We start from the raw sequence: 379,395 nt of genomic DNA on the forward strand, positions 1-379,395 counted from the left end.
ATGGATGTATAAATACAATTATCAACGTCCAAACATGGCATTGGGCGGCATTACCCCGAAACAGCGACTGGCCATGGTTGCTTAATGAATCCTACTTCTGGGTTCGGTTAAATAAGGGGGGATTACCGCATGAGCTTAGAACTTGTGGTGATTATTCCACTTCTATACTTATCTTTATGGCAAGCAGGCTATTTTGCAATTGATTTTGAAAGTGCTAACGGAGATGGATTTGGCACTTTTCAAACCAACCTCTTAGGTATATTCGATTCTCAGGGATGGTCTTATATTCTTGCACCATTTAGAGTAAATCACCCCACTCTTGAAGATTTTAATTATTTAGGATTAGGAATTATTTTTTGCTTAGTCCTTTCTTTCGCAGGCTTCTATAAAAATAGAAAATCTTTTTTCCTTGGTGTAAAAAAACATATTTTTCTTTTTTGCTGCTTGTTTCTATTTTTACTTTTAAGTGTTTCAAATAATCTATTAATTGGAACTTCGACTTTTTCATTTCCTTTGCCAGAAAGCTTAATTGCTATCCTTAGCGTTATAAGGGCATCTGGTCGGCTCTTTTGGCCGATTTTTTACAGCATACTTTTTGTTACTTTTTTCTTTCTTTTTCGAACTTACAAATATAAAACTATCCGATTCATTCTTCTGGTAGCCATCATTTTACAAATTATTGATATGGCTCCAGGATGGCTACCAATAAGGGATCGAATTACTAAGGCCACGAATTTTGGAATGCCTACTACAACTTTAAAAAATCCTTTTTGGAGTGCTGCCGGCAATCATTATCATAAAATTATTTCCATTCCATTTGAAAAAAGCATGCTTCAGAATCAATGGCCTTTTCTTGCTGAATTAGCTTACCTTGGCCTTGGTAGTACTAACTCCGTTTATTTGGCACGTGTTGATGGCATTAAAATCGATGCTGCTAATATAAAGTTTGATGATAAGCTTAAGTCAGGGAAATTAGATTCTGACTCTCTCTACATCATAGATAAATGGGAGCAATTCCCAACAAACCTGATCTTTGATCCAAAGCAAGATCTCTTGGCAAGAATTGATGACATCTATGTACTTGCCCCAGGGTGGAAAAATTGTGTTAATTGCCCACCCATCGATTCTGCTCTTGAGTTAAATAGATTAATGCCAGTAACATTTGTAAATACGCCCATTTCTTTTGCTGGTTCGTCATCAGAGCGTAAATTATTCTTATCAAAGACAGGCGGATGGTTTTCACCGGAAACTTGGGGAGTTTGGTCCGTAGGCAGAGAAGCGAAGTTAACGCTTCCTCTACCTTCTGCAGATATTAAAACACTAACTTTAAATATGCGGGCTTTGGTTGGACCGAGTCATCCTGAGCAACGAATTGAAGTAGATATAAATGGTAAAGGTAGTTCTCTTTTCATCCTTAGTAAATTAGAGGGCAACTCCATTAGCATGCGTATTCCCCCAGAACTCTCTCATTTGCCGTACATTAGCGTGCGCCTACAATTTCTTAATCCCGTTAAACCAAAAAATTTAGGGTACGTCAATGACGATCGGCAAATTAGCATTGGCTTAACCTCTATTGAATTTAACTAAAAACTTAATATATCGAGGAGCGCTTCTTTATTCTCTACAGCGACAGAATAAATTTACTGGGTATTTGTTTTTTCTCTAACTCTATTTGACCACCTAAACCCTGAATTTCTAGGAGGCAAATTGTGCCAACCACTATGCCGCCCACTTGATTAACTAAGCTAGCTGCTGCCAAAATTGTGCCTCCTGTTGCTAAAACATCGTCGACAATTAATACGCGTGAACCAATTGGTAGCGAGCTAGCTTGAAGTTCTAATGAATCTGTACCGTATTCCAAGCCATAAAACGCTTTATGGGTTACTAGTGGAAGCTTTCCGGGTTTACGCACCAAGACTAAACTTTTATGCTCATGATGTGCAAGAGCAGCAGCAAAAATAAATCCGCGGGATTCAATTCCTAAAATATGGGTGTATTCCCAATCTTTTGCTAATTGGGCCATTTTCTCTATAGCATAGCGAAATGCCTGAGGATTCCCCAAGAGCGGCGATATATCTCGAAACAAAATGCCGGGTTTTGGAAAATCAGGAATTCCTGGGAGATAATCGAGTAAATTCATATTTTTTACCTTTTGAGAACTGTAAATGACGCATACCAATACCTTGATTATTACCGCATTAGAAAATGAGCTTGATCCTCTACTGATTCCAAAGCATTTTCATATTGCTCATACTGGTGCAGGAAAAATTAATGCAGCGCTCGGTACTCTAAAGGCTATTCAGACTTTCCAGCCTAAATTAATCATCAACTTTGGTACCGCCGGAAAGATTAATAAGCAGAATCCAGAACTAGCTGGTTTAGTCGAAATTGCCCACGTGGTTCAACGGGACATGATGGCTGAACCCCTGGCGCCTCGTGGCCACGTTCCCTTCTCTTCTCAACCCTTTATTTTCTCGTCACAACATGGTTTTGCTATTTGCGGTACTGGCGATAGTTTTGTGACCGCCCCAGATTCTTGGTTATTCGAGCAAAACATCGATTTAGTAGATATGGAGTTATTTGGCATTGCCTCGGCTGCATATGACCAAAACCTTCCGTGGCGCGCCTTTAAATATATTACAGATGATGCTAATGCTAATGCAGGCAAAGAATGGACTGACAAAATTAATCATGGTCAAGATACTTTTCTCAAGACTTTAAATGAGATTAATTAATGTTTCAAATTTAGCTACCTAGCAAAATTAGTCTAGTAATAGCGTAAGCTTTCAATACCAATCGCCAAGGGACGTGTATCTGAGCCAATGCCCAATACCTTTGGAGATATGGCATTCGGTAGCTTAAATTCAATTTTTAACGGCCCTGATTGGGTTAAGTCCCCCTTTAAGGGTATATCTATCAAGTTTCCTGATCGCTTATCGCAATTTTCTTTTTTAATGTAGCGACCATTTACCCAAATTTCTATTTCCTGAAACGGATGTAAAGTAGAAATAAAGGCCTGTGCATCTAATTTTATGCCTTGAGGATTTAAAGCGGGCAATGGAATCTGAATTACAGCAGTATTTCCCATGGACCAAGTGCCCCATTTTTCAGGGACTGACCAACCTGAGATTAAAAAGGATTTGGCATATTTACCAAACTGAGATAAATCAATTTTTTCGCCCAACTTAATTAAACGCTCAGATGACATCTTAGGGTCAATCTCGAGCTCTACTGGGACTGCTATGCATGTAGAGCATTTCTTCCACCCAGGGGCAAAAACATTAATTTCATTGATTCGGGCTATCAAATCGGTTTGGGGATTCATTCGCGTTAAAAATTTAGATATCTCTGAATCTTCCACAACATATAGCGTGTCGGTAGCAAATTGACCCGATTGAATCACATCTTGCATGCGCTGATTGGATTGAATAATTTTATTATTATCAACTCGCCCCATAAAGACTGAATTAGTACCTAAATGGTGTTTGGCAGCAAAACTTGCAAATTTCTCCCAAATAACCTGTTCATTCCAAACGGGAACCCGCACAATATTTTTATAATATTGACCGGCCGCGTCCCAAAAAGGATTGTCAAGTGACAAACCTAGATTAGCAGCTTGAGTATTTAATGCCATTTTCTTTTCTAGCCATGCTGGAGATGTATCTATAACTTGAATACTTAAGCCTATTGCTAGAATGGTGATGGTAATCTTTCTTGAGTAACTGCGAATGACAAAAAATATTCCTATAAAAAGAATGAAATAAAAAACGGGCCAAAACATTCGTCCTGATGCTCGTAGAATGCTAGCGAGCGAAAATAAAGTAGAATTTAATGGAATGGTAAATGTCCAACTCCCAATAGCAACTTGGTTTGATAATGCAAAAAGAGTGCAGCCTAACATTGCGCAGCAGACAAAAATGTATTTTTTAATCCAATCTGAAAAGTGTTTTCTAAAGCTTAAAATTGCAGGTATTGCCATCAATAGAATCCAAATTATGCCCAGCCCTAAATAACTAAATCCTTCATAGTTATTTAGGGCTCTAACTTTAGGTAATTGGTATAAATAAGACCAATTCTGCGAATCAAAACCACTCGGATCAAATAGAGCCAGCAAGTTCATGCGGTACATACCAAACCCGGTTTCGCCTGGGCTGATGCTTTGAAAATAGCCTGCTTGCCAGGCAAATAAAATAGTTACTCCAAAAACACATACAAACTCCTGAGCCGCCCCAAAAAGGCTCATCATCTTCTGCATGCATAATCGATCTAAGACGTCTCCGAGCCAAAGGACCAAAACCATTGCAAAGGTATACGGATGAATTAAGAGCGTGCAGGGTAATAAAATTGTCCACCACAATATTCGCCTTTCTTGATCTGGACGTAGGATCAAGTACCAAGCAGCTAACAATGGGAACATTGCCACCGTTGAATTATGAAAGCCAATTTGATACAACATCGGCGGCGAAAACAAAAATAAGCTTGTGCTTAAAATTAAGATCGAAACACTATTACTAACTAAGCTAAGCAATTTCCATGCCATCCACGCTTGAAGAATAAAGCAGCCCATGAGCCAGAAACCCCAAAACTGAAAAGGGTCACCAAGCCATGGGCTTAATAATTTAAAGAAGGGGGCTAGCAGCGGTAAAGAATTGGAATAAATGATCGAAGAGCTAATATCGAGTCCAAATTGTGGATTCATACCGATGGGAAAAGTCCATGGCCCATAGCGGTAAAAAGCCCATCCCAAATACTCCAAAGTCATATCAAAACCCGATAAAAGCCAAGCAATATTTCGTGGGTTTAGTACGGAGGGGCCTACCAGCAGTAAAAATGTCGCCAAACCTAAAATTAGAGGCAGGAAAAAGCTTTGGCGGGAATTTTTAGTCTTTAGCATGTTGGAATTTCTTTATTGTCACATTAATACGCTGAAAGATACTTGACCCATTCTCGACTGTATTATCTTGGATGCATATGACGTCAAAAATCTCCAAATTGCTCAAATCTGTTTTTTTACCCATTTTACTGGGCCTCATTTTGTTCGGCCTCATGGTAGGACTAAATGCACTAATCCCAAGTAATATTGGCTGGTTATTAAATAAACTCGATCCAGCGCAGCACTTTTTAGGCTGGGATTTTTTCAGAAATTCTCCTTGGACTCTTCCACTTGGACTAAATCCTAGCTTTGGTCTAAACATCAGCAGCGCTATCGTCTATTCCGATTCGATTCCTTTATTTGCAATACCTTTTAAAGTCTTTGCGTCTTTTCTGCCGAGCCCATTTCAATATTTTGGTTTATGGGTTTTGGTCTGCTTTGTTTTGCAGGCTTGGGTCTGTTGGAAATTAATTGATTTAACCCTAGGAAAAATAGCCCAAGAAAATCCCGCGCTTCATTTTTTTGCTACCGGCTTATTATTTTTATGCCCCTCTTTTCTTTGGCGAATTAATACCCCCGCAGGAATGCACGCCTCTTTACTGGCACACTTTTTTATTTTGGCTAGCTTGTATCTTTTACTTAGTAATGAAACTAAAAATCGCTATAGGTATTGGCTGTTATTACTTTGCGGATCATTGTTAACGCATTTTTATTTGTTTGTGATAGTTGGCCTCCTGTGGAGTGCAGACTATTTAGATCGATTTCAGAGCCAATTTGCACAACGTAAGTTGAAATGCTTTTTTGAAATTACTTGTGCACTCCTATTGGTTGTAGCGCTTAGCTGGCTGGTTGGGTATTTTTCCATTCGCGCCTCCTTGAATAGTGAGCGTGGCTATGGCTTTTTTGCCATGAATGTTTTAGGCTTAATCGACCCCAATGGCTGGTCTTATGTATTGCCTAACTTAAGCCCAAAAAATGACTGGGGTGAAGGCTTCTCATTTCTTGGCTTAGGAATTATTCTGCTGCTACTTTCCTGCATGCCCAAACTTTGGTCATTTCGCAATCAGCTACTCGCATTCCTCAGAAAGCATCACGTTTTAATTGCTTTAATGTGCCTTTTTATCCTGATAGCAATTACTCATCGTATCCACTTAGGTGGACAATTGATTATTTTGTCAATACCAGAGCGGGTCATTAACGTATTGAATAACCTGCGTTCAGCAGCACGTTTGATGTGGCCAGTGCATTATTTAATTGTTTTAGGTGCCCTTACATTAATTGGTAAGGCGTATCCAAAAAAATGGTCTACTATTTTTTTCGCCCTTTTCTTTTTCATCCAACTTGGCGATACGAGCAAGGCTTGGCTTGTAAACCGGGCACAAATTAATGAAAATTTTTCTCAAGAGTTAGCCTCGCCAAAATTAAAAAGCCAATTTTGGCAAGATGCAGCCCATTTTTATCAAAATATTATTGTTGTGCCGGCGATGAATTTACCGCCACATTGGGAGCAATTTGCAGCCTTAGCAGCTCGTTTTCATCTTGGTACCAATTCTATCCATGCTGCACGTATTGATCAGCATAAAGAAAGAGTAAGTAATCTAAATTTAGAACGTGTACTTAACTCTGGTAATTTTTCAAAAGATTCGCTTTACATTCTGCAAAATAATGTTGTCATCTCGGCGCTTGGCAATTTAGGTGGGAATAATCTGCTGGCCAAAGTAAATGGTTTTATTGTACTTGCGCCTAACTGGGTCTCTTGTCACTTTTGTCAAGCGCTACCCCCCGCTGATATATTAACCAAATCACAATTTCTAGAACTGAATGGCAGGCCCTTTACTTTCTCAGAAAAAAATTCTCGAGCTCCATATTATTTAAGAAGCGGCTGGGCTTTGCCAGAGGAATGGGGTGTTTGGTCCAATGGAAAAAAAGCGGTGTTAAATTTATTGATACCGTCTGCTACTAGCAAGTCCTTGACCTTGCATTACAAAGCATTTGTTAACCCTATTACGCATCCCCAGCTTGATTTTGATATATTTATTAATGAAAAATGGTTTCAAAAATATAGAATCTCTCAATTTGAAGATAACCTACTCAAACTTGATTTAAATAAAGCCATGCACTCAGAAAAATACTTATCGATTGAGTTTAGAGTTTCAAATCCAGTCAAACCCGCTGTGCTTGGTTACAACAATGCTGACCACCGTGACTTAGGCATCGGGTTAACGACTGCTGTATTTGAATAAACTACGGTATTAATCTGCTTTTACCTCAATTTTTGTCTTTTTTGCTATTTAAAAGGACTTAGATTAAATAATTACTGATTAAAATCAATAGCTTACCGATTTATAGCCATTTGATTTACTTAATAGCTATTCCGAAGTTAGTTAATTTTAACTATCAAGACCATACAAAAATACGATTTCACTACCTCAGAATATCTCCATAATAAACATCTGGTAATTCCAAAATACCTTGAGCAATTGAGGGTTTTGGACTTAACCCCAGAAATTAATTGATTATTTTTTAGGAGCAATACGATGGCTAAAACTGTAAAAGGCACTAAGACAGAACAGTCTTTAAAAGAAGCATTTGCTGGCGAATCGCAAGCAAACCGCCGTTATTTGTATTTCGCAAATATGTCTGACATTGCTGGAGCAAATGATGTTGCTGCAGTATTTCGTTCGACTGCAGAAGGTGAAACTGGTCATGCCCATGGTCACATGGAATACTTGATCGATGGTGGCGCTGGCGACCCAGGTACTGGTATGCCCGCTAAAACGGTTGAAGATGTTCTTAAAGCAGCTGTTGCTGGCGAAACCCATGAGTACACTGATATGTACCCAGGCATGGCTAAAACAGCTCGTGAAGAAGGCTTTGATGAAATTGCTGACTGGTTTGAAACTTTAGCTAAAGCTGAACGTAGCCATGCTAATAAGTTTACGAAGACCTTAGAAGCCCATTTAGCAAACGCCTAATTTGCTTTAGTTTTTTGTTGCACGCATTATGAGCCGCCTGAGGATTTACTTAGGCGGCTTTTTTATTTCTACTCTAAGGCTTGTAAAATTAATCAATTCACCTTGCTGGAATTTTTGCTGTCTAGACCGTGACCCCAACTAATTAAGCAGCTATTGCTAAATGAGCAATAAAGCCAGAGCGACTTTCGCCTGCAGATTTGGCTTTTGCGTCTAACCTTGCTAATACTCTTTTGGGCAAGGTTATATTGATCCGTTCAATTTCATCTGAAAGTAGCGCTGGGTCAATTTCTGCTATAGCCCAAATCCACCCCTTAAATTCTTTTTTCTTTTGCAGCTCAGTAATAGAGCTTGGGTTGGGAATTGCTTGGCCAGCATCAAGCGCACACTCGATCCAGAGCTCGATAGCCTCTTTAGTATTTTCAATTGCTTCATCAACCCCTGAGTCGGCAGCCGAAAAACAACCAGGCAGATCGGGCACTACTACACCCCATGCAGTTTTTTTATCCCCCGCCTCTATTGCAATTGGATATTTCATTTTTAGCACTCCTATCATTTCAAGCTTGCTTGCTTCAACAGCTTTTGCACTAATCCCATACCAAGATCTTTTTTTGGGTGTGGCACACTAATGTGCCCCCATTTACATGGGTGAATAAAAATATGATGAGATCCTTTAATTCCCCTTAAGACCCAGCCATTTTCAATTAACTGCTTAATTAATTCTTTGCTCTTCATTAGCAAATTATAAATACACACTATACACACTTTTATAAAAGGTGTATTGATATACTCCGCCAACCCCCAATAAAAAAGGCCCCACTTAAAAGTGAAGCCTTTTTACTACGCAAATGAACTAGCTAGAACGGCCGCAAGGGCCCGCTTAATTAAGCCTTCTTAGCGTGTGCGCTACACCAGCCTTTGGCTGTTACTTGCTTACCAGCAAATAAAGTACAGCCACCTGCAGCTGCACCAGCTTTACCTGTATACAAAGCACAGTTAGCGCAATTTTGGCCGGCGACAAACTTAGGGAACTTCGCTTTATCTACTTTGGCAGCATCTTCAACATAGCCGAGTGCAACTGCTTGAGGATCGGTTGGCGAAACCATGGCTTGCGCTTGAACACCATTGTTTAATGCCAAGCTAGCAGCACCTGCTGCGGACAAAATCATAAATTGACGACGATTGGTTTTCATGCGAGCTCCATTGGGTTAAGAATTTCAACCGTGATCATAAATCACAAGTTGCCTATCCTAAATGAAGCTTCCATCTTATTGATTTAATTCACTATTTTCTTGAGAACGGTTCTCAATTCAATTTCTATCGCTGACTTAACTTACGACTTACGTTGCACTAAGGCTAAGAATTCTCTACGTAGGTTGGAGTCTTTTAGAAATGAGCCGCGCATGACGCTATTAATCATTTTGGAATCGGGATCTTTCACTCCGCGCCACTGCATACAGAAATGATCGGCTTCCATCACTACTGCTAAGCCCGTGGGCTTAATTTTCTTTTCTAGAAGGTCGGCTAACTCTACTACCGCCTCTTCCTGAATTTGGGGTCGGCACATGACCCATTCAGTAATTCGTGAGTATTTTGAGAGGCCAATGAGGGCACTATCTTTATCGGGCAAAACGCCAATCCAAATTTTGCCCATGATGGGGCACAAATGATGCGAGCATGCACTACGAACGGTAATAGGGCCAATGATCATTAGCTCATTGAGATGGGTAATATTGGGAAACTTGGTGAGCTCGGGTTGGCTGACATAGCGGCCATTGAAAACTTCATTGACAAACATCTTTGCCACTCGAAAGCTCGTATTACGCGTATTGTGATCACTTTCAGTATCGATCACTAAACTCTCGAGTACGCCTTGCATCTTCTGCGCGACTTCCTCTACCAAGCCTTCGAGATCGCCTGGCTTAATAAATTCCGCAATATTGTCGTTCGCATGGAAACGCGCTTTTTGCGCTTGGATACGGCGCCGTATTACTGTTGATAAAGGTATGCCATCTTCACTAGTGGCTTTCTTTAGGGAAGGTACTTTCTTTACTACGAGAGTCTTTTTAATCGGCATCACTTCTTTCTGGTTTCTATTTTTATCTCTAAATTAATTCTGCTTTTTTTGCGCCCTCTTTTCTGGGACGATTTAAATCTGCAAAAATATTGCCAATATACTCATCAATCCTAAAGTCCACGCGACGGTTCTCAGGGTTGGCCAATCAGCCAAGTAACACAGCACATACAAACAACGGGCAATGACAAATGCTACAGCGAAAAGATCAATTCTGCCTTGAGGCTCATGGGTAAAGGACGCGATGATGACTGCAGCAAAAAATAGAGGCAAGGATTCAAAGGTATTGGCTTGAGCTGCATTAGCACGCGCCCGAAATCCGGTTTGTTTAGCCAGCCATTCGCGCGGGCGGCTATTGTCGTAACCATCGAAGCCTTTTTTGGCAATTCCAGCACAAACGATGGGCAGAATTCCCATAAATAAAATACATGCAAATGCAATGGTCATTGCTTCATCTCCTTTTTATTTTTTTAGGTTTATTTTTTCTTACCAATGCGAGTTTCACTGCCATTCATTAAGTTCTGAATATTGCTACGATGGCGCCAAATTAATAGGCCGCACAGGATTACCAGGGCTAGCGCTACGGGATGAAAACCAAATAGGAAAACATAGTAGAACGGTGCAAATAATGCGGCAGCAATAGCTGCTAATGAAGAATATCGGGTGAAGAAAGCCACGATTAGCCAAGTACTTAAGGTAGCCAAACCTAAGAAGAAATGAATGCCAAATAAGATACCGCAGGCTGTGGCTACGCCCTTACCACCCCTAAAGCCATGAAAGAGGGGAAATAAATGTCCCAAGAAAACCGCGATGATGACAGCACATAAAACCCACTCTTGCGAATCCGCAGGTGCTGCGCTCATGACCATCCGCGCAATTACAACGGCCAACCAACCCTTTAAGGCATCGCCGAGCAAAGTAAAAAAGGCCGCTTTTTTATTGCCCGTACGCAACACATTGGTTGCACCAGGATTTTTTGATCCATAGGTATAGGGATCGGGCAAAGCCATGCACTTACTCACCACCACCGCAAAGGAGATAGAGCCCAATAAATAAGCGCCCAGAATCAATAAAAAGGAAATTAACATACCGCTATCTTAAACAAGAGGCACGTTTTGAGCTTAAAAGTGAAAAACCGTACCGAAGTTTTTCTGCTTTTAAGCTCAAAACTGCTGGCGATGAAGTGAATGAGGCTAACCCCGAGGATGATGCTGTTGATGGATCGATTTGAGGCGCTCTCGAGCTACATGGGTGTAAATCTGCGTAGTTGAGATGTCAGCATGGCCCAGTAAAAGTTGTACGACCCGTAAATCGGCTCCATGGTTCAGTAAGTGAGTCGCAAACGCATGACGCAAAGTATGTGGTGATAAGGCAATGGGAATATTGGCAATCAGCGCATAACGCTTAATTAGGGCCCAAAAGGCTTGGCGGGTCAGGCCGCTTCCAGTATGGCGCCCGACAAAGACTTCATTACAGTTTTTACCTTCCAACAAAGGCACGCGCGCTTCGGCGAGATAACGTTTAAGCCATAAACCAGCCTCTGCACCAAATGGCACCAAGCGTTCTTTACCGCCCTTGCCATTCACAATGCGTACCACGCCCTCATTTAAGCCCAATGCAATCGTTTTGAGTGTGACGATTTCTGATACGCGTAAACCGCTGGCATACATCAGTTCAAGCATGGTGCGATCGCGTAAGCCCAAGGGGGTGTCAACATTCGGTGCGTTGAGCAAGGCCACAATCTGCGCTTCACTTAAAGTTTTTGGAAAGCGCTGGGCCTGCTTAGCTGCACGCAACTTCATGCATGGGTCGCTCTTCACCAGATTGAGGCGCAAAGCATGGCGATAAAAGCGCTTAAATACCGTAAGGCGGCGATTTGCAGTGGTCGCTTTATCAGCGCGCCGATGGGCAATATAGGCGGTGAGTTCTTGTTCGCTCGCTGCGTATAAATCGACCGATGAATGCGCTTGCAACCATTGTGCCAAGAGTAATAAATCCCGGCGATAGGCGGCTAAACTATTTGCTGCTAAACCATCTTCTAACCAACAAGCATCACAGAAGCGTTCTATTGCTTCCGCATTACTGGGAACCAACGCGCCCGAATTATTCACTGCAGTTCATCTGCGAAGTTAATCTGCAAAGTTCATCTTCGAAGTTAATCGCGAAAGTTATTAAAGCCTAAAGGTGATTCAGGTACATCTTTGCGCAGCATGGCCATCACCTCTTGCAAATCATCACGCTTGCCGCCCGTGACACGCACTGCATCACCCTGAATACTAGCCTGCACTTTAATCTTACTGTCTTTAATAATACGTACTACTTTCTTGGCTAACTCGGCGGCAATACCCTTTTGGATTTTCATGGTTTGCTTACGCTTATCACTGCCAATGGTTTCGAGTTTGTCATCTTTGAGGTAACGGACATCGACATTCCGTTTAGCCATTTTTCCGTACAAGACATCACGAACTTGACCCAACTTAAAGTCATCATCGGCGTACAGCACAATTTGTTCTTCCTTTTGCTCTACCCGTGAATCAGAGCCCTTAAAATCGAAGCGGTTGGTAATTTCTTTATTGGCTTGCTCGAGGGCATTTTTGAGTTCAACCATATCGGGTTCACAAACAACATCAAATGAGGGCATGACTAACTCCTTTATTTGGCAAAAATTTTAAATAATTCTGTTAACGAATAAGATTGTGGCATGAACTCGACTCAAACTACCGGCCTAAACTGGGGTGCCGGCTTACCCATACTGCGCAATACCCAATTGAGGGAGCGAAATTCCCTTGGTTTTGCTGCTACCGCTGAATTGAGTTGTGTTATTCGCTCTGCCGAGCAAATTCCCCTGCTGATGAGTACTGTTCTATCAACTGGCATGCCTTGGCGGGTTTTGGGAGGAGGCAGCAATGTGGTCTTACCTGCACATTTACCGGGCCTAACCCTCTTGATGGAGATTGGTGGCCAAGCGCTTATTTCCAACGATCAGACTACGACCCAAATTCGGGTTGGTGCGGGAGTGAATTGGCATGAATTTGTTACTTGGTCTGTAGAGCAAGGTTTACCAGGACTAGAAAACCTCGCATTAATTCCAGGCACAACGGGTGCTGCACCGATCCAAAATATTGGCGCTTACGGGGTTGAAGTTAGCGACTTAATTCAATCGATCACTGCCTTTGACTGCACTGCCCAACAAGTTGTTGAGCTTACGCCTGCGGCTTGTCAGTTTGCTTATCGCGATAGTATTTTTAAACGTCATCCACAGCGTTACATTATTTCTGCGGTAACGTTTTCATTACCTAAAACTTGGGTGCCACAATTGCAGTACGCTGATTTAACGAATTTCTTTTCTTCACAAAAAAATCTGCCAAGACCGACTGCAATTTTTGACGCCGTCTGCACTATTCGGCAAAAAAAATTACCTGACCCAAAAGTAATTGGTAATGTGGGCAGCTTCTTTAAAAACCCCACAGTTAGCCAAACTCAATTGACCCAATTATTTAATACTTTCCCTAAGATGATTGCTTATCCGCAGAGCAATGGCTCGCATAAACTCGCGGCGGGATGGTTGATTGAGCAGTGCGGTTTTAAGGGGGCACAGAGGGGCGCTGTTGGCGTCTTCGAGAAACAAGCCTTGGTACTAGTTAATCTCGGTAAAGGCACTGCTACAGAGCTCCTAATCCTAGCAAGCGAGATTCAATCAGCAGTGCAAGATCGCTTTGGCGTTTTGCTGGAGATTGAGCCTGTTCGAATGTAGTTGGGGGAATTCTATTTTCATGCCCTATTTTCCTAAAGGTAAATATAGGATCATAGAGTTATCGGCCGTCGCTCTAAATCCGTAATGCTTGTAGAACGATTTTGCGTGACTGTCTTTTGCATCCACAATTAGGGCATAAGCGCTTACGAGTTCTTTTGCCTCTAGGCAACGAGTAACTGCGCACCCCATTAAATATCGGCCAAACCCACATGCTCGGTAATTTAAGTCTGTAGCTAATCGTCCTAAGCGAAAACAGGGAACTGGGTACCTGGGTAATTTACGCTGAGCCTGAGCATCTAATTGTGTTACATCAATTTGGGCTGCACTAAGGCTATAAAAACCCAAAATTATTTTTGGTGAAGTTGTATCCACCAAAACTCTGACTGTAGCAATCCCTTTTTTACTTTGTTGCGTAGCAAAATGCTTAAGGTAGCTATCTAGTTCAGTAATTCCACATTTAAAAGCTTGACGATCATGGAGTTGAGAATTAAGTGCTTGATCCTCAAGCACGCGAAATCTTTTTAGCAGTATTTAAGGCTTTTTGTAATGCAGGGTTTGGCGTGAACTTACCATTAAGGGCCTTAGCAAATACTTCAAAATCTTTTGCCGTCATGGTGATGCGAGACTCCTGATCGAGCAAAATTTGCGCCTTCTCTTTTGCTGCTGTTCGTACGAATGCGGCCATGGTTGTGCCAAGCAAAGCAGCAGCGCGAGAAACCGAGGCTTTTTCTTCAATGTCCATTTTTAAATCAAAGCGCGCTGTACTGCCCATCTTTATCTCCTAAGTACGGTAAAGTGCCGTATACGTAATAATACCGTATTTTTAAGTTATCGAGGGGAATTTTAATAACCCCAATGCAATCTCGACATCTCTTTTATGCTCTACTTTTACCCTCTTTCTCTCCTTAAAAGGGTGACAACAATGAACTTAGAAATAGTGGAATTACTCAAAATAATTGCTTTAAAAAAGGACGTGGCTCAAGGCCTTAGAGATCTTGAAAATGGGCGCGTTAATAAATTCAATATTGAAGAAATTAAATCGCGAGGCCGAAAACAGCTTTCAGCGCTTAATCAGCAATAACTTAAATATTCTCAACTGAATTATTTTTGCTTCACGGCCCCCAAGACAATTTCTGCCTCGCCTTCAGCAAGTCGCACTTGAAGTGTTTCTTGGGGCTTTAATTCATCTGGATTACGCACCGCATGGGTTTGCTCACCCATCCCCCGCATGATGACCGCATAGCCCCGCTCAAGCGTGCGCTGGGGGTTAAGCGCTTCTAGCTGGGCGCCCAAATGGGTTTGGCCCTGTTGCCAACTTTCTACTCGCACTAACCACGATTGACTTAAGCGTTGCCGTAAAAACGTTAATTGCTCGCGCATCCGTTCAGGGTTAGGCAAGGCATGATTCAAACGTAAGGCCAATTGATCTAAGGTTTGTGCTTCGCGCTCAAGCCGCAAGGTCAGCCTTTGCAGTAAGGCTTGCTGAAAACTAGCTAACTCGTTGAGTAATTGATCGCGGCGAGGCGCGGCTAGCTCGGCGGCGCCAGTGGGTGTTGGCGCCCGAACATCTGCAACAAAATCTGCGATAGTGAAATCGGTTTCGTGACCAACCCCACTCACTACGGGAATGGTGGAGTCGGCAAGCGCATAGGCCAATTGCTCGTCATTAAAAGCCCAAAGATCTTCGATGCTACCGCCGCCCCGCACTAACAAAATAACATCAACTTCAGCTTCTACATTGGCCGCTTTTAAGGCGGCAATGATTCCAGCGGGGGCTTCGGGCCCCTGCACAAGAGTGGGATAAATCACAAGGGGAATATGCGGTGCACGCCGCGCTAAAGTACTGAGCACATCTTTTAGTGCCGCTGCTTGTGGTGAAGTGATGATGCCAATGGCGCGGGGATGAGTCGGAATTGCTTGTTTAGCTTCTTCGGCAAATAAACCTGCTTTCGCCAATTTTTCTTTTAATTTAAGAAAAGCTTCGTAAAGACCACCCAAGCCTGCTTTGCGCATCACTTGCACAGTCAGTTGCACATCACCTCGTGGAACATACAAACCTAAGCTGGCACCCACTTCAACCAAATCACCAGATTGGGGCATGAAGCCCACTTGACCATTGCGTCCCCGAAACATCACACAACGAATTTGACCCTCTTCATCCTTTAATGAGAAGTACCAATGCCCGCTGTCATATGCCTTGAAATTGGATATCTCCCCGCTAACCCATACTGTATCGAAATGCTCTTGTAAGGATTCAGCAATTGCGCGGTTAAGCTCGCCAACGGTGAGTACTGACCTTGATATTTCCGACATATTTATTATTCTATTCAATCAAAATGGGGCTTCTAGGGTGATTTTTTGTGCTTCTTTTGTAATACATATCCACAGGTGGAAAATTTCTTACTGCCAAGTATTGAAAGTAAACACTAACTTACCCAAAGCGTGGCATAAAACAGACATATTTTTTGTAACTCATTGATTTAATTCAATAAATATTGCTATTTTTACCTTACTGAAAATTGATAAATTAATCACTTTACCGAAAAATCAATCACTTAGCTTAGCCCCTTAAAAAAGTTTTGCACAGAGTTATCCACAGGCTTGACTCGTACTTTCCGTTTAGTTTGCTAAAGTACTGAAAGTCTATGTATACCATCTTACTTGCAGCCGGTTGGCCCATTTGGCCTCTTTTAGCAGTCTCTATTTTTGGCCTAGCCATTTTGATTGAGCGAAGCTGGTATTTACGTAAAAAACGGGTTTTGCCGCCACGGGTTTTGCAGGAAGCCTTCGAACTAGGTTTGCAGGTAAACCAGAGTGTCGCTGGCAAGCAATCAAATCCCCATCTCGCCGATTTGATTCGCGCAATTGCAAATTCTTCACCTGTAGGTTCGCTCTTGGCGTGCGCTCTGGCAGAAAAGATGGCGGGTCAGCCCGCTAACGATGCCCTAGAAGAGCTTCAGGCCACCGCTGAGGCAGTTTGGCTGAAGCTAGACCGTTACTTAGGTGCACTCGCAACCATCGCCACCGTAGCACCCTTGCTCGGCTTATTTGGCACAGTCGTGGGCATGATTGAAATCTTTGGCAGTCAAGGAAGTGCTGTTGGAAACCCATTACAACTAGCGCATGGTATTTCGGTAGCACTTTACAACACTGCCTTTGGTTTATTAATTGCCATTCCCGCTTTAGCTGCTTGGCGGCTCTTACGCTCAATGGCCGATCAACGCCAACGCGAGTGTGAAGAATTTACCCGCCAATTATTTAAAAAACTCTACCCCGCCGCTAATGATGAATAAAAATCAAGCTAGCGTTGGACGTTTTTCTTTAAGAAAAAATCACGGCCTGTTTCTTAGTCGGACTTCTGCTGGCGCCACTACACCCCCAGAAATTAATTTAATTCCATTTATTGATGTCTTACTGGTTATTTTAATTTTCTTAATGATCTCGACGACTTTTACACGCTTTCAAGAATTGGCCATCGCCTTACCAAACGCAAGTACTACTGATTCTGCAAATCAAAGTCAGCAAATTCATTTAGCAGTAAGTCGCGATGGACGCTATGCGCTAAATGGGCGCATCGTTAGTACTGAGCAGCTCAGCAACGCTTTAGCGCAGCTGGCCCTTGCTAAGCCTGCTGGTACTAACTCTAGCGATATTAAGTCAGCCCTGCAAGTAAGTATTGATGCTGATGCCCGCGCATCTCATCAGGCCGTGATGACAGCGCTAGAAGCTGCCCGTGATGCCAATTTAAGTAATATTGTTTTTACTAGCCAAACCAAATAAGTAGATGCTGCCTAAGATATGCTGACCATATGCTAACGGCGCCACAATTTTGGGATAAACGCAATTTATTCAGCCGCTTGCTGAGTTATGCGCTCTGGCCACTAGCGCTCATCTACGGTTGGTTCTTAAGTTTACGCAACCTAGCTCAAGATTTCAATTTTGCTAAAGCTGCGCCGGTGCCAATCATCATCGTTGGTAATCTTCGGGTTGGTGGCACAGGCAAAACCCCAATTGTGATTGCGCTTGCGCTACAACTGAAGGCGCTGGGCTGGCACCCAGGGATTATTAGTCGGGGATATTTAAGTGCCGACTGTAAGAAAAAGTCTACCCACCACCATGCCACAAAATTGCGGGAAGCGATCGAAGTAACTCCACGCTCTGATCCTGCAATAGTTGGCGATGAACCGGTTTTGATTGCGCAAAAAACCCATGGCACCATTCCCCTTTGGGTTCAGGCAAATCGGCGTAAAAGTATTGCCGCATTGCTCAATAAAAATCCTCAGGTCAATGTGATCATTAGTGATGATGGCCTGCAGAATTTTGGCCTCCCGCGTTGGCCTGCCCGTGAAGGCGGTCGAGATATTGAATTAGTGGTGCGTGATAGCCGTGGCGAAGGGAATGGTTTTTTATTACCCGCGGGCCCACTGCGCGAATCTGCTCTGCGTGAACGCGATGCCACGCTCATGACTAGCGTCGAAATTGATAGCGCTACTGACCCTAATTATTTTTTAGAACAGCGGGCGGTTTATCTCTCGCCTGAAATAGGCTTAGCTTATAGTTTGAATGATCATTCTTTGCAATATTCATTGGCAGAAATTGCGCAAATGTTTGCTCCCACAACGATCGTTGCTATCGCTGCCCTCGGTAACCCCAGTCGCTTTTTTACTTGCTTAAATGAACATGGTCTTGAACCACGGTGCATTGCCTTACCTGATCACAGTAGTTACTCGAGTGAGTTTTTCGCTGAAATAAAGGCCGAGTGTATTTTAATGACTGAAAAGGATGCCGTAAAATGTCGACATATTGTTGATGAACGCATTTGGGTGGTGCCGATGAAAGTTACCCTGTCAACTGATTTTATGAACTGGGTCACATCGATTATTTCTCGTCCTGATCCACGCCTGAAATAACATCACTATTAACTTAATATGAATGTGTAACTGGATAAGGAAAAGACATAATGGATAAACGCTTATTAGATGTTTTGGTTTGCCCCTTGTGCAAAGGTCCACTGCATTTCGATGCCAGTAAAAAAGAGTTGATTTGTAAGGTCGATAAATTAGCCTACCCAATTCGAGATGACATTCCCGTGATGCTAGTCGATGAAGCGCGCAGCCTGACGCCTGACGAAATCTTTTCTTAATTACTTTTTACTTCTTCGTTCTGCACCCAAGATGAGTTCCACTGCGCCATTAAATGAATTCATTGTGCTCATTCCAGCTCGACTTGATTCAACACGCTTGCCGCGTAAACCACTAGCTGATATTGCAGGTAAGCCCATGGTGGTAAGAGTAGCAGAGCAAGCCAGAAAATCGCTAGCCAAAAAAGTTATCGTTGCCACTGACTCTACAGAAATACAAGCAGCCTGCGCCTTACATCAAATTGAGTGTGTGATGACGCGAGCAGATCATTTAACTGGCACCGATCGCTTAGCCGAGGTGGCCCAATTGCTTGCACTGAAACCCAATGATGTGGTGGTGAATGTACAAGGCGATGAACCTTTAATTCCGCCTGCATTAATTAATCAAGTAGCGCTCACTCTCCTAACGCATTCACACGCTGCAATTGCGACTGCTGCAGTGGCAATTGCAGACGCTAATGAAATTGCCAGTCCTCATGTTGTTAAGGTGGTGCTGAATCAGGCTGGTGAGGCTCTGTATTTTTCACGCTCAGCCATCCCATTTTGCCGTGATGTCTCAGCAGAGAGCGCTAAACTAGCTTCCCCCAAGCCAACTTACCACCGCCACTTAGGCATCTACGCCTATCGGGCCAACTTTCTTTTGGCTTATGCGCAATTAAGCGCTGCCCCCCCTGAAATAGCTGAATCACTTGAGCAGCTACGGGCTTTATGGCATGGCTATCCAATACAAGTCTGTATTGCTAATGAAGCCCCGCCCGCTGGCGTTGATACACCCGAAGAACTCGAGCGGGTGAGGGCCATCTGGCAATAGGCGCAACACCACGACCGCTCACAACCCTAATTTAAGGGCAATATCGGGAAAATCCTTAGCTCAGCCCAGCGTTAAGCGGGAAAAAATACAGGACAATCACGTTTTATATCCATTTTTGTCGGTTTGAGGGGAATAACAATGCGTTTAATACTGTTGGGCGCGCCAGGCGCTGGCAAAGGCACTCAAGCCCAATTCATTTGCAAGCAATTTGCCATTCCACAAATTTCAACGGGTGATATGTTGCGCGCTGCTGTCAAGGCAGGCACGGAACTAGGTATAGCTGCTAAAAAAATTATGGACTCTGGTGGCCTTGTTTCGGATGACATCATTATTGGTCTAGTAAAAGATCGCTTAACTCAGCCCGATTGTTCACAGGGCTATTTATTCGATGGTTTTCCGCGCACCATTCCCCAAGCCCAAGCGATGAAAGACGCGGGCGTTCCCATCGACTATGTATTAGAAATTGATGTGCCTTTTGCAGCCATTATTGAACGAATGAGCGGTCGGCGTGTGCATCCTGCTTCGGGGCGCACTTATCACCTCACATTTAATCCACCCAAGATTGCTGGTAAAGACGATGTCACTGGCGAGCCGCTAATTCAGCGGGATGATGATCAAGAAGAAACCGTGCGCAAACGTCTGCAGGTGTATAACGACCAAACTCGGCCCCTCGTCGATTACTATTTCAACTGGTCAAATACCCCCGACCCTCAAGCTAAAGTAAAGGCGCCAGCCTACCGCAAAGTCAGCGGTACGGGAAGTGTTGACACTATTACAAAAGAAATTTTTAAAGCGCTTCAATAATTTTTTCGCGCCTTTATCGGTTTGAACATATTCACCCAATCTAAAATTTTATTGGGTAAGTATTACCCATTCTTTGTGTTTGCTGGCCTGGGATTTTTTGGCTACTTAATGCCATCCATCAATTGGTTTACCGCAACGCCTGGTGACTTAATCGATGGAAGATTTAATAGCGTCATCCTAGAGCATTTTTATCACTGGATTACCGGCCGTCAACAAGACCTATGGAGTCCAAGCTTCTTTTATCCCAATTTGGATGTGCTGGCTTTTAGTGATAATCATTTTGGGAATGCCTTTATTTATGCGCTGCTGCGTATTTTAGATTTATCACGAGAAGTCGCATTTAGTGCTTGGTATGTCAGCGGCTGCTTGCTGAATTTTCTAGTGACCTACATTGTGCTGAGAAAACTGCATTTCTCGGTATTTGCAGCGAGTGCTGGGGCTTTTGTTTTTGCTTATTTTCTACCAGCAATCATTCAGGCGGGTCATGCGCAATTAACCTATCGCTTTGCGATACCGCTAGCATTTTATGCATTGTGGAATTTCATTTACAAGCGCCAGATTAGTGCCTTAGGGCTATTATTTCTTTGGATCTGCGTGCAATTTTATTGTTCGATTTATTTGGGTGTATTTCTGGTTTATCTCCTTCTTGCCGCTTCTATTGCCGCGCTTATTCTTCAACACAAAAATTTATTCAAGGACTTAAAACGCTCATGGCTTGATTTAACCAAGCCCCGCAAAATTTTCCTTAGCGCCTTAGCGATTGCCAGCTCCATCAGCATTATTTTATTGCTTGAAAAATATCAGCAAGTAGCTTCGTTATATGGATTTACAGGTAATGTAGTGGAAGTAAAGCATATGCTGCCCAGATTAGAAAGTTATCTGATTGCTGATAACTCAAGCTTCAGCTCATTTGTTGGTAGTTGGTTTAATCAAATTCCCCTCTATCGACATGAGCATCAATTATTCATTGGTATTGGGGTTGCACTGATATTTTTTATCGGCTGTTGTATTCCTTGGTTTAATTACTTTGGCATCAATAGGCCTTATGCTAAGGATCAAAATGCAATTGGTAAGCTGGCATTTTTTTCATTATTAATTCTTTTTTTATCAACCCTGCAGTATGGCGTTGGTGGTGGGCAACTAACAAGCCCTTACGAGTACTTATTCTCTATTCCAGGAATCTTATCAATTAGAGCTGTCACTAGATTGATTCTGGTTCAAGGCTTACCCATCGCTATTCTGGTGGCTTTAGCTTGCGAAACTTTAATCAGTAGTCTTAATAAAAATAATTATTTTTGGCGTGCAGCTGGCATTGCTATTGTGGCAGCGCTACTGAGTCTAGAAGTTATCTTTTTTGATCATGTTAAAACACCAAATGCAATTTGGACTGAGCGCTTAAATAGACTATCCGTCCTTTTGCCTAAGCCCATTCCAGCAGGGAGTGTTTTATTTGTCGATAACAGCGGTAAGGAAACGTGGTATTTTGCCGAAGTTGATGCCATGGTTCTGGCACAAGATTTGGGCATACCAACCATTAATGGTTATTCGGGAAAATTTCCGCCTGGGCATGACCATCAATCCCCAAATTCATGTATTCCTTATATGGCCCGAGTGCAAGACTATGGTAAATTTCACCATCTAACTGAAGCGTCTACGAATGAATTAATGACTCATATTATTCAAATACCCCCTTCAACCTGCGTCAAGGTAAATTGATTTAATTCTTATTGTTCTCAATGCGCCTATCTGTCATTATTCCTTGCTACAACGAACTCAATACAATTGATACCATCATTGATGCCGTCAATGCTGCACCTTATCCTGATAAAGAAATTATCATCGTGGACGATTGCTCCACTGATGGCACACGCGATAAATTAAAAAATGAAATAGAAAATTCGGGTCGGGTTAGCAAAGTGCTTTATCACGCTGTGAATCAAGGTAAAGGCGCTGCTTTACGTAGTGGAATACAAGCGGCAACAGGTGATTTAGTCATCATTCAAGATGCAGATATGGAATATGACCCCAATGAATATCCAAGACTGGTTGAACCAATCTTAACAAATCGGGCCGACGTGGTATTTGGTTCTCGTTTTTTAGGTGGCGATGCGCACCGCGTACTGTATTTTTGGCATCGCGTTGGCAATGGTTTCCTAACCCTAATGTCAAATATGTTTACCAATTTGAATTTAACGGATATGGAAACCTGCTACAAAGTGTTTCGCCGCGAAATTATTCAAAGCATCAAGATCGAAGAAAATCGCTTTGGTTTTGAGCCTGAAATTACCGCTAAAGTAGCAAAGTTAAAATGCCGAATTTTTGAAGTCGGCATTTCTTACTACGGACGCACTTATGATGAGGGTAAGAAAATTGGTTGGCGCGATGGTGTACGCGCGATCTACTGCATCGTTAAATACAGCTAAGCACCGAAGCCCTCCCTTGCGGCTGCTTAACTACTCTTAGTAAAAGAACAATGCCATAAAAGCTAGGTATTTCCTTTGCTAAAGAAAAAGTTCCGAAGGCTTTTTCGAGTAAAGGAAATACTTGGCTTATTACTTGCCTTTTTCAAACAAAGGTAGTAAATACCAGCCCAAGCTTATATATAGCAACAGTAGTAAAGAGTCTATTTAAGCTCTTTTAAGGCGCTTTCAAACGACTCAATATCAGCAAAACTGCGATATACCGAAGCAAACCGAATATAGGCCACCTTATCAAGGCGTTTAAGTTCGCGCATCACCAACTCACCGACGCGCTCACTCGGAATTTCTTTTTCACCTAAGCTTAAGAGTTTTTCTTCAATACGACCCACTGCCTCATCGACTGCGTCGGCTGAAACAGGACGCTTACGTAAGGCTAAACGAATCGAGCTAATTAATTTGTCGTGACTATATTCAACTCGACTACCATTTTTCTTCACAATTGCGGGCAGGGCTAGCTCAGCACGCTCATAGGTTGTAAAACGTTTATCGCAAGAAGCGCAACGCCGACGGCGGCGAATCGAATCGCCCTCGTCGGACTCACGCGTATCCATTACCTGAGTATCGTCACCATGACAGAATGGACAGCGCACGCTGGATTTCTGTTTTTAGCTGTAAACCGGAAAGCGCTTAGTCAACTCGCTTACTTGAGCCTTCACTTTCGCAATGTTGGCTGGATCATTGGGGTTATCCAATAAATCAGCAATCATATAGCCTACTTGCTTGGCTTCAGCCTCTTTAAAACCGCGGGTTGTCATCGCTGGAGAACCTAAGCGAATACCACTCGTCACCATGGGTTTTTCAGGATCGTTTGGTATGCCATTTTTATTGACGGTAATGTGGGCTTCGCCCAAAATACGCTCAGCCTCTTTACCGGTCATTTTCTTGGCACGTAAATCAACCAACATCACGTGTGCTTCTGTGCCACCAGAAACAATGCGCAGACCGCGCTCGGTTAAGGCAGCAGCCAAGGCTTTGGCATTCGCAATCACTTGCTTTTGATACTGTTTGAAACTCGGCTCAAGCGCCTCTTTGAAAGCCGTTGCTTTGCCAGCAATGACGTGCATTAAGGGGCCGCCCTGTAAGCCTGGAAAGACCGCGGAGTTAATGGCCTTCTCATGCTCAGCCTTCATTAAAATAATGCCACCACGGGGGCCACGTAAGCTTTTATGGGTAGTTGAAGTAACCACATCTGCATGCGGCACAGGATTTGGATATTCACCGGCGGCGATTAAGCCCGCATAGTGCGCCATATCAACCATAAATATTGCGCCAATTTCTTTGGCTATTTTTGCAAAGCGGGCAAAATCAATTTTGAGTGAATAAGCAGAAGCACCAGCAATAATTAACTTCGGTTTATGCTCGCGCGCTAACCGCTCCATTTGCTCATAGTCGATAACTTCGTTTTTATCTAAACCATAAGCTATTGGGTTAAACCATTTACCACTTAAATTTAAAGCCATGCCATGGGTTAAGTGCCCACCTTCTGCCAAACTCATACCCATAAAGGTATCGCCAGGTTTTAAGAAAGCTAAAAATACCGCTTGATTCGCCGAAGCACCACAATGCGGTTGCACGTTAGCAGCCTCTGCACCAAATAAAGCTTTTACACGATCGATGGCTAATTGCTCGGCCACATCGACAAATTCACAACCGCCGTAATAACGTTTGCCGGGATAGCCCTCGGCATACTTGTTCGTTAACTGCGAACCTTGTGCCTGCATTACTGCTGGAGATGTGTAATTTTCCGAGGCGATTAATTCAATATGCTCTTCCTGACGGCGATTTTCATTTTCAATGCTAGCCCATAATTCGGGGTCGGTTTTGGCTAAAGTATTTTGACGGTCAAACATGTACAGCTCCTATCGTATTTTTGGGCTTATTTATTCTGCTGATTTATTCTACTGACTTCTCACCTAACTTATTATGCATAGCATTTAGTGGCATTTGGTTTTAGCGATAAAATCACCCTACATCATACAAAAAGCCTATGAATTCAGCTCAAGACCTCTCGATTCTCTCTCTCGTCCTTAATGCCAGCCTGCTGGTGCAGTGCGTTATGGCCTTATTAATGGTGATGTCAATTGCGTCTTGGGCCATCATTTTTAAGAAAAGTTCGATTTTGCGCGCTGTGCGCAAAGATACTGAACGCTTTGAACGGGATTTTTGGTCTGGCGGCGATCTCAATACCCTCCTTGAGTCTGCCCAGAGAACCACCCATAGCGCTGCTGTTCTTGAGCGTATTTTTGCGGCAGGAATGCAAGAGTTCTTGAAAGCCCGTGAAATTGATGCTGCACGTCGTGCCATGAAAGCCGCCTACCAACGTGAAATGGACCGTCTGGAGGCCAATTTACCCTTCTTAGCTTCAGTCGGCTCAGTTTCACCCTATATTGGCTTGTTTGGCACAGTTTGGGGCATCATGCATGCTTTCCGGGGCTTAGCTAATGTGCAACAAGCCACCTTGGCAGCTGTGGCCCCTGGAATTGCTGAAGCCTTAGTGGCAACTGCAATAGGTCTATTTGCAGCCATTCCTGCGGTCATTGCCTACAACAGCAATGCCACTGATATCGATCGCCTCTCAATTCATTTTGAAACTTTCATTGAAGAGTTCACTAATATTTTGCAGCGCCAAGCAGGTCGTTAAGATTAATTAGGCGATCAATCACGATGGCGCAATCAACCCGCTCTTCTTTTCGCTCTTCCCGTCGGCGGGTGATGTCGGAAATTAATGTCGTGCCTTACATCGACGTGATGCTGGTCTTGTTGGTTATTTTTATGGTGACTGCTTCAGCCGTCAATCCAGGCATTGTGAATTTACCAACGGTAGGGGGGGCTAAAACCCAACCCTTACCACCGATCTTTTTAAATATTGATGCCAAAGAAAATATTACCGTGCGCTCCGAGGGCTCACCCACTCAATCACTAACAGCGCTTGAGCTTGGCACTTTTGCTCGCACTCAAGCAGAAAAATCAGTTGACCAAGCTGTTGTACTTGCAGCAGATAAATCGGTTAAATATGAAGTGGTAATGGATGTCATGGCTAAGCTAAAAGAAAATGGTGTGAAGCGAGTTGGTCTAGCTGTAAAGAGCCAATAAACCTAAGCCAGATGAATGCAATCATGAATTCATGGACGCCTAATGAGTAGCACGCAAAATTGGACTGCGCCACGGTTTCCCTTTCATGGTTCGCCAGAATCACGGCCCAAGAAAATTCCCAAAGAAAAATCGGGGAGCGCAATTACCCTCTCATTAATTGTGCATTTAGCTTTATTGGCCTTACTAACCTTTGGCATTAGTTGGCGGAGTAGCACTCCTGCTGGCGTTGAAGTTGAATTATGGGATGCCACTTTACCCACCCCAGTAATTGACGAGCCTGCCCCTAAACTCGATCTAAAAATTGACAATGCAGATATTGCCCTCAAGAAAAATAAAGTGATTCCACCAAAGGTGGAACCCAAAGTGGTGAAACCTGCGCCACCCATGCCTCCAAAGGCTAAAGAGGCGCCTAAAGAGACACCTAAGGCCGCAAAGCCTGCACCGACTCCACCCCCACCCGCAGCTAAAGCGAATCCCGCTACTGACAAAGCCCGCGCTGATCAATTAGCGCGCTTGAAAGCGGCCGCTGGTGCCGAAGGCGGTAGCGGCGGTAAAGTCGGCAGTGGCGTTGGCGCTGGTGGTAATGCGCCTGCGGGCTATGCGGATAAGGTACGGCGCAAAGTGAAGCCCTTCATTGTGTTTAATCCAGAAGTGGTGGTGGGTAACCCTGCGGTGGTGATTGAGATTGAACTCGCTCCTGACGGTGCGATTTTAAATCGTAATATTGCCTCATCGAGCGGTGATACCAATTGGGACCGTGCGGTTTTACTTGCCCTCGATCGCGCCCAAAGCCTGCCAAAGGATGACAATGGTTTAATACCAATGCGCCAATTGAAATTAACCTTTAAACCCAAGGATTAAATTAATGTCTTACTTGCAACTTCATTTATATTCATGCCGCGTTTTAGTTTCATTCTTCTTAGCTACATGCACGCTAAGCTTGAGCTCAATTGCTTCTGCGCAAATGAATATTGAAATTACTGGGGTTGGTCAAGCGCTCTATCCCATTGCCGTGATGCGTTTTCAAAATGAGGCTAAGTTACCAACTAGCGTGACCGATATTATTCGGCAAGATTTAGCTCGAAGTGGTTATTTTAAAAATACCGAGAACGGCAATGCAACTGAAAGCGACGAAGGCACGCCCAATTACAAAACTTGGGCAGCACGTGGCGCTGATGCTTTAGTAGTTGGTTCGGTTGAACAAAAAAGTGCTACTAATTTTGAAATCCGTTATAAATTATTTGATATTCGTAAATCGCAAAGCCTCAATGGCTTGGTACTCACTGCTAGTACCGATAATTTACGGCAAGTAGCGCACAAAATTGCCGATGATATTATTTTTAAATTACTCGGTGAACGCGGCATTTTTTCTACCAACCTTTCTTATGTGATTAAAGATGGCAAACGCTATCGCTTGGTCATTTCCGATGCGGATGGACAAAATATTCGTAATGCGCTCAATAGTGCAGAGCCGATCATCTCGCCAGCGTGGTCGCCTGATGGTAAGCGGGTTGCGTATGTGTCCTTTGAAGATCGCAAACCGGTGATTTACATTCATGAGTTGGCTACCGGCAAGCGTATTTCTCTCTCGAACCAAAAGGGCAATAACAGTGCCCCCGCTTGGTCGCCTGATGGCAAAAAAGTTGCGCTCGCTTTATCGCGGGATGGCAATACCCAAATTTATCTCATCAATGCTGATGGCTCTGGCTTACGTCGCCTGACGCGGGGTAGCACGATTGATACGGAACCACAATTTTCACCCGATGGTCGCTTTATCTATTTCACCAGCGATCGTGGCGGTAATCCGCAGATTTATCGCATGAGTGCTGAGGGTGAAGGGTCTGAAGGAGCCAAGCGAATTAGTTTTAAGCAGGCTTTTGTGACTTCGCCACGCATTTCTCCTGATGGTAAAAACCTGGTGTTCATTGCCAATGGTGGTAGCGGCTTTAAAGTGCATCTCATGAATTTGGCGACTGGCGAAACGGTGGCGCTCACCGATACCGTCAACGATGAATCACCCTCCTTTGCTGCCAATGGCCGTTATGTGCTGTATTCCACGCGGGTAGGTGCTCGCCGAGTTCTGGCTGCAGTATCGATTGATGGTAACTCCAAGCAAATCTTAAGTATTCCCGGTGCCGATGTCCGCCAACCCTCTTGGGGACCCTTCATGGACTAAAAGCGAGGCTGAGGCGGGAGCAAGGCATAATATTGTTATCAAATTAATAAAGTTACGTACTATTACCTCTTCTCGATTTAATAAGGAATTCAACATGCAACTACTCTCCATTTTTAATCGCCGCGCAGTTGGCTTGGCTTTATTTGGTTTGGCAGCCCTACTTGCAGCCTGTTCTTCAGGTGTAAAGCTTGACGATGTCGATGGCGCAAAAGATACCAGCTCCTTTGGATCGCAACCTTGGAATGATCCTAAGAGCCCTCTCTTTGAGAAAAGCGTTTACTTTGACTTTGATGAGTACAACGTTTCCCCGAGCAAATATCAAAAAATGCTGATGGTACATGCAAATTACCTTAAACAAAATACTGCCCAAAAAATTATTATTCAGGGTAATACCGATGATCGTGGCACTACAGAGTACAACCTGGCTTTAGGCCAACGTCGCTCAGATGCGGTTCGCAAACAACTCGCTTTATTGGGTGTAGGCGATGGCCAAATGGAAGCCGTGAGCTTTGGCAAAGAAAAGCCGAAGGCCGATGGCAATAATGAAGCTGCTTGGGCAGAAAATCGCCGTGCTGATATTGTCTACATCACGAAGTGAGTTACACATCGCTAAAGCGCTCAGGAAAGTAGTTTTTCTGAGCGCGCTTGCGCTAACTGCAATCGGCACTACTAGTTTTATGCCGAGTGCTTGGGCTTTGTTTGAAGATGATGATGCGCGTAAGGCAATTCTCGATTTACGGAAAACACTTACCGCGACCCAAAGCGCGACGGCAGAACTACAAAATCAACTAGAAAAAGTGAAGGCCGATAATGCCCAATTGCGGGGCCGGCTAGAGACACTTGAAAAACAAACAGAAGAGTTGCTAACTAAACAAAAAACTTATTATCAAGATTTAGATTCGCGCTTAGGTCATTTTGAACCCCGCACAGTTGAAGTGGAAGGCATTACTGGCACTGTACAGCCTGGCGAAAAGAAACAGTACGAGGATGCCTTAAAAGCCTTTCAGGGTGGTCAACTCAAAAAAGCCGATGCTGAGTTTAATGCCTTTATTCGCAAATATCCCGCTAGCCCCTATTCACCTTTAACCCTGTTTTGGTTGGGTAATACTAAATATGCTTTGCAAGATTACCCTGGCGCAATTGCGCAATTACAAGCTTTTGTGAAACGTTTTCCAAAACAGTCGCGGGTTCCTGCTGCAATGCTAACCATTGCTAACTGCCAAGCAGAAAGTGGCAATAAGGCTGCAGCCCGCAAAACCTTGAATGAGATCATCGCTAACTATCCTGATAGTGACGCAGCGAATCAGGCGCAAAAATCGCTTGGCGCAGTAAAATAAGTTCGCTGTATTTTTTAAGTTGCTGTCATGAGATTTCCTGCATCCTATTTACCGCCTCGAAGCAAGCTTGCGCCAGCGGTCATCTTATTTTCTGGTGGCCTCGACTCCACCACCTTGCTAGCCTTAGCTAAAGAATTAGGTTATGCACCGTATGCTTTATCCGTTACGTATGGACAAAAACATTCCTCTGAAATTCATGCGGCTAAACGCATTGCAGTTGAAATGGGGGTGGAACGCCATGAGGTCATCGACATTAACCTCACGCGCTTTGGCGGCTCGGCGTTAACTGATCACAACTTAGCGGTTCCCACTACCCCAGGTCCTGCGAATGAAATTCCCATTACCTATGTGCCAGCCCGCAATACCATTTTGCTTTCCTTGGCGCTCGGTTGGGCAGAAGCCTTAGGCGGTCTGGATATTTTTTATGGGGCTAATTCAGTTGACTACTCGGGCTACCCCGATTGCCGTCCAGAGTATGTTCAATCGTTTGAACTCATGGCTAATTTAGCCACCAAGGCGGGGGTTGAGTCGCACACTGCAGCAACCCGTTTTCGAGTGCATGCGCCCATTATTCATTTAAGTAAAGCGGAGATCATTAGCCTTGGTTTATCGTTGGGTATTGATTACGCTAAAACCGTCTCGTGTTATCAAGCTAATAGTGATGGTGAAGCCTGCGGAGTTTGCGAGTCATGCCGTTTACGGAAAATCGGTTTCGCTCAAGCTGGGGTTGTTGACCCAACGCGCTATTCCATTTAAGTGCTTGGCGACTTCTGACTCAGAATACGCGCCACATAGCGCGCAATTAAATCGACTTCAAGATTGACTTGATCACCAACTTTTAGCGCTGCTAAAGTGGTATTTTGCAAAGTATGCGGAATAATATTGATCTCAAATATGCATACTGCTTGCTTAACTTCTATTAAGTCTGCGCTTGTTGCTTCACTGACGCTATTAACAGTGAGTGAAACACCGTTGACCACGATAGACCCTTTGTAAGCTAAAAATTGTGCCAGCTCGGCAGGCGCGGCAATACGTAATAACCAAGAGGTATCTTTGCTTCCTGCTTCAGCAAAGTGAATCACTCGCCCAAAGCCATCAACATGGCCGCTTACGAGGTGACCACCTAAGCGGTCGCTTAAGCGCAAGGCTTTTTCTAAATTAACCGAACCAACTGTTGCTAAGCCAACTGTTTTATTCAATGACTCACGCGAAATATCGACTATAAAACCTGCTTGGTTAACTTGCGTGACCGTCATGCAAGCACCTTGAATGGCAATACTATCGCCAACGATGACGTCATCTACATAATTTGGTGGGGTTGCAATGCCGAGTTGCAAACCATCGCCTTGCGGGGTAATGGTTTGAATTTGACCAATAGCAGAAATAATTCCTGTAAACATAAGTAAGATTAATTCATTTTCATCAGGCGTAGACGTAAATCAGGATAAAAAAGGGTTTGGTCGATGATGCGCCAATCGTTACCCATTAGGTCTTGAGATAAATGGGTAGGTGGATCGACTTGCGCCATGCCTAGGCCCTCACCTAAAAAGCGTGGGGCTAAATAGAGCAGAAGCTCATTCACACAATCCTCGCGCAGTAATGAGCCATTGAGCTTAAAGCCAGCCTCAACATGAATCTCATTCATGGCATATTTAGTCGCGAGTATAGAAAATAATTTAGTGAGATCAACTTTTCCACCTGTGTTGGGTATGGCAATTAACTCCACACCGCGCGCTGTAAGTTCAGCCGCTTTTTGCTGTTGTTCATGAGAGTTGGCTGCGGCATAAACGATCATGACGCCGCTCGCCTCGGTAGTGAAGATTTGTGCATTTAGCGGTATGGCCAAATGGGAATCGATAATTATTTTTATGGGTTGACGAGTCGTGTTCACGTCACGTACATTGAGGCGCGGGTCATCCTCGATTACTGTGCCTACACCAGTCAAGATAGCGCATGCTTGGGCGCGCCAATGGTGCCCATCTGCCCTAGCTAAGGGACCTGTGATCCACTGACTCTCCCCTGAAGGCAAAGCAGTTTTGCCATCTAGACTAGCGGCCATTTTCATGCGGACCCAAGGCAGGCCTTGGCACATACGCCTAATAAAACCCGGGTTTAATGCTCGTGCTTCTGCCTCAAGCAAGCCCATTTGTACAACGATGCCAGCCGCCCTTAATTGTTGAATTCCTTGACCTGAAACTAATGGATTAGGGTCGCTCATAGCAATACTGACTTTGGCAACCTTAGCAGCGATTAAAGCCTCGACACAGGGCGCTGTTCTACCCGTATGGCTGCAAGGCTCAAGCGTCACGTAGACAGTAGCCCCCTGTGGATTATGGCCTTGGGTACGTGCATCTTTTAAAGCCTCGATTTCTGCATGTGGCCCCCCAACCGCCTGGGTATGACCGACGCCAATACACTGACCTTCCTTAACAATGACGCAGCCCACCCTTGGGTTAGGGTTAGACAAATACAGCGCCTGCTGCGCCTGCTCTATAGCAAGGTGCATGAATTGGGTATCTTCTGCGGTAAATAACATGGTGCTATTTTCCCTCTTTTTGGTATCACCCCACTGAAGCCATCCTCGCCAGTGAATAAGGAGCTAATTAGTGACAGCCGCGAGCGTCTTGCTTGGGGTTACAAAGGCGCCAGCGTCCGCCGCTAGCCAAAATTAGGTGCTTTTCTAATGTCGGGGCTTTGCGGTGCGTCATGACTAAGCGGTTAGCCACAAAACCCCCTGATTGGGTTCGCGCCGCTCCCGCCGCATTAAAAACGATTTGCTTACGCCCCGTTTGTGGATCGGCAAATTGCTGCCCTGTCTTATTCGTGAGTGAATGAATCACTACCGGATCAAGGCTAGCTTGTTGTAACCACACTTGTGTTTTACAACCCTGGACTTTACATACGGACTCTACTTGCCATCCGCCATTCCAATCCGCTTCATTGCGTGGCCGAATGCGCACTGCACTTCCCGAATGAAGCGCTTGCTGTCGTGCAAAGTGAGCATGCTGAATAAATCGCATTGCGAGGGTATCGAGCTCGCGTTGATACAACTGTTCCTGTAGCCGCGGTACAGCCATTGTTGCGGCAATAGCCACAATGAACACCACTGCCATCATCTCGAGCAAACTAGCACCCTGCTGTTGAGTAAATAAACTCTGCATTGGTTTACGCCTAATGAGTTAATTAATAAAGATTTCGCGCCAATTGTGGCGCTCAATTTCTGCTGTAGCATGCTTTAACAACACCGTAGTTTGTAAGCTGACGTTTGACTTGGCGGCTGGCACACCCTCGAAAGGTAGGGTAGTTACTTCAACCCATGTGCTGATGATTTTGGGTTGCAAGGACTTTTTCTCAGTAATATGCTGCCGCACTAAAGCCTCGCAAACTCGTCCGGGGCTCACTTCAATTTCAATTGATTCGCCAGCATTAATTGCGGTAATGCCTACCTCTGCACTGAACAACCCTTGCTCACAGGCCTGCAGACTAGCTTCTGTCGCCATAAACTCGGCCTGTTGTAAGCTGGCAGTTTGCGTTATCTTTAGCTCCATTGCTAATAAGCGCTCAAGCGTGCCGATCGACCAACTTAAGACCAACACAAGACTTAAAATTGCTGCAATGATCAAGGTGCATTGCGGCGCGCAAAAGTACGTGCCAGCGTTTTTTTATTCAAGATAAGCTCAACCTGAATTTTCTGTGGGGCAATTTCATGAAAGCGAATTTGTTCTATCCCAGTCATTAAGGTAGTTTTTTGAGCGCGCCCTTGGCGATCGAATGACTCGCACATCAAAGAACCGGCAAATCGGGAATGACGACCGCTAGCAGAGGAGCTATTCTGAGTTTGACGATCTAATGAAAATCCTAAACGAACGAGGCCTTGTTGAGTGCGTTCGCCAGTTAAGGGATTGCCACTGCAATCGTAATCGACTTCAGCGCCCGCTTTTTTAGAAGCGTGGCGCTGCAAGCCATGATGGATGATCAATTCATCGGATGTATTGAACCCAACCGCTTTACGAATCGTGAGGGGGTTTAGGGTTGTAGCTGAAGATTTTTTAATGGGTTCTGCAAGCGGGTCGCGGTAACCGGCCATACGGATGGCTCGGCCCATTAAAGTAAACATGCGGTCTTGATCGGCTAGCTCGAGTGTGGCCCGTTCTAGCTGACTTTGTTTGATTAAAACCGTACTCGTTATTTTGAGCATGGGCGCTAAGACCATCATGCCAATGCCCAAGCCCACGATACATTCGAGTAAATTCATGGGTTTTTTCTCCCCCTGCTAGCCTGACTTGTTGGCTGACTGCTTGAGGACTTGATTGGGGTGGTTGGGTATTTAGCACTAGCCTTTATTTGCATTTCATATGCGCTAGCCTGTGCCCATTGCTTGGTTTTATTGTCCTGCAAATGAAGGTGCTGCCCCTGTAAACGCTGGTAAATATCAACCAACCCAAGACCACTGCTCACGACGATGGTCATGGCAATTAAGGCTTCCAAGAGAATAAATCCATGATTAGAGCGGGTTTTCATGTCCCCTATCGTGCTCGCTTAAGGCGGTCTGCACTATCCGTTGCAAGCCATTTCGCTGTAGGAAAAGCTGGAATTGGCAGGGTAAAGCGCCGCGAAAATGTCCCTCAGCTTAAAATGGCTGTCTATGTCTGATAAAGAACTGAAGTCGATAGCCCCAATTCAAGAAATCATTGCCGATCTGCGGGCAGGCAAGATGATTATTTTGGTGGACGAAGAAGATCGTGAAAACGAAGGCGATTTAGTTTTAGCTGCCGACCATGTTTGTGCAGAAGCCATTAACTTTATGGCCAAGCATGGGCGTGGCTTGATTTGTCTAACCCTAACGCGCGAGCGCTGTCAGCAACTCAATTTACCCTTGATGGTGCGTGACAATGGCACGGCACTTGGCACTAACTTCACGATCTCGATTGAGGCCGCCTCTGGTGTAACTACCGGTATTTCCGCAGCTGATCGGGCCCGTACGATTCAAGTAGCGGTAGCCCCGCATGCCAAACCGGATGACTTAGTCCAGCCTGGTCATATTTTTCCGCTCATGGCACAACCCGGCGGCGTCCTTATTCGTTCAGGACATACCGAAGCGGGTTGTGATTTAGCCTTATTGGCTGGCGGTTCGCCAAGCGCTGTGATTTGCGAAATTATGAAAGATGATGGCAGTATGGCGCGGCTGCCAGATTTAATGGTCTTTGCGAATGAGCATGGTCTAAAAATTGGCAGCATTGCTGACCTGATTCAGTATCGTAGTCAAAATGAAAGTATTGTGGTGCGCGAAGGAAGTCGTGAATTTAATACACCGTGGGGAAATTTTCATGGCGTGGTGTATCGCGATCGGCCGAGTTCAGCCATTCACCTGGCACTCGTCAAGGGCACTCCCACTGAAGATCAAGAAACCTTGGTGCGCGTTCATGAACCAGCCACCGTGCTTGACTTTCTGGATACAGTTGCTTCTACCCATTCATGGCCCCTAGCTAAAGCCTTAGAAAAATTAGCGGCTGCCCCAGTTGGTGTAGCAGTACTGTTAAATGTGGCGGGTGTTTCTGCGCCAAATGATGCGAGTTGGCTGGCGCGTTTTGTTCAATTGACGAATACCCAACCCAATAAAGTCCTGCAGCGTAAACCCGACTTTCGTAGCTATGGTATTGGCGCGCAAATTTTAAAAGACTTGCAAGTTGGCAAAATGCGCTTATTAGGCAATCCCGGCCCTACTCCAAGTTTGTCGGGCTACAAGCTTGAAATTACTGGGCATACGCCCTTTGTAGAATAAATTACAGGATCGGTAAAACTATGTCAAATCATGCTCCCGGTGTGCAGGTTTTAGAGGCCGATCTGAACGGCGAAGGGATGCGCATAGCCATCGTGCAAGCGCGCTTTAATCAAGAACATGGCGCAGCCCTCGCCGAATTTTGTATTCGTGAGCTATTGCAATTAGGGGTTGATCAACAAGATATTCATTTGGTCACTGTGCCTGGTGCCTTAGAAATTCCGTTTGCTTTACAACGTTTAGCTGAAACAGACACCTTTGATGGCCTTGTTGCTTTGGGCGCAGTTATTCGCGGCGAAACCTATCACTTTGAATTAGTCGCGAATGAATCAGCTGCAGGTATTAGTCGGGTTTGCTTAGAATCTGGTTTGCCAATTGCAAACGGCGTACTCACCTGTGATAACGATGATCAGGCCACCCAACGCTCGGCCAGCAAAGGGGCCGACTGTGCACGTGCAGTAGTCGAAATGGCCAATTTAGCCTTAGCCCTGACGCCCGATTTAGATATTGAAATGCATCACCTCGAAGAATCTAAATAATGGCTGTGCAGCAGAAAGTAATTAAGCGCTCACTTACGCCCAGACGACGGGCTCGTGAGTATGCCCTACAGGGTATTTACCAATCGCTGGTAATGCGGCGTGCTGGAAGTCTGCCCGATGTGCAAGTCATTGCCTTGCAATTAGCTGAAGATCCCGCGTTTACACGCTGTAACCTAGATTTATTTGAGGGGATTTTTCGTGGCGTTTTGCTGCGGGTAGATGCCTTAGAAAGCCTCATTACCCCCGCCCTCGATCGCCCGATTAATGAACTCTCACCAGTTGAGCATGCCGCACTTTTAATTGGTACTTATGAGTTAGCGGATGACCCAAGCGTACCGTATAAAGTTGCGATTAATGAGGCAGTTGAGCTCGCCAAGATTTTTGGTGGTACCGATGGACATAAGTATGTGAACGGTGTGCTCGACTTGTTAGCAAAATCATTGCGCAGTGCTGAAACTCAAGCCGTCTAAAAACCAATACTGGGTATGTTTGAATTAAATACTGGCGTAGCGTTTGCCGCGTGCGGCGTTGCGTAACTGCTCACGCTCACTCAGCACTCGTCCGGTATAACTCGATTCGCCACTTGCAGCATTGGGACTACCCAAGTAACTACGTAAACCCGCTTCGAGTGAACCAGCTTTAGCAATACATGCTTTTAAGATTAACGCGCCTACACGAATGTTGGCTTCTGGAAGAAAGGCGGCTGCTTTACCGCCAAAGGGCTCAAATTTTTCTTGATGAAGATTCGTTAACACCTGCATCAGGCCTTGTGCACCCGCTTTACTTTGAGCGTTTGGATCAAAACTAGATTCAATTGCCATCACTGCGAGCAATAAAGTGGGGTCTAAATTCACTTCTTTGGCTACTTGCAGGGCCTCGTTTATATAACTGAGGCTCTCGCTTGGAGTAATGCGGTACTTATCGACTAAATATTGTGAAACGACTTTGCGCTCTTGTTCCGACTTCAGCGAATGACGATCAACCGCTTCGATATCCACTAAATGACTGGGAATAGCTGCTGCTAGACCAGCTATTGATGGAGTCTCTGTGGCCGCAGGATAGCTTGCGGGCGATAAATGGGCCTCTGCCTGAGTATCGTCACGCTGACCAACTTGGTCTTTGTAGCTGGTAAACCAAGCTTGTGACCCGTCGAGACCTTGAGGGCTATACAACAGATCACGCGCTATACCAGGCACTAAAAGACGTGCAAAATCAAAGGGGCCCGCATTGGTACCTGGCCCAGCCAGCCATAAACTAATTGCCATGAAGACACCCAAGCCGAGTAAAGAGCTAGCTACCCGCTGCAGCGATGCTTTGGTACTCTGTAAAAGAGGACTCAAATAGTTGGCTGGGCTAATTTTTTTTACTACTCTCATAGGTCAGGGCTAGCTTGCATATTGCAATGCAGCAAATAATGGACATGATGCATCTTAGGAACTCTTATATATCATGTCAAGCATATAGAAATCAATATACATAACTTTTTGTAGGTATAGCTTGCCCTAAGGCTAATCAGACCCCCTCATTCCAAAATAAAAACTATATATATCAATGGTTTATAAAAGTTAGTGGCCACCTTTTTTGTTATATGAAAAAGACTGAATTTAGGCTTATTTTTGTCCTTTTTACTCGAAAAATCGGTCTGAAAACCCTATATTTAGTTCTTGAAACGGGTATCAACACCTACCTATAGTTTTTATACAAATTTACAAATTAATAATAATTACCAATCAATCATGACTTATTTGATTGGCTTGTTACTCACTATCATGTGCAAACTCCCCTAAAATGGGGCACACGTATTCTCGCAAACCCTAACTGGATCTCTGTCACTATGAATGCTTCACTTCAGCAAATTGATATTCGCTCACACTTAAAAGACCCTAGCTTATTCCGCGAAGATGCCTTTATTAACGGCAAGTGGATTAAGGCTAAAGCAGGTACTACTTTTTCTGTTAATAACCCAGCAACAGGCGACATCATTGCCAATGTAGCAAACCTCAATGGCGCAGACGCTGAGTTGGCGATTACTGCAGCCGAGCAAGCGCTTATCGGTTGGCGCTCGAAGACCGCCAAAGACCGAGCCATAGTAATGCGTAAATGGTTCGATCTGATTATTGCCAATACCGAAGATTTGGCTATTTTGATGACTCTTGAGCAAGGCAAGCCCCTCGTAGAATCGCGCGGCGAAGTCGCTTATGGCGCCTCATTTGTAGAGTGGTTTGCGGAAGAATCAAAGCGAGTAACGGGCGCGATCCTTGAGAGCACTTGGGGCGATAAACGCATGCTGGTATTAAAGCAAGCGATTGGTGTCTGTGTTGCTATCACCCCGTGGAATTTTCCGATTGCAATGATTACGCGCAAAATTGCGCCAGCGATTGCGGCAGGCTGCACCATGGTTATCAAACCAGCCGAGCAAACCCCTTTATGTGCTTTGGCTTTAGCAGAATTAGCGCAGCGCGCTGGTATGCCTGCGGGAGTGGTCAACATCATTCCTTCTGATGCAGATCAATCGATTGCTATTGGTAAAGTTGTTTGTGCCTCGCCCACCATTCGGCACCTTTCTTTTACTGGCTCTACTGAAGTAGGCCGAATCTTGATGGCGCAATGTGCGCCATCCGTGAAAAAGGTTGCCCTAGAATTAGGTGGGCATGCGCCTTTCATCGTGTTTGAAGATGCCGATATTGATGCTGCTGTTGCTGGCGCAATTGCTTCTAAATATCGCAACTCGGGGCAAACCTGTGTCTGTGCTAATCGGTTTTATGTACATCAAAAAGTGCAAGCTATCTTTGTAGAAAAATTTGCTAAAGCCACGCAAGCGATTAAAGTCGGCAATGGAATGACTGAAGGCGTGAGTCAGGGTCCGTTGATTGATGATGCTGCTTTTGCTAAAGTTGAAAAACATGTGGCCGATGCTATTAGTAAAGGTGCCACATTAGTTACAGGTGGTAAAGCCAATACCAGTGGTCTCAATTTTTATGAGCCCACCATTTTGTCGAACGTGACGAGCGATATGCTGATTACGTATGAAGAAACCTTTGGGCCAGTAGCGCCGATTATTCCTTTTGATAATGATGAAGCTGTAGTGAAGTTGGCCAATAACAGTCAGTATGGTTTAGCTTCCTATTTTTATAGTCGTGATATTGGTCGTGTCTGGAAAGTCGCGGAGGCTTTGGAATATGGCATGGTCGGTGTGAACACCGGCATTATGTCGAACGAAGTAGCACCATTTGGTGGCGTTAAACAATCGGGCTTAGGTCGTGAAGGCAGCATTTGGGGTATGGATGAATACCTTGAAATGAAATATGTTTGCGTGGGTCTCTAAGCGGCTCGTTTCTACCTTAGCTTTTGATAGACCAAATCCCAGACCCCGTGGCCTAGATTAAGGCCACGGTTTTCAAACTTGGTAACAGGACGATAAGTAGGTCTAGGTACATACGTTTTATTTGGCGATGTATTACTCAGCCTATGTTCAGCGTTACCTATTGTTAACATTTGTTCGGCATATTCTTGCCAATCGGTAGCCAAATGAAGATAGCCGCCGACTTTTAAACGCTCTGCCAGCAGCTTCATAAAAGGCGCTTGAATTAAACGGCGCTTGTGGTGGCGTTTTTTATGCCATGGGTCGGGGAAAAAAATATGCACTCCATCCAATGTATTTGGTGCAATCATTTGCTCTAAGACCTCGACTGCATCATGGCGCATGACGCGCACATTTGTGAGGCCCATTTCATCGATCCGTTTTAGTAATGCACCCACGCCCGGCGAATGAACATCAAGTGCTAAAAATTGGTCTTTGGGTCGAGCTGCGGCAATACTAGCGGTGGTTTCTCCCATGCCAAAACCAATTTCTACAATGCGTGGCGCATTTTTATCTGAGGAAATCGAACTTAACCCAAAAGCCTGAGCCCAATCGAGCTGCATGGGCTGAAAAGGGATTAACAGTGCAGATGACAGTGTCTCTAGAGCGCGCTGCTGCGCTGAAGTAGTTCGCCCAGTGCGTAAAACAAAAGATCGAATACGGCCGGTGTGACTGCGAGGCGTGTTCAAGCGAAGAGACTAAGTAGCCAGCAATTGCCTAAAGTAAGCAATGGTTTCTTTTAGGCCATCTTCTAATGCCACCTTCGGCTGCCAACCCAACTTGGCTTTCGCTAAGGCAATATCGGGTTGCCGTTGCTTGGGATCATCTGCGGGTAAGGGCTCAAAGACTAATTTCGACTTACTACCCGATAATTTCAAGATCGCCTCGGCCAAAGCCAACATGGTGAACTCACCTGGATTGCCAATATTGACTGGCCCGATAAAGTCTGCTGGCGCATCCATCATCGACATCATTGCGGCAATTAAATCATCGACATAACAAAAACTGCGGGTCTGTTGACCATCGCCATAAATAGTAATGTCTTTACCCTGTAAGGCCTGCACAATAAAATTACTAACAACGCGCCCATCGTTGGGGTGCATTCTGGGGCCATACGTGTTAAAGATGCGCACGACCTTAATTTCTAATGCATGTTGACGATAGTAATCAAAAAATAAAGTTTCAGCGCAACGCTTGCCTTCGTCATAGCAACTACGAATCCCAATCGGATTAACCTTACCCCAATAGGATTCAGGTTGAGGATGTACCTCTGGATCGCCATAGACCTCGCTAGTAGACGCTTGTAAAATACGCGCGCGCGTACGCTTGGCTAAGCCGAGCATATTGATTGCGCCATGCACACTGGTTTTAGTCGTCTGCACAGGATCGTGTTGATAGTGCACTGGCGAGGCTGGACAAGCTAAATTATAAATTTGGTTTACTTCTACATATAGCGGAAAGGTCACGTCGTGGCGCATGACTTCTAAGTGGGGGTTACCCAATAAATGCGCTAAGTTTTGTTTACTACCTGTAAAAAAATTATCCACGACTAGAACTTCTTCGCCACGTTCTAATAAACGTTCGGTCAGATGTGAGCCTAAAAAACCGGCACCGCCAGTGATGAGAATTTTTTTATTACCCAGCTGACTGCTTGCATTACTTGCCATGATTAGCCTAAATGAGTGGAACCTAAAGGTGATTTGCTAATAAAAAATGAGTTAAGGTATTTTAGCCCCTAGAGCTCAGCCCCATCTTGTGGCACATCCCAGCTCGCTGAGCGATAAGCCACGATGACCTCTATGAGAATCATAACCATTGCCGTCATAAAAGCCACAATGCCCAGCACGAATGTGCCCACGGCAAAGCCCGAACGCACAACTTGTGCAGCGCCCGCTTGCACAAAAAAGAGCTCTAAAATTGTGCAAGAAATAAAAAAACCACTTAACACATCAAAAAAAATGCCCGCGGTACATAAGCGACCGCGCATCTTAAATTCTTTAAGCTCACCCAAATAATGCGTGCGTAAATCTACCGAAATAGTAGAACCTCCGTAAAGTTCATTTTGGACAAAGCGCATTCGATCAACATTACGTGCTAAGCGAGCTGTAATGGCTGACAATAAAGTTGCAATTGCAGTTAGCAAGAAAACGGGCGCCAAAGCCAGTTGAATATTGGCGGTAACGTTGGTAATTGACAAGTCCATTGCGCTCTTTCTAATCTCTCTAATGGGTCCAGGCAATGAAGCCGGTATAGCTGGTAATTAAAATGAAGGCACCAAAAATAATCCGGTACCAAGCAAAGGGTATAAATGTATGGCTAGCAACATAGTGAATTAACCAACGCACACATATAAAGGCGGCAATAAAGGCAGCCACAAAGCCAAAAATTAACGCCAAGGTAAAGTCGGCGGGACTCACTAATAGTTGCGCAGTGGGTGCTTTAGAGAGCTTCAGTAATTCATAGATGGTCGCACCTCCAATTACTGGTATGGCCAAGAAAAAAGAAAACTCGGTGGCAACGGTACGTGGCAAACCCATCAGCATGCCGCCAATGATGGTCGCGCCCGAACGTGAGGTGCCCGGTATTAAAGCCGCACATTGCGCTAAGCCCACCTTTAAAGCGTCAAAAGGGGAGAGGTCATCGACCGAATGAATGGAGCGCCCCAACCGTGATTGGGAGCCCAGTTGAGGGCCTGCTTGAGCTTGACGTTTTTCAGCCCAAAATATGATCAGTGCGCCAGCAATAAAAGCCAGTGCAACGGGGATTGGTGCAAATAAATAATTTTTGATATATTTTCCAAAAAGAATTCCAAGGACTGCCGCAGGAATTGTGGCAATGACTAAATTGAGGATAAACCGTCTTGAGCTTGCACGACTACCTAAAGAAATGACCACTTGCCATAATTTCTGCCGATACTCCCAGCAAACTGCCAAAATGGCGCCAAATTGAATGATGATTTCAAAAGCCTTGCCATGGCCATCATTAAAATGGAGTAAATCGCCTACTAGAATAAGGTGCCCAGTGCTGGAAATGGGCAAAAATTCTGTGAGCCCTTCAACTACCCCCAAAATGACTGCTTTAATTAAGAAAATGAGATCCATAGCCCGCATATTAAAGCCTTATCCCGTAAATTCCTGTAGAAATGGCGATGCAAGGCCCATTTTGGCATTTGGCCTTAAACTTCAGGTCATATTGAGAAGCCTTGGATTGACATGAGTTGGTTTGCCTGCCCCTTGAATTTGCGTCTGAGATTACCGCTAAGGTGTATTTACTCTACGGTCATGGTAGGTCTAGTGAGCTCGTTTGTAATTACTGCAGCCCTTGCACAAACCGGAGTGCAGCCAGCTTCTCCAAATGTCACCATTCAAGGTCAACCCGAAGCCATTACAAAACCCCGCTCAGGAATTCCTAAGCCACTAACGGCGGCTGACTTAACGGGCTTGCAAATTCCTCCCGATATGGTGGTGAGGCAAAACTTGGGGGTGCCAACTCAACCCAGCGCGTCTAATTTATTAAGTTCCAACCCATTTAATATTGCCCCTGGACAAGCAATTGATTTAATGGGGCTCTACCAAGAGGCTGCTTTTAGCGATCCCGTTTTAAATAGCGCTCGCTTTTTATATGAGTCAAAACAAGAATTATTTTGGCAGGGGCTCTCCGTACTCATGCCGCAAATTGTTGCCTCTCCCGGATTAACCCGCTACTACCAACATGCTGCCAATAATTCAGCGCTGCAAACCTTCACAGGTAATAGTCGCGTTTACGGACAACGAAATTATGCGGTCACTTTGACCCAGCCTTTATTCAATGCTAGTGCTTTTGAAGTATTTAGACAGGGCGACTTAAATACCAAAGTTGCTGATATGGGTTTTTACCAAGCCCAACAAGATTTAGTGTTACGCGTGTCGCAAGCTTATTTTGATGTGCTCTATAGCCAAGATAATGTGGAGTTATTTAAATCGAAAATTGGCTTGATTAAACAGCAGCTCAATGCTGCCAAAGCACGCTTTGAGGCTGGCCTAGCAACAATTGTGGATGTCAATATTGCTCAAGCAGGCTATGACTTAGCAATCTCTCAAGAAATTACTGCGCAAGCCGATTTAGTAGTGAAGCGGGGTATCTTAGAGCAGCTAGTAGGGCGGCCCGTACCAGCGCTAAAGCCACTAGCTAAGGAAGCCAAAATTGACGGGGTGGTCAGGGATCCACGCGCCAAAGTGACAGAGGCATTACCAGCCCCATCCGAAAATATTAACCCGCAATTACCTCCCGGGCAAACTTTGAACGATTGGATTCATCAAGCTGAGAACGCCAATTTTGGGGTCTTGGGTGCCTTACTCAATGTGGATATTGCCTCAAGTAATTATCGCGCTGCTTTAGCAACCAATTACCCCACCCTCAATTTTGTTGGTTCTGCTGCATACAACAGTAATAATGGTGTGACCTTTAGTAATATTGCCGCGTCACAAAATATCTACAACAATACGGTAGCACTAAATTTAAATATTCCGATTTTCTCGGGTGGCTACAACTCTTCGCTGATTCGTCAAAATGCCGCGCTTGTAGATAAAGCCAAGTCGGACTATGACAATTTACGGCGTACGGCAGCACAAAATACGCGCCAAGCTTTTACTGGATTTTATGGCGGTCTAGCGAGTGTCAAGGCCTACGAGGCGGCTGAACGCTCAACTACTTCTGCGGCTGAATCAAGCCAACTGGGTTTTGAGGTTGGCACCTTAATTAGTATTGATGTGCTGTTGGCATTTGACGCCCTGATTAACACTCGGCTGTCTTTAAATCAGGCTCGTTACAACACCATCATGAATGCGCTGAAATTAAAATCGTATGCGGGTACCTTAACGGATTCGGACTTAACTAGCATCAATGGCTTGCTTAGATAAAGCGCTTTGGCTTGCTTTCAATAAACGTTCAGCAACCGCGAACACTGTTTTCACCGCTGGTGGGTTTTTCAGATCACCCAAATTGCAAATCGCTTCTGACCAGTAGCCCTCCGTTTTCCATTTCGGTGAATCACAATATATTTCGATCGTCGGTCTGCCTAAGACCGCCGCCAAATGCGTTAAGCCCGTGTCCACCCCAATGGTTAATTGGGCGCCAGCGACGACAGCAAAAGCTTCTTTGATCGAAAACGCGGTTGGTACTACAGCGCCATCAATTTCTTTGGCAATGAGTTCACTGGTTAATTTTTCTGCTGCACTGCCCCACGGCAAAATGATCTGCAAGCCTTGTTCGGCTAGCCCTTGACCTAAAGTAATCCAGTTTTTATTGGGCCAGCGTTTAGCCTCTCGAGCAGTCGCATGAAAAAATACCACGTAATTTTGGCTAATGCTATTTTGAGTGGCGGAGATTAAACCCTCGACCCATGCTTGGGGATAAAAATAGGGGGGTTGTTGCTGGCGATTCAGTAATGGCCAATCAAAAGCAGCACTCATAACCCAACGCGAACGATCAACTGCATGACATTGGCGAGGCACTTGCACGGCTTGCGTATAAAAACGCCGAGCAATTGGCTCATAACCCGAGTATTCGGTGGCATTAGCGAGGCCTGCTACGACAGTAGTCGAGGTTTTTTTAGTCATGGCACAAACTAAAGCCGACTTTAAAAGTCCTTGGGTTTCAATTACTACGTCATAGGTCTGCGCTTGTAAGTGTTTACGAAAAGCAAAAAATTCCTGCCAGGTTTTTAAGCTGAAGATATTGTTTTTCCAGCGCCTTAACGCAATGGGGATAATGCGATCAATACCTCGCAAGCCATTACGCGAGCGCAAGGGCTCTAGTAAATCAAGATAGGCCTCTTCAACTACCCAATCAATTTGTGCCTCTGGAAGGTGTTCTCGCAAATCCCAAACGAGGGGTAGGTTATGTAAGACATCTCCTAAAGAAGATAACTTCACGATCAAAATGCGGATGTGTGCTGAACTCATACCGCTAATTATCTTGCTTTTTTAAAAGACTAGAATTTTGGCGCTTGATTCCACGCAAAGCCAGTTAAGTCTTTGGCATTCATAGTCGGCTCTATTCCCTCTGGAATGGGCCATACAACCCCTACCGTGGGATCATTCCAAGCTAAACAACGCTCACCTTGGGGGTAATAATAATCAGTCGTCTTATACAGAAACTCAGCAGCATCCGAGAGCACAAAAAAACCATGGGCAAACCCTGCTGGAATCCACATTTGCCGATGATTTTGCGCGCTTAACTCTGCCCCGACCCATTTCCCAAAGTGGGCTGATGACTGGCGTAAATCAACTGCGACATCAAAGACTGCGCCGGCAGTAACGCGTACCAATTTACCTTGGGTTTTTTCTACTTGGTAATGCAAGCCGCGTAGCGTGTTCTTTTTCGAGAAAGATTGATTATCTTGGACAAACTCGGCCTGAATATCCGTTGCTGCAAGAAACTGGGCTGCATTGAACGACTCATAAAACCAGCCCCGCTCATCGCCAAAGACTTTGGGTTCCAAAACTAAGACATCAGGAATACGGGTTGGTGTTACCAATAAATTACTCATGCGCTACTCATCCTCAGTCTTTTTCTTGCAAGATGCGTTGCAGATATTGACCGTAGCCACTTTTCATCATTTGGCTAGCGATTTTTTCAACGCCTGCGGCTGTAATCCAACCTTGCCGATAGGCAATTTCTTCCGGGCAAGCCACCATTAAACCTTGGCGTTTTTGTAAGGTGGCAATAAAACCTGCAGCATCTAATAAGGAATCGTGTGTGCCTGTATCTAGCCACGCAAAACCCCGGCCCATGATTTCAACATTGAGTTGACCTGCCTGCAAATAATGTCGATTCACATCGGTAATTTCTAATTCACCACGCGCGCTCGGTTTAATTCCTGCGGCAATCTCACAGACTTGCGAGTCATAAAAATACAGGCCTGTAACCGCATAATTACTACGCGGCTTGAGTGGCTTTTCGGCAATTGAAATAGCTTTGAACTGCGTATCAAATTCAACTACTCCATACCGTTCTGGATCTTGCACATGATAGGCAAAGACTGTGGCTCCCGTAGTTTGCCGATCGGCACGGTGTAATTGATTGACTAATTCATGGCCATAAAAAATATTGTCACCCAAAACTAATGCGCTAGGGTCTTGGCCAATAAATGATTTCCCGAGAATAAATGCTTGGGCTAAGCCATCGGGCGAAGGTTGCACCTTATATTGAATTTGCAATCCCCATTGCGAGCCGTCGCCCAGTAACTCTTGAAAGCGAGGAGTATCGTGCGGAGTAGAAATCAATAAAACTTCCTGAATACCCGCAAGCATTAAGGTGCTTAAAGGGTAATACACCATGGGCTTGTCATAAATTGGCATCAGCTGTTTTGAAACAGCTTGGGTTACTGGGTATAAACGCGTACCCGAGCCCCCCGCTAAAATAATTCCCTTGCGCTTATTCATTTGACTTCATCATCTCTTGTTTACCCTGCTTTACTAACTGCTGAACATAATCAATCACGGCTGGCTGCCAATGAGGAAAGTCAGGAACGCCATTGGCACTCGCGGCTAATCGATCGGCAAAGACCCCTTTTAGCTTCGTATTAGCCATTTTAGAGTTGTTTGGTCGCGGGGCTGGAGTTGGGTAATCTTTGGTGGGAATGGGACGGATATTTGCTACTTGCAATTTTAAGGTGGCGCCAGCGTCTAGCGCAGTTTGCACCACCAAACAAGCCAATTGATACCAGGTCGTTTCACCATCAGGTACAGCATGATAAATACCTGATGCAAATGGCTGAGCGATAAAGTCTAAACTTATTTGCGCTAACCAAGCTGCGCTAGTTGGCACCCCAAATTGATCACTCACAATGGCTAGTTGCTCACGTTCTTTCGCCAAACGTAAAATGGTGCGAATAAAATTAGCGCCATCGCCATAGACCCAACTGGTTCTAAAAATCGCATAGTGGGGTTCTAATGCAATGATTGCTGCTTCTCCAGCAGCTTTACTTGCCCCATAAATGCTCAGTGGTGCTGGTAAATCAGTCTCTAGATAGGCGGCTTCTTTTTTACCGTCAAAAACATAATCGCTTGAGTAGTATAATAAAGTTGCATTCGTTTTAGCGGCGTACTCGGCCATGATTTGCACTGCAGTAGCGTTAATCGCAAACGCGCGTTCTTTGTCGGTTTCAGCCCGATCGACTGCGGTATAGGCCGCAGCGTTAATAATGAGCTTGGGCTGCTGTTTTTTTAAAAGCTGCCCAAGTGCTAAGGGGTTTTCTAAATCACAAGCGTTGGGCTCCTCATTGCTGCCAACGCCCCGCCCAATAAAAATAATATCTTGCTGTACATGATTACTTAGGGCATTTTGAAACGCGCGCCCTAACTGCCCATTCTTTCCAAAAACCAGAATCTTACTAAATGAATGACTAAGCGACATAATGCTGATTAATCCAATCGCGGTAAGAGCCGCTTTGCACTCCAGCCACCCATTCCGGATTAGCTAGATACCACTCTACGGTTTTCCGAATACCTGTAGCAAAAGTTTCCGCTGGCTTCCAACCAAGTTCTCGCTCTAGCTTGCTCGCATCAATTGCATAGCGCCGATCATGCCCTGGCCGATCGGTTACAAAACGAATTTGCTCAGCATAAGATCCGCCACTTGAGCGGGGTCTAAGCTCATCTAGAATCGAGCAAATCGTGTTGACGACCTCTAAATTCGTTTTTTCATTCCAGCCACCCACGTTATAGGTTTCCCCCAGAGTCCCTTTTTCAAGTACACGTCGAATTGCCGCGCAATGATCACCCACATAAAGCCAATCGCGCACTTGCATGCCGTCACCATAAATTGGTAGCGGCTGACCGTTTAAGGCATTCAAAATTACTAGCGGAATCAGCTTCTCGGGAAAATGATAAGGACCATAATTATTTGAACAATTGGTGGTGAGCACAGGTAAACCATAGGTATGAAACCAGGCACGTACCAAATGATCAGAGGCAGCCTTGGAAGCTGAGTAGGGGCTATTGGGTTCATAGGCCGTAGTTTCTTTAAACGCCGCAGCGCTTGCTCCTAATGAGCCATATACCTCATCAGTAGACACATGTAAAAAGCGAAATTGCTGCTGCGCTTCAGTCGGTAATGAATTCCAATACGTACGACTACATTCTAATAAATTAAAACTGCCCAAAATATTCGTTTGAATAAAATCAGCCGGCCCATGAATTGACCGATCGACATGGCTCTCGGCAGCAAAATTAATAATGGCACGAGGGCGATGCTCTTGGAGAAGATTAGCCACTAAAGTGCTATCGCCAATATCGCCTTGAATAAAAATATGACGGGGGTCTTTTTCGAGCGGGGCTAAGGTACTTAAATTACCTGCATAAGTCAGTTTGTCTAAATTAATAATACCTTCAGCCTTGGGGTTGGCAAGCCAATCCAAGACAAAATTACTGCCAATAAAACCTGCTCCACCAGTAACTACAATCATAATGACACGCCCAAATCTTATTTCAGTTTATTTAAGAAGATCAAGATACTTATTAAACCGTTTATGCCCAAATAGTAACCTGCCCAGCCATCGCATGACGCCGATAGTCCAAAATGTGTGTTTTTTAGCAAGGGGAGGTGGTGGCGGATCAAGGTGACTAGCGCTATTGATCAGGGCGCTATTAATATAAATTCGATAGCCTTGTTTGCGTAAATCAGCATGAAAAGCAATATGATCAGACTCCTCTTGCTCTGCCACATTAACGCCACTATATCGACCAGCCAGAAAAGCCGCGCGGCGATAAATGCCCAGCCCACCAAATGCAGAGTCAACTTCGATCATGCCTTGATTAGCGTTTAAGTGAACCTGCTTAGCCTGTACTGCTAAATTTTGGGCCGCTGACTCGCCTAGGATGGGCTCTAGTTTATGCATCTGCACCATACAATCGACTGGACTCCAATCTGGGTGGCGCAAGGTCCAGACATCATAATAAGTATGCAACTGATTGGCCGTAATTACATCCCACTCTTCGGCTACCTCCCAGCATTGCGCAATCGATTGCGCGGAAATATGCCGATTAATGCCATCTAAATCGGCCATCGCAATAAAATCTACACCGGCATAGCGGGGATTATTTTGCACCTCTGTCACGATGCGATTACGCGCATATGCCAAACGGGCCGTACGCATAGGTATCTGCTTGATTAATCTACCAAAGCTAATGTAATCAAAATTTGGTAAGCGTAATTTTAATGTCGCTAATTGTTGGATGGTGCCGTCATCCGAATCGCTTTCTACTACTAAGCCATGAATACACTTGAAGTCGCGCATGGCCTCATACAAAGCATCGAGCTCTTGGTTAATATGGGCGGCAATATTCCGCGCTGGGCCAGCAATTAATATTTCTGCTTGATCTATCGGCTTTCGCTTTGACATCGCCAAACTCAAGTTAATGCAAAATCATGTTGAATGGAAGCAATAATCTTTTGAGCAAATGCTGCTGAACTAAACCCTTGAAATTGGGGAGATGCTAAAAATTGCTGACCCGCTATTTGGTATGCCTGATAATCTTCTGCAGATAAATCCTTTAGAAAACTATAAAGTGCTCCGTAGGCTTGAAATTGACGAAAATCAATAAAGCAATTTTTTGGAATGACTTTTTCTACCTCAGGGTCACCCCAATAAATCGGTACACATCCCGCAAATAAACAGTCGAATATTTTTTCGGTAAGGTAGCCACGGATATCACGCGCATTTTCAAAGCAAATGCTAAAGCGAGCTTGACTTAAGGCGGTAAATTTACTGATTACCGGACCACCATAGCTTGGAAAAACGGCTTTGCCCATGAGAAAGGGCGGCACCTTAGCCAGACGATAGCGCATCTTTCCTAGCATACCAAAGCGCTTTTGGGGTACTTTCCACCCGTGTCCATACAAAACAAAATCGCTTGGTGCATTAGTCTCAAACCAGCGAATAGCTTTTACTCGCTCTGAATACAATTCCCGCTCATCCCTGCAATTAGCATGCCGATTACTGGCAATTAAAATACAAAACTGAGGGCGTGCACTAAAGCCTAAATTAACTACTTGATGTGGACTAAATTCAGCAGGCAGTGGATTTGGTATCGTCATTGCATGTAATTTTGCTTTAGCAAGCCCTAAGCCGATTAGCGACCGTGGATTAGCTTCGAGTAAATTTTTATCCCAAGTAAAAATACCATCAAACTGCTGCAAATACACAGCGTCTGCATTGGCTTGTACAGTTAATTCAGTCTCAAAACGGATTAAATAATTTTTACCTTGACCTTGCGTAATCAGGGGGATTGACTCGATATAGAGATTGAAGTCAGGCTCTTTACCCTGACTATGAATTACATCCAGCGTATGTAATTCAATGCCACAAGCTAATGCTTGCGCCTTTAATACACGGAAAGGCTCAAGGCAATCGTCCCGATTGCGCGGGCTTTGTGGGTTAAATAGATCGTCCTGACCTACCTCCCACCCGACAATACTTCCAATTAGCATGAAGAGTTGCTCTATTTAAATTAATCTAAAATTACCTTGCTAATAAAGCATAAAACTGTTGTATCACCTTACTTAGTGCTTTAATTATAGAGATATGACCATAACTATCCATCTTGTTGGCGGCCTTGGCAACCAAATGTTTCAATATGCCTTTGGCACAGCGCTAGCCCAACATTATCAAACCAATTTACTACTTGACGATTCTTGGTATGCACGCCTACCAGCTGCAGATACCGCAAGGCAGATGGATTTAATGTGCTTGAAAATTAGTAATACGCAATTCATCCCTCCGCAAAAGGAAGCTTTTAGCTTCATAAAATCAACCCGGCTTAAAAAATTATTACAATCTTTTTTACTGAATGGTCCAGTCGTTCATCGTGAAAAAAAGGGGTTTTTTTTCGACCCTGCCGTTTTTACGCTTAACTCAGCTAACACGCAAAAACACTTTTTTACGGGTTATTGGCAAGCCTTTAACTACATCGAGGCTATTCGCACACAGTTACAGGCTGAATTTCAGCCTCGTGCTGGGCTTAATCAGCACTACCAATACTATCGCTCATTAATGCAATCTAGCCCTGCGGCAATGGTCCATGTACGGCGTGGTGATTACATCCATTTACCTGCTGCAGCGCAATTTCACGGTGCCCTATCTTTGCATTACTACCTTGCAGGCATGCGCTTAATTCTGGAGCGTGAACCCAATACTCAGTTCTTCTTATTTTCTGATGACCTGCCATGGTGTAAAGAAAATTTCCCTCGTGATTTTAAAATTACATATATAGACCGAAGTGATGCGGCGGATGCAGACGCTCAAGAAATAGATCTAATGACTTATTGCCAGCACTTTATTATTGCGAATAGTTCTTTTAGCTGGTGGGGCGCATGGTTAAGAAAAAATATCGACGGCTTGGTGATCGCCCCAAATCGCTGGATTTCTGATACAAGCCTAGACCTAAGTGATTTATTACCAGCCAATTGGCAAAGACTACCCGCATAAATTACGTGCAGTTAACTACATGCAGCTGATTTATGTTTCTTGTCGACCAATCCAACTGGCTGAAATTGCCACTAGTAAACGCTCTAAGCGCGTTAACGGGGTGAGCAAGCCATTTTGACGAAATTGGAAGCGGGCATAAAGCTCATAGTTTGCCCCAATTGATATATTACGAATACGTTGATTTAAGATGCGCATAAAGCGAATACCAAAAACCAAGCGCTCTTTAACGGGCAAAGCCCGTGGTAGAAATGTAATGGGGATACCTAGTGACTCAAGGTAGTGTGATTGTGACTGCTTAAACACATTTTTTGCTGCATCCATGTGATTAATGCTGGTTTGAGTTGGGTGTAAACGGTAAATAATGAGTTTCTTATTTAGATTTGCAAAACGATATCCAGCTAAAGCAATTTCTGTCCATAAAGAATAATCTTCTGCATGTAAGGACGTTTTTTTGTAGGGCAAACGTTGAAAAATTTCCAATTTACCCATTACTGCTGGATTGCAAATAGGACTGCAAACAGTTAGTAGTGCTTGAATATCGGCATTACTATGGCGCTGTTTAGATGGCTTAATGGCGCCATTACCCTGATTCAGGGTCCAATGATCGGCGCCACATAAATCAGCAATGCCTTGTTCTAAAAAATTAACTTGTAGTTCAAGGCGATTCGGAAAGGCCCGATCGTCAGCGTCTAATAAAGCTAAATACTTCCCCCGTGCTAATTGAGCAATATGATTACGGGTGGCAATTAATCCGAGATTTTGATCAGAAAAAATTTTGACAATTCGCGTATCGTGATAGCGATTGATAATTTCGCGGGTTTGATCGGTAGAGCCATCATCGATAATAATCAGTTCAAAATTGGTGTAAGTTTGCGAAAGAATACTTTCAATTGCTTCGCCAATATAGCGTTCAGCATTAAACGCTGGCATTGAAACGCTTACCAATGGGCCTAAAACGCTTGGCTTATCCTCTGCGGCCTGTAGAAATGAATTGTTTAGTTCAATTGCATCCATACATATTCAGCTTAAAAATAGCTTTTAATGTAGCGCAAAAATCGTTTGACCGATTTCAGCAATCTTGAGGGTAATGATTTATTACCTACCCCATAATCGAGCTCGACTTCCCAATTGGATTGATAAATTACCCCTAAAAAATTCTGCTTTAATTTTGCTTCGGTTTCGCCTAAACGTTGCGCCGTATAGTATTGCCAGTCGTAGTGATAAATGCGAAATAAAGGTTCAATCATACGTATGGGAATGGCCTGAAAATTCAGTAAGGCCTCACCATAGAACAAAGTTTCAGGGTATTCGGGTGTAACGGCATCCCATAAAGTAATGCCTTTAGGCATCAAATACTGTTCATCGAGTGATTGCCATACTTTAGCCGACCAGATAAATGGCGCAGGAGCACAATAATATTGGGGGCCTTCCCGACCAAATAATTGCTGTACCCGTATCGCCTCTTCACGTAAATTCGATTCCACTTTGGTATAGCCACGGTTGGTAGCCAATTGAAATAATTCTTTGTTTTGATGCAAAACAGTATAGGGATAGCCATCGCTAGCTAAAAAATCGGTCTTGCCAAAATCACGAATAAAAATACTATCTGAATCAATACAAAGATAGTTATCGGCTAAACCTAAACGCCAGAACTCGGCTTTAATGATTGCTTGGCTTAAGCCTCCAGGCATATCTAGCTGCACATCTTTAGAAGCGCGCGGATTTGCCGCAATAATGGCTTCATCGGCGATCCAGGTAAAACTGAAGCTTTGCCCATCTTTGCCTAGCACTTCTAAAAGTAATTCACGATCGGCTGTAGGTGTAGAAATATAAAACGGTAACTGGTCGCGATTGTGTTTTTGTAAGGAAATTAATAAGCGCTTGACGCGCAGAAAATCGCGGCGGTATGATTTACAGTAGAGCACCATGCTTTGGGTCATTCTGCCTAGACCTTATTCATTTTTATAGCCTTGAGGATTTTGCGATTGCCAGCGCCAGCTATCAACGCACATTTGCTCAATACCACGAGAGGCTTTCCAGCCAAGCTGTTGTGCGGCTAAATGGGGGTCTGCATAGCAACTTGCAATATCGCCAGCACGCCTAGCTACTACTTGATAAGGTATTGCGCGCCCTACTGCTTGCTCGTAAGCACGTAATACATCCATCACGCTGTAACCCAAGCCAGTGCCTAAATTGACGGTAAGGGAAGGCTTGTCATCCAATAAATAATCGATTGCCCGCACATGTCCTTGAGCTAAGTCAACCACATGGATGTAATCGCGCACCCCCGTTCCATCGGGTGTAGGCCAATCGTTACCATACACATTGAGTACGGGTAATTTACCAATGGCTACTTGCGCCACAATGGGAGATAAATTATTCGGAATGCCCAGTGGATCTTCACCAATTAAACCAGACTCATGCGCACCAATGGGGTTGAAATAACGCAAGTAGGCAATATGCCAACTTGGGTCAGCAATTTCTAAATCACGCAGAATTTGCTCACTCATGAGTTTGGTTTGACCATAGGGGTTTGTCGGCCGTAATGCTGCCTGCTCATCAATGGGAACGACATCGGGATCGCCATAAACTGTTGCTGAAGAACTAAATACAAATCGCTTGCAATGGTGCTCTTGCATTACCTGTAAAACCGTTAATAAGCCGAGCAAATTATTTTGGTAATAGGCTAAGGGTTTGGCGACTGATTCGCCGACCGCTTTTAGTGCCGCAAAATGAATGACCCCTTCAATGGGATATTGATTAAACAGCGCTGCCATAAAAATGGGGTCACAAACATCCCCTTCCATAAAATTAGGAACTTGTTTAGCGAGTCCTTCAAGCCGCCGCAGTACTTGAGGGCTCGAATTCACAAAATTATCGATCCCGATTACCTCGTGCCCTGCTAGCAGCAGTTCAAGCCATGTATGCGAGCCGATATAACCCGTTGCGCCTGTTAAAAGAATCATGTCTTACCAATACCTTCATTAAGCAATTTAGTAATTTACTTATTATCCCCGATTACCCTTTATCATTTGTTTTTATGAGGTCGTCCACTGCCAACAGCTCAAGCCCTATTTTGGACTTTATCCTGATCGCCATAAGCAGTATTTTATTGTTGATTTGGCCCATCAGTAATACGATTGCGCTACGTAATGGATTGCTCATTGCTGGCACTATATTGGCGCTAATCGTCTTTAAGCGTTTTTCTTGCACCAAAAACCTAATCCGTTTTTTACCCATCAGTCTGAGTATTGGCATGTTCATTTGGGTTTTATTGCATTTCTTGCTGTTCAGTCAAGACCCTATTTTGCAACTGCATGAGCTCGGTAGTACTTGGAAGCGAAGCTTGTTGGCCTTTCTCATCGGTGGAGCAACTGGCTTAGTGCTGCGCCAGCGCCCGCAGCAAACTAACTTCCTGTGGCTTGGCATCTATGCCAGTTTCTTATTCTTACTGGTTGACTACTTAGTCGCCTTTACACAAACGGGACAAGTATTTATGCCCCGTTATTATTTTGTCAGCCCCTTTGGTAACAAGATTAATACCGTAATCATGGGCATCTTATTTATTAGTGCAGTTTGCGGCGCGGCTGCTTTTCAGTATCAACAAATCAGTTTAAATAAAATGAAGCTCAACTGGGGCTTATCTGCCTTTTGGCTTTCGGGTGTTCTGCTTATTTTATTTTCTTACACCACCATTATTGATACGCGCAATGGAATTGGTATCGCTACTATTTTATTAACTGCCTGGATTATGATTATTTTGCTCGCTAAATTGCGCAGCATAAAAAATAGATTGGGCACTAATTTCAATGTAAGTTATTGGAAATCAATACTCCTTATAGCGCTGCCTTTGCTTGTTTTACTATTTTTTATTCAAGGTCATCTACAAATTAATCGGGGTTGGAATCATTTTTTTGAAGATTTACACATTGCCACGCAAATTGATCGTTACCCCCAATGGCAGAATACGCAGCAGCTCGGTTATCCTCAAACTGCTAGCGGTGAAATGGTGTATCCCAATAATTACGAACGCGCTGCCTGGGCGACCGCAGGGATTGATTCGATTACTAAAAATCCTTTGGGCTTTGGCTTGCTTGAGCACTCATTAGAGAGAGTCATTAAACAATCTTATCCTAATGCCACTATTAAATCAGCTCACAGCGCTTGGATTGATTATGGGCTAGCTTTTGGTATTCCTGGTTTGCTATTAACTCTGGGTGCTTTACTTAGCATCATCGGCATCGCCTTGAGGCAGCTAAGTGCAAGCACTTCACCCAATGCGCTGATGGCGATTTGGGTCGCATCTGGTTTATTGCTTACTTTTACGGTAGCTGAGGTCAGCAGTAAACATTCAATTGAAATATTATTTTTCTGTATTGCCCTCTTGAGTGCAATGATTTTGCCAGCAACCGATTCTACTTAGTTGAGCTCGCCAACGGCATGCAAAATCGTTTGTACAGCTTGATCAACTCCCAGCGGTTTTGCGCTAATGAGGGGCATTTGCTGCTGCTGCCAAGCGGCGTAAATTTGCTCAAGCGTGGCGATAATCGCACTTGGATTACTTTGCTCGGCAATATAAGCTTGATGCTCAGCCAAGAGCTGATTAAAGGTGGGGTTGCGGTGGGTTAAAGCCAAAATTGGTCGCTGCGCCCAAAAATATTCATAGGCTTTTGAAGGAATATATTCAGCACACCACTCGCTATTACCATGGAGCAAAAGCAATACATCAGCTTCTCGCATCAGTTGATTAACCTGTTCGCGACCAGATTGTTGACTAGCAGAATCAAACTCTAAGCGCCCGTGTGTGATCACAATACCGCTTAGCTGATGATCTTGGATGGCGCGAGCTGAAAGCGCGTCTAAGTCAGAACCATAAATATCGATACGTAAGTGCTCTCTTGCCTCTGGATGCCGAGAAAAAAACGCTGGCAATGCATTGAGCAGCCCCTGCAATGAGCGTGTATGGGATAAAGAACCAAAATGAGCCAAATGCAAATGAGGGCTAGCCACCCAAGCTACCGCCGAATCTTCAGTCCTTGGCGGGTTTGCTCCTGGCAAGACAACTAAGCCCTTTAACTTACCACGCGAGTCAGGAACTAATAAGTTGGGGTTACGCTTTTGCGCATAACTTAAAGCGCCTGGCGTAAACCACCAAACCCGATCTGCATGTAAACAAATTTGTTTTTCCAGCTGATAACGAAAATGGGCTTCACGCTCACTGGGTGCATTGAGTCCATCATCCTGCTCATTACTGCGCATGACTAAGGGGTCATGAATTTCTGCCAGCCACTTTAGCTGCGAGTTTTTGCCTGCATAGCGCTTAATCCACATTGCTGCTAAATGAGCTGACCAAGCTCCGCCAGTGGAATACACCAGATCAATTTTGCCGGCGCGCGCTAACTGAATACCATGCCAGGCTGCCGGCAATGCCCATGACCATTGGCTTGAATAGCCAGCGATTAGGCGCTCGAGAGCAATAAAAGGCGCCAGCAATGCCGATAATGAAACCGTCAAGACTTTATAAATAAAGCCTCGTCCACACCGCATAGCAAGCCAATGGCGAAAATCAAAGCGTAAACCTGCAGGCCCCCAAGGGAAAAATTGCCGATGCGTAAAGCGTTGATCAGCAGAACCGGTAACCGCACTAAAGACCGTTAACTCTAGACCAGCAGCCAATAAATAAGGCACCTTATCAGTAATCGTTTGACTTGCGGCACGTCCATCCATATTAAAACCATGCGCCAGAATTAACCAACGTTTGGGTAAGTGCTCTAGTTCGGTGACGTCCATGGTGGAGCTCATGGTCGAGTTCATTGGCGCCTTAACTTTAATATGCGTTCTTATTTACAAAGCCGCGAAAGATCGTTAAGAAAATAATCTTGAAGTCGAGCCAGAGCGACCAATTTTCAATGTAATATAAATCGTGCTCAATACGGGCATGCAAATCAGTATCCCCCCGCCAGCCATGGATTTGGGCCCAGCCCGTGATTCCTGCTTTTACTAAATGCTTCTTCATGTAGTCTGGAATTTCTTGTTTAAATTGCTCAACAAAAATCGGGCGTTCGGGGCGTGGGCCCACAATCGACATTTGGCCTTGTAAGACATTAAAAAACTGTGGCAATTCATCCAGGCTAGTGGCGCGCATCCATTTTGAAAAACCCGTAACGGATTTATTTGCTGAACCACCCCACTGCACCTGCTCTTCTTCTAGATTTGTAGGCATGCTGCGAAACTTCAGAATTTCAAAAACTTCGCCATTCCAGCCAATGCGTTCTTGGCGATAAAAAATTGGACCTGGTGAGCTGACCTTGACGCAGATAGCCAAAATTAAAATGAGGGGGCTGATCAAGATTAAAATCAGGGTTGCCAACACGTAATCTTCTACTGTTTTGATAAATAGATTTACCCCAGCCATCGGGGTGCCGTATAAATCAATCATCTGCATCCCCAACACCTCACTAACGCCATGATTAATTAAGCGAAATGAAAACCAATCGGGCACAAAGCGAATGGTCGCGGTACTTAATTTGAGATGCTCCATGACCATGCGCATTTGACTACCATCGCCCATCGGTAAGGCGAGCCAAATTTCATTCAGCGGTTGTAAAGCCAGCGCAGTTAACTGCTGCGGATTCAATTCTCTTAAATGGGTTTGAATACGATAGCCAGACCATCTCGAAGATTCAATGCGAGTGACTAATTCTTCGGCGGTTGAGCCAGATCCAATAATGGCAATGTGGCGCAGATTTACGCCTTTGGCACGATACTGACGCAACAAAATATAGCTCACTAAACGACTACTACATAGCACCAACAAACTACCGATAGCCCAAGACAATAACCACAAACGAGAATACATTTCCGTTGACTTGCTAAATACCAACCAGATCAAAATTAAAATCCAGGTTTTTAAAACGCCCGCGGCAACTTGACCGAATAAAGCCCATAAATTACCACCGCGCCATGAGCGATAGGCGCCATTAGTCAAAACTAAATAGGCCAGACTGGCCAGCACCATTAAAGCGGTGTAGCGCTGTAAATCTAAACCTGGGTCTTTAAAATATTGCAAAACAAAAAATGTCACTAAACCCACGACATTAATCATCACAAAATCGAAGAGACGAATTAAATAGGAATTAATTAAAAAAGAGGCTGCCATGGTGATATTTTGCAGTACTTGTGCTAAGCCTATGCAATTTGTAAGCCAAAATTGCTTTTTAATGCCCTAATGACCGCATCTGGGCTAATTTGATCCATGAGGTATGCCGGCTCTTTGGGATATTCAGAGCCCAAATGAAGATAAGCGCCCCCTTCGCTAAGGCCAGGGCCCAAGATGATAGGAATTGCCGTGCCACTCGCAAGTGGGCCCCAACGCGCTGGATTAGTAGGTCCATGTAGTGCAACTAAAGGCCTACCTAAAATTGCGGCTAAATGCATCGTCCCTGTATTGACTGCCACGACTGCTTCAGCCTGATTAATTATGCGTGCCGTTTCAAGCCAATTTACTGATCCTGCGACAGAAATAATTTGTGCGCTAACCTGGGGCGCAACTACATTACGAGATGCACTCGCTGAGAGGTTTGCGCTTGCGAGACTGGCGTTTAATTTTTGCACTAAGTCTGCGGCGCGTTTTGTATCGTCGGGACCGCCAGTAATCATAATTGCATAACCAGCACTCACTAGGCGCTGACCGAGCTCAAGCCATGAATTAATGGGCCATTCGCGCATGGCAAACTGCGTCCCACTCGCCCATGGATGCAACACAATATAAGGCTTGCTCATAGGATGTTGAGGAACTTGCTCAATACTCATCAGATCAAGTTCTGGCAGCGCGCCAGTTAAGATATTTAAAGACTTGAGCAAGGCCCGAAAGTTATCTATTTCATGCACTGTGCGGCTATGGGGAACTAATACATCATAGGCAAAGTGCCGATATTGGCCCGGGGTATTAAAACCAAGCGTTAATTTTGCGCCACTGAGAGCACAAAGGATCGCGCTAATTTTGGACCATTGCGAAGTATCAATTAAAACGTCTACTGGAAATTCGGCAATCGATTCACGCATGGTTTGTAAAGCATGCCACGGAGAGGTAATTGGAATAAGTACGATGCGCTCAAAATTGCTGATTAATTTAAAAACCTCCGCATTGGCTGGAGTTGAAAAAACAGTGACACTAATTTGCTCGCCAGTTTTGGCTTGAATTTGATTGCGAAATTGCTTGAGATCAGCCAATATCGCTGATGCCAATAAGGCATCGCCAACGGCAGCAAATACGCAAATGCCAATCCGCTTGATGGTGACTTCGTCGGTCAGTCTAGTCGATGGGTCAGCTGATAAGGGGGGATGCAATTGCGCGCCCAAGAGGCTCTTTTTAGGGCGAAAAAGGGCGATTAGATAAAGCAAGGGCACCCCCAACCACCGGTCTAGGCGACGCAATACAGCCTTTCCCCGCTCTGCTGGAATCTGCTGACCTTTCCTGCCGCCGTCGCCTGCTGTGCTCACACCCGCCATCCTTGCTCTTCTTGCGCCTTGAGGCCCCATTGTATTTGTTGCGAAGAGGCTCAGGCCTCCTTTTAAAACAATTTACAATAGTGTCTTTACCTCCCTTGCAACGGCATCATAGAAACTAAGCTGAAATTAAGCAGAAACGAACCCTTATTTTGAAGAAAAACCCATGGCAAAATCAAAAGTAGCCCTAATTACTGGAATTACAGGCCAAGATGGCGCTTATTTAGCTGAATTCTTACTGCGTAAGGGTTATGAAGTGCATGGCATTAAGCGCCGTGCCTCGCTCTTTAATACCGACCGCATCGATCACCTCTATCACGACCCCCACATTGAGGGATCTAAATTAACCCTGCACCATGGTGACCTCACCGATTCATCGTGCCTTATTCGCATTATTCAACAAACCCAGCCTGATGAGCTCTATAACTTAGCCGCGCAGTCGCATGTCGCTGTCTCTTTTGAAGAGCCAGAGTACACCGCTAATTCAGATGCTTTAGGCGCCCTGCGTTTATTAGAAGCAATTCGGATTTTGAAGTTAGAGAAAAAAACCCGCTTTTATCAAGCCTCAACCTCCGAGCTCTATGGCTTAGTACAAGAAATTCCCCAAAAAGAAACCACGCCTTTTTATCCCCGTAGTCCCTATGCCGTGGCTAAGCTCTACGCCTACTGGATTACCGTGAACTACCGTGAGGCTTATGGCATGTATGCCTGTAACGGCATTCTTTTTAATCATGAGAGCCCGATTCGCGGCGAAACGTTTGTCACCCGCAAAATTACCCGTGCCTTAGCGCGTATTAAATTAGGCGTACAAGAATGTTTATACCTTGGCAATCTTGATGCTAAACGCGACTGGGGTCATGCCCGCGATTATGTTGAAATGCAATGGCTAATGTTGCAACAAGAAGTTGCTGAAGATTATGTGATTGCAACCGGCGTGCAATTTAGTGTGCGTGAGTTCATTAACTTAGCTGCCGCAGAGTTAGGCCTGAAAATTACCTGGCAAGGCACGGGCGTCAATGAAAAAGGCTTTGATAGTAAGGGCAAATGTATTGTGGCCGTAGACCCCCGTTATTTCCGTCCCACTGAAGTCGAAACCCTTTTGGGTGATGCCACTAAAGCCAAAGAAAAGCTGGGCTGGGTACCGCGTACCTCGTTTGCCGATTTAGTCAAAGAGATGGTGCGTGAAGACCTTCGCGGCGCCGAACGCGACGAACTCGTGAAAAAACATGGCTATACCACCCTGGAGCGCAATGAATAAAGCAGCAAAGATTTATGTAGCAGGTAATCGAGGCATGGTGGGAAGCGCGATTGTGCGCTTTTTACGCTCTGAGGGTTTTGAGAATATCCTTACGCGCACACATGCAGAGCTCGATTTACTCAATCAAGCGGCAGTACATGATTTTCTGCAAGCCGAAAAACCAGATTACCTATTTATTGCAGCAGCTAAAGTAGGTGGCATTCAATCGAACAATACGTATCGCGCCGATTTCATTTATCAAAATCTAATGATTGAATGTAATTTAATTCATGGGGCGTATGCCGCTGGCATCAATCATCTCATGTCTTTAGGATCAAGTTGTATTTATCCGCGCGATTGTCCGCAACCGATTAAGGAAGAATATTTACTGTCGGGGCCGCTAGAGCAAACCAATGAACCTTATGCGATCGCTAAAATTGCTGGTATTAAGTTATGTGAAAATTACAATCGCCAATACGGTACCCATTATGTGAGTTTAATGCCGACCAATTTGTATGGACCTGGCGATACTTACGATTTAAATAATTCCCATGTCTTGCCCGCCTTAATTCGCAAAGCCCATGAAGCCAAATTGCGTAATGAAAAAGCCTTAGTCGTCTGGGGCTCGGGTCGACCCCGCCGTGAGTTTATGCATGTCGATGATTTGGCGAGAGCTTGCGTAATGTTAATGGAGCAGGGTTATCATGGCCCTTTCCTCAACATTGGTACTGGTACAGATTTAACGATTCGCGAATTAGCCGAAGAAGTTATTAAGGTTATTGGTTTTCAAGGTGATTTACAGCTTGATAGCAGTAAGCCCGATGGCACCCCACAAAAACTTCTCGATGTCAGTAAAGCCAACGCCTTAGGCTGGAAAGCGCAAATTGAACTGCGCCCGGGAATTGCGAATGCCTATAGCTGGTTTTTAGAGCATATTGCCCCTGGACTGAAGTGAGTAAAATTTAGTCATGAAGCTTGAATTTTCAACAGTAATTCTTTGTGGCGGCGCGGGCTCGCGTTTATGGCCAGTTTCTCGTGAAAACCGCCCCAAAGTATTTATGCCAGTGGCTAGTCAAAAATCACTCCTCAGTGAAACGGCGCAACGCATTGCCTCAGCCAATCCTTGGCTTTGTGTGCTCACCTCTGAAAGTCTCGGCTTTCAAGTATTAGCCGATCTAAAAGAAGCTGGGCAAGCAGCTGAACTCACTTTAATCGAGCCTCTCCGACGCAATACTGCGCCTGCCGTTCTGTTTGCTGCCCTCGCAGCCAAGGCAGCTGGTCGTGGTGCCATTCCCATGTTAATTTTGCCGGCTGACCATGTCATTCACGATAAGGTTGGTTTTGAAATGGCCGTTAGTAAGGCGGTTGATTTTGCTAATGCGGGTCATTTAGTTACTTTTGGTATTCCACCGACTCATGCGGAAACGGGGTATGGCTACCTTAAGCTAGGCTCGCCCGCCCGTACCTCTAGTAATGCAGAAGCTCGTGTTGTCGACCAATTTGTTGAAAAACCGGCAGCCTCATTGGCTGAACAATATGTTGCAGCTGGTAACTTTCACTGGAACTCGGGTATGTTTTGCTTTACGCCCGAGACTTTCTTAAGTGTGGCTGAACAAATTGCGCCAGCGCTTAGCAAGCAAGTACTAGCCTGCTGGCAAGCTACTACTAAAAATGATGCCGACAGCAGTGGTAACGCTATTACTGAAAAAACCCTCCTACTCGATGAAAAAACCATGGCGGCAATTGACGATATCTCTCTCGATTACGCCATTATGGAAAAAGCACCAAACGTTGTTTCAGTGAACGCGAGTTTTGATTGGGATGATGTTGGTTCTTGGGACGCCCTTGCCAAACATTTTCCCGAAGATGAGCAAGGCAATGCAAGCGAAGGCAAGGCGATTTTTATTGACTCTAACAATACCTTTGTATTTGGACGTGAACGCTTAATAGCTGCCGTAGGCCTAGATAATCTGATCATTGTGGATACCCCCGATGCCCTCTTAGTTACTGCGAAAGGCCATTCGCAATCCGTAAAAAAAGTCGTTGAAAAACTCAATCAAGCCAAAGATGAGCGTGGCACTTATCACAGTACGGTGCATCGTCCGTGGGGCACCTACACCATCATTGAAGAGGGGCCAGATTACAAAATTAAGCGGATTGTGGTTCACCCTGGGGCGCGCTTATCACTGCAAATGCACCATCATCGTAACGAACATTGGGTAGTGATCTCTGGAAATGCGGAAGTCGTGAATGGCGATAAAACCTTACTTCTCAAAACCAATCAATCGACTTATATTCCTAAAGAAACCCAACATCGCTTAAGCAATCTTGGCACTATTCCGCTGGTAATTATTGAGGCGCAAGTGGGTGACTACCTTGGTGAAGATGACATCGTGCGCTTTGAAGACCAATACGGTCGGGCTTAATTTACCGTCCTTTTTGTGCTGAAAGTTTTTCTTAAAAATAGCGCTCTAGTCATTGCAGTAATCTTAATTGCGCTAGTGAGTATTGATGGCTTAAGCTATGCGTTTATTTCAGCAAACGGCCTCAGTTTTTTTCCGCAATACAAAAAAAATCGGTTTCAAGAACAACTGAATGAAGTTGTTCATTATTTTCCCCGCGGGTATAACGTAGCCGACCCCGTGATGGGCTTTGATACTCAAAAAAATGCGACGCCCGTTGCGTTCAATATGGCAGACGGTAGCTTTGAAATTTTTTCAAACGAGCTTGGCTGCTTTGACCATCATAGCCTCGCAGAAATTAAAGCCGCCAAAGCATATGATTATTTTGCTGGTGATTCATTTACCTGGGGCTATGGCAATTATGCGCAAAACATTCCTGCGGTTTATGAAAAAAAATCAGGGCGTTTCTCGGTTAAGTGCGGCATTATTCATTCAGGCCAACAACATCAATTTGAGAAGTTTCAGCGAACTGTTAAATTGATTGGCTCTTACCCAAAGCGGGTTATTCTCGGTTTTTATGAAAATGATGTAGCTAATGATTTTGCCTACCCCCATACCACCGTCATTGAAGGATATGAAGTCGATACTTTACGCTTTGATCCGCATCGATTCCAATTAGTGCCGCGTGATATGGAAGCGGTTCGCAAAGTCATTTTAGCTGGGATCAATCCAAAATCGCAAAGCTGGATTGTGCGTACCGATGCCTGGTTAGAAAAATATTCTCTTTCTTGGAACCTAATCCAATTTGGTATTCAAAAAACTAAACCGCAGCCGCTGAGCACGATTTATGCCATTAGCGAGGGGGTTAGTTACTATAAGGATAAGGGCTACGAAACTGCCGATGTCACGAAAAAGAATCGTGCTGCAATTGAGCGTTGGATTGAAGATGCAAAAACACATCACTATGAACTTATTTTCGTTTTAATTCCACCGAAACTGCATCATGGCAATACGCAGTTTTACGGTGGCTTGCATGATTATTTAGAAGGTAAAGGCGTTCGCTTCATTGATCTCACTGAACCCTTTCATGAGTCGGGTTTGCGCTCAGAAAAACTGTATTGGATGAATGATGGGCACCTTCACAATGAAGGAAATATCTTTGTTGGCGAGTACTTAGCCAAAACAATTGGCGGGGCTAACGCTAAGACGAATAAAAAATTAAATTAATTTCCAGCCACCATTGACATCACGGCCATTCGGACGGCAATGCCAAACGTGACTTGCTGCAGAATGACTGACTGTGGGCCATCGGCTACCGCCGATTCAATTTCAACGCCCCGATTCATGGGGCCAGGATGCATTACGATAGCATCGGGTTTAGCTAAAGCAAGTCGCGCTTGCGTGAGACCAAACTGCTTAAAGAAGGCATTCCCCTCAGGAACCTGCCCCTCCTCCATGCGCTCTTTCTGAATGCGCAAGGTCATGACAACATCCACTCCTTTTAAGCCCGCTTCCATCTCATGAAAGACTTTGACACCCAGCATATCTAAATCACTGGGCAATAGACTCTCAGGTCCGATCACGCGAATTTCAGGACAACCTAAGGTAGTTAAGGCGTGGATATTCGATTTGGCTACACGACTATGCACAATATCGCCAATGATGGCGACCTTTAAATTCCGAAAATCGTGCTTAAAATGGCGCATGGTGTACATATCGAGCAAACCTTGTGTCGGATGCTGATGACTGCCATCGCCCGCATTAATCACATGCACAAAAGATGGCACATGTTGGGCAATTTCCATAGGTGCCCGCGATACATTGTGGCGCACGACTAAGATATCGGCCTGCATGGCAATTAAGTTATCGATGGTGTCGATGAGACTTTCACCCTTGGCTGTTGAAGAGGTTGAAATATCTAAATTGATGACATCGGCCGATAAGCGATTAGCCGCAATTTCAAAAGTCGTACGGGTGCGGGTCGAGTTTTCAAAAAAAAGATTGAAGACACTCTTGCCACGGAGTAATGGCACTTTTTTTACTTCGCGAGCTGGGTCGGTAACGCTCACAAATTGCTGAGCAGTATCGAGAATGTGCACAATTTGCTCTTTGGGCATTCCCTCCAAGCTTAGTAAATGCGTGAGCTCGCCTGCAGCGTTATTTTGATTAATGATGGGCTTCATATCATTGCTCATGACTTTGTTCCCGTGCTTACAACGGCGCTACGCTCTTCAATATGAAAATGAAAATGGCCAGCAGCGTCTTTTTCTAACGCTAAAATTTGCTGCTCAGGTAAGTCAATAAACTCGGCCGCAAAATCGGCAGCGATGGGTAATTCGCGTTTACCCCGATCTGCTAACACCATCAATTCCACTTGAGCTGGGCGCCCAAAATCAAATAGTTCATTTAAAGCGGCGCGCACGGTGCGTCCCGTTGAGAGCACATCATCAATCAAAATAATATGCGCGCCATTCACTTCAAAGGGTAAATGGGTTGGCATCGAGCTGGCGCTACGCATTGCGCTTAAGCCTTTTTCAGCATAATCATCGCGATGAAAGGCGACATTTATGACGCCATACTGGGGCAGCGCTAAGTCTTTTGCTAGACGCTCGGCCAGCCAGGCTCCGCCAACCGCTAGGCCAGCCAAATAAATCATATTGCCTTGGCTCGTGCTTGAAATCAGGCTTTTGCCTGCTAAGCGCGCTTGTAGTTCGCTTAATAATTTGCGGTACAACGCTTCAGCTTTCATGCTTTATTCTGCTTTACAGGGAATGGGTTTTCTTGAAAATATTGCTCAAGAATTAAACAGGCTGCATGCGAGTCTAATTGATCTTTGATCTGGGGCGCTAAATTTGGCTCATTTTCGAGCACTGCCGAGGTATAGCGCTCGTCGACCCAAGCGACTGGCAGAGCAAACCGCCCTTGCAATTGTTGGCCAAAGCGGCGTGCCTTTGCTGTCATGGCATGCTCAGCGCCATCGGGATGTACTGGTAAACCAACTGCTAAGCGTGCTGGTTGCCACTCGACTAACAGCTTTTGAATCGCCTCAAAGCCTTGGCCTGTTTGCGTCTGGGTAATTACTGGTAAAGCTTGACTGGTCTGCGTGAGGGAGTTTCCAATTGCAACACCAATGCGGCGAATTCCATAGTCAAAGGCCATGACCGTAATGGCCTCAGGCATGCCCTGCCTCTCCCGATAAATGGGATAAATCAAAGCCTAAGGATTTCATGGTGCGCTGATAACGCTCTCCGGAAGGGGTATCAAAAATAATATCAACCATACTCTCACGGGGTAGAGGCACGTTAATCCAACCATTCAGAGCGATTTCTTCTTCGAGCTGACCGGCGCTCCAGCCTGCGTAACCTAAGGTCAGCATAAACTTTTTGGGACCACGCCCTTGCGCGACCGCTTCAAGAACATCTTTTGACGTGGTCATCGTTAGTCCACCGGGAATCGAGATCGAGGAGGAGTAGGCTAAATCAGCATCGGGCTCGTGCAAGACAAAACCCCGCTCAACTTGAACTGGGCCACCAAAATAAACTGGCTGATCTAATAAAGGGGCAATTTCTAACTTGAGTTCAATTTTGTCAAATAGACTGGCTAAATCGACTTCAGTCGGTCGATTGATCACCAAGCCCATCGCCCCTCTTTCGGTATGCTCAAAGAGATAAATAACCGCACCAGCAAAATTGTCATCAACCATGCCAGGCATCGCAATTAAGAACTGATTAGCAAGATGTTCGGCTGAATAGGAGTCCGTAGACGCTGGGTCTGAAGCTGAGAAAGCTTGATTAGACGTACTCATTGACTTTCATTTTAGCAAATCCTAAATCTTTCCGGTAAGCCAATATCCCACTAAACCAACAGTTTCATGTAAAAAAGTGGCCCATTGTTGCGCCCCATGAGTGATGTCAAAACCCGTCCAATCGAGATAACTGCGAGTTTGATAGTCCACTGGAAAAGGTAAGACAGTAATGCCTTGCTGCTTAAAAATCTGGGTTGAGCGCAGCATATGGCTGGCAGAAGTCAATAAAATCCAGGGCTGGTCAGCTCCACCTGCTTCAATGAGTAGCGGCTTTAGCAGCACCGCATTTTCATAAGTATTGCGTGAACGCCCCTCAAAATAACCGCGATGAGCACCTAAACCTTGCTCTTGAATCAGTTGTTTAAAGGCCTCGGCTTCGGGCATGCCCTGCGGCGATAAGTCGCCTGAACTTCCCGTAAAGATATAAGGTAAATTGGGATACAGACGCATTAATTCAAATGCTTTGGTTGCTCGCTCGGCAGCCGAACCTAGGGAAACCTGCTGGCGATCGCTAGTGGTATCGCCGTCAATTGCCCCGCCTAAAATAATTAAGCCGCCGATCTTATCAGGCTGCAGGGCCTTTAAGTCAGTAGGCGAAATTGCATTTTCAAGCGCTCTTAAAGGCAATTCTGATAGGGGTAAATAGCCAATAATAAAAAATCCGATCAGCGTCATTTGCAGGAAGCGTTTGCAAAGTGCATATTTTCTTAAGAGCAAAAATAGCAAGGCAAATAAAACGCTAAGCAAAATCAAATTGAGCGGTTCAATGCAAAATTGGGTAATTTTGCTAGCAATAAAAAATAAGGTATCCATGAGCCTAATCTTAGTGGATATAGCTTGGCCAGTGCCGAATACACGCCATTAGCCAATTAGCTCTAAGATAGTGGCTATGAGCAATGGAACCTCCCGCAAAGGCCTCGTTTGGTTGCGCCGTGATTTACGTCTCTATGACCATGCAGCACTTAAGCATGCTTTAGCCGAGTGTCAAGCGGTCTATTTCTGCTTTATTTTTGACACCGATATTCTTGATCAGCTGCCGGGCCAACAGAGTAATCTCGGCCTTTCTAAATCTGCCCTGCTCAAGTTTGATCGACGCGTTGATTTTATTTGGCAAAGTCTTGCCGAAATCGACCTTGAATTGCGCAACCAAGGTAGTGGCTTAATTGTTCGACACGGTAAAGCTGTTGAGGAATTACCCCTGCTAGCTACAGCATTGGGAGTAAGCGCGGTGTACGCTAATAGTGACTACGAGCCATCTGCAATTGCACGTGATGTAAGCATGGCTAAAACGCTTGCTAAAAATGATATTGGCTTTTATGAATTTAAAGACCAAGTTATTTTTGAGAAAAAAGAAATTCTGACGAATTCCAATACGGTATTTTCAGTTTTTACTCCCTACAAAAATAACTGGCTGCGTAGTTTGCGTGAAATTGATTTAGCCCCGCATGACTGCCTGCCAAAAGCCGGTCAATTTGCCCGTCTTCCCAAGGCTTTCGATTTAGGACTGCCTTCATTAGCATCTTTGGGCTTTCTACCCACCGGTCTCGAGCAGTATTTGCCAGCAGGTAGTAAAGGTGGAGAATTATTTTTAAATGATTTTTTAAAGCGCATTGACCAATACCAAATTGGGCGTGATTTTCCAGCGCTAAAAGGAGTGAGCTATCTTTCAACCCATCTCCGTTTTGGGACGCTCTCCATCCGCGGTCTAGTACGTGAAGCCCATCGACGCATGTTGGCAGGGAGCTTAGGAGCAACTACCTGGCTTGGTGAACTGATTTGGCGTGATTTTTATTTTATGATTCTGGCTAATCACCCCCGCCTAGCCAATGGGGCTGCTTTTAAACCTGATTACGACAAAATAGTTTGGGAAAGTGGCCCACAAGCAAAGAAATTATTTACTGCTTGGTGCGAAGGCAAAACCGGCTACCCATTGGTAGATGCAGCAATGCACCAACTCAACCAAAGTGGTTATATGCATAATCGCTTACGCATGGTGGTAGCCAGCTTTCTCAGCAAAGATTTAGGGCTCGATTGGCGCTGGGGCGAAGCTTACTTTGCCGCCCATTTAACTGATTTTGAATTGGCTTCCAATAACGGGGGCTGGCAATGGGCGTCTTCATCGGGCTGTGACTCTCAACCCTATTTTAGAATTTTCAACCCGATTACTCAGTCAGAGCGTTTTGATGCACAAGGTAATTTTATTCGGCGCTACATACCTGCTTTAAGCAAACTCTCCAATAAATCGATTCATGCGCCATGGTTGGCTGGTCATATTGAACTTGAAGCCGCAGGAATTCTGCTTGGCCGCGATTACCCAGAACCGATCGTCGATCACGATGTCGCTAGAAAAAATACCTTAATCCGTTATAGCGTGGTGAAAAAAGTTGCCCCATAATATGTTTACTTGAAATCGTTAGAATACCCTTATGACCAAAATTTATGCGGTGGGTGATTTACAAGGCTGTTCTGCTCAGCTAGATGACCTAATGAGTATTCTGCCGGAAGGGGCTAAGCTCATTTGCTTAGGTGATTTGGTTAATCGCGGTCCCGATTCGCTGGGTACTTTACGGCGGCTGAAATCATGGCAAGAGGCAGGCAAGGTGGAGTGCATTTTAGGTAACCATGACCTGAATTTATTAGCCCGTGATGCCGGTTTGCGTGGGCCTAAGGCACTCGATACCCTCGATGACATTCTGAACGCCCCCGACCGCGCCGAGTTAATTGATTGGTTGCGCTATCGGCCAATGGCGCTGAGTAATGGCAAGGCCTTATTTGTGCACGCTGGTGTTTTACCCCAATGGGATTTACAGCAAACCCTAGAGTGTGCGAATGAAGTAGAAAAAGCCCTGCGCAAAAAAAATAATCGTGATTTTTTAGCGAATATGTATGGCAATACCCCGAATCAATGGAAATCCTCTCTCAAGGGTGTAGACCGCTTACGGGTCACGACGAATGCTCTGACCCGCCTTCGCTTTTGTACTCCACAAGGAGAAATGGAATTTGATAGTAGCGAAGGGGTTGCTACCCCACCCTTAGGTTGTGTGCCTTGGTTTAATGTACCCAGCCGCAAAACACGGAATGTGCAAATCTTTTTTGGTCACTGGTCTACGCTTGGTTTACTCGCTCGTAAAAATACTGTTTGTCTCGATACCGGCTGCGTCTGGGGGGGCAAACTAACTGCGGCTGAAATTAACAGTAGAGGCTCAAAGTTAGACTTGCTTACCGTCGATGGCTTTGATCACCCGGTAAAAATGTAATACAGGTATTTTTTTACTGCGTTTCATTTTAGCGTTTGCATTGCCTGCTCAGTAGCTACCAAGACTTTGTCGATGATGGCGTTGTCATGGGCAATCGATGTAAAGCCTGCCTCATAGGCCGAAGGCGCTAAATATACCCCCTCATTCAGCATCGCATGAAAAAATTGTTTAAATTGCTCGATGTTTGATTGAGTAACAGCAGCAAAGGAGGTGGGCACCTCTTGGGCAAAATAGATGCCGAACATACCCCCAATACTATCTACCGCAAGTGGCACACCGTGTTTTTGGGCAACGGCCTGCATGCCAGACATCAGCTTTGCAGTTTGGGTACCCAAGCAGTCAAAAAAACCTGTACGGGAAATAATTTCTAAAGTCTTTAAGCCCGCTGCTACTGCCACGGGATTACCCGATAAGGTACCAGCCTGATACACATTACCTAGGGGCGCCAGCTTTGCCATGATGTCTTTTTTACCGCCAAACGCAGCCATGGGCATGCCACCACCCATGACCTTTCCCAAACAGGTGAGATCGGGAGTTATTCCTTGTAAGGATTGTGCTCCACCCAGAGCTACACGAAAACCCGTCATCACTTCGTCGTAAATAAGTACGCTGCCATACTGCTGAGTCAAATTACGCACAGCTGCCAAAAATTCTGCTGAAGGACGAATTAAATTCATATTGCCGGCAATGGGCTCGAGAATAACTGCAGCAATTTGATTGCCGTTGCACCGAAAAGCTTCTTCAAGGGCAGCACAATCGTTGTAAGGCAAGACTATAGTGTGCTTCACCACATCTTGTGGCACACCGCTTGAGGATGGAGCATTTTGCGTTGAATCGGCAAAAGTTAATAAACCTGATCCCGCTTTAACTAAAAGACTATCGGCGTGGCCATGATAGCAACCCTCGAATTTCACAATTAGATCGCGACCCGTATAACCACGTGCTAAACGCAAAGCACTCATGGTGGCTTCTGTGCCACTAGATACCATCCGCACCTGCTCAACGCTGGGCATTAATTCACAAATACGCTCGGCTAACTCAACTTCACCGGCAGTTGGAGCCCCATAACTAAAACCAGTGGTGGCGGCCTTGTGTACCGCCTCGACCACTTCTGGATGCCCGTGCCCAACAATCATTGGCCCCCAAGACATGATGAGGTCGATATATTGTTTGCCGTCAGCGTCCCAAAAATATGGCCCCAAGGCTTTTTGAATAAACCGCGGCGTGCCGCCCACTTGCCGAAATGCCCTTACTGGTGAGTTAACTCCACCAGGGATGGTTTTTTGCGCGCGCTCAAAGAGGATTTCGTTTTGGTTCATTAAATGGCCATCATCTCAAAATCATCTTTACGGGCGCCACATTCTGGGCAAGTCCAATTCATGGGGATATCTTGCCAAAGTGTGCCAGCAGCAATGCCATCATCTGGCAAGCCAGTTGCCTCGTCATAAATCCATCCACAAATAAGACACATATATGTTTTCAATGCAAGTTACTCCAAGTACTTTTTAATTATGACAAGTCGGTTAAAAAAATCGAGGCGAAAGCACCATCAATTTACTTCGGATTCATTTTAAAACGAAATAAGCGGCACTCTAGGGGACCATTAAATAAAGGCGTGCGGCGGGACTCTTTAATCCGTAGTTGCCCAGGAAGAGCCATGTCGGTTGTTAATATAAAGACCTCCCAGCCACCAAAGTCATCTTTTAAATGCTGACCAAATTGCTGCAAGAACAGGGCAAATTGTGGGTCTAATTCAGCTTCGGCTTGTAAGGCTTTAAGCGATTCTCGGCTAGAGCGCTTAGCTCCTTGGCGGCCCGTTTCCGTATTCGCTTCATAGTAGGCGTGAACCTCATCACGATCATCTCGGTTCTCGCTATTCTCGCCTCTCCCCCCCTGAATTGCTAGACGTTCGCCATACGGTGGATTTAATAGCATGAGGGGCTCACCGCTCGACTCGCTAGCTATCGCTGGTGGCTTACTGACTAAAGCGTCAACCTGACGTACCAGAGGCATTCCTGGTAAGTGAGCACGCTGCCAATTGCCTTTACACATATTGACGAGCTGCTCATTAATATCGCTGCCGCTAATGCATAAACTTTGCGCTGTCGGAAAACGCTGTTGGCCCTCCGCCATCTGAGCTAGAGCGGCAAGACAAATATTTTCCCAATGCTGTAATTCGGTTTGCACCATAAATGGTTTTAAGCGCTGAAATCCAAAACCATCCGCGGCATTGACTAGTGGGCGATAGGCTAAGCGACTTGGTTTTGGGGTCGCCTTACCTTGACGCTCATATAAACCCGCCCGCATTGCGCCTGCTGGCACCTGCAAAGCAATTTGTGCAGCTTCAATTAAAAAAGTACCGCTGCCGCACATTGGATCAAATAAGGTTTGCCCTGCTTGCCAGCCTGTAAGGGTCAAAATACCTGCTGCTAAATTCTCTTTTAAAGGTGCGTCACCTTTCTCATCGCGCCAGCCTCTTTTAAATAAAGCTTCCCCGGAAGTATCGAGATAGACCGTTAATTGAGTTGCACTTAAATGCGCCTGAACGCGCACTTGCGGAAATGCAGTATCAATATTCGGGCGCTCACCACTCACTTCTCGCAGCCGATCGACAATCGCATCTTTAATTCGTAAGGTAGCGAAATTTAAACTTTTTAATGGTGAACGATGCGCCGTTACGTCAACCCGCAAAGTTTGTTGGGCACTAAACCAGTCTTCCCAAGCTAAACCGCGCGTTAAGCGATATAAATCATCCTCTTGGCGATAACTCGCTTCAGCCAGTTGTAACAACACTCGGCTAGCAATTCGCGCATGCAGGTTTAAGACCATCGCCCCTGCTAATGGGGCTGCTAAGCCAACTCCTCCCGTGGGGCTCGTGGGCGCTGGATCAATCAACCATTGCCCTAGGGCCTTAGCTGCTGGCATGCTAGCAATGGTATTTAATTCCTGCGTTAAGGCGCCCTCAAGGCCGCCTGGGCAAACTACGAAAAAGCGCATGGGTCTCGCATGAAAAAATATCTCTTTTATAAAGGTTTGATGACAACTAGCGCAACCACCACAAGTAATAAGATAACGGGCGCTTCATTAAACCAGCGATACCATCGATGCGAATGGGTATTGGTACCTAAGCGAAACTGTTTTAATAATTTTCCGCAGGCATGGTGATAACCCAAAATAATTAACACAAAGAAAATTTTAAGATGCATCCATGTCATGCCCATGCCAATGCCAAAATAGAGCCACAGCAATAAGCCCAAAAGAACCGCTGGCACCATCAAAATGGTCATAAACCGATAGAGACGCCCCGCCATTCCTAATAAACGCTCGTAGGTCTTAGGGTCAGCTTCGCTGGCTAAATTAACAAAGATACGCGGCAAATAAAATAAACCTGCAAACCATGAAGTAATTAAAACGATATGGAATGTTTTAGTCCAAAGATAAGCGTTCCCCATAAGATCTTAACTACGAATTTCGCCATGACCTAGCACCACATACTTGAGTGATGTGAGGCCATCAAGCCCAACTGGGCCGCGGGCATGGAGTTTGTCATTGGAAATACCAATTTCTGCGCCGAGCCCATATTCAAAGCCATCGGCAAAGCGGGTGCTGGTGTTCACCATCACACTAGCACTATCGACTTCGCGCAAGAATCGTTGTGCATGTGCCTCATTTTGCGTGAGAATGGCGTCAGTATGTTTGCTGCCATAGTGCTCAATATGCTCGATCGCTTCATCTAAATTAGCTACGGTTTTAATCGATAAAATTGGGGCTAAATATTCGGTGTGCCAATCTTCCTCTTGCGCATCGACTAGATTATTAAAATTGGCGCCCTCGAGCGTTTGACGAGTTGCTGCATCGACCCGTAGCTCAACCCCTTTGGCTTGATAAATGCCACATAAGGTCGGCAAGACTTTAGGTGCGATAGCAGCATTAACCAATAATGACTCCATCGCGTTACACGGCGCGTAGCGTTGGGTCTTCGCGTTATCGCAAACGCGCACGGCTAAATCGAGATCTGCATCAGCATCAATATAAATGTGGCAAATCCCGTCGAGATGCTTAATCATCGGCACTCGTGCCTCGGCCATTAAGCGGGCAATTAAACGCTTGCCGCCACGCGGCACAATCACATCGATATATTCATTCATGGTGATCATTTCACCGACTGCACTGCGATCAGTTGTGCTTACCACCTGCACTGCATCCTGCGGCAATTGGGCTGCACTTAAGCCCCTTTGGATTAAGCTGGCTAACAATGTATTCGATTCAATGGCTTCAGAACCGCCGCGTAAAATTACAGCATTACCGGTCTTTAAACATAATGCTGCCGCATCAATCGTGACATTCGGACGTGATTCATAAATAATGCCAATTACGCCTAAAGGTACGCGCATTTGTCCCACTTCAATTCCTGATGCCTGTTTTTTGTAGGGCGTAACACTGCCAATGGGATCATCTAGAGTAATGATTTTCTCGAGCCCCAAAGCCATCGTTTCAATCGATTTTTCACTCATGGTGAGGCGATCAATAAACGCAGCATCTTGGCCATTTTTTTGCGCTCTAGCAATGTCTAGTCGATTAGCAGTAAAAATCGCCGGAACTTCCTGACGAATGGCTTTGGCTATGTCGGCAAGGGCCTGATTTTTTTGCGCCGTACTGGCTCTGGCCATGATGCGGGCAGCAGCGCGGGCGCGCTGGCCAATGTCTTGCATCAGAGCTCGAATGGATTCTTGGGGTATTACGCTGGCTTGCACTGTGTCCTCTTATTGACGGCAATTGAACTTCAATACCCTAATTATTCACTATCCGACTGGGAGAGCGGAAATTACCGCCTTAGCGGAGTAAATGACCCACTAGACGTAAGCCGTCCCAGGGGTCGGCGGGTAATTCAGCGGCCGCAAGGCCTTTTGCTTGACGATCGAGGCCAGCGGCAACCTGAATAGCGCGCCTTAGCGCCTTAGCGCCAATGCGACGCAATGCTGCGGGGTAAAGCTTTTCACGGGTGCCCCAAATACGATAAGTTTTCAGTAATTGTTGAACCGACTCACCTTTGTCAGTAGCTACCTTTAACTTCGCTAACAAACGCAATTCTTCGGTCACGCTCCATAAAATCAATGGCAAAGGCTCGCCTTCGCCCTTTAGCCCATCTAGCATGCGATTCAAGCGGGCCAAATCACCTGCCAACATTGCTGCTGTTAATTCGAAAATATCATAACGCGCTACCTTCAAAATTGCGGCCCGAATCTCTGCCTCACTTAACTGACCTTCTGGATAAAGCAAACCCAACTTCTGAATTTCTTGATGCGCGGCGATTAAATTCCCTTCCACCTGATCCACCATAAACTCTAAAGCGCGTTGCCCAGCTGGACCAGCCTCGACCGCTTGACCTTGTTTTTTTAAGCGGGCTGCAATCCAATGCGGTAAATAGGAGCGCTCCAGCGAATCGACTTGCACAACCATACCTGCAGCATCGAGGGCGCTAAACCAAGAGGAGGTTTTAGTTTTTGCATCAATCCGCGGCAAAACAATACACACTACTGTTTCCGGTAGTTCTGGATTCGTTTGTTGCGCCACTATTTGGGCAGCAAATTGTTTTAAGGCTTCAGCGCCATCGCGTCCAGGTTTGCCGCTAGGAATGCGCAACTCCAACCAGCGTTTATCTCCAAACAAAGACATCGTCTGTCCAACGCTTAGTAATTGACTCCAATCGAAATACCGTTCGTGCATCAATATCTCACGCTCGGTATAGCCGATTTTTTTTACTGTCGCGCGTAATTGATCCATCGCCTCCATGAGTAAAAGAGGTTCATCTCCTGATAACACATACAAACCCTGCACCTGCGCTTTGCTTCCTCCCCCTGACTTTGCCGCTGTTGCCGCTGTTGCCGCTGCTAAGCCACTCATGTGCGCTTGCAAGGCATCAATTTTTATCATCGCCTACAGTTACTTTAGGGTTTAGTTGGTGAGGCGGGAGGAGCAGCCATATTGGGTGTCACAGATGAGGCTGGAGGTACAACCGGTGCAACTGCTGGAGCTTGCAACATCCGTGCTGAAGCCGCCACACGACGGAGCATTTGCAAGGCCAGATCACGACGCATCAACTGTAAAAACTGTTGTTGTTGGAAATCGGCCGATAACACTGTGGAGACCGTAAAGTCCATATCGCGAGTTACATAAATTTCAGCTTCGGGAACAATTTCTACGCCAGTGGTATCAAAGGCCCTAAATATCACTCGCGTTGTCAGCCGATAAGCGGTAATTTGCCCGGTGGCGTTATAAGTCAAGATATCGCGCGAATTCAGCTCACTTACAACTTCTAAAATTAAATCAGCTTCGCGAGCATTATTAACAATTCTGGCATTACTACCAGTGGTAATTGCAGTTTCTAAATCGGCTCGCAAACCAATCGATACTGGTCCACTGATGTATATCGCTTTGAAAGGTAAATTAACCGCCCCGCGCATCTGAAAACCGCACGCGCCTAAGCCCATTAAAGTGGTGCTGGTAACTGCACACAATCCAATGAGATAATTTAATGCTTGGCGGCGCGCCAACAGAGTCATGGTCTTTATCCTAATTTAAATGTTCATCGCTAAACAACGATATTAACTAATCGGCCCGGCACTACAATGACTTTTTTTGCCGACCCACCGTTTAGAGCACGCAATGCCGCATCACTGGCTAAAGCTGCAGTTTCAATTTCCGCTGTAGATGCCTTCATGCCTATATGAATTTCACCACGGTGCTTGCCATTAATTTGCAAGACTAAGGTGACCTCTGTTTGTATTAAGGCGGCTTCATCGACTTCAGGCCAAGCGGCATCTAAAATTTCACCTTGCACTTTGGCATACCCTAACTGTTGCCACAACACATGCGTGAGATGGGGCACGATAGGATAAAGAATTTTTAACAATAGGCCTAAGCATTCAGTTAATACTCTCGGACTGATCTGACTGCTATCGGTATTAATTTTGATTGGCTCAAGCAAATTCAGCATCTTCATGGCTGCTGACACGACCGTATTATATTGCCGCCGCTGATAATCAAAATTGGCTTGCTTCAAGATGGTATACATTTCGCGCCGCAACTGCGTCTCGGCTGCAGTATAAGTTTGCTCTACAAGATTAGTGTGGTCCGCCTGATTGACTGCGGCAATGGTGCTCGCCAGACTATTGGCGTAAAGCCATAAACGCCGCAAGTAACGTGCGGCCCCCTCAACGCCAGCCCCTGACCATTCGAGTTGTTGCTCGGGGGGCGCGGCAAACATTGTAAATAAACGCGCCGTATCTGCGCCATATTGATCAATTAAGGCCTGTGGATCAACACCGTTATTTTTACTCTTAGCCATTTTCTCAATACCACCAATGACGACCTGATGGTTTAGTTCTGTGGGCTTGATGTGTGCTGAATTTTTTAAGCGTGCGCCAGTCGGGCGTCCCTTTTCATCAAGTGTTAATTCAATATCCTCTGGATTACGCCAAATCTTTTTACCATTCGCATCTGCGGTGTAATAGGTTTCATTTAACACCATGCCTTGCGTCAATAAATTTTGAAACGGTTCGGCATATTCAACTAAGCCTAAATCGCGCATGACCATGGTCCAAAATCGCGCGTACAGCAAATGTAAGATTGCATGCTCAATGCCGCCAATGTATTGATCCATCGGCATCCAATATGCCGTACGCGCATCAACCATCGTGCTAGCCTGGGGGCTCGCGTAGCGCATGAAATACCAAGATGAATCGACAAAGGTATCCATGGTGTCAGTTTCACGGCGGGCTGGTTTGCCGCACCGAGGACAAGTCACTGCTAAAAATGCGGGGTGCTTATTTAACGGATTGCCACTGCCATCAGGTACGCAATCTTCTGGCAATACAACCGGTAAATCGGCTTCTGGCACAGGTACTGCACCACATCCTGGATGCTGCTCATCACCACAATGAATCATCGGAATGGGAGTGCCCCAATACCGCTGCCGCGAAATGCCCCAATCACGCAAACGATAGGTAGTCTTCATTTCACCTAGGCCTTTAGCTGCTAAATCGGCTGCTACAGCTTTGACCGCTTCTGCAAAAGACATGCCATCATATTTACCGCTATTTAAACAAACAATACCGTCCTTTTGTGCATACCAGTCTTGCCAATGGCTTAAATTAAATAAGGATGATGGTGTTTTTAAGGCGATGACTTGTTTGATGGGTATTTGGTACTTTAAGGCAAAGGCGAAATCGCGTTCATCGTGCGCTGGGACTCCCATGACTGCGCCATCGCCATAACTCATCAGGACATAATTACCAACCCACACTGGTACTTGCTCATGCGTCAGTGGATGGGTGACATACAGCCCGGTAAACATGCCCTCTTTTTCTTGGGTCGCTAAATCAGCTTCAATGACACTGCCTTTTTTGCATTTTTCAATAAAGGCGGCTAAAGCGGGATTATTTTTGGCCGCCACTGTTGCCAATGGATGTTCAGCAGCTACTGCACAAAAGGTTACGCCCATGATCGTATCGGCGCGGGTCGTATAGACATACAGTTTGCCGTCCATAATTGGCTTACGCGCTGCATCATTTGTATCTTCAGCAATGTCGTGCAAGAAAGCAAAGCGCACACCGTGGCTTTTACCAATCCAATTTTGTTGCATGATTTTGACGCGCTCTGGCCAGCCTAAATCATCTAATCCACTCAGCAGTTGATCGGCATAGGCAGTGATGTTGAGGTAATAGCCAGGTATTTCCCGTTTTTCAACCAATGCACCAGAACGCCAGCCGCGGCCATCAATCACTTGCTCATTCGCTAAGACGGTTTGATCGACTGGATCCCAATTTACAATTTGGGTCTTGCGGTAAGCAATGCCTTTTTCGAGCATCTTTAAAAACAGCCATTGGTTCCAGCGATAGTAATCTGGTTGGCAAGTTGCTAACTCACGTGACCAATCAATTGCTAAGCCCATCGCGACCATTTGCTTTTTCATATAAGCAATGTTTTCCATGGTCCACTTCGCTGGTGGCACGTTATTTTGCATCGCGGCGTTTTCGGCAGGCATGCCAAATGCATCCCAGCCCATTGGCATCAAGACGTTGTAGCCCTGCATACGCAATTGACGCGCCATTACATCATTAATGGTGTAGTTACGTACGTGGCCCATATGCAATTTGCCTGAGGGATAAGGCAACATGGAACAGGCATAAAACTTGGGCTTAGGCTGGCCTGTTCGATTTAAGGCGTGCTCTATAACCAAGTAGGCATTGCTCGCAGCCCAATCGGCCTGTGCTGCGGCCTCAATGGCACGGTAATCATAATCCGGGGTCATCGTGTGCGGGCTTATATTCCTAATACATCTTGCATATCAAATAAGCCCACAGCTTGGGTTTGCAAAAACTGCGTGGCGCGTAAGGCACCTTGTGCATACGATTGCCGACTAGTCGAGTGATGGCGAATTTCGATCTGCTCGCCTTCGCCAATAAAAAATACGCTGTGGTCGCCCACAATATCGCCGCCACGCATCGCCGAAAATCCAATACTGTCAGGCTTGCGCGCGCCAGTATGACCTGCGCGTGCATAAACAGCGATGTCAGAAAGCTTTTTGCCTAAGCCGCTAGCAATCACCTCACCCATTTTCAGTGCGGTTCCTGAAGGGGCATCAACCTTGTGACGATGATGGGCTTCGGTAATTTCTATATCGTATCCCTTGCTCAATAAGCGCGTAGCTTCAGCCAGAATTTTAAGAGTTGCATTAACCCCAAGACTCATATTAGGCGCCATCACAATGGCAATTTTTTTTGCCGCTGCAGTGAGGGTATTGAGTTGCTCAGCAGTAAAGCCCGTAGTGCCAATGACCATTTTTACTTTTGTCTGTAGGGCAAAAGTGAGGTGCTGCAAAGTACCTTCCGGCCTCGTAAAGTCGATTAAACAGTCGGCTTGCCTAAGGCCCTGCGCGATATCAGTAGTAATAATAACGCCCGTTTTTTTGCCTAAAAACGCCCCCGCATCTTCACCCACTTGAGGGGTAGTGGCCTGCTCTAAAGCACCCACCAACTGCAGCTGGGGGTTGCCAAGAATGGCTTCAATTAGCATGCGACCCATGCGACCGGTTGCACCGGCAACGGCAATTTTGATAGTGGACTGTGTCATAAGCTTATTTTGCTTGAATATTGCTTGGAGGAGCAGTTGGATCGGGCATATCACCAGAACGGATATTGGTGACGACGGGCGCATCGGGAAGTGATGTTATCGGCACAACCCCAGAAGACTGGGCTGCCTTAGTTGCTTCGGCTGCCTTGGCAGCATTTTCTATAGCGATGGTTTGACTTAGCTCTTTCTCAAGAGGGCCGGCCGACTGCGGTGTTCTAAAGGGGGTCAAGGTACCCTCATTACCGGTAATGGGTCCACCTTGAGGGAGGCCTTGCACCAGCAGCTCTGGCTCTGCTACCGGCGCTGGACCTTTATTTGTGCCGGTTAAGTATTGCCAAAAAGTGCGCTTGCGTTTGGCATAGTTGTCGATTTCGGCAACCAACTCAGTTTCGGTTGGCAAAGCGTTACCTTCAAATTTAATAACTTTATTATCGGCAAAAATAATCGTCACTAGACGTTCCTGGCTAATTTTTTGACCTTCACGTTTAAATTCAAAGACGTAATCCCAGCGATTAGCATGAAAATAATCGGCCAATAAAGACGTACCCATAATTTGTTGTACTTGTTCGCGAGTTAAACCCAGCTGCAGTTTGGCGTACTGCTCACTAGAAATAAAATTGCCCTGCACCACGTCGGGCACATAAGGCCTAAAAATGCGATTAACCCAGTCGCGCTGAACATTTTCTACGCTTGGAATACAGCCGCTGAGGACGAAAACACTAGCCAAAGAACCCACTATGAGGGGACTAAGGAAAATCCTTAAAGCGCGAAGAAAACAGAAAAAACACATTTGCGTGGCAAGCCGTATCATTAAGTGTTTGATTTTAGCGCTTGCTTGATATGAACCACTCGACCACCCCTTCTAACCTCCGTGAAATTGGCCTGAAAGCCACTGGGCCAAGGATGAAGATTTTGCACTTTTTCCACCAAAATCCAGCCTCCCACTTCAGTGCCGAAGAGGTATTTATGGCCCTGACCCAAGAAGACCAAGAAATTGGCTTAGCTACCGTCTACCGGGTCTTAACCCAATTTGAACAAGCTGGCCTCTTATTACGTAGCCATTTTGAATCGAGCAAAGGCGATAGCCGAGCCATTTATGAATTAAACGAGGGTAACCATCATGACCATTTAGTGTGTCTTGACTGTGGTCATGTCGAAGAATTTGTTGATGAAGCAATTGAGCGCCGCCAAAAAGATATTGCTAAAAATCTTGGCTTTAAATTGCAGGAGCACAGCTTAGCGATGTATGGGCATTGCCAAAAAAAGAACTGTCGCAATAAATTAAAATAGACGTCGCCCCGATGCTGCAAGCTTGAATTGCTCTGATGCTAGTGAGCAGCCATGAGCGCTTCCGCGGCATTTAGCATTTGGGTTGAGTAACCCCACTCATTGTCGTACCAAGCCAAGACCTTCACTAATTTACCGTCCGCCGATACGCGAGTTTGAGTAGAGTCATAAATACTGGGGCGCGGATCATGATTAAAGTCGATGGAGACTAAAGGCAGCGTATTAAAACCTAAAATGCCTTTTAATTCGTTTTCACTCGCAGCTTGCAAAATCGCATTGACTTCAGCTACCGTGGTTGCGCGCTTGGGCACAAAGGTGAGATCGACGACTGAAACATTAATGGTTGGGACCCGCATAGCAAACCCATCAAAGCGCCCTACCAATTCAGGTAAAACTAAGCCAATGGCTTTTGCGGCACCGGTTTTGGTAGGAATCATGCTGCTCACTGCAGAGCGAGCGCGGCGCATATCCTTGTGATACACATCGGTTAACACTTGATCGTTGGTAAATGCATGAATCGTCGTCATCAAGCCCGATTCAATACCAATTTTTTCAAGCAAAGGCTTTACTAATGGCGCCAAGCAATTGGTTGTGCAACTCGCATTTGAGACCACGATATCAGTTGGTTTTAAGACCGCTTGATTGACGCCATACACAATCGTCGCATCCACATCTTTTTCACCGGGCGCTGAGATTAAAACCTTCTTGGCGCCTTGCTGTATATGCACTAGCGCTTTCTCTTTGGAGGTAAATTTACCGGAGCACTCGAGAACTAAATCGACGCCTAATTCTCCCCAAGGGGTTTCGAGCGGATTGCGAGTCGAAAACATCTTGATACGATCGCCATTGACGATCATGTCATTGCCATCAATATCAACCTGCAGAGGAAAACGGCCGTGGGCCGAATCATATTGGGTTAAGTGGGCATTGACATCTAGACTGCCCATAGCATTAATTGCCACAATTTGGATGTCGCGTCTGGGTTGCTCTTCGTACAACGCGCGCAAGACCATTCTACCAATGCGCCCATAGCCATTAATTGCAATTCGAATTGTCATGCTAGTTCCTTATTCTCTTTACCTAATCGTGCTTGGCAATACATTGCTGCACTGTTTTACTAATTTGTTCTACTGTCAAGCCAAAATAAGCATACAGCTCGGGGGCTGGCGCCGATTCACCGAAGGTATCAACACCATGTACCGCAGCACAACCATACTTCCACCAAAAATCAGTTACTCCAGCTTCAATAGCAATGCGGGGTACTTGAGGTGGTAACACTTGCGACTTATACGTGGTACTTTGTTGATCAAAGAGCTTGGTGCATGGCATCGATACCACCCGAATTGAGCGGCCTTGCTGAGTAAGCGCAGCAGCAGTTTGTAAAGCTAGACCAACTTCTGAGCCTGTAGCCATAATGACTGCATCGAGTTTGCCCTTGCCATCTTGTAATACGTAAGCGCCACGTTGAATCTGGGCAATTTGCTGCGCACTACGAGGTACAAAGGGGCAATTTTGCCGGCTGAAAATTAATGCGCTCGGACCATTTTGGCGCTCGAGGGCTGTGCCCCAAGCAACTGCACTTTCGGTCGTGTCACATGGGCGCCAGACCATTAAATTCGGTATTAAACGTAAGCTGGCAACTTGCTCGATCGCTTGATGCGTTGGCCCATCTTCACCCAAGCCAATCGAGTCGTGTGTAAACACAAATAAGACCCGAATTTTCATGAGTGCTGCCATGCGAATAGCATTGCGACTGTAATCGGAAAAAGTTAAAAATGTCCCACCAAAAGGAATATAGCCGCCATGCAATGCCATCCCATTCATGATGGCGCTCATACCAAATTCGCGAACCCCATAATTAATATGGTTGCCCCACTGATTGGCGCGAACGGGTTTACAAGCATTCCAATTGGTTAAATTAGAACCCGTTAAATCGGCTGAACCCCCTATTAGCTCTGGAACAGCGGGGGCTAAGGCGGTGATGGCATTTTGACTTGCTTTGCGCGTCGCAATTGTTTCCGCCTTGCTTTGACAGAGGGCAAGATAATCACTTAAAGTTTTAGCGAAGTTATTGGCTAGCTTGCCTTGCATGCGGCGTTGCAATTCTGCTGCTAACTCGGGGTAGGCTTGGCGATACGCGGCAAATTGTTTTTCCCAACTGGCTTGTGCAGCTTTACCGCGCGCTTGAAAATTCCACGCAGCTAATAAATCTTGCGGGATCTCAAATGGGGCATGTGGCCATTCCAGCGCTACGCGCGTGGCGGCGATTTCCTCTGCACCCAATGGCGAACCATGCACTTTATCGCTACCAGCCATATTCGGTGAACCATAACCGATGGCGGTTTTACAGCAAATTAGTGTTGGCTTATCACTCTGTTTAGCCTGCTCTAAAGCGCGCGAGACGGCGGCGGCATGATGGCCATCGACATTACGCAGGACATTCCAACCGTAGGCTTCAAAACGTTGTGGCGTATCTTCACTAAACCAAGGACCTACTTTGCCATCGATGGAAATGCCATTGTCATCCCACAGCGCAATTAACTTACTCAGTTTTAAGGTACCAGCTAAGGCACAAGATTCATGGCTGATACCTTCCATTAAACAACCGTCACCTAAAAATGCATAGGTGTAATGATCAATGATGTCAAACCTCGGGCGATTAAATTCTTCGGCTAATAATTTTTCAGCTAAGGCCATACCTACCGCATTAGAAATTCCTTGGCCTAATGGCCCTGTCGTAGTCTCAACCCCTACGGTAATACCGAACTCGGGATGGCCTGGAGTTTTACTATGCAACTGCCGAAAGTTTTTTAATTCGCTAATGGGTAAGTCATAGCCAGAAAGATACAACAAGGAATACAGCAACATCGAGCCATGACCATTTGACAGTACAAAGCGGTCGCGATTGAGCCACTGTGGATCGCTCGGGTTGTGTTTTAAATGTTGATCCCAGAGTGCTACAGCAATATCGGCCATCCCCATAGGCATTCCAGGATGACCCGAGTTGGCTTGTTGGACTGCATCCATTGCTAAATGCCGAATGGCATTCGCCATGCGGATTTGTAATATTGCATTTGGGGGAGTTGGCATCGTAAGTATGGATTTCGCTATATATTAGGTAATGCCTCAATTTTATCTTCCCCCGCCTTGGACTCCCGAAAAACCGCTGAACTTATCCACTGAATTAGTGCACCACCTGCGGGTGCGGCGCATTCAAACCGGTGAAACTATCCCCATTTTTGATGGTGCAGGCATGGTGGCCAAAGCCACTATTCTTGAATTAGGAAATAAATCAGGCTTGGCTTCCCTGAGCGCTATTCGCTTAGATCGGCAGCGCGAAGCCCCTTATGCCATTACGCTGGCGCAAGCCTTAGCAGGGGGCGACAAAATGGATTGGATTGTGGAAAAAGCGGTTGAGACTGGTGTGCAATCGATCGTGCCCTTGCAATGTGAGCGCTCGCTATTAAAGTTGCTGCGGCCAAGCGATGCAGAACGGGCGGAAAAACGGCGTCTGCATTGGGCAGGCATTGTGCAAGCCGCTTGTGAGCAATGCGACCGTACCGTCTTGCCCACCCTAGAGCCCATTCAGAGTTTTGAGTCCTTCTTGACAACCAAGCCAGCGCCCGTTTTAAAACTATTACTCAGCCCCGATGCTAAAGTGCATTTGGCCGATGTTTTGGCTGCTACCCCACCGCAAAATTGTATTTTGATGATTGGACCTGAGGGTGGTCACTCGCCAGCTGAAGAAACACTAGCCATAGCTGCAGGCTACCAATTGCTGTCTTTAGGAGAGCGAATTTTGCGCACAGAAACTGCTGGAATTGTGGCGATTACAACCGTACATGCAATCTGGCGCTAATGACCTCAGCAGCTTAGGCGAAAGAATAAAATACGCGATAAGGCACGCGACGCTCCGACCAAAAATCAACTGCGTCACGGAAAACATCGAGTAAGGTTTCGCGCGCCTCTTTGTCGAACTTTTGTGTGCAAGGCAAGCCTTCGAGCACCACCACAAAGCCTGGCTGTGGACCCGCTTTATCGACCAAAGTAGTTAAAGCATCTAACAATGGGTCAAAATTCTTCGCCTGCTGTTTAGTAAACATATAGGCATTGGCAATCGACTCCAGCACTTCGCCTTTGGTCATCGCTTGCGCACAATTGGTATACACAAAGTGTTGCCCAAGCTCACTAGCAGCCTCCATGAGGTCGTTAGTCCGAAAAGCTCGGATCGATTGCACAATATTGGGACGCACACTACGTAGCATGGCAGGAGGTCCTGCGTCCCGAATGGCTAAAGCTGCACGCCAAGAAGCTGTCACTTTTTTCCCCAAAACTTGATTTGCTGCAAAGGTTTGTAAATGAGATAAACCGCCCTGCGCATAAATGCTGGCGGCCGAAGATTCAATTTCAGTTCGGTCGCTGTTATCCCATTGTTCCGCACGGCTATGGTCTTCTAAGCTTGCTGAAGAGTTATTTTCAGGAAGTGTATTCATAATGACTATAAGATTACCCCGAACCGGCGATCAAATCAAGCCTCAATATGGCAGTTTATAGCTAAGTATATGATTATATTAAATAAAATTATATGAGAGTGAAGGCTAACCTAATCCTAAAAGGGGTATTTTTGCGGCCCTAAATGAGGCCTCGGGCATTGCTGGCAGCCTCTACGACTGCTAAAGTCGTCACATTCACAATACGTCTGACCGTCGCTGCCGGGGTCAAAATATGCACTGGCTTGGCCACCCCTAGCAAGAGGGGCCCAATAGCAATGCCATTGCCGGCAGCGGTTTTCAACAGGTTATAAGAAATATTGGCGGCATCAATATTGGGTAGTACCAATAAATTGGCCTCACCCCGTAACGAAGAGGATGTCACTGCCGCAGCACGAATTTCGGGATCGAGCGCACAATCACCGTGCATTTCGCCATCGACTTCTAAAGTTGGTGCTAGCTGTTTTAAGAGGGCTAACACGGCACGCATTTTGAGCGCTGAAGGGGAATCGCTCGAGCCAAAGTTGGAGTGCGAGAGCAAAGCCACTTTAGGCACGATGCCTAACTTGCGTAACTCGCCCGCGGCCATCAAGGTAATTTCGGCTAATTGCTCGGCGCTTGGATCAGCATTGATGTGGGTATCGACTAAGAAAATTTGTCGCCCCGGTAAAACCAAGCCACTCATCGCGCCATAGACATTCGCACCAGGCTCATGTCCAATGACCGCATCGATATAACGCAGATGGGTATTGACATCACTAATCGTGCCACAAATCATGCCATCGGCAAACCCTTTAGAAATTAAGGTTGCGCCGATTAAGGTATTGCGTCGGCGCATTTCTAATTTAGCAAAAGATTCAGTCACGCCTTGGCGCTCAGTTAGTTTGAGATAGCTTTGCCAAAAATCGCGGTAACGTAGATCACTTTCAGGATTCACTATCTCAATATCGGTACCAAGCTGCATCCGTAAACCAAACTTTTCAATGCGGTGCTCGATGACACTGGGTCGACCAATTAAGATGGGGGTAACTAAGCCTTCATCCAACATAATTTGTACTGCGCGCAAAACCCGCTCGTCCTCACCCTCACTAAATACAATGCGTTTTTGATCGGCTGGAATTTGCTTAGCAATACTAAACAAGGGCTTCATCATGGTGCCCGAGTGATACACAAATTGCTGCAACTGATCACGATAGGCACTGAAATCTTTTATCGGCCGCAAGGCCACACCATCATCCATCGCTGCTTTAGCTACTGCTGGGGCAATGACGGTAATGAGGCGAGGATCAAAGGGCTTGGGAATTAAATACTCGGGACCAAAGGAAAGGTTTTCAGTGCTATAAACCGCAGCAACTATTTCGCTTTGCTCTGCTTGTGCCAGCTCGGCAACCGCATTCACCGCCGCAATTTCCATGCCACGGGTAATGGTAGTGGCTCCAACATCGAGTGCCCCGCGAAAAATAAAAGGGAAGCACAGCACGTTGTTCACTTGATTGGGATAATCGGTACGACCAGTGGCCATCACGGCATCAGGTCTTACTGCCTTCACTTCCTCTGGCAGAATTTCTGGTGTGGGATTCGCTAAGGCATAAACCAATGGGCGCGCAGCCATTTTTTTAACCATCTCTGGTTTTAGGACTCCGCCAGCCGATAGGCCCAAGAAAATATCGGCACCTTCCATCACTTCGCCCAAAGAACGTAATTGCGTTACTTGGGCAAAGGGATCTTTTTGTGGATCCATTAATTCTTTACGGCCTTCATACACCACACCGGCAATATCGGTAACCCAAATATGCTTGCGGGGTAAGCCTAAATCAACTAGTAAATCTAAGCAGGCTAAAGCAGCTGCGCCAGCGCCTGAAGTTACTAACTTCACTTGCTTGAGATCTTTGCCAACTACCTTCAGGCCATTCAGAATCGCTGCTGCCACCACAATTGCCGTGCCATGTTGATCATCATGAAAAACGGGAATTTTCATGCGGGCGCGTAATTTTCGCTCAACCACGAAGCAATCGGGGGCCTTGATATCTTCTAGGTTAATGCCGCCAAAGGTAGGCTCTAAAGCAGCAATGATCTCGACTAACTTATCGGGATCATTTTCATTCACCTCTATATCAAAGACATCAATTCCAGCGAATTTTTTGAACAGAACCGACTTGCCTTCCATGACCGGCTTACTGGCGAGTGGGCCAATGTTACCTAAGCCCAAAACCGCGGTGCCATTCGTAATTACGCCTACCAAATTGCCGCGCGCAGTGTACCGAAATGCATTCCTTGGATCACGGGCAATTTCTTCACATGCAGCAGCGACGCCGGGCGTATACGCTAAGGCTAAATCACGTTGATTGGTTAATTGCTTGGTAGGGGCAATGGCAATTTTGCCGGGGGTTGGAAACTCGTGATACTGCAAAGCCGCCTCACGAAGGGCTTTAATTTGCTGCTCTTTTGCGGTTTCTGCTGCGCTCATGCGAACTTTCGTCTCTAACGAGCCCAATTTCAAGGTATTTTGGGCTAAAAATTGGGCTAAAAACCTTCATTCTAGTCCTCCTACGCCTTCTAGTCATTTTGCCCGTCTAGCTATTGCGCCTTGTGAGCGCTTGCAACATAAAATAGCTAGATGAGTGCGCCAGCCAAACTTCCACCAGATTCATCGCTGAGTTCATCAATGCGTGAATTTGCCGTAATTGAGAAATACTTTAAGGCAGGTGCGCAAGCAATGGCGCCAAGAGCAAATCTTACCGAGGAAGATCGCGCGTCGATTGCACTTGGCATTGGTGATGACTGTGCCTTATTGGCAATACCTCGCAATCAAGTCTTAGCAATTAGCACGGATATGTTAGTAGAGGGGCGGCATTTTTTGCCAGGCGCGAACCCGCAGTGGCTTGGTCATAAAGCTTTGGCTGTTAATCTTTCTGACTTAGCAGCCATGGGTGCACAACCGATTGCCTTTACTTTAGCTCTGGCTTTACCTGCAGCAGACCCGGTTTGGTTAAATCAATTTACCGCGGGCTTATTTCAACTGGCTAAACAATTTAACTGCCACCTAATTGGCGGCGATACTACCGCTGGGCCACTAACTATTTCCATTACGATTATGGGTCAGGTTGGTGCTGGGCAAGCACTGCGCCGAGCGGGCTCAAAACTCGGTGATGATATTTGGGTCTCAGGCCACGTTGGTGATGCACGTTTAGCGCTAGGCGCGCTACGTAAGGAATGGTCTATCAGTCCCCACGCTTTAGCTGAGGTCTTACCACGCATGCATTTGCCTACTCCACGCATTGCCTTGGGCCTCGGCTTAAGGTCACTAGCCAGTGCCGCAATTGATATTTCCGATGGTCTCCTCGGTGATTTACGTCACCTCTTAAGAGCCTCACAGGTTGGCGCGGTGATTGATGTGTCAGCGCTACCAGTTTCAGCGTCGCTGGCGCAGCAATCGGAAACGATTCGCTGGCAATGCGCGGCTGCAGGTGGTGATGACTATGAATTATGTTTTACTGCCGCACCTGAGAAACGCGAACAAATAGAAGCCTTAAGTCAAACCTTATCTCTACCATTAACGCGGATTGGTTTTACAAGTGAGTCGGCTGATGCTGCAATTCATCTCTTGGATGGTCAAGGGCGACCCATCGATGCAATCATGGCCGCAAATTTACTGCGCTCATTTGATCACTTTGCTTAATTACGCATGCTGATCCAACCCCAAATCTCATTGCGCTGGATGCTGCAAACTGGCAACCGGACCTTTGCGCTGGGCTTTGGTAGCGGCCTCAGCCCTTTTGCACCTGGCACCATGGGTACTTTATGGGCATGGGCAATATTTTGGCTCGGTAACTATTTTTTTTCGGCTAATGATTGGGCCTGGATTATTGCGCTTGGTTTCGTTTTTGGTTGTTGGCTTTGTGGTTCGGTAAGCAAAGAAATTGGCCAGGCCGATTTCGGCGGTATTGTGTGGGATGAAATCATCGCCTTTTGGTTGATCTTATTTTTTATCATGCCGACCAACCTTTGGACCCAAGCCGCAGCGTTCATTTTGTTTCGCTTCTTTGATGCAGTTAAGCCCGGACCAATTCACTTAGTAGATCGCTATTTTAAAAAAGCTCCAGCAGCAGAAAACCCCAATTTTTGGCAAACCCTGTGGCAGGGTTTTGGCATCATGATTGATGATGTCTTGGCAGCTTTCTTTACACTCTTAATCATTGCTTTATTTCAAACGCTGGTATTTTGATGATCACAAACAATTTGACCGCAAACACCGTTGCGCAATTAGCGCAGTCATTAGGCTCACAACTAAGCCTACATAGTTGGAGTGTGGCACTAGCGGAATCATGCACAGGCGGCTTAGTGTGCGCCAGCCTTACTGAAATTGCGGGGTCAAGCGCCTGGTTTGAACGGGGTTACATTACCTATAGTAATCAAGCAAAAAGTGAGTGTCTGGGTGTTAGTGCTGAACTCATTGGTTCATTTGGTGCAGTCAGCGAAGAAGTAGCCAAAGCAATGGCCGAGGGTACCCTAAAAAATAGTGCCAGCAACCTAGCAATTGCGATTACAGGAATCGCTGGGCCAACAGGTGGCAGTCCCGGCAAGCCAGTTGGGACAGTTTGTTTTGGCTGGGCATTCACGCCGGTAGCAAACAATTTGCAGTCGCCGGCACTAGTAAAAGTAAACACTCAACATTTTGCTGGCGATCGAGCGGCCGTGCGAACGCAAGCTTGCGCCTTTGCCCTGCAAGGCGCATTGGCTTTAATTCATCCAACCTTTACGACGGAAATACCACAGCGGAATAATGGCTGAAATCATCATGATGCCAATAGCCATGGGATAACCCAACTCCCACTGGAGTTCAGGCATAAAGCGGTAGTTCATTCCCCAAATACTCGCTAATAATGTTGGCGGCATTAAAGCCACTGAAACCACTGAGAAGATCTTAATAATTTTGCTTTGGTTCAAATTAATAAAACCTACCGTTGCATCCATTAAGAAGTTAATTTTATCGAATAAGAAAGCGGTGTGATTTTCTAAGGAGTCAATATCACGCAAAATTTGCCGAGCTTCTTCTTGTTGCTCATCGGAAAGTAATTTGCTACGCATGAGAAAAGATAAGGCACGGCGCGTATCCATTACATTACGCCGAATTCGGCCATTAGTATCTTCTTCTTTAGCAATAGTTTCGAGTACATCAGCGGCATCCGCATCGCTTATGTCGTCGGATAAAACCTGTTTACCGGCGAGCTCTAAATTTTCATAGACTTCTTCCAAAGCGTCGGCAGAGTATTCGGCATCGGTGGAATATAAGTCTAATAAAACATCTTTCGCATTACTGACCGAGCCCGGACGTAAGCGGGCCCGCAGCCGCACTAAGCGGAAAACTGGCAAATCTTCATCGTGGATCGAAAACAGGACATTTTTTGTGAGTACAAAAGCAACCCGTACGTTACGCGAGGTTTCGTCTTCATCTAACAAGAAGTCGGTACGAATATGCATATGGCCATCATCTGCCTCAAAATACCGTGCAGAAGCCTCCAGGTCACCCAAATCATCGAGCTCTGGGAGAAGCACATCAAAGGCCTCTTTAATCCAGATGAGCTCTTCCTCTTCGGGATCAACCACATCAATCCAAATGGGATTAACGTGCTGGAGTAGTTCATTGCGATCTTCGACTTGCTCTTGAGAGAGTCGACCGTTTTGCAGGACGAACAAGTTGATCATGGTGAACTCCTAAGGAATGCGCTAGTTTATCCTATGAGCTATGACAAATTCTCTAAATGAATCATCTTCTTTATGAAATCAAATTCAGTCAGCTTTATTGAGCAAATTCAGGCGGCCTGGGCAGCGCAAGAAAGCCTGCTGTGCGTAGGCTTTGACCCTGATCCAAAGCGCTTACCCGCCTGCCTAGTGGGCCAAAAGGACGCCGTCTTCACTTTTTGCAAAGAAATAGCCGATACCACGGCCGATTTAGTCTGCGCCTTTAAGCCCCAATTTGCTTACTTTGCCGCTCAAGCGGCTGAGCCGCAACTGGAAAAGTTGATGCATTACCTCAAAAAAACCTATCCCCATATTCCTATTATTTTGGACTCTAAAAGAGGGGATATCGGCAGCACCGCCGAACAATATGCAATAGAGAGCTTTGAGCGCTATGAGGCTGATGCAGTAACGGTGAGCCCATACTTAGGACACGACTCGGTTGAGGCTTATTTGCGCTATACCGGCAAAGGGGTCATTATTTTGTGTCGGACATCTAACCCTGGCAGTGCCGACTTGCAAGCCTTACCCGTGATGAACAAAGCGGGGTCTGAACCCCTTTATTTGCAGGTGGCACGCTTAGCCAGCCAAGAGTGGAATACCTCTGGACAAGTTGGCTTAGTAGTTGGTGCCACTTTTCCAGAAGAAATTACCCAGGTACGTGCCATCATCGGTAATATGCCCCTATTAATTCCGGGTATTGGTGCTCAAGGCGGTGATATAGATGCCACCGTAAAAGCAGGGCAAATTGCCGGGCAGCCGGGCACAGGCATGATTATTAATTCATCACGGGCCATTTTGTATGCCAGCGCTGGCGCTAATTTTGCTAGCGCCGCCCGCACAGCCGCTCTCAGTACGCGCGCTGCAATTAGGGTCGCGGTAGCACAATGCGATCCATATTCTCCAAAATAAAAGCCTGCCTAGTTGGAAAATGAATGCTCGCCTTACGGCAATATTTAATTTTATCGAAGCATTTCGGCGCAGGTAAGGCCGATGCCAAGGCGGCGGCCTGATCACGGCTTAAAGCAGCTGGCGTGGTGACAAAATAATGCTGTGCAGCAGCGCCGACCCCAAAAATCCCCTCACCCCACTCGACTGCATTCATATAGATTTCAAACAGCCGCTGCTTCGATAAAATAAGCTCTAGCAGGCCTGTAATCACTAACTCTTGGGCTTTGCGGAAATAATTTTTCTCTGCAGATAAAAATAAATTTTTGGCTAACTGCTGAGTAATCGTCGAGCCGCCACGGACGGCTTGCGTCCCTTTTTGCTGATTGCGCTCCCAGGCTTTTTGCATGTCCTCAAGGCGCACGCCATGATGTTGAAAAAAAATATCATCTTCGCTCACCAAAATAGCGCGCTTTAAATTACTAGATATTTTCTGATACGGTGTCCAGCTAGATTCAATTGCGCAAGACCAATGCCAATTACATAAGCGCCAACGTTCGGCACGCTGAAAGGCAGTTGAGCTTGGTTGTAATACTGACCACAGTGCAATTTGAATCACAAAATAAATTTGCATGGCCACAATTCCAAAAACCACACACTTCAAAAAATAACTGAGGTGGGTTTTAAGCCAAAACATGACGCAATTCGGCCAAGACTTGCCGCGGATTAATTGTGCTACTGAAAGTTGCACCACGCCAAATTAAAAAAGCGGCAGCGGCTTGTTCTACTAGCATACCAAGCCCATCACTCACGCGTGATCCATGTTGCAGGGCCTGCTGCATGAAGGGCGTCGGCTTACCATAAACCAAGTCATAGGCAAAAGTACGAGGCTGAAAAAGCTGCGCAGCGGCTTGATCACTAAGAGGGGAAAGCACAGTTAAGCTGGCCGCAGTAGCGTTAATCACTAAATCAAATTGACCGAGTGTGCCTGAGCTCGCTTGCGTTACTAAATCTTCGCTTGATTCTGCCGTTAATGCGACGCCTACCGAATGCGCAAGCTCGGCAAATAGTGTTGCCAACTGCTTAGCTTTGCTAGGTGAGCGATTCGCAATCATTACAGCTGCTGGACTTTGCGCCAGTAAAGGACCAATGATCCCACGGGCTGCACCGCCTGCTCCTAATATCAAAATCTTCATGCCCTTTAATTCAATTCCTTGTGCATCTAAATCGCGCACTAAACCTAAACCATCGGTGTTATCACCATTAATTTGGCCTCCGGCTTGCCATAGGGTATTGACCGCACCGGCAAGTTGCGCATGCGCAGTAAGTTGTTTGGCAAAGGCGCAGGCCTCTAATTTAAAAGGTATGGTCACATTCAGGCCTTGACCACCCTGCTGAAAAAAAGCCTCAGCAGTGGCTTGAAACCCCTCTACTGGAGCCTGTATGCGCCCGTAATACATGGCCTGCGCTGCCTGCTCAGCAAAACGTTGGTGAATCCAAGGCGAGAGGCTATGGCCAATGGGATTGCCAACCACTGCGTAGCATGCTTTACCCAAAATAGTTGCAGGATCAACTTGATCGTAAAAAAGTTTGGTGTCCATAGTGCTAGTTTACCGATGCAATTCCAAACGGTTACTTCCTGGCGAACTAGCATCACGGGTAAATTCAAAAGTAGCCACCATATCTAAAACCTCTAATTGCCTGCGCATCTCCGCGGGGAAGGGTCCAAAAGGTGCGGCGGCGCGCACAATTGCTAGCGCCTGACGATCTAACTCAGCAATGCCAGAGGGGCGACTAATTTCAATACCAGTTAAATTGGGTCGAGCGACGAGTAAATTTCCAGCGCTATCGACACTGATTAATACAATGAGGCTACCGTAAATTGGTCGACCATTGGCACGAGGGAAAAAGGTGCTGCCATACGCTTCAATTTTTTTGCGCATCGCATCGTAATACTGCGCAAAGACCACTGCCTTTGCATTGCTCGCCGTCAAAATTGCGCGGCGCTGCGACTGACCTGCTTGATTCTGCAAACGCTGTGCCAATTCTGTCTCTAAAGCATTAAATTGGGGTTTTGCAGTTTGCTCTTCACCGCTAAGTCTGCCGCCAGACTGTTTGTGCTGAGCATCGAGTTGGGCCAACATTTTTTTTTGTTGTTTTTCTAAGACCTCCATCTGCGCTTCTATTCCCAAGCGAGCGCGGTGCATAGCGCTGGCATTCTGGGGGGGTGCAGCGCCACCCCCCTGTAAATCAGCTTGGGCTAATTGATTGGCCTGCTTTGACGCACTTTGACTATTCGCATTGACCAAAATTACACTTAAGGCCGTATTCAAGCGACGATTTTGCGTCTCCTGCCAACCCCAGCGAAAAGACAAAAAAATTGTGTGTAAAGCAATTGACGCTAGTAAAGCGCACCAGATAGGGTGTCTTAAACAGGCGCGCTTAAACCTGAAGCGAAAAGCGTTTTGTTGCTCAGCAAAATCATGGGTTTGCAGTTTCGTCATTAATCTTAGGTATTCCGTCAGTTGCTGTGCTTACCGTTGCTACATCGACCAAAGCCTCAATTTCTTTCACCCGCGTACTCGCAGTGAGCTGTAATAAATCGACTGCCGTAACCTCAATCATGGCACGGGTCAGACGCCCGTGGGAAGCCAGCTCAGGAATGGGTAAGTGCAGGGGAATGAATTCAGCCCTTGCCATCCCTTCTTTTAAATGCCGCACTGTAATTGCAGTTGGCAGATTATTTTGTAGCAACCAACGTAAGCACCAATATTTTTCAAGCCGATCTTGATATTCTCCGTAGACCTGATAACAAGCCTCAAAGTCGGCTGCGATACCCATTAAATCGGCATCGCGTGGCGGAAAGGGGGCCACCATTTTTGCCATTACTCCATGACGAATAATGGCGAGTAATTGCCATTGATTGACTAAATCGGTATAGCGTCGCAAGGGAGAAGTACACCAAGCGTAATACTCCAGACCCAAGCCCTCATGCGGCGCAGGGGTAGTTTGCATGCGAGTGCGCAAGGGTCCCCAACCTTTTTGCGTTCTAAATAATCCCGGCAGACCCTGTTCAGCAAGCAGACGCCCCCAAGTGCTATTACAGTAAATCATCCACTCAGCGACGACGGTATCTAATACCGAGCCCCGCTGGCGAGGAATAATTTCAATCTGCTCTGCTCCTACAGCGCCTGTAATCTCAAACAGAAAATCGCGCGCTAAGGCGCCTGGCTCTGCAGGCCCCAGTGGCTCGGCCCTGAGACCATTGACCACACGTTGAGCCTGTCGCTGGGCGTGGAATATTTTTGCGGTTCGCCATAAGACCCCTAATTCCATTTGAAAGGGGGCAGCTAAGGTCCTTTCTTTACCCGCATGTTCTTCAAGCATTTCAGCACTTACGAGTTTCTCAAGATCTTCCAAACGTAAGTTTGCTGCGATTGACACTAATTCAATGACAGAGCGCGGACTAGCAGCGGTTAATTCTCCTTCTGCATCGACTTCCACATATAAGGAAACAGCTGGTCGAGAAAAGCCAGCATCGAGCGAAAACTGCTGAATGAAGTCGGGAGGCAACATGGTAATTTTGTCGCCAGGAAAATAGACTGTCGACATGCGAGTTCGGGCAATTTGATCGAAAGCGTCATCTCGGTGAATTGCTAAAGCAGGGGCTGCAATATGAATGCCAATCCGAAACCCCCCGCCGGAAATGGCGCTCACTGAAAAGGCATCATCAATTTCAGTTGTACTGGCATCATCAATCGAAAAGGCCTGGACTGGGGCCTCTGGTAAATTCGCTAGCGCTTCTTGTAGGGCATGCGGAGCAATACTCAGGCCGCTAGCGTGAGTAACTCCGTGGGGGAAATGCTGTTGTAAAAAAAGCCCTTGGTGATAATGCAAAGGGGACTCAAGCGCACCACAGCGCATAAATAATTGTGCGGGAGTTTCGCCAACAGTGGCACAAGCTGCTAACACCGCCTTATATGCCAAGCTATTTTTGTCTGGCGTAAAAAGTAAGTTATTAATTTGGTTGCGTAAGCCCGACGGAAAAATTCCTGCGACTAATTCATCTGCCCAACAAGCTTGTTGCGCTAATTCTGTCTTTTTACGTTCAATTGCCGCTAAACCTGCTTGTAATTGCTCGAGTGGCGCACGCAGAAAACGACCCCGACCCTTACGCCGAAAATAAATCGGCGCGCCCTGCAAGGCAATGGCTAAAGCGATTTTTTGCGCCACAGTAACTGCATTGCCAAAATACTCAATTGCTAAATCAGTAAAGATAAATTCTTCAGCAGGGGCACAATCCCAGAGTAGCTGCAAATCGATTTCCTGTGCCACGACAGCGGCGGCGTCGATGGCAATTTGGGCACTAGGTTGTTCAAACCGTAACCAAACTTCTTTTGCCTTCAGTTTTAGTTGTTTGCCAGAAAGGCTGGCCACTAACCATGACTCGCTATCGCCTGAACCACTAGAAGATATAACTGTTGCAGCACGAATTTCGCCGCTTTCTTCATATACCAGTTGCATACTTAAAGTGAAATCCCGCCGCTCGCTTCGAGCGCAATACCATTAACGTAACTCGCCTCATCGCTGGCTAAAAATAAATAGATATTGGCCATTTCTGCTGGTGTACCTAAGCGCCCTAACCAGCATCGCCTTTCAATATCAGCCAAGATAGCGGTTGGCATGGCCTTGACCATTTCGGTAGCAATAAAACCCGGGCAAACCGCATTGACTCGAATGCCTTTAGGTCCTAATTCACGCGCCCACGTTTTAGTAAACCCAATCACCCCAAATTTCGAAGCGGAATAATTGGTTTGACCAAAATTACCATACAAACCAACTACACTAGAAGCATTCACGATAGCGCCTTTACCAGCCTCTAGCATATAAGGCGCAACTAATTGGGTGCAGTTAAATACCCCTTTTAAGTTCACATCGATGACTGCATCGAATTGGGCTTCGGTCATTTTGATCAGCCGCGCATCTTGGGTAATGCCAGCGTTATTAATTAAAATATCAATGCGCCCGTGGCGCTGCATAATCATCTCAATTGCTGCTTGAATAGAAGTGCGATCAGTCACATTAATGGCATAAGCTTCGGCGCCTGCCAAACTAGCGGCAGCCTTTTGCACTGCTTCTAGATTCACATCAGCCAACATCACTTTGGCTCCCTCTGCAGCAAAGCGTTGTGCGGTTGCCAAACCAATCCCTTTTGCTCCGCCAGTAATGATGGCTACTTTATCGTGCAAACGTTGCTGCATATGACCTATCCTTTTGGTTATTTCAATCGAGACTCAGAATAGCTCAACTCAACATAAATTAAGCAAGGCACTCTAAAATTTTCTGGTGTATCCCACCAAACCCGCCATTACTCATCACTAAAATATGGTCGCCTGATTTGGCTTCCGCTACAACTGCTGAAATTAGTTGCTCTAGGTCACTAAAAACCAGGGCTTTGGGTGCGAGTGATGGTAGGTTGAGTGGTGCCAATGCGCCTTCTAAATCCCAGCTGAGGGCCCCTTTACCTGCTGTGGCCTCATACGCAAAAACATGGTCTGCCAAATTTAGGCTCGCGGGTAGTTGGGCTTTCATTACCCCTAATTTCATGGTATTGGAACGGGGTTCTAGTACTGCCAAAATACGTGCCCCACCCACTCGGCGACGTAAGCCATCTAGTGTAGTTGCAATGGCAGTGGGGTGATGGGCAAAATCATCGTATACCGTGATGTGGTTTTTTATGCCGATGACTTCTAAACGGCGTTTAACATTTCGAAATGTTCCCAATGCCTTTGCCGCTTCACTTGGCTTAATGCCAATATGATGGGCGGCTGCGATTGCAGCTAGGGCATTCAGTTGATTATGTGTGCCCATTACACCTGAATCTTTTTCCCACACTAGCTCGGCAACTGGCTGCCCTTGATGAAGCACCGTAAAGGCATCAGCAGCTTGTGGCAACAATGACCAGCTAGCATTTTTGTCGCGACCAAACCCCTCTACTGCCGACCACGCGCCGCGTTGCAAAACCCGTTCTAATGCTGGCTCGCCGGCATTCACAACTATTAATCCATTGCCCGGTACTGTTCTCACTAAGTGGTGAAACTGGGTTTCAATCGCCGCTAAGTCGCTAAAAATATCAGCGTGATCAAATTCCAAATTATTGAGCAAGGCGGTACGCGGACGGTAATGCACAAATTTACTGCGCTTATCAAAAAACGCCGTATCGTATTCGTCGGCCTCAATAACAAAGTATTGGCCCGCCCCAAGGCGCGCCGACACAGAAAAATTCAGGGGCACGCCACCAATTAAATAACCTGGTTCAAGACCGTGGCATTCGAGTATCCAGGCGAGCATGGCCGTCGTGGTCGTTTTACCGTGAGTGCCTGCTACGGCCAAGACATGTTGCCCAGCTAGCACTTGTTCGCCCAACCATTGGGGCCCAGAGGTATAAGGTAACCCTAGGTTCATGATGGACTCCATCAACGGGTTACCACGGGAAACCACATTACCAATGACAAATAAATCGGGCCTTGCTTCAAGCTGCAATAATTGATCGGGGGAGTATCCTTCAATGAGTTTGATGCCTTGGGCCTCTAGCTGTGTACTCATTGGCGGGTAGACATTGGCGTCACATCCAGTGACCTGGTGTCCGCACTGTCGAGCAATTGCAGCAATGCCGCCCATGAAAGTACCGCAAATGCCCAAGATATGAATATGCATTACTGAATTTTAGCTAAGGAGTGTTGGTGTGAGTCAAAGAATGAACCGAAAACAATGGCTAAGTGTGGCCCTGATTGCCATTATTGCCCTTTTCGCCGGCATTGGAATTTCTCACTGGTTGGCTAAAAACCGCTTAAGCGGTGACCCGAGTGCGCAACAATTTTTCCAGCAGGAGTGGGTCAAGCCAGACGGACAAATATTAAACCCCGCGATTTGGCAAAGCCGTTTAGTACTCGTGAATTTTTGGGCCTCTTGGTGTCCACCCTGTGTAGCCGAAATGCCGGCCTTAGACCAACTGAGTAAGGATCTAGCGTCAAAGCCGGTGATTTTTATTGGCGTTGGCATTGACTCACCAAGTAATATCCGCGAATTTTTACTGAAAACCACTGTTTCCTACCCCATTGTGATTGGCGGCCTAGAGGGCAGTCAAATGGGCAAGACTTTAGGCAATAGCCAGGGAGCACTACCTTTTACTGTGATTATCGATGCAAAAGGACAGATCATCTACCGAAAATTAGGCAAGATAGATGCAGATGAGCTAAAAAATGTCATTTTAAAGGCTATTTAACAAAAGTTAGCTGAACTTAGCCATTTTTAATCTACTCTTTTACCCCCAGAGCTGAGGTATCCTGATTCCTTTTTACGGGTTTTTATTTGCGGCTTTACTATTTTTAAGCCCTCAAGCGGGTATACTTTGACGATGGTAAAAATAGCTTTCCCGCCTTTTTATCTTTAACTGTACTTAAAAGTTGTTATTTATGTCGAAAAAACCATTAATTCTCGTTATTCAGGGCCCTAATCTCAATTTGCTGGGTACCCGTGAGCCTGGTATTTATGGTTCGAAAACCTTAGCTGAGATTCATGCTGAACTGAATTTAATCGCTCAGAAGGCTGGCATTGAGCTGCAAACCTATCAAAGCAACCATGAAGGTGAGCTAATCGATTGCATTCAAAAAGCCAAACAAGATGGTGTCGACTTTATTTTGATTAATCCAGGCGGTTTCACCCATACCAGTGTTGCTTTGCGGGATGCCTTGGCTGGTGTGGCGATCCCCTTTATTGAAGTTCATTTGTCCAATATTCATCAACGTGAAGCCTTCCGCAAACATTCTTATTTATCGGATCTTGCAATCGGCGTTATCTGTGGTCTTGGCCCCCTTGGCTATGAATTAGCCCTCAAGGGAGCCCAGCAGCAGCTGCAGGCACCTGCGCAATAAGTTGGCTAAATCATTGCAAGCCCTTCATGTCGTTCAATCTCCCTACAGCTTCATTCAGTAAGCAGAAAGTAAATGGCTATGGACCTAAGAAAACTCAAGACCTTAATTGATTTGGTTGCCGACTCAGGCATTTCCGAGCTCGAAGTAAATGAAGGCGAAGACCGAGTGCGAATTGTGAATACCCGAGATGCGCAGGCATCTGGCGCGCACAATCTTAGCCATGCCCCAAGCAACTTAAATTTTCCTGCGCCCACAGTGAGTCCGAATACGCTAGCGAGCTCGACTGCAGAAACAAATCAGGGCAAAACGCCCGAAGAAGATCAGCCTGCGGCCGAAGGCGTCATTGCCCGCTCGCCCATGGTGGGCACTTTTTACCGCGCACCGAATCCAGAATCGCCTAATTTTGTCCAAGTCGGTGATATTGTTACCGTTGGCCAAACCCTCTGCATTATTGAGGCTATGAAGTTGTTAAATGAGATTGAAGCCGAGACTGCTGGTGTCATCAAGCAAATTTTGTGCGAAAACGGCCAAGGGGTTGAATACGACCAACCCCTCTTTGTGATTGTCTAATTTACTTTTCCGAAACGCATATGTTTGACAAAATCCTGATTGCTAATCGAGGCGAAATTGCGCTTCGCATTCAGCGCGCCTGTCGCGAGCTGGGCATTAAAACCGTAGTGGTTTACTCGGTTGCAGATAAAGAAGCCAAGTACGTTAAGTTGGCTGATGAAGCTGTATGTATTGGGCCAGCGCCATCCCCCTTAAGTTATCTAAATATGCCCGCTATTATTTCTGCGGCTGAAGTAACTGATGCTGAAGCCATTCATCCAGGCTATGGCTTTCTTTCTGAAAATGCCGACTTCGCCGAGCGGGTTGAAAAATCAGGTTTTGCGTTTATTGGCCCTCGGCCTGAAACGATTCGCCTAATGGGCGATAAAGTCTCGGCTAAGCGGGCCATGATTAAAGCAGGTGTTCCTTGTGTGCCAGGTTCAGAAGGGGCATTACCAGATAACCCAAAAGAAATTATTGCTGCGGCTAAGCGCGTTGGCTATCCCGTCATTATTAAAGCTGCTGGCGGAGGTGGTGGTCGAGGCATGCGCGTAGTACACACCGAGGCCGCCCTCATTAATGCCGTTAATATGACCCGCGAAGAAGCAGGACGGGCTTTTGGTAATCCCGAAGTCTATCTCGAAAAATTTCTCGAGAAGCCACGTCATATTGAAATTCAGGTTTTATCCGATACCCATGGTAATGCGGTCTGGTTAGGTGAGCGCGATTGTTCAATGCAGCGGCGCCACCAAAAAATCCTCGAAGAAGCCCCAGCTCCTGGAATTGATCGACGATTGATTGCAAAAATTGGTGAACGCTGTGCCGAGGCCTGCAAAAAAATGGCTTACCGTGGTGCGGGAACCTTTGAATTTTTATATGAAAACGGTGAATTCTTTTTTATTGAAATGAATACCCGTGTGCAAGTCGAACATCCTGTCACCGAAATGATTACGGGCATTGATATTGTGCAAGAACAAATCCGCATTGCCGCAGGCCTCAAATTAGCCTTTCGCCAAAAAGATATTGTCTTCCAAGGTCACGCCATTGAATGTCGTTTGAACGCCGAAGATCCCTTTAAATTTACGCCCAGCCCAGGGCGGATTTTATCGTGGCATATGCCAGGGGGCCCTGGTATTCGGGTTGATTCGCATGCCTATAGCGGTTATATGGTGCCCCCAAATTATGACTCCATGATTGGTAAGTTAATTTCTTACGGCAAAACCCGTGAGCAGGCTATTCGACGCATGCGCATTGCCTTATCAGAAATGGTCATTGATGGCATTCAAACGAATGTCCCCCTCCACCGCGAGCTTATGCTAGATCCTAATTTTGTTGAGGGCGGAACGAGTATTCATTATTTAGAACATCGCCTTGAGGAACAGGCGGCCAGCCGCGGCAAAAGCTAATCGTGTCTTATCGTGAACTCATTTTCATGGTGGCTGCTGAAGTTGCTGAACCCCTTGGGGATGCTTTACTTGAATTAGGCGCGCTCTCAGTTACGGTTGAAGATGCAAGCGCAGGAGGTTACGATGAAAGCCCACTTTATGGCGAGCCTGGGCTAGCTCCAGATCTTCAGGCATGGGAACGGTCTACGGTTACTGCGCTCTTCCCACCTTCGCTGGCAGACGCTAATGAAGAGCTAAGGGCCATTTTAAGTGCTTTAACTGCGGCAGATTTTAAGTTAGCGCCGCCGCTGGTAAAAATGGTAGCAGAGCAAGATTGGGTTCGCCTCACCCAAAGTCAATTTGAACCCATTCAAATTGGCCAGCGTATTTGGATCGTACCTTCTTGGCATGACACTCCGGTTGATACCAGCGCAATTTGTTTAGCCCTCGATCCTGGACTTGCTTTCGGCACGGGTAGCCACCCCACCACACGACTCTGTTTGCAATGGCTAGAAAGTCAATTTAATTTACATGGCCGTAGTCTCTTAGATTACGGTTGTGGCTCTGGCATTTTGGCCATTGCTGCAAAAAAATTGGGTTGCAATCCGGTGCTGGGAATTGATATTGATCCGCAAGCCATTATTGCTGCCACCAGTAATGCTGAAATAAACCAAGTAGCAATCGATTTTGTTTTGCCCGATGGTGAAATCACTCATGCGCTAGCACCAACGCAGTTTGATATTGTGATGGCGAATATTTTAGCTAACCCATTGCAGCTGTTAGCCCCCCTGCTAATCAGTCGTTTACGTCCAGGTGGACACCTTATTCTTTCTGGTATCTTGGCGCGTCAGGCTACTGAAATCGCGACGGCCTATAGCCAGTGGCTACCTCTCACAGTAGTGGGAGACAGTGAAGGTTGGGTTTGTTTGCATGGTATCTTGCCACTGAATTTGGCTGCTACGGGGCCTCGTCCAGCAACTCGTACACCTAAAAAATCTTGGCTTCTCTATGTTTTACTCAGTAGTTTGTTGGTGTTGCTTTTGCTCATCGGCGGCAGTCATTTATTTAGGGCGCCCTTGTTACGCTCACTTGCACCACAAGTGGATGAAAAAATAAATCCCTTGAATCTTGCCGCTTTTACTTCGGTATTAAAAGTAAATACGATTCTGTGCAAATATCTCAGTTGCAAGGAAGCGCCGATTAAGGCGTTTGAGGCGTGGAAGATAGATTCGGCTAGCTTGGGCATGGAAAATAAAAATAACGCCTCTAAAGACGCTGAGATCCCCTCTATTTTGTCTTTTGAATTACAAAATCGTTTGGCTTTGCCTGTTGCATGGCCAAATATTGAGCTAACTTTAATTGATATCTCCGAAAACACCCTAAGTCGAATTGAGTTTTTGCCGGCAACGTGGCTATCAGCTCAATTTCAAGCTGACCATCCTGATTTTCAGCACACCGGGGCAGCAGCTGGCCTAAAAGTGAGCTGTGCTATGCCACTAAAATTACCAGCTCAAGCCGCAGGCTATCGCTTGCGAATTGTGTATCCTTAATTTTTGCAGCTACTTTATTTAGAAAGTACAACATGGCTAGTTTGATTTGCGGCTCGGTGGCCTATGACACCATCATGAACTTTGAAGGTCGCTTTCAGGAACAAATTCTCCCAGAGCAAATTCATATTTTGAATGTCGCTTTTTTAGTGCCGAAGATGCGGCGCGAATTTGGGGGTTGTGCGGGCAATATTGCCTATAACTTAAAACTGTTAAATGGTGAACCGATCATCATGGCTGCCGTAGGTAGTGATGCTAAGCCTTACCTCGAACGCTTCAGTCGACTACAAATTGATACCACCCATATTCGCCAAATCCCAGAGTCGTTTACTGCCCAAGCGATGATCACCACCGATCTTGCCAACAACCAAATTACTGCCTTTCATCCTGGGGCAATGAATGCTTCGCATCTCAATTCGGTGGCGCAAGTCTTAGATGAATGTCGGCGCACAAAAAAATCTTTGCCCACTTTAGGCATTGTTGCTCCTGATGGACGTCAAGGTATGTGGGAGCATTGCCATCAATTAGCGGAGGCGCACATACCTTTTATTTTTGATCCTGGCCAAGGTTTGCCCATGTTTAATGGGAAAGAGTTACTAGAGCTCACAGCCCTAGCCAGTTATTTAGCGGTGAATGACTATGAAGCCGAGATGCTGGCGCAACGCACGGGGATGTCTTTAAAGCAACTAGCCGAACGGGTACAAGCATTAATTGTGACTAAAGGCGCTGCTGGTGCCACCATTTTTACTGCCAGCCAGCAATTAGAAATCCCAGTGGTCAAGGCCACAGAGCTAATCGATCCAACAGGTTGTGGTGATGCTTTTCGAGCCGGCTTGCTATATGGTCTAAATCAAGGCATGGATTGGGAAACGACTGGTAAATTGGCCAGCCTGATGGGTTCAATCAAAATTGCCCATCAAGGCCCACAAAACCATCAACCAAGGGCTCCTGAAATTGCCGACTTATTTGCTAAGGCCTTTGGCTATCGTTATTAATTCCAAGCGATTAACCCAATAAAAAGGGGTCCCGAAGGACCCCATCCAAGTAACTATACGTCCATGAGCGTCAGAAAACTTGAAACTTAAGGACGGCTACCGGTTGGGAAGGGCCATGCTGCTGCAGGATTCAACGCAGTTTGCGTTGAGGCTGGGGCTGCTTTAGCCGCGGGCTTTTTTACTGCTGAGCCCGCTTTCTTCTTGGCGGCAGGTTTTTTAGTTACTTTTTTTTTGCAGCTTTCTTCTTAGCTGCTTTTTTAGCAGGCTTTTTCTTTGCAGCTTTTTTGGCGGCAGGACGCTTTTTGGCGGCTGGACGCTTCTTAGCAGCTGGACGCTTCTTAGCAGCTGGACGCTTCTTAGCAGCTACTTTTTTCTTAGCAGCTGGGCGCTTCTTAGCAGCTACTTTTTTCTTTGCAGCAGGTTTTTTCTTGGCCATGGCCATAGTATTACTCCTTCAATGAAGTTTAAAACGAACTTCCGATTAAGAAGACCCGACCATTTAGCTTTGCTTTACCTTGCGGCATTGCAGAACAAACAAGCGAGCCATTCATCGGCATGCGGCCTAATACACAATGCTGCACGCTAATGAATCTGGGAAAAAAAGCCGTAATCCTTGCAGATAACGGCTTTTTAAATAGGTTGGAGAAAAGGGGAAGAGCCTTCCACGCACCCTGTTGAAAGGGTTTTCGGAATTCTTTTAGGCTCAAATATTGGCTACTAAAACTATTCAACCGACTAATCTCCTATTCATCTGCTGAGTACGCTCACTGCAATTCAATGCTTACTCCCAATTCAGCGCACCACCAGTTTGATACTCAATAACGCGGGTCTCAAAAAAGTTACGTTCTTTTTTCAGATCAATCATTTCTGACATCCATGGAAATGGATTCTCTTCATTTGGGAACATAGAGTCAAGTCCTATTTGCATACAACGACGATTACAGATGTATCGGAGGTAGCCTTTGAACATCGGCGCGTTCAATCCAAGCACTCCTCTTGGCATCGTATCTTCGGCATATCGGTACTCTAATTCAACTGCTTTTTCAAAGATCGTTTTGATCTCATCTTTGAACGCGGAAGTCCATAACTGTGGGTTCTCCAGCTTTATTTGATTAATTAAATCAATCCCAAAATTGCAATGCATTGACTCGTCGCGCAAGATGTATTGATACTGCTCAGCAGCCCCCGTCATTTTGTTTTGACGACCCATTGCAAGTATTTGCGTAAAACCAACATAAAAGAATAAACCTTCCATTACGCAGGCAAAAACGATCAAGGAACGGAGTAATATTTGGTCGTTTTCTAATGTCCCAGTCTTAAATGCAGGGTCAGTTAGGACGTGAATATAGGGAATTAAGAACTCATCTTTGTCACGAATAGAAGCAATTTCGTTGTAAGCATTAAAGATTTCACCCTGATCTAAGCCTAATGATTCCACAATATATTGGTAGGCATGCGTATGAATTGCCTCTTCAAATGCCTGGCGCAAGAGGTATTGACGGCATTCTGGCGCGGTAATCTGGCGATAAGTGCCCAACACAATATTGTTAGCCGCTAATGAGTCGGCGGTAGTAAAAAAGCCCAAATTACGCATAATAATTCTGCGTTCATCGTCGGTTAAGCCATTGGGATCTTTCCAAAGCGCTATATCGCGATTCATATTGATCTCTTGTGGCATCCAGTGGTTGGCGCAACCGGCTAAATATTTTTCCCAAGCCCATTTATATTTAAAGGGGACTAACTGATTGACATCGGTAGTGCCATTAATTACTCGTTTATCGGCAACATTAACCCGCCGCGCTACGGCATCGTCCTTTGCCGGAATATTGACGCTATGCGTCTGCGGCGCAACCTTGGCGACCTCATCAGCTTGGTGTTGCAAAGGCTCACTCCGTTTTACATCCACTGCTATTGGCTGAGGGGCCAAACCTGCTTTAGCTAGTGCTGGCGCTACATCCTCTTCCCAATTCAACATACGCTTCTCCTTAATACTTTCATACTTGTTGTAAGTTGCAACTTACTGACAAGCTTCACATTCATCAAATCCTGCATCACCAGGTCGCATCGTGCAAGCCGGACCATCGGTGGCAAGAGCATTATTCGCACTCGCTGCCGCATCAGTTCCAGCGACGCCACCGCCACTTGAAACAGAATTCAGTTGACCGCTAGCTACGGTAGATTTTTCAACGTGGGTGGCGGCCATGGTACGCAAGTAGTAGGTGGTTTTCAGGCCACGCAACCAAGCTAACTTATAAGTGTCATCGAGCTTCTTGCCCGAAGCGCCGCCCATATAGATATTGAGCGATTGCGCTTGATCAATCCATTTTTGACGACGCGACGCAGCTTCCACTAACCAGCTTGGCTCGACCTCAAAAGCGGTAGCATATAAATCGCGTAAATCTTGGGGTACGCGATCAATTTTCGATAAGGTGCCATCAAAATATTTCAAATCGGCAATCATGACCTCATCCCATAAGCCACGATCTTTTAGGTCGCGCACCAAGTACTCGTTCACCACCGTAAATTCGCCCGATAAATTCGACTTCACAAACAAATTTTGGAAGGTCGGCTCAATGCAAGCCGATACGCCAATAATGTTAGAAATCGTTGCCGTTGGCGCAATTGCTACGCAATTCGAGTTGCGCATCCCATGTTGCTTAATTTTGCTGCGCAGACCATCCCAGTTCAGCGTCGAGGACATGTTTACCTCAACATACCCACCACGCTCTTCAGCCAATAGGCGCACTGAGTCTTGCGGCAGAATGCCACGATCCCATAAAGAACCCGTATAGGTACTATAGGTGCCCCGTTCTTCAGCTAATTCACTCGATGCTTGGTAAGCGTAGTAACACACCGCCTCCATCGAGCTATCAGCAAATTGCACGGCCTGCTCGCTGGCATACGGAATTCGCTGCATGTGTAAGCAGTCTTGAAAACCCATGATGCCCAAACCGACTGGACGGTGCTTTAAATTGGAATTGCGCGCCTTAGCTACAGCATAGTAGTTAATGTCGATGACGTTATCCAACATGCGCATCGCCGTACGGATTGTTTTTTGTAGCTTAGCATGATCTAAAACCAGTTTGCCATTGGCATCGCTGATCATGTGGGCCGTTAAGTTGACTGAACCTAAGTTACAAACTGCAATTTCAGTCTCATTCGTATTCAGAGTTATCTCCGTACATAAATTCGACGAATGCACTACGCCAACATGCTGCTGGGGGCTACGAATATTACAGGGATCTTTAAATGTAATCCAGGGATGCCCGGTTTCAAACAACATACCCAACATCTTGCGCCAGAGTTGTTGCGCAGGAATTTTACGACTTGGCTTGAGCTCGCCACGTTCGGCTTTTTGCTCATACGCAACATAAGCTGTCTCAAAGGCTTTGCCAAACTTATCATGTAAATCAGGGGTATTCGAGGGTGAGAATAAAGTCCAATCGCCATTCTCCATCACCCGTTTCATAAATAAATCTGGAATCCAATTCGAGGTATTCATGTCGTGCGTACGGCGGCGATCATCGCCCGTATTTTTGCGTAACTCTAAAAACTCTTCGATATCTAAATGCCAAGTTTCTAAATATGCACACACAGCCCCCTTACGCTTACCACCCTGATTGACTGCGACAGCAGTATCGTTCACCACTTTCAAAAACGGTACAACGCCTTGTGACTTACCATTGGTGCCTTTAATGTGGCTTCCTAGGGCGCGTACATTAGTCCAGTCATTGCCTAAACCACCAGCAAATTTAGAGAGCAAGGCATTTTCTTTGAGCGCCTCGTAAATGCCATCTAAGTCATCATCTACCGTAGTGAGATAACAGCTTGATAGTTGGGGGCGGGTCGTTGCCGAATTAAATAAAGTCGGGGTACTCGACATAAAATCAAAGGTTGACAGAATTTCATAAAATTCAATTGCGCGCCGTTCGCGATCTAGTTCATTGAGAGCCAAGCCCATCGCAACACGCATAAAAAACGCTTGCGGCATTTCTATGCGGTGGTCTTCAATATGCAAGAAATAGCGGTCATACAGTGTTTGCAAACCCAAATAGTTAAATTGCAAATCGCGATCTGCATTTAGCGCTGCCGATAATCGGGTTAAGTCATACTCCAGCAAACGGGGATCCAGTAATTCGGCATCAATTCCTTGGCGAATATATTTAGGGAAATAATTTGGGTACTCCGCTTGCATATCCCCCTGTAATACTTCACGTCCCAAAATTTCTTTGCGGATCACGTGCATTAGTATGCGTGCCGTCACGGGGCTATAGGCAGGATCTTTTTCAATTAAGGTGCGCGCCGCCAAAATTGCAGAGTCATATACTTGCGTTAAAGGTACGCCATCGTATAAATTTTTAATCGTTTCGGTAATGATTGGGCTAGCGTCAAGATGATTACCCAAACCCTCGCACGCGGCCTCAATAATCGTGCGTAAAGCACCCATATCTAGCGGTCGCGAAACGCCCTCGTCCATAACTTGCAGAATTGGGGGTGCTGATTCTGCTTGACCTTTTGCCTCTGTCGTTAAAACCTGCTGCGAGGCGCGTTCTTGATTGCGCTTTTCACGGTAAAGCACGTAGGATCGCGCCACATTATGCTCACCACCCCGCATCAATGCTAGCTCGACCTGATCTTGAATATCTTCAATATGAAAAGTTCCGCCATTGGGGCGACTGCGCAACAAGGCACGCACAACAACGCTCGTTAATTGCTCAACTTGCTCGCGAACCCGTGCCGAGGCTGCGCCCTGCCCACCATTAACTGCCAAAAATGCTTTTGTCACAGCGATGGCAATTTTAGATGGCTCAAATGCGACCACAGAACCGTTGCGCCGAATAATTTTGTAATCGGATAATTGGGTCGTCTGACCCGCCCCAACCCCACCCGCCATAAAGCCTGCTGAGGGGGTTTGGCTGATTGGGGCCCCAGGATTCAGGCCTGTCGTTTGGGTGTTAGAAGCCAAACCAGCCGCTTGTGGGTTTGCGTAAGACATAGAACTCCTAGACTCTAATAGGGTAAAAAGGGTTAAATTCAATCAATACAGGGCTTCGGCAGCTATCTGCTGTGCATCGCTTAAAATACTAGATCTAGTGTTTTAAGCACTTATTGACACTAAGTATAGGGAATTATTTCATCTTTGATAAGCTTTTTCTCACAATTTTTTGTCAGGGTTTTCCTTAGGTCTATCGATTTTTATAGTGCTGATCCCCCATGTAGTTATGTAAGCTAGTGCTCACATATAAACAAACAATGGAGTTAATTAGGCTCGAAACTCTAGACCAAAGGGCAGCTGTTCTTGCAGCAAATGATTTTCGCGTTGTAGTCGCTGCCAATCAAAATGCCTGCCGGGGTCCACTTTTCGCTTTGGTGCTACGTCGCTATGGCCGGCAAAGCTTAAATGAGTGTAGGCGTTGCCAAGTACTTTAATCAGTTGTGCTAAAGCAACATATTGCGCATCTGTAAAGGCGGTTTCGCCGTCACCTTCTAACTCCACGCCAATAGCAAAATCGTTGCATTGCTTGCGCCCCAAAAAATCGGATTCTCCCGCATGCCATGCGCGTTGCTGTACCGAAACAAATTGGCTAATCAATCCATTGCGCTCGATCAAAAAATGACTTGAGACTTTTTGTGCGGCAATTTCGGCGAAATAGGGATGCGCAGTAGGGTCGAGCTTATTTTGAAAAAAATCACCAATGTAATTTTGTCCAAATTGCCCTGGCGGCAAGCTAATATGGTGAATTAAAACTAATTCAGGTTGTATTCCAGTAGGTCGGGCGTCGAAGTTCGGTGAAGGGCGCCAGCGTGCCAGTCCATACCATCCCGCTGGGTCCAGCTCATTGCAATGCGCACTACAACAATAGAAACGCTGCTCCCGCTCTAGACAATCTTGGGCAGGCAGATGCACCCCACAATAGGCACAGGGAACAATTGGTAGTGGCTCGGTAATACGGGGTGGGGCTGGAACAGGGGCAGCAGCGAGTTTAGGCCTCTTCAACCAGAAATAAAACAAGGCCGCCACGGCGCCGAGAAGAACCCATTTCAGCATGGGGTTAAAGCCGATGCAAAATAACTTCGAGCACAAAGCGGCTACCTACATATGCCAACAGGAGCGCCGCAAAGCCCCACAAGACCCAACGTAATGCCGAGCGACCCCTAAGGCCGACCCGCAAACGCGCCACAATTAACCCGCCGAATAGTAACCACGAGGCAAAAGCAAAAATCGTTTTATGATCGAATACCACTGGCTTACCAAATAAGGTTTCAGAAAAAAAGATGCCAGAGAAAATCGTCAAACTTAATAATGCAAAGCCAAAATAAATTAAATTAAACAGTAAATTTTCCATGGTTAATAATGGTGGCAAACCTTCTAACCAATGCGCTAAGCGACTATCAGGCGCATAAGCCAAGGTGCGCCGTATTGCACGATCTTGCACCTCCATTAACACTGCCATCATCGCCGCCAAGGTCAGTAGACCGACGGCAATCGTCGCCACTATAAAATGGGCTTTAAACCAGGGATCAGCTACCGCGCGGGGCGAGATCAAGGTTCCAGGAAATAAAATGGGCAAAAATGCACACAGCATCGCAAATATCAACACCATTAAGCGCAAGCTAGCGATTGGCAAATACCAACTTTGTAACCAATAAAATAAGAGCCCGACCCATGCCATTAATGAGAGGTCTTGGGCAAAACCAAAAATAAATCCTGCGGGCGTAAAGACAGAATCGTGCAAATAGATCCCCTGAATCATCAGACTTAATAAAATCAAGGTTTGGACAAGCAAGGTAAATGTCCATGTTTCAGGACGAGAGCGCGGCCGCCAGCTTAAAACCACCAATAAACCAAGATAAAGTAAGGATGGCAGCCATGCGCTACTTGGGTAATCTAAAATCGACATAACTAAAGTCTAATCGATAAATGCTCAACAACCTCACCGATCGCCTTTCTCGCGTTGTTAAAACGATGCGGGGCCAAGCTCGCCTGACAGAAAGTAATACCGCCGAGATGCTGCGGGAAATCCGCTTAGCCCTGCTAGAGGCAGATGTCGCGCTGCCGGTGGTAAAAACCTTGCTTGAACAAATTAAAGTGCAGGCCTTGGGTGAAGCCGTCATAGGTAGTCTAAGTCCTGGTCAGGCGCTAGTAGGTGTTGTACAACGTGAATTGACCCAAGCGATGCAGGGCAATTTAAATGACAGTGGCGAGCTGAATTTGGCTACCCAACCCCCTGCAGTGATTTTGCTGGCGGGCCTGCAGGGCGCAGGTAAAACTACTTCGGTCGGTAAGTTAGCGAAATGGCTGCATGAGAAAAAGAAAAAAAAGGTGCTGACTGTTTCTTGCGACATTTATCGTCCTGCTGCCATTCAACAACTGCAAACAGTTAGCGCTCAAGTTGGCGTTGAATTTTTCCCCAGCTCGGTTGATCAACGCCCTGAAGTCATTGCTTTAGCTGCCCTCGATTGGGCCAAACGGCATTACTTTGACGTCCTCATTGTTGACACTGCTGGGCGCTTAGGCATTGATGCTGAGTTGATGGCAGAAATTCGTAACTTACATACTCAACTTAAACCGATTGAAACCCTTTTTGTTGTCGATGCCATGCTGGGTCAAGATGCTGTAAACACTGCCAAAGCCTTTCATGAGGCCCTGCCACTCACAGGCGTCATTTTGACTAAGCTTGACGGTGATGCTCGCGGAGGTGCGGCGCTCTCGGTGCGAGGCGTGACTGGCGTACCGCTCAAATTTATTGGTGTTGCTGAAAAAATGGATGGTCTTGAGCCATTTGATGCGGCACGCATGGCAAATCGCATTCTAGGCATGGGCGATATTCTGGCCTTAGTTGAACAAGCCCAAGAGCATGTTGATATTGCTAAAGCAGAAAAGTTAGCTAGCAAAATTCAAAAGGGGGGATTTGATTTAAATGACTTTCGCGCGCAAATTAGCCAAATGCAACAGATGGGCGGTATGGCCAATATGATGGATAAACTCCCAAGTCATTTAACCCAAGCTACCAATAAAGCAAATCTAGGGCAAGCCGATGCGCAGATAAAACGCATGCAAGGCATGATCGATAGCATGACCGCCAAAGAACGCAATAAGCCCGAATTACTCAAAGCCAGTAGAAAAAGGCGTATTGCTACTGGCGCTGGGGTGCAAGTGCAAGAGGTCAACCGCCTCTTAGCCCAATTTGAACAAATGCAAACCATGATGAAGCAATTTAAAGGCGGCAAAATGGCCCGCATGATGGGATCAATGGCAGCCCGGGGAGCCGCTAAAGGCTTAGGTGGTTTGTTTAAGAAATAAGTCGCGTACAGCAATAATGTGTTCTTTAATCTTCGCTAGCGGAATCATTTGTGCTTCACTTTCCGTACGCCCCTGAAATTCAACTTTTGCCTCTTTAAGGCCACGCTCTCCAACGACGACTCGAAATGGCACGCCAATTAATTCCCAATCGGCAAACATCGCACCTGGTCGTTCACCGCGATCATCCAAAATGACATCAATCCCTGCAGCAAGTAAATCGGCATACAAAGTATCGGCTGCTACGCGCACCACTTCTGATCGATCGTAATTCATCGGGCAAATTACCACTTCAAACGGAGCCATCGAGAGTGGCCAAATAATCCCGCGCTCATCATGACCCTGTTCTATTGCCGCGGCCAATAAACGCGTGACACCGATACCGTAACATCCCATCACCATCGGTTGTGCCTGACCTTGAGCATCAAGATAAAGGCACTTCATTGCTTCAGAATAGCGTGTTCCTAACATAAATACGTGACCTACTTCAATGCCACGACAAATATCAACCATCCCTTTACCGTCGGGTGAGGGATCACCCACTACCGCATTACGTAAATCGAAGACGCTCGCGTGAGGTAGGTCGCGCCCCCAATTGACGCCTTTAAAATGGTACCCAGCATCATTTGCACCACAGACAAAATCAGTCATATTGGCAACAGTACGATCAACCACAATCGTGACTGGTAGTTTTAAACCAAGGGGACCAATATAGCCAGGTGGTGAGCCACAGGCAGCAAGTACTTCGGCCTCGGTAGCAAAACGGAATGCTTCTAAGCCCGACACCTTACTAGCCTTCACTTCATTGAGCTCATGATCGCCACGCAGCAGCAGCATAAATAAATTGGGCGGACCTTCTGCCTGATCTGCAGCTAGCAATAAAGATTTCACCGTTTGCGGTAGTGGCAAGCCTAAAAACTGCGCTACCTTATCGCACTGAGTTTGCTCTGGCGTCGCCACTTTCTCTAAGGCTACACTTGGCACTCCGCCCTGCGGAATTAACGCTAGCGACTCAGCTGCCTCTAAATTTGCGGCGTAAGCAGAATCGGGACAATAAACAATAGCGTCTTCCCCAGTATCAGCAATTACATGAAACTCTTGGCTACCCGAACCGCCAATTGCGCCATTATCGGCCGTTACTGCGCGAAACTGTAAACCCATGCGCTTGAAGATACGAGTGTAGGCGTCAAACATCAATTGATAAGACTGCTTTAATCCAGCGGTATCGCGATCAAACGAGTAAGCATCTTTCATGGTGAACTCGCGTCCCCGCATAATGCCAAAGCGCGGGCGGCGTTCATCGCGAAATTTCGTTTGAATTTGATAGAAGTTAATTGGAAGTTGTTTGTAACTTTTAATTTCTGCGCGCGCTAAATCGGTAATGACCTCTTCAGAAGTGGGTTGAATAACAAAATCGCGTTGATGGCGATCTTGAATGCGCAAGAGCTCTGGGCCCATTTTTTCCCAGCGCCCAGTTTCTTGCCATAATTCGGCAGGCTGCACCACAGGCATCAGTAATTCAATTGCGCCAGCCCGATTCATTTCCTCACGAATAATATTTTCGACTTTACGAATGATCCTTAATCCGCATGGCAAATAAGAATAAATACCAGCGCTTAGCTTGCGTATTAAGCCGGCCCGCACCATTAGTTGATGAGAAACCACTTCGGCGTCGGCGGGCGCCTCTTTCAGGGTAACGAGAAATGACTGAGATGCTTTCATGTGTGGATATAATCAAATCATTGATTTTAAAGGATTCGGGGCACCATCATGCTCGACCGTGAAGGGTATAGACCCAATGTCGGCATTGTCCTCCTTAACGGCCATAACGACGTTTTCTGGGGAAAACGCGTTGGGCAGCATTCGTGGCAGTTCCCGCAGGGCGGGATTCAATATGGCGAGAGTCCTGAGCAAGCCATGTTCCGCGAATTGCACGAAGAGGTTGGCTTGCTGCCAGAACACGTCCAAATTATTGGGCGCACAAGGGATTGGCTTCGCTACGAAGTGCCCGAGGCATTTTTGCGTCGCCAAAATGCCGCTCGACCGCATCGCACCGCCTACCGTGGTCAAAAACAAATCTGGTTTTTACTGCGCTTAACTGGCTTGGACAGCGATATTCATCTGCGAGCTTCAGACCACCCTGAATTTGATGCTTGGCGTTGGCACCCCTACTGGATTGAATTAGCTACGGTAATTGATTTCAAACGAGAAGTGTATCAACTCGCACTATCTGAGCTAGCGCGCTTTATTACGAGTGGGATGCGCATGCAAGATGCCAGTTGGGGTGCCCCCCTTGAAGCTCATTCACCCCCCAAGAAAGCAGCCGATCTTGACTCAACCAAATAAATTGCCCCTAGGGCCACCGCTAGAGCGGCAACCGACAGGCTTGAGCTGGCCGCTTACCTTGCTTGTTGTCTGCCTGCTAAGTGCCTGTGCCGGCACCACACCGGATGCCTACGAAGATCCCTTTGCTCCCAAGATCTTTAAAGAAGATACCGTTGTGCCCCTACCTACTAAGCCGCCCAATACGGCGAATCTAATCCCTTTTCATGTATCTCAACACTCAGTTTTTAAATTTGCTATTGATCCTGATTCAATTCGTATCGACCCTGATGGCGTAACCCGCTATGTGCTGGTCATTACGAGTCCAAGCGGTAGTCAACAAATTAATTTTGAAGGTATTCGCTGCGAAACTTTTCAGTTTGCTTTGTACGCCACTCTCAATACCAACTCAATTTGGCAAGCGAATCAACGTAAAACCTGGACCGATATTAAAAATAATGAGGCGAATCGATACCACGGCGCACTAGCGCAAGGCGCGTTTTGCAACAATAAATCACAAGTAAAAAATAAAGGTTTAATCCTCGATTCCTTACGGCCGAATAAATTTACTGGTAAGCCCAATGCTGACGCACATCGTTTTTAACCTGCGGCGGCCTTGATGAGGGTACCAATTGGCAAACCCGCGACGATCTGATTGAGTACTTGCGGTTCATGCCCAGAAGCAATCACAGTAGATGCACCCGTTTGTGCAGCCGTTTTGGCGGCTAAAATTTTGGTGAGCATGCCGCCCTTGCTAATGGCGCTACCAACTCCGCCAGCCATTTTCTCAAGCAAGGGATCTCCGGCGCTAGCCTCTGTTACTAACGTTGCCGCCTGATCTTGGCGAGGATCGGCTGTAAATAAGCCACCCTGATCAGTGAGAATAATTAATAGATCAGCATGAATGAGATTAACTACCAAGGCAGCAAGATGATCGTTATCGCCAAATTTAATTTCATCGGTTACTACCGTGTCATTTTCATTAATGACAGGTACTACTCCTAGGCCTAATAGAGTATCTAACGTTGCTTTCGCATTAGCTCGACGCTCGGGGTGATCAAGATCGGCATTAGTTAGTAAAACTTGTGCACTCTGCAAATTAAAATGGGCAAAACAACTTTCATACATTTGCACCAAACCCATTTGCCCAACAGCCGCAGCAGCTTGAAGCTGATGAATTGCAGTTGGGCGCTCATGCCAAGCTAGGCGTTGCATGCCCTCAGCAATTGCCCCAGAACTTACCATTAATAGTTGATGACCAGCCTGTAAAAGCACCGCAACTTGCTCAGCCCAGCGTTCAATTGCTGCTCGATCTAAACCATCACCATTATTAGTGACTAGGCTAGAGCCCACTTTTACTACGATGCGTTTCATTGGCTGCGTTGTCATGACAAGGTTCTCAACTCAATTTTAATCTACCTGAATGCTGCGCAGGCTTGACTTTAGGGCTTATCTAAATCGATACTGCCTTGATAACGGGGATCGACAGCCTGTTCTTCTAATTTATCACGCTCTCGCCGTTTTGAATCGAGATAATCTTGCAAGGCATAGCATAGGCGATCGCAACCCTCGCCTGTTAAAGCTGAAATTTCAAAAACTGGGCCTGACCACTTAAAGCGTTTAATAAAATCAGCGATGGTTTTTTTTCGCTCTGCCTCAGGAATCATGTCGACTTTATTTAAAACTAGCCACCGTGGCTTTTCATACAAGGCTTCGTCGTATTTACGCAATTCGTTCACAATAGCTTTAGCATCAGCAACGTTATCAACCGCTTCATCGAAAGGAGCAATATCGATTAAGTGCAATAAAACTCCAGTACGTTGTAGATGTCGCAAAAACCGGTGCCCTAACCCAGCACCTTCGGCAGCACCCTCAATTAATCCGGGAATATCGGCAATCACAAAACTACGCTCTTGCCCAACCCGCACTACCCCTAAATTGGGGTGTAAGGTTGTAAATGGATAGTCGGCTATTTTGGGTCGTGCATTGGATACGGCGGTTATCAGGGTTGATTTACCAGCATTAGGCATACCCAACAAACCGACATCAGCCAAGACCTTTAATTCCAGCTTTAATTTTTTACGATCACCTTCTTTGCCGTTGGTTTTTTGACGGGGAGCACGATTAGTACTACTTTTAAAATGTATATTTCCCCAACCGCCTACTCCGCCTTCTGCTAAACAAAGACGCTCACCATGGGTCGTTAAATCAGCAATGGGCTCACCAGATTCAAAATCACTAATGATGGTGCCAACGGGCATTCTAAGTTCAATATCTTCGCCCGCACGACCGTAGCAATCTGCGCCACGCCCAGGCTCACCATTTTTAGCTAAATGGGTTTTAGCATAACGGTAATCGATGAGGGTATTAATATTGCGATCAGCAATCGCATACACACTGCCCCCTCGCCCACCATCTCCACCATCGGGGCCACCAAACTCAATGAATTTTTCACGCCGCATTGAGGCGCTACCTGCGCCACCGCTGCCAGCGATTACTTCAATTCGGGCTTCATCAATAAATTTCATAAATAAAAAAGGCCTCGCTAGCCGCGAGGCCTGCTTCTGAGGTTGGTGAATTTAGTTCAATTCGATTTAAGCAAGCCATCGAATTGCCGTAAAACTGGTCTCAGCCAGGCGCCTAATAAAAATTTAGGCGGTAGGTGGTAAAACCGATACTTGCGCTTTATTCAACGCGCCCTTGACGCTAAATTGCACTTGTCCGTTAATCAATGCAAATAAGGTGTGATCTTTACCAATACCTACATTGACGCCAGGATGTACCTTGGTGCCTCGTTGGCGAATAATGATGCTACCCGCATTAATATGCTCGCCACCGAACACTTTTACGCCTAGGCGTTTCGATTCTGAATCGCGACCGTTTCGTGTGGAACCGCCGCCTTTTTTCTGTGCCATTGTTCTTTCTCCTGCTTTACAACTTAAGCCTTATTAGGCTTTGATTGTGTTAATCAGAATTTCAGTGAAATTCTGACGATGACCTTGGTGCTTTTGATAATGCTTGCGCCGACGCATCTTGAAGATTGTCACTTTGTCATGACGTCCTTGGGAGATGACCGTGGCCATCACAGCGGCACCATTAACCAGTGGATCACCCAATTTGAGTGAAGCACCTTCGCCTACGGCGAGAACTTGGTCAAGGGTAATTTCGCTGCCGATATCCGCTGGTATCTGTTCTATTTTCAATTTTTCACCTGCAGCAACTTTATACTGTTTGCCACCGGTTTTTATGACCGCGTACATGGTAGAGACCTCAATTTAAGACAACTTTTAATCACTTTTGCGGCTAATCCACCAAGGATTAGCTAAGCCCATTATTATATCCTGCATGATAAGCAGTGTCAAAAACATCGATCTAGCCCCCATATTGGCCCCCATAGCCCCTGATTTAAAGGCTTTGGATGAGGTGATTAAGCGTCGTCTTGCTTCCGAAGTGGCCTTAATTGATCAAATTTCCAGCTATATTATCCAAGCCGGCGGTAAGCGCATTCGGCCTACCTTGCTCTTACTTACCGCAAAAGCCTTAGCGCATGGTCAAGATACCCCCCATACCCTTGAGATCGCCGCCGTAGTGGAGTTTATTCATACCGCCACCCTATTGCACGATGATGTTGTCGATGAATCAACCCTGCGCCGCGGTCGCGAAACTGCCAATGCTGCTTTTGGTAATGCCGCTAGCGTGCTGGTGGGGGATTTTTTGTATTCACGCGCTTTCCAAATGATGGTGACACCAAATGATTTACGCATCATGCAAATCCTCTCGGACGCTACTAATACGATTGCCGAAGGCGAGGTGTTACAGCTACTGAATATGAATGACCCCGAGGTCAGCGAGTCAAGCTATTTGCAAGTCATTCGCTATAAAACCGCAAAACTATTTGAGGCTTCGGCAGAGTTGGGTGCTTTATTAGCCCGTTCTTCAGAAATTGATCGAGAGTTAGCCGCCGCTTTTGGTCGGCATATTGGCACTGCCTTTCAACTCATGGATGACATGCTTGATTACACTGCCAATGCAGCACAAATGGGCAAAAATGCTGGCGATGATTTACGTGAAGGCAAACCGACCTTGCCACTGATTTTTTTGTTAGAGAACGGTAGTCAAGACGAGCGTTTACTAGTGCGTGAAGCAATCACCCAAAACACTGATCTACCTGACGATGTTTTTAGTCAAATATTAAAAGCGGTGCAAGATTCAGGTGCACTGGAATATACCCACCAAGCGGCTGAGCGCGAAGCGAATTTAGCCTTGGCAACAATTCGTAATTTTCCTGACAATGAAGCAACTGCGGCCTTACGAGCCTTGTGTGCCTATTCACTAAATCGGCAAACCTAAGCTGCCGCGCTAAAATACCTTCAGCAACACGGAATGTAGCGCAGCCTGGTAGCGCACCTCGTTCGGGACGAGGGGGTCGGAGGTTCGAATCCTCTCATTCCGACCACTTAATTCTTATGAGAATAAATTGATAATATGGCTCAATGGCTTCGTTTTAATCATCACGGCAAGGCCTACTTTGGCCAATTAAATCAAGCCCAAATTTCGGTGTATGAAGGCAATCTTTTTGATCGCCCTCAGGCCACAGGCGAATCTTTTGCGCTTGCAGAAGTTGAGCTTGATATACCTTGTGTGCCCTCAAAAATGGTGGCTTTAGTTGATAATTTTTATGCTTTGGTTGAAAAATTAGCCCATGCTGTGCCAGCTGAGCCGCTCTATTTTCTCAAAGGCAATAACTCATTTCTTGCTGCCGGTAAAACTATTTGCCTACCAAAATCTTATAGCGGTAAAGTAGTTTATGAAGGTGAACTTGGAATTGTGATTGGTAAAAAATCACAAGACTTAACTGAAACTGAAGCCTTAGAAGCTATTTTTGGCTATACCTGCATCAATGATGTAACCGCAATTGAAATTTTACAAAAAGACCCTGGCTTTGCCCAGTGGACGCGCGCTAAAAGCTTCGATACCTTTGGGGTGTTTGGGCCTTACATCACGACTGATATAGATCCGCTGAGCTTGCGTATTCAAACCATTTTGAATGATCAAGAACGGCAAAACTATCCCGTGGCAGATATGATTTTCCCGCCAGCAAAACTCGTTAGCTTGCTATCCCAACAGATGACGCTTGAAGCCGGCGATGTCATTGCCTGCGGTACTTCAATCGGGGTAGGCAGTATGAAACCAGACAGCACAGTTAGCATTGTGATTGAGGGCCTTGGCACCCTCACCAACCAGTTTGCCTAGTTGTGACTGAAGCTGCCTTGCTATCGAAGCAGCGTCACTAGAATTCTGTCGGGTGCCTTTGTATTAATACCCAGTTGCAAAAGGTAAAGCTAAGCTTGCCTTGGCATGTTGCACATTGACATCTAAAAACTTGGTTAAAGCATAAACACTGCTCAAACAGGGTGTAGGTATTTGCACAATTTGACCTAGTTCAATTACCGATCCTAATAAGGCATCAATTTCCAGCGCTCGTCCTGCTTCTAAATCTTGCAACATAGAGGTTTTATGTTGACCCACTTTTTCGGCGCCGGCAATACGACGATCGATATCTACCCGAAATGTTACGCCCAATTTTTCCCCAATGAGCTGAGCTTCCATCATCATGTTTCGGGCTAGCTCGCGGGTGAGAGGGTACTGACAAATTCCTTCCAGATGACCATGGGTCAACGCACTAATGGGATTGAAAGTCATATTTCCCCAAAGCTTAAGCCAGATTTCGGCACGAATATCATCCAAAATAGGTGACTTGAAGCCCGCTTCAGCCATTAAGTTAGTAATCTGTTGAATTCGCTCTGACTTGCTGCCATCAAGCTCACCCATGGGAAAGCGGGTTCCCTCAACGTGACGGATGACCCCGGGGGCTTGAGTTACGGTTGCCGGATAAACGACGCAACCAATAATGTTGGCTGGATTGATGGCCCGCATAATGGCTGCGCCTGGATCAACTGTCTCAACCGAATGATTTTCATATGGCCCAGCAAGCTTCTGAAAATACCACCATGGAATGCCATTTTGCATGGGGATTAAAATTGTCTCGGGGCCAATGATGTTGACTAAATCGCCTACTAGCGGCTCTACTTGATGCGCCTTTACTGCCAAAATTACCAAGTCGGGCTTACCTGCTTCAGTCAACTTTTCTACCGCCCGTACTTCAGCGTGTAATGGCTCTGGCAGATCTTCCATAATGAGGGCCAAGCCACGCTCTTGAATTGCGCGCAAGGTTGCACCACGGGCGACCACCGTTACCTCATTACCGGCTCGGGCTAACATCACCGCTAAATACCCGCCAATTGCACCACCCCCGCCCACTATACAAATCTTCATTTCATTCTCTTCCGTCTTGACTGTAATCTGCCTTCACTCCAATCAACCCATAGCAGATAATTAATGTAACTTCACATGAGGCTCGGTGCGCCGCGTGATGAGTCGCGCTAGAGTATCTAAGGTTGTCTTTACCCAACCGTGCAATGCCAATTCATGTAATTTATACAACGATAAATACATCATTTTAGCAAATAATCCTTCGATCATGATGGATCCGCCTATTAACCCACCCATCATATTACCTACCGTACTAAATTTACCAAGCGATACCAAGGAGCCAAAATCTCGGTAATAGTAGGGCTTCAGTTCCTGGCCGACCAAACACCGTTGAATTTGTTGATATAAATGATTTGCCTGCTGGTGTGCGGCTTGTGCGCGCGGCGGCACAACACCTCCCTTGCCACCATGCGATTCTGGCCATGGACAAGCAGCGCAATCGCCCATAGCAAAAATACGAGGATCACGAGTGGTCTGGAGAGTTTGTAATACTTGTAACTGATTAAGGCGATTGGTTTCCAGCCCATTCATGTCTTTTAAAAACTCAGGTGCTTTCACTCCCGCGGCCCAAACCACTAATTCGGCCGGCAAAATTTGTCCATTTTCAAACTGTACGCCATCGGGTAAAACAGCGGCCACCTTCGAATTGACATACACATCAACGCCAAGGTTTTTTAACAAAACTTCGGTGGCTAGTGATAAGCGCACGGGTAAGGCGGGCAAAATTCGATCGGCAGCCTCAATCACATTAATCTGTAAATCTTTATTTGGATCGACTCGATCTAAGCCGTAAGCTACGACTTCGCGCGTGGTGCGATAGAGTTCTGCGGCCAATTCAACGCCAGTTGCACCAGCGCCAATAATGGCAACATGAAGTTGGCCCGCTTTCAACGGTGTCTTTTGCGCTTGCGCCCGAATACAGTCATTTAACATGCGCGTATGAAAACGCTCAGCATCCAATGGTGATTCTAGTCTGAGGGCATATTCAGCGACCCCTGGAGTGCCAAAGTCATTCGTTAGGCTACCAACTGCAAGTACCAAAATATCGTAGCGCAATTTACGCGCTCCCATCACTTCATGGCCGCCTTCATCTAAGTATGGATTGAGGAAAATGAGTTGTTGGGCGCGGTCAAGGCCAGTCATTTCCCCAATTCGATACTCAAAATGGTGCCAATGGGCTTGCGCCATATAGTCAACTTCATGCTGGCCTAAATCCATACTACCGGCAGCAATCTCATGCAGTTTTGGCTTCCAAATATGGGTACGGTTCTTATCTACCAGAATGATCCGCGCTTTGCCTTTGCGGCCTAGAGTATTACCAAGACGAGTAGCTAACTCAAGGCCGCCAGCACCACCGCCCACAATCACAATCTGCTTCACTAAATGCTCAACTAGCCGAAGGGGCCATTAAGTCGAACGGTATCCCAATTTAAAACAATGGCAATGCTTACCCAAATTAAATAAGGCAACATTAGTAAGCTCGACTTTGGTGAATAGTGGCGAGTGGTATAGATAATTGCCAATACCGATAGCCATAAAAGACTAGCCTCATAAAGAGCCCAATCAGGTCGCTCTAGGCGGAAATATAAAAAACTCCAAAGTAAATTACAGAGCCCATTTAGTACAAATAAAAGGCTTAGGTGGCGCACCGCTGTGGGGGCGGGATTTCGATCCCAAGCGATGACCCAGGCCGTGCCAGAACAGATAAATATAGCCGACCAAATAGGCCCAAATAACCAATCGGGCGGTTTCCAAAAGGGTTCTTTTAAGGCGTGATACCAAGCGTCTAAATTGGTTGCCCAGCCACCTAAAATAGCAACGGATAACCCCCAAATAAGGGCAACGATAACGGGTTTTCTAAACATAGTCATAACTTACTTTACACCCTTAGCAAATAAACTTTAGACCTTAATCAAACCAAAAAGGTGCGCCAGATCTTTAAAGAAGATGCGAATATGCGCTAAAGGATCGCGTTTTGCGAGCTTTTTATTCATATACGCGTCAAAAGTGAGTTTTTGCACATCCTTATCTTCGCAAATCTTTACAAAGCGCTCGCGCCGTTTATCGCTGATATACCAAAACCATTGCATAATCCCCAACACCAAAAAGACTTTGCCGTGTTCACGCATAAAACGCTTACGTGCCTTAGCTAGACTCTTCGGATTATTGGTCAATAAAAGTTCACTCACTGACTCAGCCGCCAAGCGCCCACCAACCATGGCGTAATAAATACCTTCGCCCGAAGCTGGTGCCACCACTCCTGCTGCATCACCAGCTAACACCACATCGCGATTGTTGTCCCATTTTTTTAGCGGCTTCATCGGTAGCGGTGCACCTTCATGACGCAGCATTTCAATATTTTCGAGGCCAGTAATTTTTTTTAAGTCAGCCACTGCACTACGTAATGAAAACCCTTTGTCTGCACTACCAGTGCCAATACTCATCGTCTTGCCATGAGGGAAAATCCAGCCGTAAAAATCGGGAGAGATCGTACCTTGATAAAAAACATCGCAGCGTGAACCATCAAAATCTGCCGGCGGCAGATCGGGGGTACGCACAATTTCATGATAAGCAAAAACATATTCAACGTCTTTGGCACTGGGGATAGCAGCCCGACCAACGCCAGATTTAGCGCCATCAGCGCCAATAATTGCTTTTGCCTTCACGGCCATTGAGGTATTGGGCTCATTTTTATTACTAGAGCGAACCATGTAGTGAACAATGCTGACCCCATCGGTATCACGTGACAATTTTTCAAAATTACCAACACGCCGTTCACAACCATCATTCGCTGCGCGTACCCGCAACCACTCATCAAATTGATCGCGATCAACCATTCCCACAAAGCCACCTTCAATTGGAATGTCGACTTTATTATTTTTGGGTGAGATCATGCGCGCTGACTTTGCTTTCGCAACCAAGAGCTCATCTGGAATTTCAAAATCTTGAATGAGTCGCGGCGGTATTGCACCCCCGCATGGCTTGATACGACCCGCTCGATCAAGCAATAACACCTTATGACCTAAGCGCGCCAAATCGCCTGCAGCAGTTGCACCTGCTGGACCGCCGCCAACGACGACGGCATCAAAAAGTTCATACGAATTCATACTTTTATCCTTCAGGCATTAATTTAAATTCGATACAGCAAAAGCGCTAACCATCATTCCAGCAACAAATAAAGGCACGCCAAAACCACTTAAAAATAAAGCGCGCTTAATGGGGTCACGCAAAAAATATAGCATCATCACGCCTTGTCCTAGCATTAAGCTCGCAATAACAAGAGCGCGCCAAGGCATATCCCATGCAAATAAAATGAGCACAATGATCGCTTGTGGAAATAACATCAAGCTACAAGCATTGATTGCTGCACCACGAACACCGAGTTGCACGGGTATAGACCGCACACCCATTTGACGATCTCCGTCGATAGCCTTGAAATCGTTCAAGGTCATAATGCCGTGGGCCCCAATACTATACAAAACCGCCAGCATAATCGATGCCTTTGACGGCATAGCATCACCCATCATCACTGCAGTGCCGGTGAACCAAGCAATACCCTCATAGGCAAGTCCACATGCCGCATTACCCCACCAACCATTTTGTTTTAGGCGCAAAGGCGGAGCGCTATAAGCCCAAGCCAAGCCCAAGCCAACGAGGGTTGCAATAAAGGCCCAGGGGCTAATGTAATAGCCTAATACCGCAGAAAGTAAAGTCCAGATGATGGCCACATAAAGCCCCCAATAGCCGGGCATTCTGCCCGAGGGAATGGGTCTTTGCGGCTCATTAATAGCATCCACATGTCGATCAAACCAATCGTTTACCGCCTGGCTTGCTGCACACACTAGGGGCCCAGCCAAAATAATGCCGGCTAACAATATTGGCCAGTGCCCGGAAAATGGGACACCTGCAGCAATTGCACCGCAAGCAAACGCCCACATCGGCGGAAACCAAGTAATGGGTTTTAAAAGCTCAAGGGCAGCACTGCCCGATGGCCAGATGCGGCTGAGGCTCATAGGTGCTAGGCGCGAAAGCTCCATCTCCATAATCCCTCAGAGCTAATGGGTAGTACCATCAAAATATGTTCAAGAATCGCCAAAGACAACAAGGTTCCTAAGATAGTGCAGGAGGTAATTTGATAGGGGCTGGCTCCAACCGCAAAAGCGGCCTGCCAAATTGGCACCGCCACTACCGTCGCAGCAATAACCGAAATCGGCAATAAAGGATTCATTAAGCTGCGCGAAAAATAGCTATGAATATATTTCAGATGGTTCGGTAAAAAATTTTCGTTGAGATTTAGTACCCCTAAAAATAAGTTCAACTTAGCACTCTGGCGCATGATCCATAAAATAATAAATGTCCAAAAAGCGGTTTGATTTACCCCACCCCAACTCGCTACCGTTACCACAATTGCCAACACAATCAGGGCTATTTCATGATGTTGTATGGTTTGAAAGGCGAAGCCTACTTTCTTCCACCCCCTAGCTTCGGGTGGGCAAGCAATACGCCGTGGGCCCGTTATAAAACCCAATAAAAAACCAATTTCCTGCCAAGCCCATACTAATAGTGCACATGTAAAACCGCAATAAGCGGCGGCTACAGTATCCATAGAGCTGCTGGTTTTAATGCCAACAATGGCAAATAGCATGACGCATCCACTCAACCAAAAAGTTCCCTGATACGTTGTCGGAGAGCGTTGGTTCAAAAATAAAATAATACCGGTGCCAAACCACCAAGCAAAGATAGTAAAAAGCAGTGGCCAGAGATACATACTCATGATTTTTTAAAATGACTTACCAAGTCGGCACCATCCGCACTGAACTAGGCAAGGCATTGTCGTTCACTGGCAAAAAATAGACGCGAATAAACTCAATACCAACTTGTGCGCCCAACCATGCAACATGTATTTTTTTAAACCAAGTTGACTGTTTTTTTACTGCTTCCATGCGGATAAACAGCGCTAACATTCGCTCCAAGCCCTGATAAAAACGTGGGTCATCGAGATTCAAGGTCACCGGAAATACTTGCTTAGTAATTTCATTGGTAATTTGCAGAACTTGGCGATCATAGTCGGCAGGTGAAATCTGTAATGCCTTATATAACTGGGGGCGTGAATGATCACGTACATACATCGTGGCATAGACTGCCAAAATAAAAAAGCGAATCCAATATTTATTGATGCCGGTTAGTAATTTTGGATTTGCACGCATGATTAAGGCAAATGATTCACCATGCCGAAACTCATCGTTACACCATTTTTCAAACCATAAAAATATCGGGTGAAAACGCAACTCGGGCTTACGCTCAATTTGCCTAAAAATCGTAATGTAACGCGCATAGCCAATTTTTTCTGAAAGATAAGTGGCATAGTAGATAAATTTTGGCTTGAAGTAAGTATATTTTTTTGTTTTTGCTAAAAACCCCAAATCAATCCCTATCCCAAAATCTTTGAGCCACTGATTAATAAATCCTGCATGGCGGCTTTCGTCGCGGGCCATATAGCCAAACAAGGTACGCATATCTTCATTTTTTACTTTGCGTTTAATTTCGGCATACAAAATACAACCTGAAAATTCAGATGTAATTGAGCTAATTAAAAAGTCAACGAATTCATCATAGAGCTCGGGATCTACTTTTGAATAATCTTTATCCATGTCGGCAGGACGCTGGAAGTGATCGTTGTTGGTATCAGCCTCATATTCAACCATCAGTGCATCCCACTCACGGCGTAAGCTATCGATCTTGACTCGATCAATTTCAGCAAAATCTGTAGTGTAAAAACGCGGGCTTAATACAGCGTCTTCGAGTGCGCGCTCGGTCGATGAGTTTAACTGGGCTGTTTTGCTCATTTGCGAGCCGAGCAAGGTTTCCACACTCTCCATTTTGACTTCCATTATTTCTGCTCCTTAACAGGCTTTGTCAACATCCGTAAAAAATTTTCAGCATTAGTTGGCCCGAATGAATCCAAATCAACCTTACGTTTCGTTACTGGATCAATCAAAGTTAGACGACCGTCGGTATGGCCAATTAATTCGAAAGGCCTTGAGCTATCAAAACCCTCACGCTTTCGCTCTTGCGCTAAGCCACGCAAGACGCCCCTTACAAAACCACTCTCACCAACCACGCTATCAATTTGCTGCCCACTGATGAACTCAATGACTGCAATCGATCCATCGGCACGATCTTCAAAGCGTAATTGGCGAACTTGTTGAGTGGGAGCATATGGTTCACCAATATCATGACCCTGCAAACTGACCATGGCGACCCAAGTAAAAGTGAGCAGCATGACTGAAATTACCGCAATTCCCATACCCCTGGGAATTAATTTAGGTTCCAAGGTCAATCTCATGCGACTTGTTCTTCTACTGCCAACTCAGCAAATGCATTACCGGTACTGACATTACTCATCGCCTGATTGGTATGAACAGTCTGCCATGCGCTAGTTAGTTGCTGAGCAACGACAGTGACATTGGGAATACTGCGGAGCATGGGTTCAGGGTGAGCAAAATACCAAGGACGAGCGTGCGGCCACAAATGAAAATAGGCGATTTTGTCGCTAGCCGCTAATTGCAAAGGAATATTACCAGTGCCATCAGCAAACTCATGGATATCGGCACGCACAATACGCTTGAAAGGTAAATTAAAACTGACTGTGAGAACAATGCCTACTCGCATTACAACGCGTTGATTGGTAAGGGTATAAACCGTTGTTTGCGCTGCTAAATAAGCTAAATACGCAACTAAACCTAAGCCTAGTAAAGATAAAGCAATCACTAATGCAATACTGCCCAGCTCGGCGGACCAAGCCACATCACCTAGTGCAACCGAAATAATTTTGGCCAAAATAATGAAACTAAAATAAGCACTTAAAGCGGGCAGGTGGAAAGCATGACGCGCCAATGAAAACCAATTGGGGCTACCCTGCCATAAAATTTGCTCGCCAGCTGGCAAGGCTTCTGGTAAGCCATAGCTTGACTCAAATTCATGCTCTGGCGAGCGGTGAAGCAATTTCATATTAAGGGCTCTCGCCGTTCGGGGGTGGCATACAAGGTTCCGCCGCCGTAATACGCCATAACCCGCTCTTCTTCGAGCATGGTAATTTGGTCCTGACTTTTAATTGTGGGCACTTCTGCAAACTGCTTTCCTAAAATAGACTCGACTGCAATTTTCTTACTCTGTACACGCGCAAAATTCATTGGTAGCATCACCTTGCGACTACCATTTTCAGCAGTTGTTTCTAATTCTAAATAACGAATCACCATCTCGGCACGATCAACCCAAATCTCTTTAATGACCCCACCGCGTGCGCCATCAGCACCAATTACTGGCAAGCCCCGGGGGTCGATATCCGGTTTCGCAACTGCAAAGCCCGGCAAAATACGCATGGGCACAATCACTGGCTGGCCCTCAAAAGTTACATCTGGATAGTCGGGGCGATTGGCATACGAGCCAGGACCTACGGCGGCTAACATGGGATTACCAATGGGCTCAAGTGGGGCGCCATTAAAACGGTGCGCGGGACGCGCATTGCTAATAACATCTAATGGTTCTGAGCGCGGATTAAGCACATCACCATGAAATTGAGTTTTAAATACTTTAGGCGGGGGCATGCCAATTAAACCCGGATTACGCCTGATCTTGCCAGCTTGGTCATATTCCAAGGGAAAGCCTTCACGCTTACTTTCAAGCGTAAGGTAATAAATTAAGCCGAAAAAGAATGCCCAAAACACATAAAGTATGAGTTGCGCTAAATCAACATATTGTGTAATTGCTCCGGTTCCCATAATCAATTTCCTTTTAATTAAACAAACTTACAAGCATCCACTACCCTGGTAATTCAGCTAAACCAAACTTTTTATCAACGGTACTTTCTGCCATCATCTTGGTCGGCCGGTATGCGACTAAGGGCCCGAGCACAATTAAAGTGGCAAATAGTAAATAAAACTCGAGGTGATACACAAAACTGTAGCCTGTTGCGTTAGAGTCAAGGGCAGAGCCCAATAGCCCTGATTGGGCTAAGCTTGAAATTAAATCGCGAATTAAGCCGCCTAAAGCAATCGCCAAGCCCGCAGCCGTAGCCTGTACTGCTCCCCAAGCTCCCAATACCAACCCATTCATATCATCGGTTTCAAATGACATTGCCGCAGTTAAGGTGCTGACGGAAAATAAGCCGCCGCCAAAACCAATGAGGAAGGCACCACAACGAAACAGCCAAGGCGACTGTAATGGCTCAGAAAAAATGACGCAAGTAAACGCCAGAATACCTAATAGGGCGCCAATTGCAGCTAAGCGATAAGCCTCAATACTACGATTCAAGCATTTAGCGGCCAAGGCAAAAGCGCAAATTGCGCCTAGCGCCGTTATAAAAGTCAGTACAGTGGTAGAACTAACAGATAAGTGGAGGACTTCAGCTCCGTAGGGCTCCAAAATAATATCTTGCATACTAAATGCGGCGGTTCCAATGCCTAGGGCCAATAAAAATCGCAGCACTTTTTTTTGCGCAGAAAATAATTTCCACGACTCACTGAAACTTTTGCGTGGCAAATGCGGGGCAGTTAAATGCGGCTGCCGTGCCTCTTGTTTCCATAAAGCAATTAAATTCAAAATTAAGGTGAGGCTAGCGGCGCCTTGAATCACCCTAATTAATAGCACTGGTGTGAAATCAATTAAAAGAAATCCCAAAACTAAACTACTAGCTGCCATACCCACTAAAAGCATTAAATACATTAAAGCAACTACTCTTGGGCGAAGGCTGGGGGTACTTAAATCACACGCTAAAGCGAGTCCAGCAGTTTGTGTAGTTTGCATGCCGGCTCCAACTAATAAAAAGGCCAAACCACATGCACCTTCACCAAACCACATGGGCCAATGCGTATCTCCTGAAAGTAAAATTAACGCAAAGGGCATGATCGCTAAGCCGCCAAATTGCAACCACGTACCAATCCAAATATAAGGCACCCGACGCCAACCTAAAACAGATTTATGGCGATCGCTGCGATGGCCAATTAAGGCTCTAAATGGCGCAAACAATAAAGGGAGTGCCACCATTAAAGCCACTAAACCTGCGCTGACATGCAACTCAATAATCATGATGCGATTGAGCGTGCCAATTAATAAAGCTGCTGCCAAACCCACTGAGAACTGAAATAGGGATAAACGCAAGAGGCGACTCAAGGGTAATTCAGCCGTGGCGACATCCGCAAATGGCATAAAGCGTGAGCTGAGACGAGGGAAGCGAGGTTGAAAACGCATGATCTGGTTTACTGTCGCCCTAAAGCCATGGCTTGTGATTTATAAAACCCGCGAGAGATTTTTTTACTGCCAATAATTTGCCATGCGCTTAAATCTTCACCCATCTCGATTAACTTGGCAAGTTTTTTTTCTGCTACCGGTTCAATGAAAGGGGCGCGATCGCCGCGAGGAAATAACCGTCCCACACTAATTAGGGCTGCTAGGAATAGGGTTTTTGGGGCAAAGGTAAATATAATTGCCTGGTGCGTGCGTGCTGCCAGTAAGCCTAAGGCCTTAGTAATGTCTGCACGGTTGTAATGAATCATCGAATCCATACACACCACATAATTAAATTCCCCTAAGGCGGGGTCTAACATATCACCCGCAAGAAACTCAATTGAGCCTGTGCCCAAATCGGTCGGCACGCGTTCTCGACCCAATTGCACCAGGGTAGGAGAAATATCAATCGCCATCACGCGCGCGCCCCGGCGTGCTAAATCGACTGCTAATAAACCAGTGCCACAGCCAGCATCAAGCACGCGCTTACCGGTTAAATCAAGAGGTAAGTAGGCCAATATTGTCTTACGCATCTCATCACGACCCGCCCGCACCGTTGCACGAATGCCGCTTACTGGGGCTGATGTAGTTAGTCTTGCCCACGCCTCAACCGCAGTACGATCAAAGTACTGTTCTAGTTGATTGCGTTTATCGACATAAGAGCGATGTTGCATGGCCCAGCCTTTATTAATCAAAGCCCAGTAAATCAAATATATCGCGGTCCTTCATTGGCTCAGCTGGCAATGGTGCGGTGCCAACCCAAAGCGCTGCAGCCAAACGCATATATTCTTTTTTTACTGCTTCTAGTTCTGGTGAATCTTCCATCTCAAATAAGGTCGATTTTTTTAAGCGACTACGACGGATGACATCTAAATCGGGGAAATGGGCCATCGTTTTCAAGCCCACCCGTTCATTAAACTTATCGATTTGATCAGTAGCATTACTGCGATTAGCGATCACACCACCTAAACGCACGTTGTAATTTTTCGCCTTAGCACCAATTGCTTGCACAATTCGATTCATGGCAAAGATGGAATCAAAATCATTGGCAGTTACAATTAAAGCGCGATCAGCATGTTGCAAGGGTGCAGCAAACCCGCCGCACACCACATCACCAAGCACATCAAAAATTACCACGTCGGTATCATCGAGTAAGTGATGTTCTTTTAGTAATTTAACCGTTTGACCAACGACATAGCCCCCGCAACCAGTACCAGCCGGTGGCCCACCTGCTTCAACACACATCACGCCGTTGTAACCTTCATAAACAAAATCTTCGACCCGTAACTCTTCCGAATGAAAGTCAACCCGCTCTAAAACGTCGATCACCGTAGGCATTAATTTTTTAGTGAGGGTAAAAGTCGAATCATGCTTTGGATCGCAACCAATTTGAATAACGCGCTTACCTAATTTGGAGAAGGCTACTGATAAATTCGAGGAAGTAGTGCTTTTACCAATGCCGCCTTTACCGTAAACCGCGAATACTTTTGCTTTGCCAATTTTGACGCTCGGGTCAAGTTCAACTTGCACACTTCCCTCGCCATCTGGTGGCCGTACTCGTCCAGTTTGGCTAATTGGTATATTCGTTACTTCCATGGTAAATCCCCTAGGTTATCCGCACATTAGCGGCTGTAATACGCTTTTGCATCGTAAAGTGTTTCAATCGAAATTGTTTGTACGCCCTGTTCCAAAGCAAAACGTTCGGTATTTCGTTTAGCTTTACCGCGCACAAAAAATGGAATCTTTTTCAACTCCGATTGCGCCTCGTCATCCCAAATTGAAATCAACTCTTGCGAATTTGTAGTCATACGAGTTTCTGTCTCAGGCTTCCGCTCTAGTGTCGAGCCATGACCCAAATGAGAAGGCATCGCCTCTTCATGGAATTCACTATCGCCTCTAAACATCCCAATAAGATGCTCTTCTAGGCCCATCATTAATGGATGCACCCAAGTATCAAACAACACATTCGCACCCTCAAAGCCCATTTGTGGCGAGTAGCGTGCTGGAAAATCTTGTACATGAACTGGGGCTGAAATAACCGCACAAGGAATCTTCAGGCGTTTAGCAATGTGTCGCTCCATTTGCGAGCCCAAAATTAATTCAGGCTGTAGTTCAGCAATAGCTCGCTCAACCGTCAAATAGTCATCTGTGATTAAGGCTTCAATGCCGTACAAAGTAGCAGCCTCACGAACCTCGCGGGCTAATTCACGGCTATAGGTACCCAAACCTACAACTTGAAAGCCCATTTCTTCATGCGCTACTTTAGCGGCAGCGATGGCATGGGTGGCATCGCCAAAGATGAAAACCCGTTTATTAGTTAAATAGGTTGAATCAACCGAGAGTGCATACCAACGCGCCCGTGAATTATTGACTAGCGCGTCTACATCGCACTCAATACCAGCTAAAGTGCAAACTTCTTCAATAAATTGGCGCGTGGCTTTAAAGCCAATCGGGATAGTTTTAGTGTTAGCTTGATTGAAGTTACGCGCTAGCCATTGCGCCGCCGAATTGGCAATTTCTGGATAGAGCACCACATTGAAATCGGCCTCATGCAAACGGGCAATATCGCTTGGTCTTGCGCCTAATGGTGCAACAACATTTACTTCAACGCCAATCTGGTTCAGTAAGCGGGTAATCTCGGTCACATCGTCTCGATGCCGAAAACCTAAAGCAGTTGGGCCTAAAATATTACAACGTGGCTTTTGATTGGCGAGTCGGGGGGTTCTTTTCACACCAGGTGCTAAAGCATGTTCAGCGCCTAATAAACGCACCATTTGATAAAACGTTTCTGCTGCGCCCCAATTTTCTTTCTTTTGATAGGCAGGAAGTTCTAAGGGCAAAACTGGTAAGGGTAAATTCAGTGCGGCAGCCAAACCACCAGGATCATCTTGAATTAATTCAGCGGTACATGAAGATCCCACCATAAGGAGTTCTGGCTTAAACCGTTCGTAGGCATTGCGCGCTGCCTCTTTAAATAATTCAGCTGTGTCGCTACCTAAATCACGGGCTTGAAAAGTGGTGTAAGTAACGGGTGGACGACGATGATTACGCTCGATCATGGTGAACAATAAATCAGCATAGGTATCACCTTGGGGCGCATGCAGTACATAGTGCACACCCTCCATGCCGGTTGCAATTCGCATCGCTCCCACATGCGGAGGTCCTTCGTAGGTCCATAAGGTTAGTTGCATATTAGGCGGCCAATTTCAAATGACGTAAGAGCGGACGCGCAAACAATTCAGCCAAGTCGGCAGCCTGATCAAAGCCTTGGATGGGTGTAAAAACCAATTCAATTGACCACTTGCTAGTAATGCCTTCCGCCTCTAGCGGGTTAGCTAAACCCAAACCACAAACGACTAAGTCTGGTTTAATCGCTCGACACCGATCCAGTTGGCGCTCAACATCTTGCCCCTCAGATAATTGCACGCCCTCGGGCAAGAGGGCCAATTCGCTGGCCATATGCTGACGATGTAAATAGGGCACGCCAACCTCGGTTAATACCATATCTAATTCCCGATGTAAAAAACGCGCTAATGGAATTTCTAATTGTGAATCAGGAAAGAAAAAAATGCTTTGGCCGGCTAATTGTGTTTTAAAACGGGCTAAGGCTGAGCTTGCCCGCTGCCTTTTAGGCGCGATTACTAGTTCAAATTGCTCTGCTGGAACCTGCCAAGCCAAGGCAGCAGCAGCAAACCATTTTTCAGTCCCTTCAACCCCAAGTGGAAATGGCGCCTCAAGCCGCTGTGCACCTTTCTCTTCTAGTACTCGCGCGGTATCTGCCAAAAAAGGTTGCGCCAATAAAAAACGGGTATGCGGACCAACGACTGGCACATTACTTGAATTACGGGGTGGGAAAAAACGCACCTGTTCAATTCCTAAATCTTTAAAGATGCGAATAAATTGATCTTCGACCACATCAGCTAGGCACCCCACGACCAATAACTCCGCTGGCGCTTGTGACTGAGCAGCAGTAGGTAGTGGAATATCTTTAGCTAAGGCTGCCAAACAAGCGTCCTCGCCTTGCGTAAAAGTTGTTTCAATACCGCTTCCTGAGTAATTCAGAATGCGCACTTGCGGCATAAAATTTCTACTAAGGCGCTGGGCAGCAGTGGCTAGATCTAATTTAATGACTTCAGATGGGCAAGAGCCCACTAAAAAAAGGAGTTTGATATCGGGACGCCGTTCTAATAGCTCTGCTACTACCCGATCGAGCTCTTCATTCGCATCTGCTAAGCCAGCTAAATCACGATCATCAATAATTGCCGTGGCAAAACGAGGTTCAGCAAAAATCATCACGCCAGCTGCCGACTGAATTAAGTGGGCACAAGTGCGTGAGCCTACTACTAAAAAGAATGCATCTTGGATTTTGCGGTGTAGCCAGATGATTCCAGTTAAACCACAAAAGACTTCGCGCTGCCCGCGCTCTTTAATAATTGGCAACACTTGCCGTTCGACAGGCGGGGAAATGACAGCACTCATGCTGGTAGCCCTTGGTTCATTTGGCGTTTTTCCTGTAAGCGTGCGGCCCGTAATTTCAGAATAAATTGCCCAGCATTAATAACATACGTGAAATAAGCCGCCAAAGCTAAATACATTAATTCCTGCTCTGTTAATAAGCCCATCATTAAGCACACAACATAAGCAGTATGAAGGGCAATGACCAACATGCTAAATACATCTTCCCAATAAAATGCTTTAGCAAAGAGATATTTACCAAAGACCACCTTCTCCCAAATACAGCCCGTTACCATGATGGTATAAAGACAAAAAGTTTTTATTAATACCGAAATATTAGCTGCATCTTCTCCAGAACCAGTCATTAAAAACCGCACCACCAGATACAGGCTAACCAGAAAAACGACGAATTGAACTGGCGCCAATAAGCCCTGCACTAAAGTCCATTTAGTGCGGTCCCGCCTCAGCCGTTGGGCAGGGGTATAGAGGGGTTCATAAGTTCTTGCCATGACGCTTAACCAGGGGCTTCCATTGCTCAATGTGTAAACAAAAGTTTACGCTTTTTCTGTTTTTTAGCCCACTAGGTATCTACCCCTAGTTGATGTAAATAAAATTTGACAGTTGGGCTCTTAATTGCGTAATCTATGGGTATAGCGCACAAGTCTTGGACGGACTCAAGCTTAAATAATTGTTGCGGTGCAATATTTTCACCTCAATGACTGGAGTTTATGTGGATGCACTCAATCGACCTTTACCAACATGTGAAATGTCCACGGCTTCCGATCTTGCGCCAAATGCACTGCAAAAAAACCGGCGTGCTAAACCCAGTTATCTCAAGATGGTGGTTGAAAAAAAGGTATTACCCCGTTTATTGGCCGATCATGCAAATATTAAAAAGTTAAAACTAGAAAATATTACCCAATTGCCGCGGCATGTTTCTGCTCATGAAATTAGTCAGTTTTCGATCTTATTACTAACTACTTCCTATAACGAGTGTCGTGATTACGCTTTACGCTTATGTCATTCGGGTTGCTCAATTAATGAAATTTACTATAGCTTAGCGGTTGATGCGGCAAGAAATTTAGAGTACCTCTGGGAGGTTGACGCCTGTACGTTTGGCTCAACAACTATAGCAATCGGTCATTTGCAAGCTATTTTGCGTGAGCTTAATCCGCTTTTTCATACGCAAGCAGACCTTCACTATCAAACTAAAGGTCATGCCTTTGCCTTTGCAATGCCTCATTCGCAACATACGCTAGGCGTATTTCTGTTAGCTGAAAACCTGATTCAACATGGCTGGAATGTTTTAGCAGCGCCTAAAATTAGTAAAGCAGAAATTCTAGATACTGTTAAAGGGGCTTTTTTCCATTTTGTTGCTATTTCCATCTCCACCTTTAAGCATTGGGATGAGCTAGAGAAAATGATCCCACTCATTCGTAGTCAATCTTTAAACCCTCAATTACACATTATGGTTGGCGGTGCACTTTTTAGAGCGCAGCCCCAATTACTTGATCAATCGAGTGCCGATAGCTGCACTAGTGATCTTGATGAAGCCATTAAAACGGCGGCAAGCCTAGTAAAATAGTGGGTTAAATCAGTCCACCAAGGCATGTCTTGTCGTCATCAACCCTAAATCCCCTCCTTCATATTGGCTCGCTCGCGCCACAGGAGGTAGCAACGGTCATTCAAGCTGGGTCAGATCTAGCGATTGTGATGGATGAGCAAGGCATCATTCTAGGTTTGGCCTTCGGCAATTCTGAGCTCTACAGTAAAAATCTTCAAGCTTGGGTAGGACAAAACTGGGAAGACACAGTTTCGATCGAAAGTCGTATTAAAGTTAAAACTCTACTTAAAGACGCAAAAGAAACGGGCACTTCACGACTGCGACAAATCAATATTGCTATTCCTGGGGCCACTGATTTGCCATTTCTCTGTGCCACTATTTATTTACCCAGTAGTCGGCGAATTGTGGCTTTGTACCGAGATTTGCGTGAGGTATCTTTATTACAGCAACGCTTAATTGATGCCCAACAAACTATCGAGCTCGACCATGCGCGTCTGCGGGAAATGGAAACGCGTAATCGTATTTTATTTGAAATTGCCTCTAGTGAAAATATTGTTATAGATAGTATTCATTTTAAAATTTTAGAAGCAAATGCTCGGTTTGTTGAAATTGTGGGGGAACCCATAAAAAAAATTATTGGAAAATCTTTTCTTGATTACTTGGCTAAAAAAGATCTTGATGCCGTACGTACGGCCTTAACCAAAGCTAGCTATGGTAGCGAAAAAATTGAATTCAATGCAACTTTTAATAGCAGTAATGTATTTTTAATTGCAGCGCCCTTTCGAAGCGCAAATCAATCCTTAATTTTGATCACCATGAAGACAGTACAAGATACTGAAATTGCTGGAATTAATAGTAGTCAAGCGCTCGCTTTATTTGCCTTGGAAAATTCAGCTGATGCTTTTGTGGTTACCAATTTACAGGGCATGATTATGAGTACTAATCATGCTTTTCGTAAAATGATTATGGTCGAAAAGCCAGAGCAGCTACTCCATGAATCGCTGGAGATTTGGCTCGAACGGGCCAGCATTGATTTAAAGGTGATGCTATCTAATTTACAAGCAGAACGAACTATTAAATTATTCGCAACTGCCATTCGTGATGCCTTTGGAACTTTTCATCCTGTTGAAATATCTGCGTCTGCTATGGCTAGCCCCAAAACCTGTATCGGCTTCTCAATACGCGAGGTTGGCTCCCGCATTCGGCCCCAATATCAAGTTGGTGAAGGTATCTCGCGGTCGAATGAAGAGTTAACCCAACTAGTTGGTCGCCTACCATTAAAAGAAATTCTGAATGAAACTACCGATTTAATTGAAGAGTTATGTATTAAGGCTGCGCTTGATTTATCACGAGGTAATCGCGTAGCTGCTTCTGAAATGCTTGGCTTATCGCGCCAAAGTCTTTATATCAAACTGAGAAAATTTGGTCTTAATGACGGCTCTAAAGAGAATGATTTGGAGCAATAAGTGTCCAATCTAATGGGTGCACCAGTGGCAATCATGGCTTTAGTCAAAATCGCTGAAGATGCAAAATTGAGCGGTATTGCCAAGCTAATGTTTGGCCGTTATCAACTTGGGTCTGTACCTGGCTTACAACTAATTAAATACTTAGGATCAGGGGTGAATGGGGGCTTCTCAGTAAAGCCAAGCGCCCTTCATCAAGGTATTTTTGCGGCTTTTAATAACCAACAAGAAGCCGAACAATTTTTACATGGGTCGGCATTATTGCATTGGTATCGTGATCATGCCGATGATTTTTTTACTACGCAATTGCAGACCTACTCTTGCAAGGGCAGTTGGGGGGGTAAGTCGCTGCCAATTTATGATGCCCAAATTCCAACAGGGGCTATTGCCTCACTCACCCGAGCTTCGATTAAACCTTGGTATGCACAACAATTTTGGAGCAAAGCGCCGCCTGCTGAAACCGAGCTAAAACACACTTCAGGTTGTCTTCTGGCGGCGGGAGTAGGTGAGGCGCCACTCTTAAGGCAGGCTACCTTTACGATTTGGGAATCTGAAGTTGCTATGAATGACTATGCCCGCTCAGGCAGTCATTTAAAAGCGATTCAAGCAGCCCATCTTCATCATTACTTTTCTGAATCGATGTTTGCCCGCTTTAAGCCGATCAACCCTCAAGGTAGCTGGGGCGGTCACGCGTTTGGATAAGTCAACAGTTATTGTTGTTGGTGGTGGAATCGGTGGCCTTGCTAGCGCCTTAGCACTAGCTTGTGCTGGGCTTGAAGTGACGGTGATTGAAAAGGAATCCTCCTTAGGTGGAAAAATTCGGCAGATTCAAGCCGGTGAGCAAGCGATCGATTCAGGCCCTACTGTTTTCACCATGCGCTGGGTATTTGACGAGCTTTTTCGTCAAGCCGGCACCAGCCTAGAAGATGAAATGCAGATTTCACCTTTAGCTGTTTTAGCTCGCCATGCATGGAGTAAAGATGAGATGCTTGATTTATTTGCCGACCGCATGCAATCAGCTGAAGCTATTGCACAATTTTCTTCGCGAGCCGAAGCAAACCGCTTTCTTGATTTTTGTAGTCAAGCTAGCCAACTGTATCAGGCCTTAAAAAAACCATACATGCTTTCTGGGCGGCCAAGCATGAGCAGTATGATGGCTAGCTTAGGGACTTCGGGTTCAAAGGTATTATTTGATATTGGCTTGTTTAGCAATCTCTGGAAAACTTTAGGTCGCTACTTTCATGATCCGCGTTTGCGTCAGCTCTTTGGGCGCTATGCCACATATTGTGGCTCCTCTCCTTTTGAGGCTCCTGCTACTTTAATGCTCATTGCCGAAGTAGAAATGCAAGGCGTCTGGAGCGTCGCCGGTGGTATGTCTACTTTAGTGAAGACCCTACAACGACTTGCAGAACAAAAAGGGGTGCGTTTCATAACAGGTCATCCATGTACTGAAATTTTATTGAATAATCGACGCGTCTGCGGTGTACGTCTTGATAATGATGACGTTCATTACGCCCATTCGATTATTTTTAATGGCGACGCCCGAGCGCTTCAAGTGGGCTTATTGGGTGCGGGACTGAAAAATGCTAGCACGATTGATCGCCAGGCGACACCATCACTCTCCGCCTTAACTTGGTCGATGGTAGCTAAACCCAAAGGATTTCCGCTTCTACGGCATACTGTCTTTTTTAATGCAAACTATCAAGCTGAATTCGATGACATTTTTCTTCGCCAGCAGTTGCCTCAACAGCCAACAGTTTATATTTGCGCGCAAGATCAAACCGATGTCCATCTTGATTATCCCCATGAACAAGGTATCTTTTGCTTAGTCAATGCGCCAGCACACCTAAGCCCGCGACCCGAACTCACTACCGAGGAGATTGAAGCATGCGAAAGTCAGGCATTCGCTTTATTAAAACAATGTGGTCTCGAGCTCAATCCCAATTTCAACACGGTAACGCGTACTTCGCCGCATACCTTCAGTCAGTTATTTCCGGCAACGGGTGGAGCACTCTATGGAACAGCCAGCCATGGTTGGATGGGCGTCTTCAAACGGCCTGCCGCGCAGAGCACTATTCCGGGCCTTTATCTAACGGGGGGGAGCGTCCATCCAGGGGCGGGAGTGCCCATGGCCGCCCTATCGGGACGCATGGCGGCCGCAACCCTGATGGGTCACCTCGGTTTGATCAAGCCCTCGGGAAAGGAGCTTATCTCTGGTGGTATCTCGATGCCCTGAGCGATGATCGCCAACATGGCATTGTCATTATTGCTTTTGTAGGCAGTGTTTTTTCACCCTACTATGCGAAAGCCCATAAAAAAACGGGGCAAGGCGATCCTGAAAATCACTGCACGCTAAATGTCGCAATTTATTCGCCAGGAAAAAAGCGTTGGACTATGACCGAAAGAAGTGCGCGCAGTGCATGCCGCAGCGCTAATGAGTTTGTCATTGGCCCAAGCTCATTACGCTGGGATAAAGATTGCCTCACCATTGAAATCAGAGAACGGGCAGTGCCCTTTGGTCAAGCTGTTCGTGGCACAGTTCGAATCTATCCAGAACAACTGTTTAATTTTTCAACTGCCCTTGATGATCAAGGTCGTCATCGCTGGGGGCCGCTTGCCCCAAGAGCACGCGTCCAGGTTGAACTGAGTAAGCCTGATTTACATTGGCAAGGCAATGGGTATTTAGATTCCAATGAAGGCGATGGCCCGCTAGCACCCGATTTTCATGAGTGGGATTGGTCGCGCGCCGAATTGAGTGGCAAACGTACTGCAGTCATATATGATGTGCGCCAAAAAAATGGGGTGGAAAAATTGCACGCTCTCCTCTTCCATCCAGATGGTCGCGTTGAACCCTTTGTGCCACCCCCACGGCAAACTCTACCCAAAACTGCTTGGCAAATTCAACGACAGATGCGCAATGCTGATCAGCCTTCATTGAAATTAATACAAACCCTAGAAGATACGCCGTTTTATGCTCGTTCGATTTTGTCTTCAGAGTTATTAGGCGAGCCAGTGATTTCATTTCATGAAACCCTCAATGTGCCTCGCTTCGCCTCACCAATTGTGCAATGGATGTTAGCTTGGCGAATGCCGCGAATACGCTAAAAATGCAGTCATTAGATAATTAGGCAGCCATTTTTTGTGCTGCTACTGCTACCTTCGCTTGCTCACGACGCCGCATTTCAACCCGCTCTAATAAATTCACCACCCAAACGATACGTTCGTGAATTGAACCACCATAATGAGGTTGATGCGGTGCTTTAATAACTGCTTGAATTAAATATTGACTTGCAGGATGTGCTGGAATGAAGCGTTTGCTCCAATTGCGCTTAGCAGTAACTAACATCGCGCGACTTAATAGATGCATTTTTTTCTGGCTCGATACAATCGCACGTAGGGCTATAGAATTCAACTGGTTTTGTTCTATTTGACGGCCAATTTCAGCATAAATTAAGCGCGCTGCTTGAATTGCTGGGCGGCAATCCCAGGGTAGGTTAGTTATACCAATTTCGGCTTGCTCGTATAAAGCATCTGCTTGCTTTAAGAGGCGCTCGACTACTCTGGCAATGGCAGGATTAAATTGGGGATTTTTAAGCCATTGATCGGGATCAATTCCTTCTTCTACCAACCAACTACGCGGCAAATATAAGCGGCCATTGCGCGCATCTTCGCCAACGTCACGCGCGATATTAGTTAGTTGCATTGCCAAACCAAGATCACAAGCACGGGCTATGATTGCTGGATCACGCTTGCCCATCAGCAGGCACATCATCGCCCCAACTGAACCAGCAACGCGTGCGCAATAATCTAATAAAGCATCCAGAGTGACGTACTGGCGATGTTGGCTATCCCATTCATAACCCTCAATGAGTGCTTGTAATAATTCTTGGGGAATATCGTAATAACGGACTACTTCAGCTAAGGCCCGATCAGCCGCTTGATAGTCTGGCTTACCTTGATAAATACGCTCTAAGCGCTTACATAAGCCCACAATAGCATCGGGTTTTGCATCAATCGCATCGGCAATATCATCCGTCAGACGACAAAAGGCATAGAGTGCGATGGCTGGGTCGCGTACCCGTTTGGGCAAAAGACGTGATGCAGCAAAAAATGATTTTGAGCCAACTCGCATCGTTTCAGTGCACTGGGCAACATCGTTACTAAATTGACTCATCCAGCATTCTCCTTTAAAGGCTGCAAACTTTAGGTGGTTGATGAATAGCCTTTGGTACAACCGACATCAAGGCTTTAGCAGAAGATAAAACCCCAGGAATGCCTGCGCCAGGATGCGTACCTGCGCCCACCATAAAAAGTCCCTGTACATCTTCGCTGCGATTGTGGGGTCTAAACCAAGCACTTTGTAGCAAGAGTGGCTCGAAACCAAAGGCCGCACCTTTTACTGACAGTAAGCGATCTTGAAAATCTTGCGGCGTCATACAAAAAGAGGTTTTAAGATGCGCTTGAAACCCTGGCATGACTGTGGCCTCTAAATAATCAGCAATTTTTTGACGATACGTTTCTGCATATGCCTGCCAATCGGTACCGCTATCTAAATTCGGAACCGGTGATAAAACATAAAAAGTATCACAACCCATCGGACCTAAAGAGGGATCCGTAGCAGTGGGTCGATGCAAATAAAGACTAAAGTCGTCAGCTAATATTTTGCGTTTAAAAATATCCGTTAATAATTCTTTATACCGCTTACCCAATAAAATCATATGATGTGGAATATCGTGATACTGTCGATCAATGCCAAAATACCAAACAAATAAACTCATTGAATACTTGCTTTTCATTACTTTCTGATCAGTCCATACCCGACGGTGTTCGGGATCAATTAATTTTTGATAAGTCCATGCCGCGTCGGCATTCGAAACGACGATATCAGCAGCTATAAAACTGCCATCAGCCGTAGTGATACCAGTTGCCTGGCCATTTTTTACGACAATTTTCTTCACTTCAGTATTGCATTCAATCTCGACGCCCTGATCGCGTAATAGCCTAACTAAGCCCTGAATAATTGCGCCAGTACCACCCATTGCTGAAAAAACTCCATGCCTTCTTTCAAGTGAATTAATTAAGGCATACACGGCTGTTACAGAAAATGGATTACCGCCAATTAATAGTGGGTGAAAACTCATTACTTGACGTAATTTCGGGTTTTTAAAATACCGCGCTACCAACGTATAAATACTTTCCCATGCTTTCATGCGCATCATAGATGGAATGGCGGCAAGTAAATCTTTCAGCGAATCAAAAGCGACTGAACTTAAATCTTCAAAACCCAACTTATAGCATTTCTCAGCCTCTTGAAGAAACTGATCAAATCCCACCAAATCTTCAGGCGCAAACTTGGCGACCTCTTGACGCATTTGCGCTAAGTTACCGGTGTAATCAAAGTAGGTACCATCGTCAAAACGAATCCGATAAAACGGGTCCATTAAACGTAAATCAACATCGTCACTCAATTTTTCGCCACATAGCTCCCAGAGCTCTTCCAATAAAAATGGCGCTGTAATAATCGTGGGGCCGGCATCAAAAGTAAAGCCATCTTTTTTAAAGACCGACGCTCTACCACCTGGCGCAGCCAGTTTCTCAATAACCCGTACCCGATAGCCATGATGAGCTAAGCGAATTGCCGCAGCTAAACCACCAAAACCGCTGCCAATGACTAAGGCAACGGGTCTAGTGTCATCATGAATAACCGTCTTTTTCAACATAAATACGAGTAGTCTTACGGTCTACCGTAAGACTATTTCACCGAAGTATTGCTTACACTGGCAGCCGCTGCTGCAGTAGTTATGCCACTGCCACGTAAGTAAGGGTAATCAGTCAACATCGAAACACCGTACAAAGGCTTGTACGCACCCTGATGACAAGTGCCACAATTTGCCTTGGCAACATCGCCAGTTGGACCCAAGCGATGGGCTGGAAATACCTTGGTTAGCGGGACCATAAAATTATTATTAATATCACGCGCCATACGAATTCCATACCAAGCAGTTGAGCGCTGTGGCGGGCTTTCTTCCCAGCTAGCAATAGCGCGCGTGTTATGGCAATAAGTGCAATTTACTCCCAATGACTTCGACATATGAATCATCAGACCAAAGGTCTTTTCTGTCTCTTTAATATTGCGCTTGTTATTGGTACGCAAAGCGGTATCACCCTCGACCCGAATCATGCTGTCCTTTAACAAAAATGGTGTAAATGGATCATAGGGCAAACTAGAAAGCCCAACTGATTGACTTGGCGTATTTTGGCCGTCTTTATTACCTAACCAACCATTACCCTGCTTTTGTTCGGGGGCAGTAAACCATACTTGCTGAGGAATATTATTCCCCCGGTGACAGGTATAGCATGTCACACCGGTTTGCTTAACGTGGCTTTGCCAATCACCGTTAATCCGTTGGTTCATTTGAATCATGCGACGTGCAACGACCTTGGTGTACTTACTATCATCAGCAAAATTTTCAACATTGTGGCAATAAGCACAGCCTTGTTGTGGTGATACCCAACTCGTCATCGAAACCATAAAGGTTGTAAATTGCGCGGTACTTAAATTCCCTAAGACTTTGACATTTTTATATGCAGTGGCTGCCTTGGGTCCATCTGCTGGCACTGGATAAGAAGCGGGTACCACATTGTTAGCGGCTTGCGCAGCCAAGGTACGAGGGTTATATATTTCATCCATTCCGGTGCCGCGATAGCCATGCTGCACACCTTCTATTGGAGGTCGCTCACAACCTACTAAGACCAGCATGCTACACAGCAATAGCAGCAGACTGAGTTTGGCATAAATAATCTTCATGGTTTCATCCCCTGCATTGGAATTTGTGGCACTGGTGGTGGTGGCGCGACAAATGTACTGGCAGGATCAACCGTAATGCCCCCAAAAACATTCGGGTAGGCTGGGGCCACATGGTGTTTTACTGCCCACAAGTACCAGTTATCGACAACCGTGCCGGTTAAAAGAATACCAATGCCGCCGACTAATGGCGTGAGCACTGCAAACCACCAAGCCCAACGATGAATTGATTCCATGGTGGCGTTAAAGCCCATCGTCCAGCGCCAAAATAAAGCCGCTCTTTCTGAGGCAGTACCACGATCAACGATCTGCTCTATTTCACGCTCGCCGCCAAAACGGGACACAGCCAAAATTGTTCCCGCGTGCATCGCAAATAACAGCACCGAGCCATAGAGGAAGGCAATTGAAAGCATGTGGAACGGGTTATAAAACAAATTACCATAACGTAAAGAAAAAGCGGCAGTCCAATCGAGGTGCGAGAAGACGCCAAATGGCACGCCCTCGCTCCAGCTTCCCATCAGTAATGGCCGTAAAAATCCTAAAACTAAAAAGAGCCAAATAGCCGCTAAAAATCCCCAAGCCACATGTGTTCCCATGCCTAATGCAACTGCACGCCGATAGGTGCGCAACCACCATAATAAAATTGCAAGGGTCAAAAAGAAACCGGCCATCATCCACCAACCACCTTCAGCTAAAGGCATAAATAATTTCAAGCCATATTTAGGATGGGGTGGATCCAAAGAAAGCCAAAATAATTGCTTAACAAACTGAATCGGACTCCAATTCACTGAGGCCAGCATATTCCAGCCCATGATTTGAATTGCAATAGTGCCAAAAAATAAGGAAGCTATTCCGAGCCAACCCAAATAAATCGGACCAATTTGGGCGTTACCAAGACGCCCTATTAAATGAAATAAGAAGGGTTTACCGATACGATTCCGTTGCTCATATCGATCTAAGGGTATGCCGTGATGAATGGGACCAACGACCTGCACTTGGGTAAAGAGATTTTGATATTCCATATTGTTTTTCCCTTAGGCCTATCGCCAAATTGGTAAATTCAACCACCAACCCCACCATTCTGGCCAACCACGAGTCCAAAATGGGCCGCTAATTACAATACAAACGGCACTCCAAAATACTGCCGCCAAGGCCAAGAACAAACCAAGGCGATGAATTCCAAGGGTCCCAACCGAGTAACCAATAAAATCCCTAAAAAAAGTATCTTCGTGTTCTGGTGTCTTAACTGGTTGTCCTTTTTGCGGATTAGTAGAAGACAAAACTAAACCACCATGCATACATAAAGCTAAGGTAGTCGTAAAAAATAATGTCACCGCAATCATGTGTGCAGGGTTGTAATGAAAATGTAGATATTGATAACCTGTGTTTGAAACCCAATCAAGATGGCTCAAAATGCCATATGGAAAACCATAACCCCAGGCGCCCATTAATACTGGGCGGATCACAACCAAAGTGAAATAAGCAAAAACTGCCATCAGATAAGCAAAGGGGACATGCAAGCCCATCCCTAATTTGCGACAGATTTCAATTTCGCGCAAAGCCCACGAACCAAATGCACCCAGCGCACAAATCGTAACCAGTTGCCACAGACCGCCTTCCATCAAGGGAGCGAAATGCAAACCGTATTTCAGGTCGGGCGGGGCAATATTAATTTGCCACAGATTCCAAGTGGGTCCTTGAGATGCTCCCCATAAAATCATTGCCGTTCCAAGAAAGGCAAAAAATACGGTGGTAATACCAAAAAAACCAACGTAAAAGGGGCCGACCCAAAAGTCAAAAAGGTCGCCACCAATTAAAGTGCCCCCACGAACTCGGTACTTTCTCTCAAAACTCAGCATTGCCATTTTTACTTCCCCCCTTCTAGGAATTCAGATAAGACAAGGCTTAAGCTTCTTGTCTTATCTGTCTTCGTTCGCATACAGCAATTACTTCCCAGCAGGTACAGCTGGTGGTGTTGCAGAACCTGCAGATTCAGCAGCCTTGAACTGAGCCTGGTTCATGCCATCCAACCAGTTATAGCGCACAGTACTAAGCAGGATTAAATGAATCATGGCGGCTAATCCAAACAGAAAAATTCCTTGAATTACCATAGCGCGCAATGGGTCATATAGTTTCCATATTCTCCACATACTTTTCTCCTAAGTTAAATACGACATAAAGCTATATACCGCTGTACTTGCATCCCGTGCCACAGAATGCTTCCCTTCTTCAATTGGTAGCCAAGAGCTCCATTGTTTAGGCAAAAATTTTGCTGATAGGCAAATTACAAAAAACACCATAAAGCCTGAGAAAAAAATTGCTTTAAATTGCAAAGAATTCTTTTCCAGAAAATCCTGATCGGTATTCTCTAAAGTGATATTTTTCATATGTATACCTCCCGCTAATTTCTGCTTAATGGAACCAAGGACGCCAAGCCCACACCAAAATGTGTGCAACCACTGCAACTGCTACAAACCCAACTAGGCCTTGGACATAAAACTGATTGAATTCCTTGGCTTCGTCGTCGGTGAGACCAGAGATTGAGTCTGTTCTGTTATCACTCATACGAGATCACTCCTTAAAATGGCCTTTCGACCGTTACCGCGCAAAGCCCGCGCGCCATGGGCAGATGGCTTACTGCTGCCAAATTTTGGAAAGCGGATGGGGTTCAGCTTCATACTGTTTCTCCCACTGAAATTTCTGGGCAAGAGATGCGCACCCGCTCTAAAGTAATCTGTTCTTCATTAGCTGTTTCAGCAGCCCGCTCAACTCGATCACGCAATAATTTCGCCGCTGAAATTTGCACTAATACCGGCTGGGCTTGGACATAATCGGCAACGGCTTTTTGAGCGTCTGCTGCCCATTGCAAATTAGCCAATAACTTTTGCCGTACCAAGGTGGCGTCAACCTTATCCATCTCAGTAGCTAAAGGAATAATATGAAATAGTGCATCAAATAAACCATTGCAAAATTCTTGAATTAGGTAGGTTGCGCCGGCATAACCCATAAAAGGCGTACCTGTATGGCGGCGAATTAATGCTCCCGGATATGAGGCGGGAATAAACGTGGCCTTTGAACCAATTTCACTTAAATACATGCGCTCGTTGTAACTACCATACATAATCAGCGGCGTTTTTTCTTTGGTCAATTTCCGCACTTCTTCATTATTCGTTTTTTCACCAGGTTTACGCGCCACGGCAAAATTACAGGGCATCCCCATTTCGTCTTCAAAGAAATGGCGAATGCCACGAGAATAGGTCTCGTTCGCTACTACCGCAAAACTAGCCGTGCCAAAAAAATCTTGTGTAACCGAGCGCCACAAATCCCAAATAGGTTTAATCGTTGTGTGCTTCTCCCGTTCAATAAAAGGCTCGGGATCCAACCCAAGATGCTCACCTAGAGTACGTAAAAATTGAGTCGTGCTATGCAAACCAATGGGGGCTTGTAAATACGGACGATCTAAGGCCTCACATAACATCCGTCCAAACTCGCGATACATACAAATATTCACATCAGCATCAACTAAGCGCGCGACATCGGCCAGATGACCACCTAAAGGAAAAACCAAATTAATTTCAGCGCCAATACCTTCTACTAAGCGGCGAATTTCAGCTAAATCGCTTGGCATGTTGAAAGTGCCGTAACAAGGGCCAATAATATTGACGCGGGGTTTTTCGCCAGATTTTTTAGGTGGGCGGGTGGGGACCGTCTTGATGCCGTACTCACTCCACAACCAAAACATCGCACGATTCGCGCATTGCCACTGATCCTCATCAATCGTCCGCGGCAAGAAGCGTTGAATATTAGTGCCTTCTGGCGTTACTCCACCACCAATCATTTCGGCAATCGAGCCAGTAACAACCACTGCAGGTAAATCGGGGTCTAAGGTTGCATGAGCCCGTTTCATTGCACCTTCTGTACCTTCTCGTCCCAATTGTTCTTCGGCTAAACCGGTTACTACAATAGGTAACTCATGGGGTGGCAAGGCATCGGTGTAATGCAATACTGAGGTGACTGGTAAATTTTCACACCCAACTGGTCCATCAATGACAACTTGCAAACCTTTAATGGACGTAAAAACATAGACAGCGCCCCAATATCCGCCAGCACGGTCGTGATCAATGACAAACATTACATCATCTCCTCAGCTTTGCGCTTCTTGATTTTTTTCTCGAGCTTACGGCGGGTTTCTGCTTTGAACTCGGGGCGATCTACCGGCACATCCTCCCAAACTCCGGCTGCATAGCCACTTCCCACATTGCCAAAAAAAGCTTTCATCTCATCAAAGCGAGTTTGATTCTTGAGGGCTGCGTTAATCACTTGTGCTAATGACCCCGCACCAGCGGGTCCCATTAAGGGCCGTGCAGAAATTAAATTGGTGAAATATAAAGCGGGAATAGAGGCTTGTTTAGCAGCCTGCACTACCGGAGTCGTGCCAATCGCTAAATCTGGTTGGTACTCAGCCATCGCCGCTAAATCTTGCTCAAGTGACGCGCGAAACACTACTTGCACCCCTTTTGCCTCGAGCCACTCGAGGTCAGCTTGACTCCATTCTGTTCGCGGACAGGCAGAACCAACGTAGCGCACCTCGGCTCCACTTTCTATGAGTAAGCGGGCAACTAATAATTCCGAGCCTTCATAACCACTGACGTTAATGCGTCCTTTAATTGGTGCTGCGCCGAGCACACCTTTAATAGCGGGTAAAAATTTATTTTGTGCAGCAGCAATTTTTTCAGCGCTGGTATTCGTTGCCGCACCAATTGCCGCCAACCAATTTGCAGTACCTTCATAGCCTACTGGGGCTGAACCCACAATGGGTCGACCCGCCGCTTGAAATTCACGAATACTAGCGGTGTAAAAGGGATGAATCGCCCCAACGACTGCACAATCAAGGGCTTGGTATAACTCACGCCATTCGCGAGTAGGCACGGTAGCGCCGACAGCCAAATCCATTGGATCTAGCAACATGCCGATTACGGCGGGATCAGCCGGAAACATTTCACCTAATAAAGTGACAGTGGGTTTGGTCTGTTTACCTGAGCGTGGTGCTGGTACCGGTCCAGCGAGAATTTCATTACGTGCATATTGCAACATCGCCCCAGCCAAAACATCTTTTGCTTCAGCATGGGTTGGCACACCAAAACCTGGGACGTCAATACCAATAATGCGTACGCCATTAATCTCTTTGGGTAGCAATTGCAATGGCACGCCACTAGCAGTGGGCACGCATAAATTAATAATCACAATGGCATCATATTTATCGGGGTCAGCTTCTTTGTAAACCGCCTCGCGAATATCTTCAAACAACTTACCCGTGACTAATGATTCTGAATTAAATGGCACATACCCCACGCTACGCCGCGCGCCGTAAAAATGCGATGTAAACGTTAAGCCATAAACACAGCATGCTGATCCTGATAGGATCGTTGCGGTTCGCCGCATTCTTAGACCCACTCTTAAAGAACCAAATGCGGGGCACATACTTTGGGGCTGGTCGTGTGGTCCCTTTGGGTAATCTTTTTCATACTGCTGCAAAATTGCTGTTTTACCTGCCGCGCGTGCAGCTACATTCATCTGCTCCTTGCCAGCATGACAGCCCACACCATCGCCTAAAGCTGGATCGACAAGCAGCTTTTCTGGCACGATTGGAATAGTTGCGGTAGTCATCTGCGGCTCAATATTTAAGCTTGGTCGTAAATTACTTCGAGGGTTTCTTTAATGACGGCATCTTTACCCATCATGTCTTTTACCGTTGCTGGCTCAAGCACAAAATCACGACCGGTAATGTCGGCCGAGAAAAGTCCGAGTAAATCATCTTGACTTAATGGCTTGGGCCTTACGGGCGGCGCTGTGGCAACATTGCTAGCCAACTCTTCAAAAAGAGGACCCCACTGGGTACCTGGGCGACCGATAATTTCATAGCTTGCACTTTTACGGCGAATATCATCATCGGCTGGAATAGCTGCCAACACCGGTATACCTGCTTTTTCGGCAAAGGCTTGGGCTTCACCCGTATGATCATCTTTATTAATCACCATACCCGCTACACCTACGTTCCCGCCGAGCTTGCGGAAATATTCCACCGCTGAACAGACATTATTAGCGACATATAACGATTGCAAATCATTGCTAGCCACGACGATAACTTTCTGACACATATCGCGTGCAATCGGCAAGCCAAAGCCACCACAAACCACATCGCCTAAAAAATCAAGGAGAACAAAATCAAAACCCCAGTCATGAAAGCCTAATTTTTCAAGCGTTTCAAAACCATGAATGATGCCGCGGCCACCGCAGCCCCGCCCTACCTCTGGCCCACCTAATTCCATCGCGTAGACTCCATCGCGCTTAAAACAAACATCGCCAATAGCTACCGCATCACCCGATAATTTCTTTTTTGATGATGTCTCAATAATGGTTGGGCAAGCTTTTCCGCCAAACAAGAGCGAGGTGGTATCACTCTTTGGATCACAACCAATGAGTAAAACTTTTTTACCCTGCTGGGCCATCATGTATGACAAATTGGCTAAGGTAAAACTTTTCCCAATGCCCCCTTTACCGTAAATAGCAATAATTTGGGTTTCTTTGGTAATGGGTCCAGTTGAAACCGCATCAGGCTCAATTGCGGCTTCTTTTTTCAAATTCATAAATTGAATGGTTGCCTCGCTTGGAATGCCGTCGATTTTTACTTTTGTCGGTGCGTTCATTGTCGTGTTCTCCAATCTAAAACCATTTTTAAACAATCTTTGTGATGAAATGCGGTCCGGTAAGCTTCAGCAGCATCTTGGGGGCTCGCGCGGTGCGTTATTAGATCGGCCAACGACAAGTTGCCAGACTCAACTAGCTGATGAATTGCTGTTAAGTCGCTTGGTTGCCACTGTGCGGCAATACGAATACGAGCCTCACGCATAAAGGCGGCAGGAAAGGCAAAGGTGATGGTGTCATAAAAACCGGCTAAAACAATTTCGCCGCCCGGCGCCAAGTGACTCACTAAGTTATCAAGTAGTTTGGCATCACCACTCACATCGACAATTGTTTTATATTTCGCTGCTGCACAGGTCTGTGGATCAACAACTTGGTAGCCTACTGCACCCTCACGTCGCTGCGCATCAATCTCCCAAACCACAGGTTGTTTACCCGCTAGTACAGCAAGTCGCGCTAGTAAACGGCCGAGCACGCCATGACCAACAATTAAATCGGGTTGCTCATTACCAAGACCTGCAGTCACATGATAGGCAGTAGCAGCCAAAGCATACAAAATTACTTCTTCACCAACATTTTCTGCAACTGCTACTGCGCGCTTGGCTGGCACAATTAAGCGCGATGCAGCGCCACCGAATAGCCCCCGCACCGCTACGAAACAGCTTGATCCAGGGATAAAAACCCGTTGGCCAAGTGCAAAGCGTTGTTGATCATCGGCCTGGATGACGCGTCCAACTGACTCGTAACCCGGTACAAGCGGATAACCCATGCCCGGAAAGCTTGGCATTTGCCCAGTCCATAATAATTTTTCTGTCCCGGTGCTGATCCCACTCCATTCGACCTCGACAATAATGTCATCGGTGGTGGCGGGTATGAGATCTAACTCACTTAAACAGATGTTCTCCGGCTTTTCGAGCACAATTGCTGTAGTTTTAAGGAGCGCGTTCATTGAGTTATTAAGTAAGCCCAGTTGACAATTAAATGTGTAAACATTTATTTACATATTAACCAACTTTCCTAATAAAACGCTAGCTTTGTTCTCTAGGTGTTTTCACTAGTTTTAAGGCTTTTGGGGTTTTGTGCAGTGCAATATTTGCGCATTTAGCGGAATTGCGCTGGGTAGTAAACGAATTGCCTCAAACCCAGCCTCTGCCAAGAGGTTTTTAATTTCCACTTGCGAACGCGGGCGCCCCCTGCCCATGGCTAATAAATAAAAGCCAAAATAGGCATCTCCCATCTTTAACTGGCCGGGCGTGCCCGCCATTGGCTCCGCCAAAAGTAGAGCCCCTCCGGGTATTAATGCATCGTATATGTTGGCAAGCAACTGTTTTACCCTGGTATCGTCATGATCAAAAATGACTCGTATTAAAGTGGCTATGTCAGCACCCTGGGGTAAAGGATCAAAAAAATTACCACCAATCGCTTGGGTGCGAGAACCGAATTGCCTTTGTTTAAATTGCGCATTCGCCAAAGCGGCTACTGCGGGAATATCGAATAGCGTAATTTGTAAATTGGGATATTGTTGTGCTAAATCAAGTGCAAATTTACCCTCTCCACCGCCAATATCGAGTAAGTTTTTGTGCTGCGCAAATGAATAGGCTTCAAGTACTTCAGCACTAACCAAAGGTTGTGTTTGCGACATTAAAGTTGAATAAGCTTGCACCTGGTCGGCCCGCAATTTTTCTGGAGCTAAATTTTGGTCTTGAGATACATATGGCCAATACCCTGCCATTGCTGCGCTTTGATTATCTCCGCGTAACAGGGCAAGCGGATCGGCTAAATCATGATACAAATCAATGTGGTGTTTGATCATATTCATTAACGCCTCATTACCCACTAACGGTGCACCAAGCATACCAAGTGCATATCGATCTGTGCCGCGCCGGGTTAATAAATTCAGTGCCACTGCGGCGTCGAGCAGGCGGCGTAAGCCTGCTTCAGGTAGCGGTATTTCTGCGCATAAATCCCTAAAAGATTTGGCGCCCTGACTTAAAACCTCAAATATATTTACCTGCACGCAGGCTAATAGCACCTGTGAATATACAAAGCCTGCCATTAAATCGAATAGTGCGGCAGCCTGTTTACGAACGATGCCACGGGTTAAGGGAAAACGAGCACTCCAACGTTGAAAACGCGGTGAGGCAATAGTTTGGTTACGCCAGTCAAAAAAATAATCGCGTAGCTGTTTCAAAATCAGCTTGCAATATATTGGCTGTGTATCGGCCTTTGTTCTTCTAAAAACCAATCATCAGGAATTAATCGGGCAGCCTCTTTGGCAACTAAGCTTCGTAATAATTTTTCCCCTTTACAGCTAGGGATCGATTTAATCGCCTTCATCACCAATTGATCAAAATGTTGAATCGCACCAATCACGCCTAGTTCTTTAGTTGAATTCGGGCGATCATGCGCAATATCTTGCCCAGCAGGCTTTCCTGTCAAGCTTTGGTCTGCCATGACATCGCGAATATCGTCAGCTACTTGATAAGCTTCTCCTAACCACTCGCCAAGAGGGCGCCATGTTTCAGCATCAGAACCAGCTGCCTGAGCACCAGCAGCAGTAGCCGCCTCAAACAAAGCTCCCGTTTTAGTTTTTTGATAACGGCTTAAAGAAACTTTACTTTCACACTCCCAGGCCTGTCCAGCTGCAATGCCATTTGGGCTGCCAACACTAGTGGCAACCGTGGTAATCAGTGGCGCTAACCGTAATGGCGAGCGACTGCCGGCCCGCGCAATAACTTCAAAAGCCAAAACAATTAAAGCATCGCCAGCTAATACTGCTAACCGCTCACCGTAAGCCGCATGCACTGAAGGTTGACCCCGCCGAGTTGCTGCATCATCAAAACACGGCAAATCATCATGCACCAAAGAAGCGCAATGAAGTAATTCAATTGCTGCCGCTGCCGCTAATGACAAAGCCGGATCATCGTTGCCACATGCTGCAGCGACTGCTAAACACAATTGGGGGCGAATCCGCGCGCCCCCCGGAAAAATAGCGTGATGGAGGGCCTGCACTAAAGTTGGTGGTGCAAATTTTGAATCGGTTAGTGCCAGCGCTTCATGGAGCTTTAGTTCAATGCCTTGAATCACTGTGATATTTTCTGACATATATACCGCATTACCGTTATGAAGCCCTTAGGATATATACATCTATACTTTAAGGTCAATCATTAATGAGTCAGTAAAAACCCTAGTGAATTCACTTAGCCGTATTCCAAATGATTGGCCAAACCGCACACGAAGTCGCTCTATTGCGGTTGGCACTCTGCTTTGGCACGTACAAATTGCAGGCGATGCTGGGCCCACGATTTTGTTATTACATGGCACTGGTGCCTCAGCACATTCTTGGTCAGAAATAATTAATAAACTTACCGAGCATGCTCGCGTCGTAGTACCCGATTTGCCTGGGCATGCTTTTACCTTGCATGCACCCATCAGCTCGCTTCGTTTAGATAATATGGCGCTTGAGCTCCAAAAATTAATGAAGGCCCTCGCTTTACCGGGCCCCGCTTTGGTAGTTGGCCACTCTGCTGGTGCTTTATTGGCTTTGCGTTATGCCGAAATCAATCCAGAAATTCAGTGCATTATTGGCTTAAATCCCTCTTTAGTGCCACCGCCAGCAAGTTATACCCAGCTTTTTGGGCCACTGTTAAGCCCACTTACGCGCTCATCACTCGCCTCATTTATCTTGGCAAAGTTAGCGGGCGCAAGCTCGATGATTGATCGATTATTGGATTCCACCAATACCATTCTTCCCGAAGCGCGTAGAGTCTTTTATCGTCGCTTATTTTCTCAAACCAATCATGTGCTTGGGGCAATGAATTTTATGGCTGCAGCGGATATTACTGCGGTGCTAAATCAAGCTAAAACATGCCGTGCTAAATTAATTTGGGTGTTAGGAAAAAATGATCTTTGGATTCCTGAGCAGCGTTTGCGGCAGATCATTTCCAGTTACTTTCCACAAGCCACTGTGATTGAGTGGAGTGGCGGTCATCTGATGCATGAATTAGAACCGCAAAAAACGGTTGAGCTTATTTTGCATGAATTATTATTGTTGTAAGGTACGCAAGACTGCTTGTGAAACCGCTTGCGCATTTGCCTGTGGTAGGGGCAAATAGATTGAACCAACTAGCTTGGCAAGCTGCTCACCTTCAACACGAGCTTGTGGCGAAGTATCGATCCACAGCGATTTAATTGCAATTTGTCCTAAATAACGCGCCGCTTGTTCAGCATCCACTTGGGCTTGCGCGCGCCCGGGTACCCCGTTACGACCAATATTGGCTCGGCCATCCGTAAGAAAAACAATTGCCGGAGATAAGCCTTGACGTTGGGCATTTTGCGCCAGTTCGGTAGCCATATAAATTGCTTCAGCTAATGGGGTACCGCCACCACCTGGCATTTCAGCCAAACTGCGTTTAGCGCGAACTAGCGAACGGGTTGGCGGCAAAATAATTTCTGCACCCAAGCCACGAAATGCAATGACAGCTACCTGATCACGCCGAACATAACATTCAGCCAATAAAAGTTCGACTGCGCCCTTGGCTTCAGCTAAGCGATGCATTGCTGCGGAACCCGATGCATCAACTGCAAAGACGGTGAGGGTTTGAGTGCGCTCTTGATAACGTCGCACCCGAAAATCGCTCTTAGTAATAAGAATTGTTTTATGGTTACGAGGTGCTGCCAACAAACTATTTTGTTTTTTTCGCATGGCCTGCCAAGGCGCGGCAGTACGTAAAGTGTCGATTAAAGAAAGTGCTGTGCCAGCCTGCGGATTGCCAGCAATGGAACCCAGCGGTCGACCACGCAGCCGGCCGATTTTTCTTGCCCCAGCTTTCCCGCCAAAACCCTTTTGATTTTGCAGCAAAGGGTCCTTTAATAAGACGCTTAATAAATCGGCTGGAATAGCAGCTTTAGCAGCTTCAAGCAGACTCTCCTTGGTTGGCTCTATTTCTTCCTGCTGATTTTCTGGTGGTGGCATCTCTGGCGTAGATGCGTTATCAAGCGTATTTTCCGGAGCGGCATTTTGTTCGGGAAGTGTGTCAGCTTCCGCTTCATCGAGGATGTCTTCTGCGGGCGCTGGTTCTTCACCCGGCATTTGGGTTGCCCGTGGTGCAATTACCAAGGCTATTGCTTCGCTGAGGTGGCTATCAGCCACCTGCTCAGCACCTTGCATAGTCGCCAAGTAGCAGGCTGTTTTTGCAGCATAGTGCAAAGCCCGAACTGAATGCACACCTAACTGCATAGCAGTTTCAGTGAGAGCAAACCATTGCTCATCGGTGAGCATGGTTTGGGCCGAATTCATGTTTTGAGTTTGAGAACAGAATTGCTCGTCCTGCAATTGCTTGCTGGCATCCAATTCAAAAAGGTTGGCTTCAGTTTCAGCTATATCACGCCAATGAATTTCGTCTAAATTCAGATGAAACGCCAGACGGTCCTGAAGTTTAATATTCGTCCGTTCCTCAGCTTCACTCCCTTCATCTAGGGCAACGATGCCGAATTGGCAGGGCAATACATAGCTTTGTCCATCTCGCTCTAGGCGCAACTGCCCCTGATCTAATGCCATACAGATTCGCGACACGACATGCACATCAACTCGTTCTGCCATTGGCAGCAACAGAATCTGGCCATCGCTATTGGCTAAGATACCGCTTCTGAAGGCGGGCTTACCCGTGTGTAGAGTTGCCTCTAAGTCGAGTCCACCCAATAAATTTTCATCGCTAATACCCAAAGGAATTCGCCGTAAAGGAGTCCTAAGTCCGGCATTGCGTGCCAAGGATTGTAAATAATTAAGCCATTGGTCTCTCACTGGTCCAGCGCGGGCGCGTAAAATAATACCGCCAAAGCCATGGGGATTACTCTGTAGAATTTGCGCTACTAATCGTGCGCGCAACCAAAGCGCCAGACTCATGCAGGAAATACTTCGGCCAAGGCGCGTTTAATCCGAATTGCTGAACTAGCATCATCTAATGGGTTGCGCCTTAAGCGATGTTGTAAAGCAGGCACCGCAATGGCTTTGAGATCGTCTAGGGTGACGGTATTTTTTCCATTTAAAGCCGCAACAGCGCGTGCGGCGCGCAGCAAGGTAAGCTCTCCGCGTAAACCATCCGTACCAAGATGACTACATAAAGTTGCAGCCTGCTCTAATAATTTATCGCTCACCTTCACCAGGGGTAATTTCTTACGCGCCAACTCAAGTGATTTACGAAGAACATCTTCCTGTTCTTGCCATTCTGCAAGAAAAGTAACTGCATTACGCTCAAATGCATCGCGGCGCTTAATAATTGTGACTCGGTCTTGCATATTGGTTGGTGTTTTTACCTCTACTGCCAAGCCAAAGCGATCAAGTAGTTGGGGCCTTAGCTCCCCCTCCTCTGGATTGCCACTGCCGACCAAGACAAATTTAGCTGGATGGCGAATACTTAAGCCTTCACGCTCAACGACATTTTCACCTGAGGCAGCTACGTCGATGAGTAAATCAACTAAATGATCGTCGAGCAAATTGACTTCATCAATATACAGAAAGCCACGATTAGCGCGCGCTAATAAGCCTGGATCAAATGCCTTTTCTCCTAGAGTCAAGGCTTTTTCAATATCTAAGGCACCTACTACCCGATCCTCTGTCGCTCCCAAGGGTAAATCAACCACAGGTACAAGACGTTTAATGGTTTTTAATTGGACTGGCTTACTTTTTTTTCCTGCAATAACTTGGCTCGCGTTAAACGCACTCAGCCTAGCCCGCAAGCCATCACAATAAAAACAGAGTCCTGCAGGTGCCTTGGGATCACAACCATAGGGGCAATCAGCAACGGCATTCATTGGCGGCAATAGAGCAGCCAATGCTCTTACGGCAGTTGATTTTCCAGTGCCGCGATCACCCATGACCAAAACACCACCAATCGTCGGCTCAAGAGCGGCGACCAAAATAGCGCGCTTCATATCCTCTTGCCCAACGATTGCAGAAAACGGATAGTACCGCGCCATACTACTTCTCCTAAAAATAAATATTATGCCGTGGGTTAGGGGTGGGGTACATTAAAATTCACCCATGAAGCAGAATCAGTTTAAATCAGTTATGTTGTGGCTTGTTGGGGTTTGTGCGTTTCTGCTATGCGTGATTCTAATTTGGGCATGGGCCCCCGATAAAAACCGCGCTGACTTAGAAAAAATCTATGCTACCGCACCCAGTGCTTTTATTGAGGTGCTGAATATGCGCGTGCATTACCGTGATGTTGGGCCGCCCGCCTCAATCAAAAGAAAACCACAAACCTTAATCTTTTTGCATGGCTTTGGCTCAAGTTTACAAACTTGGGATGCATGGGTCGCTGCCCTCGCGCAAGATTATCGGGTAGTAAGTCTCGATTTACCTGGCTTTGGCCTCACTGGTGCAAACCCCAGCGCAAACTACTCCGATGCATTTGTGCTGCAATTTTTAGGCGCTTTTGCAGATCAACTCGGAATTCAAAGTGCAGTCTGGATTGGAAACTCAATGGGTGGTCGCTATGCCTGGGAAATGGCCGTAGCGCAGCCTCAGCGTGTAGATAAATTGGTATTAATTTCGCCTGATGGTTTTGCCAGTAAGGGCTTTCAATATGGTCAGAAGCCGAGCATTTCGCCCTTGCTGCATGTCATGCGCTTTTTTTTACCGCAAGCTATTTTAGAAATGAATTTAAAACCTGCTTATGCTAATCCTGCCATCATGGATGAAGCGCTAGCTCAACGTTATTATGATTTAATGCTGGCGCCCGGTGTACGCGCAAGTCTGCTCGAAATCATGCGACAACATGTCTTACAAGACCCCCGCCCACTATTAGGGCAAATTCAAGCACCTACTTTATTACTCTGGGGTGAGCGCGATGGCTTTATTCCGATTCGCAATGCACAAGATTATTTACAGTTGATGCCCAAGGCCAAATTAGTACCTTTGCCCAACATTGGTCATATTCCCCAAGAAGAACAGCCTCAAGAAGGCCTTAAGGCACTCTGGCAGTTTTTAAAATCATAAAGTGCATTTATGCTTCTTTTTAAGCGGCTACTTTAATCCCACTGACGTGTACACCTTCCAGCCGATCTTCTAATTCATCATTAGCCTCTTGCATTGCTGACAACATGGCTGAATCGGGTTGCCAATAATTGCGCTGGGAAGCTTCAGTCAAGCGATTTGCTAAGCGTGCAGCTGCTGTCGGATTGAGTTTAGCCAAACGTTCGCGCATATCGGGGTCTAGCATAAATGTTTCCGTTAATTGCTTATAAACCCAAGGCTGTACTTGACCTGTAGTTGCCGACCAACCCATAGTATTGGTGATATGCACTTCAATTTGCCGGACACCCTCATAGCCATGTTGCAACATACCCTCATACCATTTTGGATTGAGCATCCGCGTGCGGGTTTCAAGAGTTACCTGCTCGGAGAGCGAGCGCACGGTTCCATCGCCTTTGGTTTGGTCACCAATATAAACTGGCACATCTGTACCGCCCTTAGCACGCTTAACCGCTCGCGTAATACCGCCTAAGGTGTCAAAATAATTATCAATCGTGGTCACTCCAAGCTCCATCGAATCGAGATTCTGATAAGTCATTTCAACATTAGCCAAAACGCTTTTTAGCAGCGCACTATTTTGAATTGGCTTACCTGCTCGACCAAAGGCAAATCCTTTGCGCCTCGTGTAAGTTTCAGCTAACTCATCTTCTTCTGCCCAGACACTGTTTTCCACCATATTGCTAACATTAGCGCCATAGGCACCATCGGCATTGCCGTAGACTCTTAAAGCCGCGGTTTCCAAATCACAACCATGTTCGGTTTGATAGGCCAAAGCGTGTTTGCGAATAAAATTTTGCTCTAGGGGCTCAGCAGCACTTGCTGCCATAAAGGCAGCCTCGGCTAATAATTTAATTTGCAATGGTAGTAAGTCGCGGAAAATACCCGAGAGTGTAATCACTACATCAATGCGCGGTCGACCTAATTCTGCCAGCGGAATTAACTGTGCACCCGCAAGCCGGCCATAACTATCAAAGCGTGGTAAGGCTCCCATTAGAGCTAGGGCTTGGCCAATTTGGCCGCCCTCCGATTTTAAATTATCACTACCCCATAAAACCATGGCAATCGATTCTGGTATTGCATTGCCATCAGCAATAAATTTTTGCACGATTTTTTCAGCTTGCTTAGCACCATCTTTAACTGCAAAAATACTGGGAATGCGAAAAGGATCGAAGCCATGTAGATTGCGCCCAGTGGGTAAGACTTCAGGATTACGCATCACATCACCGCCTGCTGCAGGCCGAATAAAATGACCATCGAGAGCATCGAGCATGCCAGTAACTTCGGTCTCTTGTGACATGAGCAGATTGGCGCGAATCATTTTTGCGAATAAATCTTCAAGCGTCTCTAGCGAACCAAGTTGAAGTAAGTCGGGGTACTGACCTACTACCTCACTAGGATTTTTTCCATCAAGTAATGCCTGCACCACTGCATCAGCGATGGGATGATCTAAAGCCACATCTGCCATGGCTTTTAATAAACCAAAACGTTCAGCCAAGGGCGGAACAGCGCCAACAATATGCAAGCCATGCGGTATCAAGGTGTATTCAAACTTTATTAAATCAGAATAGAGCTTACTGACCACCTGTTCTAGAGCCCGTTGATCTGCAAGGTTCCATAAGGGCTCAGCGGCACATAAATCAATTGCAGCAGCTTGTGCCTGAATTAAAATTGCTAGTTCATGGCTTTCGTGTTCTGCTTCGGGCTCCAGACTTCGCCAGCGTTCAATAGAGGCTTTTAAATCAGCTAAACCTGCGTAAAGCCCAGCTTGCATTACTGGCGGCGTTAAATAACTTACTAGGGTTGCGCCTGAACGGCGTTTTGCAATCGCGCCTTCGGATGGATTATTAGAAGCGTAAAGATAAATATTGGGTAGGTCGTTGATCAGGCGATCTGGCCAGCAAGCGCCGCTCATCCCCGTTTGTTTGCCTGGCATAAACTCAAGGGCACCATGCGTGCCGAAATGGACCACAGCATTTGCCGCAAAATCTTCTCTTAGGTAGCGATAGAAAGCCGAGAAGGCATGGGTAGGAGCAAAGCCGTGCTCAAACAATAGACGCATCGGATCGCCTTCATAGCCGAAGGCAGGCTGTACTGCCAACAAAATATTACCAAATTGCTTACCTAATACAAAAATAGAACTACCGTTACTTAATTGTTTACCAGGTGCTGGGCCCCACTGCGCTTCAATTTCTTTTAACCAGCGCTCGCGTTTAACGTGATCATCGGTGGCAATTAAAGTATGGACATTTGCATCGGCTCCATATTGCTGGGCATTGCCTTTTAGTAATTGCGTGCGTAATTCATCAGTAGTAGCAGGTACCTCTACGGTGAAGCCTCTGGCCTTCATTCCTAACAACAAATTATGCACTGACTCAAATACGCTTAAATAGGCAGCACTACCAATATTGCCTGCATTCGGTGGAAAATTAAACAAGACAATCGCTACTTTGCGTTGGGCGCGCTCTGAGCGACGCAAATCAACTAACTTTGCTACCCGAGCAGCTAACATGCCGACTCGCTCAATACAGGTAAACATATCTTGATGATGATGCTCCTCGGTAAAGGTGCACTCTTTATGGCAACCATGGCAAGTTTTGCCGGCCGCACCAGGTCTGCCACCGTATACCATTGGCACAGTTGCACCATCGAGCTCTGGAATAGCAACCATAATGGTGCTCTCAACTGGTAACAGACCTCGATCAGACCCACCCCATTGCTCTAAGTTTTGAAACTCCACTGGATGGGCGGCAATATAAGGCACATTTAATTTTGCTAAAACTTCTTCAGCTGCTTTGGCATCGTTGTATGCAGGACCACCAACCAATGAGAAGCCCGTCAACGAAATCAGTGCATCAATACTTGCTGCGCCATTTTGTGTAAAAAAAGCATCAATCGCTGCGCGCGAATCCAATCCGGATGAAAAAGCTGGAACCACTTGCAAACCTTGAGCTTCCAAAGCAGCAATGACGGGATCGTAATGGCCACTATTGCCTGAAACTAAATAGGAGCGCAAGAGCAAGATACCCACTTTGCCACGGGCCTTCGTTTGGGGCACGACTATGGGTAAGTCTTGTAAATTCTCACTTAGACGGCCCTTCATGCGGGGGTGATAAACCCCTAGATCGGGGTAAGCTACCGGATCAATGGCTTTTGCGCTCTCGCGTAAACTAGCCCGCGCTCCTGCCGCATAACGATTGATCAAATAGCTCATTAAATTAAATAGGTTTTCTTGTGAGCCGCCTAACCAATATTGCAAAGACAGAAAATAAGCCCGCAGATCCTGCGCCGTGCCCGGCACAAAACGCAATACTTGGGGAATTAACCGCAACATTTTCATTTGTTTTGCCCCAGCGCTCGAGCCCCCTTGGCTCTTGCCATCCTTGCTTTTACTGGTTGGGCGCAATTTTTTCATTAAGGCCATTAAAGGGCTGGCCGGTAAACTCATGTCAAGCTTACTTAAACGCGTTAGCTTTGTAACCTCTCCCGCCGACATTGCGCATAGCATTGCGTCGCAATGATCCCGTCGGGCGCGTAAGTTTTCGACGATGGGTAAATAATGATCTTCAAGAAACAGCATCGTGACAATCACAATATCGCCTTCTGCAATATCGTTTTTGCACTCATTTAATAATTGATCGCTAGTGGCATATTCACTAGCAGAGTGAATTTTTAAAGAGAATCCAGGAATTGTTTTTTGTAGATCTCGCTCAGCACGACGCGCAGCACTATTTAAGTGCGTGTCCATGGTAATTAAAACCATGTTCATTGACTTTTTTTGAGTGCGCACAGCTGCTAGCTCGGCCATTTAATCTCCCAACACCCATTTTTAATAAAAACAAATAAAGTGTCAATTAAATTTTACATAACCTAGGGTAAAAACTTAATTACAAACAAGGGTATACCCTTAAAAGTAAATCGGGATTTCCCAATTCTCTGCGTAGATTTAGATTACTGAGAGTGAATTAACACAATCGTTGCTAATTTTTTTAAGGAATGACGTTTTTAGTGAAGCTATCAAAAGCGGTTGATCTCTCGTGTGATGATGGTGCGGTTACAGGTGAAGCCAACTTGATAGCCCATAATTCACCTCGCCTCTCGGTTTGGCCTGAGCCGGTGCCAATCGATTCTGGCCCAAATGAACACTTGGGATGGCTAGTACGCACAATTGAAAAATCGATCATTCCACGACTGCTCTCGGCTCATCTGCATGCTGAGAGTGAAATTGAAGCCAAACAATTTTTATCCAACTCAACTGAAGATCCAGAAAAAATCGCCACTTTAGCTGGCTTAGTGCTAGCCGATGAAAGTTCAGTTGCAGGTAGTTATGTTAGCGAGTTACATGCCAGCGGCATTCCTTTAGATGAAATCTATTTGCGCTTATTGGCCCCAGTTGCGCGACGTTTAGGGGAAATGTGGGATAGCGACGAGTGCACCTTCCACCAAGTGACCGTCGGTTTATGGCGCCTGAAACAACTGATGTATGACCTTAGTCCACTATTTCAAGAGTTTGCCCGTTCCAATACCTTAGGTGCTCGCGCCATTCTAATTCCAATGCCAGGCTCGCAACACACCATGGGTTTATTTATGGTTTCTGAATTTTTCCGCCGTGCTGGCTGGAAAGTATGGGGCGAATGGGCGAACTCGGAAGCAGAGATTATGACGGTCATTCAAGCAGAATGGTTTGATTTAATCGGCATTTCAGTCAGCATCCAAGATCAGTTCGATGCCTTAGCGGTCTTTATTAAAGCCATTCGAACTTACTCAAAGAATCCTAAAATCGGCATTATGGTGGGTGGGCCTATTTTTGTTGCACACCCTGAACTCATTGCGCAGGTTGGTGCCGATATTACCGGAGTCGATGCTGAACAAGCTCTCGAACAGGCCGAGATTTTGCTGACAAAAATTCATGGTCGGCACCCCAGCTCACACTAGCGCGAAGACTACATAGAATTGGCTGTCTTACGATTATCTAGGCTGGCTTTGATTGCGGCCATGCCTTGGGCTATTGAATAGGGCGGATGGTAATGCAGTTGTTGCTGTGCAGCTTCCGTATTTAAGGTAAAGGCATAGCCCATCAACCGCACCATTTCACGCACTAAAGGGGGTTTACCTCTTAAAGGCAAATAAGCCCACCCTGTTTCTGCGAAATGGGCTAAAGCCCAAGCTAAGCTTTTTGGCAATGACCAACTTGGGGCTTGAAAACCCCCCGCCTGCAACCGCGCAGTCATAAATTCCTTAAAGGTGAGAACTTCCCTATCGCTAATATTAAAAGCTTGACCGCCTACCTCATGATCCATTGCTAATAACACAGCTGCGCACAAATTCCCCACATAACAGGTCGAAAATAAATACTGCCCATGACCAAACCAAGCAAATTGGCCTAACTTGACAGCAGGGCCAATGATGCGTTCCACTGCATCATGGGGTCCCCACACAAATGCTGGACGTAAAGCCACCGTTTGAAACGTAGCGCTTGCGGCTGCTAAGACCAGTTCTTCAGCGCGGGCTTTACTTGATGAATAAGGTAACTCAACACATTGAGTTAAAGGCGCAGTCTCATCCAGATCAAATAAGTCTTGCGGTGCGTGCATCGCTACTGATGCGGCACTAAGATAAATAAATTTTTTAACTGCCGCTACTTGGGCTGCCTTTAAAAGCGTGTGGGTTAGTTCAATATTCGCGCGTGCAAATTCGGCTGGCGTACTTCCTAACTTTAATAAGGCTGCCACATGAATGATGACATCACAATGACTAAATTGCGTTTCTAGGTCTTGTTGCTGATCTAGTTCGCACTGCCAAGCAACTCCTCCCAGCGCCTTAACCTGTTCACCTGCCTCTGCAGAGCGAACATGACAAATGAGTCGGCACTGACTAGCAACTAATTTTTTTAGTAGCGCTTGTCCAATAAAACCGCTAGCGCCAGTTAAGAAAATTGTTAGCAAAAAACGCTTTCAATATTGCCATAGCACTTCACTACGGCGCATAAACGGCAAGCTCCAAGGCGGGTTGTAGCGGGCAAATTGGACTTCTCCTATTGGCTTAAGACCTTTTTGTTCCATCCATAAGCGGAGTTCGGCTGTTTTTTCTGCTACTTTTTCAGCGCTATTGAACCCTGAAAATTGCATCACTGCTTTCTTCATCGCTGGAATTTCCCGTAACTGAATTTGGCGATCAAGTGGTACAGGTAAAGTTGCTAAAGTGTATTGGCTAGGCATTAAAAATGACACTTTCCACTGACCAGCTTTTTGCGCTTCTAAAACTGGCTGGTTCTTTTGGTTCGGCGAGGCAGTAGCTGGATCGAATGGTTGAATACTGACCGGCACGGTCATGGCAATTTTTTCACTACTGCCGGACAGTGCATTGTTGGCAGCACTTGCGCGTGCTTGATTGCCGCCAAAAATATAGGCAGCAATGAGGCGAAATCCGCTATTTGAAGCGCTATCGAGGTCACCATCAACTAAGACCTCCGCCACAATATGTGGCGCATAGGCACGTAATTCATAGGGTGCCTGCTGTTCAATTACCGTATATTGAGGTTCTTCAATGGCCATAGCTGCCTGTGTGAGAAGGTGTGAAAATAAGAAGAAAAGCGCGCAGGGTAAGCGCATTTGTAAGCGTCTTAAAAGGGAATGCATACCTAATAATAAGTGGATTCTTTGGTCAGCGGGAGCAGCGCAATAAAAGGGTCTGACATAATGCCCGCATGGCCATTAAAAACGACCCTGACTTAGCTGACTTAGCTGATTTAGCCTATCAAAAAGACACCCTGAATTTGGTCTCGCGTACTTTTGCCATTACGATTCCATTATTACCGCCTCCGCTTGAAAGAGCGGTTGGGTGCGCCTACCTGCTGTGCCGTATTGTCGATACTATCGAAGATGCGAGCTGCTTAGCAGCACCTGAAAAAGTGGTTTTATCAGAACTGTTTCTCGCAGCTTGCCTAAACCAAAAACCCATTAGTGAGTTTATGCAGTCTTGTAGTACGGCCCTAGAATTACACCCTAATTTAGCCGAGCGCGATTTAATCGCGCACACCGCTACAGTAGTCCGTATTTTGCATTGCTGCCCCGCTAATCAACAAACAGCTATTTTGCGCTGCATCAGCATCATGTCGCAGGGAATGACTCGTTTTCATGCTAAACAAAATCCATTAGGACTAAAAAATCTTCAGGAATTTGAAGAGTATTGCTATGTTGTAGCTGGCGTGGTGGGTGAAATGCTAACTAGTCTTTTTGCTGCCCATTCATCGCAATTTGCCCAAGCCATTGCTAAGCAAGAATCGCTTGCGATGGCATTTGGTCAAGCCTTACAAATGACCAATATTTTAAAAGACTCACTTGAGGATCAAGCTCGCGGAGTTTCATGGTTACCACAAAATGTGACTCAAGCTGAACTGTTAGCATTGGCAATACAAAAACTCGATGCCGCCCTAACTTATATTCTTTTCATCCCCAAGGCAGAATTTGGAATGCGGCGATTTTGTTTGCTGGCCCTTGGTTTAGCCGTATTAACACTGGATAAACTAGCAGCCAGCAAGAAAACTAAACACCAGCCGCAGAAAATTTCTCGCCGTACTGTCGCTCTGTTTTATCACTTTACCCTTATAGCGGCACGCTCGAATACCTTAATCAAACTATTTTTTTATTGTGCTGCCCGCCCGCTAAAAAGGGTAGCAATAAGGCCTTAATCGACAATAACCCCTTCATGATGCAATAACCATTGTTTTATTTGCCGATTAAATCCAGGGGTATCCTCTTGCATAAAACCCCCCAGATGGTTTGCTGCCACCACTCGATGGCAAGGTATCACTAAAGGGTAATGATTGGCGCCGCAAGCAGCGCCGACAGCCCGCGGGCCACTTTTTATTTTTTTGGCAATTGCACCATACGTCGTTGTTAGCCCCACTGGAATTTTAGCTACTGTAGCCCACACCTTTTGCTGGTGCAATGTTCCAGCGGGCTTAAGAGGAATATCAAAAACAAAATTAGCATTCTGAAAATAGTGGGCACACTGGCACGCCAATTCTTTGGCTAAGTCATTGTTCGGGCTTTGTAAGTCGGTCTGCGCGGTCAAATACGTAATTCTTGCCACCATCAAACTACCGTCAACAATTTCAGTTTGTATACCCAATCTTCCAAAGGGAGCAGGTATTACGCAAATTTGAGCGGTAGGGTCTAAAAAGACTGGCAGAGGGGGGTTTTTAGGCATTCAAGATAATTCCATAAGTACTGACAACTGAATACATGCAATCTGACGCTTTTTTGATTGATGTTTGCTATATTAAAACGCTTATTGTCCACTTTAGGAACAGATCATGGATTCTTTTTTTGACGGCTGGCCCCTCTGGAGCCAAGCGGTCTTAGTGATTTTTTTACTCGTGCTCTCAGGATTTTTTTCCATGTCAGAAACTAGTATGCTGGCCTCTAATCGTCATCGTTTAGGGTTGCTGGCAAGCCAAGGAAATCCGGGGGCTGCCATTGCCGATCGCTTGCTGCAACGCATCGACTCTTTACTCTCGGTGTTACTCATTTCTAATAATCTGATTAACACCATACTTCCTATTTTGGTAACCAGTTTAGCGCTCCATTTATTTGGTCATAGTGGTTTAGTGTTATCGATCTCGACCATCGTCATCGCCTTATTAATTATCGTTTTTAGTGAAATTACCCCGAAAGTAATCGGTGCAGCCTTTCCCGAAGCTATCGCTAGCAAAGTCAGTTGGATTATCCTGCCCCTTACTTATATTCTGAAACCTTTACTGTGGTTCATTAATAGTTTTGTCTCTGGTTTAATGCGCATATTTGGGCTATCGACTACTGGCAATAATGCGGCTATGTCGGTCGATGAATTGCGTAGCCTAGTTTTAGAATCAAATCATTTTGTCTCAAGTCAATATCGCAATATCTTACTAAATCTATTTAATTTAAAAAATATTTTGGTTGATGACGTCATGACACCCAAAGCCAAAATTGAAATTCTCGATTTATCTCGACCTATTGAGGAAGTTGTGCAGCAATTAGAAACCTGCTATCACAATAAATTACCTGTAATAGCGGGTGATACCGAACGCATTATTGGTATTTTATCGGTTAAAAAAGCCTTATCTCTTTTGGGCAATGATGAATTAAACCATGCTAATTTCCTAGAATTGTTACAAGAGCCTTACTTTATCCCTAGCGGTACACCGGTACTACAACAAATGCAATTTTTTCAAGATAACCAACAACGACTTAGTCTGGTAGTAAATGAATATGGTGACGTCATGGGTTTAGTCACTTTTGAGGATATTGTTGAAGAACTAATTGGCGAGTTCACTACCTCTTTTTCCAATTTAGCTCATGAACCGCGGTGGCAAGCGGATGGTACCTACTTAGCAAACGGTAGCGCAAACTTGCGTGACCTGAACCGCCTATTACAAATTTCCTTACCAATTAATGGACCCCGTACCTTAAATGGCTTAATTTTAGAAGACCTTGAACAAATTCCAGAACATGATGTCAGCCTTAAAATTGCTGGAGTGGTGATGGAAATTATGCAGTTTGACGATCAGGGTATTAAAACTGTGCGCTTGTATCGACCCACAGCTTTTCAAGCCGTTTAAGCTTGGCGCTCTTAACCGATGACTCTCTCATTATTCGTGCTTGGCAAGAAATTGCGGCTAAAGCGATTTCGGCTCGAGCGACCGATATTCACATTGAGCCTCAGGAACACATTACCTTAATTCGTATTCGAGTTGACGGCTATCTTCATGTTCTCTGCCGCCAAAATAAATCTCTCCACGAACGCCTTATTACCCGCATTAAAATTTTAGCGCGCCTCGATATAGCTGAACAACGCATTCCGCAAGACGGTCGAATTTGTATTGGTCTAACATTAAATCAAGCCAACATCCATTGTCGCGTTTCCTGCCTGCCAACCCTCTACGGCGAAAAAATTGTCATTCGTATATTGCCTAGTAATCTCGCTGATCTGGCACTTGATCAACTGGGTCTATTGCCGCAACAACTGGCTATTGCGCAACTAGCAATTGAAAAACCACACGGCTTGATTTTAGTTTGCGGTCCTACCGGCAGCGGTAAAACTCGTACCCTCTATACTTTTTTACAGCATCTGAATCACCTGCATAGTAATTTATGCTCGATCGAAGACCCCATTGAAATTCATCTGGCAGGCGTCAATCAGGTCGCCTATCAACCCAAGGCAGGTCTTGATTTTCCGACTATTATGCGAGCCTTGTTACGGCAGGATCCTGACGTCATGATGATTGGTGAAATTCGTGATCAAGCGACAGCTGAACTGACCATTCAAGCAGCACAAACTGGCCACTTGGTCTTAAGTACATTACATACTCAAGATGCCCTAGGCGCAATTGATCGACTACAGCATTTGGGCATTAACTCTGAAGCGCTCAGTAGTTGTTTGCATTGTCTTAGTGCCCAGCGTTTAGTGCGCCGTATTTGTAGCGCGTGTCACAATCGTGGAAATAGTTGTGACTTATGCTTGGGCAATGGCTTCTTTGGGCGCCTTGGCATTCATGAGGTCATTCCGTTTTCAGGAGAGCTCGCGCAAGCGTATTGTGATGGCGCTAGCACCCAGCAATTACGCCAACGGGCAAAGGGGTTGGGTTATCTCAACCTCCTAGCGGCCGGCTTATTACAAGTGAAGCATGGCTACATTAGTGAAGCTGAGTTGTATCGCCAGATTCAATAACTTGCTACCCACTTATGTCATTTACTTTATTACGTCGATGCTTTTTAATCCCCGATTGCTTGCGCAAGCCATTTAGCTTACGTGATCAATGCCATTTTGCAAGTCAACTTGCCACCCTCTTAAATGCAGGCCTACCCTTACTACATGCCTTAATTTTATTGCGCCAATCTGCCCCAGCGCATTGGCACCCCTTTCTTCTTCAGCTAGAAACCCAATTGCGGCAAGGGAATGCCTTTTCTGCCTGCCTACGCCAAGCACTGTACCCACTCGACCATAGTTTTATTGGCTTAGTTGAAGTTAGCGAACGCTCGGGACAATTAAGTCAGGCGCTTGACTCCATTGCGACGAAGCTTACGACCCAAATGGAATTACGCCAGCAAATTCAACAGGCTCTGGCTTACCCATGCATTACTGTGGCTTCAGCCCTTTTTTTATTTTTGGTCATGGCTTTTTGGGTTATTCCTATTTTTCGCGACGTTTTCGCCCAATTTCAAGCCGAGCTTCCTTGGGCAACACAGGCTTTGCTCTATAGTACTTCTGTCTTGCGGCGCTATTTTTTAACAATTTTGCTCCTCTTGAGCGCACTCATTTTTTTGTGGATAGTTGCTTGGCACCGTTTACCTCGCTTACAGAATTACTGCGATCGAATGTGGATGAGAATTCCCCTGCTCGGTGAGCTGCTGCGACTTTCAGCGCTCTCTTTTTGGTGCCGCACTTTAGGTCATTTATTAAGTGCTGAAATTCCTTTGCTGGATGCGCTCCGCATTACAGCACGCTCATCTAATCATTGGCTCACTCATGACCTTAGCGCCAATATATTTACTTTGCTGGCGCAAGGTTGGCCACTGGGCGAGGCAATCTTAAGAGCCGACTCCCACTATCGGTATTTTGATCGTCAGACCTGGCAAATAATTTGTATTGGCTCAGAAAGCGGTGCGCTACCAGCAATGCTGCTTAACCGCGCAAGCACTTTATCTCAGCAATTAAATCAACAACTAAAATTATTCAGTCGCAATCTAGAACCTGTTTTAATTGCTTTAGTTGGCTTGTTGATTGGAGGCTTAGTGCTGATCTTATATTTACCCATTTTTAATTTAGGACAAATCGTCTAACTATGCCACTCGATCAACCCCTGCAAGTGTTAGCTAGCAGTATCTTAACCTTGACCTTATTGGTGTTAGCGCTAATTGATTTTCGTACTTTTCGATTGCCTGATCTCATTACTTTGCCCCTGATGATGGCGGGCTTAGGATTTAATTACTTTTATCAGCCAGGTTTTACTTCGTTTGACAGTGCTTTAGTCGGCGTAGTCCTGGGTTTTGGCTTTCTTTGGGGCGTGAATTTACTTTATCGCTTACTAAAAAAACAAGATGGTATTGGTCTCGGTGATGCAAAATTGCTTGCCGCGCTAGGGGCGTGGCTAGGCTGGCAAGCCCTCCCTGATATTCTGCTATTGGCCGCCCTGATGGGCCTAGTTGGTGGCTGGATTTGGTTGCGTTGGCAACGACTAGCGACTTCGCAAGCATTTCCATTTGGCCCTTTTTTAGCCTTTGCTGGCATCATTGCACTGTTATGGCCCAATTTTCTTCTGCTTCCCAGTCGCCTCCTCTCGACCTGAGTTTTTTCAAAGGTAAGATTCCATTAGTCGGTCTAACTGGCGGAATTGGCGCGGGTAAATCTGCCATTGCTTTACATTTAGCTGAGCTAGGCGCAAGTATTATCGATAGCGATCAAATTGCCCACCTCATTACAGGCCCAAATGGCGCGGCCATCGAGGCAATCCGCCAAACCTTTGGCGCAAGCTATCTCTTGGATTCGGGCGCCTTAAATCGCAGCAAAATGCGTCAGCTGATATTTGCCGAGCCCCAAGCTAAATTGCAACTAGAGGCTATAACCCACCCCCTCATTCGCGAGGAAACCTTGCGGCAAGCCCAAAGACAAATGGATGATGGGGCTGATTATCTAGTTTTTGTTGTACCCCTTTTAATTGAATCAGGGCTGTGGCTAGCGCATTTAAATCATCTGGTAGTGGTTGACTGCTCCCCTGAAAATCAGATCATGCGCGTGATGCAACGTAGTCAGCTCAAGCGGGCTGAGGTGGAGCAAATCATGCAGTCCCAAGTAACTAGGGAAGCAAGACTTATTCATGCTGATACGATTATCAATAATGATGGTGATTTAGCCCTAGCCTTACAGCAAACGTCTGAGCTACATCAGCGACTCACGCGTAGGTAATGCCCTTTTTCAGGGTTTTTTGCCTATTGATGCCACTTCAGCATAGAATAAAGCCCTGTGATTGTCTATGAATATCCCTTTAATGAGCTGGTTCGAAGCATGCTTCGGCTGGAATACCTTTTCTTTCGTTTTAATCACTTTTTTAAGTCTGATGACCCTGAACTACATCACAACGGTATTGCCACTTTATTTGAGTTAGGCGATATTGGCGCACGCGGGGATATTAAATCACTCTTACTGAAAGAGTTTGAACGGCAAAAATATACTTTGCACGGCTTAAAGAATTCGAAGCGGGTTGATCAAGAAACCTTAAACCTCACGCTTCATGAAATTGAAAAAGCCGCCGAACAAATTAATCAATCTCTTGGTAAACCCAATGCCATCATTACCGACAGTGAATGGCTTAACTCAATTCGCAATCGCTTAAATATTCCTGGCGGAACGAGTCCGATTGATTTGCCCAGTTATCATGCTTGGAAAAATAGTTCTGCAAATCAACGACGGGAAACTTTACAAAAATATATTGCCCCTCTTTTACCTTGGCAAGCGGCTTGTCAATTATTTTTACGTTTATTGCGTGAGTCGGGCGAGGCATATGAAGTGGTAGCCTACCAAGGTGCGTTTCAGCAAGCTCCTGCAGGAAAAATTTTTCATCTGATGCGCATTGGCGTTGAGGATGACACGCTGTTTGCTGAAATTAGCGCTAATAAATATCTACTTTCAATTCGTTTTCTAAAAACTGAGCGTGAATCAAAGCCACAAACTTGTATCGACGATATCCCTTTTAAGCTAACTCTTTGTCAATTTTAGGGTTTAGTTTTATAGAGCTGCCTTTAAAAAGCTAAATTCCAGCATGGCTTTTGATTATTTTGCCAAATGTTGGCGCAAGTGCTCTAGCATTGGCCAAGCGGCAGGTAATAAAGGGCTCACCTGCGGCTTAGGATGACTCAATAATTCCCATGATAGGTTTTGGCCCTCGCAGCCCTTTGGGGTTCCGCGCCACTGGCGAATAATGCTAACGTGCAAACGGACATGCGCATGAGTATATGCATGGTCAAGCACCATCAGCTCTTCACCCGCTTCTATTTGAATGCCAAGCTCCTCTTGTAGCTCGCGCTGAAGCGCAATAAAAACCGTTTCTCCGGCTTCAATTTTCCCGCCTGGTACCTCCCAATATCCAGCATATGGTTTTCCTGGTGGGCGCTGACCTAATAAATATCGGCCTTCGGTATTAAGCAAAATGCCTGCCGCTACTTCAACTATCGGCCTTGCCATGGTCGTACTATCAGACACGATTACCCGCATAAAACTTCGCAAACTGCCAGGCTACTCGGCCTGAACGCGAGCCACGCTCTAAAGCCCAAACTAATGCTTCCGGTCTAGCACTCTCAATCTCAGCGGTACTAACCCCAAAATGCTGTAACCAATGCGCCACGATAGCTAAATACTCGTCTTGTTTAGGCGGATAAAAAGATAGCCACAAACCAAAGCGTTCAGATAAAGAAATTTTTTCCTCTACTACTTCACCCGGATGAATTTCGCCTTCATCTGAATATGCATAGCTTTGGTTATCCTTCATATACTCAGGCAATAAATGGCGTCGATTAGAAGTTGCATAGATTAAAATATTATCAACTTGTGCCGAGACCGATCCATCTAAGGCAGATTTCATTGCCTTGTACCCCGTCTCGCCTTCATCAAACGATAAGTCGTCGCAAAAAATCACAAATCGTTCTGGCCGTTCTGCTAATAAATCAGTAATGTCAGCCAAATCAGCTAAGTATTCTTTATCTACTTCGACTAAGCGTAAACCTTGCTCTGCAAATTCATGTAAACAAGCCTTAATTAAAGATGATTTACCTGTGCCACGTGCACCTGTTAGTAAAATATTATTGGCTGGTTTTTTTTCTATAAATTGGCGGGTATTGTCGCGGATGGCATCACGCTGCCGATCAATATGTTGCAGATCTGCAAACGTAATATCAGAAATGTGCTTCACTGGCTGTAAATAGCCAATGCTGCCAAAAATACTATCTCGTCTACGCCAGCGAAATGCCCGTGCTGTCTGCCAATCACTTGGCGTAATGGGTCGCGGTAAATATGTTTCTAAATGAGTCAATAGCCGATCAAGTTTGTCATTCATCAGTTTGCCTAGAAGTTAGTCTTAAGAGCGATAGTCGGCATTAATGGAAACATAATCATGCGATAGGTCGCAGGTCCAAATAGTTTGTGTCGCAGCTCCACGTCCTAAATCAATTTTTACATTAATTTCAGCCGCTTGCATTACCGCTTGCCCATCTGACTCTATATAGCTAGGGTTGCGTCCACCATTTTTGGCTACCCAAACGTTGCCCAGCCAAAGCTGTACCTGATTAACATCGAGGTCTGTAATGCCCGCATAACCAATTGCTGCCAGGATACGGCCTAAATTAGGATCACTAGCAAAAAAAGCTGTTTTCACTAAGGGGGAGTGGGCCACTGCCTTGGCAACCAAGCGGCATTCTTGAGCTGTTTTGCCGCCTTCAACCGTAATAGTGATGAATTTAGTGGCGCCTTCACCATCACGCACAATCATTTGTGCCAATTGCTTTGCTAAACCGATAAGGCCCTCGCGGATTGGTTTATACAGGGAGTCATTTTGACTTTGCACGGTAAGGGCAGATTGACCAGTAGCAACGACGATAAAAGCATCATTAGTCGAGGTATCGCCATCAATCGTAATCGCATTAAACGACAGGTCTGCAACTTCGCGGATTAATTCCTGTAATAAACCCGGCGCAAAGGCTACATCGGTAGCAATAAAGCCGAGCATGGTAGCCATATTAGGATGAATCATGCCTGCACCCTTACAAATACCAGTCATGCTGACTTTACCCTGCGGCGTCTCAAGTATGACTGATGCTCCCTTGGGCTGTGTGTCGGTTGTCATGATTGCTTCAGCTGCCGCAAACCAATGGTCTTCGTCTAAATTCGCGATTGCCCTAGGTAGCGCAGCAATTATTTTTTCGATGGGTAAGGGCTCTAATATCACTCCCGTTGAAAAAGGTAAAACTTGTTCAGGTTCTAGCTTTAAGTCATGCGCTAAAGCAGCACAAGTTTGGAGGGCATTTTGTAAACCAGTCTCGCCAGTCCCGGCATTTGCATTCCCGGTATTGACTATCAGAGCCTGAATTTTTTTACTCACAGTTTGTGTCTGTAGATGGCTGATACAAACCTGAACAGGTGCAGCGCAAAACCGATTTTGCGTAAAAACACCAGCTACTTCTGCACTAGATAGAAAAGTCATTAGCAAGATGTCTTTACGATTGGCTTTTTTGATACCTGCCTCAGCAGTACCAAGCTTAAAGCCCGCAATTGGTATTAATTCATTTGGAATAGGTAACGGTAAATTAACCGGCATAACTCAATTGATTAGCTCAGCGCGCCGTGACACAGCTTATATTTTTTGCCACTACCGCATGGACAAGGATCATTTCTACCGACCTTAGGGCCAGCTTTAATAGGCGCAACAACTGGTTTGGTTGATGGCACTGCTGAGTCAGTTGATTCTGGAGCCGTTCCCATTAAGTCGGGGCCAGCTTCAGCATGCTGATACTGCACATCGGTAAGATTCGTAATTCCCTCATTGATAGTCTCTGCAGCCTGCTCAAGTTCATCGGCGCTACGAATTTGTACGGTCATAATCGTTTTAATGACATCAGCCTTGATGACATCCAGCAATTCGGCATATAACTCAAATGCCTCACGACGATATTCTTGTTTAGGATCTTTTTGAGCATAGCCGCGTAAATGAATGCCTTGACGTAAATGATCAAGTGCGGCTAAATGCTCGCGCCAATGGCTATCCAAGCTAAACAAAGTCACTGAACGCTCAAAGCTAGCGAAAGACTCTCGGCCTGATAAATCCACTTTAGCGTCATAAGTGGCAATTGCCGCTTGTATCACATGCTCGACAACCGCTTCATCATCAACTGTGTCGGCACCGTCAACCCATTGAAGTAGCTCGACTTTTAGACCCCAATCGTTCGCCAGCACATTTTCTAAGCCCTGTAAATCCCATTGCTCTTCCATTGATTCAAGGGGTACATAAGTACGACAAAGACCTTGCAAAACATCTTCTCGTAAATTTGCAATGAGTTCGCCAATATCTTGAGATTCGAGAATTTGATTTCTCAGGCGATAGGTTTCTTTACGCTGATCATTTGCCACATCATCGTATTGCAAGAGTTGTTTACGAATATCAAAATTTCGCCCTTCTACTTTGCGTTGGGCAGATTCAATTGAACGCGTCACCATACCCGCCTCAATCGGCTCACCATCAGGCATCTTTAAGCGCTCCATGACTGAACGCAAACGATCACCAGCAAAAATACGTAACAGGGGATCGTCTAGAGAAAGATAGAAGCGGGAAGAGCCTGGATCACCTTGACGCCCGGAACGGCCTCTTAACTGATTATCAATTCGTCGACTTTCATGCCGCTCGGTACCAATAATATGCAAACCACCGTGCTGAATAACTTGATCATGGAGGCCTTGCCACTCATCGCGTAATTGCTGAATCTTCGCGTTATCTGTAGTCACTAATGCCGCTTGTTTTTCAACATTACCGCCCAAAACAATATCGGTACCACGTCCCGCCATATTGGTGGCAATCGTAATCATTTTTGGTCGTCCTGCTTGGGCAATAATTTCTGCTTCACGAGCATGCTGCTTTGCATTAAGTACTTGATGCGGCAGTTGAAGACGATCTAACATGGACGCAATTAATTCTGAATTTTCAATCGAGGTCGTGCCAACTAAGACGGGTTGTCCGCTTTGATAGCAAGCCTGAATATCTTTAACCACAGCATCGTAGCGCTCGCGTGAAGTTTTATAGATTTGATCTTGGCGATCGGTTCTTTGACTTAAACGGTTTGGCGGAATCACCACAGTTTCTAAATTATAAATTTCCTTAAATTCATAGGCTTCAGTATCGGCCGTACCGGTCATGCCGGCAAGCTTGCCATACATGCGGAAATAATTTTGAAAGGTAATGGTTGCTAAAGTTTGATTCTCATTTTGAATGGCTACACCCTCTTTAGCCTCAACTGCCTGATGTAGGCCGTCAGACCAACGCCGTCCTTGCATTAAGCGCCCAGTAAATTCATCGACGATGATGACTTCCTGATTTTGTACGACGTAGTGTTGGTCGCGGTTATAAAGTGAATGCGCTCGTAAGGCAGCATACACATGATGCATTAAGGTAATATTTTGTGGGGCGTATAGAGAATCACCCGCTTTCAGCGCGCCCAGTTGCACCAGTACATTTTCGGCCTTTTCATGGCCCATTTCGGTGAGATACACTTGTTGCGATTTTTCATCTACCCAATAATCGCCAGCCTTTTCAACTCCAGTGCCATCGGCTTTTTCTTCGCCGATTTGCCGCTCTAAATACGACGGCAAGGCATTAATAAGTAGGTATAAATCGGTATGATCTTCAGCCTGCCCAGAGATAATAAGCGGGGTACGGGCCTCATCAATTAAGATCGAATCGACTTCATCAACAATGGCATACGCTAAACCACGCTGCACTCGTTGACCCACATCTTGCACCATGTTGTCACGTAAATAATCAAAACCAAATTCGTTATTGGTACCGTAAGTAATATCGGCAGCATAGGCTTCTTGCTTAGTAGCGTGATCCATCTGTGATAAATTCACCCCCACCTGCAAACCTAAGAAGTTATAAAGGGTCGCCATCCACTCTGCGTCACGCTGGGCTAAATAATCATTTACCGTAACAACGTGAACCCCTTTTCCGGTTAGGGAATTTAAGTAAACGGGTAGAGTTGCAGTTAGGGTTTTGCCTTCGCCAGTACCCATTTCGGCAATTTTGCCTTGGTGCAAAGCAAAACCCCCCATAAGCTGAGCATCGAAATGCCGCATTTTCATGACTCGGCAACTTGCTTCACGCACGACAGCAAAAGCTTCTGCAGCGAGATCTTCCAGCGCCTCACCGGCGCTTAAGCGAGCTTTAAATTCAGCAGTTTTTGCCTGCAGGCTAGTATCATCCAAAGCCTGCATGGCAGGTTCAAATGCGTTGATCTTGGCAACAATCTTGCGATATTGCTTTAAAAGGCGGTCATTACGACTTCCGACCAGCGTTTTGATGAGACCGATTACCATGGAATATTGAGGAAAATTAAGCCCTTGAGTTTATCACCCACCACACCTTTTAACCATGAATACCATCAGCAATGAATTTTGACCCTAAAAATAGCACAAATAAGCTGGCAAAGGATTGCTTAGATTGGCTGCGCAGCCAAAATGGATTAAGTGGGGTTATGGCCCGCGCAGAGGAGTTGGCCAAACTAAAAAGCGTGCTGAAACTGGCGCTATCCTCTCTCAACCTAGCTCATTTTAGTGATCGCATTGAGCCCACTTGGCGCACTTCACCCCAAGAGGAACTGCTTTTAATTGTGCCCAATGCCGCGCTCGCTACCAGACTCGAACAAGTGCTTCCCAGCCTCTCTATTGAACTAGCTCGGCATCATTATCGCTGTCAAAATATTAGAGTACGCTTAGCACCTAGTCAAAGGAAGTCGCAGGGTGCAAGTTTACGCGTGAGGCCCAAACCCAAGCCAGCTGAAGGGCTGAATGCGGTGGCGCGCTTAGCCTGGTTAAATTTATTAAACCGCTTACCCCCCGACTCAAAGTTGCGCCACTCGATTGAGCGCCTACTTGCTGCACGACCTAAATAAAGAGGGGTTGAGATTCGTGTAAATAGGCTGCTGGAGCCTTGCTTTTCGAGATTGTAGTAATTTCGTAAGCACTTGGGTCGGCTAGTAATTGCCGTAATAAGGCATTATTTAAAGCGTGACCTGACTTCTCGGCAACATAAGCGCCAACGATGGGATGCCCTACCAAATATAAATCACCAATGGCATCTAAGATTTTATGGCGCACAAATTCATCTTCATAACGCAATTCTTCATTATTCAGAATGCGATGCTCATCCAAGACGATGGCATTATCTAAACTACCCCCACGCGCTAAACCAATTTCTCGCAAAGCCTCTACTTCATGGGCAAACCCAAAAGTGCGTGCGCGGCCAATTTCACTGCGGTAAGCTTGTTCAGCAAAATCAATCGAGAAATGTTGGCCTGTTTTATCTAAAGCGGGATGCTTAAAATCAATGGTGAAATCAAGCTTAAAACCCGCAAAGGGTTCGAGTCTTGCTAACTTATCGCCCTCGCGCACCTCAACTGGTTTTTTAATTACCATAAATTGTCTTGGTGCGGCTTGCTCAATAATGCCTGCCGACTCAATTAAAAATAAGAATGAAGCAGCACTGCCATCCATAATAGGCACTTCTTCGCAATCGAGCTCGATTATTAAATTATCCAAACCGAGCCCTGCGCAGGCAGAAAGCAGATGCTCAACGGTAGAAACACGCACACCGTTTTTTTGGATGACTGACGCTAGGCGCGTATCGCACACCGCTAATGCGTGTGCTGGAATTTGCAGGGGCTCTGGTAAATCAACCCGGACAAACTGAATGCCTGAGTTGATTGGCCCCGGCTTAATGGTAAGGGTTGACTTGCGCCCTGAATGCAAGCCAATGCCGACGGTTTTGACCGCTGCGGCAATGGTTTTTTGCTTCAACATGTAATTTGAATAAATGAAAAAGGGTTAGATTAAAGCTGTTGCAAAATCGATTTAGCATCGCTGAAATCAAATTTACCCGGCTCTTCAACCACTAGATGCTTGACCATACCATTGTCAACCACCATGGCATACCGTTGCGAACGTACGCCTAGACCGCGCTTAGTCAAATCGAATTCCAAACCCAGTTTTTGGGTCAATTCTGCGCTGCCATCACCTAGCATGCGCACTTTATTACCTACTTTTAGATCTCGGCCCCAAGCCCCCATTACAAATGGATCATTTACCGACACACACCAAATCTCATCAACGCCTTTAGCTTTTATAGCGTCAAATTGCTCAATATAACCAGGGACATGCTGGGCTGAACAGGTCGGTGTAAATGCGCCAGGCAAGCCAAAAATAACAATTTTTTTACCTGCCGTTAATTTGTCAACCTCAAAGGCATTAGGCCCAATAGCACAGCCTTCAGATGCCTCATTTAAAAATTCATAGAGGGTGGCATTCGGTAATTTCTGGCCAACTGCAATCATGGTTTCTCCAATAAGTTAATTAAATAGGATACCAACGCCAGCAAAGGATTCGTCGTCCGGAGGCGCTGCGCGTTGGTGCTTTTCAATTTCCTATTGTATTGACCATTTACTTAATCGGCTTGTTTACGTAAAAAAGCCGGAATTTCATAGTAATCCGTCCCTTTATCGAGCATTGTTTTCGCCTGTGGCGAGCTATCAGCCCCTAAGGTAGGTGCAGTTCCGCCAGCGCGGGCATTACGAAAAACACTGGGTCGATCGAGTTCACCATAATCAACGCCTCGACCAGTCGACCCCAGAGCCCCAGACGCATGAGGATTCCCAAGTGAATTGGCATTACTCAGGTCTGGACTAGCAAAACTTGTGCTTGATGCCTCCATACCAACCTTGCTCATGGCTGCAGAAGCACTCGTTGGGGCAAAACTATTCAGATCGGTGATCGCTGGCATGGCATCATGCGTACCCGTTGCTTGGCGCCAAATGACTTCAGGCTGATTATGAGCGCGTGCTTGCGGATGATTTAGGCCAGTTGCAACCACCGTTACCCGTAAGGCATCACCCAAGCTATCGTCATACACAGTACCAAAAATGACGGTGGCATCATCTGCTGCATAGCCGCGAATCGCAGCCATGACTTCGCGGGTTTCAGATAATTTTAAAGAATGGCTCGCTGTAATGTTCACGAGCACACCCCGTGCACCTGATAGATCGACACCTTCTAGTAATGGAGAGGCAACTGCCGCTTCTGCCGCTAAGCGCGCGCGATCCATGCCAGAGACGGTGGCAGTGCCCATCATGGCTTTACCTTGCTCACCCATTACAGTTTTGACATCTTCAAAGTCGACATTGATGAGACCTTGCACATTAATAATTTCCGCAATACCGGAAACGGCATTGTGCAAAACATCATCGGCACAGGCAAAGGCTTTATCAAATTCAGCGTCTTCGCCCATGACTTCAAATAATTTCTCATTCAAAACCACAATCAAAGAATCGACATATTGCTCTAATTCAAAAGCCCCATCTTCCGCCACCTTCAGGCGCTTTACGCCCTCAAAATCAAATGGTTTGCTGATGACACCAACGGTCAAAATGCCCATTTCTTTGGCTACCTGCGCAACAATCGGCGCTGCTCCCGTGCCTGTACCTCCCCCCATTCCAGCAGTGATGAAAACCATATGCGCACCTTGTAAAGCGTCGGCAATACGTGCTCGTGCCTCTTCGGCTGAAGCTGCGCCAATCTCTGGTTTCGCGCCGGCTCCTAAACCACTCGAGCCTAATTGCAAATTCAATTTTGCCTCTGACCGCTGCAATGCACCTGCATCGGTATTCATGCAAATGAATTCGACCCCGTCGACACCGCGACGAATCATATGCTGGATAGCATTGCCACCAGCGCCTCCGATACCAACCACTTTAATAATGGTCTTCCCGGCTACTTCTTGTTCTACCATTTCAAATTCCATAAATCCTCCTTAGTGTGACATTGACGACGACGAAAAAAACTAAAAATTTCCTGTAAACCATTCCTTGAGGCGCGAAACAACGCCTTCAAAGGTTCCTGAATCGGCTATCCGCCGACCTCGCAATAATTGGGCTTGTCCCTCAAGCAAAAGACCAATGCTGGTTGAAAAACGTGGGCTGCGTAAGACTTCATGTAAATGGCCGCGATATTCAGGCACACCAATACGTGCTGGGCGCAAAAAAACTTGCTCGGCTAACTCAACCATGCCGGGCATTAAGGCCGATCCGCCTGTCAAAACAATGCCTGACGCAACCAACTCTTCATAACCCGATTCACGCATCACATCGCGCACTAAGATAAATAACTCTTCAACCCGCGGCTCGATCACTGCAGCCAAAGCTTGTTTTGACATGGGCCTTGGCTCACGATCACCTACACCTGCAACCTCGATCATGATGTTGGGGTCTGCCATTTCTTGCCGCGCAATGCCATGTTGAATTTTTAAATCTTCCGCCTCTAAAGTGGGTGTCCGCAAGGCCATCGCAATATCATTCGTAATTTGATCGCCGGCGATGGGTATTACTGCGGTATGTCGAATCGAACCTTGACAATAAATCGCAATATCAGTAGTACCACCACCAATATCAATTAAAGCCACACCCAATTCTTTCTCGTCTTCGGTCAACACAGCTAAGCTTGATGCCAAGGGTTGTAAAATTAAATCATTCACCTCAAGCCCGCAACGGCGTACACACTTCACAATATTTTGTGCTGCGCTAACTGCGCCCGTCACTATATGCACTTGAACTTCTAGCCGCAAGCCACTCATACCAATGGGTTCGCGCACATCTTCTTGGCCATCGATGATGAATTCTTGTACTAAGATATGTAAAATTTGTTGATCGGTGGGAATATTAATTGCTTTAGCGGTCTCTAAAACTCGCTCTACATCACTTGGGCCAACCTCCTTATCGCGAATGGCGACCATGCCACTAGAATTAAAGCTCACAATATGATTACCCGCGATACCTGTAAAGACTTGAACAATGCGGCGATCAGCCATCACTTCTGCTTCTTCTAGGGCCTTTTGAATTGATAGCACCGTTGCCTCAATATTGACTACGACACCTTTTTTTAAGCCTTTTGAAGTGGTTTGCCCCACGCCAACAACATTAAAATTACCGTCGGGTGTTAGTTCAGCCACTAAAGCTACCACTTTCGAGGTTCCAATATCTAGGCCGACCAACAGATCGCGATTGTCCTTACTCATTTAGTGCTTATCCTTTTTGAATTATTTGCTGCCATATGCACTGCGAAACCGTTGCCATAACGCAAGTCAACGGCATCAATTTGGGTTGGCCACTTTGCTTGAACCTGAGGCCAATATTTTATTAACCGCGCAACCCGTTCAGTAGTTAAATGTTGACTCATATTCTCTTCGTCGCGACCAAACTCCACTCGTAGACCATTCGTCAGCTTCACACTCCAGGCATATCGCTCAGTCAGATTGAGTGTGCTTACCTTGACATCCCAAGACTTAAACCAGTCATTGGCTTTTTGATAGAGACGCACTACTTCTTTACCGCTACCTTCGGGCCCGCTAAAACTGATCAAAACTACTCCCTCGTCTACCTCGGCTACGTTGCCATTAAATACTTCGCCTGCCGCATTAATTAATTTTTGGCCTTCAGTACTATTCCAAGTACCAAGGGGTATTTGCTCTTCAATGCCAATAACCAAGCCATTAGGCCAAGAACGTCTCACGCTAGCCCGGCGTACCCAAGGCATTTCCTCAAAGGAGCGCTTTACATCCTCTAGCCGCACACTAAAAAAATTACCTTGCACTTTTTCTAAGATTTGATTTTTCACAATCGGTAAATTAATATGCTTTAACGCTTGACTACCGACGGGCTCAATTTGAATTTGTTGCAGAGTGAATATCGGGCGCTGACTTAACCACACCAATAAACCTATCACCATCAGCACGACAAAGCTACGGATAAGCCATTTAGTTAGGTACTGCATGCGCTGGGCATTGTTCCATAACGGCGCCATCACAAAGCTTGTAATACCAGTTAAACGAGATAAAAATTGACTCATGATTGACTTAAAATCCAGAGCACTAAATCGCTATATGAAACGCCAGCTGCTTTTGCTGCCATTGGCACAAGTGAATGCGAAGTCATGCCAGGCGAAGTATTCATCTCAAGTAAATACGGCTGTCTAGTGCTCTCATCAATCATGATGTCAGCCCGCCCCCAAGTTTTGCATCCTAATACGCGATACGCATCGAGGGCTAATCTTTGTACGGCTTGATTTAGTTTTTCATCGAGTTCTGTAGGGCATAAATATTGGGTTTCATTAGAGAAGTATTTGTGATGGAAATCATAATTAGCATTGGGTGGAATAATCTGAATTACTGGTAAGGCTTCGGCAGTTTCACCTTCACCTACAAGTGGGCAGGTAAGCTCAGGACCAATAATGCAAGATTCGGCCATGACTTTTTTATCTAAGCTAAGCGCTAGAGCATATGCATCTGGTAATTGCTCAAGCGCTTGCACTTTGGTCAAGCCTAAAGAAGATCCTTCATGCGCCGGTTTAACGATGAGTGGGAGCCCTAGGTTTTGCACGACCGCAGACCAATCGCTGCTTGCGCTAAGCAGTTCAAATTGTGGCGTAGCTAAACCACTACTCATCCAAATACGCTTTGTAGCAATTTTATCGATCGCTAACGCAGAAGCTAGCACGCCACTACCTGTATAAGGAATATTGAGTAGTTCAAGTAAGCCTTGAATGGTGCCATCTTCCCCAAAGCGGCCATGTAAAGCAATAAAGACGCGATCAAAATGGGCCGTAGCTATTTCAGTGAGCTTACGTAGGCCGGTGTCAAATGCATGTGCATCAACCCCTTTTGCGCGTAAGGCCTCTAAAACTCCATTGCCAGATAGCAAGGAAATTTCTCGCTCGCCTGAACGACCGCCTAATAAAACACCCACCTTACCTAATGACTGAGGGTTCAAAGTACTGAGATCGCGTGCTACCCGCTCACCCCATGTGCTCTTGGCTAAGATTGAATTAGCCATGGTGCGCCTCACTTAACAAGTGCGGTAAGCTGGCAATTGATCCTGCCCCCATCGTGATCAAGACATCATTGGCGCGCAGGACTGTTTTTAAAACTGTCGGTATTTCAGCAACCTGGGAAACAAATACTGCTGCGTTTTGGCTTAAGCCATTTTTATTATCTAAACGCTCTTTAGCAATCGTTGCCAGCAGCAAGCTTTTACCATCAGCACCCGCTATTCGCGCTTCGCCCGCGGGATAAATTTCCGTTAACACCAGCGCATCAAAACTACGCAAAACTGCCACAAAATCGCCAAAGCAATCGCGCGTGCGAGTATATCGGTGAGGCTGAAATGCCAGCACCAAACGGCGGCCCGGAAAAGCGCCTCGAGCGGCTTCTAGTGTGGCCGCCATTTCTACTGGGTGATGACCATAGTCATCAATTAATGTATAGCTACCCCCCGCATCTAAAGGAATTTCACCGTAACGCTGGAACCGCCGACCAACACCACTAAATTGCGCTAACGCGACTTGTATTGCCTGGTCGCTGACACCTAATTCGGTGGCAATGGCAATCGCCGCCAAGGCATTGCGCACATTATGCAAGCCGGGTAAATTCAGCGTAATTTGCAAGGGTCCTGGCTTTACGCCATGACGCCTAACTGTCCGCCGCTCAACCCTAAAATGCATTACCGTACCATCAGCTTTAATTTCACTCGCGCGAATATCGGCATCGGCTGCAATGCCGTAGCGTAAGACGGGCTGTGATACAAACGGAATAATGTCGCGCACATTAAGGTCATCGACGCATAAAATAGCCACACCATAAAATGGCATGCGCTGCGTAAATTGCACGAAGGCCTGTTTTAATCGCGCCATATCATGCTTATACGTGTCCATGTGATCAGCATCGATATTTGTAATCACTTCCATAGCTGGAAATAATTGCAAGAAAGAAGCATCTGACTCGTCTGCCTCAACCACAATAAAGTCGCCTTGCCCCAAACGTGCATTAGCGCCGGCTGAATTCAGCTTGCCCCCAATCACAAAAGTCGGATCAAGCCCGCCCTCTGCTAGTACAGAGGCTACTAAACTAGTGGTAGTAGTTTTGCCATGCGTGCCCGCAATTGCAATGCCTTGTTTTAAGCGCATTAATTCACCCAACATCACCGCTCGTTGAATGACGGGAATTTTTGCTGCACGCGCTGCTAACACTTCGGGATTATTGCCAGCCACCGCGGTTGAAATAACGACCGCTTCTGCCGTGCCGATATTTTCAGCTGCATGACCTAGATGAATTACCGCACCAAGTTCTGCAAGGCGCTTAGTGACTGCTCCTGCAGCCAAATCTGAGCCCGAAACTTGATAGCCTAAGTTCAATAGTACTTCAGCAATGCCGCTCATACCGGCTCCACCAATGCCAACAAAGTGTATTTGTTGCACAATATGTTTCAAGCTGGCACCCCCGCTACTGCCTTACAGATCGTAGCAAGCTGTTCAGTTGCATTGGGTTTAGCAAGCGCATAAGAACGTTCAGCCATTGCTTGTAATTCTGGGCGTGTCCAAGCTTGAATTTGGCGTGCTAAATCAGGTGCATTAAATTGGGTTTGAGGCCATAAAATTGCCGCAGCTGCGGTCGCTAAAAATTGTGCATTAGCTGTTTGATGGTCATCTATAGCAGCGGGGAAGGGTACTAAGCAAGCCGCCACTCCAACCGCGGCTAACTCTGAAACAGTCATTGCTCCAGCCCGACAAATTACTACATCGGCTTGGGCATATGCGTTTGCCATATTGGCAATAAAAGGCAATACTTCAGCCGCTACGCCATGCTCCTCATAACGTAAATTAAGTTCACTGTAATGCTTTTCGCCCGACTGATGAATCACTTTTGGACGCTGTGCAAAAGGTATTAAAGCCAAAGCTGCAGGCAACACTTTATTTAATGCTTGAGCACCTAAACTTCCGCCTACAACCAAAACATTCAGCGAGCCTTGCCGCTGGCCGTAACGTAGTTTAGGTTCAGCTATTTCGTTAAACTCGGCACGAATCGGATTTCCGACCCACTCCCCTTTTGCAAGCGTATGAGGAAAGCCGGTTAATACTTTATTTGCAACATGCCCTAAGAGGCGATTGGCACTTCCAGCTATGGCGTTAGATTCATGAATAATTAATGGTCTTTGCAATAAGAAACTCATTAAGCCGCCAGGAAAGCTGATGTAACCACCCATTCCTAATATCACGCTGGGCTTTAGACGCGCAATAATGCGCCAACTTTGCGCACAAGCACGTAATAAATTAAAGGGTAATAGTAATTTTGTTAACCACCCTTTGCCGCGTAAACCTCCAAATTGCACTGCCTCAAAACTAAAGCCGCGAGCAGTTACCAAGCCTTGTTCCATGCCTTTGGCATGACCTAACCAAGCTACTTGCCAGCCCCGACTGCGCAATAGCTCTGCCACTGCAAGACCTGGAAAAATATGGCCTCCCGTACCCCCTGCCATGACCAAGATGGAAGGTTTTGTCACAGCTTTCCCCCGCGCATTAAGATTCGATTTTCATAATCAATTTTGAGTAATAAGGCAAACGCCACCACATTCATCAAAATACCCGAGCCGCCATAACTAATTAAAGGCAATGTAAGTCCCTTGGTCGGTAATAGACCCAAATTCACACCCATATTGATAAAGGCCTGCCAGCCAATCCAAATGCCAACACCTTTAGCAGCTAAGCCGGCAAAACTCCGATCGAGTTGTAAGGCGGTGCGGCCAATTAAAAATGCGCGGCGCACGATCCAGTAGAACAAGAAAATGATGACCAGCACACCAACAAAACCCAATTCTTCGCCGATCACTGCCAAAATAAAATCCGTGTGCGCTTCTGGTAAGTAATTTAATTTTTCAACACTACCCCCCAAGCCAATTCCAAACCATTCACCGCGCCCAAATGCCATCAATGAATGGGTTAATTGGTATCCCTTATTTGCGGCATTTTCAACTTGCCATGGATCTAAAAAAGCCATGATTCTGCCGCGCCGAAATGGGGATAAAACAATAATGATGGCCGCGCTTAAAATACCAATCGTGATCAGTCCGCCAAATAATTTAGCGTTAATACCACCTAAAAATAAAATCCCAAAAGCGATTAGGGCGACCACTACAAAAGCGCCCATATCGGGTTCCCACATCAAAAGGGTGCCCACCATCGCGACCGCTAAACCCATGGGCACTAATCCCTTAACAAATGAATGTAAATATTCTTGGCGCCGGACGGTGTAACTAGCAGCAAAAATGAGTACGGCAAATTTCATTAACTCAGAGGGCTGAAAATTCATGAGACCTAGGGGGATCCAGCGTCTTGCGCCATTGACCCCTTTGCCAATACCTGGAATTAATACGGCGATTAAGAGCACTACAGTAAAAATAAAAATGCTTGGGGCCAACCGATCCCAAGTCTTCACGGGCACCCTAAAGACCCAAGCGCCTACTGCAAAGGCAATAGATAAAGAAATTAAGTGTCTAAATAAGAAAAAATTACTGCTGTAATTTGCGTATTTAGGGCTATCGGCTAATGTAATTGAAGCGGAATACACCATCACCAAGCCAATTAATGTTAATGACAAAACCGCCCAAACTAATAACTGGTCGTACTCCATCATGCGCGAGCGAGTTTGCTCAACCCCCGAGACAGCATCTTTTAGTCCGCTATGAAATTGATTAATGCCGCCGCGTGAAAAATTCCAAAACCGCATCAGAGTTAGGCGCTGGGCTAAGGATAATTTTTCTTTGACGCTCATACTGCAGCCCCAACGGGTTGATTGGTCGAATTAAATTGCATTTCTAGCTCAGTGACTGCAGACGCAAAAACCTCTGCTCGATGTCGATAGTCGCGAAATTGATCGAAGCTTGCACACGCTGGCGAGAGCAAGACAATATCGCCCAATTGGGCGCGTTGAGCAGCCAATTGGGTCGCTGCACTTAATGAATCGACCTGCACACAGTCGATGTCATTGCTCGCAAAGCTATCTTCAAGTACAGCACGGATGAGAGGCGCATCTTTACCGATCAGAATTAAACCCTTTACAAACCGTAAAATCGGTTCACGCAATGGACTAAAGTCTTGCCCTTTGCCGTCGCCACCAGCAATCAGCCAAATCTGTTTACTTGCTGTAGTTGCGCCAAGGCCATTGAGTGCAGCTACCGTTGCACCAACATTCGTGCCCTTACTATCATCAACATATTCAACACCCTCAATTACAGCCACACTTTGAACCCGATGCGGCTCACCCCGATATTCACGTAAGCCATGCAACAAGATATTCATCGGTAGCCCAGCACAGCGTGCTAAGGCGAGCGCAGCTAAGGCATTGAGCGCATTATGGCGACCGCGAATGCGGAGCGCATCCGCTGGAATTAAGCGCTTTAATCGTAACTCTGTCTGTTCAACGCCGCTGACTTTACGACGTCGTTTCGGCGTACTCTCTGGCTCTTCATCGATTTCAGCCCACACTAACCAATCGATCCCGCCTGCGCGCAAATCATGTTCAATACCAAACGCTCCAGGTTCAGTTGGGCAACCCACACCAAATGTAATCACACTCTGCCGAGTTTGTTCTTTTGGCAATCGAAGGTTTGATACCAAAGGATCATCGCGATTTAAAATACAAATACTATTGGTGCCAATGATTTTTGCCTTGGCCTGAACATAGGCCTGCATATCACCATGCCAATCCAAATGGTCTTGGGTAATATTGAGAATTGCTACTGCAGTGGCATTCAAACTCTCGGTATATTGCAACTGAAAGCTGGATAACTCAAGAACCCAAATTTCTGGCAAATCCAGTAGGGTATTGGCCTCATCAAGACAAGCACTTAACTTGCTTAAGGCTGCTGGACTAATGTTGCCAGCCATCGCTACTTTTTTTCCTGCGCGCTCACAAATTTGCTGAGTTAAAGCTGTGCTTGTAGTTTTTCCATTCGTACCCGTAATTGCTAGTACCGTAGGTTGATAACCAAACTCCAGCTGCAGCGCAGTTAAGGCACGCGCAAAAAATTCAATCTCACTCCATACTACTAGCGCATGACTATGCGCGTAACTCAAGATGGTTTTTAATGGCTCTTGTAAAGGTGATAAGCCTGGACTGATACCAATCACAGACACTCCAGCGCACATCACTGCTATTTGCTGTTCTAGCTCACCTGCTGTCCAATTACCCAAATATAACTGACCTAAGCCTTGTGTTTTTAATTCCTCAAGGGCAGCTTGTTGTTGATTTGATAGCAAAGCAGGAGCGCGTGTATCAGCTAAATCTACCGTGGCGCCATGCTGCAAACACCACTTGGCCATTGCTAAACCAGACTCACCCAGACCAAGTACTAAAAAGTGATTCGGCACAACTGAACCTTGTTCAGTCTTGATATTTAAAAAAGCTTGATTTAATCCTTGCATCATTTCCTGTTTTTCACCTTAACTTCAAACTCGATAATCCGACTAAAACTAATAAAATCGTAATAATCCAAAAGCGCACTACCACTTGGGTTTCACGCCAACCACTTAATTCAAAATGGTGATGTAGGGGAGCCATCTTAAAAATTCGTCGACCTTGGCCATATTTTTTCTTGGTGTACTTAAACCAGGCAACTTGCAACATGACTGAACACGTTTCCGCGACAAAAATTCCGCCCATGACAAATAAAACGATCTCTTGGCGCACAATGACGGCGATTGTGCCCAGCGCGCCACCCAAAGCTAACGCCCCGACATCGCCCATAAATACTTGGGCTGGGTGGGTGTTGTACCAAAGAAAAGCTAAGCCTGCACCCCCCATCGCGCCGCAAAAAATGAGTAATTCGCCAGCACCAGGAATGTATGGAAAGAGTAAATATTTAGCGTAAATAGCATTGCCCATGACATAGGCAAAAGCGCCTAATGCCGCCCCCACCAAAATGACTGGCATGATCACCAGTCCGTCTAAACCATCGGTTAAATTCACCGCATTACTACTACCCACAATGACGAGAAAACTTAAAATAATGAAGCCAAAAACGCCCAGTGGATAGCTCACCTCTTTCATAAAAGGTAAATATAAATTGGACTTGGCCGGTAGATCTAAAGTAAAGCCACTTTTAATCCAATCTAAAAATAGCTGAAGTACCTTTAGGTTATTCACCTCTGAAACTGAAAAAGCTAAATAGAGTGCCGCAAATAGGCCGATGCATGTTTGCCAAAAAAATTTCTCGCGCGATGACATGCCTTTAGGATCTTGCCTGGTTACCTTCCGATAATCATCAATCCAGCCAATCAGACCAAATCCAAAAGTGACGAGCAGCACAATCCAAATAAAGCGATTGCTTAAATCGGCCCACAACATACAGGAAATAAAAATGCCCAGTAAAATTAGTACTCCGCCCATCGTAGGCGTACCAGATTTTGCTAAATGGGATTGCGGTCCATCATTACGCACTGCTTGACCCATTTTTAAGGCGCTGAGTTTGCGAATTACCCAAGGTCCACACACTAAGCCAATTAATAGGGCAGTTAAGGTCGCGAGCACCGCCCTAAAAGTAATGTAATTAAAAACGCGGAAAGAGCCAAAATCGTCTTGTAACCATTGGGCCAACATTAGGAGCATGCTTTAGCCTCCTGTAACAAGGCTTGTACGACCCGTTCCATGCGCATAAATCGAGAACCCTTAACCAATATTTGTAAGTCAGCTCTTTCATCACGTAAAGCCAGTTGTTGATTTAAGGTATTGCAAAGATCTTCCATGTTTACAAAATGTTTGGCATGGGCTTCTAGTGCATTAAAACTACTAACGGCATAGGCACTTTGCTCGCCAATTGCAAATAAACGACTCACTCCACAAGCGGCAGCATAAGCGCCCACTTCGCGATGAAACTCAGGACCCTGTGTGCCCACTTCGCCCATATCGCCCAATACTAGCCAAGACTCTTTACCGCTCTGCTGCAGCATATCGATTGCTGCCCTTACCGAATCGGGATTTGCATTGTAGCTATCATCTATTAACAAGCGTGTAGGGCTCAGCCATTTACCTGCCATGCGACCGGCTACGGGCGTGAAATTTTCTAGTCCACGTTGAATCTGTTGTAAATCAACTCCGGCAGCTAAACCAACCGCAGTTGCGGCGAGCGCATTACATAGCTGATGGTGGCCTAAGGTAGCTAAGCGCACCTCAATTTCCCCTTGGGCAGTATGTATGGCCAATGCGCCATGCTCTAAAAGCCGCCCCATTACTGCAGCAGCAACTGGCGTATTTCCTTGTAACGCAAAATCAATGATGTTACAAGTATGAGCAGCGCGGCGCCACTGCGGGGTAAATTCCGAATCTGCGGGGAAAACTGCAGTACCGTTCGCAGGTAAAGCTGCGAGTACTGCTGCGTGCTCTTCAGCCACTGCGTTAACGCTGCCCATAAATTCTTGGTGCTCGCGCTGTGCATTATTAATAATGGCAATTGTGGCTTGCGCAAGCGTAGCTAATTGCGCGGTTTCGCCTGGATGATTCATGCCCAACTCGATTACGGCTAAAGTGTGTGCGGGACGTAAGCGTAACAGGGTTAATGGTAAGCCAATATCATTATTAAAATTACCCTGAGTTGCTAATGCTTTAGCGTCGCCTACTGCCACCTTGAAAATTGCTGCAATCATTTCTTTAACTGTGGTTTTGCCATTACTACCAGTCACAATTGCTAACGGTAAATCATATTGGCTTCGCCATGCTTGCGCTAGCTCACCTAAACTAGAGCGAGTATTGCTAACACAAACTGCCGGAAAATCAGCAGGACATTTTTCGCTTTCACTAATTAACGCTGCACTTGCGCCAGCCTGGTGTACTTCGTCTAAAAATTGATGTGCATTAAATCGCTCCCCACTCAAGGCCACAAATAATTCACCTTTTGAAATTTGACGGCTATCGCTGCCAATCGATCGAATTGCTAATTCCTGGGCCGCTGCCGGTGAAATATTTAATAAGCGGCTGCGCGGCAACATGGCATGAATTGCCGCTAAATTTGTCATTACTGCACTCAAGCTCTATCTCCTAGAGCTAGCTGAACATGAGTTTGATCGGAAAACTCAACCCGCTTACCACGAATTTCTTGGCTTGATTCATGGCCTTTACCCGCCACTAGAATGACATCATTCATTTGCGCATTACGCACAGCAGCTAGTATTGCGGCTGCACGATCAGTAATACTGAGTATGGATGATCCCAACATCGTGGTAGTAGAGGGCATCCCCGCCAAAATCATGGCAATAATTTTTTCTGGATCTTCTGAACGCGGATTATCACTCGTGACAACGATGTGATCGGCACCCGCAAAGGCTACCTGCCCCATTTGCGGCCGTTTACCTTCATCACGGTCTCCGCCACAGCCAAACACACACCACACTTCACCACCTCGCTGAACTGCTATGGGGCGTAATGCTTGCAAGACTTTATTTAGTGCATCAGGCGTATGGGCATAGTCGACAACGACTAAAGGCCCTTTTGCTTGACGTGATTTAGAGGGTGACATCAATTCCATGCGGCCTGGCACTGGCTGCACTCGGCTTAAGCGCGAAGTAGCTTCGGCAGCAGAAAAACCCAAAGCCCGTAATGTAGTCCAAACGGCGAGATAGTTACTAAGATTGAATTCACCGATGATGGCTGCTGAAATTTCTTCTGGTTGCTCAGCTTCGCTAACAAACTCGGTGGAATAAGCTGCTTGTTGTAGCTGAGTGTTCTGGGCATAGACACGTTTTAAGCGGCTATGCCATTTTTCAAAGCCAGCAAATGCCTTTGCGCTTAAGCCATAGCCCCACACTGCAAGATTATCTTTGCTGCTCTCTTTGGTGAGTAGTTGAATGGCTAGCTCACGACCAAAGACATCGTCTAAATTAATAATTGCCAACTGTAAACCCGCTTGCTGAAATAAAGTTGCTTTTGCTGCCGCATATTCAGCCATGCTGCCGTGATAGTCCAAATGATCATGACTTAAATTAGTAAAAATGGCTGCAGTCAATTCCACACCAGCAACTCGCTGCTGCTCAAGGGCATGTGATGAAACCTCCATAGCGACAAACTGCGCGCCCCGATCACGTAATCGCGCTAATTCGGTTTGCAAACGCGGTGCATCGGGGGTGGTGTAGCCAGTTTTATCTAAGGCCCCAGGAAAACCAACGCCCAAGGTACCGATTAGTGCTGCGCGTTCGCCGGCAAGATTTTTTGCTGAATCTAAGGCGTTTGCCAACCATTGAGTAACTGTGGTTTTGCCATTGGTGCCTGTGACCCCAATTACATTCATATGGCGACTTGGAAATCCATACCATTCAGAACAGAGGGGTCCAGCGCGACTGCTGAGCTGCGGTACCTCTATACAGTCTAAGCGTTCGCGAAAAGTAAATGGTTTAAGGCCTTTGTTTTGCTCACTTGCTTGCTGATCAAAGAGGACTGCACCTGCACCTAGCGCAATAGCTTGATCAATATATTGACGGTTATCGTTTAAGTCTTTCCCATGACCAACGGCATAAGCCAAAAAAATATCGCCTTGGCGTAATTGCCGTGTATCTAAGGTGATCTGTGCATCCGCTTTCACTAAACTGTGCAAAGTTTGGATGAGGTCTTTTGGCTTAATCAATTCAGTCACCCTCATCGCTTCAGTACCACTTTTTGTGCGTTGATGTTTGGCACTACCTGATCGACTGGATCAAAATCCTTTAAAGCCATTTGTTTTACTGTGGTGTCGGGTACAACGTGTAAGGTTCTTAGTGTCTCCCCAACGATGGCTGAAAACACTGGCGCAGCAACATCGCCACCATAATGACTACCACCAGTAGGCTCGTCAATCATCACGGCAACGACAATGCGGGGAGCGCTTAAAGGAGCAAGGCCGGCAAAATAAGCACGATATTGATTCGCCGAATAGCCCTTACCAGAAAACTTATGTGATGTACCTGTCTTACCACCGACCCGATATCCCTCAGCACGTGCTTTAGTTGCAGTACCTCCCGGCTCGGTAACTAATTCCAACATATCGCGCATTTCAATTGCAGTCTTAGCCGACATGACGCGGGGGCCTGATTTCGTTCCGGGGCTACGCTCAATTGTTAAGGGAATGAGCTCGCCGTCACGGGCAAAAACAGAATACGCGCGAGCAATTTGAAATAATGACGTGGATATTCCATAACCAAAAGCAATGCGCGCTTGATCCGTTGGTACCCATTTTTGATAAGGATGCAAAGTACCACTCACTGCACCTGGAAAGCCAATTTTCGGCGCCTGCCCAAAGCCCACTGCGGTATATAAGTCCCACATATCTTTAGGCGGCATCTGTAAAGCAATTTTAGCCGTGCCAATATTGCTCGATTTTTGGATAATTTGTGAAACCGTTAAGATACCGTAAGGATGTGTATCAGTAATGGGCTTGGGTCCAACTAAAAACTTCGCACCAATAGCCATTGAAGTGCTTGGCTGCACGATACCTTTTTCTAGAGCCGCCGAAATGGTAAATGGTTTCATGGTTGAGCCAGGCTCAAAGGTATCGGTAAGCACCCGATTTCTTAACTGCTCGCCACTTAAGTGGCTGCGATCATTGGGGTTGTAACTTGGCCAATTAGCTAAAGCTAAAATTTCACCGGTCTGAACATCAATTACTACTGCCCCACCAGCTTTTGCATGGTGTTGTTCGACCGCATTTTTTACTGCGTTGTAGGCTAAGTATTGAATTTTGCTATCAATCGACAACTGCAAATCTTTACCATTTTGAGGTAATTGCAAAATTGCCATTTCCTCAACCACGCGACCCAAGCGATCGACTACGACTTTACGTTTGCCCGCGTGCCCAGCCAATTCGTTCTGGTGAGATAACTCCATCCCTTCTTGTCCGCGATCTTCAACATTAGTAAAGCCAACGACATGAGCCATTGCCTCGCCTTCGGGATAATAGCGGCGGTAGACGTTGTTTATAGCAATGCCCGGTATTTCTAATTGCTTAATAGCTTGGGCAACTTGGGGCTCAACTTGCCGCTTTAAAAATAGTTGGGTACGCTCATCGCGTAATTTTTTACGCAGCTCAAGCTCGCTAATTTGCAATAGCTGGGCTAATTGACGAATTTTTTCTGGCGCAAGGTTATCTGGTACGACATCGTTATAAGCAATAATTGCTTTTGCTTCTAAACTCGTTGCAATCACCTGTCCGTTGCGGTCTAATATTTTTCCGCGACTAGCTGAAAGCTCAAGCTCCCGTTGCGTCCCTTTAATTGCTTTCGCTTCGTAAAAGGCGTTACCTGGACCCTGAATCCATAATGCCCTTAGTACCAACATCATAAAAGCAAAAAATAATAAAAACAGCATGAGACGTGAGCGCCACATCGGTAGCCGAAGTACCAAATTCGGCGAAGTAGAAAAACCGAGTGGCTTCACTGCGCATCCTTCAGATACAAAGTTCGATCTGGTGTAATCGGTAGCATACGCAACTGATTACGAGCGCTATCTTGAATGCGCGCTGATTTTGATAGCGTCCGTTGATCGTATTCCAAGCGCAGGGCTTCTTGATTTAAACGACGCTCTTCCATTTGTGCGCGTTCAATTGCGATAAATAACTTACGGGCTTTCTGCTGGGCCGCCACCAAAGACAAAGCACAGATTAAAAGTAAAGCGAGCAAGGTAAGGGTTGCGCGATTCATGCGTCAGTGCCCTGCTTTTCAGCCACACGCATCACTGCTGAACGTGCGCGGGGATTTTCGGTGATTTCGCTAGCGCTGGGGCGCACACGGGCAATAAGTTTGAGCACTGCCTGTGGCAGATCTTTCGCACGTACGGGTAACTTTCGCGGCATTTCTACCGTGGCATGCGCCCGCATAAATTGCTTAACGATGCGATCTTCTAAGGAATGAAAGCTGATAACGACTAAACGACCTCCGGGTTTTAAGACTGTTAATGCGGCCTGTAGTCCCAATTGCAAATCATCTAATTCACGATTAATAAAAATACGCAAAGCCTGAAAGGTACGGGTTGCAGGATCCTGTCCTGGCTCGCGTGAACGCACTACTTTGGCAATTAATTGCGCTAAGCCTACAGTTGTTTGAGGTAATTTTTCGGCGGTGCGCTCAGCAACAATTGCGCGGGCAATTGCTGGAGCATATCGTTCTTCGCCATAAATCTTTATCACTTCTGTTATTTCCTCACTACTTGCTTGTTCCAACCATTGCAGCGCAGTAATGCCCTGCGAAGTATCCATCCGCATATCGAGCGGGCCATCGCGACGAAATGAAAAACCGCGCTCCGCCTCTTCGACTTGTGGCGAGCTGATTCCTAAATCGAGTAATACCCCATCGACCGATGCTGGTTTCGCAAATTGCGCTATCGTGGCAAAGCTGCTGTGCACAATGGTGAAACGAGAGTCGGTTATTGTTTGGGCAGCGGCAAGCGCACTTAAATCTTTGTCGAAGGCCAATAGTTGCGCTTGCGGACTGAGGATGTTGAGTAAAGCTTGGGAATGACCACCGCGCCCAAATGTGCCGTCGATTAGCACTGCATTGCTGCTCAACTTGCCGCCTGTCAATGCTGTCACCGCCTCGGCCAGCAACACTGGGCGATGTGAATAGTTCATGTTGCCCGATCATTAAAAAGAAAATTGCTTAAGGGCCTCAGGCATGCCTTGGGCAATTGCGGCCTGCTCTTTACTGGAGTAAATCTGGGCATCCCATAACTCCAAATGACTACCCATGCCCAGCAAAATGACTTCGCGTTCAATACTTGCTGCAACTCGCAATTCAGGACTAATCAAAATTCTTCCTGAGCCATCAAGCTCTATTTCAGCGGCATTACCTAAAAAAATCCGGCGCCACCAATGCGCATCCATTGGTAATTGCGCGACTCGCGCACGAAAAGCTTCCCATTCAGGGCGCGGAAAAACCAATAAGCAACCATCGGGGTGTTTTGTTAAGGTGACGCGACCATCACCTTGCAATAAAAGTGCGTCACGATGCTTAGCCGGCACAGACATGCGACCTTTTGCATCTAAATTAAGAGCTGAAGCGCCTTGAAACACAAATTACCCCACTTTTTCACACTTCCTCCCACTTTAGAGGATAGGAATCTTAGGGTCAAGTCTTTTAAGGGGTTTTTTTAGTAAATTCTCTAGTGATTACAAACACTTAGCGAATTCTTTTAAGAAATTAACGACAATAAAATATTTAAAATAAACAAGGGCTTGGAAAATACACTTGAGATTATGTCTTAGCTATTTAAGCTAATAATACTTAAAAATCGCTTAATATACTGTTTTTAAATACAGTATTCATTTAAATTGGCTTTTAAATTCGGTAGGCAATGGTCGTCATTATTTTAGAAACTAAGCCCATGGCTTTTTTTATGGGCTCTGGTAATGTTTGAGCGCCTGCAGTCCAGGCTGCTTGACCATGCTCTATTTCATCAAGTCGCATTTGATCAACAATGGCACGTGAGCGCACATCATGACTTGGCAAAGTATTTAAATGATGGTCTAGGTGGTGCTCAACTTGTTTTTCAGTTTCTGCTACAAAACCAAGGCTCCATTGATCTCCGGCTAAGCCTGCAAGTAACCCAATGACAAACGCCCCGCTGTACCAAAACGGATTGAAGTAACTCGTGTGTGACCCCAATTCGATTAGACGTGTTTCACACCAGGCCATATGATCTAACTCTTCTTGACCTGCTTGGGCTAGCATCGCACCAATTTGCGGGTCACGAGCGAGTAATTTTTGCGCCTGGTAAAGCGCCTGAGCGCACACTTCGCCAACATGATTAATACGCATTAAACCCGCTGCATGGGCGCTTTCTGTTGGGCCTAACTGCGGTAAATCAACTGCGTTTAAGTGCGCCTGACTAGGGCTTGGGCGCTGCGCAACCGCACCGCCCGCAACCGAACGCAAAGCCACATCAAATTCACTAATGAAGCGATCAGCTAAGCTGAACATTTAAATCTCAACCTCGGCTTTATACGTTTCTTTTACCTTTAAGCCTAAGTCGGCTAATAAGGCACGGTCATATTCTGCTTCTGGGTTACTGGTAGTGAGTAGTTGCTCACCATAAAAAATAGAGTTTGCGCCCGCTTGAAAACACATTGCTTGTACGGCTCTGCCGAGCTCTTGACGTCCAGCCGATAAGCGCACGCGGGCACTGGGCATAGTGATACGAGCCACGGCAATCGTCCGCACAAATTCGAGGGGATCTAAGGGCTTTTGCGCTTCTAAAGGCGTACCAATTACGGGAACCAAATGGTTGATTGGTACAGATTCTGGGTATGGGTTTAAGTTCGCTAAGCGCGTCAAGAAAGCCACTCGTTGGGCGCGCGACTCACCCATGCCCACAATGCCGCCACAGCAGACTGACATGCCTGCAGCCCGAACATGGTCAATCGTATCTAAGCGATCTTGATAGACTCGAGTTTGAATTACCTCAGAATAAAAATCTTCGCTGGTATCGAGGTTATGGTTATAAAAATCGAGCCCAGCAGCGCTTAAGGTTTTCGCTTGCTCAGGCTCTAGCATGCCAAGCGTAGCGCAAGTCTCAAGGCCCATCGCCTTAACCCCCCGAATCATCGCAACGACTTTTTCAATATCGCGATCTTTCGGCTCTCGCCAAGCCGCACCCATACAAAAGCGGTTCGAGCCCGCTGCTTTGGCTGCTTGGGCGGCGGCTAAAACTGCCTCCAGTGTCATTAGTTTAGTGGCCTCAACCCCAGTGTGATAGCGGGCTGCTTGCGGGCAATAGCCACAATCTTCTGGGCAACCGCCGGTCTTAATTGAAACTAAAGTGGCTAACTCAATATCGCCATCGGGAAAATAAGCGCGGTGGGTTTCTTGCGCTCGCCACATTAACTGGTTCAAGGGCAAGCTAAAGAGCGCTGCCACTGCCGTCAAGCTCCAGGCCTCTGGCTTCGCAACGGTGTTGTTTGCCAATTCATTACCTGCAGCAGCTTTCCTCTGCAGTTGGACTAATGGCTTGGTGTTAGTTTGGGTTGGGTTCATCACGGTTTATTTTCTATTCTAATGCTTATCAAGAATATGAATCATGCCATAGAGCCTATGAAGGCAAGGCTTTCCAAGCAATCGCCAAAAAAAGAAAAACTAGTGTTCAAATATCCCTTATGACAAACATCTCTAGCAATGCGGCCTGGGTAAAACGAAGTCTTGCGGCAGTTTGGCACCCTTGCACGCAAATGAAGCAGCATGAATTATTTCCTCTGGTAGCCATTACTCATGGCAAAGGGCCCTGGCTTTTCACTGCAAATGACCACGCCATTTTAGATGCGATTAGCTCTTGGTGGACGAATCTTTTCGGCCATGCGAATCCCAAAATAAACCAAGCAATTCATGCGCAATTAGAAAAAATTGAGCATGTGATGTTGGCGGGGTTTACCCACCCACCCGTGGTGGAATTATCAGAAAAACTCAGCGCCTTAACCCAGGGAAATTTAGGTCATGCTTTTTATGCTTCGGATGGCGCCTCCGCGGTCGAAATTGCCCTCAAAATGAGCCACCATTTTTGGCGCAAGACTGGACAAGCCAAAAAAAACCAATTTGTTTGTTTAGCTAATGGCTATCATGGTGAAACCTTAGGGGCGTTGGCTGTAACTGATGTCGCTATTTTTAGACAAGCCTACGGCGACTTATTGCAAACCGTACATACCGTGATGTCGCCCGACTTACGCCAAGCGCTACCAGACGAAACCGCTGCTGAGTTTACCCAGCGTGCAGTTGCGGACGTGGCACAATTATTTGCTCGCGAACATGAGCATATTGCTGCCTTTATTGTCGAACCACTCGTGCAATGTGCGGGGCAAATGGCCATGCATTCGCCCAGTTATTTGCAGCAAATACGGCAGCTCTGCGATCGCTACTCAATTCATTTGATTGCCGACGAAATTGCCGTTGGATGTGGTCGTACTGGCCTTTTTTTTGCCTGTGAGCACGCCGGCATTTGGCCTGATTTTTTAACTCTCTCGAAAGGCATTAGTGGCGGCTACTTACCTCTTTCAATTTCACTAACAACTGATTCCATTTATTACGCTTTTTATCATGCTGATCTGCGTGAGGGTTTTTTACACTCCCACTCGTATACCGGTAATCCACTGGCTTGTGCTGCAGCCTTAGCTAGTTTGGCTATTTTTTCTAGTGAGCAGGTGTTGGAAAAAAACCTTGGACGGGCGCGAGAGTTAAATCAGGCTTTTGCTTGGGCCAAAACAGATGAGCGAATTGAACACTTTCGTCAACAAGGCATGATCTTGGCTTTTGATGTCAAAAATACAGCGCAGCATTCTGCTGCAATAACCCCCCACTTTGCCCCGCAACTGTTTCAACATGGCTTAGAAGCTGGTGTATTAGTGCGACCAATAGGTAATACCGTTTATGTAATGCCTCCTTATATACTCAGCGCCGAAGAAACCCAGTTGATGTCCAGTAGAATTCGTACCGCTGTTGATAAAACCCTTGCTACGGGTCGACCGCGCTAATATGCATGCCCTAATAAAAGCCCAAGCACGCCTCGCAGAGCTTGATCAAAACCTCCTCAAGCGCAGCTTGCGTACTACAAGCTCGCCATGCACCCCCCATCCCACAGTAGATGGGCGGCCGCTGAAGGCATTTTGCAGTAACGATTATTTAGGGCTCGCCAACCATCCTGACTTAATCGCTGCCTTAGCAGCGGGCGCCAAAAAATATGGCGCCGGTAGTGGCGCTTCTCATTTAATTAGTGGTCACAGCATGGCTCATGCAAATTTAGAGGGTGCCTTAGCAAGTCTGCAAGCGCCTTTTATTCCTCACGCCCGTGCCTTGTTTTTTTGCACTGGGTACCTAGCCAACCTGAGTGCTATTACTGCTTTAGCTAGCTTAGAAAATGACTCTACGAGTAGCGCAACGACAATTTATTCTGGCAAGCTTAATCACGCTTCGCTCATTGATGGGGTGCGTTTAGCGGCAGCCCAAAGCAAAGCCAATACCGTGATTTTTGATCATCATGATCTACTCGACCTAGAGCACAAGTTAGCACGCGATACTGCTGCACTCAAACTGATCGTGACCGACGGGGTCTTTAGCATGGATGGCGACTTAGCTCCACTCACTGAGTTACTTGCCTTAGCTGAACGTCATGACGCACTACTGATTGTCGATGATGCTCATGGCTTTGGTGTATTAGGCGAAAACGGCTGCGGTATTTTAGAAGCGCTGCAACTCCATTCAGAACGACTTATTTATATTGGCACCCTCGGTAAAGCCGCCGGCATTAGTGGCGCCTTCATTTGTGGCGAAGCGACCTTAGTTGAATTTATTTTGCAAAAAGCCCGACCCTATATTTATAGCACGGCTACACCACCAGCGATCGCGCATGCATTGCTATGTAGTCTGCAGCTGATTACGTCTGCTGAAGGTAAACAGCGCCGTCAACAACTAGGGCAAATAATTGCAACGTGGCAAGCAGAAATGGTATTTTCGAGCTGGCAAAAAATGACTTCAACGACCGCCATTCAGCCGATTATTTTGGGTGAAAATAAAACGGCCTTGGCAGTGGCACAGCGCTTAACTGAGGCTGGTTATTGGATTCCTGCAATAAGGCCGCCAACCGTGCCGTCTGGTAGTGCGCGGCTGCGCGTCACATTTTCAGCAAGTCACACCATTGCAGAAGTGCGCGAATTGATCGACACCCTCAAGCAAATTGAATTAACAATACTGGCAAGCAATACTCAATAATATGAATCGTCATTACTTTGTTACTGGAACCGATACAGAGATAGGTAAAACACTCGTTGCTGGTGCGTTGATTTTGCTCTTGCGAGAACATTTTGCACGCGTCGCGGGTTTTAAACCCGTAGTAGCTGGAATGCAACGTAATGCCAATCATCAATTGATCAATGAAGATCTAGAAACACTCATGCTCGCCTCGGGTCTCGGGCTTCCCGCCACGCAGCTATGTGCATATCAACTTGAGCAAGCGGTTGCCCCGCATTTGGCTGCGGCACAAATCGGTATTGAACTGAAGTGCAATGTGATGCTCGCCGCCTATCAACAGTTAAGCCGACAAGTTGACGCGGTAATCGTTGAGGGTGCCGGTGGTTTTTTAGTGCCATTGAATGCTGAAATGAATTTGGCCGATCTTGTTGAGCTACTAGAAATACCCGTCATCCTGGTGGTGGGCATGCGGCTTGGCTGTCTTAACCACGCTTTACTCACTGTAGCGGCAATTGAGCAGCGCGGTCTTAAGCTGGCAGGCTGGGTTGCTAATGGCTTACATCCACAGATGCCCCTACTCGCAGAAAACCTTAGAAGCTTACAAGAGCGAATTTCCGCTCCTCTGTTGGGTGTAATTGACTACTTACCCCCTGAACTGCAAAAAAGCGGGAATACCCCTTATTCCTTATCCGCCTTAGCGTTTGCTAAAAAATCCCTCAAACTACCCTAATTTTGTCAAAAATTGAGCCGAAAAGAGCATCATCCTGCACTTTCAGCTAAGATGAAACTATGCAACTACTTCCCGAAATACTTGCTTCCGCCGCTGAAATTCAGGTCATTCGCCGTAATATTCATGCCTACCCTGAACTCCGTTTTGAAGAAAAGCTCACTGCTGATTTAGTGGCTGAGGCTCTATCAAGCTGGGGAATTCCGCTTGTTCGCGGCATGGGCAAAACTGGCGTGGTGGGCCGCTTAGATGGTGAGCTTGGGCCTGGAAAAATGATTGGTCTACGTGCCGATATGGATGCCTTACCACTTCAAGAACACAACACGTTTGCCCATGCCTCTCGCCACGTGGGCAAGATGCATGCTTGTGGCCATGATGGTCATACCGCGATGCTTTTGGGAGCAGCTCAATATTTATCGAATCATCGCGACTTTAAAGGCAGCGTGATTTTTATTTTTCAACCCGCTGAAGAAGGTGGTGGTGGTGCTCGTGAAATGATTAAAGATGGTCTCTTTAAACAATTTCCTTGTGATGCCGTTTTTGGTTTGCATAACTGGCCTGGTATTCCGGTTGGTGATTTTGGTGTCACGGCGGGACCGATGATGGCATCGAGTAATGCCTTTCAAATTACCGTTAAAGGTCGGGGAGGGCACGCTGCTTTGCCACACAATAGTGCCGATCCAGTCATTGCGGGCGTGAACGTGGTGCAAGCCCTACAAAGTATTATTACGCGTAATAAACGACCAGTAGACGCTGCGGTTTTATCGATCACCCAATTTCATGCGGGCGAAACCAGCAATGTCATTCCTGATAGCGCTTTTATTGGTGGCACGGTTCGCACCTTCACCCTAGAAGTACTTGATCTAATTGAAACCCGGCTGCGTGAAATTACCCATGGTGTTGCGGGCGCCTTCGATTGCACTGCCGAAATTGAATTTATCCGTAGCTATCCACCACTTATTAATCATCAAGAAGAAGTGGATTTTGCCGTCAGTGTTATCACCGATTTAGTTGGGGCGGGGCATGTCGATGCACAAATTGATCCGACCATGGGTGCGGAAGATTTTGCTTTTATGGTCTTAGAAAAACCCGGCTGCTATGTGTTTCTTGGTAATGGCGACGGTGATCACCGTGCGCTTGGGCATGGCATGGGACCGTGCCACTTACATAACCCTTCTTATGATTTTAACGATGCCCTGATTCCTATTGGAGTCAGTTATTGGGTTAAGCTTGCGCAACGGTTTTTGGCTTAGCGCGGCAACAATAGCCAGGCTCGGCCTGCTTGTTTCATCCGTCCGGCGAGCTCTCCTGCTGCCTCACCACTACCCCAATAATAATCAGCCCGCACTGCCCCCACAATAGCTGTGCCTGTGTCTTGCGCCATCACTAAGCGTTGCAGTGTTTGTGTGCTCGAGGGCCGAGTGGTTGACAAAAACACTGGGGCACCTAGCGGTAAAGAATATCGATCAACGGCAATACTGCGCTCTGTTGTCAATGGCACACCTAAGGCGCCAATGGGGCCAAGATCGGCAGCAACATTGCTCGGCAAAACTTTAAAGAATACAAAGCGTGGGTTGGCATTTAACATTTCTTCTACCCGCTGAGGGTTGTTACGCGCCCATTGTTGAATACCTTGCATCGTCGCTTCGCTACGCGTGATGTAGCCTTGATTTAATAACCACTGGGCAAATGATTTGAAGGGCTGATCATTAGTGCCAGCAAAACCTAAACGCAATACTTGACCATCATTTAAACGAATCTTGCCCGAACCTTGGATCTGCATAAATGCTGCAGCTACGGGATCTTGAACCCATACTAACTCGCTTCCAGTTAAATTATTGGCACTCATTAATTCAGCTCGCGTTGGTGCTGGATTGGGTTTGACCTTCTGCCAAGCTTTTGGATAGGCATATAAAGGCACAGTAAATAAAGAGGTGCGTTGACGCGAGCCATTCATCACGGGCTCGTAATAACCTGTTACCAAACCAGAATAATTGTTATTACTTAAAGCAAAGGTTTCATACGCTTGAAAATACGTCTCAAAATAACGTCTAATTGCCACCCCGTCTTCGGCTGAAATACCGATCACCCGCGCGCAGACTTCAGCCCACTGCACCTCACTTTTCCGCTTACGTAAAGCCTCACAGCTTTTTAACCAAGCTGGCCATGCCTGGGTTAAATCATCCGTTTGCCACCCACTAATTTGCTGCCAATCAACCGGTTTAAAACCGGTGATCGCCGAGGTATATGGGGCATTTCTCAAGCTAGTACTTGTGCTGCTATTAGCGGGTGCCTGGCTAATTGCAGTTCGCGTGGGCGGCATTGCACAAGACGTTAGTAATAAGATGCTGGTACAAGCTAAGATACTCAGGAAACGGGAAACTACCATGCTAGCTAATTTATTTGATGCATACCCTTCTTTGCTATTTGTGCTCGAGGCATTGCTTGCCCTAGGCCTTTTGTTATTCATTGTTTTTTGGACCGGCTCGGGGCGCAAAGACTAGGCCCCAACTTAATGCAAAGTTCTGGGCATCACTAGCGCAAATTCAGGAATAGGCGCCTGAAAAAACTGGGCTTCCTCGGTAACGCAGAAATACTCGCCCCGCATGGTGCCTGCGGGGGTCGGCAAAGTAGCCCAACTGGTGTACTCAAACTGTTCACCAGCCCGTAACAGGGGTTGCTGGCCCACCACACCCAAGCCCCGTACTTCCTGAACATCGCTATCGCCGTCGGTAATAAACCAATGGCGGGCAATCAGTTGCACACTGGTTTGGCCACTATTACGAATCGTAATGGTATAGGCAAAGGCAAATTGCCGATTATCTGGGTCAGACTGTTCTGGCAAATACTGGGTTCGTACCGTAATACTGATTTCATGAGTCTTCATGCACGAATTCTGCTCTATCCTTGAGCCAACTGCAAGCTAGAATCTAGGGATGGCTAGTCAAAATACCCCTCTCATCATTGCCCCATCCATTTTATCGGCCGATTTTGCCTGCCTTGGCGCCGAGATTCAGGCGGTTTTAAAGGCTGGGGCTGACTGGATTCACTTTGATGTAATGGACAATCACTTTGTGCCCAATCTCACTATTGGCCCCTTAGTTTGTGAGGCTATTCGTTCCCATGTCCACAAAGATGGGCGGCCTGCCATGATTGATGTGCACCTCATGATTGAGCCGGTGGATCGCATTATTCCCGACTTTGCTAACGCGGGCGCTGATCTCATTAGCTTTCATCCAGAAGCCAGTAAAGATGTGGCAAAAACCTTGCAATTGATTCAGGCTAATGGCTGTCAAGCTGGCTTAGTACTAAATCCAGCAACTCCAATTGAAGGGCTCTTGCCACACCTAGGGCAAATTGACTTGGTGTTACTCATGTCGGTTAATCCGGGTTTTGGTGGTCAGGCATTTATTCCCAGTACGCTAGAAAAAATTAGTCGCGTGCGGCAGTTGCTGAACCGCCATTTCGCAGAAACTGCTAAAGATATTCGGCTTGAAGTAGATGGTGGTATCAAAGTCGATAACATTGGGGCAATTGCGGCAGCCGGTGCCAATACCTTTGTCGCTGGTTCAGCTATTTTTGGTAACGCAAACTACAGCGAGATTATTGCGGCAATGCGGCACGAATGTGCACAAGCGCTAGGTCAGACGTAATGCAAAAAGCAGAATTTTTAGCCTTGGCGCAAGCGGGGTTTAATCGTATTCCAGTGATTCACGAGGTGTTAGCCGATTTAGAGACGCCCGTATCCCTGTATCTCAAACTAACACAAGCTGGTGGCCAAAAAAATTCCTATCTCTTAGAGTCCGTCATTGGTGGCGAACGGTTTGGGCGCTTTTCTTTTATCGGTATGCCCGCTAAAACCTTACTTAAAACAGGTGGGACTCCGCAAAACCCGGTGACACAAATTATCACCAATGACGTCGTGGTTGAAACTAATTACGATAACCCCTTAGATTTTATCGATACCTATTTCAAGCGCTTTAAGGTTGCCTTGAAGCCCGGTTTACCGCGATTTTGTGGAGGCTTAGCGGGTTATTTTTCTTACGATACGGTTCGCTACATTGAGCCCCGCTTAGCGCAACACCACTTACCAGATGAATTGGGCTTACCGGATATTCAATTATTACTTACTGAAGAATTAGCCGTTATCGATAATGTACTCGGGCGAATCTATCTCATTGTTTATGCTGATCCCGCCGAAACTGATGCTCTGGATCGAGCGCAAAATCGCTTACATGAACTACGCGCGCTTCTCGATAAACCCATTACGCTGCAGCCCTCAGCACCAAGCCAGAAAACTGAATTACTACGCAAATTCAAACAAGCTGATTTTGAGGCGGCAATTAGTAAAACGAAAGAGTACATATTAGCGGGTGACTGCATGCAAGTGGTAATTGGCCAACGTATTAGTAAGCCGTTTACTAATTCGCCGCTTGAGTTGTACCGTGCACTGCGTTCATTGAATCCTTCTCCTTATATGTATTTTTATGATTTCGGCGACTTTCAAGTAGTCGGCTCATCTCCCGAAATTCTGGTTCGCCAAGAACCTCGAGACACCCAAAAAATAGTGACCATTCGTCCTTTAGCTGGAACCCGACCACGCGGGGCGACGCCCGCAGAAGATGAGCGATTGGCGCGTGAGCTTTTAGCTGATCCCAAAGAAATTGCTGAACATGTCATGCTCATCGATTTAGCGCGTAATGATGTTGGACGCATTGCGCAAACCGGCACCGTTAAAGTTACTGAATCCATGGTGATTGAAAAATATTCTCATGTACAGCATATTGTTAGCTCAGTCGAAGGCGCATTAAAAGAAGGGATGAGCAATATGGATGTTCTCCGCGCCACTTTTCCTGCTGGCACTTTGTCGGGCGCCCCTAAAATTCGGGCAATGGAAATTATTGATGAAATGGAAATAGTAAAGCGTGGTGTATATGGTGGCGCGGTTGGTTATCTGTCGTTTACAGGGGATATGGATGTGGCGATTGCCATTCGTACCGGCATTATTCGTAATGGCGTTTTGCATTCTCAGGCGGGAGCTGGAGTCGTGGCCGATTCAGATCCAAACTCTGAATGGCGCGAAACCGAAGCCAAAGCGCGAGCTGTATTAATGGCTGCTGATTTAGTGCAAGGGGGTCTCAATGCTCTTGATGATTGATAATTACGATTCATTTACCTATAACCTAGTGCAATACTTTGCTGAATTGGGTGAAGAGGTGAGGGTTGTGCGTAACGATGAAATTAGTGTGGCTGATATCGCGCAAACTGGCGCAAAGCAGATTTGTATTTCTCCTGGGCCTTGTAGTCCTACTGAAGCAGGTATTTCAGTCGCGACCATTCAAGCCTATGCAGGCAAAATTCCAATTCTAGGTGTCTGTCTTGGTCATCAAGCCATTGGTGAGGCATTTGGGGGCAAGGTGATTCGCGCACAAAAAGTGATGCATGGCAAAACCGACCTAATTCAACATACGGGTGTTGGCGTCTTTAGCGATTTACCGAATCCATTTACTGTGACGCGCTACCACTCGCTAGCGATTGAACGCAGTAGCCTACCTGCTTGCTTAGAAATTACCGCCACTTCAGCCGATGGCGAAATTATGGGAGTAAGGCATCGTGAATATTTAATTGAGGGCGTGCAATTTCATCCGGAATCCATTTTGTCGGAGCAAGGCCATGCCTTATTAAAAAACTTTTTGCGGCTTAGCGCTTAACTTATTATTAGCCCTGATGAATTCTTCAATCACCCCACCACAGGCCATCCAGCGCTGCCTTGACCAGCGCGAGCTGAGTCATGACGAAATGCTGGCAATGATGCGCTTAATTATGGGTGGCGCGCTTTCACCAGTGCTTACCGCAGGCTTCTTAATTGCCTTACGCGCCAAACAAGAGACGGTGGGAGAAATTACTGCAGCTGCCCAAGTCATGCGCGAATTTGTTACGCCAGTGACGGTTGCCCATGCAGATCATTTAGTGGATGTAGTGGGCACCGGCGGCGATGGCGCACAAACTTTTAATATTTCTACAGCCGCTATGTTTGTAGCGGCTGCCGCTGGGGCAAAAATTGCTAAACATGGTAACCGTAGTGTCAGTAGTAAGTCAGGAAGCGCTGATGTTCTCGAAGCCCTTGGGGTTAATTTACAACTCTCGCCGACGCAAGTTGCACAATGTATTGAAAAAATAGGCGCTGGCTTTATGTTTGCCCCCAATCACCATCCGGCCATGAAAAATGTGGGTCCGGTGAGAAAAGAACTGGGTGTGCGCACGATTTTTAATATTTTAGGTCCGCTCACTAATCCTGCCAATGCAAAACATATGCTGATGGGCGTCTTTCGTCCCGAATTAGTTGGCATTCAAACTCGGGTCTTACAAAACCTTGGCATGAAACATGCATTAGTGGTTTATGGTCGCGACGGCTTAGATGAAATTTCATTACAAGGGCCAACCCTAATTGGCGAATTAAAAGATGGTCATGTACACGAGTACGAAATTAATCCGCTCGATTTTGGTATAAAACTAAGCCCTACAAACGCCTTTCAAGTTGCCAACGCAGCAGAATCGAAAGCGATCATTTTGGGTGTTTTAAACCCCGCTGCTAGCGCTGCTTTTGATGCTGCGCGCGAAATTGTTTGTCTTAATGCGGGCGCTACACTTTATGCGGCAGACTGTGTCCCCGATATCGCCAGCGGTTTTATCTTGGCGAAAGAAATGATTGCTACTGGGGCAGCACAAAGTAAGCTGGCTGCTTTTGTGGCTGCCACTCAAAACACGAATTAAGTATTAGTTCAATTTATTATGAGCGATATTCTCACTACGATTGTGGCCACCAAACGCCAAGAAGTCCTTGCTGCGCAAGCGCTTGTTGCGTTTGCCCAATTGCGCTCTCAAGTCGAACGCCAGCAAAGTAATTCCGACTTTCAACCCCGCGGATTTGCTCAAGCAATTGAACGCTCAATTTTGACTGAAGGTTCTGCTGTCATTGCTGAAATAAAAAAAGCTAGCCCAAGTAAAGGCGTACTGCGCGAAAATTTTGACCCCAGTGCTATTGCCAAATCGTATGCAGAACATGGCGCCGCTTGTTTATCAGTATTAACTGATGTGAATTATTTTCAGGGTTGTTCTGCTTATCTTGAGGCGGCACGAGCTGCCTGTAAGCTGCCAGTCTTACGTAAAGATTTCACCATTGACGTTTATCAAGTCTATGAAGCAAGAGCAATGGGTGCGGATGCTATTTTACTAATTGTGGCTGCGCTTGATCTCAAGCAAATGCAAGATTTAGAAGCTTGCGCCCTCGCTTTGGGCCTCGATGTCTTAGTTGAAGTACATAACAGAGAAGAGCTCGATTTAGCTTTACAACTAAAAACGCCCTTGCTAGGAATTAATAATCGCAACTTAAAAACATTTAATGTGTCGTTGCAAACTACACTCGATTTACTACCTCAAATTCCTAGCGACAAGCGCATTGTGACCGAGTCGGGAATTTTACAGCGCTGTGATGTAGAGCTGATGAGAGCCAATCGAGTGAACGCGTTTCTGGTTGGCGAGGCTTTTATGCGAGCGCCCGAGCCTGGGCTTGCGCTAAGCCAAATCTTTGCTTAAACGTTAAACAAAAAATTCAATACATCACCATCTTTGACGACATACTCCTTACCTTCTGCGCGCATTTTACCGGCCTCTTTTGCACCAGCTTCGCCTTTGTATTGAATAAAATCGGTAAATGAAATTGTTTGGGCACGAATAAAGCCGCGCTCAAAATCCGTATGAATGACACCTGCCGCTTGTGGGGCTGTGGCACCCACAGCAATTGTCCAAGCGCGCACCTCTTTCACGCCTGCAGTGAAGTAGGTTTGCAAACCCAGTAAAGAATAGGCGGCACGAATAACTCGATCTAAACCTGGCTCAGTCATCCCTAAATCAGTCAAAAATTCAGTTTTATCTGCTTCATCTAAATCGGCAATTTCAGCCTCGATTGCTGCGCAAACTGCCACTACTGGCGCGCCCTCTTTAGCGGCATGATTTTTAACGGCATCTAAATAAGGATTATTTTCAAAGCCATTTTCCTTCACGTTAGCAACATACATCGTTGGCTTAGCGGTAATCAAACATAAGGGTTTTAAAAGGACCTTTTCATCTTCGCTGAATGCCAAGCTACGCACTGGTTTAGCCAAATCGAGTTGCGCCTGCACTTTAGTCAAAACTGCCACTAAAGCAGCCGCCTCTTTATCATTGCCAGATTTTGCAGCTTTACTTGAGCGATTAAGGACTTTTTCTACCGTTGCCAAGTCGGACAAGGCTAATTCGGTATCGATCACCTCGATATCGGAAATCGGATCGATCTTGCCCGCCACGTGAACCACATTGGCATCGTCAAAACAACGCACGACATGGGTAATGGCATCGGTTTCGCGAATATTTGCTAGAAATTGATTGCCCAAGCCCTCGCCTTTTGAGGCCCCAGCAACGAGACCGGCAATATCCACAAATTCCACCACTGCCGGCAGAATGCGTTCTGGTACAACTATTGCTGCCAAGCCTTGTAAGCGGGTATCGGGCACCTCCACAATGCCCACATTGGGCTCGATAGTGCAAAAAGGATAATTCTCTGCCGCAATACCAGCTTTGGTAAGGGCATTAAATAAGGTTGATTTGCCGACATTAGGCAGGCCGACGATGCCACATTTTAAAGACATAGGGCTATTGTAAAGGGGCTTTTTCGCTATCATCAGTACATGAGCTCATTACCGCCCTCTTTTAAACCACGTCAATTTGATATTGCAGTGGTTGGTGCTGGGCTGATCGGTAAAGTAAGCGCCCTTGGATTGGCCCAGTTGGGGCTCTCTACTGTGCACATTGCACCCACTCTCTCTCAACTCAGCACCACCCCAGCAGCAGGCCAATGGAGTCAACGAATTTATGCCTTTTCTTCCAGCTCCCAAGCCCTCCTGAAAAAAATCCAAGTATGGGACGCGCTTGATTTAAGCCGTTTTCAAGTCGTGCGGGATATGCGTATCTTTGGTGATCGCAATGGCCCCCAAGATCAATTGCATTTTTCAGCCTTTGAAGCTGGTACAGCGCAACTCGCTTGGATCGGTGAGGCAAACTTAATTGAGCAAACCTTAGACCAGGCTAGCCGTTTTCAAAACAAACTTGAACGGCTCGATGCTACCGTCACCGAACTTGCATTTACAGAGACCGAAGCTAAATTGACCCTCGATAATCAAGTGGAAATTCGGGCCAAACTGGTAATTGGCGCAGACGGTGCCCGCTCGAACATCCGCGAATTTGCTGGCATTACTGTCGAGCAGAATAATTACCAACAAAGCGCTGTAGTGGCAAATTGGTTCTGCGAATTGCCTCATCTAGAAACCGCCTATCAATGGTTTCTAAGCGATGGCGACATTCTGGCCATGTTGCCGCTACCTGATCAGCAAGTGTCCATGGTATGGTCTACCTCGCCTGAAAATGCCAATACCTTGTTAAAGTTCAATGAGGGTGAATGGCAGGTGCGCTTTGCTGAATTAGCTCAGGGCGCGGTGCATGCCACCCTAGGAAACCTGCGTCTCAATTCTGCACCGGCAGCCTTCCCTTTAAGTAAAATTCGGGCCAAGCAACTCATTGGACCTGCGCATAATCCCCAAGTTATTTTAGTCGGCGATGCCGCCCATGTGATGCACCCCTTAGCAGGGCAGGGACTTAACCTAGGCTTACGCGATGTGGCAACCGTCTTACGGGTACTAGAAAAAAGGGAGTCTTTTCGCCAAATAAATGACCGCGTGTTGTTGCGTCGCTATGAACGCGAGCGTCAGGGCGATACTAGTGCCCTACTTTGGGTTACCGATCGCCTAAAAAAATTATTTGCTGCGCAAAGCACTTTCGAGCAGGGCTTACGGAATTGGGGCCTTGGTTTAGTTAATCAGAGCCATTTATTGAAACGCCGTTTAATTCATCAGGCATTAGGAGAAAATCATTTTGAATAGAATTATTACTTCACAATTTCTAGCTACTTTTTTTTATCCTCTATTGCTCTTGCTATCAATTTCCCAAGTAAACGCGCAAAGTACTCCCGTTAAGGCGCCTGCGCCAGTAGTTAGTGCAACCCCAAGTGTCGTTATCACTCCAGGTAACGTCGAACGCACAATTAAAACTGAATTACAAAAAAAATTGGGCACCTCTGCCAATGTGAAAGGGGTGATCCCGAGCCCAGTAAGCGGTATCTATGAAGTTCAGGTGGGTAATGAAATTGTCTATACCGATGCCAACGCAAAATACTTGATTCAGGGTAATTTGATTGACTTAGTCAGCGGTAAAAATTTAACTGAAATACGGCAGTCCGATTTAAACCGCATTCGCTGGGCCGATCTTTTACCGAGCAATGCCTTAAAGGATGTGCGGGGCAATGGCAGTAGGCAATTAGCGATTTTTGCCGACCCTAATTGTGGCTACTGTAAGCGTCTTGAGAAAGCCCTGCAACCCCTTGATAACATCACCATCTATACCTACCTAGTACCCATTCTCTCACCTGACTCGGCCCAAAAATCAAAACAAATTTGGTGCTCGACCGATCCCTTGAAAACTTGGCACGACTGGATGATTAACGGTATTGCACCAACGGGTAAAGCAGATTGTGCGACGCCAATTGAAAAAAACCAAGCATTGGCAAAAACCTATTCGGTTACCGGCACACCGACACTATTTTTTACCGACGGTAGTCGTATTCCTGGTGCAGCCCAAGTAAGTGATATAGAGAAAAAATTAGCCTCCTTAAAATAAGTCAACTCTGCGCAATCATGTCGACCTCAACTCTATCCCCGACTTTAAATGCCGATGAACCCTTTGTAATTCAATACACCATTTGGCCTGCTGATTTAGTCGGGCATCGCTTTCAAGTCAATTTATGTATTCTCAAACCCCATGCCGATGGGCAAATTTTGCAAATGCCCACCTGGATTCCAGGTAGCTATTTAATCCGCGATTTTAGTAAACAAATCGAAACGCTAACCGCTTTTGCTCGCATTGGATCTAAGCTTAAGCCACTGAAATTAACTCGACTTGATAATGATCGTTGGCAATTACCCCCAGTAGATGGAGCAGTAGAAGTGAATGCCACCATTTACGCCTTTGATCCCTCAGTACGTACTGCTTACTTAGATCAGGAGCGGGGATTTTTTAATGCAAGCAGTCTCTGCTTGGCAGTAAACGGTCAAACTGATTTACCTTGTTCGCTCATCCTAGTGCCTCCGCAACACAATCTCAAGCAAGCAAATGAGTGGCAGGTACAAACCACTTTAACGAGCGCCAAAGTAGATACACAGGGATTTGGTTTTTATTTGGCTCGAAACTATGATGATTTATTAGATCATCCCGTTGCCTTAGGCCAATTTCAGCTAGTCCACTGGCGCTCAGGTGGTGTAAGGCACACTATGGCCATTCAGGGCTGCCGACTAGCAATTGATGCCAAGCGCCTTGGCAATGACCTACAAGCTATCTGCACTACTGCAATTCATTTCTTTGAGCCTAAAACCCAAAAGCCCCCGTTCACCAATTACACGTTTTTGGTGAACGCAGTACTTGCTGGCTACGGCGGGCTTGAACATCGCAATAGCTCAGCCTTGTTATGTCGACGTGAGCAAATTCCCCAAATTAATGCTGTGCTTGATGAATCTGCCTACCGCGAATTTTTGGGCTTATGTAGTCATGAGTATTTTCATGCTTGGCTGGTTAAGCGTATCCAAGCAAAAGTATTTCAACCGTATCGGCTCGATCAGCGCACGCATACGCGCTTGCTCTGGCTCTTCGAAGGCTTTACGAGTTATTACGATGACTTACTCTTATTTCGCAGTAAGCGCATGACGCTTAAAACCTATTTAGAGTGTGTGGCAAATAACTGGAATAGTGTGTTACGCGGCTCAGGACGGCACAAGCAAAGTCTAGCCGACAGCTCTTTTGACGCTTGGACAAAATTTTATCAAAGCGATGAAAATACCTCTAATGCCGTAGTCAGTTATTACGCTAAAGGCGCAATGCTCGCCTTGGGTCTTGATTTGCTTATCCGCCACTTTTCGCAGCAACGTAAATCATTAGATGATGCCATGCGCCTACTTTGGAAATGGCATGGCCGCACTCAAAAAGGCCTTCCTGAAGAAGGACTAGATGCAATTATGTTAGTGCTCTTGGGGCCAGAATTTGCTAAACCTTGGAAAGATTTTAAAGCGCGCTATATCAACGGTACCGAAGATATTCCTTTAGAAGAATGGTTTGACCCCCAAATTATTCGTGTCAAACTCAAAACCCTTGCTCATATTGAGCAACTTAAGCTCGATTTTGGCTTTCGTTTTATTGAGGCACAAGGCTGGCTCAAAATTACCCATGTATTTGATTCTGGCTTTGCCCAAATAGCAGGACTAGCTCCACACGATTTACTCATTAGCATTAATGAGCAGCGTGTCACTGTTGCGCGCTGGAATAGCGTACTGAATCAACTCAAACTTGGTGAACGCATTCGGATCCGCTACTTCCGTCAAGACCTGGAACACGAGACTCGGCTGCAATTAAAAATACTCGAGCCTATCGCTCAATACCAATTGCTGCCGAGCAATGAGAAATTTAACTGACGCGATACCTTTGTCGTGGCGTGAATTATTGCGGGATTATTTGCAGTCAGCGACTTGGCATGAGTTACAGTCTCGCCTGCAAGCCGAAATTAGGTTGTATCCCCAAGCCATTTGTCCGCCGCCTGAATTTTTTTTTAAAGCGCTTGAACTGACTGCGGTAGATCAAGTAAAAGTGGTCATTCTCGGTCAAGACCCTTATCACTCCCCTGGCTTAGCCCAAGGACTAGCCTTCTCAATTCCTGCAGAAATTGCCATTCGTTCCAAACAGTTTCCCAGCTCCTTACGTAATATTAGTAAAGCGCTGGCTCTTGAAGGGCTTGGTTTACTCAAACATGGTGACCTTAGTCATTGGGCTAAACAAGGTGTGCTGCTTCTCAATACGGCTTTAAGTGTGCGTCTGGGTAAACCAACTAGCCATACCCATTTGGGTTGGGACGGCCTGATTGATCACCTTATTCTCCAGCTAGCAAGGCAACGCCCCAACTTAGTCTGGCTTTTGTGGGGAGGGCATGCGCAAGCTAAATTACCGCTCATTGAGCGCTCTGAAACGGGCATACAGCCCTTGATTTTGCAAGCCTCTCACCCCTCAGGCTTGGGGGTTTATAAAACTAAAAAACCTTTTTTAGAAGCCGGTAATACCGGTAGTTGCCGGCACTTTATACAAAGTAACCAATGGCTGCAGAAATTAGGGAAAGCCGAAATTAGCTGGGCTAGCGGGTAAAACTGGTGTAAATTGCCGCCACCATCCAAGCGGCCAAAATGGCAATGAACCATTCGAGCATTTGACCTGGCTTTACAAGGGCTCCCATTAAGGCCAAAAATGAACCTCCCCAGGCCCCAATAAAACCTGCGCCGATCGCGCCAATAATGCCTTTTATGCGCCCTCCCCCCCTATTCGAGGGCGTTTTTCGTGCAGGATAAAAGTACCAGGCTGACCAGCCTACAGTACCCCCAAGCAACAGAAAAGCTAAAAACCCCATCACTATCCCCATTAACAACGCCATCATATCTATAATCACCAGCATGAAGCTGCTGACACTAGGCATCAATCATCACACAGCGCCAGTGGCAGTTCGGGAAAAGGTGGCTTTTGATCCTGAATCTCTCCAAGATGCGCTGCATGATTTACGCTCGCACCTTAGCAGCGTAAATAGCACTCACCTGCCCGAAGCAACCATTTTATCGACTTGTAACCGTACCGAGTTGTACTGCGCTGCGAATGATGCTAAGTCTGAAGTTTTATTGCACGCGGCTACATTCGATTGGCTGGCTAAAAGCCAAAAATTGGCGCCCAGTACTTTAGAACCCCACCTCTATTCATTGCCACAATCAGATGCTGTAAGGCATGCTTTTCGGGTAGCGTGCGGGCTGGATTCAATGGTGATTGGGGAAACCCAAATTTTGGGGCAAATGAAAGACGCTGTACGCACAGCTAATGAAGCTGGCACCCTAGGCACCTATCTTAATCAACTGTTTCAAAAAACCTTTGCAGTTGCCAAAGAAGTGCGCGGCTCAACCGAAATTGGTGCACATTCCATTTCAATGGCTGCAGCCTCAGTTCGTTTGGCCGAACGTATTTTTGAAAAACTAGCTGAGCAGAAAATTTTATTTATTGGCGCAGGGGAAATGATTTCACTTTGCGCCACCCATTTTGTGGCTCGTCAACCGGCTCTTGCTGCCGTTGCTAATCGCACTCTTGAGCGTGGTCAAGAGTTAGCCGATGCGATTTCTGCTCAGGGCATTCCAGCAGAAACCTTACGTCTCTCTGAGTTACCGAGTCGGCTGCATGAATTTGACATTATTGTTTCCAGCACCGCTAGCACCCTGCCGATTATTGGTTTGGGAATGGTCGAAAGTGCGCTCAAACTCCGTCGACGGAAGCCAATGGTGATGATTGATTTGGCAGTGCCACGTGATTTTGAACCAGAAATTACGCGCTTAAACGATATCTATTTATATACCGTTGATGACCTTGGTGCAATGATTCAAACGGGCGCCTCGCTCCGCTTGGCGGCGGTTGATCAAGCTGAAGCGATCATTACTGATCGAGTGGGTAATTTTATGCATTGGCTACAAGGCCGTGATGCCGTGCCTTTAATCCAAGATATTCAGCAGCGCGGCGAGCATCTCCGGCAAATTGAGCTAGAGCGAGCGATGAAGCGCTTAATGCGCGGCGATGATCCACTTGAGGTTTTAAATCTCATGGCACAAGGCTTAACCAATAAATTTCTACATGGTTCCTTACACGCCTTACAGCATGCTAATGGCGCAGAACGGGATGCCTTAATTAAACTCTTACCCAAGCTATTTATTGCGCAAACTGGTGTCCATGGCACCGATCATTCTTCAGACCCTATTAGCGCTTCCAAACCCGCCAAGCCAGAGCATTAAATGAAACCCAGCATGCGGGCCAAGCTGGTGCATCTTGATACCCGTTTGGCTGAGCTTAACTCTCTCTTAACTTCATCAGAGTCAACCAAGGATATGGACTCCTATCGCAGGTTGACACGAGAACATGCAGAAATTGCTACTGTGGTTGAGCAATTTGGCTTTTATCGCCAAGCCGAAGCAAATTTAGCGGCTGCTGAAGAGATGCGGAGCGACCCTGAAATGAAAAATTTTGCCGATGAAGAGCAAAAACAAGCTAGCAATCAAATGCTTGAGCTTGAAGCTAGCTTACAAACCTTGCTTTTGCCCAAAGATGAAAATGATGAACGCAATGTCTTTCTAGAAATTCGTGCTGGAACTGGCGGCGATGAAAGTGCGCTATTTGCCAATGATTTATTACGGATGTATACCCGTTTCGCTGAGCGACAAGGTTGGAAAGTGGAAATCGTGAGTGCTGCTGAATCTGCTTTAGGGGGTTACAAAGAAGTAGTCTTGCGCTTAATTGGTCAATCGGTCTATGCGCGCATGAAATTTGAATCGGGTGGACACCGGGTGCAACGCGTGCCACAAACAGAAACTCAAGGACGGATTCATACGTCCGCTTGTACGGTTGCGGTCATGCCTGAGGCCGATGAAATTGAGGCGGTAAAAATCAATCCGGCTGACTTACGCATCGATACCTTTCGTGCCTCTGGTGCGGGGGGACAGCATATTAATAAAACCGATTCAGCCGTGCGTATTACTCATCTTCCGACTGGCATTGTGGTGGAGTGCCAAGACGATCGAAGCCAGCACCGCAATAAAGATCAGGCCATGAAAGTACTGGTTGCACGCATTATGGATGCCCGCCACCGTGAACACCATCAACAGGAAGCGCAAACCCGTAAATCGCTAATTGGTTCAGGCGATCGTAGCGATCGAATTCGGACTTATAACTTTCCACAAGGACGCATTACCGACCACCGTATTAATCTCACCTTATACAAAATTGAAGCCATGATGGATGGTGATTTAGGTGATCTGATGAATGCGCTAGCGGCCGAACATCAGGCTGAACTTTTAGCTGCCCTTGGCGATACTTAAGTCGCCACAACCCCTTAATTCACCTCATGGCCACCATTCGTTCGGTATTGAGTAAGACTGATTTGCCGGCTGCCGAGGCCCGCACTTTATTGGCGCATTTATTCGCGCACTATTTTCAGCTGCCGAAGTCAGCCTTAATTAGCCGTGATGAGATGCCCCTTTCTGGCCCTTTCCTCACTGACTGGCAAGCCCTAGAAGCCAGACGCATGAACGGCGAGCCCATTGCCTATCTTATTGGCAAACGGCCTTTTCATCAAATTGAACTAGCGGTGAATTCGGCCGTATTAGTACCCCGCCCTGAAACAGAATTATTGGTTGATCTTGCCCTGCAGGAAATGGCTCGGCTAAAACAGCAAAACCCAGCTGCTGCTCGGCATATACTCGATCTCGGCACAGGTTCTGGCGCCATTGCCCTAGCCATTGCCGCAGCCTTTGACGAACCTCAGGAGGCTATAAGTCAGCCCCGCATTGTGGCAACAGATCTTTCCGCCGAGGCCCTTCGCGTAGCCAAATTCAATGCGGTACATTTAAATCTTGATCAACGCATCGAATTGATTGAGGGCGATTGGTATCACGCTTTACCGCAACCCCTATTTACTGGGACTTTTGACCTCATTCTGAGTAATCCGCCGTATATTCATGCAAAAGACCAGCATTTACAGCAGGGTGATTTACGTTTTGAGCCCTTAGCCGCCCTAAGCGATGGAATAGATGGACTAAGTTGTCTGCGCACAATTATTGCAGGCGCGCGCCTATTTTTGCGGCCGCAGGGCTTCATTGCAGTGGAGCATGGCCATGATCAACTGAGCTCAGTCCTGCAGATGATGAACCGGGCTGGGCTACAAGAGGTGAAATCGTATACCGATCTAGCTGGACATCCCCGGGTAGTTAGTGCTCGCAAGCTAAATTAGCTGAATAACCCTAATTTGCATTCGGTCTTAAAATCGAGGAAAGTCTTCAGTGGTAATTAATTAATCAAATACAGAATTTATGAAGGATTCAAAATGGACGCCCAAGCACAAATTAAAGAAATTATTACTAGCCACCCGGTAGTGTTATTCATGAAAGGCACTGCGCAGTTTCCTCAGTGTGGCTTTTCCGGCAATGCAGTCAATATTCTCCGCGCCTGTGGTGTCGAGCACTTACATACTGTGAATGTATTTGATGATGAGGGTATTCGCCAAGGCATTAAACAATATGCCAATTGGCCCACTATTCCCCAGCTCTACATTAACGGTGAATTTGTGGGCGGCTCAGATATTTTGACAGAAATGTACGAAAGTGGCGAACTACAAAAATTAATTAAGCCCTAAATCTAGCGCAGCTAGCGTAAGCTATCACCATGGCGCTGGATTTTTCTATCCTACTTTTATTTGGCCTGTTGGTCGGTTCGTGCGCTGCCCTATTGGTCTATGCACTCAATCTTAAATCCACCTTAAGAAACCAGCAGACCCTTACCCTTACCGAAAATGGTTTGATTGAAAGCCTACGCAATGAACGTGATCTGGCAATTCAAAATGCGATTCGACTAGAAGCAGAATTAGCTGCAGAGCGCCGTCAAGCACAGGCAAGGCTCGAGTCACTCAATGAAGCGAAAGAAGCCCTGACAGCGCAATTTAAAAATTTAGCTAATGACATTTTGGAAGATAAAAGCAAACGCTTTGTAGAACAAAATGCAACCAGCTTAGATGCCTTACTAAAGCCACTACAAACCAAGCTTACAGAATTCAAAGAGCAAGTCAGTAGCTCGTATCAGAACGAAGCGCGAGAACGTTTTGCACTTAAAACTGAAATTGAGCGGCTTTCTAATTTAAATTTACGCATGTCTGATGAAACCCGTTCGCTTACTCAAGCCCTGAAAGGCGACTCCAAGGCACAAGGAAACTGGGGAGAATTGGTTCTTGAATCGATTCTAGAATCTTCTGGTTTACGCAAAGGTGAAGAATATCTAGTGCAAGACAGTCATACGCAGGCTGATGGCTCCCGTTTACAGCCCGATGTTGTCATCCGCTTGCCTGAAGGGCGTCATATCGTGGTTGATAGCAAGGTTTCAATTACAGCCTATGCACGTTATGCCGAAGCGCTTACCCCAGAAATTGGCCAGCCCGAGTTAAATTTACACATTCAATCGATTCGACAACATATGCAGGGACTTTCTAGTAAAAACTATAGTGCTCTGCATGGCTTAGGTGCCATTGATTTTGTTTTAATGTTTATTCCTATTGAGCCCGCCTTTATTGCCGCCATGAAGGCTGCGCCCAACTTACAAGATGAGGCCTTGTCTAAAAATATTGTTTTAGTTTGCCCCAGCACTCTCATGGCGACTTTAAGAACGGTGGCTCATTTATGGCGACAAGATCAACAAAATCGGAATGCGCTTGAAATTTCTCGTCAGTGTGGCGCGCTCTACGATAAATTTGTTGGCTTTGTAGAAGATTTACAAAAATTAGGTCAGCGGCTTGAGCAAGCACAAAGCTCATACCACGATGCCTTTAGTAAACTTAAATCGGGTAAAGGCAATTTAATTCGTGCTGCTGAAAAGGTACGTGCCTTAGGCGTAAAGCCCAGTAAATTAATTGATACCATGTTAATTGAAGCAGCTGACTCGGCAGACCTTGCGAACGAATAAATAAAAAACCCTGTTACCGTAGTAACAGGGTTTGTTTAATTCTAAAACTAGACTATTATTTTGCTGCTTTACGTCCACGTGAAGCTGGTGTGCTTGCTTTTTTAACTTGGTTCAATTGACCTTTAACCGAATCCATTGCTTGGTCAGCATTCTTTTCAACTGTAGCCAGGGCTTCTTTGCTTGCAGCACGGAACTGCTCAAAACCTTGTAAAACGCTACCGAATGAAGTTTTGAAGGCAGAAATATAGACGTCTGATCCTGCAGGTGCATTGCTGGCCAAGGTATTCATCCAATCTTGCGCGCTCGCTTGAATTTCATCAATGCTGGCATCAACTACATTCACAAACTCTTTATTGCTATCACGCAATAACTGAGTTACTTTACGTTGATAATCGGAAGCTTGATCACTTACTTCTTGCAAGGCATCAACACTCATCATTTCAGTTACTTGTTTTGGGTCTTTGGCACTCAGCACAGCTTGGAAGCTATCTTGAGCATTGACTAAAACTTCTTTAGAGGCAGCATAGTTCAGGGCAGCTAATTTCTCAGCGTTTTCTAGAGCAGCTTCGCTTAAAGAAAAAGTAGACTCGAGGCCTTTGCTTTGAATTTGCGACAATTTAGCGGTAATTTGATCTTGGTTCATGTGGGTTTCCATTTATAAATTAAAAGCGATTAAAAAATACATCATTAATATTGCACTGCACCATAGTACTTTAATGGAGCAGCGAATAGAAATCAAGAATTATTTGCTGCTTTGCAACAAATAATTCTCATATAGGCAAAATGTTCAATAAAATCAATACTTTAGATATAAAAAATAATTCTATGAAATACCGTAAAGTTGCCGTAGCGGCCTGTTTTGGCACCTTTTTAGAGTGGTATGACTTTCTGTGCTTTGCTGCGCTAGCAATTCAATTTGGCCCCTTATTCTTCCCATTTAGTAGCGCAGATGGCACTTCGTCCAATAGTCTGCTAGCGAGCCTAGCGACGTTTGGCGTAGGCATGGTGTTTCGCCCTATTGGTGCAGCTTTTTTTGGATCTTTGGCTGATCGCATTGGTCGGCGCCCCGTATTTTTGATCACGATGACACTGATGGGTGGATCAACTTTAGCGGTGGGCTTCTTACCCACCTTTAATCAAATTGGCTATGCCGCTCCAGTGTTATTAATTATTCTGCGCTTGTTACAGGGCTTATCGGCTGGTGGAGAAATTGGCGGTAGCGCAGTGTATTTAGCCGAACATGCTAACTTCGAAAAGCGTGGCTTTCAAACGAGTTTTTTGCAGTTAATGGGCCCGCTAGGCATATTGGCCTCAACCTTGCAAATCGCCTATTTGCAATTTGTGCTTAGTCCCGAGGCATTTCAAGAATGGGGTTGGCGCGTGCCCTTTTGGGTTTCCTTATTACTGCTCATCATTGCCTTAAAGACCCGCGTCGCTTTAGAGGAAACACCGATTTTTACTGCGCTTCATACTGCACAGGCAATTAGCAAAACGCCTTTACGGGATAATTTTCGTGATCAAACTACCCGGCGGCATATGTTCATCTTATTTTTTTGTATTTCAGCGGGTGGCTCAGTACTGTTCTTTTGTGTGCAGGTGTACACCGCAATCTATTTAAAATCGGCCCTCAAAATAGATCCCCAATTAGTTAATTCATTCAGTATCTATGCCACTTGCGCTTTATTCCCCTTGACCATCACTGCTGGCGCACTTTCTGATCGCTTTGGTCGAAAACCAATTGTGATTGCCGGTCTTATTCTGGGTACACTTTTCATTCTGCCTGCTTTTGCTCTGTTGGGGCACTTGGCTAGCAATGCAGCACAAAATAGCGTTGCGCTGATCTGGGTTTTGGTGGCACTATCTCTGCCATTAGCATTGGTCATTGGTCCACAATCGGCCTTATTGGCTGAACTTTTTCCTGCACAACGTCGTAGTAGTGCTGCCACCCTGCCACACAATTTTGCTGCTGGCTGGATTGGTGGTCTATTACCATTAATTGTGACTTGGCTAAATCAAACTTGGGCTAGCCCCTTAGTTGGGCTTTGGTACCCTACGGTATTTTTAGCTAGCGCTGCGCTACTTGCTATTTTTTATTTACCCGAAACCCGCCGCATTAACTTGCATCATTAACTACGGCAGTGCGCACTTAAAAATGCTTCGAGTTCGCGTATCGGTAAAACATCATCGAATAAGATATCTCGATTTGCTTGTATTTGCGCAACGATGTTAGTGCGATAGACTGAGTCTTGCGCTAAACGGACAGCAAGCGCTATGTACTCTTCGGCTGAATGGGTAATTAATTCAGGTAAATTAATGCGCTGTAAAATTCCTGCTGCGAGCCGTCCACGCATAAATTCTCCAGCTAGAGTGACGATCGGTAAATCACACTCAATGGCTTGCATGGCGGTATTGAAACCTGAAAACCCAAGCGTATCTAAAAATACATCAGCCTGCTGCATGAGACTAAAAAAATCGGGGCGTTCTAACCAAGGCACAAAGACCACGAAATCGCTTAACTTTAGCTGTTCCTTGGCAAAGGCTTGGGTTAATCGTGCCTCAAAGCGTGCTGTTAAATTGGCTTTGCTGTTCGCCACAAAAAATACAAGCTGGCAGGGCCCTAAGCGACGGGCAATTTCCACCAAAACCCAGTCGAATTGCGCAGCATATTTAAAAATACTGCCGGGACAAAGCAAAATGGGTAATTTTGTATTGATGCCAAAGTGCGCTAAGTTCACTTCGGTTGGGTTGACGCTCAGTCGCTCATAGCAACAGCCTAAATTAGATAAGGCTAATAATTGTTCAGAATAGTTATTGGGCGAAGCTGCATTTTCAAAACACTGTGCTGAAATAAAATAATCCATGGTGGGCAAACCGGTGGTTTCTGGATGCCCCCACATCACCAGCTGCAACGGCGCCAATCGTAAGCTGGCCAGCTTTGTAGTCATTTGATCCATGCCAACGTCGGGATAAATTAAGACTTCTACTTGTTGGGCCAAGATCGTTTCAGCCCAATCAGCTACTGCCGTCTTACCCTCAATAAATGATGTGGCCAAAGAGCGTGCTAGTTGCGTTTCTTGATCGTGCACTTGGCCTAAATAAAAGAAAATTAATTCAAATTCGCTACGCTTTAAATGATGAGCGAGACCTCTTAAAAATGCATTCCAAACGGGATGATCACATAAGTAATGGGTCACAATACCCAAGCGAATACGTCCACGAACCGCAAACTCCCGGGCTTGGTATCCCTGGCTTTGCTCCCAATTAGCCATTAATCGACGACATAGCTGACCATAGGTGCTCATTAATTCACGGTTGTTTTCCGCCTGATAAGCCAAATAAAAAGGCTGAAAGCTACCCACCACATCAGGGCCGACCCCAACTCCAAGCGGGGCTGTAGCGTGACTTTCAGGTACGGCAAACCAAGCATCTAATGCATGCAAACTAGCTGTAAATTGTTCGCGTGCAATTTTGAGATTTGCTCCAAAACCCTCAATTTGGGGAATTTGCAGAAAAGTTCGCGCCCATTTTGCGCGCGCTAAGTTTGGATTAATGGCCAAGGCCTTATCGCAACTAAGAGCACCTTCCTGCTCTTGACCCATATCTCCCAATAAAATGCCGCGGTTATACCAAGGATCGGCAAGACCAGGATTTATTTGCAGCGCTTTTTCGTAACACTGCAAAGCCTCTAGCGGTTTTTCTAAGGCCTTATAAGTATTGCCTAAATTATTATAGGCAAGCGCATTATTTGGTTGCAGGTGCACTGCTTTTTCATAGCTTTGTAAAGCTGCATCATATTCAGCTAAGGCAAATAAAGCGAAGCCTTGGTTGAGATAAGCTTCAGAAAAATGAGCGTCAACCCGAATCGCTTGCGCAAAATAAATTAATGCGTTGCGATAATCTTGCTGCTGAATTAAAAGTAAGCCGAGATTGTTATAAGCCTCGACAAAGTGCGGATCTAAATCAATTGCTTTGTTATAACTTTTCAATGCAGCGGGATAATTTCCCAGTGCACTATAGGCATTTGCTAGATAGAGGTGGGCATGAGCTGATTTTGGGTTTAAAGCGATGCCCTTGCTAAACCAGTCAAGCGCCTCTTGGTTTTTGCCGGCCTGTGCGCATTGAATGCCAATGCCGGTAATGGTCTCAAAATCGCTAGCCATGTGCTGTAATTTTCAATCGAAAAAAGTGGTGCCCCATGTCCGACTCGAACAGACCACCTACTGATTACAAATCAGTTGCTCTACCAGATGAGCTAATGGGGCATGTAGCTATTTTAAACTACTTATTTGCCACTAAGGGCGAGCGCCAACGAAGCACCATACGCTTGAAATCTTCCTTCCAAAGGCCTAAACGCGACAGTTCATAATCTTCACCAGTTGAGCCAGCAAAACCAGCTAAAGCCGGCCAAATTGGCAATATAAATGCTTGTAGTTTTTTTTCTAAAACGATTTTTTTGAAGCATTGCTCAATCGTTTGCCGCAAAGGATCGTTGACCTGCAAATAGGCTTGCGCAAAAGTTTCGCGATAAAACGCTTTATCAACGATAAAAAAACGTGTATCAATATGATTTAAGGTGTAAGGCTTAAATTTCGTGACATTCGAAAAATCGGCATTGCAAATAAATCTACCATTCCAATACCGCAGGCAGGCAGAAAAGTTTTTTATCCATACTTTTGAAGTACATTTAATAAAAAAACTGGCCGCCTGCAAATGCTTTGAATGATCTAAAGCATAGTTAATGATTTCACCTTCACCATAACCTTTGCCAAGCTTGGCAACAAGCGCAGCATCATTTTGAAAATGGAGACATTCAATTTTCGCTTGGGGGAAATGGGTGCGCATGATGGTAGATAAGTCAAAATTAGAACCGTCGCAAATCACCATTTGAATTTCAGGTTCCAGTTCCAGCCATTTACCAATCGCAACCAAAGTAAGTCGCAGACGTTCGTCTGGATCACTAATAACGGGTTGCTGATCAGCAATGCTAATTGCCGAAGTTATTAATAATGGTGGTAGTTGCATATGCGTATGCATACTCAGTAGATATTACTTAACAATTTTTAAGGCTGGCCTACTAGCAGTCGCTGGCTTACTTTTTCTTAAGGACTCTGCAGCACTATCATCTGGCGGATTTGCCTCAAAAGGAAATGACATGCCTTGGCCATTTTCACGCGCATAAATTGCTAAGACATGTGAAATAGGCACGAAAACTTTTTTAGGAACCCCACTAAAGCGAGCTTGAAAACTAATTGAGTCATTTTCAAGCTGTAATTCATGACATGCTTCAGTTGAAAGATTTAAAACAATCTCATCATTTTTAACAAACTCCATTGGCACTTCAACCTGCTGATCTACAAAAACAGCAATAAATGGAGTAAAACCAAAATCGCTGCACCACTGATGTAGTGCGCGAATTAAATAGGGTTTTGTACTAGGGGTGTGATCGGCCATGTGTTCGACGGGTACAAAACCCCTAGTTTAGGTCTGAGTCTAATACTGCTTAGCGACGCATGACTTTTTCGGAAGGGGTTAAAGCCTCAATATAGGCTGGGCGACTGAAAATACGTTCGGCATATTTCAGCAAAGGCGCAGCGTTACGCGATAAATCAATGCCATAGTGTTCAAGGCGCCACAATAGCGGCGCAATAGCCACATCAAGCATAGAAAACTCATCGCCTAACATGTACTTGTTTTTGATAAAGATCGGGGCTAACTGGGTTAAGCGATCACGAATTGCCAAGCGGGCTTTATCGTGTCCCTTTTCGGCGGCCTTGCCTTTTTCATTTTCTAAACCAATGACATGAATAAAGAGTTCTTTTTCAAAATTAAAGAGGAATAAACGAGCCCGAGCCCGTGCAACTGGATCGGGTGGCATTAATTGGGGATGTGGGAAACGCTCGTCGATATATTCATTGATGATATTGGACTCATACAAAATCAAATCTCGCTCGACCAAAATTGGTACTTGAGCGTAGGGGTTCATCACTGAGATATCTTCGGGTTTGTTGAATAAATCAACATCGCGAATCTCAAAATCCATGCCTTTTTCGAATAACACTAGGCGGCAGCGTTGCGAGAATGGGCAGTTAGTGCCCGAGTACAACACCATCATATGCAAATATCCTTAAAAAAATAACTTAGTGAATGTTTTTCCAATAGGCCTTATTCAGGCGCCATGCAAATACAGCAAAGAGCGCCAGAAATAACACCACCAACACACCCAGACGTTTACGCTCTAGCTGCACAGGTTCGGCCATCCATGACATGAATGCGACTAAGTCTGCCACATTATCGTCGTATTCTGCAGACTTCATGGTTCCGGGGGTGATCTGCTCAAAACCAATGAACTTTTTTTCTATTCTACTTGGGTCATGCGGGTCTTTGACTTCAGCAAATTTTGCCCCGCGCTCGCCTTGCAATTGCCATAATGCATGCGGCATGCCAACATTAGGGTAGACCAAATTATTCCACCCCGTTGGGGTTGAGTCATCTTTATAAAAAGTGCGTAGGTAGGTATAAATCCAATCGGTGCCACGAGCACGCGCTTCTACCGATAAATCGGGAGGGGCTTTGCCAAACCATTCTTTAGCGTCTTTGGCTGACATGGATATCGTCATTAAATCGCCCACTTTGGCGCCATTTAAAATTAAATTATCTTTAATTTGCTTATCAGTTAGCCCAATATCACGTAAGCTGCTATAGCGAACCGATTCAGCCGAATGACACCCAGCGCAATAGTTAACGTAGAGTTTTGCGCCGTTTTGCAGCGAGGCATGATTGCTTACTCTTTGAGGCGCAGCATCTAAAGGAAAGCCGGCTTCATTAGCATTTACTTCGGCTAAGAATAAAAAGCCACAGGTCGCTATTACTGCGCTAGTTCGACAAATATGGTTAAAGATTGACAGAATCGCTTGCATGCTAGTTCCTAATTCTTCTTAGTAGTCCACATCAATGGGGCTGGAAAGTAACGCGGCTTGGAACAGGCTTGAACTGACCAAGCTGGCTCCAAAAAGGCATTGCCAAGAAAAAGCCCAAATAATAAATGGTGCAAATCTGGGAAATCTTTTCAAACACAGGCGATGGTGGCTGAATACCCAAGTAGCCCAAGATAATAAAACTCACTACAAATACACCGTAAATATATTTGTGAAAATTGGGGCGATACCGAATAGATTTCACTTTAGATTGATCAAGCCAAGGGAGAAAGAAAATTACTACTACTGAACCGCCCATAATGACCACGCCCCAAAACTTGGCATCTAGCAAGTAAAAACCAACAGCTAGTGCTGCCAAAATGAAGACGCAGAGGGCTTTCATTATCAAGGTCTTGGCACGAACCATGGACATTCCTAAGATCACCGCAAAAAAGATCCATAAGGGAATAAGGAAAGAAGTAGTAGTGCCACGCAACATCGAATAAAAGGGCGTGAAATACCAGACTGGCGCAATGTGGGCAGGCGTCTGAAATGGATTTGCGGGGATGAAATTATTTGCTTCAATAAAATATCCGCCCATCTCTGGCGCAAAAAAGATAATTAGCGCAAAAATAATTAAAAATATGCTCAGCGCCATTACATCATGTACGGTATAAAAGGGATGAAAAGGTACGCCATCAACGGGATGTCCATCAGCATCAAGAGTGTCTTTAATTTCTATCCCATCGGGATTATTCGAGCCAACCTCGTGCAAAGCCACAATATGTGCGGCAACCAAACCAACTAAAACAAGTGGAATAGCAATAACGTGAAAAGCAAAAAAGCGATTTAAAGTTGCATCGCCAACTACATAGTCGCCCCGTAACCAAAGTGATAAATCAGGGCCAATTAAAGGGATGGCTGAAAATAGATTCACAATGACTTGTGCGCCCCAATACGACATTTGCCCCCAAGGTAAGAGGTAGCCAAAAAAGGCTTCGCCCATTAAGCATAAAAAGATGGCCGTGCCAAAAATCCAAATGAGTTCGCGAGGTTTACGATAAGAGCCGTAAATCATGCCACGAAACATATGCAAATACACCACGATGAAAAACATCGAGGCGCCGGTAGAGTGCATATAACGAATTAGCCAGCCAAACGGTACCTCACGCATGATGTATTCAACCGACTCGAATGCTTTAGCGGCATCGGGTTTGTAATTCATGGTTAAGAAAATGCCGGTAATGATTTGATTAGCTAAAACGACGATTGAGAGAGCGCCAAAGACATACCAAAAATTCAGATTTTTAGGGGCATAGTAACCAGTAAGGTGAGCTTTAATAGTCGACGACAAAGGGAAACGTGAATCAACCCAAGCCAGCAATTTTTGCGTTATTGGCGCATTGTCTGGAACTTTTATTTCATGAAATGCCATGTATTTCTCCTGAGCTTTCTAATTAGGCTTTTGCATCATCGCCAATTAAAATCATTGTGTCGCTTAAGTACTTATGGGGTGGCACTTCGAGATTGTCGGGGGCAGGTTTATTTTTATAAACTCGACCAGCAAAGTCAAAAGTGGACCCATGGCAGGGGCAAAACCAACCACCAGGCCAATTATTGGGCAAAGAGGGTTGGGCTCCAGATTCAAATTTAGCTGATGGTGAGCAGCCTAAATGGGTACAAATACCGACCGCCACAAAATATTCTGGCTTGATCGAGCGATACTGATTGCGCGCATATGGGGGGGTTAGGGTGTCTTGATTGCGCAAGGAATTCGGGTCAGCCAGCTCGGGATCATTTTTGGGCAATTCGGCGACCTGTTCTGGGGTCCGCCTAACCACCCATACCGGCTTACCGCGCCATTCAACGGTTCTTACCTCATCGGGCTTCATGCCACTAATATCGACCTCAACAGGCGCTCCTGCGGCCTTGGCGCGCTCGGATGGCTGGAAACTGGTCACAAAAGGCACAAGCACAACTGCCCCTCCAATTCCCCCTACGACAGAGGTGGCAATTAGCCAATTCCGTCGACCTGTGTCGGTACTAGGCTGGTCACTCATTTACACAATTCCTTGAAAAATGCATTTTATGGGTAAAAATTGCTTAAACCACCTATTTTAAAGTAAAAAGAGGTTTATGCGTTTAACTTTGGGCCAATTGAAGAGGAATTAAAGATGGGTGTCTTAAAAGAGTTTCGCGAATTTGCTGTTAAAGGGAGTGTGATTGACTTGGCGGTGGGCGTCATTATTGGCGCTGCTTTTGCCAAAATTGTCGATTCATTGGTCAATGATCTAGTGATGCCCCTACTCTCTACCTTGCTTGGGGGCCGCATTGACTTTACTAACCTCTTTTTTATTTTGGGTCAAGCCCCCGAAGGTGTGCCCCGTACTTATGAAGCACTGAAGAAAGCGGGCGTGCCCCTGTTTGCTTATGGTAATTTCATTACCATTTCCATTAACTTCTTTTTGCTGGCCTTTGTAATTTTTCAAATGGTCAAAATGGTAAATCGCGTGCGCTTAAGTGATGCCGCTGAGCAAGCTCCGGCTAAGCCTGCCCCAGAGCCAGAGGATATTACCCTGTTACGCGAAATTCGCGATAGCTTGAAAAAATAAACGGCATACTGCCTTATTTTGGAGAGACATGATTAAACGCCTCTGGCTTTTATTTGCCCAAGTAATTACGGTCTTGCTTGCCGTTTGGTTTATTGTGGCTACCCTAAAGCCCAGTTGGCTAACCGGCGTGCAGATCAGTTCCTTGGTAGATAATGTGAACCTCAAAGAAGCTAGTTATGACGGACACTCCATTAGCCCCGGCTCGCACTATGAAGCGGCTAAACGTTCGATGCCAGCAGTAGTCAATATTTTTAGCAGCAAGGCTCTGGCTAAAAGCTTAAATGGGAAAAATAATGCCCATCGCAATGAACCATGGTATCAATTTTTCTTTGGCGAACAAGGGCCAGAAGATGAGCCAAGCACCAGCTTAGGCTCGGGTGTTTTGGTGAGCCCCGAAGGCGTCATCCTCACCAATCACCATGTGGTTGCGGGAGCCGATGATATTGATATTGCCTTATCTGACGGCAGAAAGACCAAAGCTAAAGTAATTGGTAGCGACCCCGATACCGATATTGCGGTACTGAAGATCGACTTAAAACAATTGCCACCACCCATTACCCTCGGAAAAATTGAGTCAGTCCATGTTGGCGATATTGTCTTAGCCATTGGTAATCCCTTTGGCGTTGGGCAAACAGTGACCTCAGGCATTGTTTCAGCCCTGGGTCGCGATCATCTGGGTATCAATACCTTTGAAAATTTTATCCAAACCGATGCGGCAATTAATCCTGGAAATTCGGGTGGGGCCTTGGTTGATACTCGCGGTCATTTAATCGGCATTAATACTGCCATCTACTCTCAAAGTGGTGGTTCAATGGGAATCGGTTTTGCCATTCCCGTGAACTTAGCAAAACAGGTCATGGAATCGATTCTCACTAACGGGAGTGTTACTCGTGGGTGGATTGGGGTCGAACCCCAAAACCTCTCAAAGGAATTAATTAAATCGTTTAATTTACCAAGCACTACTGTAGGCGTTTTATTATCGGGTGTTTTGGAAGGTGGTCCAGCAGATCGTGGTGGCGTAAAGCCCGGCGATATTTTAATTGCTGTCAATGAACGTTCTGTTGCCGATGTCACTGCATTACTAAACGCTATTGCCCAACTCGGCCCAGGTAACCAGGCCAACTTAAAAATATTACGCAAAGGAAAAGAACTGAATTTACAAGTGCCGATTGGTAAGCGTCCGCAGGCAGCAAAGAAACAATAAGTCTGCTAAGCGCCTATTTAGGAAGCCCTAATGAATCCTGGTGGGCTCTCAGACCGCGCTAGTGCGCCAAAATTTTTGACAAAAAGTCTTTGGCTCTTTGCGAACGCTCTTCAGGTCGGTTAAAGAAATCGTCGCGTGAACAATCTTCAACAATGCGCCCTTGATCCATAAAAATTACCCGATGGCTTACTTTGCGCGCGAAGCCCATTTCATGCGTTACACAACACATGGTCATACCGTCTTGAGCGAGCTTAACCATCACATCTAACACCTCACCCACCATCTCTGGATCTAAAGCTGAAGTAGGCTCATCGAACAACATCACGATGGGGTCCATCGTTAAGGCCCGCGCAATTGCCACTCGCTGTTGTTGCCCGCCCGATAGCTGGCCAGGAAATTTATCTTTTTGCTCCATTAAGCCGACCCGCTCAAGGTATTTTAGGCCATGGGCTTTAGCTTCGGCTGCAGATCGGCCCAAAACTTTCATTTGCGCCAACGTTAAGTTTTCAGTCACATTTAAATGTGGGAATAATTCAAAATTCTGAAATACCATGCCAACCTTTGCACGAAGTTGTGGAAGATTGGCCTTAGGATCATGTAAAGAAATCCCATTCACCGTTATTTCACCTGCCTGAAATGGCTCAAGTGCATTAATGGTTTTAATTAGAGTCGACTTTCCCGAGCCCGATGGACCACAGATCACCACTACCTCGCCTTTTTTAATCGAGGTAGTACAGTCTGTTAAGACCTGAAAAGTGCCGTACCACTTTGAAACGTTTTTAAAATCAATCATTAAAAGCTTCTCTATTTCTATTGGTTAATTTATTTAATAATAGCAACCTTACTTTGAACCCAACGCGCAAATTTAGACAGTGAAAAGCAAATCAAGAAATAGGTAACTGCGGCTAATAAGTACGCTTCAATAGGACGGCCAAAATTTTTGCCAACAATATCAAAACCTTTCAATAAATCATAAGCGCCAATGGCATATACCAAAGACGTGTCCTGAAAAAGCACAATGGTTTGAGTCATAAAAATCGGAATCATGTTTCGAAATGCTTGTGGCAAGACAATGAGGCTCATAGTTTGTGAATAATTCATTCCCAATGCCTCTGCAGCAAAGGTTTGTCCTGTACCAACCGATTTAATACCGGCCCGCACAATTTCGCAAAAGAACGCTGCCTCAAAAGCAATAAAGGTAATGGTGGCGGATAAATCAGCCCCAATAGGCGTGCCGATTAAAATTGGAATTAAGAGATAAAACCATAAGATCACCATCACTAGTGGAATAGAACGCATGGTGTTGACATATATTGTGGCGATATAAACCAGAACAGGTTTACCACTTAAGCGCATCAAAGCTAAGATTGTGCCAAAAAAAATACCCCCTATGGTAGCAACAACAGTGAGCTGTGCACTAAAGAGCAGCCCCTTCAAGATATAGCTTGAAAAGAGCTCCCAATTATAAATACTGAGGTCTAAATTAAGCATGGGACACGCTTATTTTTATTTGCATCTTTAATGACTCGTAAGCAAATTACTACGCGTACCCGGAATGGCGACGCGTTTTTCGATCAAGGTCATAATCCGATTGACACCAAAAGCTGAAAAGGCATAGAGCAAAGTCACAGCCAAATAAATTTCGACACCACGAGAAGTTTCTTCTTGCGCTTGCATTGCAAATAAAGTGAGTTCGGGTACTGATACCGCAAAGGCCACTGAGGTATTTTTGATTAAATTCATACACTCTGAGGTGAGTGGTGGAATGATGATCCGAAACGCAGTTGGCAAAATCACATACCGATAACTTTGGTAGGTACTTAACCCCAAAGCCAAGGCAGCCATACGCTGACCTGAAGATAAAGACTGAATACCCGCGCGCACTTGCTCTGCCATGCGTGCTGAGCTATAAAACCCTAAAGCAAAACAGACTAACCAATAGGCTGGTAAGCCCTTCATAACGGGGAAAATATTCGGCACGACGTGGTACCAAACAAAAACTTGCACCAAGACTGGGATGTTACGAAATACCTCCACCCAAGCAGTCGCAAAGCCCACCAACCATTTGCTTCCCTTCACATTTGCTGGAATTGTTCTGAGGGTACCCATGAGGGTGCCCAACACGAGCGCAATGACTAAACTGAGTGCTGCTACTAATAAGGTCCAGCCCCAGGCTTTAAGCAGCCAATCTAAATAGGTTGGGTCGGCGTCTTTGCCAAGTTGAAAAATAGAAGAGAGGCAGTTATCGGCCGCCTCTCCTGTAATGGTGTCTTTACAAAAGACACCCCAATCCATTGCCACTTTTAAACTACCAACTCTTCTAAGAGAAAATGCTTATTTCTTTTGATAGGCTTCAGCAGGTTTGTCATTAGGATTAGCCCAAGCCTGTTTGGTGCTTTCAGATAAAGCTAAACCGACCATGGCGTTTTTAGGTGGAATGGGCTGCAAGAACCATTTATTCCAAAGTCTGGTTAATGATCCGTCAGCCATCATCCTTTTGAGGCTGTCGTCTACGGCTTTCTTAAAAGCGGGGTCATCTTTACGCATCATGATTGCGATTGGCTCAACCGCAATGACTTCACCCACAATTTTAAAATCTTTGGGATTTTTTGCATTAGCAATATTCCCCGCAAGAATCGAGCCATCCATCACAAATGCATCGGCACGACCCGACTCGAGCAATAAGAAACTATCGGCATGGTCTTTACCAAAGACTTCATCAAAATTAACGCCTGTGGCTTTTTCGTGCTTGCGCAGCAACTGCACCGAAGTTGTACCCGTGGTGGTGGCAACTTTCTTGCCATTAAGTTGATTCAAAGACGTAATTCCTGAGTTGGCCTTCACCGCAATCCGAATTTCCTCAACATACGTCGTGACCGCAAAAGAGACATCTTTTTGACGGGCCGCATTGTTGGTAGTCGAGCCGCACTCAATATCAACGGTGCCATTTTGAACTAAAGGAATACGATTTTGTGAAGTCACTGGTAAATATTTAATTTCTAGAACATTAATACCTAATTGATTTTTAATTTCAGTTAATACCCGCTGACAGATTTCAACGTGATAACCAGCAAATCTGCCGTCACCAATCGTATAGGACAGCGCGCCCGAAGACTCTCTCACACCCATCGTGGCAGAGCTAGTCGATTTAATTTTGTCTAAAGTGCCTGCTGCCATTGCACCCGCAGCGGCGAACATACCGCTAATAGCAAAAGCGGAAATCATTGCAGCAGAAAGCGTGGTTTTGATAAAGCGTGAAGGTTTTTTCATGACTGGTCTTATCTAGTGAGGTTAATCGGATTAGAGTTTTAATTGGGTTTTAATGAACCCCTATTTTTAGCAGACTTTAAAGGTTTTATCTAGCCCCTAGCGGCCAATAAGTTCTATTTTGGGGAATACCCTCATCTGACATTACCTTTTTAGCCTGGTATTTAATTACGCCCTGCTGAGAATTAGCCTAACTACCTTGTTGAACTACTTCTAATGAGCTGCTGCAATTGACTTTGGACGGCTTCTACCACGGGCGTCCATTGCCCCGGTTGGCCTTGCCTAAATAGGCGCATGGAGCTATACCAAGGGCTATCGTTACGGTCTAAAAGCCAGCGCCAACAGGTATCAAAACGGTTCAAGAGCCAGACGGGTTTGGCTAAAGCTCCAGCCAAATGAGCGACGGCTGTATCTACCGTTATCACCAAATCGAGCTGATTAATGAGCGCTGCAGTGGCAGAAAAATCGTCTAAATCTGCGCTTAAATCGATTAAATCAGGGCCGCCCCAATTAGCGGCTTTTAAGGCGGCTAATTCTGACTCTCCCGGTTGACCTTTTTGCAAGCTATAAAAATCAATTGCCGTATTTTTTAATGGCGCAAGCAAAGCCAATGGAATATTACGTCTTTCATTCACGGCCCAGGCCTCTGGTTGATTGGGGCGTAAGCCCCCCGACCAAACCACGCCAACGCGTAATTTTGTTTTCGGCCCTAATTTTTTCTGCCATAAAATTTGTTTAGCAGGGTCGACACTTAAGTATTTTTCAGCGAAGGGAATGTTGTTTAATGTGGTTTTAAAAGCAAAGGGCAAGCTGATTAAAGGGCAATGAAAGTCAAAGGGGGGAAGGGGCTGTCCTTTCTCAATTATTTGTGAAACGCCTGCTAAAGTCTGAAATAAAGTCATCAGGGGTTTTTCAACTTCTAAAATAACTGTGGCGCCTAATTTAGCCACCAATTCAGCATAGCGACTAAATTGAATTGCATCACCAAGACCTTGTTCACTATGAAGCAAAATAATTTTGTCTTGCAGCGATTCTTGCCCAAGCCAGAGTGCGCCATTCAGTTTTCGCTCACCTGCTGCACGACTTAATTCAGGGGATTGCCAGCGTGACTCATACGCTGGCCACCCCTGCTCATAATCTCCTAATACCAAATAGGCTAAGGCTCGATTCCAATGGGCCTCGGCAAAATTGGGCATGATCGATAAAGCCTGGTTGTACCCAGCAATAGCCTCTGTTACATGCTGCAACTCTTTTAACGTATTTGCCCGATTATTGTGAGCCTGAACATATTGGGGGTCAATTGCAATTGCCGCATCATAACTTTGTATGGCTTGCTCTAATTTGCGCAAATCATAAAGTGTTACCCCGCGATTAAAGTGGGCAAGTGCAAATTGGGGGTCGCAAGCAATGGCTTGTTCATAGCAAGCTAAAGCTGCCAGTGCTTGCTTTAACTCAATTAACATACTACCCTTATTATTATGGGCGAGCGCATAATTTGGTGAGCTTGCTAATGCTGCATCGATTGCTTGTAGAGCAGCCTGTGCATTTCCTGCCTGAAAATAAATTAAACTTAAAAAATGGAGGGCCTCTGCTTGTTGAGGATAAGCCTGAAGAATTATTTCATAGCACTTGCGAGCCTCTGAGATAAGACCATCTTGCAGAAATCGCTCGGCCTGCTGTAGCTGGGTTAACAGCGCAAGATCTGCTTTGCTCTGCTGCAAACCGTTATGAGGTTGGTGATGCGCTGCTGACATATCTTCAATTCTAATCGCCCATGAAAAAACCCACTGTGTTGCCACAGTGGGTTTGTTTTAATGCCGAACTAATGTATTACTAGGGTTTAAAAACCTAACTAACAATAATTAGAACGTTACGCGTGTACCAAAAGCAAAGCCTGTGACTCTGGTTGAAACTTGAACAGAGCTGGCTGATTCATTATTTGAACCGTAGATTGCGTACAAGTTGGTACGCTTGCTGAGGTAATAGTTCAAACCAACTTGATAAGCGGTGAAGCCAGCGCTTGGGCTTCCACGACCATAGCTAGAGACTTTACCATTACCAACAACTGCCCAACCTTCGATGGTGGGTGTCATGAAGCTACGAACACCAATCTGTTGCGCAGTCCGCTTAGCGTAATAGCTGGTATCAATAACGCTACCAACCTTACGGTTACCGTATTGCACGTAGCCTTTCAAGATACCAAAGTCATAGGTAGCAGCACCGTAGTATTGATTGTCTTGAGTATTTGAACCACCCGATGCAGCAATCCAAGCTGCTGGAGCAGGTGTGGCAAGAGTAGATGCTGAAGCACCGGCGGTTGCGCCACCTTGACCTTCATTGTTTGATTTGTAGGCTTGATAAGCTAAACCAACATACAGTTTTTGCCATGTGTAGTCAGCAGATAAACCCCAACCAGAGTAGTTATTGGTAACTGGCAAACGGCTAGCTGAAGTATTGGCTGTTACGGTATCGTTTCTTAAGGTGTAGTTAGCAGCAACCTTGAAACCTTTTATGGTGGCAGTTTGAGCCGACAAGGTAGATTGCGTACGAACCGTTACACCAGCAGATTGACCACCAACACCAGCTGCGTCAGAGTAACCACGTGCTGTAGCATTTGTGGTGTTACCTGGGTTTGTGGTTGGGTAAACTGCGTTACCGGGCATGTTGTTGGTGTTACCAACGTCAGTTGCGGCGATTTGGTTAAACATGGGGGTGTATTGAGTACCGAAAGCAAACTGACCTACGCCTGCTTTACCAATACCACCAAAGCCCTGACGAGTCTGCCATGACGACATCGACGCGTTAGTAGGCTGCATATCAGTTTCTAAAGTAAAGAAGGCAATCATGCCGCCGCCTAAATCTTCAGTACCTTTAAAGCCTAAACGGCTGGTCTGTTCCATCGAGTTACCAAAACTGGCGCTATTAGCTTGGCCTGATGGGGCAACAGTACCGGCAGCGTTAGCAGCTGCGCCAGTAGCCTTTTGATTTAAGTAACCAACGTCAACAACACCGTACACGGTCACGCTTGACTGGGCCGAAGCAGCACCAGCAAAAGCGCCGAGAGCGGCAAGTGCAAATAGCGATTTTTTCATTCGTAAATCTCCATAAAGTAAGAATGCGCCCATAAAAATTCGGGACTGATGAAGTATCGACCTTTTGCTGCGGTCCACTTAGCTTGAGGGCAGATACCCCCGCTTTTTGCTTGTGAAAAGGGAGTTTTTTGGTTTTCTTTGTTGTATCTCGACAACATGGCCCTATTTTTGGGGTATTAAAGGTATTTAGATGCCAAAATTGTCAGATGGCAAGTCGCGAATTCCTGAAAATACTACGTTCTGCCCGTCAGGGTGATGTTTTTGCGCAACAAGAACTGGCTGCAGTTTATCTTCAGGGCTATTTTAACACCCCAATTCAGCCCAATAATGCCTTAGTTTGGCTTGAAAAGGCCTATTTAGCCACTCTAAGCAAAATCTCACTTCCTCACTTACAAGTTGATTCCCCTGGTAACCCCCCCAATAACCCGCTTAGAGCATTGTTTGCGCAATTAGTGCAAATTCCGCTAGCGACAACTTTTGGCTCGCCATCATTTCAGTTTGCTTGGGATCGATTTTGGGAGTTAGCGCATGAGGGTAATAGTGAGGCCCGCTGGCAGTTGGCTAATTTCTTATTAAATCCTCAGCAATTGAGCTTGCAGGAGCAATTGGCTGCATGGCTAAGTAAACGGTTTCCCGGTGACACTGAAGGCTTGGCAAAACTACAAACCCAATGCAAGCGCTATTTAGAAATCATTGCTGCCGAAGAAAGTTTTTTAGCGAACAAAGCAAAAGAGCTATTAATTCAATTACAGCCTAAAAATGAATTACTCACGTCACTTTGGAATAGCTGGCTGTCGACTCAAGATGAGTCGGCGCTGCAACAAGCGGCTGAGTTAGGACTAACCACTGCAAAACTAACCCTAGGTTTACGTTTAGCACAACCTAAAATCCAAGCAGAAAAAAGTAATGGTTCGAGTAAATCGAATGCGCCGCTGAAAAAAGCGGTACATTGGCTTGAGTTGGCTGGCAAAGATGGAGATCCCCAAGCTTGGTATGCACTTGGTGAAATTTATCGTCGCCCCCAATTTTCAGGTTATAGCGCCCAAGAAAGTGATCGCTGTTTTGATCGCGCTGCCGACTTAGGGCATGCAGCAGCGCAGTTTCGCAAAGCGGCCACTTTATGGCGCAAACGCGATAAGCTGCAGGAAAAAATCACTGGCTTACAAGCCTCTTATTGGGCCTGGCAAGCACATCAACAAGGTATTACAGCGGCCCATACCTTATTGATGAAAATTTTACTAAGCTGTCCCAACCCGGCACAAAATGCGTGGTTTGACTTGGCTCAATGTGCTGAACTCGCTTTGGCTCGACACAGCGATCATCAATTGACTGGAGGACGGATGCTGATGTGCCACCGAATTGTGATTGCCAATCAATTTGATTTTAGTAAAGCGGAGTTATTGTTGGCAGAAATTGACCAGCTGCAACTTGAACATTGTGTGGTGGTAGATGTGCGTTGGGAATTGCCTAAAATTTTGCCACGCCTCACCCAAATTGAAACCATCCAACAGCGTCGTTGTCTTTTTGCTGCAAGCAAAGCACTAGAACAATTAGCAGTAATTCGCGAACCGAACGATGATGAGTTTTTGGCTGCAGGTGAAGGAAATTTACGCCAGCGGCGTTATCGCTTCGAGCGCTTAAGTCAATGGTTACTGCAAAATTTTGCCCACCACCTTGCCGCCAAAAAATTGCCCATCCCAAGTCGTGGCCACTAAGCAAACATGTACATAATCTCGATTTTAAGCATTCGTTGCCGCGCCATCAGTTGCCTCTTTGTCGCTGACTTGAGCAGGTTTTTTTTCATAGAAACGGGCAATAAATAAGCCGAGCTCATACAATAAAGACATAGGAACTGCTAACAATAATTGCGACAAAATATCGGGGGGCGTTACGACTGCAGCAACGACAAAGGCACCGACAATCACATATGGACGAATTTCTCGAAGCTTAGCTAAGGGTACAACACCCATACGCACTAATACCACGACAACTACGGGCACCTCAAAGGTAATCCCAAATGCTAAGAAGGTGGTCATTGCAAAACTTAAATAGTTATCGATATCGGTCAGCATTTCGGCGCCTAGCGGAGCGTTGTAGTGCGCCATGAATTTAAAGACGGTGGGGAATACTAAAAAATAAGCGAACGACATACCAATAATGAATAAAGAATAACTACTAACGACCAAAGGCACGATTAAACGGCGTTCGTGGGTATATAGTCCAGGCGCAATAAAAGCCCATAGTTGATACATCACTACTGGCAAGGCAATGACAAACGCAACCAACATGGTAACTTTCATCGGCACAAAAAAGGAACCTGTAATGTCAGTCACGATCATTTTTCCACCGCTGGGTAAAGCTGCTAATAAAGGCTGGGCAAACAAATGAAAAATTTCCGGCGCCCAATACACCAAACTCATAAAAATGATGATGATGGCAAGCGCTGCTTTAATAATGCGGTCACGCAGCTCAACTAAATGCGAAATAAAAGTTTCTTGCAAGCCCTCACTGGCTGGAGAAGCATTATCTGAATTGATATTGACTTGCTGGGTATTGTCCTGCTGCGTATTATTCTGGGCGCTAGGGTCATGCATGATTTAGTCTCAACATTATTGCGCGGCGCTATGCCGAAACCGCTTCATACGTGCCGCTCCCGACTGCACCCGCAGCCGTACTCCAGAGGCATGTTTGTACCACAGTGGCCGCGCTGCTTGGCGAACTCGCCAACTGGCACGGCCTTGACGCAAGCTATCACGAAATACTTTGTTTTCATCAATCTGCAAACCAACTGGAAAAGTATTGTTACTGGTGGAGTAGTCGTAGCTATCAGCTTGATCACTTAAGTGCGCACCAGCTTCGGTAAAAGTAGAGCTTAAACTACTTTCCACATCTTTAATGGCTGCGGCACTTTCTTCACGCAACTTTTTAAATTCATCTAAGTCAATTTGTCGATTGACTTCACTGCGCACCTCAGCCATATAGCGTTGCGCTCGACCAAACAAATTCCCTGCCATGCGGGCTAGTTTGGGTAAACGCTCAGGTCCAATGACCACTAAAGCTACCACTGCTATTAAGGCAAGCTTTGAAACCCCTAAATCAATCATTTACAGGCGATCATGAAAACTATTTATTCAGATCTTTGGCTTGCACATCGACCGTTTTTTCTGCGGCATTGGCAGTCTGTTGGGGAATTTGTTCAGCTTTAGCTTCCTCGCTGGTTTTCATGCCATCTTTAAAGCCTTTCACCGCGCCACCTAAATCGGTACCAATATTGCGTAATTTTTTGGTACCAAAAACTAGCATCACAATAACCAACACAATTAACCAGTGCCAAATACTAAATGAACCCATTTCTTTCTCCTTAAATCAATCAGCTTACTTACTTTTTCCAGGGCCGCTCACCGCCCATCACATGCAAATGTAAGTGATAGACTTCTTGCCCGCCATCTGCGCCATTATTGACCATTAAACGAAAGCCGCCATCTTCACCCGGTCGACAACCTTGTTCTTGAGCAAGACGAGGGGCTAATGCCATCATTCTACCTAGCAAAGGGGCGTCAATGTGCGTTGCCGACGCTAGCATCGGTAAATGCTTTTTAGGAATCATTAGAAAATGAACTGGGGCTGCCGGCTTAATATCGTGAAAAGCGAAAATTTCATCATCCTCATAGATTTTCCGCGCCGGAATTACCCCGGCAATAATTTTGCAAAATAAACAATCAGGATCATGGCTTAAAACGCTCATACGGGTTTTCGACCGGCTTTTTCAGCTATGCCTGAAACCCCTTCACGACGCGTAAGCTCGGCTAACACGTCTTCTGGGCGGAGATTAAATTGCGCTAGGGCAACTAGGCAATGGAACCATAAATCGGCCATTTCCCCAACCAAAAGCGCTTGCTTTGCGGGGCTTAAATTGGCCTGTCGAGAATCTTTTGCCGCCATTACAGTTTCGGTGGCCTCTTCGCCAATTTTTTTCAGAATGGCATCGTCGCCCTTGCTGAATAGGGCGGCGATATACGATGTACTTGGGTCTGCGGTACCATTTTGTAAAGCGACACGACGCTGTTCTACAACATCAGCCAAATGGGCTAAGACAGCATCTAGATTTGCATCGGCCGACATTTTTTTATTTACCTGAGTCATTGGCTAATTTTATGCCGTCATTAAGCCAGCTTGCGCTAGCAGCATCCCAGACCTGGAAAAAACAACTGTGCGCCCCGGTATGGCACGCAATCCGGTCTTTTTGGATGACCTGCAACAAGAGGGTGTCACCATCACAATCAAGGCCAATAGCCTCAATGGTTTGGGTGTGCCCTGACTCTGCACCCTTGTGCCACAGCTGATTGCGTGAGCGCGACCAGTAGACCGCCTGCCCCAAACGCAGGCTAGCTAATAAAGCCTCACGATTCATCCAAGCCATCATTAAGACATCGCCTGAGCCAACTTCTTGAGCAATAACGGGTACCAGGCCTTGCTGATTCCATTGAATTTGCTCCAGCCAAGGGCCGCTTTGCAAAGTAGGTGTGGGTATAAATGAAGTCATAAATGGTATTTTGACTTATTTCCTTATTGCCTTACGGCAATGCCCTGACTGGCCATAAATTCTTTTGCTTGTTTAACGGTGAAATCACCGTAATGAAAAATACTTGCAGCGAGCACAGCATCAGCATGTCCCTTGGTAATGCCATCAACTAAGTGCTGTAAATTACCTACCCCGCCAGATGCAATTACAGGGATAGGTACTGCCTGACAAACTGCCGCCGTTAATGCCAAATCGAACCCGTCTTGGGTGCCATCCCGATTCATGCTGGTGAGCAAAATTTCACCAGCTCCGCGTTGACTTACTTCAGCAGCCCAAGCCAAGACGTCGATTCCGGTTGCATTACGGCCGCCATGGGTAAATACTTCCCAAAAACCAGGTGCTGTTTGTTTGGCATCAATTGCTACCACGATACATTGTGAACCGTAATAGGCAGCAGCTTCGGAAACCAAATCAGGATTATTTACCGCTGATGAATTCATGCTGACTTTATCAGCGCCTGCATTCAACAAGCGGCGCACGTCTTGCACAGTACGAACGCCACCACCAACGGTAAGGGGTATAAATACCTTAGCTGCTACGGCTTCAATAATAGGTAATAACAAATCACGACCATCTGAAGTGGCCGTGATATCCAAAAAAGTTAATTCATCGGCACCTTGATCGTTATAGCGCTGGGCAATTTCAAGTGGATCACCAGCATCACGCAAACCAATAAAATTCACACCCTTCACTACCCGCCCTGCTGTAACATCTAAGCAAGGAATGATGCGCTTAGTTAACATCAATAGCCATGATCATGGTTGGGCATGCCGCAATTTTTCTGACAACTGGTCGGCATATTGCTGCGCTACTGTTAAATCTAAATCGCCCGCATAAATTGAACGTCCTGCAATCACGCCCATCACGCCTTCGTTTTCAATCGCACACAAGGCATCGATATCGGCGTTACTAGATAATCCCCCACTAGCGATGACGGGAATTCGCACAGCTTGCGCCAATTTTAAAGTCGCTTCGAGATTAATCCCTTGCAACATGCCGTCGCGACCAATATCGGTATAAATAATGGCTTCAACTCCATAGTCTTCAAATTTCTTACCCAAATCTATTACCTCATGCCCAGTAAGCTTGCTCCACCCGTCGGTGGCAACTTTACCGTCGCGCGCATCGATACCAACCATAATATGACCACTAAATGCAGTGCACGCATCTTGTAAAAAACCGGGATTTTTTACTGCTGCTGTGCCAATAATGATGGTTTGAATGCCATCATCTAAGAGGCGCTCAATGGTTTCTAAATCGCGAATACCACCACCGAGTTGAACGGGTATTTCATCGCCTACTGCTTTTAAAATCGCTTTAATCGCTAATTCATTTTTAGGTTTGCCCGCAAAAGCGCCATTTAAGTCAACTAAATGTAAACGCCGTGCGCCTTTGGCAAGCCAGTGTTTTGCCATCGCAGCTGGGTCTTCAGAGAAAACCGTGGCACGCTCCATGTCGCCTTGTTCTAAACGTACACAGTGACCATCTTTGATATCAATTGCAGGTATTAGCAGCATAATAAAATCGATATAGGTAGTTAATCTAAGGTTGCCAAGCGACAAAATTACGATACAGCATTAAACCGTATTCTGCACTTTTTTCCGGATGAAATTGGGTCGCAAAAATATTATCACGCGCCACGGCAGAAGCAAACCATGTGCCGTATTCGGTTGAACCCACGGTGTCTTCTGGGTTGGTTGGCACAGCATAATAGCTATGCACAAAATAAAAATTACTAAGGTCGGGTATACCAGTCCAAAGAAAGTGAGGCTTATCTTGCCGCACTTGATTCCAGCCCATATGGGGGACTTTAAATTCTGCGCCATCGGCCTGCAAGCGACCAGCCAAAGCAAAACGCTCGACCTTGCCAGAAATTAATCCTAAGCACGGCGTCGCTGTTGCTGTAGAGGATTCAGCGCTACTGTCAAAGAGCATTTGTTCGCCCACACAAATGCCTAATAGGGGTTTAGTTTTTGCGGCAGCTAATACAGTCTCAAGCAAGCCAGAGGTATGTAAATGCTTCATGCAGTCGGGCATGGCTCCTTGTCCAGGCAGAACTACCCGTTGAGCTTGCTGAATTTCGGCAGCAGTGCGCGCGATTAAAATCTCGGTATTGGGTGCCACTTGCTTAAGCGCCTGATAAACCGAGCGCAAGTTTCCCATGCCGTAATCAACGATGGCAATATGGTGTGCCAAAGCGGCCTTCAGTTTTTGGTTTTAAAGGGTGCATCTTGCTATTCTCAACTGGTTTGAAAATAATTACAGACTTCCCTTGGTGGATGGAACAAGACTGGGAGCGCGCGGATCAATCGCTAAAGCCATGCGCAAAGCACGCCCAAAAGCCTTAAAAACTGTTTCGATTTGATGATGTGCATTCACGCCGCGTAAATTATCAATATGTAAAGTAACCCCCGCATGATTCACAAAACCACGGAAAAACTCAATACTTAAATCGACATCAAAATCGCCCACGCGCGCGCGGGTAAAGGGCACATTAAACTCGAGGCCCGGGCGTCCAGAAAAATCGATCACCACTCTTGATAGCGTCTCATCCAAAGGCACATAAGCATAGCCATAACGGGTAATGCCCGTTTTATCGCCGACCGCTTTGGCAATTGCCTGTCCCAAAGCAATGCCGACATCTTCGACCGTATGGTGATCGTCAATATGGGTATCTCCATTGGCGCTGACCTTTAAATCAATCATGCCATGGCGCGCAATTTGGTCGAGCATGTGATCAAGAAAGGGCACACCAGAGGCTAATTCAGCCTGTCCAGTACCATCCAGATTGAGCGCAATGTGGATTTTTGTTTCTGAGGTGTTGCGTGTAACGTCGGCTTGCCGCATGCTTCAGTGCGCCGAAAGGCGAAGTATTGATTGAAGACTCATAATATCATTCTCACTTGCCCAGCACTATCCCTTCACACTGCACCCCCTAACACCACCCTAAACCCATGAGTCGCTTTTGGAGCCCTGTCGTACACACCCTTACCCCCTATGTGCCTGGTGAGCAGCCTCAATTGAAGCGGCTGCTGAAGCTCAATACCAATGAAAGCCCATACGGACCTTCGCCCATGGTGCTCGCAGCCATTGCTGAGCAAAATACGCCTGATTTGCGGCTGTATCCCGATCCTCATGGTTGCGAACTAAAGCAAATCATTGCCGAGCAATTCGGCCTAGCGACTGAACAAATTTTTCTAGGAAATGGCTCTGATGAGGTCTTGGCGCATGTTTTTTTAGGTCTTTTGAAGCACGAGCAAGCTGTTTTATTTCCGGATATTACGTATAGTTTTTACCCGGTGTACTGCAAGCTATTTGGCATTCAGGCGCAAACTATTCCCTTAGGAAGTAATTTTGAAATTTGCCTAGAGGACTATGCCAAGCCGAATGGCGGGATTATTTTTCCTAACCCCAATGCGCCTACCGGGCGCGCTTTAGCAAGCAAAGCCATAGCTGGCCTAATTCAAACTAATCCCAATTCAGTCATCGTGATTGATGAGGCCTATGTCGATTACGGTACGGAATCTTGCGTGCCACTATTGCAAGGGGCCGGCTGCCCAGAAAATGTATTAGTGATTCAGACGCTCTCAAAATCCCGAGCCTTGGCAGGTTTACGGGTGGGTTTTGCCATGGGTCATCCCCGCCTCATTGAGGCCTTAGAACGGGTGAAAAATAGTTTTAATTCCTATCCCTTGGGACGTTTAGCGCAAGCTGGCGCACGCGCAGCTATTGCAGATCAACAGTACTTAGAAGCCATGTCCGCTAAAGTGATTGCTACCCGCCAGGAATTAATTGCCGCTCTTGATCGACTAGGTTTTAATACCATTCCCTCGACTGCCAATTTTGTTTTTACCCGCCATCCCAAACAGACTGGCCTTGAGTTATATCAAACTCTCAGGGCCAGAGGGATCGTCGTGCGGCACTTTAATTTACCGCGCATCGCAGATTTTTTACGCATTACGATTGGCACAGATGAGCAAAACGCTGAACTCATTCAAGTATTGCAAGAAATTGTTTAGTATTTATTCAGCGCTAAGCGCCAGGTTTTTTGAGACGCATTTCTGCGGCGCGAGCATGGGCTTGCAAACCTTCACCATGGGCGATGGCACTAGCGATTTGACCTAAGGTTTGCGCACCGGCTTCGCTTACTTCAATCATGCTTGACCGCTTAATGAAATCGTACACACCTAATGGCGAAGAAAAGCGTGCCGTACGGGCGGTTGGTAATACATGGTTTGGTCCGGCACAATAATCGCCCAACGATTCACTGGTGTAGTTACCCATAAAGATGGCGCCGGCGTGGCGAATCAACTCTGCCCATTGCCGCGCATTTTGTGCACAAATTTCTAAATGCTCAGGTGCTATGGTGTTGGCAATTTCACAAGCCTGCTGCATATCATCTACCTGGATGAACAATGCCCGCTTCGATAAAGAAGCGCGAATGACTTCTTGGCGTGGCATTTCCGGCAAGAGTTTTTGCATACTCGCATCGACTTGATTGATAAAATTGACATCAGGACAAACTAGGATTGATTGGGCCAGCTCATCATGTTCTGCTTGTGAAAATAAATCCATTGCCACCCAATCGGGATTACTAGTGCCATCACAAATAATTAAAATTTCTGATGGTCCTGCAATCATATCGATCCCAACCTGACCAAACACCCTGCGCTTAGCGGCAGCAACATAGGCATTGCCAGGTCCGACGATTTTATCGACCGCAGGAATCGTGGCTGTACCATAAGCTAAAGCAGCAATTGCTTGAGCACCACCTATAGTAAACACCCGATCAACTCCAGCTAAGCACGCTGCTGCTAAGACTAAATTATTGCGAACGCCAGCGGGAGTTGGCACCACCATAATGACTTCAGCTACCCCAGCCACTTTGGCTGGAATAGCATTCATTAATACGGATGAGGGATAGGCCGCTTTTCCCCCTGGCACATAAATACCTACTCGATCCAGCGGAGTCACTTTTTGTCCCAGCCGCGTACCATCGGCTTCGGTGTAATCCCAAGTTTGACAACCAGCATGCAAGCGTTGCTGATCATGGTAGCTACGAATACGCTTGGCTGCACTATTCAGAGCCTGAGACTGGTCTGCGGGCAATTGCAGGTAAGCCTTTTCAAGTTCGCTAGGCAGAATTTCTAAAGCGCGGGCGGTTTGCACCTGCAAGCGATCAAATTGACTGGTGTACTTAAGTAAAGCCTGATCGCCATGAGTTTGAATTGCTAGAATAATTTCCGCTACCTTAAGATCAATTGCGACATCTTCCGCAAGCGGAATAGATAGGCTAGCTAATAGGGTTTGCTGAAAATTAGCCGCACCGCTTTCAAGCCGCTGAATTTTCACACTTGCGCTCATGGCTGCAATTGGTCTAGAAGAGGCTGTATTTGGCTACGCTTACGTTTGTAAGCAGCCTGATTAACAATCAAGCGCGCGCTAATATCAGCAATGCGCTCAACCTCAACCAAGCCATTGGCTTTTAAAGTATTGCCCGTTGAAACCAAGTCGACGATCGCGTCAGCCAAACCAACTAAAGGCGCTAACTCCATCGAGCCATATAACTGGATGGTGTCAACATGAACGCCTTTGTTGGCAAAGTGATCGCGCGCGCAATTTACATATTTAGTGGCCACACGTAAACGCGAACCCTGCTGAACTGCTGCAGCGTAATCAAAGCCAGCGCGGACAGCAACGGACATACGACATTGCGCAATACCTAAATCAAGTGGCACATATAAACCTTCGCTGCCTTTTTCAAGCAAGCTATCTAAGCCAGCGACGCCAAAGTCAGCACCGCCAAATTGCACATAGGTCGGTACGTCGGCAGCCCGCACAATAATTAGGCGAACATCGGCATGCGAAGTCTCAAGAATGAGCTTACGTGATTTTTCAGGATCCTCTAAGGGCCGAATTCCAACCCGACTGAGGATTGCCATTGATTCTTCGAAGATACGCCCCTTCGAAAGGGCTAGAGTTAACTTCATCAGGCAATTATTTCATGCGCTGGATGTTCGCGCCTAATTGTGTCAATTTTTGCTCCATACGATCATATCCCCGATCGAGATGGTAAATACGCTCAACTTGGGTTTCGCCTTGCGCTGCCAAGCCAGCTATGACTAAACTGGCTGAGGCCCGCAGATCGGTAGCCATGACAATAGCGCCTGAGAGGCTTTCAACCCCTTGGGCCATGGCAGTATTGCCATCAATCGCAATCTCGGCGCCCAGGCGATTGAGTTCCTGCACATGCATAAAGCGGTTTTCAAAAATGGTTTCGGTCATGGTGGCGCTGCCACTGGCTAGGGCATTTAAGACCATAAACTGCGCCTGCATATCGGTCGGGAAAGCAGGGTATTCGGAGGTTGCAAAACTCACTGCCTGAGGGCGACCAGCCATACTTGCCTTAATCCAATCGGGGCCGATTGCCATTTTTAAGCCCGCCTCTCTCAGCTTCGCTAGCAAGGCCTCTAAATTATCAGGGCGGCAGTGATTCACCAAAATCTCCCCCCCTGTGGCGGCTACAGCACATAAAAATGTACCGGCTTCAATGCGGTCCGGAATAATGGTGTGTTGCGCGCCATGCAGTCGTTCGACTCCCTCGATCACTAAACGCTCGGTGCCCAAACCTGAAATCTGGGCTCCCATCTTCACGAGTAATTCAGCCAAATCACCAACCTCGGGTTCGCGTGCTGCATTTTCTAAAATGGTGGTGCCCTGAGCCAAACAAGCCGCCATTAATAAATTTTCAGTGCCAGTAACCGTAATCATGTCGGTCAAAATTGTGGCTCCCAAAAGGCGTTCGGCTTGCGCCTGAATATATCCGCCTTTAATTTTGATGCTCGCACCCATGGCCTTTAAACCTTTAATGTGCTGATCAACCGGTCGCGCGCCAATTGCGCAACCGCCGGGCAAAGATACCTTGGCACTATGCATTCTGGCTAACAAGGGCCCTAAAACCAAAATAGAGGCCCGCATGGTTTTGACCATCTCATAAGTTGCCTCGGGGCGCGGAATATGGGCTGCCTGTAAGATTATTCGACTGCGTTTAGTGGGCTCAGGGAAGCTAACTGTCACCCCCATTTGTTGCAAAATTTTGAGCATAGTACGCACATCTTGCAGGTCGGGTACATTCTCTAGCTCGATCGGTTCAGCGCTTAAGAGGCTGGCACATAAAATCGGTAAGGCAGCGTTTTTTGCGCCCGCAATTAAAACCTCCCCATGTAAAGGGGTGCCACCAATCATGCGCAACTTATCCATAGCGGCAGCGCTGATTAGGCCGGAGGATTTTCAAGGTATTCAGTCGGCGTAAATGCCTTAATAGAAAGTGCATGTACCTCGGCCTTCATGCGCTCACCCATCGCTGCATAAACCAGCTGATGACGCTGAACTAAGCGCTTACCTTCAAAATCAGGGCTCACAATCGTGGCATAAAAATGTTGGCCATCGCCCTCAACCATTAAATGAGTACAAGTAATACTCTGTTTAATGTATGACTCAATTTGTTCTGGTGTAGGCAACATGTTTATTCCAATTTGATTTTTAATAACGTAATTTGAAGCCCGTTTGTAATAAACGTACGGCAATTACTGAAACTGCGATAAAAAACCCGCCCACGATCATGAGGCTAGTCCATGGTGAAATATCAGACACGCCAAAAAAGCCATAGCGAAAACCATCAATCATATAAAAGAATGGATTGAAATGCGAAATCATTTGCCAAACTGGTGGCAAGCTATGAATCGAATAAAAAACCCCAGATAACATTGTCGCCGGCATGATTAAAAAATTCTGAAAGGCTGCTAACTGATCATATTTGTCGGCCCAAATGCCAGCAATTAATCCCATGCCACCTAATATCGCTGCGCTTAATAATGCAAAGACCACGATCCAGAGTGGATATTCAAAACTCGGTGGCACAAACCAGATGGTGATCAATAAAACTCCAGATGCTACTGCGATACCGCGCACGATTGCGGCCAGCACATATGCGGCATAAAACTCAAATGAGCTTAATGGCGCTAAGAGCACAAAAATTAAATTGCCCATTATTTTCGACTGAATGAGTGATGATGATGTATTAGCAAAAGCATTTTGTAATAAGCTCATCATCACTAAACCGGGCACTAAAAACGCAATGTAGCTAATGCGCTCATAGACCAGTACTTTGCCTTGTAAGACTTGTCCAAAAATCAACAAATACAGAATGGCCGTTAATACTGGAGCAGCCACAGTTTGAAAGCTGACTTTATAAAAGCGGAGTACCTCTTTATACAAGAGCGTAGGAAAGCCACTAGCGTATGTAATTGGCATCGACTTCATGCTAAATCACGCGCCATGATATTGACAAAAACATCTTCTAGGTCTACGTCTGCACTGCCACTTTTAGCTGTAACCCCATAGCGGTTCAGTAAGTTTGCGGTGGTATCTAAGGCCACAATTTGCCCCTGCTTGAGCATCGCAATGCGTTGACATAAGGCTTCAGCTTCTTCCAAATAATGGGTAGTTAAGACAATAGTGTGCCCATCTTGATTAAGGCGGCTAACAAATTGCCATAAGGACTGACGCAACTCGACATCAACCCCAGCAGTAGGTTCATCTAACACGATAACAGGGGGGCGATGTACCAAGGCTTGTGCTACTAATACGCGGCGTTTCATGCCGCCCGACAGCGTCCGCATATTACTATTCGCTTTGCTGGTAAGGTCAAGATTGGCCATGATTTCATCAATCCAATCCTCATTATTACGTAGTCCAAAATAGCCTGATTGAAAACGTAAGGCCTCACGCACTGTAAAAAAGGGGTCGAAGACTAGCTCTTGAGGTACTACCCCCAGGAGTCTGCGCGCTAAACGGAAATCAGTTTGGATATTAGTATTCATCACCTCAACCAAGCCCGTGTCAGCCCGACATAAACCTGCCAAAATTGAAATTAAGGTCGTTTTACCTGCGCCATTCGGGCCAAGTAGGCCAAAAAATTCGCCCTGCTCTATTTCAAGCGAGATATCATTTAAAGCACGTAATTCGCCATAGCTTTTAGAAACATGGTCAACCCGAATCGCTAGCGTCATGCGGGCAAGCCCAACAACTCTGCCACGCCATAAACGCGAGCTAAGACCGCTAACTTAGGTGGCGCATTGAGGATTAAAAAATAACCCTGATCTGCTAAGCGTTTTTTTCGCCAATTTAATAAAATTGCCAACAAGGACGAATCGAATTGATTCAGGTTGACACAATCAATTTCATTTACATGTGCCCAATTGGCTAAGCCATCAGCCTCAATCTGACTAGCATTTTTTAAGGTTACAGTGGCAGGCAAAAAATAGGGCATGAACGGAAATTGGCTAGTAAAAAATTAACTCGGCTTACCAGCGGCCAGTGCTTTATTGCGCTCTTGCAAAAACTTAATCAGTCCATCGATACCATTTTGGCTAATTTGATTTGTAAATTGATTACGGTATGCCTCAATGAGCCAAACACCCATAATATTCATGTCATAGACTTTCCAGCCATTCGCAGTTTTTTCTAAGCGGTAATCTAAGGGCACCGGATCGCCACGCCCCAGCACCACCGTTTTAACAGTAACCTCTTTATCGTCTGCAGCTGCCCGCAAAGGCTTGAACTGGATGGTTTGCTCGCGTAATTGACTAATCGCGCCAGAATACGTACGCATTAATAATGTTTTGAACTCCTGAATGAGTTGAGTTTGCTGTTCGGGAGTTGCTTTTTTCCAATTCGCGCCCATAGCCATTTCAGTTGTCCGACGCATATCAGCATTGGGCACAATTTTCTTTTCAACTAATTCAACAATGCGGGGAATATTACCTTTTTGAATTTCGGGGTCGGCCTTCACGGCTGCCATTACCTCGCTTACCACCGCTTTAATCATGCCGTCAGGCGTTGACATATCGGGCGGAGTAACTGGGGCGGGACTAGTTACACCCTGCGCCAAGGCTACCGCACTCAACAAACAAAGTCCCCAAGCTATTACTTTCAACATGTTTACACTTTCTAGCAATAATGGATCTCAACAATCGAGTGCTAATTTTAGCCTTACTAGCCTAAAATTACTCGTATGGATTTTCATAAGGCGGCATTAATGGCTCTTCATCTGTAGTACGTCCGTCATTAATTTGATATGCGCGCCGCTGAATATAAGAATCTCTTAAAAAGGTGTACTTATCGATTGCCGCACCATCTAGCAAATCTCCGGCTTCGTAATACGTATTACGTGCATTAATTACTCGCAACGCAGTAATTGAGTTGCGTAAACCAATATCTTTTACGTATGTAAATAAATAGTCGGATTCGAGATCGGCAACCGTGCCAAAAGTATCGCGTACCGAACTTGGACCAAAGAAGGGTAACACGACATAGGGCCCAGCAGGCACACCCCAAACCCCAAAGGTTTGACCCCAATCTTCTTTGTGTTTATCCAGGCCTGCGGGGGTAGCAACATCGAGCAAGCCCCCAAGACCAAAAATGGTATTGACCATTACGCGCATGAAATCATTAAATGCTAAAGCGGGCTTACCTTGTAATAAATTATTTAAGGCAGTATAAATATCGTTATAGTTTCCAAAAACATTATAAATACCAGTACGTACTATTTCAGGCAAAATAAAACGATACGCCGCCGTAATTGGTTTGAGTAAATATTCGTCGAGCACCTCATTAAAAGCAAAAACAGCTCGATTCATGGGTTCCCAAGGATCGGCCTCAGAGGGTTGAGTGCCAGCAGGAATGCTAGCGCAAGCGAATAACAGCGTCGACACGAGCGTCACTAAAGCACGCCGTAAAACTATTTTCACTTACTTGCGCCTGTAGTGCTGCCTTTATCTTGTCCGCTATCGGCAGCTTTGTTATATAAAAATTGACTAATCAAACTTTCAAGCACGATGGCTGATTGAGTCTGGGTAATCTTGCTACCTTGCGCCAACATCTGGTCAGCGCCACCGGCCTCAAGACCGATATATTGCTCGCCCAACAAACCCGAAGTCAAAATTTTGGCCGAGGAATCTTGCGGAAATTTATAATTTGTATCTAGGGTTAAAAGTACAGTAGCTTGATATGTACTGTCATCAAAAGAAATACTGCCCACCCGACCCACGACTACCCCGGCACTTTTTACTGGCGCACGTGGTTTTAGCCCGCCAATATTGTCAAAGCGCGCCGTTACAGTGTAAGTAGGTTGAAATGAAATCGCATTCATATTCCCCACTTTTAGCGCTAAAAATAAAGCAGCCAATAGGCCAATAGCGACAAATAACCCAACCCAAATATCAATTGCTCTTTTTCTCATAAGAATCTCAGTTTATTCCCTCAATATTTCAATTCGAAAACATCAATGCGGTTAGCAAAAAATCAAGCGCTAGGACGGTCAAGGAAGATAGCACCACTGTGCGAGTCGTGGCGCGCGAAACGCCCTCTGGAGTTGGCTTAGCCTCGTACCCTTGATACAAGGCAATAAAGGTGACAGCCACTCCAAAGACAAGGCTTTTAATAAAACCATTACCAATATCGCTAAATAAATCGACGCCACCTTGCATCTGTGCCCAAAATGCACCGGTATCTACCCCAATTAACGGTACTCCAACTAAATAGCCGCCAAAAATACCGACAGCAGTAAATATGGTCGCCAAAATCGGCATTGCAATCATTCCGGCCCATAAGCGCGGTGCCATCACGCGCCGCAAAGGATCAACCGCCATCATTTCCATCGCCGTTAATTGTTCGCCTGCTTTCATGAGACCAATTTCAGCCGTTAATGAAGTGCCTGCGCGCCCAGCAAAAAGCAGGGCCGTAATGACTGGGCCAAGCTCGCGCGTTAAAGATAAAGCCACCAATAGGCCCAGTGCTTGCTCTGAGCCATACCGGTTTAAGGTGTAATAACCTTGCAAGCCCAATACAAAACCCACAAATAAACCCGAGACTGCAATGATGACAAATGAATGGTTACCAAGAAAAAGAATTTGATCTAAAACTAAACTGGGTCTACGCAACAGCGAGCCAGAACGCAACAAAATGGCCAAAAACATGCGCGTAGCGTAACCAAGGTCGGTAACATTTCTACGTATAAAAAACCCCAGGTCAGCAAAAAAATCGAGGGTTTTGTGAAGCGCTAAATTCGCCATTACACCCTCATCTCAAAATCATCTTGCAAACTCAGTCCAGGATAATGAAATGGCACTGGGCCATCGGGTGAAGCGTCCAAAAATTGGCGTACAAAGGGATCAAGCGAATGACTTAACTCTGCTGGCGTGCCTTCAGCGCCAATTTTGCCATTGGCAATGAAATACACATAGTCTGCAATTGCAAAAGTTTCTTCGACATCATGAGTTACTAAGAGGCTAGTGGAACCAAGTGCATCATTTAAATTACGAATTAAGCGTGCCGTAATCCCCAATGAAATTGGGTCTAGTCCGGCAAATGGTTCGTCATACATAATTAGTGGTGGATCTAGTGCGATGGCACGCGCTAAGGCAACCCGCCTTGCCATGCCGCCCGAAATTTGCGCCGGCATTAAATCACGAGCTCCACGTAAGCCCACAGCATTTAATTTCATCAGCACCAAGGTCTGCAGTAAGGCTTCATTTAAGTCAGTGTGTTCACGCAAAGGAAAGGCCACATTTTCAAAAACACTGAGATCGGTAAAAAGTGCGCCGAATTGAAAAAGCATCCCCATCCGTCTGCGGGCGTGCATCAATTGCGCTGTGCTTAGCTTGCCGATATCTTGGCCTTCAAATATAACTTGGCCACGCTGCGCGGTATATTGACCACCAATTAAACGTAAGATGGTCGTCTTACCGCAACCTGAGCCGCCCATTACCGCAACGACTTGGCCACGCTTAAATTCCATATTTAAACCAGACAAAATTTGCCGCTCGCCTAGATTGTAGGAAAAATCAACGCCCCGAATGGCGACCACCACTTCTCCTGCAAAGCTTGAAGCTAAGGGTTGAGAGAGTGAGGGGGATAAACCTTTATGCATGCTGGCATTATCGAGGCAAAACGGAAGAGCCCATTAGAAACTCATCCACCGCACGCGCGCATTGGCGTCCTTCACGAATCGCCCAAACCACTAAAGATTGTCCGCGGCGCATATCGCCGGCAGCAAACACTTGTGGAATGTTCGTGTGATAGGCCTTTTGCCCATCTACAGTAGCTTTAGCGTTACCGCGTGCATCTTGCTCAACCCCAAATGCAGCCAGAATTTGCTGGGCGGGCGAAACAAAGCCCATTGCCAAAAGAACTAAATCGGCTTTGATTTCAAACTCTGAGTTGGGCATTTCGGCCATCTTGCCATCTTGCCACTCTAAGCGCACGCCAATTAATTTTTCTACTTTACCGTTTTTACCTTCAAAGCGTTTGGTTGCTACCGACCAATCACGCTCACAGCCTTCTTCATGTGAAGATGAGGTGCGTAATTTGGTCGGCCAATAGGGCCAAACTAAGGGGGTATTTTCGCGCTCAGGTGGTTGGGGCAAAAGTTCGAATTGGGTCACGTTTTTAGCCCCGTGTCGATTCGATGTGCCCACACAATCCGAACCCGTATCGCCGCCGCCAATCACCACAATATGCTTATCCGTAGCCCGAATTTCATTCGTACTATCACCAGCAACTTCTTTATTTTGCGGAATTAAAAATTCGAGCGCGTAATGAATGCCACTTAATTCTCTGCCTGGTACCGGCAAATCGCGCGGCTGCTCGGCGCCCCCCGAAATAATGACCGCATCAAATGTAGCAAGTAATTCTGCTGGATCTATAGTCTTGCTTGAGTAATTTTTAATTTTCTCGTGCAGAGCCTCTTTACCAACAAAAACGCTAGTTTTAAATACGACGCCCTCGGCTTGCATTTGTTCGACACGCCGATCAATGAGCCATTTTTCCATTTTAAAATCTGGAATGCCGTAACGTAATAAGCCGCCTACCCGATCATTTTTTTCATAGACGGTAACCTCATGGCCAACCCGAGCAAGTTGTTGCGCTGCCGCCATCCCTGCTGGGCCAGAACCAACAATTGCAATGCGCTTACCTGTTTTGTGTTTAGCTGGCTGTGGCTTAACCCAACCATTTTCCCAGCCTTTATCAATAATGGCGTGTTCAATAGACTTAATGCCAACCGGCGCGCGATTGATTGTTAGGGTGCACGCAGCCTCGCACGGCGCTGGACAAATACGTCCAGTAAACTCAGGAAAATTATTGGTTGAGTGCAAAACATCAAGCGCATTTTGCCAATCACCACGAAAAACTAAATCGTTAAAATCGGGGATGATATTGTTTACGGGGCAGCCGTTATTGCAAAAGGGAATGCCACAATCCATGCAGCGCGCGCCTTGCACTTGCGCCTCTGCGTCCTCTAAAGCCAGCACAAACTCTTTGTAATGATGAATGCGTTGCGTTGGTGCCTCGTAGGTCTCATTGACCCGCTCGAATTCCATAAAACCCGTAACCTTACCCATAACCCCTGTGTTCCTTTTCTTTACACTTACTTAAGCAGTAATTAATTTGTCTTGATTTTCTGACTTCAGCCAGAGCTCACCTAAAGCACGCTTATATTCGGTGGGCAACACTTTAATAAAGCGGTTACGCGCTTGCTCCCAGTCGGCCAAAATGGCTTTGGCACGCTCAGAACCCGTGTGGCGGAAATGCTGCTCAACCAAGCCTTTTAAAATCACCTCATCGCTTACGCGCTCGCCACCATCTTTCACATCGCTTGGCGCATGCCACTCTGACTGCGGCATTTGCGCAATTTGCTCTGCGCTGGTTAACACTTTCTCTAAGGTAACCATGCTGGTATTGCAACGCTTCTCAAATAAGCCATCTTCATCATAGACATAAGCTATACCGCCGCTCATGCCAGCAGCAAAGTTACGCCCCGTTTGACCCAGGACCACCACCGTCCCGCCAGTCATATACTCACAGCCGTGATCGCCTGTGCCTTCAACTACTGCTGTAGCCCCTGAATTACGCACTGCAAAACGTTCACCTGCTACGCCATTAAAAAATGCTTCGCCACTAATGGCGCCATATAAAACGGTATTGCCCACGATAATATTTTTTGCAGAATCGCCACGGAATTCATGGGGAGTACGTACAATAACGCAACCTCCCGACAAACCTTTGCCAACATAGTCATTGCCATCGCCAACTAAATCTAGCGTAATTCCGTGCGCCAAAAATGCGCCAAAACTTTGGCCCGCTGTGCCGTTCAACTGAATATGGATCGTATCCTTGGGCAAACCTTCATGCCCATGGTGTTGTGCTACTTCACCCGAAAGCATCGCACCCACAGTGCGATTGACGTTACGCACTGGCACGATAAAGGAAACCTTTTCACCACGCTCAAGAGCAGGCTCGCTTTTTTCAATCAAAATATGGTCAAGTGCGCTACCCAAATTATGATCTTGCTTTAATACTTGATATCGCGGTACATCAGCAGGGACCCGCGGAGCAGCAAATATTTTGCTGAAATCTAAACCACGGGTTTTCCAGTTCTCCACACCCTTACGCGTATCGAGCAAATCTACTCGCCCAATCAGATCATCAAATTTGCGAATACCAAGTTGGGCCATTAATTCACGTGCTTCTTCCGCAATATAAAAGAAGAAGTTCACCACATGCTCGGGCTTACCTGCAAACCGTTTACGCAATTCAGGGTCTTGGGTAGCGACGCCAACGGGACAGGTATTTAAATGACACTTGCGCATCATGATGCAGCCCTCAACAACTAAGGGCGCCGTTGCAAAACCAAATTCATCCGCGCCTAACAATGCGCCAATCACGACATCCCGACCCGTTTTCATTTGACCATCAGCCTGCACGCGTATTCGGCTGCGCAAACGATTCAATACTAAAGTTTGCTGGGTTTCAGCCAAACCCAATTCCCACGGTGAGCCGGCGTGCTTAATAGATGACAATGGCGAAGCCCCTGTGCCACCATCATGACCGGCAATGACCACATGATCGGCTTTCGCTTTAGCGACACCAGCAGCAACCGTACCAACACCCACTTCAGAAACTAATTTGACTGATACATCAGCGGCAGAATTCACATTTTTTAAATCATGTATTAGCTGGGCGAGATCTTCAATCGAATAAATATCATGGTGTGGTGGCGGTGAAATTAAGCCTACACCAGGCACGGAAAAGCGCAAGTTGCCAATGTAATCCGATACCTTACTACCTGGCAATTGGCCCCCCTCACCAGGCTTTGCGCCTTGAGCCATCTTAATTTGCATTTGATCTGCACTACGCAAATATTGGGCGGTTACACCAAAACGACCTGAAGCGACTTGTTTAATTTTAGAGCGCAATGAATCACCCTCTTGCAGTGGAATGTTGGCCTCCACCACATCACTGCCAAGAATACTGGCGAGGGTTTCGCCTTTTTTAATTGGAATACCCTTTAGTTCATTAATATAGCGATTGGGGTCTTCTCCACCTTCACCCGTATTTGATTTTCCACCAATCCGATTCATGGCAATTGCTAAGGTGGCATGAGCCTCGGTCGAAATCGAGCCCAATGACATTGCGCCCGTTGCAAAGCGTTTAACAATTTCTTTAGCAGGCTCTACCTCATCGAGTGAGATAGCCTTGGCTGGATCAATTTTAAATTCAAATAAGCCCCGCAAAGTCATTTGCCGCTTACTTTGATCATTAATGATGTTGGCGTACTCTTTATAGGTTTGATAGCCTTTTTCTGGCCCAATGCGGGTTGCGTGCTGCAGCTTGGCAATCGTATCAGGCGTCCACATGTGGTTTTCACCGCGAATCCGATAAGCATATTCTCCGCCAGCTTCGAGCATATTAGTTAAGACTGGGTCATCACCAAATGCAGCTTGGTGCATCTGTAAAGCCTCTTCGGCTACCTCAAATACCCCGATGCCACCGACATTAGATGAGGTGCCCTTGAAATATTGGTTGATTACCTCTTGATTTAAACCAATGGCCTCAAAAATTTGTGAGCCGGTGTACGACATATAGGTTGAGATGCCCATTTTGGACATCACTTTTTGTAATCCCTTGCCAACTGCCTTTACAAAATTCTTGATCGCCTTTTCGGCCGATAAGTCTCCAGGAAGACCCTGAGCCATTTGCGCTAAAGTTTCCATTGCAAGATAAGGGTGGATTGCTTCAGCGCCATAACCCGCTAATAAAGCAAAGTGATGGGTTTCGCGTGCACTGCCCGTTTCAACGACCAAGCCAACACTAGTGCGCAAACCTTTTTCAACTAAATGCTGATGAATGGCTGACGTTGCTAACAATGCAGGTATGGCCACATGATGTTGATCTACCTGACGATCGCTAACAATTAAGATGGTATAGCCTGAACGCACAGCATCAGCCGCCTCGGCACACAGTGACGCTAGCCGCGCTTCAATACCAGCTTTACCCCAGGCGGCTGGATAGCAAATATCCAATTCGTAAGAGCGAAACTTACCATTAGAGTAATGCTCAATGTGACGAATTTTAGTGATGTCAGCGAAATCAAGAATCGGTTGACTCACTTCTAAGCGCATAGGCGGATTAATATTATTGGTATCCAATAAATTGGGCTTAGGACCAATGAACGATACCAATGACATCACTAGATTTTCGCGAATAGGATCAATCGGCGGATTAGTTACCTGCGCAAATAATTGCTTAAAGTAGTTATAAAGTGATTTATTTTTATTTGATAACACCGCCAAGGGGCTATCGTTACCCATCGAGCCAATGGCTTCCTCGCCGGCGCTAGCCATTGGAGCCATTAAGTATTTCAAATCTTCTTGGGTGTAACCAAAGGCCTGTTGGCGGTCGAGTAATTTCGCGATAGGTCGAATGACGCGTTTTTCGTCAAGGCGATCGCTTGCACTTACGGTAACCTCATCTAACTTAATGCGTACTGCATCAAGCCAGCTTTTATAAGGCTTTGCTTTAGCAACCGCGTCTTTTAACTCAACGTCTTCAATAATGCGGCCCTGTTCCATATCAATCATGAACATTTTGCCGGGCTGTAAGCGCCACTTATGAACAATCTTGCTTTCAGGTATTGCTAATACTCCAGCCTCGGATGCCATGATGACAAGATCATCGTCGGTTACGTAATACCGTGCGGGGCGTAAACCGTTACGATCAAGGGTTGCGCCAATTTGACGTCCATCGGTAAATGCCATCGCTGCTGGACCATCCCAAGGCTCCATCATCGAGGCATGGTACTCATAAAAAGCCCGCCGATTGACGTCCATCAAATTGTGTTGTTCCCAAGCTTCAGGAATCATCATCATCATGGCTTGCGCCATAGGATAGCCAGCCATTACTAGTAATTCAAGGCAGTTATCAAAACAGGCTGTGTCCGATTGCCCCGGATAGATTAGTGGCCATAATTTTTGTAAGTCATCCCCTAATACGGGTGAACTAATTGCGCCAGTGCGCGCATTAATCCAATTGACATTCCCTTTTACGGTATTAATTTCGCCATTGTGCGCAATCATGCGGTAAGGATGAGCTAACTCCCAAGCAGGAAAGGTATTCGTTGAAAAGCGCTGATGCACTAATGCCAAGGCTGAAACGGTACGTTCATCAGTTAAGTCTTGATAGTAGGCTCCAACTTGGTTGGCTAAGAGCAAGCCTTTATAAACAATGGTACGAGCCGACATCGAAGTGACGAAATATTCTTTACCATGTTTTAAATGTAAATCTTGAATTGCATGGCTAGCTGTTTTGCGAATAACGTACAGCTTACGCTCAAGGGCATCAGTCGTCATAATGTCGCGCCCACGCCCAATAAAAATTTGCCGAATGACGGGCTCGGTTTTTCTCACCGTCGGTGACATGGGCAATTGAACGTCTACTGGTACATCACGCCAACCTAATACCGTTTGTCCTTCAAGACGTACTGTCCGCTCTAATTCCTGTTCACAGGCCAACCGGGATGCGTTCTCTTTAGGTAAAAAAATCATGCCGACGCCATACTCGCCTAAGGGCGGTAGAGTTACACCTTGTAAAGCCATTTCATCCCGATACAGTTGATCGGGTATTTGAATCAAAATGCCAGCGCCATCACCCATCAGCGGATCAGCGCCAACTGCGCCACGATGATCTAAGTTCTCGAGGATTTTTAATCCCTGCGTGATGATATCGTGGGATTTTTTGCCTTTGATATGCGCCACAAATCCTACGCCACAGGCATCATGTTCATTTTGTGGGTCATAAAGCCCTTGTTTAACAGGGCGTAATTCAGTTGTCATCATCATCAATCTCGCGGTGGAGCTTAAAAAATTAGCAGCATTACTAGTTGGGAGAAACTAATATAGGGGAATACCCCTTTAGATGCAATAGAAATAAAATGACTCTGTCCCAATTAACGAATAGACAGTACGTTCATTTTAGCTTATTGGGGACAGATTCGTTAAATTCTCTGCCTAGGGCGCCCACGTGGCCGAATTTGTACCACGTCTAAGGGACTCTTAAAAAGTTGCATAGCCGTTGCCTGAGAAATCCAAGGCTTTGATTTCAATAGGTATTCTGTTATTTCTAGGTCTTCACGGTGGGGGGAGCCCTCCTGTACAAAGTGCTGCCAGGCTAATTGCCGTTCAAATGGAGTATTTCCTAAGGCCCAAAAGCTGGAATGGTCGACTAACCATGGCTCTACCTTTTCTCCAGTATGGCTAAGGTAGCTAGTCCAACTAGAAGCGGCGGGGCTTGATTCATAACCAGCCCGAACAGGATTTAATTCTAAATACCGTTGGCAACGTAAAAAATGTTCAGCGTCAATGAGTGAAGAACGGTATCGCCCTTCCCAAATTGTTCCAGAGCGATTTTGCTGCTGATTGCAGTATTGAGCATACCTGCGACCTAAGGACTGCATGGTTTTTGCTAGGGAATGCGCATGCTGGGGGGTTAAAAGACAATGTAGATGATTCGGCATTAAAGCAAATGCATGCACCGTACACCCAAATTCTTTAGCCGCTTCGCGTAACCAATCTAAGTAAATGCGGCGATCTGCCGAATTAAAAAAAAGCGTTTGGCGATTATTACCTCGAGCCATGACATGCATAGCTTGACCTGGAATCACGATGCGTGCTTGACGGGCCATAATTCAGGTCGTCAACTAGTTGAGTTGGCGAATACCACCCTGCGGAGCAAATTCAGGAATAAACCAATCGCCATCAAATTGCGTTACGCCATCTGGGACAACGCGCGCCTCTTCTGGTGAGCCTCTTAGTGCCGTGGTCATATATGAAATCCAAATTGGTAAGGCAAGGCCGCCGCCGGTTTCCCGATCACCCAAACTCGCAGGCTTATCAAAACCAATCCATGCAATTGCCACGACTTTTGGGTTATACCCTGCAAACCAGGCATCATGTGAGTCGTTAGTCGTACCTGTTTTGCCAGCTATATCAGTTCGTCCTAATTTTGCTCGTGCACTTGCAGCAGTGCCAGTTTTAGTTACCTCTTGCAACATGCTATCAATCACAAATGCCGTTCTCGCATCTAGCACTCGCGTGCCACTTTCATGTACCCGCACGGGTTGAGCCTCAAATAACACCACCCCTTTGTTGTCGATCATTTTGTCAATTAAAAAAGGGTCCACTCGATAACCCCCGTTGGCAAAAACACTATACGCTGCTGCCATTTGTAATGGGGTAACTGAGCCTGCGCCCAAAGCTAAGGTTAAGTAAGGTGGGTGTTTTTCTGGCTCAAAACCAAAACGCTGAATATATTCCTGCGCATACGAGGGGCCAATAGTGCGTAATAGGCGCACCGAAACTACGTTTTTGGATTTTGCTAAGGCAGTACGCAAGCGCATCAGCCCCTCATACTTCCCATCATAATTTTTCGGCTCCCAAGCTTGACTGCCGGTTTCTAAAATACCAATCGAAATCGGCGCATCATTAACAACGGTGCTGGGTGAAAATCCTTTTTCAAGTGCTGCGGCATAAATAAAGGGCTTAAACGAGGAGCCTGGTTGGCGCATTGCCTGTGTCACATGATTAAATTGCGTACGATGAAAATCAAAACCGCCTACCAAGGATAAAATTGCGCCAGTTTCTGGATTCATCGATACGAATGCCGCTTCAACTTGTGGAAGTTGGGCCAACTTCCACATGCCATCTTCAGCTAACAAGCGCACTATCGCTCCAGGCCGTAAGCGCTTCTTGGGCTGTGCGCTATCAGTGAGTGTGGCTAAGGCTAGTTTCATGCCGTCGCCTTTGATTACAATGACATCTCCCGTCGCAATCATCACCTCAAGCTCTTTAGGCTTGACTGCCAATACCACGCCTGACTGAAGCTCATCGAGCGGTGGATGCTCAAGCAAAGCATCATCAATGGCCCGTTGGCGCTTTAAATTATCTACTGGCAATTCAATAAAGCCCTCGGGACCACGATAAGCGTGCCGTAAGTCATACTCAAAAATACCTCGGCGCACTGCGCGGTAAGCCGCATCTTGATCAGCTTTTAAAAGTGTCGTGTACACATCTAAGCCTTGGGAATAAATTGCCTCACCATATTGGGCAAATAAAATTTGTCTTACCATTTCCGCAGCGAAATCAGCGCGGGTTCTAAATTCATTACCCAAGCCCCGCACGCGTAATTCCTCCTTCATCGCTTTATCGTATTCTGCGGGAGTAATATAGGATAAATCGCGCATCCGTTGCAAAATATATTCTTGGCGCGCTTTCGCACGACGATAATTAGTAACTGGGTTATAGGCTGATGGCGCCTTTGGTAAGCCGGCCAACATCGCTGCTTCGGCAATGCTAATTTCATGAATATCTTTACCAAAATAAATTTGCGCCGCGCTTGCAAAACCATAAGCGCGCTGACCCAAAAAAATTTGATTCATATAAATTTCAAGAATTTTGTCTTTACTCAGCTCAGCTTCAATTTTCCAGGCCAATAAAACTTCATAAATTTTGCGGCTAAAGGTTTTTTCATTTCCCAAGAAAAAATTTCGGGCAACTTGCATGGTTATAGTTGACGCACCTTGTGCCAAGCGGCCACGCAAATTAGCTAGTCCGGCACGCAACACTCCGAAATAATCAACTCCGCCATGGGAATAAAAACGATCATCCTCTATTGATAAGACCGCATTTTTCATTTGTTGCGGCATTTGATTTAGTGGCACTAACTTACGTCGCTCTTCGCCAAACTCACCAATTAAGACTTTATCTGCGGTATAAATTCGCAAGGGCACTTTAGGGTTGTAATCCGTTAAAGCGGAAATACTCGGTAAATTTGGCTTGGCCACAATAAAAGCGTAAGCCAACAGCAAGCTCAGTAAAATTGCCAAGACCAGCCCCAGAATTAATAAGGCTTTCACGAGCGGGCTACGAATCGCGGTCCAAAAAGAATGACCTCCGGAGTTCAAGCGAGGGCGAACCGTGCCGCTGGGCTGATTGCGTGCATTTGGTTTCAGGGGCGGCCTGTCTTGAGGGGTTTGTGCCATAAGTTTGAATTATAAGAGCCATGCCTAAATCGGCTTATTCCTACGCGTCTTTAAGCCTATGTTGCTAGATTTAGGAAAGAGTTTAGAAAAGAATAGGGGGTGCCGATACGTAAAATTACTTCCCAATCTTTTGATGCCATTTTGAGCGTGCTGGGTGATGATCCAGTCATGCAGAATCCAGTGACTTCAAGCCCGGAACCTGAGCTATCTGCTCGCCAGCAAAATAAACTGGCTGCCGAGGCCGCTCCAGCCGAAGCCAAGCACAGCCTTGGCCTGCAGCCGCCAGCACAAATACGCCACACCTTCGCCAAACCAGTCCAATGGATACCAAGTTTAATTGGCCTTGTATCCTTTGGCGCATTAGCTTGGACAATTAGCGCACTCATTGCTCTAGAGCAGAACACGCATTCCCAATTTGGCTTACTGGAAGCGCAAATCAATCGACTCAAGCAAGCCCTAACAGAACAAGAAGACACTGCAAGCAATTATCATGCGGAACTCAGCGAGCAACTCGACCAGATTTATACCGCACAACTTAGTGCAGGTTCTCGCAGCATTAAATCTGCTCATAATCCTATACGCCAAGAAGCGCTGGAGCTCAACCGTAAATTAAAGGCGGAAGAGGCCACCTTAAGTCAGTGGCGATATTTAGGCATGAGCACCGCTGGTCAAGGTACGGTAGCTTTTTTTCACACTGGTGATAAAACCCTATCCTTAGCTCTTCATACTGCGGTACTAGGTACATGGGTCTTAAGCGAAATTAGGGCAGAGCATGCCAAACTTACTGCAGCCACTGGACAGGTTGTCACGCTTAAATTAAAGCGTCAGCCATGAGGCTCAAGACCCACTCCTTTCGTAGCTACGCACGGCTCTGTTTAGCGCTATGGTTTTTATGGCTGCCGCTGCTCACACCAACTTATGCAGACTCATCGTTAACTGGGACCTCAACTAGCCCACAGAAGATAGCGCAGGCGGCTCAAGCAAAAACCATTAGCCTACATTTTGCCAATATTGAAGTCAGTACCTTACTCAAAGAATTGGCACGACTTGGGCAAACGAATTTTTTAATTAGCGAATCGATTCAAGGCACGATTTCAGTTGATTTGCAGCAGATTCCATGGGGTAGTGCGGTGCAATCAATCTTAGCTAGCAAAGGGTTGAGCATGCTAAGGCATGGCGATATTTTCTGGATTGGCCCCTACGCTGAAATTAATGCCTTTCAAAAACACCGTCGTGAAGATGCAGCCTTACCATTTGGGGGTGACCACGCACAGAGCCCTAAACAAATTTTAATCGAAGCCAGAATCGTTGAAGCTGATGACCGCTTTGCTCGTGATCTGGGTGCTAAGCTCAGCTTTCTGGGTGAAGGAGCGAGTTCGCATTTGAATCCTAAAATGAGCTCGGGTTTTGATTTAGCGGCCAATGGCTTAAATGGATTTAGTCCCGTCAGTGCCGCTGCCACTCTTTTATCTAAAAATGCTAGCCAGCTTTTACAGGCTGAACTTTCTGCGCTTGAAGCTCAAGGCCAAGGCAAAGTTATTTCGAATCCCCGCATCATGACCTCAGATCAAGTCAAAGCAACAATTGAACAGGGCACTGAATTACCTTATCAAGTTTCAACCCAAAGCGGCAGTAAATTGCAATTCCGTAAAGCAAATCTGCGTCTTGAGGTCATTCCTAAAATTCATCCTGATGGCATGATTTCGATGTTAGTTGGCATTACTAAAGACACCATTGGCATGAAAACTGAACAGGGCTATGCCATTGATACGAAAACGCTAAGCTCAGAAGTAACTGTAGAAAATGGGGGTACTGTCATTATTGGTGGAATTTATCAAACCATTGAGCGAGAAGACATCGTTAAGGTGCCCTTGCTTGGTGATATCCCCATTTTGGGCCATTTATTTAGGCATAGCGCCAAACTACACGATAAAAAAGAGTTGCTGGTTTTCTTAACCCCCACCGTCCTGCCCAAACCCTTATAAAATCAGGATGTGAACTTCTTATTAAACAAATCTAACAATATTTTCTTAATTGGTCTCATGGGGGCTGGTAAGTCTACCGTAGGGAAATTATTGGCGCGCAAACTAGGACGCCGTTTTATTGATAGCGACCATGCGCTTGAAGAGCGCTGCGGCGTCAAAATTCCCCTTATCTTCGAAATGGAAGGTGAGTCTGGGTTTCGTAAACGTGAAGCCCAAATGATTGCCGAGTTAACTCAAGAAAATGACATTATTTTGGCTACGGGTGGTGGCTCAATTCTTGCACCTGAAAATCGGCAGGCCTTAAGCAAACGAGGGGTTGTCATTTATTTGCACGCTAACCCCAATGAGTTGTGGCATCGAACTAAAGGCAGTGAGGGCAGGCCCCTCCTACAAAATGGCGACCCACGGCAAATTTTGACAACGCTGTATGCAGAGCGTGATCCCCTTTATCGCGATATTGCCACGCATATTATTGAAACTGGCAAGCCCAGCGTCAATCAATTGGTTCATACTTTGTTGATGCAGCTAGAATTAAGCCCATGAATACACTCAAGGTCGAACTGGGTAAACGTAGTTATCCCATTTATATTGGAAGTGATTTAATCTCCCAAGGCAGTCTCTTTCATCCCCACCTTAAGGGTGAGGTAGTTTTCATTGTGACCAATACAACTGTTGCGTCATTGTATGCAGAGGCGCTCACCAAAACTCTTGAGCAACTAAAAAAACGGGTGCATCTGATCGTTTTACCCGATGGCGAGTCTTATAAAGATTGGACTCATTTACAAACGATTTTTGATGTCCTGCTGCAATCTGGGGCTGATCGCGATACTGCCATTATTGCGCTCGGTGGTGGGGTCATTGGCGACATGGCTGGCTTTGCTGCAGCAAGCTTTATGCGTGGCATTCGCTTTATTCAAGTTCCAACGACTTTATTAGCTCAAGTAGATTCCTCGGTGGGCGGAAAAACGGGCATTAATCATCCGCTGGGTAAAAATATGATTGGCGCTTTTCATCAACCCGTGGCTGTCATTGCCGATTTACGCACCTTACAATCATTACCTCCCCGTGAACTTTCGGCAGGGCTGGCGGAAGTCATTAAACATGGTGCTATGGCTGATATTCATTTTCTGGCTTGGATCGAAAAAAATACGGCTGCCTTGTTGGCCTGCGAGCCTGCTGCGCTAGCGCATGCTGTACTACGCTCTTGTGAAATTAAAGCGGCAGTAGTAGCTGCCGATGAACGTGAAAGCAACGTTCGTGCAACCTTAAATTTTGGTCATACGTTTGGGCACGCAATTGAAGCTGGCCTGGGATATGGCAAATGGTTACATGGGGAGGCGGTTGGTTGCGGAATGGTTATGGCTGCCGATCTCTCGATGCGCTTAGGCAAAATTCAAGCCCCCGAGGTGCAGCGCCTAAAGCAGCTCATTCATGCCATGGGACTACCGACTGAAGCACCAAAGTTCGGGCTTGAGCGCTACTTCGAATTAATGCAATTAGATAAAAAAACCGCGGGCGGTCAAATTCGCTATGTGGTTCTTAACCCGCTAGGTGCAGCTATCATTGAAGCCGCCCCCGCATCACTAGTTCAAGAAACTTTACTTGCTACTGGCGCTGCTTAAGGTTGATGCCGGCCTAAAGTTACCGCTTGGCCAGCCTGCGCACTAATAAATTGCGTTAAATCGCTTAATAGCTCTTTGCCTGTTTTATAGTCGATCCACAGTGGTGATGAAGTAGTACCAGCCCAGCGATAATGAAAACCGCCAGCCTTAGCTGCTACCCAAATTTCGTGCAAGGGGGGTTGGCTATTAACAACAATGACGCTACGATCACGAAAACGAATATTAATCACATTGCCACCCTGTCGCTCAACATCTAAATCAAGATCTAACTGATCATCGGCGGCCTCAAGCGTAATCTCGAGCGAGTGTAAGAGTTGACTGGCTAGCTGATGAAATTGTTTATCGTCAATGGGTTCAGCGGCTGGGGTATTTACTGGATGCTGCATGCTATATTCAATCATTCGTTTTAGAGACTTTCATGATAGCGATTCTTATTCGAGCCTTTAGATTTAGCATCATAATATCCCTCATAGGATGTGGGGTAAGAGGGCCCCTGTATTTGCCAAGCGTGCCAAATATACCGCCGATTCCTGCCCAAGTTGAACCAAAAGGTAAGTTGTACCCAGCTCCCGGCCCAAATACCGCTGTTGATAATAAGGAGGCCTCACCTGAGGAAAGCAAATGAGTCAAGCAAAACATCACAATTCCTTACCGGCCTTGCAAAGCTTGCTTGGGTTTTCTGTACGTGATGGCTGCTGGTTTATTGAAGCACTCCCCTTAGCCCAACTGGCGGCGCAATTTGGTACGCCACTCTATGTTTATAGCAAACGTGCTTTGGTGGCTGCATTTGCTGCCTATGAAGAAGCCTGCTTTAACGCACAAGGCAAAAGACGAGCGCGAATTTTCTTTGCAGTGAAAGCCAATAGTAATCTTGCAGTAATGAATTGCTTTAAAGAGCTTGGCGCAGGCTTTGATTTAGTTAGTGGCGGGGAACTCGAACGCGCACTTGCAATTGGCGCCGATCCAGCAAGCTTAGTTTTTGCAGGGGTTGGTAAATCTGCTGCTGAAATTCGGCTGGCCCTTACGGTTGGAGTGAAATGCTTCAATGTTGAATCTGTTGCCGAGCTTGAACAAATTAATCAGATCGCAGCAGAATTATCTTGTCGTGCGCCAATTTCTTTGCGAGTGAATCCCGATGTCGATGCACAAACGCATCCCTATATTTCTACTGGACTCAAAGATAACAAGTTTGGTATTGCTTATCATGAAACGCTAAAAACCTATCGTGAGGCTGCCTTACTTTCGCATCTTGATATCGTGGGCATTGATTGTCATATTGGCTCACAAATTACCTCTACCGCGCCTTATTTGGACGCGCTTGATAAAGTACTTGATTTAGTAACACAACTTAAAAAAGAGGGGATTAAGTTACGACACCTCGATTTAGGAGGTGGACTTGGGATTGATTATGGCGATGAAAGTTCGCCTGCTATCACCGAATTTACTAACGCGCTTTTAGATCGGATTGCTGAACGCGGCTTTGCCAACCTAGAAATTCTTCTTGAGCCTGGGCGCTCATTAGTGGGTAATGCAGGCGTCTTGCTCACGCGCGTCGAATATATCAAACTTGGAGCGAGTAAAAATTTTTGCATAGTAGATGCGGCGATGAATGATTTATTACGCCCTGCACTTTATAGCGCGTATCACGCCATTGTGGCAGTTCAAAATAATGAGGCTGAAACACAAATTTATGATGTAGTTGGACCAGTTTGTGAATCGGGAGACTGGCTTGGTAAAGATCGGGCTCTGGCAATTAAAGCAAATGATGTTTTGGCGATTTTATCGACCGGGGCTTATGGCTTTACGATGGCATCGAATTACAACACTCGCCCTCGAGCAGCTGAAGTGATGGTCGATGGCAACCAAGCTTATATCATCCGTGAACGCGAAACCGTTGCTGAGTTGCTCTCAAAAGAGCGTCTCTTACCGCAAAAAAAATAGTACTTCGCCAACCTTAATGCAGTCCAGCCATGTAATCGGTAACGGCCTTCATTTCAAGATCAGATAGTTTGACAGCGATCATATTCATTTGTACATTTTTACGGGTGCCATCGCGGAAATACCCCAGTTGTACAGCGTTGTATTCTGCCCATTGCCCACCCAAGCGGGGGTATTGCGCTGGAATACCAGCCCCATTTGGACTATGGCAAGCCGCACAAGCAGGAATGCCTTTGGCAGCGATGCCACCACGATAAATGAGTTGTCCGAGCTCGAGGGTCGCCTTATCTTGCGCCTCGCCTTGGGGAGGTGCCTGTTTTACTAAAAACGCAGCCAAATTCAACATATCTTGCTCGGTTAAGGTCGCCGCCATACCCATCATGATGGGATTAGCACGCGTGCCGTCCTTATAACTTTTTAATTGCTTAGCTAAATAAGTTCCATGTTGCGCGGCTAACTTAGGCCAAGTTGCCACGGCGCTCATCCCCTTGGGGCCATGACACGTAATGCAAGCCACTACGCCGCGGCTAGTATCACCGCTGTTATAGAGGGCCTCGCCCGCGGCGGCATCGCCCTTGGTAGGCTTAGCCGCTATAGCTACTGGCGCTGGGGCTACAGCGGTAGCCGTGGCTGAAGCAGGAACTGCAGCAGTTGGTGCTGGCTTGGCGGGCTCGTTAGCAATGGCCACAGAGCCGCTAGCAGATAATATGAAAATACTGCAAAGGCCTAAAAACAGCTTTTTTAAGCGACTTAATTTGGAGATTTGGGTGCTATGACGCATTATGTTTACCTTGGCAAAAATTCCTTAGAAGATTTGGCTGGCTATTGCTGGCCAAATCCCGCAGATCTTAATATTTTATGTGATTTTACAATAGCTTCCAGACATGTCTAAACTCTTTCAATCCCGCTTTTTTACCACCGTAAACGATTTGCATTGTCTGCCCCAGGGCCCCCTGCGGGAAGTAGCCTTTGCCGGGCGCTCAAATGCTGGCAAATCGAGCGCTATTAATGTTTTATGCAATCAAAAGCGCTTGGCTTTTGCGAGTAAAACGCCGGGGCGGACTCAACATATTAATTATTTTGGCGTGTTTGCAAAAGATGATTTATTAGCCTATCTCGTTGATTTGCCCGGCTATGGCTATGCCGCCGTCAATCATGAAACCCGCTACCACTGGAATAGTTTAGTCAGCGACTATTTGCAAGAACGCCCCGAACTAGTTGGCATGATTTTAATCATTGATTCACGCCGCGGGATGACTGACTTAGATGAACAAATGATTCAATGGTTTTTACCGACCGGTAAACCAATTCATTTACTTTTAAGTAAATGCGATAAGCTCAACCATACCGAGTGTCGCCATACCCTAGAGGCTGTAGAGAAAAGATTAGCTGAATTAGCTGGGCCGGCAGTCAATTTGGCTGGGCCCCAGCCGCAAATTACTGCGCAACTCTTTTCCAGTACAAAACGCATTGGGCTGGTAGAAGCAGATAAAATTATTATTAATTGGTTATTTGCTGTTCCGACTCTGCCTGATGTCTTCACCCAAACCGAGGAAAACTAAATGAACCCACTCCATTTTCCTGCTCATCGTCCGCGTCGTATGCGCCGCGACGATTGGTCTAGAAGATTAATGCAAGAAAACCGCTTAACGGTAGATGATTTAATTTATCCGGTTTTTTTATTAGAAGGCAGCAAGCAATCGCAAGCAATTGCTTCAATGCCTGGAATCAATCGACTCTCGCTCGACTTACTTTTTGAGGTTGCTGAAGAATGTCTTGAGCTTGGAATTCCTGTGATGGCACTTTTCCCTGTCATTGATCCTACCCTAAAAACACCTGATGGCAAAGAAGCACTAAACCCTAATGGTTTAATTCCGCGCGCAGTCGAAGCTTTGAAAACACGCTTTCCTAATTTAGGCATCATGACAGATGTCGCCCTTGATCCCTATACCAGTCATGGCCAAGATGGCATCTTAGATGAACAAAATCGCCTACTCAATGATGTCACTACTGCTGTTTTGGTACAGCAAGCAATAACACAAGCGCAAGCAGGGGTTGATATTGTTGCACCTTCAGACATGATGGATGGGCGTATTGGCGCAATTCGTCGAGAGCTTGAAAAGTTAAATTTGATTCATACCCGCATCATGGCCTATTCTGCTAAATATGCTTCGGCTTTTTATGGCCCATTTCGTGATGCCGTTGGTTCGGCAAAAAATTTAGGTAAAGCCGATAAAAAAACGTATCAAATGAATCCGGCTAATAGTGCCGAAGCCCTTTCAGAAACAGCGCTTGATATTAGCGAAGGCGCCGATATGGTGATGGTAAAACCGGGTATGCCCTATCTGGATATCGTTCGTCAAGTTAAAGAGGCATTTTCTTATCCAACTTATGTATATCAAGTTAGTGGTGAGTACGCCATGCTCAAAGCTGCTGCTCAAAATGGTTGGCTTGATCATGATGCAGTCATGATGGAAAGCTTAATTGCCTTTAAACGTGCCGGCGCAGACGGCGTCCTAACTTACTTTGCTTTAGAAGCCGCGCGCCAATTAAAAAATAACTAAATGTCTTAAAAATCGCTTATTTAAGCGAGTTTAAGTAGACTAAAAAACGGTTTGCCGCCATAAACCCAATGATCCGTTGGGTTGTTTGCTCGCGCCCCTCGGCATCAAAAAATAGTATTGCGGGTGGCCCAAATAGATTAAATTGCTTGAGCAACGCTTGATTTTCGGGTGTATTTTTGGTCACATCGGCCTGCACTAAGACAAACTTACTTAAGGCTTGAGCAACGGCTGGATCAGCAAAAGTAAGGAGTTCCATTTCTTTGCAACTAATACACCAATCGGCATAAAAATCGAGCAACACAGGGCGCCGCTCTATGTTCGCTTTTTCAAGCACCTGCTTTAATTCGGCTGAGGATTGAACAACAGTAAAGTGTAAATTTGCTGCGATGGTACGTTGCGAATTTTGCTTGGATGGGCTTGCTTGCTGAGTTTGAAAGAGTGCTTGCGACCCTGAAAAAAGGGCTGGCCAGACAATCCAAATTGCCAGAGCCACCAATAAAACACCCAGGATGCGCTGTAACCATAACATCCATGCGCCTGTGTTGGGGACCAAAACCCGCGCCTCGAGGGCAATCAAGAGTAGAGGCAAACCCATGCCGATAGCCATAATAAATAACAAGCTGCCGCCAAGTGCTACCGAGCCAGTTTGGGCAATAAATGCCAATACCCCAGCTAATGGTGCCGTAATGCATGGGCTAGCAATTAGGGTTGAAAGCCCACCCAGGATAAATGCACCAATAATGCTGCCGCCCTTTTGGCGCCCAGCAAACTGATCAATGGTCTGTTGCAGTGCATGCGGTAAACGTAAGTGATAAAACCCAAATAAACTGCCGGCCAAAGCTAATAAAACTAGGCCAAAAGCCAATAAGACCAAGGGATTTTGTAGCGCTGCTTGAGCGCCACTGCCAAGCGCAGCCATGAGCATTCCTGCGATTGAATAGAGGCTAGCCATACCCAAGATATAGGCAATGGCTAAGACGGCAGCCCGGCTTTTTTTAATTGACTTAGCAGGGTCTGAATTGAAGAGAATACTCGACAAAATAGGCAACATGGGTAAAACGCAGGGGGTAAATGCCAGCGCAATTCCTAAAATAAAAAATGCTAAAAATAGGTAAGGAATAGATGCTTGAGCTAAAAATTGATTGACTGCGTTGATATCTTCACGCTGCCCCCATAAGCTAACTAAACTCAATTTTTCTGAGGGTGGTGCGATCTCCGTTGTATCGGGCAATGGTTGGGCCTTAACACCAGGGGCTGCTAAGTTAAAGTTTAAGGTCATCGGTGGGTAGCAAATTCCACCATCTGCACAACCTTGCAATTGAATTTGCAAACGCAAACCCTTAACTCGATTACTGAATGCATCAGCTGCTTTACCTATACTACTGATGGCCTGATCTAAATTAATTTGAACTTGAAATGGGGTCTTGTAAATAATAAGATTTTTATTAAAAGTAGGATCAAATTTATTTTCTCCGGCGGGTAAGGGGGGCTGAAACTGATAGGTTGGCTGCCCATTTTCAAGCACATGAAATTGCAATGAATGCTGATAAATGTAATATCCTTTAACGGGTTTGAAATCAATTTCAACCTGCGTTCTATTTTCTAGCCAAGTGGCTTGCACTTGAAACGCTTTTTCTGGTGGTAAAAAATCAGGCGCTGCAAAAGCGCTGGAAATGAATAAACAAAAGGTGAGTACTAGCTTAAGTAGTGTGTTATGTATTTGCATCAATTTAATTCGGTCCTATATAAATGAAAAAGCCAGACCGAAGTCTGACTTTTCACTATACCCCATACTCACAATTAAGTTGAACTCTCTTCAGCTACAACCTCTTCAACAATAGGGCGATCAACCAATTCAACCAAGGCCATAGGCGCATTATCGCCCTGCCGAAAGCCAAACTTTAAGATGCGTAAATAACCGCCTGGGCGTGTAGCATAACGCGGCCCAAGCTCGGCAAATAATTTAGCAACAATGTCGCGATCTTGCGTGCGGTTGTAAGCTAAACGCCGATTCGCTAAGCTATCTTTCTTGCCTAAAGTAATTAAGGGCTCAACAACCATGCGCAATTCTTTTGCTTTTGGTAGAGTGGTTTTAATTACTTCATGCTCCAAAAGCGAATTCGACATATTACGCAGCATCGCTAAACGATGCGATGAGGTTCGATTAAGTTTGCGTAAACCGTTTCCGTGACGCATGATGCTTCCTTTCTAATTATTTCCAAGGTTAGCAGGTGGCCAACTCTCAAGTTTCATCCCAAGGCTTAAGCCACGAGCCGCTAACACGTCTTTAATTTCATTTAATGATTTACGACCTAAATTAGGCGTCTTTAACAACTCATTTTCAGTGCGCTGGATTAAATCGCCAATGTAATAGATGTTTTCTGCTTTTAAGCAGTTAGCGGAACGCACAGTCAGCTCGAGATCGTCGACTGGGCGCATTAACATCGGATCAACCATCGAAGAGCGGCTAGGTACCAAATCGCCTGAAATTTCGCTACTTTCTAGCGCTGCGAATACAACTAATTGATCGACCAAAATACTAGCTGCTTGACGAATCGTCTCTTCAGGTGTCATGACGCCATTAGTTTCAATGGTCATCACCAAGCGATCTAAGTCGGTACGCTGTTCAACACGAGCTGATTCAACTGCATAGCTAACACGAGTCACGGGGCTAAAAGAAGCATCTAAAACAATGCGGCCAATAAGCTTAGTTGTTTCATCATGATACTGACGCATATTGCCGGGCACATAACCACGCCCTTTTTCCACTTTAATTTGCATATCTAATTTACCACCGGCAGCTAAGTGGGCAATGACATGATCTGGATTAATAATTTCTACATCGTGGGGTAAATCGATATCTTTAGCGGTGACCACACCAGGCCCATCTTTACGTAAATTAATCGTCACTTCATCACGTGACTGCAATTTGAAGACTACACCTTTAAGATTGAGCAAGAGATTAACAACATCTTCCTGCACGCCATCGAGCGTTGAATACTCATGAACCACACCTGAAATAGCGACCTCAGTTGGCGCAAAGCCAACCATCGATGACAACAGCACACGGCGTAAAGCGTTTCCCAGTGTATGGCCATAGCCACGTTCAAATGGCTCCATCACCACTTTAGCTTGATTGGGGGTAAGTGCTTCTACTGAAATAATTTTTGGCTTGAGCAAGTTTGTTTGCATATGTTTTCCTTATGGGTGCCTAATTAGCGCGAATATAATTCGACGATCAAACTTTCATTAATATCACCGCTGATTTCTTCGCGGTCGGGCACTTGCTTAAATGTTCCTTCGAGCTTTGCCGCATCAACTGAAACCCAGCTAATGACGCCAGTTTGCTGAACCAAATTCAAAGATTCTTGAATGCGGTTTTGCTTCTTCGCTTTTTCACGAATTGAAATTACATCGCCAGGTTTAACCTGAATCGATGGAATATTTACTGCACTGCCATTTAACATGACTGCACAATGAGAAACTAATTGGCGTGCTTCGGCGCGTGTTGAGCCAAAGCCCATGCGATAAACCACATTATCAAGACGTGACTCTAGTAACTGCAGGAGGGTTTCACCCGTATTACCTTTTCGACGCTCGGCCTCGGCAAAGTAACGACGAAACTGGCGCTCTAAAACCCCATAAATTCGTTTTACTTTCTGCTTTTCACGTAACTGATTGCCATAATCAGAGGTGCGTGAGCCCGATGTCCGTCCATGCTGACCAGGCTTGCTATCAAGCTTGCACTTGTCTGACAATGAACGCCGAGCGCTCTTTAAAAAGAGGTCGGTTCCTTCCCGACGAGATAACTTGGCCTTAGGGCCTAAATAACGTGCCACGATGCTTTCCTTTCTTTGCCGCAGTCTTTCGACCAGCGGTTAGTTCGCTTTAAATTCAAACGAACAGTGGGCTTAAACAATTAAAAAATAAAACTTTTAAAAACCAAATAACAACAATAAAACTTAAATACGACGACGCTTAGGCGGGCGACAGCCATTATGCGGCACTGGGGTTACATCCTGAATCTCAGTAATTTTGATGCCCAATGAATTTAACGCGCGCACAGCAGATTCACGTCCTGGGCCTGGGCCCTTAATTTGTACTTCTAAATTTTTAATCCCACATTCAATCGCTGCTTTACCTGCTACTTCTGCAGCTACTTGAGCTGCAAACGGGGTTGACTTGCGTGAGCCCTTAAAACCCTGTCCGCCAGAAGTAGCCCAAGATAAGGCATTCCCTTGACGATCAGTAATCGTAATAATGGTGTTATTAAAAGATGCGTGCACGTGCGCGATGCCGTCGGCAACGTTCTTTTTTACTTTTTTGCGAGCACGCTGAGCGGTTGCTGCTGCGGTTTGTGGTTTTGCCATTTCAGTACGCTTTCTTGATTATTTCTTCAGTGCAATGCCAGACTTACGCGGGCCCTTGCGGGTACGTGCATTCGTCTTGGTACGTTGGCCGCGAACCGGCAAGCCCTTACGATGACGTACGCCACGATAACAGGCTAAGTCCATCAAACGTTTGATGCTCATTGTGACTTCACGGCGTAAATCGCCTTCAGTCGTCAATTTGCCAACCTCATCACGGAGCTTTTCTAAATCAGCGTCTGTGAGATCTTTAATTTTTTTATCAAAAGCAACACCAGTAGTTTGACAAATTTTTCTAGCTTGGGTTGTACCAATGCCATAGATTGCCGTCAAACCAATAACGGTATGTTGATGATTTGGGATATTGACCCCAGCGATACGTGCCATGAGATTTCCTCTTTATTAACCGAATCAGCCTTGGCGCTGCTTATGACGTGGATCTGACGAGCAAATCACACGCACAACGCGTTTACGCTTAATGACCTTGCAATTTCTGCAAATAACTTTTACGGATGCTAAAACTTTCATCATTCACCTCTTTAAATATGCTGACTACTTAATCACTACTTCGCACGGAAAATAATTCTTGCGCGCGTTAGGTCGTAAGGAGTCATCTCCACCGTTACCTTATCCCCTGGCAGAATGCGGATGTAATGCATACGCATCTTCCCTGAAATATGACCCAAAACAACATGCCCGTTTTCCAACTTCACCCGAAACATTGCATTGGGTAAATTTTCTATAATCTCACCCGCCATCTGAATAACATCATCTTTAGACATAATTACAGTGCGGAGCCCATCTTAAAATTGGCTTTTTTCATTAAAGAGCCATACTGCTGTTGCATCACAAATGATTGCACTTGCGCCATAAAATCCATGGCAACAACCACAATAATTAATAAAGAGGTACCACCAAAATAAAATGGCACGTTGTACTTCAGTACTAAAAATTCAGGCAATAGGCAAACTAAAACCATATAGATGGCGCCGCCTAAAGTAAGTCGTACTAATATTTTGTCGATATAGCGAGCGGTTTGTTCGCCTGGGCGAATTCCTGGTACAAATGCGCCGCTTTTCTTTAAGTTTTCAGCAGTATCTTTACTATTAAATACGAGTGCTGTATAGAAAAAACAAAAGAAAATAATTGCTGCAGCATAAAGAATCGTATAAACCGGCTGACCAGGGGCTAACGTTGCGGCCAAATCTTTCAGGCCGCGACTAAACATATTGCTATTTTCGCCTGAGGTAAACCAACCGGCGATGGTGGCTGGAAATAAAATAATTGATGAAGCAAAAATAGGGGGAATAACGCCCGCCATATTCAACTTCAGCGGCAGATGCGACGATTGGCCGCCGTAAACTTTATTGCCTACTTGGCGCTTGGCATAATTGACTAAGATACGCCGTTGACCCCGCTCGACAAAAACCACAAAATACGTTACGCCAATGACAATAGTCACAATTAAGATGGCTGACAGAACATTCATTGAACCTGTACGCACTAGCTCGAGCAAGCTACCTAAAGCGCTGGGAAGTCCTGAAACAATGCCACCGAAAATAATAATCGAAATACCATTCCCAAGACCACGCTCGGTAATTTGTTCACCAACCCACATCAAAAACATTGTGCCCGTAACCAAAGTAACTACAGTATTTAAGCGAAATATCATGCTTGGATCAATGACTAGGCCAGGCTGAGCCTCAAGCGCAACAGAAATTCCGAGGGCTTGAAAAGTTGCTAATAAAACTGTGGCGTAGCGCGTGTACTGGGTAATTTTTCTCTGCCCTGCTGGACCCTCTTTTTTCATGGCCTCAAGTGAGGGCAGCACAATGGTCATGAGCTGCATAATGATGGAAGCCGAGATATACGGCATGATGCCAAGCGCAAATACCGTAAAGCGCGATAACGCACCGCCTGAAAATAAATTAAACATCCCTAAAATGCCATCTTTTTGGCCGGCAAATAACTGGGCCAACTGATCAGGATCAATTCCAGGCACGGGAATATGTGCGCCAATGCGATATACCAGTAAAGCGAGCAAAAGGAACACTAAGCGACGACGTAAGTCACCGAACTTATTGCCCGATTGCGCAATGCTGGAGATAGTAGGTGTCGCGATTGCCATGGGATTAGTAAATTAAACTGCTTCCAAAACTTGGCCGCCAGCCGCTTCAATTGCTGCCTTAGCACCAGCTGTAGCTGTTAAGCCCTTTAAAATAACAGCGCGCTTCAGTTCACCAGTTTTAACGACTTTTACTGCCTGAATTTGTTCGCCCGCTAAACCATGTTGTCTTAACACCAACAAATCGACCTCGGCTACACCCATTTTTTCTAAATCATTCAGGGTAATTTGGCCAACGTGGCGACGTGTTAAAGAAACGAAACCGCGTTTTGGCAAACGACGATACATCGGCATTTGACCGCCTTCAAAGCCAACTTTATGAAAACCACCCGAGCGCGATTTTTGGCCTTTATGGCCACGACCCGCAGTTTTACCTAAGCCTGAGCCTATGCCACGGCCAACCCGACGACGATTTTTCTTGGCACCAGCTGCAGGTTTAATTGTATTAAGTTGCATTTTTTTACCTATTTACTTTCTGATCTTTTAGCTAATGACCTTGATCAAATAAGAAACCTTATTCATCATGCCGCGCACCGCTGGGGTATCTTGCAATTCTGAAACTGAATTAATACGGCGCAGCCCTAAGCCACGCACAGTTGCGCGATGGCTTTCACGAGTGCCCACCAAACTGCGCACCAGCTGCAATTTGACTTTTGGATTGGATTGATTTGTTGTCATAATTAATTCCTATTCTGGATCTGCTCAACCAAGAATTTCTTCCACTGATTTACCGCGCTTAGCGGCAATTTCAGCCGGAGTACTCATCTTGCTTAAACCGTCAATGGTTGCGCGTACCATGTTGTAAGGGTTGGTAGAGCCAATCGACTTAGCAACTACATTGGTCACGCCCATCACGTCAAAAATAGCGCGCATTGGACCACCAGCAATCACTCCCGTACCTTCTTTAGCGGGCGACATTAAGACTCGTGAGGCGCCATGTTGGCCAATAACCGAGTGCTGTAAGGTACCCTTACGAAGGGGTACCTTAATCATTTTGCGACGCGCTTCATCCATCGCCTTTTGAACAGCGACTGGGACTTCTTTTGATTTACCTTTGCCCATACCAATTCGGCCATCACCGTCACCAACTACAGTTAATGCGGCAAAACCCAGAATCCGCCCGCCTTTAACTACCTTAGTAACGCGATTAACTGCAATCATCTTTTCGCGAAGACCATCATCGCGTTCTTCAGATTGCATTTTGGTTTGCATTTTTGCCATGTTTTTTCCTAAACCCAATAATTAGAACTTGAGGCCGGCTTCGCGTGCTGCCTCAGCCAATGCCTTAATTCGTCCGTGATAACGGTGACCAGAGCGATCAAATGCCACATCGACAATGCCGGCCTTAACCGCACGCTCAGCAATTAATTTGCCAATTTGTTGCGCTGCTGCACTGTTGCCGCCATTTTTAAGCGCCTGGCGTAAATCTTTTTCCATTGTTGAGGCAGCCGCTAGCACCTTAGTGCCACAGGGGCTATACACTTGCGCAGAAATGTGCGCGTTACTGCGAATCACTGTAAGGCGATTAGCAATCTGCTCTGCAATTCGAATACGCGTTTGGCGTGCACGCCGTTGTCTTGATTCGTCTTTATTCATAGATGATCTCGCTTACTTCTTCTTAGTTTCTTTCAGATGAACTACTTCGTCGACATAGCGTACGCCTTTGCCTTTATAGGGCTCGGGTGAACGATACGCACGCACTTCAGCAGCAACCTGACCAACTTGTTGCTTGCTGGCGCCTTTAATGATAATTTCCGTTTGCGACGGAGTTTCTGCTTTTACGCCTTTTGGCAGGTTATAAATAATGTCGTGCGAGAAACCCAATTGCAATTTTAGGGCGTCGCCCTGAGCTTGCGCGCGATAGCCTACGCCAACCAAACTCAATTTACGCTCAAAGCCTTGTGTGACACCCAGCAACATATTGTTCACCAAAGCACGAGTCGTGCCTGACAATGCGCCTGCTTCTGGTGAGCTATCTTTTAACTCAACGATAATCATTCCGTCGGCCTGCTGCAAACCAATAGAGGGATGTAAATTGTGCGTCAAGGTTCCCAGTGGGCCTTTAACCGTCACCAAAGCGCCACTAATATTAATTTCTGCGCCCTTAGGCACTGGAATGGGGGATTTACCGACTCTAGACATGAAGATCTCCTTAGGCGATATAGCAAATAACTTCGCCGCCCACGCCGGTAGCGCGTGCTTTGCGATCGGTCATTACGCCTTGCGGGGTCGAAATAATTGCCACTCCCAAACCATTCATTACTTCAGGAATGTCATGGCGCCCTTTGTAGATGCGCAAACTCGGAGTTGATACTCGGTCAATACGCTCGATGACAGGACGGCCTGCATAATATTTAAGTTCAATTTTTAGCACTGGCTTAGCTGCTTCGCCTTGAATTTCAAAACCATCGATATAGCCTTCATCTTGCAAGACTCTAGCAATGGAAACTTTAATTTTTGATGACGGCATAGTAACGTTTGGTTTTTGCACCGCTTGCGCGTTGCGAATCCTTGTTAACATGTCGGCGATTGGATCGCTGATGCTCATAAGTTCTCCTGAATTCTTTCGCCGCTTACCAGCTGGCCTTGGTTAAACCGGGGATCTCGCCACGAAAAGCGATCTCACGAATTTTGCCGCGCGCCAAACCAAACTTTCGGAATGTGCCGCGTGGCCGACCGGTTAATGAACAACGATTTCGTTGACGAATCGGGCTTGCATTTCTGGGTAGGGCTTGCATCTTTAAGCGAGCTTCGTAGCGCTCTTCATCGCTTCTTGAAGTATCTGCGATGATGGCTTTAAGTTCGGCGCGCTTTACCGCATATTTTTCAGCACATTTAATGCGCTTTTTTTCGCGCTCAATCAGGGACATTTTTGCCACGTTAACCTCTTAATTGCGGAAAGGAAATTTAAACGCTGCCAAGAGTGCTTTCGCTTCCTCATCAGTTTTGGCAGTAGTAGTAATGCTTACATTGAGACCACGCAGGGAATCAATTTTGTCGTACTCAATTTCGGGGAAAATAATTTGTTCTTTCACACCGATGTTGTAATTACCGCGACCGTCAAAAGCCTTACCTGAGATACCGCGGAAGTCGCGAACTCGGGGTAATGCGACGGTGACGAAGCGATCTAAAAACTCATACATCTTTGCGCCACGCAAAGTTACCATGGCGCCAATGGGATAACCTTGACGAATTTTAAAACCGGCAATGGCTTTGCGTGCCTTGGTAACAACTGGTTTTTGACCGGCAACTTTAGTTAGGTCGCTAACGGCATTTTCAATAATTTTCTTATCGTTTACTGCTTCACCTAAACCCATGTTAAGCGTAATTTTGGTCACACGTGGCACTTGCATTACCGACTTATAGCCAAACTTCGCCATTAAGTCAGTAACCACTTTATTTTTGTAATGCTCTTGAAAACGGGTGCTCATAATATCTCCAAATTCCTTAAGCGCTTAAGCTTGTGCCAGTGGTTTTCAAATAGCGGACCTTTTTGCCATCAGCCAGCTTAATACCCACGCGTGATGCTTTGCCGTTGCTATCAAGCAATGCAACATTGGAGATGTGGATAGGCATGACTTTGTCAATCATTCCACCCGTAACGCCTGCGGCAGGATTTGGTTTGGTCGCCTTTTTGTAGATGTTGACACCTTCTACCACAAGCTTTTCTGCCAGCACGGTTGTCACTGTGCCGGTTTTACCTTTATCTCGACCCGTTAATACCACCACCGAATCACCTTTACGAATTTTTTTCATATCAGCCTCTTAAATCTCTGCTTTAAATAACTTCTGGAGCAAGCGAAACAATTTTCATAAACTTCTCGGTGCGTAATTCGCGCGTTACTGGTCCGAAAATACGGGTGCCGATTGGCTCTAATTTAGCGTTCAATAGCACCGCTGCATTTTCATCAAACTTAATGAGGGATCCGTCTGGGCGCCGCACGCCTTTGGCTGTACGTACGACCACAGCATTATAAATATCGCCTTTTTTAACGCGGCCACGTGGTGCAGCAGACTTCACGCTGACTTTAATGACATCGCCAATATTGGCATAGCGTCGTTTAGACCCACCCAATACTTTGATGCATAACACTTCACTGGCGCCTGTATTGTCGGCAACCTGCAATCTACTTTCGGTCTGAATCATTTTTAATCCCCAACTTATTGGCCAAAGGCAAACAGTCTTGGTTCCGTCTAAGGGCTCTGGCAGAACAGCCAAAACCCGGAATTAATGAAAATACACTCTCGTTTACTGCATTGTTTACTGCGAAAAGCCCATGATTCTATAACGAATTATGGGGTCTGGCAAGCAAATTCCCCTTAAAACCCTGGAATATTCCTTAAATACCTCTTGAAGCCTCAACCAACCGTGTAACTACCCATGATTTCGTACGTGAAATGGGGCGGGACTCGGCAATTTCAACGGTGTCGCCCATTTTGTACTGACCAGCTTCATCATGCGCGTGGTATTTCTTAGAATGGCCAACATATTTGCCATACAAGGCGTGCTTAACTTGACGCTCAACCAACACTGTCACGGTTTTTTGCATTTTGTCGCTTACCACTCGTCCAATTAAAGTGCGGCGTAAGGGTGTAGAAGTTTCTGTCATATGCCCACCTTATTTCTGTACAGTTTTTTGGGTAATAAAGGTTTTTACGCGTGCGATGTCGCGCTTGACCTTACCCAATTGACTGGTATTTTGAAGTTGTTGAGTGCCTTTTTGCATGCGCAGCTTGAAGCTGGCTTTGAGCAATTCTGAAAGTTCGCTATTTAAAGCACCCAGATCTTTTGTTTGTAAGTCTTTATTTGTCATATTCATCTACCTAATTAGCCCAGATGGCGAATTACGAAGGTGGTTTGGAGTGGCAATTTAGCTGCAGCCAGCTTAAAAGCTTCGCGCGCCAATGCCTCATCAACACCATCCATCTCGTATAAAACCTTACCTGGCTGAATTTCTGCCACGTAATACTCAGGATTACCTTTGCCGTTACCCATACGTACTTCAGCAGGTTTTTGTGAAATAGGCTTATCGGGGAAAATACGAATCCAAATTCGACCGCCACGCTTAATGTGGCGCGTCATGGCTCGTCTTGCTGATTCAATTTGGCGGGCAGTTAAACGCCCGCGACCCACAGCCTTTAAGCCAAAATCGCCAAATGATACAGAGCTACCACGAGTAGCAACGCCTGTATTACGGCCTTTTTGCTCTTTACGAAATTTGCGACGCTTAGGTTGTAACATACTTAATCTCCTGACTTCTTCGTATCAGCAGCAGGGGTTGCGTTTTCTGCAGCACCCACTTCAACTGCTTTACGTACCCGCTTCACAAGGGGCTTAGTTGTTACTTTTGGTTTGTCATCTGCTGCTACTGCCGCCTTATCGCCAGCTGGACCACGACGTGCAGTTTTGGCAGGAGCGCGACGGGATTTTTTATCATCAACACTAGGCTCAATGGCTGGCGCACTGGCTACGGGTGGCGCTTCAGCACCACGGCCCAAGGTATCGCCCTTATAAACCCAAACTTTTACGCCAATGATGCCGTAAGTAGTTTCTGCTTCCGAGGTCGCGTAATCAATGTCGGCCTTCAAGGTATGCAATGGCACGCGGCCCTCACGGTACCATTCGCGGCGCGCAATTTCTGCACCATTTAAACGACCTGAAGACATAATTTTGATGCCTTGAGCACCCAAACGCATTGCGCTTTGCATGGCACGCTTCATTGCCCTACGGAACATGATGCGTTTTTCAAGTTGTTGTGTGATCGAATCTGCAATTAACTGCGCATCCACTTCTGGCTTACGAATTTCTTCAATATTGACATGCACAGGAACGCCCATACGCTTTTGTAATTCGCGGCGAAGCACTTCAATATCTTCGCCCTTCTTGCCAATAACAACACCTGGGCGTGAACTATAAATTGTGATCCGCGCATTTTTTGCAGGGCGCTCAATAATGACTTTACTAACGGATGCATTCTTTAATTTCTTTTTGAGATAAAGACGAACATCAACGTCTTCTTTCAGCATCTTGGCAAAATCGGTATTGTTAGCATACCAACGTGAAGTCCAATTCTTGGTTACCGAGAGTCGGAATCCAGTGGGATTTATTTTTTGGCCCATAACTTTCCTTAATTACTCAGGGTCACACAAATGTGACAAGTTTGTTTTTCAATTTGATTACCACGGCCCTTAGCGCGCGCAGTAAAACGTTTTAATGACGTTGCTTTATCGACAATGATGGTGGCTACTTTGAGCTCATCAATATCGGCACCTTTATTGTGCTCAGCATTTGCGATCGCCGATTCAACTACTTTTTTAACAATAAAAGCTGCCTTCTTTGGGCTGAAATTTAAAATATGCATTGCGCGAGCAATTGGCAAACCACGAATTTGATCGGCGACCAAACGCGTTTTTTGTGCCGAAATACGGGCGCTTTTATGAGTTGCTTTCACTTCCATCATCATCCCCTTACTTCTTCACAACTTTCTTATCGGCCGAGTGACCTTTGAAAGTACGGGTCAAGGCAAACTCACCTAGCTTATGACCCACCATGTTTTCTGATACGTAGACTGGCACATGCTGACGTCCGTTATGCACAGCTAACGTCAAGCCAATGAAGTCTGGCAATATTGTGGAACGGCGCGACCAAGTTTTGATCGGCTTTTTATCTTTATTGGCCTGTGCAACTTCAACTTTTTTTACCAAGCTGGCATCACAAAATGGGCCTTTTTTCGCGGAACGTGTCATGTATTTTTCCTTAATCGCTTAGTCATTAACGCTTCTGACGACGCTGAACAATCATGGTCGTCGTGCGCTTATTGCGACGCGTACGATAACCTTTGGTTGGCGTTCCCCATGGCGATACAGGTACACGACCTTCGCCAGTTTTGCCTTCACCACCACCATGCGGGTGATCAACTGGGTTCATTGCAACGCCACGTACAGTGGGACGAATTCCCCGCCAACGATTTGCGCCTGCCTTACCAATTTGGCGCAAGCTGTGTTCTTCATTGCCCACTTCACCAATTGTGGCGCGGCACTCAATTAACACCCGACGAACTTCGCCTGAGCGTAAACGGACTTGAGCGTAAACGCCTTCGCGCGCTAACAATACTGCCGAAGCACCCGCAGAGCGAGCAATTTGTGCGCCCTTGCCTGGCAACATTTCAACGCAATGGATCGTGCTACCAATCGGAATATTACGAATCGGTAAATTGTTGCCCGCCTTAATTGCAGCCTCAGAGCCATTCATAATTTGTTGGCCAACAGTCATGCCTTTAGTGGCAATGATGTAACGCCTTTCGCCATCAGCGAATAACAATAAAGCAATGTTGGCGCTGCGATTGGGATCGTATTCCAAGCGCTCTACTTTTGCTGGCACGCCATCTTTATCATTCCGCTTGAAATCTACTACCCGATAATGGTGTTTATGACCGCCACCCTTATGACGAGTAGTGATGTGGCCATTATTATTACGGCCTGCTTTTTGAAACTGTGGTTCAACTAACGCTGCAAAAGGCTTGCCTTTATGCAGATCGGGATTGACCACCTTGACCATTGAACGACGACCTGGCGAAGTCGGTTTTGTTTTCATCAGTGGCATGGTTAACTTGCCTCCGCTTCAAAGTTAATTTCTTGACCAGGCTTCAAATTGACATAGGCTTTTTTGGTGTGGTCACGACGTCCTTCAAAACGGCCATAGCGCTTCGGCTTGCCTTTTTGATTGACAATTTGTACCGAGTCAACTTGCACCTTAAAGAGTAATTCAACCGCTTGCTTGACATCTAACTTATTGGCTTCGCGAGCAACTTGGAAAACCACTTGTTCATTTTTATCAGCCACCATGGTTGCTTTTTCCGAAATAACTGGACCTAGCAATACCTTCATTAGTTTGTGATCATTTTTGCGCACTAGATTCATTTCAGCAACTCCTCGATTTTTGCAATCGCTGCTTTGCTAACCAATACTTTTTGGAACTGCACCAATGCCAATGGGTCTGCATGCTGTGGCTCCATGACTGCAATTTTGTACAGATTACGTGAAGCCAAGTACAAATTTTCACTAACTTGGTCAACAATGATAAGCACTGAGTCAAGACCCATGGCTTTGACTTTATCGGCTAATTGCTTCGTTTTTGGGGCGTCTAATTTAAATTCATCGATGATATTTAGGCGACCTTCGCGAGCCAACTGCGACAGAATCGATTTCATGCCAGCGCGATACATTTTTTTATTTACTTTGTGGCTGTAATTTACTTCTGGTGAATTCGGGAATATCCGACCGCCTCCACGCCACAGTGGTGATGAAGTCATACCAGCACGGGCCCGACCTGTGCCTTTTTGGCGCCACGGTTTTTTCGTGCTGTGCTTTACTTGTTCACGGTCTTTTTGAGCGCTATTACCGCTGCGCGCATTGGCTTGATAAGCAACCACCACTTGATGAATAAGTGCCTCGTTATACTCGCGCTCAAAAATCTCTGGTGATGCTTGAATACCAGCTGCTAATGTGCCGTTATCTTGGAGAAGCTTAATTTCCATTTGGGGCTCTCCTTATTTTTTCTTCAGCGGTGTTTTAACCGCTGGAGTAACAATGACTTTGCCGCCAGGCGCTCCTGGAACTGCGCCCTTAACCATAATGAGGCTACGTTCTGCATCGATACGGGCTATGACTAAATTTTGTGCAGTACGAGTTTCATCACCAAGGTGACCGGTCATACGCTTGCCAGGAAAAACTCGACCTGGATCTTGAGCCATACCAATCGAACCGGGGACATTATGTGAACGCGAATTACCGTGACTAGCGCGCCCCGACTTAAAGTGGTGACGCTTAATCGTGCCAGCGTAACCTTTACCAATAGTCACGCCTTGTACGTCAACTTTTTGACCAGCAGTAAACGTATCGACGCCGACAACTTGACCGGGCGCGAATTCGCTAACTTTTGCTGAGTCTAGGGTGAATTCATTAAGACCGTTACCTGCCAAAACGCCTGCTTTAGCAAAGTGCCCAGCCATAGATTTAGTAACGCGACTTGCTCTACGGGTACCGTGAGCTAACTGAACAGCATCATAGCCATCAGTAGCCAGGGTTTTCACCTGTGCAACTCGGTTATCGCTAACGTCGATTACCGTGACGGGAATTGCTTCACCTTCATCCGTAAAAAGACGGGTCATGCCGACCTTACGGCCGATCAAGCCTAAGCTCATTTTCAAACTCCACGCCGACTTCGATTGGCCGGCAATAATTTAATAACTAATTTATAAGTAAAATATTACTTATAAATCAATGACTTAAAACAATATTTCAACAAAAATGCATGAAAACTAGGGGTTTTGATGCTGCTATAAACCCGGAAAAGCCTATGATTCTATCCCAGATTCAGGCGCTTAGCAAGAAACCTGGGCTATATAACCTTACTGCAGCTTAATTTCTACATCTACACCCGCTGGCAAATCAAGCTTCATTAACGCATCAACGGTTTTTTCAGTTGGGTCAACGATATCCATTAAACGTAAATGGGTACGGATTTCCATCTGATCGCGCGAGGTTTTATTCACGTGCGGTGAACGCAGCAAGTCAAACCGCTCAATGCGGGTTGGCAATGGCACAGGACCCTTAACAACTGCCCCCGTACGCTTTGCGGTATCAACAATCTCAGCTGCAGATTGATCAATTAAGCGGTAATCAAATGCTTTAAGACGAATACGAATTTTTTGGTTTTGCATAATTTTTCCAAAGAGCAATGCGGTGCTGCCGCGGTTATCTATCTAAAGAGCGCACCTGACTTTGCAGCACAAGGCCAGGTGAATTGCAAACCGAAAACTAAAAAACTAAATCAAACCCTAAGCCAAAATCTTTGCAACTACACCAGCACCAACTGTACGGCCACCTTCACGAATCGCAAAACGTAAGCCTTCTTCCATGGCGATGGGAGCAATCAGTTTTACGGTAATCGTGACGTTATCGCCTGGCATCACCATCTCTTTATCTTTTGGCAACTCAATCGATCCGGTTACGTCAGTAGTACGGAAGTAAAACTGGGGGCGATAGTTGTTAAAGAAGGGCGTATGACGACCACCTTCATCTTTTGACAGCACATAGACTTCAGCGGTGAAGTGGGTATGCGGTGTAATTGAACCGGGCTTCGCTAAGACTTGGCCGCGCTCGACTTCTTCACGCTTAGTGCCGCGCAATAAAATACCGACGTTATCGCCTGCTTGACCTTGATCGAGTAATTTGCGGAACATCTCAACCCCAGTACAGGTGGTTTTGATGGTGGGCTTAATACCGATGATTTCAATTTCTTCACCAACTTTAACAATGCCACGCTCGATACGGCCAGTAACGACTGTACCGCGACCGGAGATCGAGAAGACATCTTCTACTGGCATCAAGAACGCGCCGTCAACTGCACGCTCGGGGGTGGGAATATAAGTATCTAAGGCTTCGGCTAAGGCCATGATGGCGCCTTCACCGAGTTCGCCCTTGTCGCCTTCTAAGGCAAGCTTAGCCGAACCTTTAACGATGGGGGTGTCATCACCAGGGAAGTCGTATTTGGATAAGAGCTCACGCACTTCCATTTCGACTAACTCGAGTAGTTCAGCGTCATCGACCATATCGCACTTATTTAAAAAGACGATGATGTAAGGCACGCCAACTTGGCGGGCGAGCAAAATATGTTCGCGGGTTTGGGGCATTGGGCCATCGGCAGCAGAGACCACTAAGATGGCGCCGTCCATTTGTGCAGCACCAGTAATCATGTTCTTAATGTAGTCGGCGTGACCTGGGCAATCGACGTGCGCGTAGTGACGATTCTTGGTCTCATACTCAACGTGGGCAGTATTAATGGTAATACCGCGAGCCTTCTCTTCTGGCGCAGCGTCAATTTGATCGTACGCTTTTGCTTCACCACCAAACACTTTAGAGAGCACGGTGGTAATTGCCGCAGTCAGGGTTGTTTTGCCATGGTCAACGTGGCCAATCGTACCGACGTTAACGTGCGGTTTAGTCCGTTCAAATTTTTCTTTTGCCATTTTTTATCTGCCTTCTGTTTAACTAAGTTCAGTCTTCAAAAATTAAGGTTACGTAAAATTACTTTACCGATTTACTTTGATTTGGCTGCCATCACTGCTTCGGCAACATTCTTGGGTGCTTCTGAGTAATGCTTAAATTCCATGGTGTATGTAGCACGACCTTGCGTTAGCGAACGTAAGCTAGTTGAATAGCCAAACATTTCTGCTAAAGGCACTTCAGCGCGCACAATTTTGCCGCCACCAGGAATATCATCCATGCCCTGCAAAATACCGCGGCGTGAAGATAGATCGCCCATTACGTTGCCCATAAAATCTTCCGGGGTTTCAACTTCGACCGCCATCATTGGCTCTAGTAATACGGGTGATGCGCGGCGCATGCCTTCTTTAAAGGCAATGGAGCCTGCCATCTTAAATGCGTTTTCATTCGAGTCGACATCGTGATACGAACCATAGAAGAGGGTAGCCTTGATATCAACTACCGGATATCCAGCTAGCACACCAGCATTTAAGGTTTCAACAATACCCTTTTCAACTGCAGGAATATATTCGCGCGGTACTACACCGCCTTTAATTGCATCGACGAATTCAAAACCCTTACCTGGTGCTTGTGGCTCTAGCTTTAATACGACGTGGCCATATTGACCACGGCCGCCAGACTGCTTAACAAACTTGCCTTCGATTTCATCACAATTTTTTCGAATGGTTTCGCGATAAGCAACTTGCGGCTTGCCTACAGTTGCCTCAACGCCAAACTCGCGCTTCATGCGATCGACCAAAATTTCTAAGTGCAACTCACCCATACCAGAAATAATGGTTTGACCAGACTCTTCATCGGTTTTTACCCGAAACGATGGATCTTCCTGCGCTAAGCGATTTAAAGCTAAGCCCATTTTTTCTTGGTCAACTTTGGTTTTAGGCTCGACAGCTTGAGAAATAACCGGCTCTGGGAAAACCATCCGCTCGAGAATCACAATACTATCGGGATCGCATAGCGTTTCGCCAGTAGTTGCATCTTTTAGGCCTACTGCTGCAGCAATATCGCCAGCGAAAACTTCTTTAATTTCTTCGCGTTGATTTGCGTGCATTTGTAAGAGGCGACCCACACGCTCTTTTTTACCCTTGATCGGGTTGTAAATGGTGTCACCTGATTTCATTACGCCAGAATAGACACGGAAAAAGATGAGCTGACCGACGAAGGGGTCGGTCATGATCTTAAATGCTAAGGCGGAAAATTTTTCGCTATCCGCAGCTGCTCTGGTCGTTGGGGTACCGTCTTCTTTTTCACAATCGACTGGCGGTACATCTAATGGTGAGGGTAGAAAATCGATAACCGCGTCTAACATGGCCTGTACGCCTTTGTTTTTAAACGCAGTGCCGCAAAGCATTGGCACAATTTCACCGGCAATAGTACGCTGGCGTAGAGCGGCTTTAATTTCTTCTTCCGTTAAGGCTTCGCCGCTGAGGTATTTATCCATCAGCACTTCAGAGCTTTCGGCAGCAGCTTCGAGCATTTTTTCACGCCACTCTTCAGCAGAAGCTTGTAGTTCTGCAGGGATATCAGCATAGGTAAATTTAGTACCTTGCGATTCTTCATCCCAATAAATCGCCTTCATCTTCACTAAATCGACCACACCTTGAAACTTTTCTTCAGCGCCAATAGGTATTTGAATTAAGAGAGGATTGGCTTTAAGGCGGGCCTTCATTTGATCGTAGACCTTGAAGAAATTCGCACCGGTACGATCCATTTTATTCACAAACGCTAAACGGGGTACGCCATACTTATTGGCCTGACGCCACACTGTTTCAGACTGTGGCTGTACTCCGCCTACTGCACAATAAACCATACATGCGCCATCCAGCACGCGCATTGAACGCTCTACTTCAATCGTGAAATCGACGTGGCCAGGGGTATCAATAATGTTAATACGATGCTCTGGATAATTTCCCCCCATGCCTTTCCAGAAGGTGGTGGTAGCCGCAGACGTAATCGTAATTCCGCGCTCCTGCTCTTGTTCCATCCAGTCCATGGTGGCAGCGCCATCGTGAACTTCACCAATTTTGTGATTCACGCCGGTATAGAACAGCACGCGCTCAGTCGTGGTAGTTTTACCTGCATCGATGTGAGCTGAGATGCCGATATTGCGATATCGCTCAATAGGTGTTTTACGTGCCACTGTTGCCTCTTCTTGACTGAATTCTTAGAAACGGAAATGGGAGAAGGCCTTATTAGCCTCAGCCATACGGTGTACTTCTTCGCGCTTTTTCATTGCCCCGCCGCGACCTTCAGCAGCTTCGAGTAATTCATTAGCAAGGCGCTGTGCCATCGATTTTTCGCCACGCTTTTTAGCGGCCTCACGCAACCAGCGCATTGCCAAAGCAGAGCGGCGGGATGGACGAACTTCTACTGGAACCTGGTAGTTTGCGCCGCCAACACGGCGACTCTTAACTTCAACCATGGGCTTTACATTACCCATCGCGGTTGAAAAAATCTCTAGTGGCTCTTTATTGGCTTTTTTCTCAATGTGATCAAAAGCGCCATAAACGATACGCTCGGCTACCGATTTTTTGCCGTCCAACATTAGGACGTTCATGAATTTAGCTACTTCTACATTCCCGAATTTTGGATCAGGAAGAATTTCCCTTTTGGGGACTTCGCGACGACGCGGCATAACAACTCCTATCAGTTCAGTTAGGGGAGACTAATATCAGACTCCCGCTTCGGTTACTCAACTATTTTTAGCTTTAAATTCCTAGGACTAAAAACGAAGTAACCACTTACTTGACTTTTCAGTCAGATACTACAAATACCTACTACAACAGCAAAACTTAAGCAGACTTCTTAGCGCGTTTCGCGCCATATTTTGAGCGCGACTGTTTGCGATCTTTTACGCCCTGCAAGTCAAGCGAACCACGCACAATGTGATAACGCACGCCAGGCAAATCTTTTACACGGCCGCCGCGGATCAGCACAACCGAGTGCTCTTGCAAGTTATGGCCTTCGCCACCAATGTACGAAATAACTTCAAAACCATTGGTTAATCGTACTTTTGCTACTTTGCGTAAAGCAGAATTAGGCTTCTTTGGGGTAGTGGTGTAAACACGTGTACAAACACCCCTGCGCTGCGGACTATTCTGCAGGGCTGGACTTTTGCTCTTAACGGTAAGCCTACTTCTAGGCTTACGCAATAACTGGTTAATTGTCGGCATAAATGGCTCGGTTAGTACTTCTTAATGCTTTTTTATAAGAAAATCAGTAACTTAGGCAACTAATCTCAGATTGCCAAATAAAGCTGATTTCCTACTAATTCAGTAGAACTCAGCATTCTAGCTTGGCCAGCCTTTCCCGTCAACCTGCAACGAGAAAAACTGGCCAGAATGGCAACAAAATGGTGAACTGAGCTTAGCTTTGCTCTGCCTCTCCTTCGGGGGCTGCAACAAGCACTTCGCCCTCAACCGCGAGCTCGGGTGCATTTGCTAAGGCCTCTTCCTCGGCAGCGATCATCTGTGCGCGATCACGCTCAAATTGCTCACGAACCTTACGCGCACGGCGATAAGACAAGCCGGTGCCCGCTGGAATAAGGCGCCCAATAATGACGTTTTCCTTGAGACCACGCAAGGTGTCGACTTTGCCCATAATTGCGGCCTCGGTCAAAACACGTGTGGTTTCTTGGAAAGAAGCTGCCGAAATAAAGCTATCGGTTGATAAAGAGGCTTTAGTAATACCTAAGAGCACATTTTCAAACTGAGCAGGGTGCTTACCTTCAGCAATCACCCGATCATTGGCGTCATACAACTTCGAGCGCTCAACTTGCTCGCCCATAATAAAGCCGGTATCGCCTGGATCGGAGATCTGCACACGGCGCAACATCTGCCGCACGATGACTTCAATGTGTTTGTCGTTTATCTTCACGCCTTGCAAGCGATAAACGTCTTGAACCTCATCAACAATGTAAATGGCTAGCTCTTCTGCGCCTCTGAGTGTCAAGATATCGTGTGGGTCGGCCGGGCCTTCGACAATCATCTCGCCCTTATTTACTACTTGGCCGTCATGCACTAACACTTGTTTCTCTTTGGCAATTAAGAACTCGTTGGCCTCGCCATCCATATCGGTAATAACTAAACGCTGCTTACCTTTCGTTTCTTTACCGAACGATACTGTGCCCGTTACTTTTGCCAATACTGCGGCATCTTTTGGCGAACGCGCTTCAAATAATTCGGCAACGCGCGGCAAGCCCCCTGTAATATCGCGAGTCTTTTGTGACTCTATGGGAATACGTGCCAAGACTTCGCCAACTTCAACCTTCTGGCCATCTTTAACGGTAATTAAAGCGCCCACTTGCAGACCAATGGTGACCGGATGGTCGGTGCCCGTAATCATGACTTCAGCACCTTGATCGTCGATCAAATTAATCACCGGCCGAACCCCTTTGCTAGCTGCACTTCTCCGCTTGCCGTCAATAACGACTAGGGTTGAAAGACCCGTCACCTCATCGACCTGCTTGGCAACCGTCACTCCCTCTTCCACATTATCAAAGCGCGCAATACCAGCGTACTCTGAAATAATAGGACGAGTTAAGGGATCCCAAGTGGCCAAACTAGCGCCTGCTTTAACTGCAGCGCCTTCTTTTAAAACTAATGTTGCGCCATAAGGTACTTTATGCCGTTCGCGTTCGCGGCCATTATCATCAACGATGAGTGCTTCGCCTGAACGAGAAATCGCCAATTGCTCACCTTTGGCATTTTTAACCATGCGCATCGATGAGGAAAACTTCAAAGTACCGCTTGATTTTGCTTCAACATTACTTGCCACTAGTGCCCGTGATGCAGCACCGCCGATGTGGAATGTACGCATCGTTAACTGTGTGCCAGGCTCGCCAATTGACTGAGCAGCAATCACGCCCACTGCCTCACCAACGTTAACCAGACCACCACGTCCAAGATCACGGCCATAGCACTTCGCACATAAACCATAACGAGTTAAGCAAGATAAGACGGTGCGTACTTTCACTTCATCGATACCCAGTGCCACAATTTGATCGACATGATCTTCATCAAGCAAGGTATCGTGTGGAATGATGACTTCCTGCGTCTCGGGATTGAGAATATCTTCGATACAGACCCGACCCAAAATGCGGTCGCGTAAGGCCTCAATAATTTCTCCGCCCTCAACTAGCGCCTTCATGGTCACGCCACTGGTAGCACCACAATCATCTTCAATGACCACTAGATCTTGGGTCACGTCGCATAGACGGCGTGTTAAATAACCCGAGTTTGCGGTCTTCAACGCTGTATCGGCTAAGCCTTTACGTGCACCGTGGGTAGAAATGAAATACTGCAAAACATTCAAACCTTCACGGAAATTAGCCGTAATTGGCGTCTCGATGATTGAGCCATCAGGCTTTGCCATCAATCCACGCATACCAGCCAACTGACGTATTTGCGCAGCTGAACCACGCGCACCTGAATCGGCCATCATGTAAATGGAATTAAATGATTCTTGACGGGCTTTATTGCCGTTGCGATCTAAAACCTCAACGTGCGATAACTCATCCATCATGGCTTTACCAACCTGATCGCCAGCCGCGCCCCAAATATCAACCACGTTGTTATAACGCTCTTGATTGGTTACTAAGCCCGACATAAATTGCTTGTCGTACTCTTTCACCTTATTGGAAGCATCAGTAATGATGCGCTCTTTAGCATGCGGAATTAGCATGTCATCAATTGCAATTGAGATACCTGCTTTAGTGGCTAAACGGAAACCCGCTTGCAAGAGTCGATCAGCAAAAATCACCGTCTCGCGCAGGCCACACTTCCGAAATGAAGTATTAATAAGCCGCGAAATTTCTTTCTTCTTAAGTGGCTTGTTAATCTCTTCAAAGGACATGCCTTTAGGCAAAATTTCAGACAAAATGGCACGGCCTACTGAGGTTTGATAAATCGTTTTTTTCTCGGCAAAACGGGCGTCGCCCTCGGCCTTCTTATCAACAATATCAAACTCGGTAATTCGCACGGCAACACGGGAAGCTAACTCAACTACACCAGCTTCATAAGCCCGCACAACTTCAGTGATATTGGCAAAAACCATACCTTCACCTTTGCCGTTAATCTTGTCGCGAGTAGCGTAGTACAAGCCCAATACAACGTCTTGTGACGGCACAATGGATGGCTCGCCATTAGCAGGGAACAAGACATTGTTCGAGGCCAACATTAAAGTGCGTGCTTCCATTTGCGCTTCGAGCGACAAAGGCACGTGCACCGCCATTTGGTCGCCGTCAAAGTCGGCATTAAATGCTGCGCAAACTAAGGGATGCAACTGAATCGCTTTGCCTTCAATCAACATTGGCTCGAAAGCCTGAATACCAAGACGGTGCAATGTAGGCGCACGATTGAGCATGATTGGATGTTCACGAATGACTTCTTCGAGAATGTCCCATACGATTGGCGTTTGACTCTCAACTTCTTTCTTTGCAGCTTTAATGGTAGTTGCAATTCCTAAAGTCTCAAGCTTGTTGAAAATAAATGGCTTAAATAATTCTAAGGCCATTAATTTTGGCAAACCGCACTGATGCAATTTCAAGGTTGGGCCAACCACAATGACTGAACGGCCAGAATAGTCAACGCGCTTGCCTAACAAGTTTTGCCGGAAACGACCACTCTTACCTTTAATCATTTCAGCCAAAGACTTGAGAGGGCGCTTATTGGCGCCAGTCATGGCCTTACCGCGACGACCGTTATCAAGTAATGAATCAACGGCTTCTTGTAACATGCGTTTTTCATTACGCACAATGATTTCAGGTGCGCGTAACTCTAGTAAACGCTTTAAGCGATTATTACGATTAATAACACGGCGATAAAGATCATTCAAATCAGAGGTAGCAAACCGACCGCCATCCAAGGGCACCAAGGGGCGCAACTCGGGGGGTAACACTGGCAGCACTTCCATGATCATCCAGTCAGGCTTGATTCCTGAGCTCTGGAATGCCTCTAATACTTTCAAGCGTTTTGCATACTTCTTAATCTTGGCATCGCTACCGGTTGCCTTTAAATCGGCACGGATAGTTTCAACCTCACGATTGATATCAATTGAACGAAGCAAATCACGAATGCCTTCAGCTCCCATAATGGCTGTAAATGCGCCATCACCGAATTCTTCAAGCTTCGCGTTGTACTCTTCTTCAGACATAATTTGGCCGCGCTTCATCGCTCCCTCGGGAGTTAAGCCAGCATCAACCACCACATATGCTTCAAAGTACAGCACCCGCTCGATATCACGCAAAGTCATATCGAGCACCATGCCCAAGCGGGATGGCAATGATTTTAAGAACCAAATATGCGCAACGGGTGCTGCTAACTCAATATGACCCATGCGCTCACGGCGCACTTTCGCCAAAGTAACTTCAACGCCACATTTTTCGCAAATAACCCCACGAAATTTCAAGCGCTTGTATTTACCGCATAAACATTCATAGTCTTTAGTTGGACCAAAAATCTTGGCACAGAATAAGCCGTCGCGCTCTGGTTTAAAAGTGCGATAGTTAATCGTTTCTGGTTTGCGTACTTCACCAAATGACCACGAACGAATTTTTTCGGGAGAAGCGAGGCCAATTTTAATGACATCAAACTGCTCTTCGCCCTGTGTTTGCTTAAATAGATCGAGCAATGCTTTCATATCAGTTACGCTCCATGTCAATGTCAATACCCAACGAACGGATTTCTTTTACCAGCACATTGAATGATTCGGGCATGCCCGCATCAATCGTATGCTCGCCTTTGACGATGTTTTCATACACTTTGGTTCGGCCTGTAACGTCATCCGACTTCACGGTAAGCATTTCTTGTAATACATACGCTGCACCGTAAGCCTCTAAGGCCCACACTTCCATTTCACCAAAGCGCTGACCACCAAACTGGGCTTTACCACCCAATGGCTGCTGGGTTACCAGCGAGTACGGTCCAGTTGAGCGGGCGTGCATCTTGTCATCGACCAAATGGTGGAGTTTTAAGACATGCATTACGCCAACTGTGACAGGACGCTCAAATTGATCACCAGTACGACCGTCACGCAAAATCATTTGTTGCCGTGAGGGTGTCATTTGGAGTGCAGTAGCAACCTCTTCTGGATAAGCTAAATCGAGCATCTTGCCAATTTCTACTTCGGTAGCCCCGTCAAACACGGGCGTCGCGAATGGCAAACCTTGACGCAAATTTTCAGCCAGCATATTGACTTGTTCATCCGTAAAGCTGTCGATATCCTCAACGCGCCCAGTTTCGTTATACAACTGCTTCAAGAACTTGCGCATTTCGGCCTGCTTCACATGATCTTTAATCATGCTGTCAATTCGCTTACCAATACCTTGGGCAGCCCAACCTAAGTGGGTCTCTAAGATTTGACCCACATTCATCCGCGAGGGAACGCCTAAGGGATTCAGTACGATATCGACGGGACGGCCATCAGCCATAAAAGGCATATCTTCGGCAGGTGCAATTTTAGAAACCACACCTTTGTTGCCGTGACGTCCAGCCATTTTGTCGCCAGGCTGTAAGCGGCGCTTCACCGCTAAATAGACTTTCACCATTTTGGTTACGCCTGGCTGCAAGTCATCGCCTTGAGTCAGCTTGGTCTTCTTCACTTCAAACGCATCATCAAATTGCTTACGCTTGGCTTCAATGGAAGATTTAATCGCCTCTACTTGCATAGCGACATCATCATCCGCTGGGCGAATATCGAACCAATGGTATTTATCTAAGTCAGTCAAATACTCTTGGGTTATTTTGCTACCCTTGGCCAATTTTTTCGGACCGCCATTAGCGACCTTATTCATGAGCAATTTCTCTAGACGGCTAAATGCATCGCCCTCTACGATACGCAATTGATCATTTAAGTCGAGCCGATAACGCTGTAGCTCTTCTTGAATAATGGCTTGTGCGCGGGCATCACGATCAATACCTTCACGCGTAAAGACTTGTACGTCGATAACAGTACCAATCATGCCGGAGGGCACACGCAAAGACGTATCCTTCACATCAGATGCTTTTTCTCCAAAGATAGCCCGTAAGAGCTTTTCTTCAGGAGTCAGCGTGGTTTCGCCTTTCGGGGTTACCTTGCCTACCAAGACATCGCCTGCTTCAACTTCAGCGCCAATGTAAACAATACCGCTCTCGTCCAAGCGAGAAAGTTGTGACTCCGCTAAATTAGAAATATCACGGGTGATTTCTTCCGAGCCTAATTTAGTATCGCGGGCCACGACCGATAATTCCTCAATATGAATTGAGGTATAGCGATCTTCAGCAACAACCCGTTCAGAAATTAAGATCGAATCTTCGAAGTTATAGCCATTCCACGGCATAAATGCCACGGTCATGTTTTGCCCTAATGCCAACTCACCTAAATCGGTTGAAGCGCCATCAGCAACTACGTCGCCGCGCGCAACCTGATCGCCAACCTGCACGATGGGGCGCTGATTAATATTCGTATTTTGATTCGAGCGTGTGTATTTAGTGAGGTTATAAATATCTACACCAACCTCGCCAGCTGCGGTTTCATCATCATTAACCCGAATCACAATTCGATTGGCATCAACATAATCAACTAAACCGCCACGCATCGCCAACACGACAGTGCCCGAGTCAACTGCCACAATACGCTCTAAACCAGTTCCTACTAGTGGCTTATCAGGACGTAAACAAGGCACTGCTTGACGTTGCATGTTCGCACCCATCAGGGCGCGGTTAGCGTCATCGTGCTCAAGGAAGGGCACTAATGATGCAGCCGCAGAAACGATTTGACTTGGGGCGACGTCAATAAAGTCAACCCGATCTGGGCTAAGCATTAAGGTTTCACCAGCCTGACGTGCAGAAACTAATTCATCGGCTAATTTCCCGTTCTTATCGATCGTGGCATTAGCCTGAGCAATAACATACTTCGCTTCTTCGATAGCTGATAGATACATGACTTCATCAGTTACCTTGCCATTATTAACTTTACGATATGGGGTTTCTAAGAAACCGTGCTCGTTTAAGCGGGCAAATAAAGCGAGGGAGTTAATTAGTCCAATGTTTGGTCCCTCTGGCGTTTCAATTGGGCAAACTCGACCGTAGTGCGTTGGATGTACGTCACGCACCTCAAAGCCGGCACGTTCGCGCGTTAAACCGCCAGGTCCTAAAGCAGAAATACGCCGCTTATGCGTAATTTCTGACAGCGGGTTGGTTTGGTCCATAAATTGCGAGAGCTGTGATGAGCCAAAGAACTCACGAATTGCCGACGAAATTGGCTTGCTATTAATTAAATCATGCGGCATCAAGTTTTCAGTTTCAGCTTGGCCTAAACGCTCTTTAACTGCACGCTCTACTCGAGATAAACCAGCGCGGAATTGATTCTCTGCTAACTCACCTACACAACGTACACGACGATTACCGAGGTGGTCAATATCGTCCACTTCGCCTTTGCCATTCCGCAGGTCAACTAAACACTTAATGGTGTCGAGAATGTCTTCATTGGATAAAACCATTGCGCCTTCCATTTCTGGACGACCCAAGCGGCTATTTACCTTCATGCGACCGACGCGGGATAAATCGTAGGAGTCTTCGTTATAAAACAAGCGTTGGAACAAGGCCTCTACTGCATCTTCTGTAGGCGGCTCACCAGGACGCATCATGCGATAAATAGCAATACGAGCAGCAGTTTGATCGGCAGTTTCATCAGCACGCAAGGTTTGCGAAATATAAGCACCACAATCTAAATCATTGGTATAAATTGTTTCCAGTTGCTTAATGTTGGCATCACGCAATGTCGCTAATAATTCTTCGGTAATTTCATCGTTGGCATAAGCTAGGATTTCGCCCGACTCGGGATCAACAATATTTTTTGCCACTACCCGACCAACTAAATAATCATCAGGCACAACAATGCTCTTCGTTTTAGCGGCCTCAAGATCACGAATGTGTTTAGCATTAATGCGCTTGTCTTTCTGAATCACGACTTCGCCGTTTTTATCCAAAATATCAAAGTTGGCTAATTGGCCACGCAAACGCTGTGGCACAAATTCCATCGAGGCGCCATTAGGGCTTAAGGTGAAATGATCAAAATTAAAGAAATTGGCCAAAATCTGTTCGTTGCTTAAACCAATTGCCTTCAGCAAAATGGTTACGGGCATCTTGCGACGGCGGTCAACCCGGAAATACAAAATATCTTTAGGATCAAACTCGAAATCGAGCCATGAGCCACGGTAAGGAATAATGCGAGCAGAGAACAGCAATTTGCCGGAACTATGCGTTTTACCTTTGTCGTGCTCAAAGAACACGCCAGGCGAACGGTGTAACTGCGAAACAATCACACGCTCGGTACCGTTAATTACAAAAGAGCCATTTTGGGTCATGAGCGGAATCTCGCCCATATATACTTCGCTCTCTTTTACTTCCTTAACCTTAGTTGGCGCTTCGCGATCATAGATGATCAAACGCACCTTGGCGCGTAAGGCAGAGTGGTAGGTATAGCCCCGTTGTTGACATTCTTTAACGTCAAATGGGGGTTGCGATAATTGATATGAGACATACTCCATGCGTGCATATCCATTGTTTGACACAATGGGAAACGCTGAAGTAAAGGCTGCCTGTAAGCCCTCATTAATGCGAGACATGGCCGGTTTTTCGGCCTGCAAAAATTTTGCATAGGACTCAAGCTGGGTTGCAATCAGGTAAGGAACCTGGTGATTATTAACGCGTTTAGCAAAACTTTTGCGAATACGCTTACGTTCGGTGAAGCTATAGTTCATTTCATCTCCGAATTCAGCGACTGAGCAAAGATTTGGCGGTTGGCCTCTACCAACCACTGGCGGACAACACTAAACCGTATCGATTTAGTGCCCGACCAAACTTGTCTTCTGCAGTCGTATCAGAAGGCAAACCTGATTTCAATTCAACAAATGAAATCGGGTTTGACCTCTAAAAAGTCAAACCAAAATAGCCAAAGCCCTGCAATGCAGGACCATGGCTTTTTTTAAATTACTTAATTTCGGCTTTAGCGCCGGCTTCTTCAAGTTTCTTCTTGGCTTCTTCAGCAGATTTCTTGTCGACGCCTTCTTTAATTGGCTTGGGCGCACCATCGACTAAGTCTTTTGCTTCTTTAAGGCCAAGTGCAGTGATTTCACGTACTGCTTTAATCACAGCAACTTTGTTACCACCAACCTCAAGCAAGTTAACCGTAAATTCGGTTTGCTCTTCGGCAGCAGCTGCTCCACCGCCGCCGCCAGCTGGGCCAGCTACAGCCATTGCTGCTGCTGATACGCCAAACTTCTCTTCAAATGCCTTCACTAGATCGTTCAGATCCATTACCGACATTGTGCCTACTGCTTCAATAATTTCTTCTTTGGTAATTGCCATTTTTAGCTCCTAATACTTAAATAATTAATCCGGCGCTTATTCAGCAGCGGGGGGTTCAACATTGGGTTGGTCGGCTGCTTCGACAGCGGGCGCTGCTTCGGCGACAACTTCAGCAGGCGCTGCTTCTGCTACTGTTTCGCTTGCTGCAACTGGTGAAGCTGCAGGTGCAGGAGCACCAGCGGCTTTTTGCGCAGCAACTGCACCCAACACTCGGGCCATCGCTGAGACAGGGGCCAACATGACACCCAACAACTGCGAAAGCAATTCGTCACGACTTGGAATCGTTGCCAACGCTTTCACACCATTGACGTCTAACATCTTGCCGTTATACAGACCTGCTTTAATGACTAGATGCTCTTGAGTTTTAGCAAATTGCTGCAGGACCTTTGCAGATGCAATAGGGTCAACAGAAATGCCGTAAATCAAGGGTCCAACCATCGAATCGGCCAGAGGCTCAAATTGGGTTCCTTGTGCAGCACGACGCGCCAACGTATTTTTTAGAACACGCAAATAAACACCTTGGGCACGCGCGTTTGCACGCAGCGTCGTCAGCTCGCCAACGGGAATGCCCCGATATTCAGCCAACACCACCGTTTGAGCCGCCGCCAATTGTGCGCCGACATCAGCAACAATCGCTTTTTTGTCTTCTACATTCAAAGGCACGGTTTAACTCCTCCAAAACCAACTGCTACCAGTTGGGTGCTTCATACACCAGCGTCTGATTCGTCAATCGCACAAACTGCTACGAATGGGTTCCAGGCTCGCCATCTGCGTTGGTTATTGCAATTGCAATGATTAAGGGTTCAATGAGTACCACCATTTACCCCACCAACGGTCTTTGATGTTCGACACTTTTACAGTGCCGACCCAAAGTTCTTTTTTGTTACCAGCGCCTTACTGAGCCGCTTGTAACGAAGTTTGATCCACGCGTACACCAGCACCCATCGTGCTGCTAACCGCGACTTTCTTTAAATAAATACCTTTAGTTGAAGTAGGCTTCGCCTTGTTTAATGCCTCAAGCAGAGCAAGTAAATTACTCTTTAGCGCAGTTGGCTCAAACGAACGACGGCCAATACTTGCATGCACAATGCCGGCCTTATCTACACGAAATTGCACTTGACCTGCTTTAGCATTTTTAACTGCAGTAGCAACATCTGGCGTCACCGTACCAACTTTAGGATTCGGCATTAAACCGCGTGGGCCCAAAACTTGGCCCAAGGTGCCAACGATTTTCATCGTGTCTGGCGAGGCAATCAAAATATCGAAATCGATTTTTCCGCCTTTAATTTGTTCAGCTAAATCTTCCATGCCAACAATTTCTGCACCAGCAGCTTTAGCTTGTTCGGCTTTCTCGCCTTGGGCAAAAACTGCTACTCGCACATGCTTACCAGTACCTGCGGGCAATACTACTGCGCCACGCACCACTTGGTCGGATTTTTTAGCGTCAATGCCCAATTGCACAGCAACGTCAATCGACTCATCGAATTTAGCAGTGGCACATTCTTTAACTAAGTTGAGCGCGTCATCTAAGGAGTAAAACTTGTTACGGTCTACTTTGGCTTGAATGACTTTGGTGCGCTTGGATAATTTTGTCATGATTAGAGGCCCTCAACCGTAATGCCCATCGAGCGAGCGCTACCTGCGATCGTGCGCACGGCAGCGTCCATATCGGCAGCAGTAAGATCGGGCATTTTTGTTTTAGCAATTTCTTCAGCTTGTGCCCGGCTGATTTTTCCCACCTTATCGGTATGAGGACGCGGCGAACCTTTTTCAATTTTGGCCGCTTTCTTAATTAAAATTGAAGCAGGCGGGGTCTTCATCACAAACGTGAAGCTCTTGTCTGCAAAGGCAGTAATCACGACGGGAATAGGTAAGCCAGGCTCCATGCTCTGGGTTTGAGCATTAAACGCTTTACAAAATTCCATAATATTGAGGCCGCGCTGACCTAAAGCTGGTCCAACGGGGGGTGATGGGTTGGCTTTTCCTGCAGGAATCTGCAGTTTTATAAAGCCAATAATTTTCTTTGCCATGAATTACTCCTAAAAAGCGCGCCGCGTGTTCATTAATAGAATACAAAGCCGCCGTTGAGTAGACGCTTCACCAGATTTGGCAATGCTGGATCGGCTCCTCGGTTACTGCAAATACGAAAAAACTAAAACAAATTACATCTTTTCCACTTGGCCAAACTCGAGCTCAACTGGCGTACCGCGACCGAAGATTGTAACAGAAACACGTAAACGTGACTTCTCGTAGTTCACTTCCTCGACATTGCCATTGAAATCGGTAAACGGGCCTTCTTTAACCCGCACCATCTCGCCAACTTCAAATAAGGTCTTCGGCTTAGGTTTATCAACCCCAGCCTGCATTTGATCCATGATTTTGCTGACTTCGGCAGTTGAAATGGGGGAAGGGCGATTGCGCACTCCACCGACAAAACCCGTAACTTTGGGGGTATTTTTGACCAAATGCCAGCTTTCATCGGTCATTTCCATCTCAATGAGTACGTATCCAGGGAAAAAACGCCGCTCTGAAACCGACTTTTGCCCCGCTTTAATCTCTACAACCTCTTCAGATGGCACCAAAATACGGCCAAATTTATCGAGCATACCCGATTGGGCGATCCGCTCTTCCAGGCCCTTTTTCACGCTTTTTTCCATGCCGGAGTAGGCGTGAATCACGTACCAGCGCATATTGCCAGTGGCTTGGGGGTTGGTGGCTAATTCTGCATCAATCATTTTTTACTCACTTCCAGCCCAACAGGACTGAAAAAACTAACCATTCAATTAATTTGTCTGCAAACCATAAAAATAGCGACATGATTAGGACAAAGCCAAAAACAACCAGAGTCATTTGGGTTGCTTCTTTGCGGGTGGGCCAGACTACCTTTTTGACCTCATACCAAGACTCTCTTGCATAAACAATGAAACGTTTGCCCTCTGGGGAGATGGCAACAATACCTACTGCCAGTGCAATACCGCCAAACAAAATTGCTAAACGCAGCCAAATTGTTTGATCAATCAGGATGTAATACAAAACTAAAGCAACAATAACGATAGCTACTGCAAGGAAGGTAACCCAAGCAGATTTAGATTCGTTATGACTAAGCGACTGTTGTGACATGTAATTTCAATTCAAACGTGTGGCAGGGGCGGAGGGCATCGAACCCCCAACCTTTGGTTTTGGAGACCAACGCTCTGCCAATTGAGCTACGCCCCTATTTTTCAATTAATCAAACCCTAAGCCAAAATCTTTGCAACTACACCAGCACCAACTGTACGGCCACCTTCACGAATCGCAAAACGTAAGCCTTCTTCCATGGCGATGGGAGCAATCAGTTTTACGGTAATCGTGACGTTATCGCCTGGCATCACCATCTCTTTATCTTTTGGCAACTCAATCGATCCGGTTACGTCAGTAGTACGGAAGTAAAACTGGGGGCGATAGTTGTTAAAGAAGGGCGTATGACGACCACCTTCATCTTTTGACAGCACATAGACTTCAGCGGTGAAGTGGGTATGCGGTGTAATTGAACCGGGCTTCGCTAAGACTTGGCCGCGCTCGACTTCTTCACGCTTAGTGCCGCGCAATAAAATACCGACGTTATCGCCTGCTTGACCTTGATCGAGTAATTTGCGGAACATCTCAACCCCAGTACAGGTGGTTTTGATGGTGGGCTTAATACCGATGATTTCAATTTCTTCACCAACTTTAACAATGCCACGCTCGATACGGCCAGTAACGACTGTACCGCGACCGGAGATCGAGAAGACATCTTCTACTGGCATCAAGAACGCGCCGTCAACTGCACGCTCGGGGGTGGGAATATAAGTATCTAAGGCTTCGGCTAAGGCCATGATGGCGCCTTCACCGAGTTCGCCCTTGTCGCCTTCTAAGGCAAGCTTAGCCGAACCTTTAACGATGGGGGTGTCATCACCAGGGAAGTCGTATTTGGATAAGAGCTCACGCACTTCCATTTCGACTAACTCGAGTAGTTCAGCGTCATCGACCATATCGCACTTATTTAAAAAGACGATGATGTAAGGCACGCCAACTTGGCGGGCGAGCAAAATATGTTCGCGGGTTTGGGGCATTGGGCCATCGGCAGCAGAGACCACTAAGATGGCGCCGTCCATTTGTGCAGCACCAGTAATCATGTTCTTAATGTAGTCGGCGTGACCTGGGCAATCGACGTGCGCGTAGTGACGATTCTTGGTCTCATACTCAACGTGGGCAGTATTAATGGTAATACCGCGAGCCTTCTCTTCTGGCGCAGCGTCAATTTGATCGTACGCTTTTGCTTCGCCACCAAACACTTTAGAGAGCACGGTGGTAATTGCCGCAGTCAGGGTTGTTTTGCCATGGTCAACGTGGCCAATCGTACCGACGTTAACGTGCGGTTTAGTCCGTTCAAATTTTTCTTTTGCCATTTTTTATCTGCCTTCTGTTTAACTCTTTAATTAATTAAATCTATTCACTTGCACAAAAAACATGGTGCCCATGGGCAGGATCGAACTGCCGACCTCTCCCTTACCAAGGGAGTGCTCTACCACTGAGCCACATGGGCAAAATCTACTGCTGATATTCAGCTGGAGCGGGTGAAGGGAATCGAACCCTCGTCATAAGCTTGGAAGGCTTCAGCTCTACCATTGAGCTACACCCGCAGCGTTTTATCAACTCATTCGCCAACTATCTTCACTCAAATCTCTTAACCCGCTGCTTATTGCTAATTCCTACCGCCACTACTGAGAAGCACTACTGTATTCCTTACATCTGGTGGAGAGAGTTGGATTCGAACCAACGTAGGCGTAAGCCAACAGATTTACAGTCTGCCCCCTTTAGCCGCTCGGGCATCTCTCCGCGAACCGAACATTTTCACCCGAACCAGCCGGCATGTCAATCTGTAAGTCCTTTTCCCACAAGTAAAAACGCCCAGACCTAAGAGGGTCTGGGCGTTACATTGGTGCCCGGCAATTACCTACTTTCACACGGGTAATCCGCACTATCATCGGCGTTGAGTCGTTTCACTGTCCTGTTCGGGATGGGAAGGGGTGGTTCCAACTCGCTATGGTCACCGGGCGTAGAGGGTGGGGTTGTTTATTCAACAACCCCATTTGAGTAAGCAAATTTGGATAGCGATTCAATTTATATCAATCGCACAAACATCCAACACCAATGGTGCTGGTTATAGGATCAAGCCTAACGGGCAATTAGTATCGGTTAGCTTAACGCATTACTGCGCTTCCACACCCGACCTATCAACGTTGTGGTCTTCAACGACCCTTTATGGAGCTTAAAGCTCCGGGAGATCTCATCTTCAGGCAAGTTTCCCGCTTAGATGCTTTCAGCGGTTATCTCTTCCGTACATAGCTACCCTGCGATGCTTCTGGCGAAACAACAGGTACACCAGCGGTACGTCCACTCCGGTCCTCTCGTACTAGGAGCAGCCCCCGTCAAATCTCCAACGCCCATGGCAGATAGGGACCAAACTGTCTCACGACGTTTTAAACCCAGCTCACGTACCTCTTTAAATGGCGAACAGCCATACCCTTGGGACCGGCTACAGCCCCAGGATGAGATGAGCCGACATCGAGGTGCCAAACACCGCCGTCGATATGAACTCTTGGGCGGTATCAGCCTGTTATCCCCAGAGTACCTTTTATCCGTTGAGCGATGGCCCTTCCATACAGAACCACCGGATCACTATGACCTGCTTTCGCACCTGCTCGACTTGTCGGTCTCGCAGTTAAGCACGCTTTTGCCATTGCACTTTAGGCACGATGTCCGACCGTGCCAAGCGTACCTTCGTACTCCTCCGTTACACTTTGGGAGGAGACCGCCCCAGTCAAACTGCCTACCATGCACTGTTCCCGACCCAGATAATGGGCCAAGGTTAGAACCTCAAACAAACCAGGGTGGTATTTCAAGGTTGGCTCCATCAGGACTAGCATCCTAACTTCAAAGCCTCCCACCTATCCTACACAGACCGGTTCAAAGTCCAATGCAAAGCTACAGTAAAGGTTCATGGGGTCTTTCCGTCTAGCCACGGGTAGATTGCATCATCACAAACATTTCAACTTCGCTGAGTCTCAGGAGGAGACAGTGTGGCCATCGTTACGCCATTCGTGCAGGTCGGAACTTACCCGACAAGGAATTTCGCTACCTTAGGACCGTTATAGTTACGGCCGCCGTTTACTGGGACTTCAATCAAGAGCTTGCACCCCATCATTTAATCTTCCAGCACCGGGCAGGCGTCACACCCTATACGTCCACTTTCGTGTTTGCAGAGTGCTGTGTTTTTATTAAACAGTCGCAGCCACCTTTTTATTGCAACCCCTTTGCCCTTCCGTTGTTCACGGTCAAGCTACCAGGGCGCACCTTATCCCGAAGTTACGGTGCAAATTTGCCGAGTTCCTTCTCCTGAGTTCTCTCAAGCGCCTTAGAATACTCATCTCGCCCACCTGTGTCGGTTTGCGGTACGGTCTTGTTAGACTGAAGCTTAGAGGCTTTTCTTGGAACCACTTCCAATTGCTTCGCGAGCAAGCTCACTCGTCCCACACCCTTGAATTACGCTACCGGATTTACCTAATAGCCATCTCCAATGCAGGAACCGGGAATATCCAACACCCGGACAACTTTCCGCGATCCGTCCCCCCATCGCATCTAACAATGGTCAAGGAATATTAACCTTGTTCCCATCAGCTACGCATCTCTGCCTCGCCTTAGGGGCCGACTCACCCTGCGCCGATGAACGTTGCGCAGGAAACCTTGGGCTTACGGCGAGGGGGCTTTTCACCCCCTTTATCGCTACTCATGTCAGCATTCGCACTTCTGATACCTCCAGCATGGTTTACACCACACCTTCACAGGCTTACAGAACGCTCTCCTACCATCACATTGCTGTGATCCGCAGCTTCGGTTATATGCTTAGCCCCGTTACATCTTCCGCGCAGGACGACTCGATCAGTGAGCTATTACGCTTTCTTTAAAGGATGGCTGCTTCTAAGCCAACCTCCTGACTGTTTTAGCCTTCCCACTTCGTTTCCCACTTAGCATATATTAGGGACCTTAGCTGGCGGTCTGGGTTGTTTCCCTCTTGACACCGGACGTTAGCACCCGATGTCTGTCTCCCGTGCTTGCACTCATAGGTATTCGGAGTTTGCTATGACGCGGTAATCCGCAATGGACCCCACAATCATGACAGTGCTCTACCCCCTATGGTGATACACGAGGCACTACCTAAATAGTTTTCGGAGAGAACCAGCTATTTCCAGTTTTGTTTAGCCTTTCACCCCTATCCACAGCTCATCCCCTAACTTTTCAACGTTAGTGGGTTCGGTCCTCCAGTACGTGTTACCGCACCTTCAACCTGGCCATGGATAGATCAACTGGTTTCGGGTCTACACCCAGCAACTAACGCCCTATTCGGACTCGCTTTCGCTACGCCTTCCCTATTCGGTTAAGCTTGCTACTGAATGTAAGTCGCTGACCCATTATACAAAAGGTACGCAGTCACCCCTTACGAGGCTCCTACTGATTGTATGCATGCGGTTTCAGGATCTATTTCACTCCCCTCCCGGGGTTCTTTTCGCCTTTCCCTCACGGTACTTGTTCACTATCGGTCGATTACGAGTATTTAGCCTTGGAGGATGGTCCCCCCATATTCAGACAGGATTTCACGTGTCCCGCCCTACTTGTCTCTAGCCTAGTACCACCCAATAATTTTCACATACGGGACTATCACCCTATATTGTTGGACTTTCCATTCCATTTTGTTAATTACTGAGCTATCACTAGAAGGCTCTTCCCATTTCGCTCGCCACTACTCTGGGAATCTCGGTTGATGTCTTTTCCTCTCGCTACTTAGATGTTTCAGTTCACGAGGTTCGCTCCACACACCCTATGTATTCAGGTGTGGGTGCCGCAAAAGCGGCGGGTTTCCCCATTCAGAAATCCCCGGATCAAAGCTTATTTGCCAGCTCCCCGGGGCTTATCGCAGGCTATAACGTCTTTCGTCGCCTGTAATCGCCAAGGCATCCACCACATGCACTTATTCACTTGATCCTATAACGAGCACCATTGCTAGTAACCGTTACAGGTTTTTACTTCTACTTCTGACATGTTTGCGCCGTAATCCAAACAATTTAAAACTCTTGCTTGTATTACTTTTGATTGATGATTCAATCACTACCCATATTACTTGTCTGATGCACTCTCAAAGATACATCAGACACTTTGCTTACTCAAATTTTTAAAGAACAGCCAAAAGAAAATGGCAAAACTAAACGTTTTGAATCGCTTAGTTTTGCTATTTAGTTTGATGGTGGAGGATGACGGGATCGAACCGACGACCCCCTGCTTGCAAAGCAGGTGCTCTCCCAGCTGAGCTAATCCCCCATCGACCCACTAAGTCTGTATTGCTTTTGGTGGTGGGTCTGGTAGGACTTGAACCTACGACCCCCGCCTTATCAAGACGGTGCTCTAACCAGCTGAGCTACAGACCCGTGGCTTTTGTTGTCAATCGATAAGTGTGGGCACTAAAGTTCCAGCATCTTTCTCTAGAAAGGAGGTGATCCAGCCGCACCTTCCGATACGGCTACCTTGTTACGACTTTACCCCAGTCATGAACCCTGCCGTGGCAGTCGCCCTCCTTGCGGTTAGGCTAACGGCTTCTGGCAAAACCCACTCCCATGGTATGACGGGCGGTGTGTACAAGACCCGGGAACGTATTCACCGCGACATTCTGATCCGCGATTACTAGCGATTCCAGCTTCACGAAGTCGAGTTGCAGACTTCGATCCGGACTACGATGCATTTTCTGAGATTAGCTCCCCCTTGCGGGTTGGCAACCCTCTGTATGCACCATTGTATGACGTGTGAAGCCCTACCCATAAGGGCCATGAGGACTTGACGTCATCCCCACCTTCCTCCGGTTTGTCACCGGCAGTCTCTTTAGAGTGCTCTTTCGTAGCAACTAAAGACAAGGGTTGCGCTCGTTGCGGGACTTAACCCAACATCTCACGACACGAGCTGACGACAGCCATGCAGCACCTGTGTTCACTTTCCCTTACGGGCACCTAATGTATCTCTACTTCGTTAGTGACATGTCAAGGGTAGGTAAGGTTTTTCGCGTTGCATCGAATTAATCCACATCATCCACCGCTTGTGCGGGTCCCCGTCAATTCCTTTGAGTTTTAATCTTGCGACCGTACTCCCCAGGCGGCTGACTTCACGCGTTAGCTACGTTACTGAGAATGTAAATTCCCAACAACTAGTCAGCATCGTTTAGGGCGTGGACTACCAGGGTATCTAATCCTGTTTGCTCCCCACGCTTTCGTGCATGAGCGTCAGTGTTATCCCAGGGGGCTGCCTTCGCCATTGGTATTCCTCCACATATCTACGCATTTCACTGCTACACGTGGAATTCTACCCCCCTCTGACACACTCTAGCTATACAGTCACAGGCGCCATTCCCAGGTTAAGCCCGGGGATTTCACGCCTGTCTTGTATAACCGCCTGCGCACGCTTTACGCCCAGTAATTCCGATTAACGCTCGCACCCTACGTATTACCGCGGCTGCTGGCACGTAGTTAGCCGGTGCTTATTCTTCAGGTACCGTCATTCGCAGACTGTGTTAGAGCTGCTGTTTCTTCCCTGACAAAAGAGCTTTACAACCCGAAGGCCTTCTTCACTCACGCGGCATTGCTGGATCAGGGTTGCCCCCATTGTCCAAAATTCCCCACTGCTGCCTCCCGTAGGAGTCTGGGCCGTGTCTCAGTCCCAGTGTGGCTGATCGTCCTCTCAGACCAGCTACTGATCGTCGCCTTGGTGGGCTTTTACCCCACCAACAAGCTAATCAGGTATCGGCCGCTCTCATAGCGCGAGGCCTTACGGTCCCCCGCTTTCCCCCTCAGGGCGTATGCGGTATTAGCACAGCTTTCGCTGCGTTATCCCCCACTATGAGGCACGTTCCGATATATTACTCACCCGTTCGCCACTCGCCACCAGGTGCAAGCACCCGTGCTGCCGTTCGACTTGCATGTGTAAGGCATGCCGCCAGCGTTCAATCTGAGCCAGGATCAAACTCTTCAGTTTAATTCCTGTGATCCTTGCGGATCGTCGCACTCATTCAAGAAATTGACTTGGTTAAAAACCAAATCTTTTTACTGTCTTGAGTACTGTTTTATTTACATCTGTCCCGAAGGACTGGATGCCTTTACCCAGTACCCACAATTATCGATTGACTAATTTTTAAAGAGGGCTGAAATGGCTTTTTTAGAAATTTCAGCGAAGTCCGCTACTATGACACAAGAATTGCAAGATGTCAACACCCATCTAGGTATTTCTGCTGATATTTTCAGAAATTCTTTACAAAAAACGGCCAAATCTGAAGATTAGGGAAAACCCTAGTCAAAAGCGCAAAACGGGGTAAAATGATGCAATGCACAAAATATGCTTTAAGGGTGCCGCAAAACCTACCCGCAAACCATTTATTTGTGGGCTTAATAGCCTGCCAGTGAGAGAACTGCATGCCGGTCATCGCGCAGCTATCTTGGCGCATTTTTTGCTTTTAGAAGCGGAAGATCGCCGTTTACGCTTTGGCCTTCCGTCTACTGATGTCGTTATTCAAAGCTATGTTGCCGAACTTGACTTTAAGCGGGATGCAATTTTTGGAATTTTCGATACCAACTTAAAGCTGATCGCGATTGCTCACCTAGCCTATTTACCGGTTGGGAACAAACGCAGTAAAGCTGCCGAATTTGGGGTTTCCGTTCTAGCCGAAAATCGTTATCAAGGGTGTGGCGCTGCATTACTAGAACGAGCAATCGTCCATGCGCGCAATACTCAGGTCACCACTTTATTTGTGCATTGCTTAGCGCAAAATAAAATCATGGTGCATTTGGCACTAAAAGCAGGTATGCAAATTGACTATGCCTATGGTGAAGCGGAAGCCTGCTTAAAGCTACCACCCGCAAATTCCAGCACGATATTTGCTGAGGCCGTTAATGTCCAGCTTGCAGATTTTGATTTCGCCGTCAAATCCAATCTAAATCAATCAAATAAAGCTTTACGCTGGTTGCTGAAAAAAACCAAGGCCCAATAAGCAGGCCTAGTGCTGGCATCTTTATTGGGTTGCTAGCTTAGTTTTGTGGTGCCGGCTTAGTAGCCGCTGCAGCTGAATTTTTATTGGCCTGGTCAATGCGCTCTTTGTCAGCCTCAGAAATCAAATCAAAAAACGTATAAACCGCTTTCACACCATTTGTTGAGCTCGCAATTTTCTTTGCACTTGCAGCCTCGGCTGCGGTCAAAATACCGAGCATATAAACGTTTGTACCTTCAGTCACGATATCCATTGAATTGGATGGGAGATTATTAGTAAAAATCATTTCCGTTTTAATTTTTGAAGTGAGATAGGCATCATTGGCTCGTGCCGTATAAGAACTAATGGGCCCAATGGTAAGTTCGTTAAAGACAGTACGAACATTTTTTAATTGCTTCACATCTGCTTCTGCTTGGCTTTTCATTTCTGCTGTTTTTACTTCACCAGTTAAAAGAACCTGTTGATTAAATGACGTTACATTGATGTGCGCGTCTTTGCCAAACTTATTGCTGAGCTGCGCCCCAGCTTCTAACTGAATTCCAATGTCGGTTGCTTGAGCAGCTGCGGTGCGCCGGTCGGCTAGCACGCTTGCGCTGCCTGCAACTGCGCCGACCGCAATGACACCGCAGGCATTTAATAAGCCCAGCAATGACAACAGACATAACAGCGCACTCACTGAACGAAATAGCGTTTTCATCTGACCTGACCTCTAAAGTTAATCGAGCAAAACATGATCAATCCCATCGCATAAGGCATGCAACAGAATTAAATGTGTTTCTTGAATTCGTGCAGTGCGCGACGCGGGCGCACATAAAAGTAAATCGTTTACGCCTAGTAAGTTGCTTAACTGACCACCGCCATTGCCGCTGAAGGCAATGACTTGAATGCCCATGGACTGCGCCGCCACAATTGCTTTCAACACATTTTTAGAGTTGCCAGAAGTAGTGATGGCCAATAAAATATCACCGGTTTTGCCAAGGCCGCGCACTTGCTTGCTAAACACTTCGTCATAGCTGTAGTCATTACCCACTGCAGTCAAAATAGAGGTGTCGGTGGTGAGGGCGATTGCTGCTAACTCACGCCGCTCGCGCTCAAAACGACCGATCAGTTCGGCAGCAAAATGTTGTGCATCGGCGGCTGAACCCCCGTTACCACAGGCCATAATCTTGCCGCCGGCCTGAAGACAGTTAGCCATCGCCAAAATGGCTTGGGCTGCTAGCGCTGACAGAGTCTTCGCGGCCTCTTCTTGGCACGCAATACTATCTAAGAAATGCTGCGCGGTTCGCGTCTCTAAGCTCGGCAGGGTCTGGTTATTCATCCTAATATTATGCCCCTAGTTTTACCAAGGGACGATAAGCTGCCTTCAAAATGCGGCCTTAAGCCACTCTAGTTGATCGCCTTTTATAGCAATCACATCAAAGCGGCACGACGGATAGTCCTTAGCGCGATAGTGGGATTGCAAATAGTATTGAGCTGTTTTATAAATCTTATTTTGTTTGCTGGCGTTAATGCTAGCTAGGGCGCCGCCCCAATTGCTTGAGCTACGCGCCCTGACCTCTACAAACACTAAAGTAGCTTGATCACGCATAATCAAATCAATCTCGCCCATGCGGCAGCGATAATTTAAGGTGACGAAGTTGAGACCTGCGCGTTGAAGATACTCTTTTGCTGCTGCTTCAGCTTTTTTACCGATGTTGTGAATGTGAATGGAGTGTCACCATGGAATTGGGTATAGCGGATTTTCTACAACAACAAGATTTACCGGCTAGTGCATTGTATGTAGTGGCTACACCGATCGGTAATTTAGGTGATATAACCTTGCGCGCGTTACATGTATTAAATGCAGTTGATGGCATTGCTTGCGAAGATACGCGTCATAGCGCTGCCCTGTTGCGGGCATTTGGCATTCATAAGAAATGTGTAGCGCTACATGAGCACAATGAGGTTGCGGCTACTAAAAAAATGATCTCCCACTTAAAGCAGTCGCAACGTTGGGCTTATATTTCGGATGCTGGTACGCCAGGCATTTCAGATCCCGGCGCTAAGCTCGTCGGTGCCGTTCAGCAAGCGGGGTTTCGGGTGATCCCCATTCCGGGGCCCAGTGCGCTTACTGCGATTGCCTCAGTTGGCGGCGGGGCACTTGATCATTTACAAGGCCGCTTTCAATTTATTGGCTTCTTGCCCCATAAGGTAAAAGAGCGTGAGCGCGTTTTAAATGAAATTAATTTGTCTGCGCAAGCGAGTATTTTTCTTGAGTCGCCACATCAAATCCAATCTAGCTTATTGAATCTATCAGCGATTCTTAAACCTGAGCGCGAAATCATTATTGGTCGTGAGCTGACTAAAAAATTTGAAGCAATCGCTTTTTTAACTGCAGGCGCCTTAAAAGACTGGCTTGCCAACGCAATTAGTCTTAAGGGAGAATTTATTATTTTAGTCGCCGGGGAGAAGTCTAGTGAACCACAGTCAGCCGACGCAGTGGCAGTACATCGCTGGATTAATGTACTTGCTGAATATTTAGGTAGCAAAGAGATTGCTAAGGTGGTGTCTACGGCTACCGGCATGCCCCAAAAAGCGGCGTATCAATTAGCGCTGATGGCTAAAAAACATTAACTCTATTTGGCTGCGGCCTTCGCGGCTGGAGCTGTGATTGCAGCGACCGCGGGTGGCACTGGCGCTGTATTTTCCGCCACTGAGGGTGGTACTGCGGCCGCACTCAGGGTAACCTGCCCAACCGGTTTAATCCGTTGTGCGATTCCTTTTTCTGCCTCAATGCTGCCGCCAGATTCGCGTTGGCCGCTATTAACATAAACCATTAACAATAAAATAATGAGAAGCGGAACAAAAAAACTGAGGCTAACCACCACAATTAATTGTTTTGGGGTTTTAATTAAACTACCGTGACCATTGCTCATTATTTTGCTCTTTTGCTAGTTTTTTTCGTTGATTTGTTAATTATAGCCAGCCCGAACGATTCCGGCACTTACAATAGAGCCTTAGTTCTTAATGCGCCCGTAGCTCAGTGGATAGAGTATTGGCCTCCGAAGCCAAGGGTCGCGCGTTCGATTCGCGCCGGGCGCACCAGCATGGGTAACTTTGATCCAAATCAAGCGGAAAAAACCAAAAAGCTCTATCATTCAAGCGTCTAAACCTCTATTTACATTGTGTCCAACTCTTTAAACCCCTCCTATGTTGATTCTTCGCGCGTTGCGCCGCTAACGCCCGATCAACCATTGCCTCACCGTAAAATTATTCGCAGCTGGTTAGAGCCGATGGCGAAGGGCGAAACGAGTCGGGCAATTGCTTTACTTTTGTTTGACGCAACACTTTGGCTAGGCGCCATTTTTGCCACCGTCTATTTTGAACATATTTTGCTTAAAATACTTTTTGGCGTAATCGCAGGATTTATCACAGGACGTATCTTTATCCTTGGGCACGATGCTTGTCATCAAAGCTTTACCGCTAATCGCGAACTGAATAAAGTACTTGGACGCATTGCCTTTTTGCCTTCGTTAACCCCCTACAGCCTCTGGGACATTGGTCACAACGTTGTTCATCACGGGCAAACGAATTTAAAAGGTTTTGATTTTGTGTGGGCGCCACTTTCAAAAGCCGAGTTTGATGCTTTACCTGCATGGCGCCAAACCCTTGAGCGCATTTATCGCAGCGGCTGGGGCCCAGTACTGTATTACATGATTGAAATCTGGTGGAAAAGAGAATACTTTCCCAATGCCACTTATAAGCCAGCGAACCGTGCCATTTTTATGAAAGATAACTATTTGGTCTCGGCCTTTGCGGTTCTGTGGCTTGGCTCACTCATTGCTGGGGCTTGGCTTACCGACCAATCGATTTGGATTACCCTGCTCACCGGTTTTGCTTTGCCATTTTTATTTTGGAATGGCATGATTGGTTTTGTAGTTTACGTACACCACACCCACCCCTCAGTGTCTTGGTACGATAAAAAATCGGAATGGTTAAGGGCTCAGCCCTTTGTTTCTACCACCGTTCATCTGACTTTTAATTTTGTCTGGGGCGCATTAATGCACCATATCATGGAGCACACGGCTCACCATGTAGATATGTCGATTCCCCTATATCGTCTTAAAGAGGCTCAGGCGAAGCTAGAAACTGTTTTACCAGAGCGAATTTTTATCCAAAAATTCTCCTGGAAATGGTATTTTGATACTGCCAGAGCCTGTAAGCTGTATGACTTTGAAAATAAGGCCTGGCTAGATTTTGATGGCAATAAAACCGCTGATTCAGTGAAAATTATGCTGACGCCTGCCCCAGCTTGCTAAAACGGGTAAAATAGCATTTCTGTAGATTAGTACCCCTCGGAATGCTTATGACCACCTCAACCACCGCCCCAACCCAAGACACCTCACAAAGCCTTAAATTTTGCTCATCTTGTAGTCGCGAGAAGCGCTTAGAAGGTGGTACGTGGATTCCTACGAGCAATCGCAAACAGCGCTGGATTTGTGCCAGCTGCCTCTATAACCGTACTCATCGTACGGGCTCAGCTAAAACCTAACGTCGGCTTGGGTATAACTAAGGTCTACAGAGTAGGTAGGGCCTTTAGTTTAAATAAGCGCTGGATCGCGCTCAATCGACCAGCGTATTTTGTCCTTCTTGCTAATACGCCCTTGCGACTGACCTCGTAAGAAGGTATCAATTTGCTCTAAAACACCTTGCAATTGATTCCGATGATTGGCTTCAATAACTAATTGGGCGCGTTCTAAGCCTGCAATTCGCACCATACTCTTCGCTACGGGATCGTATATTTTTACCTGCTGTTCGGCGTCAAAGTGGCTGGCTGCCTCTTGTTTAAGCTGCGCTAAAAATACCAATACCTTGCTTAACACTTTTCCCTCGGCGTGAATCAAGGCCTGAAAAGTAAAAGGCGGCAACTGCGCTTCTTCACGTTCAGTTGCTAACTGCGCTAAAAAACCATCGACATCATGCTGAATTAAGTATTGAAAAACAGCGGCATTTGGATGGCGGGTTTCAATATAAATTTGACTTATTTTTTCTACACCATCGCTTCGACCAGCGCGCCCAGCAACCTGAACGAGTTGTGCAAATAAGCGTTCCGGAGCACGATAATCGTGCGAATATAAACGCGCATCAGCATCTAATACGCCAACTACACGGATATTTTGATAGTCATGACCCTTCGCAATCATTTGTGTGCCGATAATAATATCGATTTCACCAGCATGCACCGCCTGCATCATATCTTCAGCGCCACGCCCCCTGCGACTACTATCAGCATCAATCCGCAAGATGCGGGCGTTTGGCCAAGCTAGGCCGATTGCATCTTCAATTTTTTGTGTTCCTTGCCCAATGGGTCGTATATCGGCATCTCCGCATTCAGGACAACTCTTAGGTACAGACTTTACCAAGCCACAATGGTGACAACTCAAAATCGGCTTAGCAGTAATTGCACCTGGCTTATGCAAGACTAAATATGCACTGCATTGCGCGCACTGTGAAAGCCAGCCGCAAGATAAGCAAGTTAAAACAGGAGCATACCCACGGCGATTAATTAGCACTAAACTTTGCTCCTGCTGCTGTAAGTTAGCATCAATTGCATTGGCCAGAGGCCTTGAAAGATGAATTTTTTTAGCACCAGCAGATTGATTATTTTTGTCTTTTAAATCAATCAAGCGTATTTCTGGCATTGCACCGCCTTGTGCTCGCTGGTTTAGCTGGATTAAGTCATAGCGCCTATTGCGTGCAGCCAACCAAGTTTCTAAAGAGGGTGTAGCAGAAGAAAGAACAATAGGAATGTGTAAATTATGAGCGCGCCAAACTGCTAAATCACGTGCTGAATAACGCGTACCTTCTTGCTGTTTATACGATGTATCGTGCTCTTCATCAACGACGATTGCCCTTAAGTGCGGAATGGGAGTAAGGACAGCTAAACGGGTACCAAGAATGATTTGCGCCCGACCAATTTGTGCTTCATACCAGGCCATGCCGCGTTTTTTTTCTGCCAACGCACTATGTAAGACAGCTAGTGTGTGCCCTGGAAAATGCGCACGCACACTTCTCTCTAATTGCGGGGTTAAATTAATTTCGGGCACCAAAATCAGCACTTGAGCATTTTTTTCTGCCAATATATTAGCCAGCCAATTTAAAAAAACGGCCGTTTTGCCACTACCTGTTCTGCCCTGCAATAATGTGGCGCGCAAGCCGCTCTTCTGGCTGTCTTGTTTTTGATTATTTAATTTTGTTAACGCAGCGGCCTGCTCTGCATTTAGCGCTGCCGTCAGAATGGCGCCGGTAGCCTTAGCGCTTTTGCTGCTGGAGTGGGGGCCACCATCCTGACTAATGGCCGCCTGATCCATTAGCGCAAGTTGTAGTTTTGGCCAATTTTTGGGTTTTTTCCAATATTGCGGAATACTTGGAATGAGGGTTTCGCCAAGCCCTTGAATATAGTACGTGCTGGCAAATACCATGAGCTGCATTAATTGGGGGTCTAAGGCCGGAATCGGTGCAAGTTGCGTAACTGTCTTTAATTGGGCCGGCTCTAGGGCAGTGTCATGGCTTACTTGAACCACAACCCCAACTAAATTTCCGCGGCCAAATGGTACCTCAACCAATTGGCCAATAAGGGGATCTTGCCCTAATTTTTCACTATTCCAAATATAGTCAAAGCATTGGCGCAGGGGCTTATCAATCGCAACCTGAACAATGAGGGGCTTAGTCATTACAGCGCTTTAGCGGGTTAACTTTACTTGTGGATAAGTCTGTGGATATCGCTAAGTTTGCCATTATCTTTTCATTAGCGTTCATTTTTAAAGTCTTACGTGAGGGGTGCTTTACGACTATTTATTCAATTAAAACAATTACTTAGACTAAATTATGCAGGGGTAATCTGAAGCTTCGAGCGAATCTTACTGAATTTCTTATTCTCGTGTTTGGCTGTGCATAACTATGTGCATAACTTTTCGCAATGCACCAAATTGACAGGCCAAGCGGCTCTGGTTTAGCCTACTTTCTAAGGGCTTGGGAGTGGCTTATGACCGCCTCAACTAGCGCAGAAACGTGCTCTGGGGGGGTAAATTGTGAAATGCCATGGCCCAAATTAAAGATATGCCCATCTAAGGGATGTAGTTTGGGGCGCATAGGCGGCGCTGACGCCAATCCATCGAGTATTTCACACGCTAATTGCTGAATTTGGGCGGGCTCGGCAAATAGGGCAAGGGGATCAATATTGCCTTGAAGTGCTATGGGGGTATTAGCCGCTACCAGTGCTGCGCGCGCGTGCTGCAGAGAGATAGTCCAGTCTAGACCAATGACATCAGCACCAGCTTGTGCCATATCGTTTAACCAGAGGCCACCCCCTTTGGTGAAAATAATAATCGGCACTTTTCGCCCTTGGTGCTCTCGGGGCAGCTGCGCTATTACTTCGCGCATGCTTGCTAAAGATACACTTTGATACCACTTGTCGGGCAGCATGCCGCCCCATGTATCAAAAATCATTAATGCTTGAGCGCCGGCCTCTAATTGCAAGCTTAAATATTGGGCTACAGACTGGGCATTGATTTTGAGAATCTGTGCCAGTAAGTCTGGCCGACTAAACATCATGGTTTTAGCATGACGAAAGTCATCAGCGCTTGAGCCGTCAATCATGTAACAAGCCAGTGTCCACGGCGATCCTGAAAAACCAATCAGTGGCATACGCTGCTGACCATTTTGCATTAGCGCGCGGCGAATTTCTGCAACCGCATCAAAAACATACTTCAGCTGATTCATATCCGCCACTTGCAACTTAGCTACATCATCCGCTGTGCGCAAAGGCCTTTCAAAGCTGGGGCCTTCGCCAGCGGTAAATTGCAAACCAAGGCCCATGGCGTCAGGAATAGTTAAGATGTCGGAAAATAAAATTGCAGCATCTAAGGGGTAGCGATCAAGTGGCTGAAGGGTAACTTCAGTAGCTAAACTGGGGTTCTTGGCTAGCGCTAAAAAACTGCCCGCGCGGGCGCGCGTAGCGTTGTACTCTGGCAAATAACGACCAGCTTGGCGCATCAGCCACAACGGCGTTCGATCCGTTGGCTCGCCAAGGCAGGCCTTAAGGAATCGATCGTTCAGCAAGGCTAGCTTGACAAAGAATTATTTTTTGCGCCGAAAGCGCGCAAGTGCAGCTAATTGAGCGGCGGCCATAACAAATTCGGATTGTGCTAAAGCCAAATCAAATTCGCTACCCCGATTTTGCATAGCCTCTGCCGCGCGTTTTTTAGCCTCGAGGGCTTTTGCTTCATCCAGATCGTGACCGCGAATCGCCGTATCGGCCAAAACTGTAATGTGATCGGGCTGTACCTCTAAATAGCCGCCCGCAACAAACACAAATTCTTCCTCGCCATCTACCTTCTCAATGCGCACTGATCCGGGACGAATACGGGTAATGAGTGGCGTGTGACCAGGCAAAATTCCCAGCTCGCCGCTTTCACCAGGAAGCGCAACAAAGTTGGCTTCGCCACTAAAAATAGACTGCTCAGCACTCACAACATCAACCCGAATTGTTGCCATGTTTTGTCCTTAAAGCTTCTTGGCTTTTTCAATCGCTTCGTCGATAGATCCAACCATATAAAAAGCTTGTTCTGGCAGGTGATCTAATTCGCCACTCACAATCATTTTAAAGCCACGAATGGTTTCCTTTAAAGGCACATATTTTCCCGGCGAGCCAGTAAAAATTTCAGCGACGTGGAATGGTTGCGACAAGAAACGTTGAATTTTACGCGCGCGCGATACGGCTAACTTATCTTCTGGCGATAATTCATCCATCCCCAAAATAGCAATAATATCGCGCAACTCTTTATAGCGTTGCAAGGTCATCTGCACTTCGCGAGCCACCTCATAATGCTCTTGACCAACGACCTGCGGATCAAGCTGACGACTAGTTGAATCGAGTGGGTCAACTGCGGGATAAATACCTAAAGCTGCAATATCCCTTGAGAGCACCACGGTGGAATCTAAATGCAAAAAGGTTGTCGCCGGAGAGGGATCGGTTAAGTCATCTGCAGGGACATAAACCGCTTGAATTGATGTCACTGAGCCAGTTTTAGTTGAGGTAATACGCTCTTGCAATTTCCCCATCTCTTCAGCCAAAGTTGGTTGATAACCTACAGCAGAGGGCATCCGCCCCAATAAAGCGGAGACTTCTGTGCCAGCTAATGTGTAACGATAAATATTGTCGACGAAGAACAAAATATCGCGGCCTTCATCACGGAATGCTTCGGCCATGGTTAAACCCGTTAAGGCCACGCGCAAACGATTTCCTGGGGGCTCGTTCATTTGACCAAACACCATGGCCACTTTATCGATTACATTTGACTCTTTCATCTCATGATAAAAGTCATTACCTTCACGGGTACGCTCGCCAACACCGGCAAATACAGATAATCCCGAGTGTTGTTTAGCAATATTGTTAATGAGCTCCATCATGTTGACAGTTTTACCTACTCCTGCTCCACCAAACAAGCCAACCTTACCGCCTTTAGCGAATGGACAAACTAAATCGATTACCTTAATGCCCGTTTCAAGCAAGTCTACTGAAGGGGCGAGATCTTCAAACTTAGGGGCGGGCTGATGAATTGCGCGCCGCACATCGGTTGCAATTGGACCAGCATCATCAATTGGGCGACCCAACACATCCATAATGCGGCCCAACGTTGCGGGGCCAACCGGTACTGAGATTGGTTTGCCGGTCGACTTTACTTCCATGCCACGGCGCAAACCATCACTGGCGCCCATCGCGATCGTACGTACGACACCATCGCCAATTTGTTGTTGCACTTCAAAGGTGAGCCCCTTTTCAGCAAACGATGCTTCCCCGCTATCGACCAGAGTCAAGGCATCATAAATATTGGGCATTTGATCACGTGGAAATTGAATGTCTACTACAGGACCAATGCACTGCACGATATTGCCGTTGCTTACGTTACTCATCGTATTTCTCCGCTTTTAATTCCTAAAATTCTTTCTTGCTACTAAATAGGCTCGGCTTATACCGCCGCCGCGCCGCCAACAATTTCTGACAACTCTTTGGTAATCGCCGCTTGACGCGTTTTGTTGTATTCCAGTTGCAATTCACCAATCACATTTTTTGCATTATCCGAAGCCGACTTCATAGCGACCATGCGCGCCGATTGTTCCGAGGCTTTATTTTCAGCTACAGCTTGAAAAATTAAAGCCTCGACATAGCGTTTTAATAGACTATTGAGCACCAACTCGGCATCTGGCTCGTAAATATAATCCCATGCATGGGCTGACTGTTGCGGCTCTAAAGCACTTGGCTCGAGAGGTAAAAGTTTTTCTAACACGGGCTCTTGTTTCATGGTATTGATAAAGCGGGTATAGGCCAAATAGACCGCGTCAACTTCGCCTTTTTCAAAAGCTGTCAATTGTGCAGCGATAGAGCCAATCAAAATATCCATGTGGGGCGTATCACCCAACTGAATCACTTCGGATAGAATTTTTGCCTTAGACCGATTTAAAAATTGCAGACCCTTAGCGCCAATGGCGGTAAATTCAATTTCAATCTGGGCCTCTTGCATTTCGCGTGCCTGATTCATCACTAAGCGCAGTACATTGGTATTTAAGCCGCCACACAAGCCCTTATCAGTGCTGACCAAAATAGTGCCAATGGTTTTGACTTCACGCACCGTCATATAACTTGGGCGGTACTCGGGATTTGCTTTGGCTAAATTAGCAACAATTTCACGAATTTTTTCAGCATAGGGGCGAGCTGCACGCATCCGCTCTTGCGCACGCCGCATCTTCGAGGCGGCAACCATTTCCATGGCCTTGGTGATCTTGCGCGTATTTTGTACGCTTTTAATCTTGGAGCGGATTTCTTTTGTGCTTGCCATAGTCTATTTATGCGGCCGCGCGTTTGTAGTCTTCAACCGCTGCACGTAATGCAGCTTCATCATCCTTGCTTAAGTCTTTGGTATCTTCAATATTGGCTACTAACGCAGCATATTTGGATTTTAAAAACTCATGCAAACCTTTTTCAAAGGGCAGCACTTGCTTCACATCAATGTCATCGAAGAAGCCGTTGTTGACAGCGTAGAGTGATGCAGCCATTTGCCAAACTTGCATGGGCATGTATTGTGGCTGCTTTAGTAGTTCAGTCACTCGACGCCCACGCTCAAGCTGTTTACGCGTAGCATCATCGAGGTCGGAAGCAAATTGTGCAAACGCCGCTAACTCGCGATATTGCGCTAAGTCGGTACGAATACCGCCCGATAATTTTTTAATCACTTTAGTTTGTGCAGCACCGCCCACCCGTGATACAGAAATACCAGCATTAATAGCCGGGCGCACACCAGCATTGAATAAGTCGGTTTCTAAAAAGATTTGTCCATCGGTAATCGAGATCACATTTGTTGGCACAAATGCAGAGACGTCGCCCGCTTGGGTTTCAATAATGGGCAATGCTGTAAGCGATCCTGTTTTACCTTTTACGGCGCCTTTCGTAAACTTTTCAACATATTCCGCATTCACCCGAGCAGCGCGCTCAAGTAAGCGTGAGTGCAGATAAAACACGTCGCCAGGGTAGGCTTCACGCCCAGGCGGACGGCGCAATAACAGCGAAATTTGACGGTAAGCAACCGCTTGCTTGGTTAAATCATCATAAACAATTAAGGCATCTTCGCCGCGATCGCGGAAGTATTCGCCCATGGTGCAACCCGCGTAAGCCGATAAATATTGCATTGCCGCCGAATCGGACGCACTAGCTGCAACCACCACGGTGTACTCCATGGCGCCCAGCTCGGTGAGCTTGCGCACGACGTTGGCGATAGTGGAGGCTTTTTGTCCAATAGCCACGTAAACGCAATAAACGCCTTTGCCTTTTTGATTAATGATGGCATCAACTGCGACGGCAGTTTTACCGGTTTGACGATCGCCAATGATTAATTCGCGCTGACCGCGCCCAATGGGCACCATTGCATCGATTGCCTTTAGGCCAGTTTGTACGGGTTGACTAACGGATTGGCGAGCAATCACGCCTGGTGCAACTTTTTCAATGAAGTCGCTTAATTTTGCATTAACGGGGCCTTTGCCATCGATGGGCTGGCCTAATGCATCAACCACTCGACCTAATAATTCAGGCCCTACGGGAACTTCCAAAATTCGGCCCGTACACTTAACTGGATCGCCCTCTTTAATATGGGTGTATTCACCTAACACCACCGCACCAACCGAATCACGCTCTAGGTTTAAAGCAAGACCAATGGTGCCGCCAGGAAACTCTAACATCTCTCCTTGCATCACCCCAGACAGTCCATATACTCGGCAAATACCATCAGTTACCGAAATAACGGTACCTTGATTACGCATCTGCGTATCAATGCCTAATTCACTAATTCGGCTTTTGATCAGCTCGCTGATCTCGGAAGGGTTGAGTTGCATTGCTTACTCCTGGGTCTTAATTCGTATGTTCTTCATTAACTTATGCGCTTAGGCTAATTTGCATCTGAGCCAAGCGCGCTTTTACTGAGCCGTCTAACACTTCATCGCCAACTTGCACCCGAATGCCGCCAATTAAGCTGGGATCAAGAGCAATCGTTGGGCGCAATTCTTTGCCGCCGAAGCGCTTTTTTAGGCTGACCAATAAACTACTTAAGGCCTCGCCCTCAAGTGGAAATGCGCTAGTAATCATGACCTCTGCAGCGCCTTCGCTATGATTTTTTAATAAACTAAATTGCGCCGCTATTTCACTCAAAACACCTAAGCGCTGATTTTGATTAAGTAAGCGCAAAAAACTCAAAACCCGTTCACTTATTGGTGTTTTGGCCATGCCTACAATGAGCTGACTTAAGTCGGCGGCAGACACCTTGGGGTTATTGGCCAACAAGACCAATTCTGGTGCTGAAGCAATTTGCGCTAGCTCGTTTAGTTGAGCTGCCCACGGCGCTAAATCAGTTGGCTGAGCGCTAGCAAATAAGGCCTCAGCGTAAGGGCGGGCAATCGTTGCTAAATCAGCCATATCAAAGTTGCGCCTTCAATTGATCTAATAATGCTGCGTGGGATTTAGCATCGACTTCACGTTGCAATATTTGTTGAGCGCCTTGTACTGCTAGGGCGGCCACCTCAAGCCGTAAAATTTCCCGGGCGCGACTCACTTGTTGGTCTGCATCTTCTTTAGCCTGCGCCAAAATTCGGGCAGCTTCGGCTTGGGCATTGGAACGAATTTCTTCGGCGGCCATTTGTGCCCGCTTTTCAGCTTCGGCAACCCGTTGTGCACCTTCTTGGCGAGCACCAGCTAATTCTTGTTCAGCAATTTTGCTAGCAGATGCCAAATCGGCTTTGCCTCGCTCTGCAGCAGCCAAGCCTTCGGCTACTTTCGTGGCGCGATCATCTAATGCCTTCACCAACGGCGGCCACACAAAGCGTGCAACAACCCACCATAGTATGAAGAAAACGATCATTTGCGCGAATAAGGTCGCGTTCAGATTCACGATGTTCCTTTCGGTATTGTTAAAAGCGGAGAGATGACCAATTTAGTCATCTAAACCGCAACAATTACTTGATGACGGCAAGCAGTGGGTTTGCAAAGGCAAACAACATTGCCACACCAACGCCGATCAAAAACGCTGCGTCGATTAAACCAGCCAAAAGGAACATTTTGGTTTGCAGTTCGTTCATCAACTCAGGTTGACGGGCTGCACCTTCAATAAATTTTCCGCCCATAAGGCCAATGCCCAAACAGGCTCCTAAGGCGCCCAAACCAATGATAAGACCGATACCGACGGCTGTCAGTCCCTGGATGTTGGCTAAAAATGCTTGCATGTTAACTCCTAAGTATTAAAAGGGGTGAGGTTGAAAAAATTAATGGTGACTATGCGCTTGGCCAATGTAGACCAAAGTCAGCATCATGAAAATAAACGCTTGCAACAAAATAACAAGTATGTGAAATATCGCCCACGCTGATCCGGCTATGACGTTACCGACAAATCCAAACATCGTCATGTCCAGACTAAAGGTCCAAATGCTACCCAGAAGCGCAATGAGCAAGAAAATTAATTCGCCTGCATACATGTTGCCAAAAAGTCGCATACCTAAGGAGACGCCCTTAGCTACATACTCAATTAAATTTAATGCTAGATTAATTGGCGCCAAATACCATTTAGCCCCAAATGGCGCAGAAATTAATTCATGCATAAAACCGCCAACGCCCTTAATTTTGAAACTATAAAAAAGCACTAACAAGAGCACTGAAAAGGATAGTCCGAGAGTGGCGTTGAGATCGGTAGTCGGCACAATTTTGTGATGGGGCACATGCAGGCCAAAACTTCCAACGAACTGATTCACGCCGACAATCCAGTCAACCGGGATGAGGTCAAGGGTGTTTAGCAAAATGATCCAACAGAACACGAATAGGGCGAGCGGGGCAATGTAAGTGCGGTTCCCATGAATAATGCTTTTGGATTGGGTTTCGACCATTTCAACCAGCATTTCCACCAATGCTTGGAAGCGCCCTGGAACTCCGGGGCTTGCACGCCGCGCAGCGATTAACAACAAGACAACCGCTAAGACGCCCATTAACGAGGTCCAAAAAACGGTATCTAAATTAATAACGCTAAAGTCAATAATTGAAGCTTGTTTGCCGCCGATATTATTGAGGTTTTGCAAATGCTCAGCAATATATGAGGTGGGCGTAATGGCTTCAGTTGCACCGTGCGATGCGACTCCATTTGCCAGATTTGCTTCGCTAGACATCTATCAACAATTCCCTGTTTCAATCATTTTGCTACCTGCTTGAAGCGCCACATAAACCAATAGCACTTCAAGGTTAAAAAATAAGTCAGCAACAACGGCAACCATTTTAAATCTGGCTGCTTGACCGCAAACCCCACAAACAAGGCTAAAGTTAAAGTGATCTTAATTAACTCGCCAGAAATCACCGCCGCCAAAAACTGCCCTGCGCTAGGCTTGGTGGAATTACTCGCGATTTGCAGCCGCAACAAAAAGACACTCGCTGGTAAAAACCCAATTAAGCCACCCACCAAAGCCGACTGAGTATAAAGGTTTATACCCAACGGGCTCCCAAAAAAACTACAAATAACCGCGCTAAGCAGTGTTACTACCACCTGACCCAAAATTATTCGCCAAGACGACAAGGCAAAAAATTGCGCGGGCTGTGCAGCCCGTAAGGCGCTCATTTCTGCTTTGCTGTAGGTCCGAAAGGCCTCTTCGGGCTCTTCCCATTGACACTTCGGCGGAAATTGATTTTTTTGGGTAATCAATTTAGCCCGCATATTTTAGTGTTACCAACATGATTGGTCAATTGATTTTGAACTTTTTGCCGGGTATTTTTTCTACACATGCGCAATACCCAACTTTTTTAGTAAGGCATCTAACTCATCAAATTGGCTAAAACGAATACAGAGCTCGCCGCCCTTACTTTTTATTTTAAATTGTGCTGCTAAGCCGATTAGATCAGCTATCTCTTGGGCTAAACGGCGTAAATCAGGATCTTTATTGGCCGCAGCTGAGGCGGAATTTACCAACGATTTTTTACTCTGCCCAATTTGACCCATAGCAATAGTGGCTGCGCTTGCCATTTTTTCTGCCTCGCGAACTGACAAGCCTTGAGCCACAATGCGTTGCGCCAAAATAATTTGGCTTGCGCCGGGTAACGGCAAGAGGGCGCGTGCGTGACCCATATCGAGCTCACCAGCCATGAGCATGGCTTGCACCGGCTTGGCTAGTTGAGAGAGACGCAATAAGTTGCTAATGGCGCTACGCGATTTGCCAACTGCCTTGGCAGCAGCCTCATGGGTAAAACCAAACTCTGCAATGAGGCGCGCCAAGCCCTGAGACTCTTCAAGGGGGTTTAAATCTTCACGCTGCATGTTCTCGATTAATGCCATTGCCGCTGCAGAGCGATCGTTCGCCATGCTAATTAATACCGGCACAGCGGATAAGCCAGCCAATTGGGCCGCGCGAAAGCGTCGTTCGCCGGCAATAATTTCATATTTGCCTGGAGCCACCTCACGCACCAATAGCGGTTGCATAATGCCCTGCTCACGAATGCTCTCAGCCAACTCTTGCAAACCCTCTGACTTAATCTGTTGACGAGGTTGATACTTGCCGGCCTGCAAAGCGGTAAGTGGTAAGGAGGCAATGCTTGATCCTGCTACCTCAGACTGATTTGTTTCGCCCAACAGGGCATCAAGCCCTCGGCCTAAGCCTTTTTTCTTAGCCACGCTCATGGTTTCACCTCTGCTGAATTGCCCTGCATTATGTTCATTGTCTGCACCCGCTGAATCATTTCGGCACCAAACTCCAAATATGCCTGGGCACCACGGGAAGCCTTATCAAAGGTGACTCCGGGCATACCGTATGAGGGGGCTTCGGCCAAGCGCACATTGCGCGGAATAATAGAGCTAAAAACTTTATCGCCAAAATGGGCCAGTAACTGCTCAGACACTTGCTGCTGTAATGTCATCCGTGCATCGAACATCACTCGCAACAATCCTATGATGACGAGGTCTGGATTTAACTTGGCATGCACTTGTTTAATCGTATTCACTAGGTCGGATAAACCCTCTAGTGCAAAGTACTCACATTGCATTGGCACAATTACACCATTCGCTGCGCATAAGCCGTTTAAGGTAAGCAATGAAAGGGCTGGTGGGCAATCAATCAAAACGAAATCGTAGTCGTGCGCAACGCTATGCAAAGCATTTTTGAGACGCAGCTCACGCTCATCAAGATCGACCAATTCAATTTCTGCGCCAGCCAAATTACGGTTTGCTGGTAATACGTCGTAGCCAGCGCTAGGGCAACGCTGCACGGCCTCTTGCACTGCTGCATGACCAATTAATACTTGATAGACTGTTTTGCTTAAGTCGCTTTTTTCTATACCGGAACCCATAGTGGCGTTACCTTGCGGGTCTAGATCTACCAATAGTACGCGTTGCTGATGACCCACCAAGCCCGCTGCTAAATTAACAGCGGTGGTAGTTTTACCGACCCCGCCTTTTTGATTGGCAACACAAAAAATTTTAGCCATAGTAAAAAAATGCTCTATAAAAGATTAGTGCAGTTGGGTAAAGGTGAGTAAATGGCGTTCGACTGTGCAATTGGGTAAATGCACCGGCAAATCGGCAACTAAGCGCCACCGTTCTTGAGGGAGCGAGCTAATTTCAGCTTCAACGTGTTTTGCTTTCATGGCAAAAACCACGCCGGTTGGCTTTAAAAAGGGTTCGGCTAAGCGCAAAAAATCAGCTAAATTGGTAAAAGCCCGCGAAATAACTGCGTCAAACTCGCCTGCAAATTTCGCGCCCGCATCCTCAACCCGCATAGTTAGTATTTCCACATTATTTAAATGCAGCCGACCTTTAAGGTGCTGTAAAAAAGCGGTTTTTTTACGGACTTTTTCAATTAGGCTAAAACGCCAGTCTGGCCGTGCAATGGCCAAAGGAATTGCGGGTAGGCCCCCTCCAGACCCGAGGTCGGCAATTCTATAGGGCTGCGTACTGGTTTGTGATGTGCTCCCAGCTTGCGCCTCTAAAGCCACCAGCATTCCAGGTAAAATTGCAATAGAATCAAGGAGATGCAGACTTATAGAGGCGTTTTCTTCAGTAATAGCAGTTAAGTTATGAACCCGATTCCAGCGCTCAAGCTCTAGCAAAAATAGCTCGAGGTCAGCGACTGCCGCTGGCAATAAAGCCACGCTTAAATCTTGGAGCCCATCTGCTAGCTGGCTCATTGGGCGCCTAATCTCATAAGAGAACAGTGCCCTTACCAAGCCCCTTCTTCAGGTGCACGAGCAATAAAGAAATGGTGGCAGGGGTTACTCCTGAAATGCGGGCAGCATGGCCAAGCGTAGCGGGTTTATGAAAGTTTAGCTTCTGCTGAGCCTCAGCCGATAAACCATGAACTTCGAGGTAATCCAAGTTTATGGGTAAGCTTAAGCCCTCAAAATGGGCATGACGCGCAATTTCTGCGCTTTGTCGATCGATATAACCTTGATATTTGATGGCAATTTCTACTTGATCTTTAATTTGCTGGTCCAAAATGGGGTCGTCTGCCAAATCGCCTGGATGCCAAAAACCTTTTTCGGCTGCCATTAACTCGCTATAACCTATGCTAGGGCGCCGGAGTATTTCAGCCAAAGAGCACTCGTGTGCCAGTGCTTGCCCCAAAATAAGTGCCAATGCACCTGCTTTTTCGTGCCGGGGACCAACCCAAATGCTATTGAGGCGCAATGTTTCACGTGAAACAGCAGCTTCTTTTTCACAAAAGAACCCCCAACGGACATTGTCGACTAAGCCCAATTGGCGCCCGATAGCTGTCAGGCGCAAATCAGCATTATCTTCACGTAAGCTGAGACGGTATTCGGCCCGGCTTGTAAACATCCGGTAGGGCTCTTGCACTCCGCGGGTTATTAAGTCGTCCACCAAGACGCCAATATAGGACTCACTCCGCTTGGGTATCCACGGCTCTTTGCCCAAAATAGCTAAAGCAGCATTAATGCCTGCCAACAAACCCTGTGCAGCGGCCTCTTCATAGCCAGTTGTGCCGTTGATTTGGCCAGCAAAATAGAGCCCTGTGATGGCTTTTGTCTCTAGGGTGTGACGCAAGTGTTGTGGATCAAAAAAGTCGTACTCGATTGCATAGCCGGGGCGCAAGATCGTTGCCGCCTCCATGCCCCGAATACTTCTTACCAGATCCCACTGAATATCAAAGGGTAGGCTGGTAGAAATGCCATTAGGATAAAACTCATTGGTTGATAAGCCCTCAGGCTCTAAAAAGATTTGATGGGCATTTTTAGACTTGAAACGATGGATTTTGTCTTCAATTGACGGGCAGTATCGTGGTCCGACGCCCTCTATCACGCCGGTATACATGGGTGAACGATCAAGCCCACGGCGAATGATGTCGTGGGTTTGTTCATTCGTATGGGTAATCCAGCAGGATACTTGAGGAGGGTGCTGTTCTGGACGACCCAAAAATGAAAAGCTTGGAACGGGATCAAGATCACCAGGCTGCTCTTGCATGACTGAAAAATCAATGGTGCGGCCATCAATTCGCGGTGGGGTGCCAGTTTTAAGCCGCCCCTGAGGTAATTGCAGCTCTTTCAGGCGCAGAGACAGGGTATTGGCTGCGGGATCACCGGCACGACCGCCCGCGTGACTATCTAGCCCAACATGAATTTTACCGCCCAAAAAGGTGCCTGCTGTTAATACAATGCGAGGTGCACAAAAGGTTAAGCCAAGGGCCGTAACTACACCCTGAACCTGATTGTTCAGAACTACAAGATCATCTACTGCGGCTTGAAATAGGGTTAAGTTAGGCTGATTTTCTAGGCGTCGACGAATGGCCGCTCGATACAAGACCCTGTCGCCTTGGGCTCTAGTGGCGCGCACAGCTGGCCCCTTGCTTGAATTAAGAATGCGGAATTGAATCCCCGCCTCATCCGTTGCCGCTGCCATCGCGCCGCCCAATGCATCAATTTCTTTCACCAAATGGCCTTTGCCAATTCCGCCAATAGACGGATTACAGCTCATGGCACCCAAGGTTTCAATATTGTGGGTAATGAGTAAGGTGTCACAGCCCATCCTCGCAGCAGCAAGAGCAGCTTCAGTGCCAGCATGGCCGCCACCGACAACAATCACCTCAAAATTTTTGGAATAGCGCATGAATTAACCAAGATAGGGCGATGATCATAGCATTTTGTCTGTTTCACGTGAAACAAATTTGCCGATGGCGGTGTTATGCAGCTCTATTTGGCTCTGATTTAAACCTAGTTATTTCGAGTAAGCCTTTGATTTAATTCAAAAAAAAGCCGTCGTAAGCTGATTTTAAAATGAGCGCGCTCACAACAATTAAAAAGGTTTTGCGCACAAAGGTACTGCCGTGGCGAATGGCTAACTTACTGCCATACTGACTGCCGGCAATATTTGCCACCATCATCGCCAGCCCTAGCGGCCAATTAATGTAGCCCAAGCTAGCAAATAAGCCAATTGCCGCCAAATTCGTTGCCACATTGACTAGCTTAGTTGCAGCTGAAGCATGCAAAAAATCAAAGTTAAAAAAACGTACAAAGCCAAATAATAAAAAGCTGCCCGTGCCTGGTCCAAAAAAACCATCATAAAAGCCGATGATTAGGCCCAGGCAAGCCGCCTTGAGTTGCACCAAAAAATTCTTCTCCACTGGGTCGTGCGCACCACCCAATGCTGGTTGAAACCAGGTATAGAACAATAAAAATAAGAGTACGAATGGCAGCGCCTTTCGCAAGGGTTCGGCAGGAAATACCGTCACCGCCTGAGCACCAAGTAGTGCGCCAATAAAACCAAACACAATGGCGGGGCCCACAATCGCCCAAGGTAAATCAACGTGCCGCAAATAGCGCCGCGCTGCATTGAGCGTGCCACCAATGGCGGCTACTTTATTAGTTGACATCAGCGCAGCTGGGGGTAGTTCGGGATAGGCGGCAAATAATGCTGGCAATTGAATTAAGCCCCCGCCGCCAGCCACGGCATCAACCAGCCCCGCAAAAAAAGCGAGCGCCAATAACAGTGGCCATAAGTAAATTGAAAATTCGATGATGCGCTCTTTAAAAAATAAAAACTTATTTTGGTTTTACAAAATAGCCAACCAAGCCTTTGCGAAAGAGCATTACACACAAAATAAAAATCAGGCCGGTAACAATGGTGACCGACTCGCCCAGCGAATTAAACCACTGTACGCTAGTTAGCTTAGCTAAAAAATTACCAATCTCACCGACTCTCTGTTCAAGCACCACAATGACTAGTGAGCCCACTAAGGGGCCGATCAAGGTGCCAACGCCACCAACTAAGGTCATTAAAATAACTAGACCAGACATCGACCAATGCACATCACTAAGCGTTTCGAAGCCAAGCACCAAAGCCTGCGCACTGCCTGCTAAGCCCGCTAGGGCGGCAGATAAAAGGAAGACTAAAAACTTAAATTGATTCACGTCGTAGCCCAAAGAAATTGCACGCGGCTCATTTTCTTTAATCGCTTTTAAGACCTGTCCAAAAGGCGAAGCAACAATACGCGCAATTAGTAAAAATCCAAATACCACCAAACCTAAAATAAAATAATATAAGGTCAGATCATCGCTTAAATCAATCAAGCCAAATAAACTTCCCCTTGGAATGCCCTGAAAGCCATCTTCACCACCGGTAATGGGGGCTTGCAAACAAATGAAATAAAACATTTGCGCCAAGGCTAAAGTAATCATCGAAAAATAAATTCCCTGTCGACGAATTGCCAAACCACCCATTGCTGCGCCTAAACAAGCTGCGAAAGTAGTTCCTAAAATAATTCCGAGCTCCGGCGAAAGTCCGGCATTGCGCATGAAAAATCCCAAGGCATAGCCGCCGCCGCCAAAAAAAGTTGCATGGCCAAACGAGAGCAGGCCGGTGTAACCCAATAACAAATTAAATGCCGCAGCAAACAAAGCAAAACATAAAATCTTCATTAAAAAGATCGGATAAAAAAACCACGGCGCAAGTATGCCGATCGAAAGCAGAAGCAGATAAAAAATCGATTTAAACGATTTCATCGAGAACATGTTATTTTTCCCGTCCAAATAAACCAGCAGGTCGGAATAACAAAACAATCGCCATAATTGCAAACACCACGGTGTTTGAGGCCTCGGGATAAAAAACTTTAGTAAGCCCCTCGATTAAACCAAGCCCTAGGCCCGTCAAAATTGAACCCAAAATTGAACCCATGCCGCCAATAACAACAACCGCAAAGACCACAATAATTAAATTTGAGCCCATCAGCGGAGAAATTTGAATAATGGGCGCGGCAAGCACGCCCGAAAATGCTGCTAAGCCAACCCCGAAGGCGTAAGTTAAGGTCATCATTAGCGGAAAATTAATTCCAAACGCCTGAACTAATTTTGGATTCTCGGTTCCAGCCCGTAAGTAAGAGCCCAGTTTCGTTTTTTCGATGACATACCACGTTACAAAGCACACCGAGAGCGATGCAAACACAACCCATGCGCGGTAGTTTGGCAGCATCATAAAGCCTAAATCAGTCGCACCAGTAAGTAATTCAGGGGTTGAGTATGGCAGCCCTGAAGAACCGTAAATTGAGCGCAAGATGCCCTCAATAAAAAGCGTCAAACCAAAAGTCAATAAGAGCCCATACAAATGATCCAACTGATACAGGTGCCGCAATAAAAGCCGTTCAATCACCACGCCAATCGCGCCAACGACTAGCGGCGCCAACAATAACATCGCCCAATAGTTCAAGCCAAAATATTGGCCAGCCATCCACGTCACAATTGCGCCCAGCATAAACATCGCGCCGTGCGAAAAGTTAATGACATTTAAGAGGCCAAAAATAACCGCCAGGCCCAAACTTAAAATGGCATAGAAGCTCCCGTTAACCAACCCCAAGAGGAGTTGGCTTAACAGGGCTGAAGTGGATAGACCAAAAATTTCCAAGGATTACTTCAAGGCACACTGCGAATAAGACGCAATGGGAAACGCCTGCTCACCAGGAATGGTGGAAATCAACTTGTAATAATCCCAAGGAGACTTTGATTCAGCTGGCGTTTTAACTTCAAACAAATACATGGTATGCACCATGGTTCCGTCTTTGCGAATGTAGCCGCCCTTAGTAAACATGTCATTAATTTTCACCTTGCGCAACTGCTCCATCACTTTATCAGCGTTATCGGTACCTGCTGCCTTTACCGCATTAAGATAAGTCATGGTTGATGAGTAATTGCCGGCCTGAACCATCGAGGGCATGCGCTTCATTTTGCCAAAGAAGCGCCTACCAAACTTACGGGTCTCTTCGTTTTGATCCCAATACCATGCTTCAGTTGCATAAAGGCCTTGGGCACTTTTTAAGCCCATGCTATGGACATCAGAAATGAAGACCAATAGGCCGGCAATCTTCATGGTCTTGGTAATACCAAATTCATTAGCTGCTTTTACTGAGTTGATCGTGTCGCCACCCGCATTCGCCAAGCCTAAAACCTGTGCCTTGGAGTTTTGCGCCTGTAGGAGATAAGATGAAAAATCGCTAGCGCTTAAGGGGTGTCGTACATTACCCAGCACCTTACCGCCATCTGCTACAACTACTGCGGCTGCATCTTTTTCAAGTGCGTAACCAAAAGCATAGTCTGCGGTTAAGAAAAACCAGGTTTTTCCACCCTTGCCAATCATGCCCTTGCCTGTGCCATTAGCCATTGCAATGGTGTCATAGGTGTAATGCACAGTATAGGGGCTGCATTGTTCGTTAGTAAGTGCCGATGAACCTGCGCCATTATTAATATAAATACGCTTCTTTTCCGAAGCAACCTTAGCCGTAGCTAGCGCTGTACCTGAGTTTGTGCCGCCGAAAAGCACGGTTACGCCATCACGATCAACCCACTCACGCGCTTTTGACGCTGCAATATCAGCCTTATTTTGATGATCTGCAGAGATCACTTCGATCTTGCGGCCCAACACTGTGCCGCCAAAATCGGCAATGGCCATTTTGATCGCTTCGAGGCCACCATCGCCGTCAATATCGGCGTAGAGCCCGGACATATCGGTAATAAAACCAATTTTGACTGGCGCCGGATCGGCGGCCTGCGCAAAACCAGAGGCTGCCATCAGCACTGCCACGGCACTTGAAATTAATGTCTGTTTCATTTTTTTTCCTTTAGTAAATATTGACCCCATCAAACCCCCAAATACCCGTTCAGCAATTCAGCCTTAGCAGCCAATTCTGAACGTTGCACCACTTCGACTACATGTCCGCTTTCAATGACATAGTGTCGATCTGCCAACTTCGCAGCAAAACGAAAATTTTGCTCAACCAAGACAATCGTAAAACCACTATTACGAAGTTTGGTAACTACTTCGCCCAACTTCTGCACAATGACTGGGGCTAAGCCCTCGGTAATTTCATCCAGCAAAAGTAATTTAGCGCCCGTACGTAAGATGCGGGCAATTGCTAGCATTTGCTGCTCACCACCCGACAAGCGGGCGCCCGGGCTTGACCTTCGCTCATACAAATTTGGAAACATGTCGTAAATCGTATCCAAGGTCATACCGCCCTGCATGACCTCTGGGGGTAAGAGTAGATTTTCTTCGGCCGTTAAGCTTGAAAAAATACCGCGCTCTTCGGGACAATATCCAATACCAAGGTGCGCCACTTGAAAGGTTTGCATGCCAATGGTTTGTTTGCCATTTACCTCAATTGATCCAGTGCGCTTACCCGTTAATCCCAAAATAGCCTTAAGAATAGTGGAGCGGCCAGCGCCATTTCGACCAAGTAGAGTAACAACTTCGCCGTCAGCAACACGAAAATCGATGCCGTGCAAAATATGCGACTCGCCATACCACGCTTCAAGTTGCTTTACATTTAAGGCCGCCGCGCTCATACCTCTGCCTCAGGCTCGCTGCCGGTGTAGGCCTCAATCACGAGGGGATTTTTAGAAACCTCACTATAGGGCCCCTCGGCTAAGATCGAGCCCCTTTGCAAAACTGTAATTTGGTCAGCAATTGCCGAAACCACTTTCATGTTGTGCTCCACCATCAACACCGTGCGCCCCAGCGCAACTCGCTTAATCAACTCTGTAACGCGAGCCACATCCTCATGACCCATGCCTTGCGTAGGCTCATCTAGCAGCATCAGTTCTGGCTCCATCGCCAAGGTCGTCGCAATTTCAAGGGCGCGCTTTCTGCCATAGGGTAGATTGACTGTTTGCTCATCTGCCATTTCCGCCAAGCCCACTTCCTGCAACAACTCCATGGCCCTCGCATTCAAAATATTTAATGAGCTGGGTGATTTCCAAAAATGAAACTCGCTACCAAGCTGGCGCTGCAAAGCAATGCGCACATTTTCTAAAACGCTAAGATGGGGGAATACGGCCGATATTTGAAACGAACGAATTACGCCTCGACGAGCAATTTGCGCCGGCCGCTCTTTGGTGATGTCGGTGCCATTCAGGTAAATATGGCCCGTACTAGGCTCCAAAAATTTCGTTAATAAATTGAAGCAAGTGGTTTTGCCAGCACCATTGGGGCCAATTAGGGCATGAATACCGCCGCGCGCAACCTGAAGATTAACGTCGCTAACCGCCGCAAACCCTTTAAAGGCCTTCCCTAAATTTACTGTTTTTAAAATAATGTCGTTATGGTCCACAAAGCCTCAATTGCTTGCGCAGATAAGCATTTGAGGATAACCCAGGATCGCGCAGCATTGCATAGGGATAACCCCGAAGAGGCTGAGAATAGGCCCTAAGCTAGGAAATTTCAGTCTGATATTGCTTAATGGCCAGCTGCGCTGAGGCGCCCATCAGGTCGAGCGGCATCCGCTGTGCGCCTTGCATAATTAAAATTGCATACGGCTTTGCTAAGGCGCTAACCTCGGCAGAAAGGGCTTGCTCATCGCCTACCGGCGGCGTTCGCTGACGCCAAAAATTGATCGCCGCCTCCAACTCTTGAATTGTGACAAACACGGTTATTGCCTAGGTTTATTTGGCTGACACAGCAAGCATCGAGCCACGACACTTTTTTGCCCCACAACGGCAAGCGTAATCGCGCTTCATGGCCTTCGTTATGCGCCCCTCCACATCCAACGAATAGTCGTAAAACAATTCTTGACCAACCTTTAAATTACGCTTCGCCAAAATAAATACGCGCGCCTTGCCACCATAGAGCTCTTCCTCAGTTTCGCAGTTGGGTTTACAGGAGTGATTAATCCAGCGTGCTGCATTGCCCCCCTGGTTGGCATCGATTACCCTGCCATCGTCCAAAGAAAAATAAAATGTGTGATTAGGTTGTTTTGGATCATGGGGATGGATACGCTCCGCCTCTTTCCACGAGATGCGCTTGCCCTTGTACTCAATGATTGGCGTCCCTTTTTTAATTGGCTTAGCAACAAAAACACCTTTGCCATGAATGGCCGAAGACTTAACCACTATGCGTGAGCGGTCTACCTTAGGTAGTTGAAGATTCTTCTTTGCCATCTGTTAAACGTCAAGATTGCGAGCAATCAACGCATTCTTTTCGATAAACGCACGGCGTGGATCAACCTCATCGCCCATGAGGGTTGTAAATACTTGATCGGCCATGATGGCGTCTTCAATTTGTACCCTTAACAATCGTCGCGTTGCTGTGTCCATTGTTGTTTCCCACAGCTGTTGGGGGTTCATTTCACCCAAGCCCTTGTAACGCTGCCGGCTCACGGTGCGCTCGGCCTCTGCCAGTAACCAAGCAAAGGCGGCACGAAAGTTTTGCACAACCTGCTCTTTTTGATTTTTTTCAGGATCGCCTCGACGTACGCGAGAGCCTGGCAACACCTTACCGGCAAGCGCTTGGGCGGCACTGGTCAAACTTTGATAATCGTTGCCATGGACAAAATCGGAATTGATTGCTGACAGTTTTAAGTTCCCGTGAATGCGTCTGGACAATAACAACCTAAAGCGCTCAGTGCGATCTTCTTTTTGAACCGTAATTTCGGGCGGCAAAACCAAGGGGTTTAAGCCTTCCGATAGAGCGCTAAGCAAGCGCTTTGCGGAGTCATTGGCCTGTGCCTCGGTATCTAAATTCAGCGGGACACCAGCAGCAATGGCCCGCAACGCGTCTTCATCAATTGTGCGCGAAAGACGATCGACCACCGACTGAATCACTTGATAGTTCTTTGCTAGGTCGACCAAACCGTCACCAGAAATAAGCTCGCCATCGGGAGTTTCAATCGACGCAGACTCAAGCGCTATTTTTAAGAGAAGCTGATTTAATTCAACATCATCTTTAATGTATTGCTCGTTTTTCCCAAACTTCACTTTATATAAGGGGGGCTGGGCAATATAAATGTGGCCCCGCTCAATTAGCTCTGGCATTTGCCGGTAAAAGAAGGTAAGTAATAAGGTTCGAATGTGGCTGCCATCAACGTCTGCGTCGGTCATGATAATGATGCGGTGATAGCGCAACTTATCAGCCTTATATTCTTCCGCGCCAATGCCGGTGCCCAATACGGTGATTAAGGTAACAACCTCTTGGCTCGCTAACATCTTGTCAAAGCGCGCCTTTTCAACGTTCAATATTTTTCCCTTGAGTGGCAAAATGGCCTGAAAGCGACGATCGCGCCCCTGCTTGGCAGAGCCACCCGCTGAGTCGCCCTCGACAATAAATAATTCAGATTTTTCGGGGTCTTTTTCTTGGCAGTCGGCTAGCTTTCCGGGCAAACCAAGGCCATCGAGCACGCCCTTACGGCGCGTCATGTCGCGAGCCTTGCGTGCGGCCTCACGAGCCCGCGCCGCATCAACAATTTTTCCACACAATATTTTTGCGTCTTGTGGGCGCTCTTGTAGATAGGCACTTAAAGCCTCGGCCACAATTTCTTCTATCGGGCCGCGCACCTCGCTTGAAACCAACTTATCTTTAGTTTGACTAGAAAATTTGGGCTCGGGAACCTTTACCGACAAAATACATGTGAGGCCCTCACGCATATCATCGCCCGAAATTTCAACCTTGGCTTTTTTAGCAATTTCGTGCTCGTCGATATATTTGTTAATCACCCGCGTCATTGCGGCGCGAAGACCGGTTAGGTGGGTTCCTCCATCGCGCTGAGGGATGTTATTGGTAAAACAGAGGACCTGCTCACTGAAGCTATCATTCCACTGCATAGATACTTCTGCCGTAATTTGACCACCTAGATCGGATGGCCGCATACCTTCGGCATAAAAAATATTGGGGTGGAGCACGGTTTTGGTCTGGTTAATATATTCAACGAACCCACGCACCCCGCCAGAAAAAGCGAAGTCTTCTTCTTGGCCGCTGCGCTGATCAATTAGCCGAATGTGCACCCCGTTATTTAAAAAGGAAAGTTCGCGAATGCGCTTCACCAAAATTTCATAGTGATATTCAACCTTGCCGAAAATGGTTTCGTCGGCCAAAAAATGCACCTCGGTGCCCGACATTTCCGTTTCACCAGTGACGGTGATGGGCGAAATGGCCACGCCATTTTCCATTTGAATGTTTGGGTTTTGAATCACGCCGCGCGCAAACTCCATATAGTGCGACTTGCCGTCCCGTCGAATGGTGAGCTTTAACCATTTGGATAGCGCATTAACGCAACTCACCCCTACGCCATGTAGTCCACCTGAAACCTTGTAGCTATTTTGGTCAAACTTGCCACCAGCGTGGAGCTCGGTCATGACAATTTCTGCGGCGCTGCGCTTGGGATCATTCTTGTCGTCGTACTTAATTCCAGTGGGCACGCCGCGGCCATTATCAACAATGGATAAGGAGTTGTCGGTTTGAATCACTACGATAATTTCTGTGCAATACCCGGCCAAAGCCTCATCGATCGAGTTATCTAAAACCTCAAATACCAAATGATGCAGTCCCGTACCATCCGAGGTGTCGCCAATATACATGCCGGGACGCTTTCGTACCGCATCAAGGCCCTCGAGAATTTGAATTGATGACGCACCATACTGCTCAACTACTTTAATTTCTTCAGTCATTTTTTTCTAATTTAAATTCGCATTGGCATCACAACATACTTAAAGGACTCGGATCCTGGAAGGGTTATGACGGCGCTACTATTGGCATCACCAAGGCTTATTTGTAATGTTTCGTGCTTTAGGTTGGCCAGCACATCGAGCAAGTAACCAACATTAAAGCCAATTTCAATCGCATCGCCATTATATTGCGTTTCAATCTCTTCCTGTGCCTCTTCCTGCTCGGCGTTGGTAGATTGAATCGTAATGCGATCTGGGCTCAAAGAGAAGCGCACGCCTTTAAATTTTTCAGTGGTTAAGATGGCGGCGCGCTGCAGGGCTGCCTGCAACTCTTCGCGTTTCATGGATAAGGTGTTTTTTTGTCCTTTTGGAATGACCCGCTGAAAGTCGGGAAACTTGCCCTCAACTAATTTAGAAATTAATTCGATCTCACCAAAATTAAATTTCACCTGGTTGCTGGTCAAACTGATTTGCAGTGGCGCGTCTGATTCTTCAAGCAGGTGCTGACACTCAAGAATGGTTTTTCTGGGAATGATAATTTCTTGTCTTTCGCCGTTTCCGCTTGGCGGGCTTGCAAGCTCAATTTGACTAAACGCCAAACGATGGCCGTCAGTTGCCACCGCAATAACTTGCTTGCCCTCTACCACCAACAGCATGCCATTTAGATAGTAGCGAATATCTTGCTGTGCCATAGCAAAGTGCACTTGGCTAATTAGTTGACGAAAATCTTTTTGGGGCATATTCCAAGATGCTGTTGTTTCTCCCACGCCTTGCATTACTGGAAACTCAGAGGCCGACAGCGTTTGTAAAGTAAAGCGGCTGCGCCCACTTTGCACCACCATGCGTCCCTCTTTTAAGCTCAGCGCAACCGGCCCTTCGGGCAATGAACGCAAAATATCTAACAACTTTCTTGCAGCAACAGTCGTGATTACGTCTTCAGCACCAACTCCAAAATTTGCCGTGGTGGTAATTTGAATTTCAATGTCGGTCGAGACGAAGGCGACTTGCTCGCCCGATTTTTTAAATAACAGGTTTGCCAAAATAGGCAAAGTATGGCGGCGCTCAACAATGCCACTAACGACCTGTAAAGGCTTTAATAAATTATCACGAGATGTATTAACCAGTTGCATTGCTTTTAAGTCCTTGTATATATCTTTATAGTAGTAGTAATAAGGGCGGCCAAAACAGGGGATAACTCAAATAGGTATTTTAAAACAACAATTTACAATCACAAAAAGCTGTGGATAAGTTCTGTATAAGCCGCGGACAAAATCTGTATAACTTCCTAGTGGCAGTCGATTTTCTCCTCAACCAATAGTTCTTCACAACTTATTCACACATTATCCAAAGGCTTATCCACAAGCAAAATTAAGCAAACTAGCCCTTTAGGGTTTGTTCAATAACGTGAATCTCGTGGTTTAAGTGACTATCGTGCGCACGCTCCTCATTAATTTTTCTTACCGCATGTAAAACCGTCGTGTGGTCACGACCACCAAAAAGATCGCCAATTTCAGGGAGACTCTTTTGGGTTAATTCTTTCGCCATAAACATCGCAATTTGACGCGGCCGGGCAATATTTGCTGGACGCTTTTTCGAATACATGTCTGCCACCTTTATATTATAGAAGTCTGCCACCGCCTTTTGAATACTATCGACAGAAATTTGGCGATTTTGGATTGATAACAAATCTTTGAGGGCCGCCCGCGCAACATCGATTGTGACTTCGCGACCATGAAAGCGTACAAAGGCCAAAATTTTCCGCAGGGCGCCTTCAAGCTCGCGCACGTTGGAGCGCAGATGCTTGGCAACAAAAAAAGCCACATCTTCCGACATGGGAATGCCCTCTTGAGCCGCCTTTTTCATCAAAATAGCGACCCGCATCTCAAGCTCTGGTGGTTCAATTGCCACCGTCAGGCCCGAATCAAAGCGCGAAATTAAGCGCTCGTCGATGCCCACGATCTCTTTTGGATAGGTGTCACTCGTAATAATGACTTGCGAGCGATTGCTTAAAAGGGCCTCAAAGGCGTAGAAAAACTCCTCTTGGGTGCGCGATTTGCCGCTAAAAAACTGGATATCATCAATTAACAGCAGGTCTAATGAGTGATAGTAGCGCTTGAAACGATCAAAAGCCTTTTGTTGGTAAGCGCGAACCACGTCGGAAACGTATTGTTCGGCGTGAATATATCGAATTCGTGCACCAGGCTTTTCTTTTAAAAGGTGGTTGCCAATGGCATGAATCAAGTGGGTTTTACCCAACCCCACCCCACCATATAAAAACATCGGGTTATATGAGGTGCCCGGGTTGTGGGCCACTTGAATTGAAGCGGCTCGAGCTAATTGATTGGCCTTACCGGTGACAAAGGTATCAAAAGTTAGGGCTGGATTTAGCTTAGAGTGGTCTTCGATATCAAATACCTGCTCATCGCTAAAGCCAACTAACTCTTCGTCATCAAGGGCGGAGTTGGGGTCAAGACCAATTTGGGTGGCGCCCACCAAAGCGGGTGTCGCGGCACTATTCAGGACGCGATCGACTGCATCAGGATCAACTTCAAGGACAAAACTGAGGTTTATCGGGGTGGCAAAATAGGCCGTAGCTAACTCTTGAAAGCGTTCAGCAAAGGTTTTTTTAATCCAATCGAGCTTAAAGCGATTCGGGGCTGTAATAGTTAGCAATTGCTCACTCTCAACAAAGGAGCCCAGCTTAAGGGGTTGGACCCAGGTTTTAAACTGCTGCGGCGACAGCTCACGCGCTAGCAAACTTAAGGCCTCATCCCAAAATATAAGGGGGCTAGAGGCTTGCAGTGAGGGGGGAATTTGGGGATTAGACATATTATGAGATATTGATTGTAGCTAGCTCTGAAAGTTACCCACAAGCACTAAAAGCGTGGAAAACCTGTGGATAACTTGTTAACAAGTAAAAAAATCGTAATAAAATCAGCGCAATGCTCATAAAAATATCAAAATAACTCGCAAAAATTGTGAATTCTCGATCACGAAATTGAATCAATGGTTGACCTTTTGGGCCGTAGCAAGGAAAATGGTCGGCTTTCCCAGGATTGATCATGAAAAGAACTTACCAACCATCAGTAACCCGCCGCAAGCGCACGCACGGCTTTCGCATCCGCATGAAAACGCGCGGTGGACGCCTAGTGCTAAATGCCCGTCGCGCCAAGGGTCGCAAACGCCTCGCAGTTTAAGTTTGCGTTGAAAAGCGCCAGAATTGCAGAGCTTCTAAAAACGCCCCCCAAAAGCAATAAATCTTGGGGCGTGTATGTTGCCGAACCCCAAAACCAAAACCACCCCGACCTAGGCATTGCAGTAGCAAAAAAATGGGTAAGAAGGGCGGTTGATCGCAATACATTAAAGCGTATGCTCCGCAACATAGCGCGCACCACACAAGCACAAACCCTGCATCACGATAAAGTAATTAAGTTGCGCCATGCTGTGGGGAAAACCACACGTGGGCGCTTGCGCCAAGCCGAGTTCAGCAACTTACGCAACAAAATAGCGGAATTAATTTAATGCGCGTATTGAGCCTCTTGGGAATTTACTGCATCCGCGGTTATCAAATCGTCTTGGCACCTTATGTGGGCGGCCAATGTAAGTTTGAGCCAAGTTGTTCGCAGTACGCCTGCGATTGTTTGCGCAGCCACCATTTTCTTAAAGGCGTACGCTTAAGTGTATGGCGAATTTTGCGTTGCAACCCCTGGACTCATGGTGGCTACGATCCGGCAACAAAATCTAAACAAACCCTCAAGACCTAGGCGAATTATTTTTTATGGATATTAAAAGAACAATACTTTGGGCCATTTTTGCCATTTCTGGGCTAATGCTTTACAACAATTGGTTGGTACATGAAGGGCGTCCGAGTTTGCTCGGCGGGCCAACACCAACCGCGCTTAGCGGTGGCACAAAACCACTTGATGCCAACAAAGGTGATTTACCGCCGCAAGCGGGGGCCGCAGTAGCGCCGCCCAGCAATGCACCAGCAAGCCCAGCAAAAGACGTCAACCTCTCAAACCTTAGCGTGTTGGAGCAAAATAACGGCGAAAAATTTGTACTAGAAAACGATGTTTTGCGTTTAGAGCTTAGTGCCAACGGTGCAAATATTGTTAATGCAAAATTATTACAAGAATTTAATGCCGACAAAACCCCCGTCGAGCTATTGCAATTAAACGCAACCCATCAATATATTGCGCGCTCAGGACTGATCGCTGGCGCCAATCTTGAGCTACCCAATCACAACTCAGTATTTAAGCTGCAGTCCTCTGGCAAAGATGGTGCGGGCCGGCCATTTTTGGTGATGGGCGCAGAACGCAATGGGGTGAAGTTAGAGAAATTATTTTTGTTAACTCCTGGCTCTTATGTGGTTCAGGTTGGCCATAGCGTAACGCAGAGCAGTGCCAGCGCCGGACCCATTATTTTATATACCGAATTAGTGCGTGACGGTAGCGAAAAACAAGAGAGCCAGTTTTATAGTACTTTTACAGGGCCTGCGGTCTATACCCAAAAAGATAAGTTTCAAAAGCTGAGCTTTGCTGATATCGATAAAGGCAAACAAGAAATTCCCAAAGATGTACCGGCGGCTTCTCCGGCATGGATTGCCATGGTGCAGCATTATTTTGCGAGCGCTTGGATACCCGCTGACAAAACTGTACGCGATATCTATGTCGGAAAAATAGACAAGAACCTATTTCGGGTGGGCATGCAAATTCCGCTAGGGACAATCGCTGCTGGTACAACCGTTACCGAAAAGACCCGTTTATTTATTGGCCCGCAAGAAGAAAGCATGCTTGAGGGCATAGCACCTGGTCTCGAGCTATTAAAAGATTACGGCTATCTCACCATTTTGGCGAAGCCAATTTTTTGGCTGTTGGAAAAAATTCACGGTGTGGTTAGCAATTGGGGTTGGTCGATTGTTTTGTTAACCGTATTAATTAAGCTAGTGTTCTTCCCGCTCTCCGCGGCTAGCTATAAATCGATGGCAAGAATGAAAGAAGTGCAGCCCCGCTTAACAACCATGCGCGAACAATATAAAGGCGATCCACAGAAATTAAATGCCGCAATGATGGAAATGTATAAGAAGGAAAAAATTAACCCGCTTGGCGGTTGCTTGCCAGTCGTGGTTCAAATCCCGGTATTTATTGCTTTGTATTGGGTGCTGCTATCGTCGGTTGAAATGCGCAATGCACCATGGATTGGTTGGATTCACGATCTTTCAATGCCCGACCCATATTATATTTTGCCAGTCATTATGGCTATATCGATGTTTGTTCAAACCAAATTAAACCCCAAGCCACCCGACCCTATTCAGGCTAAAGTGATGATGTACATGCCACTCATTTTTTCGGTCATGTTCTTTTTCTTCCCCTCGGGCTTAGTGCTTTACTGGGTCGTTAATAACCTGTTATCGATTGCCCAGCAATGGCAAATTAACAAAATGTTTGGAAAAAAACAAGCGGCCTAGGCCCGCTAATAATGCTTGCTAGAAAAACCCCTATTATTGCGATTGCTACGGCGACTGGCGGCGCGGGGGTTGGTATTGTGCGCATTAGTGGCGCCCCCATCCCACCCGATTTAATGCAAACGCTGGTGGGCACCACACTGGTAGCGCGACAAGCCACTTTAGTGTCGATTAAAAATGCCGCTGGACAAACCCTAGACCAAGCCCTAGCACTATTCTTTCCAGCGCCTGCTTCGTTTACTGGTGAAGATGTTTTAGAGCTGCAGTGTCACGGCGGCCCACAATTATTGCAGTTGATTGTTAAGCGCTGCTTAGAGCTTGGAAAAAAATGCGGCCTAACCATTGCTGCGCCTGGTGAATTTACACAGCGCGCTTACCTCAACGGCAAAATTGATTTAGCTCAGGCCGAGGCAGTTGCTGATTTAATTGGCGCCCAGAGCGAAGCCGCGGTGCTGGCCGCCACACGTTCATTGCAGGGGGCTTTTTCACAAACAATCGATGCCCTAGTTGAGGAAATTATTGCCTTACGAATTTTGGTTGAGTCAACCCTTGACTTTCCAGAAGAAGAAATTGATTTTTTAGAAAATGCACAGGCACATCAGCGCCTCCAAAGCATTGGCTTGCGCTTGGCTGACTTACAGCAAGCTGCAACTCAGGGGACAATCTTGCGGGATGGTATTCAACTTGTATTGGTAGGCGCACCCAATGTCGGTAAAAGCGCACTACTCAATCGGCTTGCTGGGGATGAGCTGGCAATTGTTACGCCGGTTGCCGGAACCACCCGTGATCGCATCAAAGCCACAATTAATATGGGGGGCTTACCAGTACACGTAATTGATACGGCCGGCCTGCGCCTTACTCAAGACCTGGTTGAGCAGGCGGGCATTGAGCGCACATGGCAAGCAGTTCAACAGGCCGACGCAATTCTTTTTTTGCGCGATGGCAGTGAACAAAGTGTTGAGGCAGAACAAGCCGAGCAGGAATTACAAAAACGCGTTGCCACTACCGCTCCCGCGAGTTGTGCAATATTCCTGGTTATTAATAAAGCCGATTTACGCACAGATGAAAATAATCAAGCCAGCAATCTGGCGGGCGCTTTAAGTATTTCTGCTAAAACGGGTTATGGCATTGAGGCTCTTAGCCAGCACATTCTCAAGTCTGTGGGATGGTCTGGTACCAACGAGGGACTTCTCATTGCCAGACAACGTCATGTTGATTCTATTCGTTTGGCGGCAAGCCACTTACACAATGCCAAAGGCCATAGCGCGAATGGTAATCAAACCCTTGAGCTCTTAGCAGAAGAATTGCGCCTTGCACAAGAGCGACTCGAGGACATTTCTGGCAGAACCTTGCCAGATGATTTGTTGGGCAAAATATTTAGCCAATTTTGCATTGGTAAGTAGGGCTCAGTGCTGGGATTGGGCCCAAGGGAAAAAGGGCTTAAATAAGCCGTAAATGTTAAAATCGTTTTCTTTATAAAAAATGCAGTGAGGGTTTCCAATGAACCAACCAGCAATCCAAGGCGTGCTGAACTTAAACACCCCTGCCTATGTTAAAAATCAGCAATTAATTCAATGGGTTGCAGATCTTGCCGCCCTTACAAAGCCAGATCAAGTGCATTGGTGTGACGGCTCACAGACAGAATACGATCAGCTTTGTGAACTGCTGGTGCAAGCGGGATCTTTCAAGCGGCTTAATTCTGCTAAACGCAAAAATTCCTACTTGGCCTTATCCGACCCACAAGATGTAGCACGCGTAGAAGATCGTACGTTTATATGCGCAGAGAAAAAGGTCGACGCAGGCCCAACGAATAATTGGGTTGATCCAAAAGAAATGCGCGCCACCTTAAATCCTTTGTTTTCAGGCTGTATGCGTGGCCGCACCATGTATGTGGTCCCATTTTCAATGGGGCCAATTGGTTCGCCAATTGCCCATATCGGAGTTGAGCTTTCCGACAGCCCTTATGTAGCAATTAATATGCGCATCATGACCCGCATGGGAAAAGCAGTAATCGATCAGCTGGGCGCCACGGGCAATTTTGTGCCCTGTATACATACTGTTGGTAAGCCGCTGGCCCAAGGCGAAAAAGACGTTGCTTGGCCCAACAACTCAACCAAATATATTGTGCACTTTCCCGAAACCCGTGAAATCTGGTCTTATGGTTCGGGATATGGCGGCAATGCTTTGCTTGGTAAAAAATGCTTTGCTTTGCGCATCGCTTCAACCATGGGCCGTGATCAAGGCTGGTTAGCCGAGCACATGCTGATCTTGGGGGTTACCAATCCCGCTGGAAAAAAATATCATATCGCCGCAGCTTTTCCATCGGCTTGTGGCAAAACTAACTTTTCCATGATGATTCCGCCCGCAGGTTTTGAGGGCTGGAAGGTCACCACCATTGGCGATGATATTGCCTGGATTAAGCCGCGGAAAGATCCACTAACCGGGAAAACGCGCTTATATGCCATTAATCCAGAGTCAGGCTATTTCGGCGTTGCTCCAGGGACCAATCGAGTTACGAATCCCAATTGCATTGATTCTTTAAATCGCGATGTGATATTTACGAATGTCGCGCTGACTGACGATGGCGATGTTTGGTGGGAAGGGCTAACAGAGACCCCGCCAGCTCATTTAATCGATTGGCAGGGCAAAGATTGGACTCCCGCAGATGGAGTAGCAGGGCGCAAAGCAGCACACCCAAACTCGCGCTTTACGATGGCTGCCACCAATAATCCCGCGGTAGATCCCAGTTGGAATGATCCCGCAGGCGTGCCAATCGACGCATTTTTATTTGGTGGACGTCGCTCCAGCACTGTCCCGTTGGTCAGCGAAGCCCGTGATTGGGTAGAGGGCGTTTATATGGCTGCGACGATGGGCTCTGAAACCACCGCAGCAATTACAGGCGAAGTGGGTGTAGTGCGACGCGACCCATTTGCCATGATTGCTTTCGCCGGTTATAACATGAGCGATTATTTTCAGCATTGGCTTAATGTGGGCAAAAAACTAGCCAGCGAGGGCGCAGTGTTACCAAAAATTTATTGTGTCAATTGGTTTCGTAAGAATGCGCAAGGTAAGTTTGTCTGGCCGGGCTTTGGTGAAAATATGCGCGTGCTAGCTTGGATTTTGGAGCGCGTGGAGGGAACGGGCAAAGGCCAAGAAACCGTTTTTGGTATTTGTCCAGAGCATGCTGATTTACATTGGGCGGGCCTCGATTTTTCATGCGAGCAATTTAATACCGTTATCTCGGTTGATAAAGCAGCATGGAATGCCGAGTTGAAATTACATGCAGAGTTATTCGAGCAATTAAAAGAGCGCTTGCCCCAAGAGCTATTGGAAACCCGCAGCAAAATTGAAGCGCGCCTTAGTAGTTAAGTGTCGCCTTACCAAGACGACATTTTATTAGTTGGGGCTGGCATTGCTGGCGCAGCAATTGCGCAAGTATTTTTACAACAAGGCAAACGCGTGCGGGTATTAGATGGTGGACCCAAGCCCGCCTCTGGAGCCTCAGCTCATGCTTTTGCTTTAGCCCATCCAGGCCTAATACGCGCGCGACCGTTACTACAGCGCTTAACGTACATTGCTTTTGCTTTAGCCAAACAAACATGGCAGCCCTATTGGCGCGAAGAAGGTATTTTTCAGCCACTTAAACCCAACACCGGATTAAATGAAGCTTTGCTGAACGAACAATTGGCGAGTGTAGGCTTTAATGACGCCTCTGCGCAAATTCTGCGCGCTGGTGAAGCGCGGCAATTAACTGGTGTTGCCCGTGATGGTATTTGGTTTCCACAGGGCGCAACCATCAATTTAGAAAAAACCTGCGCCACCATTTTTAGTCAACCCGATGCGCTAATGTATCAAGCAAATACACAAGTTGCCAGCATTCGTCATGACGGTGTAAATTGGCACGCGCTTGATCGACAAGGCCAATCGCTAGCGAAAGCAACATCATTGGTATTGGCATGCGCCCATGGCGCAAAACAGTTAGTGGCAGATTGGCAAATTCAGCTTCCCCTAAAACCCGTTCGTGGTCAGCTGAATCAATTTCAAATTTCAGCAAATAGTGCTTGGGCAGCCTATTTGCCCAGTGCGGCCATTTCAGGCGAAGGTTATTGTTTGCCTGCGCAATATGATGAAGTAAGTAAAACGTATTCCTGGGTAGTTGGCTCGAGTTACGATGAAAATGAAACTAGCCTAGCAGCATGGCCAAGTAGCGATGCGCACAATCGTCAGCAAGCTGCAGCGCTACTTCATTATGAGCGGGGCAATTTAGCCGAACTGAAGCTTGCTGGCAGTTATGTCGGCATACGCTGCGCGGCTCACGATCGACTGCCGATTATTGGTGAGGTGCGCGCGTTGCCGGGCCTCTACATTGCCACTGCGCTGGGCTCGAGGGGCGTGTTGTGGTCGGCTTTAGCGGCCGCCATTATTTCAGCGCAAGTGCAGGCGCGCGTTGAGCAACAAGCCTTAGCTGGCGCTAGCGATCAAGCGCCCTCAGCCGCTTTAGCGCGACTGGCGCGCTTGGGCTTATCGGCCGATTTACTTGCTGCCGTCTCGCCCGCCCGCTTTTTGACTGGTGCCTTACCTGCCGCTTTAGCTTCAAATTCAAAACCAATTTTTCCACTAGGATCTAGTGCCAAATAAGCTTTAAAGCCGCGACCCGTACGATTTGATTTGAAGTTAGTGAGCAAGTCGGTTTTGCCCGTAGTTAATAATTTTTTCAACTGCTCTGTGGAAATTTCTTGTTGTAAAACTACCTTGCCAGTTTTAAAGTCACACGTTTTATTCGGGCCAGTATTGTGTTCGCAGATATAACGCATGCCGTCTTCATAAATGGCGCCCGAGCATTTTGGACACACGCCCAAAGCTTCGCGACCCGTAAAATCAATGGCCTCAGTTTCATCGTTAGCACTATTGCCAAAATCAAACTCTAGCTTAAAGCCCGCATTGGGATAATCTTTGTCATCCTCGGGAATTTCGCTTAATTTAATAATGGCCGCAAAAGGACGGCCCATTTTGCTACGAAACCCCTGCAATGGACCGATGGTTTTTTCTTGCAACAGACTTTCTACTTCGGGATATTCGAAAGCTCGCCCACCCGGAGTTTTGCTAATCGTAAAGCCACACTGTTCGCAAGCAAAGCGCCGGTAGTTTTCTTTAACTGCTTTGCCGCAATGAGGGCATGGAGTTTTTAGGGTGGCGTAATCGCCCGGAATGGTATCGCTATCATATTCTTTAGCGCGCTTCACAATGCGTTGCGTCATCTGCGCAATTTCTTGCATGAAAGTTTCGCGCTTCATTTTGCCCTGCTCAATCAGAGCCAGTTTATTTTCCCAGTTGCCAGTAAGGTCGGGGCGCGTAAGCTCCTCAACATCAAGACCACGCAGCAAGGTCATTAACTGAAAGGCTTTGGCGGTGGGAATTAATTCCCGTGCTTCGCGCACCATGTATTTTTCAAATAGTAAGCCTTCAATGATGGCTGCGCGCGTGGCCGGCGTTCCCAGGCCCTTTTCGGCCATTGCCTCGCGCATCTCATCATCATCAACCCATTTACCAGCGCTTTCCATGGCCGAGAGCAAAGTAGCTTCGGTATAGCGAGCAGGCGGTTTGGTTTTAAGCGGCACTACCACTACCGCCTCATTTTGTACTGTTTCATTTGCTTGAACAGGCACTAATTCATCGTCAGCCTGAATCGATTTACCGTAAACAGTAAGCCAGCCAGGACTCACTAAGACACGCCCCTCAGTTTTAAAGTGATGGCCTGATGATTCAGTAATACGCGTGGTAACGCGAAACTCAGCTGCAGGAAAAAATACCGCCAGGAAGCGGCGCACTACTAAGTCATACAACTTGTATTCAGGCTCGCTTAAATTTTTCGGTGCCTCAAGGGTGGGAATGATGGCAAAGTGATCAGATATCTTCGAGTTATCAAAAATACGTTTGTTGGGCTTAATCCAACCATAACCCGCTTTAGCTTTGGGATCGGTCGGGTCGCCGTGTAAGATTTGTTTTGCAAAGGGCTTATATTCCTGCGAATGCTCGGCCAAATTTTCGATGGTTTGTTTAACCGTATCGAGATAGTCTTCGGGCAATGCTCTAGCGTCGGTACGCGGGTAGGTTAATACTTTATGGCGCTCATACAATGCCTGCGCTAAGCCCAAAGTATTTTTTGCTGAAAAACCAAAGCGGGCGTTGGCCTCGCGTTGCAAGCTGGTTAAATCAAAAAGCTGCGGGGCAAGCTGAGTAGCGGGTTTAGCCTCTTCTTTTACCGTGCCTTTTTTACCGCGACAGGCGGCCACAATGCTTTGGGCGGCGGCTTCGCTCCAGAGGCGATTTTCACGCAGATCAGTCTCGGCTGGATCCTTCTTAAATTTCGGATCAAACCAGCGGCCCTCATAAATACCAGCAGCAGCGATAAACTCAGCCTTTACCTCCCAATAATCTTTAGAAATAAATTGCCGTATTTGTTCTTCTCGCTCAACCACCACCGACAGGGTTGGGGTTTGCACACGGCCTACCGTAGTCAGAAAAAAGCCACCACTTTTACTATTAAAAGCAGTCATGGCGCGCGTACCATTAATGCCTACTAGCCAGTCGGCCTCTGAGCGGCAGCGGGCGGCATCAGCTAAGGGTTGCATGTCAAGGTCGGGCCGTAAATTTTCAAACCCAGAGCGAATGGCATTGGGAGTCATTGATTGCAACCAGAGTCGCTTGATCGATTGTGAGGCTTTGGCGTGCTGTGCAATTAAGCGAAAAATGAGCTCGCCTTCACGTCCTGCATCGCAGGCATTAATTAAGCCAGTAATATCTTTACGTTTAATCAGTTTTTGTAACACCTTGAGGCGTGATTCAGTTTTAACAATTGGTCGCAAGGCAAAGTGGGGCGGAATCACCGGCAGGTTAGCGAAAGACCATTTGCCCCGTTTAACCTCATACTCTTCTGGTGCAGCAATTTCCAGCAAGTGACCAACTGCTGAAGAAATTACAAAATCGGCGTTTTCAAAATAATCGTCGTATTTTTGGAAACCACCTAAGGCCTTCGCAATATCATTCGCTACCGAGGGCTTCTCAGCAATGATCAAGGTTTTAGTTTCACCGTCTGCAGAAGCGGAGGGTTTAGTTTTGGTAGGTGCTTTTGCCACGCGGGAGCCTAAAGTTGAACTTAAAAAGAAATGAGAATTATTAAAAAGAAGGGTAATTTAACCTGATTTTGTTAGTCATCGGCAAATTCACCCTTTTTTATTATTAACCGATCTTTTAGGAAAAGTCCAAATTCATTGTTTTTGCAACAAACGCAGGCGCTCTCCAGGCAGTCGCTCAATTAAGCCCTTAGCCTCTAGCAATAAGGCCTGAACCAGGGCTTCTTGGGTAGAAATGCCACTTAAAAGACAGATTTCGTCGATGGAGCTGGGGTGATAATTAATCCACCGAAGCAGTGGAAAATCTGCAAAAACGGGTGATTTAGGGGATAAATCACCGGTGATTTCACTGTGCAGAGGTATTTGCCGGCTGGTTTGAAGCCCGTAAGCGGGCAATTCGCTCACAATATCGTCAATACTGGTCACTAACTTCGCCCCAGATTGAATGAGTCGATGGCAGCCCTTGGCAAGCGTTGAGTGGATTGAGCCTGGCAGAGCGAAGACTTCGCGACCTAGTTCGGCTGCAAGATGCGCGGTAATTAAAGATCCGGACTTCGTCGCAGCCTCAACTACCACAACCCCCAAACAGAGTGCTGCAATCAAGCGATTACGGCGCGGAAAATGAAAGGCTTTGGGGGCGGTTCCCGCAGGAAATTCGGATAAAAGTAGGCCTTGGCAGGCAATTTCTTGAGCAAGTTGCTCATGCTGTGGGGGGTAAACCACATCTAACCCAGTTGCACCAACGGCTAAAGTGAAGCCTTTGGCCCTCAAGGTGCCGCGGTGCGCGGCGCCGTCAACCCCTAGCGCTAGGCCAGAAACTACTCCAAAACCCCTTTCTACTAGGCCTTGTGCTAAAAAAGCGGCATCGAGCAAGCCTTGTCGAGAGGCAGCTCTTGCACCCACAATGGCAATTAGGGGCTGGCGATTAATTAGCGCTACATCGCCCGAGGCATAAATTGTCGCCGGCGGGTCGTGAAGGTCGAGAAGCTGGGGTGGATAGTTGGGTGCGCCACGGCTAATAGCCAAAATCGTAGAAGTTTGCATCAATTCATTGTCGGCGTAGGGAAATTTTTGTCTGTCAGGACAGCTTTATTACTCTGTTGGATAATTCTTACATGGCACTATTAGAAGTTCTCCAATATCCCGACAAGCGCTTGCATAAAATTGCCAAGCCAGTGGCACAGGTCGACTCTCGCATTCAAAATATTGTGCGCGATATGGCCGCAACAATGTATGCGGCACCGGGTGTTGGTTTAGCTGCAACCCAGGTTGATATTCATGAACGCATTATTGTGATTGATATTACTGAAGAGCAAAATCAACTTATTGCTTTAATTAATCCCGAGTTAGTTTGGGCGAGCACAGAAAAAAAATCTTGGCGGGAAGGTTGTTTGTCGGTACCAGAATACTTTGATGAAGTAGAGCGCGCAGAAAGCATTAAAGTTAAAGCATTAGACCCTAGCGGAAATGAATTTGAGCTTGAGGCCGATGGTTTATTAGCGGTTTGCCTACAACACGAAATGGATCACTTAATGGGCAAGGTTTTTATCGAGTACCTCTCACCTTTAAAGCGCGCGCGAATTGCTTTAAAAATGAAAAAGCGCGCGATCGATTTATTAACTCGTTAGTGCATCAGCACAGCGGCCTAAAAACAGGTGAGCCATTTATGAAGGTTATTTTTGCTGGCACACCTGAGTTTGCTGCGCAGTCATTACGGGCAATTTTGGCTGCTGGTCATCAAGTAGTGTTAGTGCTTACTCAGCCTGATAGGCCTGCTGGTAGGGGCATGTTAATGCAAGCAAGCCCCGTAAAGGTACTGGCTCTAGAACATGATATTCCGGTGCTGCAACCGCCCAGTTTAAAAATAAAGCCGGGTGAATTAGAAAACAATTCTTTAGTCCAAGCAGCGTTCGATGCTATCACTCAAACCGATTTCGATCTAATGGTAGTGGTTGCATATGGGTTGCTAATTCCCCCGGCCATTTTAGATTTAACCGAAGCCAATGGACGCTGGGGCTGCTTTAATGTGCACGCTTCTCTTTTGCCGCGTTGGCGCGGGGCAGCACCTATTCAGCGGGCAATCCAAGCGGGCGATAGGCAAACTGGTATCACGATTATGCGCATGGATGCAGGGCTTGATACCGGGGATCAGGTCGCGTTGCAAAAGACGCCCATCGCTGCTGATGAGACTAGCACCAGCTTGACCGATCGATTAGCCATTATGGGCGCACAATTAATAACCCAATGTTTAACAACGCTACAAATGGGCCAGTCACTCAGGCGCATGCCTCAAGCAAACGAAGGCGTTAGCTATGCGCAAAAAATTCTCAAAGGTGAGGCTGTTGTAAATTGGTCTAAAAGTGCTAACGAAATTAATCGGCAGATTCGTGCGTTTAATCCCTTTCCTGGGGCTAGTACTCGGTTAAATGGTGAGGTGCTCAAAATTTGGCATTCACAAATAGCTAGCTATACGATGCCAAAGGAAGTGACTGCAGGCACTGCATTAGTTGGAGCAATTTTTTGTGGCCCCAATGGTGAGGTGTTGGTGAGGTGCGGGGAAGGCATGATTGAATTGCTTGAAGTACAAAAGCCGGGAAGAAATAAAATCAGTGCACGCATTTGGTTTTTAGCTTTAGAACAACATCCCCAGCAGCAGTTTCATAACGAATCTTGTTAATGGGGCAGTTAAGGCAAACCCAACAAAGTATCGGCCTGGCAAAAGCCATTAGTTTGTCTGCTACCGCAATAGATGGGATCATGGCAGGCCAATCATTAACGCAAATTATTGAAGACTTACCCGCCCAAGAGCGACCCATTGTGCAAAGCCTCACATTCGAGACCTTGCGCCAGTGGCGGGGGGCGCATCAGCTAATTAAAGAATATGTACCTAAAGCGCCCAGCCAGCGACTAGACCATCTTTTGAGCATCGCCATTGTGCTATTAATGCAGCGCCAGATAAATATGAAGCGGGGGTATCCTGCTCATACCGTGGTCGACGAAGCAGTGAAGGCGTGTGACGCCTCAGTTCAGACCAAGCACGCGAAGGGATTAGTGAACGCAGTATTACGAAAAATTAGCATGGCAATCACCGAGCTGGACCAAGGACCCAATAAGGTTACCAAGATTGATGTAGGGGGCGGGTATCTACCGCCATGGTGGTTAGCCCAACTAAAGGCTAGCTACCCAAGTCAATGGAAACAACTCTGCTTTCATCAATCACAACACCCGCCGCTAAGTTTACGTATTAATTTAAGCAAAATTACCCGCGTCGCTTATCTCGAACTATTGGCGCAGGCTGGCCTAGCTTATGAAGAAATTCCGCCTATTGCAGGCCATACCTTAGAAGGCGCACTTTCTTTGCAAGTACCACGTCCAGTGACAGAAATCCCTGGCTTTACAACTGGCTTAGTATCGGTTCAGGATGCGGGTGCACAGCTGGCAGGGCTCTTGTTAAATCTTCAGCCGGGCGAGCGGGTTTTAGATGCTTGCGCAGCACCTGGAGGAAAAACAGCGCATTTACTTGAAACTGCCAACATTAAGTTACTTAGCCTAGAAATAGACCCACACCGGATTAGCAAAATTGCTAGCAATCTAGCCCGTTTGGGGCTAGCATCCGAAGCCCACCTTATTAAACAGGCAGATGCAGCTCTAAGCAATTGGTGGGATGGGCAATTATTTGATAAGGTCTTATTAGATGCCCCCTGTTCAGCCTCAGGAATTGTGCGGCGCCATCCGGACATTCCTTTTTTACGCCGAGAAAACGATATTGCGCAACTACAACTAAGCCAACGTGCCTTACTAAACTCCTTATGGCAAGTATTAAGGCCTGGCGGTTTAATGTTGTATGTCACTTGCTCGCTTTTTCCAGCCGAGGGGGAGGAGCAAGCTAGCTGGTTTGAAGCAAATTATGCCGATGCATTACGATTAGAGTCTATTGGCCAGCTTCTGCCGGCCAAAACGCACGATGGCTTTTACTATGCTCTATTTAAAAAGAATGGTTCATGACGCGGCGACTTAACAATTGGATCTTGTATTTAATTTTAGGCTTAGGTTTAGGGCTGAGCCCATTAATCTATGCCGAAGGAATTAAAGTTAAGGCAGCAGAAATTGAACGGGTTGACACCGACTGGCTGTTAAACGCCGTTTTTAATATTGAGCTATCGCCCGGGTTAGAGGATGCTTTACAAAAAGGTTTGGTTTTAACATTTCAAACTGAGTTTGAACTAACTCGGGGGCGTTGGTATTGGTTTGATGAAAGACCCTCACAGGTGACGCGACAAACGCGGGTTTCTTACCAGCCTCTCACCAAGCAATATCGAATCTCTACGGAGGGTTTTAGTTTCTCTGTAGCAACTATGCGTGAGGCCCTACAGGCAGCCGGTACGATCGGGGGTTGGCGCGTTATTGAGCGCGCCAATATTGATTTGGGTAAAACCTATATTGCGGCATTACGCATGACCCTAGATTTAAGTAAGCTACCCAAACCATTTCAAGTTAATGCGTTAAATAATCGCGACTGGAATGTTTCAAGCGATTGGTTGCGTTTTCCATTCTCACCCAGTTTCCAGAACGTCATCGCGCAATGATAAGTAGCCCTATTCCTGCCCGTTGGAGCGCTGCGCTAGCAAGGGAGGGCTGGAAACGACGCGCCCTACCTATAGCCGTAACCGCTTCTGGATTTTTGGCTTTAGTGTTATTAATATTGCTTTCAGTTGCTTCATCCAACACCGCATTTTTCGATAACAATTTTATTTGGCTCTATAGTGTCAACGTTGTTGTTGGACTTTGTTTGTTAACGATCATTTTGGTGCTGGGCGCAGTGATAGCGGTACGCTGGAAAGAGCGCCGTTTTGGCGCGCGCTTGGTGGCTAAATTAGCCATGATTTTTGCTTTAGTCGGAGTGGTGCCAGGTTTAATTTTGTATGGTGTTTCTTGGCAGTTTGTCTCGCGTAGTATTGAAACATGGTTTGATGTCAAAGTTGAAACAGCGCTTGGAGCTGCGCTTGAGTTAGGGCGCACTACCTTGGATGCCTCTTTACAAGAATTGCAAGATGATGGTAGCAATATCGCTGAACAATTGACGCGCTTGCCAAATAATGCCAGCGCTGCCGAATTAACACTTATATTATCGCGGCTACGCGCCCAAACTAATACTCAAGAATTAGCAATTTTTAATACTCGGCAGCAGCTAATTGCGATTGCTATTTCTGGTAGCAATATTCAGGAAGCCCCGCCTCCCTCAGCGAGTTTATTGGCACAGGCTAATAAATTAAAAGGAACTGGCACCATTGATGAGCGTATTGAGGGGGATGGTTCCCAAAGTTATTTTTTACGTGCAGTAGTCCCGATAAGTCAGGGCAGAGTGACCTCAGCAGCGGGCAACTTTGGGATCAGCCCACAAGGCCTTCGAGAGGCTAGGTATTTGCAATTAGTTAAGCAGGTTCCTCCTAGTGTCACTAAAAATACCCTGGCAATTCAAACTGCATACAGCGATTATCAGGAAAAGGCTTTAGGGCGCACTGGCTTACGCAAAATGTATATTGGTACCTTAACCTTAACCCTATTTTTTGCCCTGTTTGTCGCAGTAAGCCTTGCGTTATTGTTGGGCGGAGAATTGGCTAAACCCCTATTAATGCTTTTGCGGGGGACAGAGGCAGTTGCACAAGGCGATTTATCGCCCAAGCCTGAGTTAGATACAGGCGACGAGCTAGGCATGTTAACGCGTCAATTTAATATGATGACCAAACAAATTGCCGATGCACGCACAGCGCAAGAAGAATCCAAATCATTTTTACAGTCGATTTTAGATAGTCTTACTGCGGGGGTATGTATCTTTGATCAGCAATATCGTTTGGTTTCCAGTAACCCAGGCGCCGATCGTATTTTTGGGACCGAATTAGCGCCAATGCGGGGCCAACAAATCAACGCTTTTCCCTTGTTAGGAGAGTTTGATGCTGCCATTCGCGAAGGCTTTGCAACTTTGCATATGGCAATTTCAGGTGAAGCAAGCCAAGCCAACCATAAAAAACCTAGCGCCACCATATGGCAGAAGCAAATTCAGCTACATGCGATAAATGAATATGAAAATGAAGTTGGTGTAACGCTTTTTGTGCGCGGCACCGAGTTAAGTCATGAATTGCGCTTGATTGTTTTTGATGATATTACTGATGTCGTTACGGCCCAGCGCTCCATTGCTTGGGGCGAAGTAGCACGGAGACTAGCGCACGAAATAAAAAATCCTTTGACACCAATTCAATTGTCTGCCGAGCGTTTGCAACAGAAATTAACGGGCGCAGTAACCCCCGAGTTGGAAGAAATGATGAAGCGTAATACCGCAACTATTATTGGTCAAGTGCAAGCAATGAAGCAAATGGTCAATGAGTTTCGTGATTTTGCAAAAACCCCATTGCCACAATTACGACCTGTTTCGCTGAATGCCTTAATACAGGAAATTTTGGGCTTATACGAAGGCAGCCCAATGGAGGTTCAGCTTGACCCCAAATGCCCAGACATTTTGGGTGACCCCACTCAACTGCGGCAGGTTATTCATAACTTACTCCAAAATGCCCAAGATGCTACGCTTGAAGGTAAAGACCATACCGCTTTGGTGGAAGTAAGGACTAGTGTTGTACCTTATGGAATTGGGGCCCATCCCCAACAAAATGCAGTACGCCTCACAATAAGTGACTCAGGCTGCGGATTTCCAGCTAAGATATTGGCAAGGGCGTTTGAGCCCTATGTTACAACCAAGAGTAAGGGAACAGGTTTGGGCTTAGCGGTGGTAAAAAAAATCATTGATGATCATGGCGCCAAAATTGAGATTCAGAATCGTTTACAAGGCGAAATACTGATTGGAGCCAAAGTTGCCATTGTATTTATGAACCTTGCAAAAGAGCCCGCTTAATATGGCAAATATTTTAGTTGTTGACGATGAAATGGGTATAAGAGAATTACTCAATGAAATTTTGAGTGATGAAGGCCATACCGTTTATTCTGCAGAAAGTGCCATTCAGGCGCGTACGATTCGTGAGCAAATGCGGCCCGATTTGGTCTTGCTCGATATTTGGATGCCTGATACCGACGGCATTACATTGCTAAAAGAGTGGTCAAAGAGTGGCCAGCTCACCATGCCAGTGGTGATGATGTCGGGGCATGCCACGATCGATACCGCCGTAGAGGCAACCCGCATAGGGGCAATGAATTTTTTAGAAAAGCCGATTGCTTTGCAAAAATTACTGAAGACGGTAAATAAGGCATTAGAAAAATCGCTGAAAAGACCCGAACCAGAAGATGCTTTGGCCGCAAATGGCGCATATTCCCCGGGCCAACTTAAAACCGGTGTAGCGCTCGATGCCGCGGCCAGCGCCAAGAGCGGCCAGCCTGAATTAGAGTTAATTAGCGGCATTGCAAAAAGTTATTTTGATTTGCCTTTGCGTGAGGCTAGAGACCTATTTGAAAAGGCCTACTTTGAAAATCAAATGCAAATAATGGGCGGGAGTATGACGAAAATTTCTGAATTTACGGGTCTCGAACGGACACACCTTTACCGTAAACTCAAAGCACTGGGGATAGACACCTCAAGAAATAAGGGCGATTGATTTATAATTGCGAGTCTTGGCCTGGTAGCTCAGTCGGTAGAGCAGAGGACTGAAAATCCTTGTGTCGGTGGTTCGATTCCGCCCCGGGCCACCAAGTATCACATTGAAGCACCCTAGTCAAGCGGCTAGGGTGTTTTCATTTCAGCGTAAGCGTAAAAATAATTTACGCTCAGCCCACTTTATCAAATGCTAGTCCCCATCTCGTTATATGTTTGAGGAACGCAACAGAGCGCAAACCACACAACAGCCGAAGCCACACGAAAAAAATTTACAGCAATTAATTACAGCAACGCCAAATTTAATTTATCTGCGAGATGGCGAAGTTGTTTTATACAAGCGTTCTTCCACACCAATTTATCAGTGCCGCTTTAAATTAGCCGATAAGGGTTGGGTTAGGGTTAGCACACACAAAGCCAGCTTAGAGGGCGCTGTAGCCGTTGCCTGTGATTTATACGACGAAGCACGATACAGACAACGATTAGGCTTAGCACACACAACACAGAATTTCGCACACATCGCTGAAGCAACGCTAAAAGAATTGCGACAGCAAATTGATATGGGTAGTGGAAAGACAGCGTTTCATTCTTATGTCAGTTGTATAGAACGGTATTTCATTCCTTACTTTGCGGACAAGTATTTAGAAAAGCTCACACACAACGACATAACTGAATTTGAAATGTGGCGTAATCGGCAAATGGGCAAGTTGCCCAAAGCCAGCACACTGAATAATTTTTCAAGTGCGTGGAATAGGCTGATAGCTACGGCTGTTAATAAGGGTTGGATAAGCGATAGGACGCCTGTGCCCAAACTCAGTAGCGGCGGCTTAAAAAGCAAACCTCGTCCCGCATTTACGAGAGAAGAGATTGATTATCTCTGTGAATATATGGTCAAGTGGGCACAGACAGGCAGATTGGCTGTGGAGCGAGAAATGCGCCCCTTATTGCGTGATTATGTTGAACTGCTGCTGCTAACAGGTATGCGACACGGCACTGAAGCAATGGGCTTAGAGTGGCGCAATATCGAATGGCACACACACGAGGGTAAAAAATATTTACGCTTGTGGGTCAGTGGTAAAACGGGCGGTAGATGGTTGATTGCCAAACACAGGGCTGTAGAGGTGCTGCGACGATTACATCAAAGACAAACTGACATTAAAGATATTGAATTTGAAGTGCTGTTAAAAACTAGAGTGCCGCATAAGCTATTTCGATTCAGCGACGGCTATCAACCACCAAGTTTGAATGGCACATTTAGGCGATTAATGCGCGATAGTAAGTTAGAAAAAAATAGTGAAGCACAGACTAGAACTTTGTATTCGCTGCGTCATACCTACGCTACACTAGAGCTTTTAGAAAATGGCACAGACATACACACGCTAGCAAAACAGATGGGCAATAGTGCGGTAATGATTGAACGGCATTATTCAAAATTAACGGCAACTATGGCTGCAGATAAGTTGGCTTAGAGATACTCTAAGGATATTTTTTGAGGAACACAATGGCTGAAAGAATGAATAATCTAACCGGAAAAGAGTGGCTGCAAAATTCTTTTAGTATTTGGCGCGATATCTCAAAAACCACAGAAGAGAGAAACACTAAGCACCCAGCACTATTTCCGCAAATTCTTGCTGAAAAACTAATACAAATCTATACAAAAGAAAACGGTGAAGTGATACTTGATCCATTTTTAGGTATTGGTTCTACGCTTAAGGCCGCATATGTGCTCGGCAAAAAGGGGGTCGGCATAGATTTAAACGAGGAATTTATCTCAATTGCTAAACAGAGAATCGATTTACAAAAAATTGAAACAAAAGAAGTAACAGAAGTTAAAAAGCATAAACCAAAGATTTATTGTGACGACTCTCGTAATTTACTTAAGCATGTCAAGCCTAATTCAGTTGATTTAGTTGTTACTTCACCGCCTTATTGGAACATACTCAATCAAAAGCGAACAGCAGATAAAAAAAATATTAGAAACTATTCAGATTCTGACAATGATTTGGGAAATATTCAAAGCTATGAAGAATTTCTTGAAAACTTAAAAGATGTTTTTCAAAAAGTTTATGTTGCGCTGAAGCCCAACAAGAGATGTTGTAGCGTTGTAATGGATATTCGAAAAAAAGATAAGTTTTATCCATTGCATGAGGACCAATCTCGAATTATGCGAGAAATTGGATTTGAACTAGAGGAGTATGTGATTTGGGATAGGCAAAAAGAATATAACAATATGAAAACGCTTGGATATCCGTGGGTCTTTAGATTTAACAAAGTGCATGAATATATTTGCGTTTATTGGAAACGTTAAAACATTTCTGCTTGTAGCTTTTCTAATTTTGTTGAATCACTTTTACGAGTAATTGAGGTTTTAGCTTTGCGAGACTTTTTTAAGTCGATACTTAACATTCCATACTCGTTACCCCAACCGTCATAGCCATCCCTAACCTGCCGCGCAAAAACATCAAGCTTTCTTCCTTTAAAATGTTTTGTAATTAATTCATAAAATGAATTTGGCTTAACACTATGGGCTGTTGCTGATTCAGTAAAGCAGGTTTTCATTTTTCCTAAAGAAGCTTTTTCAAATACAGCTTTTCCCCTATATCCGAATAAAATATGTTCTGTGGTGATTTGATAAGGCCCAAATGGGCATGGCCCTGTCTTCTTATCCCAAGTTATCATTGTGTAAAACGTGAATCCCCATTTTTCCATTAATTCAAATGCCATTTTCAAAATAGGCTCACCCGTTTTTTTATCTTTGCTATTTGTTGCCCATAAGAATAAAAAAGATTGCTCTTCAGCCCAGCTTTCAACGGGTAACTGAAGTAATTCTTGCTTTGTCATAGTTGGATAATCGAGCTTTGTCCCCTGATTTGGACGAACCCCCCTCTTGCCCGTCTTCCCCTGTGGCCACGGTGGGTCAATTATTAAAACTTTATATTTTTTTGTTGGATAAGAAGTTTTCTTATTAATAGCTGCATTAGACACTTAAAACCTCATTTAAAAAACGGCCTCATTTCAACGGGAAGAATTGAATTTTTAATAACGGCAGATAAAGATTCACTCCAAGTAAATATTGTTATCGATTTATCGGGTGCAAAATTTAAAAGCCTATCGCGTATAGGCTTATCGACCAACAAAATATTTACTTCATTGGAAACTCCGGCAGTAGAAACTAAAAACGCAAAACAAGCTCTAGTAAGCTTCGCATAACAATGCAATTCACCAATTTCTTTGAGACTTAAACCAGATATAGCACGATTCAACAACGCTAATTGTATTGTATTGTCACTCTTTCTTTTTAACACCCCTAAAACATCTGGACTAAATTCCCATGAAGAATAATTTGGCAATGACTTAATGTGAGGACTATTGATTTTTGCAATTTGCGAAGGTGAAGTATGGACTTCTAAAATTTCAAATTCATTTTTAAAATTATCATTAATAAAAACAGGCAACCAATTTGCTAGCTCACTGGATAGTTTATTTTTGTCCATATTAAATCTCAATGAAAAATACTTGATTGTTTTGTTTTAGTGTCGCGATTTGGATAAATCTACTAGTCTCATATTCCAAAAGAAATCTATTTGCTTTTAGAATTTTTATAAAACTAGGAGAGGGCTCTTTTGTTGATACAAGAATAGCTTCAATAGGTTTTGCAACTAAACAATAGCCAATTAATTGTCCTAACGCTTTCAAATCCAATGGAGTAACTTTTGACTCAACAAAAACTAGTTTTTTGTCTTTACTTAAAAAGCTAACAACATCTGGTCGGATTCTGAATCTTTCACAATTCTCAAATGTTTCTAATAAGTCAGTTGCATTATTTTTTAGGAAAGCATTTAGATTTCCAGCTGAAGTATCAAAAGTATCCACAGGCTGTGCATATTTCTTTTCTAAATGAGTCTGAAAATACGCTACTAGTGGTGGATATGTCTCAGCCTCTGGCGCGGTTCTTCTTTTTTTGGACGCTGTAGTGATTTCTTTAGTTTGCTTTTTTAACTCATACTTTGCGAAAATTTCGTCATGCTTTTTTCTGCTGATTTCCTCGTAAAGTAATTTAGTTATCTCATAGCCATCCTTATCTTCCCCGTTTAACTCATACATTTTGGGGAACTGACATTTGCTCTTAATTGAGTTTAAAAATTTACATCCCATGTGAAGATTAATTTGCCAAAATGCATTTATATGCCGCCTAACCGCTATTGGAATTCTTGGGTCTTGCTCGCCAGGATGGAATGGTTTCACTTGAGCAATTCCAAATTTTGAAGGCGGATACCAATCTTGCGTATCTTTGAACACAGCATTTAAATTGTGCTGCAACAATTCAATGAATAATTTTTGTTTAGGCGATATTCGAAATTTAAAATTTTGGAAATATTCAGGAAAAAATTTAACCTGATGTTCTCGACTCCAGCTTGCAGATTTTTCGTCTCCATAAAACTCAGTGAGATTTCCATCTCTAATGTTAGGGTGTCCCCAATCAATTGTTTGAATTGGTAATTTAAAATATTCTCTTAAGAAGTTATCAATCTCTACTGGCATTTTCCAATTTCTAACAATTTGAAAGTAGGCACGCATTCTCCCGTGCCCTTTTTCGCCATCACGATTAAGCCACCCGCCAGCATTTGCAAAACCTGATGTGTCCAGCAATCCATTTACAAATTCTGTTTTATTCTCAATTGAAGCTTCGTGTATTACTTTAGGAATACTAAAGTTATCAAAACTTAAGGCTGGGTAAAAGGCGTCACTAATTTTGTGAAATTCTTCTTTATTGTTATTGAAATCAATAAGAAGTAGAGTCATTGCTTTGTTACCGGATGTCTCAAATTTTGCATTTATTTCAGTTCTAAGAAACGGAATAATTACGTTTTCTAATGATTCAAGCGTTTCAATTGGTTGGTTGTATTTCTTTTTTACGCTCGAATTCACAATTGATGCACAACTCAAATTTTTGCATACCAAGTCATTGCTATCTTTGTCAGAAGATTTGGGTTTTGTCGCAAGAAATCCACATTTAGGACAATGCGCAATGCCTTCAACAAATTCATTTGAATGAGAAAATTCAATTGCAACCATAGAATTTTCATTAAATATGTGGCCTCTCCCAGCGACTAGGCCTAAAAGATAAGCGTGCTGTAATTTCATTCTACTTGCCTATATTTGCTACAACCTGACCTGTATAGCTTGGTTTTAATTCCCAATTGCCATTAAGCGTTATATGCGCCCAAGTTGTTTTAGGCTTTCTTCCAAACCACAAAACTTTTACTTCAACTCTTTGCTTGCCGTCAAAAGTGTCAAAGTTAGGTTCGTTATTTGCTAATTCAAAATAACAATCTGTAAATTCGCTATTTCTCAAAGAGCCATTAGAAATAAAGATAACTAACGCATTCTCAACACTTCTAAACGTCTTAGGTTTAGCATCTTTGTCAGTATCAGGAATGTCGTCCCAATTGGTGCTGTATTCTGCTGTCATTGAATTTCCAATCAAAAATAGTTTTCATCACTATACCTTTTGTTTCTTCGTGCCGATAGGTCTGCCTGCTTTACGCGAATACGGAGCTGTAATTGCTTCACTGAATCTCTTGTCAGAGGGAAAGCGTCCGCGTGCCGCATTCTCTGAGACCAATGCCGCAGTCTTAATCAATCTACTAGCAGCGATACTCAGCAACTCTTTTCTATCGGCGAGATTGGGGTCATTCAAATCAATATCTCGTTCAATGAATGACTGCGCAGGAATTAAGCGTAGCTCATTGCCAATCTTCCACAACGGCAACCCTCGCTTGTAAAGTCGTAGTGCTGTCAATCCGTTTTGTAGTGTCTCAATGCGAAGCTTGCTATTGGATAGTTGGTAAGTGGGCGCAGTTTGTTTTGGTAATGCGGTAGAAAACTGATAGTTGGCTAGCTGCTTGCGCAACTGCTTTAGTGCTTGTGGCAATGTGAGATTAAGTGGCAACTCGGCAACCACTGAATCAATACCCGCCCAATTGCTGATTTGCTGTGTGCTTGTGCTGTCTAATGCGCCTGTGATTTTTACCGCAGGCAATGGCGCACTAATGCCGTATAAGTGCTTGCCTATCTTCTCCCACCAATCCGCTTCCCTCATTTTGTAAATCTGACCAAAGTCCTTAACCACTTTAGCAACGGCTTTGTGGTCTTTAGGTATTGGATAGGGCGACTTTTGATTGGCTAGCTTGCGCATTACAGCGTCATAACTTGGACTGGCTTTTAGGTAATCGCAGACTAAGTCGTAGCGCAAATCAGGCTTAACCGAAACGCCGCTTTTATCAAATTCTGCGCCTAATGTAATGAGACGGGGGAGTGGTTTGCGCCCTAAATTAGCCATTTAATATTAACAAGTATTCATCTATTAAGTCGTAATAATAATTCGTGTTAATACAGCGTATCATAGAACTATCGATACGGCAAGCACAGCGTATCCCTCTTTAACAAATAGCAAAGTTTTGTAGTAGCAGTAAAGCAAGCGTCAATATTTTTTACGCTTGTAGTAGGTGGTGCGTGGGCAATTTCGCAAACGCACTTTTATTAACGCCATTTAAATCGAAAGGAAACATTATGGCTAAGTCAGTAAGCAGTAAATCAATTATGTCCGCACAAGCAATCGTTAATAAAGCGGACGCATTAGTAAAGCAACGCGAACACTTTGAACAAAACGAATACGCACGCAGCAACAAGCGTTTGTATGAAATTTTGGCAGAAGTATTGGCAATGTATGAACAGGCAGCAACTAGCAAAACTCTTTTAACTGAAACGATTAAGCAAATGAAAGTTAATTTGGAAGTGTGTAAGGTGCGTATTCAAACAAATACGCTGGCACTAACACTATTTGTGCGCTATGTATTTCGCACTGATAGGCAGCGCAGCTTGAATTACAGCAGGACTTTACAAGCAGCACTACAGCAGGGCATTAGTGCAGGTCAGTTAGCGCAGTTTATTGAAGATTGCGGCGGCGTAGAACAATGTAAGAAGCGTTTTACAAAGTCAGCGAAAGTGGTAGCAAAAGAAATAACGATTGCTAACACAATGACTTTAGTAGAAGAAACGCTAGCTGACGCAGTGGCAAAGCCGTTAGCAACATTTAAAGTGCCTAACAAGTTTGTAGCGCAGACCTATGACAAAGACTTTGTGTTTGTGATTGGTAAAGCGGACAAGCAGGGCAACATTAAGGCACTAGGTGCTGTGCCTGCGTATTCGGCAGGTATGACTAAGTGGGCTAAGCAGCAAATGGCGCTGTTTTTAAGTCAGCAGCAAGCACAGGCAAAGAAAGACGCTAATGCTAAGCAGAAAGACGCAGCACTAACAGCAGCAAAGTCCGCAGCAAAAAGCAAAACGCCCACCGAAACGGTAGGCGAATTGTTGGCTGCTTAATTAACTAAATGCTTTTTTGAAACTTGGGTTGGGTGTTGGCGCACTCAACCCACAACATAAGGATATTACAGATGAATACGAATTACAAGTATCGACCTAAAACAATTGACGAGTTTGTTTTCGCAACTCCGAAATTGGAAACGCAGATCAAACGCTATGCGGATGGCAAAACAATGCTGCCGTTGGTCTTACACGGCGAGTATGGCACAGGTAAGAGTTTGCTAGCAGAGCTAATTCCAAAAGCGATTGACGGCGACGCAGTATCAATCAACTATGTCAATGCGGAAGAATTGAATAATGCGAAAGAAGTGCGGGATAAATTCTTTCGTTCTGTTCAATATGACCGCTTATTCAGCACAGACGGGCAAAAGAACAACTATACGGTTGTAGAGGAAGTTAATTTTGACCCTAAAGCAAAAGGTGCGCTGCGTTTTGTTTAGATGGAATGGCAGAACGCGAGTTGTTTATCTTTACTACGAATGAAGTAGAAAAGATTGACAGGGGCTTGCTGAGTAGGGCAGAAGTAGTGGAAGTGCTGCCTGCGCCGCCTGACCGTTTTTTCAATCGCGCACAGCACATCTTGCGCAGTGAGGGAGTTGATTTAGACGACAGCGTATTGCGTGATGTGTTGGACACGGTCTATGAAAACGACTACGACAATCGCGCTTACTATCGTGCGTTAGACGAGATTATTGAAGCGTGGCATAGTAATGCGCAACAATAAAACAGCAGCGTAGATTTTTTTGACGCTTAACTTTAAAGCCCGCTTATTGATTTAGGCGGGCTTTTTTATATCAACTCCACAGCTTTGCGTAGCATATCGTCATTGGCATCCACATAGATAGCTGTTGTGGATACTGATTTATGCCCCATTAGACGCATTAGCACTCGCAGGCTAGTGCCATTACTAGCAATGCCTGTAGCATAAGTGCGTCTGCCGCTATGTGAAGACGCACCACTAACACCCGCTTTGCGATACAGCCAAAAGAACCACTGCGTCAGTGTATTAGCTGTAAATCCTTTTGACTTTTCTGTGTAGAACAACGGCAGAGTTAAATCTTTGGCTCTGTAGTGTTTTAGATAAGCAGCAAGCTCTGTTCTCAATTTCTCATTAACAAACACTACTCGTGCTTTGTTGCCCTTAGTTTGGCTCGCAGATAAACGAATCTCACTCTTAATGGTTCCGTCCTCGTTGCACACATCACAGATTCTCAGCGCAGCAATCTCCCCTACCCGCATACCACTCCAATAGCTAGTCAGCAGCATCGCCCTATTTCTAGTGCTGTATTTCTGTTTTGTGCTGATATAGCGCAAAACCATATCAATTTCACTTTGGTTTAGTGTTTTTGCTTGTGCCATTTCGTCTCTCCATAAAAGAATTTGTTGTTATTAGTATGTTTTCTTATTTTCAAAATTCCTACCGAAAATTCTCAGCAAAAGAGTTTCCATAAATCAATGACTTATAAATCCAAAGTGGGCTGCGATAAGAATTTAGTAATTTTCTTATGTCGCTGTAGTCAATAAGCCACAGCAAAATAAGCCCTACACGCTGTTATTTAAGCGTTTGCTAGCTTGCGCATTCACCCACTGACAATTTCGCTTTAAACGACGGATTTGACTGCTTGCTGTGTAAGCAACAGAAAATCAGTTAGCAGCCCTAATTTCTAGCTGCGCAATTTTTTTGACTTACAGAAAATATTCGAAGTGGTGATTTTTGACCTATAGCCACCTTATATAGCGAACTGCGTTCGCTTGTGTTTCGTAAGTGCTGCGCACTCACTCACACATTTTTTCTCTTTTAATTTTTTTAGAGTTGATGTTTGAAGACTTTCGCTAGATTCAACCTACACTGAGCCTTAAACAACAGGCTCAGTAATAGAAAAGGACTTTCGCTGAGTTCTTTACTACATCACTTAGGGCATAACCATTTAGGTAAGGGCGGCTTCGCTGTCTCCTTTTATATGCGGCTGAAATGAAGCGCAACAATGACAACAGCATAAGTGGCTACCGTTGTCCTGTTTGAAAGTTGCTGTGTGAGCAGGGCTTTCTCGTGTTGTTATAGCACTATGTGCTATCAACTTTATGCTGATTAATTCTCAATTCAATTAGCTAGCAAAGCTAACGGCGTCCTGTTAAGGATAGTGAATTTAAGTCTCTGCTACCGCACAGAATTTCCGTCGCTGCGAACACCAATGTCCAGCTTTAGGGCGGCATAACAACTGAGTGCCGCTACTCGTTATCGGTAGTAATCAATGGCAACACAGAGCATTTGTGTGTTCTGCTTGTCAAAGTTATTTATACGAGTGATAAGAAATTCAGTAGGAAAGTGGCAATTTATTTGGTAAGACGGCGGTTTCAGTTGAATTTCGGTTGTTCTCAGTGCTTCGCCGAATTTATTGTTTTATTACACAAACAGAAAAGGACGCACTATGAGCACACTAGCAGCACTGAAATTAACAGCAACTAAAAAGCCTAATCAAATTCCGCAGGTCTTACAGCGCAGAAATAAATTAGCGAAACGCATTTGGGAGCAGATTGAATTGGCTAAAGCAGAGCAAACAGGCGGGCAGTTCGCTGTCAGCCGTTTCCGCAGCTATACAGATAAAGAAACAGGCTTACGCAAACAAGTAGAAACCCAAAAGCGTATTAAAGCGTGGTGGTTTGTAGGCGATAACGGCAAGTTAGCACTAGCAATCCGTTATGGTTCAAAAGTTTTAGAGTTGGCAAAAGGAAAATTCGCAGTAGAGGTTGGAGCTGCCACTGAATTAGTCTCAACACTACAAGTCATTAAGTCCGCAGTTGAAGCGGGCGAACTAGACGCAGCTATTGACTTTGCGGCTAACAAATTGCGCAGTGGATTTGCCAAATGAAAAAATACAAGTTGTGGGTGCGTATAAGAGGCTCGCAGACAGCATTCACGCTTGTGTTTGCGGAAAACGGTTTAGCAGCCAAACATTTAGGTGAAGCGCAGTATGGCATTGGTAATGTATTGAGTTTTAAAGAGGTGTGAATTGAGCTGCGTAAATACACAATGCGCTTTTATGAATTTGCCACTAAGTCAATCAAACCAAAGCCACCTCTTACGCCCGCACAGGCAAGAATCAACTCACTCAAACAGAATGTTGAAAACAGCCGCCGCCAATTACAAGCAGAACGAGATAGACAGCGACGGCAGCGTGATGCGGAGAGATTGCGCAAGCAGCTACAACAACGCTGAACAGAAAATACCGAATTTGAATCAAACGACGGGTTTTCTGTTGGTTAGTAGTGCCATTACAAAATCATTGTTGTGTCGGACAAGAGGTATAGCTAAAATAAGCGTAAATTATTTTTACGCTGCGTGGGACAAAAGCACAACGCTTACAAAAAACTTTCCCTCTATGCTTTATCTCTTTGATTTGAAGTATCTCTTAGGCGGTCTATCAGAGTTGAAAATCCTTGTGTCGGTGGTTCGATTCCGCCCCGGGCCACCAGGAATTACCTTAGCCCACTTGTTGGGCTATTTTCTTTTGGGGCTTGGCAGGATTAGGCGCTATTAGCCTCGGATATCCCCAGCGTGAACCGTCCTTTAAAAGGACAAATCAATTAGACATCCCTGTGTCAGTCGATGTCGTTTTAAACGACACTCATTGCTTCTATATTCTGCCAAATTTTTGCTATAGAATTTAAAAAAATCATACATATTTAAAAATTCATTTTGAAATATATTGCCAAAAACTATTTAAGTAATTTTTATATTGTCTTTTTTATTGGCCTCTTTGCTTCCAATGTTTTGGCTCAATCAAAAGATGATGCTTCTGGCCCAGATGTAATGGCGATTTCCGACCGCTTGGCCGGTCAAATTCAGCTATCAGATTCTGAAAAGAGCTGGATCAAAGCTGATCATAAAATTAGATTTTGGGTAAGTACTGAGGCACCACCATATTTTTATGATAAAAAAAAGCCTATTGGCTTGGCTATAGATTACGCCAAAATTGTTTGCAGAACATATAAGCTTAATTGCGAATTCAAAGATCAATTCCCTGGCACTTTTTCTGAGGCAATTCCTTATATTGGAACAGCGAATGGTCCTGATGTGTTCATGACCGGTAGATTTTTACCGGAACGACTTAAGTATGTGCTTTATACCAACCAATACCTTTTCTCTCCATGGGTAATTATTACAAGGACAGATGGTACCAGCATTATATCTCTTGACGATCTCGCTGGAAAAAAAGTTGTAGGCGTTAAAGGATTTGTCGTGAATGGCCTATTGCGTAAGGAGGTATCTGATTTTGAGTTTATTGAAAAAAACACACAACTAGAGTCGTTACAGGCAATTTCATCGGGCGTTGGCGATGCTTATGTTGGCGACCTAGTAAATGCTACTTTTATGATTGCTCAGTATGGACTCTCGAATCTTAAAGTAGCAGCGCCAACCGGCTTTCCGATTCAGGGCGAGTCTATGATGATTAGAAAGGATTGGCCCGATCTTGTGACTTTAACCAATAAAGTACTCGATACACTAACTGAGCAAGATAAGCAAAGCCAAAGAACAAAGTGGTTTTCAGTGCGATTTGACTATGGCAATTGGCGCACTATTGCAATCTACACATTTATTTTGGTCGTGACGCTATTGTTAGGGCTTATTGTTTTTTGGCTTTGGAATAAAAGCCTGAAAAAAGACAAAGCACGAATTCAAGCATTATTAGATGAGCGCGAGCTCATGGTCGGCTCTCTTTTAAGGGCTAATAAAACCGCGGCTACTGGGGCTCTATCAGCCTCTATTGCCCATGAGCTTAATCAACCCCTTGGCGCATCGAGTCTGAACATTCAATTTCTTAAAATGAAGTTGGAAAAAGGTCAGTTAAATTCAGAATTAGGAAAAGAAATTCTAGATGCCTTGGAGGGCGACAATAAAAGGGCGGCTACGATTGTTAGATCATTAAGATCGATCTTTACTGAGCAAGATGTAGCAACTGAATGCGTCGATATTGGGCAAATTATTAATAATGTTTTAGAAATCGTTAAGCCTGAATTGAAGTATAAGAATATTGTAATTATCCAGAGCGTAGATCGGGATCTATTGGCCCAGGCTAGGGCAACTGAAATTCAGCAGGTTTTGCTTAACTTGATTAACAATGCGATTCAGGCAGTAGCTGGCAAGGAAAATCATGTAGGGCGCATTCAAATAGAGGCTAAGCAAATAGAAGATAGGATTCAAATCAGCATTAGTGATAACGGAGTCGGGGTTCCGCAAGAGCAAAAATCTAGCCTATTTGAACTCCTTAACACTACTAAGCATTCTGGCATGGGCCTGGGGTTATGGCTTTGTAAACATATTGTCACTAAATATGGGGGCTCTATTAATTATGAAGATTCTGTTGGTAGTGGCGCGCGATTTGTAGTGGCCTTACCAGTGGCAGTTGAGAAGTAGAGCCAAGTATCCTTTTGTCGGTGGTTCGATTCCGCCCCGGGCCACCAAGATTCAAAAAGAGAGCTTCTAGCTCTCTTTTTTCATTTCTACCCTAGTTATTTGTTTTTAAGTTAAGCAATGGTTGCCTACCTAGATTCAGCGTAGATTGTCTGAGTTCAGAGTGCTGACCTTACGGGTGGGGATGATGGATCCTGTTTGACCGTTCTTGCTATGGATCCCCGTGTCATCAAACGTCCTTTAAAAGGACACTTCATTTACCAACCTTTAACGCTTGGTGCTTGAGGCACTTGTCGAGGTGCGTTAATTGTTGTATTCGGTTGAGTCTGAATTGGTGCTGTACTTGTTCCTTGATAAGCCCCCTGCGGACTATAGAAATTAGTCTGCCCATTATCTGTTTGAAACGACTGAGTATTTTGACCTTGGGCGTTATAGACATTTGTGACGCCACTTGGGCTTGTTTGCGAGTATCCCTTATATGCTCCATTGGCATCGTAGATAGCCTGCGCTGAGCATAAGACTGCAAAGAGCAGTGAACAGCAGGCGATAAAAGATTTAATAAGGATTTTCATAATTTCTCCAATTCGCTTGATTCACTCAAAGGTAGCACAGACCAATTCAATAAGCGTCGCTTAAATCGACGCCTGTTGGAGCCTTTGTATAACGCCTACTTCTACTATTTTTACAGCATTACTAATGACGTTAAATGCTTCCAAGACATGAGGGTGTCCCATATTTTGTGTAAACGGGGTTCGTTTACTACAGAGGGATTCTCTCCTCATACTTAATACTAAACTGATTTAATGCACCCTTCCAATCTCTGATGGGCATACTCCACTTTTGGCTGA

The 379,395-nt window shown here is 46.0% G+C and carries 384 protein-coding genes, 10 tRNA genes, 3 rRNA genes and 5 pseudogenes; 130 read left to right on the top strand and 272 right to left on the bottom strand.

Annotated elements, in window-relative coordinates; all coding sequences use genetic code 11:
* The first annotated feature begins 129 nt into the window (after positions 1-129).
* Positions 130-1,587, top strand: a complete 1,458-nt coding sequence (locus tag LZT22_RS00005) for a hypothetical protein (RefSeq protein WP_233923014.1) — start codon at positions 130-132, stop codon at positions 1,585-1,587.
* Positions 1,588-1,621: 34 nt separating this feature from the next.
* Here the strand turns inward: LZT22_RS00005 and LZT22_RS00010 are convergent, their stop codons facing one another.
* Entirely contained in the window at positions 1,622-2,140 is a 519-nt protein-coding gene (locus tag LZT22_RS00010) for an adenine phosphoribosyltransferase (RefSeq protein ID WP_233923015.1), read from the bottom strand.
* Positions 2,141-2,165: 25 nt separating this feature from the next.
* Here LZT22_RS00010 and LZT22_RS00015 point away from each other — a divergent pair, with 25 nt between their 5' ends.
* On the top strand, positions 2,166-2,735 hold the full coding sequence (locus LZT22_RS00015; protein ID WP_233923016.1) for a 5'-methylthioadenosine nucleosidase: 570 nt from the start codon (positions 2,166-2,168) through the stop codon (positions 2,733-2,735).
* Positions 2,736-2,767: 32 nt separating this feature from the next.
* Here the strand turns inward: LZT22_RS00015 and LZT22_RS00020 are convergent, their stop codons facing one another.
* A complete protein-coding gene (locus LZT22_RS00020; protein WP_233923017.1) occupies positions 2,768-4,894 on the bottom strand; it encodes a DUF6311 domain-containing protein in 2,127 nt (708 codons plus the stop codon).
* 77 nt (positions 4,895-4,971) lie between these two features.
* On the opposite strand from LZT22_RS00020, the gene LZT22_RS00025 reads away from it, so the two are divergent.
* Both LZT22_RS00025 and LZT22_RS00030 read left to right on the top strand, forming a co-directional pair.
* Complete coding sequence (locus LZT22_RS00025) at positions 4,972-7,116, top strand: DUF6311 domain-containing protein (RefSeq protein ID WP_233923018.1); 2,145 nt, start codon at positions 4,972-4,974, stop codon at positions 7,114-7,116.
* A 294-nt stretch (positions 7,117-7,410) separates the two neighbouring features.
* Positions 7,411-7,848: a rubrerythrin family protein gene (locus tag LZT22_RS00030; RefSeq protein ID WP_233923019.1), complete on the top strand. Its 438-nt coding sequence runs from the start codon at positions 7,411-7,413 to the stop codon at positions 7,846-7,848.
* A 142-nt stretch (positions 7,849-7,990) separates the two neighbouring features.
* On the opposite strand, the gene LZT22_RS00035 is transcribed toward LZT22_RS00030, so the two are convergent.
* From LZT22_RS00035 to LZT22_RS00055, 5 genes are all read right to left on the bottom strand, one after another.
* Positions 7,991-8,383 carry a type II toxin-antitoxin system HicB family antitoxin gene (locus LZT22_RS00035; RefSeq protein ID WP_233923020.1) on the bottom strand — a complete coding sequence of 131 codons (393 nt, stop codon included), beginning with the start codon at positions 8,381-8,383 and terminating at the stop codon, positions 7,991-7,993.
* Between the two features lie 14 nt (positions 8,384-8,397).
* The gene (locus LZT22_RS00040; RefSeq protein WP_233923370.1) at positions 8,398-8,580 is read right to left on the bottom strand and encodes a type II toxin-antitoxin system HicA family toxin; all 183 of its coding nucleotides are present in this window, start codon (positions 8,578-8,580) and stop codon (positions 8,398-8,400) included.
* Positions 8,581-8,729: 149 nt separating this feature from the next.
* The gene (locus LZT22_RS00045; RefSeq protein WP_233923021.1) at positions 8,730-9,038 is read right to left on the bottom strand and encodes a high-potential iron-sulfur protein; all 309 of its coding nucleotides are present in this window, start codon (positions 9,036-9,038) and stop codon (positions 8,730-8,732) included.
* Between the two features lie 140 nt (positions 9,039-9,178).
* Positions 9,179-9,922, bottom strand: a complete 744-nt coding sequence (gene folE, locus LZT22_RS00050; RefSeq protein WP_233923022.1) for a GTP cyclohydrolase I — start codon at positions 9,920-9,922, stop codon at positions 9,179-9,181.
* A 72-nt stretch (positions 9,923-9,994) separates the two neighbouring features.
* A complete protein-coding gene (locus LZT22_RS00055) occupies positions 9,995-10,366 on the bottom strand; it encodes an MAPEG family protein (RefSeq protein ID WP_233923023.1) in 372 nt (123 codons plus the stop codon).
* Between LZT22_RS00055 and LZT22_RS12720 the strand changes: the two genes are divergently transcribed.
* Positions 10,348-10,437: an SVM family protein gene (locus tag LZT22_RS12720; protein ID WP_370634739.1), complete on the top strand. Its 90-nt coding sequence runs from the start codon at positions 10,348-10,350 to the stop codon at positions 10,435-10,437. The genes LZT22_RS00055 and LZT22_RS12720 overlap by 19 nt on opposite strands.
* Here the strand turns inward: LZT22_RS12720 and plsY are convergent.
* The 3 genes from plsY to LZT22_RS00070 form a co-directional block, all read right to left on the bottom strand.
* Positions 10,396-11,007, bottom strand: coding sequence for a glycerol-3-phosphate 1-O-acyltransferase PlsY (gene plsY / locus LZT22_RS00060; RefSeq protein WP_233923024.1), 612 nt, complete (start codon positions 11,005-11,007; stop codon positions 10,396-10,398). The two genes, LZT22_RS12720 and plsY, sit on opposite strands and share 42 nt — an antisense overlap.
* A 105-nt stretch (positions 11,008-11,112) precedes the next feature.
* On the bottom strand, positions 11,113-12,030 hold the full coding sequence (gene xerD, locus LZT22_RS00065; protein ID WP_233923025.1) for a site-specific tyrosine recombinase XerD: 918 nt from the start codon (positions 12,028-12,030) through the stop codon (positions 11,113-11,115).
* 44 nt (positions 12,031-12,074) lie between these two features.
* Positions 12,075-12,560, bottom strand: a complete 486-nt coding sequence (locus LZT22_RS00070; RefSeq protein WP_233923026.1) for a YajQ family cyclic di-GMP-binding protein — start codon at positions 12,558-12,560, stop codon at positions 12,075-12,077.
* A gap of 60 nt (positions 12,561-12,620) precedes the next feature.
* Between LZT22_RS00070 and murB the strand changes: the two genes are divergently transcribed.
* Positions 12,621-13,673 carry a UDP-N-acetylmuramate dehydrogenase gene (gene murB / locus LZT22_RS00075; protein WP_233923027.1) on the top strand — a complete coding sequence of 351 codons (1,053 nt, stop codon included), beginning with the start codon at positions 12,621-12,623 and terminating at the stop codon, positions 13,671-13,673.
* A gap of 24 nt (positions 13,674-13,697) precedes the next feature.
* Here murB and LZT22_RS00080 read toward each other — a convergent pair whose 3' ends face one another.
* Together LZT22_RS00080 and LZT22_RS00085 are read right to left on the bottom strand one after the other, a co-directional pair.
* A complete protein-coding gene (locus tag LZT22_RS00080; protein WP_233923028.1) occupies positions 13,698-14,183 on the bottom strand; it encodes a GNAT family N-acetyltransferase in 486 nt (161 codons plus the stop codon).
* Complete coding sequence (locus tag LZT22_RS00085) at positions 14,176-14,445, bottom strand: DUF1778 domain-containing protein (RefSeq protein ID WP_233923029.1); 270 nt, start codon at positions 14,443-14,445, stop codon at positions 14,176-14,178. The genes LZT22_RS00080 and LZT22_RS00085 overlap by 8 nt, the downstream gene beginning before the upstream one ends.
* A gap of 150 nt (positions 14,446-14,595) precedes the next feature.
* Between LZT22_RS00085 and LZT22_RS00090 the strand changes: the two genes are divergently transcribed.
* On the top strand, positions 14,596-14,754 hold the full coding sequence (locus LZT22_RS00090; protein WP_233923030.1) for a hypothetical protein: 159 nt from the start codon (positions 14,596-14,598) through the stop codon (positions 14,752-14,754).
* A gap of 20 nt (positions 14,755-14,774) precedes the next feature.
* Here LZT22_RS00090 and xseA read toward each other — a convergent pair whose 3' ends face one another.
* Complete coding sequence (gene xseA, locus LZT22_RS00095) at positions 14,775-15,986, bottom strand: exodeoxyribonuclease VII large subunit (protein WP_233923031.1); 1,212 nt, start codon at positions 15,984-15,986, stop codon at positions 14,775-14,777.
* A gap of 332 nt (positions 15,987-16,318) precedes the next feature.
* Between xseA and LZT22_RS00100 the strand changes: the two genes are divergently transcribed.
* The 8 genes from LZT22_RS00100 to LZT22_RS00135 all read left to right on the top strand — a co-directional run bounded on the left by LZT22_RS00100 (position 16,319) and on the right by LZT22_RS00135 (position 22,851).
* Positions 16,319-16,966, top strand: coding sequence for a MotA/TolQ/ExbB proton channel family protein (locus LZT22_RS00100; RefSeq protein WP_233923032.1), 648 nt, complete (start codon positions 16,319-16,321; stop codon positions 16,964-16,966).
* Positions 16,959-17,453, top strand: a complete 495-nt coding sequence (locus LZT22_RS00105) for a biopolymer transporter ExbD (protein WP_233923033.1) — start codon at positions 16,959-16,961, stop codon at positions 17,451-17,453. Before LZT22_RS00100 ends, LZT22_RS00105 begins: the two co-directional genes overlap by 8 nt.
* Before the next feature lie 29 nt (positions 17,454-17,482).
* Positions 17,483-18,583 carry a tetraacyldisaccharide 4'-kinase gene (lpxK, locus tag LZT22_RS00110; protein ID WP_233923034.1) on the top strand — a complete coding sequence of 367 codons (1,101 nt, stop codon included), beginning with the start codon at positions 17,483-17,485 and terminating at the stop codon, positions 18,581-18,583.
* 50 nt (positions 18,584-18,633) lie between these two features.
* Positions 18,634-18,816 carry a Trm112 family protein gene (locus LZT22_RS00115; protein ID WP_233923035.1) on the top strand — a complete coding sequence of 61 codons (183 nt, stop codon included), beginning with the start codon at positions 18,634-18,636 and terminating at the stop codon, positions 18,814-18,816.
* Between the two features lie 31 nt (positions 18,817-18,847).
* Entirely contained in the window at positions 18,848-19,624 is a 777-nt protein-coding gene (gene kdsB, locus LZT22_RS00120; RefSeq protein WP_233923036.1) for a 3-deoxy-manno-octulosonate cytidylyltransferase, read from the top strand.
* 138 nt (positions 19,625-19,762) lie between these two features.
* Entirely contained in the window at positions 19,763-20,428 is a 666-nt protein-coding gene (gene adk, locus LZT22_RS00125) for an adenylate kinase (protein ID WP_233923037.1), read from the top strand.
* 108 nt (positions 20,429-20,536) lie between these two features.
* Positions 20,537-22,144, top strand: coding sequence for a hypothetical protein (locus LZT22_RS00130; protein ID WP_233923038.1), 1,608 nt, complete (start codon positions 20,537-20,539; stop codon positions 22,142-22,144).
* 20 nt (positions 22,145-22,164) lie between these two features.
* A complete protein-coding gene (locus tag LZT22_RS00135; protein WP_233923039.1) occupies positions 22,165-22,851 on the top strand; it encodes a glycosyltransferase family 2 protein in 687 nt (228 codons plus the stop codon).
* Between the two features lie 200 nt (positions 22,852-23,051).
* Here LZT22_RS00135 and nrdR read toward each other — a convergent pair whose 3' ends face one another.
* Positions 23,052-23,498 (bottom strand): transcriptional regulator NrdR, encoded by a 447-nt coding sequence (gene nrdR / locus LZT22_RS00140; protein WP_233923040.1) that lies wholly within the window; start codon positions 23,496-23,498, stop codon positions 23,052-23,054.
* A gap of 15 nt (positions 23,499-23,513) precedes the next feature.
* Positions 23,514-24,758, bottom strand: a complete 1,245-nt coding sequence (gene glyA / locus LZT22_RS00145) for a serine hydroxymethyltransferase (protein ID WP_233923041.1) — start codon at positions 24,756-24,758, stop codon at positions 23,514-23,516.
* Positions 24,759-24,895: 137 nt separating this feature from the next.
* Between glyA and tolQ the strand changes: the two genes are divergently transcribed.
* The 7 genes from tolQ to queC all read left to right on the top strand — a co-directional run bounded on the left by tolQ (position 24,896) and on the right by queC (position 30,270).
* The gene (gene tolQ / locus LZT22_RS00150) at positions 24,896-25,549 is read left to right on the top strand and encodes a protein TolQ (protein WP_233923042.1); all 654 of its coding nucleotides are present in this window, start codon (positions 24,896-24,898) and stop codon (positions 25,547-25,549) included.
* A 23-nt stretch (positions 25,550-25,572) separates the two neighbouring features.
* Positions 25,573-26,001: an ExbD/TolR family protein gene (locus tag LZT22_RS00155; protein ID WP_233923043.1), complete on the top strand. Its 429-nt coding sequence runs from the start codon at positions 25,573-25,575 to the stop codon at positions 25,999-26,001.
* A gap of 42 nt (positions 26,002-26,043) precedes the next feature.
* Positions 26,044-26,862 (top strand): energy transducer TonB, encoded by an 819-nt coding sequence (locus LZT22_RS00160; RefSeq protein ID WP_233923044.1) that lies wholly within the window; start codon positions 26,044-26,046, stop codon positions 26,860-26,862.
* A 4-nt stretch (positions 26,863-26,866) separates the two neighbouring features.
* The gene (gene tolB, locus LZT22_RS00165; RefSeq protein ID WP_255700882.1) at positions 26,867-28,177 is read left to right on the top strand and encodes a Tol-Pal system beta propeller repeat protein TolB; all 1,311 of its coding nucleotides are present in this window, start codon (positions 26,867-26,869) and stop codon (positions 28,175-28,177) included.
* Between the two features lie 94 nt (positions 28,178-28,271).
* The gene (gene pal, locus LZT22_RS00170; RefSeq protein ID WP_233923045.1) at positions 28,272-28,775 is read left to right on the top strand and encodes a peptidoglycan-associated lipoprotein Pal; all 504 of its coding nucleotides are present in this window, start codon (positions 28,272-28,274) and stop codon (positions 28,773-28,775) included.
* Positions 28,720-29,514: a tol-pal system protein YbgF gene (gene ybgF / locus LZT22_RS00175; RefSeq protein WP_233923046.1), complete on the top strand. Its 795-nt coding sequence runs from the start codon at positions 28,720-28,722 to the stop codon at positions 29,512-29,514. Before pal ends, ybgF begins: the two co-directional genes overlap by 56 nt.
* A gap of 27 nt (positions 29,515-29,541) precedes the next feature.
* Positions 29,542-30,270, top strand: a complete 729-nt coding sequence (gene queC, locus LZT22_RS00180; protein WP_233923047.1) for a 7-cyano-7-deazaguanine synthase QueC — start codon at positions 29,542-29,544, stop codon at positions 30,268-30,270.
* Here the strand turns inward: queC and LZT22_RS00185 are convergent.
* The 6 genes from LZT22_RS00185 to LZT22_RS00210 all read right to left on the bottom strand — a co-directional run bounded on the left by LZT22_RS00185 (position 30,267) and on the right by LZT22_RS00210 (position 34,035).
* Positions 30,267-30,914 carry a riboflavin synthase gene (locus LZT22_RS00185; RefSeq protein ID WP_233923048.1) on the bottom strand — a complete coding sequence of 216 codons (648 nt, stop codon included), beginning with the start codon at positions 30,912-30,914 and terminating at the stop codon, positions 30,267-30,269. The genes queC and LZT22_RS00185 overlap by 4 nt on opposite strands.
* 8 nt (positions 30,915-30,922) lie before the next feature.
* Positions 30,923-32,050: a bifunctional diaminohydroxyphosphoribosylaminopyrimidine deaminase/5-amino-6-(5-phosphoribosylamino)uracil reductase RibD gene (gene ribD / locus LZT22_RS00190; RefSeq protein ID WP_233923049.1), complete on the bottom strand. Its 1,128-nt coding sequence runs from the start codon at positions 32,048-32,050 to the stop codon at positions 30,923-30,925.
* 67 nt (positions 32,051-32,117) lie between these two features.
* Positions 32,118-32,675 carry a GspH/FimT family pseudopilin gene (locus LZT22_RS00195; protein WP_233923050.1) on the bottom strand — a complete coding sequence of 186 codons (558 nt, stop codon included), beginning with the start codon at positions 32,673-32,675 and terminating at the stop codon, positions 32,118-32,120.
* An 18-nt stretch (positions 32,676-32,693) separates the two neighbouring features.
* On the bottom strand, positions 32,694-33,137 hold the full coding sequence (locus LZT22_RS00200) for a hypothetical protein (protein ID WP_233923051.1): 444 nt from the start codon (positions 33,135-33,137) through the stop codon (positions 32,694-32,696).
* Positions 33,134-33,769, bottom strand: coding sequence for a hypothetical protein (locus tag LZT22_RS00205; protein WP_233923052.1), 636 nt, complete (start codon positions 33,767-33,769; stop codon positions 33,134-33,136). Before LZT22_RS00205 ends, LZT22_RS00200 begins: the two co-directional genes overlap by 4 nt.
* Positions 33,766-34,035: a hypothetical protein gene (locus LZT22_RS00210; RefSeq protein ID WP_233923053.1), complete on the bottom strand. Its 270-nt coding sequence runs from the start codon at positions 34,033-34,035 to the stop codon at positions 33,766-33,768. The genes LZT22_RS00205 and LZT22_RS00210 overlap by 4 nt, the downstream gene beginning before the upstream one ends.
* Positions 34,036-34,159: 124 nt before the next feature.
* On the opposite strand from LZT22_RS00210, the gene ribBA reads away from it, so the two are divergent.
* Genes ribBA through nusB form a run of 3 tightly spaced genes read left to right on the top strand, consistent with a single transcriptional unit; the run spans position 34,160 to position 36,302 of the window.
* The gene (gene ribBA / locus LZT22_RS00215; RefSeq protein ID WP_233923054.1) at positions 34,160-35,296 is read left to right on the top strand and encodes a bifunctional 3,4-dihydroxy-2-butanone-4-phosphate synthase/GTP cyclohydrolase II; all 1,137 of its coding nucleotides are present in this window, start codon (positions 34,160-34,162) and stop codon (positions 35,294-35,296) included.
* Between the two features lie 20 nt (positions 35,297-35,316).
* Positions 35,317-35,832: a 6,7-dimethyl-8-ribityllumazine synthase gene (ribH, locus tag LZT22_RS00220; RefSeq protein ID WP_233923055.1), complete on the top strand. Its 516-nt coding sequence runs from the start codon at positions 35,317-35,319 to the stop codon at positions 35,830-35,832.
* A complete protein-coding gene (gene nusB / locus LZT22_RS00225) occupies positions 35,832-36,302 on the top strand; it encodes a transcription antitermination factor NusB (protein ID WP_233923056.1) in 471 nt (156 codons plus the stop codon). The genes ribH and nusB overlap by 1 nt, the downstream gene beginning before the upstream one ends.
* Positions 36,303-36,326: 24 nt before the next feature.
* On the opposite strand, the gene LZT22_RS00230 is transcribed toward nusB, so the two are convergent.
* Positions 36,327-37,097: a lytic transglycosylase domain-containing protein gene (locus LZT22_RS00230; RefSeq protein WP_233923057.1), complete on the bottom strand. Its 771-nt coding sequence runs from the start codon at positions 37,095-37,097 to the stop codon at positions 36,327-36,329.
* A gap of 569 nt (positions 37,098-37,666) precedes the next feature.
* Here LZT22_RS00230 and LZT22_RS00235 point away from each other — a divergent pair.
* Positions 37,667-39,157 (top strand): NAD-dependent succinate-semialdehyde dehydrogenase, encoded by a 1,491-nt coding sequence (locus LZT22_RS00235; RefSeq protein WP_233923058.1) that lies wholly within the window; start codon positions 37,667-37,669, stop codon positions 39,155-39,157.
* Between the two features lie 11 nt (positions 39,158-39,168).
* On the opposite strand, the gene trmB is transcribed toward LZT22_RS00235, so the two are convergent.
* The 4 genes from trmB to LZT22_RS00255 all read right to left on the bottom strand — a co-directional run bounded on the left by trmB (position 39,169) and on the right by LZT22_RS00255 (position 42,294).
* Complete coding sequence (trmB, locus tag LZT22_RS00240) at positions 39,169-39,882, bottom strand: tRNA (guanosine(46)-N7)-methyltransferase TrmB (RefSeq protein WP_233923059.1); 714 nt, start codon at positions 39,880-39,882, stop codon at positions 39,169-39,171.
* A gap of 9 nt (positions 39,883-39,891) precedes the next feature.
* On the bottom strand, positions 39,892-40,860 hold the full coding sequence (locus LZT22_RS00245; RefSeq protein ID WP_233923060.1) for a UDP-glucuronic acid decarboxylase family protein: 969 nt from the start codon (positions 40,858-40,860) through the stop codon (positions 39,892-39,894).
* A gap of 68 nt (positions 40,861-40,928) precedes the next feature.
* Positions 40,929-41,396, bottom strand: a complete 468-nt coding sequence (locus LZT22_RS00250) for a DUF2721 domain-containing protein (RefSeq protein ID WP_233923061.1) — start codon at positions 41,394-41,396, stop codon at positions 40,929-40,931.
* A 19-nt stretch (positions 41,397-41,415) separates the two neighbouring features.
* Entirely contained in the window at positions 41,416-42,294 is an 879-nt protein-coding gene (locus tag LZT22_RS00255; protein ID WP_233923372.1) for an undecaprenyl-diphosphate phosphatase, read from the bottom strand.
* A 192-nt stretch (positions 42,295-42,486) separates the two neighbouring features.
* On the opposite strand from LZT22_RS00255, the gene LZT22_RS00260 reads away from it, so the two are divergent.
* Positions 42,487-44,091 carry a TolC family protein gene (locus LZT22_RS00260; RefSeq protein ID WP_233923062.1) on the top strand — a complete coding sequence of 535 codons (1,605 nt, stop codon included), beginning with the start codon at positions 42,487-42,489 and terminating at the stop codon, positions 44,089-44,091.
* On the opposite strand, the gene waaC is transcribed toward LZT22_RS00260, so the two are convergent.
* The 7 genes from waaC to LZT22_RS00295 are packed head-to-tail and all read right to left on the bottom strand — an operon-like array spanning position 44,062 to position 50,665.
* The gene (gene waaC, locus LZT22_RS00265) at positions 44,062-45,135 is read right to left on the bottom strand and encodes a lipopolysaccharide heptosyltransferase I (RefSeq protein ID WP_233923063.1); all 1,074 of its coding nucleotides are present in this window, start codon (positions 45,133-45,135) and stop codon (positions 44,062-44,064) included. The genes LZT22_RS00260 and waaC overlap by 30 nt on opposite strands.
* Before the next feature lie 29 nt (positions 45,136-45,164).
* The gene (gene rfbC, locus LZT22_RS00270; RefSeq protein ID WP_233923064.1) at positions 45,165-45,722 is read right to left on the bottom strand and encodes a dTDP-4-dehydrorhamnose 3,5-epimerase; all 558 of its coding nucleotides are present in this window, start codon (positions 45,720-45,722) and stop codon (positions 45,165-45,167) included.
* Between the two features lie 13 nt (positions 45,723-45,735).
* On the bottom strand, positions 45,736-46,617 hold the full coding sequence (rfbA, locus tag LZT22_RS00275) for a glucose-1-phosphate thymidylyltransferase RfbA (protein ID WP_233923065.1): 882 nt from the start codon (positions 46,615-46,617) through the stop codon (positions 45,736-45,738).
* Complete coding sequence (gene rfbD / locus LZT22_RS00280) at positions 46,610-47,590, bottom strand: dTDP-4-dehydrorhamnose reductase (RefSeq protein WP_233923066.1); 981 nt, start codon at positions 47,588-47,590, stop codon at positions 46,610-46,612. The genes rfbA and rfbD overlap by 8 nt, the downstream gene beginning before the upstream one ends.
* Complete coding sequence (gene rfbB / locus LZT22_RS00285; protein WP_233923067.1) at positions 47,580-48,641, bottom strand: dTDP-glucose 4,6-dehydratase; 1,062 nt, start codon at positions 48,639-48,641, stop codon at positions 47,580-47,582. The genes rfbD and rfbB overlap by 11 nt, the downstream gene beginning before the upstream one ends.
* A 27-nt stretch (positions 48,642-48,668) precedes the next feature.
* Entirely contained in the window at positions 48,669-49,577 is a 909-nt protein-coding gene (locus LZT22_RS00290) for a hypothetical protein (protein ID WP_233923068.1), read from the bottom strand.
* A gap of 8 nt (positions 49,578-49,585) precedes the next feature.
* Positions 49,586-50,665, bottom strand: a complete 1,080-nt coding sequence (locus LZT22_RS00295) for a glycosyltransferase family 10 domain-containing protein (protein WP_233923069.1) — start codon at positions 50,663-50,665, stop codon at positions 49,586-49,588.
* Positions 50,666-50,759: 94 nt separating this feature from the next.
* Here LZT22_RS00295 and LZT22_RS00300 point away from each other — a divergent pair, with 94 nt between their 5' ends.
* Positions 50,760-51,662, top strand: coding sequence for an alpha-1,2-fucosyltransferase (locus LZT22_RS00300; RefSeq protein WP_233923070.1), 903 nt, complete (start codon positions 50,760-50,762; stop codon positions 51,660-51,662).
* A gap of 30 nt (positions 51,663-51,692) precedes the next feature.
* Here LZT22_RS00300 and LZT22_RS00305 read toward each other — a convergent pair whose 3' ends face one another.
* From LZT22_RS00305 to galE, 3 genes are read right to left on the bottom strand one after another with little or no spacing between them, the layout of a single operon-like run.
* A complete protein-coding gene (locus LZT22_RS00305; RefSeq protein WP_233923071.1) occupies positions 51,693-52,676 on the bottom strand; it encodes a glycosyltransferase family 2 protein in 984 nt (327 codons plus the stop codon).
* 11 nt (positions 52,677-52,687) lie between these two features.
* On the bottom strand, positions 52,688-53,602 hold the full coding sequence (locus tag LZT22_RS00310) for a DUF6492 family protein (RefSeq protein ID WP_233923072.1): 915 nt from the start codon (positions 53,600-53,602) through the stop codon (positions 52,688-52,690).
* A 12-nt stretch (positions 53,603-53,614) separates the two neighbouring features.
* Positions 53,615-54,628 carry a UDP-glucose 4-epimerase GalE gene (gene galE, locus LZT22_RS00315; RefSeq protein ID WP_233923073.1) on the bottom strand — a complete coding sequence of 338 codons (1,014 nt, stop codon included), beginning with the start codon at positions 54,626-54,628 and terminating at the stop codon, positions 53,615-53,617.
* A 146-nt stretch (positions 54,629-54,774) separates the two neighbouring features.
* Here galE and LZT22_RS00320 point away from each other — a divergent pair, with 146 nt between their 5' ends.
* Positions 54,775-56,085, top strand: coding sequence for an O-antigen ligase family protein (locus LZT22_RS00320; protein ID WP_233923074.1), 1,311 nt, complete (start codon positions 54,775-54,777; stop codon positions 56,083-56,085).
* Here LZT22_RS00320 and LZT22_RS00325 read toward each other — a convergent pair.
* Genes LZT22_RS00325 through LZT22_RS00335 form a run of 3 tightly spaced genes read right to left on the bottom strand, consistent with a single transcriptional unit; the run spans position 56,082 to position 60,164 of the window.
* Positions 56,082-57,476 (bottom strand): hypothetical protein, encoded by a 1,395-nt coding sequence (locus LZT22_RS00325; RefSeq protein WP_233923075.1) that lies wholly within the window; start codon positions 57,474-57,476, stop codon positions 56,082-56,084. The genes LZT22_RS00320 and LZT22_RS00325 overlap by 4 nt on opposite strands.
* Positions 57,477-57,489: 13 nt before the next feature.
* Positions 57,490-58,821, bottom strand: coding sequence for an undecaprenyl-phosphate glucose phosphotransferase (locus LZT22_RS00330; RefSeq protein ID WP_233923076.1), 1,332 nt, complete (start codon positions 58,819-58,821; stop codon positions 57,490-57,492).
* 29 nt (positions 58,822-58,850) lie between these two features.
* Positions 58,851-60,164, bottom strand: a complete 1,314-nt coding sequence (locus LZT22_RS00335) for a glycosyltransferase family 9 protein (protein WP_233923077.1) — start codon at positions 60,162-60,164, stop codon at positions 58,851-58,853.
* Between the two features lie 172 nt (positions 60,165-60,336).
* Between LZT22_RS00335 and gmd the strand changes: the two genes are divergently transcribed.
* Genes gmd through LZT22_RS00355 form a run of 4 tightly spaced genes read left to right on the top strand, consistent with a single transcriptional unit; the run spans position 60,337 to position 65,036 of the window.
* A complete protein-coding gene (gene gmd, locus LZT22_RS00340; RefSeq protein WP_233923078.1) occupies positions 60,337-61,428 on the top strand; it encodes a GDP-mannose 4,6-dehydratase in 1,092 nt (363 codons plus the stop codon).
* Positions 61,421-62,362 carry a GDP-L-fucose synthase gene (locus tag LZT22_RS00345; RefSeq protein ID WP_233923079.1) on the top strand — a complete coding sequence of 314 codons (942 nt, stop codon included), beginning with the start codon at positions 61,421-61,423 and terminating at the stop codon, positions 62,360-62,362. Before gmd ends, LZT22_RS00345 begins: the two co-directional genes overlap by 8 nt.
* 13 nt (positions 62,363-62,375) lie before the next feature.
* The gene (locus LZT22_RS00350) at positions 62,376-63,833 is read left to right on the top strand and encodes a mannose-1-phosphate guanylyltransferase/mannose-6-phosphate isomerase (protein WP_233923080.1); all 1,458 of its coding nucleotides are present in this window, start codon (positions 62,376-62,378) and stop codon (positions 63,831-63,833) included.
* 15 nt (positions 63,834-63,848) lie between these two features.
* The gene (locus LZT22_RS00355) at positions 63,849-65,036 is read left to right on the top strand and encodes a hypothetical protein (RefSeq protein ID WP_233923081.1); all 1,188 of its coding nucleotides are present in this window, start codon (positions 63,849-63,851) and stop codon (positions 65,034-65,036) included.
* On the opposite strand, the gene LZT22_RS00360 is transcribed toward LZT22_RS00355, so the two are convergent.
* The 5 genes from LZT22_RS00360 to LZT22_RS00380 all read right to left on the bottom strand — a co-directional run bounded on the left by LZT22_RS00360 (position 65,033) and on the right by LZT22_RS00380 (position 68,427).
* Positions 65,033-65,992 (bottom strand): aspartate carbamoyltransferase catalytic subunit, encoded by a 960-nt coding sequence (locus tag LZT22_RS00360; protein ID WP_233923373.1) that lies wholly within the window; start codon positions 65,990-65,992, stop codon positions 65,033-65,035. The two genes, LZT22_RS00355 and LZT22_RS00360, sit on opposite strands and share 4 nt — an antisense overlap.
* A gap of 8 nt (positions 65,993-66,000) precedes the next feature.
* Positions 66,001-66,558: a bifunctional pyr operon transcriptional regulator/uracil phosphoribosyltransferase PyrR gene (pyrR, locus tag LZT22_RS00365; protein ID WP_233923082.1), complete on the bottom strand. Its 558-nt coding sequence runs from the start codon at positions 66,556-66,558 to the stop codon at positions 66,001-66,003.
* Complete coding sequence (gene ruvX, locus LZT22_RS00370) at positions 66,555-66,989, bottom strand: Holliday junction resolvase RuvX (RefSeq protein WP_233923083.1); 435 nt, start codon at positions 66,987-66,989, stop codon at positions 66,555-66,557. The genes pyrR and ruvX overlap by 4 nt, the downstream gene beginning before the upstream one ends.
* Complete coding sequence (locus LZT22_RS00375) at positions 66,982-67,521, bottom strand: YqgE/AlgH family protein (RefSeq protein ID WP_233923374.1); 540 nt, start codon at positions 67,519-67,521, stop codon at positions 66,982-66,984. The genes ruvX and LZT22_RS00375 overlap by 8 nt, the downstream gene beginning before the upstream one ends.
* Before the next feature lie 114 nt (positions 67,522-67,635).
* Positions 67,636-68,427, bottom strand: a complete 792-nt coding sequence (locus LZT22_RS00380) for a YdcF family protein (protein WP_233923084.1) — start codon at positions 68,425-68,427, stop codon at positions 67,636-67,638.
* A 76-nt stretch (positions 68,428-68,503) separates the two neighbouring features.
* Between LZT22_RS00380 and LZT22_RS00385 the strand changes: the two genes are divergently transcribed.
* Together LZT22_RS00385 and LZT22_RS00390 are read left to right on the top strand one after the other, a co-directional pair.
* Positions 68,504-70,009 (top strand): deoxyribodipyrimidine photo-lyase, encoded by a 1,506-nt coding sequence (locus LZT22_RS00385; RefSeq protein WP_233923085.1) that lies wholly within the window; start codon positions 68,504-68,506, stop codon positions 70,007-70,009.
* Positions 70,010-70,040: 31 nt separating this feature from the next.
* Positions 70,041-70,871, top strand: a complete 831-nt coding sequence (locus tag LZT22_RS00390) for a symmetrical bis(5'-nucleosyl)-tetraphosphatase (protein ID WP_233923086.1) — start codon at positions 70,041-70,043, stop codon at positions 70,869-70,871.
* Positions 70,872-70,894: 23 nt separating this feature from the next.
* Here the strand turns inward: LZT22_RS00390 and hemL are convergent, their stop codons facing one another.
* The 10 genes from hemL to LZT22_RS00440 form a co-directional block, all read right to left on the bottom strand.
* The gene (hemL, locus tag LZT22_RS00395) at positions 70,895-72,190 is read right to left on the bottom strand and encodes a glutamate-1-semialdehyde 2,1-aminomutase (protein WP_233923087.1); all 1,296 of its coding nucleotides are present in this window, start codon (positions 72,188-72,190) and stop codon (positions 70,895-70,897) included.
* Positions 72,190-72,342 (bottom strand): rubredoxin, encoded by a 153-nt coding sequence (locus LZT22_RS00400; RefSeq protein ID WP_233923375.1) that lies wholly within the window; start codon positions 72,340-72,342, stop codon positions 72,190-72,192. Before LZT22_RS00400 ends, hemL begins: the two co-directional genes overlap by 1 nt.
* A gap of 83 nt (positions 72,343-72,425) precedes the next feature.
* Positions 72,426-73,868 carry a class I SAM-dependent RNA methyltransferase gene (locus tag LZT22_RS00405; protein WP_233923088.1) on the bottom strand — a complete coding sequence of 481 codons (1,443 nt, stop codon included), beginning with the start codon at positions 73,866-73,868 and terminating at the stop codon, positions 72,426-72,428.
* 26 nt (positions 73,869-73,894) lie between these two features.
* A complete protein-coding gene (locus tag LZT22_RS00410) occupies positions 73,895-74,323 on the bottom strand; it encodes a CopD family protein (RefSeq protein ID WP_233923089.1) in 429 nt (142 codons plus the stop codon).
* Positions 74,324-74,329: 6 nt separating this feature from the next.
* Positions 74,330-75,583, bottom strand: coding sequence for a glutamate-5-semialdehyde dehydrogenase (locus LZT22_RS00415; protein ID WP_233923376.1), 1,254 nt, complete (start codon positions 75,581-75,583; stop codon positions 74,330-74,332).
* A 121-nt stretch (positions 75,584-75,704) separates the two neighbouring features.
* A complete protein-coding gene (gene holA, locus LZT22_RS00420; protein ID WP_233923090.1) occupies positions 75,705-76,805 on the bottom strand; it encodes a DNA polymerase III subunit delta in 1,101 nt (366 codons plus the stop codon).
* A 14-nt stretch (positions 76,806-76,819) separates the two neighbouring features.
* Positions 76,820-77,434: an LPS assembly lipoprotein LptE gene (lptE, locus tag LZT22_RS00425; RefSeq protein ID WP_233923091.1), complete on the bottom strand. Its 615-nt coding sequence runs from the start codon at positions 77,432-77,434 to the stop codon at positions 76,820-76,822.
* A 29-nt stretch (positions 77,435-77,463) separates the two neighbouring features.
* Positions 77,464-80,184: a leucine--tRNA ligase gene (gene leuS, locus LZT22_RS00430; protein ID WP_233923092.1), complete on the bottom strand. Its 2,721-nt coding sequence runs from the start codon at positions 80,182-80,184 to the stop codon at positions 77,464-77,466.
* A gap of 11 nt (positions 80,185-80,195) precedes the next feature.
* Entirely contained in the window at positions 80,196-80,990 is a 795-nt protein-coding gene (gene dapB, locus LZT22_RS00435) for a 4-hydroxy-tetrahydrodipicolinate reductase (RefSeq protein ID WP_233923377.1), read from the bottom strand.
* 19 nt (positions 80,991-81,009) lie between these two features.
* Positions 81,010-81,741, bottom strand: coding sequence for an outer membrane protein assembly factor BamE (locus LZT22_RS00440; RefSeq protein ID WP_370635175.1), 732 nt, complete (start codon positions 81,739-81,741; stop codon positions 81,010-81,012).
* Positions 81,742-81,845: 104 nt separating this feature from the next.
* Between LZT22_RS00440 and fur the strand changes: the two genes are divergently transcribed.
* Positions 81,846-82,295 carry a ferric iron uptake transcriptional regulator gene (fur, locus tag LZT22_RS00445; RefSeq protein ID WP_233923094.1) on the top strand — a complete coding sequence of 150 codons (450 nt, stop codon included), beginning with the start codon at positions 81,846-81,848 and terminating at the stop codon, positions 82,293-82,295.
* Between the two features lie 38 nt (positions 82,296-82,333).
* Here fur and gap read toward each other — a convergent pair whose 3' ends face one another.
* Positions 82,334-83,350, bottom strand: a complete 1,017-nt coding sequence (gene gap / locus LZT22_RS00450) for a type I glyceraldehyde-3-phosphate dehydrogenase (protein WP_233923095.1) — start codon at positions 83,348-83,350, stop codon at positions 82,334-82,336.
* A 22-nt stretch (positions 83,351-83,372) separates the two neighbouring features.
* Positions 83,373-85,346 (bottom strand): transketolase, encoded by a 1,974-nt coding sequence (gene tkt, locus LZT22_RS00455; protein WP_233923378.1) that lies wholly within the window; start codon positions 85,344-85,346, stop codon positions 83,373-83,375.
* Between the two features lie 67 nt (positions 85,347-85,413).
* Here tkt and LZT22_RS00460 point away from each other — a divergent pair, with 67 nt between their 5' ends.
* Complete coding sequence (locus tag LZT22_RS00460) at positions 85,414-86,151, top strand: 16S rRNA (uracil(1498)-N(3))-methyltransferase (RefSeq protein ID WP_233923096.1); 738 nt, start codon at positions 85,414-85,416, stop codon at positions 86,149-86,151.
* A gap of 13 nt (positions 86,152-86,164) precedes the next feature.
* Here the strand turns inward: LZT22_RS00460 and LZT22_RS00465 are convergent, their stop codons facing one another.
* Positions 86,165-86,785: a barstar family protein gene (locus LZT22_RS00465; RefSeq protein WP_233923097.1), complete on the bottom strand. Its 621-nt coding sequence runs from the start codon at positions 86,783-86,785 to the stop codon at positions 86,165-86,167.
* Between the two features lie 139 nt (positions 86,786-86,924).
* Positions 86,925-89,249 (bottom strand): NADP-dependent malic enzyme, encoded by a 2,325-nt coding sequence (locus LZT22_RS00470; RefSeq protein ID WP_233923098.1) that lies wholly within the window; start codon positions 89,247-89,249, stop codon positions 86,925-86,927.
* Positions 89,250-89,399: 150 nt separating this feature from the next.
* Here LZT22_RS00470 and thiL point away from each other — a divergent pair, with 150 nt between their 5' ends.
* The 3 genes from thiL to LZT22_RS00485 are packed head-to-tail and all read left to right on the top strand — an operon-like array spanning position 89,400 to position 91,573.
* Positions 89,400-90,461: a thiamine-phosphate kinase gene (thiL, locus tag LZT22_RS00475; RefSeq protein ID WP_370635172.1), complete on the top strand. Its 1,062-nt coding sequence runs from the start codon at positions 89,400-89,402 to the stop codon at positions 90,459-90,461.
* Between the two features lie 6 nt (positions 90,462-90,467).
* Positions 90,468-91,007 (top strand): phosphatidylglycerophosphatase A, encoded by a 540-nt coding sequence (locus LZT22_RS00480; protein ID WP_233923099.1) that lies wholly within the window; start codon positions 90,468-90,470, stop codon positions 91,005-91,007.
* Positions 91,007-91,573 carry a CinA family protein gene (locus LZT22_RS00485; RefSeq protein WP_233923100.1) on the top strand — a complete coding sequence of 189 codons (567 nt, stop codon included), beginning with the start codon at positions 91,007-91,009 and terminating at the stop codon, positions 91,571-91,573. Before LZT22_RS00480 ends, LZT22_RS00485 begins: the two co-directional genes overlap by 1 nt.
* On the opposite strand, the gene corA is transcribed toward LZT22_RS00485, so the two are convergent.
* Complete coding sequence (gene corA / locus LZT22_RS00490) at positions 91,523-92,488, bottom strand: magnesium/cobalt transporter CorA (RefSeq protein WP_233923101.1); 966 nt, start codon at positions 92,486-92,488, stop codon at positions 91,523-91,525. The two genes, LZT22_RS00485 and corA, sit on opposite strands and share 51 nt — an antisense overlap.
* Before the next feature lie 72 nt (positions 92,489-92,560).
* Here corA and pyrF point away from each other — a divergent pair, with 72 nt between their 5' ends.
* Positions 92,561-93,433, top strand: a complete 873-nt coding sequence (pyrF, locus tag LZT22_RS00495; protein WP_233923102.1) for an orotidine-5'-phosphate decarboxylase — start codon at positions 92,561-92,563, stop codon at positions 93,431-93,433.
* Here pyrF and mtgA read toward each other — a convergent pair.
* From mtgA to mpl, 6 genes are read right to left on the bottom strand one after another with little or no spacing between them, the layout of a single operon-like run.
* On the bottom strand, positions 93,390-94,106 hold the full coding sequence (mtgA, locus tag LZT22_RS00500; RefSeq protein WP_233923103.1) for a monofunctional biosynthetic peptidoglycan transglycosylase: 717 nt from the start codon (positions 94,104-94,106) through the stop codon (positions 93,390-93,392). The two genes, pyrF and mtgA, sit on opposite strands and share 44 nt — an antisense overlap.
* Positions 94,093-95,010 carry a shikimate dehydrogenase gene (gene aroE / locus LZT22_RS00505; RefSeq protein WP_233923104.1) on the bottom strand — a complete coding sequence of 306 codons (918 nt, stop codon included), beginning with the start codon at positions 95,008-95,010 and terminating at the stop codon, positions 94,093-94,095. Before aroE ends, mtgA begins: the two co-directional genes overlap by 14 nt.
* 9 nt (positions 95,011-95,019) lie before the next feature.
* Positions 95,020-95,913, bottom strand: coding sequence for an energy transducer TonB (locus LZT22_RS00510; RefSeq protein WP_233923105.1), 894 nt, complete (start codon positions 95,911-95,913; stop codon positions 95,020-95,022).
* Positions 95,891-97,933 (bottom strand): ribonuclease catalytic domain-containing protein, encoded by a 2,043-nt coding sequence (locus tag LZT22_RS00515; protein ID WP_233923106.1) that lies wholly within the window; start codon positions 97,931-97,933, stop codon positions 95,891-95,893. Before LZT22_RS00515 ends, LZT22_RS00510 begins: the two co-directional genes overlap by 23 nt.
* 2 nt (positions 97,934-97,935) lie before the next feature.
* Entirely contained in the window at positions 97,936-98,670 is a 735-nt protein-coding gene (fabG, locus tag LZT22_RS00520) for a 3-oxoacyl-ACP reductase FabG (RefSeq protein ID WP_233923107.1), read from the bottom strand.
* Between the two features lie 58 nt (positions 98,671-98,728).
* Positions 98,729-100,126, bottom strand: a complete 1,398-nt coding sequence (gene mpl / locus LZT22_RS00525; RefSeq protein ID WP_233923108.1) for a UDP-N-acetylmuramate:L-alanyl-gamma-D-glutamyl-meso-diaminopimelate ligase — start codon at positions 100,124-100,126, stop codon at positions 98,729-98,731.
* Between the two features lie 28 nt (positions 100,127-100,154).
* Between mpl and LZT22_RS00530 the strand changes: the two genes are divergently transcribed.
* The 7 genes and pseudogenes from LZT22_RS00530 (at position 100,155) to LZT22_RS00560 (ending at position 105,819) form a co-directional block, all read left to right on the top strand.
* Entirely contained in the window at positions 100,155-100,694 is a 540-nt protein-coding gene (locus LZT22_RS00530; RefSeq protein WP_233923109.1) for a TlpA disulfide reductase family protein, read from the top strand.
* Between the two features lie 190 nt (positions 100,695-100,884).
* On the top strand, positions 100,885-101,343 hold the full coding sequence (aroQ, locus tag LZT22_RS00535) for a type II 3-dehydroquinate dehydratase (RefSeq protein ID WP_233923110.1): 459 nt from the start codon (positions 100,885-100,887) through the stop codon (positions 101,341-101,343).
* A gap of 78 nt (positions 101,344-101,421) precedes the next feature.
* Entirely contained in the window at positions 101,422-101,913 is a 492-nt protein-coding gene (gene accB / locus LZT22_RS00540; protein WP_233923380.1) for an acetyl-CoA carboxylase biotin carboxyl carrier protein, read from the top strand.
* 20 nt (positions 101,914-101,933) lie between these two features.
* On the top strand, positions 101,934-103,298 hold the full coding sequence (gene accC, locus LZT22_RS00545; protein ID WP_233923111.1) for an acetyl-CoA carboxylase biotin carboxylase subunit: 1,365 nt from the start codon (positions 101,934-101,936) through the stop codon (positions 103,296-103,298).
* 2 nt (positions 103,299-103,300) lie between these two features.
* Positions 103,301-104,212 (top strand): annotated as a pseudogene (gene prmA, locus LZT22_RS00550) (50S ribosomal protein L11 methyltransferase); the annotation flags it as partial.
* Positions 104,213-104,308: 96 nt separating this feature from the next.
* Positions 104,309-104,827 carry a DUF3426 domain-containing protein gene (locus LZT22_RS00555; RefSeq protein WP_233923381.1) on the top strand — a complete coding sequence of 173 codons (519 nt, stop codon included), beginning with the start codon at positions 104,309-104,311 and terminating at the stop codon, positions 104,825-104,827.
* A 32-nt stretch (positions 104,828-104,859) separates the two neighbouring features.
* Positions 104,860-105,819, top strand: a complete 960-nt coding sequence (locus LZT22_RS00560) for a carbohydrate kinase family protein (RefSeq protein ID WP_233923112.1) — start codon at positions 104,860-104,862, stop codon at positions 105,817-105,819.
* Positions 105,820-106,039: 220 nt separating this feature from the next.
* Here LZT22_RS00560 and LZT22_RS12725 read toward each other — a convergent pair.
* The 5 genes and pseudogenes from LZT22_RS12725 to LZT22_RS00585 all read right to left on the bottom strand — a co-directional run.
* Positions 106,040-106,120, bottom strand: a pseudogene (locus tag LZT22_RS12725) (histone); the annotation flags it as partial.
* Positions 106,121-106,600: 480 nt separating this feature from the next.
* Positions 106,601-107,794 (bottom strand): ribonucleotide-diphosphate reductase subunit beta, encoded by a 1,194-nt coding sequence (locus LZT22_RS00570; RefSeq protein WP_233923113.1) that lies wholly within the window; start codon positions 107,792-107,794, stop codon positions 106,601-106,603.
* Between the two features lie 42 nt (positions 107,795-107,836).
* Complete coding sequence (locus LZT22_RS00575; RefSeq protein WP_255696349.1) at positions 107,837-110,815, bottom strand: ribonucleoside-diphosphate reductase subunit alpha; 2,979 nt, start codon at positions 110,813-110,815, stop codon at positions 107,837-107,839.
* A gap of 267 nt (positions 110,816-111,082) precedes the next feature.
* Positions 111,083-111,868: a 1,6-anhydro-N-acetylmuramyl-L-alanine amidase AmpD gene (gene ampD, locus LZT22_RS00580; RefSeq protein WP_233923114.1), complete on the bottom strand. Its 786-nt coding sequence runs from the start codon at positions 111,866-111,868 to the stop codon at positions 111,083-111,085.
* Between the two features lie 4 nt (positions 111,869-111,872).
* Positions 111,873-112,721, bottom strand: coding sequence for an inner membrane protein YpjD (locus tag LZT22_RS00585; protein ID WP_233923115.1), 849 nt, complete (start codon positions 112,719-112,721; stop codon positions 111,873-111,875).
* 20 nt (positions 112,722-112,741) lie between these two features.
* Between LZT22_RS00585 and ffh the strand changes: the two genes are divergently transcribed.
* On the top strand, positions 112,742-114,124 hold the full coding sequence (gene ffh / locus LZT22_RS00590; RefSeq protein ID WP_233923116.1) for a signal recognition particle protein: 1,383 nt from the start codon (positions 112,742-112,744) through the stop codon (positions 114,122-114,124).
* Here ffh and LZT22_RS00595 read toward each other — a convergent pair.
* Positions 114,101-115,843 carry a proline--tRNA ligase gene (locus LZT22_RS00595; protein WP_233923117.1) on the bottom strand — a complete coding sequence of 581 codons (1,743 nt, stop codon included), beginning with the start codon at positions 115,841-115,843 and terminating at the stop codon, positions 114,101-114,103. The genes ffh and LZT22_RS00595 overlap by 24 nt on opposite strands.
* 48 nt (positions 115,844-115,891) lie before the next feature.
* On the opposite strand from LZT22_RS00595, the pseudogene LZT22_RS00600 reads away from it, so the two are divergent.
* Positions 115,892-116,407 (top strand): annotated as a pseudogene (locus tag LZT22_RS00600) (RNA pyrophosphohydrolase); the annotation flags it as partial.
* Between the two features lie 43 nt (positions 116,408-116,450).
* Positions 116,451-117,047, top strand: a complete 597-nt coding sequence (locus tag LZT22_RS00605) for a CNP1-like family protein (protein ID WP_233923119.1) — start codon at positions 116,451-116,453, stop codon at positions 117,045-117,047.
* Positions 117,048-117,055: 8 nt separating this feature from the next.
* Here LZT22_RS00605 and proB read toward each other — a convergent pair.
* From proB to rplU, 4 genes and pseudogenes are all read right to left on the bottom strand, one after another.
* Positions 117,056-117,832: pseudogene (gene proB / locus LZT22_RS00610) on the bottom strand (glutamate 5-kinase); the annotation flags it as partial.
* A 53-nt stretch (positions 117,833-117,885) separates the two neighbouring features.
* A complete protein-coding gene (gene obgE / locus LZT22_RS00615) occupies positions 117,886-118,971 on the bottom strand; it encodes a GTPase ObgE (protein WP_233923120.1) in 1,086 nt (361 codons plus the stop codon).
* Positions 118,972-119,094: 123 nt separating this feature from the next.
* Positions 119,095-119,358, bottom strand: coding sequence for a 50S ribosomal protein L27 (gene rpmA, locus LZT22_RS00620; RefSeq protein WP_233923121.1), 264 nt, complete (start codon positions 119,356-119,358; stop codon positions 119,095-119,097).
* A gap of 33 nt (positions 119,359-119,391) precedes the next feature.
* Complete coding sequence (rplU, locus tag LZT22_RS00625) at positions 119,392-119,703, bottom strand: 50S ribosomal protein L21 (RefSeq protein WP_233923122.1); 312 nt, start codon at positions 119,701-119,703, stop codon at positions 119,392-119,394.
* An 85-nt stretch (positions 119,704-119,788) separates the two neighbouring features.
* Between rplU and LZT22_RS00630 the strand changes: the two genes are divergently transcribed.
* The 3 genes from LZT22_RS00630 to LZT22_RS00640 all read left to right on the top strand — a co-directional run bounded on the left by LZT22_RS00630 (position 119,789) and on the right by LZT22_RS00640 (position 121,696).
* Positions 119,789-120,793 (top strand): polyprenyl synthetase family protein, encoded by a 1,005-nt coding sequence (locus LZT22_RS00630; RefSeq protein ID WP_233923123.1) that lies wholly within the window; start codon positions 119,789-119,791, stop codon positions 120,791-120,793.
* A 29-nt stretch (positions 120,794-120,822) separates the two neighbouring features.
* Positions 120,823-120,899: transfer RNA gene (locus LZT22_RS00635), tRNA-Pro, on the top strand.
* Positions 120,900-120,928: 29 nt separating this feature from the next.
* Positions 120,929-121,696, top strand: a complete 768-nt coding sequence (locus LZT22_RS00640) for a fumarylacetoacetate hydrolase family protein (protein ID WP_233923124.1) — start codon at positions 120,929-120,931, stop codon at positions 121,694-121,696.
* A 63-nt stretch (positions 121,697-121,759) separates the two neighbouring features.
* Here the strand turns inward: LZT22_RS00640 and LZT22_RS00645 are convergent, their stop codons facing one another.
* The 16 genes from LZT22_RS00645 to bchF are packed head-to-tail and all read right to left on the bottom strand — an operon-like array spanning position 121,760 to position 137,025.
* Positions 121,760-122,779 carry a 2-dehydropantoate 2-reductase gene (locus tag LZT22_RS00645; RefSeq protein ID WP_233923125.1) on the bottom strand — a complete coding sequence of 340 codons (1,020 nt, stop codon included), beginning with the start codon at positions 122,777-122,779 and terminating at the stop codon, positions 121,760-121,762.
* A 60-nt stretch (positions 122,780-122,839) separates the two neighbouring features.
* Complete coding sequence (locus LZT22_RS00650; protein ID WP_233923126.1) at positions 122,840-124,156, bottom strand: NAD(P)/FAD-dependent oxidoreductase; 1,317 nt, start codon at positions 124,154-124,156, stop codon at positions 122,840-122,842.
* 11 nt (positions 124,157-124,167) lie between these two features.
* Positions 124,168-124,647, bottom strand: a complete 480-nt coding sequence (locus LZT22_RS00655) for a TspO/MBR family protein (RefSeq protein ID WP_233923127.1) — start codon at positions 124,645-124,647, stop codon at positions 124,168-124,170.
* Between the two features lie 30 nt (positions 124,648-124,677).
* Positions 124,678-125,883 carry a geranylgeranyl diphosphate reductase gene (locus tag LZT22_RS00660; RefSeq protein WP_233923128.1) on the bottom strand — a complete coding sequence of 402 codons (1,206 nt, stop codon included), beginning with the start codon at positions 125,881-125,883 and terminating at the stop codon, positions 124,678-124,680.
* 18 nt (positions 125,884-125,901) lie between these two features.
* Positions 125,902-126,813 (bottom strand): chlorophyll synthase ChlG, encoded by a 912-nt coding sequence (gene chlG, locus LZT22_RS00665; protein ID WP_233923129.1) that lies wholly within the window; start codon positions 126,811-126,813, stop codon positions 125,902-125,904.
* Complete coding sequence (gene puhE / locus LZT22_RS00670) at positions 126,795-127,550, bottom strand: putative photosynthetic complex assembly protein PuhE (RefSeq protein WP_233923130.1); 756 nt, start codon at positions 127,548-127,550, stop codon at positions 126,795-126,797. The genes chlG and puhE overlap by 19 nt, the downstream gene beginning before the upstream one ends.
* A 16-nt stretch (positions 127,551-127,566) precedes the next feature.
* Positions 127,567-128,667 (bottom strand): magnesium-protoporphyrin IX monomethyl ester (oxidative) cyclase, encoded by a 1,101-nt coding sequence (gene acsF / locus LZT22_RS00675; RefSeq protein ID WP_233923131.1) that lies wholly within the window; start codon positions 128,665-128,667, stop codon positions 127,567-127,569.
* Entirely contained in the window at positions 128,667-129,122 is a 456-nt protein-coding gene (gene puhC / locus LZT22_RS00680) for a photosynthetic complex assembly protein PuhC (protein ID WP_233923132.1), read from the bottom strand. Before puhC ends, acsF begins: the two co-directional genes overlap by 1 nt.
* Positions 129,119-129,787: a photosynthetic complex putative assembly protein PuhB gene (gene puhB / locus LZT22_RS00685; protein WP_233923133.1), complete on the bottom strand. Its 669-nt coding sequence runs from the start codon at positions 129,785-129,787 to the stop codon at positions 129,119-129,121. The genes puhC and puhB overlap by 4 nt, the downstream gene beginning before the upstream one ends.
* A complete protein-coding gene (puhA, locus tag LZT22_RS00690) occupies positions 129,784-130,557 on the bottom strand; it encodes a photosynthetic reaction center subunit H (RefSeq protein ID WP_233923134.1) in 774 nt (257 codons plus the stop codon). Before puhA ends, puhB begins: the two co-directional genes overlap by 4 nt.
* Positions 130,558-130,597: 40 nt before the next feature.
* The gene (locus LZT22_RS00695; RefSeq protein ID WP_233923135.1) at positions 130,598-132,025 is read right to left on the bottom strand and encodes a BCD family MFS transporter; all 1,428 of its coding nucleotides are present in this window, start codon (positions 132,023-132,025) and stop codon (positions 130,598-130,600) included.
* An 8-nt stretch (positions 132,026-132,033) separates the two neighbouring features.
* Entirely contained in the window at positions 132,034-132,735 is a 702-nt protein-coding gene (gene bchM, locus LZT22_RS00700; RefSeq protein WP_233923136.1) for a magnesium protoporphyrin IX methyltransferase, read from the bottom strand.
* 13 nt (positions 132,736-132,748) lie between these two features.
* On the bottom strand, positions 132,749-133,657 hold the full coding sequence (gene bchL, locus LZT22_RS00705) for a ferredoxin:protochlorophyllide reductase (ATP-dependent) iron-sulfur ATP-binding protein (RefSeq protein ID WP_233923137.1): 909 nt from the start codon (positions 133,655-133,657) through the stop codon (positions 132,749-132,751).
* Between the two features lie 26 nt (positions 133,658-133,683).
* Entirely contained in the window at positions 133,684-135,252 is a 1,569-nt protein-coding gene (gene bchB, locus LZT22_RS00710; RefSeq protein ID WP_233923138.1) for a ferredoxin:protochlorophyllide reductase (ATP-dependent) subunit B, read from the bottom strand.
* A 1-nt stretch (position 135,253) separates the two neighbouring features.
* Complete coding sequence (locus LZT22_RS00715) at positions 135,254-136,540, bottom strand: ferredoxin:protochlorophyllide reductase (ATP-dependent) subunit N (protein ID WP_233923139.1); 1,287 nt, start codon at positions 136,538-136,540, stop codon at positions 135,254-135,256.
* A complete protein-coding gene (gene bchF / locus LZT22_RS00720; RefSeq protein ID WP_233923140.1) occupies positions 136,537-137,025 on the bottom strand; it encodes a 2-vinyl bacteriochlorophyllide hydratase in 489 nt (162 codons plus the stop codon). Before bchF ends, LZT22_RS00715 begins: the two co-directional genes overlap by 4 nt.
* Before the next feature lie 206 nt (positions 137,026-137,231).
* Here bchF and LZT22_RS00725 point away from each other — a divergent pair, with 206 nt between their 5' ends.
* The 5 genes from LZT22_RS00725 to LZT22_RS00745 all read left to right on the top strand — a co-directional run bounded on the left by LZT22_RS00725 (position 137,232) and on the right by LZT22_RS00745 (position 142,648).
* The gene (locus tag LZT22_RS00725; RefSeq protein WP_233923141.1) at positions 137,232-138,101 is read left to right on the top strand and encodes a B12-binding domain-containing protein; all 870 of its coding nucleotides are present in this window, start codon (positions 137,232-137,234) and stop codon (positions 138,099-138,101) included.
* Between the two features lie 29 nt (positions 138,102-138,130).
* On the top strand, positions 138,131-139,546 hold the full coding sequence (gene ppsR / locus LZT22_RS00730) for a transcriptional regulator PpsR (protein ID WP_233923142.1): 1,416 nt from the start codon (positions 138,131-138,133) through the stop codon (positions 139,544-139,546).
* Entirely contained in the window at positions 139,547-140,245 is a 699-nt protein-coding gene (locus tag LZT22_RS00735; protein WP_233923143.1) for a spheroidene monooxygenase, read from the top strand.
* Positions 140,187-141,779, top strand: a complete 1,593-nt coding sequence (crtD, locus tag LZT22_RS00740; RefSeq protein WP_233923144.1) for a 1-hydroxycarotenoid 3,4-desaturase CrtD — start codon at positions 140,187-140,189, stop codon at positions 141,777-141,779. Before LZT22_RS00735 ends, crtD begins: the two co-directional genes overlap by 59 nt.
* Before the next feature lie 158 nt (positions 141,780-141,937).
* Positions 141,938-142,648, top strand: coding sequence for a carotenoid 1,2-hydratase (locus tag LZT22_RS00745; protein WP_233923145.1), 711 nt, complete (start codon positions 141,938-141,940; stop codon positions 142,646-142,648).
* Positions 142,649-142,667: 19 nt separating this feature from the next.
* Here the strand turns inward: LZT22_RS00745 and LZT22_RS00750 are convergent, their stop codons facing one another.
* From LZT22_RS00750 to LZT22_RS00815, 14 genes are all read right to left on the bottom strand, one after another.
* Positions 142,668-143,717 (bottom strand): phytoene/squalene synthase family protein, encoded by a 1,050-nt coding sequence (locus LZT22_RS00750; RefSeq protein WP_233923146.1) that lies wholly within the window; start codon positions 143,715-143,717, stop codon positions 142,668-142,670.
* 13 nt (positions 143,718-143,730) lie between these two features.
* The gene (locus LZT22_RS00755) at positions 143,731-145,263 is read right to left on the bottom strand and encodes a phytoene desaturase (protein WP_233923147.1); all 1,533 of its coding nucleotides are present in this window, start codon (positions 145,261-145,263) and stop codon (positions 143,731-143,733) included.
* Between the two features lie 32 nt (positions 145,264-145,295).
* On the bottom strand, positions 145,296-146,351 hold the full coding sequence (gene pufC / locus LZT22_RS00760) for a photosynthetic reaction center cytochrome PufC (RefSeq protein ID WP_233923148.1): 1,056 nt from the start codon (positions 146,349-146,351) through the stop codon (positions 145,296-145,298).
* Positions 146,348-147,370: a photosynthetic reaction center subunit M gene (gene pufM / locus LZT22_RS00765; RefSeq protein ID WP_233923149.1), complete on the bottom strand. Its 1,023-nt coding sequence runs from the start codon at positions 147,368-147,370 to the stop codon at positions 146,348-146,350. Before pufM ends, pufC begins: the two co-directional genes overlap by 4 nt.
* Positions 147,371-147,388: 18 nt before the next feature.
* On the bottom strand, positions 147,389-148,213 hold the full coding sequence (gene pufL, locus LZT22_RS00770; RefSeq protein ID WP_233923150.1) for a photosynthetic reaction center subunit L: 825 nt from the start codon (positions 148,211-148,213) through the stop codon (positions 147,389-147,391).
* An 81-nt stretch (positions 148,214-148,294) separates the two neighbouring features.
* Positions 148,295-148,498 (bottom strand): light-harvesting antenna LH1, alpha subunit, encoded by a 204-nt coding sequence (gene pufA / locus LZT22_RS00775; protein WP_233923151.1) that lies wholly within the window; start codon positions 148,496-148,498, stop codon positions 148,295-148,297.
* A 9-nt stretch (positions 148,499-148,507) separates the two neighbouring features.
* Positions 148,508-148,735 carry a hypothetical protein gene (locus LZT22_RS00780; RefSeq protein ID WP_233923152.1) on the bottom strand — a complete coding sequence of 76 codons (228 nt, stop codon included), beginning with the start codon at positions 148,733-148,735 and terminating at the stop codon, positions 148,508-148,510.
* A 25-nt stretch (positions 148,736-148,760) separates the two neighbouring features.
* A complete protein-coding gene (gene pufB / locus LZT22_RS00785) occupies positions 148,761-148,913 on the bottom strand; it encodes a light-harvesting antenna LH1, beta subunit (protein ID WP_233923153.1) in 153 nt (50 codons plus the stop codon).
* A 109-nt stretch (positions 148,914-149,022) separates the two neighbouring features.
* Positions 149,023-150,480 (bottom strand): chlorophyllide a reductase subunit Z, encoded by a 1,458-nt coding sequence (gene bchZ, locus LZT22_RS00790; RefSeq protein ID WP_233923154.1) that lies wholly within the window; start codon positions 150,478-150,480, stop codon positions 149,023-149,025.
* Positions 150,480-152,015 carry a chlorophyllide a reductase subunit Y gene (bchY, locus tag LZT22_RS00795; RefSeq protein ID WP_233923155.1) on the bottom strand — a complete coding sequence of 512 codons (1,536 nt, stop codon included), beginning with the start codon at positions 152,013-152,015 and terminating at the stop codon, positions 150,480-150,482. The genes bchZ and bchY overlap by 1 nt, the downstream gene beginning before the upstream one ends.
* A gap of 14 nt (positions 152,016-152,029) precedes the next feature.
* The gene (locus LZT22_RS00800) at positions 152,030-153,055 is read right to left on the bottom strand and encodes a chlorophyllide a reductase iron protein subunit X (RefSeq protein WP_233923156.1); all 1,026 of its coding nucleotides are present in this window, start codon (positions 153,053-153,055) and stop codon (positions 152,030-152,032) included.
* On the bottom strand, positions 153,052-153,999 hold the full coding sequence (gene bchC / locus LZT22_RS00805; protein WP_233923157.1) for a chlorophyll synthesis pathway protein BchC: 948 nt from the start codon (positions 153,997-153,999) through the stop codon (positions 153,052-153,054). Before bchC ends, LZT22_RS00800 begins: the two co-directional genes overlap by 4 nt.
* A 111-nt stretch (positions 154,000-154,110) precedes the next feature.
* The gene (locus LZT22_RS00810) at positions 154,111-155,241 is read right to left on the bottom strand and encodes an acetylserotonin O-methyltransferase (protein ID WP_233923158.1); all 1,131 of its coding nucleotides are present in this window, start codon (positions 155,239-155,241) and stop codon (positions 154,111-154,113) included.
* Positions 155,242-155,243: 2 nt separating this feature from the next.
* Positions 155,244-156,155 carry a polyprenyl synthetase family protein gene (locus LZT22_RS00815; protein ID WP_233923159.1) on the bottom strand — a complete coding sequence of 304 codons (912 nt, stop codon included), beginning with the start codon at positions 156,153-156,155 and terminating at the stop codon, positions 155,244-155,246.
* 85 nt (positions 156,156-156,240) lie between these two features.
* Between LZT22_RS00815 and bchO the strand changes: the two genes are divergently transcribed.
* Positions 156,241-157,107 carry an alpha/beta fold hydrolase BchO gene (bchO, locus tag LZT22_RS00820; protein WP_233923160.1) on the top strand — a complete coding sequence of 289 codons (867 nt, stop codon included), beginning with the start codon at positions 156,241-156,243 and terminating at the stop codon, positions 157,105-157,107.
* Here bchO and LZT22_RS00825 read toward each other — a convergent pair.
* Both LZT22_RS00825 and bchI read right to left on the bottom strand, forming a co-directional pair.
* Positions 157,096-158,955: a magnesium chelatase subunit D gene (locus LZT22_RS00825; protein WP_233923161.1), complete on the bottom strand. Its 1,860-nt coding sequence runs from the start codon at positions 158,953-158,955 to the stop codon at positions 157,096-157,098. The genes bchO and LZT22_RS00825 overlap by 12 nt on opposite strands.
* Positions 158,952-160,028 carry a magnesium chelatase ATPase subunit I gene (gene bchI, locus LZT22_RS00830; RefSeq protein WP_233923162.1) on the bottom strand — a complete coding sequence of 359 codons (1,077 nt, stop codon included), beginning with the start codon at positions 160,026-160,028 and terminating at the stop codon, positions 158,952-158,954. The genes LZT22_RS00825 and bchI overlap by 4 nt, the downstream gene beginning before the upstream one ends.
* A gap of 64 nt (positions 160,029-160,092) precedes the next feature.
* Here bchI and LZT22_RS00835 point away from each other — a divergent pair, with 64 nt between their 5' ends.
* The gene (locus tag LZT22_RS00835) at positions 160,093-161,049 is read left to right on the top strand and encodes an alpha/beta fold hydrolase (RefSeq protein WP_233923163.1); all 957 of its coding nucleotides are present in this window, start codon (positions 160,093-160,095) and stop codon (positions 161,047-161,049) included.
* Between the two features lie 19 nt (positions 161,050-161,068).
* Here the strand turns inward: LZT22_RS00835 and LZT22_RS00840 are convergent, their stop codons facing one another.
* Positions 161,069-164,890, bottom strand: a complete 3,822-nt coding sequence (locus LZT22_RS00840; RefSeq protein WP_233923164.1) for a magnesium chelatase subunit H — start codon at positions 164,888-164,890, stop codon at positions 161,069-161,071.
* 200 nt (positions 164,891-165,090) lie between these two features.
* Between LZT22_RS00840 and LZT22_RS12730 the strand changes: the two genes are divergently transcribed.
* Complete coding sequence (locus LZT22_RS12730) at positions 165,091-166,017, top strand: cobalamin B12-binding domain-containing protein (RefSeq protein ID WP_233923165.1); 927 nt, start codon at positions 165,091-165,093, stop codon at positions 166,015-166,017.
* A gap of 8 nt (positions 166,018-166,025) precedes the next feature.
* Here the strand turns inward: LZT22_RS12730 and LZT22_RS00850 are convergent, their stop codons facing one another.
* Both LZT22_RS00850 and LZT22_RS00855 read right to left on the bottom strand, forming a co-directional pair.
* On the bottom strand, positions 166,026-167,027 hold the full coding sequence (locus tag LZT22_RS00850; RefSeq protein WP_233923166.1) for an NAD(P)-dependent oxidoreductase: 1,002 nt from the start codon (positions 167,025-167,027) through the stop codon (positions 166,026-166,028).
* 9 nt (positions 167,028-167,036) lie between these two features.
* Positions 167,037-167,720: a heme-binding protein gene (locus tag LZT22_RS00855; RefSeq protein ID WP_233923167.1), complete on the bottom strand. Its 684-nt coding sequence runs from the start codon at positions 167,718-167,720 to the stop codon at positions 167,037-167,039.
* A 68-nt stretch (positions 167,721-167,788) separates the two neighbouring features.
* Here LZT22_RS00855 and LZT22_RS00860 point away from each other — a divergent pair, with 68 nt between their 5' ends.
* Positions 167,789-168,772, top strand: coding sequence for a squalene/phytoene synthase family protein (locus LZT22_RS00860; protein WP_233923168.1), 984 nt, complete (start codon positions 167,789-167,791; stop codon positions 168,770-168,772).
* Here the strand turns inward: LZT22_RS00860 and LZT22_RS00865 are convergent.
* On the bottom strand, positions 168,769-169,293 hold the full coding sequence (locus LZT22_RS00865; protein WP_233923169.1) for a methylated-DNA--[protein]-cysteine S-methyltransferase: 525 nt from the start codon (positions 169,291-169,293) through the stop codon (positions 168,769-168,771). The two genes, LZT22_RS00860 and LZT22_RS00865, sit on opposite strands and share 4 nt — an antisense overlap.
* A 106-nt stretch (positions 169,294-169,399) precedes the next feature.
* On the opposite strand from LZT22_RS00865, the gene LZT22_RS00870 reads away from it, so the two are divergent.
* Genes LZT22_RS00870 through zapD form a run of 6 tightly spaced genes read left to right on the top strand, consistent with a single transcriptional unit; the run spans position 169,400 to position 174,840 of the window.
* Positions 169,400-170,686, top strand: coding sequence for an HlyC/CorC family transporter (locus LZT22_RS00870; RefSeq protein ID WP_233923170.1), 1,287 nt, complete (start codon positions 169,400-169,402; stop codon positions 170,684-170,686).
* Positions 170,687-170,688: 2 nt separating this feature from the next.
* On the top strand, positions 170,689-171,795 hold the full coding sequence (locus LZT22_RS00875) for a GspE/PulE family protein (RefSeq protein WP_233923171.1): 1,107 nt from the start codon (positions 170,689-170,691) through the stop codon (positions 171,793-171,795).
* 14 nt (positions 171,796-171,809) lie between these two features.
* Complete coding sequence (locus LZT22_RS00880) at positions 171,810-172,907, top strand: type II secretion system F family protein (protein ID WP_233923172.1); 1,098 nt, start codon at positions 171,810-171,812, stop codon at positions 172,905-172,907.
* 2 nt (positions 172,908-172,909) lie between these two features.
* Positions 172,910-173,413 carry an A24 family peptidase gene (locus tag LZT22_RS00885; RefSeq protein WP_233923173.1) on the top strand — a complete coding sequence of 168 codons (504 nt, stop codon included), beginning with the start codon at positions 172,910-172,912 and terminating at the stop codon, positions 173,411-173,413.
* Positions 173,368-174,030, top strand: a complete 663-nt coding sequence (coaE, locus tag LZT22_RS00890) for a dephospho-CoA kinase (protein WP_233923174.1) — start codon at positions 173,368-173,370, stop codon at positions 174,028-174,030. The genes LZT22_RS00885 and coaE overlap by 46 nt, the downstream gene beginning before the upstream one ends.
* Before the next feature lie 57 nt (positions 174,031-174,087).
* Entirely contained in the window at positions 174,088-174,840 is a 753-nt protein-coding gene (zapD, locus tag LZT22_RS00895; RefSeq protein ID WP_370634744.1) for a cell division protein ZapD, read from the top strand.
* 54 nt (positions 174,841-174,894) lie between these two features.
* Here the strand turns inward: zapD and LZT22_RS00900 are convergent, their stop codons facing one another.
* The 4 genes from LZT22_RS00900 to secA are packed head-to-tail and all read right to left on the bottom strand — an operon-like array spanning position 174,895 to position 180,195.
* The gene (locus LZT22_RS00900) at positions 174,895-175,335 is read right to left on the bottom strand and encodes an NUDIX domain-containing protein (protein ID WP_370635173.1); all 441 of its coding nucleotides are present in this window, start codon (positions 175,333-175,335) and stop codon (positions 174,895-174,897) included.
* On the bottom strand, positions 175,316-176,173 hold the full coding sequence (locus tag LZT22_RS00905) for an ATP-binding protein (RefSeq protein WP_233923176.1): 858 nt from the start codon (positions 176,171-176,173) through the stop codon (positions 175,316-175,318). Before LZT22_RS00905 ends, LZT22_RS00900 begins: the two co-directional genes overlap by 20 nt.
* Positions 176,174-176,194: 21 nt before the next feature.
* A complete protein-coding gene (gene argJ / locus LZT22_RS00910; protein WP_233923177.1) occupies positions 176,195-177,430 on the bottom strand; it encodes a bifunctional glutamate N-acetyltransferase/amino-acid acetyltransferase ArgJ in 1,236 nt (411 codons plus the stop codon).
* An 11-nt stretch (positions 177,431-177,441) separates the two neighbouring features.
* The gene (secA, locus tag LZT22_RS00915; protein ID WP_233923178.1) at positions 177,442-180,195 is read right to left on the bottom strand and encodes a preprotein translocase subunit SecA; all 2,754 of its coding nucleotides are present in this window, start codon (positions 180,193-180,195) and stop codon (positions 177,442-177,444) included.
* 158 nt (positions 180,196-180,353) lie between these two features.
* Here secA and LZT22_RS00920 point away from each other — a divergent pair, with 158 nt between their 5' ends.
* Entirely contained in the window at positions 180,354-180,770 is a 417-nt protein-coding gene (locus LZT22_RS00920; RefSeq protein WP_233923179.1) for a hypothetical protein, read from the top strand.
* Here LZT22_RS00920 and lpxC read toward each other — a convergent pair.
* The 19 genes from lpxC to bioB all read right to left on the bottom strand — a co-directional run bounded on the left by lpxC (position 180,763) and on the right by bioB (position 201,735).
* Positions 180,763-181,677: a UDP-3-O-acyl-N-acetylglucosamine deacetylase gene (gene lpxC, locus LZT22_RS00925; RefSeq protein ID WP_233923180.1), complete on the bottom strand. Its 915-nt coding sequence runs from the start codon at positions 181,675-181,677 to the stop codon at positions 180,763-180,765. The genes LZT22_RS00920 and lpxC overlap by 8 nt on opposite strands.
* Before the next feature lie 29 nt (positions 181,678-181,706).
* Positions 181,707-182,207 (bottom strand): peroxiredoxin, encoded by a 501-nt coding sequence (locus tag LZT22_RS00930; protein WP_233923181.1) that lies wholly within the window; start codon positions 182,205-182,207, stop codon positions 181,707-181,709.
* Between the two features lie 110 nt (positions 182,208-182,317).
* Entirely contained in the window at positions 182,318-183,670 is a 1,353-nt protein-coding gene (gene ftsZ / locus LZT22_RS00935; protein WP_233923182.1) for a cell division protein FtsZ, read from the bottom strand.
* Between the two features lie 39 nt (positions 183,671-183,709).
* The gene (gene ftsA, locus LZT22_RS00940; RefSeq protein ID WP_233923183.1) at positions 183,710-184,939 is read right to left on the bottom strand and encodes a cell division protein FtsA; all 1,230 of its coding nucleotides are present in this window, start codon (positions 184,937-184,939) and stop codon (positions 183,710-183,712) included.
* The gene (locus LZT22_RS00945; protein ID WP_233923184.1) at positions 184,936-185,769 is read right to left on the bottom strand and encodes a cell division protein FtsQ/DivIB; all 834 of its coding nucleotides are present in this window, start codon (positions 185,767-185,769) and stop codon (positions 184,936-184,938) included. Before LZT22_RS00945 ends, ftsA begins: the two co-directional genes overlap by 4 nt.
* Entirely contained in the window at positions 185,766-186,752 is a 987-nt protein-coding gene (locus tag LZT22_RS00950; RefSeq protein WP_233923185.1) for a D-alanine--D-alanine ligase, read from the bottom strand. The genes LZT22_RS00945 and LZT22_RS00950 overlap by 4 nt, the downstream gene beginning before the upstream one ends.
* Positions 186,745-188,184, bottom strand: coding sequence for a UDP-N-acetylmuramate--L-alanine ligase (gene murC, locus LZT22_RS00955; protein ID WP_233923186.1), 1,440 nt, complete (start codon positions 188,182-188,184; stop codon positions 186,745-186,747). The genes LZT22_RS00950 and murC overlap by 8 nt, the downstream gene beginning before the upstream one ends.
* Entirely contained in the window at positions 188,181-189,254 is a 1,074-nt protein-coding gene (gene murG, locus LZT22_RS00960) for an undecaprenyldiphospho-muramoylpentapeptide beta-N-acetylglucosaminyltransferase (protein WP_370634746.1), read from the bottom strand. The genes murC and murG overlap by 4 nt, the downstream gene beginning before the upstream one ends.
* Positions 189,251-190,477, bottom strand: a complete 1,227-nt coding sequence (gene ftsW / locus LZT22_RS00965; RefSeq protein WP_233923385.1) for a putative lipid II flippase FtsW — start codon at positions 190,475-190,477, stop codon at positions 189,251-189,253. Before ftsW ends, murG begins: the two co-directional genes overlap by 4 nt.
* A 41-nt stretch (positions 190,478-190,518) precedes the next feature.
* Complete coding sequence (murD, locus tag LZT22_RS00970) at positions 190,519-192,177, bottom strand: UDP-N-acetylmuramoyl-L-alanine--D-glutamate ligase (protein ID WP_233923187.1); 1,659 nt, start codon at positions 192,175-192,177, stop codon at positions 190,519-190,521.
* Between the two features lie 10 nt (positions 192,178-192,187).
* Positions 192,188-193,357 carry a phospho-N-acetylmuramoyl-pentapeptide-transferase gene (mraY, locus tag LZT22_RS00975; RefSeq protein WP_233923188.1) on the bottom strand — a complete coding sequence of 390 codons (1,170 nt, stop codon included), beginning with the start codon at positions 193,355-193,357 and terminating at the stop codon, positions 192,188-192,190.
* Positions 193,348-194,760 (bottom strand): UDP-N-acetylmuramoyl-tripeptide--D-alanyl-D-alanine ligase, encoded by a 1,413-nt coding sequence (gene murF / locus LZT22_RS00980; protein WP_370635176.1) that lies wholly within the window; start codon positions 194,758-194,760, stop codon positions 193,348-193,350. The genes mraY and murF overlap by 10 nt, the downstream gene beginning before the upstream one ends.
* Before the next feature lie 8 nt (positions 194,761-194,768).
* The gene (locus LZT22_RS00985) at positions 194,769-196,376 is read right to left on the bottom strand and encodes a UDP-N-acetylmuramoyl-L-alanyl-D-glutamate--2,6-diaminopimelate ligase (protein ID WP_233923190.1); all 1,608 of its coding nucleotides are present in this window, start codon (positions 196,374-196,376) and stop codon (positions 194,769-194,771) included.
* Positions 196,373-198,145, bottom strand: coding sequence for a penicillin-binding protein 2 (locus LZT22_RS00990; protein WP_233923191.1), 1,773 nt, complete (start codon positions 198,143-198,145; stop codon positions 196,373-196,375). Before LZT22_RS00990 ends, LZT22_RS00985 begins: the two co-directional genes overlap by 4 nt.
* Positions 198,142-198,408, bottom strand: coding sequence for a cell division protein FtsL (gene ftsL, locus LZT22_RS00995; protein WP_233923192.1), 267 nt, complete (start codon positions 198,406-198,408; stop codon positions 198,142-198,144). The genes LZT22_RS00990 and ftsL overlap by 4 nt, the downstream gene beginning before the upstream one ends.
* Positions 198,405-199,334, bottom strand: a complete 930-nt coding sequence (gene rsmH / locus LZT22_RS01000) for a 16S rRNA (cytosine(1402)-N(4))-methyltransferase RsmH (RefSeq protein WP_233923193.1) — start codon at positions 199,332-199,334, stop codon at positions 198,405-198,407. Before rsmH ends, ftsL begins: the two co-directional genes overlap by 4 nt.
* Before the next feature lie 12 nt (positions 199,335-199,346).
* Positions 199,347-199,775, bottom strand: a complete 429-nt coding sequence (gene mraZ, locus LZT22_RS01005) for a division/cell wall cluster transcriptional repressor MraZ (RefSeq protein ID WP_233923194.1) — start codon at positions 199,773-199,775, stop codon at positions 199,347-199,349.
* Between the two features lie 265 nt (positions 199,776-200,040).
* The gene (coq7, locus tag LZT22_RS01010) at positions 200,041-200,682 is read right to left on the bottom strand and encodes a 2-polyprenyl-3-methyl-6-methoxy-1,4-benzoquinone monooxygenase (protein WP_233923195.1); all 642 of its coding nucleotides are present in this window, start codon (positions 200,680-200,682) and stop codon (positions 200,041-200,043) included.
* Positions 200,683-201,735, bottom strand: coding sequence for a biotin synthase BioB (gene bioB, locus LZT22_RS01015; RefSeq protein WP_233923196.1), 1,053 nt, complete (start codon positions 201,733-201,735; stop codon positions 200,683-200,685). It abuts the gene before it with no gap.
* Positions 201,736-201,854: 119 nt separating this feature from the next.
* Here bioB and bioA point away from each other — a divergent pair, with 119 nt between their 5' ends.
* The 4 genes from bioA to LZT22_RS01035 are packed head-to-tail and all read left to right on the top strand — an operon-like array spanning position 201,855 to position 206,412.
* Positions 201,855-203,219 (top strand): adenosylmethionine--8-amino-7-oxononanoate transaminase, encoded by a 1,365-nt coding sequence (gene bioA / locus LZT22_RS01020; RefSeq protein ID WP_233923197.1) that lies wholly within the window; start codon positions 201,855-201,857, stop codon positions 203,217-203,219.
* Position 203,220: 1 nt separating this feature from the next.
* A complete protein-coding gene (gene bioF / locus LZT22_RS01025) occupies positions 203,221-204,453 on the top strand; it encodes an 8-amino-7-oxononanoate synthase (protein ID WP_233923386.1) in 1,233 nt (410 codons plus the stop codon).
* A 1-nt stretch (position 204,454) separates the two neighbouring features.
* Positions 204,455-205,162, top strand: a complete 708-nt coding sequence (gene bioD / locus LZT22_RS01030; RefSeq protein ID WP_233923198.1) for a dethiobiotin synthase — start codon at positions 204,455-204,457, stop codon at positions 205,160-205,162.
* A 59-nt stretch (positions 205,163-205,221) separates the two neighbouring features.
* Positions 205,222-206,412 carry a M20 aminoacylase family protein gene (locus LZT22_RS01035; RefSeq protein ID WP_233923199.1) on the top strand — a complete coding sequence of 397 codons (1,191 nt, stop codon included), beginning with the start codon at positions 205,222-205,224 and terminating at the stop codon, positions 206,410-206,412.
* Here LZT22_RS01035 and LZT22_RS01040 read toward each other — a convergent pair.
* Positions 206,409-207,482, bottom strand: coding sequence for a murein transglycosylase A (locus tag LZT22_RS01040; protein WP_233923200.1), 1,074 nt, complete (start codon positions 207,480-207,482; stop codon positions 206,409-206,411). The genes LZT22_RS01035 and LZT22_RS01040 overlap by 4 nt on opposite strands.
* A gap of 189 nt (positions 207,483-207,671) precedes the next feature.
* Complete coding sequence (apaG, locus tag LZT22_RS01045; protein ID WP_233923201.1) at positions 207,672-208,046, bottom strand: Co2+/Mg2+ efflux protein ApaG; 375 nt, start codon at positions 208,044-208,046, stop codon at positions 207,672-207,674.
* A 49-nt stretch (positions 208,047-208,095) separates the two neighbouring features.
* On the opposite strand from apaG, the gene rpe reads away from it, so the two are divergent.
* From rpe to trpC, 5 genes are read left to right on the top strand one after another with little or no spacing between them, the layout of a single operon-like run.
* Positions 208,096-208,812 carry a ribulose-phosphate 3-epimerase gene (gene rpe / locus LZT22_RS01050; protein WP_233923202.1) on the top strand — a complete coding sequence of 239 codons (717 nt, stop codon included), beginning with the start codon at positions 208,096-208,098 and terminating at the stop codon, positions 208,810-208,812.
* Positions 208,812-210,317 carry an anthranilate synthase component I gene (gene trpE, locus LZT22_RS01055; RefSeq protein ID WP_233923203.1) on the top strand — a complete coding sequence of 502 codons (1,506 nt, stop codon included), beginning with the start codon at positions 208,812-208,814 and terminating at the stop codon, positions 210,315-210,317. Before rpe ends, trpE begins: the two co-directional genes overlap by 1 nt.
* Complete coding sequence (locus LZT22_RS01060; RefSeq protein WP_233923204.1) at positions 210,301-210,870, top strand: aminodeoxychorismate/anthranilate synthase component II; 570 nt, start codon at positions 210,301-210,303, stop codon at positions 210,868-210,870. Before trpE ends, LZT22_RS01060 begins: the two co-directional genes overlap by 17 nt.
* Before the next feature lie 16 nt (positions 210,871-210,886).
* A complete protein-coding gene (gene trpD / locus LZT22_RS01065; protein ID WP_233923205.1) occupies positions 210,887-211,933 on the top strand; it encodes an anthranilate phosphoribosyltransferase in 1,047 nt (348 codons plus the stop codon).
* Positions 211,934-211,951: 18 nt separating this feature from the next.
* Positions 211,952-212,755, top strand: coding sequence for an indole-3-glycerol phosphate synthase TrpC (gene trpC, locus LZT22_RS01070; RefSeq protein WP_233923206.1), 804 nt, complete (start codon positions 211,952-211,954; stop codon positions 212,753-212,755).
* Here trpC and ychF read toward each other — a convergent pair.
* Positions 212,752-213,846: a redox-regulated ATPase YchF gene (gene ychF / locus LZT22_RS01075; protein WP_233923207.1), complete on the bottom strand. Its 1,095-nt coding sequence runs from the start codon at positions 213,844-213,846 to the stop codon at positions 212,752-212,754. The genes trpC and ychF overlap by 4 nt on opposite strands.
* A gap of 39 nt (positions 213,847-213,885) precedes the next feature.
* On the opposite strand from ychF, the gene LZT22_RS01080 reads away from it, so the two are divergent.
* Genes LZT22_RS01080 through LZT22_RS01095 form a run of 4 tightly spaced genes read left to right on the top strand, consistent with a single transcriptional unit; the run spans position 213,886 to position 218,488 of the window.
* Entirely contained in the window at positions 213,886-215,133 is a 1,248-nt protein-coding gene (locus LZT22_RS01080; RefSeq protein ID WP_233923208.1) for an FAD-dependent monooxygenase, read from the top strand.
* On the top strand, positions 215,126-215,926 hold the full coding sequence (locus LZT22_RS01085; RefSeq protein ID WP_233923209.1) for a DsbC family protein: 801 nt from the start codon (positions 215,126-215,128) through the stop codon (positions 215,924-215,926). Before LZT22_RS01080 ends, LZT22_RS01085 begins: the two co-directional genes overlap by 8 nt.
* A 17-nt stretch (positions 215,927-215,943) precedes the next feature.
* Positions 215,944-217,767 carry a M61 family metallopeptidase gene (locus LZT22_RS01090; RefSeq protein WP_233923210.1) on the top strand — a complete coding sequence of 608 codons (1,824 nt, stop codon included), beginning with the start codon at positions 215,944-215,946 and terminating at the stop codon, positions 217,765-217,767.
* Positions 217,751-218,488 carry a uracil-DNA glycosylase gene (locus LZT22_RS01095; protein WP_233923211.1) on the top strand — a complete coding sequence of 246 codons (738 nt, stop codon included), beginning with the start codon at positions 217,751-217,753 and terminating at the stop codon, positions 218,486-218,488. Before LZT22_RS01090 ends, LZT22_RS01095 begins: the two co-directional genes overlap by 17 nt.
* On the opposite strand, the gene LZT22_RS01100 is transcribed toward LZT22_RS01095, so the two are convergent.
* Positions 218,478-218,792, bottom strand: a complete 315-nt coding sequence (locus LZT22_RS01100; RefSeq protein WP_233923212.1) for a hypothetical protein — start codon at positions 218,790-218,792, stop codon at positions 218,478-218,480. The two genes, LZT22_RS01095 and LZT22_RS01100, sit on opposite strands and share 11 nt — an antisense overlap.
* Between LZT22_RS01100 and hemA the strand changes: the two genes are divergently transcribed.
* The 5 genes from hemA to LZT22_RS01125 all read left to right on the top strand — a co-directional run bounded on the left by hemA (position 218,791) and on the right by LZT22_RS01125 (position 223,867).
* On the top strand, positions 218,791-220,158 hold the full coding sequence (gene hemA, locus LZT22_RS01105; RefSeq protein WP_233923213.1) for a glutamyl-tRNA reductase: 1,368 nt from the start codon (positions 218,791-218,793) through the stop codon (positions 220,156-220,158). The genes LZT22_RS01100 and hemA overlap by 2 nt on opposite strands.
* On the top strand, positions 220,159-221,238 hold the full coding sequence (prfA, locus tag LZT22_RS01110) for a peptide chain release factor 1 (protein ID WP_233923214.1): 1,080 nt from the start codon (positions 220,159-220,161) through the stop codon (positions 221,236-221,238).
* A gap of 26 nt (positions 221,239-221,264) precedes the next feature.
* The gene (gene prmC, locus LZT22_RS01115) at positions 221,265-222,149 is read left to right on the top strand and encodes a peptide chain release factor N(5)-glutamine methyltransferase (protein ID WP_233923215.1); all 885 of its coding nucleotides are present in this window, start codon (positions 221,265-221,267) and stop codon (positions 222,147-222,149) included.
* A 93-nt stretch (positions 222,150-222,242) separates the two neighbouring features.
* Entirely contained in the window at positions 222,243-222,551 is a 309-nt protein-coding gene (gene grxD / locus LZT22_RS01120; protein ID WP_233923216.1) for a Grx4 family monothiol glutaredoxin, read from the top strand.
* A gap of 29 nt (positions 222,552-222,580) precedes the next feature.
* Positions 222,581-223,867 (top strand): DNA recombination protein RmuC, encoded by a 1,287-nt coding sequence (locus LZT22_RS01125; RefSeq protein WP_233923217.1) that lies wholly within the window; start codon positions 222,581-222,583, stop codon positions 223,865-223,867.
* A 55-nt stretch (positions 223,868-223,922) separates the two neighbouring features.
* Here LZT22_RS01125 and LZT22_RS01130 read toward each other — a convergent pair whose 3' ends face one another.
* Positions 223,923-224,510, bottom strand: a complete 588-nt coding sequence (locus LZT22_RS01130) for a phasin family protein (RefSeq protein ID WP_233923218.1) — start codon at positions 224,508-224,510, stop codon at positions 223,923-223,925.
* 182 nt (positions 224,511-224,692) lie between these two features.
* On the opposite strand from LZT22_RS01130, the gene LZT22_RS01135 reads away from it, so the two are divergent.
* Positions 224,693-225,997: an MFS transporter gene (locus LZT22_RS01135; protein ID WP_233923219.1), complete on the top strand. Its 1,305-nt coding sequence runs from the start codon at positions 224,693-224,695 to the stop codon at positions 225,995-225,997.
* Here LZT22_RS01135 and LZT22_RS01140 read toward each other — a convergent pair.
* From LZT22_RS01140 to petA, 8 genes are all read right to left on the bottom strand, one after another.
* Complete coding sequence (locus tag LZT22_RS01140) at positions 225,994-228,027, bottom strand: glycosyltransferase family 41 protein (protein WP_233923220.1); 2,034 nt, start codon at positions 228,025-228,027, stop codon at positions 225,994-225,996. The genes LZT22_RS01135 and LZT22_RS01140 overlap by 4 nt on opposite strands.
* 26 nt (positions 228,028-228,053) lie before the next feature.
* Positions 228,054-228,129, bottom strand: a tRNA-Thr gene (locus LZT22_RS01145).
* 16 nt (positions 228,130-228,145) lie between these two features.
* The gene (locus tag LZT22_RS01150) at positions 228,146-228,889 is read right to left on the bottom strand and encodes a hypothetical protein (protein WP_233923221.1); all 744 of its coding nucleotides are present in this window, start codon (positions 228,887-228,889) and stop codon (positions 228,146-228,148) included.
* Between the two features lie 24 nt (positions 228,890-228,913).
* The gene (locus LZT22_RS01155; protein ID WP_233923222.1) at positions 228,914-229,318 is read right to left on the bottom strand and encodes a ClpXP protease specificity-enhancing factor; all 405 of its coding nucleotides are present in this window, start codon (positions 229,316-229,318) and stop codon (positions 228,914-228,916) included.
* Between the two features lie 49 nt (positions 229,319-229,367).
* The gene (locus LZT22_RS01160) at positions 229,368-229,979 is read right to left on the bottom strand and encodes a glutathione S-transferase N-terminal domain-containing protein (RefSeq protein WP_233923223.1); all 612 of its coding nucleotides are present in this window, start codon (positions 229,977-229,979) and stop codon (positions 229,368-229,370) included.
* A 25-nt stretch (positions 229,980-230,004) separates the two neighbouring features.
* A complete protein-coding gene (locus tag LZT22_RS01165; RefSeq protein WP_233923224.1) occupies positions 230,005-230,784 on the bottom strand; it encodes a cytochrome c1 in 780 nt (259 codons plus the stop codon).
* Positions 230,785-230,815: 31 nt separating this feature from the next.
* Entirely contained in the window at positions 230,816-232,216 is a 1,401-nt protein-coding gene (locus LZT22_RS01170; protein ID WP_233923225.1) for a cytochrome bc complex cytochrome b subunit, read from the bottom strand.
* Between the two features lie 22 nt (positions 232,217-232,238).
* The gene (petA, locus tag LZT22_RS01175) at positions 232,239-232,841 is read right to left on the bottom strand and encodes a ubiquinol-cytochrome c reductase iron-sulfur subunit (RefSeq protein ID WP_233923226.1); all 603 of its coding nucleotides are present in this window, start codon (positions 232,839-232,841) and stop codon (positions 232,239-232,241) included.
* Positions 232,842-232,955: 114 nt separating this feature from the next.
* On the opposite strand from petA, the gene mscL reads away from it, so the two are divergent.
* Both mscL and LZT22_RS01185 read left to right on the top strand, forming a co-directional pair.
* The gene (gene mscL, locus LZT22_RS01180) at positions 232,956-233,393 is read left to right on the top strand and encodes a large conductance mechanosensitive channel protein MscL (protein ID WP_233923227.1); all 438 of its coding nucleotides are present in this window, start codon (positions 232,956-232,958) and stop codon (positions 233,391-233,393) included.
* 28 nt (positions 233,394-233,421) lie between these two features.
* On the top strand, positions 233,422-234,597 hold the full coding sequence (locus tag LZT22_RS01185; RefSeq protein ID WP_233923228.1) for a trypsin-like peptidase domain-containing protein: 1,176 nt from the start codon (positions 233,422-233,424) through the stop codon (positions 234,595-234,597).
* A gap of 58 nt (positions 234,598-234,655) precedes the next feature.
* Here LZT22_RS01185 and LZT22_RS01190 read toward each other — a convergent pair whose 3' ends face one another.
* From LZT22_RS01190 to LZT22_RS01215, 6 genes are all read right to left on the bottom strand, one after another.
* Positions 234,656-235,390 carry an amino acid ABC transporter ATP-binding protein gene (locus tag LZT22_RS01190; protein ID WP_233923229.1) on the bottom strand — a complete coding sequence of 245 codons (735 nt, stop codon included), beginning with the start codon at positions 235,388-235,390 and terminating at the stop codon, positions 234,656-234,658.
* Between the two features lie 29 nt (positions 235,391-235,419).
* Positions 235,420-236,088: an amino acid ABC transporter permease gene (locus LZT22_RS01195; protein WP_233923230.1), complete on the bottom strand. Its 669-nt coding sequence runs from the start codon at positions 236,086-236,088 to the stop codon at positions 235,420-235,422.
* Between the two features lie 27 nt (positions 236,089-236,115).
* Positions 236,116-236,898 (bottom strand): amino acid ABC transporter permease, encoded by a 783-nt coding sequence (locus tag LZT22_RS01200; protein WP_233923231.1) that lies wholly within the window; start codon positions 236,896-236,898, stop codon positions 236,116-236,118.
* A 33-nt stretch (positions 236,899-236,931) separates the two neighbouring features.
* On the bottom strand, positions 236,932-237,846 hold the full coding sequence (locus tag LZT22_RS01205) for an amino acid ABC transporter substrate-binding protein (RefSeq protein WP_370634768.1): 915 nt from the start codon (positions 237,844-237,846) through the stop codon (positions 236,932-236,934).
* 212 nt (positions 237,847-238,058) lie between these two features.
* Positions 238,059-239,618 carry a tetratricopeptide repeat protein gene (locus tag LZT22_RS01210; protein ID WP_233923232.1) on the bottom strand — a complete coding sequence of 520 codons (1,560 nt, stop codon included), beginning with the start codon at positions 239,616-239,618 and terminating at the stop codon, positions 238,059-238,061.
* Between the two features lie 108 nt (positions 239,619-239,726).
* A complete protein-coding gene (locus tag LZT22_RS01215; RefSeq protein ID WP_233923233.1) occupies positions 239,727-240,956 on the bottom strand; it encodes a porin in 1,230 nt (409 codons plus the stop codon).
* Positions 240,957-241,162: 206 nt separating this feature from the next.
* On the opposite strand from LZT22_RS01215, the gene LZT22_RS01220 reads away from it, so the two are divergent.
* A complete protein-coding gene (locus LZT22_RS01220; RefSeq protein WP_233923234.1) occupies positions 241,163-242,671 on the top strand; it encodes a sel1 repeat family protein in 1,509 nt (502 codons plus the stop codon).
* A gap of 24 nt (positions 242,672-242,695) precedes the next feature.
* On the opposite strand, the gene tatC is transcribed toward LZT22_RS01220, so the two are convergent.
* The 10 genes from tatC to hisB form a co-directional block, all read right to left on the bottom strand.
* On the bottom strand, positions 242,696-243,550 hold the full coding sequence (tatC, locus tag LZT22_RS01225; RefSeq protein WP_233923235.1) for a twin-arginine translocase subunit TatC: 855 nt from the start codon (positions 243,548-243,550) through the stop codon (positions 242,696-242,698).
* A 15-nt stretch (positions 243,551-243,565) separates the two neighbouring features.
* Positions 243,566-244,060, bottom strand: coding sequence for a Sec-independent protein translocase protein TatB (tatB, locus tag LZT22_RS01230; protein WP_233923236.1), 495 nt, complete (start codon positions 244,058-244,060; stop codon positions 243,566-243,568).
* 19 nt (positions 244,061-244,079) lie between these two features.
* Positions 244,080-244,307, bottom strand: coding sequence for a Sec-independent protein translocase subunit TatA (gene tatA / locus LZT22_RS01235; RefSeq protein WP_233923237.1), 228 nt, complete (start codon positions 244,305-244,307; stop codon positions 244,080-244,082).
* Between the two features lie 28 nt (positions 244,308-244,335).
* Positions 244,336-244,701, bottom strand: coding sequence for a histidine triad nucleotide-binding protein (locus LZT22_RS01240; protein ID WP_233923238.1), 366 nt, complete (start codon positions 244,699-244,701; stop codon positions 244,336-244,338).
* Positions 244,698-245,099, bottom strand: a complete 402-nt coding sequence (locus LZT22_RS01245) for a phosphoribosyl-ATP diphosphatase (RefSeq protein WP_233923239.1) — start codon at positions 245,097-245,099, stop codon at positions 244,698-244,700. The genes LZT22_RS01240 and LZT22_RS01245 overlap by 4 nt, the downstream gene beginning before the upstream one ends.
* A complete protein-coding gene (gene hisI, locus LZT22_RS01250; protein ID WP_233923240.1) occupies positions 245,083-245,499 on the bottom strand; it encodes a phosphoribosyl-AMP cyclohydrolase in 417 nt (138 codons plus the stop codon). Before hisI ends, LZT22_RS01245 begins: the two co-directional genes overlap by 17 nt.
* Positions 245,500-245,522: 23 nt before the next feature.
* Positions 245,523-246,281, bottom strand: coding sequence for an imidazole glycerol phosphate synthase subunit HisF (gene hisF, locus LZT22_RS01255; RefSeq protein WP_233923241.1), 759 nt, complete (start codon positions 246,279-246,281; stop codon positions 245,523-245,525).
* A gap of 12 nt (positions 246,282-246,293) precedes the next feature.
* Positions 246,294-247,055 carry a 1-(5-phosphoribosyl)-5-[(5-phosphoribosylamino)methylideneamino]imidazole-4-carboxamide isomerase gene (gene hisA, locus LZT22_RS01260; protein ID WP_233923242.1) on the bottom strand — a complete coding sequence of 254 codons (762 nt, stop codon included), beginning with the start codon at positions 247,053-247,055 and terminating at the stop codon, positions 246,294-246,296.
* A 25-nt stretch (positions 247,056-247,080) separates the two neighbouring features.
* On the bottom strand, positions 247,081-247,734 hold the full coding sequence (gene hisH, locus LZT22_RS01265) for an imidazole glycerol phosphate synthase subunit HisH (protein WP_233923243.1): 654 nt from the start codon (positions 247,732-247,734) through the stop codon (positions 247,081-247,083).
* A 63-nt stretch (positions 247,735-247,797) separates the two neighbouring features.
* On the bottom strand, positions 247,798-248,385 hold the full coding sequence (gene hisB, locus LZT22_RS01270) for an imidazoleglycerol-phosphate dehydratase HisB (protein WP_233923244.1): 588 nt from the start codon (positions 248,383-248,385) through the stop codon (positions 247,798-247,800).
* A gap of 107 nt (positions 248,386-248,492) precedes the next feature.
* Between hisB and hisC the strand changes: the two genes are divergently transcribed.
* Complete coding sequence (gene hisC / locus LZT22_RS01275; RefSeq protein ID WP_233923245.1) at positions 248,493-249,557, top strand: histidinol-phosphate transaminase; 1,065 nt, start codon at positions 248,493-248,495, stop codon at positions 249,555-249,557.
* A 13-nt stretch (positions 249,558-249,570) separates the two neighbouring features.
* Here hisC and hisD read toward each other — a convergent pair whose 3' ends face one another.
* The 16 genes from hisD to LZT22_RS01355 all read right to left on the bottom strand — a co-directional run bounded on the left by hisD (position 249,571) and on the right by LZT22_RS01355 (position 267,973).
* Positions 249,571-250,902, bottom strand: coding sequence for a histidinol dehydrogenase (gene hisD, locus LZT22_RS01280; RefSeq protein WP_233923246.1), 1,332 nt, complete (start codon positions 250,900-250,902; stop codon positions 249,571-249,573).
* Positions 250,899-251,528, bottom strand: coding sequence for an ATP phosphoribosyltransferase (gene hisG / locus LZT22_RS01285; protein ID WP_233923247.1), 630 nt, complete (start codon positions 251,526-251,528; stop codon positions 250,899-250,901). The genes hisD and hisG overlap by 4 nt, the downstream gene beginning before the upstream one ends.
* A 7-nt stretch (positions 251,529-251,535) precedes the next feature.
* Entirely contained in the window at positions 251,536-252,798 is a 1,263-nt protein-coding gene (gene murA, locus LZT22_RS01290) for a UDP-N-acetylglucosamine 1-carboxyvinyltransferase (protein ID WP_233923248.1), read from the bottom strand.
* A 14-nt stretch (positions 252,799-252,812) separates the two neighbouring features.
* Positions 252,813-253,061: a BolA family protein gene (locus LZT22_RS01295; RefSeq protein WP_233923249.1), complete on the bottom strand. Its 249-nt coding sequence runs from the start codon at positions 253,059-253,061 to the stop codon at positions 252,813-252,815.
* Positions 253,062-253,080: 19 nt separating this feature from the next.
* Positions 253,081-253,860, bottom strand: a complete 780-nt coding sequence (locus tag LZT22_RS01300; protein ID WP_233923250.1) for an ABC transporter permease — start codon at positions 253,858-253,860, stop codon at positions 253,081-253,083.
* Complete coding sequence (locus LZT22_RS01305; protein ID WP_233923251.1) at positions 253,857-254,609, bottom strand: ABC transporter ATP-binding protein; 753 nt, start codon at positions 254,607-254,609, stop codon at positions 253,857-253,859. Before LZT22_RS01305 ends, LZT22_RS01300 begins: the two co-directional genes overlap by 4 nt.
* Positions 254,606-254,869, bottom strand: coding sequence for a lipid asymmetry maintenance protein MlaB (locus tag LZT22_RS01310; RefSeq protein WP_233923252.1), 264 nt, complete (start codon positions 254,867-254,869; stop codon positions 254,606-254,608). Before LZT22_RS01310 ends, LZT22_RS01305 begins: the two co-directional genes overlap by 4 nt.
* Before the next feature lie 24 nt (positions 254,870-254,893).
* A complete protein-coding gene (locus LZT22_RS01315; RefSeq protein WP_233923253.1) occupies positions 254,894-255,538 on the bottom strand; it encodes a phospholipid-binding protein MlaC in 645 nt (214 codons plus the stop codon).
* A gap of 67 nt (positions 255,539-255,605) precedes the next feature.
* On the bottom strand, positions 255,606-256,349 hold the full coding sequence (locus LZT22_RS01320; protein WP_233923254.1) for a VacJ family lipoprotein: 744 nt from the start codon (positions 256,347-256,349) through the stop codon (positions 255,606-255,608).
* Positions 256,346-256,840 (bottom strand): outer membrane lipid asymmetry maintenance protein MlaD, encoded by a 495-nt coding sequence (mlaD, locus tag LZT22_RS01325; protein WP_233923255.1) that lies wholly within the window; start codon positions 256,838-256,840, stop codon positions 256,346-256,348. The genes LZT22_RS01320 and mlaD overlap by 4 nt, the downstream gene beginning before the upstream one ends.
* Before the next feature lie 28 nt (positions 256,841-256,868).
* Positions 256,869-257,672: a lipid asymmetry maintenance ABC transporter permease subunit MlaE gene (gene mlaE, locus LZT22_RS01330; RefSeq protein ID WP_233923256.1), complete on the bottom strand. Its 804-nt coding sequence runs from the start codon at positions 257,670-257,672 to the stop codon at positions 256,869-256,871.
* Entirely contained in the window at positions 257,672-258,529 is an 858-nt protein-coding gene (locus LZT22_RS01335; protein ID WP_233923257.1) for an ABC transporter ATP-binding protein, read from the bottom strand. The genes mlaE and LZT22_RS01335 overlap by 1 nt, the downstream gene beginning before the upstream one ends.
* Before the next feature lie 7 nt (positions 258,530-258,536).
* On the bottom strand, positions 258,537-260,000 hold the full coding sequence (locus tag LZT22_RS01340; protein ID WP_233923258.1) for a glutamate synthase subunit beta: 1,464 nt from the start codon (positions 259,998-260,000) through the stop codon (positions 258,537-258,539).
* Positions 260,001-260,030: 30 nt separating this feature from the next.
* Positions 260,031-264,770, bottom strand: coding sequence for a glutamate synthase-related protein (locus tag LZT22_RS01345; RefSeq protein WP_233923259.1), 4,740 nt, complete (start codon positions 264,768-264,770; stop codon positions 260,031-260,033).
* Positions 264,771-264,931: 161 nt separating this feature from the next.
* The gene (locus LZT22_RS01350; protein WP_233923260.1) at positions 264,932-265,618 is read right to left on the bottom strand and encodes a transposase; all 687 of its coding nucleotides are present in this window, start codon (positions 265,616-265,618) and stop codon (positions 264,932-264,934) included.
* Between the two features lie 15 nt (positions 265,619-265,633).
* On the bottom strand, positions 265,634-267,973 hold the full coding sequence (locus LZT22_RS01355) for a penicillin-binding protein 1A (RefSeq protein WP_233923261.1): 2,340 nt from the start codon (positions 267,971-267,973) through the stop codon (positions 265,634-265,636).
* A gap of 99 nt (positions 267,974-268,072) precedes the next feature.
* Here LZT22_RS01355 and LZT22_RS01360 point away from each other — a divergent pair, with 99 nt between their 5' ends.
* From LZT22_RS01360 to aroB, 4 genes are read left to right on the top strand one after another with little or no spacing between them, the layout of a single operon-like run.
* Complete coding sequence (locus LZT22_RS01360) at positions 268,073-268,807, top strand: hypothetical protein (RefSeq protein ID WP_233923262.1); 735 nt, start codon at positions 268,073-268,075, stop codon at positions 268,805-268,807.
* Positions 268,804-269,958, top strand: a complete 1,155-nt coding sequence (locus tag LZT22_RS01365) for a type II and III secretion system protein (RefSeq protein ID WP_233923263.1) — start codon at positions 268,804-268,806, stop codon at positions 269,956-269,958. The genes LZT22_RS01360 and LZT22_RS01365 overlap by 4 nt, the downstream gene beginning before the upstream one ends.
* A 57-nt stretch (positions 269,959-270,015) precedes the next feature.
* A complete protein-coding gene (locus tag LZT22_RS01370) occupies positions 270,016-270,501 on the top strand; it encodes a shikimate kinase (RefSeq protein WP_233923388.1) in 486 nt (161 codons plus the stop codon).
* Positions 270,498-271,580: a 3-dehydroquinate synthase gene (aroB, locus tag LZT22_RS01375; protein ID WP_233923264.1), complete on the top strand. Its 1,083-nt coding sequence runs from the start codon at positions 270,498-270,500 to the stop codon at positions 271,578-271,580. Before LZT22_RS01370 ends, aroB begins: the two co-directional genes overlap by 4 nt.
* Here the strand turns inward: aroB and cyaY are convergent.
* The gene (cyaY, locus tag LZT22_RS01380; RefSeq protein ID WP_233923265.1) at positions 271,577-271,981 is read right to left on the bottom strand and encodes an iron donor protein CyaY; all 405 of its coding nucleotides are present in this window, start codon (positions 271,979-271,981) and stop codon (positions 271,577-271,579) included. The two genes, aroB and cyaY, sit on opposite strands and share 4 nt — an antisense overlap.
* Positions 271,982-271,998: 17 nt before the next feature.
* On the opposite strand from cyaY, the gene LZT22_RS12735 reads away from it, so the two are divergent.
* Positions 271,999-272,205 (top strand): lipoprotein, encoded by a 207-nt coding sequence (locus tag LZT22_RS12735; RefSeq protein WP_370634749.1) that lies wholly within the window; start codon positions 271,999-272,001, stop codon positions 272,203-272,205.
* Complete coding sequence (lysA, locus tag LZT22_RS01385; protein WP_233923266.1) at positions 272,202-273,521, top strand: diaminopimelate decarboxylase; 1,320 nt, start codon at positions 272,202-272,204, stop codon at positions 273,519-273,521. Before LZT22_RS12735 ends, lysA begins: the two co-directional genes overlap by 4 nt.
* 13 nt (positions 273,522-273,534) lie before the next feature.
* Here the strand turns inward: lysA and LZT22_RS01390 are convergent, their stop codons facing one another.
* Entirely contained in the window at positions 273,535-274,299 is a 765-nt protein-coding gene (locus LZT22_RS01390; RefSeq protein WP_233923267.1) for a cytochrome c, read from the bottom strand.
* A 103-nt stretch (positions 274,300-274,402) separates the two neighbouring features.
* Between LZT22_RS01390 and yihA the strand changes: the two genes are divergently transcribed.
* Entirely contained in the window at positions 274,403-275,080 is a 678-nt protein-coding gene (gene yihA, locus LZT22_RS01395; protein WP_233923268.1) for a ribosome biogenesis GTP-binding protein YihA/YsxC, read from the top strand.
* Positions 275,081-276,082 (top strand): porphobilinogen synthase, encoded by a 1,002-nt coding sequence (gene hemB / locus LZT22_RS01400; protein WP_233923269.1) that lies wholly within the window; start codon positions 275,081-275,083, stop codon positions 276,080-276,082.
* Positions 276,083-276,098: 16 nt separating this feature from the next.
* Here hemB and dsbD read toward each other — a convergent pair whose 3' ends face one another.
* From dsbD to LZT22_RS01660, 52 genes are all read right to left on the bottom strand, one after another.
* A complete protein-coding gene (dsbD, locus tag LZT22_RS01405; protein WP_233923270.1) occupies positions 276,099-277,808 on the bottom strand; it encodes a protein-disulfide reductase DsbD in 1,710 nt (569 codons plus the stop codon).
* A 74-nt stretch (positions 277,809-277,882) separates the two neighbouring features.
* Entirely contained in the window at positions 277,883-278,278 is a 396-nt protein-coding gene (rplQ, locus tag LZT22_RS01410; RefSeq protein ID WP_233923271.1) for a 50S ribosomal protein L17, read from the bottom strand.
* 12 nt (positions 278,279-278,290) lie between these two features.
* Positions 278,291-279,274: a DNA-directed RNA polymerase subunit alpha gene (gene rpoA, locus LZT22_RS01415; RefSeq protein WP_233923272.1), complete on the bottom strand. Its 984-nt coding sequence runs from the start codon at positions 279,272-279,274 to the stop codon at positions 278,291-278,293.
* Positions 279,275-279,297: 23 nt separating this feature from the next.
* Positions 279,298-279,921 carry a 30S ribosomal protein S4 gene (rpsD, locus tag LZT22_RS01420; RefSeq protein WP_233923273.1) on the bottom strand — a complete coding sequence of 208 codons (624 nt, stop codon included), beginning with the start codon at positions 279,919-279,921 and terminating at the stop codon, positions 279,298-279,300.
* A gap of 123 nt (positions 279,922-280,044) precedes the next feature.
* On the bottom strand, positions 280,045-280,452 hold the full coding sequence (gene rpsK / locus LZT22_RS01425; RefSeq protein WP_233923274.1) for a 30S ribosomal protein S11: 408 nt from the start codon (positions 280,450-280,452) through the stop codon (positions 280,045-280,047).
* A gap of 18 nt (positions 280,453-280,470) precedes the next feature.
* The gene (rpsM, locus tag LZT22_RS01430; protein WP_233923275.1) at positions 280,471-280,836 is read right to left on the bottom strand and encodes a 30S ribosomal protein S13; all 366 of its coding nucleotides are present in this window, start codon (positions 280,834-280,836) and stop codon (positions 280,471-280,473) included.
* Between the two features lie 24 nt (positions 280,837-280,860).
* Positions 280,861-280,977, bottom strand: a complete 117-nt coding sequence (gene rpmJ / locus LZT22_RS01435) for a 50S ribosomal protein L36 (protein ID WP_233923276.1) — start codon at positions 280,975-280,977, stop codon at positions 280,861-280,863.
* Positions 280,978-281,012: 35 nt separating this feature from the next.
* The gene (gene infA, locus LZT22_RS01440) at positions 281,013-281,231 is read right to left on the bottom strand and encodes a translation initiation factor IF-1 (protein ID WP_015420252.1); all 219 of its coding nucleotides are present in this window, start codon (positions 281,229-281,231) and stop codon (positions 281,013-281,015) included.
* Positions 281,232-281,233: 2 nt separating this feature from the next.
* Positions 281,234-282,577 (bottom strand): preprotein translocase subunit SecY, encoded by a 1,344-nt coding sequence (gene secY, locus LZT22_RS01445; RefSeq protein WP_233923277.1) that lies wholly within the window; start codon positions 282,575-282,577, stop codon positions 281,234-281,236.
* Between the two features lie 12 nt (positions 282,578-282,589).
* A complete protein-coding gene (gene rplO / locus LZT22_RS01450) occupies positions 282,590-283,030 on the bottom strand; it encodes a 50S ribosomal protein L15 (protein ID WP_233923278.1) in 441 nt (146 codons plus the stop codon).
* 27 nt (positions 283,031-283,057) lie between these two features.
* Positions 283,058-283,252 (bottom strand): 50S ribosomal protein L30, encoded by a 195-nt coding sequence (gene rpmD / locus LZT22_RS01455; RefSeq protein WP_233923279.1) that lies wholly within the window; start codon positions 283,250-283,252, stop codon positions 283,058-283,060.
* Between the two features lie 24 nt (positions 283,253-283,276).
* On the bottom strand, positions 283,277-283,795 hold the full coding sequence (gene rpsE, locus LZT22_RS01460) for a 30S ribosomal protein S5 (protein WP_233923280.1): 519 nt from the start codon (positions 283,793-283,795) through the stop codon (positions 283,277-283,279).
* Positions 283,796-283,816: 21 nt separating this feature from the next.
* Complete coding sequence (gene rplR / locus LZT22_RS01465) at positions 283,817-284,170, bottom strand: 50S ribosomal protein L18 (RefSeq protein WP_233923281.1); 354 nt, start codon at positions 284,168-284,170, stop codon at positions 283,817-283,819.
* A 12-nt stretch (positions 284,171-284,182) separates the two neighbouring features.
* Positions 284,183-284,716, bottom strand: coding sequence for a 50S ribosomal protein L6 (gene rplF, locus LZT22_RS01470; protein ID WP_233923282.1), 534 nt, complete (start codon positions 284,714-284,716; stop codon positions 284,183-284,185).
* 10 nt (positions 284,717-284,726) lie between these two features.
* Positions 284,727-285,122, bottom strand: a complete 396-nt coding sequence (rpsH, locus tag LZT22_RS01475) for a 30S ribosomal protein S8 (RefSeq protein WP_233923283.1) — start codon at positions 285,120-285,122, stop codon at positions 284,727-284,729.
* 25 nt (positions 285,123-285,147) lie between these two features.
* Positions 285,148-285,453: a 30S ribosomal protein S14 gene (rpsN, locus tag LZT22_RS01480; protein WP_233923284.1), complete on the bottom strand. Its 306-nt coding sequence runs from the start codon at positions 285,451-285,453 to the stop codon at positions 285,148-285,150.
* 9 nt (positions 285,454-285,462) lie between these two features.
* A complete protein-coding gene (rplE, locus tag LZT22_RS01485) occupies positions 285,463-286,005 on the bottom strand; it encodes a 50S ribosomal protein L5 (RefSeq protein ID WP_233923285.1) in 543 nt (180 codons plus the stop codon).
* A 16-nt stretch (positions 286,006-286,021) separates the two neighbouring features.
* On the bottom strand, positions 286,022-286,330 hold the full coding sequence (rplX, locus tag LZT22_RS01490) for a 50S ribosomal protein L24 (RefSeq protein ID WP_233923286.1): 309 nt from the start codon (positions 286,328-286,330) through the stop codon (positions 286,022-286,024).
* Positions 286,331-286,352: 22 nt separating this feature from the next.
* Complete coding sequence (gene rplN / locus LZT22_RS01495) at positions 286,353-286,721, bottom strand: 50S ribosomal protein L14 (protein ID WP_233923287.1); 369 nt, start codon at positions 286,719-286,721, stop codon at positions 286,353-286,355.
* A gap of 193 nt (positions 286,722-286,914) precedes the next feature.
* Positions 286,915-287,184 (bottom strand): 30S ribosomal protein S17, encoded by a 270-nt coding sequence (rpsQ, locus tag LZT22_RS01500; protein ID WP_233923288.1) that lies wholly within the window; start codon positions 287,182-287,184, stop codon positions 286,915-286,917.
* Between the two features lie 9 nt (positions 287,185-287,193).
* Complete coding sequence (gene rpmC, locus LZT22_RS01505) at positions 287,194-287,388, bottom strand: 50S ribosomal protein L29 (RefSeq protein WP_233923289.1); 195 nt, start codon at positions 287,386-287,388, stop codon at positions 287,194-287,196.
* 14 nt (positions 287,389-287,402) lie between these two features.
* Positions 287,403-287,816 carry a 50S ribosomal protein L16 gene (gene rplP, locus LZT22_RS01510; RefSeq protein WP_233923290.1) on the bottom strand — a complete coding sequence of 138 codons (414 nt, stop codon included), beginning with the start codon at positions 287,814-287,816 and terminating at the stop codon, positions 287,403-287,405.
* 2 nt (positions 287,817-287,818) lie between these two features.
* The gene (gene rpsC, locus LZT22_RS01515) at positions 287,819-288,694 is read right to left on the bottom strand and encodes a 30S ribosomal protein S3 (protein ID WP_233923291.1); all 876 of its coding nucleotides are present in this window, start codon (positions 288,692-288,694) and stop codon (positions 287,819-287,821) included.
* A gap of 8 nt (positions 288,695-288,702) precedes the next feature.
* Positions 288,703-289,035 (bottom strand): 50S ribosomal protein L22, encoded by a 333-nt coding sequence (gene rplV / locus LZT22_RS01520; protein WP_233923389.1) that lies wholly within the window; start codon positions 289,033-289,035, stop codon positions 288,703-288,705.
* Positions 289,036-289,042: 7 nt separating this feature from the next.
* Entirely contained in the window at positions 289,043-289,321 is a 279-nt protein-coding gene (gene rpsS, locus LZT22_RS01525; protein WP_233923292.1) for a 30S ribosomal protein S19, read from the bottom strand.
* A gap of 25 nt (positions 289,322-289,346) precedes the next feature.
* Positions 289,347-290,177: a 50S ribosomal protein L2 gene (gene rplB, locus LZT22_RS01530; RefSeq protein WP_233923293.1), complete on the bottom strand. Its 831-nt coding sequence runs from the start codon at positions 290,175-290,177 to the stop codon at positions 289,347-289,349.
* A gap of 2 nt (positions 290,178-290,179) precedes the next feature.
* The gene (rplW, locus tag LZT22_RS01535; protein ID WP_233923294.1) at positions 290,180-290,494 is read right to left on the bottom strand and encodes a 50S ribosomal protein L23; all 315 of its coding nucleotides are present in this window, start codon (positions 290,492-290,494) and stop codon (positions 290,180-290,182) included.
* A complete protein-coding gene (rplD, locus tag LZT22_RS01540) occupies positions 290,491-291,111 on the bottom strand; it encodes a 50S ribosomal protein L4 (RefSeq protein ID WP_233923295.1) in 621 nt (206 codons plus the stop codon). Before rplD ends, rplW begins: the two co-directional genes overlap by 4 nt.
* A gap of 12 nt (positions 291,112-291,123) precedes the next feature.
* A complete protein-coding gene (gene rplC, locus LZT22_RS01545; RefSeq protein ID WP_233923296.1) occupies positions 291,124-291,777 on the bottom strand; it encodes a 50S ribosomal protein L3 in 654 nt (217 codons plus the stop codon).
* 207 nt (positions 291,778-291,984) lie between these two features.
* Positions 291,985-292,296 carry a 30S ribosomal protein S10 gene (rpsJ, locus tag LZT22_RS01550; protein ID WP_233923297.1) on the bottom strand — a complete coding sequence of 104 codons (312 nt, stop codon included), beginning with the start codon at positions 292,294-292,296 and terminating at the stop codon, positions 291,985-291,987.
* A 117-nt stretch (positions 292,297-292,413) separates the two neighbouring features.
* Positions 292,414-293,604 carry an elongation factor Tu gene (tuf, locus tag LZT22_RS01555; RefSeq protein WP_233923298.1) on the bottom strand — a complete coding sequence of 397 codons (1,191 nt, stop codon included), beginning with the start codon at positions 293,602-293,604 and terminating at the stop codon, positions 292,414-292,416.
* A gap of 71 nt (positions 293,605-293,675) precedes the next feature.
* A complete protein-coding gene (fusA, locus tag LZT22_RS01560) occupies positions 293,676-295,778 on the bottom strand; it encodes an elongation factor G (RefSeq protein ID WP_233923299.1) in 2,103 nt (700 codons plus the stop codon).
* A gap of 24 nt (positions 295,779-295,802) precedes the next feature.
* The gene (rpsG, locus tag LZT22_RS01565) at positions 295,803-296,273 is read right to left on the bottom strand and encodes a 30S ribosomal protein S7 (RefSeq protein WP_068320103.1); all 471 of its coding nucleotides are present in this window, start codon (positions 296,271-296,273) and stop codon (positions 295,803-295,805) included.
* Positions 296,274-296,430: 157 nt separating this feature from the next.
* Complete coding sequence (rpsL, locus tag LZT22_RS01570; RefSeq protein ID WP_233923300.1) at positions 296,431-296,811, bottom strand: 30S ribosomal protein S12; 381 nt, start codon at positions 296,809-296,811, stop codon at positions 296,431-296,433.
* Positions 296,812-297,004: 193 nt separating this feature from the next.
* Positions 297,005-301,276 carry a DNA-directed RNA polymerase subunit beta' gene (rpoC, locus tag LZT22_RS01575; protein WP_233923301.1) on the bottom strand — a complete coding sequence of 1,424 codons (4,272 nt, stop codon included), beginning with the start codon at positions 301,274-301,276 and terminating at the stop codon, positions 297,005-297,007.
* Position 301,277: 1 nt separating this feature from the next.
* Positions 301,278-305,378 carry a DNA-directed RNA polymerase subunit beta gene (gene rpoB, locus LZT22_RS01580; protein WP_233923302.1) on the bottom strand — a complete coding sequence of 1,367 codons (4,101 nt, stop codon included), beginning with the start codon at positions 305,376-305,378 and terminating at the stop codon, positions 301,278-301,280.
* 229 nt (positions 305,379-305,607) lie between these two features.
* Positions 305,608-305,985: a 50S ribosomal protein L7/L12 gene (gene rplL / locus LZT22_RS01585; RefSeq protein ID WP_233923303.1), complete on the bottom strand. Its 378-nt coding sequence runs from the start codon at positions 305,983-305,985 to the stop codon at positions 305,608-305,610.
* A 36-nt stretch (positions 305,986-306,021) separates the two neighbouring features.
* Complete coding sequence (gene rplJ, locus LZT22_RS01590; protein WP_233923304.1) at positions 306,022-306,648, bottom strand: 50S ribosomal protein L10; 627 nt, start codon at positions 306,646-306,648, stop codon at positions 306,022-306,024.
* A gap of 231 nt (positions 306,649-306,879) precedes the next feature.
* Complete coding sequence (rplA, locus tag LZT22_RS01595; RefSeq protein WP_233923305.1) at positions 306,880-307,581, bottom strand: 50S ribosomal protein L1; 702 nt, start codon at positions 307,579-307,581, stop codon at positions 306,880-306,882.
* A gap of 2 nt (positions 307,582-307,583) precedes the next feature.
* On the bottom strand, positions 307,584-308,015 hold the full coding sequence (rplK, locus tag LZT22_RS01600) for a 50S ribosomal protein L11 (RefSeq protein ID WP_233923306.1): 432 nt from the start codon (positions 308,013-308,015) through the stop codon (positions 307,584-307,586).
* 132 nt (positions 308,016-308,147) lie between these two features.
* Positions 308,148-308,720, bottom strand: a complete 573-nt coding sequence (gene nusG / locus LZT22_RS01605; protein ID WP_233923307.1) for a transcription termination/antitermination protein NusG — start codon at positions 308,718-308,720, stop codon at positions 308,148-308,150.
* A 7-nt stretch (positions 308,721-308,727) separates the two neighbouring features.
* Entirely contained in the window at positions 308,728-309,105 is a 378-nt protein-coding gene (secE, locus tag LZT22_RS01610) for a preprotein translocase subunit SecE (protein ID WP_233923308.1), read from the bottom strand.
* A 20-nt stretch (positions 309,106-309,125) separates the two neighbouring features.
* Positions 309,126-309,201: transfer RNA gene (locus tag LZT22_RS01615), tRNA-Trp, on the bottom strand.
* Positions 309,202-309,221: 20 nt separating this feature from the next.
* Complete coding sequence (tuf, locus tag LZT22_RS01620; RefSeq protein WP_233923298.1) at positions 309,222-310,412, bottom strand: elongation factor Tu; 1,191 nt, start codon at positions 310,410-310,412, stop codon at positions 309,222-309,224.
* Positions 310,413-310,474: 62 nt separating this feature from the next.
* A tRNA-Thr gene (locus tag LZT22_RS01625) sits at positions 310,475-310,549 on the bottom strand.
* Positions 310,550-310,572: 23 nt separating this feature from the next.
* Positions 310,573-310,646: transfer RNA gene (locus tag LZT22_RS01630), tRNA-Gly, on the bottom strand.
* A 110-nt stretch (positions 310,647-310,756) separates the two neighbouring features.
* A tRNA-Tyr gene (locus LZT22_RS01635) sits at positions 310,757-310,842 on the bottom strand.
* A 105-nt stretch (positions 310,843-310,947) separates the two neighbouring features.
* A 5S ribosomal RNA gene (gene rrf, locus LZT22_RS01640) occupies positions 310,948-311,061 on the bottom strand.
* Between the two features lie 110 nt (positions 311,062-311,171).
* A 23S ribosomal RNA gene (locus tag LZT22_RS01645) occupies positions 311,172-314,046 on the bottom strand.
* A 257-nt stretch (positions 314,047-314,303) separates the two neighbouring features.
* Positions 314,304-314,379, bottom strand: a tRNA-Ala gene (locus LZT22_RS01650).
* Positions 314,380-314,409: 30 nt separating this feature from the next.
* Positions 314,410-314,486, bottom strand: a tRNA-Ile gene (locus LZT22_RS01655).
* A 58-nt stretch (positions 314,487-314,544) separates the two neighbouring features.
* Positions 314,545-316,077 (bottom strand): 16S ribosomal RNA (locus LZT22_RS01660).
* Together the 16S, 23S and 5S rRNA genes with 5 tRNA genes alongside form the textbook arrangement of a ribosomal RNA operon.
* Before the next feature lie 171 nt (positions 316,078-316,248).
* Between LZT22_RS01660 and LZT22_RS12685 the strand changes: the two genes are divergently transcribed.
* Both LZT22_RS12685 and LZT22_RS01665 read left to right on the top strand, forming a co-directional pair.
* On the top strand, positions 316,249-316,380 hold the full coding sequence (locus tag LZT22_RS12685) for a hypothetical protein (protein WP_255700884.1): 132 nt from the start codon (positions 316,249-316,251) through the stop codon (positions 316,378-316,380).
* A 43-nt stretch (positions 316,381-316,423) separates the two neighbouring features.
* Positions 316,424-317,086: a GNAT family N-acetyltransferase gene (locus LZT22_RS01665; RefSeq protein WP_233923309.1), complete on the top strand. Its 663-nt coding sequence runs from the start codon at positions 316,424-316,426 to the stop codon at positions 317,084-317,086.
* A gap of 37 nt (positions 317,087-317,123) precedes the next feature.
* Here LZT22_RS01665 and LZT22_RS01670 read toward each other — a convergent pair whose 3' ends face one another.
* From LZT22_RS01670 to LZT22_RS01680, 3 genes are read right to left on the bottom strand one after another with little or no spacing between them, the layout of a single operon-like run.
* The gene (locus LZT22_RS01670) at positions 317,124-317,780 is read right to left on the bottom strand and encodes a BON domain-containing protein (protein ID WP_233923310.1); all 657 of its coding nucleotides are present in this window, start codon (positions 317,778-317,780) and stop codon (positions 317,124-317,126) included.
* 18 nt (positions 317,781-317,798) lie between these two features.
* A complete protein-coding gene (locus LZT22_RS01675) occupies positions 317,799-318,401 on the bottom strand; it encodes a phosphoheptose isomerase (RefSeq protein ID WP_233923311.1) in 603 nt (200 codons plus the stop codon).
* 45 nt (positions 318,402-318,446) lie between these two features.
* Positions 318,447-318,791 (bottom strand): YraN family protein, encoded by a 345-nt coding sequence (locus LZT22_RS01680; protein ID WP_233923390.1) that lies wholly within the window; start codon positions 318,789-318,791, stop codon positions 318,447-318,449.
* Between the two features lie 11 nt (positions 318,792-318,802).
* Here LZT22_RS01680 and rsmI point away from each other — a divergent pair, with 11 nt between their 5' ends.
* Positions 318,803-319,696 (top strand): 16S rRNA (cytidine(1402)-2'-O)-methyltransferase, encoded by an 894-nt coding sequence (gene rsmI / locus LZT22_RS01685; RefSeq protein ID WP_233923312.1) that lies wholly within the window; start codon positions 318,803-318,805, stop codon positions 319,694-319,696.
* A 2-nt stretch (positions 319,697-319,698) separates the two neighbouring features.
* On the opposite strand, the gene LZT22_RS01690 is transcribed toward rsmI, so the two are convergent.
* The gene (locus tag LZT22_RS01690) at positions 319,699-319,998 is read right to left on the bottom strand and encodes a hypothetical protein (RefSeq protein ID WP_233923313.1); all 300 of its coding nucleotides are present in this window, start codon (positions 319,996-319,998) and stop codon (positions 319,699-319,701) included.
* 93 nt (positions 319,999-320,091) lie between these two features.
* Here LZT22_RS01690 and LZT22_RS01695 point away from each other — a divergent pair.
* The 3 genes from LZT22_RS01695 to LZT22_RS01705 all read left to right on the top strand — a co-directional run bounded on the left by LZT22_RS01695 (position 320,092) and on the right by LZT22_RS01705 (position 321,614).
* Positions 320,092-320,167, top strand: a tRNA-Arg gene (locus LZT22_RS01695).
* Between the two features lie 188 nt (positions 320,168-320,355).
* Positions 320,356-321,381 carry a fatty acid desaturase gene (locus LZT22_RS01700; RefSeq protein WP_233923391.1) on the top strand — a complete coding sequence of 342 codons (1,026 nt, stop codon included), beginning with the start codon at positions 320,356-320,358 and terminating at the stop codon, positions 321,379-321,381.
* Between the two features lie 47 nt (positions 321,382-321,428).
* Complete coding sequence (locus tag LZT22_RS01705) at positions 321,429-321,614, top strand: hypothetical protein (protein WP_233923314.1); 186 nt, start codon at positions 321,429-321,431, stop codon at positions 321,612-321,614.
* Between the two features lie 49 nt (positions 321,615-321,663).
* Here LZT22_RS01705 and priA read toward each other — a convergent pair whose 3' ends face one another.
* The 26 genes from priA to dnaA all read right to left on the bottom strand — a co-directional run bounded on the left by priA (position 321,664) and on the right by dnaA (position 348,386).
* The gene (gene priA, locus LZT22_RS01710) at positions 321,664-323,796 is read right to left on the bottom strand and encodes a primosomal protein N' (protein WP_233923315.1); all 2,133 of its coding nucleotides are present in this window, start codon (positions 323,794-323,796) and stop codon (positions 321,664-321,666) included.
* 283 nt (positions 323,797-324,079) lie between these two features.
* Positions 324,080-325,183, bottom strand: coding sequence for a uroporphyrinogen decarboxylase (gene hemE, locus LZT22_RS01715; protein ID WP_233923316.1), 1,104 nt, complete (start codon positions 325,181-325,183; stop codon positions 324,080-324,082).
* 18 nt (positions 325,184-325,201) lie between these two features.
* A complete protein-coding gene (locus tag LZT22_RS01720) occupies positions 325,202-325,618 on the bottom strand; it encodes a F0F1 ATP synthase subunit epsilon (RefSeq protein WP_233923317.1) in 417 nt (138 codons plus the stop codon).
* Positions 325,619-325,627: 9 nt separating this feature from the next.
* Complete coding sequence (gene atpD, locus LZT22_RS01725) at positions 325,628-327,037, bottom strand: F0F1 ATP synthase subunit beta (protein WP_233923318.1); 1,410 nt, start codon at positions 327,035-327,037, stop codon at positions 325,628-325,630.
* Positions 327,038-327,093: 56 nt separating this feature from the next.
* The gene (gene atpG / locus LZT22_RS01730) at positions 327,094-327,960 is read right to left on the bottom strand and encodes a F0F1 ATP synthase subunit gamma (RefSeq protein ID WP_233923319.1); all 867 of its coding nucleotides are present in this window, start codon (positions 327,958-327,960) and stop codon (positions 327,094-327,096) included.
* 7 nt (positions 327,961-327,967) lie between these two features.
* On the bottom strand, positions 327,968-329,506 hold the full coding sequence (gene atpA / locus LZT22_RS01735; protein WP_233923320.1) for a F0F1 ATP synthase subunit alpha: 1,539 nt from the start codon (positions 329,504-329,506) through the stop codon (positions 327,968-327,970).
* A 40-nt stretch (positions 329,507-329,546) separates the two neighbouring features.
* Complete coding sequence (locus LZT22_RS01740; RefSeq protein ID WP_233923321.1) at positions 329,547-330,083, bottom strand: F0F1 ATP synthase subunit delta; 537 nt, start codon at positions 330,081-330,083, stop codon at positions 329,547-329,549.
* A 1-nt stretch (position 330,084) separates the two neighbouring features.
* The gene (locus tag LZT22_RS01745) at positions 330,085-330,555 is read right to left on the bottom strand and encodes a F0F1 ATP synthase subunit B (RefSeq protein ID WP_233923322.1); all 471 of its coding nucleotides are present in this window, start codon (positions 330,553-330,555) and stop codon (positions 330,085-330,087) included.
* A 64-nt stretch (positions 330,556-330,619) separates the two neighbouring features.
* On the bottom strand, positions 330,620-330,886 hold the full coding sequence (atpE, locus tag LZT22_RS01750; RefSeq protein WP_233923323.1) for a F0F1 ATP synthase subunit C: 267 nt from the start codon (positions 330,884-330,886) through the stop codon (positions 330,620-330,622).
* Positions 330,887-330,925: 39 nt separating this feature from the next.
* Entirely contained in the window at positions 330,926-331,816 is an 891-nt protein-coding gene (gene atpB / locus LZT22_RS01755; RefSeq protein WP_233923324.1) for a F0F1 ATP synthase subunit A, read from the bottom strand.
* 23 nt (positions 331,817-331,839) lie between these two features.
* On the bottom strand, positions 331,840-332,355 hold the full coding sequence (locus LZT22_RS01760; protein ID WP_233923325.1) for an ATP synthase subunit I: 516 nt from the start codon (positions 332,353-332,355) through the stop codon (positions 331,840-331,842).
* A gap of 60 nt (positions 332,356-332,415) precedes the next feature.
* Positions 332,416-333,312: a ParB/RepB/Spo0J family partition protein gene (locus LZT22_RS01765; protein ID WP_233923326.1), complete on the bottom strand. Its 897-nt coding sequence runs from the start codon at positions 333,310-333,312 to the stop codon at positions 332,416-332,418.
* Positions 333,309-334,115: a ParA family protein gene (locus tag LZT22_RS01770; RefSeq protein ID WP_233923327.1), complete on the bottom strand. Its 807-nt coding sequence runs from the start codon at positions 334,113-334,115 to the stop codon at positions 333,309-333,311. Before LZT22_RS01770 ends, LZT22_RS01765 begins: the two co-directional genes overlap by 4 nt.
* Positions 334,116-334,139: 24 nt before the next feature.
* Entirely contained in the window at positions 334,140-334,814 is a 675-nt protein-coding gene (rsmG, locus tag LZT22_RS01775) for a 16S rRNA (guanine(527)-N(7))-methyltransferase RsmG (protein WP_233923328.1), read from the bottom strand.
* A 13-nt stretch (positions 334,815-334,827) separates the two neighbouring features.
* Positions 334,828-336,747 carry a tRNA uridine-5-carboxymethylaminomethyl(34) synthesis enzyme MnmG gene (gene mnmG / locus LZT22_RS01780; protein ID WP_233923329.1) on the bottom strand — a complete coding sequence of 640 codons (1,920 nt, stop codon included), beginning with the start codon at positions 336,745-336,747 and terminating at the stop codon, positions 334,828-334,830.
* A 130-nt stretch (positions 336,748-336,877) separates the two neighbouring features.
* Entirely contained in the window at positions 336,878-337,627 is a 750-nt protein-coding gene (locus tag LZT22_RS01785; RefSeq protein WP_233923392.1) for a TSUP family transporter, read from the bottom strand.
* Between the two features lie 52 nt (positions 337,628-337,679).
* Entirely contained in the window at positions 337,680-338,639 is a 960-nt protein-coding gene (locus LZT22_RS01790; protein ID WP_233934839.1) for a branched-chain amino acid ABC transporter permease, read from the bottom strand.
* A 10-nt stretch (positions 338,640-338,649) separates the two neighbouring features.
* Positions 338,650-339,534, bottom strand: a complete 885-nt coding sequence (locus tag LZT22_RS01795) for a branched-chain amino acid ABC transporter permease (RefSeq protein WP_233923331.1) — start codon at positions 339,532-339,534, stop codon at positions 338,650-338,652.
* Between the two features lie 3 nt (positions 339,535-339,537).
* A complete protein-coding gene (locus LZT22_RS01800; RefSeq protein WP_233923332.1) occupies positions 339,538-340,734 on the bottom strand; it encodes an ABC transporter substrate-binding protein in 1,197 nt (398 codons plus the stop codon).
* Positions 340,735-340,763: 29 nt separating this feature from the next.
* Positions 340,764-341,468: an ABC transporter ATP-binding protein gene (locus LZT22_RS01805; RefSeq protein WP_233923333.1), complete on the bottom strand. Its 705-nt coding sequence runs from the start codon at positions 341,466-341,468 to the stop codon at positions 340,764-340,766.
* Positions 341,465-342,232 (bottom strand): ABC transporter ATP-binding protein, encoded by a 768-nt coding sequence (locus tag LZT22_RS01810; RefSeq protein WP_233923334.1) that lies wholly within the window; start codon positions 342,230-342,232, stop codon positions 341,465-341,467. The genes LZT22_RS01805 and LZT22_RS01810 overlap by 4 nt, the downstream gene beginning before the upstream one ends.
* A 100-nt stretch (positions 342,233-342,332) precedes the next feature.
* Complete coding sequence (locus LZT22_RS01815) at positions 342,333-342,548, bottom strand: DUF3717 domain-containing protein (protein WP_233923335.1); 216 nt, start codon at positions 342,546-342,548, stop codon at positions 342,333-342,335.
* A 15-nt stretch (positions 342,549-342,563) separates the two neighbouring features.
* Positions 342,564-343,058, bottom strand: coding sequence for an SET domain-containing protein (locus LZT22_RS01820; protein ID WP_233923336.1), 495 nt, complete (start codon positions 343,056-343,058; stop codon positions 342,564-342,566).
* 3 nt (positions 343,059-343,061) lie between these two features.
* On the bottom strand, positions 343,062-345,560 hold the full coding sequence (gene gyrB / locus LZT22_RS01825; RefSeq protein ID WP_233923337.1) for a DNA topoisomerase (ATP-hydrolyzing) subunit B: 2,499 nt from the start codon (positions 345,558-345,560) through the stop codon (positions 343,062-343,064).
* 11 nt (positions 345,561-345,571) lie between these two features.
* Positions 345,572-346,687: a DNA polymerase III subunit beta gene (gene dnaN, locus LZT22_RS01830; RefSeq protein ID WP_233923338.1), complete on the bottom strand. Its 1,116-nt coding sequence runs from the start codon at positions 346,685-346,687 to the stop codon at positions 345,572-345,574.
* A gap of 247 nt (positions 346,688-346,934) precedes the next feature.
* Positions 346,935-348,386: a chromosomal replication initiator protein DnaA gene (gene dnaA, locus LZT22_RS01835; protein WP_233923339.1), complete on the bottom strand. Its 1,452-nt coding sequence runs from the start codon at positions 348,384-348,386 to the stop codon at positions 346,935-346,937.
* Between the two features lie 233 nt (positions 348,387-348,619).
* On the opposite strand from dnaA, the gene rpmH reads away from it, so the two are divergent.
* The 7 genes and pseudogenes from rpmH to mnmC form a co-directional block, all read left to right on the top strand.
* A complete protein-coding gene (gene rpmH / locus LZT22_RS01840; RefSeq protein ID WP_233923340.1) occupies positions 348,620-348,754 on the top strand; it encodes a 50S ribosomal protein L34 in 135 nt (44 codons plus the stop codon).
* Positions 348,714-349,079: a ribonuclease P protein component gene (rnpA, locus tag LZT22_RS01845; protein WP_255700885.1), complete on the top strand. Its 366-nt coding sequence runs from the start codon at positions 348,714-348,716 to the stop codon at positions 349,077-349,079. Before rpmH ends, rnpA begins: the two co-directional genes overlap by 41 nt.
* Positions 349,079-349,321, top strand: a complete 243-nt coding sequence (gene yidD / locus LZT22_RS01850) for a membrane protein insertion efficiency factor YidD (RefSeq protein WP_233923342.1) — start codon at positions 349,079-349,081, stop codon at positions 349,319-349,321. The genes rnpA and yidD overlap by 1 nt, the downstream gene beginning before the upstream one ends.
* 14 nt (positions 349,322-349,335) lie before the next feature.
* Positions 349,336-351,024: a membrane protein insertase YidC gene (gene yidC / locus LZT22_RS01855; protein ID WP_233923343.1), complete on the top strand. Its 1,689-nt coding sequence runs from the start codon at positions 349,336-349,338 to the stop codon at positions 351,022-351,024.
* An 11-nt stretch (positions 351,025-351,035) separates the two neighbouring features.
* Positions 351,036-352,424: a tRNA uridine-5-carboxymethylaminomethyl(34) synthesis GTPase MnmE gene (mnmE, locus tag LZT22_RS01860; RefSeq protein WP_233923344.1), complete on the top strand. Its 1,389-nt coding sequence runs from the start codon at positions 351,036-351,038 to the stop codon at positions 352,422-352,424.
* Between the two features lie 97 nt (positions 352,425-352,521).
* A complete protein-coding gene (locus LZT22_RS01865; protein WP_233923345.1) occupies positions 352,522-354,390 on the top strand; it encodes a phosphoenolpyruvate carboxykinase (GTP) in 1,869 nt (622 codons plus the stop codon).
* Positions 354,391-355,449: pseudogene (mnmC, locus tag LZT22_RS01870) on the top strand (FAD-dependent 5-carboxymethylaminomethyl-2-thiouridine(34) oxidoreductase MnmC); the annotation flags it as partial. It lies immediately after the preceding gene.
* A gap of 50 nt (positions 355,450-355,499) precedes the next feature.
* Here the strand turns inward: mnmC and LZT22_RS01875 are convergent.
* Both LZT22_RS01875 and dprA read right to left on the bottom strand, forming a co-directional pair.
* Positions 355,500-358,157, bottom strand: coding sequence for a DNA topoisomerase III (locus LZT22_RS01875; RefSeq protein WP_233923346.1), 2,658 nt, complete (start codon positions 358,155-358,157; stop codon positions 355,500-355,502).
* A 132-nt stretch (positions 358,158-358,289) separates the two neighbouring features.
* On the bottom strand, positions 358,290-359,198 hold the full coding sequence (dprA, locus tag LZT22_RS01880) for a DNA-processing protein DprA (RefSeq protein WP_233923347.1): 909 nt from the start codon (positions 359,196-359,198) through the stop codon (positions 358,290-358,292).
* 71 nt (positions 359,199-359,269) lie between these two features.
* Between dprA and def the strand changes: the two genes are divergently transcribed.
* From def to LZT22_RS01925, 9 genes are all read left to right on the top strand, one after another.
* Positions 359,270-359,782, top strand: a complete 513-nt coding sequence (def, locus tag LZT22_RS01885; RefSeq protein WP_233923348.1) for a peptide deformylase — start codon at positions 359,270-359,272, stop codon at positions 359,780-359,782.
* Positions 359,783-359,820: 38 nt separating this feature from the next.
* Entirely contained in the window at positions 359,821-360,831 is a 1,011-nt protein-coding gene (fmt, locus tag LZT22_RS01890) for a methionyl-tRNA formyltransferase (RefSeq protein ID WP_233923349.1), read from the top strand.
* On the top strand, positions 360,831-362,159 hold the full coding sequence (gene rsmB, locus LZT22_RS01895; RefSeq protein WP_233923350.1) for a 16S rRNA (cytosine(967)-C(5))-methyltransferase RsmB: 1,329 nt from the start codon (positions 360,831-360,833) through the stop codon (positions 362,157-362,159). Before fmt ends, rsmB begins: the two co-directional genes overlap by 1 nt.
* Complete coding sequence (locus tag LZT22_RS01900) at positions 362,156-362,740, top strand: DUF4390 domain-containing protein (protein WP_233923351.1); 585 nt, start codon at positions 362,156-362,158, stop codon at positions 362,738-362,740. The genes rsmB and LZT22_RS01900 overlap by 4 nt, the downstream gene beginning before the upstream one ends.
* Positions 362,737-365,058 carry an ATP-binding protein gene (locus LZT22_RS01905; RefSeq protein ID WP_233923352.1) on the top strand — a complete coding sequence of 774 codons (2,322 nt, stop codon included), beginning with the start codon at positions 362,737-362,739 and terminating at the stop codon, positions 365,056-365,058. The genes LZT22_RS01900 and LZT22_RS01905 overlap by 4 nt, the downstream gene beginning before the upstream one ends.
* Position 365,059: 1 nt before the next feature.
* On the top strand, positions 365,060-365,752 hold the full coding sequence (locus tag LZT22_RS01910) for a response regulator (RefSeq protein WP_233923353.1): 693 nt from the start codon (positions 365,060-365,062) through the stop codon (positions 365,750-365,752).
* 18 nt (positions 365,753-365,770) lie between these two features.
* Positions 365,771-365,846: transfer RNA gene (locus tag LZT22_RS01915), tRNA-Phe, on the top strand.
* A 114-nt stretch (positions 365,847-365,960) separates the two neighbouring features.
* Positions 365,961-367,217, top strand: coding sequence for a tyrosine-type recombinase/integrase (locus LZT22_RS01920; protein ID WP_233923354.1), 1,257 nt, complete (start codon positions 365,961-365,963; stop codon positions 367,215-367,217).
* Between the two features lie 32 nt (positions 367,218-367,249).
* Positions 367,250-368,056 (top strand): DNA methyltransferase, encoded by an 807-nt coding sequence (locus LZT22_RS01925; protein ID WP_233923355.1) that lies wholly within the window; start codon positions 367,250-367,252, stop codon positions 368,054-368,056.
* On the opposite strand, the gene LZT22_RS01930 is transcribed toward LZT22_RS01925, so the two are convergent.
* Genes LZT22_RS01930 through LZT22_RS01950 form a run of 5 tightly spaced genes read right to left on the bottom strand, consistent with a single transcriptional unit; the run spans position 368,053 to position 372,091 of the window.
* Positions 368,053-368,733, bottom strand: a complete 681-nt coding sequence (locus tag LZT22_RS01930) for an S-adenosylmethionine-binding domain-containing protein (RefSeq protein ID WP_233923356.1) — start codon at positions 368,731-368,733, stop codon at positions 368,053-368,055. The two genes, LZT22_RS01925 and LZT22_RS01930, sit on opposite strands and share 4 nt — an antisense overlap.
* Before the next feature lie 8 nt (positions 368,734-368,741).
* Positions 368,742-369,242 carry a hypothetical protein gene (locus LZT22_RS01935; protein ID WP_233923357.1) on the bottom strand — a complete coding sequence of 167 codons (501 nt, stop codon included), beginning with the start codon at positions 369,240-369,242 and terminating at the stop codon, positions 368,742-368,744.
* A 1-nt stretch (position 369,243) separates the two neighbouring features.
* Positions 369,244-370,893 carry a hypothetical protein gene (locus LZT22_RS01940; RefSeq protein ID WP_233923358.1) on the bottom strand — a complete coding sequence of 550 codons (1,650 nt, stop codon included), beginning with the start codon at positions 370,891-370,893 and terminating at the stop codon, positions 369,244-369,246.
* 1 nt (position 370,894) lies between these two features.
* The gene (locus tag LZT22_RS01945) at positions 370,895-371,221 is read right to left on the bottom strand and encodes a hypothetical protein (protein ID WP_233923359.1); all 327 of its coding nucleotides are present in this window, start codon (positions 371,219-371,221) and stop codon (positions 370,895-370,897) included.
* 30 nt (positions 371,222-371,251) lie between these two features.
* Positions 371,252-372,091 carry a hypothetical protein gene (locus LZT22_RS01950; protein WP_233923360.1) on the bottom strand — a complete coding sequence of 280 codons (840 nt, stop codon included), beginning with the start codon at positions 372,089-372,091 and terminating at the stop codon, positions 371,252-371,254.
* A gap of 230 nt (positions 372,092-372,321) precedes the next feature.
* On the opposite strand from LZT22_RS01950, the gene LZT22_RS01955 reads away from it, so the two are divergent.
* The 3 genes from LZT22_RS01955 to LZT22_RS01965 all read left to right on the top strand — a co-directional run bounded on the left by LZT22_RS01955 (position 372,322) and on the right by LZT22_RS01965 (position 373,858).
* Entirely contained in the window at positions 372,322-373,134 is an 813-nt protein-coding gene (locus LZT22_RS01955) for a hypothetical protein (protein ID WP_233923361.1), read from the top strand.
* 71 nt (positions 373,135-373,205) lie between these two features.
* Positions 373,206-373,574: a hypothetical protein gene (locus LZT22_RS01960; protein ID WP_233923362.1), complete on the top strand. Its 369-nt coding sequence runs from the start codon at positions 373,206-373,208 to the stop codon at positions 373,572-373,574.
* A gap of 5 nt (positions 373,575-373,579) precedes the next feature.
* On the top strand, positions 373,580-373,858 hold the full coding sequence (locus LZT22_RS01965) for a hypothetical protein (protein ID WP_233923363.1): 279 nt from the start codon (positions 373,580-373,582) through the stop codon (positions 373,856-373,858).
* Positions 373,859-373,923: 65 nt separating this feature from the next.
* Here LZT22_RS01965 and LZT22_RS01970 read toward each other — a convergent pair whose 3' ends face one another.
* Positions 373,924-374,493 (bottom strand): site-specific integrase, encoded by a 570-nt coding sequence (locus LZT22_RS01970; RefSeq protein WP_233923364.1) that lies wholly within the window; start codon positions 374,491-374,493, stop codon positions 373,924-373,926.
* Between the two features lie 1,070 nt (positions 374,494-375,563).
* Between LZT22_RS01970 and LZT22_RS01975 the strand changes: the two genes are divergently transcribed.
* From LZT22_RS01975 to LZT22_RS01990, 4 genes are all read left to right on the top strand, one after another.
* Positions 375,564-376,004: a DUF6641 family protein gene (locus LZT22_RS01975; protein ID WP_233923365.1), complete on the top strand. Its 441-nt coding sequence runs from the start codon at positions 375,564-375,566 to the stop codon at positions 376,002-376,004.
* Positions 376,001-376,144 (top strand): hypothetical protein, encoded by a 144-nt coding sequence (locus LZT22_RS01980; protein WP_233923366.1) that lies wholly within the window; start codon positions 376,001-376,003, stop codon positions 376,142-376,144. Before LZT22_RS01975 ends, LZT22_RS01980 begins: the two co-directional genes overlap by 4 nt.
* Positions 376,145-376,253: 109 nt before the next feature.
* A complete protein-coding gene (locus LZT22_RS01985) occupies positions 376,254-376,673 on the top strand; it encodes a hypothetical protein (RefSeq protein ID WP_233923367.1) in 420 nt (139 codons plus the stop codon).
* Between the two features lie 158 nt (positions 376,674-376,831).
* A complete protein-coding gene (locus LZT22_RS01990; protein ID WP_233923368.1) occupies positions 376,832-378,550 on the top strand; it encodes a transporter substrate-binding domain-containing protein in 1,719 nt (572 codons plus the stop codon).
* Positions 378,551-378,804: 254 nt separating this feature from the next.
* Here the strand turns inward: LZT22_RS01990 and LZT22_RS01995 are convergent, their stop codons facing one another.
* The gene (locus LZT22_RS01995) at positions 378,805-379,119 is read right to left on the bottom strand and encodes a hypothetical protein (protein WP_233923369.1); all 315 of its coding nucleotides are present in this window, start codon (positions 379,117-379,119) and stop codon (positions 378,805-378,807) included.
* Positions 379,120-379,395: the final 276 nt, after the last annotated feature.

The organism is Polynucleobacter sp. IMCC 29146 (genome assembly GCF_021395195.1).
Lineage (GTDB): Bacteria > Pseudomonadota > Gammaproteobacteria > Burkholderiales > Burkholderiaceae > Polynucleobacter.

Coding starts and splice junctions, on each gene's coding strand:
- infA (WP_015420252.1), bottom strand. CDS start 281,231: ATGTCTAAAGATGATGTTATTCAGATGGCGGGTGAGATTATAGAAAAT.
- LZT22_RS01060 (WP_233923204.1), top strand. CDS start 210,301: ATGCTCTTGATGATTGATAATTACGATTCATTTACCTATAACCTAGTG.
- rplE (WP_233923285.1), bottom strand. CDS start 286,005: ATGAGCACCCGTTTTCAAGAGCATTACAAAAATAAAGTGGTTACTGAC.
- rplD (WP_233923295.1), bottom strand. CDS start 291,111: ATGGAAATTAAGCTTCTCCAAGATAACGGCACATTAGCAGCTGGTATT.
- LZT22_RS00655 (WP_233923127.1), bottom strand. CDS start 124,647: ATGACTATGTTTAGAAAACCCGTTATCGTTGCCCTTATTTGGGGGTTA.
- LZT22_RS01210 (WP_233923232.1), bottom strand. CDS start 239,618: ATGTCAGCAGCGCATCACCAACCTCATAACGGTTTGCAGCAGAGCAAA.
- rfbB (WP_233923067.1), bottom strand. CDS start 48,641: ATGATTGTAGTTACTGGTGGAGCAGGTTTTATTGGCAGTAATTTTGTC.
- pufM (WP_233923149.1), bottom strand. CDS start 147,370: ATGGAATATCAAAATCTCTTTACCCAAGTGCAGGTCGTTGGTCCCATT.
- LZT22_RS01920 (WP_233923354.1), top strand. CDS start 365,961: ATGTTTGAGGAACGCAACAGAGCGCAAACCACACAACAGCCGAAGCCA.
- dsbD (WP_233923270.1), bottom strand. CDS start 277,808: ATGCAAATACATAACACACTACTTAAGCTAGTACTCACCTTTTGTTTA.
- LZT22_RS00400 (WP_233923375.1), bottom strand. CDS start 72,342: ATGTGTCTTATTTGTGGATGGATTTATGACGAGGCAACTGGCTTGCCA.
- LZT22_RS01950 (WP_233923360.1), bottom strand. CDS start 372,091: ATGGCTAATTTAGGGCGCAAACCACTCCCCCGTCTCATTACATTAGGC.
- leuS (WP_233923092.1), bottom strand. CDS start 80,184: ATGACCCCGGATTATGATTACCGTGCCATTGAGGCCGCAGCACAGGCC.
- dnaA (WP_233923339.1), bottom strand. CDS start 348,386: ATGTCTAATCCCCAAATTCCCCCCTCACTGCAAGCCTCTAGCCCCCTT.
- LZT22_RS00310 (WP_233923072.1), bottom strand. CDS start 53,602: ATGACCCAAAGCATGGTGCTCTACTGTAAATCATACCGCCGCGATTTT.
- LZT22_RS01350 (WP_233923260.1), bottom strand. CDS start 265,618: ATGGCCCGTCAAGCACGCATCGTGATTCCAGGTCAAGCTATGCATGTC.
- LZT22_RS00880 (WP_233923172.1), top strand. CDS start 171,810: ATGTCATTTACTTTATTACGTCGATGCTTTTTAATCCCCGATTGCTTG.
- LZT22_RS01935 (WP_233923357.1), bottom strand. CDS start 369,242: ATGGACAAAAATAAACTATCCAGTGAGCTAGCAAATTGGTTGCCTGTT.
- LZT22_RS01980 (WP_233923366.1), top strand. CDS start 376,001: ATGAAAAAATACAAGTTGTGGGTGCGTATAAGAGGCTCGCAGACAGCA.
- LZT22_RS01820 (WP_233923336.1), bottom strand. CDS start 343,058: ATGGCAAAGAAGAATCTTCAACTACCTAAGGTAGACCGCTCACGCATA.
- ribBA (WP_233923054.1), top strand. CDS start 34,160: ATGTCTGATAAAGAACTGAAGTCGATAGCCCCAATTCAAGAAATCATT.
- rplV (WP_233923389.1), bottom strand. CDS start 289,035: ATGATGGAAGTGAAAGCAACTCATAAAAGCGCCCGTATTTCGGCACAA.
- rplW (WP_233923294.1), bottom strand. CDS start 290,494: ATGAATCTAGTGCGCAAAAATGATCACAAACTAATGAAGGTATTGCTA.
- LZT22_RS01095 (WP_233923211.1), top strand. CDS start 217,751: ATGAGAAATTTAACTGACGCGATACCTTTGTCGTGGCGTGAATTATTG.
- atpD (WP_233923318.1), bottom strand. CDS start 327,037: ATGAGTAACGTAAGCAACGGCAATATCGTGCAGTGCATTGGTCCTGTA.
- bchC (WP_233923157.1), bottom strand. CDS start 153,999: ATGAACGCGCTCCTTAAAACTACAGCAATTGTGCTCGAAAAGCCGGAG.
- petA (WP_233923226.1), bottom strand. CDS start 232,841: ATGAGTGACCAGCCTAGTACCGACACAGGTCGACGGAATTGGCTAATT.
- atpG (WP_233923319.1), bottom strand. CDS start 327,960: ATGGCAAGCACAAAAGAAATCCGCTCCAAGATTAAAAGCGTACAAAAT.
- LZT22_RS00715 (WP_233923139.1), bottom strand. CDS start 136,540: ATGAGTGCTGTCATTTCCCCGCCTGTCGAACGGCAAGTGTTGCCAATT.
- plsY (WP_233923024.1), bottom strand. CDS start 11,007: ATGTTAATTTCCTTTTTATTGATTCTGGGCGCTTATTTATTGGGCTCT.
- hemA (WP_233923213.1), top strand. CDS start 218,791: ATGAAGCTGCTGACACTAGGCATCAATCATCACACAGCGCCAGTGGCA.
- LZT22_RS00920 (WP_233923179.1), top strand. CDS start 180,354: ATGGCCCGCGCAGAGGAGTTGGCCAAACTAAAAAGCGTGCTGAAACTG.
- trpE (WP_233923203.1), top strand. CDS start 208,812: ATGCAAAAAGCAGAATTTTTAGCCTTGGCGCAAGCGGGGTTTAATCGT.
- ftsA (WP_233923183.1), bottom strand. CDS start 184,939: ATGAGTAAGGACAATCGCGATCTGTTGGTCGGCCTAGATATTGGAACC.
- LZT22_RS01390 (WP_233923267.1), bottom strand. CDS start 274,299: ATGCGTCATAGCACCCAAATCTCCAAATTAAGTCGCTTAAAAAAGCTG.
- LZT22_RS00185 (WP_233923048.1), bottom strand. CDS start 30,914: ATGTTTACAGGAATTATTTCTGCTATTGGTCAAATTCAAACCATTACC.
- LZT22_RS00470 (WP_233923098.1), bottom strand. CDS start 89,249: ATGAGCGCAGCAGAAACCGCAAAAGAGCAGCAAATTAAAGCCCTTCGT.
- LZT22_RS01905 (WP_233923352.1), top strand. CDS start 362,737: ATGATAAGTAGCCCTATTCCTGCCCGTTGGAGCGCTGCGCTAGCAAGG.
- LZT22_RS00325 (WP_233923075.1), bottom strand. CDS start 57,476: ATGAACTCGACCATGAGCTCCACCATGGACGTCACCGAACTAGAGCAC.
- thiL (WP_370635172.1), top strand. CDS start 89,400: ATGAGTGCGCCAGCCAAACTTCCACCAGATTCATCGCTGAGTTCATCA.
- fur (WP_233923094.1), top strand. CDS start 81,846: ATGAACCACTCGACCACCCCTTCTAACCTCCGTGAAATTGGCCTGAAA.
- LZT22_RS00780 (WP_233923152.1), bottom strand. CDS start 148,735: ATGAAAAATATCACTTTAGAGAATACCGATCAGGATTTTCTGGAAAAG.
- hisF (WP_233923241.1), bottom strand. CDS start 246,281: ATGTTAACTAAGCGCATCATTCCTTGCTTAGATGTTACAGCAGGGCGG.
- rplK (WP_233923306.1), bottom strand. CDS start 308,015: ATGGCAAAGAAAATTATTGGCTTTATAAAACTGCAGATTCCTGCAGGA.
- LZT22_RS00585 (WP_233923115.1), bottom strand. CDS start 112,721: ATGTCGATTTTAGATTACCCAAGTAGCGCATGGCTGCCATCCTTACTT.
- mnmG (WP_233923329.1), bottom strand. CDS start 336,747: ATGCGCTATTCCAAAAATTTTGAGGTGATTGTTGTCGGTGGCGGCCAT.
- hisD (WP_233923246.1), bottom strand. CDS start 250,902: ATGAGCGCAAGTGTGAAAATTCAGCGGCTTGAAAGCGGTGCGGCTAAT.
- lpxC (WP_233923180.1), bottom strand. CDS start 181,677: ATGTTGAAGCAAAAAACCATTGCCGCAGCGGTCAAAACCGTCGGCATT.
- LZT22_RS00415 (WP_233923376.1), bottom strand. CDS start 75,583: ATGCAAGACATTGGCCAGCGCGCCCGCGCTGCTGCCCGCATCATGGCC.
- LZT22_RS00250 (WP_233923061.1), bottom strand. CDS start 41,396: ATGGACTTGTCAATTACCAACGTTACCGCCAATATTCAACTGGCTTTG.
- aroQ (WP_233923110.1), top strand. CDS start 100,885: ATGTCGAAAAAACCATTAATTCTCGTTATTCAGGGCCCTAATCTCAAT.
- pufA (WP_233923151.1), bottom strand. CDS start 148,498: ATGTGGAGAATATGGAAACTATATGACCCATTGCGCGCTATGGTAATT.
- LZT22_RS01240 (WP_233923238.1), bottom strand. CDS start 244,701: ATGAGCGTTTTAAGCCATGATCCTGATTGTTTATTTTGCAAAATTATT.
- LZT22_RS00950 (WP_233923185.1), bottom strand. CDS start 186,752: ATGGCTAATTCAATCTTAGCCAAGAGCACATGGGGTGAGCGGGTAGCA.
- LZT22_RS01975 (WP_233923365.1), top strand. CDS start 375,564: ATGAGCACACTAGCAGCACTGAAATTAACAGCAACTAAAAAGCCTAAT.
- LZT22_RS00985 (WP_233923190.1), bottom strand. CDS start 196,376: ATGAGGGTGACTGAATTGATTAAGCCAAAAGACCTCATCCAAACTTTG.
- LZT22_RS01135 (WP_233923219.1), top strand. CDS start 224,693: ATGAAATACCGTAAAGTTGCCGTAGCGGCCTGTTTTGGCACCTTTTTA.
- LZT22_RS00870 (WP_233923170.1), top strand. CDS start 169,400: ATGGATTCTTTTTTTGACGGCTGGCCCCTCTGGAGCCAAGCGGTCTTA.
- puhE (WP_233923130.1), bottom strand. CDS start 127,550: ATGAGTATGTATCTCTGGCCACTGCTTTTTACTATCTTTGCTTGGTGG.
- LZT22_RS01040 (WP_233923200.1), bottom strand. CDS start 207,482: ATGCCGCCCACGCGAACTGCAATTAGCCAGGCACCCGCTAATAGCAGC.
- folE (WP_233923022.1), bottom strand. CDS start 9,922: ATGCCGATTAAAAAGACTCTCGTAGTAAAGAAAGTACCTTCCCTAAAG.
- LZT22_RS01340 (WP_233923258.1), bottom strand. CDS start 260,000: ATGGGTAAGGTTACGGGTTTTATGGAATTCGAGCGGGTCAATGAGACC.
- LZT22_RS01865 (WP_233923345.1), top strand. CDS start 352,522: ATGAACCAACCAGCAATCCAAGGCGTGCTGAACTTAAACACCCCTGCC.
- bioA (WP_233923197.1), top strand. CDS start 201,855: ATGACAAACATCTCTAGCAATGCGGCCTGGGTAAAACGAAGTCTTGCG.
- trpD (WP_233923205.1), top strand. CDS start 210,887: ATGAATTCTTCAATCACCCCACCACAGGCCATCCAGCGCTGCCTTGAC.
- ffh (WP_233923116.1), top strand. CDS start 112,742: ATGCTCAACAACCTCACCGATCGCCTTTCTCGCGTTGTTAAAACGATG.
- LZT22_RS01770 (WP_233923327.1), bottom strand. CDS start 334,115: ATGGCTAAAATTTTTTGTGTTGCCAATCAAAAAGGCGGGGTCGGTAAA.
- LZT22_RS00030 (WP_233923019.1), top strand. CDS start 7,411: ATGGCTAAAACTGTAAAAGGCACTAAGACAGAACAGTCTTTAAAAGAA.
- grxD (WP_233923216.1), top strand. CDS start 222,243: ATGGACGCCCAAGCACAAATTAAAGAAATTATTACTAGCCACCCGGTA.
- LZT22_RS00485 (WP_233923100.1), top strand. CDS start 91,007: ATGATCACAAACAATTTGACCGCAAACACCGTTGCGCAATTAGCGCAG.
- rplC (WP_233923296.1), bottom strand. CDS start 291,777: ATGAGCTTAGGCTTGATCGGCCGTAAGGTCGGCATGACCCGTCTTTTT.
- secE (WP_233923308.1), bottom strand. CDS start 309,105: ATGTCACAACAGTCGCTTAGTCATAACGAATCTAAATCTGCTTGGGTT.
- LZT22_RS01670 (WP_233923310.1), bottom strand. CDS start 317,780: ATGAAAACGCTATTTCGTTCAGTGAGTGCGCTGTTATGTCTGTTGTCA.
- rsmB (WP_233923350.1), top strand. CDS start 360,831: ATGGGGCAGTTAAGGCAAACCCAACAAAGTATCGGCCTGGCAAAAGCC.
- LZT22_RS01195 (WP_233923230.1), bottom strand. CDS start 236,088: ATGCTTAATTTAGACCTCAGTATTTATAATTGGGAGCTCTTTTCAAGC.
- rpmH (WP_233923340.1), top strand. CDS start 348,620: ATGAAAAGAACTTACCAACCATCAGTAACCCGCCGCAAGCGCACGCAC.
- cyaY (WP_233923265.1), bottom strand. CDS start 271,981: ATGATTGAATATAGCATGCAGCATCCAGTAAATACCCCAGCCGCTGAA.
- LZT22_RS00090 (WP_233923030.1), top strand. CDS start 14,596: ATGAACTTAGAAATAGTGGAATTACTCAAAATAATTGCTTTAAAAAAG.
- tuf (WP_233923298.1), bottom strand. CDS start 293,604: ATGGCAAAAGAAAAATTTGAACGGACTAAACCGCACGTTAACGTCGGT.
- rnpA (WP_255700885.1), top strand. CDS start 348,714: ATGCCCGTCGCGCCAAGGGTCGCAAACGCCTCGCAGTTTAAGTTTGCG.
- waaC (WP_233923063.1), bottom strand. CDS start 45,135: ATGAGTTCAGCACACATCCGCATTTTGATCGTGAAGTTATCTTCTTTA.
- rpsE (WP_233923280.1), bottom strand. CDS start 283,795: ATGGCAAAAATGCAAACCAAAATGCAATCTGAAGAACGCGATGATGGT.
- puhA (WP_233923134.1), bottom strand. CDS start 130,557: ATGGGAACCGGAGCAATTACACAATATGTTGATTTAGCGCAACTCATA.
- murF (WP_370635176.1), bottom strand. CDS start 194,760: ATGACAAATTTAGCGGCAATTCATGCCATGTTGCCGCGCAGCCGCTTA.
- LZT22_RS00885 (WP_233923173.1), top strand. CDS start 172,910: ATGCCACTCGATCAACCCCTGCAAGTGTTAGCTAGCAGTATCTTAACC.
- LZT22_RS01955 (WP_233923361.1), top strand. CDS start 372,322: ATGGCTAAGTCAGTAAGCAGTAAATCAATTATGTCCGCACAAGCAATC.
- LZT22_RS01800 (WP_233923332.1), bottom strand. CDS start 340,734: ATGAAACAGACATTAATTTCAAGTGCCGTGGCAGTGCTGATGGCAGCC.
- tolQ (WP_233923042.1), top strand. CDS start 24,896: ATGAATTCAGCTCAAGACCTCTCGATTCTCTCTCTCGTCCTTAATGCC.
- bioF (WP_233923386.1), top strand. CDS start 203,221: ATGCATGCCCTAATAAAAGCCCAAGCACGCCTCGCAGAGCTTGATCAA.
- LZT22_RS00345 (WP_233923079.1), top strand. CDS start 61,421: ATGAATAAAGCAGCAAAGATTTATGTAGCAGGTAATCGAGGCATGGTG.
- LZT22_RS01700 (WP_233923391.1), top strand. CDS start 320,356: ATGGCGAAGGGCGAAACGAGTCGGGCAATTGCTTTACTTTTGTTTGAC.
- ftsZ (WP_233923182.1), bottom strand. CDS start 183,670: ATGGAATTTGAAATGGTAGAACAAGAAGTAGCCGGGAAGACCATTATT.
- LZT22_RS00255 (WP_233923372.1), bottom strand. CDS start 42,294: ATGGATCTCATTTTCTTAATTAAAGCAGTCATTTTGGGGGTAGTTGAA.
- rfbC (WP_233923064.1), bottom strand. CDS start 45,722: ATGAGTAATTTATTGGTAACACCAACCCGTATTCCTGATGTCTTAGTT.
- murD (WP_233923187.1), bottom strand. CDS start 192,177: ATGATGCAAGGATTAAATCAAGCTTTTTTAAATATCAAGACTGAACAA.
- LZT22_RS00645 (WP_233923125.1), bottom strand. CDS start 122,779: ATGAAGATTTGTATAGTGGGCGGGGGTGGTGCAATTGGCGGGTATTTA.
- LZT22_RS00815 (WP_233923159.1), bottom strand. CDS start 156,155: ATGTCAGAAAATATCACAGTGATTCAAGGCATTGAACTAAAGCTCCAT.
- hisC (WP_233923245.1), top strand. CDS start 248,493: ATGAGTCGCTTTTGGAGCCCTGTCGTACACACCCTTACCCCCTATGTG.
- chlG (WP_233923129.1), bottom strand. CDS start 126,813: ATGGAGCTTTCGCGCCTAGCACCTATGAGCCTCAGCCGCATCTGGCCA.
- acsF (WP_233923131.1), bottom strand. CDS start 128,667: ATGGAAGTCAAAATGGAGAGTGTGGAAACCTTGCTCGGCTCGCAAATG.
- LZT22_RS00860 (WP_233923168.1), top strand. CDS start 167,789: ATGGCCATTAAAAACGACCCTGACTTAGCTGACTTAGCTGATTTAGCC.
- LZT22_RS01965 (WP_233923363.1), top strand. CDS start 373,580: ATGGCAGAACGCGAGTTGTTTATCTTTACTACGAATGAAGTAGAAAAG.
- LZT22_RS00035 (WP_233923020.1), bottom strand. CDS start 8,383: ATGAAATATCCAATTGCAATAGAGGCGGGGGATAAAAAAACTGCATGG.
- LZT22_RS01140 (WP_233923220.1), bottom strand. CDS start 228,027: ATGGCTAGCGATTTTGAGACCATTACCGGCATTGGCATTCAATGCGCA.
- bioD (WP_233923198.1), top strand. CDS start 204,455: ATGAATCGTCATTACTTTGTTACTGGAACCGATACAGAGATAGGTAAA.
- LZT22_RS00725 (WP_233923141.1), top strand. CDS start 137,232: ATGACTGGAGTTTATGTGGATGCACTCAATCGACCTTTACCAACATGT.
- accC (WP_233923111.1), top strand. CDS start 101,934: ATGTTTGACAAAATCCTGATTGCTAATCGAGGCGAAATTGCGCTTCGC.
- aroB (WP_233923264.1), top strand. CDS start 270,498: ATGAATACACTCAAGGTCGAACTGGGTAAACGTAGTTATCCCATTTAT.
- LZT22_RS01100 (WP_233923212.1), bottom strand. CDS start 218,792: ATGCTGGTGATTATAGATATGATGGCGTTGTTAATGGGGATAGTGATG.
- LZT22_RS01170 (WP_233923225.1), bottom strand. CDS start 232,216: ATGGCATTTCATGAAATAAAAGTTCCAGACAATGCGCCAATAACGCAA.
- LZT22_RS00210 (WP_233923053.1), bottom strand. CDS start 34,035: ATGAAAACCCGCTCTAATCATGGATTTATTCTCTTGGAAGCCTTAATT.
- accB (WP_233923380.1), top strand. CDS start 101,422: ATGGACCTAAGAAAACTCAAGACCTTAATTGATTTGGTTGCCGACTCA.
- LZT22_RS01130 (WP_233923218.1), bottom strand. CDS start 224,510: ATGAACCAAGATCAAATTACCGCTAAATTGTCGCAAATTCAAAGCAAA.
- LZT22_RS01910 (WP_233923353.1), top strand. CDS start 365,060: ATGGCAAATATTTTAGTTGTTGACGATGAAATGGGTATAAGAGAATTA.
- LZT22_RS01760 (WP_233923325.1), bottom strand. CDS start 332,355: ATGCGGGCTAAATTGATTACCCAAAAAAATCAATTTCCGCCGAAGTGT.
- yidD (WP_233923342.1), top strand. CDS start 349,079: ATGCGCGTATTGAGCCTCTTGGGAATTTACTGCATCCGCGGTTATCAA.
- LZT22_RS00115 (WP_233923035.1), top strand. CDS start 18,634: ATGGATAAACGCTTATTAGATGTTTTGGTTTGCCCCTTGTGCAAAGGT.
- ruvX (WP_233923083.1), bottom strand. CDS start 66,989: ATGCCTGAGGCCATTACGGTCATGGCCTTTGACTATGGAATTCGCCGC.
- LZT22_RS01190 (WP_233923229.1), bottom strand. CDS start 235,390: ATGATTGATTTTAAAAACGTTTCAAAGTGGTACGGCACTTTTCAGGTC.
- atpA (WP_233923320.1), bottom strand. CDS start 329,506: ATGCAACTCAACCCTTCCGAGATCAGCGAGCTGATCAAAAGCCGAATT.
- rpoB (WP_233923302.1), bottom strand. CDS start 305,378: ATGAACTATAGCTTCACCGAACGTAAGCGTATTCGCAAAAGTTTTGCT.
- LZT22_RS00695 (WP_233923135.1), bottom strand. CDS start 132,025: ATGCGTTTTCAACCTCGCTTCCCTCGTCTCAGCTCACGCTTTATGCCA.
- lpxK (WP_233923034.1), top strand. CDS start 17,483: ATGCTAACGGCGCCACAATTTTGGGATAAACGCAATTTATTCAGCCGC.
- xseA (WP_233923031.1), bottom strand. CDS start 15,986: ATGTCGGAAATATCAAGGTCAGTACTCACCGTTGGCGAGCTTAACCGC.
- LZT22_RS00375 (WP_233923374.1), bottom strand. CDS start 67,521: ATGCCTGGCATGGTTGATGACAATTTTGCTGGTGCGGTTATTTATCTC.
- LZT22_RS01215 (WP_233923233.1), bottom strand. CDS start 240,956: ATGAAAAAATCGCTATTTGCACTTGCCGCTCTCGGCGCTTTTGCTGGT.
- LZT22_RS01365 (WP_233923263.1), top strand. CDS start 268,804: ATGAGGCTCAAGACCCACTCCTTTCGTAGCTACGCACGGCTCTGTTTA.
- rpoC (WP_233923301.1), bottom strand. CDS start 301,276: ATGAAAGCATTGCTCGATCTATTTAAGCAAACACAGGGCGAAGAGCAG.
- LZT22_RS00155 (WP_233923043.1), top strand. CDS start 25,573: ATGGCGCAATCAACCCGCTCTTCTTTTCGCTCTTCCCGTCGGCGGGTG.
- LZT22_RS00105 (WP_233923033.1), top strand. CDS start 16,959: ATGAATAAAAATCAAGCTAGCGTTGGACGTTTTTCTTTAAGAAAAAAT.
- LZT22_RS01790 (WP_233934839.1), bottom strand. CDS start 338,639: ATGAAATCGTTTAAATCGATTTTTTATCTGCTTCTGCTTTCGATCGGC.
- LZT22_RS00205 (WP_233923052.1), bottom strand. CDS start 33,769: ATGAATTTACTCGAATGTATCGTGGGCTTGGGCATTGGCATGATGGTC.
- LZT22_RS00515 (WP_233923106.1), bottom strand. CDS start 97,933: ATGCAACTGGTATATGAAGAAAGCGGCGAAATTCGTGCTGCAACAGTT.
- kdsB (WP_233923036.1), top strand. CDS start 18,848: ATGAGTTCCACTGCGCCATTAAATGAATTCATTGTGCTCATTCCAGCT.
- LZT22_RS01220 (WP_233923234.1), top strand. CDS start 241,163: ATGGCAAGTCGCGAATTCCTGAAAATACTACGTTCTGCCCGTCAGGGT.
- fabG (WP_233923107.1), bottom strand. CDS start 98,670: ATGCAGCAACGTTTGCACGATAAAGTAGCCATCATTACTGGCGGAGCA.
- LZT22_RS01300 (WP_233923250.1), bottom strand. CDS start 253,860: ATGAAGTCGATGCCAATTACATACGCTAGTGGCTTTCCTACGCTCTTG.
- queC (WP_233923047.1), top strand. CDS start 29,542: ATGAGATTTCCTGCATCCTATTTACCGCCTCGAAGCAAGCTTGCGCCA.
- LZT22_RS00135 (WP_233923039.1), top strand. CDS start 22,165: ATGCGCCTATCTGTCATTATTCCTTGCTACAACGAACTCAATACAATT.
- rplP (WP_233923290.1), bottom strand. CDS start 287,816: ATGTTACAACCTAAGCGTCGCAAATTTCGTAAAGAGCAAAAAGGCCGT.
- coq7 (WP_233923195.1), bottom strand. CDS start 200,682: ATGTTCAGCTTAGCTGATCGCTTCATTAGTGAATTTGATGTGGCTTTG.
- ftsL (WP_233923192.1), bottom strand. CDS start 198,408: ATGAATCGCGCAACCCTTACCTTGCTCGCTTTACTTTTAATCTGTGCT.
- hemL (WP_233923087.1), bottom strand. CDS start 72,190: ATGAACCAAAACGAAATCCTCTTTGAGCGCGCGCAAAAAACCATCCCT.
- glyA (WP_233923041.1), bottom strand. CDS start 24,758: ATGTTTGACCGTCAAAATACTTTAGCCAAAACCGACCCCGAATTATGG.
- mlaD (WP_233923255.1), bottom strand. CDS start 256,840: ATGAGAAAAAGAGCAATTGATATTTGGGTTGGGTTATTTGTCGCTATT.
- nusB (WP_233923056.1), top strand. CDS start 35,832: ATGGCTGTGCAGCAGAAAGTAATTAAGCGCTCACTTACGCCCAGACGA.
- pyrF (WP_233923102.1), top strand. CDS start 92,561: ATGAAATCAAATTCAGTCAGCTTTATTGAGCAAATTCAGGCGGCCTGG.
- LZT22_RS00745 (WP_233923145.1), top strand. CDS start 141,938: ATGACCGAAAGAAGTGCGCGCAGTGCATGCCGCAGCGCTAATGAGTTT.
- holA (WP_233923090.1), bottom strand. CDS start 76,805: ATGATAAAAATTGATGCCTTGCAAGCGCACATGAGTGGCTTAGCAGCG.
- LZT22_RS00460 (WP_233923096.1), top strand. CDS start 85,414: ATGCCTCAATTTTATCTTCCCCCGCCTTGGACTCCCGAAAAACCGCTG.
- LZT22_RS00945 (WP_233923184.1), bottom strand. CDS start 185,769: ATGAGTCAATTTTTATCTCGTTTAACTGGTATTACAAGCTTTGTGATG.
- def (WP_233923348.1), top strand. CDS start 359,270: ATGGCACTATTAGAAGTTCTCCAATATCCCGACAAGCGCTTGCATAAA.
- LZT22_RS00360 (WP_233923373.1), bottom strand. CDS start 65,992: ATGAAGCCCATCATTAATCAAAATAACGCTGCAGGCGAGCTCACGCAT.
- ychF (WP_233923207.1), bottom strand. CDS start 213,846: ATGTCTTTAAAATGTGGCATCGTCGGCCTGCCTAATGTCGGCAAATCA.
- secA (WP_233923178.1), bottom strand. CDS start 180,195: ATGGTAATCGGTCTCATCAAAACGCTGGTCGGAAGTCGTAATGACCGC.
- LZT22_RS00100 (WP_233923032.1), top strand. CDS start 16,319: ATGTATACCATCTTACTTGCAGCCGGTTGGCCCATTTGGCCTCTTTTA.
- rplB (WP_233923293.1), bottom strand. CDS start 290,177: ATGCCACTGATGAAAACAAAACCGACTTCGCCAGGTCGTCGTTCAATG.
- LZT22_RS00595 (WP_233923117.1), bottom strand. CDS start 115,843: ATGAAAGCATCTCAGTCATTTCTCGTTACCCTGAAAGAGGCGCCCGCC.
- LZT22_RS01305 (WP_233923251.1), bottom strand. CDS start 254,609: ATGACGCTAGCGATTCGGGTTGACCATGTTTCTAAAAGCTATGGCGAA.
- hisI (WP_233923240.1), bottom strand. CDS start 245,499: ATGACTTCATTTATACCCACACCTACTTTGCAAAGCGGCCCTTGGCTG.
- LZT22_RS01245 (WP_233923239.1), bottom strand. CDS start 245,099: ATGACTCAGGTAAATAAAAAAATGTCGGCCGATGCAAATCTAGATGCT.
- LZT22_RS01310 (WP_233923252.1), bottom strand. CDS start 254,869: ATGCCCTATTTTTTGCCTGCCACTGTAACCTTAAAAAATGCTAGTCAG.
- LZT22_RS00010 (WP_233923015.1), bottom strand. CDS start 2,140: ATGAATTTACTCGATTATCTCCCAGGAATTCCTGATTTTCCAAAACCC.
- pyrR (WP_233923082.1), bottom strand. CDS start 66,558: ATGAAAGCTGAAGCGTTGTACCGCAAATTATTAAGCGAACTACAAGCG.
- rpsS (WP_233923292.1), bottom strand. CDS start 289,321: ATGACACGTTCCGCGAAAAAAGGCCCATTTTGTGATGCCAGCTTGGTA.
- murB (WP_233923027.1), top strand. CDS start 12,621: ATGAACTCGACTCAAACTACCGGCCTAAACTGGGGTGCCGGCTTACCC.
- LZT22_RS01185 (WP_233923228.1), top strand. CDS start 233,422: ATGATTAAACGCCTCTGGCTTTTATTTGCCCAAGTAATTACGGTCTTG.
- puhB (WP_233923133.1), bottom strand. CDS start 129,787: ATGAAATTGCTTCACCGCTCGCCAGAGCATGAATTTGAGTCAAGCTAT.
- rfbA (WP_233923065.1), bottom strand. CDS start 46,617: ATGAATAAGCGCAAGGGAATTATTTTAGCGGGGGGCTCGGGTACGCGT.
- rplN (WP_233923287.1), bottom strand. CDS start 286,721: ATGATTCAGACCGAAAGTAGATTGCAGGTTGCCGACAATACAGGCGCC.
- lptE (WP_233923091.1), bottom strand. CDS start 77,434: ATGACTCTGTTGGCGCGCCGCCAAGCATTAAATTATCTCATTGGATTG.
- hisG (WP_233923247.1), bottom strand. CDS start 251,528: ATGAAGTTAACTCTAGCCCTTTCGAAGGGGCGTATCTTCGAAGAATCA.
- rplU (WP_233923122.1), bottom strand. CDS start 119,703: ATGTACGCGGTCATAAAAACCGGTGGCAAACAGTATAAAGTTGCTGCA.
- LZT22_RS01355 (WP_233923261.1), bottom strand. CDS start 267,973: ATGGCACAAACCCCTCAAGACAGGCCGCCCCTGAAACCAAATGCACGC.
- rsmG (WP_233923328.1), bottom strand. CDS start 334,814: ATGAGCCAGCTAGCAGATGGGCTCCAAGATTTAAGCGTGGCTTTATTG.
- LZT22_RS00750 (WP_233923146.1), bottom strand. CDS start 143,717: ATGAGTCAATTTAGTAACGATGTTGCCCAGTGCACTGAAACGATGCGA.
- rpmD (WP_233923279.1), bottom strand. CDS start 283,252: ATGACAACAAATCAATCCAATCCAAAAGTCAAATTGCAGCTGGTGCGC.
- rfbD (WP_233923066.1), bottom strand. CDS start 47,590: ATGTCGCTTAGTCATTCATTTAGTAAGATTCTGGTTTTTGGAAAGAAT.
- nusG (WP_233923307.1), bottom strand. CDS start 308,720: ATGATTGATGCAGAATTAGCCACCAACCCCCAAGCCACTGGCAATATG.
- gmd (WP_233923078.1), top strand. CDS start 60,337: ATGGCAAAATCAAAAGTAGCCCTAATTACTGGAATTACAGGCCAAGAT.
- LZT22_RS00840 (WP_233923164.1), bottom strand. CDS start 164,890: ATGGCCGAGCTAGCAGCTGTGCGCACTCAAAAAAAGTCAATGAACATG.
- yidC (WP_233923343.1), top strand. CDS start 349,336: ATGGATATTAAAAGAACAATACTTTGGGCCATTTTTGCCATTTCTGGG.
- LZT22_RS00410 (WP_233923089.1), bottom strand. CDS start 74,323: ATGGGGAACGCTTATCTTTGGACTAAAACATTCCATATCGTTTTAATT.
- LZT22_RS00905 (WP_233923176.1), bottom strand. CDS start 176,173: ATGAATGACAAACTTGATCGGCTATTGACTCATTTAGAAACATATTTA.
- argJ (WP_233923177.1), bottom strand. CDS start 177,430: ATGCCGGTTAATTTACCGTTACCTATTCCAAATGAATTAATACCAATT.
- rsmH (WP_233923193.1), bottom strand. CDS start 199,334: ATGAACTATTCACATCGCCCAGTGTTGCTGGCCGAGGCGGTGACAGCA.
- LZT22_RS01960 (WP_233923362.1), top strand. CDS start 373,206: ATGAATACGAATTACAAGTATCGACCTAAAACAATTGACGAGTTTGTT.
- ftsW (WP_233923385.1), bottom strand. CDS start 190,477: ATGCGGTTTTGGAATTTTTCACGCGGCGGCATTAATCAATTTCATAGC.
- bioB (WP_233923196.1), bottom strand. CDS start 201,735: ATGAACCCAACCCAAACTAACACCAAGCCATTAGTCCAACTGCAGAGG.
- tatB (WP_233923236.1), bottom strand. CDS start 244,060: ATGATTGATTTAGGGGTTTCAAAGCTTGCCTTAATAGCAGTGGTAGCT.
- LZT22_RS01125 (WP_233923217.1), top strand. CDS start 222,581: ATGGCGCTGGATTTTTCTATCCTACTTTTATTTGGCCTGTTGGTCGGT.
- mlaE (WP_233923256.1), bottom strand. CDS start 257,672: ATGGCGAATTTAGCGCTTCACAAAACCCTCGATTTTTTTGCTGACCTG.
- dprA (WP_233923347.1), bottom strand. CDS start 359,198: ATGCAAACTTCTACGATTTTGGCTATTAGCCGTGGCGCACCCAACTAT.
- LZT22_RS01995 (WP_233923369.1), bottom strand. CDS start 379,119: ATGAAAATCCTTATTAAATCTTTTATCGCCTGCTGTTCACTGCTCTTT.
- galE (WP_233923073.1), bottom strand. CDS start 54,628: ATGATTCTTTTAACAGGCGCAACGGGTTATATCGGCTCGCATACATGG.
- murA (WP_233923248.1), bottom strand. CDS start 252,798: ATGGATAAGTTGCGCATGATTGGTGGCACCCCTTTACATGGGGAGGTT.
- LZT22_RS00510 (WP_233923105.1), bottom strand. CDS start 95,913: ATGACGAAACTGCAAACCCATGATTTTGCTGAGCAACAAAACGCTTTT.
- rsmI (WP_233923312.1), top strand. CDS start 318,803: ATGGAATTGGGTATAGCGGATTTTCTACAACAACAAGATTTACCGGCT.
- hisA (WP_233923242.1), bottom strand. CDS start 247,055: ATGCTGCTAATACCTGCAATTGATATCAAAGATGGTCACTGTGTACGT.
- tkt (WP_233923378.1), bottom strand. CDS start 85,346: ATGGCGAATGCCATTCGGCATTTAGCAATGGATGCAGTCCAACAAGCC.
- dnaN (WP_233923338.1), bottom strand. CDS start 346,687: ATGCAACTGGTTAATACATCTCGTGATAATTTATTAAAGCCTTTACAG.
- LZT22_RS00330 (WP_233923076.1), bottom strand. CDS start 58,821: ATGGCAGCCTCTTTTTTAATTAATTCCTATTTAATTCGTCTCTTCGAT.
- LZT22_RS01315 (WP_233923253.1), bottom strand. CDS start 255,538: ATGTTGAAAGTAATAGCTTGGGGACTTTGTTTGTTGAGTGCGGTAGCC.
- rpsG (WP_068320103.1), bottom strand. CDS start 296,273: ATGCCGCGTCGTCGCGAAGTCCCCAAAAGGGAAATTCTTCCTGATCCA.
- LZT22_RS01945 (WP_233923359.1), bottom strand. CDS start 371,221: ATGACAGCAGAATACAGCACCAATTGGGACGACATTCCTGATACTGAC.
- pal (WP_233923045.1), top strand. CDS start 28,272: ATGCAACTACTCTCCATTTTTAATCGCCGCGCAGTTGGCTTGGCTTTA.
- LZT22_RS01720 (WP_233923317.1), bottom strand. CDS start 325,618: ATGGCAACAATTCGGGTTGATGTTGTGAGTGCTGAGCAGTCTATTTTT.
- rpsM (WP_233923275.1), bottom strand. CDS start 280,836: ATGGCACGTATCGCTGGGGTCAATATCCCAAATCATCAACATACCGTT.
- LZT22_RS00085 (WP_233923029.1), bottom strand. CDS start 14,445: ATGGGCAGTACAGCGCGCTTTGATTTAAAAATGGACATTGAAGAAAAA.
- tatC (WP_233923235.1), bottom strand. CDS start 243,550: ATGCATGACCCTAGCGCCCAGAATAATACGCAGCAGGACAATACCCAG.
- prfA (WP_233923214.1), top strand. CDS start 220,159: ATGAAACCCAGCATGCGGGCCAAGCTGGTGCATCTTGATACCCGTTTG.
- tatA (WP_233923237.1), bottom strand. CDS start 244,307: ATGGGTTCATTTAGTATTTGGCACTGGTTAATTGTGTTGGTTATTGTG.
- bchL (WP_233923137.1), bottom strand. CDS start 133,657: ATGGAAGTAACGAATATACCAATTAGCCAAACTGGACGAGTACGGCCA.
- rpsJ (WP_233923297.1), bottom strand. CDS start 292,296: ATGCAAAACCAAAAAATTCGTATTCGTCTTAAAGCATTTGATTACCGC.
- LZT22_RS00630 (WP_233923123.1), top strand. CDS start 119,789: ATGATAAGCAGTGTCAAAAACATCGATCTAGCCCCCATATTGGCCCCC.
- tolB (WP_255700882.1), top strand. CDS start 26,867: ATGTCTTACTTGCAACTTCATTTATATTCATGCCGCGTTTTAGTTTCA.
- rpsC (WP_233923291.1), bottom strand. CDS start 288,694: ATGGGCCAAAAAATAAATCCCACTGGATTCCGACTCTCGGTAACCAAG.
- atpE (WP_233923323.1), bottom strand. CDS start 330,886: ATGCAAGCATTTTTAGCCAACATCCAGGGACTGACAGCCGTCGGTATC.
- LZT22_RS01035 (WP_233923199.1), top strand. CDS start 205,222: ATGCAACTACTTCCCGAAATACTTGCTTCCGCCGCTGAAATTCAGGTC.
- LZT22_RS00385 (WP_233923085.1), top strand. CDS start 68,504: ATGAGCAATGGAACCTCCCGCAAAGGCCTCGTTTGGTTGCGCCGTGAT.
- pufC (WP_233923148.1), bottom strand. CDS start 146,351: ATGAAGATTATTTATGCCAAACTCAGTCTGCTGCTATTGCTGTGTAGC.
- LZT22_RS00235 (WP_233923058.1), top strand. CDS start 37,667: ATGAATGCTTCACTTCAGCAAATTGATATTCGCTCACACTTAAAAGAC.
- LZT22_RS01155 (WP_233923222.1), bottom strand. CDS start 229,318: ATGGCCGATCACACCCCTAGTACAAAACCCTATTTAATTCGCGCACTA.
- LZT22_RS00465 (WP_233923097.1), bottom strand. CDS start 86,785: ATGAATACACTTCCTGAAAATAACTCTTCAGCAAGCTTAGAAGACCAT.
- LZT22_RS01165 (WP_233923224.1), bottom strand. CDS start 230,784: ATGCAAGCGATTCTGTCAATCTTTAACCATATTTGTCGAACTAGCGCA.
- mtgA (WP_233923103.1), bottom strand. CDS start 94,106: ATGTTTTGGCTTAAAACCCACCTCAGTTATTTTTTGAAGTGTGTGGTT.
- LZT22_RS00290 (WP_233923068.1), bottom strand. CDS start 49,577: ATGTCAAAGCGAAAGCCGATAGATCAAGCAGAAATATTAATTGCTGGC.
- obgE (WP_233923120.1), bottom strand. CDS start 118,971: ATGAAATTTATTGATGAAGCCCGAATTGAAGTAATCGCTGGCAGCGGT.
- LZT22_RS00825 (WP_233923161.1), bottom strand. CDS start 158,955: ATGAGTCTGGCGCTTTGGTTGCGCGCACGATTAGTAGCGCAAATTCTA.
- rplF (WP_233923282.1), bottom strand. CDS start 284,716: ATGTCTAGAGTCGGTAAATCCCCCATTCCAGTGCCTAAGGGCGCAGAA.
- yihA (WP_233923268.1), top strand. CDS start 274,403: ATGTCTAAACTCTTTCAATCCCGCTTTTTTACCACCGTAAACGATTTG.
- LZT22_RS00025 (WP_233923018.1), top strand. CDS start 4,972: ATGACGTCAAAAATCTCCAAATTGCTCAAATCTGTTTTTTTACCCATT.
- lysA (WP_233923266.1), top strand. CDS start 272,202: ATGAGTCAAGCAAAACATCACAATTCCTTACCGGCCTTGCAAAGCTTG.
- pufB (WP_233923153.1), bottom strand. CDS start 148,913: ATGAGTGATAACAGAACAGACTCAATCTCTGGTCTCACCGACGACGAA.
- LZT22_RS00755 (WP_233923147.1), bottom strand. CDS start 145,263: ATGTTGAAAAAGACGGTTATTCATGATGACACTAGACCCGTTGCCTTA.
- LZT22_RS00800 (WP_233923156.1), bottom strand. CDS start 153,055: ATGAACGCACCGACAAAAGTAAAAATCGACGGCATTCCAAGCGAGGCA.
- rpe (WP_233923202.1), top strand. CDS start 208,096: ATGGCTAGTCAAAATACCCCTCTCATCATTGCCCCATCCATTTTATCG.
- apaG (WP_233923201.1), bottom strand. CDS start 208,046: ATGAAGACTCATGAAATCAGTATTACGGTACGAACCCAGTATTTGCCA.
- bchF (WP_233923140.1), bottom strand. CDS start 137,025: ATGGCAAGAACTTATGAACCCCTCTATACCCCTGCCCAACGGCTGAGG.
- LZT22_RS00640 (WP_233923124.1), top strand. CDS start 120,929: ATGGCTCAATGGCTTCGTTTTAATCATCACGGCAAGGCCTACTTTGGC.
- LZT22_RS00835 (WP_233923163.1), top strand. CDS start 160,093: ATGAAGCAGAATCAGTTTAAATCAGTTATGTTGTGGCTTGTTGGGGTT.
- LZT22_RS00070 (WP_233923026.1), bottom strand. CDS start 12,560: ATGCCCTCATTTGATGTTGTTTGTGAACCCGATATGGTTGAACTCAAA.
- LZT22_RS12735 (WP_370634749.1), top strand. CDS start 271,999: ATGATAGCGATTCTTATTCGAGCCTTTAGATTTAGCATCATAATATCC.
- rpsL (WP_233923300.1), bottom strand. CDS start 296,811: ATGCCGACAATTAACCAGTTATTGCGTAAGCCTAGAAGTAGGCTTACC.
- LZT22_RS01370 (WP_233923388.1), top strand. CDS start 270,016: ATGGGGGCTGGTAAGTCTACCGTAGGGAAATTATTGGCGCGCAAACTA.
- bchZ (WP_233923154.1), bottom strand. CDS start 150,480: ATGTTTGTCATTGATCACGACCGTGCTGGCGGATATTGGGGCGCTGTC.
- LZT22_RS00405 (WP_233923088.1), bottom strand. CDS start 73,868: ATGCGCTTTTTCGTAGTTTGCCCAGGCGGCCTTGAGGGCGCCTTAACG.
- rplQ (WP_233923271.1), bottom strand. CDS start 278,278: ATGCGTCACGGAAACGGTTTACGCAAACTTAATCGAACCTCATCGCAT.
- LZT22_RS01295 (WP_233923249.1), bottom strand. CDS start 253,061: ATGTTGCCTACACCAGAACAAATTGAGTCATACATTAAACAGAGTATT.
- rplX (WP_233923286.1), bottom strand. CDS start 286,330: ATGAAAAAAATTCGTAAAGGTGATTCGGTGGTGGTATTAACGGGTCGA.
- LZT22_RS00045 (WP_233923021.1), bottom strand. CDS start 9,038: ATGAAAACCAATCGTCGTCAATTTATGATTTTGTCCGCAGCAGGTGCT.
- rplO (WP_233923278.1), bottom strand. CDS start 283,030: ATGCAACTTAATACAATTAAACCTGCAGCTGGTGCCAAGAAAAATCGT.
- LZT22_RS12720 (WP_370634739.1), top strand. CDS start 10,348: ATGCAAATGCAATGGTCATTGCTTCATCTCCTTTTTATTTTTTTAGGT.
- LZT22_RS00865 (WP_233923169.1), bottom strand. CDS start 169,293: ATGCCTAAAAACCCCCCTCTGCCAGTCTTTTTAGACCCTACCGCTCAA.
- LZT22_RS00295 (WP_233923069.1), bottom strand. CDS start 50,665: ATGCTAATTGGAAGTATTGTCGGGTGGGAGGTAGGTCAGGACGATCTA.
- rpsQ (WP_233923288.1), bottom strand. CDS start 287,184: ATGACAGAAACTTCTACACCCTTACGCCGCACTTTAATTGGACGAGTG.
- LZT22_RS00130 (WP_233923038.1), top strand. CDS start 20,537: ATGCCATCCATCAATTGGTTTACCGCAACGCCTGGTGACTTAATCGAT.
- puhC (WP_233923132.1), bottom strand. CDS start 129,122: ATGAGATTGACCTTGGAACCTAAATTAATTCCCAGGGGTATGGGAATT.
- LZT22_RS01805 (WP_233923333.1), bottom strand. CDS start 341,468: ATGAGCGCGGCGGCCTTAAATGTAAAGCAACTTGAAGCGTGGTATGGC.
- priA (WP_233923315.1), bottom strand. CDS start 323,796: ATGACTAAGCCCCTCATTGTTCAGGTTGCGATTGATAAGCCCCTGCGC.
- LZT22_RS00900 (WP_370635173.1), bottom strand. CDS start 175,335: ATGCGGGTAATCGTGTCTGATAGTACGACCATGGCAAGGCCGATAGTT.
- hisB (WP_233923244.1), bottom strand. CDS start 248,385: ATGCGGCAAGCCGACGTTACACGCAACACCTCAGAAACAAAAATCCAC.
- aroE (WP_233923104.1), bottom strand. CDS start 95,010: ATGGACACCAAACTTTTTTACGATCAAGTTGATCCTGCAACTATTTTG.
- LZT22_RS00380 (WP_233923084.1), bottom strand. CDS start 68,427: ATGGATACCTTATTTTTTATTGCTAGCAAAATTACCCAATTTTGCATT.
- LZT22_RS01940 (WP_233923358.1), bottom strand. CDS start 370,893: ATGAAATTACAGCACGCTTATCTTTTAGGCCTAGTCGCTGGGAGAGGC.
- rplL (WP_233923303.1), bottom strand. CDS start 305,985: ATGGCAATTACCAAAGAAGAAATTATTGAAGCAGTAGGCACAATGTCG.
- LZT22_RS12685 (WP_255700884.1), top strand. CDS start 316,249: ATGGCTTTTTTAGAAATTTCAGCGAAGTCCGCTACTATGACACAAGAA.
- LZT22_RS00575 (WP_255696349.1), bottom strand. CDS start 110,815: ATGTCTTACGCAAACCCACAAGCGGCTGGTTTGGCTTCTAACACCCAA.
- adk (WP_233923037.1), top strand. CDS start 19,763: ATGCGTTTAATACTGTTGGGCGCGCCAGGCGCTGGCAAAGGCACTCAA.
- LZT22_RS01160 (WP_233923223.1), bottom strand. CDS start 229,979: ATGATGGTGTTGTACTCGGGCACTAACTGCCCATTCTCGCAACGCTGC.
- bchB (WP_233923138.1), bottom strand. CDS start 135,252: ATGCAACTAACCTTATGGACCTACGAAGGACCTCCGCATGTGGGAGCG.
- LZT22_RS00230 (WP_233923057.1), bottom strand. CDS start 37,097: ATGGCAATTAGTTTATGGCTGGCTGGGCCAGGTACCAATGCGGGCCCC.
- ampD (WP_233923114.1), bottom strand. CDS start 111,868: ATGCTGAAATGGGTTCTTCTCGGCGCCGTGGCGGCCTTGTTTTATTTC.
- LZT22_RS00020 (WP_233923017.1), bottom strand. CDS start 4,894: ATGCTAAAGACTAAAAATTCCCGCCAAAGCTTTTTCCTGCCTCTAATT.
- fmt (WP_233923349.1), top strand. CDS start 359,821: ATGAAGGTTATTTTTGCTGGCACACCTGAGTTTGCTGCGCAGTCATTA.
- rpsH (WP_233923283.1), bottom strand. CDS start 285,122: ATGAGCATCAGCGATCCAATCGCCGACATGTTAACAAGGATTCGCAAC.
- mraY (WP_233923188.1), bottom strand. CDS start 193,357: ATGCTCCTAATGTTGGCCCAATGGTTACAAGACGATTTTGGCTCTTTC.
- LZT22_RS00195 (WP_233923050.1), bottom strand. CDS start 32,675: ATGCAGAGTTTATTTACTCAACAGCAGGGTGCTAGTTTGCTCGAGATG.
- LZT22_RS00300 (WP_233923070.1), top strand. CDS start 50,760: ATGACCATAACTATCCATCTTGTTGGCGGCCTTGGCAACCAAATGTTT.
- rplR (WP_233923281.1), bottom strand. CDS start 284,170: ATGAATAAAGACGAATCAAGACAACGGCGTGCACGCCAAACGCGTATT.
- bchY (WP_233923155.1), bottom strand. CDS start 152,015: ATGACTACCGCAACTATTCCAATCGTGCCAGAAAAGCTGCTTGTCGAT.
- LZT22_RS00930 (WP_233923181.1), bottom strand. CDS start 182,207: ATGATTGCAGTTGGCCAGAAATTACCGAATGCCACCCTCTATGAATTT.
- ribD (WP_233923049.1), bottom strand. CDS start 32,050: ATGTTATTTACCGCAGAAGATACCCAATTCATGCACCTTGCTATAGAG.
- LZT22_RS01335 (WP_233923257.1), bottom strand. CDS start 258,529: ATGCATAAAGGTTTATCCCCCTCACTCTCTCAACCCTTAGCTTCAAGC.
- corA (WP_233923101.1), bottom strand. CDS start 92,488: ATGATCAACTTGTTCGTCCTGCAAAACGGTCGACTCTCTCAAGAGCAA.
- LZT22_RS00560 (WP_233923112.1), top strand. CDS start 104,860: ATGGCTAGTTTGATTTGCGGCTCGGTGGCCTATGACACCATCATGAAC.
- rpmC (WP_233923289.1), bottom strand. CDS start 287,388: ATGACAAATAAAGACTTACAAACAAAAGATCTGGGTGCTTTAAATAGC.
- LZT22_RS01705 (WP_233923314.1), top strand. CDS start 321,429: ATGACCACCTCAACCACCGCCCCAACCCAAGACACCTCACAAAGCCTT.
- rpsK (WP_233923274.1), bottom strand. CDS start 280,452: ATGGCAAAACCACAAACCGCAGCAGCAACCGCTCAGCGTGCTCGCAAA.
- LZT22_RS01985 (WP_233923367.1), top strand. CDS start 376,254: ATGTTGAAAACAGCCGCCGCCAATTACAAGCAGAACGAGATAGACAGC.
- rpmA (WP_233923121.1), bottom strand. CDS start 119,358: ATGGCACAGAAAAAAGGCGGCGGTTCCACACGAAACGGTCGCGATTCA.
- hemB (WP_233923269.1), top strand. CDS start 275,081: ATGAACCCACTCCATTTTCCTGCTCATCGTCCGCGTCGTATGCGCCGC.
- LZT22_RS00480 (WP_233923099.1), top strand. CDS start 90,468: ATGCTGATCCAACCCCAAATCTCATTGCGCTGGATGCTGCAAACTGGC.
- gap (WP_233923095.1), bottom strand. CDS start 83,350: ATGACAATTCGAATTGCAATTAATGGCTATGGGCGCATTGGTAGAATG.
- LZT22_RS00055 (WP_233923023.1), bottom strand. CDS start 10,366: ATGACCATTGCATTTGCATGTATTTTATTTATGGGAATTCTGCCCATC.
- mpl (WP_233923108.1), bottom strand. CDS start 100,126: ATGCATATTCATATCTTGGGCATTTGCGGTACTTTCATGGGCGGCATT.
- LZT22_RS00040 (WP_233923370.1), bottom strand. CDS start 8,580: ATGAAGAGCAAAGAATTAATTAAGCAGTTAATTGAAAATGGCTGGGTC.
- pufL (WP_233923150.1), bottom strand. CDS start 148,213: ATGGCAATGCTGAGTTTTGAGAGAAAGTACCGAGTTCGTGGGGGCACT.
- LZT22_RS01900 (WP_233923351.1), top strand. CDS start 362,156: ATGACGCGGCGACTTAACAATTGGATCTTGTATTTAATTTTAGGCTTA.
- prmC (WP_233923215.1), top strand. CDS start 221,265: ATGGCCACCATTCGTTCGGTATTGAGTAAGACTGATTTGCCGGCTGCC.
- LZT22_RS01970 (WP_233923364.1), bottom strand. CDS start 374,493: ATGGCACAAGCAAAAACACTAAACCAAAGTGAAATTGATATGGTTTTG.
- mscL (WP_233923227.1), top strand. CDS start 232,956: ATGGGTGTCTTAAAAGAGTTTCGCGAATTTGCTGTTAAAGGGAGTGTG.
- LZT22_RS01090 (WP_233923210.1), top strand. CDS start 215,944: ATGTCGACCTCAACTCTATCCCCGACTTTAAATGCCGATGAACCCTTT.
- LZT22_RS01345 (WP_233923259.1), bottom strand. CDS start 264,770: ATGACAACTGAATTACGCCCTGTTAAACAAGGGCTTTATGACCCACAA.
- LZT22_RS00160 (WP_233923044.1), top strand. CDS start 26,044: ATGAGTAGCACGCAAAATTGGACTGCGCCACGGTTTCCCTTTCATGGT.
- LZT22_RS00005 (WP_233923014.1), top strand. CDS start 130: ATGAGCTTAGAACTTGTGGTGATTATTCCACTTCTATACTTATCTTTA.
- secY (WP_233923277.1), bottom strand. CDS start 282,577: ATGGCAATCGCGACACCTACTATCTCCAGCATTGCGCAATCGGGCAAT.
- coaE (WP_233923174.1), top strand. CDS start 173,368: ATGGCCCAATTTTCTTCTGCTTCCCAGTCGCCTCCTCTCGACCTGAGT.
- ybgF (WP_233923046.1), top strand. CDS start 28,720: ATGAAGCTGCTTGGGCAGAAAATCGCCGTGCTGATATTGTCTACATCA.
- LZT22_RS00305 (WP_233923071.1), bottom strand. CDS start 52,676: ATGGATGCAATTGAACTAAACAATTCATTTCTACAGGCCGCAGAGGAT.
- LZT22_RS01675 (WP_233923311.1), bottom strand. CDS start 318,401: ATGAATAACCAGACCCTGCCGAGCTTAGAGACGCGAACCGCGCAGCAT.
- LZT22_RS00245 (WP_233923060.1), bottom strand. CDS start 40,860: ATGGCAAGTAATGCAAGCAGTCAGCTGGGTAATAAAAAAATTCTCATC.
- LZT22_RS00660 (WP_233923128.1), bottom strand. CDS start 125,883: ATGAATTCGTATGAACTTTTTGATGCCGTCGTCGTTGGCGGCGGTCCA.
- mnmE (WP_233923344.1), top strand. CDS start 351,036: ATGCTTGCTAGAAAAACCCCTATTATTGCGATTGCTACGGCGACTGGC.
- rpmJ (WP_233923276.1), bottom strand. CDS start 280,977: ATGAAAGTTTTAGCATCCGTAAAAGTTATTTGCAGAAATTGCAAGGTC.
- LZT22_RS00350 (WP_233923080.1), top strand. CDS start 62,376: ATGAAGCTTGAATTTTCAACAGTAATTCTTTGTGGCGGCGCGGGCTCG.
- LZT22_RS00855 (WP_233923167.1), bottom strand. CDS start 167,720: ATGCATTCCCTTTTAAGACGCTTACAAATGCGCTTACCCTGCGCGCTT.
- LZT22_RS01150 (WP_233923221.1), bottom strand. CDS start 228,889: ATGCAACTACCACCATTATTAATAACTTCGGCAATTAGCATTGCTGAT.
- LZT22_RS01925 (WP_233923355.1), top strand. CDS start 367,250: ATGGCTGAAAGAATGAATAATCTAACCGGAAAAGAGTGGCTGCAAAAT.
- gyrB (WP_233923337.1), bottom strand. CDS start 345,560: ATGACTGAAGAAATTAAAGTAGTTGAGCAGTATGGTGCGTCATCAATT.
- LZT22_RS01665 (WP_233923309.1), top strand. CDS start 316,424: ATGCACAAAATATGCTTTAAGGGTGCCGCAAAACCTACCCGCAAACCA.
- LZT22_RS01740 (WP_233923321.1), bottom strand. CDS start 330,083: ATGGCTGATTTAGCAACGATTGCCCGCCCTTACGCTGAGGCCTTATTT.
- bchI (WP_233923162.1), bottom strand. CDS start 160,028: ATGGCGCGGTACTATCCGTTTTCTGCAATCGTTGGGCAAGAGGATATG.
- LZT22_RS01690 (WP_233923313.1), bottom strand. CDS start 319,998: ATGAGCAATGGTCACGGTAGTTTAATTAAAACCCCAAAACAATTAATT.
- LZT22_RS00390 (WP_233923086.1), top strand. CDS start 70,041: ATGACCAAAATTTATGCGGTGGGTGATTTACAAGGCTGTTCTGCTCAG.
- LZT22_RS01080 (WP_233923208.1), top strand. CDS start 213,886: ATGAGCTCATTACCGCCCTCTTTTAAACCACGTCAATTTGATATTGCA.
- LZT22_RS00015 (WP_233923016.1), top strand. CDS start 2,166: ATGACGCATACCAATACCTTGATTATTACCGCATTAGAAAATGAGCTT.
- rpoA (WP_233923272.1), bottom strand. CDS start 279,274: ATGCAAACAAACTTGCTCAAGCCAAAAATTATTTCAGTAGAAGCACTT.
- ribH (WP_233923055.1), top strand. CDS start 35,317: ATGTCAAATCATGCTCCCGGTGTGCAGGTTTTAGAGGCCGATCTGAAC.
- atpB (WP_233923324.1), bottom strand. CDS start 331,816: ATGTCTAGCGAAGCAAATCTGGCAAATGGAGTCGCATCGCACGGTGCA.
- LZT22_RS01765 (WP_233923326.1), bottom strand. CDS start 333,312: ATGAGCGTGGCTAAGAAAAAAGGCTTAGGCCGAGGGCTTGATGCCCTG.
- LZT22_RS00570 (WP_233923113.1), bottom strand. CDS start 107,794: ATGTTGAATTGGGAAGAGGATGTAGCGCCAGCACTAGCTAAAGCAGGT.
- bchM (WP_233923136.1), bottom strand. CDS start 132,735: ATGCAACATCGCTCTTATGTCGATAAACGCAATCAACTAGAACAGTAC.
- trpC (WP_233923206.1), top strand. CDS start 211,952: ATGAGCGATATTCTCACTACGATTGTGGCCACCAAACGCCAAGAAGTC.
- rplA (WP_233923305.1), bottom strand. CDS start 307,581: ATGACAAAATTATCCAAGCGCACCAAAGTCATTCAAGCCAAAGTAGAC.
- tuf (WP_233923298.1), bottom strand. CDS start 310,412: ATGGCAAAAGAAAAATTTGAACGGACTAAACCGCACGTTAACGTCGGT.